This window comes from Janthinobacterium kumbetense (assembly GCF_023703445.1).
Lineage (GTDB): Bacteria > Pseudomonadota > Gammaproteobacteria > Burkholderiales > Burkholderiaceae_D > Janthinobacterium > Janthinobacterium kumbetense.
The window spans coordinates 1-461,373 of record NZ_JAMQGR010000001.1 but is presented as its reverse complement, the minus strand read 5'-3'; the positions used below and the strand labels follow the sequence as shown (position 1 = coordinate 461,373).

At 63.8% G+C, this 461,373-nt stretch carries 380 protein-coding genes, 10 tRNA genes and 2 pseudogenes (1 of these 392 only partly in view); 171 read left to right on the top strand and 221 right to left on the bottom strand.

Annotated features, from left to right (window positions below):
• On the top strand, nt 1–124 hold the 3' end of the coding sequence (locus NCG91_RS01975; RefSeq protein ID WP_251348352.1) for a hypothetical protein. It extends 257 nt beyond the left edge of the window; the window shows 124 of its 381 coding nt (coding positions 258–381); its start codon lies off the left edge, out of view; it ends in the stop codon at nt 122–124.
• Nucleotides 125–133: 9 nt separating this feature from the next.
• On the opposite strand, the gene NCG91_RS01970 is transcribed toward NCG91_RS01975, so the two are convergent.
• The 4 genes from NCG91_RS01970 to NCG91_RS01955 all read right to left on the bottom strand — a co-directional run bounded on the left by NCG91_RS01970 (nt 134) and on the right by NCG91_RS01955 (nt 4,682).
• Entirely contained in the window at nt 134–2,623 is a 2,490-nt protein-coding gene (locus NCG91_RS01970; protein ID WP_251348351.1) for a TonB-dependent siderophore receptor, read from the bottom strand.
• 100 nt (nt 2,624–2,723) lie between these two features.
• Nucleotides 2,724–3,725, bottom strand: coding sequence for a FecR domain-containing protein (locus NCG91_RS01965; RefSeq protein ID WP_251348350.1), 1,002 nt, complete (start codon nt 3,723–3,725; stop codon nt 2,724–2,726).
• Complete coding sequence (locus tag NCG91_RS01960; protein ID WP_251348349.1) at nt 3,718–4,239, bottom strand: sigma-70 family RNA polymerase sigma factor; 522 nt, start codon at nt 4,237–4,239, stop codon at nt 3,718–3,720. The genes NCG91_RS01965 and NCG91_RS01960 overlap by 8 nt, the downstream gene beginning before the upstream one ends.
• A 215-nt stretch (nt 4,240–4,454) precedes the next feature.
• Nucleotides 4,455–4,682, bottom strand: coding sequence for a hypothetical protein (locus NCG91_RS01955; RefSeq protein ID WP_251348348.1), 228 nt, complete (start codon nt 4,680–4,682; stop codon nt 4,455–4,457).
• Between the two features lie 164 nt (nt 4,683–4,846).
• Between NCG91_RS01955 and NCG91_RS01950 the strand changes: the two genes are divergently transcribed.
• Entirely contained in the window at nt 4,847–6,052 is a 1,206-nt protein-coding gene (locus tag NCG91_RS01950; protein ID WP_251348347.1) for a prenyltransferase/squalene oxidase repeat-containing protein, read from the top strand.
• A complete protein-coding gene (locus NCG91_RS01945; RefSeq protein WP_251348346.1) occupies nt 6,045–6,992 on the top strand; it encodes an AAC(3) family N-acetyltransferase in 948 nt (315 codons plus the stop codon). The genes NCG91_RS01950 and NCG91_RS01945 overlap by 8 nt, the downstream gene beginning before the upstream one ends.
• Nucleotides 6,993–7,042: 50 nt before the next feature.
• On the opposite strand, the gene NCG91_RS01940 is transcribed toward NCG91_RS01945, so the two are convergent.
• Complete coding sequence (locus NCG91_RS01940; protein ID WP_251348345.1) at nt 7,043–9,310, bottom strand: OPT family oligopeptide transporter; 2,268 nt, start codon at nt 9,308–9,310, stop codon at nt 7,043–7,045.
• A 211-nt stretch (nt 9,311–9,521) separates the two neighbouring features.
• Between NCG91_RS01940 and NCG91_RS01935 the strand changes: the two genes are divergently transcribed.
• On the top strand, nt 9,522–11,846 hold the full coding sequence (locus tag NCG91_RS01935) for a penicillin-binding protein 1A (RefSeq protein WP_251348344.1): 2,325 nt from the start codon (nt 9,522–9,524) through the stop codon (nt 11,844–11,846).
• A 44-nt stretch (nt 11,847–11,890) separates the two neighbouring features.
• Here NCG91_RS01935 and NCG91_RS01930 read toward each other — a convergent pair whose 3' ends face one another.
• Nucleotides 11,891–12,547 carry a TetR/AcrR family transcriptional regulator gene (locus NCG91_RS01930; RefSeq protein WP_251348343.1) on the bottom strand — a complete coding sequence of 219 codons (657 nt, stop codon included), beginning with the start codon at nt 12,545–12,547 and terminating at the stop codon, nt 11,891–11,893.
• Nucleotides 12,548–12,922: 375 nt separating this feature from the next.
• On the opposite strand from NCG91_RS01930, the gene NCG91_RS01925 reads away from it, so the two are divergent.
• Nucleotides 12,923–13,837, top strand: a complete 915-nt coding sequence (locus NCG91_RS01925; protein ID WP_251348342.1) for a lipase family alpha/beta hydrolase — start codon at nt 12,923–12,925, stop codon at nt 13,835–13,837.
• 10 nt (nt 13,838–13,847) lie between these two features.
• Complete coding sequence (locus NCG91_RS01920) at nt 13,848–14,759, top strand: lipase secretion chaperone (protein WP_251348341.1); 912 nt, start codon at nt 13,848–13,850, stop codon at nt 14,757–14,759.
• A gap of 3 nt (nt 14,760–14,762) precedes the next feature.
• Here the strand turns inward: NCG91_RS01920 and NCG91_RS01915 are convergent, their stop codons facing one another.
• The 4 genes from NCG91_RS01915 to NCG91_RS01895 form a co-directional block, all read right to left on the bottom strand.
• A complete protein-coding gene (locus NCG91_RS01915) occupies nt 14,763–17,492 on the bottom strand; it encodes an ATP-binding protein (RefSeq protein WP_251348340.1) in 2,730 nt (909 codons plus the stop codon).
• A gap of 99 nt (nt 17,493–17,591) precedes the next feature.
• Nucleotides 17,592–18,509, bottom strand: coding sequence for an EAL domain-containing protein (locus NCG91_RS01910; RefSeq protein ID WP_251348339.1), 918 nt, complete (start codon nt 18,507–18,509; stop codon nt 17,592–17,594).
• Entirely contained in the window at nt 18,509–20,107 is a 1,599-nt protein-coding gene (locus tag NCG91_RS27955) for a methyl-accepting chemotaxis protein (protein WP_285817003.1), read from the bottom strand. The genes NCG91_RS01910 and NCG91_RS27955 overlap by 1 nt, the downstream gene beginning before the upstream one ends.
• Before the next feature lie 344 nt (nt 20,108–20,451).
• Nucleotides 20,452–22,227, bottom strand: a complete 1,776-nt coding sequence (locus NCG91_RS01895) for a methyl-accepting chemotaxis protein (RefSeq protein ID WP_251348338.1) — start codon at nt 22,225–22,227, stop codon at nt 20,452–20,454.
• 339 nt (nt 22,228–22,566) lie between these two features.
• Here NCG91_RS01895 and NCG91_RS01890 point away from each other — a divergent pair, with 339 nt between their 5' ends.
• The 7 genes from NCG91_RS01890 to NCG91_RS01860 all read left to right on the top strand — a co-directional run bounded on the left by NCG91_RS01890 (nt 22,567) and on the right by NCG91_RS01860 (nt 30,916).
• Nucleotides 22,567–23,502, top strand: coding sequence for a 5'-nucleotidase (locus NCG91_RS01890; RefSeq protein ID WP_077405756.1), 936 nt, complete (start codon nt 22,567–22,569; stop codon nt 23,500–23,502).
• 218 nt (nt 23,503–23,720) lie between these two features.
• A complete protein-coding gene (gene mfd / locus NCG91_RS01885; RefSeq protein WP_251348337.1) occupies nt 23,721–27,164 on the top strand; it encodes a transcription-repair coupling factor in 3,444 nt (1,147 codons plus the stop codon).
• A gap of 55 nt (nt 27,165–27,219) precedes the next feature.
• Nucleotides 27,220–28,062: a phosphoserine phosphatase SerB gene (gene serB, locus NCG91_RS01880; RefSeq protein WP_099668478.1), complete on the top strand. Its 843-nt coding sequence runs from the start codon at nt 27,220–27,222 to the stop codon at nt 28,060–28,062.
• Nucleotides 28,063–28,160: 98 nt separating this feature from the next.
• On the top strand, nt 28,161–28,889 hold the full coding sequence (locus NCG91_RS27950) for a nucleotidyltransferase domain-containing protein (RefSeq protein WP_285817002.1): 729 nt from the start codon (nt 28,161–28,163) through the stop codon (nt 28,887–28,889).
• Nucleotides 28,886–29,809: a TIGR04222 domain-containing membrane protein gene (locus NCG91_RS01870; protein ID WP_251348336.1), complete on the top strand. Its 924-nt coding sequence runs from the start codon at nt 28,886–28,888 to the stop codon at nt 29,807–29,809. The genes NCG91_RS27950 and NCG91_RS01870 overlap by 4 nt, the downstream gene beginning before the upstream one ends.
• On the top strand, nt 29,799–30,653 hold the full coding sequence (locus tag NCG91_RS01865) for an MbnB/TglH/ChrH family RiPP precursor modification enzyme (RefSeq protein ID WP_251348335.1): 855 nt from the start codon (nt 29,799–29,801) through the stop codon (nt 30,651–30,653). Before NCG91_RS01870 ends, NCG91_RS01865 begins: the two co-directional genes overlap by 11 nt.
• Complete coding sequence (locus NCG91_RS01860) at nt 30,650–30,916, top strand: hypothetical protein (RefSeq protein ID WP_251348334.1); 267 nt, start codon at nt 30,650–30,652, stop codon at nt 30,914–30,916. The genes NCG91_RS01865 and NCG91_RS01860 overlap by 4 nt, the downstream gene beginning before the upstream one ends.
• 7 nt (nt 30,917–30,923) lie before the next feature.
• Here NCG91_RS01860 and NCG91_RS01855 read toward each other — a convergent pair whose 3' ends face one another.
• Nucleotides 30,924–32,813 carry a serine hydrolase domain-containing protein gene (locus NCG91_RS01855; protein ID WP_251348333.1) on the bottom strand — a complete coding sequence of 630 codons (1,890 nt, stop codon included), beginning with the start codon at nt 32,811–32,813 and terminating at the stop codon, nt 30,924–30,926.
• An 86-nt stretch (nt 32,814–32,899) separates the two neighbouring features.
• On the opposite strand from NCG91_RS01855, the gene NCG91_RS01850 reads away from it, so the two are divergent.
• Nucleotides 32,900–33,262, top strand: a complete 363-nt coding sequence (locus NCG91_RS01850) for a DUF4870 family protein (protein ID WP_251348332.1) — start codon at nt 32,900–32,902, stop codon at nt 33,260–33,262.
• A gap of 39 nt (nt 33,263–33,301) precedes the next feature.
• Here NCG91_RS01850 and NCG91_RS01845 read toward each other — a convergent pair whose 3' ends face one another.
• Together NCG91_RS01845 and rimO are read right to left on the bottom strand one after the other, a co-directional pair.
• Nucleotides 33,302–34,468 (bottom strand): cystathionine beta-lyase, encoded by a 1,167-nt coding sequence (locus NCG91_RS01845; protein ID WP_251348331.1) that lies wholly within the window; start codon nt 34,466–34,468, stop codon nt 33,302–33,304.
• A gap of 210 nt (nt 34,469–34,678) precedes the next feature.
• Entirely contained in the window at nt 34,679–36,034 is a 1,356-nt protein-coding gene (gene rimO, locus NCG91_RS01840) for a 30S ribosomal protein S12 methylthiotransferase RimO (protein WP_251349207.1), read from the bottom strand.
• Nucleotides 36,035–36,341: 307 nt separating this feature from the next.
• Here rimO and NCG91_RS01835 point away from each other — a divergent pair, with 307 nt between their 5' ends.
• Nucleotides 36,342–37,937 (top strand): hypothetical protein, encoded by a 1,596-nt coding sequence (locus NCG91_RS01835; protein ID WP_251348330.1) that lies wholly within the window; start codon nt 36,342–36,344, stop codon nt 37,935–37,937.
• Between the two features lie 91 nt (nt 37,938–38,028).
• Here the strand turns inward: NCG91_RS01835 and phaR are convergent, their stop codons facing one another.
• Nucleotides 38,029–38,592 (bottom strand): polyhydroxyalkanoate synthesis repressor PhaR, encoded by a 564-nt coding sequence (gene phaR, locus NCG91_RS01830; protein WP_010399000.1) that lies wholly within the window; start codon nt 38,590–38,592, stop codon nt 38,029–38,031.
• A 225-nt stretch (nt 38,593–38,817) separates the two neighbouring features.
• Complete coding sequence (gene phaC / locus NCG91_RS01825; RefSeq protein ID WP_251348329.1) at nt 38,818–40,563, bottom strand: class I poly(R)-hydroxyalkanoic acid synthase; 1,746 nt, start codon at nt 40,561–40,563, stop codon at nt 38,818–38,820.
• 82 nt (nt 40,564–40,645) lie between these two features.
• On the opposite strand from phaC, the gene NCG91_RS01820 reads away from it, so the two are divergent.
• Nucleotides 40,646–40,879: a hypothetical protein gene (locus tag NCG91_RS01820; protein WP_354004574.1), complete on the top strand. Its 234-nt coding sequence runs from the start codon at nt 40,646–40,648 to the stop codon at nt 40,877–40,879.
• Between the two features lie 16 nt (nt 40,880–40,895).
• Here the strand turns inward: NCG91_RS01820 and pgeF are convergent, their stop codons facing one another.
• Both pgeF and NCG91_RS01810 read right to left on the bottom strand, forming a co-directional pair.
• Nucleotides 40,896–41,681: a peptidoglycan editing factor PgeF gene (pgeF, locus tag NCG91_RS01815; protein WP_251348328.1), complete on the bottom strand. Its 786-nt coding sequence runs from the start codon at nt 41,679–41,681 to the stop codon at nt 40,896–40,898.
• The gene (locus NCG91_RS01810; protein WP_099667537.1) at nt 41,681–42,706 is read right to left on the bottom strand and encodes an RluA family pseudouridine synthase; all 1,026 of its coding nucleotides are present in this window, start codon (nt 42,704–42,706) and stop codon (nt 41,681–41,683) included. The genes pgeF and NCG91_RS01810 overlap by 1 nt, the downstream gene beginning before the upstream one ends.
• 89 nt (nt 42,707–42,795) lie before the next feature.
• On the opposite strand from NCG91_RS01810, the gene NCG91_RS01805 reads away from it, so the two are divergent.
• Complete coding sequence (locus NCG91_RS01805; RefSeq protein WP_077405789.1) at nt 42,796–43,599, top strand: outer membrane protein assembly factor BamD; 804 nt, start codon at nt 42,796–42,798, stop codon at nt 43,597–43,599.
• 35 nt (nt 43,600–43,634) lie between these two features.
• On the opposite strand, the gene yaaA is transcribed toward NCG91_RS01805, so the two are convergent.
• Nucleotides 43,635–44,405, bottom strand: a complete 771-nt coding sequence (yaaA, locus tag NCG91_RS01800; RefSeq protein ID WP_251348327.1) for a peroxide stress protein YaaA — start codon at nt 44,403–44,405, stop codon at nt 43,635–43,637.
• 30 nt (nt 44,406–44,435) lie between these two features.
• On the opposite strand from yaaA, the gene NCG91_RS01795 reads away from it, so the two are divergent.
• From NCG91_RS01795 to NCG91_RS01785, 3 genes are all read left to right on the top strand, one after another.
• Nucleotides 44,436–44,870, top strand: coding sequence for a putative toxin-antitoxin system toxin component, PIN family (locus tag NCG91_RS01795; RefSeq protein ID WP_251348326.1), 435 nt, complete (start codon nt 44,436–44,438; stop codon nt 44,868–44,870).
• A gap of 83 nt (nt 44,871–44,953) precedes the next feature.
• Nucleotides 44,954–46,132: a pyridoxal phosphate-dependent aminotransferase gene (locus NCG91_RS01790; protein ID WP_251348325.1), complete on the top strand. Its 1,179-nt coding sequence runs from the start codon at nt 44,954–44,956 to the stop codon at nt 46,130–46,132.
• A 46-nt stretch (nt 46,133–46,178) separates the two neighbouring features.
• Nucleotides 46,179–47,282 (top strand): HD-GYP domain-containing protein, encoded by a 1,104-nt coding sequence (locus NCG91_RS01785; RefSeq protein ID WP_099667534.1) that lies wholly within the window; start codon nt 46,179–46,181, stop codon nt 47,280–47,282.
• 38 nt (nt 47,283–47,320) lie between these two features.
• Here NCG91_RS01785 and NCG91_RS01780 read toward each other — a convergent pair whose 3' ends face one another.
• Together NCG91_RS01780 and NCG91_RS01775 are read right to left on the bottom strand one after the other, a co-directional pair.
• Nucleotides 47,321–47,779, bottom strand: a complete 459-nt coding sequence (locus NCG91_RS01780) for a nuclear transport factor 2 family protein (protein WP_251348324.1) — start codon at nt 47,777–47,779, stop codon at nt 47,321–47,323.
• A 229-nt stretch (nt 47,780–48,008) separates the two neighbouring features.
• Nucleotides 48,009–48,689 carry a DUF2625 family protein gene (locus tag NCG91_RS01775; RefSeq protein WP_251348323.1) on the bottom strand — a complete coding sequence of 227 codons (681 nt, stop codon included), beginning with the start codon at nt 48,687–48,689 and terminating at the stop codon, nt 48,009–48,011.
• 319 nt (nt 48,690–49,008) lie between these two features.
• Here NCG91_RS01775 and NCG91_RS01770 point away from each other — a divergent pair, with 319 nt between their 5' ends.
• Together NCG91_RS01770 and NCG91_RS01765 are read left to right on the top strand one after the other, a co-directional pair.
• Nucleotides 49,009–49,860 carry a helix-turn-helix transcriptional regulator gene (locus NCG91_RS01770; RefSeq protein ID WP_251348322.1) on the top strand — a complete coding sequence of 284 codons (852 nt, stop codon included), beginning with the start codon at nt 49,009–49,011 and terminating at the stop codon, nt 49,858–49,860.
• A 29-nt stretch (nt 49,861–49,889) separates the two neighbouring features.
• The gene (locus NCG91_RS01765) at nt 49,890–50,924 is read left to right on the top strand and encodes a serine hydrolase domain-containing protein (protein WP_251348321.1); all 1,035 of its coding nucleotides are present in this window, start codon (nt 49,890–49,892) and stop codon (nt 50,922–50,924) included.
• Between the two features lie 7 nt (nt 50,925–50,931).
• Here the strand turns inward: NCG91_RS01765 and NCG91_RS01760 are convergent, their stop codons facing one another.
• From NCG91_RS01760 to NCG91_RS01685, 16 genes are all read right to left on the bottom strand, one after another.
• The gene (locus tag NCG91_RS01760; protein WP_099667529.1) at nt 50,932–51,828 is read right to left on the bottom strand and encodes an alpha/beta hydrolase; all 897 of its coding nucleotides are present in this window, start codon (nt 51,826–51,828) and stop codon (nt 50,932–50,934) included.
• Between the two features lie 25 nt (nt 51,829–51,853).
• On the bottom strand, nt 51,854–52,915 hold the full coding sequence (locus NCG91_RS01755) for a tetratricopeptide repeat protein (RefSeq protein ID WP_251348320.1): 1,062 nt from the start codon (nt 52,913–52,915) through the stop codon (nt 51,854–51,856).
• A gap of 17 nt (nt 52,916–52,932) precedes the next feature.
• Entirely contained in the window at nt 52,933–53,838 is a 906-nt protein-coding gene (locus NCG91_RS01750; protein WP_251348319.1) for an ExeA family protein, read from the bottom strand.
• Entirely contained in the window at nt 53,839–55,626 is a 1,788-nt protein-coding gene (gene mshL / locus NCG91_RS01745; RefSeq protein WP_099668476.1) for a pilus (MSHA type) biogenesis protein MshL, read from the bottom strand. It lies immediately after the preceding gene.
• Between the two features lie 38 nt (nt 55,627–55,664).
• Nucleotides 55,665–56,054, bottom strand: a complete 390-nt coding sequence (locus tag NCG91_RS01740; protein WP_251348318.1) for an MSHA biogenesis protein MshK — start codon at nt 56,052–56,054, stop codon at nt 55,665–55,667.
• A complete protein-coding gene (locus NCG91_RS01735; RefSeq protein WP_251348317.1) occupies nt 56,039–56,722 on the bottom strand; it encodes a type II secretion system protein M in 684 nt (227 codons plus the stop codon). Before NCG91_RS01735 ends, NCG91_RS01740 begins: the two co-directional genes overlap by 16 nt.
• A complete protein-coding gene (locus tag NCG91_RS01730) occupies nt 56,722–57,402 on the bottom strand; it encodes a PilN domain-containing protein (protein WP_251348316.1) in 681 nt (226 codons plus the stop codon). The genes NCG91_RS01735 and NCG91_RS01730 overlap by 1 nt, the downstream gene beginning before the upstream one ends.
• Nucleotides 57,399–58,358 (bottom strand): type IV pilus biogenesis protein PilM, encoded by a 960-nt coding sequence (locus NCG91_RS01725; protein WP_251348315.1) that lies wholly within the window; start codon nt 58,356–58,358, stop codon nt 57,399–57,401. The genes NCG91_RS01730 and NCG91_RS01725 overlap by 4 nt, the downstream gene beginning before the upstream one ends.
• 131 nt (nt 58,359–58,489) lie before the next feature.
• Complete coding sequence (locus tag NCG91_RS01720; RefSeq protein WP_251348314.1) at nt 58,490–58,948, bottom strand: agglutinin biogenesis protein MshP; 459 nt, start codon at nt 58,946–58,948, stop codon at nt 58,490–58,492.
• Nucleotides 58,945–59,847, bottom strand: coding sequence for a prepilin-type N-terminal cleavage/methylation domain-containing protein (locus NCG91_RS01715; RefSeq protein ID WP_251348313.1), 903 nt, complete (start codon nt 59,845–59,847; stop codon nt 58,945–58,947). The genes NCG91_RS01720 and NCG91_RS01715 overlap by 4 nt, the downstream gene beginning before the upstream one ends.
• A 7-nt stretch (nt 59,848–59,854) precedes the next feature.
• Nucleotides 59,855–60,412 (bottom strand): type IV pilus modification PilV family protein, encoded by a 558-nt coding sequence (locus NCG91_RS01710; protein WP_251348312.1) that lies wholly within the window; start codon nt 60,410–60,412, stop codon nt 59,855–59,857.
• On the bottom strand, nt 60,402–60,992 hold the full coding sequence (locus NCG91_RS01705) for a type II secretion system protein (protein ID WP_251348311.1): 591 nt from the start codon (nt 60,990–60,992) through the stop codon (nt 60,402–60,404). The genes NCG91_RS01710 and NCG91_RS01705 overlap by 11 nt, the downstream gene beginning before the upstream one ends.
• 104 nt (nt 60,993–61,096) lie before the next feature.
• Entirely contained in the window at nt 61,097–61,717 is a 621-nt protein-coding gene (locus NCG91_RS27945; RefSeq protein WP_354004573.1) for a type II secretion system protein, read from the bottom strand.
• Complete coding sequence (locus NCG91_RS01695; RefSeq protein WP_285817001.1) at nt 61,687–62,193, bottom strand: type II secretion system protein; 507 nt, start codon at nt 62,191–62,193, stop codon at nt 61,687–61,689. Before NCG91_RS01695 ends, NCG91_RS27945 begins: the two co-directional genes overlap by 31 nt.
• Nucleotides 62,193–63,428 (bottom strand): type II secretion system F family protein, encoded by a 1,236-nt coding sequence (locus tag NCG91_RS01690; protein ID WP_251348309.1) that lies wholly within the window; start codon nt 63,426–63,428, stop codon nt 62,193–62,195. Before NCG91_RS01690 ends, NCG91_RS01695 begins: the two co-directional genes overlap by 1 nt.
• Before the next feature lies 1 nt (nt 63,429).
• Entirely contained in the window at nt 63,430–65,133 is a 1,704-nt protein-coding gene (locus NCG91_RS01685) for a GspE/PulE family protein (protein ID WP_034781098.1), read from the bottom strand.
• A gap of 208 nt (nt 65,134–65,341) precedes the next feature.
• Between NCG91_RS01685 and NCG91_RS01680 the strand changes: the two genes are divergently transcribed.
• The 17 genes from NCG91_RS01680 (at nt 65,342) to NCG91_RS01600 (ending at nt 86,247) form a co-directional block, all read left to right on the top strand.
• Nucleotides 65,342–66,070 carry an ABC transporter ATP-binding protein gene (locus NCG91_RS01680; protein ID WP_251348308.1) on the top strand — a complete coding sequence of 243 codons (729 nt, stop codon included), beginning with the start codon at nt 65,342–65,344 and terminating at the stop codon, nt 66,068–66,070.
• Nucleotides 66,067–67,590, top strand: coding sequence for an ExeA family protein (locus NCG91_RS01675; RefSeq protein ID WP_251348307.1), 1,524 nt, complete (start codon nt 66,067–66,069; stop codon nt 67,588–67,590). Before NCG91_RS01680 ends, NCG91_RS01675 begins: the two co-directional genes overlap by 4 nt.
• A gap of 107 nt (nt 67,591–67,697) precedes the next feature.
• Nucleotides 67,698–69,656, top strand: coding sequence for a pilus (MSHA type) biogenesis protein MshL (gene mshL, locus NCG91_RS01670; RefSeq protein ID WP_251348306.1), 1,959 nt, complete (start codon nt 67,698–67,700; stop codon nt 69,654–69,656).
• Nucleotides 69,653–71,068, top strand: a complete 1,416-nt coding sequence (locus NCG91_RS01665; protein WP_251348305.1) for a tetratricopeptide repeat protein — start codon at nt 69,653–69,655, stop codon at nt 71,066–71,068. The genes mshL (NCG91_RS01670) and NCG91_RS01665 overlap by 4 nt, the downstream gene beginning before the upstream one ends.
• A gap of 7 nt (nt 71,069–71,075) precedes the next feature.
• The gene (locus NCG91_RS01660) at nt 71,076–72,779 is read left to right on the top strand and encodes a GspE/PulE family protein (protein WP_251348304.1); all 1,704 of its coding nucleotides are present in this window, start codon (nt 71,076–71,078) and stop codon (nt 72,777–72,779) included.
• A complete protein-coding gene (locus tag NCG91_RS01655; protein WP_251348303.1) occupies nt 72,779–73,984 on the top strand; it encodes a type II secretion system F family protein in 1,206 nt (401 codons plus the stop codon). The genes NCG91_RS01660 and NCG91_RS01655 overlap by 1 nt, the downstream gene beginning before the upstream one ends.
• A gap of 7 nt (nt 73,985–73,991) precedes the next feature.
• Entirely contained in the window at nt 73,992–75,548 is a 1,557-nt protein-coding gene (locus tag NCG91_RS01650) for a hypothetical protein (protein WP_251348302.1), read from the top strand.
• Nucleotides 75,545–76,216: a hypothetical protein gene (locus tag NCG91_RS01645; RefSeq protein ID WP_251348301.1), complete on the top strand. Its 672-nt coding sequence runs from the start codon at nt 75,545–75,547 to the stop codon at nt 76,214–76,216. The genes NCG91_RS01650 and NCG91_RS01645 overlap by 4 nt, the downstream gene beginning before the upstream one ends.
• A complete protein-coding gene (locus NCG91_RS01640; protein ID WP_251348300.1) occupies nt 76,213–76,620 on the top strand; it encodes a hypothetical protein in 408 nt (135 codons plus the stop codon). The genes NCG91_RS01645 and NCG91_RS01640 overlap by 4 nt, the downstream gene beginning before the upstream one ends.
• Nucleotides 76,617–77,375 (top strand): hypothetical protein, encoded by a 759-nt coding sequence (locus NCG91_RS01635; protein ID WP_251348299.1) that lies wholly within the window; start codon nt 76,617–76,619, stop codon nt 77,373–77,375. Before NCG91_RS01640 ends, NCG91_RS01635 begins: the two co-directional genes overlap by 4 nt.
• Nucleotides 77,372–78,088, top strand: coding sequence for a type II secretion system protein (locus NCG91_RS01630; protein WP_251348298.1), 717 nt, complete (start codon nt 77,372–77,374; stop codon nt 78,086–78,088). The genes NCG91_RS01635 and NCG91_RS01630 overlap by 4 nt, the downstream gene beginning before the upstream one ends.
• Nucleotides 78,088–78,861 carry an ABC transporter permease subunit gene (locus NCG91_RS01625; protein ID WP_251348297.1) on the top strand — a complete coding sequence of 258 codons (774 nt, stop codon included), beginning with the start codon at nt 78,088–78,090 and terminating at the stop codon, nt 78,859–78,861. Before NCG91_RS01630 ends, NCG91_RS01625 begins: the two co-directional genes overlap by 1 nt.
• The gene (locus NCG91_RS01620) at nt 78,861–79,583 is read left to right on the top strand and encodes a hypothetical protein (RefSeq protein WP_251348296.1); all 723 of its coding nucleotides are present in this window, start codon (nt 78,861–78,863) and stop codon (nt 79,581–79,583) included. Before NCG91_RS01625 ends, NCG91_RS01620 begins: the two co-directional genes overlap by 1 nt.
• Nucleotides 79,584–79,659: 76 nt before the next feature.
• Nucleotides 79,660–80,232, top strand: a complete 573-nt coding sequence (locus NCG91_RS01615; protein WP_251348295.1) for a prepilin-type N-terminal cleavage/methylation domain-containing protein — start codon at nt 79,660–79,662, stop codon at nt 80,230–80,232.
• A gap of 27 nt (nt 80,233–80,259) precedes the next feature.
• Complete coding sequence (locus tag NCG91_RS01610) at nt 80,260–80,622, top strand: YgiW/YdeI family stress tolerance OB fold protein (protein WP_099667507.1); 363 nt, start codon at nt 80,260–80,262, stop codon at nt 80,620–80,622.
• 235 nt (nt 80,623–80,857) lie between these two features.
• Nucleotides 80,858–85,327: a PAS domain-containing protein gene (locus NCG91_RS01605; RefSeq protein ID WP_251348294.1), complete on the top strand. Its 4,470-nt coding sequence runs from the start codon at nt 80,858–80,860 to the stop codon at nt 85,325–85,327.
• Nucleotides 85,324–86,247: a diguanylate cyclase domain-containing protein gene (locus NCG91_RS01600; protein WP_251348293.1), complete on the top strand. Its 924-nt coding sequence runs from the start codon at nt 85,324–85,326 to the stop codon at nt 86,245–86,247. The genes NCG91_RS01605 and NCG91_RS01600 overlap by 4 nt, the downstream gene beginning before the upstream one ends.
• A gap of 9 nt (nt 86,248–86,256) precedes the next feature.
• On the opposite strand, the gene NCG91_RS01595 is transcribed toward NCG91_RS01600, so the two are convergent.
• The 7 genes from NCG91_RS01595 to NCG91_RS01565 all read right to left on the bottom strand — a co-directional run bounded on the left by NCG91_RS01595 (nt 86,257) and on the right by NCG91_RS01565 (nt 91,069).
• On the bottom strand, nt 86,257–86,448 hold the full coding sequence (locus tag NCG91_RS01595; protein WP_251348292.1) for a hypothetical protein: 192 nt from the start codon (nt 86,446–86,448) through the stop codon (nt 86,257–86,259).
• 108 nt (nt 86,449–86,556) lie between these two features.
• Nucleotides 86,557–87,012, bottom strand: a complete 456-nt coding sequence (locus tag NCG91_RS01590; RefSeq protein WP_251348291.1) for a MaoC family dehydratase — start codon at nt 87,010–87,012, stop codon at nt 86,557–86,559.
• Nucleotides 87,005–87,502: a MaoC family dehydratase gene (locus tag NCG91_RS01585; RefSeq protein WP_099667501.1), complete on the bottom strand. Its 498-nt coding sequence runs from the start codon at nt 87,500–87,502 to the stop codon at nt 87,005–87,007. The genes NCG91_RS01590 and NCG91_RS01585 overlap by 8 nt, the downstream gene beginning before the upstream one ends.
• Nucleotides 87,499–88,644, bottom strand: a complete 1,146-nt coding sequence (locus NCG91_RS01580) for an acyl-CoA dehydrogenase family protein (protein ID WP_251348290.1) — start codon at nt 88,642–88,644, stop codon at nt 87,499–87,501. The genes NCG91_RS01585 and NCG91_RS01580 overlap by 4 nt, the downstream gene beginning before the upstream one ends.
• A gap of 16 nt (nt 88,645–88,660) precedes the next feature.
• Nucleotides 88,661–89,851, bottom strand: coding sequence for an acyl-CoA dehydrogenase family protein (locus tag NCG91_RS01575; RefSeq protein WP_251348289.1), 1,191 nt, complete (start codon nt 89,849–89,851; stop codon nt 88,661–88,663).
• Between the two features lie 182 nt (nt 89,852–90,033).
• Nucleotides 90,034–90,384: a VOC family protein gene (locus NCG91_RS01570; RefSeq protein ID WP_099667498.1), complete on the bottom strand. Its 351-nt coding sequence runs from the start codon at nt 90,382–90,384 to the stop codon at nt 90,034–90,036.
• A gap of 97 nt (nt 90,385–90,481) precedes the next feature.
• Complete coding sequence (locus tag NCG91_RS01565) at nt 90,482–91,069, bottom strand: TetR/AcrR family transcriptional regulator (RefSeq protein ID WP_251348288.1); 588 nt, start codon at nt 91,067–91,069, stop codon at nt 90,482–90,484.
• Nucleotides 91,070–91,225: 156 nt separating this feature from the next.
• Here NCG91_RS01565 and NCG91_RS01560 point away from each other — a divergent pair, with 156 nt between their 5' ends.
• Nucleotides 91,226–92,434: an MFS transporter gene (locus NCG91_RS01560; RefSeq protein WP_251348287.1), complete on the top strand. Its 1,209-nt coding sequence runs from the start codon at nt 91,226–91,228 to the stop codon at nt 92,432–92,434.
• 12 nt (nt 92,435–92,446) lie between these two features.
• Here the strand turns inward: NCG91_RS01560 and NCG91_RS01555 are convergent, their stop codons facing one another.
• The 4 genes from NCG91_RS01555 to NCG91_RS01540 form a co-directional block, all read right to left on the bottom strand.
• Nucleotides 92,447–94,036, bottom strand: a complete 1,590-nt coding sequence (locus NCG91_RS01555; RefSeq protein WP_251348286.1) for an aspartate:alanine exchanger family transporter — start codon at nt 94,034–94,036, stop codon at nt 92,447–92,449.
• Nucleotides 94,037–94,268: 232 nt separating this feature from the next.
• Entirely contained in the window at nt 94,269–94,775 is a 507-nt protein-coding gene (locus NCG91_RS01550; protein ID WP_251348285.1) for a hypothetical protein, read from the bottom strand.
• Between the two features lie 233 nt (nt 94,776–95,008).
• Nucleotides 95,009–97,294, bottom strand: coding sequence for a 5-methyltetrahydropteroyltriglutamate--homocysteine S-methyltransferase (gene metE, locus NCG91_RS01545; protein WP_251348284.1), 2,286 nt, complete (start codon nt 97,292–97,294; stop codon nt 95,009–95,011).
• Nucleotides 97,295–97,574: 280 nt separating this feature from the next.
• Nucleotides 97,575–98,609: a LacI family DNA-binding transcriptional regulator gene (locus tag NCG91_RS01540; protein ID WP_251348283.1), complete on the bottom strand. Its 1,035-nt coding sequence runs from the start codon at nt 98,607–98,609 to the stop codon at nt 97,575–97,577.
• Between the two features lie 418 nt (nt 98,610–99,027).
• Between NCG91_RS01540 and araD the strand changes: the two genes are divergently transcribed.
• From araD to glpK (NCG91_RS01465), 15 genes are all read left to right on the top strand, one after another.
• Nucleotides 99,028–100,695: an L-arabinonate dehydratase gene (gene araD / locus NCG91_RS01535; RefSeq protein WP_251349205.1), complete on the top strand. Its 1,668-nt coding sequence runs from the start codon at nt 99,028–99,030 to the stop codon at nt 100,693–100,695.
• A gap of 36 nt (nt 100,696–100,731) precedes the next feature.
• Nucleotides 100,732–101,544, top strand: coding sequence for an HpcH/HpaI aldolase family protein (locus NCG91_RS01530; RefSeq protein WP_251348282.1), 813 nt, complete (start codon nt 100,732–100,734; stop codon nt 101,542–101,544).
• 75 nt (nt 101,545–101,619) lie between these two features.
• Nucleotides 101,620–102,723 (top strand): ABC transporter ATP-binding protein, encoded by a 1,104-nt coding sequence (locus NCG91_RS01525; protein ID WP_251348281.1) that lies wholly within the window; start codon nt 101,620–101,622, stop codon nt 102,721–102,723.
• Between the two features lie 48 nt (nt 102,724–102,771).
• Nucleotides 102,772–104,034 carry an ABC transporter substrate-binding protein gene (locus NCG91_RS01520; protein WP_251348280.1) on the top strand — a complete coding sequence of 421 codons (1,263 nt, stop codon included), beginning with the start codon at nt 102,772–102,774 and terminating at the stop codon, nt 104,032–104,034.
• 76 nt (nt 104,035–104,110) lie between these two features.
• Nucleotides 104,111–105,025: a carbohydrate ABC transporter permease gene (locus NCG91_RS01515; RefSeq protein WP_251348279.1), complete on the top strand. Its 915-nt coding sequence runs from the start codon at nt 104,111–104,113 to the stop codon at nt 105,023–105,025.
• A complete protein-coding gene (locus tag NCG91_RS01510; protein ID WP_034755232.1) occupies nt 105,022–105,852 on the top strand; it encodes a carbohydrate ABC transporter permease in 831 nt (276 codons plus the stop codon). The genes NCG91_RS01515 and NCG91_RS01510 overlap by 4 nt, the downstream gene beginning before the upstream one ends.
• 2 nt (nt 105,853–105,854) lie before the next feature.
• Nucleotides 105,855–106,742, top strand: coding sequence for an aldose 1-epimerase (locus NCG91_RS01505; protein ID WP_251348278.1), 888 nt, complete (start codon nt 105,855–105,857; stop codon nt 106,740–106,742).
• Complete coding sequence (locus tag NCG91_RS01500; protein WP_251348277.1) at nt 106,735–107,643, top strand: SMP-30/gluconolactonase/LRE family protein; 909 nt, start codon at nt 106,735–106,737, stop codon at nt 107,641–107,643. The genes NCG91_RS01505 and NCG91_RS01500 overlap by 8 nt, the downstream gene beginning before the upstream one ends.
• Before the next feature lie 27 nt (nt 107,644–107,670).
• Nucleotides 107,671–108,459 carry an SDR family NAD(P)-dependent oxidoreductase gene (locus NCG91_RS01495; RefSeq protein WP_251348276.1) on the top strand — a complete coding sequence of 263 codons (789 nt, stop codon included), beginning with the start codon at nt 107,671–107,673 and terminating at the stop codon, nt 108,457–108,459.
• A 151-nt stretch (nt 108,460–108,610) separates the two neighbouring features.
• On the top strand, nt 108,611–110,065 hold the full coding sequence (locus NCG91_RS01490; protein ID WP_251348275.1) for an NAD-dependent succinate-semialdehyde dehydrogenase: 1,455 nt from the start codon (nt 108,611–108,613) through the stop codon (nt 110,063–110,065).
• A gap of 65 nt (nt 110,066–110,130) precedes the next feature.
• Nucleotides 110,131–111,528, top strand: a complete 1,398-nt coding sequence (locus NCG91_RS01485) for a porin (protein WP_251348274.1) — start codon at nt 110,131–110,133, stop codon at nt 111,526–111,528.
• Between the two features lie 82 nt (nt 111,529–111,610).
• Entirely contained in the window at nt 111,611–113,632 is a 2,022-nt protein-coding gene (locus NCG91_RS01480) for an alpha-glucosidase (protein WP_251348273.1), read from the top strand.
• 7 nt (nt 113,633–113,639) lie between these two features.
• Nucleotides 113,640–114,401: a TSUP family transporter gene (locus tag NCG91_RS01475; protein ID WP_251348272.1), complete on the top strand. Its 762-nt coding sequence runs from the start codon at nt 113,640–113,642 to the stop codon at nt 114,399–114,401.
• A 47-nt stretch (nt 114,402–114,448) separates the two neighbouring features.
• Nucleotides 114,449–116,008, top strand: a complete 1,560-nt coding sequence (gene glpD / locus NCG91_RS01470; RefSeq protein WP_251348271.1) for a glycerol-3-phosphate dehydrogenase — start codon at nt 114,449–114,451, stop codon at nt 116,006–116,008.
• Complete coding sequence (gene glpK, locus NCG91_RS01465; protein WP_251348270.1) at nt 116,005–117,495, top strand: glycerol kinase GlpK; 1,491 nt, start codon at nt 116,005–116,007, stop codon at nt 117,493–117,495. The genes glpD (NCG91_RS01470) and glpK (NCG91_RS01465) overlap by 4 nt, the downstream gene beginning before the upstream one ends.
• Nucleotides 117,496–117,679: 184 nt before the next feature.
• Here the strand turns inward: glpK (NCG91_RS01465) and alaC are convergent, their stop codons facing one another.
• Nucleotides 117,680–118,897 (bottom strand): alanine transaminase, encoded by a 1,218-nt coding sequence (gene alaC, locus NCG91_RS01460; RefSeq protein WP_251348269.1) that lies wholly within the window; start codon nt 118,895–118,897, stop codon nt 117,680–117,682.
• Between the two features lie 308 nt (nt 118,898–119,205).
• Here alaC and NCG91_RS01455 point away from each other — a divergent pair, with 308 nt between their 5' ends.
• Nucleotides 119,206–119,889 (top strand): pentapeptide repeat-containing protein, encoded by a 684-nt coding sequence (locus NCG91_RS01455; RefSeq protein WP_251348268.1) that lies wholly within the window; start codon nt 119,206–119,208, stop codon nt 119,887–119,889.
• Nucleotides 119,890–120,054: 165 nt separating this feature from the next.
• On the opposite strand, the gene NCG91_RS01450 is transcribed toward NCG91_RS01455, so the two are convergent.
• Nucleotides 120,055–121,269, bottom strand: coding sequence for an MFS transporter (locus tag NCG91_RS01450; protein ID WP_251348267.1), 1,215 nt, complete (start codon nt 121,267–121,269; stop codon nt 120,055–120,057).
• 120 nt (nt 121,270–121,389) lie between these two features.
• Here NCG91_RS01450 and NCG91_RS01445 point away from each other — a divergent pair, with 120 nt between their 5' ends.
• Nucleotides 121,390–122,331: a LysR family transcriptional regulator gene (locus NCG91_RS01445; RefSeq protein ID WP_251348266.1), complete on the top strand. Its 942-nt coding sequence runs from the start codon at nt 121,390–121,392 to the stop codon at nt 122,329–122,331.
• 51 nt (nt 122,332–122,382) lie between these two features.
• Here NCG91_RS01445 and NCG91_RS01440 read toward each other — a convergent pair whose 3' ends face one another.
• The 3 genes from NCG91_RS01440 to NCG91_RS01430 form a co-directional block, all read right to left on the bottom strand.
• Nucleotides 122,383–128,469, bottom strand: coding sequence for a YDG domain-containing protein (locus NCG91_RS01440; RefSeq protein WP_251348265.1), 6,087 nt, complete (start codon nt 128,467–128,469; stop codon nt 122,383–122,385).
• Between the two features lie 42 nt (nt 128,470–128,511).
• The gene (locus NCG91_RS01435) at nt 128,512–130,179 is read right to left on the bottom strand and encodes a ShlB/FhaC/HecB family hemolysin secretion/activation protein (protein WP_251348264.1); all 1,668 of its coding nucleotides are present in this window, start codon (nt 130,177–130,179) and stop codon (nt 128,512–128,514) included.
• 528 nt (nt 130,180–130,707) lie between these two features.
• Nucleotides 130,708–132,975, bottom strand: coding sequence for a carboxy terminal-processing peptidase (locus NCG91_RS01430; protein ID WP_099667474.1), 2,268 nt, complete (start codon nt 132,973–132,975; stop codon nt 130,708–130,710).
• Between the two features lie 521 nt (nt 132,976–133,496).
• On the opposite strand from NCG91_RS01430, the gene NCG91_RS01425 reads away from it, so the two are divergent.
• Complete coding sequence (locus NCG91_RS01425; RefSeq protein ID WP_251348263.1) at nt 133,497–135,467, top strand: methyl-accepting chemotaxis protein; 1,971 nt, start codon at nt 133,497–133,499, stop codon at nt 135,465–135,467.
• Between the two features lie 51 nt (nt 135,468–135,518).
• The gene (locus NCG91_RS01420) at nt 135,519–135,791 is read left to right on the top strand and encodes a putative signal transducing protein (protein WP_070256715.1); all 273 of its coding nucleotides are present in this window, start codon (nt 135,519–135,521) and stop codon (nt 135,789–135,791) included.
• A gap of 126 nt (nt 135,792–135,917) precedes the next feature.
• Here the strand turns inward: NCG91_RS01420 and NCG91_RS01415 are convergent, their stop codons facing one another.
• Nucleotides 135,918–136,466, bottom strand: coding sequence for a thymidine kinase (locus NCG91_RS01415; RefSeq protein ID WP_099667472.1), 549 nt, complete (start codon nt 136,464–136,466; stop codon nt 135,918–135,920).
• Between the two features lie 304 nt (nt 136,467–136,770).
• On the opposite strand from NCG91_RS01415, the gene NCG91_RS01410 reads away from it, so the two are divergent.
• On the top strand, nt 136,771–138,162 hold the full coding sequence (locus tag NCG91_RS01410) for a pyridoxal-phosphate dependent enzyme (RefSeq protein WP_435526461.1): 1,392 nt from the start codon (nt 136,771–136,773) through the stop codon (nt 138,160–138,162).
• The gene (locus NCG91_RS01405; RefSeq protein WP_251348261.1) at nt 138,159–139,340 is read left to right on the top strand and encodes a trans-sulfuration enzyme family protein; all 1,182 of its coding nucleotides are present in this window, start codon (nt 138,159–138,161) and stop codon (nt 139,338–139,340) included. Before NCG91_RS01410 ends, NCG91_RS01405 begins: the two co-directional genes overlap by 4 nt.
• Before the next feature lie 12 nt (nt 139,341–139,352).
• Here NCG91_RS01405 and NCG91_RS01400 read toward each other — a convergent pair whose 3' ends face one another.
• Nucleotides 139,353–141,551 carry an acylase gene (locus NCG91_RS01400; protein ID WP_251348260.1) on the bottom strand — a complete coding sequence of 733 codons (2,199 nt, stop codon included), beginning with the start codon at nt 141,549–141,551 and terminating at the stop codon, nt 139,353–139,355.
• A gap of 14 nt (nt 141,552–141,565) precedes the next feature.
• Nucleotides 141,566–142,402, bottom strand: a complete 837-nt coding sequence (locus NCG91_RS01395) for a hypothetical protein (protein WP_251348259.1) — start codon at nt 142,400–142,402, stop codon at nt 141,566–141,568.
• Between the two features lie 227 nt (nt 142,403–142,629).
• Here NCG91_RS01395 and NCG91_RS01390 point away from each other — a divergent pair, with 227 nt between their 5' ends.
• The 3 genes from NCG91_RS01390 (at nt 142,630) to NCG91_RS01380 (ending at nt 144,434) form a co-directional block, all read left to right on the top strand.
• On the top strand, nt 142,630–143,322 hold the full coding sequence (locus NCG91_RS01390) for a hypothetical protein (RefSeq protein WP_251348258.1): 693 nt from the start codon (nt 142,630–142,632) through the stop codon (nt 143,320–143,322).
• Nucleotides 143,323–143,358: 36 nt separating this feature from the next.
• A complete protein-coding gene (locus NCG91_RS01385) occupies nt 143,359–143,805 on the top strand; it encodes a DUF2939 domain-containing protein (protein ID WP_251348257.1) in 447 nt (148 codons plus the stop codon).
• A gap of 128 nt (nt 143,806–143,933) precedes the next feature.
• The gene (locus tag NCG91_RS01380) at nt 143,934–144,434 is read left to right on the top strand and encodes a DUF2939 domain-containing protein (RefSeq protein WP_251348256.1); all 501 of its coding nucleotides are present in this window, start codon (nt 143,934–143,936) and stop codon (nt 144,432–144,434) included.
• A 30-nt stretch (nt 144,435–144,464) separates the two neighbouring features.
• Here the strand turns inward: NCG91_RS01380 and NCG91_RS01375 are convergent, their stop codons facing one another.
• Nucleotides 144,465–145,802 (bottom strand): polysaccharide deacetylase family protein, encoded by a 1,338-nt coding sequence (locus NCG91_RS01375; protein WP_251348255.1) that lies wholly within the window; start codon nt 145,800–145,802, stop codon nt 144,465–144,467.
• 267 nt (nt 145,803–146,069) lie between these two features.
• On the opposite strand from NCG91_RS01375, the gene NCG91_RS01370 reads away from it, so the two are divergent.
• The 4 genes from NCG91_RS01370 to NCG91_RS01355 all read left to right on the top strand — a co-directional run bounded on the left by NCG91_RS01370 (nt 146,070) and on the right by NCG91_RS01355 (nt 149,575).
• On the top strand, nt 146,070–146,282 hold the full coding sequence (locus NCG91_RS01370) for a hypothetical protein (RefSeq protein ID WP_010399127.1): 213 nt from the start codon (nt 146,070–146,072) through the stop codon (nt 146,280–146,282).
• 11 nt (nt 146,283–146,293) lie between these two features.
• Complete coding sequence (locus tag NCG91_RS01365) at nt 146,294–146,689, top strand: nuclear transport factor 2 family protein (RefSeq protein ID WP_251348254.1); 396 nt, start codon at nt 146,294–146,296, stop codon at nt 146,687–146,689.
• A gap of 399 nt (nt 146,690–147,088) precedes the next feature.
• Entirely contained in the window at nt 147,089–149,386 is a 2,298-nt protein-coding gene (locus tag NCG91_RS01360) for a TonB-dependent receptor (protein ID WP_251349203.1), read from the top strand.
• 102 nt (nt 149,387–149,488) lie between these two features.
• Nucleotides 149,489–149,575: transfer RNA gene (locus tag NCG91_RS01355), tRNA-Leu, on the top strand.
• A 722-nt stretch (nt 149,576–150,297) separates the two neighbouring features.
• Here NCG91_RS01355 and NCG91_RS01350 read toward each other — a convergent pair.
• On the bottom strand, nt 150,298–150,513 hold the full coding sequence (locus NCG91_RS01350) for a hypothetical protein (protein ID WP_251348253.1): 216 nt from the start codon (nt 150,511–150,513) through the stop codon (nt 150,298–150,300).
• Nucleotides 150,510–150,893: pseudogene (locus NCG91_RS01345) on the bottom strand (phage portal protein); the annotation flags it as partial. The gene NCG91_RS01350 and the pseudogene NCG91_RS01345, both read right to left, overlap by 4 nt.
• A 331-nt stretch (nt 150,894–151,224) precedes the next feature.
• On the opposite strand from NCG91_RS01345, the pseudogene NCG91_RS01340 reads away from it, so the two are divergent.
• From NCG91_RS01340 to NCG91_RS01330, 3 genes and pseudogenes are all read left to right on the top strand, one after another.
• Nucleotides 151,225–151,329 (top strand): annotated as a pseudogene (locus NCG91_RS01340) (IS5/IS1182 family transposase); the annotation flags it as partial.
• Between the two features lie 528 nt (nt 151,330–151,857).
• Complete coding sequence (locus NCG91_RS01335) at nt 151,858–154,125, top strand: phosphocholine-specific phospholipase C (protein WP_251348252.1); 2,268 nt, start codon at nt 151,858–151,860, stop codon at nt 154,123–154,125.
• Between the two features lie 243 nt (nt 154,126–154,368).
• Nucleotides 154,369–159,411: a diguanylate cyclase domain-containing protein gene (locus NCG91_RS01330; protein WP_251348251.1), complete on the top strand. Its 5,043-nt coding sequence runs from the start codon at nt 154,369–154,371 to the stop codon at nt 159,409–159,411.
• 42 nt (nt 159,412–159,453) lie between these two features.
• On the opposite strand, the gene NCG91_RS01325 is transcribed toward NCG91_RS01330, so the two are convergent.
• The 18 genes from NCG91_RS01325 to NCG91_RS01240 all read right to left on the bottom strand — a co-directional run bounded on the left by NCG91_RS01325 (nt 159,454) and on the right by NCG91_RS01240 (nt 180,734).
• Nucleotides 159,454–160,953 carry a nucleobase:cation symporter-2 family protein gene (locus NCG91_RS01325; protein WP_251348250.1) on the bottom strand — a complete coding sequence of 500 codons (1,500 nt, stop codon included), beginning with the start codon at nt 160,951–160,953 and terminating at the stop codon, nt 159,454–159,456.
• A 627-nt stretch (nt 160,954–161,580) separates the two neighbouring features.
• Entirely contained in the window at nt 161,581–161,760 is a 180-nt protein-coding gene (locus tag NCG91_RS01320) for a hypothetical protein (protein WP_251348249.1), read from the bottom strand.
• A gap of 128 nt (nt 161,761–161,888) precedes the next feature.
• A complete protein-coding gene (locus NCG91_RS01315; protein ID WP_251348248.1) occupies nt 161,889–162,215 on the bottom strand; it encodes a hypothetical protein in 327 nt (108 codons plus the stop codon).
• Entirely contained in the window at nt 162,212–162,709 is a 498-nt protein-coding gene (locus NCG91_RS01310; protein WP_251348247.1) for a glycoside hydrolase family 19 protein, read from the bottom strand. The genes NCG91_RS01315 and NCG91_RS01310 overlap by 4 nt, the downstream gene beginning before the upstream one ends.
• 14 nt (nt 162,710–162,723) lie before the next feature.
• On the bottom strand, nt 162,724–163,152 hold the full coding sequence (locus tag NCG91_RS01305; RefSeq protein ID WP_099667445.1) for a hypothetical protein: 429 nt from the start codon (nt 163,150–163,152) through the stop codon (nt 162,724–162,726).
• A 68-nt stretch (nt 163,153–163,220) separates the two neighbouring features.
• The gene (locus NCG91_RS01300; protein ID WP_251348246.1) at nt 163,221–165,020 is read right to left on the bottom strand and encodes a hypothetical protein; all 1,800 of its coding nucleotides are present in this window, start codon (nt 165,018–165,020) and stop codon (nt 163,221–163,223) included.
• The gene (locus tag NCG91_RS01295) at nt 165,021–165,875 is read right to left on the bottom strand and encodes a hypothetical protein (protein WP_251348245.1); all 855 of its coding nucleotides are present in this window, start codon (nt 165,873–165,875) and stop codon (nt 165,021–165,023) included.
• A 184-nt stretch (nt 165,876–166,059) separates the two neighbouring features.
• Nucleotides 166,060–167,943: a hypothetical protein gene (locus tag NCG91_RS01290; RefSeq protein WP_251348244.1), complete on the bottom strand. Its 1,884-nt coding sequence runs from the start codon at nt 167,941–167,943 to the stop codon at nt 166,060–166,062.
• Nucleotides 167,943–168,773 carry a hypothetical protein gene (locus NCG91_RS01285; RefSeq protein WP_251348243.1) on the bottom strand — a complete coding sequence of 277 codons (831 nt, stop codon included), beginning with the start codon at nt 168,771–168,773 and terminating at the stop codon, nt 167,943–167,945. The genes NCG91_RS01290 and NCG91_RS01285 overlap by 1 nt, the downstream gene beginning before the upstream one ends.
• A complete protein-coding gene (locus tag NCG91_RS01280; RefSeq protein ID WP_251348242.1) occupies nt 168,770–169,258 on the bottom strand; it encodes a DUF4376 domain-containing protein in 489 nt (162 codons plus the stop codon). Before NCG91_RS01280 ends, NCG91_RS01285 begins: the two co-directional genes overlap by 4 nt.
• Nucleotides 169,258–171,186: a hypothetical protein gene (locus tag NCG91_RS01275; protein ID WP_251348241.1), complete on the bottom strand. Its 1,929-nt coding sequence runs from the start codon at nt 171,184–171,186 to the stop codon at nt 169,258–169,260. The genes NCG91_RS01280 and NCG91_RS01275 overlap by 1 nt, the downstream gene beginning before the upstream one ends.
• Nucleotides 171,183–172,652 (bottom strand): hypothetical protein, encoded by a 1,470-nt coding sequence (locus tag NCG91_RS01270; protein ID WP_251348240.1) that lies wholly within the window; start codon nt 172,650–172,652, stop codon nt 171,183–171,185. The genes NCG91_RS01275 and NCG91_RS01270 overlap by 4 nt, the downstream gene beginning before the upstream one ends.
• Nucleotides 172,649–177,223, bottom strand: coding sequence for a tape measure protein (locus NCG91_RS01265; protein WP_251348239.1), 4,575 nt, complete (start codon nt 177,221–177,223; stop codon nt 172,649–172,651). Before NCG91_RS01265 ends, NCG91_RS01270 begins: the two co-directional genes overlap by 4 nt.
• A 115-nt stretch (nt 177,224–177,338) precedes the next feature.
• Nucleotides 177,339–177,674, bottom strand: coding sequence for a phage tail assembly chaperone (locus tag NCG91_RS01260; RefSeq protein WP_099667436.1), 336 nt, complete (start codon nt 177,672–177,674; stop codon nt 177,339–177,341).
• Between the two features lie 8 nt (nt 177,675–177,682).
• Nucleotides 177,683–178,135, bottom strand: coding sequence for a hypothetical protein (locus NCG91_RS01255; protein WP_099667435.1), 453 nt, complete (start codon nt 178,133–178,135; stop codon nt 177,683–177,685).
• Nucleotides 178,136–178,211: 76 nt separating this feature from the next.
• Nucleotides 178,212–179,417, bottom strand: coding sequence for a phage tail tube protein (locus NCG91_RS01250; protein WP_099667434.1), 1,206 nt, complete (start codon nt 179,415–179,417; stop codon nt 178,212–178,214).
• 339 nt (nt 179,418–179,756) lie between these two features.
• On the bottom strand, nt 179,757–180,299 hold the full coding sequence (locus NCG91_RS01245; RefSeq protein WP_251348238.1) for a DnaJ-like cysteine-rich domain-containing protein: 543 nt from the start codon (nt 180,297–180,299) through the stop codon (nt 179,757–179,759).
• Nucleotides 180,300–180,323: 24 nt separating this feature from the next.
• Nucleotides 180,324–180,734 (bottom strand): hypothetical protein, encoded by a 411-nt coding sequence (locus NCG91_RS01240; protein ID WP_099667432.1) that lies wholly within the window; start codon nt 180,732–180,734, stop codon nt 180,324–180,326.
• 149 nt (nt 180,735–180,883) lie between these two features.
• Between NCG91_RS01240 and NCG91_RS01235 the strand changes: the two genes are divergently transcribed.
• Nucleotides 180,884–181,597, top strand: a complete 714-nt coding sequence (locus NCG91_RS01235; RefSeq protein ID WP_251348237.1) for a S24 family peptidase — start codon at nt 180,884–180,886, stop codon at nt 181,595–181,597.
• Nucleotides 181,598–181,641: 44 nt separating this feature from the next.
• Here NCG91_RS01235 and NCG91_RS01230 read toward each other — a convergent pair whose 3' ends face one another.
• The 9 genes from NCG91_RS01230 to NCG91_RS01190 all read right to left on the bottom strand — a co-directional run bounded on the left by NCG91_RS01230 (nt 181,642) and on the right by NCG91_RS01190 (nt 193,545).
• Nucleotides 181,642–183,528 (bottom strand): propionate--CoA ligase, encoded by a 1,887-nt coding sequence (locus tag NCG91_RS01230; RefSeq protein ID WP_251348236.1) that lies wholly within the window; start codon nt 183,526–183,528, stop codon nt 181,642–181,644.
• A gap of 91 nt (nt 183,529–183,619) precedes the next feature.
• Entirely contained in the window at nt 183,620–184,846 is a 1,227-nt protein-coding gene (locus NCG91_RS01225) for a hypothetical protein (RefSeq protein ID WP_251348235.1), read from the bottom strand.
• 12 nt (nt 184,847–184,858) lie between these two features.
• Nucleotides 184,859–186,412: an MBOAT family O-acyltransferase gene (locus NCG91_RS01220; RefSeq protein ID WP_251348234.1), complete on the bottom strand. Its 1,554-nt coding sequence runs from the start codon at nt 186,410–186,412 to the stop codon at nt 184,859–184,861.
• Nucleotides 186,413–186,581: 169 nt separating this feature from the next.
• The gene (gene prpF / locus NCG91_RS01215) at nt 186,582–187,781 is read right to left on the bottom strand and encodes a 2-methylaconitate cis-trans isomerase PrpF (protein ID WP_251348233.1); all 1,200 of its coding nucleotides are present in this window, start codon (nt 187,779–187,781) and stop codon (nt 186,582–186,584) included.
• 61 nt (nt 187,782–187,842) lie between these two features.
• A complete protein-coding gene (gene acnD / locus NCG91_RS01210) occupies nt 187,843–190,437 on the bottom strand; it encodes a Fe/S-dependent 2-methylisocitrate dehydratase AcnD (protein ID WP_251349202.1) in 2,595 nt (864 codons plus the stop codon).
• Nucleotides 190,438–190,448: 11 nt separating this feature from the next.
• Entirely contained in the window at nt 190,449–191,603 is a 1,155-nt protein-coding gene (prpC, locus tag NCG91_RS01205) for a bifunctional 2-methylcitrate synthase/citrate synthase (RefSeq protein ID WP_251348232.1), read from the bottom strand.
• A gap of 81 nt (nt 191,604–191,684) precedes the next feature.
• Complete coding sequence (prpB, locus tag NCG91_RS01200) at nt 191,685–192,572, bottom strand: methylisocitrate lyase (RefSeq protein ID WP_034783951.1); 888 nt, start codon at nt 192,570–192,572, stop codon at nt 191,685–191,687.
• A gap of 365 nt (nt 192,573–192,937) precedes the next feature.
• Complete coding sequence (locus tag NCG91_RS01195; protein WP_034783948.1) at nt 192,938–193,186, bottom strand: hypothetical protein; 249 nt, start codon at nt 193,184–193,186, stop codon at nt 192,938–192,940.
• A 122-nt stretch (nt 193,187–193,308) separates the two neighbouring features.
• A complete protein-coding gene (locus tag NCG91_RS01190) occupies nt 193,309–193,545 on the bottom strand; it encodes a hypothetical protein (protein ID WP_099667425.1) in 237 nt (78 codons plus the stop codon).
• Between the two features lie 177 nt (nt 193,546–193,722).
• On the opposite strand from NCG91_RS01190, the gene NCG91_RS01185 reads away from it, so the two are divergent.
• The 4 genes from NCG91_RS01185 to NCG91_RS01170 all read left to right on the top strand — a co-directional run bounded on the left by NCG91_RS01185 (nt 193,723) and on the right by NCG91_RS01170 (nt 198,152).
• Nucleotides 193,723–194,580, top strand: coding sequence for an MBL fold metallo-hydrolase (locus NCG91_RS01185; RefSeq protein ID WP_251348231.1), 858 nt, complete (start codon nt 193,723–193,725; stop codon nt 194,578–194,580).
• 139 nt (nt 194,581–194,719) lie between these two features.
• Complete coding sequence (locus tag NCG91_RS01180; protein WP_251348230.1) at nt 194,720–195,070, top strand: T6SS effector phospholipase Tle3 domain-containing protein; 351 nt, start codon at nt 194,720–194,722, stop codon at nt 195,068–195,070.
• A gap of 147 nt (nt 195,071–195,217) precedes the next feature.
• Entirely contained in the window at nt 195,218–196,546 is a 1,329-nt protein-coding gene (locus NCG91_RS01175; protein ID WP_251348229.1) for a virulence factor, read from the top strand.
• A 160-nt stretch (nt 196,547–196,706) separates the two neighbouring features.
• Nucleotides 196,707–198,152 carry an MFS transporter gene (locus NCG91_RS01170; protein WP_251348228.1) on the top strand — a complete coding sequence of 482 codons (1,446 nt, stop codon included), beginning with the start codon at nt 196,707–196,709 and terminating at the stop codon, nt 198,150–198,152.
• Nucleotides 198,153–198,262: 110 nt separating this feature from the next.
• On the opposite strand, the gene NCG91_RS01165 is transcribed toward NCG91_RS01170, so the two are convergent.
• Nucleotides 198,263–199,168 carry a LysR family transcriptional regulator gene (locus NCG91_RS01165; RefSeq protein ID WP_251348227.1) on the bottom strand — a complete coding sequence of 302 codons (906 nt, stop codon included), beginning with the start codon at nt 199,166–199,168 and terminating at the stop codon, nt 198,263–198,265.
• A gap of 56 nt (nt 199,169–199,224) precedes the next feature.
• On the bottom strand, nt 199,225–200,673 hold the full coding sequence (locus NCG91_RS01160; protein WP_251348226.1) for a M20/M25/M40 family metallo-hydrolase: 1,449 nt from the start codon (nt 200,671–200,673) through the stop codon (nt 199,225–199,227).
• A gap of 173 nt (nt 200,674–200,846) precedes the next feature.
• Here NCG91_RS01160 and NCG91_RS01155 point away from each other — a divergent pair, with 173 nt between their 5' ends.
• From NCG91_RS01155 to NCG91_RS01145, 3 genes are all read left to right on the top strand, one after another.
• Nucleotides 200,847–201,377, top strand: coding sequence for a GNAT family N-acetyltransferase (locus NCG91_RS01155; protein WP_099378762.1), 531 nt, complete (start codon nt 200,847–200,849; stop codon nt 201,375–201,377).
• A gap of 120 nt (nt 201,378–201,497) precedes the next feature.
• Entirely contained in the window at nt 201,498–201,956 is a 459-nt protein-coding gene (locus tag NCG91_RS01150) for a glycine zipper 2TM domain-containing protein (RefSeq protein WP_034783918.1), read from the top strand.
• 149 nt (nt 201,957–202,105) lie between these two features.
• A complete protein-coding gene (locus NCG91_RS01145) occupies nt 202,106–203,056 on the top strand; it encodes a PP2C family protein-serine/threonine phosphatase (RefSeq protein ID WP_251348225.1) in 951 nt (316 codons plus the stop codon).
• On the opposite strand, the gene NCG91_RS01140 is transcribed toward NCG91_RS01145, so the two are convergent.
• Complete coding sequence (locus tag NCG91_RS01140) at nt 203,037–203,456, bottom strand: DUF2177 family protein (RefSeq protein ID WP_099667419.1); 420 nt, start codon at nt 203,454–203,456, stop codon at nt 203,037–203,039. The two genes, NCG91_RS01145 and NCG91_RS01140, sit on opposite strands and share 20 nt — an antisense overlap.
• Before the next feature lie 345 nt (nt 203,457–203,801).
• On the opposite strand from NCG91_RS01140, the gene NCG91_RS01135 reads away from it, so the two are divergent.
• The 5 genes from NCG91_RS01135 to NCG91_RS01115 all read left to right on the top strand — a co-directional run bounded on the left by NCG91_RS01135 (nt 203,802) and on the right by NCG91_RS01115 (nt 210,659).
• A complete protein-coding gene (locus NCG91_RS01135; protein WP_251348224.1) occupies nt 203,802–205,385 on the top strand; it encodes an FHA domain-containing protein in 1,584 nt (527 codons plus the stop codon).
• Between the two features lie 486 nt (nt 205,386–205,871).
• Nucleotides 205,872–206,474: a metal-dependent hydrolase gene (locus NCG91_RS01130; protein WP_251348223.1), complete on the top strand. Its 603-nt coding sequence runs from the start codon at nt 205,872–205,874 to the stop codon at nt 206,472–206,474.
• Between the two features lie 105 nt (nt 206,475–206,579).
• Complete coding sequence (locus tag NCG91_RS01125; protein ID WP_251348222.1) at nt 206,580–207,098, top strand: sigma-70 family RNA polymerase sigma factor; 519 nt, start codon at nt 206,580–206,582, stop codon at nt 207,096–207,098.
• Nucleotides 207,098–208,066: a FecR domain-containing protein gene (locus NCG91_RS01120; RefSeq protein WP_251348221.1), complete on the top strand. Its 969-nt coding sequence runs from the start codon at nt 207,098–207,100 to the stop codon at nt 208,064–208,066. The genes NCG91_RS01125 and NCG91_RS01120 overlap by 1 nt, the downstream gene beginning before the upstream one ends.
• A 115-nt stretch (nt 208,067–208,181) precedes the next feature.
• Entirely contained in the window at nt 208,182–210,659 is a 2,478-nt protein-coding gene (locus NCG91_RS01115) for a TonB-dependent siderophore receptor (protein ID WP_251348220.1), read from the top strand.
• A gap of 7 nt (nt 210,660–210,666) precedes the next feature.
• Here NCG91_RS01115 and NCG91_RS01110 read toward each other — a convergent pair whose 3' ends face one another.
• The 5 genes from NCG91_RS01110 to NCG91_RS01090 all read right to left on the bottom strand — a co-directional run bounded on the left by NCG91_RS01110 (nt 210,667) and on the right by NCG91_RS01090 (nt 217,100).
• Complete coding sequence (locus tag NCG91_RS01110; RefSeq protein ID WP_251348219.1) at nt 210,667–211,554, bottom strand: pirin family protein; 888 nt, start codon at nt 211,552–211,554, stop codon at nt 210,667–210,669.
• Nucleotides 211,551–211,949: an OsmC family protein gene (locus tag NCG91_RS01105; protein WP_034783198.1), complete on the bottom strand. Its 399-nt coding sequence runs from the start codon at nt 211,947–211,949 to the stop codon at nt 211,551–211,553. Before NCG91_RS01105 ends, NCG91_RS01110 begins: the two co-directional genes overlap by 4 nt.
• Before the next feature lie 78 nt (nt 211,950–212,027).
• Entirely contained in the window at nt 212,028–212,405 is a 378-nt protein-coding gene (locus NCG91_RS01100) for an SIMPL domain-containing protein (protein ID WP_251348218.1), read from the bottom strand.
• A 35-nt stretch (nt 212,406–212,440) separates the two neighbouring features.
• The gene (locus NCG91_RS01095; RefSeq protein ID WP_251348217.1) at nt 212,441–214,759 is read right to left on the bottom strand and encodes an SUMF1/EgtB/PvdO family nonheme iron enzyme; all 2,319 of its coding nucleotides are present in this window, start codon (nt 214,757–214,759) and stop codon (nt 212,441–212,443) included.
• Between the two features lie 19 nt (nt 214,760–214,778).
• A complete protein-coding gene (locus NCG91_RS01090) occupies nt 214,779–217,100 on the bottom strand; it encodes a coiled-coil domain-containing protein (RefSeq protein WP_251348216.1) in 2,322 nt (773 codons plus the stop codon).
• 322 nt (nt 217,101–217,422) lie between these two features.
• Between NCG91_RS01090 and NCG91_RS01085 the strand changes: the two genes are divergently transcribed.
• The 3 genes from NCG91_RS01085 (at nt 217,423) to NCG91_RS01075 (ending at nt 219,712) form a co-directional block, all read left to right on the top strand.
• On the top strand, nt 217,423–217,659 hold the full coding sequence (locus NCG91_RS01085) for a hypothetical protein (protein ID WP_251348215.1): 237 nt from the start codon (nt 217,423–217,425) through the stop codon (nt 217,657–217,659).
• Between the two features lie 199 nt (nt 217,660–217,858).
• Nucleotides 217,859–218,557: a YXWGXW repeat-containing protein gene (locus NCG91_RS01080; RefSeq protein WP_251348214.1), complete on the top strand. Its 699-nt coding sequence runs from the start codon at nt 217,859–217,861 to the stop codon at nt 218,555–218,557.
• A gap of 126 nt (nt 218,558–218,683) precedes the next feature.
• Nucleotides 218,684–219,712: a transporter gene (locus NCG91_RS01075; RefSeq protein WP_251348213.1), complete on the top strand. Its 1,029-nt coding sequence runs from the start codon at nt 218,684–218,686 to the stop codon at nt 219,710–219,712.
• 65 nt (nt 219,713–219,777) lie between these two features.
• Here the strand turns inward: NCG91_RS01075 and rnk are convergent, their stop codons facing one another.
• On the bottom strand, nt 219,778–220,185 hold the full coding sequence (gene rnk / locus NCG91_RS01070; protein WP_162835757.1) for a nucleoside diphosphate kinase regulator: 408 nt from the start codon (nt 220,183–220,185) through the stop codon (nt 219,778–219,780).
• A 738-nt stretch (nt 220,186–220,923) separates the two neighbouring features.
• Here rnk and NCG91_RS01065 point away from each other — a divergent pair.
• Complete coding sequence (locus tag NCG91_RS01065; RefSeq protein WP_251348212.1) at nt 220,924–222,816, top strand: putative bifunctional diguanylate cyclase/phosphodiesterase; 1,893 nt, start codon at nt 220,924–220,926, stop codon at nt 222,814–222,816.
• Between the two features lie 48 nt (nt 222,817–222,864).
• Here NCG91_RS01065 and NCG91_RS01060 read toward each other — a convergent pair whose 3' ends face one another.
• Nucleotides 222,865–224,553 carry a peptide chain release factor 3 gene (locus tag NCG91_RS01060; RefSeq protein ID WP_369811518.1) on the bottom strand — a complete coding sequence of 563 codons (1,689 nt, stop codon included), beginning with the start codon at nt 224,551–224,553 and terminating at the stop codon, nt 222,865–222,867.
• A 174-nt stretch (nt 224,554–224,727) separates the two neighbouring features.
• Between NCG91_RS01060 and NCG91_RS01055 the strand changes: the two genes are divergently transcribed.
• Nucleotides 224,728–226,785, top strand: coding sequence for a methyl-accepting chemotaxis protein (locus NCG91_RS01055; protein WP_251348211.1), 2,058 nt, complete (start codon nt 224,728–224,730; stop codon nt 226,783–226,785).
• A gap of 226 nt (nt 226,786–227,011) precedes the next feature.
• Nucleotides 227,012–227,821: a Crp/Fnr family transcriptional regulator gene (locus NCG91_RS01050; RefSeq protein ID WP_251348210.1), complete on the top strand. Its 810-nt coding sequence runs from the start codon at nt 227,012–227,014 to the stop codon at nt 227,819–227,821.
• Nucleotides 227,822–227,898: 77 nt separating this feature from the next.
• Here the strand turns inward: NCG91_RS01050 and NCG91_RS01045 are convergent, their stop codons facing one another.
• The 12 genes from NCG91_RS01045 to NCG91_RS00990 form a co-directional block, all read right to left on the bottom strand.
• Nucleotides 227,899–229,314, bottom strand: coding sequence for a sensor histidine kinase (locus NCG91_RS01045; RefSeq protein WP_077406205.1), 1,416 nt, complete (start codon nt 229,312–229,314; stop codon nt 227,899–227,901).
• Between the two features lie 144 nt (nt 229,315–229,458).
• Nucleotides 229,459–230,091, bottom strand: coding sequence for a response regulator (locus NCG91_RS01040; protein WP_034783185.1), 633 nt, complete (start codon nt 230,089–230,091; stop codon nt 229,459–229,461).
• 210 nt (nt 230,092–230,301) lie between these two features.
• Nucleotides 230,302–230,706, bottom strand: a complete 405-nt coding sequence (locus tag NCG91_RS01035) for a MerR family transcriptional regulator (RefSeq protein ID WP_251348209.1) — start codon at nt 230,704–230,706, stop codon at nt 230,302–230,304.
• 10 nt (nt 230,707–230,716) lie between these two features.
• Nucleotides 230,717–231,064, bottom strand: a complete 348-nt coding sequence (locus tag NCG91_RS01030; RefSeq protein ID WP_010399205.1) for an integration host factor subunit alpha — start codon at nt 231,062–231,064, stop codon at nt 230,717–230,719.
• 170 nt (nt 231,065–231,234) lie between these two features.
• On the bottom strand, nt 231,235–233,661 hold the full coding sequence (gene pheT / locus NCG91_RS01025; protein WP_251348208.1) for a phenylalanine--tRNA ligase subunit beta: 2,427 nt from the start codon (nt 233,659–233,661) through the stop codon (nt 231,235–231,237).
• A 78-nt stretch (nt 233,662–233,739) separates the two neighbouring features.
• Complete coding sequence (gene pheS, locus NCG91_RS01020) at nt 233,740–234,756, bottom strand: phenylalanine--tRNA ligase subunit alpha (RefSeq protein WP_034751917.1); 1,017 nt, start codon at nt 234,754–234,756, stop codon at nt 233,740–233,742.
• A gap of 147 nt (nt 234,757–234,903) precedes the next feature.
• Nucleotides 234,904–235,263: a 50S ribosomal protein L20 gene (rplT, locus tag NCG91_RS01015; protein ID WP_010399214.1), complete on the bottom strand. Its 360-nt coding sequence runs from the start codon at nt 235,261–235,263 to the stop codon at nt 234,904–234,906.
• A gap of 26 nt (nt 235,264–235,289) precedes the next feature.
• Nucleotides 235,290–235,487: a 50S ribosomal protein L35 gene (rpmI, locus tag NCG91_RS01010; RefSeq protein ID WP_038493025.1), complete on the bottom strand. Its 198-nt coding sequence runs from the start codon at nt 235,485–235,487 to the stop codon at nt 235,290–235,292.
• 227 nt (nt 235,488–235,714) lie between these two features.
• Entirely contained in the window at nt 235,715–236,275 is a 561-nt protein-coding gene (gene infC / locus NCG91_RS01005; protein WP_205711303.1) for a translation initiation factor IF-3, read from the bottom strand.
• Nucleotides 236,276–236,287: 12 nt separating this feature from the next.
• Nucleotides 236,288–238,195, bottom strand: coding sequence for a threonine--tRNA ligase (gene thrS, locus NCG91_RS01000; RefSeq protein WP_102294334.1), 1,908 nt, complete (start codon nt 238,193–238,195; stop codon nt 236,288–236,290).
• Nucleotides 238,196–238,405: 210 nt separating this feature from the next.
• Nucleotides 238,406–238,482: transfer RNA gene (locus NCG91_RS00995), tRNA-Val, on the bottom strand.
• Between the two features lie 89 nt (nt 238,483–238,571).
• A tRNA-Val gene (locus tag NCG91_RS00990) sits at nt 238,572–238,648 on the bottom strand.
• A gap of 137 nt (nt 238,649–238,785) precedes the next feature.
• Between NCG91_RS00990 and NCG91_RS00985 the strand changes: the two genes are divergently transcribed.
• Nucleotides 238,786–239,250, top strand: a complete 465-nt coding sequence (locus NCG91_RS00985) for a hypothetical protein (protein ID WP_099667406.1) — start codon at nt 238,786–238,788, stop codon at nt 239,248–239,250.
• Nucleotides 239,251–239,264: 14 nt separating this feature from the next.
• Here the strand turns inward: NCG91_RS00985 and NCG91_RS00980 are convergent, their stop codons facing one another.
• Entirely contained in the window at nt 239,265–240,377 is a 1,113-nt protein-coding gene (locus NCG91_RS00980) for an acyltransferase family protein (protein ID WP_251348207.1), read from the bottom strand.
• Nucleotides 240,378–240,526: 149 nt separating this feature from the next.
• On the opposite strand from NCG91_RS00980, the gene NCG91_RS00975 reads away from it, so the two are divergent.
• Entirely contained in the window at nt 240,527–241,489 is a 963-nt protein-coding gene (locus NCG91_RS00975; RefSeq protein WP_435526460.1) for a M14 family metallopeptidase, read from the top strand.
• A 161-nt stretch (nt 241,490–241,650) separates the two neighbouring features.
• Here the strand turns inward: NCG91_RS00975 and NCG91_RS00970 are convergent, their stop codons facing one another.
• Together NCG91_RS00970 and sugE are read right to left on the bottom strand one after the other, a co-directional pair.
• Nucleotides 241,651–241,980 carry an SMR family transporter gene (locus tag NCG91_RS00970; RefSeq protein ID WP_070217979.1) on the bottom strand — a complete coding sequence of 110 codons (330 nt, stop codon included), beginning with the start codon at nt 241,978–241,980 and terminating at the stop codon, nt 241,651–241,653.
• A gap of 23 nt (nt 241,981–242,003) precedes the next feature.
• Entirely contained in the window at nt 242,004–242,324 is a 321-nt protein-coding gene (gene sugE, locus NCG91_RS00965) for a quaternary ammonium compound efflux SMR transporter SugE (protein WP_034783172.1), read from the bottom strand.
• Nucleotides 242,325–242,539: 215 nt separating this feature from the next.
• Here sugE and NCG91_RS00960 point away from each other — a divergent pair, with 215 nt between their 5' ends.
• The 5 genes from NCG91_RS00960 (at nt 242,540) to NCG91_RS00940 (ending at nt 246,452) form a co-directional block, all read left to right on the top strand.
• A complete protein-coding gene (locus tag NCG91_RS00960; RefSeq protein ID WP_435526459.1) occupies nt 242,540–242,902 on the top strand; it encodes a DUF1304 domain-containing protein in 363 nt (120 codons plus the stop codon).
• 158 nt (nt 242,903–243,060) lie between these two features.
• Nucleotides 243,061–243,636 carry a hypothetical protein gene (locus NCG91_RS00955; RefSeq protein ID WP_251348204.1) on the top strand — a complete coding sequence of 192 codons (576 nt, stop codon included), beginning with the start codon at nt 243,061–243,063 and terminating at the stop codon, nt 243,634–243,636.
• Between the two features lie 73 nt (nt 243,637–243,709).
• Complete coding sequence (locus NCG91_RS00950; protein ID WP_251348203.1) at nt 243,710–244,882, top strand: helix-turn-helix transcriptional regulator; 1,173 nt, start codon at nt 243,710–243,712, stop codon at nt 244,880–244,882.
• A gap of 140 nt (nt 244,883–245,022) precedes the next feature.
• Entirely contained in the window at nt 245,023–245,319 is a 297-nt protein-coding gene (locus NCG91_RS00945) for an ArsR/SmtB family transcription factor (protein WP_034751927.1), read from the top strand.
• A 68-nt stretch (nt 245,320–245,387) separates the two neighbouring features.
• Nucleotides 245,388–246,452, top strand: a complete 1,065-nt coding sequence (locus NCG91_RS00940) for an alkene reductase (RefSeq protein WP_251348202.1) — start codon at nt 245,388–245,390, stop codon at nt 246,450–246,452.
• Nucleotides 246,453–246,609: 157 nt separating this feature from the next.
• Here NCG91_RS00940 and NCG91_RS00935 read toward each other — a convergent pair whose 3' ends face one another.
• Entirely contained in the window at nt 246,610–246,831 is a 222-nt protein-coding gene (locus NCG91_RS00935) for a hypothetical protein (protein WP_077406246.1), read from the bottom strand.
• 249 nt (nt 246,832–247,080) lie between these two features.
• Between NCG91_RS00935 and NCG91_RS00930 the strand changes: the two genes are divergently transcribed.
• Complete coding sequence (locus NCG91_RS00930; RefSeq protein ID WP_099667400.1) at nt 247,081–247,692, top strand: 1-acyl-sn-glycerol-3-phosphate acyltransferase; 612 nt, start codon at nt 247,081–247,083, stop codon at nt 247,690–247,692.
• On the opposite strand, the gene NCG91_RS00925 is transcribed toward NCG91_RS00930, so the two are convergent.
• From NCG91_RS00925 to tssK, 12 genes are all read right to left on the bottom strand, one after another.
• A complete protein-coding gene (locus NCG91_RS00925) occupies nt 247,689–248,249 on the bottom strand; it encodes a HupE/UreJ family protein (RefSeq protein ID WP_251348201.1) in 561 nt (186 codons plus the stop codon). The genes NCG91_RS00930 and NCG91_RS00925 overlap by 4 nt on opposite strands.
• Nucleotides 248,246–248,884 carry an urease accessory protein UreG gene (gene ureG / locus NCG91_RS00920; RefSeq protein ID WP_251348200.1) on the bottom strand — a complete coding sequence of 213 codons (639 nt, stop codon included), beginning with the start codon at nt 248,882–248,884 and terminating at the stop codon, nt 248,246–248,248. The genes NCG91_RS00925 and ureG overlap by 4 nt, the downstream gene beginning before the upstream one ends.
• A 23-nt stretch (nt 248,885–248,907) precedes the next feature.
• A complete protein-coding gene (locus NCG91_RS00915) occupies nt 248,908–249,588 on the bottom strand; it encodes an urease accessory protein UreF (protein ID WP_251349201.1) in 681 nt (226 codons plus the stop codon).
• A complete protein-coding gene (gene ureE, locus NCG91_RS00910) occupies nt 249,588–250,103 on the bottom strand; it encodes an urease accessory protein UreE (protein ID WP_251348199.1) in 516 nt (171 codons plus the stop codon). The genes NCG91_RS00915 and ureE overlap by 1 nt, the downstream gene beginning before the upstream one ends.
• A gap of 13 nt (nt 250,104–250,116) precedes the next feature.
• On the bottom strand, nt 250,117–251,817 hold the full coding sequence (ureC, locus tag NCG91_RS00905; RefSeq protein WP_251348198.1) for an urease subunit alpha: 1,701 nt from the start codon (nt 251,815–251,817) through the stop codon (nt 250,117–250,119).
• A 1-nt stretch (nt 251,818) separates the two neighbouring features.
• On the bottom strand, nt 251,819–252,148 hold the full coding sequence (locus NCG91_RS00900) for an urease subunit beta (protein WP_251348197.1): 330 nt from the start codon (nt 252,146–252,148) through the stop codon (nt 251,819–251,821).
• A 94-nt stretch (nt 252,149–252,242) separates the two neighbouring features.
• Nucleotides 252,243–252,545, bottom strand: coding sequence for an urease subunit gamma (locus NCG91_RS00895; RefSeq protein WP_034751936.1), 303 nt, complete (start codon nt 252,543–252,545; stop codon nt 252,243–252,245).
• 41 nt (nt 252,546–252,586) lie between these two features.
• Nucleotides 252,587–253,453 carry an urease accessory protein UreD gene (locus tag NCG91_RS00890; protein WP_251348196.1) on the bottom strand — a complete coding sequence of 289 codons (867 nt, stop codon included), beginning with the start codon at nt 253,451–253,453 and terminating at the stop codon, nt 252,587–252,589.
• A gap of 141 nt (nt 253,454–253,594) precedes the next feature.
• A complete protein-coding gene (locus NCG91_RS00885; protein WP_251348195.1) occupies nt 253,595–255,817 on the bottom strand; it encodes a two-component system response regulator in 2,223 nt (740 codons plus the stop codon).
• A 175-nt stretch (nt 255,818–255,992) separates the two neighbouring features.
• Nucleotides 255,993–258,158 carry a sensor histidine kinase gene (locus NCG91_RS00880; protein ID WP_251348194.1) on the bottom strand — a complete coding sequence of 722 codons (2,166 nt, stop codon included), beginning with the start codon at nt 258,156–258,158 and terminating at the stop codon, nt 255,993–255,995.
• Nucleotides 258,155–261,217, bottom strand: coding sequence for a sensor histidine kinase (locus tag NCG91_RS00875; RefSeq protein ID WP_251348193.1), 3,063 nt, complete (start codon nt 261,215–261,217; stop codon nt 258,155–258,157). The genes NCG91_RS00880 and NCG91_RS00875 overlap by 4 nt, the downstream gene beginning before the upstream one ends.
• Nucleotides 261,218–261,382: 165 nt before the next feature.
• Nucleotides 261,383–262,729 carry a type VI secretion system baseplate subunit TssK gene (gene tssK / locus NCG91_RS00870; RefSeq protein WP_251348192.1) on the bottom strand — a complete coding sequence of 449 codons (1,347 nt, stop codon included), beginning with the start codon at nt 262,727–262,729 and terminating at the stop codon, nt 261,383–261,385.
• 175 nt (nt 262,730–262,904) lie between these two features.
• Here tssK and tssF point away from each other — a divergent pair, with 175 nt between their 5' ends.
• From tssF to NCG91_RS00835, 7 genes are all read left to right on the top strand, one after another.
• Nucleotides 262,905–264,710, top strand: coding sequence for a type VI secretion system baseplate subunit TssF (tssF, locus tag NCG91_RS00865; RefSeq protein WP_251348191.1), 1,806 nt, complete (start codon nt 262,905–262,907; stop codon nt 264,708–264,710).
• The gene (gene tssG / locus NCG91_RS00860; protein WP_251348190.1) at nt 264,674–265,699 is read left to right on the top strand and encodes a type VI secretion system baseplate subunit TssG; all 1,026 of its coding nucleotides are present in this window, start codon (nt 264,674–264,676) and stop codon (nt 265,697–265,699) included. The genes tssF and tssG overlap by 37 nt, the downstream gene beginning before the upstream one ends.
• A complete protein-coding gene (locus NCG91_RS00855; protein WP_370385272.1) occupies nt 265,696–265,983 on the top strand; it encodes a PAAR domain-containing protein in 288 nt (95 codons plus the stop codon). Before tssG ends, NCG91_RS00855 begins: the two co-directional genes overlap by 4 nt.
• Nucleotides 265,984–265,995: 12 nt before the next feature.
• Complete coding sequence (locus NCG91_RS00850; protein ID WP_251348189.1) at nt 265,996–268,593, top strand: type VI secretion system Vgr family protein; 2,598 nt, start codon at nt 265,996–265,998, stop codon at nt 268,591–268,593.
• Complete coding sequence (locus NCG91_RS00845; protein ID WP_251348188.1) at nt 268,590–270,500, top strand: esterase/lipase family protein; 1,911 nt, start codon at nt 268,590–268,592, stop codon at nt 270,498–270,500. The genes NCG91_RS00850 and NCG91_RS00845 overlap by 4 nt, the downstream gene beginning before the upstream one ends.
• A gap of 1 nt (nt 270,501) precedes the next feature.
• Nucleotides 270,502–271,608 (top strand): T6SS immunity protein Tli4 family protein, encoded by a 1,107-nt coding sequence (locus NCG91_RS00840; protein ID WP_251348187.1) that lies wholly within the window; start codon nt 270,502–270,504, stop codon nt 271,606–271,608.
• 82 nt (nt 271,609–271,690) lie between these two features.
• Complete coding sequence (locus NCG91_RS00835; protein WP_251348186.1) at nt 271,691–272,170, top strand: GNAT family N-acetyltransferase; 480 nt, start codon at nt 271,691–271,693, stop codon at nt 272,168–272,170.
• Between the two features lie 4 nt (nt 272,171–272,174).
• Here NCG91_RS00835 and NCG91_RS00830 read toward each other — a convergent pair whose 3' ends face one another.
• The 6 genes from NCG91_RS00830 to NCG91_RS00805 form a co-directional block, all read right to left on the bottom strand.
• Entirely contained in the window at nt 272,175–272,336 is a 162-nt protein-coding gene (locus tag NCG91_RS00830) for a hypothetical protein (protein ID WP_251348185.1), read from the bottom strand.
• A complete protein-coding gene (locus NCG91_RS00825; RefSeq protein ID WP_251348184.1) occupies nt 272,329–272,706 on the bottom strand; it encodes a DUF2750 domain-containing protein in 378 nt (125 codons plus the stop codon). Before NCG91_RS00825 ends, NCG91_RS00830 begins: the two co-directional genes overlap by 8 nt.
• Complete coding sequence (locus tag NCG91_RS00820) at nt 272,696–272,980, bottom strand: hypothetical protein (RefSeq protein WP_251348183.1); 285 nt, start codon at nt 272,978–272,980, stop codon at nt 272,696–272,698. The genes NCG91_RS00825 and NCG91_RS00820 overlap by 11 nt, the downstream gene beginning before the upstream one ends.
• Nucleotide 272,981: 1 nt before the next feature.
• On the bottom strand, nt 272,982–273,371 hold the full coding sequence (locus NCG91_RS00815) for an Imm1 family immunity protein (protein WP_251348182.1): 390 nt from the start codon (nt 273,369–273,371) through the stop codon (nt 272,982–272,984).
• Nucleotides 273,368–275,020, bottom strand: coding sequence for a SulP family inorganic anion transporter (locus NCG91_RS00810; RefSeq protein ID WP_251348181.1), 1,653 nt, complete (start codon nt 275,018–275,020; stop codon nt 273,368–273,370). The genes NCG91_RS00815 and NCG91_RS00810 overlap by 4 nt, the downstream gene beginning before the upstream one ends.
• 67 nt (nt 275,021–275,087) lie before the next feature.
• Nucleotides 275,088–275,669, bottom strand: a complete 582-nt coding sequence (locus tag NCG91_RS00805; protein ID WP_251348180.1) for a TetR/AcrR family transcriptional regulator — start codon at nt 275,667–275,669, stop codon at nt 275,088–275,090.
• A gap of 127 nt (nt 275,670–275,796) precedes the next feature.
• Here NCG91_RS00805 and NCG91_RS00800 point away from each other — a divergent pair, with 127 nt between their 5' ends.
• Together NCG91_RS00800 and NCG91_RS00795 are read left to right on the top strand one after the other, a co-directional pair.
• Entirely contained in the window at nt 275,797–276,786 is a 990-nt protein-coding gene (locus NCG91_RS00800; RefSeq protein WP_251348179.1) for an SDR family oxidoreductase, read from the top strand.
• Nucleotides 276,787–276,927: 141 nt separating this feature from the next.
• Complete coding sequence (locus tag NCG91_RS00795; RefSeq protein WP_251348178.1) at nt 276,928–279,258, top strand: PAS domain S-box protein; 2,331 nt, start codon at nt 276,928–276,930, stop codon at nt 279,256–279,258.
• On the opposite strand, the gene ligD is transcribed toward NCG91_RS00795, so the two are convergent.
• Nucleotides 279,242–280,162 carry a non-homologous end-joining DNA ligase gene (gene ligD / locus NCG91_RS00790; RefSeq protein WP_435526458.1) on the bottom strand — a complete coding sequence of 307 codons (921 nt, stop codon included), beginning with the start codon at nt 280,160–280,162 and terminating at the stop codon, nt 279,242–279,244. The two genes, NCG91_RS00795 and ligD, sit on opposite strands and share 17 nt — an antisense overlap.
• A gap of 281 nt (nt 280,163–280,443) precedes the next feature.
• Between ligD and NCG91_RS00785 the strand changes: the two genes are divergently transcribed.
• From NCG91_RS00785 to NCG91_RS00760, 6 genes are all read left to right on the top strand, one after another.
• On the top strand, nt 280,444–280,755 hold the full coding sequence (locus NCG91_RS00785) for a hypothetical protein (protein ID WP_099667384.1): 312 nt from the start codon (nt 280,444–280,446) through the stop codon (nt 280,753–280,755).
• Nucleotides 280,756–280,977: 222 nt separating this feature from the next.
• The gene (locus NCG91_RS00780; RefSeq protein ID WP_251348177.1) at nt 280,978–281,331 is read left to right on the top strand and encodes a hypothetical protein; all 354 of its coding nucleotides are present in this window, start codon (nt 280,978–280,980) and stop codon (nt 281,329–281,331) included.
• Nucleotides 281,332–281,372: 41 nt separating this feature from the next.
• A complete protein-coding gene (locus NCG91_RS00775; RefSeq protein ID WP_251348176.1) occupies nt 281,373–281,705 on the top strand; it encodes a hypothetical protein in 333 nt (110 codons plus the stop codon).
• A gap of 205 nt (nt 281,706–281,910) precedes the next feature.
• Complete coding sequence (locus NCG91_RS00770; RefSeq protein WP_251348175.1) at nt 281,911–282,933, top strand: serine hydrolase domain-containing protein; 1,023 nt, start codon at nt 281,911–281,913, stop codon at nt 282,931–282,933.
• Between the two features lie 115 nt (nt 282,934–283,048).
• Nucleotides 283,049–283,387 (top strand): hypothetical protein, encoded by a 339-nt coding sequence (locus NCG91_RS00765; protein WP_099667380.1) that lies wholly within the window; start codon nt 283,049–283,051, stop codon nt 283,385–283,387.
• Between the two features lie 55 nt (nt 283,388–283,442).
• A complete protein-coding gene (locus tag NCG91_RS00760) occupies nt 283,443–283,709 on the top strand; it encodes a hypothetical protein (RefSeq protein WP_251348174.1) in 267 nt (88 codons plus the stop codon).
• Between the two features lie 55 nt (nt 283,710–283,764).
• Here the strand turns inward: NCG91_RS00760 and NCG91_RS00755 are convergent, their stop codons facing one another.
• The 6 genes from NCG91_RS00755 to NCG91_RS00730 form a co-directional block, all read right to left on the bottom strand.
• Nucleotides 283,765–284,331: a fasciclin domain-containing protein gene (locus NCG91_RS00755; RefSeq protein ID WP_435526457.1), complete on the bottom strand. Its 567-nt coding sequence runs from the start codon at nt 284,329–284,331 to the stop codon at nt 283,765–283,767.
• A 175-nt stretch (nt 284,332–284,506) separates the two neighbouring features.
• Nucleotides 284,507–285,952: an efflux transporter outer membrane subunit gene (locus NCG91_RS00750; protein ID WP_251349199.1), complete on the bottom strand. Its 1,446-nt coding sequence runs from the start codon at nt 285,950–285,952 to the stop codon at nt 284,507–284,509.
• 44 nt (nt 285,953–285,996) lie between these two features.
• Complete coding sequence (locus NCG91_RS00745) at nt 285,997–289,197, bottom strand: efflux RND transporter permease subunit (RefSeq protein WP_099667378.1); 3,201 nt, start codon at nt 289,195–289,197, stop codon at nt 285,997–285,999.
• Nucleotides 289,198–289,199: 2 nt separating this feature from the next.
• Nucleotides 289,200–290,444 (bottom strand): efflux RND transporter periplasmic adaptor subunit, encoded by a 1,245-nt coding sequence (locus NCG91_RS00740; protein WP_251348173.1) that lies wholly within the window; start codon nt 290,442–290,444, stop codon nt 289,200–289,202.
• A gap of 271 nt (nt 290,445–290,715) precedes the next feature.
• Nucleotides 290,716–291,576 carry an alpha/beta hydrolase gene (locus NCG91_RS00735; protein ID WP_251348172.1) on the bottom strand — a complete coding sequence of 287 codons (861 nt, stop codon included), beginning with the start codon at nt 291,574–291,576 and terminating at the stop codon, nt 290,716–290,718.
• Entirely contained in the window at nt 291,573–291,758 is a 186-nt protein-coding gene (locus tag NCG91_RS00730) for a hypothetical protein (RefSeq protein ID WP_251348171.1), read from the bottom strand. The genes NCG91_RS00735 and NCG91_RS00730 overlap by 4 nt, the downstream gene beginning before the upstream one ends.
• Nucleotides 291,759–291,933: 175 nt before the next feature.
• Here NCG91_RS00730 and NCG91_RS00725 point away from each other — a divergent pair, with 175 nt between their 5' ends.
• The 3 genes from NCG91_RS00725 to NCG91_RS00715 are packed head-to-tail and all read left to right on the top strand — an operon-like array spanning nt 291,934 to nt 294,322.
• On the top strand, nt 291,934–292,896 hold the full coding sequence (locus tag NCG91_RS00725) for a LysR family transcriptional regulator (RefSeq protein ID WP_099667375.1): 963 nt from the start codon (nt 291,934–291,936) through the stop codon (nt 292,894–292,896).
• On the top strand, nt 292,893–293,870 hold the full coding sequence (locus tag NCG91_RS00720) for a D-2-hydroxyacid dehydrogenase (RefSeq protein WP_251348170.1): 978 nt from the start codon (nt 292,893–292,895) through the stop codon (nt 293,868–293,870). Before NCG91_RS00725 ends, NCG91_RS00720 begins: the two co-directional genes overlap by 4 nt.
• The gene (locus NCG91_RS00715) at nt 293,867–294,322 is read left to right on the top strand and encodes a hypothetical protein (protein WP_251348169.1); all 456 of its coding nucleotides are present in this window, start codon (nt 293,867–293,869) and stop codon (nt 294,320–294,322) included. The genes NCG91_RS00720 and NCG91_RS00715 overlap by 4 nt, the downstream gene beginning before the upstream one ends.
• Nucleotides 294,323–294,325: 3 nt before the next feature.
• On the opposite strand, the gene NCG91_RS00710 is transcribed toward NCG91_RS00715, so the two are convergent.
• The 7 genes from NCG91_RS00710 to NCG91_RS00680 all read right to left on the bottom strand — a co-directional run bounded on the left by NCG91_RS00710 (nt 294,326) and on the right by NCG91_RS00680 (nt 301,039).
• Entirely contained in the window at nt 294,326–294,838 is a 513-nt protein-coding gene (locus tag NCG91_RS00710; RefSeq protein WP_251348168.1) for a DUF1993 domain-containing protein, read from the bottom strand.
• Nucleotides 294,835–295,341, bottom strand: a complete 507-nt coding sequence (locus NCG91_RS00705; protein WP_251348167.1) for a hypothetical protein — start codon at nt 295,339–295,341, stop codon at nt 294,835–294,837. The genes NCG91_RS00710 and NCG91_RS00705 overlap by 4 nt, the downstream gene beginning before the upstream one ends.
• A 59-nt stretch (nt 295,342–295,400) precedes the next feature.
• Nucleotides 295,401–296,282, bottom strand: a complete 882-nt coding sequence (locus tag NCG91_RS00700; RefSeq protein WP_251348166.1) for a CE1 family esterase — start codon at nt 296,280–296,282, stop codon at nt 295,401–295,403.
• Between the two features lie 75 nt (nt 296,283–296,357).
• Entirely contained in the window at nt 296,358–297,581 is a 1,224-nt protein-coding gene (locus NCG91_RS00695; RefSeq protein WP_251348165.1) for a sensor histidine kinase, read from the bottom strand.
• Entirely contained in the window at nt 297,578–298,288 is a 711-nt protein-coding gene (locus NCG91_RS00690; protein WP_251348164.1) for a response regulator transcription factor, read from the bottom strand. The genes NCG91_RS00695 and NCG91_RS00690 overlap by 4 nt, the downstream gene beginning before the upstream one ends.
• Nucleotides 298,289–298,450: 162 nt before the next feature.
• Nucleotides 298,451–300,331 (bottom strand): ATP-binding protein, encoded by a 1,881-nt coding sequence (locus NCG91_RS00685; RefSeq protein ID WP_251348163.1) that lies wholly within the window; start codon nt 300,329–300,331, stop codon nt 298,451–298,453.
• 144 nt (nt 300,332–300,475) lie between these two features.
• Nucleotides 300,476–301,039, bottom strand: coding sequence for a GNAT family N-acetyltransferase (locus tag NCG91_RS00680; protein ID WP_251348162.1), 564 nt, complete (start codon nt 301,037–301,039; stop codon nt 300,476–300,478).
• Nucleotides 301,040–301,218: 179 nt separating this feature from the next.
• On the opposite strand from NCG91_RS00680, the gene NCG91_RS00675 reads away from it, so the two are divergent.
• The 3 genes from NCG91_RS00675 to NCG91_RS00665 all read left to right on the top strand — a co-directional run bounded on the left by NCG91_RS00675 (nt 301,219) and on the right by NCG91_RS00665 (nt 303,383).
• Nucleotides 301,219–301,986 (top strand): CPBP family intramembrane glutamic endopeptidase, encoded by a 768-nt coding sequence (locus tag NCG91_RS00675; RefSeq protein WP_251348161.1) that lies wholly within the window; start codon nt 301,219–301,221, stop codon nt 301,984–301,986.
• Between the two features lie 41 nt (nt 301,987–302,027).
• A complete protein-coding gene (locus NCG91_RS00670) occupies nt 302,028–302,684 on the top strand; it encodes a hypothetical protein (RefSeq protein ID WP_251348160.1) in 657 nt (218 codons plus the stop codon).
• A 192-nt stretch (nt 302,685–302,876) separates the two neighbouring features.
• Nucleotides 302,877–303,383 (top strand): P-loop nucleotide/nucleoside kinase family protein, encoded by a 507-nt coding sequence (locus tag NCG91_RS00665; protein WP_251348159.1) that lies wholly within the window; start codon nt 302,877–302,879, stop codon nt 303,381–303,383.
• Here the strand turns inward: NCG91_RS00665 and NCG91_RS00660 are convergent.
• Nucleotides 303,380–304,525: an alpha-hydroxy acid oxidase gene (locus tag NCG91_RS00660; RefSeq protein ID WP_251348158.1), complete on the bottom strand. Its 1,146-nt coding sequence runs from the start codon at nt 304,523–304,525 to the stop codon at nt 303,380–303,382. The genes NCG91_RS00665 and NCG91_RS00660 overlap by 4 nt on opposite strands.
• A gap of 94 nt (nt 304,526–304,619) precedes the next feature.
• Nucleotides 304,620–305,576 (bottom strand): phytanoyl-CoA dioxygenase family protein, encoded by a 957-nt coding sequence (locus tag NCG91_RS00655; RefSeq protein ID WP_251348157.1) that lies wholly within the window; start codon nt 305,574–305,576, stop codon nt 304,620–304,622.
• 114 nt (nt 305,577–305,690) lie between these two features.
• Between NCG91_RS00655 and NCG91_RS00650 the strand changes: the two genes are divergently transcribed.
• Nucleotides 305,691–306,566 (top strand): helix-turn-helix domain-containing protein, encoded by an 876-nt coding sequence (locus NCG91_RS00650; RefSeq protein WP_251348156.1) that lies wholly within the window; start codon nt 305,691–305,693, stop codon nt 306,564–306,566.
• A 55-nt stretch (nt 306,567–306,621) separates the two neighbouring features.
• On the opposite strand, the gene NCG91_RS00645 is transcribed toward NCG91_RS00650, so the two are convergent.
• A tRNA-Arg gene (locus tag NCG91_RS00645) sits at nt 306,622–306,698 on the bottom strand.
• 270 nt (nt 306,699–306,968) lie between these two features.
• Between NCG91_RS00645 and NCG91_RS00640 the strand changes: the two genes are divergently transcribed.
• Nucleotides 306,969–309,137 carry a hypothetical protein gene (locus tag NCG91_RS00640; RefSeq protein ID WP_251348155.1) on the top strand — a complete coding sequence of 723 codons (2,169 nt, stop codon included), beginning with the start codon at nt 306,969–306,971 and terminating at the stop codon, nt 309,135–309,137.
• 113 nt (nt 309,138–309,250) lie between these two features.
• Here NCG91_RS00640 and NCG91_RS00635 read toward each other — a convergent pair.
• The 3 genes from NCG91_RS00635 to NCG91_RS00625 form a co-directional block, all read right to left on the bottom strand.
• Nucleotides 309,251–309,327: transfer RNA gene (locus NCG91_RS00635), tRNA-Arg, on the bottom strand.
• A gap of 77 nt (nt 309,328–309,404) precedes the next feature.
• Nucleotides 309,405–309,481: transfer RNA gene (locus tag NCG91_RS00630), tRNA-Arg, on the bottom strand.
• A gap of 82 nt (nt 309,482–309,563) precedes the next feature.
• Nucleotides 309,564–309,640: transfer RNA gene (locus NCG91_RS00625), tRNA-Arg, on the bottom strand.
• A 427-nt stretch (nt 309,641–310,067) separates the two neighbouring features.
• On the opposite strand from NCG91_RS00625, the gene NCG91_RS00620 reads away from it, so the two are divergent.
• On the top strand, nt 310,068–312,557 hold the full coding sequence (locus NCG91_RS00620) for a hybrid sensor histidine kinase/response regulator (RefSeq protein WP_251348154.1): 2,490 nt from the start codon (nt 310,068–310,070) through the stop codon (nt 312,555–312,557).
• A gap of 306 nt (nt 312,558–312,863) precedes the next feature.
• A complete protein-coding gene (locus NCG91_RS00615) occupies nt 312,864–313,847 on the top strand; it encodes a GGDEF domain-containing response regulator (protein WP_251348153.1) in 984 nt (327 codons plus the stop codon).
• A 73-nt stretch (nt 313,848–313,920) separates the two neighbouring features.
• On the opposite strand, the gene NCG91_RS00610 is transcribed toward NCG91_RS00615, so the two are convergent.
• Nucleotides 313,921–314,316, bottom strand: coding sequence for a hypothetical protein (locus tag NCG91_RS00610; RefSeq protein WP_077406391.1), 396 nt, complete (start codon nt 314,314–314,316; stop codon nt 313,921–313,923).
• A 282-nt stretch (nt 314,317–314,598) separates the two neighbouring features.
• Here NCG91_RS00610 and NCG91_RS00605 point away from each other — a divergent pair, with 282 nt between their 5' ends.
• The gene (locus NCG91_RS00605; protein WP_099667356.1) at nt 314,599–315,312 is read left to right on the top strand and encodes a sensor histidine kinase; all 714 of its coding nucleotides are present in this window, start codon (nt 314,599–314,601) and stop codon (nt 315,310–315,312) included.
• Between the two features lie 27 nt (nt 315,313–315,339).
• On the opposite strand, the gene NCG91_RS00600 is transcribed toward NCG91_RS00605, so the two are convergent.
• Nucleotides 315,340–315,939: a hypothetical protein gene (locus NCG91_RS00600; protein WP_251348152.1), complete on the bottom strand. Its 600-nt coding sequence runs from the start codon at nt 315,937–315,939 to the stop codon at nt 315,340–315,342.
• Between the two features lie 147 nt (nt 315,940–316,086).
• Here NCG91_RS00600 and NCG91_RS00595 point away from each other — a divergent pair, with 147 nt between their 5' ends.
• On the top strand, nt 316,087–316,602 hold the full coding sequence (locus NCG91_RS00595; RefSeq protein WP_251348151.1) for a DUF6265 family protein: 516 nt from the start codon (nt 316,087–316,089) through the stop codon (nt 316,600–316,602).
• Nucleotides 316,603–316,658: 56 nt separating this feature from the next.
• On the opposite strand, the gene NCG91_RS00590 is transcribed toward NCG91_RS00595, so the two are convergent.
• From NCG91_RS00590 to NCG91_RS00510, 16 genes are all read right to left on the bottom strand, one after another.
• The gene (locus tag NCG91_RS00590) at nt 316,659–317,957 is read right to left on the bottom strand and encodes an NAD(P)/FAD-dependent oxidoreductase (RefSeq protein ID WP_251348150.1); all 1,299 of its coding nucleotides are present in this window, start codon (nt 317,955–317,957) and stop codon (nt 316,659–316,661) included.
• 15 nt (nt 317,958–317,972) lie between these two features.
• Nucleotides 317,973–318,479: a hypothetical protein gene (locus NCG91_RS00585; protein WP_251348149.1), complete on the bottom strand. Its 507-nt coding sequence runs from the start codon at nt 318,477–318,479 to the stop codon at nt 317,973–317,975.
• Between the two features lie 93 nt (nt 318,480–318,572).
• Entirely contained in the window at nt 318,573–319,346 is a 774-nt protein-coding gene (locus NCG91_RS00580; protein ID WP_251348148.1) for a transporter, read from the bottom strand.
• Nucleotides 319,347–319,424: 78 nt separating this feature from the next.
• Entirely contained in the window at nt 319,425–321,080 is a 1,656-nt protein-coding gene (locus tag NCG91_RS27940) for a methyl-accepting chemotaxis protein (protein WP_285816999.1), read from the bottom strand.
• Between the two features lie 184 nt (nt 321,081–321,264).
• Nucleotides 321,265–322,647: a multicopper oxidase family protein gene (locus tag NCG91_RS00565; protein WP_251348147.1), complete on the bottom strand. Its 1,383-nt coding sequence runs from the start codon at nt 322,645–322,647 to the stop codon at nt 321,265–321,267.
• A 2-nt stretch (nt 322,648–322,649) separates the two neighbouring features.
• On the bottom strand, nt 322,650–324,008 hold the full coding sequence (locus NCG91_RS00560; RefSeq protein ID WP_251348146.1) for a TolC family protein: 1,359 nt from the start codon (nt 324,006–324,008) through the stop codon (nt 322,650–322,652).
• Between the two features lies 1 nt (nt 324,009).
• Entirely contained in the window at nt 324,010–324,351 is a 342-nt protein-coding gene (locus tag NCG91_RS00555) for a hypothetical protein (RefSeq protein ID WP_251348145.1), read from the bottom strand.
• Between the two features lie 127 nt (nt 324,352–324,478).
• A complete protein-coding gene (locus NCG91_RS00550) occupies nt 324,479–324,904 on the bottom strand; it encodes a hypothetical protein (RefSeq protein WP_251348144.1) in 426 nt (141 codons plus the stop codon).
• Between the two features lie 45 nt (nt 324,905–324,949).
• Nucleotides 324,950–325,483 carry a hypothetical protein gene (locus tag NCG91_RS00545; protein ID WP_251348143.1) on the bottom strand — a complete coding sequence of 178 codons (534 nt, stop codon included), beginning with the start codon at nt 325,481–325,483 and terminating at the stop codon, nt 324,950–324,952.
• Entirely contained in the window at nt 325,483–325,575 is a 93-nt protein-coding gene (locus NCG91_RS00540) for a DUF2474 family protein (protein WP_354004572.1), read from the bottom strand. Before NCG91_RS00540 ends, NCG91_RS00545 begins: the two co-directional genes overlap by 1 nt.
• A gap of 44 nt (nt 325,576–325,619) precedes the next feature.
• Nucleotides 325,620–326,627 carry a cytochrome d ubiquinol oxidase subunit II gene (gene cydB / locus NCG91_RS00535; protein ID WP_251348141.1) on the bottom strand — a complete coding sequence of 336 codons (1,008 nt, stop codon included), beginning with the start codon at nt 326,625–326,627 and terminating at the stop codon, nt 325,620–325,622.
• Nucleotides 326,617–328,050 carry a cytochrome ubiquinol oxidase subunit I gene (locus NCG91_RS00530; protein WP_251348140.1) on the bottom strand — a complete coding sequence of 478 codons (1,434 nt, stop codon included), beginning with the start codon at nt 328,048–328,050 and terminating at the stop codon, nt 326,617–326,619. The genes cydB and NCG91_RS00530 overlap by 11 nt, the downstream gene beginning before the upstream one ends.
• A gap of 154 nt (nt 328,051–328,204) precedes the next feature.
• The gene (locus NCG91_RS00525; protein WP_251348139.1) at nt 328,205–329,755 is read right to left on the bottom strand and encodes a sensor domain-containing diguanylate cyclase; all 1,551 of its coding nucleotides are present in this window, start codon (nt 329,753–329,755) and stop codon (nt 328,205–328,207) included.
• 176 nt (nt 329,756–329,931) lie between these two features.
• Nucleotides 329,932–330,489 carry an NADPH-dependent FMN reductase gene (locus NCG91_RS00520; RefSeq protein ID WP_099667341.1) on the bottom strand — a complete coding sequence of 186 codons (558 nt, stop codon included), beginning with the start codon at nt 330,487–330,489 and terminating at the stop codon, nt 329,932–329,934.
• Nucleotides 330,490–330,577: 88 nt separating this feature from the next.
• Nucleotides 330,578–331,696: an alanine racemase gene (alr, locus tag NCG91_RS00515; RefSeq protein ID WP_251348138.1), complete on the bottom strand. Its 1,119-nt coding sequence runs from the start codon at nt 331,694–331,696 to the stop codon at nt 330,578–330,580.
• A gap of 13 nt (nt 331,697–331,709) precedes the next feature.
• The gene (locus tag NCG91_RS00510) at nt 331,710–332,999 is read right to left on the bottom strand and encodes a D-amino acid dehydrogenase (RefSeq protein WP_099667339.1); all 1,290 of its coding nucleotides are present in this window, start codon (nt 332,997–332,999) and stop codon (nt 331,710–331,712) included.
• A gap of 106 nt (nt 333,000–333,105) precedes the next feature.
• On the opposite strand from NCG91_RS00510, the gene NCG91_RS00505 reads away from it, so the two are divergent.
• From NCG91_RS00505 to NCG91_RS00495, 3 genes are all read left to right on the top strand, one after another.
• Entirely contained in the window at nt 333,106–333,606 is a 501-nt protein-coding gene (locus NCG91_RS00505; RefSeq protein WP_070222192.1) for an Lrp/AsnC ligand binding domain-containing protein, read from the top strand.
• Nucleotides 333,607–333,753: 147 nt separating this feature from the next.
• On the top strand, nt 333,754–334,101 hold the full coding sequence (locus NCG91_RS00500; RefSeq protein ID WP_099667338.1) for a hypothetical protein: 348 nt from the start codon (nt 333,754–333,756) through the stop codon (nt 334,099–334,101).
• 108 nt (nt 334,102–334,209) lie between these two features.
• Nucleotides 334,210–334,776: a carboxymuconolactone decarboxylase family protein gene (locus NCG91_RS00495; protein WP_099667337.1), complete on the top strand. Its 567-nt coding sequence runs from the start codon at nt 334,210–334,212 to the stop codon at nt 334,774–334,776.
• A gap of 22 nt (nt 334,777–334,798) precedes the next feature.
• Here NCG91_RS00495 and NCG91_RS00490 read toward each other — a convergent pair whose 3' ends face one another.
• Entirely contained in the window at nt 334,799–335,746 is a 948-nt protein-coding gene (locus tag NCG91_RS00490) for a DMT family transporter (protein WP_251348137.1), read from the bottom strand.
• A 58-nt stretch (nt 335,747–335,804) separates the two neighbouring features.
• The gene (locus NCG91_RS00485; RefSeq protein ID WP_251348136.1) at nt 335,805–336,569 is read right to left on the bottom strand and encodes an AraC family transcriptional regulator; all 765 of its coding nucleotides are present in this window, start codon (nt 336,567–336,569) and stop codon (nt 335,805–335,807) included.
• Nucleotides 336,570–336,722: 153 nt separating this feature from the next.
• On the opposite strand from NCG91_RS00485, the gene NCG91_RS00480 reads away from it, so the two are divergent.
• On the top strand, nt 336,723–337,604 hold the full coding sequence (locus tag NCG91_RS00480) for a tetratricopeptide repeat protein (protein ID WP_251348135.1): 882 nt from the start codon (nt 336,723–336,725) through the stop codon (nt 337,602–337,604).
• On the opposite strand, the gene NCG91_RS00475 is transcribed toward NCG91_RS00480, so the two are convergent.
• Nucleotides 337,587–338,549 (bottom strand): GlxA family transcriptional regulator, encoded by a 963-nt coding sequence (locus tag NCG91_RS00475; RefSeq protein ID WP_435526472.1) that lies wholly within the window; start codon nt 338,547–338,549, stop codon nt 337,587–337,589. The two genes, NCG91_RS00480 and NCG91_RS00475, sit on opposite strands and share 18 nt — an antisense overlap.
• A 136-nt stretch (nt 338,550–338,685) precedes the next feature.
• Here NCG91_RS00475 and NCG91_RS00470 point away from each other — a divergent pair, with 136 nt between their 5' ends.
• Together NCG91_RS00470 and NCG91_RS00465 are read left to right on the top strand one after the other, a co-directional pair.
• Nucleotides 338,686–339,318 carry a cysteine hydrolase family protein gene (locus NCG91_RS00470; RefSeq protein WP_251348133.1) on the top strand — a complete coding sequence of 211 codons (633 nt, stop codon included), beginning with the start codon at nt 338,686–338,688 and terminating at the stop codon, nt 339,316–339,318.
• A gap of 54 nt (nt 339,319–339,372) precedes the next feature.
• Nucleotides 339,373–339,933, top strand: a complete 561-nt coding sequence (locus tag NCG91_RS00465) for a YdcF family protein (RefSeq protein WP_251348132.1) — start codon at nt 339,373–339,375, stop codon at nt 339,931–339,933.
• 133 nt (nt 339,934–340,066) lie between these two features.
• On the opposite strand, the gene NCG91_RS00460 is transcribed toward NCG91_RS00465, so the two are convergent.
• Nucleotides 340,067–340,993, bottom strand: a complete 927-nt coding sequence (locus NCG91_RS00460; RefSeq protein ID WP_251348131.1) for a viperin family antiviral radical SAM protein — start codon at nt 340,991–340,993, stop codon at nt 340,067–340,069.
• A gap of 204 nt (nt 340,994–341,197) precedes the next feature.
• On the opposite strand from NCG91_RS00460, the gene NCG91_RS00455 reads away from it, so the two are divergent.
• Nucleotides 341,198–343,936, top strand: a complete 2,739-nt coding sequence (locus tag NCG91_RS00455; RefSeq protein WP_251348130.1) for an ankyrin repeat domain-containing protein — start codon at nt 341,198–341,200, stop codon at nt 343,934–343,936.
• Here NCG91_RS00455 and glpK (NCG91_RS00450) read toward each other — a convergent pair whose 3' ends face one another.
• The 8 genes from glpK (NCG91_RS00450) to glpD (NCG91_RS00415) all read right to left on the bottom strand — a co-directional run bounded on the left by glpK (NCG91_RS00450) (nt 343,937) and on the right by glpD (NCG91_RS00415) (nt 353,127).
• Complete coding sequence (gene glpK / locus NCG91_RS00450; protein WP_251348129.1) at nt 343,937–345,430, bottom strand: glycerol kinase GlpK; 1,494 nt, start codon at nt 345,428–345,430, stop codon at nt 343,937–343,939.
• An 88-nt stretch (nt 345,431–345,518) separates the two neighbouring features.
• Nucleotides 345,519–347,246 (bottom strand): ABC transporter substrate-binding protein, encoded by a 1,728-nt coding sequence (locus tag NCG91_RS00445; protein ID WP_034779106.1) that lies wholly within the window; start codon nt 347,244–347,246, stop codon nt 345,519–345,521.
• Nucleotides 347,247–347,309: 63 nt separating this feature from the next.
• Nucleotides 347,310–347,612 (bottom strand): DUF2160 domain-containing protein, encoded by a 303-nt coding sequence (locus NCG91_RS00440; RefSeq protein WP_369811512.1) that lies wholly within the window; start codon nt 347,610–347,612, stop codon nt 347,310–347,312.
• A gap of 1 nt (nt 347,613) precedes the next feature.
• A complete protein-coding gene (locus NCG91_RS00435; RefSeq protein WP_099667331.1) occupies nt 347,614–348,420 on the bottom strand; it encodes a carbohydrate ABC transporter permease in 807 nt (268 codons plus the stop codon).
• On the bottom strand, nt 348,417–349,301 hold the full coding sequence (locus tag NCG91_RS00430) for a carbohydrate ABC transporter permease (RefSeq protein ID WP_034754965.1): 885 nt from the start codon (nt 349,299–349,301) through the stop codon (nt 348,417–348,419). The genes NCG91_RS00435 and NCG91_RS00430 overlap by 4 nt, the downstream gene beginning before the upstream one ends.
• Entirely contained in the window at nt 349,301–350,401 is a 1,101-nt protein-coding gene (locus tag NCG91_RS00425) for an ABC transporter ATP-binding protein (protein ID WP_251348128.1), read from the bottom strand. Before NCG91_RS00425 ends, NCG91_RS00430 begins: the two co-directional genes overlap by 1 nt.
• 1 nt (nt 350,402) lies before the next feature.
• Nucleotides 350,403–351,497, bottom strand: a complete 1,095-nt coding sequence (locus tag NCG91_RS00420) for an ABC transporter ATP-binding protein (RefSeq protein ID WP_099667328.1) — start codon at nt 351,495–351,497, stop codon at nt 350,403–350,405.
• A gap of 106 nt (nt 351,498–351,603) precedes the next feature.
• Nucleotides 351,604–353,127: a glycerol-3-phosphate dehydrogenase gene (gene glpD / locus NCG91_RS00415; protein WP_251348127.1), complete on the bottom strand. Its 1,524-nt coding sequence runs from the start codon at nt 353,125–353,127 to the stop codon at nt 351,604–351,606.
• A 225-nt stretch (nt 353,128–353,352) separates the two neighbouring features.
• Between glpD (NCG91_RS00415) and NCG91_RS00410 the strand changes: the two genes are divergently transcribed.
• The 3 genes from NCG91_RS00410 to NCG91_RS00400 all read left to right on the top strand — a co-directional run bounded on the left by NCG91_RS00410 (nt 353,353) and on the right by NCG91_RS00400 (nt 355,972).
• A complete protein-coding gene (locus tag NCG91_RS00410; protein WP_180278743.1) occupies nt 353,353–354,111 on the top strand; it encodes a DeoR/GlpR family DNA-binding transcription regulator in 759 nt (252 codons plus the stop codon).
• A 355-nt stretch (nt 354,112–354,466) separates the two neighbouring features.
• Nucleotides 354,467–354,970: a MarR family winged helix-turn-helix transcriptional regulator gene (locus NCG91_RS00405; protein ID WP_251348126.1), complete on the top strand. Its 504-nt coding sequence runs from the start codon at nt 354,467–354,469 to the stop codon at nt 354,968–354,970.
• 84 nt (nt 354,971–355,054) lie between these two features.
• A complete protein-coding gene (locus tag NCG91_RS00400; protein ID WP_251348125.1) occupies nt 355,055–355,972 on the top strand; it encodes a pyridoxal-phosphate dependent enzyme in 918 nt (305 codons plus the stop codon).
• A gap of 7 nt (nt 355,973–355,979) precedes the next feature.
• Here the strand turns inward: NCG91_RS00400 and NCG91_RS00395 are convergent, their stop codons facing one another.
• The 7 genes from NCG91_RS00395 to NCG91_RS00365 form a co-directional block, all read right to left on the bottom strand.
• A complete protein-coding gene (locus NCG91_RS00395; protein ID WP_251348124.1) occupies nt 355,980–357,983 on the bottom strand; it encodes a diguanylate cyclase domain-containing protein in 2,004 nt (667 codons plus the stop codon).
• Nucleotides 357,980–358,510: an adenylyl-sulfate kinase gene (gene cysC / locus NCG91_RS00390; RefSeq protein WP_285816998.1), complete on the bottom strand. Its 531-nt coding sequence runs from the start codon at nt 358,508–358,510 to the stop codon at nt 357,980–357,982. Before cysC ends, NCG91_RS00395 begins: the two co-directional genes overlap by 4 nt.
• Nucleotides 358,511–358,572: 62 nt before the next feature.
• Nucleotides 358,573–361,242 carry a nitrate reductase gene (locus NCG91_RS00385; RefSeq protein ID WP_251348123.1) on the bottom strand — a complete coding sequence of 890 codons (2,670 nt, stop codon included), beginning with the start codon at nt 361,240–361,242 and terminating at the stop codon, nt 358,573–358,575.
• Between the two features lie 22 nt (nt 361,243–361,264).
• Entirely contained in the window at nt 361,265–362,503 is a 1,239-nt protein-coding gene (locus NCG91_RS00380) for an NAD(P)/FAD-dependent oxidoreductase (protein ID WP_251348122.1), read from the bottom strand.
• Entirely contained in the window at nt 362,500–362,853 is a 354-nt protein-coding gene (gene nirD / locus NCG91_RS00375; protein WP_099667321.1) for a nitrite reductase small subunit NirD, read from the bottom strand. Before nirD ends, NCG91_RS00380 begins: the two co-directional genes overlap by 4 nt.
• Before the next feature lie 12 nt (nt 362,854–362,865).
• On the bottom strand, nt 362,866–365,430 hold the full coding sequence (gene nirB, locus NCG91_RS00370; protein ID WP_251348121.1) for a nitrite reductase large subunit NirB: 2,565 nt from the start codon (nt 365,428–365,430) through the stop codon (nt 362,866–362,868).
• Nucleotides 365,431–365,440: 10 nt separating this feature from the next.
• The gene (locus tag NCG91_RS00365) at nt 365,441–366,751 is read right to left on the bottom strand and encodes an MFS transporter (RefSeq protein WP_251348120.1); all 1,311 of its coding nucleotides are present in this window, start codon (nt 366,749–366,751) and stop codon (nt 365,441–365,443) included.
• 324 nt (nt 366,752–367,075) lie between these two features.
• Between NCG91_RS00365 and NCG91_RS00360 the strand changes: the two genes are divergently transcribed.
• Nucleotides 367,076–368,773 carry a CehA/McbA family metallohydrolase gene (locus NCG91_RS00360; RefSeq protein WP_251348119.1) on the top strand — a complete coding sequence of 566 codons (1,698 nt, stop codon included), beginning with the start codon at nt 367,076–367,078 and terminating at the stop codon, nt 368,771–368,773.
• Here the strand turns inward: NCG91_RS00360 and NCG91_RS00355 are convergent.
• The gene (locus NCG91_RS00355) at nt 368,757–369,689 is read right to left on the bottom strand and encodes a LysR family transcriptional regulator (RefSeq protein ID WP_251348118.1); all 933 of its coding nucleotides are present in this window, start codon (nt 369,687–369,689) and stop codon (nt 368,757–368,759) included. The two genes, NCG91_RS00360 and NCG91_RS00355, sit on opposite strands and share 17 nt — an antisense overlap.
• Nucleotides 369,690–369,817: 128 nt before the next feature.
• Here NCG91_RS00355 and NCG91_RS00350 point away from each other — a divergent pair, with 128 nt between their 5' ends.
• The 4 genes from NCG91_RS00350 (at nt 369,818) to NCG91_RS00335 (ending at nt 373,963) form a co-directional block, all read left to right on the top strand.
• On the top strand, nt 369,818–370,246 hold the full coding sequence (locus NCG91_RS00350) for a RidA family protein (RefSeq protein WP_251349198.1): 429 nt from the start codon (nt 369,818–369,820) through the stop codon (nt 370,244–370,246).
• Between the two features lie 130 nt (nt 370,247–370,376).
• Nucleotides 370,377–371,006 (top strand): DUF4304 domain-containing protein, encoded by a 630-nt coding sequence (locus NCG91_RS00345; protein WP_251348117.1) that lies wholly within the window; start codon nt 370,377–370,379, stop codon nt 371,004–371,006.
• Nucleotides 371,007–371,018: 12 nt separating this feature from the next.
• Nucleotides 371,019–371,678 (top strand): hypothetical protein, encoded by a 660-nt coding sequence (locus NCG91_RS00340; RefSeq protein WP_251348116.1) that lies wholly within the window; start codon nt 371,019–371,021, stop codon nt 371,676–371,678.
• A gap of 179 nt (nt 371,679–371,857) precedes the next feature.
• The gene (locus NCG91_RS00335) at nt 371,858–373,963 is read left to right on the top strand and encodes a prolyl oligopeptidase family serine peptidase (RefSeq protein WP_251348115.1); all 2,106 of its coding nucleotides are present in this window, start codon (nt 371,858–371,860) and stop codon (nt 373,961–373,963) included.
• Nucleotides 373,964–374,046: 83 nt separating this feature from the next.
• Here the strand turns inward: NCG91_RS00335 and NCG91_RS00330 are convergent, their stop codons facing one another.
• Entirely contained in the window at nt 374,047–374,670 is a 624-nt protein-coding gene (locus NCG91_RS00330) for a glutathione S-transferase family protein (protein WP_099667313.1), read from the bottom strand.
• A gap of 252 nt (nt 374,671–374,922) precedes the next feature.
• Between NCG91_RS00330 and NCG91_RS00325 the strand changes: the two genes are divergently transcribed.
• Both NCG91_RS00325 and NCG91_RS00320 read left to right on the top strand, forming a co-directional pair.
• On the top strand, nt 374,923–377,616 hold the full coding sequence (locus NCG91_RS00325) for a M1 family metallopeptidase (RefSeq protein ID WP_251348114.1): 2,694 nt from the start codon (nt 374,923–374,925) through the stop codon (nt 377,614–377,616).
• The gene (locus tag NCG91_RS00320; RefSeq protein ID WP_251348113.1) at nt 377,588–377,980 is read left to right on the top strand and encodes a hypothetical protein; all 393 of its coding nucleotides are present in this window, start codon (nt 377,588–377,590) and stop codon (nt 377,978–377,980) included. The genes NCG91_RS00325 and NCG91_RS00320 overlap by 29 nt, the downstream gene beginning before the upstream one ends.
• Before the next feature lie 116 nt (nt 377,981–378,096).
• Here the strand turns inward: NCG91_RS00320 and NCG91_RS00315 are convergent, their stop codons facing one another.
• Genes NCG91_RS00315 through NCG91_RS00305 form a run of 3 tightly spaced genes read right to left on the bottom strand, consistent with a single transcriptional unit; the run spans nt 378,097 to nt 394,200 of the window.
• Nucleotides 378,097–379,191 carry an OmpA family protein gene (locus NCG91_RS00315; protein WP_251348112.1) on the bottom strand — a complete coding sequence of 365 codons (1,095 nt, stop codon included), beginning with the start codon at nt 379,189–379,191 and terminating at the stop codon, nt 378,097–378,099.
• An 8-nt stretch (nt 379,192–379,199) separates the two neighbouring features.
• Nucleotides 379,200–382,505, bottom strand: coding sequence for a hypothetical protein (locus tag NCG91_RS00310; RefSeq protein ID WP_251348111.1), 3,306 nt, complete (start codon nt 382,503–382,505; stop codon nt 379,200–379,202).
• Nucleotides 382,506–382,557: 52 nt separating this feature from the next.
• The gene (locus tag NCG91_RS00305) at nt 382,558–394,200 is read right to left on the bottom strand and encodes a hypothetical protein (protein ID WP_251348110.1); all 11,643 of its coding nucleotides are present in this window, start codon (nt 394,198–394,200) and stop codon (nt 382,558–382,560) included.
• A 582-nt stretch (nt 394,201–394,782) separates the two neighbouring features.
• Here NCG91_RS00305 and NCG91_RS00300 point away from each other — a divergent pair.
• Nucleotides 394,783–395,517 carry a YceI family protein gene (locus NCG91_RS00300; RefSeq protein WP_251348109.1) on the top strand — a complete coding sequence of 245 codons (735 nt, stop codon included), beginning with the start codon at nt 394,783–394,785 and terminating at the stop codon, nt 395,515–395,517.
• On the opposite strand, the gene NCG91_RS00295 is transcribed toward NCG91_RS00300, so the two are convergent.
• Nucleotides 395,480–396,109 (bottom strand): LysE family translocator, encoded by a 630-nt coding sequence (locus NCG91_RS00295; protein WP_251348108.1) that lies wholly within the window; start codon nt 396,107–396,109, stop codon nt 395,480–395,482. The two genes, NCG91_RS00300 and NCG91_RS00295, sit on opposite strands and share 38 nt — an antisense overlap.
• Nucleotides 396,110–396,265: 156 nt before the next feature.
• Here NCG91_RS00295 and NCG91_RS00290 point away from each other — a divergent pair, with 156 nt between their 5' ends.
• Entirely contained in the window at nt 396,266–399,160 is a 2,895-nt protein-coding gene (locus NCG91_RS00290; protein WP_251348107.1) for a hybrid sensor histidine kinase/response regulator, read from the top strand.
• Here the strand turns inward: NCG91_RS00290 and NCG91_RS00285 are convergent.
• Nucleotides 399,145–400,056, bottom strand: a complete 912-nt coding sequence (locus NCG91_RS00285; protein WP_251348106.1) for an alpha/beta hydrolase — start codon at nt 400,054–400,056, stop codon at nt 399,145–399,147. The genes NCG91_RS00290 and NCG91_RS00285 overlap by 16 nt on opposite strands.
• A gap of 46 nt (nt 400,057–400,102) precedes the next feature.
• Nucleotides 400,103–403,240 (bottom strand): NAD(P)-binding protein, encoded by a 3,138-nt coding sequence (locus NCG91_RS00280; protein ID WP_251348105.1) that lies wholly within the window; start codon nt 403,238–403,240, stop codon nt 400,103–400,105.
• 203 nt (nt 403,241–403,443) lie between these two features.
• On the opposite strand from NCG91_RS00280, the gene NCG91_RS00275 reads away from it, so the two are divergent.
• A complete protein-coding gene (locus NCG91_RS00275) occupies nt 403,444–403,986 on the top strand; it encodes a phosphohydrolase (protein ID WP_251348104.1) in 543 nt (180 codons plus the stop codon).
• Nucleotides 403,987–404,347: 361 nt separating this feature from the next.
• Nucleotides 404,348–404,947, top strand: a complete 600-nt coding sequence (locus tag NCG91_RS00270) for a response regulator (RefSeq protein WP_251348103.1) — start codon at nt 404,348–404,350, stop codon at nt 404,945–404,947.
• Between the two features lie 417 nt (nt 404,948–405,364).
• On the opposite strand, the gene NCG91_RS00265 is transcribed toward NCG91_RS00270, so the two are convergent.
• Entirely contained in the window at nt 405,365–405,586 is a 222-nt protein-coding gene (locus NCG91_RS00265) for a hypothetical protein (protein ID WP_099667305.1), read from the bottom strand.
• A gap of 219 nt (nt 405,587–405,805) precedes the next feature.
• Here NCG91_RS00265 and NCG91_RS00260 point away from each other — a divergent pair, with 219 nt between their 5' ends.
• Together NCG91_RS00260 and NCG91_RS00255 are read left to right on the top strand one after the other, a co-directional pair.
• Entirely contained in the window at nt 405,806–406,393 is a 588-nt protein-coding gene (locus NCG91_RS00260) for a chromate transporter (RefSeq protein WP_251348102.1), read from the top strand.
• A complete protein-coding gene (locus NCG91_RS00255) occupies nt 406,390–406,974 on the top strand; it encodes a chromate transporter (RefSeq protein ID WP_251348101.1) in 585 nt (194 codons plus the stop codon). The genes NCG91_RS00260 and NCG91_RS00255 overlap by 4 nt, the downstream gene beginning before the upstream one ends.
• A 2-nt stretch (nt 406,975–406,976) precedes the next feature.
• Here NCG91_RS00255 and urtE read toward each other — a convergent pair whose 3' ends face one another.
• The 7 genes from urtE to NCG91_RS00220 form a co-directional block, all read right to left on the bottom strand.
• Nucleotides 406,977–407,675, bottom strand: coding sequence for an urea ABC transporter ATP-binding subunit UrtE (gene urtE, locus NCG91_RS00250; RefSeq protein WP_251348100.1), 699 nt, complete (start codon nt 407,673–407,675; stop codon nt 406,977–406,979).
• An 18-nt stretch (nt 407,676–407,693) separates the two neighbouring features.
• Nucleotides 407,694–408,524 (bottom strand): urea ABC transporter ATP-binding protein UrtD, encoded by an 831-nt coding sequence (urtD, locus tag NCG91_RS00245; protein ID WP_251348099.1) that lies wholly within the window; start codon nt 408,522–408,524, stop codon nt 407,694–407,696.
• Complete coding sequence (urtC, locus tag NCG91_RS00240; protein ID WP_251348098.1) at nt 408,521–409,642, bottom strand: urea ABC transporter permease subunit UrtC; 1,122 nt, start codon at nt 409,640–409,642, stop codon at nt 408,521–408,523. Before urtC ends, urtD begins: the two co-directional genes overlap by 4 nt.
• Nucleotides 409,639–411,240, bottom strand: coding sequence for an urea ABC transporter permease subunit UrtB (urtB, locus tag NCG91_RS00235; protein WP_251348097.1), 1,602 nt, complete (start codon nt 411,238–411,240; stop codon nt 409,639–409,641). Before urtB ends, urtC begins: the two co-directional genes overlap by 4 nt.
• Before the next feature lie 68 nt (nt 411,241–411,308).
• Nucleotides 411,309–412,562: an urea ABC transporter substrate-binding protein gene (gene urtA, locus NCG91_RS00230; RefSeq protein WP_251348096.1), complete on the bottom strand. Its 1,254-nt coding sequence runs from the start codon at nt 412,560–412,562 to the stop codon at nt 411,309–411,311.
• Between the two features lie 200 nt (nt 412,563–412,762).
• Nucleotides 412,763–413,551: a DUF4349 domain-containing protein gene (locus NCG91_RS00225; protein ID WP_251348095.1), complete on the bottom strand. Its 789-nt coding sequence runs from the start codon at nt 413,549–413,551 to the stop codon at nt 412,763–412,765.
• 16 nt (nt 413,552–413,567) lie between these two features.
• Nucleotides 413,568–414,167, bottom strand: a complete 600-nt coding sequence (locus tag NCG91_RS00220) for a transglutaminase-like domain-containing protein (RefSeq protein ID WP_251348094.1) — start codon at nt 414,165–414,167, stop codon at nt 413,568–413,570.
• A gap of 255 nt (nt 414,168–414,422) precedes the next feature.
• Here NCG91_RS00220 and NCG91_RS00215 point away from each other — a divergent pair, with 255 nt between their 5' ends.
• From NCG91_RS00215 to NCG91_RS00205, 3 genes are read left to right on the top strand one after another with little or no spacing between them, the layout of a single operon-like run.
• Complete coding sequence (locus tag NCG91_RS00215; protein ID WP_099667297.1) at nt 414,423–415,010, top strand: DUF2760 domain-containing protein; 588 nt, start codon at nt 414,423–414,425, stop codon at nt 415,008–415,010.
• Nucleotides 415,007–416,878 carry an Hsp70 family protein gene (locus tag NCG91_RS00210; RefSeq protein ID WP_251348093.1) on the top strand — a complete coding sequence of 624 codons (1,872 nt, stop codon included), beginning with the start codon at nt 415,007–415,009 and terminating at the stop codon, nt 416,876–416,878. The genes NCG91_RS00215 and NCG91_RS00210 overlap by 4 nt, the downstream gene beginning before the upstream one ends.
• A gap of 2 nt (nt 416,879–416,880) precedes the next feature.
• Nucleotides 416,881–419,664, top strand: coding sequence for an Hsp70 family protein (locus NCG91_RS00205; RefSeq protein WP_251348092.1), 2,784 nt, complete (start codon nt 416,881–416,883; stop codon nt 419,662–419,664).
• Nucleotides 419,665–419,679: 15 nt separating this feature from the next.
• Here the strand turns inward: NCG91_RS00205 and NCG91_RS00200 are convergent, their stop codons facing one another.
• The 3 genes from NCG91_RS00200 to NCG91_RS00190 form a co-directional block, all read right to left on the bottom strand.
• Nucleotides 419,680–421,221 (bottom strand): CHASE2 domain-containing protein, encoded by a 1,542-nt coding sequence (locus NCG91_RS00200; protein ID WP_251348091.1) that lies wholly within the window; start codon nt 421,219–421,221, stop codon nt 419,680–419,682.
• 121 nt (nt 421,222–421,342) lie between these two features.
• On the bottom strand, nt 421,343–422,671 hold the full coding sequence (locus NCG91_RS00195) for a serine hydrolase domain-containing protein (protein ID WP_435526456.1): 1,329 nt from the start codon (nt 422,669–422,671) through the stop codon (nt 421,343–421,345).
• A gap of 28 nt (nt 422,672–422,699) precedes the next feature.
• The gene (locus NCG91_RS00190) at nt 422,700–424,196 is read right to left on the bottom strand and encodes an alginate export family protein (RefSeq protein ID WP_251348090.1); all 1,497 of its coding nucleotides are present in this window, start codon (nt 424,194–424,196) and stop codon (nt 422,700–422,702) included.
• Nucleotides 424,197–424,406: 210 nt separating this feature from the next.
• Between NCG91_RS00190 and NCG91_RS00185 the strand changes: the two genes are divergently transcribed.
• Nucleotides 424,407–425,543, top strand: coding sequence for a sigma-54-dependent Fis family transcriptional regulator (locus NCG91_RS00185; RefSeq protein ID WP_251348089.1), 1,137 nt, complete (start codon nt 424,407–424,409; stop codon nt 425,541–425,543).
• Between the two features lie 142 nt (nt 425,544–425,685).
• Nucleotides 425,686–427,494: an NAD(P)/FAD-dependent oxidoreductase gene (locus NCG91_RS00180; RefSeq protein WP_251348088.1), complete on the top strand. Its 1,809-nt coding sequence runs from the start codon at nt 425,686–425,688 to the stop codon at nt 427,492–427,494.
• A gap of 73 nt (nt 427,495–427,567) precedes the next feature.
• Here the strand turns inward: NCG91_RS00180 and NCG91_RS00175 are convergent, their stop codons facing one another.
• Nucleotides 427,568–428,134 carry a YceI family protein gene (locus tag NCG91_RS00175; RefSeq protein ID WP_099667289.1) on the bottom strand — a complete coding sequence of 189 codons (567 nt, stop codon included), beginning with the start codon at nt 428,132–428,134 and terminating at the stop codon, nt 427,568–427,570.
• Between the two features lie 26 nt (nt 428,135–428,160).
• Here NCG91_RS00175 and NCG91_RS00170 point away from each other — a divergent pair, with 26 nt between their 5' ends.
• The 9 genes from NCG91_RS00170 (at nt 428,161) to NCG91_RS00125 (ending at nt 437,325) form a co-directional block, all read left to right on the top strand.
• Nucleotides 428,161–428,397 (top strand): hypothetical protein, encoded by a 237-nt coding sequence (locus NCG91_RS00170; RefSeq protein WP_251348087.1) that lies wholly within the window; start codon nt 428,161–428,163, stop codon nt 428,395–428,397.
• A 71-nt stretch (nt 428,398–428,468) separates the two neighbouring features.
• Nucleotides 428,469–428,984: an RNA polymerase sigma factor gene (locus NCG91_RS00165; RefSeq protein WP_251348086.1), complete on the top strand. Its 516-nt coding sequence runs from the start codon at nt 428,469–428,471 to the stop codon at nt 428,982–428,984.
• 8 nt (nt 428,985–428,992) lie between these two features.
• Nucleotides 428,993–429,988 carry a FecR family protein gene (locus NCG91_RS00160; RefSeq protein WP_251348085.1) on the top strand — a complete coding sequence of 332 codons (996 nt, stop codon included), beginning with the start codon at nt 428,993–428,995 and terminating at the stop codon, nt 429,986–429,988.
• A 101-nt stretch (nt 429,989–430,089) separates the two neighbouring features.
• Complete coding sequence (locus NCG91_RS00155; protein WP_251348084.1) at nt 430,090–433,008, top strand: TonB-dependent receptor; 2,919 nt, start codon at nt 430,090–430,092, stop codon at nt 433,006–433,008.
• 35 nt (nt 433,009–433,043) lie between these two features.
• Nucleotides 433,044–433,664, top strand: coding sequence for a biliverdin-producing heme oxygenase (locus tag NCG91_RS00150; protein WP_251348083.1), 621 nt, complete (start codon nt 433,044–433,046; stop codon nt 433,662–433,664).
• Nucleotides 433,664–434,803: a TonB family protein gene (locus NCG91_RS28135; RefSeq protein ID WP_435526455.1), complete on the top strand. Its 1,140-nt coding sequence runs from the start codon at nt 433,664–433,666 to the stop codon at nt 434,801–434,803. The genes NCG91_RS00150 and NCG91_RS28135 overlap by 1 nt, the downstream gene beginning before the upstream one ends.
• Before the next feature lie 185 nt (nt 434,804–434,988).
• A complete protein-coding gene (locus NCG91_RS00135; RefSeq protein ID WP_099667285.1) occupies nt 434,989–435,798 on the top strand; it encodes a methionine ABC transporter ATP-binding protein in 810 nt (269 codons plus the stop codon).
• Complete coding sequence (locus NCG91_RS00130; protein WP_046683994.1) at nt 435,791–436,465, top strand: methionine ABC transporter permease; 675 nt, start codon at nt 435,791–435,793, stop codon at nt 436,463–436,465. Before NCG91_RS00135 ends, NCG91_RS00130 begins: the two co-directional genes overlap by 8 nt.
• 32 nt (nt 436,466–436,497) lie before the next feature.
• On the top strand, nt 436,498–437,325 hold the full coding sequence (locus NCG91_RS00125) for a MetQ/NlpA family ABC transporter substrate-binding protein (protein ID WP_099667284.1): 828 nt from the start codon (nt 436,498–436,500) through the stop codon (nt 437,323–437,325).
• Between the two features lie 81 nt (nt 437,326–437,406).
• Here the strand turns inward: NCG91_RS00125 and NCG91_RS00120 are convergent, their stop codons facing one another.
• Nucleotides 437,407–438,024, bottom strand: coding sequence for an OmpW/AlkL family protein (locus tag NCG91_RS00120; protein ID WP_099667283.1), 618 nt, complete (start codon nt 438,022–438,024; stop codon nt 437,407–437,409).
• Nucleotides 438,025–438,170: 146 nt separating this feature from the next.
• The gene (locus tag NCG91_RS00115) at nt 438,171–439,067 is read right to left on the bottom strand and encodes a LysR family transcriptional regulator (protein WP_099667282.1); all 897 of its coding nucleotides are present in this window, start codon (nt 439,065–439,067) and stop codon (nt 438,171–438,173) included.
• Nucleotides 439,068–439,303: 236 nt separating this feature from the next.
• Between NCG91_RS00115 and fur the strand changes: the two genes are divergently transcribed.
• The 7 genes from fur (at nt 439,304) to NCG91_RS00080 (ending at nt 444,003) form a co-directional block, all read left to right on the top strand.
• On the top strand, nt 439,304–439,741 hold the full coding sequence (gene fur, locus NCG91_RS00110) for a ferric iron uptake transcriptional regulator (protein ID WP_099667281.1): 438 nt from the start codon (nt 439,304–439,306) through the stop codon (nt 439,739–439,741).
• A gap of 69 nt (nt 439,742–439,810) precedes the next feature.
• Nucleotides 439,811–440,176: a MerR family transcriptional regulator gene (locus tag NCG91_RS00105; protein WP_099667280.1), complete on the top strand. Its 366-nt coding sequence runs from the start codon at nt 439,811–439,813 to the stop codon at nt 440,174–440,176.
• 59 nt (nt 440,177–440,235) lie between these two features.
• The gene (locus NCG91_RS00100) at nt 440,236–440,826 is read left to right on the top strand and encodes an NAD(P)H-dependent oxidoreductase (protein ID WP_251348082.1); all 591 of its coding nucleotides are present in this window, start codon (nt 440,236–440,238) and stop codon (nt 440,824–440,826) included.
• 172 nt (nt 440,827–440,998) lie between these two features.
• Nucleotides 440,999–442,216, top strand: a complete 1,218-nt coding sequence (locus tag NCG91_RS00095) for a SpoIIE family protein phosphatase (protein WP_218965312.1) — start codon at nt 440,999–441,001, stop codon at nt 442,214–442,216.
• A 64-nt stretch (nt 442,217–442,280) separates the two neighbouring features.
• Nucleotides 442,281–442,838 (top strand): SiaB family protein kinase, encoded by a 558-nt coding sequence (locus NCG91_RS00090; protein WP_071076508.1) that lies wholly within the window; start codon nt 442,281–442,283, stop codon nt 442,836–442,838.
• Nucleotides 442,839–442,860: 22 nt separating this feature from the next.
• Nucleotides 442,861–443,259, top strand: a complete 399-nt coding sequence (locus NCG91_RS00085; protein ID WP_077406607.1) for a DUF1987 domain-containing protein — start codon at nt 442,861–442,863, stop codon at nt 443,257–443,259.
• A 3-nt stretch (nt 443,260–443,262) separates the two neighbouring features.
• The gene (locus NCG91_RS00080) at nt 443,263–444,003 is read left to right on the top strand and encodes a GGDEF domain-containing protein (protein WP_251348081.1); all 741 of its coding nucleotides are present in this window, start codon (nt 443,263–443,265) and stop codon (nt 444,001–444,003) included.
• 8 nt (nt 444,004–444,011) lie between these two features.
• Here NCG91_RS00080 and NCG91_RS00075 read toward each other — a convergent pair whose 3' ends face one another.
• The 9 genes from NCG91_RS00075 to NCG91_RS00035 form a co-directional block, all read right to left on the bottom strand.
• Nucleotides 444,012–444,725 carry a substrate-binding periplasmic protein gene (locus NCG91_RS00075; protein WP_251348080.1) on the bottom strand — a complete coding sequence of 238 codons (714 nt, stop codon included), beginning with the start codon at nt 444,723–444,725 and terminating at the stop codon, nt 444,012–444,014.
• A gap of 153 nt (nt 444,726–444,878) precedes the next feature.
• A tRNA-Sec gene (locus NCG91_RS00070) sits at nt 444,879–444,974 on the bottom strand.
• Between the two features lie 19 nt (nt 444,975–444,993).
• On the bottom strand, nt 444,994–446,949 hold the full coding sequence (gene selB, locus NCG91_RS00065; protein ID WP_251348079.1) for a selenocysteine-specific translation elongation factor: 1,956 nt from the start codon (nt 446,947–446,949) through the stop codon (nt 444,994–444,996).
• The gene (gene selA, locus NCG91_RS00060) at nt 446,946–448,355 is read right to left on the bottom strand and encodes an L-seryl-tRNA(Sec) selenium transferase (RefSeq protein ID WP_251348078.1); all 1,410 of its coding nucleotides are present in this window, start codon (nt 448,353–448,355) and stop codon (nt 446,946–446,948) included. The genes selB and selA overlap by 4 nt, the downstream gene beginning before the upstream one ends.
• Nucleotides 448,352–449,419 (bottom strand): formate dehydrogenase accessory protein FdhE, encoded by a 1,068-nt coding sequence (gene fdhE, locus NCG91_RS00055; protein ID WP_251348077.1) that lies wholly within the window; start codon nt 449,417–449,419, stop codon nt 448,352–448,354. Before fdhE ends, selA begins: the two co-directional genes overlap by 4 nt.
• Before the next feature lie 124 nt (nt 449,420–449,543).
• The gene (locus tag NCG91_RS00050; protein WP_099667273.1) at nt 449,544–450,215 is read right to left on the bottom strand and encodes a formate dehydrogenase subunit gamma; all 672 of its coding nucleotides are present in this window, start codon (nt 450,213–450,215) and stop codon (nt 449,544–449,546) included.
• A complete protein-coding gene (gene fdxH, locus NCG91_RS00045) occupies nt 450,202–451,125 on the bottom strand; it encodes a formate dehydrogenase subunit beta (RefSeq protein ID WP_034779207.1) in 924 nt (307 codons plus the stop codon). Before fdxH ends, NCG91_RS00050 begins: the two co-directional genes overlap by 14 nt.
• A gap of 13 nt (nt 451,126–451,138) precedes the next feature.
• Nucleotides 451,139–454,210, bottom strand: a complete 3,072-nt coding sequence (gene fdnG, locus NCG91_RS00040; RefSeq protein ID WP_251348076.1) for a formate dehydrogenase-N subunit alpha — start codon at nt 454,208–454,210, stop codon at nt 451,139–451,141.
• Between the two features lie 295 nt (nt 454,211–454,505).
• Nucleotides 454,506–456,665 (bottom strand): TonB-dependent receptor, encoded by a 2,160-nt coding sequence (locus NCG91_RS00035; RefSeq protein WP_251348075.1) that lies wholly within the window; start codon nt 456,663–456,665, stop codon nt 454,506–454,508.
• Between the two features lie 382 nt (nt 456,666–457,047).
• Between NCG91_RS00035 and NCG91_RS00030 the strand changes: the two genes are divergently transcribed.
• Nucleotides 457,048–458,757, top strand: a complete 1,710-nt coding sequence (locus NCG91_RS00030; RefSeq protein WP_251348074.1) for a methyl-accepting chemotaxis protein — start codon at nt 457,048–457,050, stop codon at nt 458,755–458,757.
• 25 nt (nt 458,758–458,782) lie between these two features.
• Here the strand turns inward: NCG91_RS00030 and NCG91_RS00025 are convergent, their stop codons facing one another.
• A complete protein-coding gene (locus NCG91_RS00025) occupies nt 458,783–459,235 on the bottom strand; it encodes a hypothetical protein (protein WP_251348073.1) in 453 nt (150 codons plus the stop codon).
• 33 nt (nt 459,236–459,268) lie between these two features.
• On the bottom strand, nt 459,269–460,756 hold the full coding sequence (locus NCG91_RS00020; protein WP_251348072.1) for a SulP family inorganic anion transporter: 1,488 nt from the start codon (nt 460,754–460,756) through the stop codon (nt 459,269–459,271).
• Here NCG91_RS00020 and NCG91_RS00015 point away from each other — a divergent pair.
• Nucleotides 460,746–461,006 carry a hypothetical protein gene (locus NCG91_RS00015; protein WP_251348071.1) on the top strand — a complete coding sequence of 87 codons (261 nt, stop codon included), beginning with the start codon at nt 460,746–460,748 and terminating at the stop codon, nt 461,004–461,006. The genes NCG91_RS00020 and NCG91_RS00015 overlap by 11 nt on opposite strands.
• A gap of 30 nt (nt 461,007–461,036) precedes the next feature.
• Here NCG91_RS00015 and NCG91_RS00010 read toward each other — a convergent pair.
• Nucleotides 461,037–461,110: transfer RNA gene (locus NCG91_RS00010), tRNA-Cys, on the bottom strand.
• A gap of 42 nt (nt 461,111–461,152) precedes the next feature.
• Nucleotides 461,153–461,228 (bottom strand) — tRNA-Gly (locus NCG91_RS00005).
• Nucleotides 461,229–461,373 lie beyond the last annotated feature (145 nt).

Here is a 461,373-nt window from a genome sequence, read left to right as displayed (position 1 = left end):
CATCGAGCTGGCCGGCGGCGACGGGCACCGCCCGGCGCGGGAAAAGATCATCGTGCTGACCTTGACGCAGGCAACGGCGCAGAGGGCCGAGGCGGAATTGCGCGCCTGGTTCGCGCCTGCGTAAGGCTGCGCGCTACCAGAGGTAGGCCACGCGCACGCCGACATTGCGCTGTTCGCCGTAATTGCAGGCCCGCGCCGAGAAACACGAGGCGACATGGTATTTGTCGAACAGGTTCTTCACCGTCATGCTCACGCTCAAGCCGCGCCAGTCGCTGCGCGCCTGCCCCAGGTCATAGCGCAGCGACAGGTCGGCCAAGGTGAACGCCGGCACCTGGAAGGTGTTCTCCGCGTCGCCCCAGCTTGCGCCCACGTGGCGCACGCCGGCGCCGGCCGACAGGCCGCGCAAGCCGCCAACGAAGGCGTAATCGGCCCACGCGGAAGCCATCTGCCGGGGCACTTCATACGGCGACTTGCCTTGCACGTTCGTGCCCCACATGTCCGGATTCGCCCTCGTCACCTTCAGGGGGTTGTAGGTGAGGGACGCCAGCAGTTTCAGCTGACTGCCCGGCTGCGCGGCCACTTCCAGTTCGATGCCGCGCGAGCGCACCTCCCCCTGCTGGATGGAGAAATTCGGCTCGTCCGGGTCCGTCGTCAGCACGTTCTGGCGGCGCAGTTCGAATGCGGCGGCCGTCACGGACAGATGCGCGCCAGGCGCGTATTTCACGCCGACTTCCACTTGCCGGGCCGTTTCCGGCTCGAACGGCCGCTCAAGGCGGTCGGCGCCGGAGACGGGCGAGAACGATTCGCTGTAGCTGGCGTAAGGCGCCAGGCCGTTCGCCGCCAGGTAGGTGATGCCGGCGCGGCCCGTGAATGCCGTGGGTTTGCGCACCGTCGTGGTCGACGGCGATACCAGCAGATTGCGCTGTTCCTGGCGCGTCCAGTCCTGGCGACCGCCCACGGTGAAGACCCATTGACGGTACTGCATGCGGTCTTGCAGGTAGGCGCCCAGCTGCCGGTTATGCTCGCGGCGCAGGGCATCGGGCGCCAGCGCCGCCAGGTCAAGCGCGCCGCCGTAGACGGGGCGGTAGATATCGATCTGCGGACCGTCGGCGATATACGAGCTGAACGAAGTACTGCTGCGGCTGTAATCGATGCCGGCAACCACCTCATGGCGCAGCGCGCCCGTCGCCACCTGGCCCGTCACGCTGGTGTCGAGCGAATACACGCTGCCCTTGCCGTCGCGCGTATCGATCTCGCGGTTGGTGACCGCATGGTCGATTAAGTTACCGTAACGAAACATGTACTGTTCATGGTTATTCGCGTGCAGGAAGCGGAAGTTCTGCCGGAGCGTCCACCCGCTGTCGAACGTGTGGCGCGCCGCGTAGCCCGCCGACGCGACGCGCGTTTCCTCGTGGTCGAAGCCGGGCTCGCCCAGGAATCGCGTCAGCGGCAGGCGGCCGTTGGGATTGCTGCCGTTCAAGGCTTCCCACTGCACGTTCGACGATTGCATGGCGCGATTCTGCTGGAAAAAGCCCAATAAGGTGATGCTGGTGCGGGCGCTCGGTGCCCACGTCAGGCTGGGCGCCAGATAGTAGCGGTCGTCCTGCATGTAATCGATCTGCTGGTCCGCCTGGCGCGCCAGCCCCACCAGCCGGTACTGCAGGCTGCCGTCGTCGGCCAGCTTGCCGCCCACGTCGAGGGCCAGCTGCTTGCGCGCGTAGCTGCCGAGCGACAGTTCGACCTGGTTTACCTGGTCCGCCGCGGGGCGCTTGGCGACGAAATTGACGATGCCGCCCGGCGCGTTCTGGCCGTACAACACGGACGAAGGCCCCTTCAGCACTTCCACGCGCTCGGCGCCGTACGGCTCCACGCCGAAAAAGCCCAGCGTCCCCATCGGCATCAGGCGCATGCCGTCCAGGTAGAACGCGCCCGAAAACTGGCTGAAGCCCCGTACCGACAGGCTGTCGTCGGCAGGATTGGCGCCTGCCGTGTTGCTGCGCAAGCCGGCCGTGTACTGGATGGCGTCGTTCAGGGTGCGCACCCCCTGGTCATCCATGCGGTCGCGCGTGATGACGGAGACCGATTGCGGCACTTCCAGCAGGGAAGCGTCGGTCTTGGTGGCCGTGCTGCCCCGCCGCGCCACATAGCCGCTGGCCCTGCCCCACGGGTTTTCTCCTTCCGCCTGCGCGCTGATGGTCACGGGCGCCATCATCTGCACGCCATCCGCCGCCCCGCCGGCAGCGGACGTGGCGGCGGCACGCAGCGCATAGCCGCCGCCGGCCGTGCGCACGGCAGCGAGCCCGGTGCCGGCCAGCGCCCGCGCCAGCGCGTCGTCCACCGTGTAGCTGCCGCTGACGCCGCCGCTGCGCAGCCCTTCCGTCGCGGCCGAGCCAAAGGCGATCAGCAAGCCCGCTTCACGTCCCAGGCGGTTCAATGTCGCTTCCAGCGGCCCGGCCGGGATGGCGTAATGGCGCAAGGACGCGGGCTGTCCGGCCGTTTGCGCCTGCGCCGGCGCGCCGGCCAGGCTGGCCAGTGCGCCCAGGCACAGGGCGTGCACCAGGTGGGCCAGCGGTGTCATGGCCAGCAAGCGCGTGGATGGGGGGAATGTACTGCGGTTGTTCATGGCATGCCTTCGTATCATGGGATGGGTGGAACGGGCCAATACCTGCGCCCTCACTTCCCTTGACAAGGCAGCGTGCAAAAACAGTCCATGTATTTTCAGTCTATTTTTTCGCCGCGCGCGGCCGCACGGTGACCCAGTAGCGCGTCAGGTAGTGCAGCTCGACGGGCAAGGCTTCCACCAGCGCCAATAGCACCCTGTCGGTATCGGCCAGCGGGTAGGCGCCCGACACCAGCATGTGCGCGAGCGCCGGATCGCATCCCAGGTGGCCGCGCCGGTGGCGCGACAACTCCAGCAGGAAATCGTCCAGGCGCATGTGCGCGGCGACCAGCATACCGTCCGCCCAGGCACCGGCGCCGGCATCGAGCGCATGCGCCGCGCCCACGCCGTCGCGCGTAAAACTGCCCTCCTCGCCCGCCCGCAGCACGCGTGGCTGGCCGTCGGCCGCCGCAGGCCGCAGCTCGACGGCCCCCTCCAGCACGCCCACCTGCACGAAGCCCGCGTGCTGGCGCACGATGAATCGCGTGCCCAGCGCGCGCGCCGTGCCGTCGGCGGTGTACACGCGGAAGGGCCGCTGCTGCGCATCGGGCGCCGTCTGCAGCAGCACCTCGCCGCGCAGCAGCTGCACCGCGCGCTCGCTGGCGTCATAGCGCAGCTGGATGGCGCTATCGGTATTGAGCACCAGCGTGCCGCCGTCCGGCAGGCGCACCGTGCGCCGCTCGCCCGTGGCCGTGCTGGCATCGGCGTTCCACGACTGCCACGCCGGTGTCTGGCGCAGCATGGCGGCGCTGCCGCCCGCGACCACCAACGCCGTGAGCAGGCGCACCGCGCGGCGCCGCTGCGCGCCTGCGGGCGCGGCCAGGGCGGCGCTGGCCAGCGGCGGCGGAATGCCGGCCAGCTGGCCGCTGACCGCTTCGATGCGCTGCCAGGCCCGCTCATGTTCGGCTTCCTCGGCGCGCCAGCGCTGCCATGCCTGCAGCTGTGCGGCAGTGGCGTCGCCGCCCTGCAGCGCCAGCCACCACTGCACGGCCCGCCGCGCCACGGCGGGCGCCACGCTTCCCGCGGCACCCGTTCCGTCCAGGGCGAGGCTTGCCTCTTCATCCATCGTGCTGCTCCGGAAAAAAGCAGCGCAGGGCCGCCCTGGCCAGATGGCGCTTGACGGTGGACAGGGAAATGCCCAGTTCGGCGGCGACCTCCTGCTGCCCCATGCCGTCGAGCTGCACCAGCAGGAAGGCTTGCCGGGCCTGCGCCGGCAGCCCGGCCAGGCGCCGGTCCAGCTCCACCAGCCGTTCGAGGAACATCAGGCGCACTTCGGGCGGCGGCGCCACCGGCTCCGGCATCAGGGCAAGGGCGTCGAGGTAGGCTTGCTCGATGGCGCGCCGGCGCACATGGTTGATCAGCAGGTTGCGGGCGATCGTCGTCAGATAGGCGCGCGGCTCCTGCACCCCCTGCATCCCCTGCGGCGCGAGCACGCGCAGGAAGGTGGCCTGCGCCAGGTCGGCCGCGTCGAAGGCGTTGCCCACCTTGCGCTGCAGCCAGCCGCGCAACCAGCCATGGTGCTGGCGATACAGAATGGCGATGTCATCGAAATCATGCAGGGAGACGTGGTCGGCGGACATGGAGCGGCGGGTCTGGCGGGCAGCGCAAACTTAATGAGAATTATTCTCAATTATAGGCAGAAGTGGGCATCTCGACAAGATCCGTGCCGACGATACCCGGCCCTGGCGCTGGCTTCCGACGTAACAGCCGGTTCCGGTCTTGCGGTCCGCAGCGCCGATATCTCCCGCTTGCCGGGCCGCCAAAGTACGACGGGAGGAAGCCCGCAACCTGCGCGCTACACCGCAATCGAATGCGACACGCTCAGCCACTCGCCCGGCTGCAAATTCGCCGCCGCCTCGCGCGTGGCCAGCACGCTGTCCGGGTCCAGGTCGGAACGTTTCAGCTTGTAGGAGTAGGCGAAATCATCGGCATCGAATGCCTGCCCCGCCTTCACGTAATACTTGAAGCCGACGAACGCGTCGGGATTGGTGACGACTGTGTATTCAAGCGTGACGCTGTTCATGGCGGGCCTCGTCGACAACGGTGAAGTGTCTATTATGCGTCAATTCCGGCGGCAGCGATGCGACGGCCAATCCTTGCGGCAAGTCAATAACCCTACCGCCTGCCGGCGCTACAGTAGCCTGTGCCAACCACCACGCCACTGCTGCCATTACGACCATGACTGCCATGCGCACCTTGCTCACGAAGATCAGGAACACGCTGTCGCCGCAGGCGAGCCTGCCGGCGGCGGCGCGCATGGAGCGGCTGTCGGACCGGCGCGGCCTGCCCGCCTTCGACCCCGGCCCGCAAGCCGTCGTCAAGGCCTGCACGGCCTGGCTATGCGCGGCGCAGGACCATTCCAGCTCAAACGACGGCGGCGTCGCGCGCGACTACAGCCTGATCACAGGGTGGTCGAGTTCCTATCCGGAGACCACCGGCTACATCATCCCCACCCTCATCGCCCTGGCGCAGCGCACGGGCGACGAGGCTGGGGATGAGGCGCTGCACGGGCGCGCGCGGCGCATGCTCGACTGGTGCCTGGCCATCCAGTTCGCGCAAGGCGGATTCCAGGGCGGGAAGATCGATTCGACGCCGCGCGTGCCCGTCACTTTCAATACGGGCCAGATCCTGCTCGGCCTGGCCGCCGGCGTGGCAGCGTACGGCGCGCCCTATGCAGACGCCATGCATCGCGCGGCAAGCTGGCTGCGCGACAGCCAGGATGCGGACGGCTGCTGGCGCCGCCATCCGACGCCGTTCGCCAGCGCCGGCGACAAGGCCTACGAAACGCATGTCGCATGGGGACTGTTCGAAGCGGACCGCGTCGCGCCGGGCCACGGCTATGGCGCGGCCGGCTTGCGCCAGGTGGACTGGGCGTTGACCAAACAGCGCTCCAATGGCTGGTTCGCGTCGAACTGCCTGGACAACCCGCTCCTGCCCCTGACCCATACCATCGGCTACGCCTTGCGCGGCCTGCTCGAAGCGCACCGCTTTTCGGCGCGCGCCGACCTGCTCGACGCCGCCGCGCGCACGGGAAAGAGCGTCGCCAGGGCCGTGGCGGCCGACGGCTACCTGGCCGGCCGCCTCGGCCCGGACTTCCAGCCGGGAGCGAACTACGCCTGCCTCACGGGTTCGGCGCAAAACGCGCATTGTCTGTTCCTGCTGTATCGGCTCACGGGCGAGCGGCCCTACCTCGACGCGGGGCGCCGCCTGAACCGCTACGTGCGGCGCGCGATCAGCATCGACGGTCCCGCGCACGCGCGCGGCGGCGTCAAGGGCTCGTTTCCCGTCGATGGCGACTACGGCACCTGGGCTTACCTGAACTGGGCCGCCAAGTTCTGCATCGATGCCAACCTGCTGGAAGTGGAAATAGAACGGTTAACAGGCGATGCTTGAACAGGCAAAACGCGCCGCCAGGGCCGCGCTGGAAGCGTGGCGCCGCGCCGCCGGCGCCCGGCATGTGCGCCAGAATGCCCCCCACGTGACGCGCGCCGGGCTGGCGGCCGGCTTGGAGCGGCTGGGCATCGCACCAGGCGATACGCTGTTCGTGCATTCCTCGCTGAAAAGCCTGGGCTATGTGGAAGGCGGCGCGCCAGCCGTGATAGCCGCCCTGCAGGACGCCGTCGGCCCGCAAGGCGCCCTGCTGCTGCCCGCCTACTATCTGCCGGGCGGCACCGTGCGCGCCGCCTGCGCCATGCCGGACTATGTATTCGACCCGCGCCGCCACGGCACGCACATGGGACGCCTGCCGGAAGCCTTCCTTGCCAGCCCCGGTGTCCGGCGCAGCATCCACCCGACGCACTCCGTCTGCGCGTGGGGCCGCCATGCCGCCAACCTCACCGAAGCGCACCACCGCGCGCCCTCGACCTTCGGCATGGGCTCTCCCTGGCAGCGCTTCATCGGCTGCGAGCACGCGAAGGTGCTGGGCCTGGGCATTTCCATGGGACCGGTGACCTTCTATCACGCGCTGGAAGACGCCATGGGCGAGGCCTTTCCCGTGCCCGTGTGGGAAGACGAGACAAGGCTGCTGGCTTGCCTGGACCACGCCGGCCGGCGCTGGGACGTGCCCGTGCGCCCTTTCGATCCGGCAGTCGCACGGCGCCGCATCGACCATCCTGGCCGGGAGGATCTGCGCGAGTACTTTCAGCGGGAATTCGATGCCGCCGGCCTGCGCGTCAACGGGCAAGTGGGCGACGCGGCGTCGTGGTGCATACCCGCGCAGGCGTTTTATGACCACCTGTGCCAACTGGCGTCCGAGCACGTAACGATCTACGCGAGCGCGGCGCAACTGGCGGCGCGGCCCGTATCGCAGCCATCGCCTCATGCGCGCGCATAAAAAAACCGCCCGGTGCGATCCGGGCGGTTTTCCTTGGAGTGGCTATGACATCAAGCCTGCGAACTGCCCGCTTTCTTCTCGCGCGCCACGATATACAGCAGCACGATGATGAGCGCATACGGCAACAGCGACAACGCATCCGAATGCAGGCCCGCGTAGAACGGGTTGCCGTGCTCGGCCCAGTCGGCCATCATCTGGTCGAAGTGCGTCAACACGCCGGCCGTAATGGCGATGATGATGCCGGCCAGCGCGCCGCCGGCGATGTAGCCGGACGCCAGCAGTACGCCCGAGCTACGGTCGCCCGCCAGCTGGCGCTCTTCTTCATTGAGCTTGGCGTTGTGTTCCAGCTTGTTGTTGCGGCGGTCCGCCAGCCAGCGCACCAGGCCGCCGACGAAGATCGGCAAGGTGGACGACAGGGGCAAATACACACCCACCGAAAACGCCAGCGACGGGATGCCGGCCATTTCCAGCACCACGGCGATCATCACGCCGAACAGCACCAGGGTCCACGGCAGCTGCTGGTCGAGGATGCCCTTGATGATGTAGGACATCAGCACGGCCTTCGGCGCATCGTATTTTTTGACTTCCGAACCGTCGGGACGCTTGCTGTAATGGCCATTGATGCCCGGATCGACCAGGTAAGCCAGCTGGCCATCTTCCTTCACAAAATACTTGCCGGCCGGGCCGCCCACGGTATCCGTCTTTTGCCAGACTTTATACGTGTTGTGGTCCGTCTCGGCTTGCGGGCCATGCAGCTCGCCCGTCACCGTCAGCTTCGACGCATCGACCGTCAGGCCAGGCGCCACTTGCGCGGCCGGCACATAGACGGTGCTCGCCTCGTTCAGTTTCAGCAGAATCGGACCGAGGATCAGGGCGGACGACAAGGCGCCCGCCAGGATCGCATACTGCTGCAGGCGCGGCGTGGCGCCCACCAGGTAGCCCGTTTTCAAGTCTTGCGACGTGGTGCCCGCATTGCTGGCGGCGATGCAGACGATGGCGCCCACCGACAGGGCCGTCACATAGTAACGTCCGCCCGTCCAGCCCATGATGAGGAAGATCAGGCAAGTGAACAGCAGGGTGGCCACGGCCATGCCGGAAATCGGGTTCGACGACGAGCCGATTTCGCCCGTCAGGCGCGACGACACGGTGGCGAACAGGAAGCCGAAGACGAGGATCAGCAGCGCGCCGAGGAAATTCATGTGCAGCGGCGTGGCAAAGGTGATCACGGCGATGATGGACAGGCAGCCGATGACGACCCATTTCAGGGGGATGTCCTGGTCCGTGCGCAGGGTGGAGTCGCTCTTGACGCCCTTGCCGATGCCTTTCAGGCCGGCCGACAGGCTGCGCCAGATCATGGGCATGGCGCGCACCAGGGAAATCAGGCCGCCGGCGGCCACGGCGCCCGCGCCGATGTACAGCACGTAGGCGCTGCGCACGTCATCCGCGCCCATTTCGCTGATCAACTTGGTGCCCGGCGAAAGCACGGTGGTCAGGCTGTCGCCGAAGAACTTGATCATCGGGATCAACAGCAGGTACGACAGCACGCCGCCGGCCGCCATGGTGGCGGCGATGCGCGGGCCGATGATGTAGCCCACGCCCAGCAATTCAGGCGAAATCTCGGCGCCGATGGAGCCGCCCTTCAGCGGCGCGGCAAATTCCACGCCCGGCGTATCCTTCCAGCCCTTGAACGAGATATTGAACACTTTATACAGCAAGCCGACGGCGAAACCGCCGAAGATGATCTTCGCGCGGCGCTTGGCGTCCAGCGCGGCAGCCGAATCCTTCTCGATGCTTTCGCCCGCAGCGATGCGCGATTCTTCCGTGGCGGCCGCCTTGAGCACTTCGGCGCACGCCGTGCCTTCGGGGAATTTGAGTTCCTTGTGCTGGTCGACGATCATGGTGCGGCGCATGGGGATCATCATCAGGATGCCCAGCAGGCCGCCGAGGACGCCGACCAGCATGACTCTAGAGATTTCCAGGTCGAAGCCGAGAATCAGGATGGCGGGCATGGTGACGCCCAGGCCGAAGGCCAGCGATTCGCCGGCCGAACCGGCCGTTTGCGTGATGCTGTTTTCCAGGATCGACGAATCCTTGCCGCCCACCTTCTTGGCCAGGCCGAACAGGGTGATGGCGATCACGGCGACGGGAATCGAGGCGCTGACGGTCAGGCCCACTTTCAGCACCAGGTAGAGCGAGGAAGCGCCGAAGACCATCCCCAGGATGACGCCCATGAACAGGGCGCGGAAGGTCATCTCGGGCAGCTTCGCATCGGCCGGGATGTAGGGCCTCACGACGCTCGGTGTTGCATCTTTTGCCATGGATATTTCCTTAATTTTTAAAAATAAACAGCCCGGATTGACGCCCGGGCTATTTTCTTGAAGCCGAGACTATCGCACAGCCGCGTTTCGATGAAAAGGTTTTTTGCTCCCGGTCCCCGAGGCCCGCCCGCCGCCCTGCCCGCGCGGGAAGCGCCGGCGCATTGGTCTATAATCGCTGCCACCGTGCCTTGCACGCTCACGTGAGACTGCCTTGACTGCCAAACGAACCGGATTCCCCTGGCCTTCCCGCCGCGCCACCGTGCGCGGCTTCATCATCGCCGGCTGCGCCGCGCTGGCCGCCGCCCTGCTGCTGGCCGCCTACCTGTTCCTGTATGTGCGCCCGCGCCTGCCCGAGCTGGACGTCATTACGGACTACCAGCCGAAGATCCCGCTGCGCGTGTACACGGCCGACAATGTGCTGATCGGCGAATTCGGCGAAGAGCACCGCGACTTCGTGCCGATTGCGCAAGTGCCGGAAATGATGAAGAAGGCCCTGCTGGCCATCGAGGATGGCCGCTTCTACGAACACCACGGCATCGACTTCGTGCGCGCCGGCGGCGCCGTGTTGTCGAATCTGCGCCACGGCTTCGGCCACGGCGGCGGCTCCACCATCACCATGCAGGTGGCGCGCAACTTCTTCCTGACGCGCGAAAAAGTCGCTTCGCGCAAGCTCAATGAAATCATGCTGGCCCTGAAGATCGAGTCGGCCCTGTCGAAAGACCAGATTCTCGAGCTGTACATGAACCAGATGTACCTGGGCCAGCGCTCGTTCGGCTTCGGCAGCGCGGCGCAAACGTATTTCGGCAAGCCCTTGTCCGAACTGTCGATCGCGGAAATGGCCATGCTGGCGGGCCTGCCGCAAAACCCCTCGCGCCACAACCCGATCAGCAATCCGAAAAAGGCGCACGCGCGCCAGCAACTGGTGTTGAAGCGCATGCGCGACCTCGATTACATCAGCGAAGGCCAGTACCAGCAGGCGCTGGCGCAGCCGCTGCATATCAACAGCCGCGGCAAGCAGGGTTTCGACACGCACGCCGAATACGTGGCCGAACTGGCGCGCCAGGCCGTGTATGCGCAGTACAAGGAAGACAGCTACACCAGGGGCATCAGCGTCTACACGACGATCTTGAAGGCGGACCAGGATGCGGCCTACGCCTCGACGCGCCGCAACGTCATCGCCTACGACCAGCGCCACGGCTACCGCGGCCCGGAAACCTTCATCGACATGCCGCTTGAGGCCGAGCAGCGCGACGACGCCATCGATGCTGCGCTGCAAAAACGCCCGGACAGCGACGGCCTGATCGCTGCCGTCGTCACGGAGGTGGCCAGCGGCAAGGTGGTGGCCGACATCGGCGACGGCGACGCCAAGGCCATCACGGGCGAAGGCTTGCGCTTTGCCGCCCCCGCCTTGTCCGCCAAGGCGGGCGCCGGCATCAAGCTGCGCCCGGGCGCCGTGATCCGCATCACTCAGGACGCCAAGGGCAACTGGGCCATCACGCAAGTGCCGCTGGTGGCCGCCGCCTTCGTCTCGCTGGACGCGGAAACGGGCGCCTACCACGCCATGGTGGGCGGCTTCGACTACAACCTGCAAAAATTCAACCACGTGACGCAAGCCTGGCGCCAGCCCGGTTCGGCCATGAAGCCCTTCGTGTATTCGGCAGCGCTGGAAAAAGGCTTTTCGCCGGCCACCCTGATCAACGACGTACCACTGGAAATGCAGGCGGGCGGCAAGGTATGGGCGCCGCAGAATGACGACTTCAAGTTCGACGGCCCCATCACCATGCGCTATGCGCTGGCGCAATCGAAGAACGTGGCCTCGGTGCGCATCCTGCGCGCGCTGGGCGTATCGTACACGCACGACTTCATGGAAAAATTCGGCTTCGACCCGGCCCGCCAGCCCAGCAATCTGACCATGGCGCTGGGCACGGGTTCCGTCACGCCCGTGCAGATGGCGGGCGCCTACGCCCTGTTCGCCAATGGCGGCCACCAGGTGGAACCGTATTTGATCGACCGCATCGTCGACGCCAAGGGGGCGGTGCTGATGCAGACCAAGCCGCCCGCGCCGAACGACGAGAAGACCCTGGCGCTGGACCCGCGCAACGCCTTCGTGATGGACAGCATGCTGCGCGAAGTCACGCGCACCGGCACGGGCGCGGCGGCGACGAAAAAACTGGGCCGCAGCGACATCGCCGGCAAGACGGGCACCACCAGCGACGCCGTCGACGGCTGGTTCGCCGGCTATGGCGGCGGCATCGTGGCGGTGGCGTGGATGGGCTATGACGAGCCCAAGTCCCTGGGCGGACGCGAATTCGGTTCCTCGCTGGCCATGCCGATCTGGATCGACTACATGCGCACGGCCCTGTCGACGCGCCCGCAAGTCACGCGCGCCGTGCCGGCGGGCCTGAGCCAGGTCGACGGCGAGTGGCTGTACGACGAATTCATCGACATGAACGGGATCAGGACGCTGGATATGGAGGCGGAGACGCCGACGGATCCGGCGGCAGTGCCGGAGACGGTGCCGGTGGAAACGAACTAGTGAAAAAGCCAGGAGCGATCCTGGCTTTTTTTTCGGCGGCCTTCTTACGGCACCTTGACCATGCTCAAGTAGCCGCGCACCGTACTGACGACGCTATCGGCGAAATCGTCGACGTTGACCTTCGCGGCGCGGTACTTCCAGCGTTTCACGTACCAGTCCTGAAACAGGGCCAGGCAGTGCGCGGCCAGCAAGGTGGGATCGCCCTGCGGCTTCGGTTCGATTTCCCCGATCGTGGCGGCGATCAGGGTCTGCACATACAGTTCCGAATTCTTCGCCATGCTGCGCTGCTCCACCTGCAGCACGCGCGAATCCATGAAGACAAAATAAAACCACGGCTGCAGCACTTCGGACAGGTAGATCGACGAACGTATCATCGCTTCCAGGCGGTCCAGCGGCGACTTCACGTCGGCAAACAGCAAGGGCAAGGCTTGCGTGGCGTGGCGCACCACGTCCTCGATCATTTCGGCCAGTTGATCCTTGCTGGTGATGTAGCCATACAGGCCGCCCATCGACAAGCCGGTCTCGCGGCATAAATCGCGCAAGCTCATGGCGCGGAAACCCACGTCATTGGCCAGGCGGAAGGTGGCGACGAAGATGCGTTCAAGATTTTCCAGCGCCGGCTTGCGGCGCTTGACGCCGATGCGCTCCGCGTGGCGGTCAAGAATATATTCCCAGATGTTTTCGCCATTTAAAGGCGTCATCTGCTGAAACTGTTCAAAATTAAAATGGGTCGACAAGTGCATTCCCAAGTAACGGTGTAGGAGCGATATCCATGCCATGCCGGTACGCGGCATTGCAAGATGGCGGGACGGCTGATGCCGGGCCGATTATAGCTCAGGAAAACAACTATTTGACTTTTCAACTATGCAATGGGCACATAAGCAACGCCAAATTCCCACAGTTATTGCGCTGCATCATGCAATTCAAATGCAATTTAAATCCAGCGGTGCTACATTCAAAAAACCGAGCGCTCGCTATTTTTAATGCATCGAGAATGTACAGGAGTGCACGGTTCATCGCTACAGCATCGACATTTCCACTCATTTCCACTATTAATAATACATAACGGAGACAAAATGAAGACTCGCTTCTGGCAACTGCTTTCCACCCTGCTGTTTTCCCTCGCCATCCTGCCCGGCAGCGCCAGCGCCGCCGGCTACACGCAAACCAAGTACCCGATCGTGCTCGTGCACGGCCTGTTCGGCTTCGACAAGCTCGGTCCCGTCGAATATTTTTATGGCGTCCCCGCCGCCCTGCGCAGCGGCGGCGCGCAAGTGTATGTGACCACCGTGTCGGCCGCCAACAGCACGGAAGTGCGCGGCGAGCAGCTGCTGTCGCAGGTGCGGCAAATCCTCGCCGCCACGGGGGCAAGCAAAGTCAATTTGATCGGCCACAGCCACGGCGGCCCGACGGCCCGCTATGTCGCTTCCGTGCGGCCCGACCTGGTGGCCTCCGTCACCAGCGTGGCCGGCGTCAACAAGGGCTCGAAGGTGGCCGATATCCTCAGCGGCGCCATTCCCAACACCAGCGGCGCGCTGGGCAACGCGCTCGCCTCCCTGATCGGCATTTTGTCGGGCAACAAGGGCTTGCCGCAAAACGCGGGCGCGTCGCTGGCGTCGCTGTCCACGGCCGGCTCGCTGGCCTTCAACAGCCGCCACCCGCAAGGCATCCCGACCAGCGCCTGCGGCGAAGGCGCCTACCAGGTGCAAGGCGTGTACTACTTTTCGTGGAGCGGCGCGCAACCGTACACGAACGTGCTCGACGTGGGCGACCCTGCCCTGGCGGCCATCAGCCTGGCCTTCGGCGGCGTCAAGAACGATGGCCTGGTGAGCAGCTGCTCCAGCCACCTGGGCAAGGTGATCCGCGACGACTACGCCATGAACCACCTCGATGAAGTCAATCAGTTCGTCGGCATCGTCAACCTGTTCGAGACGAACCCCGTCACCGTCTTCCGCCAGCAAGCCAACCGCCTGCAAGGCCTGGGACTGTAAGGAGAAGCGCATGCACGCGAAATGGATCATCGGCGGCAGCCTGGCAGCCCTGGCCCTGTACCTGGTGCTGCGCCCGGGCGAGCCGCCCACCCCGCCGCAGGAAAAGGCGGAACCGGACCTGTTCGCGTTCGTGCGCTCGATGCAAGGCACGCGGCCCGACGGCGACGTGACGGTGGCCGCCAGCGACAAGCTGGTGGTCGACGCGGAACTGGGCCACCTGTTCGACTACTACCTGGCGGGCCTCGGCGAAAAGCCGCTGGCCGCCATCCGCAGCCAGATCGAGGCGGAGCTGGACAAGCGCCTGGCGCCCGTGCCCGCCCGCGAAGCGAAGCGCCTGCTGGGCGCGTATCTGGCCTACAAGCAGGCGCTGGCCGGCGCGGAACAGGCCTTGCCGGCGCAAGCCGATCCCGCCGTGGCGGCGCGCGCGCGCCTGCAAGCCCTGCGCGCCCTGCGCGGCGATTACTTTACGCCGGAGGAAAGCGCGGGCCTGTTCGGCGCCGGCGATGCGTATGACGACGACGCCGTGGCGCGCATGGATATCCTCGGCAACACGACGCTCGATGAAGCCCAGCGCCAGGCGCAGCTGACGGCGCTGGACCAGAAGATGTCGCCGGCCCAGCGCGCCGCACGCGATGCGCCGCTGCAGGTGGCCAGGCTGGATGAATCGGTCAAGGCCCTGCGGGCACAGGGCGGCGGCGAGAATGAAGTCTACCGCCTGCGCGCCAGCACCTTCACGCCGGCGGCGGCGGCCCGCCTGGCGGAACTGGACCGCGAGGAATCGCAATGGCAGCAACGCATCATCGCCTACCAGGCGCAAAAAAACAGCCTGCCCGGCGGCGCGCAGGATGCGGCGGCCCTGCAGCAGCTGCGCAACGCCAGTTTCACGCCGGAGGAACAGCGCCGGCTGGGCGCCTACGAATAGCATTCAGGCCAACTGCGCCAGCAAAGCTGCCGCCGCCATCACGTCCGTCGTGTCGCGCCCCTGGCTATAGAGCGCATGCACAGGGGCCAGCACGGCGTGCGCGGCGGCGCCGCGGCCTTGCGCCAGCAGCACGGCCGCCAGGCTGGTGGCGCAGCGCAGTTCCCAGCCCGGCGCCTGCTGGCCCCTGGCCAGCTGCAGCGCTTCTTCCAGCTGCACCCGCACCGCGTCCAGGCCGGCCGCATCGTCGTGCGCCAGCGCCCGCCAGCGGTGGTGCGCGTCGCGGCGCAGCACTTCCGGCGCGCTCCACGGCGCCAGGCCCGTGCGTGCGCGCCGCAGCGCCTGGCTATCGGCGGCCGCGTCGTGCAGGGTGGCCATCAAATCGACCTGTATCGGCCAGCTGCGCACCGAAGGCCAGGGGAATGGCGTCATCGCCTCGCCCCCGTCGAGCAGGCGCTGGTAGGCGGCGCCCCAGGCGCTCCAGTACAGCAAGCCATAGCGGGCCGCATGCTCGCACAGCAGGCAAGTCCACGCCTGCGCCAGTTCCCGCTGCCCGCACCACAGGGCGACGGGAATGGCATGGATGGCCAGCGCCACGCACAGCGTGACGCCATTGTGCTCGAAGCCCACCGTCACCGCCTCGCGCGCCAGCGCCAGGGCGTCGTCGGGGCGGCCCTGCATCCACAGGCAGCGCGCCAGCGTGCCGCGCAGGCACACCTGGTGATCGGCCAGCAAGGCATTGTTGAAGCCCAGCTGCGCCGCGCCCCCGGGGTGCGCGAGCACCATGCGCGCCAGCGCCGCCGACTGCGCGTAGCGTCCCTGCACATACTCGCCCACGGAACGCATGCGCGCCAGCACCAGGTGCATCGCCGTGTCGTCGCGCGTTGCGCACAGGACGGCAAGCTCTATGACGTAACTGTCGGCGCGCTGGAAATCGGCCAGCTTCAGGCAGCAGATCCACATGCCGCAAATCGCCTCGGCCCGGCGGCTGCCATCGTCCGTGCGCATGGCCAGCGCATAGCCGCGCTGGAAGGAACGCAGCATGGTGCCGGTGATGCCCTGCGTATGCAGCAGCAGGTGCGCCTGCGAAGCATGCAGCTGCATTTCGCTGTCGGGGTCGTCCACCGCATGCGTAGCCATGCGCTCGAGCGCCCGCTCGACGCGCACGCGGTATTCATCCATCAGCGACAGCTGATAGAACAGGGTTTGCGCGGCCAGGGTCAGCGCCACGCCCAGCGCCACGTCGCCCTCCTCGCCGAAAGCCCAGTCGATGGCGGCCCGCAAGTCGTCGACATGGCGGCCGTAGCGCGCGCTCCAGTGGGCCGGCGGCATGCTGCCCCAGTCGGCGGCGATGCGTGCGGCCAGTCCCAGGCAATGGCGCGCATGGCGCAGCAGCACGGCGCCCGCGCCACCGCCCGCCGACAACTGCGCGCCAGCATAGGCGCGCGTGGTGTCGAGCAGCCGGTAATACACGTGCTGGCGGCAAAACTCGATGCTGACGAGGGACTTGGCCGCCAGGTCGGCCAGCGTGTCGAACACGTCGCATCCCGCCACGGCGCTGGCCGACTCCAGGCGGAAGCGGCTCCTGAACACGCTCAGCGCCTGCAGCGCCTGGCGCTCGCGCGCGTCGAGCAGGCCGTAGCTCCAGTCCAGCGTGGCGCGCAGGGTCTGGTGGCGCAAGGGCATGTTGCGCGCGCCGCGCGTGAGCAGGCGAAAGCGGTCGTCGAGCTGGCGGCGCAATTCGTGCAGGCCGAAATGGCCGATGCGCCCGGCCGCCAGTTCCAGCGCCAGCGGGATGCCGTCGAGGCGCCGGCAGATGTCCACCACCACGGGCACGTCGGCGTCGGCCAGCACGAAGGCATCGTCGACGGCCGCGCAGCGTTCGCAAAACAGCTGCACCGCGGAGAAATGCCGGGCCGCCGCCGCATCGGGCACGGCATCGGCAGGCGGCAATTCCAGCGCGGGCAGGCGCTGCAGCTGTTCGCTGGTGAGGCGCAGCGGCTCGCGGCTGGTGGCCAGCACGTGCAGCAGCGGCGCGCCCTTGAGCAAGGCGTCGGCCAGCGTGGCGGCCGCGCCGATCACGTGTTCGCAGTTATCGAGCACAAGCAGCATGTGGCGCGGGCGCAGGTAGGCCAGCAGGACCGGCATGGCGTCGCCGGCCGGCACCGCCACCCCCAGCGCCGTGGCCAGCGCCAGCGGCACCAGGCGGCCCTCGTCCAGCGGCGACAGGTCGACGAAACACACGCCGTCGGCATAGCGGCGCAGCACGCGCGTGGCCAGGCCGACGGCCAGGGTGGTCTTGCCGATGCCGCCCGGACCGGCAATGCACAGCAGGCGCAATTGCAGCAGCTGGTTGGCCATCGTTTGCAGCACCTCGGCGCGGCCCAGCATGCGCGTCAGCATGACGGGCAGGTTATGCCGCGGCTCGGCGCCCGCCGCACCGGACGCCGGTCGGCCCGTGTGCGCCAGCGGCGCCAGGAAGCCGTAGCCGCGCCCAGGAATGGTGGTGATGTAGCGCTGGCCGTCGCGGCCGTCGCCGAGCGCCTTGCGCAACGCCGCCAGGTGGACGCGCAAGGTCGCGTCGTCGACCACGGCATTGGGCCAGACGATGGCCACCAGTTCATGCTTGTCGACGATGTCGCCGGCGCGCTCCAGCAGTGCCAGCAGCAAGTCCATGGCCCTGCTGCCCAGGCGCAGCGCGCGGTCGCCCTCGAACAGCAGGCGTTCTAGCGGCAAAAGGCGAAACGGGCCGAAGACATAGGCCGGGACGGGACTGTTTATCATTCTTGCGTGGGGGTGTAGGTGTTAAAGCACGCGGCTTGCAGTGGCCATATTCTACTGAGCATCCGCGCCATGCCGCATGGCGCCATCTTGCGGCACCGTTACAAGGCCGGCGGACAGCAGCGCGGCCACCTCGGCCGCGGGCGCCGGGCGGTGCAGATAGAAGCCCTGTACCTGCGGGCAGCCCAGCCGCCGCAACTGCGCCAGCTGTGCACCGTTTTCCACGCCCTCGGCCAGCGCCAGCAAGCCCAGGCCGCGCGCCAGCGCAAGGGTCGAGGCGACGATCACGGCGTCGCTACCGCAGCGATCCACATCGCGGATGAAGGAACGGTCGATCTTGATGGTGTGAATCGGCAGCATCCGGACATGGCTCAAGCCCGAATAACCGGTGCCGTAATCGTCGAGCGAAAGGGCCAGCCCCAGCGCGCGCAGGCGGCGCAAGCCCTGCGCCGCCTGCGCCATGTCGTCAATGCGGCAGCTTTCCGTCACTTCCAGCTCCAGCAGGCGGGCAGGAATCGCGTGGCGCCGCAGGCAATCCAGCACGAAGTCGGGCAACTGCGGCTGGCACAGCTGGCGCGCCGAGACATTCACCGCGACCGGCACCAGAGGCAGGCCCGCCGCGCGCCACTGCGCCAGCTGGCGGCAAACCGCATCGATGCCCCAGTTGCCCAGCGCGGCGATGGCCTGCGTCTGCTCGGCCAGGCCGATGAATTCGTTCGGGTAGACCAGGCCGTGGCGCGGATGGTCCCAGCGCAGCAACGCTTCCAGGCCGACCAGGCGCAGCTGCGCCGTGTCGAACTTGCCCTGGTAGTGAAAGCGGAATTCGCCGTCGACGATGGCGCCGTCCAGGCGCGCCTGCAACTCCCGGCTGCGCGCCGACGCCCTCGGCTTGCCGCCCTGCCCCACTTGCGCCTGGCGCCGCGCCCGCCACAGCACGACGCAGCCGCGCCAGAACCTTGCCAGGCGCGCCACTAGGCCAGCAGGCGCGGCACGGCCGGCGCGCTGCGGCGCGGCAAGGTGTGCGCCGGCCCCTGCTGCAGGCGGAACACGCTGACCACCTGCAGCAGCTTCGCCGCCTCGCCTTCCAGCGATTGCGACGCGGCCGCCGCCTCTTCCACCAGGGCGGCGTTCTGCTGCGTCACTTCATCCATCTGCACGACGGCCTGGCTGACCTGGCCGATGCCCGTGCTTTGCTCGGCGCTGGCGGCCGTGATGTCGGCCACCATCTGGCTCACGCGTCCCACGGCCGCCACCGCGTCCCGCATCGTGGCGCCGGCCTGCGCGACGAGGGCCGCGCCCGCGTCCACCTGCTGCGTGGAATTGGCGATCAGGGCGCGGATATCGCGCGCCGCCGCCGCGCTGCGTTGCGCCAGGTTGCGCACTTCCGTCGCCACGACGGCAAAGCCGCGCCCCTGCTCGCCCGCGCGCGCCGCTTCCACGGCCGCGTTCAGGGCCAGGATATTCGTCTGGAATGCCAGCATGTCGATCACGCCGATGATGTCGGCGATCTGCGCCGACGACGCGCTGATGGCGTCCATCGTATGGATCACCTGTCCCACGGCTTGCCCGCCGGCGCCGGCGATGTTCGCCGCCTCGACGGCCAGCACGCTGGCATGGCGGGCATTGTCCGCGTTCTGCTGCACCGTCGAACTGAGTTCCTCCATGGCCGACGCAGTCTGTTCGAGCGAGCTGGCCTGCTCCTCGGTGCGCGACGACAGGTCGATATTGCCGGCCGCGATCTGCGACGACGCCGTGGCGATGGTGTCGGTGCCGCTGCGCACCCGCTGCACGATGTCGAGCAGGTTGCCGTTCATGATGCACAGCGCATCGAGCAGCTTGCCCGTTTCATCGCCCGCATGGCGGCCGAAGGTCGACGTCAGGTCGCCGGCGGCCACGGTCTGCGCCACCGTCAAGGCATGGCGCAGCGGGTTGACGATGCTGCGCGTGACCAGCCAGGCGGTGACGAGCGAAAACAGCACGGCCAGCGCGCTCAGCGCCAGCATCATGTTGCGCGCCGTCGCGTATTCGTGGCTGACCTGGGCGCCCGCCTCCTCCATCAGGTCATGCTGGAGCGCGATCAGGCTTTCCAGCGCCGCCATGTAGCGCAGCTGGTCGCCGCGCACCGTGCCGAGCAGCAAACTGGTCGCTTCTTCGCGCGCCCCCTGTTCCAGAAGGGCCAGCACCTTGTCGCGCCCGCCGTTGAAGGTGGCGCGCGCCTGCGTCACGGCCGCCATCTGCTGGCGTCCCTGCGGCGACAGCACCACCTTGTCCAGCTGCGCCAGGCCCTTTTCCGTTTCGCCGCCCGCCCTGGCGATGGTGGCCCGTTCCTGCGCCAGCTGCTGCGGCTCCGTCATCAGCAGCAGGTTGCGCGAGGAGCGCGCGATGATGTTGACATTCTTGATGATGTCGTTGGCCAGCACGGTTTTCGGATATTTGTCGTCGATCACGTCGCGCATGCGCAGTTCCAGGCTGGACAGGCGCAGCATGCCCAGCACGGCGGTCGCCAGCAGCAACAAGGTCAACAACGCAAAGGAGCAGCGCAGGCGCGTGCCGATTTTCATATTTGCCATCTTCATTCGCATCCTTCAGTGTGGTGCATCGGTCATTGCGCCGGGCCCGCATGCAAGGCTGACGGCAATGGCTGCCGCCTGCCACGAATGGCTGGACGCAGCAGGCGGAGGGGTCAGCCGGGATGTGGCCGAGGCGGGAACAAGGGTGGTACGGCAGGCAGTGTGAGTTATCTCACAAGCAATGTCGCGTTAAGTTTTGAAAAGATTTGCTTAGATGGCAAAAAAGCTATTTTTATAACGCTGTTTTTTTAGTAAGTAGTAACCGTAGTGCGAACCTGTGCGCGCATGTAGAAACGGCCGCGCAAGGCGGCCGTCCGTTAGCGCATGCCGGCGCCGTCAAGCCATCAGAACACTTCCCACTCGTCGTCGCGCGGCGCGCTCTGGCGCTGGGACGGCACGGCGTGCAAGGCAGGGCGGCCCGCGGCGGGACGGGAAGCCGGACGCGATGCGGGACGCTTCAGGGCCGCGCCGGTCACCGCGGCGCGCGGCGCGGCAGGCTTTGCGTTCGCGTTTGCGCGCGCTGCAGGCGCCTGGGCGCCATCGAGCTTGAAGACGCTGACCACCTCGGCCAGCTGGCCCGATTGCTCCTGCAGCGATTCGGCCGCGGCGGCCGCCTCTTCCACCAGGGCCGCGTTTTGCTGCGTCACCTGGTCCATCTGGCCGATGGCCTGGTTGATCTGGTCGATGCCCGAGCTTTGCTCCTGCGTGGCCAGGCTGATTTCCGCCATGATGTCCGTCACGCGCTGCACGCTGGAGACGATTTCGGCCATCGTGCTGCCCGCCTCGGCCACCAGCTTGCTGCCCGCGTCGACGGCCACCACGGAGTCGCCGATCAGGGTCTTGATTTCTTTCGCTGCGCCAGCCGATCGTTGGGCCAGATTACGCACTTCCGTCGCCACCACGGCGAAACCGCGTCCCTGCTCGCCCGCGCGCGCCGCCTCCACGGCCGCGTTCAGCGCCAGGATATTCGTCTGGAAGGCGATGCCGTCGATGACGGAAATGATGTCGACGATCTTGCGCGACGAATCATTGATGGCGTCCATGGTCTCGACCACCTTGCCCACCACTTCGCCGCCTTTGACGGCCACGCCCGAGGCGCTCAGCGCCAGCTGGTTCGCCTGCTGGGCATTGTCGGCGTTCTGCCGCACGGTGGACGTCAGCTCTTCCATCGACGACGCCGTCTCTTCCAGCGAACTGGCTTGCTCTTCCGTGCGCGAAGACAGGTCCAGGTTGCCGCTGGCAATCTGCGACGACGCCGTGGCGATGGTCTCCGTGCCGCTGCGCACCTGGCCGACGATGCTGACCAGGCTGGAATTCATGTCTTTCAGCGCCTGCAGCAGCTGGCCCGTTTCTTCCGTCGTGTGCACCTCGATCTGGCTCGTCAGGTCGCCCGAGGCCACCGTCTGCGCCACTTTCACGGCCGAATTGATCGGCTGCGTGATGGCGCGCGTGATGTAGGCGGCGCAGCCGATGCCCAGTGCGGAGGCCAGCAAGCCGAGGATGACCATCAGGCTTTCCGAGCGGATCACGGCCGCGCTGCCGTCCTTGACGCTGGCATCGGCCACGCCGTTATTGAGCTTGATGATGTCGTTGAGCGTGCCTTCGGCCTTGCCGAACAGCGCGCGCGAATCCTGGTACTGCTTGTAAAAGCCCACGAACAGCTCTTTCTGGCGCGCTTCGTCGCGGTTGTCGGCCAGCTGGCGCAGGATGGCGCGCACCTTGTCGTCGTCCGCCTTCCAGGCCGTCCACTCGCCCTGGAAGCGCTGCCACAGCACGGCTTCCTCGGGCGTTTGCGGCAGCGGTTCGTACAGCTTGCGGCCCGCCTCGATATTGTTCCAGGCGCGCGTGCGCAGCTGCAGCGCTTCCGCAAACTTGTCCTGTGCCTGATAATTGTTTTCATAGATGGCGGCCGTCAGGGTGGCGGCGGCGACGGCCGTCTGGCCTTCGCTGATCATCATCAAACCCTGGATCGACGGCAGGCGCACGACGCCGATTTCATTGACGGCGCGGCCGACGGTGGCGATGCCCGTGTAACCGCTGATGCCCACCACCAGCAAGGCCGCCATCATCACGGCGACGAGCGTCGCCAACTTCCATTTGATCAGTAAATTCTTAAACATGGCTAGGCCCTTTATATAATCACGATTTTTGCTGGCGAGGTTGAGGCTGGCATGTTCGAGTAAAACAGCTGACACTTGTATAAAGGTGGCGGGGATGGGGCGTACGCTTCGTTACAATTGGCGAGATTTGATAATAGGAGCATAGTGGAAAACGGGGACGCTGACTGCTACATACTTGATACAAATCAATATTTATTTCCTGACTGTGGCGCGCCTTGCACAGTGGCATCGAAAAGCCATCCGATGCCCTGCTTTGGTGCAAAAAATCCCCACGCGCCGCTATTGGCTACGCAGTTAATAGTCGTATAAGATGGTCAACACGCACACCACAGGTACAGCATGGCTTATCCTATCGAACACAAACTGGTGATCGGGGTCGCTTCCAGCGCCCTGTTCGACCTGGCCGAATCGCACCAGATCTACCTCGACAACGGCCCCGAGGAATACCGCAAGTACCAGGAGACGCACATCGACACGGTCCTGCCGCGCGGCGTGGCCTTCCCCTTCATCCGCCGCTTCCTGAACATCAACAAGCATTACCCGCGCCAGTCACCCGTGGAAGTGGTGCTGTTTTCGCGCAATTCGCCGGAAACGGGCTTGCGCGTGATGCATTCGATCGCCCACTACGGCCTGGACATTTCGCGCGCCGCCTTCATGACGGGCAAGTCGCCGTATCCCTACCTGCCCGCCTTCAATGCCTCGCTGTTCCTCAGCGCGAACGAAGGCGACGTGCGCAGCGCCCTGGCGTGCGACTATCCGGCCGGCCTGGTGCTGCCGTCGCGCACGGAAGACGACGAAAACGACGAAGAATTGCGCGTGGCCTTCGATTTCGACGGCGTGATCGCCGACGACGAAGCGGAAACCGTCTTCAAGCGCAACAATGACGTCGACGAATTCCACGCCCATGAAACCCTGAACGTGGGCACGCCGCACCGCCCCGGCCCGCTGGCCGGCCTGTTCCAGAAGCTGGCCACCATGCAGCGCCTGGAAGAAAGGGCCCAGCGGCGCGACCCCGGCTATAAAAAGATCCTGCGCATCGCCATCATCACGGCGCGCAACGCGCCCTCGCACGAGCGCGTCGTGACGACCCTGAAAAGCTGGGGCGTGGCGGCCGACGAGACATTTTTCCTCGGCGGCATGGACAAATCGCGCGTGCTGGCCGTGTTCAAGCCGCATATCTTCTTCGACGATCAATTGAGCCACCTCAAATCGGCGGGCGGCACCATCCCGATGGTGCATGTCCCGTTCGGCATCGCGAATGTCCGCGCAGGATAAAACCTGCTGCGCGTCGTGCTTTGCGGCCTGCGATGCTCACCGTACTAAAGTACGGTTGCGCTTCTTAGCCACAAATCACTGCCGCTCGCGACGGTTTTCTCAAGCGCGGAGATATAAGTGATGGTCTATAATCTCGCCTGTCAGCGCCGTCACTGGCGGCGCTGCGCGCACCACAGCTGTCCCACTCAACTGCCTCTGCCACTAGTGTCATCGCCTGCATGTCCTTAGACTTAACAAAAGCCCTCCCCAAGCCCGGCAACCGCTACGCGCTGCCCGCCCTGTATGGTTCATCCGACGCCTATGCCCTGGCGCTGGCCGCGCTGGAATTAAAAGCGCGGGGCCAGATGCTGGCCGTGGTGGTGGCGCAGGCCAGCGACGGCCAGCGCCTGCTCGATGAAATCCCGTGGTTTGGCGGCAAGGACTTGCGCTGCCACCTGCTGCCGGACTGGGAAACCCTGCCCTACGACGCCTTTTCGCCGCACCAGGACCTGGTCTCCGAGCGCCTGGCCACCCTGCACGAAATCCAGACGCGCCAGTGCGACGTGCTGATCGTGCCGGCCACCACGGCGCTGGTGCGCCTGGCGCCGCCATCCTTCCTGGCCGCCTACACCTTCTTCTTCAAGAAGGGCGAAAAGCTCGACGAAGCGCGATTGAAGTCGCAGCTGACCCTGGCCGGCTACAGCCATGTGTCGCAAGTGATGTCGCCCGGCGAATACTCGGTGCGCGGCGGCCTGCTCGACCTGTTCCCCATGGGTTCCGCCCTGCCCTACCGCCTCGACCTGTTCGGCGACACCATCGAAACCATCCGCACGTTTGATGCGGACACCCAGCGCTCGCTGTACCCCGTGCATGAAGTGCGGCTGCTGCCGGGGCGCGAATTTCCCATGGATGAAGCGGCGCGCACCACCTTCCGCAACCGCTGGCGCGAACAGTTCGAGGGCGACCCATCGCGCTCGGTCGTCTACAAGGACATCAGCAGCGGCATCGCCTCGGCCGGCATCGAATACTATCTGCCCCTGTTCTTCGAACAGACGGCCACGCTGTTCGACTACCTGCCGCCCGACGCCTCGCTGGCCCTGGTGGGCGAGATCGATGCGGCCATCGGCCGCTTCTGGACCGATACGCAGTCGCGCTACCGCTTCTTAAAAGCCGACCGCGAACGGCCGATTTTGCCGCCCGAATCGCTGTTCCTGTCCGACGAACAGTTCTTCGGCCTGGCCAAGCCGTACCCACGCCTGGCGATCGCCAAATCGAACGATGCGCTGGCGTCCGAACTGTCGGCCCCCGTGCCGAACATCGCCGTCAACCGCCGCGCCGACGATCCGCTGGCCAACCTGCGCAGCTATTTGCTGCAAGCGGGCCGCCGCGTGATGATCTGCGCCGAATCGAACGGCCGCCGCGAAACCCTGCAGCAGTACTTCACCGAATACGACCTGCACCTGACGCCCGTGGAAGGCAGCGACGGCTTTTTGCAATCCGACGCCAAGCTGATGCTGGGCGTGGCGCCGCTGCATGCGGGCTTCGAACTGTTTACGCCGGAAGGTCATTTATCCTTCATCACGGAGACGGAACTGTATGCCGGTTCCGGCCGCCGCGTCGGCACCAAGAAGCAGGAAGGCGTGACGCAGGTCGAATCGATGGTGCGCGACCTGTCGGAGCTGAAGATCGGCGACCCGGTGGTGCACATAAACCACGGCATCGGGCGCTACATGGGCCTGACCAGCATGGACCTGGGCGAAGGCGAGACAGAATTCCTGCACCTCGAATACGCGAAGGACACCAAGCTGTACGTGCCCGTGTCGCAGCTGCACGTCATTTCCCGCTATTCGGGCGCGTCTCCGGAAGACGCGCCCTTGCACTCGCTCGGTTCGGGCCAGTGGGAAAAGGCGAAAAAACGCGCGGCCGAACAGGTGCGCGACACGGCCGCCGAGCTGCTCAACCTGTACGCCCGGCGCGCGCTGCGCCAGGGCCATTCGTTCGAATTCTCGTCGCACGACTACCAGCGCTTCGCCGACAGCTTCGGCTTCGACGAAACGCCGGACCAGGCCGAAGCCATCCACAACGTCATCAAGGACATGACTTCCGGCAAACCGATGGACCGCCTCGTGTGCGGCGACGTCGGCTTCGGCAAGACGGAAGTGGCGCTGCGCGCCGCCTTCATCGCCGTCATGGGCGGCAAGCAGGTGGCCATCCTGGCACCCACCACCCTGCTGGCGGAGCAGCATGCGCAAACCTTCGCCGACCGCTTCGCCGACTGGCCCGTGCGCATCGCGGAATTGTCGCGCTTCCGCAGCGGCAAGGAGATCACGCAAGCGTTCAAGGGCATGGCCGACGGCACCATCGACATCGTCATCGGCACGCACAAGCTGCTGTCCGACGACGTGAAGTTTACCCGTTTGGGCCTGGTCATCATTGACGAAGAACACAGGTTCGGCGTGCGCCAGAAGGAAGCCTTGAAAGCCCTGCGCGCGGAAGTGGACGTGCTGACCCTGACGGCCACGCCGATCCCGCGCACCTTGGGCATGGCGCTGGAAGGCTTGCGCGACTTTTCCATCATCGCCACGGCGCCGCAAAAGCGCCTGGCCATCAAGACGTTCGTGCGCAGCGAAGGCGAAGCCATCATCCGCGAAGCGTGTTTGCGCGAACTCAAACGGGGCGGCCAGATCTACTTCCTGCACAACGAGGTGGAAACCATCCAGAACCGCCTGGCCATGCTGACGGAATTGCTGCCCGAGGCGCGCATCGCCGTGGCGCACGGCCAGATGCACGAGCGCGATCTGGAAAAAGTCATGCGCGACTTCGTCGCCCAGCGTTTCAACATCCTGCTGTGCACGACGATCATCGAAACGGGCATCGACGTGCCGACGGCGAACACCATCATCATGCACCGCGCCGACAAGTTCGGCCTGGCGCAGCTGCACCAGCTGCGCGGCCGGGTCGGACGCTCGCACCACCAGGCCTACGCCTACCTGCTGGTGCACGACGTGCAGGGTCTCACCAAGCTGGCGCAGCGCCGCCTGGACGCCATCCAGCAGATGGAAGAACTGGGCAGCGGCTTTTACCTGGCCATGCACGACCTGGAAATCCGCGGCGCCGGCGAGGTGCTGGGCGAAAGCCAGTCCGGCGAGATGACGGAAATCGGCTTCCAGCTGTATTCGGACATGCTCAACGAAGCCGTGCGCTCGCTGAAAGCGGGCAAGGAGCCGGACCTGGCCGCGCCGCTGGCGTCGACGACGGAGATCAACCTGCACGTGCCGGCCCTGCTGCCGGCCGATTTCTGCGGCGACGTGCACGAGCGCCTGTCGATCTACAAGCGCCTGGCCAACTGCGCCACGCAGGAGAAGATCGACGATATCCAGGAAGAGCTGATCGACCGCTTCGGCAAGCTGCCCGACGCCGTCAAGGCCCTGGTCGAGACGCACCGCCTGCGCATCGCCGCGAAAACCGTGGGCATCGTCAAGATCGACGTGCATGGCGAGGCGGCCACCCTGCAATTCATGGCCAAGCCGCCCATCGACCCGATGCGCATCATCGACTTGATCCAGAAGAACCGCCATATCAAGCTGCATGGCCAGGACAAGCTGAAAATCACGGCGGCCATGCCGGACCTGGCCGCGCGCGTGACGCAGATCAAGACCACCATCAAGCAATTGACGGTTTAGACTATTCCTATCATTTATGCAGGGCTGACCCATGACCAATACCAAGACCATCACCATGAATCTGATCCTGCAGGGCCTGGACGGCGATAGCGCCCGCCTCGAGCGCATCGCCGCGCTGGCCGCACCCACGTCCATCACGCGCCTGGGACCGAACGCCGTGCGCTGCGAGCAGATCGCCTATTCGCCCGCGCTGCGCCCCACCATCGAAGTGGCGGCCCAGGCGGCGCAGCTGGACGCCACCTACATGATGGGCCAGCGCGAGCTCGGCGAATTCAAGCTCGTGGCGATGGACATGGATTCGACCCTGATCACCATCGAGTGCATCGATGAAATCGCCGACATGCAGGGCTTGAAGCCGCAGGTGGCGGCCATCACGGAAGCGGCCATGCGGGGCGAACTCGATTTTGGCTCCAGCCTGAAACAGCGGGTGGCCCTGCTCGAAGGTCTCGATGCGTCGGCCCTGCAGCGCGTCTACGATGAACGCTTAAAACTGTCGCCGGGCGCGGAAGCCATGCTGGCGGCCGTGCAGAAGGCGGGCCTGAAAACCCTGCTGGTGTCGGGCGGCTTTACCTTCTTCACCGAACGCCTGAAGGAGCGCCTGGGCCTCGACTACACGCATGCGAACGAACTGGAAATCGTCGACGGCAAGCTGACGGGCAAGGTGTTAGGGGGCATCGTCGACGCCGAGGAAAAGCAGCGCACGGTGGAAAGAGTCTGCGCGGAGCTGGGCATTTCCCCGTCCGAGGCCATCGTCATGGGCGACGGCGCCAACGACTTGAAAATGATGGGCATCGCCGGCCTGTCCGTGGCCTTCCGCGCCAAGCCCGTGGTGCGCTCGCAGGCCGACGTGGCGCTGAACTTCGTGGGACTCGATGGCTTGCTCAACGTATTGACCTGAGTCGGCGCCATCTGGCGGACGGTGCGCGCACGATGGCATAAGTTTGCTATATTGCAAACTTATGCGCATCCTGCCAACCCCTCGTGAAAGAACACCGCATGCCGCCACCGTTGCCAGAAGAGATACAACGCCACCTGGACGTGTTTGTCGCCGCCGCGCAAAACACCTTTGGTGACGACCTTGCCGCCGCCGTGCTGTTTGGCTCGGCCGCCGATGGCCAGGTGCGCGCCACCTCCGACGTCAACCTGCTGTTGCTGCTCAAGCGCTTTGCGCCGCAGGCGGCCGATGCGCTGCGCGGGCCCTTGCGCCTGGCGCACGCCGCCATCGATTTGCAGGTGATGTTCCTGCTCGAGGGCGAATTGACGCAGGCAGCCGACGCCTTCGCCGTCAAGTTCGCCGACATCATCGCGCGCCACCAGGTGCTGCACGGCGCCGACCCTTTCGCCAGCCTGCGCACGAACCGCGACGCCGTGCTGCGGCGCTTGCGGCAAGTGCTGCTGAACCAGCAGGTGCGCATGCGCGAACGGTATCTGCTGGTGAGCCTGAATGAAGAACAGCTGGCCGGCGCCATCGCCGACGCAGCCGGCCCCCTGCGCTCGTCCGCGGCGTCGCTGGCGCAGCTGGAAGGCAAGTCCGGGCTGTCCGGCAAGCAGGCGCTCGAAGCGTTTGTCGACCAGCTGGGCGAGCCAGCCCTGCACGCGGCCCTGCAAGCCATGTCGGCGGCGCGCGAAACGGCACGCCTGGCGCCGGGGCAGGCCTTGCCCGCCTTCACAAGCTTGATGACGATTACCGGACACTTGCGCGAACACGCGGAGCAGATGCGGTGAACGGCGCCAATCCGTTCGACTGGAGCGGGCCCTGGTTCCTGCTCGCCTACCTGGTCTTTGGCATGCTCGTGTACTACCTGGCGCGCGAGCTGCTGATACGCATGGAATTGCGCAATCCGCATGCCCAGCTGTCGCTGGCCGATGACCCCTACCGCATCGCCTTCCTGCGCGGCGGCGCCCTCGAAGCCGTGAAAGTCGCCGCCGTCGTGCTGGTCGACCGCGGCTTGCTGCGCGCCGACGGCCCGCTGCTGGAAACAGCCAGCGCCGACAGCCTGCGCTTCGCCAGCCATGACATCGAACGCGACGTGCTGCAGCTGTACCTGGGCCGCCAGGGCCACAGCAAGGAACTGGCAGTACAAGCCGAGATGCTGCCGTCGTGCCGCGCCTACCTGGAGACCTTGACGCAGCAGCAATTGCTGGTCGGCCCGCCGCTGCTGCGCCGGCGCGAGCGCATCACCTGGACGGCGCACTGGCTGCTGCTGACGGTGGCCGCCGTCAAGGCCGTCATCGCCATCAGCCGCCAGCACTACAACCTGCTGTTCCTGGCGCTGCTGCTGGCGATCTTCCTGCTCATGCTGCGCGGCTTGCGCACCCAGGCGACCAGCTGGAGCGCGCAGCGGCTGCTGACCGACCTGCGCATGCTGTTTGGCCGGCTGAACATGCGTTCATCGCGCCTGCAGGCGGGCAGCAGCAGCGCCGACATGGCCCTGCTGGCGGCCATCTTCGGCCTCGGCGCCCTGCCGCCGTCGGTGTACGCGTATGTCACCCAGCTGTACCCGGTACCGCGGCAAAACGGCGGCGGCGACTCCTCGTCCGGCAGCTCGGGCGACTCCGGCGGCGGCTCGTCGGGCGGCGGCGACGGTTCTTCCTGCGGCAGCGGCTGCGGCGGTTGCAGCGGTGGCGGCGGCTGTGGCAGCTAGCCAGGGGAGCGCGCGCGACCGCGTCGGCCTGGGCTGGCGCGGCGAACTGGCGACCGGCATCCTGTCCAACCTGGCGCACATCGACGTGCTGGAAGTGATCGCCGACGACTATTACCACGCCGCGCGCGCCGGCATCGCCGCCTTGCGCAGCCTGGCGCGCCAGGTGCCCGTCAGCCTGCACGGCGTGGGCATGGGGCTGGCGTCGACGATTCCCGCCGATCCGCGCCGCCTGCATGCGATGGCGCGCCTGATGAAGGAGGTGCAAGCGGAATCGTGGTCCGAGCACCTGAGTTTCGTGCGCGCCGGCGGCGTGGAAATCGGTCACCTGGCGGCGCCGCCGCGCACGCCGCGCAGCGCCGCCGGCGCCATCGCCAATATCGCGCTGGCCACGCGCATCGTCGGCAGCGCGCCGCTGATGGAAAACATCGCCACCCTGATCCAGCCGCCCGCCAGCACGCTGGACGAAGCCGGGTGGCTGACGCACATCCTTGACGGCGCGCAAGTGCCGCTGCTGCTGGACCTGCATAATCTGTATGCGAACGCCGTCAATTTCGGGCATGACCCGGAGCAACTGCTGCTGCGCCTGCCCCTGAACAGGGTCGGCGCCGTGCACCTGAGCGGCGGCCACTGGATCGACGCGCCTGGCGGCGGCCAGCGCCTGCTGGACGACCATCTGCACGACGTGCCGCCCGCCGTCTTCGCCCTGTTGACCGTGCTGGCGCGCCAGGCGCCGCAGCCCTTGACGGTGATCGTCGAACGCGACGGCAATTACCCGTCGTTCGAGCATGTGCTGGACCAGCTGGAGCTGGCGCGCGCGGCCTTGCGCGCGGGGCGAAACGCATGAGTTCCCCCGCACTGGAAACCTATCTGGCGAGGCTGTACACGGACGACGCCCTGCGTGCCGCCTTCCTGCTGGAACCCCGTGCACACGCGTTGCGGCATGGCTTGTCGCCGCAGGAGGCGGACGCGATGGCGGCGATGGACCGCATCGGCCTGCAGATGGCGGCCGCCAGCTATCGCGCCAAGCGGGCCGGCCGCGCCGGCCATGGCAGCCAGTCGAGGCCAGCGCAACGCTGGTGGCGCCGGCTGCTGCACGCCTGGCGCTGAGCGCCGGCTACAGGTGCCACAGGCGCAGCGGCAGCAGTCCCCACCAGGCCAGCACCAGCAGCAGTTGCAAGGCCGCCAGCAAGGCCACCCAATCCCATTTTGCCCACGAACCCGCCTCGGCCGCCGTGCCGCGGCTGCGCCAGCAGCGCGCCAGACCGAACGCCGTCGCCAGCGGCAGCGCTCCCGTCGTCAGCGCCAGCAGCACGCTGGCGATGGTGACGTCGCCCAGGCGCAGGTAGGACTGGAAATAGAAGAACGGCAGCGGCAGGAGCAGCGCCAGCAGCGACAGCAAGGGCGCGAACAGGTGGTCGCCCCGCCCCAGGCTGCGCAGCGCGGCGCGCCAGACGCCCACCACCAGCACGTACAGCATCCCCGCCGCACCCAGGGCCAGGCTGCCCCACAGCACCAGCATGCGCAGCATCGACGCGCGCTCATAGCTGCGCAAGCCGTCGCTGAGCACATGCTTGCCATCCTCCTGCATCAGCACGTGCGACGGCGTGCTGCGGTCGCTGGCGCGGAACAGCAAGCCGCCCACCGGTTCCAGCTCCTTCGGCTCGCCCTGGAACGGGATCAGGAACAGCGATTCGCCATCCCATTTCACACGCGTAAAGCCGAAGACGGCGTCGACCCAGGCCATGCTGGCCATGGGGCTGGGCGACGGCAAATAGACGCCCTGCCAGTTTTCCACCGTGGGCGCGGGCGTGCCGCGCGGTGCCGGGGCGCGCAACGGCAGTTCCAGGTCGCGCAGCAGCAGGCGGTTGAAGCGTTCATAGTCGGCCTGCTCCGCATCCGTATTGAAGGCAACAAAAAAGGCGCTGTCCTGCTCCGGATACAGGCACAGCATGGCGCGGAAACCCACGGCCGTGCCCGGGTGGCAGGCGCCCACCACATTGTGGCGGTCGCGCACGGCCAGCGCCAGGCCGTGGCCCGTTGCCAGGCCCGCCTGCGCCGCATCCGTGCCAGCCGGTTCGGACAAGGCGCCCATCAGCGCCAGGTCGATGAACTGCGTGCCCTGCAGCTTGCCGTCGCCCATCAGGAATTGCGCCAGCTTGCCCATGTCGGCCGCCGTGGTGGTAAATTGCGCGGCCGGACGCAAATACTGGGGCACGGCCGGCTGCGCCACGCCATGCTCGAAGTAGCCCATGGCCAGGCGCGGATCAGCCTGCGCATCCGCCTGCGCGCTCAGTTGCGTGCTCACTTGCGTAACGAAGGCGAACGTGCTGTCCGCCATGCCCAGCGGCTGCAGCAGCTGCGCGTCGAGATAGCGCTCGTACGGCTGGCCCGTGATTTTCTCGATCACCATGCCCAGCAAGCCATAGCCCATGTTCGAATATGCATAGCGGCTGCCGGGCCGGGCGCGCACGCGCAGCAGGTTGCGGTCGCCGTCAAAAGCGTCGGCCAGCGGCGTCTGCGGCGCCGGGTTCAGGCTGAACGCCTGCCAGAAGCGCACGTTGTCGAGGCCGGACGTATGCGCCAGCAGGTGGCGGATGCGCACGGGGTCGCTTGCTTGCCACGGGTTTTTCAGCGCCAGTTCCGGCAGCACCTGCTGCAGGGGCGTGTCGAGCGTGAGCCGGTCTTCGCTGACCAGGCGCAAGACGCCCAGCGCCAGCGCCACCTTGCCCACGGAACCCACCTGCATGCGCGTATCCGCCTGCATGGGCATGCGCCTGGCGGCATCGCGCAGGCCGGACGCGCCGACTTTGACTGTTCCGTCAGGCAAGACTTCACTCCAGACGGCGCCCGCCAAACCCTCGTCCTTCAAGCCGGCGGCAAACTCCGCCTCCAGCGGGGCGCCGGCGGCATGGGCCGCCGAGGCGCACAGCAGCAGGGCCGGCAAAGCCTGGCGCAGCCATGACCTGGCGCGCGCGGCCAGGGTGGGATAGCGATTTCGTTTCAACAATGTATTCTGCCTTTTTCCATGGACTGCGCTCCCGCGCCGCTTTGCTTGTTACAATTAAAAATTGAGCAACGACGGGAGCCTTCATGTCACAAGATATTATTTTGGATACCCAACTCCAGCAGACCAGGAACCTGGCCTGGTGGTTGTACCTGATACATGGCGCCAGCTTCGTGTTTTCGCTGGGCGCGTTTTCCTTCATTCCGCTCATCATCAATTATGTGAAGCGGGACGAGGCGGCCGGGACCTTCGTGTACAGCCATCACAGCTGGATGATCCGTTCCTTCTGGTGGTACGTGGCCTGGATCGTCGTGGGCGCCATCCTGTGGATCACGCTGATCGGCATCCCGCTGGCCTTCCTCGTGTGGGGCGTGGCCTGGCTGTGGAAAGCCTACCGCTTGCTGCGCGGCTTCCTCGACTTGAACAACAACAAGCCCGTGCCCCTGTAAATTGCTTGTGGGCAAGCTATCGTGCTTGCCCGCTTGCCGCTACATCGCCGCGAACGCCCGTTCGATATCGGCGATCAGATCCTGCGGATCTTCCAGTCCCACGTTCAGGCGCACCAGCTGGCCCGGCAATTTCCAGCCCTTGCGCATGGCGGCGATGCGGTACGGCATCACCAGGCTGTTCGCGCCGCCCCAGCTGTAGCCAATCTTGAACAACTGCAAGGCATCGACGAAGCGGTCCGTCTGCGCCTCCGTGTAGCGGGCATCGAACAGCACGGAAAACAGGCCGCCCGCACCTGTGAAATCGCGCTGCCAGATGGCGTGGCCCGGGCAATCTTCAAAGGCCGGATGCAGCACCGTAACGATCTCGCTGCGCCCCTTGAGCCAGGCGGCCACCGTGCGCGCGCCCTGGTCGTGGGCGTCGAAGCGCAATTTCATCGTGGGCAAGCCGCGCAGCACCAGGTAGGCGTCGTCCGCCCCCACGCCCATGCCCAGACGCATGTGCGCCTGCGCCAGGCGGTCGTGCAGCGCCCGCTCGCGCGTGATCAGGGCGCCCATCAGCACGTCCGAGCCGCCCGACTGGTATTTCGTCAGCGCCTGCATGATGATGTCCACGCCCAGGTCAAAGCCGCGCAGGGCAAGGCCCGCCGACCAGGTGTTGTCCAGGGCGACGAGCACGCCGCGCGCATGGGCGGCCGCGCAAATGGCGGGCAAGTCCGGCACTTCCATCGTCACGGAACCGGGCGCTTCCGTCCAGATCAGCTTGGTATTTTCCTGGATCAAGGCGGCGATGCCGGCGCCGATCAGCGGGTCGTAATAACGTGCCGTGATGCCAAAGTCCTGCGCCAGCCAGCGCCCCAGTTCGCGGTTCGGGTTGTAGATGTTTTCCGGCAATAAAACGTCATCGCCCGTTTTGAGCAGGGCAAAGTCCGCCATGGCGATGGCCGCCAGGCCCGACGGCGCCAGCAGACAGTATTTGCCCCCTTCGATCTCGGCCAGCCGCGCTTCCAGGGTGAAGGTGGTGGGCGTGCCGTGCAAGCCGTAGGTGTAGGCGTTCTTTTCTTTCCAGTCGCCCGAGCGCATGGCCGCCACGTCCTTGAACAGCACGGTCGAAGCGTGATGGATGGCATGGGGAAACGCCGCAAAACCTTGCGGCGCCTGGTAATCGCTGTGGATCAGCGCCGTCTGGGGGGATTTGGGTGTGGTCATGGCGTCGTCGGCAAATAAAAAAGGCGGGCCAGTCTGTGCTGGTCCGCCTTGATTGTAAGGGCTTTAGCCCGTCAATGCCGTACGTATGACAGAGTGTTACACCTTGTCAAATATCATCTTCACCGCGTAAAAACGTTCAGGCCAAGGCGCGCTGCCGCAGGCAGTACCTTGCTGTACGGCAAGGCAGCGCAACGCCGGCATGGACGTTTTTTACTCAGCAGCACCCCACAGGTCGTGCGCGTCGGCCGAGGTGATGGTCACATCGACGAACTGGCCGACGGCCAGCTTGCGGTGCGGTTCGAATGGCGGCTTCACATACACGACGCCATCGATTTCCGGCGCGTCGGCGGACGAGCGGCCCACGCCGCCGGAGCGGGTGACTTCATCGATCAGCACGCGCACGGTCTTGCCGACCTTGGCTTGCAGGCGTTTCTTGGAAATTTCTTCCTGCAGCAGCATGACGCGGCCGCGGCGCTCTTCGCGCAGCTCTTCCGGCACGGGATTGTCGATGGCGTTGGCGGTTGCACCTTCGACAGGCGAATACGCGAAGCAGCCGAGGCGGTCGATCTGCGCTTCCTTGAGGAAGTCGAGCAAGTATTCGAATTCCGCTTCCGTTTCGCCAGGGAAACCGGCGATGAAGGTCGAGCGGATGGTCAAGTCCGGGTTGATGGCGCGCCAGGCCTGGATGCGGTCCAGGTTTTTCTCGCCGCTGGCCGGACGCTTCATGCGTTTGAGCACGTCAGGGTGCGCATGCTGCATCGGAATGTCCAGGTATGGCAGGATGTGGCCGCCGCTCATCATCGGGATGATCTGGTCCACGTGCGGGTATGGATACACATAGTGCAGGCGCACCCAGGCGCCATAGGACTTGGCCAGTTCGCCCAGCGCTTCCGTCAGCTGCGTCATGTGGGTCTTCACGGGACGGCCATTCCAGAAGCCGGAACGGAATTTCACGTCCACGCCATACGCCGAGGTGTCTTGCGAAATGACCAGCAATTCCTTGACGCCGGCCTTGAACAGGTTTTCCGCTTCGATCATCAGTTCGCCGATCGGGCGCGAGACGAGGTCGCCGCGCATCGACGGGATGATGCAGAAGCTGCAGCGGTGGTTGCAGCCTTCGGAAATTTTCAGGTAGGCGTAATGCTTGGGCGTCAGCTTGACGCCTTGCGGCGGCACCAGGTCGAGGAAAGGCGCATGCGGTTTCGGCAGGTGGAAGTGGACGGAATCCATCACTTCGGCCAGCGCGTGCGGGCCCGTGACGGACAGCACTTTCGGGTGCACCTTCATGATGATGTCGTCGCCGGCAGCATCTTTCTTGGCGCCCAGGCAGCCGGTCACGATCACTTTGCCGTTTTCAGCCAGCGCTTCGCCGATGGCGTCGAGCGACTCTTGCACGGCAGCATCGATAAAACCGCAGGTATTGACGATCACCAGATCGGCGCCAGCGTAGGATTTCGCCGTTTCGTAGCCTTCGGCGCGCAGTTGGGTCAGGATTTGTTCGGAGTCGACCAGCGCTTTCGGGCAGCCGAGCGAGACAAAGCCCACTTTCGGCGCCGCACCTGGCATGGCCAGCATGGCCTCGGGCTGGGCGGAAGGAACGGGAATACGGTGAATTTCAGACATAGTTGGCAGCTAGAAAATGGTGAGGCGAATCGGCTATTGTACCCCGAGCCGCCCCTTGCTGTCAGCGCTGAGTCCTTTTGCCGCCGTATCTGCAACGCTTCAATCGCAACTTTGTTCCGGCCACTGCCATCGGGTCAGTGCTTGAAGCAGGTTCCGCCACGCATCACCGGTATCAAGAAATTAAAAAATAATGCCACAAAGAAACTAATGACTGGCATATAATTGTTTTTTAAAAAACTAAATGAGTCCCATGTCTTTTTTCTTTTCCAATCTGAAAGCGCGGCGCCTGGCTGTCGCGGCTTGCGGTTTGAGCGCATTGCTGCTGAGCGGCTGCGCCGTCAACACCTCGGTGGTTGATCCACTGAAAATGCATGCACAATCGGGAGAAACCCCGGTGGCGGTCAGCATCACATCGAATACCAAAGATATTTACGGTTTCAATATGATCAAGTTACGCCGTGTCGTGTCGGGGGAGCAGCGCAGTGATTTCAAGCTGGTCTCCGAAAACCTGGTGATGAAAAAGGTCGAGAGCGCGATGGCAGGCGATACGTCCCTGTTCATTGGCGCCCTGCCGCCTGGAGAGTATGAGTTTGTCGAATTGATCGATACCCGTGCCAACAAGCTATTGCATGTGTACTCGACCATCGTGGGAAGCTTCAAGATCGAAGCGGGTAAATCGACGGATCTGGGCCGGCTGATTGTGACACGCGGCAATTTCGGCGTGCAATACGGCCGTAGCGCCCAGGTGACATCGAATGCGGAATTGATCCAGCGCTTTGCCCCTGACTACAACGCCATGTTCGGCGCTGCTGCCGCTCCTGGCTGGAGCACGCCACGCCACGCCCAGGACGATGTCGAGCAATTTGCCCGCGCCCACCCGGCTGGGGCCGAGTGCACCACCGAAATGCCCGATGGCCGGGTGGCTGCCGCCAGCCGCATGGGTGCCGTCCTGATGCGCTCGACGCAAGGGCTATGGAACATCCTCAATGCGCCATCGGTGGAGTCGCTGTCCTGCGTGTTTCCTGTCGACCTGCCCAATGCCGAGTTGATTGCGGTAGGCGAATCCGGTTCTCTGCTCCGCAAGGCGCGTGACAGTGAGCAGCTGTCGCCTGTCGATACAGGCAACCTGCCGCCCGGCAATCTGCTGCGCATCGGGGGCAACCCCACGGTTGGCTGGTACGTGATGCATCGCAAGGGTGACGAGTTGAACATTTTTCATGCGCACCAGCTGGACGCTGGTGACTGGCGATCCGTGTACCACGCCACCTTGCCCGGATCCTGGCTACATGGCCCGGGCTTACTCTGGACGTGGCAAGACGCGGGCCGCATCGGCTATGCGCTGGAAAGCGGCTTGATCGGCGAACTCGATTACAGCACGGGCAAGTTGACCGAACGCTTTAGTCCACACAAGAAAAACCTGACGCAATTTACCCATCAACCCAATGGGACGGAAAGCGTCCTGGTAGCGGCTGGCTTGGCAGGAAGATTTCCCGACGCCTATATTTCACGGGATCGCGGCCAGAACTGGAAAACGATCGTTTCGCCGTTCAAAGTCCTGATGTCGCCCGTGGCGCCGCTCAATGACGGCAGATTGCTGATGGAAGCGGGCATGTATAACGAGGGCGCACTGCTGGTCAGCAGCGACGACGGTCAAACCTGGGGGCCGTATGCACCATATACATTGCGTCAGACGCCAATGATTTTCCCTTCCGGCCTGGCGCTCAATATCCAGGAAGATTTCAAGGGTCGCGTCAGCATTTACAGTTCCATGGACAATGCCAAAACATGGAAGCTCGAGCATTCAAACCAGGACCTGCTCTCCACGCTGCAACAACTGAAGCAATAGCAGTCAGCATCGGCAGCCGCCGGCATGACATCCGCAAAGCACAACGGCACAGGAATTCCTGTGCCGTTGTGTGGCCCGCATTGGCTGCGGCTTACTTTTTGTCCGTCGGCGGCACCGGCGGCACAAACGGGAACGTGCCGAACAGATTCTTGCTCTGGCTCTGCATCTGTTCCTGCATCTGCACGAACAGGCTCTTGCTCTGGTCGATGTAGTTGTTCATCATGCCTTGCATCATCGGGCCCTGGACATTCATGAACTGGGTCCACATTTCAGGGCTGAAGGGCTTGCCTTCGAAACTGCCGGCCGACGTGCCCGTGAATTTGTGCTGGATATCGGTGAACGCTTGCACGTTCTTTTCCAGGTAGGATCCCATCATGCCCTGCATGGCGTGGCCATAGTAGCGGATGATCTGCGACAACACGCTGCTCGAGAACATGGGCGCGCCATTCGCTTCCTCTTCCAAAATGATTTGCAGCAAGATGCTGCGCGTCAAATCTTCATTGGATTTGGCATCGACGACGGTAAACACCTCATTGTCCAACACCAGCTGCTTGACGTCCGTCAAGGTGATGTAGGAACTGGTTTGCGTGTCATACAGACGGCGGTTGGGATATTTTTTAATCAGGCGGTCTATACTTTTTTTTGCACTACTCATCACAAGTTCCACTTATTGCGCCGCAGCGCATACTGAGTTAATCCGAAAAAAAAGCGAACGTGGGTCCGCTTTCGCACCTGCCTACGTTTTCCATTATAGAGTGGAAAACGGCTCCATTGCACATCAGGGTAGTAGATTCCCGCATTTATTGCAACGCAACTAAAAGTAGATTCCTGACAAGACCGGAGATTACGCCGGTCTTGCCGGGCCAGAAGCTTTTGTAAACTAGTCCGCCCTGACTTTAACATACCGCCCCGGCGCCGGCTCGATTGCCGCGTGGCGTTTGCTGCCCGGCTTGCCCGGCGCCTTCACCTGCGCGCCGCCGTGTTCAGCCAGGAAGGCCGCCCATTCGGGCCACCAGCTGCCCACATGCTCGGTCGCGCCTTCCATCCACTGTTCGGCCGTCAAGGGCTTGGCTTTCGCCGTGCGTGCGCCTTTGCCCGCGTCATTGCTCCAGTAGCTGCGCTTTTTCTTCGAGGCAGGATTGATCACGCCGGCGATATGGCCCGAGGCGCCGAGGATGAAGCGGTTGGCTTTCGGCTTTTTCGGATTCAGCACGGCCGTGCTGGCGTACGCCGCGCCCCAGGGCACGATATGGTCTTCGCGCGAACCGTAGATGAACGCGGGCGCGTCGATGCTGCTCAAGTCGACCTTTTCGCCGGCCACCGTCAGCTTGCCCGGCACTTTCAAGCTGTTTTCCAGGTAGGTGTTGCGCAGATACCAGCAAAACATGGGACCCGGCAAGCCCGTGCCGTCGCCATTCCAGTACAACAAGTCGAACGCGGGCGGCTCCTTGCCCTTCAGGTAATTCGACTGCACGTAGTTCCACACGAGGTCGTTCGGTCGCAGGCTGGAGAACGTGCTGCCCAGGTCGCGGCCCGACATCAGGCCGCCCTTGGCCAGCGTCTGCTCGCGCAGCGCCACTTGCGGCTCGTCGATAAAGACGTCGAGCGCGCCCGTGTCGCAGAAATCGAGGAAGGTGGTCAGCAAGGTCAGGCTGGCGGCCGGATTCTCGCCCCGCGCCTTGAGCACGGCCAGCGCCGTCGAGACGATGGTGCCGCCCACGCAAAAGCCGAACATATTGAGCTTGTCCTGGCCGGAAATGTCCTGCGTGACCCGAATGGCTTCGATCACGCCTTGCTCGACGTAATCGTCCCACGTCAGGTGCTGCATGCTCAGGTCCGGATTGCGCCAGGACATCAGGAACACGGTATTGCCCTGCTCCACCGCATAGCGCACGAGCGAGTTTTCTGGCTGCAAGTCAAGGATATAGAATTTATTGATGCACGGCGGCACCATCAGCAGCGGCCGCTGGTGTACCGTGGCCGTCGTCGGCGTGTACTGGATCAGCTGGAACAGCGCGTTCTCGAACACCACCGTGCCCGGCGTGGTGGCCACGTTGCGGCCCACTTCGAAGGCCGATTCGTCGGACTGCGAAATGCGCCCCTTGCCCATGTCGGCCAGCATGTTGCTCAAGCCCTTGGCCAGGCTTTCACCCTTGGTCTCGATCAGGGTTTGCTGCGCGTCGGGATTGGTGGCAAGAAAATTGGCGGGCGACATGGCGTCGACGATTTGCTGCACGGCAAACGCAATCTTTTGCTTCTGGTGCGGCGTCGCTTCCACGGCGTCGGCCATGGCGCTGAGAAATTCGGCGTTCAGCAGGTAGGCCGCCGCATTGAAGGCCGACAGGGGGCTGGCGTGCCAGGCGGGCGCGGAGAAACGGCGGTCTTTCAATTCCGGCGCCTTGCCGGCCATAAAGTCTGCCCACAAGCCCGTCAGCTTGGCCACGTAGGCATTTTTCAGTTGCTCGATCGCTTCCGGCTTGATGCTGGCGCCCGCATCCTGCAAAATGCCGGCAATCGGATTGCCGGCGGGCTGCGGTACCATGTTGAACCACGTCTTCCACTGTTCAGGATTGCTGATCTGCGCCATCCATTCCTTGGTCATCATTTGAGGATCGGGCATGTTCATAGCTATATAAATCCATTCAAGAATTGATAAATAATTACTTCCGGGCCACCTGCATGCAAACTCTTACTGACTGCCAATACCAATGATGCTCATGACCGCTGTTGCCTGGATCTATGTCGTCGGCCTCATGGCGCTGACGGAACCGTCCATCGTCGCCGGGGTGATGACCTTCGTGCTGTACTGCGTCATCCCGCTGTCCATCCTATTCTATCTGACGGGCTCAAGGAGACGCAAACGCAAGGCGGCGCGCATCGCGGAACGGCATGCCCGCGCGCTTGCCTCAGCAGACGATAAAACAAAAACGGCAGACACATAAGTGTCTGCCGTGCAGATTATTTGCGCCAGATCAAGCTGGCCTGTCTTCCCGTGACGCCATCGCGCCGGTACGAGTAAAACTGCGCCGCATCGCTGACGGTGCAATATTCCCCGCCTGCCACTTGCGCCACACCGTCGCGCAGCAGCATGGTGCGCGCCAGCGCATAGATGTCGGCCAGATACTTGCCCGGCTTGCCATCGATGGCGACGAAGGAAGCGCTCAACACTTGCCGCTCAGCATCATCGCGCGCGCCGTCGCGGAACGCTTGCAACACGTCGTGTCCCACCTCGAATTGCTGTGGACCAATCGCCGGCCCCAGCCAGGCAAGGATATCCGTCGCGCCCTGCGCGCGCATGCTGTCCACCGTGCGCTGCAAGACGCCATTGGCCAGGCCGCGCCAGCCCGCATGGGCCGCACCCACGACCATACCATCCGTCGAGCAGAACAGCACCGGCAGGCAATCGGCCGTCATCACGACGCACACGGCACCAGGCTGCGTGGCCACGCTGGCGTCGGCATCGGGCACGCAACCGTCCAGCTTGCCGGCATCGGCCACGGCCACGCCGTGCACCTGCGACAGCCAAGCGGGCTCGGATGGCAAGGCGCCAGCCAGCCGCGCACGGTTGGCTGCCACGTGCGCGGGTTCGTCGCCCACGTGCGTGCCCAGGTTCAAGCCACCGCCGCCCTGCCCGTCACCATACGGGCCCTGGCTGACGCCGCCCGCGCGCACGGTCGCCAGCGCGCCCACGTTCGCGGGCAGGCCGGGCCAATGGGGAGTGATATAAGGCAAGGCAGCCGTCATCAGACCTGTTCCGGCTCGGGAATGCCGGCCGTGGCGATCAGTTGGGCGAAATCATCGGCCAGCGGCACGATCCACTCGCACGCTTCCAGGGTACCCGGATGCACGAGACCCAGGCGGCGCGCCTGCAGCGCCTGGCGCGAGAAGACGGACACCAGGTGCTGCTTGCCGTACACATAATCACCGACCAGCGCAAAACCCAGATGCTGCATGTGCACGCGGATCTGGTGCGTGCGGCCTGTTTCCAGGCGGCATTGCATCAGGCTCACGGGACGGCGGTCGAGTTCGCCGCTGCCGATCAATTCATAGTGCGTGATGGCGGGCTTGGCCGTAAAGTTTTCCGAGACGGCCATCTTGACGCGGTCGCGCGGGTGGCGCGCGATGGACGCGTCGATGGTGCCCGCCGCCTTCGGCGTGCCCCACACGAGCGCGAAGTATTCGCGCTTGACGGTGCGCGCCTGCAATTGGCGCACCAGGTCCGTTTGCGAAGCGAGGGTCTTGCCGACCACCATCAAACCGCTCGTATCCTTGTCCAGGCGGTGCACGATGCCGGCGCGCGGCACGCCCGCCAGCTGCGGGCAGTGGTGCAGCAGGCCGTTGAGCAGGGTACCCGACCAGTTGCCGGGGCCCGGATGCACGACCAGTCCGGCCGGTTTGTTGATGACGATGATATGCTCATCTTCGTGCACGATGTTCAATTCCATCGCTTCCGGCTTAAAAGCCTCGTCTTCCGGCGCGCTTTGCGGCAGAATGACGATCTTCTCGTCGCCATAGGCGGTCATGTTGCGTTTGGCAACTTTTCCATCGACGGTCACGAAACCGGCTTCCAGCCACAATTGCAAGCGGCTGCGCGAGTATTGCGGCACCAGCTGGGCGATGACTTTATCGAGGCGGTGGCCGCAGGCGTCCGGCGTCAGTTCCAATGTAATCGGGGCCATTTCCTCGAAGACGTCGTCGGCGGCAAAATCGCCGTCAAACGCCTCTTCGGCAACATGGTCAGAAAGGGAGTCAAACGCGGGGTCAGCCAAATTAGGCTTCGGAGTTAATATCACAGCATTCCCATCGGCTATAATCAGCCTATTGTAAAATCTTGGTTAAAACCTTCTTGCAAAACGTCATGCAAAAAAAATTATCGTTGGTAGTCGCTTCAGTCGTTCTGCTCGGCATGTCCGCTTGCAGCTTGTTGCCTGAAAAAGTGGATGAGACCAAAAACTGGTCCGTTACGAAATTATACTCGGAGGCGCGTGAAGAAATGGCCGGGCAGCACTATGAAGCTGCAATCGGCCTGTTCCAGAAGCTGGAGGCTAACTATCCTTTCGGCAACTATGCTCTGCAAGCGCAGATGGAGATCGCTTACGCGTATTATAAGTCGGGAGACCAGGCTCAGGCACTGGCTGCCGTCGAACGCTTCATCAAGTTGCATCCGAACCACGCCAATGTGGACTATATGTACTACTTGCGGGGCCTGATCAGCTTTAACGACCAGATCAGCTTCCTGAACTTCCTGTACGAGCAAGATCCGACCGAGCGCGATCCGAAAGCCACGCGCGAAGCGTTTGCCGCCTTCAAGCAACTGGTCGACAAGTTTCCAAATAGCAAATACGCGCCCGATTCGCTGGCCCGCATGAACTATTTGGTCGATGCCATGGCGAAATACGAAGTGCACGTGGCGCGCTATTACTACCGCCGCGGCGCCTACCTGGCCGCCGCCAACCGCGCGCAAACGACGGTCAGCGACTTTGCCGCTTCGCCGGCCATCGAAGAAGCGCTGTTCATCATGTACCGCTCATATGACAAGCTGGGCTTGACCGACTTGCGCGACGACGCCTTGCGCGTGCTGACCAAGAACTACCCGAACACGGCATTCCTCAGCCCGGAAGGGGTGAACAAGGAACGCAAGTGGTGGAAATTCTGGCAGTAAGATAAGAAAAAACCGGGCTCGCCCGGTTTTTTTACTTATACACCCACTTTGCGCCGGAACACCCAGCTGGTATCGTTCGACGCTTCCGGCACGAAACCGTAGCCGTCGACGTCGAACTCCTTCAGCTGCTGCGGGTCGCGGATGGCATTGACGGCCGCATAGCGGGCCAGCATGCCGCGCGCGCGCTTGGCGTAGAACGAGATGATTTTATATTTGCCGTTCTTCCAGTCCTCGAACACGGGCGCGATGACGGGCACGTCCAGCTGGCGCGGCTTGACGGATTTAAAATATTCCTCGGAAGCAAGATTGACCAGCACCTTTGCGCCCTGCTCTTTTGCCGTGCGGTTCAAGCCGTTGGTAATGGTGTCGCCCCAGAATGCGTACAGATCCTTGCCGCGCGTGGTCGACAGCCGCGTGCCCATTTCCAGGCGGTGCGGGTGGATCAGGTCCAGCGGGCGCAGCAAGCCGTACAGGCCCGACAGGATACGCACGCGCGACTGGGCATAGTCGAGCTGGGCCGGCTGCAGGCTGCGCGCCTCGAAACCGGCATACACGTCGCCATTGAAAGCCATGATGGCCTGGCGCGCTTCCGCCAGCTTGGGCGTCCAGGAAGCGTAGCGGGCCACGTTGAGGGCCGACAAGGCGTCGGAAATGCCCATCAGGCTGCCCACTTCGGCGGGCGAAAACTGGCGCATGCGGGCTATGAGCTGGGCGGAATGGTCGAGAAAATCGGGGGTGCTGTGCAACGAGGTTGTTGGCGGCGTCTCCAGGTCGAGACTCTTGGCGGGCGAAAGCACGATCAACATAAATTATCACTACAGAATAGAATTGCCGACATGATACCTGCTCCACAAAAACTCGTCCTCGACACCAACGTTTGCCTCGACCTGTTCGTCTTCAACGACCCGCGCTGGGCGCCCCTGCTGGCGGCCATAGAAAGCGGTGCCGTGCATGCCATCACGCGCGAAGATTGCCGTGCGGAATATCTGGTCGTGTTGCATTACAAACATTTGCCGCTCGACGAAGCCAGCCGCGCCGTCGCCGCCGCCCGCTTCGACGCGCATATCAGCGTGGTGGCGCCGCCCGTCTCCGGCGTGCGCCTGCCCGTCTGCACGGACAAGGATGACCAGAAATTCCTCGAACTGGCGCGCGACGCCAACGCCGACATCCTCATCACCAAGGACAAGGCCCTGCTGAAACTGGCCCGCAAGACGGCCAAGGCCGGCATGTTCAAGATCATGGTGCCGGAAGGCTGGGCCTTGCCAGGCTGAGGCGCCAAAGCCCCGCACGCAACGGGGCGCGCTGCGCTAGAATGAGACACGATTCCACTTTCCGCACCGCGCCCCTACCGCTCATGAACAGCCCGTCCCTGCCCTGCACGACTCCCACCCTGACCACCCGCTTGCCTCTCGTGGGCACCACCGTGTTTACCCGCATGTCCAGCCTGGCGGCCCAGCATGGCGCCGTCAACCTGGGCCAGGGCTTTCCCGACTTCGATTGCGACCCGGCCCTGGTCGATCTCGTCAGCGACGCCATGCGCGCCGGCCACAACCAGTATCCGATGATGACGGGCGCCGCGCCCCTGCGCGAGGCCATCGCCGCGAAAATCGCCAGCTTGTACGGCCACGGCTATGATGCCGGCACGGAAATCACCGTCACGGCCGGCGCCACGCAGGCGCTCACCACGGCCATCCTGTGCTGCGTGCACCCGGGTGACGAAGTCATCGTCATCGAACCGGCCTACGACAGTTATTTACCCGCCATCGCGCTGGCCGGCGGCGTGCCCGTGCTGGTGTCCATGCAAGTGGGCGAGTCCGGCTACAGCGTGCCGTGGGACCAGCTGGCCGCCGCCGTCAGCAGCAAGACGCGCTTGATCATCATCAACACGCCCCACAATCCGACGGGCACGATTTTGCGCCCGGCCGATATCGCCGCGCTGGCCGACATCGTGCGCGGCACGCAAATATTGATATTGTCCGACGAGGTGTACGAGCACATGGTGTACGACGGCGTGCCGCACGCGTCGCTTTCGCGCAACGCGGAACTGGCGGCGCGCAGCTTCATCGTCTCCAGCTTCGGCAAGACGTATCACGTGACGGGCTGGAAAGTCGGCTACGTGGCGGCACCAGCAGCCCTGACGGCGGAATTTCGCAAGGTGCACCAGTACAACGTGTTTACCGTCAACACGCCGATGCAGCACGGCATCGCCGGCTACATGGCAGACCCGCAGCCCTACCTGGACTTGCCCGCGTTTTACCAGCGCAAGCGCGACCTGTTCCGCGACGGCCTGGCGGGCAGCCGCTTTACCCTGCTGCCGGCCGACGGCACGTATTTCCAGTGCGTGCGCTACGACGCCATTTCGCAAGAGACCGAAGCGCAGTTCGCCGAATGGCTGACGACGGAAATCAAGGTGGCGGCCATTCCCGTCTCCGCGTTTTACGTGCAGGGCAAGGAGTCGGGCATCGTGCGCTTCTGCTTTGCCAAGAAAGACGAGACCTTGCGCCTGGCGCTGGAGCGCCTGCGCAGCATATAACCGAGCACTGAACATGGCTTCGCTGCGGCGGGGCAAAGGATGACAGATGGTACAGCGTCGCATCGGCCCGGCCGACCTGGTTCCCGGCGAACCCCTGCCCTGGGATCTGTTTTTGGCTGACCATAGTGCCGGCCCGCAACTGCGCAAGGGGCAGATCATCACGGATGGCACGCAGCTGGGCCGTTTGCTGCAGCTGGGCCTGTACGTGGGCGCGCCGGACCAGCCATCCGTCTTGCGCTTGCTCAATGAGGCGGCGCAGCGCCTGGAACGGCTGCTGCTCGACTTGCGCAGCGAAAGCAATGCCGAGCGCGACGTGCGCGACATCGCCCGCGAACTGCTGCGCGCGCTCGAACACGATGCCGATATCGCCCTGGCCAGCATCCTGCTCAACCAGATCGCCGGCAGCTACGCCGTGCGCCACTGCATCGAAACGGCCTTGCTGGCCATGCTGGTGGGCCGCGGCATGCACAAGTCCCACGATGAACTGCTGCTGATCGGCGCGGCCGCGCTGACGATGAACGTGGGCATGCTGCGCCACCACGACAGTTTCCAGGACCGGCGCGGCCCCCTGAACGACGATGAAATGCGCATCGTGCGCCAGCATCCGCAGGAAAGCACGGAATTGCTGCGCTGCGCCGGCGTCGATGACGAGGAATGGCTGAGCTGCGTGCTGTTGCACCATGAAAATGACGACGGCAGCGGCTACCCGCAGGGGCGCACGGCCGATGAAATCCTGCAAAACGCCAAGCTGATCGGCCTGGCCGACCGCTATTGCGCCCGCGTCTCGGCGCGCAACTACCGCCGTTCCATCGTCCCCGACCAGGCGCTGCAGCACATCTTCCTCGACCAGGGCGTGCCCATCGACCCGCTGCTGGGCGAGCAATTCGTCAATCTGCTGGGCAAGTATCCGCCCGGCACCCTGGTACGCCTGCGCAGCGGCGAACTGGGGGTGGTGACGCAACGGGGCGCCGGCCACGTGCATCCGCTCAGCGACCCGCTGGGCGCGCCGCTGGCCGCCGCCGAGCTATCGCAGATGACGCCGCGCGACACGGGCGACAGCCAGTTCGCCATCGTCTCGTCGCTGCACGAAGACGATGCCGGCATGCATTTCAGCATGCGGCACGTGTGGGGCGACGAGGCGCGGCTGTAGGCTGGCCAGGCACCGCCGGGCGCCAGGCACGACTCACTTCACGGTTTCGGCGGGCGGATGCCCGTGTACTGTGCGCTGACCAGCAGCCATTGCTTGTCGACAAGCCGAGCGACATAGCCGGCGCGCAGGGCGAAATTGCGGGCTACCCCGTCCTGGTTGAGACGGTAGGACAGGCGCGCCGAGATGAGCGCCGTATCGCCAAACAGGCGCACCACCGGTTCATCGACCTGCAGCTGGGGACTCGGCCGCTTCTGCTCCGGCGCATAGAAGGCGAGCATTTTTGCACGCCCGTCCACCTCGCCGACCGGCGATATTTCCACATAATTCTCCGCCGTGATGGCGTTCAAGGCCACTTGATCAAAGTTGCTCTGCGCCTGCGCATGGCGCTGCACCAAGGCGACCAGTTCGGCATCGGCGGGAGCCGCGTGCGCGCTGCCGATAACGCCCAAGGCGCCCAGCAGACAAGTGGAGAGGACATGTGGAAGGGTCAATTTCATGCGTATTCATCCTGATCGAGGTCATTGAGAAGCGTCCGATGCCTGCCGCGGCAGTATCGGACACTCGCTGGCGGGCGGCGCATCGCGAGAAAGCCCACCGTATGCTATCCCCTTGCCCTTTGCGCGCGCCTGCCATTGCGACAAAGCGCTCGAATCGGGGGTTGAAACGCCATTTCGCCGGCCCGGGATGCGCAGGGCGATGCCGTCAAAGACGCCCGCAAGCCATGCCTCAGTTCGCGCCCGCAGGAGCGTCCAGCAACTTCTGTTGCAGATCAAGGTTGAGCACCCACTGCTCTTCCACGGGAATGGCGCGCCGCGAGCTGGTCTTGAGGGAACCTTCTTGCGTCCACAGAAATGGATAAAAATTCAGGCAGAGGTCGCCGGGCAAAGGCAATTCGGGCAATTCGGGCAATTCGTCAAAATCCTGCGCATCGCCGGGCTGCCGGCCGTAAAACTGCCGCAGCTGGCGAGTAAAAGCCCATTCGACGAACGCCGTGTAGCCGATCTCCAGCGCTTCCCATGCCAGCGTCTCGGGCGCGAGGTAATACATCTTGCCCTGGTCGGCCCCGAGTGCGCCGCCGTTGATGGCAAAAAAGCCGCCGAGCACGTCGTCGGCCACCAACAGAAAGCCTTCGGCCTTTCCTTCGTTCCACGTAGCAAGGTTCCGCTCCAGCTTGCCATGTCCCGAGCCCAATATCCGCAGCCAGCCGTCATCCACCAGGATGCCGCCCGTTTCATAGGCGATCGCGCCAAGGGGGGAACGCGTGGTGACCTGCAGGCTCAGCAGCACATCTTCCCTGCCGGCCGAGGGCGGCAGCAATTCCACCGGGATGTCGGCCTCGCTGACCCATTGCCGGATCAGCGGAAACGCCGGGTCTTCACTATCCAATAATTCATTCAATGTACGCATTGCACCTGACCTTATCGATGACCGCTTCCGGCGGTCGGAGAGTTCATGACGACGCTGGCACTGCCTGGCGGGCGGCGCCCGGCATTCCAGCGGCTCGCCCCTGGCGCGATCCAGTATCGACGACGACATCTGGACGCTGCGCAAATTTTACACATAGCCGCCCTGGCACCCCTGCACGCCTGCCAGCGGCCACGCAAAACCGGCCTGAGCCGCCGTCCCACATTCCGTGCATTTCCCCGAATCGACCGTTCATCCTGCGTCTGGCGCCATTCGTCGTCCCGCGCTCGCCCGTCAGGGCGGCCGCACATACCATGCCGATATGACCACTCCACTCCAGTTCAAATCCGGCCAATTCTATGGCGACGTGCATCACGGCGCGCGCGGCAGCATCTTCGATATCCGCCGCCTGAAGGCCACGCGTGGCGAGGATGAAGTCGAAACGCACCGGCATGACGATGCCCACTTCGTCTTCGTTCTGTCCGGCACGTATATTTCCAGCGCCCTGCACGCCCCGCCGCGCGCGCCTTCGCCCACCCTCGTTTTCAATCCTGCCGGCACGACGCACCGCGACCGCTTCGTCGATGGCAAGGGCAGTTTCATGACGGTATCGCTCGACCCTGCCCTGCTGTCGGGCGCCGAGGAATTGCATGCGGCCCAGGAGTGCGCCACCGTGTTGCGCGATACGGCCAGCGCGGCGGCCGCGTTCCGGCTCGCGCGCGAAGTGGGCCGCGGCGGCGACGGCGCCTTGCTCGAAGCGGGCGCGTGGGAGATGCTGGCCAGCCTGCACAAGGCGCCCCGGCAGGCGCGCCCCGCCCTGCCCGGCTGGGCCCACCAGGCGTATGAAGCCGTGATGGACCTGGCCAATGACACGCATCTGCGCATCGCCGACGTGGCCGCCGCCCTGGATGTGCATCCCGTGCACATGGCCCGCGTGTTCCGCCAGGCCTGGGGCTGTTCGCCGGGCGACCTGCTGCGCTGGCGCCGCGTCGACCAGGCCAGCGGCTTGCTGCGCCGCCCGGAACTGAGCATGGCCGACGTGGCGCTGAGCGTGGGCTTTGCCGACCAGAGCCACATGACGCGCGCCTTCCAGGCCCGCTACGGCATGACGCCCAGCAACTATCGCCGCCAAATGTTTCAAACGTCCAAGACAATGCCCAATTTACAAGACTAGACTGAACTTTTCCAACTCAGGAGTACACCATGTTGCGATACCTCCCCCTTCTTCTCGCCTTCGGCAGCAACGTCCACGCAGGCGAGCTGGACGGCGTCACCACCGCCATCGAAGCGGGCGACTTCAAGCAAGTCACCAGCGTCGTGGTGGCGCAGCATGGCAAGCTGCTTTACGAACACTACTTCGACAAGGATGGCGCCGAAAGCCTGCGCAACACGCGCTCCGTGGGCAAGACGGTGGCCGGCATGCTGGTCGGCCTGGCCATCGAGCGCAAGCTCTTGCGCGCCGACACCCCCGTCCTGCCCTACTTTCCGGAACTGCGCCCGCTGGCCCATGCCGACCCGCGCAAGGACAAGATCACGGTCGAGGATTTCCTGACCATGAGCTCGCTGCTCGAGTGCGACGACGACAACCAGCATTCGCGCGGCAACGAAGAGCGCATGTATCTGGTGGAAGACTGGAGCCGCTTCGTGGCGGACTTGCCGATCCGCGGCTTTCCCGAATGGCAGCCCCGCCCCGAGCAATCGCCGTATGGCCGCGCCTGGAGCTATTGCACCGCCGGCGTAACCCTGCTGGGACCGCTGCTTGAAAAGGTGAGCGGCCAGGGCGTGCCGGACTTCGCCGCCGCCAACCTGTTCAAGCCGCTTGGCATCGACAAGGTGAAATGGCAATTCCAGCCCAAGGGCAGCGCCATGACGGGCGGAGGCTTGCAGCTGCGCAGCGTGGATCTGATGAAGCTTGGCCAGCTCTACCTCGACGGCGGGCGCTGGCATGGCAAGCAGGTGATGCCGGCCGAATGGGTCAAGCGCTCGATCGCGCCTCACGCCAACGCGCGCGAAGGCATGGACTACGGTTATCTGTGGTGGCTGCAACCGTTCACGGCCAATGGCCGCACGGTGCAAAGCTATGGGATGGCAGGTTCCGGCGGCAATAAAGTACTCGTACTGCCGGAACTCGATGCCGTGGTCGTCATCACCACGACCAACTTCCAGGTGCGCGACGCCCATGGCCTCAGCGAAAAATTGCTGACCAAGCTGATCCTGCCGACATTGATGCGCCCGTAAGCGCCCGTCATTTTGCGGACGTCAAGTACGCCCGCAAGCCATGCGTGAGCACGAAAGGAAACACGCTTGCGTGATCTTCATCCGCGAAGACGCGCAAGCGCGTCTTCAGGCCGGGGAACTTGCGCGATGTCAACTTCCCATCGAATTCGCGCAAGTCGGCCACCATGTCGGCGTCCTCTTCCGAACGTGAACGCTTCTTGCCCGCCGCCAGCTTTTCCAGGCCGCCGATGCCGAAGAACACGGATGCCGGCAAGTCCTTGTGGCTGGCCGCATACGCCTGTTCGCGGTCGAACATGACGCCGGCGTCGTACCACAGCGACGGGCTGCCGAGGATGTAGTGCTCGAAGGTGCGCGGTTCCGTCAGCAGGAATTGCAGGCCCAGCAGGCTGCCGTAGGAATGGCCGATGAACACCTTGCGCTGCATGTTCGCGCGATAGTGCTGCGCAATAAAGGGAAACACCTCGCCCGAGATGAACTGGCCATACGCCTTCGCTTCGCCAAACGCGGGCTGCCGCCCAGGCATGTCCGAGCGGTAATCGTGCTTGCGCGGCGTGGTGGGCGTGTAATCGCGGCGGCGGCTGTACACGCCGCCATCGCCGTTGGCGTACGACAAGCCAACCACGATGACTTCTTCCATCCCCGCATGCTTGTTCAGGCGCTGCGCGATATTGCGCACGACGGGAAATGCATAATTGGCGTCGACAACGAACAGCACCGGATAGCGCTTATTGCCCTGCCGATAGGAATCGGGCAAGGCGACATACAGCTGGTAATCGCGCTTCAAGGCTTGCGCGCGAAGGTCGCGCACTTCCGTATTCTCAAGAACGTAGCTGGCGGGCGCGGGGGCGGCAAGTGCGCTGTTGGCCAGGCAGCAAAGGACGATGAGCAGATGCAGAGGCTTCAAGCTGTTTCTTTCATTGAGGTAGTAGTTACTTCGCCGCAGCCGCCGTCAGCTGCACCAACTTGCGCTCGACAAACGCCTGCAGCTGGGGCGACAGGGTTTGCAAGCCCTTGGCCCGTTCGAATGCCTGGCGCGCCTGGGCCGGGTGGTTGTCGGCTTGCAAGGCGATGCCGAGGCCCATCCACCAGACGCTGTTGTCGGGCGCCGCCTGCAGGGCCAGCTGGTAGTGTTCGGCCGCTTCGCGGTAGCGCTGCTCGCGCTGCAGCACGCCGGCCAGGAAGGCGTGGTATTCGCCGCTGTCGGCGGCGTACGGCAAGCTGCGCATGAGGGTATCGAGGGCCGCCGCGCCGCCATTGGCCTTGTCCAGCTGCAAACGGGCCAGCATCATCGCTTGCGCCGGCTGTTTCGGGTCCAGCGCCAAACTCAGCTGCAACTGGCGGGCCGCCTCGTCGGGACGCTGTGCTTCCAGCAGCAGGCGCACCAGCGTTTCGCGCGCGCCCTGATGGCGCGGATCCAGCTGCAGGGTCTGCTGCAAGGCCAGCATGGCGTCGGAGACGCGGCCATCCTGCAACTGGGCCAGCGCGCGCCGGTATTCATTCTCCACGCGCTGCTGCGGCGTGACTTGTTTTCCATCAATGATGCGTTCACTCGCAGCGGACGCAGCCGTCTTCACCACGGGCGCAACGGCAGGCTTGACGGCTTGTTGCGTGATGCGGCGCATGTCGGCGGCACGCAGCTTGGCCGGCGCGGGGGTGGCTTCCTCGGCCTGAAATACGGGTTCGGGCTCCGCCGCCACGACGGGTACGGGCGCGGGTGCGGGGGCAACGACGACAGGCGCCGGTGCCGGCACTGGAACCAGGACCGGCGTACTGGCCACGCTGACCAGCACGGGCGGCACGGCCGGGCGCTTCAGGTAGACCCAGCCCAGGGCGATGGCGGCGGCCGTCAAGCCTGCGGCGCCGCCGAAGACCAGCGCGCGCGAGACGCCCCGCTCGCGTTCGGGCACGGAGCGGATACCGGCCGCGTCGCCGCGTCCATCGGGGGTGCCGCGGGCATCGAGGTCTTGCAACATCTTGTTAATCAGGCTCATCTACAGGCTCATCTTCGTCATCGGTTCAATAAAGTCCAGCTCGCGCCGCAGGCGGCGGCCAGCACGCCGGCGCCGGCCAGCCATGGCCACGGCCTGCGCCAAAAGCGGCGCGGCTTGCTGGCCAGGGTGTCGCTGGCGGCCAGCGCCACGTGGCGGCCGCCGACCTGCTGCCGCCCTTCGCCATACGCCACCATCAGCGCCTTGTGCGCCATGATATTGATCAGGCGCGGGATGCCGCCGGACGCCTTGTACAGCTTGGCCACGCCGCCACGGCTGAACAGGCGCGCGCCGTCGAAACCGGCCACGCGCAGGCGGTGCGCCACATAAAAATCCACGTCGTCGCGCGAGAGCGGACCCAGGTGATAGTGAAAGGTGATGCGCTGCGCCAGCTGGCGGATTTCCGGCAGGGCCAGCTTGACGTCCAGTTCCGGCTGGCCGAACAGCACGATCTGCAGCAGCTTGCGCTTTTCCGTTTCCAGATTCGTCAGCAGGCGCAGCGCTTCCAGGCTGTCGACGGGAATCGCCTGCGCTTCGTCCAGGCACAGCAGCACGCGCTTGCCTTGCGCCGCCAGGTTGAGCAGGCGCAAGTTGAGTGCGCGCAGCAACTGATGCTGCTCAATATCCTTTTCCAGCAAGACATCGAGGTCTTCGGCCAGCGCCAGGATCAGCGAACGGGGCGACAAGTTCGGATTCGGGATGTAGGCCGTGACGAAGTCCGGCCCCAAGGATTGCATGAACTTGCGGCAAAGAAAAGTCTTGCCGGTGCCCACTTCGCCAGTGATCTTGATGAAGCCCTCGCCATTGCGCGCCGCCACCAGCAAGGTGTTGAGCGCCTTTTGCGACTGCGGGCCGTTAAAGAAGAAACTGGTATCGGGCGTGAGGCCGAACGGCGCCTCGCGCAAGCCGAAATGGGCCTGGTACATTTAGCGCCGCTCCGACGGACGGCGCGGGTCGAGCGCCTCGATGCGCTTGCCCGAATCGAGCAAGTCCTCGTTCCAGCTATTGGCACCATCGACGATGGTCGGCTTGATCAGCACCACCAGTTCGCGCTTCTGGATCACCTGCCCCGTGTTGCGGAACAGCGCGCCCAGCACGGGGATATCGCCCGCGCCCGGCACTTGCGAGCGGTCCGACGTCGTAGCCTGGCGCATCAGGCCGCCGATGGCGACGATACGGCCATCCTGGCTGCGCACCATGCTGTCCATCTCCGACGTGCTGGAGGCGGCCAGCGGCAGTTTCAGGGAACCGGCGCTGCCCAGGTCGATTTCCTTGCTGATGGTCGACACCTGGCTGACGGACGGGTGCACGTGCAGGATGATGTTGCCATCCGCATCGATCTGCGGCGTCACGTCCAGCACCACGCCGGAAAAGAACGGCTGCAAGGTCACGTTGGGGCTGGTCGTCGCGCCGCTGGCCGTCGTATTCGTCGTGGTCGACACGCCCGTCACGTAAAACTCGTCCGTGCCGATCTTCAGCACGGCCTTCTGGTTGTTCATCGTGGCGATGCGCGGGCTCGACAGCACATGCACGGAGCCTTGCGATTCCAGGAAGGAAATCATGGCCGCGAAATTGGCCGTCTGGAAGGCCAGGCCGAACATGGAACCGGCCGAGTTGGCCGCCGAGCTGAGGCCGAAGCCGCTGCTGGCCGTCAAGCCGCTGCCATTCGTCATGTTGGGCGGCTGGCCCCCATTGAAGGGCAGCGGCGCCAGGGTGCCGCCCGGCTGGATGAAGCCCGTCGAGATGCGGTTCGTGTGGCCGCTCTTGATCGAGGCGAACGAGGCCCAGTTGATGCCCGTCTGCGTGTTGTCATTGAGTTCGACTTCGAGGATTTTCGCTTCCAGGATCACCTGGCGGTCGACGGACAATTGCGTGGCCTTCAGGTACATGTCGACATTGCGCAACTCTTCCGGCATGGCGCGGATGACGATCACGCCCGATTGCGGGCTCAGCACCACTTGCCGGCCGCCGTCGCTGCTGCCGACGATGGCTTCCAGCGCCGCCTTCAGTTCCGGCCAGAAATCGGCCGTCGACGAAGTGGTCAGGTTGCTGCTGTCCAGCGTACGGCCGCCCTGGCCGCCATTCGTTTGCTGGTTCTGCTCGTTGTTGTTGCCCTGATTGTTATTGCCGCCATTTCCGCTGTTGCCGGAGCCGCCCGAGTTGGTCGAGCCCACGGAACCGACCGACGTCGACGACACGCGCAGGTTGGAACTGCCGCGGCGCGCGCCCGTCAGGTAATTGACATGGAACAAACGCGTCTGCATGGTCAGGGGCTTGATGTAGATCTGCGTGCCCTCGACCTTGTAATCGTAGCCATACAGTTCGCGCACGGCGTCGAGCGCCTGGAACAGGGTCACGTCCTTCAAATTGGCGGAAATCGTGCCGCCGATGTCGGGATGGACCAGCATGTTGTAGCGCGTGCCGGCCACGATGGAAGTGAAGAACTGGCGCGCCGGCACATTGTTGAACGCCACGTTGAAGCGCTCGTCGAGTGCGGCGCGGGCCTTCGGCAATTGCTGGGCCAGGGCCGCCACGGGCGGCAGCAGCGCCGCTTCCACGGCGTCCGGCTGGGCCGCTGGCGCCGTGGTGGCTGCCGCACCCTTGACGGCATCGGTGATCGCATTATAGGTGTCGCGCTTGACGGGCGCGACGTTGCAGCCGCCCAGGCCCAGGCTGACGCTGATGACAGCCGCCATCGTACTGATCTTGAACATGCTCGCCTTGTGTTGATTGAGTTGCTTGGCCACTTCTTCTACTCCTGCTTGCGATCGGTCTTGCGATCGGCCTTGTTATTGGTCTTGCTGCTGGGATACAGCTTGAAGGTTTCCAGTGATTTGCCACGCCGCAACAATACGGCCGTGTCGCGGATTTCCACCACCACAGCGTCGCCCACCTTGCCGCCCACCTTGACCGTCTGGCCATCGATGACGGCTAGGCGGCGTCCGCCCGGCTGGGTGGAAACGAGCACCGATTGCAGCTGCGGCCGGGCCGCGACGACGGGCGCGGCGTCGGCGGGCGCCCACAGGGCCGCGGGCGGGCGCGTCGGGTCGTCCAGCGCCTGCGCCTGCGCGCCCGGCGATGCCAGGTTCAGGATCAGGAAGGGCGCCAGCAACGCGGAACCCAGGGTCAGAGTGCGATCCATGTATCGTCCATGCTGAGGGTATGTAAGGTCAGGGTCAGGGTGGCGCCCGGGTAACTGGCAGCGTCGAGGTGGGCGGCGCCCCAGAAGACGCGCGTCGGCATCGCTTGCAGCGCCTGCATGTATTGCACCATGTCGGCATAACTGCCTTGCAGCACCACTTCCACGCCATGCTGGTGCAGCAAGGGGGCCGGGGCTGGCGCCCTGGCCGCCGCATCGCCGTTCGCGCTGTCGGCCTGGCGCGCGCCCACGGCGCTGGCGGGCAGGGTTTTCAGCGACACCACGCGCAGTCCGGCGTGCCGGCGCAGCAAGTGTTCGAGCAAGGTGACCATGCGCTCGGGCGCCACCAGGCCATGCTGCTTCTCGCGCAGTGCCTGCGCCAGGGACGCCGTTTCCGCCTGCAAAGCCGCCAGGCGCGTGCGCGCTTCCTGGTCGGGATCGGTGGCATGGGCCAGCATGGTCAGCTCGACTTCCTTGTCGGTGGCGCTCAGGAGGCTTTGTTTTTGCGCAATGCTCGCCTCCAGCGCGGCGCGTTTCGCCAGCAGGGGATTGAAGCTCATGAAATAAAACACGAACAGGACGGCGGCCGCACCGGCGCCGAACACCATCAGCCGCTCGCGCAGGCTGAGGGCGTCGAAGGCGGCGGCCCATTTCTTCAGCAAGGGCAGCATCAGCGTGTTCCTTCCGTAACAGGTTTCGGCGGCGTGGCAGGCCCGGCCGGCCCGGCGGCGCGGTCGGCCGACTGCAGGCTGAACGCGACATACGGCAGGCCAGGCGCCTTGCCCTCGGCCACGGCCGGCTGCCCGGACTGGTTAATGTCGAGGCTGGCGAAGGTCTTGCCTCGCAGCACCTCCTGCTGGCCCAGGCGCGTGATGTACGCGGGCAGCAGCGACGCGTGCAAGGCGCGGCCCTGCAAACCGAAGTCATTGCCAGCGCCGGCGATATCCACGCCCGTCAGCCATACGCCCTCGACCCTGGCCTGCGCCAGCGCGCGGAAATAGCCGGCATAGCCGAGGGTATTGCCCAGCTTGCCGCTTTCCAGCACGTTCGACGCATCCTGCAGCAACTGGCGTTGCGCCTCGACGGCCGCCAGTTCCTGCGCCAGGGCCGGATCTTTCTTGCGTGGAGGAAAATCGCGCAAAGTCTGGTCGCGCTTCGCCTCGCCCTGCGCCAGCGCCGCCTTGACGCCCGCTTCGCGCCGTTCCAGGCCGGTCAAGGCTTGCTGGGCCAGCACGCCCACGGCCAGCATGGCCAGCGCCAGGCCGCCCAGGCCCAGGCTGGCCGTGCGCGCCGACATATGGTGTTTTTGCAGTTCAAACTGGGGATTGAACAGATTGATCTGCTGGCTCATGCGCCCTTCCCTTCGTGCTTGCCCGGATGCAAGCCAACCTCGCGCAAGCCGGCGCCGATGGCCAGGAAGTAGCGCGCCTGCATGGCGGGGTCGCACAATTCGGCGGCCTGCGACAAGTCCAGCACCGTGGCCAGGTCCAGCTGCTCGACCGGCATGTAGAGATTGTCGGCCAGATAGGCGTGCAAGCCGTCGGCCGCGCCCGTCATCAGCATCAATCGGGCCAGCGAAATGAAATGAAACTGGCGGTCGAAGTGGTCGAATGAGCGCTGCAGTTCCAGGGTGACGCGGTCGTAATACTGGCTGGCGTCGGGTGACTGCAATTGCGTCAGGGTCACGTCGATGCGGCGCGCCTGGTACAACTCGCCATTGAAACTCATGGTCAGCAAGCCGCCGTCGCCATCGAAATACAGCACGGCGATGCCGCGTCCCGGCGTTTCCAGCAAGGTGGCGATATTGCGCTGCGCCATCTCGGGGATATCGATCACGGACAGGCCGATCTTGCATTCGGCGTACAGCGCCTGGCGCCGCGATACGGCGCTGTTGCGCGCGGCGACGGCAAACACGCTGCTGCCCCGCTGGGTGCCGTTCGGGTCGCCGGGGATGTCGAACACGTCGATGGTGGCTTCGGCCAGGGGAAAGTCCAGCATGTCCTTCAGGCGCCAGCCCACGGCCGTCTTCAGCTCCTCGCGCGGCACGGCCGGCGCTTCCAGCGACAGCAACTGGTACTCGCCGCCGGCCAGCACGGTGGTGCAGTGGCGCGCTGCCGCCTGCACGTCCTTGCCCAGTTTTTCCAGCACCTCGGCCGGCGCCGGCCGCGCGGCCGCCTGGTAACTGGCGCCCAGCACGCGCGGCATGCCGTCGGCGGGACGTTCGACAACGACAGCGCTGACGCCTTCCCGGCCAAACGCCGTGGCCAGCCAACCCTCATACTTCCTTGCTCTTGCGAATAAACCCATGCGACCTATCCAGTGTAAGTGCCTGCCCGATCTTGTCGCGCAGTTAATGCATCCAGCCAATTTTAATTCATGAAGCCAACTTTATTGTGTAAAAACAATAAATTAGCGATCTTTTTTGCACGCAGTTGACCTTACTGCGACAACACGGCTTGCAGGCGGCGCTGAACATAGTCCGCGTTGTTGCCCGCGTTCGGACAGAACGGCTCGACAGTGCCCGGCTGGTTGCACGCCGTGGCCGTAATGGTCCAGCTGGTCAAGGTGCCGGGCCCCGTGGCCGTGCTGCATTGCACGCTGACGCTGAACGAGGACAGCGTCGTGCCCGCCGGCAAGCTGAAACTGGCCGGACCGATGCACGCCGCACCGGCGGTCAGGCCGGCGCTGATCTGCTGCTGCAGCCCCCATTCGAGACCGGCGCGCGCGGCCTGTTCGGCGCGCACGCCCTGCACGTCCATGGCCGATTCCGTCTGCTGGAAAGTGGAGATATTCACCATCACGGCCGCCAGCGCGGCCAGCACCACCAGCAGGAAAATGGCCGTGACGAGGCTGAAACCGCGCATGCGGCCGGCGCGACAGCGCAGCAAGCGCCTCATGGCGTATTCCTCGCCTGTACCTGTTGCACCAGGCGCAGCACGCCCGTATTGCTGTTCGCCGCCCCCAGACTCAGGTCGATATTCACCAGACCCCGCTGCACGTTGGCCAAAATGCCATAGCTGAAACGGCAAGCCGTCACCTGGCGCGCCAGCAGTGCTCCCTTCTTCGCCTCCAGCGGGACCGTGTTTTCCACAACCGGCTGGGTAGCCTGGATGACATAGCCCGCGTAACGGGTCAAGGTGCCGCTCTTCAGATCGCACGCATAGGTGACGGGCGTCGATACCACCTGGAAACGGTTCGACGGCGACGGCAGCGGCGCGGGCGCCGTCGTGAAAGGATAGCTGCCCAAGGTGACGACAGTGCCGGCTACGCCCGTGACTGGCGCGCGATTGCAGCCGGTGGCAGCGCTGCAGGCATACGCATTGTTCGGCGCGCCCGCCCCGCCCAGGTTGTAGACGACGATCTGGTCGCCCACGCTGATCGCCTGGCGCGCGCCCAGCGCATCTGCGGGCATGGCGCCGACGACGGTAAAGTTCAGAGGAAGGCTGGTGTCGGGAGGGGTCTCAAAGCTCAGCACACTGCCCAGTCCCGACGGATCGCTGTCGCTCAGGTAGCGTCCGCCCGTCTTGGTCAGCAGCAATTCCAGGAACAGGCCGTCGTTCGACACGCGCACGCTGTTGGGCAGGGCCAGGCGCACGTCGCGCGTCAGACGGCGCGCTGCCGTGTCGGCCGTGTCGGCCAGCGCGGCGCGCGCGGTGGTGTCGATATAACCTTGCACGGGCACGCGGATGAAGACGGCGACCATGGCGCCGATGATGCCCGTGATGACGATCACGATGACCATCTCGACGAGGGTAAAGCCGCGCGGGCGGCGCCTGGCGTTATAGAAATTTCTCATGGGATACTCATGGGATACTATTCGGCGCATAGCGCACGCGATAGCCGTCGAGCACGATCTGCTGGTCGGCATACGGCACGACCACCTGGATATGCAGGCTTTCCGTCGCAGGCAAGCCGTTCAGGGCTTGCTCGGTGATCGTCACCAAGGCAGTGTAATTCTGGGTGGGGCTGGCAGCCCAGGCATTACCCTGGGCATCCGTCTTGTACTCCGTGGCTGTGCCATACGCACTCACGTAATCGTTGACGTTGTCGAACGGCCTCCCCGCGCCGTTCGCCTCTTCCCCCGGCCCTTCCGGGATGGCGCAGCCGGCCGGGCTGGTCGCCGTTTCCGCGGCCGGGTCTTGCGGATCGCAATAGGTAAACCGCGCCAGCTGGATTTCTTCCAGCATGCCTTCGGCAATCGCCAGCGCCTGCTTGCGCAGCTGCGGATCGGCGCTGTGTTGCGTCGTCAGGCTCATCACGCCCAGGATGGCGGCCGAGGCCAGGCCGACGATGACGATGAACAGCACCAGTTCGATCAGAGTCACGCCGCGTTCACGCCGGCGCCGCTGGCTAATGGACATAGCCGGTCTCCCCCTCGACCGTGACGACGCGCTCCGTGCCGTCACCCAGGATACTGATGTTCAGCCGCGCCGGGAAAGCCGATGGCGCCGGGAACACATCGTTCTGCGCATATGGTTTGCCCAGCGCGTCGAAATAAAAACTGGGCTCGCCTGTCACATCGGTGGACAGCTTGACGTTGGACGGACGGCCTTCGCACAGCCAATTGCTCCCCAGGCAATACTGCTGCGTCTCCTTGCTGCCGCTGTTCTTGCCCGCGGGCGGCACCACTTTCTGGTCAGCGCTGCAAACGGCATCGAAGCACAGGGCCACGCTGTTGGCATCGATGCGCACAAACACGGCACGGTTTTGCGCCACCGCAAGTTTTTGCCCGTAGCGCACGATATTCGTCACCTGGTCGGCAAAACCGCGCGCGTCAAAAGTGTCGCGCTGGAAAAACCGGTTGACGGCAAAGGCCGCCAGCAAACCCGCCAGCACCAGCACGGCCACCAGCTCGATCAAGGTGAAGCCGCGTGGGCGGCACTGCAGCCTAGCCCGCGGTAGCGCCAGACGTTGCGGCAAGATGATCGATGGCAAGGACAATGGAGATACCCGTAAAAAAGCCCAACCGGCATAGCCTGGCGTTGGGCGGGCGGAAACATGGCGCGGCCGTGCCGGTTTGCCGGCACGGCATCTGCACGCCTGTATTAACTGCAGTTGGCCGGCGTGCCCAGGGCCGTCGCGTCAACCACCGGCGGCTGGACCGGTGTGGTGCCTGCGGCAGCCACGGCAGCCGTATAGGTCACCTTGCAATTTGGATGTTTACTGTCAGGCAATACAGTCAACACGGTCGCCGTTGCAGCAGTGGTGGTGGTATCGTAGTCAAGCAGACCACCTGCCGCCGCGGCGATGCCAGGCGAAGCGATAGACGGATAGCCGCTGACGCCCTTGACGTCCGTGCCTTCCATGGTGATGGCAACGCTGTCCGCAGGCGAACCCTTGACCAACCATTGTGCGTGGAACAGGGCCGAACCAGACTTCAAGGCACCCGCCGCCGCCTGCATCTTGGCCACGCGCGCCTCGGTCGACATGTCGATGAATTTAGGAATTGCCGTGGCGGCCAGGATGCCGAGGATCACGATGACGACGATCAATTCGATCAGGGTAAAACCTGCCTGGGCGCCGCTTTTCATACTACGTAAAGACTTGTTCATCATTCTTGCTTTCTCCAAAATCAAATAAAAAAACTTCAAAACCAACGCCATGACACCGTCGCTGCACCGGACCAGGAAGCGCGTCAGTTTGCCGCCGGGTCCGGCGATTGCCACACCACGATATCGGGTTCCTGGGCGAGCTTGTCAAGATCGGCATCCGCACGTGGCAAGGTTACCTTAAATTTCACTAAATCAACCCTTTTACTGGGAAAAATATTGCCATTACTAAACAAATAGATGATTTTTTGTTCTTTTTTATCGTACAGCCAATTCCCCGCTGGCAATTTTTCAAGCTCCGGCTGCGCGAACTCGCCCAAGTAGTTGGCCGGCTTATCCATCAGCCAGTCGAACGGATTTTGCCGCGCCAGCGCCGGCAACTGGTCGCGCCGATCCGCCAGGTACAGGTGCAGCACCTGCACCCGCAAGCTGGTGCGCAGCACGCCCAGCATCTGCGCCACGGCCACCTGCTGCGCCTGTCGCTGGTAATAGCCGACCCGGTTCAGGAACACGGCCGTCAGGATGGCGAACACGCCCACCACCACCGCCAGCTCGAACAGGGTGAAACCGCGCTGGCGGAGCGGTGTTGCCATCAGTGCAGGGCCGCCCGGCCCAGGTCCCAGATCGGCAGGAAGATGCCCAGCGCCAGCACCAGCACCATGGCGCCGAGGAAGACGATCAAAATCGGCTCGATCTGCGCCGACAGGGTTTTCAGCTCGTAATCGACTTCGCGCTCGTACATGTCCGCGATCTCGTCCATCAGGTCGTCGAGCGAACCGGATTCCTCGCCCACGGCGATCATCTGCAGCACCACGGGCGTAAACACGCCGGCCGCCACCGAGGTGCGCAAGATGCTTTCTCCCCGCTCGACGCCGTCGCGCATCTGCTCCACGCGCGCGCTCAGATACGTGTTGTCGACCGTTTGCGACACCACCGTCAGCGCCTGCACGATAGGCACGCCGCTCGTGCTGGACAGGGCGAAGCTACGCGCGAAGCGGGCCATCGTGCCTTTCAGGATGATCTTGCCGGCGATCGGCAGGCGCAGCTTGGCGCGATCCCACTTATATAAACCCTCTTTCGTGCGCAGCCAGGCGCGCCAGCCGAAAAAGCCGCCCACGCCCAGCATCAGCAGGATGGGCCAGTACGTCACCGTAAAGCGCGAGATACCGATCAGGATGCGCGTCATCAAGGGCAGTTCCGCATGGAAACTGGCAAACACCTTCTCGAACTGGGGAATGACGAAGATGTTGACCACGATCATGGCGGCGAGCATGGCGAAGACGACGAAGGTCGGGTAGCGCGTCGCCGTTTTCACGCGCGCGCGCATGTCGCGGTCGAATTCCAGGTGGTTGAACAGGCGCAAAAACACTTCATCGAGGCGCCCCGTCATTTCGCCCACGCGCACCATCGACAGGTAGAACGGCGTGAAGATGGCGGGATGGCGCGCCATGGCGGCCGACAGTTCGCGGCCCGCGTCGAGCGATTCGCGCACGTCCTTGATGATGCGCCCGAATGCAGGACTGATGGCCGACTCCTGCAAGCCGGCCAGGCCGCGCATGATGGGCACGCCCGCCTTGAGCAGCGTGTACAGCTGGCGGCTGAACAATTGCACGTCCATGGGCGTGACCTTTTTCTCGGTCAGCTTGTCCCACCAGCCCAGTTGGTTGGCGCCCGCCTTCGTCACCGTCTGTTTCGTGGCGCTGATGTCGACGGGCGTGCTGCCGCCCGCCATCAATTGGTCGGCCACGGCGCCGCTGTCGGCGCCTTCCATGACGCCGGTCAACAGCTCGCCGCTGGCGCTGCGCGCCTTGTAGGAGAAAAACGGCACCTCAATCCTCGCTCTGGTTGCTGATGCGCATCGCTTCCATCACCGTCGTGCGGCCCTGGACCACCAGCTGCACGGCGTGGCGGCGCAGGGTTTCGCCCGCCATCTGCGCCGTCGCCACCTTCATGAAGTGGGAAGGATCGGCATGGTTGGCGGCATCGGCCACGGCGCGCGTGATTTCCAGCAATTCGTACACGCCCGTGCGGCCCCGGTAACCCATGCCGTTGCAATGCGAACAGCCCTTGCCGTGGAAATACTGGTTGCGTTCGACCAGCTCGCCCAGTTCCAGGCGCAGCCATTCGTATTCGTTCGGCGTGGGCGCATACGGCGTGCTGCAGCTTTCGCAGATCACGCGCACCAGGCGCTGCGCCAGCACGGCTTGCAGCGAGCTGCCCACCATGTAGCGGGGCACGCCCATGTCCATCAGGCGCAGCGGCGTGCTGATGGCGTCGTTGGTATGCAGGGTCGACAGCACCAAGTGACCGGTCATGGCGGCGCGCAAGCCGATTTGCGCCGTTTCCTGGTCGCGCATCTCGCCCACCAGCACGATGTCGGGATCTTGCCGCAGGGCCGAGCGCAGCACCCTGGCGAAATTCAGCTCGATCTTGTCGTTTACTTGCACCTGGTTAATGCCCGGCAAGCGGTACTCGACGGGGTCTTCCACCGTGATGAGCTTTTTTTCCACGGAATTGAGTTCGGACAAGGCGCAGTACAAGGTCGTCGTCTTGCCGCTGCCGGTCGGCCCCGTCACCAGCACGAGGCCGTTCGGGCGGCTGACAATGGCGCGAAATTGCGCCACCAGCGCGGGCGGCATGCCGATGGCGTCCAGGCGCAAGGTCGTGCCGCCCTGGTTCAACAAGCGCATCACCACCGATTCGCCATACTGCGTCGGCATGGTGGAAATACGCACGTCGATACGCTGGTTTTTCACGCGGATGGCGAAGCGGCCATCCTGCGGCAGGCGCTTCTCGGAAATATCGAGGTCCGACATCAGTTTCAGGCGCAGCGCCAGCGAACTGGCGATCTTGCTGTCCGCTTCCGTCTGCAGGTGCAGCACGCCGTCGATGCGGAAGCGGATCTGCAGCCGGCCTTCCTGCGGCTCGATGTGGATGTCCGAGGCGCGCACCTGCGTGGCATCCTCGAACACGGATTGCAGCAGCTTGACGATGGGCGCCTCTTCCAGGCCCGGATTGGCGGCCAGCGCGCCGAAGTCGACGGAAACGTCGCCCAGGTCCTGCTCCAGCTCGCGCGTCAGGGTGGAAATGTCTTCCGTGCGGCGGTAGATGCGGTCGATGGCGGCCAGCACTTCCGTCTCATTGACGACGGCCAGTTCGATATGGCGCTTGACCAGGCGCGAGATTTCATCGTACGCGAACAGGTCCGTGGGATCGGACATGCCGACCAGCAAACCCTCGCGGCGGTCTTCCAGCACCAGCGCGCGGAAGCGCCGCGCCTGGGTTTCCGGCAGCAGCCGCACCAGTTCGGGGTTGATGTTGAAAAACTTCAGGTTGATGTAGGGAATGTCGAGCTGGCGCGCCAGGGCGCCCGAAATCTGCTCTTCCGTGACGAAGCCGTGCTCGACAAAAACGCGGCCCAGCTTGCGTCCCGAACGTTTCTGTTCCGTCAAGGCCTGGCCCAACTGTTCTTCCGTCAGCAATTTCTGCTGCACCAAAATTTCACCGAGCCGGACTTTCTCTGGCCTTGCCATGCTTGCTCCTCGACAGATTCATCAGACGATGCACGCCAGCGGCGCGCGGGGGTATTTTATTCCAGAACCTGTTGTTTCTTAAAGAAAATACATTCCATCATTTGATTTTTGCGCATTTCAACACTCGGCAAGGAAACACTTGCCGCCCGCCGGCACCCATGACAATAATGGCGCTCGTCCCCCGTCTTGCCTGCCGACCATTGCCACTATGAACGCCTGCGCCATCGAGTTCCACAACGTGCATCTGCAGCTGGCGGGCAGCGCCGTGCTGCGCGGCGTCGACCTGCAGGTGCGCGCGGGAGAACTGTTCGGCCTGGTTGGCGTGAATGGCGCAGGCAAGACTTCCCTGCTGAAATGCCTGCTGGACTTCTGTACGCCCGAACGGGGCGAGATCGCCATCTTCGGCCAGCCGCACCGGCATGGCGCGGCGCGCCAGCCCCTGTCGTTTCTGCCGGAACGCTTCCAGGCGCCGTATTACCTGACGGGCGGCGACTTCCTGCGCTACCTGGCGCGCCTGCACAAGGTGCGCCCCGATGCGCAAGCGCTGCAGCAAACCCTGGACGCGCTGGACCTGGCGCCGGACGCCCTGCTGCGCCCCGCGCGCGAGTATTCGAAAGGCATGATGCAAAAACTGGGGCTGGCCGCATGCTTGCTATCGGGCAAGCCGCACCTGGTGCTCGATGAACCGATGAGCGGACTCGACCCGAAGGCGCGCGCGCAATTCAAGCAAGTCTTGCGGCAAGCGCGCACGCAAGGCCGCGGCGCCCTGCTCACTTCGCATGCGCTGGCCGACGTGGAAGAATTGTGCGACCGCATGGCCATCCTGCATGGGGGCCGCATCGTGTTTACGGGCACGCCCGGCGAATGCCGCGCGCGTCACGGCGGCGCGCAAGACGCCAGCCTGGAGCAGGCTTTCCTCAATTGCATCGCAGCATGAACGCCGACACGCACGCCCCGCCCTCCACGCCGCCCGGACGGCCGTATGCGCCCTCGCCGCACGGCATGTATCTGCGCCATTTCGGCTTGCGCACGGCGCCGTTCGGCATCACGCCGGACCCGGCCTTCTTTTATACGGGCAATACGCGGGGCGAGCTGCTCGCTGCGCTGCTGTATGCCGTCACGCAAGGCGAAGGCATCATCAAGCTGACGGGCGAAGTGGGCAGCGGCAAGACCATGCTGTGCCGCATGCTGGCCGACCGCCTGCCGCCCCAAGTCGACGTGCTGTACCTGCTCAATCCCCGCCTGGAACCGGACGACGTCCTGCACGCCATCGCCGCCGAACTGGGTCTGGAACTGGACGGCTGCCGCGCCGACGCCGTCCTGCGCGCCCTGCACGGCGAGCTGATCGCCAGGCATGCGGCGGGACGCCAGGTGGTGTTGCTGGCCGAAGAAGCGCAAGCCATGCCGGGCGCCACCCTGGAAGCGCTGCGCCTGCTGACGAACCTGGAGACGGCCAGCCACAAGCTGCTGCAGATCGTCCTGTTTGGCCAGCCGGAATTGCAGAACACCCTGGACTTGCCCCAGTTCCGCCAGTTGAAGGAACGCATCACCCACAGTTTCAGCGTGCCGCGCCTGCCGCCAGCCTTGCTGGACGACTATCTGGCATGCCGCCTGGCCGCCGCCGGCCGCACGGCCCCGCTCGTTTTCACGCCGGCCGCACAGCGCCGGCTGGCGCGCGCGGCGCAGGGTATCGTGCGCAGGATCAATATCCTGGCCGACAAAGCCTTGCTGGCCGCGTTTGCGGACGATGCGCAGGAAATTAGCGCGCGCCACGTGCGCCTGGCCATCGCCGACAGCCCCTTTTACCGCCCGCCCTGGCATGCGGGCAAGCTGCTGGCAGGCGCCTTGAGCGCGCTGATGCTGTTGCTGGCCTTTGCTCTGCTGTGGCAATGGCAGGCAGGCAGCGAGGATCGGACAGCGGCGACAGCCAGCATGGCGACGCCGGCAAGCCAGGCATCCCACGCATCCCAGGCACGCTCCGCCGCGCCCGCCGACGCGGCCCCAGGCACACTCAAGGAAGCGCTTGTGCGCGCACCGCAGCCCGCCCCGTCGACGCTGCTCGACAGCAAACTGGCCGAATCGCGCGACTGGCTGGCGCGACAAGGGCCGAAGCAACTGGTGCTGCACATCGCCAGCTTGCCCGCCACCGAGACAGTTGCGGCGGAAACTTTCCTGCGGCAGGCACAGCAAGCCACCGGCCTGCACGACCTCCACGTGTTTCGCCTGCCTGGCACCATGCCCGCAACCGCGTCCGCGCCCGCAAATACGCCGCCCGCGACCTCCACCGCGCGCCTGCTCATCGTCTATGGCAGCTTTGCCGACCAGGCCAGCGCCGAAGCCGTGTGGGCCAGGCTGGCCCCGGCGTCGCCGCAGAAAATATTGCTGAGCGACATAGACAGTATCCGCACAGAAATAAAAGCCCTGGCACCGGAAAAACCGGGGCGTGGCGCCCCCTGACTTTATTTCAGCATATTGCCTCCCAAGCCTGCACAGCCGATTGCTTTTAAGCGATCATGCTGGGTAAAATTACAAAAGCACAACACGACTTCAAGGGCGAACTTTTCATGACTCAACACCCTATTCCTGTGCTGACCTCTTGGGTCGCCCTCGCCTGCAGCACCATGCTGGCCGGCTGCGCCACGCATCAAACGCCGCTGTCGCCGGCCCACCTCAATGCCGCGCCCGTCGCCGCCGGCGTCATTCCCGAACCGGTGCAGCAAAGCAGCGCGCTAGCCGCGCCCCTGCCCGCGCCCAAGGTGGAAACCTACAGCGTCACCGTGCACAAGGTGCCCGTGCAATCGCTGCTGTTTGCGCTGGCGCGCGACGCGGGCATGAATATCGACATCCACCCGCAGATCGAAGGCAGCGTCACCCTGAATGCGCTGAACCAGACCCTGCCGCAATTGCTGGCGCGTATCGGCAAGCAAGTCGATATGCGCTACGAAATCGATGGCAAGAACCTGACGGTGCTGCCCGACGCGCCCGTCTGGCGCACTTACAAGGTCGATTACGTCAACATGGCGCGCAGCACCAACAGCAGCGTGAATATCGCCACGCAAATCTCCACGGCGGGCGGCGGGTCGAACAACGCCAGCAACCCCGTGGGCAGCACGCAAGGCAGCGGCGGCAACGGCAATAACAATTCGACCACCCTCGTCGTGAATCGTTCGGAAAATAATTTCTGGTACAGCCTGGAAAAGAATATCCGCGACCTGCTGCGCGAGACCACGCTCAACGACGTGCAGGTGGACCCGCTGGCGCAGCTGAACCAGCAATTGACGAGCATGCCCGGCCAGCAGGGACAGCAAGGCCAGCAGCAGAACCAGGCCGGCGCCTACCCTGCCGCCGGTGCGGCGGGCCAGTACGGCGCCCAGCCGCCGATGCAGTATGGCAACCCGAACGGGAGCCAGAATGCGCCGGGACAGCAGGCGCCCGGCCAGAACGCGGCTCCCGGCCAGCCGCTGGACGCGAACGGCATGCCGCTGCTCAAACTGGCCAACAAGGGCAGCCCCTCGTCCGTCGTCGTCAACGTCGAGGGCGGCCTGATCGCCGTGCGCGCCACAGGGCGCCAGCATGAAAAGATCGCCGAATTCCTCGACGCGGTATTGCACAGCGCCAAGCGGCAAGTGCTGATCGAGGCGACCATCATCGAAGTGCGCCTGAGCAATGAATACCAGCAAGGCATCAACTGGTCGCGCCTGACGGGCAGCCTGCAATTGCGCCAGGGACAAGTGGGCACGGCGGGCCTGTCCAGCGGCGTCACGCCGAACGCCACGCCCGGCATCTTCCTGCTCAATTATCTGAAAGACAGCTTTTCCACCACCATCCAGCTGCTCGAATCGTTCGGCAAGGTGAAAGTGCTGTCCAGTCCGAAGATCAGCGTGCTGAACAACCAGACGGCCATGCTGAAGGTGGTCGACAACAATGTCTTCTTTACCATCAAGGTGACGCCCGCCGTGATCAGCTCGACGGGCACCATCACCACGCCGGCCACCTATGAATCGAAGCTGGAAACGGTGCCCGTCGGCTTCGTCATGAGCGTCACGCCGCAGATTTCCGACAGCGATGAAGTGACCCTCAACGTGCGCCCCACCATCACGCGCATCGTCGGCTACGTGCAAGACCCGAATCCGGCCCTGGCCACAGCCAACGTGCAAAGCCGCGTGCCCGTGATCCAGGCGCGCGAGCTGGAATCGATCATGAAAGTGGGCAATGGCCAGATCGCCGTGATGGGCGGCCTGATGCAAGACTCCATCGACAATGCCAAGGATGGCGTGCCGGGCCTGTCCAGCCTGCCCTTGGTGGGCAATCTGTTTACCTACCGCAATGAGGCAAGCAGCAAGACGGAGCTGGTGATCTTCATGCGCCCCGTCGTCGTCAAGGATGCCAGCGTCGAGGGCGATTACCGCGATTACCGCTACCTGTTGCCCGGCCAGGCGCCGCTCAACACCCAGCCCTACACGGATGGCCCGCCAGCGGCGCCCGTCCGGCCGCAGGCGCGCTTGCAGGGAGACTTCCCATGAGCTTGCTGATGCAGGCGCTCAAGAAAGCCGAGCGCGCCAAGCAGAACAGCCTTTCCGACGAAGAACTGGAAAAGCCGTCCGAAGCCTACGACCAGGTGCTGGAACTGGCGCCGGCCGACGCCCTGCCGCCCCGTCCCGCACCAGCGCCAGCGCCCGTGCAGCCGGCAAGCACCTTGCGCCTGGAACCGCTGGCGGACGCGCCCGCGCCGCAGCCGGCACAGAGTGCCTCCCAGCCTGAGCCACAGCCAGGTTCACAGCAAGGCGCGCAGTCAGGCCCGCCGCCCGAGCCGCCGCGCGCCCGTCCGGAAGCGCCGCCCGCCCGGCCACGCGCCAGCCGCAGCAATCCGCCGCCGAAAGGCCCCACCGGACCCATCAGCGTCGACCCGGTCACCGTGCGCCTGGCCGTGCTGCTGGCGATCCTGCTGCTGGTGGTCGGCTCCATGGCGTACTGGTACTGGCGCGCCAGCACCAGCCCCGGCGCGGGCGCCAACTTGCCCGGCGTGCCCATGCCGCTGACGGATGCCCCTGGCACGGCCGGCGTCGCCGGCCCCGTCGTGGTGGTGCCGGCGACGGGTACCGCGCCGCCGGACGCCATGACGCCCGCGGCGCTGCCGCCCGACACCCCGCGCGACGCGCGCCAGCCAGAGTCAGCACAGGACCAGCAGGCGATGATACAGGCGGCGGCCCAGGCCGCCGTAGCGGCGCAGCTGGCGCACATGGCGCCGCCCGCAGCGCCCAGCCTGCCACCGGTGGCCGCGCCCGACAACAGCCAGATCCAGGTGCAGCGCAGCGTGGCCGCGCCGCAAATCAACCCCGACGTGCAGCAAGCCTATCAAGCCTTCAACGGGGGCCAGTTGGGTCTTGCTCGTCAGCAATATGAAACGGTGCTGCGGCAGGATGCGACCAACCGCGACGCGCTGCTGGGCCTGGCGGCCGTGGCCCTGCGCGAAAACCAGGGCGCGCAGGCGGCGGCCCTGTACGTGCGTTTGCTGGAAATCAATCCCGACGATGGCGAGGCGCTGGCCGGCCTGATCGGGCTGCGCCAGGGCGACGTGGCGCAGAGCGAGGCAAAATTGAAAGCCATCCTGGCGCGCAACCCCGACAGCGCCCCCGTGCTGTTTGCACTGGGCAATGTGTACGCCAAGCAGCGCCGCTGGAACGAAGCGCAGCAGCAATTCTTCCGCGCATACGGCGCCGCGCCGGGCAACCCCGACTATGCCTTCAACCTGGCCGTGGGCCTGGACCGGCTGAACCAGCCCCGGCTGGCCGCCACGTATTACCAGCGCGCCTTGACCCTGGCGCAGACGACGCCCGCCGCCTTCGACCAGGCCGTCGTGCAAACGCGCTTGCGCGAACTGGCTGCCCCTGCGGCCCCGGCCGAGCCGGCCATCATCACACCCCGTCAGGAATAAGCATCACATGGCAGAACAGGCAAAACTTCCCCTCGGCAAGCTGCTGATCCAGAAAGGCGTGATCAGCGAAGACCAGCTGCGCATCGCCCTGATCGAACAGCGGCGCAGCAGCGAACCGCTGGGCAAGCTGCTGATCACCCTGGGTTTTGTCACGGAAGCCACCGTGCGCGAGGCGCTCAGCGAAAACCTGAAACAGGTCAGCGCGGACCTGTCCAGCCTGGTGGTCGACGCCATCGCATTAAAGCTGATACCGAAGGACGTGGCCAAGCGCTACCGCGTCTTTCCCATCGTCTACGAGCGGCAGGCGGATAACCTGATCCTGGCCATGGCCGACACGAGCAACATCGTTGCGCTCGATCAAATCAGCGCCATGCTGGTCAAGGGCATCACGATTTCCACCGTGCTCGTCAACGAATCGGACATTTCGCGCGCCATCGACCAGTATTATGGCTTCGAGCTGTCGATCGACGGCATCCTGCACGAAATCGAGACGGGCGAAGTCAGCTATCAAAGCATGGCCTCGCCGTCGGACGAATACAGCCAGCCCATGGTGCGCCTGATCGATGCGCTGCTGGCCGATGCCGTGCAGAACGGCGCCTCGGACATCCATTTCGAGCCGGAACAGTCGTTCCTGCGCATCCGCTACCGCATCGACGGCATCCTGCGGCAAATCCGCAGCCTGCACAAATCGTACTGGCCGGCCATGGCCGTGCGCCTGAAGGTGATGTCGAACATGAATATCGCCGAGGCGCGCGCACCGCAGGATGGGCGCATCAGCATCAAGTTTTCCGGGCGGCAAATCGACTTCCGCGCGTCGGCGCAGCCCACCACGCATGGCGAAAACGTCGTGCTGCGCGTGCTGGACCGGCAAAAGGGCATCGTGCCGCTGGACGCGCTGGGCCTGGCCGAGGCGGAATTGAACTTGTTGAAACTCATGATCGCGCGCCCCGACGGCGTGATCCTCGTAACGGGCCCGACGGGCAGCGGCAAGACCACCACCCTGTATTCGATACTCAACCATATCAATACGGAAAGCGTCAACATCATGACCCTGGAGGACCCGGTCGAGTATCCGATGAACATGATACGCCAGACCTCCGTCAACGAATCCGTCAAGCTGGGCTTTGCCGACGGCATCCGCTCGATGATGCGGCAAGACCCCGACATCATCCTCGTGGGCGAGATCCGCGACCGCGAAACGGCGGAAATGGCATTTGCCGCCGCCATGACGGGCCACCAGGTGTATTCCACCCTGCATACGAGCTCGGCCATCGGTTCCGTGGCGCGCCTGCTCGACATCGGCATCTTGCCCGACATCATGGCCGGCAACATCATCGGCATCGTGGCGCAGCGCCTGGTGCGCCGTTTGTGTCCGCACTGCAAGGAAACCGTCATCGCCGATGCCATCGAGCGCCGCCTGCTGGGCCTTGCGTCCGAGGCGCCCGCCGTCAGCATCTGCCGCGCCGCCGGTTGCGAACGCTGCGCGCACCAGGGCTACAAGGGCCGCCTGGCCATCATGGAAATCCTCAAGATGACGGCCGAACTCGATGAATTGACGGCGCGCCGCGCCAGTTTGCGCGAGCTCAAGGCCGCGGCGCGCGCGGCCGGCTTCAAGGGCATCGTCGACGACGGCATGCGCCGCGTGCTGGAAGGCGTCACCACCTTGGAAGAAGTGGGCCGCGTGGTCGACCTGACGGAAAGGCTGGCCTGATGGCGCAATATGTCTACCGCGCAATGGATGCGGCCGGCGCCCTGATTCCCGGCAGCATGGAGGCGGCCAACGTGCCGGACCTGGAAGCGCGCCTGCACCGCATGCAGCTCGACTTGATCGACTGCAAGATCACGGGCCAGTACCTGGTGCTGCTGGGCAAGCGCATCATCCACCGCCGCGACCTGATCAATTTCTGTTTCCACATGGAGCAATTGACGGGCGCGGGCGTGCCCATCCTGGAAGGCTTGAACGACTTGCGCGAAAGCACGGACCACCCGCGCCTGCGCGAAGTCGTCACGGATCTGATCGAAAGCATCGAGGGCGGCCTGCCCCTCTCGGGCGCGCTGGCCCAGCATGGCGACATCTTCGACGCCACGTTCACCAGCCTGATACTGGCGGGAGAACAGAGCGGCCGGATCGCCGACGTCTTCAAGAACCTGTCGGAAAGCCTGAAATGGCAAGATGAGCTGGCTTCGCAGACGCGCAAGATCGTCATGTACCCCGTCGTCGTCGCCATCGTCGTGGCGGCCGTGACGTTTTTCCTGATGATCTACCTGGTACCGCAGCTGACGGCGTTCATCCGCAACATGGGCGGCGAGCTGCCGCTGCACACGCGCGTGCTCATTGCCGTGTCGAATGTCTTCATCGATTACTGGTATCTGCTGCTGGCCCTGCCCGTGCTGCTGTTTTTCGGGCTGCGCGCGCTCATCCGCCGCAGCGGGGCGGCCCGCTACGCCTGGGATGGCTTGAAACTTCGGCTGTGGCTGGTCGGTCCCGTGCTGCACAAGATCATCCTGGCCCGCTTCGCCACGTTTTTTGCCCTGATGTATGCTTCCGGCATCACCATCCTCGAATGCATCCGCCTGTCCGAAGGCATCGCCGGCAACCAGGTGGTGGCGGCCGGCCTGCGCCGCGCCGCGCAGCTGATCAGCGAAGGTTACGGCGTCACCGCCGCCTTCCAGCACACGGGCATCTTCCCGCCGCTGGTGATCCGCATGCTGAAGGTGGGCGAGTCCACGGGTTCGCTGGACACGGCATTGCGCAATGTCAGTTACTTTTACAACCGCGAAGTGAAGGAGTTGATTGAGAAAGTGCAAGCCATGATCGAACCGGCCATGACGGTCATCCTGGGCTTGCTGCTGGGCTGGATCATGCTGTCGGTGCTGGGGCCGATCTACGACACCATCAGCACCATCAAAACCTGAGGCCGCCGTGTTCCGCAAACAATTACTCTACCTCACCAGCGACGCCCTGTGCGCCTACGACTGGAACCACGGCGTGCTGGGCCCCGGCCAGGCCTTCCCCGCCAGCGCGGCCGGGCTGGACGGCTTCGCCGCGTGGCTGGAAGACCCGCAGGAGCGCAGGCTCGACGAGCCCGCCTACCTGCTGACGGACTTGATCGAGGAAGATTTCCAGCATCAGCTCGTGCCCCACGTGCGCGGCAAGGCGGGCCGCGCCCTGCTGGAGCGGCGCAAGCAGCAGTTACACCGCGACACGCCCTACCGGGGCAGCACCCTGCTGGGGCGCGAAAGCACGGGACGCCACGACGACCAGGTACTGTTTTTCGCCCTCACCAATCCCACCCTGCTGCAACCGTGGACGGAGGCGCTCGAACACTTGCGCGTGCCCGTGGCCGGCATCTATTCGACCAGCCTGCTCAGTATCGCGCTGGTCAAAAAGCTGTCGATCGCGCACGAACACTTGCTGCTGGTGACGCAGCAATCGGGCGGCTTGCGGCAAAGTTACTATGAAAAGGGCCAGCTGCGCTTTTCGCGCCAGACGGCGACCATCGCGCTCGACGGCGTGGCCGTGAATATCGCGCTGGAAACGGAAAAGACACGGCAATTTCTCACCAGCACGCGCATGCTGGCGCGCGGCGACGTCCTGAATACCGTCATCCTGGCGCCGGCCGCGCAGATCGCCAAGCTCGAACTGCTGTGCGACAACGGCGTCGAAGTGGCTTACCACTTCATCGACCTGCAGCTGGCCGGCGAACGGGTGGGCTTGCGCCAGACGCCGGCGCTGGCCGACGAATTGCTGCTGACCTTGCTGGGCAAGCATCCGCCGTCCAGCCACTATCCGCCCGGCGCGCTGGCCCGCTATTACCACTTCCAGCGCGCGCGCAAGACGCTGTACGGCGCCAGCGCCCTGATCGGTGCGTCGGCCGCCCTGTGGTGCGTGATCAATTTGCTTGGCGGCATCGCCGACGGGGCCAGCACGCAGCGGCTGGCGCAGGAAACGGCGTCCTACCAGGAACGCTACCGCAGCGTCATGTCGACCCAGCCGCCGGCGCCGGCCAAGACGCAGAACATGAAAGTGGCCGTCACTCTGGGCCAGATGATCGCCAGCCAGGCGCCGGAGCCGGGTCGCCTGCTGGGCATGCTGAGCGCCGCGCTGGACCAGGCGCCGCAGGTCGCGCTGGGCCAGCTGCACTGGCACGCGGGCCAGGCGCCCGCGCGCGCGGCCGCCGGCCAGCCGCCGCCGCCGCAGACTGCGCCGCCCCGCAGCGCCCTGGCCGGCATCCCTGTCGCGCCGCCGCAGGCGCTGCGCCTGGAAGCGGACGTGGCCATGCCGAACAATGACTACCGCGCCGCCCTGGCCGCCATCACGGCCTTCGCGCAAACGCTGGCGCGCCAGCCGCGCATGCAGGTGACGATCGAGGAAACGCCGCTCGACCTGCGTCCCAGCGCGGCCCTGTCCGGCAAGAGCGCCGCGCCGGCGCAGGACAGCCAGGCCCGCTTTACCCTCTTGCTGGAGTGGCAGCCATGAGCGGCCCCGTGAAGCAGCCGCCCCTGCCCGGCATGCAGCGGGCAGGCACGCCCATGCGCACCCTGCCCGCCTGGCTTGGCGAACTGCACCTGGTGCGCGCCGCCCTGCTGTGCTTTGCGCTGACCTTGCTGGCCAGCCTGCTGCTGCTGAGCCTAACCGCCGCCTATCGCATGCGCGAAGCGCAACAGCTGTACCTGGCCCAGCACACGCGCGCGGCGGCGGCCACCCTGTTCAACCACGCGGAAGCGGAAAAGCAGGAAATCCGCGCCTACGAACCGCAATTTTTGGCCCTGCGCCAGCGCGGCCTGATCGGCGAAGAAAACCGCCTGGCCTGGATCGACGCCATCCGCCGCAGCCAGGAACAGCGCAAATTGCTGCCGATCAGCTATGACATCAGCCCGCAGCAAGCGCTGCCCGTGCCATTGCCCATGGTGATGGGGCAATATCACCTGCGCGGCAGCCGCATGCGCCTGCAGATGGATTTGCTGCACGAGATGGACTTGCTAAACCTGTTTGACGATTTGCGCCAGGCCGGCTATTTCGCAGTGCAGGATTGCACGCTCAAGCGCCACGGCGCGGCCGGCGGCGAGGCGGTGCCGACCCTGGGCGCCGAATGCGAACTGCTGTGGCTGACCGTCAACAGCGTGCCCGTGCCGGGGCGGCCATGAGGTCCGCCCGCATCCTGTGCGCGCTGCTGGCCGGCGCCGCACTCACGGCGCAGGCACAGCCGCTGGGACGTTTGTTCCTGTCGCCCCAGCAGCGCGCCCAGCTCGACGCGCAGCGCTACGGGCCGCCGCCACCCGATCCCGCCCTGGCTGCCCCCGCGCCACCGCCACCGCCGCCGCCCGCGCCGCCCGTGGAATTGAATGGCGTGGTGCAGCGCAGCAGCGGCCGCTCCACCGTCTGGCTGAACCAGGAAGCGCAAAACGAGCCGCACAACCGCCTTGCCCGCGACAAGCCCGGCACCCTGACCCTGCGCCTGTCGAATGGCCAGGCGGTGCTGCTGAAACCTGGCCAGCGCTACGACCCGGCCAGCGGCACGGTCACCGAGGCGCAGGAGACGCCGCCATGACGCCACGGCAAGCTCATTGTCAACCTCATCGGCAAGCTCGTTGGCAAGCTCGTCGCCAGCGCGGCGCCGCCCTGTTGCTGCTGGTGGCCGTGCTGGGCCTGGGCGCGGCCAGCCTGCTGATCAGCGCCTTTGGCCGCAAGACAGGCGAGGCCGAACGCCAGCAGCGCACGCTGGACACCCTGGCGCAGGCGCGCGAAGCCTTGCTGGGCTTTGCGGCGGTCAATGGCCGCCTGCCCCGTCCGGCCGCCTCCGCCCTCGACGGACGCGAACGGGCCGCCGATTGCGCCGACGATGCCGCCTGCAGCGGCTTCCTGCCATGGGTGGCGCTGGGCGTGGCGGGCAGCGACGCCTGGGGCAAGCTGCTGCGCTACAGCGTCACGCCGGAAATGGCGCGCGCACCCATCGTCTCGTTTTCCGCCGTCGCCAACCGGGTCGTGCTCGAGCGCGACGCGCGCGGCGAATTCGCCTACGTCGCGGGCCAGGCACTGTGCGACGTCAGCGTCGAATGCCTGCCCGTCGTGCTGTTCTCGCAAGGCAAGAATCACTACGGCACGGCCGCCAGCGGCGTGACGCAGATCAATACGGCACGCGGCAATCTCGACGAAGCCGCCAACGACCGCGCCAGCCGCAGTTTCATCGCCCGCCCCGCCACCGACAATGCCGCGCTGCCCGGCGGCGCCTTCGACGACATGCTCACCTGGATTACCTTGCCCACCCTGTACCAACGCATGCGCGCCGCGCGCAACCTGCCATGAGCCCCCGCCCGCATCCTTCGCGCCGCCAGGGCGGCTTTTCCCTGATCGAGATCGCCATCGTGCTCGTCATCGTGGGCCTGATGATAGGCGGCCTGGTCACGCCCTTGACGGTGCAACTGGAACAGCGCAAGGTGGCCGAGACGCAACAGGCGCTGAATGAAGCGAAGGAAGCGCTGACGGGCTACGCGCTGCGCTACGGTTACCTTCCCTGTCCCGCCATCTCCCCCATGAGCGGCCTGGAAGACCGGCGCGGCACCCGCTGCACGGGCGAAAAGCGCGCCGGCTTCCTGCCGTGGGCCACCCTGGGGCTGCGTCAGGGCGACAGCTGGAACAATCTGTTCCGCTACAGCGTGACGCCGGCCTTCAGCGACAGCGGCCAGCTTTTCAGCCTGTCGACGCCGCGCGACATCAGCATCGTCACGCGCAATGGCGGCGCACTGCTGCAGGCGACGGCCTTGAACGACATCCCCGCCATGATCATGTCGCACGGCAAGAACGGTTTCGGCGCCACGGGCGTGCAGGGCCAACGCCAGGCTATGCCTTTCGGCAACAATGTCGACGAGCGCAACAATGCTACGAACGCTACCACCGTCATCAGCCGCGCCGCCAGCGGCCCGCAGCAGCCCGGCGGCGAGTTCGACGATATCGTCGCCTGGCTGTCGCCGAACATCCTGTTCAACCGCATGGTGGCCGCGCAAAGGCTGCCCCGCTGATGCCCATGCTCTCGCCCGCCGCCACCATCGCCCGCTACACCTTGCTCGAAGCGCTGCGCAGCCGCCTGCCGTGGCTGTTCCTGCTGGCCGCCTGCGGCGCCGCCGCCCTGGCCGGCTTCCTGCAGCAACTGGCGCTGACGGAAAGCGGCGCCGTGCAGGCGGCGCTGCTGGCGGCCGCCTTGCGCCTGGCCGGCGTCTTCCTGCTGGCCACCTTCATCATCACCAGCATGGCGCGCGAAGCGGCCGACCGGGGCCTGGAACTGCTGCTGGCGCTGCCCATGCCGCGCGCCGCCTACCTGCTGGGCAAGCTGCTGGGCTACGGGGCGCTGGCGGCCGTGCCCGCCGTGCTGTTCGGCCTGTTGATGACCCTGTTCGCCGCACCCGCGCAAAGCGCGCTGTGGGCGCTGTCGCTGCTGGGGGAATTGTGGATCGTCGCCGCCTTCAGCCTGCTGTGCGCGGCCAGCCTGCAGCAAGCCCTGCCGGCGCTGGCCGCCACCAGCGGTTTCTACGTGCTGGCGCGCATGCTGGACAGCCTGCAACTGCTGGCGCACGGCCCGCAGGCGGGCGACTCGCTGGCGCAGCGGGCCACGGCCGGCGCCATCGACGTGCTGGCCCTGCTGCTGCCCCGCCTGGACGCCTTTGCGCGCACGGAATGGCTGCTGTACGCCACCGGCGACTGGCCAGCCCTGGCCAATGTGGCGGCGCAAACCGGCATCTACGTGGCCTTGCTGGCCAGTTGCGCGCTGTGCGACTTTTACCGCAGGAACATCTGATGGCCGCCGCCCAGCGCCCCTGGAGCAGCGTGCCGCGCCCCCTGTGCTGGCTGCTGGCGGCATGCCTGCTGCTGCAGCTGGGCTGGCGCCTGGCGCAGCAGCAAGCGCCGGCGCAGGCGCGGGCCCTGCCCGCCGCGCCGCCGGCGGGCGTGGCGCGCCTGGCCAGCCTGGGCGAGCCGCTGGCCATGTCGAAAGCCATGCTGCTGTACCTGCAGTCGTTCGAAGACCAGGCCGGCGTCAGCCTGCCGTGGCGCCAGCTCGACTATGACCGCCTGGCCGGCTGGCTGGAAACGGCGCAAACGCTCGATCCGCGCAGCCAGTATGCGCTGGTGGCCGCCAGCGAAGTGTACGCGGGCGTGGCCGACCCGCAGCGCGTGCGGCGCATGCTGGCCTTTGTCGCCGCCAGCTTCGCGGCCGACCCGCAGCGCCGCTGGCCCGCCATGGCGCAGGCGGCGCTGGTGGCGAAGCACCAGTTGCGCGACCTGCCGCTGGCCCTGTCGTATGCGCGTGAACTGCGGCGGCTGGCGACGGGGCCGCAAGTGCCATCCTGGGTGCGCGAGATGGAAGCGTTCATCCTGGAAGACATGGACCAGCTCGACAGCGCCCGCCTGGTGATCGGCGGCCTGCTCGCCAGCGGCCAGATCAGCGATCCGCACGAACTGGCCTTCCTCGCGCGCCGGCTCGACGAACTTGCCAAAAAGAAAGCAAAGGCCACGCCATGACCCTTCCCTGCGCGCCCGGCACCAAATGCAGTAAACTGCCAATCCAAGTTGTCGCACTTTTTTCCAAGGAAATCCCATGCCCCCACGCCGCCAGCACGGCTTTACGCTCGTAGAAATCGCCATCGTCCTGGTCATCATCGGCTTGCTGCTCGGTGGCGTGCTCAAGGGACAAGGCTTGATCGATAGCGCCAAGGTGAAAAACATCATCCAGCAATCGAATGCGCTGACGGCCGCCGTCAACGCCTACCAGGACAAGTTCCGCGCCCTGCCCGGCGACGACCTGCAGGGCACCCTGCACGTGCCCAATTCGGCCGGCAACGGCAATGGCGACGGCCAGATCGGCGACGGCCAGCCGCGCGAATTCACCCTGGCGCCGCAGCACCTGGCCCTGGGCGGCTTCATCACCGGCTCGTTCAACGGCACCTCGCAATTCATGACCAGCGCCCAGGGCGGCGCCGTCTACCTGTACAACGACGAAGTGGCCGGCCGCGCCGGCAACGGCATCCGTTTCGACAACTTGCCCGAAAGCTACGCGGAACAGATCGACAGCAAACTCGACGATGGCGTGGCCAGCACGGGCAGCGTCCGGGCGAACATGCCCTATGGCAATGCCGGTGCTATCATCCCCCGCACCGCCGTCTTCTTCTGAGCCGTCAGTCACTATCAAAGGAATACCATGCCACTGCACCGCAAACTCATCGTCTCCCTGGCCGCCTGCGCCTTGCTGGCCGGCAGCGCGCACGCCCAATACGTGGGCCCGACGGCCGGCCCGGCCGCGCCCAGCAGCGTGGCCGCCATCCTGAAAAACCCCGTCGACGACCAGGCCGTCGTGCTGCGCGGCCATTTGCTGCGCAAAGTGGGCAAGGAGAAATACACGTTCTCCGACGGCACGGCGGAAATCCGCGTGGACATCGACGACAAGGTCTTCATGAACCGCAAGATCGACGCCAAGACCCAAGTGGAAATCCGCGGCGAAGTGGAGAAAGATTTCATGGAAAGCCCGGAAATCGATGTCGACGTGCTGACCGTGGTACCGTAAAGCCGCCTTGCCATCCCGCCGCCACGGCGGGATGGGCGTTTCCCCCTCCTCTGTATGCCTTGCGCAACCTTTTTTCCATTCCAGAAACTAGGCTTGTCAGAAGAATCAATTTCGTCTAGCATCTTTTCATTCAAGGTCAGCCAGCGCCAGCGTGAGCCTGCCTGTCGACTCATCCATTCTGGGAGCTTTCCGGGTGCAAGATTTGCCTTCGATACGCTCAAGAATTTCATGGCTGGTGCTCGCCTGGGTCATTCCGACGGCGCTCGTGTTTCTCCTGCTCGTGGCGCAAAGTTACACGCGCGAACGCGACCATGTTGTCAGCGAAACGGCGCAGGCGGCGCGCGCAGTGGCAGCCGCCGTCGAACGCGACTTGAACGGCGCCCAGATGGCCGCGCGCATCCTGGCCGGCTCGCCCGCCCTGCAAGCGGACGACATCGGCGCCCTGCGGGCCCTGGCCGCCGGCCTGCTGCAGCCTGGCCTGGCCGTCAGCGCCTTCATCGTCTCCGACGCCAAGGGCCGCCAGCTGATCAATACGACCCTGCCCGCCAGCCAGGCGCCGCCTCCCCTGCCGCAAAAATGGGCCGCCAGCATGGAGCGCACGCGCGACTCCGGCAAGCCGCGGCTGACCAGCCTGACCAAGGCGCCCGACAGCCTGCCGCAGCTGGCCCTGAACCTGCCCTTGCCGCGCAGCCAGGGTAGCGCCTACGTGCTGACGGCCCTGTACCCGCCCGACTACCTGGCCGTGCTGCTGCGCGAGCTGCACCTGCCAGCCTACCTGGGCGCGGCCATCATCAATGCCGACGGCATCAACGTGGCGCGCACGCTGGCGCCGCAGCGCTATGTGGGGCAGCGCACGGTGGCGCCCCTGCTGGAACAGATACGCCAGGCGCGCGAAGGCGTGCTGCGCCATGCCACGCTGGAAGGCATCGACGTCTATACGGGCTTTCGCCGCGCCCCGGACGCCGCCTGGACGGTGGCCGTCACCATGCGCACCAGCACGGTGGCGCAAGCCCTGCTGCGCTCGGTAGTCACGGGTTCCCTCATCCTGGCGCTGCTGCTGGGCGCCGGCTTCGCCCTGGCCTGGCGCGTGGGCGGACGCCTGGCCAGCACCCTGCAGGAACTGACGCAGCAGATCCATGCGCTGGCGCAAGGCAAACCCCTGCTCTCGAACCGGCACGCGGACCGCGAATCGGCCGACATGGCCAGCGCCCTGGGCGCGCTGGAACGCGACCTGCGGCGTCACCGCACGCAGCTCGAAAGCCTGGTGGCCGAACGCACGCTGGCCCTGGAAAAATCCACGCGGCTGCTGGAAACCGTGTACGCGACGGCGCCGATCGGCATGCTGTTCGTGGACCTGGACTTGCGCATTGTCATGATCAACCACTACCTGGCCGCCATCAACGGGGCCAGCGTGGCGCAGCACCTGGGCCGTCCCCTGGGCGCCATGCTGTTCGACGACGCCGTGCGGGCGGAGGTGGAACGCTGCGTGCGCCAGGTGCTCGGGACGGGACAGCCCATCGTCGACATCGAATTGAATGGCCACAGCGGCCGGCAGCGCGAGCAACTGAGTCACTGGATCGTCTCGTACCACCCGATCTTCGGCCCGGAACAGCAGTTGCTGGGCGTATCGGGCCTGTGGCTGGACATTAGCGAGCGCAAGCGCAGCGAAGCGGAATTTCGCCGCTCGAAACACTTGTTTGGCACCATCATCGAAAACATCCCGGCCATGGTCTTCGTCAAGCGCGCCGACAAGCTGAGCTTTGAAATGGTCAACCGCCACGCGGAACTCACCCTGGGACGCTCGCGCGAACAGTTGCTGGGCAAGACGGACCACGATTTCTTCCCGCCGCAGCAGGCGTCCGCCTTCGTCAGCGCCGACCGCAAGCTGCTGGCCACGGGGCAGATGGTGGAAATCGAACAGGAAGCGATCAATACGGCCGACGGCACCACGCGCCACTTCACCACGCGCAAGGTGGTCTTGCGCGACGATGCGGGGCGCGCCAGCCATGTGCTGGGGGTATCGATCGACATCACGGAACGCAAGCGCGCCACCGAGGTGCTGCACGCCACCACGTGGCGCCTGGAACAGAACGAACGCTTCATCCGCACCGTCACCGACAACCTGCCCGGCATGGTGTCGTACTGGGGCGCCGATTTGCGTTGCCGATTTGCAAATAAATTCTATAACGAATGGTTTGGCCGCAGCAGCGCCGAACTGGCCGGCATCCACATGAGCGAATTGCTGGGGCAGGAACTGTTCGACGTGTATGCGCCCCACGTCGAGGGCGTGCTGGCGGGCCGGCCGCAAAGCTTCGAGCGCGACCTGCTCGATCCCGGCGGCCAGGTGTGCCACACGTGGACCAATTACATCCCCGATTTCGACGACGGCGGCGGCGTGCGCGGCTTCTTCGTGCTGGCCTCGGACGTTTCCGAGCTCAAGCGCACGGAATTGCGCCTGCATGAACTCAACGAGCAGATGGTGCGCGCGCGTGACAAGGCCGAGGCCGCCAGCGTCGCGAAAAGCGAGTTCGTCGCCAACATGAGCCATGAGATCCGCACGCCGATGAATGCCATCATCGGCCTGGCGCGCCTGCTGGAAGAGTCGCCGCTGGAACGGCGCGAGCGCAGCTATGTCGGCAAGATCCAGATGGCGACGCAGTCGCTGCTCAATATCGTCAATGACGTGCTCGATTTTTCCAAGATCGAGGCGGGACAGATGGTGCTGGAACAGCGCCGCTTCCAGCTCGAACGCATGTTGGGCAGCGTGGGCGTGTTGCTGGCCAGCAGCGCCTGGGCGCGCGGCGTGGAGCCCGTGTTCGTGCTCGCCCCCGGCGTGCCGGACGAACTGATCGGCGACGCCCTGCGCGTGGAGCAAATCCTCATCAACCTGATGGGCAACGCCGTCAAGTTCACCTCGCATGGCGAAGTGGTGTTGTCGATCGACAAGGTGGCCGAGGATGCGGACAGCGCCACCCTCGAGTTTTCCGTGCGCGACACGGGCATCGGCATCGGCGCGGCCGAGCAGGAACGCATCTTCGATGCGTTTTCCCAGGGCGACAGCGGCACCAGCCGCAAATATGGGGGCACGGGACTGGGGCTGGCCATCTGCCGGCGCATGGTGGAATTGATGGGCGGCACCCTCAGCGTCAAAAGCACGCTGGGCAAGGGCTCCGACTTCCGCTTCGGCTGCCGCTTCGACAAGGTGGCGCCGCCGCCCGAACCGCCCGGCAAGAGCGCGCCCAGGGTCCAGTCGCTGCTGATCATCGACGACAATGCCAGCGTGCGCGCCATGCTGGAAGAGTGGTGCGCGGCGCAGGGCTGGCACAGCCGCAGCGCCGACAGCGGCGCGGCCGGCCTGGCCCTGCTGCGCGCCCACGCCAGCGGCGGGACGCCGGCGGACCTGGTGCTGCTCGACGCGGCCATGCCCGGCATGGATGGCATTTCCATGCTCACCGAGGCGCGCGCCGACGAACGCCTGGTACTGCCGCCCGTGATCATGCTGGTGGCCGACCAGGATAGCGAAAACCTCGAACGCCTGGCCGACAGCCTGATGCTGGCAGGCATCGTTTCAAAGCCGGCCACCCCGGCGCGCCTGCTGGCGGCCGTGACGGCCGTGCGCGAAGGCCGCAGCACGCCTTCGGCGCTGCCCGTGTCCACGCCCTTGTCGGGTTTGCTCACCGGCATGCGCGTGCTGCTGGTGGAAGACAATGAAATCAACCAGGAAGTGGCGCAATACATCCTGCTGCATTCGGGCGCGCGCGTGACCGTGGCCGCCAACGGCCGGCTGGCCGTCGACTTGCTCACCAGCACGCCGGACGCCTGGGACGTGCTGCTGATGGATTTGCAGATGCCCGTCATGAACGGCTACGACGCCACCCTGGCCATCCGCGCCCTGGGCTTGCCGGACTTGCCCATCATCGCCATGACGGCCAATGCCATGGACGAAGACCGCCTGCGCGCCATCGCCAGCGGCATGAATGCGCATGTGGCCAAGCCCATCGACGTTGACGAGATGATACAGACGCTGACCCGGCTGGTGCCGGCGCCCTTGGGTGGCGACAGCGCCGTGCCGGCAGCCGATGCCGTCGCGCGGACGCTGGACTTGCCCGCCACGGTGCCCGGCATCGACCTGGCGGCGGCCCTGCACCGCTTCGGCGGCGACTATGGCGCCTTCCTGGCCCTGCTCAAGCGCTTTGAGAATTCGCAAGGCGACGCCGTCGAGGAAACGCGGCGCCTGCTGGCCGCCGGCCAGGCGCAGCAGGCGGCGCAGCTGCTGCACCGCGTGTGCGGCGTGGCGGCCAACCTGGGCGCCACGCAGATCGCCAGCCTGGCCGCCGAGACGGAGAAAACGCTGAAAACGGGGCAATCGCACGCCACGGCCGCCTTGCTGGGCCGCCTGGAACAGGCGATGGCCGAAGTCATCGAAGCGGCGCGCACCCTGCCTTCGCCCTTGCGGCGCGGCCAGCCGGCGGCGGCCGCGCCCGGCAGCGGGCCCGTCGACCTGCACGCCGGCCTGGCCGAATTGCTGGTCTTGATCCGCAACAACAACCTGAAAGCGCTGGCGCAATTTCACGCGCTGCACCCCGCCCTGCAACAGTCAGACCGGGAAGCGGCGCTGGCGATGGCACATGCGATTGAAACGCTGAATTTTGCCGAGGCGGAAAAACTCGTGCTCGATCAGCTGAAACGAGAGGAAAACAAGTGAGCTGGACCAACCTTGCCATGAACGGGCGCATCCTCATCGTCGATGACGCCATGGAAAACATCCAGATCCTGCACCAGCTGCTGCGCGAGGAGCACGACGTGCTGTTCGCCCTGAGCGGTGTGAAGGCGCTGGAAATTGCGCACAATCAACTGCCGGACCTGATCCTGCTCGACGCCGTCATGCCCGGCATGGATGGCTACGCCGTGTGCAGCGCGCTGCGCGAATCGGCCCTGCTGAGCGCCATTCCCGTCATCTTCGTCACGGCCCTGAACCAGCCCGAGGACGAGACGCGGGCGCTGGAAGCGGGCGCCGTCGATTTCATCACGAAACCGTTCAACGCGGCCGTCGTGCGCGCCCGCGTGCGCAGCCAGCTGACCATCAAGCGGCAGGCGGACGCCATGCGCGAACTGTCGCTGACGGATTCGCTCACGGGCGTGGCCAACCGGCGCAGCTTCAACGACACGATGGACAGCGAATGGCGGCGCTGCGCGCGCGACGGCGTGCCGATGGCCATCATCATGGCCGATATCGACCATTTCAAGGATTACAACGATACGTACGGCCATCAGGCGGGCGACCTGTGCCTGCAGCAAGTAAGCGCCGCCCTGCGCCGCTGCGCCGTGCGCCCGCCCGACCTGCTGGCGCGCTATGGCGGCGAGGAATTCATCATCCTGCTGCCGCAGGAAACGCGCGACGGCGCCGAAGTGGTGGCCCAGCGCATCCTCGACGAAGTGCGCGCGCTGGACATTCCCCACGCCAAATCGAGCGTCGGCCCGCACGTCACCGTCAGCCTGGGCATGGCCAGCGTCATGCCCACGGAAGGCATGGCCCCCAGCACCCTGATCCGCGCCGCCGACGCCCTGCTGTACCGCGCCAAGCATACGGGGCGGGACAGGTATTGCGCGTCGGAAGAGGAGTGAGCGGGCAGGCTAGCGGCTCCTTGCCGGCGCGGCATTGGAACGATTGCCCCCCGATGGCCGTCCCGTCGTGCTGGGCCAGCCGCCCGCATTGCCCGGGCCAGGACCTCTGCCCGTAGCGCCGCTGCCCCCGGCGGCCGCCTTGCCGCTGCCCGTGGCGCCCTTGCCGGCGCCGCTATTTCCACTGTTTGCCTTGTTGGACATCATCGCCTCCTTCGCCGGAAAACGCCGGCGCGCCACCAGCGTACACCCGGCGCACGCGCAGAAGCGCACGACTGCCTGCCGGCCAGCGAAGCGGGTTCAACTTGCTGCTCAGGGATAACACCGCATCAAAAACTCCGCCACGCACACAGGTTTCGTGTCGCCTTCCCGCTCCATGGTGACGGCCCAGTTGACTTGCGCCCCTTCCGGCAAGTCGTCGACGGAGAGGATGTCGAGGCGCGCGCGCAGGCGGCTGTTCACGGGTACGGGCGCGGGGAAGCGCACCTTGTTGAGCCCATAGTTGATGGCCATGCGGATGCCGGCCATGTGCAAGGCCCCCTGCAGCATGGCGGGCAACAGGGACAAGGTCAAGAAACCGTGCGCCACGGTGCAGCCGTACGGCGACTCGCGCGCGCAGCGCTCCGCGTCGACGTGGATCCACTGATGGTCGTCCGTCGCATCGGCAAAGGTATCGATGCGCTGCTGGGTGATGGTCAGCCAGTCGGAAACGGCCACGTGCTGTCCTGCCAGAGCCTGGAAACCGGCGATGCCGGCGATATCACGCATGGTGTTGCTCCGCTGGCTCCGCCGGGCGGCGGCCGAACATGCCCATGCCCTCCACCGTCGTCACCACTTCGCCGTGCTGGTTGCGCACGCTCCACACGGAAATGACGATGCCGCGGTCCGGTTTCGACGTGGATGGGCGCACTTCCTTGACCTGGTAGGTCAGCTGCAAGGTATCGCCCGCGCGCACGGGCTTGAGCCAGCGGATGCTGTCCAGGCCGGGCGAGCCCATGCTGGACGAGTGTTTGAGCAGGTTATCCACCACCAGGCGCATCATCATGCCGCACGTGTGCCAGCCGCTGGCGATGACGCCCTTGAAGATGGTTTTTTCGGCGGCCGCATGGTCGACGTGGAACGGTTGCGGATCGAAATCCGTGGCGAAGGCGATGATTTCCCGCTCCGTCACGTGGCGCTGGCCCAGGTCGATTTCCAGGCCTTGCGTAAAATCTTCGAAATACCAGTGCTTGGGTTTGATTCCGGTCAATGCGGTCATGCGGTCTCCGTCGGCAAAAAGCCCGGCTGGGCGATAAAGCGCTCGATATGGTGCTCCACGTCGCCCAGGGTCAGGGCGATCATGGAAAGGCGCTTGAAATGGTGGGCGGCAGGCAATTCATCCGTCACGCCCATGCCGCCATGCAATTGCACGGCTTGCTGGCCGACAAAGGTGGCGGCAAGGCCCACCCTCGCCTTGGCGGCGGAGACCGTGCGTCGCCGCTCGGCCGCGTCGGCACTGTCGACCTTGGCGGCGGCCAGCATGGCCATCGAGCGCGCCTGCTCCAGGTGGATGAACATGTCGGCCATGCGGTGCTGCAGGGCCTGGAACTTGCCGATCGGCGCGCCGAACTGCTGGCGCGTTTTCAGATACTCGAGCGTGGCGGCGAAGATGGCGTCCATGGCGCCCACGGCTTCCGCGCACAGCAGGGCCGCGCCGTAATCGACGGCCGCGTCCAGCACGGCCCAGCCCTGCCCCGCCTGACCGATCAGCGCGTCATGCCCCAGCACCACTTGCACGAGGGTGACGGTGGCGGCACGCTGGCTGTCGATGGTGCGGCAGTCGCGCACGGTTACGCCCGGCGCATCCACAGGCACGAGGAACAGCGAAATGCCATCCGTGCCGTCCTGGCCGCCGCCGCTGCGCGCGGAAACGATCAGGGAATCCGCCTGCGCGCCGTGCAGCACGACGGTTTTCTCGCCGTCCAGCACGAAACCGTCGCCGCTGGCGGTTGCCGTGGTGGCGATGTCATGTAAATCGTGGCGCGACTGGCGTTCGCCCAGCGCGCACGCGAGCTTCAGGCTGCCGCCGGCAACCTGCTCCAGCACGGCGTCATGACCGCCCGCCAGGGTCAGGAAGCGCGCCCCCAGCATGGTGGCGAAATACGGTTCGACCACGAGGCCGCGCCCCAGTTCCTGCATTACCAGCAGCATGTCCACGGCCGTGCCGTCGAAGCCGCCCGCCGCAGCCGGCAGCGGCAAGGCCGTCATGCCCAGCTCGGCCAGGGTGGCCCAGGCAGCGCTTGAGACGCCCGTGGCCGAGTGGACGATCTGCTTGCGCGTTTCAAACGAGTAATCCTTGTCGACCCAGCGCCGGAGCGCGTCGGCGAATTGCTGCTGTTCCTGATTAAAATGGAAGTCCATGTCGTCTCCTTCTGGCTTACAGGCCCAGGATCATCTGCGTGATGATGTTTTTCTGGATTTCATTCGAGCCGCCATAGATCGATGTCTTACGGTAATTGAAGTAATACGCGGCCAAGGGCGCTGCCAGGTCGTCGCCGCCAGCACTGTGCGGCGCGCCGCCATCGAGGAAAGCGGGATCGAACGGCAAGGCTTGCGGTCCGATGGCTTCCACCATCAGTTCCGTCAGCTGCTGCTGCAGTTCCGAACCGCGCACCTTCAGCATCGACGCCTGCGGTCCCGGCCCCTTGCCCTCATCGCTGATGACGCGCAAGACCGTCATTTCCAGCGCCATCAGTTCGATTTCCAGGTTAGCGACCTTGGCCGCGAAGGCGGGATCGTGCAGCAGCGGCGCGCCGCGCTTGGTTTGCTGCATGGCAAGCTGCTTGAGGAAAGTCAATTCGCGCTTGGAGCGGCCCACGGCGGCGATGCCTGTGCGCTCGTGCCCCAGCAGATACTTGGCATAGGTCCAGCCCTTGTTTTCCTGGCCCACCAGGTTGCTGACGGGCACGCGCACGTTGTCGAAGAAGACTTCGTTCACTTCATGTTCTTCATCGAGCATGATGATGGGACGCACGGTGATGCCCGGCGTTTTCATGTCGATCAACAGGAAACTGATGCCTTCCTGCTTGCGCACCGTGCTATCCGTGCGCACCAGGCAAAAGATCATGTCCGCGTGCTGGCCCAGGGTCGTCCAGGTTTTCTGGCCATTGACGATGTAATGGTCTCCATCGCGCTGGGCCGTGGTTTTCAGGGAAGCGAGGTCGGACCCGGCGCCCGGCTCGGAGTAGCCCTGGCACCACCAGTCGTCGCAGTTGAGGATGCGCGGCAGATAGTATGCTTTTTGTTCAGCGTTGGCGAAGGCCATGATGACGGGCGCCACCATGTTGACGCCGAAGGGCAGGATGGGCGGCGTGGCGGCGCGCGCGCACTCGTCTTCCCAGATGTGGCGCTGCACGGCCGTCCAGCCCGTGCCGCCATGTTCGACGGGCCAGGCCGGCGCGGCCCAGCCTTGCTTTGCGACAATCTTGTGCCAGCGCACGTAATCGTCGCGGTTCAGGCGCAGATGCTGGCGCACCTTGCGCTGCAAGTCCGCCGGCAAATGGGTGTCGAGGAAGGCGCGCACCGTGTCGCGGAACGCCGTCTCCCCGGCCGTGTAATGCAGGTCCATGTCTGTCTCCTTGTTCTTATCGGTTGCCGTGATGACTGCACGCAAGGAAGCTCAGCGCACAAAAAAGCACGACCGTTCTCAAGGATTGTACAACAGATTGGGAGCGGCGCCAGGGGTTTTACAAAGGCTGGCGCGCAAGGGAAGCGGGCGGAATTGATTGCCTGCTGCCGCAGGCACTTCGCCTATATGTGCGACAGGATATTAATGAGCTTGCCGAAAGGGTCGCGCACGAAAAACCGCCTGACACCCCAAGGTTCATCGACAGGACCATATTCAATGGGAAACCCCGCCACACGCATGCGTGCCAATGCGGCATCCACGTCATCGACTTCTATGGAAAGGTCGGGCACAGCGGTGTTCGAGCCGCCTTGCGTCGCGAAGCTCACTTGCACGCTCATCTCGCTTTGCGAACCATACGTCATGATCCAGCCATGGTCCATCAACAGGCTCAGACCCAGCACGTCCTCGTAAAACGTCCGCGCCAGGCCCGGATCCGACGCCGGGAAATTTGCAACGATACGCTTGACTTGCATATTTTTCCTCCATGTCCATATAAGTCGAACCCTGCTCAATATCGTCATCCACGTCTCCAGACGTGTCCGCTTCTGGCGAGATTGCCACTGTACACAATTACCTTTGAAGCAACATCCCCCGCAGCAGCAATTCCAAAGCCGCGATTGCTTTTATCAGGCGCGCATTGCCTTCGTCACCGTCTGAGATCCAGAACGCCGCTTCTGCCAGGCTGCCGTAGATCAACGAAGCCAATGCCTCTGGGCAAGCGTCGACCACGATGCCTTGCTGAATCAGCTGCTGGATCAGCCCTTGCATCGATTCGAGGCAATGGCGCTGCGAATCCGGTGAGGCGCCGCCTAAAACCGCCCTGGCATCGCGCAAGACGATGCGCTGAATTTCCGGCTCCAGGGCCATCTCCAGATAGGCACGGCAGCGCTGGCGAAAGCCTTCCCACGAGTCTGCGGCGCTGTCGGATATGGCTTGCAGGCGGCCATCCATTTCCGCATCGATCTGCTCCACCACGGCCAGCAGCAAGCCCTTCTTGTCACCGAAGTGGTGATACAGGGCGCCACGCGTCAGCCCTGCCTGCGCGGTCAGGTCGTCCATCGATGTGTCGGCATAGCCGCGCTCGCTAAACACTTTGCGGGCCGTGGCCAGCAACGATGCACGGGTTTCTTCCATTTCCACACGGGTGCGACGAACCATTGCTCTCTCCTTGCATACGCAGCGTATGATTATTTACATTCATTACGTATGTATATATACTATTCATACGCGCTGTATGTATTATCACTTTGATGCCCCTCCGTTGCAAGCAGGGCGTGCGCCGCTTATCAAATGATCACATGAAGGAAATGAACCATGAGTACGTCTCCCCACGCTGCCACAGAAACCGCTGTCCGCCACCCATGGCTGGCGGTCGGCGCTGTCGGCATGGCCACCTTTTCGGTCGTGACGACGGAAATGCTCCCGGTCGGCCTGTTGACGCCGATTGCAGACACGCTGGACACCTCCACGGGAACCGCCGGCCTGATGATCTCGCTGCCAGCATTGCTGGCGGCCTTGTTCGCGCCGCTGGTCGTGGTCGCATCGGGCAGCCTGGACAGGCGCAAGATTCTCTGTGGTTTGCTGACACTATTGGTGATCGCGAACATTGCCTCGGCCCTGGCGCAAAACATGGCGTGGATGCTGGCTGCCCGTGTGCTCGTCGGTTTTTGCATGGGCGGCATCTGGGCCATCGCCGGCGGCCTCGCTTCCCGCCTGGTTCCTGCCCGCTCGACCGGCCTGGCAACGTCGATCATCTTCGGTGGCGTGGCGGCCGCTTCCGTGCTGGGCGTGCCGCTAGGCGCACAAATCGGCGACGTTGCGGGATGGAGATGGGCCTTCGGCGTCATGGCGCTGTTCAGCAGCCTGGTACTGGCGCTGCATCTGGCGGTCATTCCCGCACTGCCCGCTGCCGGTGCGGCGACCTGGCGCCAATTCGGCAAACAGCTGCGCAGCAGGCAGTTGCAGGCGGGGCTGCTTCTGACTCTGTTGCTGGTGAGTAGCCATTTCATGGCCTTTACCTTCGTGCGCCCGCTACTGCTGTCGATTTCGGGGTTTGGTGCGCAATGGCTGGGCGCGCTGCTGTTTGCCTATGGCTGCGCGGGCATCATTGGAAACTTCCTGGCCGGTGTCGTGGCAGCGCGGCGCACGGCGACAACCATCATCGCCATCTCAGGCGGACTGCTGCTCACGCCGCTGCTGTTCCTGGCGATCGGCGATTCCGGCATCGGCGGCGGCATGGTATTGCTGGCCTGGGGACTCGCCTACGGCGGCGTATCGGTCGGCCTGATGACCTTGATGCTGAAGGCGGCGCCCCGGGCCGTGGAGATCGTCGCCGCGCTGTATGTAGGTGTCTTCAATATCGGCATTGCGCTCGGTGCGTGGACCGGTGGCCAGGCAGTGGACAGGCTGGGCCTCTCAGCCAACCTGTGGCTTGCCGCAGGATGCGCCGCAGCTGCCTTGCTGCTGGCTTTTGGCATCCGTTTTATTGAAGCCAACAAGCAACTTCGCCCTGCAAGCGATTGACGCTGGCCGCCATCACCCGTACAGATGCAGCAGCACTTGCAGGGCCACGATCTTGACGATGGTCATGCTGGGGAAGATCATCGCATAGCCCAGGTTCGGGCGGTCGGACTTGGCCAGGCGGTTGGCGAACACCAGCACGGCCGGGTTGCCCGTGGCGCCTGCCGCGATACCCAGCAATTCAGGAAACGGCAGGCGCAGAAAGACCTTGCCCAGGATCACCACCAATGCCACCACCACCAGCACCGTCACGGCCCCCAGCGCCAGCATGGGCAAGCCATCGGCGCCCACCTGCTGCACGAAGGGCAAGCCGGACGCCATGCCGACGGAGGCGAGGAAAATCGTCAAGCCATAGTTGCGCATGACCAGGTTGGCCGACAGCGGCAAGCGCCAGCTGATCTTGCCGACCCTGCCCAGGCGGCCCAGGATCAGCGCCATCACCAGCGGACCGCCCGCCAGGCCCAGGCTGAACGAACCTATCCACGGCAAGGGGATAGGCACCAGGCCCAGCAGCACACCCAGCACCATGCCCATGCCCAGCGAGACATAGCTGAACTCGGCCGTGGCCGTGATGGAATTGCCGAACAGCTTGCGCACGTCGGCTGCATGTTTCGCCGGTGCAATGGCCATCACCCTGTCGCCGAATTCCAGGGTCAGGAACGGATGGGGCAGGATCATCGCATCGCCGCGGCGTATGAAGGCGATCTGCAGGGGAAAATCCTTGCCCAAGTTCAATTCTCCCAGGGGCACGCCGACGATTTCCGCATCCGACACGAACACTTCCGTGCCATCGAACGCGCTGCGGTCCTTCATCAGGCGGCCCGGGTCCAGGTGGCCCAGCGCCGTGCGCGCCGCTTCCACGCCCGCCACCGTGCCCGACACCATCAGCGCGTCCCCGACGCCAAGCACGAGGCCCGGATCGGGCAAGCGGTTCTGGTGGCCCTGGCGCACGCCGATCACTTGCACGCCCGCCAGGGGGCCATCGGCCAGTTCGGACAGGGCCGCACCCGCTAATTTGGCTTCATCGATGGTAATTTCGGACACGACGATGGGCGCCGGCGGCGGCGTCAGCACGGGTTTTAATATGCGCCCCGCCAAGTACAGGCCCAGCATGGGGCCGACGACGCCGAACGGGTACGCGACGGCATAGCCGACGGCCGCGTCGCCATTGCCGTGCGACGCTTCCAGCGCCGCCTGCAGGGCAGCCGTGCTGGTCATGGCGCCGGCAAACACGCCGCTGGCCATGCGCAGCGAGATATCGATCCACTGCCCGCCCCAGACGGACACGGCCAGGCCGCCCATGACGGCGGCAAAGGCGATCAGGTTATGTTTCTGCCCCGCGCCGCGCAAGCCGGCGAAAAACTGCACGCCATACTGCACGCCTATGCCATACAGGAACAGCAGCAGGCCGATGGAGCCGACCATCGGCGGCGGCACGGAGCCGGGAGCAAACGCGCCCAGCGCCAGCCCCGCGAACAGCACGCCGCCCACGCCCAGAGAAAAGCCGAACACGCTGATGCGCCCCAGCGCATAACCGGCGCCAATGACGAGAAACAGGGCGAGAATGGGCGTGGACTCCAGCGTGTGGCGAAATAATTGAAGCATCAGGCAACCTTGGTCTGGGGAAGGCCCAGTTTAGCATGCACAAAAGCAACACGATGGCGATGATGGCAAGCAAGCGTGCGCAGCTTTGTGCATGTAAAACGGGCAAAAAAAAGCCCGCTGCGGGAGCGGGCTGAATCTAATTCCTGTGAGGAAGTAGAGGAGACAGGTGCAATGATGCCGCATCGCAACATATAAATCCAATTGCATGTTGTGATGATGGAAATATGTTTCATTAATATCTGACCTGGGACGTTCCGAAAATGAGGAGTTTTCGATGCGATCGTTGTTCGCGCGTCACCAGCACGCGGGCTTGCTCCACGCTTACGCAAGTCTGCGGCGCAAACCCTGCCGGCACGGTCTGCGCATCGCGCGCGATGACTTGCGGATCATTGAGCACGTCATAGTCTGCACGCTTGAAAAACAGTTGCTCGATACCGCCGTCTCCCGCCGGCAACGGCTTGACGACGATGAGCGACCAATGGCCTTCATCCCCGAGAAATTGCTTTTGCTTCAGGAAGGCGTTGACGCGACCTGCATGGGGCGCCGATTCGCTCAGCTCGCTCTGATAAAGACCCAGCGGGCACAGCGCCGTGCCGGCCGGCCACCCCATGTCGGGCAACGCTGCGACCGCGACCGGGCGCAACTGGGCCAGATGGCGGTCGAACGGGTGCTTTTCCGCCGAGCAGGCGCCAAGCGCCATCAGCGCGAGCATGCCCGCGGCGCGTAACAGAGGCATCATCCGTTGGTTTCCTTCTGGAGGGTAGGATTACGTGAAGGTATGGTAAGCGATCAGCCGATGAAAACGGGCAAAAAAAAAGCCCGCTACGGAAGCGGGCTGAATCTATTTCCTTGGAGGAGATAGAGGAGACAGGTGAATGATGCCGCATCGCAGCATCATTATCCAATTGCATGTTGTGATGATAGAAATACGATCCCGCTATATCTCGACAGGCCTCCCCTGCCCCGCCATCCTCAAACCTTGTCGCCGCGCAAGGTTTTCGCTGCCGCCACCATATTGGCCAGCGCGGGAATGACTTCTTTCCAGCCGCGCGTCTTGAGGCCGCAATCGGGGTTGACCCACAAGCGGTGCGCGGGGATGCGTTCGGCCGCCTTGCGCATCAGCGTCACCATCTGTTCCTGGCTCGGAATGTTGGGCGAGTGGATATCGTAGACGCCGGGGCCGATTTCGTTCGGGTAATTAAAATCATCGAAGGCGTCCAGCAATTCCATGTCGGAGCGCGACGTTTCGATCGTGATGACGTCCGCATCCATGTCGGCGATCTGCGCGATGATGTCGTTGAATTCCGAATAGCACATGTGCGTGTGGATCTGCGTTTCATCGGCCACGCCATTGGCCGTGATGCGGAACGATTCGACGGCCCAGCGCAGGTACTCGGCCCATTGCGATTTGCGCAGCGGCAAGCCTTCGCGCAGCGCCGCTTCATCGATCTGGATCACGCGGATGCCGGCCTGTTCCAGGTCCTGCACTTCGGCGCGCATGGCCAGCGCCAGCTGGTGGCACGACACGGAACGGGGCTGGTCGTCGCGCACGAAGGACCAGTTCAGGATGGTGACGGGGCCCGTCAGCATGCCTTTCATCGGCTTGTCCGTCAGCGACTGGGCATAGGTGCTCCACTCCACCGTCATGGCGCGCGGGCGGCTGATGTCGCCGAACAAAATGGGCGGTTTCACGCAGCGCGAACCGTAGGATTGCACCCAGCCGAACTGGCTGAAGGTGTAGCCATCCAGCTGTTCGCCGAAGTATTCCACCATGTCGTTGCGTTCCGCCTCGCCATGCACGAAGACGTCCAGCCCCAGGCTTTCCTGTTCCTGCACGCAATGGGCGATTTCCGCCTGCATCAGCTGTTTATAGCCGGCTTCGTCCAGCTGGCCGCTGCGGAACTGGCTGCGGGCCTGGCGGATTGGCGCCGTCTGCGGAAACGAACCGATAGTCGTCGTCGGGTACAGCGGCAGTTGCAGCAATGCAGCTTGCTTGGCGGCGCGCGCGGCATAGCCGCTGGCGCGCTGGCCCAGGCTGGCGTCGATGCGGGCCACGGCCGCCTTGACTTGAGGATTATGCACGCGCGGCGACTGGCGGCGCGCTTGCACGGCGGCGAAATTCGCGTCCAGCGCCGCTTGCACGGAGGCGCGGCCCTGGTTCAGGGCGCCGGCGATGGTGTGTACTTCATCGAGCTTTTGACGGGCAAAGGCCAGCCAGGATTTGATCTCCGTGTCGAGCTTTTGTTCGCTGTCCAGGTCGACGGGCACGTGCAGCAGGGAGCACGACGGCGCGATCCACAGGCGCGACTGCAGCCTGGCGTGCACGGGTTCCAGCCACGCCAGCACCTCGTTCAAGTCCGTCTTCCAGATATTGCGGGCGTTCACCACGCCCAGCGACAAGACATTGGAACTTGGCAATTGGGCGATCACTTGCTCGACTTCCTCGCGGGCGTTGACGGCGTCCAGGTGCAAGCCCTGCACGGGCAGCGTGCACGCCAGCGCCAGATTGTCTTGCAGCTTGCCGAAATACGTGGCCAGCAGCAGTTTGACGCCGTTGACCTTGCTCAAGGCAGCGTAGGCCGTGACGAGCGCGTGCTGCCAGGCGCCGTCGAGTTCAGTGACGAGGATCGGCTCGTCGATCTGCACCCACTCCACGCCCTGCGCGGCCAGTTCCTGCAGCAGTTGCACGTAGACGGGCAGCAAACCTTGCAGCAGCGCCAGCTTGTCGGAATCGTCCTTGGCCTTGCCCAGCCACAAATAAGTGACGGGGCCGATCAGCACAGGCTTGGCCTTCACGTTCAGCTGGCGCGCCTGCGCCAGTTGCTGCAACAGGCGGCTGCTGTCGAGCTTGAATTGCGTGCCGGCCGAAAATTCCGGCACGATGTAATGGTAATTGGTGTCGAACCATTTCGTCATTTCGCCGGCGTGGACGCAGCTGCAATCGCTGTCGCTGGCCGAGCGGCCGCGGGCCACGCGGAAATAGTTATCGAGCGCCGCGCCAGTCAGGTGGCGCACGCGCTGCGGCAGGTTGCCGAGCGTAAAGCTCAAGTCCAGCACCTGGTCGTAGAAGGAAAAGTCGCCGACGGGCGCCAGGTCCAGCGCGTCCTGGTCTTGCCAGTGGCGCTGGCGCAATTCGGCGCCTTGCCCTTCCAGCGCGGCCAAGGTGCTGCCGCCCTTCCAGTAATCTTCCAGGGCGAATTTCAGTTCGCGTTTGGCGCCGATGCGCGGGTAGCCCAGATTATGTGTCGTGACGGTCATGGCGGTAGTGCCTCCTAGTGAAGTATGAATACATCATAGAGGCTTTCATCCATGAAAAATAATGGTAAAACTTCATACATCCATTATTAATACTCATGTGAATACGTGCTCGAATACAGGCGGGGCAAAAAAAAAGCCCGCTGCGCGAGCGGGCTGAATCTAATTCCTGTGAGGAAGTAGAGGAGACAGATGAATGATGCCGCATCGCAGCATATCAAGCCAATTGCATGTTGTGATGATGGAAATATGATTCATCAATATCTGTCGCAGCCAGGGCATCTCAGGCGCTGGCCCGCGCGATCAGCTGGTAGGCCAGCGGCGCCAAGGCTGGCGGCGCGGCGCCCTCGTCCACTTCGCCCAGGCGCTGCAGGATGGCTTGCGCGGCCAGCCGGCCGATGTCATAGCGGGGCACGCGGATCGTCGTCAGCGCCGGCATGAGTTTTTCCGAGAACGGGAAGTCGCCAAAGCCCGCCACCGCGCATTGCTCGGGAATGCGGATGCCCAGGCGCGCCGCTTCATAGATGGCGCCGGCCGCCATGTTGTCGTTGGCAAAAAACAGGGCGTCGGGCCGCTCGGCGCGCGCCATTTGCTCGCTGAATACCTGCCCGCCCGCATCGAGCGGCGCCGTCACCGACGCTTGCACGATTTCCGGACGCAAACCCAGCTGCTGCATGGTTTCCTCATAGCCTTGGGCCCGCTTGCGCGCGCGGAAATCGCTGCCGATGCCGCTGTCGACGTAGACGATGCGCCGGTAGCCTTGCGCGTGCAAATACAAGGTCATGTCGCGCCCCGTGGCGATATGCGAAAAACCGATTTGCGGATACGGCCGCTCGGAGCGGATATCCCACGTTTCGATGACGGGAATCTGCAAGCCGGCCAGCAAGGTTTCCGTGGCGGCGCTGTGGTCGGCGCCCGTCAGCACCAGCGCGCGCGGCGACCAGCCGAGAAAGGCGCGCACCACCTTCTCTTCCGTCTCTATCGAGTAATCGTGGGTGGCCAGCAGCAACTGGTAATTGTGCTGCGACAAGGTGGTCGACAAGCCCTGGATGGTTTCCGCAAAGATGGAGTTCGACACGCTGGGCACGATGGCGCCCACGATGCGCCCCTGAGTCGACGCGAGGCCGCCGGCCGCCTCGTTGCGGATATAGCCGAGCTGGTCGATGGCGCTCTTGATGCGCTCGCGCGTTTCCTGCGACACGCGGTCCGGCTCCTTGAAATAGCGCGACACGGAAATGGCCGAGGTCTGTGCCAATTTGGCCACATCGAACACGGTGCTGCGGCCAAGGCCACGCCGCTTGCGTACTGGGTCGTTCATGGGTACTGCCTTCTCAAAAATCGGTGATCACCATGCATCATGCCATGGCCGGCGGCACAGGGGATGCCAGAGTGGCGCCGCTGCGCCGCGGCGTACCGGCCGGGCCGCAGAAATTCCACTGTGGAAATTGGTGCCAATGAAATCATGCCGATAGTGTAATGGCTGCGCGCGGCAAGATGCCAGCCGGCGCGCATTCTCCCTGCATTAAATCTGTTGACAGCCCCCTGCGATTCAAATTATATTTCGCTGTACTTGCAATGTTAGCGCTAACAACGGCGACAGACAAGACCCGAGACAGCAGCACTGGAACGCCATACGCAGCGCGCCAGGCAACCAAAAAGGACACACATTGAGCTCCGCTACCTCCCGCCGCACGCTGGAATCCCTGCGCAGCCAGCGCTGGCTGGCCCCAGACGACATGCGCTCGTTCGCCCACCGCCAGCGCCTGCAGCAGATGGGCCTGCGCCGCGAGGAATTCCTCGACCGCCCAGTCATCGCCATCATCAATACCTGGAGCGACCTGTCGCCGTGCCACTCGCACCTGCGCGAGCGGGCCGAAGCCGTCAAACGGGGCATCCTGCTGGCCGGCGGCTTCCCCGTCGAACTGCCGGCCCTGTCGCTGGGCGAAGTGATGGTCAAGCCCACCACCATGATCTACCGCAACTTCCTCGCCATGGAAACGGAAGAACTGCTGCGCTCGCTACCCATCGACGGCGCCGTGCTGCTCGGCGGCTGCGACAAGACGACGCCCGGCATGTTGATGGGCGCCATCAGCATGGACATCCCCGCCATCTTCTGTCCTGCCGGCCCCATGCTCAACGACCGCTACCGTGGCCAGAGCGTGGGCGCGGGCACGCATACCAAGAAATTCTGGGACGATTACGTGGCCGGCGACATCGCCAAGCCCGAGTGGATCAAGCTGGAAGCGAAAATGACGCGCTCGCCCGGCACCTGCAACACCATGGGCACGGCGTCCACCATGACGTCCATCGTCGAAGCGATGGGCTTTACCTTGCCGGGCGCCACCAGCATTCCCGCCATGGACGCCAACCACGTGCGCATGGCTTCGCAATGCGGCGAGCGCATCGTCGGCATGGTGTGGGAAGACTTGAAGCCGTCGCGCTTCTTCACCCGCGCCGCGCTGTCGAATGGCGTGGCCGCCTACATGGCGCTCGGCGGCTCGACCAACGCGGCCATCCACCTGGTCGCCATCGCCGGACGCGCCGGCCTGGCCCTGTCGCTCGATGAAATGGATGCGATGGCGCAAAAAGTGCCCGTCATCGCCAACCTGTTCCCATCCGGCGACAAGCTGATGGAAGATTTCTTCTATGCGGGCGGCATGCCGGCCCTGCTCAAGGAAATCATGTCGCAGCTGGACTTGACGGCCTTGACGGTGACGGGCCGTACCCTGGGCGAGAACATCGCCGACGCCGTCTGCCTCGACGACAGCGTCATCCGCAAGGTGTCGCAGCCGGTGGCCGACGGCGCGGCGCTGGCAGTGCTGCGCGGCAACCTGTGTCCCGGCGGCGCCGTCATCAAGCCGTCGGCCGCCAACCCGAAGTTCGCCAAACACCGGGGACGCGCCCTCGTGTTCGACTCGAACGCGGAAATGCTGGCGCAGATCCACGCGCCCGACCTGGATATCGATGAAAACACGGTCTTGATCCTGCGCAATGGCGGCCCCATCGGCGCGCCAGGCATGCCGGAATGGGGCAATCTGCCGGTGCCGAAAAAGCTGCTGCAGCAGGGCATCCGCGACATGGTGCGCATCTCCGACGCGCGCATGAGCGGCACCCATTACGGCACCTGCGTGCTGCACGTCACACCGGAAGCGGCCGTCGGCGGCCCCCTGGCCCTCGTGCGCAACGGCGACATGATCGAACTGGACATCGCCGCGCGCAGCCTGAACATGGATGTGACGGACGAGGAACTGGCGCGCCGCCGCGCCGAGTGGCAGGCGCCGGCGCAGAAATATGCGCGCGGCTACACCAAGCTGTACATGGAGCACGTGACGCAGGCGGATCAGGGCTGCGACCTGGACTTCTTGCTGGGCAACGCCGCCACGCCGGAGCCGCCGATTTTCTGACGCCGCCGCCTTCCCTACCTATTAGAGAGCACAACTATGGATATCCTGGACAACCCTTTCCGCGCCTTGCTGGCGGACAACGCAGTACCGCTGGGCAGCTGGCTGATGGCCGGCACGCCCGTCACGGCCGAAGCCATGGGCTGCGCCGGCTTCGACTGGCTGGTGCTGGACATGGAACACGTGCCCATCGATTACCAGGATGCCTACCAGATCCTGCAAGCCTTGGGCGGCACGCCGGCCTGCCCCGTCGTGCGCCTGGCATGGAACGACCTGGTGCAGATCAAGCGCGCGCTCGACATCGGCGCGCAAACCCTGATGTTCCCCTTCGTGGAAAACGCCGGCGAGGCGCGCAGCGCCGTGGCCGCCACCCGCTATCCGCAACCGGGCCAGGCCATTCCCGGCACGCGCGGTTTTGCCGCCATGCACCGCGCCAGCCGCTATGGCACCGTGCCCGACTACGCGACGCGCGCCAACGGCGCCGTCTTCTCGATTATCCAGCTGGAAACCCCGGCCGCCCTGGCGCAGCTGGAAGAGATCGCCGCCGTCGATGGCGTCGACGCCCTGTTCGTGGGACCTGGCGACCTGTCGGCCGCCATGGGCCATATCGGCAACATCGGCCACCCGGACGTGCAGGCGGCCATTGCCGACGCGGCTCGCCGCGCCCGCGCCATCGGCAAACCCATCGGCATTGTCGGCCCCTCGCCGGAAATGGTGCACACTTTCATCCATTACGGCTATGACTACGTGGCCATCGCTTCGGACATGGGCATGATGATGCGCCAGGCCAATGCCTTTATCACGGCCCTGAAACCGTCGCTGGCGAAAGCCCTCGACACGGGCGCCTACTAATTGTTCTGTTGCAACACATTGTTGCAACGCACGTAACGCGCTCAGACGCGTCATTCGCATCTTTTGGAGACAAGCATGTCAGGTGTAAAACTGGAAAAGGTTGTCAAGAAGTACGACAACGGCGTCGAAGTCATTCATGGCATCGACCTGGAAATCAAGCAAGGCGAATTCGTCGTCTTCGTGGGCCCTTCGGGTTGCGGAAAATCAACACTGATGCGCATGGTCGCGGGCCTGGAATCGATCACGGGCGGCACCATCTCCATCGAGGGACAGGTCGTCAACGACTTGCCGCCGCGCGAGCGCGATATCGCCATGGTGTTCCAGGACTATGCGCTGTATCCGCACAAGTCCGTGTTCGACAACCTGGGCTTTGGCTTAAAACTGCGCAAGTTCCCGAAGGCGGAAATCGAACAGCGCGTGCGCGCCGCCGCCGCCATCCTGAAAATCGACCACTTGCTCGACCGCAAGCCGCGCGCCCTGTCCGGCGGCCAGCGCCAGCGCGTGGCCATGGGCCGCGCCATCGTGCGCCAGGCCAAGCTGTTCCTGTTCGATGAGCCGCTGTCGAACCTGGACGCCCTGCTGCGCTCGGAAATGCGCACGGAAATCAAGAAATTGCACCAGCGCATAGGCGCCACCACCATTTACGTCACGCATGACCAGGTCGAGGCGATGACCCTGGCCGAGCGCATCGTCGTGCTGTCAGGCGGCAACATCATGCAGGTCGGCACGCCGGACCAGATCTACAACGAACCCGTGTCGAAATTCGTCGCCGGTTTCACGGGCTCGCCGCCGATGAACTTCCTCGGCGCCAAGGTGGCGCGCAACGGCGCCGGCCTGGCCGAGATCGTGCTGGGCGCGGCGCGCCTTGCCCTGCCGCCGGAGCGCCAGGCCGCATGCGGCAAGCTCGACGGCCGCGCCGTGGAATTCGGCATCCGCCCGGAAGACATCACGCTGGAAGCGGCCAGTCCCGCCAGCGCCGCCCTGGCCGCGACAGTCGTGGTGGTCGAACCGCTGGGCGCGGAAACCCTGGTCATCTTCCAGTGCGAAGGGGGCGAATTGACGGCGCGCCTGCCGCCCACCTTCGCCCTGGCGCCGGGACAGCAAGTAACGGTACAGCTGGACATGGAAAAATTCCATCTGTTCGATCCGCAAGGGGGCGCGGTACTGCCCTCCCGATAAGCCGCGAACGACCGGCATACCCATTCCAAAAAAACAGGAGACAACATCATGCGTATCAAATCCCTCGTCCTGGCGCTCGGCGCCACTTTCGTCCTTGCCACCGGCTTGGCCACCAGCGCCCACGCGCAAACGGTCAAGGTGTTCGTCGGCGGCCAGGAGCGCCCCGAAGTCATGCGCGAACTGTTCGCCAAATTCATGGCCGCCAATCCCGGCGTCAAGATCGACCTGGAAACGGGCGGCGCCACGTCCGAATTGCAGCAGAAATACCTGAACACGGTGCTGTCGGCCGGCGACACCACCCTGGACGTGTTCCTGATCGACATCATCCGCCCGGCCCAGTACGCGTCGGCCGGCTGGATCGAAAGCCTGGACAAATACCTGGGCGCCGACCGCGACAAGATCATGGGCCAGTACCTGCCCGCCTACAAGCAAGCGAATATGGTCGACAACAAGGTCGTGGCCCTGCCCGCCTTTGCCGACGCCATGTTCCTCTACTACCGCAAGGACTTGCTGGCCAAGTACAAGCTGGCGGCGCCGAAAACCTGGGATGAGCTGGCCAGCGTGGCGCGCACCATCCAGGCCGGCGAAAAGAATCCGGAATTGCAAGGCATCAGCTTCCAGGGCAAGGCCATCGAAGGCGCCGTCTGCACCTTTTTGCTGCCGTACTGGAGCCAGGGCGGCGAACTGGTCACCAACGGCAAGCTGACCCTGGACAAGCCCAAGGCGGAAGCGGGCCTGGCCATGTGGCGCAAGCTGGTCGACCAGGGCGTGGCGAAAAAGAACATCGCCGAAGTGGCCACCGACGATACGCGCAAGGAGTTCCAGGCAGGCAATGTCTTGTTCGCCGTCAACTGGGGCTATGCGTGGAACCACTTCCAGGATGGCGCCGACAGCAGCGTGAAAGACAAGGTAGGCGTCGTCAGCCTGCCGGCCATGGCGGGCGGCAAGCCGGCCTCGTGCATCGGCGGCTGGCAGTGGGCCGTGTCCTCGTTCTCGAAGAACAAGGAAGCGTCCGCCAAGCTGGTGCGCTGGCTGTCGAGCCCGGAAGTGTCCAAGCAGCTGGCCATCAAGGCGTCCAACCTGCCCGTCTACCCATCCGTCTACCAGGACAAGGAAGTGCTGGCCGCCAATGGCTGGTTCGCCGATGCCCTGCCGGTGGTGCAAAGCGCCCGCTCGCGCCCCGTCACGCCGCGCTACAGCGAAGTGTCCGAAGCCGTGCGCGTCAACACGAATGCCGTGATGGCGGGCGTGAAGACGCCGGCGGCGGCCGTGGGCGAGATCGAAAACCGCGTCAAGCGCATCCTGCGCTAAGGGGATCACGCCCGTGCCGCCACGACGGCGGCGCGGGCGGCACACGCATACGCACACCGGAACAGACGAGGAAATCATGAGGCAACGCACCCTGAAAAGCCGCATCACGGACCCCAGCGAAACAACGCTGGCCTGGGTCCTGCTGACGCCGGCGATTCTCTTTTTACTGCTGATCGTGGCCTACCCGGTCAGCAAATTGATCTACAACAGCTTTTTCGACATCCGCCTGTCCGGCGGCAGCCTGCCCAGTTTCGTGGGCCTGGACAACTACAAGATGGCGCTGGAAGACGCGCTGTTCTGGAAGTCGCTGAAAAACACCGTCATCATCACCGTCGTCACCGTACCGGGCGCGCTGGTGGCGGGCCTGGGCCTGGCCATACTGGCCAACATGCCGTTCAAGTACCGCTGGCCCGTGCGCCTGGCGCTGCTGCTGCCGTGGGCCTTGCCGCTGGCCTTCGTCGGCCTGATCTTCGCCTGGTTCTTCCACAGCGAATACGGCCTGGTGAACGACATCATCCGCCGCATCGACCTCTTGATCCCCGGCCTGGGCTGGGAGCCGCAGATCTGGTTCAATTCGCCCGCGCTGACCATGGCCGCCATCTGCATCACGACCATCTGGAAAACCTCGTCGTTCATGGCCCTGATTTTACTGGCCGGCCTGCAAACCATCCCCGCCTCGCTGTATGAAGCGGCCGAAGTGGACGGCGCCAGCAAATGGAAGCAATTTACGGAAGTGACCCTGCCCCTGCTGGTGCCATCGATGCTGGTGGCGCTGATCTTCCGCACCCTGACGGCCATCCAGTCCTTCGATATTCCGTACAACATGCCCGGCCCTGGCGACGAAACCAAGACCCTGGCCATGTACATCCAGTCCAATACCGTCGATTACCTCGACGTGGGCTACGGCTCGACCCTGGCGGTCTTCATGTTCCTGCTGTCGATGGCCACCACGTTTGTGTATCTGAAATATGTAAGAGGAGACAAAGAATGAGCGGCCTGTTTTCATCGAAGCGCCTGCGCTGGTTCGCCGCCGCGATCGTCATCCTCAACGGCGTCTTCCCCGCCCTGTGGATCCTGTTTACCTCGCTCAAGACCGAGAGCGAGCTGACGCAAAAGCCGATCACCTACTGGCCGCACGAACCGACCATCGGCAATTTCATCTCCGCCTTCCAGGACCAGCCGCTGCTGACGTTCCTGACGAATAGCCTGATCGTGGCCGGCCTGTCGACCCTGCTCAGCCTGTTTATCAGCGCGCTGGCCGCGTATGCGATTGCCCGCCTGCGCCTGCGCTTCCGCGGCCTGATCCTGACGGCCATCATCGGCGTGTCGATGTTCCCGCTGGTGACCCTGATGGTGCCGCTGTTCGAAATCATGCGCAGCCTGGGCTTGCTGAACTCCTACTGGGCGCTGGTGCTGCCGTACACGGTGCTGAACCTGCCCATCTGCACCCTGATGATGGTGAGCTTTTTCCAGGATATCCCGCGCGACATCGAGAACGCGGCCATGCTCGATGGCTGCACCCGCCTGAGCGCCCTGTGGCGCATCGTGCTGCCGCTGGCCGCCCCTGGCGTGGCGACGGCAGCCATCCTCGCGTTTGTAAATTCCTGGGACGAGTTCCTGCTGGCGCTGTCGATGAATTCGGCCGTGGCCTACCGCACCCTGCCCGTCGGCATCCAGTTGTACCAGGGCGAGTTCGCCTTCCCGTGGCCGATCATTTCGGCGGCACTGGTGGTGGCCATCGTGCCCATCGTCGTGCTGATCGTGATCTTCCAGGAAAAGGTCGTCAGCGGCCTGACCTCGGGCGGCTTGAAGGGCTGAGAATGGACCACCAGTCTCCCTTCACCCTGGCGCACGGCGACTGCCGCGCCGACGTCCACCCGGCCACGGGTGGCGCGCTGGCGGCTTTCCGCTGGCGCGGGCGCGACATCCTGCGCGCCGCGCCAGCCGCTGCCGACGTGCGGCAGATGGCCTGCTACCCTTTGGTGCCGTATTCGAACCGCATCGGCAACGCCGTGCTGCAGGCGCAGGAACAGACGCATGCGCTGCGCGCCAACTTCCCGCCCGAGCCGCACAGCATCCACGGCTTCGGCTGGCAGCGCGCCTGGCACGTTGCGGCGCGTGCGGACGACAGCGCCGAACTGCTGCTGGTGCACGGCGGCGACGCCGACTGGCCGTTCGCCTGCGAAGCGCGGCAAACCGTGCTGCTCGACGCTGCCGGCCTGCGCCTGACTTTATCCGTGCGCAATGACGATACGCGCGCCATGCCCGCCGGCCTGGGTTTTCACCCCTACTTTCCGCTGGCGCCCGGCCTGCGCCTGCAGGCGCAATGGGATGGCGTGTGGAGCATGGGCGATGACCACTTGCCGGCCGGCCTCGCGCCCGTGGCGCAGGCGTCGCCATTCGCCACGCCGCAGCCCGTGGCCGGCTGGCGCAGCGACCATTGCTACAGCGGCTGGACGGGCCGCGCCAGCCTCGATTACGGCGACTACAGCGTGCAGCTGTCGGCCAGCGAGAATTGCCGCCACCTCGTGTGCTTCGCGCCCAACGACGAGCGCAGCTTCATCGCCATCGAACCCGTCACGCACGCGAATAACGCGTTTGCGCTGGCCGCGCGCGGCGCGCGTGACACCGGCATGCGCTTGCTGGCGCCCGGCGAGAGCCTGCACATCGCCATGCGCCTGGCCATCGAGGAGAGCCAGCATGCGTGAATGGCAAGCTGAACTCGTGCTCGATGCGCGCGCCCAGCTGGGCGAATGCCCGCTGTGGAGCGTGGCCGAGCAGTGTTTGTACTGGATCGATATCGCCGGGCGCCGCCTGCACCGCTACGATCCGGCCACAAGCCTCGACCGCGTCTGGTGGGTGCCGTGCGAGCCGGGCTGCATCGCCCTGGCTGAAAAGGGCGGCCTGGTGGCAGCCCTGCGCGACGGTTTCTACCGCTTCTATCCGCAGGAAGGCTTGCTCGACAAGCTGGCCGACGCCCCCTACGACAGCCGCGACATGCGTTTCAACGATGGCCGCTGCGACAGCGCGGGGCGTTTCTGGGCCGGCGCCATGTACGAACCGCGCACGGCGGAACTGGCTGCCATGTTTTGCCTGGAAAGGGGCGCCACGCGCCTGGGCTGGGGGCCGCAACAGGATCTTGGCGTGAAAGTCAGCAATGGCCTCGCCTTCGCTGCCGATGGCCAATCGCTGTTCCAGTCCGACACGCCGAACCACGTAATCTACCGTTTCGCCTTTGACGCGGCCAGCGGCCAGGTGGGCGAACGCAAAGTGTTTGCCCGCCTGCCCGCCAAGGGAGAGGACGCCGTGTACGGCGGCCGCCCCGATGGCGCGGCGCTCGATGCCGAAGGCTGCTATTGGAGCGCGCAATACGAAGGCGGCCGGGTGCTGCGCTTTTCGCCGCAGGGCGAGATCATCGGCATCGTGCGCGTGCCCGTCACGCGCCCCACCATGATCGCCTTTGGCGGCGCCGACCTGCGCACCCTGTACATCACCAGCGCGCGCGAAGGCGCAAGCGACGACGAACTGGCGCGCCAGCCGCAGGCCGGCGGCCTCTTTGCCGTGCGCCTGGACGTGGCCGGCCGCCCCGAACCCCTTTACCAGGATTGATATCCGGATATTCACCCTGAGGACAGCATGAACGCCAACATCACTCTCTACCCCAGCCTGCAGGACCGCGTGGTCTTCGTCTCCGGCGGCGGCTCCGGCATCGGCGCTGCGCTGGTCGAGCACTTCGCCCTGCAAGGCGCGCAAGTGGCTTTTTGCGACATCGACCGCGACGCCAGCGCCGCCCTGGCCGCGCGCCTGGCGCCCGTGTGCCGGCACGCACCCTATTTTGTATATAGCGACATCCGCGACATCGCCGCCTACCAGGCCAGCCTGGCCGACGTCGAGGCGCGCTTTGGCGCCATCCGCGTGCTGCTCAACAACGCGGGCCGCGACGACCGCCATTCGCTGGCCGAACTGACGCCCGAATACTGGGACAACTGCCTGGCGCTGAACTTGAAACACCACGTGTTCGCCATCCAGCAGGTGGCGCCCGGCATGGCGGCCGCCGGCGGCGGTTCCATCATCAACCTGGGCTCCATTTCATGGATGCGCGGACGCCCCAACCTGGTCGGCTACACCACGTCCAAGGCGGGCATCGCGGGCCTGTCGCGCACCCTGGCGCGCGAACTGGGCGAGCAGAATATCCGCGTCAACGCCATCGCCCCGGGCGCCATCGCCACCGACCGCCAGGCCGCGCTGTGGCGCGACCCGGAAGAGGACCGCCGCTTCATCGAACTGCAATGCCTGAAATACCGGCTCGACGCGGGCCACGTGGCCCGCACGGCCCTGTTCCTGGCGGCCGACGATTCGGACGGCATCACGGGACAGAACATCATCGTCGATGCGGGACTCGCCCAAGTCTCAGTCGCTGGTTAAGAACGCGAAAAAACCTACTGCGCGTCGCGATTTGCGGCTTCCGATGCTCACTGTGCATTCGCACAGCTCCGCTTCTCGGCCACAACTCGCTGCCGCTCGCTACGGTTTTGTTATGCGTTCTAAAACATATTCATCTTCAAGGAGAACCCTCATGTTGAACCTGCAAGACGCAAACCTGTTGAAACAGCAATGCCTGATCGACGGCGCCTGGTGCGACGCCGATGACGGCGCCACCATCGCCGTCACCAATCCCGCCACGGGCGAAGTGATCGCCACGGTGCCGCGCATGGGCGCGACCGAGACGCGGCGCGCCATCGCCGCCTCGCATGCGGCCTTCCGGCTGTGGCGCAAGCAGACCGTCAAGGCGCGCGCCACGGTGCTGCGCGCCTGGCATGCCTTGATTTTGCAGCACGCGGACGACCTGGCGCTGATACTCACCACGGAACAGGGCAAGTCGCTGGCCGAAGCCAAGGGCGAGATCGTTTCGAACGCGGCCTACCTGGAATGGTTCGCCGAGGAAGGCAAGCGCGCGTATGGCGACGTCATCGCGCCGCCGTCGAACGACAAGCGCATCGTCGTCATCAAGCAGCCGATCGGCGTGTGCGCGGCCATCACGCCGTGGAATTTCCCGAACGGCATGATCACGCGCAAGGCCGGCCCCGCCCTGGCGGCCGGCTGCAGCATGGTCCTGAAACCGGCGTCGCAAACGCCGCTGTCGGCCCTGGCCCTGGGCGAACTGGCGCTGCGCGCCGGCGTGCCGCCTGGCGTCTTCAATGTGGTGACGGGCGCGGCGCAGGCGATCGGCACGGAACTGTGCCACAACGACCTGGTGCGCAAGATCACGTTTACGGGGTCGACGGAAGTGGGCGCCTGGCTGTCGCGCGAGGCAGCCGGCACGATCAAGAAGCTGTCGCTGGAATTGGGCGGCAACGCGCCCTTCATCGTTTTCGAGGATGCCGACATCGACGCGGCTGTCGAAGGCGTGCTGATGTCGAAATACCGCAACAGCGGCCAGACCTGCGTCTGCGCCAACCGCATTTACGTGCAGGACAGCATCTACGACGACTTCGCAGCCCGCCTGGTGGCCAAGGTCGCCGAGCTGAAACTGGGGGCCGGCACCGAAGCAGGCGTCACGCAAGGCCCGCTGATCGATGAAAACGCCGTGCGCAAGATCGAGCAGCACATCGCCGACGCGCTGGCCAAGGGCGGCAAGCTGGCCATCGGCGGCAAGCGCCATGCGCTGGGCGGCAGCTTTTTCGAGCCCAGCGTGGTGCTCGAGGCGAACAGCGACATGCTGGTGGCCACCGAGGAAACCTTCGCCCCGCTGGCGCCGCTGTTCCGTTTCGGCAGCGAAGAGGAAGTCGTCGCCATGGCCAACGCCACGCAATTCGGCCTGGCCGGCTATTTCTACAGCCGCGACCTGGGCAGAGTCTGGCGCGTGGCGGAAGAACTGGAAGTGGGCATGGTCGGCATCAACACGGGCATGATCGCCAATGAAATGGCGCCGTTCGGCGGCGTCAAGCATTCGGGCATGGGCCGCGAAGGCTCGCACTACGGCATGGACGACTTCCTCGATATCAAATACTTGTGCATGGGAGGAATTTGATTATTTCAATGTAAGCAAGGCAGGGATCAGCAACCATACTCATAAAAAACACAGGAGACAAGATCATGCAAACGACATTCCGCAAGACCACCCTGGCCGCGGCCATCACCGGCGTGCTTCTCGCGGCGCCATTTGTTAGCGCTAACGCACGCGCTGACGAACTCAGCGACATGAAGGCCATGCTGGCGCAGTTGCAGGACAGGGTGGCGCAGATGGAAGCGAAAGCGGCGCAACCCGCACCGGCGGCGGCGATGGCGGCCGCACCGGCAACGGTGGCGGCCCCCATGCAGCCCGCCACCGGCTTCAACTGGAAACTGTACGGCCGTGGCGACATCGGCTATACGGTGTCGCGCGGCAAGGATGCCAGCGGGCGCCAGCTGACCAACCACCGCCTGAACCAGGGCGAGATGGCCAGCCGCCTGGGCCTCACGGGCGCCTGGGTCTTCAGCGACGAGTACAAGGCCATCTTCGGCGTCGAGACGGGCTTGAACTTGTTCAACGGCAATGCGGGCGGCGGCACGCAAAACAACACCACCTCATCCGTGCTGTTCAACCGGGGCTCCACCGTCGGCTTTGCCTCGACCACCTGGGGCTCGATCGAAGGCGGCACCATGTACATGGCGCCGTTCTGGGTCTCGCTGGGCGCCGACCTGGCCTCGGCGCACAATTACGGCGCCAACGACTTCAGCGCCCTGTTCTCGCTCACGCGGCCCGAATCCCTGGGCCGCTACCTGAAAGACCCCGTGACAAACAACGCCAGCAAGACGACGAGTTTGGCCGGCAACAACTCGGGCACGGCCTTGTTCTACGGCAATGCGCTGCGCTACCGCAGCCCCACCTGGAACAACATTTCTGCGGAAGTGTCATATTCGGCCGGCCAGCAGGCGTCTTCCGCCACCGACCTGGAAAACGATGGCCGCAGCTGGGCCGCCAACGTGCTGTACAAGAAGGGCGATCTGTTCCTCGGCTATGCGCACATGGATTACCTGCAAAGCAACGACATCAGCACTGGGGGCACGCCGAACTTCCTCAAGCGCAACCAGGTCACGGACATCGTCGGCGCGCGCTACAAGTGGAACGATTTTACCTTGGGCGGCTCCTACACCTCCTACCGCGTGTCGAACGCGGGCGGCTATGCGGCCGATGCCTTCGGCGTCTCGGGCGCCTACGACCTCGGCAAGCACCGCATCGAGGGCAGCCTGGCGCACATCAGCTATGACGGCGCCAACGCCAAAGGCGCTTTCGGCACCAACACGGGCGATGGCGTGGGCAAACCCACGTCGACGGCCTACTCGCTGGGCTACCTGTACAACTTCCAGCCGACCCTGTCGTTCTACGCGTACGCCACGCGCATCGCCAACAACAGCCACGCCAAGCTGGGCGTATTGCAGTTCCGGGGGGACAATAACTACTTCGGCTACAGCCCCGTCGAGCTGACCGCCGGCATGTTCCTCGTCTTTTAATTCAGTGCTTATTTGTTGAGGCACCGCCGGCCCGCCCCACACCCACCATGCGGGCGGCCGGTTTTCACAGGAGTTGATCGTCATGCAGTACACACTACACCAGGAAAATGACAGCGTCGCCCTGCGCTGCGCCGGCCGCTTGCTGCTGCGCCACGGCGCCGATGCGCCATGCGTGTTCGTCGGCCAGGGCCGCGAAAGCATGGAAATGTACCGAGGTAACTTCGAAATCGAAGATTACGTCGAGGAGCGCAGCGCCCTGCGCGCGCTGGCCGTCACGCAGGGCGGCGACAGCGCCACCCTGAGCTTTGCGCGCCATGCGGGCGACACGCCGCAGCTGGTGCTGGCCGTGCAAGCGGCGCCGCATGGCGTGCACCTGGTGGTGCGCTACGCGGCGCCGGGCTGGAACCGGCTGTGGCTGCGCCTGCCAGCAGAACAGGACGAGCATGTATGGGGCTGCGGCGAGCAGATGTCGTACTTCGACCTGCGCGGCCGCCACTTCCCCCTGTGGACGTCGGAGCCGGGCGTGGGCCGCGACAAGTCGACCCATTTGACGTGGCAGGCGGACGTGACGTCGAAATCGGGCGGCGACTACTATCACACGAATTATCCGCAACCGAGCTTCATCTCGTCGCAGCGCTACTGCCTGCATGCCGAGACGACGGCGTATGCGGACTTCGATTTCCGCCAGCCGGACTTCCACGAGCTGCAATTCTGGGCCATGCCCGAGCGCCTGGAATTCATGCTGGCCGACTCCTTCGTCGACCTGGTCGGCGTCGTCTCGCAACGCTTCGGCCGCCAGCCGCAATTGCCCGCCTGGCTGCAAAATGGCGCCATGCTGGGCCTGAAAGGCGGCGAAGAGCATGCCCGCACCATCCTCGCGCAGGCGCAGGAACACGGCTTGCCCGTCAGCGCCCTGTGGTGCGAAGACTGGGTGGGCTTGCGCCAGACGTCGTTCGGCAAGCGTTTGTTCTGGGACTGGCGCTGGCAGCCGCAGCGCTATCCGGACCTGAAAAACTGGATCGCGGACCTGGCCAGGCAAGACATCCGCTTCCTCGGCTACGTCAATCCGTATTTATGCAACGACGGCACCCTGTACCAGGAAGCGCTGCAGCAGGGCTTTTTGGCCACGGCCACCGATGGCGGCGCCTACCTGGTGGACTTCGGCGAATTCGATTGCGGCGTCGTCGACTTCACCAACCCGGCAGCCGCGCTGTGGTTCGAGGAACGCATCCTGCGCCAGGAAATGCTCGACTTCGGCCTGTCCGGCTGGATGGCCGATTTCGGCGAATACCTGCCGATCGACCTGCGCCTGCACAATGGCGTCGATGCGCGCCTGATGCACAACGCCTGGCCGACCCTGTGGGCCGAAGTCAATGCGCGCGCGATTGAGGCGGCCGGCAAGACGGGCGACGCCACCTTCTTCATGCGCGCCGGCTACACGGGCGTGCAGGCGCACTGCCCGCTGCTGTGGGCCGGCGACCAGTCGGTCGACTTCAGCCGCCACGACGGCTTGCAGACGGTGATCTGCGGCGCCCTGTCGTCCGGCCTTCTGGGCAACGCCTACCACCACAGCGACATCGGCGGCTATACCAGCCTGTTCGGCAACCTGCGCACGGCGGAACTGTTCCAGCGCTGGACGGAGATGGCCGTCTTCACGTCGATGATGCGCACGCACGAAGGCAACCGCCCGGACGAAAACTTCCAGTTTTACCAGGATGAACAGGTGTTCCAGCACTTCGCCCGCATGACGCGGCTGCACGTGGCGCTGGCGCCCACCATCCGCGCCCTGGCCGAAGATGCCGTGGCGCGCGGCCTGCCGCTGCAGCGCCCCCTGTTCCTGCACTATGAACACGACCGCGCCACCTACGCCATCCAGGACCAGTACCTGTTCGGTCCCGACCTGCTGGTGGCGCCCGTGCATGCGGCGGGTGCTGCGCGCTGGAGCGCCTACCTGCCGCAGGGCGACGCCTGGATCCACCTGTGGAGCGGTGCCGTCTTCGAAGGCGGCCAGCGCATGGAAGTCGACGCTCCCCTGGGCCAGCCGCCCGTCTTCGTGCGGCGCGGTTGCGCACAGCAGGATTTCTTCCTGTCGCTGGCGAAATGAGCATGGCATGAGCGTGGCGTCGCACTTGCTGTTCCTGGCCTGCGTGGCGCTGGCCAGCGCCGCGCAGAACCTGACGGGCTTTGCTTTCGGCCTGATCCTGCTGGGCTTGACGGCCGTACTGCACCTGGCCAGCCTGGGCGACGTGGCCAACGTGGTCAGCGTGCTGGTGCTGGTGAATGCGGCCATCACGTTTGGCCGCACGCGCCCGCAGCTGGCCTGGCCCGTGTTCGGCCCTTCGCTGGCAGTCAGCCTGCTGGGCGTGGGCGCGGGCGTGGCCCTGCTGGGCTGGTTCAGCGCGCAACAGGTGACCCTGCTGCGCTTCCTGCTCGGCTGCGCCATCGTCGTCTGCGCATGCATGCTGGTGCTGCGCGCCAGCGCGCGCCGGCGGCAATCCGGCCTGCCCGCCTTCCTGTTTTTCAGCGGCGTGTCCGGCGTGATGGGCGGCCTGTTCGCCAGCGCCGGCCCTCCCATGGTGTACCACCTGTACCGCCAGCCATGGCCGGCCGACGTGATCCGCCATTCGCTGATCGTGCTGTTTGCCGCGAATGCCGTACTGCGCCTGGCCCTCGTGCTGGCGCATGGCCAGTTCAGCCTGACGGCCCTGTGGCTGACCCTGGAAGCCTTGCCGCTGGTGACGGGGCTGACGTGGCTGGCGCGCCGCCACCCTTCGCGCCTGCCCATCGAGCACGTGCGCCGCGCCGTCTTCGTGCTGCTGCTGATCGCCGGCCTGGCCCTGGTGCTGCCGCCCGTGCTGGCCCTGGCCGCCTGAGGCGGCGCCTTTTCACTGTTTACCTTTTTTTACGAGACGAACCTTCCATGTCCGCTTCCCGCTTTTCCTCCCTGCCCGCCGACTGCGACCTGCTGGTCGTCGGCGGCGGCATCAATGGCGCCGGCATCGCGCGCGACGCGGCCGGCCGCGGCTTGCGCGTGGTGCTGTGCGAACAGCACGACCTGGCGCAGCACACCTCGTCCGCCTCCACCAAGCTGATACACGGCGGCCTGCGCTACCTCGAATACTATGAATTCAAGCTGGTGCGCAAGGCGCTGCAGGAACGCGAAGTGCTGCTGCGCGCCGCGCCGCACATCATGTGGCCGATGCGCTTCGTCATGCCGCACGATGCCGCCCAGCGCCCCGCCTGGATGATACGCGCGGGCCTGTTCCTGTACGACCACCTGGCCAAACGGGCCTTCCTGCCCGCCTCGCAAGGCATCGCGCTGGACCGCCATGCGGCGGGCGCGCCGCTGAAGGCCGGCTACCGCAAGGGCTTCGTGTATTCCGACGGCTGGGTCGACGATGCGCGCCTGGTGGTGCTCAACGCGCTCGACGCGCAGGAACACGGCGCGCATATCCTCACGCGCACGGCCTGCGTCGACGCGCGCCGCGACGGCGACGCCTGGCACGCCACCCTGCAAGCCGAGAATGGCCAGCGCAAGACCTTGCGCGCGCGCGCCATCGTCAACGCGGCGGGACCGTGGACGGCGCAATTTGCCGGCGCGGCCGGCGGCGGCAAGACGCAGGGGTTGCGCCTGATCAAGGGCAGCCACATCATCGTGCCGCGCCTGTTCGAGCACCCGAACGCCTACATCTTCCAGAACCCGGACCAGCGCATCATCTTCGCCATCCCTTACCAGGATGACTTTACCCTGATCGGCACCACCGACGAGGAATACAAGGGGGACGTGAGCCAGGTGAAGATCAGCCAGGCGGAGATCGATTACCTGTGCCAGGCGGCGAACCGCTATTTCAAGCGCGAAATCGGCCCCGCCGACGTCGTGTGGACGTATTCCGGCGTGCGCCCCCTGCTCGACGACAGCGCGCAGAACGCGTCGGCCGTCACGCGCGACTACCTGCTGGAAGTGGCGCGCGGCGCAGCGGCGACGGGCGCGCCCCTGCTCAATATCTGGGGCGGCAAGATCACCACCTACCGCAAGCTGGCCGAAGAGGCGCTGGGCCTGCTGGCGCCCCTGCTGGACAATGCTTCTCCGGCCTGGACGGCCCATGCGCCCCTGCCCGGCGGCGACCTGCAGCAGGCGAATCGACTCGTGGACAGCCATGATTTCGACGGTTTCCTCGCGCGCTTCCAGCGCGACCACGCCTGGCTGCCGCCTGCGCTGGCGCGCCGCTATGCGCGCGCCTATGGCAGCCGCGCCGCGCGCCTGCTGACGGGCGCCACGTCGATGGCCGACCTGGGCGCGCAACTGGCGCCCGGCCTGTACGAGGCCGAAGCGTGCTATCTGGTCGAAGTGGAATGGGCCAGGAGCTGCGACGACATCCTGTGGCGCCGCAGCAAACTGGGTTTGCGCTGCGCGCCGGCCGACGTGGCGCGCCTGCAGCAGTGGCTGGCCGCCCATCCGGCGCAAGAGGTGGCGGCATGACGTATTTGCTGGCCCTCGACCAGGGCACCTCCAGCTCGCGCAGCATGGTCTTCGATGAAACGGGCGCCATCGTCGCCGTGGCGCAGCGCGAATTTCGCCAGCTCTTCCCGCAGCCGGGCTGGATCGAGCACGACCCGATGGAAATCTGGCACAGCCAGCTGGCTACCTGCCGCGAAGTGCTGGCCAAGACGGGCTTGCAGGCCGACGCCCTCGGTGCGCTGGGCATCACCAACCAGCGCGAAACGACGGTGGTATGGGACCGCGCCACGGGCGAACCCGTCTACAACGCCATCGTCTGGCAAGACCGCCGCACGGAGGCCCTGTGCGAGGACTTGCGCGCGCGGGGCCTGGCCGGCGCCATCCATGCGAAGACGGGCCTGGTGCTCGACCCGTATTTTTCCGGCACCAAGCTGCGCTGGATACTCGACGCCGTGCCCGGCGCCCGCGCGCGGGCCATGCGCGGCGAACTGGCCTTCGGCACCATCGATACCTGGCTCGCATGGCAGATGACGGGCGGCCGCCTGCACGTGAGCGACGTCACCAATGCTTCGCGCACCATGCTGTGGAACCTGCACGAAGGCTGCTGGGACGCCCAGCTGCTCGACTGGCTGGGCATTCCCGCCAGCCTGCTGCCGTCCGTCCACCCTTCGAGCCACGTGTATGGCGAAACGGATGCGGCGGTGCTGGGCAGCCCCGTCATCATCGGCGGCATCGCCGGCGACCAGCAGGCGGCGCTGTTCGGCCAGACCTGTTTTACGCCGGGCATGGCCAAGAATACCTATGGCACCGGCTGCTTCTTGCTGCTCAACACGGGCGAACAGTGCGCGCAATCGCAGCATGGATTGATCAGCACGGCCGCCTGCCAGGTGGGCGCGCAGCCCGCGTATGCGCTCGAAGGCAGCGTCTTCATCGGCGGCGCCGTGGTGCAGTGGCTGCGCGACGGCCTGGGCGCCATCGGCCACGCGGGCGAAGCGGAAGGCCTGGCCGCCTCCGTGCCCGATTCGGGCGGCGTGGTCTTCGTGCCCTCGTTTACAGGCCTGGGCGCACCGTACTGGGTGCCCTCGGCGAAAGGCGCCATCCTGGGCCTGAGCCGGGGCAGCACGGTGGGCCACATCGCCCGCGCGGCGCTCGAAGCGATCGCCTTCCAGAGCGCCGCCCTGCTGGGCGCCATGACGCGCGACGCGCAAGCGCCCATCACCGAGCTGCGCGTGGACGGCGGCGCCTGCGCCAACAACCTGCTGCTGCAATTCCAGGCCGACTTGCTGGGCATCCCCGTCGTGCGCCCGCAAGTGATCGAAACGACGGCCCTGGGCGCGGCCTACCTGGCGGGCCTGGCCATCGGCCAGTACCGTGGCGTGGACGAGCTGGCAACGCACTGGCGCGCCGACAGGACGTTTCTGCCCACCATCGGCCGCGACCAGGCGGCCAGCCGGATGCAGCAGTGGGAGGTGGCGGTGCGGCGGTTTACGGGTGCCGGCGACGCATAATCGTGCGGAACGACAGGCAAAAAAAAGCCCGCTGCGGGAGCGGGCTGAATCTATTTCCTTGGAGGAGATAGAGGAGACAAATGAATGATGCCGCGTTGCAGCATATAAAACCACTTTATATTCGTGATGTCAGAAATACGCGGCAGTGATATTAGGGGCAACAGACAATTCCATACGGCAACTTTTACGTGGCCGTTTCCGTTTTTGCGTCGCCGGAACGCAACATATTCTTGATGCCGCGCAAGGCTTGCCGGACGCGCGCCTCGTTTTCGATCAGGGCGAAGCGCACGTATTCATCGCCGTATTCGCCGAAACCGATGCCGGGCGACACGCTCACCCTGGCTTTTTGCAGCAGCAGCTTGGCAAACTCCAGCGAACCCAGGTGGCGATACGCTTGCGGGATATGCGCCCAGATATACATCGAGGCCTTCGGTTTTTCCACCATCCAGCCCGCCTCATGCAAGCCTTTCACCAGCACGTCGCGGCGGCGCTGGTACTGGGCGCAGATTTCCGTGACGCAACTTTGATCGCCTTCCAGCGCGGCGATGGCCGCCACTTGCACTGGAGTAAAACTGCCGTAGTCGTGGTAGCTCTTGATGCGCGCCAAGGCCGCCACCAGTTCCGCATTGCCCACCATGAAGCCGATGCGCCAGCCCGCCATGTTGTAGCTTTTCGACATGGTAAAGAATTCCACGGCCACGTCGCGCGCGCCCGGCACCTGCATGATGGACGGCGCCTTCCAGCCGTCGAAGGTGATGTCGGCATACGCCAGGTCATGCACCACCAGGATATTGTGCTGTTTCGCCAGCGCGACGACTCTTTCGAAGAATTCCAGCTCCACGCATTGCGCCGTGGGGTTGGACGGGAAGCCCAGCACCATCATCTTCGGTTTCGGGTAGCTTTCGCGGATGGCCCGTTCCAGTTCGGCAAAGAAATCCACGCCCGGCCCCATGCGCACGGAGCGGATATCGGCGCCCGCGATGACGGCGCCCCAGATGTGGATCGGGTAGCTGGGATTGGGCACCAGCACCGTGTCGCCACGGTCCAGGGTCGCCAGCATCAGGTGCGCCAGGCCCTCTTTCGAGCCGATGGTGACGATGGCTTCGCTGTCCGGGTCGATGTCGACCTCGTAGCGCTTCTTGTACCAGTGGGCAATCGCGCGGCGCAGCCGCGGAATGCCTTTGGAGGCGGAATAGCCGTGCGTGTCGGGGCGTTTCACCGTCTCGACCAGCTTGTCCACGATGTGGGCCGGCGTGGCGCCATCGGGATTGCCCATCGACATGTCGATGATGTCCTCGCCACGGCGGCGCGCGGCCATCTTGAGTTCGGCGGTGATATTGAAAACGTAGGGGGGAAGGCGATTGATGCGCGAAAAGCTGCGCGGAGCTTGGCTGTCGGTCATGGTTATCTCTGTACGTAAGCGCCCGGATCCGTCCGAGCGACGTTGGCGCAGTGGCTGCGCCTGCAACGATACTAACCCGGCTTCGCAAGAACTGGCAAGGCCGATTCGGACAAGCTACAATACGCGCTGATCGAAAATGAGCGCACCGGTTGGTAACCCGGTAAGTGCCCGGCACCGTCCGGCATGCTCCCGCCCACGCGGACCCACGGCGCTGACCCTTGGCTGTTACACCAGCCGGGGAGGTGTTCTGGTTCGTGCATTTTCCCGCCGCTCCATCCCTCCCCTGCTTTGATTAGGAATAAAAACGGATGGCAACACACGATACCGCAGTAAGCAACATAACCCTGGACCGCGCCGGCATCGAGCAGCAGCTGGCCCTGCCCGTGCGCCACTTCATCGATTGCGCGTTCGACGGCGAAGACTTGTCGCGCCTCGATTTGCAGGGCTGTACCTTCGAGCGCTGCACCTTTGCCGACACCAATTTGTTCGCCAGCAAACTGGCGCGCAGCACCTGGCGCCGCTGCCGCGCGGGCAGCGCCGATTTCGAATCCGTCGACGCCGTCGACGCCACGTTTGAAGGCTGCGACCTGAACAACACAAAATGGCGGCGCGCCAAGCTGGCCTCGGCCACCTACCGCGGCTGCAAGCTGACGGGCGCCTCGTTCGAGGAAGTGGCCCACCTGGGCCTCACCTTCGAAGACAGCCTGCTGGTGGGCGCCGACCTGCGCGGCTTCTCGTTCCGCAAGGCAATATTAAAGCAGCTGGACTTTTCCGACGCCTACCTGGCCGGCTGCGACTTCCGCGACGCCGTCTTCGAAGGGGGCAGCCTGCGCAACGCCACCATCAAACTGGCAAAGTTCCAGGGCGCGGACTTGCGCGGCGCCGATATCGACGGGTTCAAATTGAGCGAAGCGTCCTTGCTGAAAGGCGCCGTCATCACGCATGCGCAGGCGGCGAACTTCATGCGCGCGCTCGATCTGGTGGTGATTTAATCTGAAAAGACAAAAAAAAAAGCCCGCTACGGAAGCGGGCTGAATCTATTTCCTTGGAGGAGATAGAGGAGACAAGTGCATCTTGCGGCATCGCGGCATATCACGCCACTTTATCTTCATGATGATAGAAATAGCCGCCAGTGATAACGAGCCGCCATCAGGGTTTCAAGCCGTGCGGCGCGCGGCCAGCGGCAGAAATTCTCCCAGCCATACCAGCAGGGCCAAGCCCGGAAACGCCATGCCGGTCAGCAAAGTTGCTTGCCAGCCATAGCTGGCATACACCCAGGCGCCGATGGCCGAGCCGGCTGCACCTCCGGCGAAGAACAGGGCGAAATACAGGCCGTTCAGGCGGCCGCGCACTTCCGCGCCCAGGCTGAAGATGGCGCGCTGACCCAGCACCAGGTTCGCCGCCACGCCCATGTCGAGCACGATGGAAGCGACCACCAGCAAGCCCAGCGCCACGTGTTTCGACTCGGGCGCCAGCATCGGCAAGGCAAAGGCGACGACACCCAGCGCCAGCGCGGCGGCCGTGGCGGGCAAGGTGTGGCCCGCATCGGCCAGGCGGCCGGCGATGGGCGAAGCGACGGCGCCCGCCATGCCCACCAGGGCGAAGATGGCGATGCCCGTTTGCGACAGGCCGAACGCGGGGCTGGACAGCACCAGCGGCGTGACGGTCCAGAACAGGCTGAAGGCGCCGAACAGGCCCGCATGATAGGCGGCGCGGCGGCGCAGCACGGGCGTGCCCAGCAGCAAATGCCACAGCGAGGCCATCAAGGCCGGATAGCGCATGCTCGACACGGGCTGGCGCACGGGCAAGGCGCGGCGCAGCACCAGCGCCAGCAAGACCATCAGCACGGCGGCGCCGCCAAACACCACGTGCCAGCTCGCATGGGCCGCCACCAGCGAAGCGACGGGACGGGCCAGCATGATGCCCAGCAACAAGCCGCTGACCACCTTGCCCACCGTCTGGCCCCGCGTCGCTTCCTGCGACAGGTGGGCGGCAAACGGCACGATCACTTGCGCCGCCACGGACCCGAGGCCGATGGCCAGCGCGGCTGCCAGGAACACGATGGCGCCCGTGGAAAGGGCCGCCGCCACCAGGGCCGTGGCCGTCACCAGCAAGGCCGTGACGATCAGGCGGCGGTTTTCCAGCAAGTCGCCCAGGGGCACGACAAACAGCAGGCCCAGGGTATAGCCGACTTGCGTCAGGGTAACGATCAGCCCGGCCGCCTTGGCCGACAGGCCCGTGGAGGCGCTGATGGGCCCGACGAGGGTTTGCGCGTAATACAGATTGGCGACGATCAGGCCGGAAGCGATGGCCAGCAGCAGCACCATGGCGGGCGCAATGTCGTGGGGAGCGGAAGGTGAGGCCTTGTTCATGTTGTTTCCTCGGTTCGGTAGGGATGTGGCCATTCTAGGCAAAACCGGGGCAAAGATAATTAGGGCATAATCGCCCTACACTTTTCACATAAGATGAACAATACAAGGACAGGCTATCCCATGGACAAGATCAAGGCCATGCAGACCTTCGTGCGCATCGTCGAAGCCAACAGTTTTTCCAAGGCGGCCGAAACCTTGAATTTGCCGCGCGCCGCGCTGACGGCCACCCTGCAAAAGCTGGAAGCCTACCTGGGCACGCAACTGCTGCAGCGCACCACGCGCCGCCTCTCCCTGACGCCGGAAGGGGCCGAGTATTTCCGCCATTGCCTCGATATTTTGAAAGCCGTCGACACGGCGGAACTGGCGTTCCGCGGTCCGGACGCGAAAAAACCCCGTGGCTTGCTGCGCATCAACCTGCCCAACACGGTGGGCCGGCGCCTCGTCATGCCCCATATCGCGCAATTCCACGCCGCCTGGCCGGACGTTCAACTGCAGCTGAGCTTGACTGACCGCCTGGTCGACCTGACGCAGGAAGGCATCGATTGCGCCTTGCGCGTGGGCACCTTGCAGGATTCCGCCTTCATCGGCAAACAGGTCGGCCTGATGCGCTTCGTCACGTGCGCCTCACCCGCCTACCTGGCGCGGCACGGCACGCCGCACACCCTGACCAACCTGGCCGCGCACCGGGGCATCATGCATTACTCGGGCCGCACGGGACGCGCCTTCGACTGGGATTTCCTGCAGGGCAAGGAGGTGGTGCGCGTGCCGATGGCCGGCCCCATCGCCGTCAACGACGCCGACGCCAGCGTCGCTTGCGCGCTGCAAGGACTGGGACTGGCGCAGGCGGCCGTGTACCAGGTGCGCGCGCACCTCGACAGCGGCGCCCTGGTGGCCGTGCTGGCGGATCACCCGCCGACGCCCATGCCCATGTCCCTGCTGACGCCGCAAGGCCGGCTGGCCACGCCCAAGCTGCAGGCGTTTGCGGGCTGGATCACGGCCCTGTTCGAAGCCAATACGGATCTGCAGCCTCCTGGCAGGGCGGCTGCCGCACGGGCCGGCTAGCCGGGACAGGCACGGCGGCACGCATGCGCCGCCCTTGCCCGACCCTGGCTGTTACGGCATGGCCGGGCCGCTGGTCATGCCGGCCGGCAACAGGATACCGCCGTCGAGCACGCTCAATTGCAAGCCCGGCAGCACCTGGCGGGATGCCTGGCCGGCCACGTTGGCCACGACAGGCGCGGCAGGGCCGGCTGCCGCTTTGCCGCCATGGGCATGCTCCGCAACCACCATATTGCCCGCCAACGGCACGGCGGCGACGGAAGCGGCCGCTGCCGTCAGCGCATTGCGCAAGGCTTCGGCCGGCTTCACCTTCAAGCTGCCGGCCACATAGCCGATCGCATAGTTGTTCGACGTCTGCCCTGCGGCAGCAACCTTGTAGTTGCCGGCCGGCGAACCCGCGCCAGCCTCCGTACTGAACAGCAATTCGCCACGCAGTTCCGATGCCACGCTGTCGCCCCCCAGCAAGCCCGCATAGCCGACGTCAAAGACGGGATTAGGGCGCCCCTGGTCTTTCTCGGCATTGTTCACCGTCACGTTCAATTTCGCCTGCGTAATATCGGCCCGCGCCGCCGCCGCCGTGTTGACCACATAATTGCCGGCGTCCAGCCCGCTCAAGCGTATGCCATCCACGCGCACCGTCTTGCCCTGTCCCGCATTCTTGTCGGCAAACTGGGCAGCATTGCTGCTGATGCTCAGCTGGTCGCCGGCAAGACGGTCGTCGCGCCAGTTCACGCTGGCAGCGACGCCCGCATCGTAAACCTTGTTGATACCCGTGATACCCACCGTCAGCGCCGCCGGCGTGATGCTGGCCGTCAAGCCGCCCGGGTTCGCCACCGTGTAGTTGCTGGCTGAACCGCTGGCCGTGTCGGCCAGGGTCGTGCCCGTCACCGTCACCGCCTTGGCCTTGCCCGCGTTCTTGTCACCGAAGCTGGCCGTCATCCCGGTCACGCCCAGGCGTTCGCCTTCGACCAGGCCGGACAGTACGCCGCCGCTGACGCTGGCCAGGCGCGTGCCGTCGTAGACCTTGTCGAGCGCCACCGCGCCCGTCACCGTCAGGGCCTTGGGCGTGATGCTGGCCGTCAGGCCGTTCGGATCGGTCACCGTGTAATTGCCGGCCAAGCCGCTGGCCGTGTCGACCAGGGCCGTGCCCGTCACCGTCACCGCCTTGGCCTTGCCCGCGTTCTTATCGCCGAAGCTGGCCGTCATCCCGGCGATGTCCAGGCGCTCGCCTTCAACCAGGCCGGACAGTACGCCGCCGCTGATGCTGGCCAGGCGCGTGCCATCGTAGACCTTGTCGAGTGCCACCGCGCCCGTCACCGTCAGGGCCTTCGGCGTGATGCTGGCCGTCAAGCCGTCCGGGTTGGCCACCGTGTAGTTGCTGGCCAAGCCGCTGGCCGTGTCGGCCAGGGTCGTGCCCGTCACCGTCACCGCCTTGGCCTTGCCCGCGTTCTGGTCGCCGAAGCTGGCCGCCATCCCGGCGATGTCCAGGCGTTCGCCTTCGACCAGGCCGGACAGAACCCCGCCGCTGACGCTGGCCAGGCGCGTGCCGTCATAGACCTTGTCGCCCGCCACCGCGCCCGTCACCGTCAGGGCCTTGGGCGTGATGCTGGCCGTCAAGCCGTCCGGGTTGGCCACCGTGTAGTTGCTGGCCAGCCCCGTATCGCTGGCCAGCACGGCGCCCACCGTCACGGCCTTGCCGTTGCCGGCGTTCTTGTCCGAAAAATAGCCGCTCAGGCCAGACAAGATCACGTTTTCCGAGCCGACGAAACCGCTCAATGTGCCGCCCGTCACGCGCGCGTCGGCATTGCCATCGTAGACTTTATCTTGCGCGGCGACGCCGCCGAGCGTCAGCGCCTTGGGCCGGATGGTGCCCGTGATGACGGCGTCCGTGGCGGCCAGGATATAGTTGCCGCTGTCGGCGCCAGCCAGCACGATATCGCTGACATACACCGTTTTGCCGCTGCCCGCATTCTTGTCCGCGAAATTGCCTCTGGCAGTGACCACGGCAAGACTGTCGCCGCTCACCATGCCGTGCAAGACCGCGGAAGCGCCGCTCAGGCTGGCCCCCAGGCCGCCGTCATACACCTTGTCATCGGCCTTGATGCCCGTCACGCTGCTGATGGTGGCCTTGGTGATCGCGCCGCTGAAGTCGCCGATTGGCGCCAGCGTGTAGTTGCCGGCCGCACTGCCGCCCAGCGTGGCGCTGGCCGTAATGGCGAGATTGTTGCCGACATTCTTGCTGGCATACGAGCCGGACAGCAAAAAGCTCAGCTTGGCCACGTCATCGCCCAGCACGCCATTGAGGCTGCCGCCAGCCAGCACGGCAGAGGTGTTGCCGTCATACACCTTGTTGCCCGCCGAAACGCCATTCAGGCTGATCTGGCGCGGCGTAATCGTCACGCCGCCATCGACATAGCTAATCAGGTAGCCATTCTGGGCCGTGGAATACACGCCGCTGGCCCGCACCACATAATTGCCGGCATTGACCGGGCTGCCGGACGCATTGTCATATGTCAACGAGCCTTGCAGCAGGGAAAGATCGACCACCCTGGAATAGCTTACGGTGACCGGATCGCTGGCGAGGCCATCATAGACCTTGCTGCTATGCGACACCGTCACCACCAGGGGCGTCAGGAAGGAACGCAGCAAGGGCGTGCTCTGTCCTTCGTAAATCACCCAGGTATTGTTCAAGTCCCACGCCGGGCTGCCCGCGCCGTTGCTGCCGTTATAGTTGGCCAGTTTTTTCAAATCGGCCGAACTCAAGCCCGTGCCGCCCTGGCTGCCCGCCTGCCCGCTGATCTGCGTATCCCAGTAACTGCCCGTGGCATCGGCGGCGGAGGCGCCGCCTGCCAGCCCGCCCAGCCCCGCTGCGCCGCTGACGGCAACGGCCGCATAGCTGTTACGGATGCTGCCGCCGCGGCTGTCGCCAGCCAGGCCGCCCACATTCACGCCGCCCGTCGCGCTGCCCAGCGCGTAACTGTCGACAATTTCGCCCGTATTGCTGCCCACGAGGGCGCCGACCTGCGCATCGCCCGTGACATTGCCGGTAACGAAACTGCCGCTGATTTTGCCCGCGTTCGCGCCGGCGAGCGCGCCCACATCGCTGCCGCCGGTGATCCGGGCGTCGCTCAAGCCCAGGTCCGAGATACTGCCATTTTTGCCGAGACTGCCGATCAGGCCGATTGCAGCGCTCCCCTGCCGGAAGATGCGCAAGTCGGTAATGATGTGGCCGGCGCCATTGAGGCTGCCCGTGAACGGCGACGCGGCGTCACCGACAGGCACGAAACCTTTGCCGAGCCAGATATCGCCGCCGGCCGTCGCCCCCGCGCTGAAGCTGCTGCCCAGGGTATAGGCTGCCGTCTTGTCCATCGCCATCAACTGCAGCTGGTGCGCGGAATTGATGGTGGTCGAGTATTCGCCGCTGAACATCGGCAACGTGCCGCCCTTGCCGTTCATGCCGCCGTTCGATCCCACCGTCACCCAATTGTTGCCCGTGGCGCCAGCCGTCGTCGTGAAATTGAATGTTGGATAACTTGCAGGGTCACCCATCGCAAGGTCCGTCAAGCCGACGATATTGCTCGTTCTGCCATTGCCTTGGCCCAGGCCCGTCAGGCCGTGGTTGGCGCTGCTGTTGTAATAGGCATTGCTCACGTTGCCACCAAAATCATTGTAGCCAACGATGCCGCCCCGGTTATCGTGCTGCGCATTGACCGCGCCGAAGGAATAGACATTGTCCACACTCCCCCTGTTCCGGCCGACGATGCCGCCCGCATAGTTGCCCGCATTGACGCTGCCAGTGGCATAGCTGTTGCTGATCCTGCCCGCATAAACGTCACCGACGAGGCCGCCAAAACCCTGCTCGGACTGCACATCGCCGGAAGAGTAGACATTGCCGGTCGCATAGCTGTTGCTGATCGTCCCGCCCAGCCGGCCAGCCAATCCGCCGGCGATGGAACTGCCCGTCACGCTGCCCGTCGCATAGCTGTCGCTGATATTGCCTGAGGTGAATGCCGCCAGGCCGCCCGTAAAGACATCGCCCGCGATGTCGCCCGTGGCAAAGCTCTTCGCGATGGCGCCAGCGTTTTCAAGCACCAGCCCCCCGGCCGTGCCCTTGACTACGGTCACCTTCATGCTGCTGCTACTGTTGCTGACGCTGCCGCCACGTTCATTTTCAGCAACCAGCCCGGCAGCTCCGCCACCGTAATTGGGAGTGTGTTCGATACTGCCGCTGCTGCGGCTGTTGTTGATCACGCCGCCATTCACGCCCACCAGGCCGCCCGCGTAAATATACCCCGTCAGCTTCAGTTCGCCGTACGCACTGACGTTATCGATCAAGCCCGCGTTTCTTGCCGCCAGCATGCCCATCCGGATCTGCCCGTACTTGCCTTCCGGCGCCTGTATCCGGGTGTTGACGAGATTGAGGTTGCGCACCACGCCCGACGCGCCGATGGCGCCGAACATGCCGACATCGGCATAGTCCGTCAGCCGGGTGAGGGACAATCCCGTGATGTCATGGCCCAGGCCATCAACCCTGCCCAGGAATGGCGTCCCTGTGTTGCCGATGGGCACGAAGCCCTTGCCGCCGTCCCAGTCGAGCGTGGCACTGGCGTCGATATGGCGGCCCAGCGCATAGTTGCCTCCCAGGTTGGCATTCATGCCCTGCAAATCGGCTGCGCTCAGGCTGCCAGCCGCACCTACGCTGTTGATCACCGTATAGCTGATGACTGCGCCATCCGTGCCCTGCCTGGTGCTGAAGTTATTACCCGATGGCAAGTCCACTTCCGCCTTCACGTTGTAGGTGGACAGGTTGCCGGCGGCGACGCCGCGCTGGCCATACTCGAGCGCCAGGCTGGCCGTGCCGGCACCGCGCAGCGGCGCATTGATATTGATATTATTGTGCGCCGTCAAAGTCAGCTTGTTGGCCGACCAGCTGATCGTGTCGTTGACATGGATATCGCCTGCGGCGCCGCCGCTGGCGACCGTTGCAATGGTGACATTGCTGGACTTGAGCGCATTGCTGTAAAACGCGCCGGTCTGGTTGCCGCCCGATGCCGCGATCGTGAAATCGGTCGGATCGATCAGCCACATGCCCGTCGTGCCCTTCATCGCGGCCGTGCTCACCTTCAGCGCGTCGTCGATCTTCACGTGCGCGGCCGAGGTGTCGATGAAGCCGCCATTGCCGCCCGCAGGCGCGCTGGCGTCCAGGGTGCCGGCCGCGTTCACCGTGCCGCTTTGCATGTCGCCCAGCAACTTGATCGTGCCGCCGTGCGTGTCGATGCTGTGCGCCTCGATCACGCCCGTGTTGTTGACGACGGTTTTCAGCAAGTCGCCCGCCGCCTGCGCCGTCAGGACGACGCTGCCGCCATCGGCCTGGATCAAGCCGCCGTTATTCACGAGAGCGCCCACGGCGCCCCGGTCCACCGCCACGTTCAGCAAGCCATCACCCGCCACGTCCAGCGTGATGGCCCTGCCCGCCGCCAGGGCCACCGAGCCCAGGCGCGCCTGGATCGTGCCTTCGTTCGATACGTTCGCGCCCAGCAAGGCCACATAGCCGCCCGGCGCGCTGATGTTACCCTGGTTCAAGACTTTACCGCTGCCATTGCCGGAAAACTGGTACTTGCCCGCCATGAAGTCGGCATTGCTGATATCCAGCGTGGAAGCCACCAGGCCGGCCGTGTTCACGGACGCGCCGTGGCCGAACAGCACGCCGTTCGGATTGACGATGAACACCTTGCCGTTGGCCGACAGGTTGCCCAGGATGGTCGTGCCGTCGCTGCCCAGCACGCGGTTCAGGGCCACCGCATTGCTGTTGGGCTGCTGGAACTGCACCGATTCGCCCTTGCCGATATTGAAACTGGCCCAGTTGATGACGGCATGCTGGCTGCCCTGCTGGATCACGGTATTGCCCGGCGCGCCGTTGATCGTCGCCTGGCCCGCCACCACCGTGCCGCCCGCCGGCCCCGCCAGGGCCAGGGAGCCATAGCCGAGCATCAGCGCCGCCGCCATGCCGGTCAGGGCGAAATGCGCGCCGCCCCCGCTGCTACCCGGCATCGAACGCTTGCCGGCGGATTTGACGTTTTCGGAAACGGCGGCGTAGGCGCCGGTGGCCTGGTTCCAGATGGAGCGGTAGATGCGGTTCATGGCAGTGTCCTGATGTTTTAGCTTGTATTAGCTTGTATTAATTTAGAAGTACTTGACGGCTTGCAGCCAGAAGCGTCCTGCCGCATCGGGGGCGGAAGTCGCCTTGGCATTGCCCAGCTTGTGCGCGTAATACGCCTTCAGCACGAGCGCGTTGGCGCCCGTCCACGTCACGCCCACGCCCGCGCCGCTCAGGGTGCGGCGGTTCTCGCCGGCGCTCCAGGCATCGCGGTTCAGCTTGACGGTGCCCGTGTCGGCAAACGCCAGCACTTGCAGCTGGCCGGGAAAGGCCGTGAACGCCGTCACGTTCTGGCGCAGCTCCACATTCAGCACATAGCCCTGGTCGCCATACGCTTCGCCGCCCGGATAGGCGCGCACGCCGCCCACGCCGCCGATGCCCATCTTTTCGGACACATCGAGGTTTTTCGACGCCGCCTGGCCGCTGACGGTGCCGAACAAGCTCGTCTCGCCGCCCAGGCTTTGCACGCGCGCGCCATTAAAGGCCAGCTTGTTGAAGTGGCCGTTGCTGTTCACCGTCGCGCGGTCGAGCGCCAAGGTTGCCGGCGTCCCGATATCGATCTTGCCCGTGGTAAATGTCAACGAATAGGTGCTGGCGCCGCCACCGCCCCAGCCATCCTTGCTGTCGCCATTCAGATTCAGCATCCACACCCTGGCCTTCTTGTCGTTGACGCTGCCCGTCGACTCCGTGCGGTCCTGGAAGGTCTTGTCGTCATAGCTGACCTGTGCGTACAGGTTGTTGCTGCGCGAGCGGATCAGCGGATAACTGCCATAGGCGCTGGCGATCTTCGCCGTGCCCTTGGCGTCGAGCACGGCAAATTCCTTGCCCAGCTTGTAGTCCATATAGGTGTAGGCGCCGCCCAGGCGCAGCAAGCCCGCCTGCCCCTGGTAGGCCAGGCGGCCATAGTTCAGGCCGTCGGCCGAGGTGAACGCGCGCACGGTGGCCACGTCGCCGATGCCGGCCAGTTCATTGATATTCAGGGTGGCGCCGATGCGGTTGCGGCCCGTGTAGCGGTTGCCCTGGTTATCCAGGTCGATGCTGCCGTTGAAGCGCGAGCCCGGCTGCACGTCGACGATCAGGTCGGACGCCCCCAGCGAGGCGCCCGGCGCCAGCGTCGAGCTGACCTGCACGCCCGGCAAATCCGACAGCAGCAGCAAGCGGCGCTCCAGCGGCGCCGTGGCGATCGCCTGCCCGTCCAGGCCCGCCAGCACGGTGCCGGCCAGGCCGTCGGACAGATTGCTCTGGTTGCGCAGTTGCACCTGGCCATACTGGCCTGGCAACACGCTGATCGTGACGACGCCATCCTTGATATCTTGCGCGGGCAGATAGGCTTGCGCGAGGAAATAGCCGCGGTTCTGGTAATAGCTGGCAATGTTGGACGCCATGGCGCGCAGCTCGCCCAGGGTCAGCTCGCTGCCCGGAGTAAATCCCGAGGCGGCCACCAGTTCGCTCTCGGTGAAGACTGGCGGCACCGCGATCTGCAGGCGCTGGACGGCGATGCGCGTCGTGTCGCCCACCGTGGTGGCGGGTACATTGCCCTGCTGCACGCGGATGGCGGGCGGCGCTTTCGGCAGCGAGGGCGCCACGGGAATCTGCTGCAGCTGGCTGCCGGCACCAGGGGGATCGACGGCCCAGGCGGTCTGTATCAGCGCCAGCAAGGGCAGCAGGGTCAGGGGAAGAAGTTTACAACGCAAGATAAGCCTCTCGGTCGCCGCTGGCGGCATGACGGAATGAATAAAGAAGGAAAAAGCATGCGGTGCCGGCATCGGGCGCTATGCATCAGGCGCAGGCAGCCATGGGACAGCGCACTGCGTGGCGGATAACGCGCTTTGCTGCCGCGCTAGACCGCGCTGCCATTACAGAAAGCCAAAGAAAATTTCTTTGTGGGAATATAACAAGAATGGAAAATGTATAACGGAGCAAATCTGAGCGATTCCCGACAAATTCAGTCGGGATTGAACGCTTGCAGCGGCATGCGGAGGACAGACTTGAGGAAACGCGGCGGGCACCACGCAAAAAGCAAGACAAAAAAAAGCCCGCTGCGGGAGCGGGCTGAATCTATTTTCTTGGAGGAGAATAGAGGAGACGGGTGCATTATGCTGCGTCGCGGCATATCAATCCAATTGATTGTTGGAATGATAGAAATACGCCAGACAGATAACTGATGGCGCAAAAAAAAAGCCGGCTCCGCAAGGAACCGGCTTCTTACGCGACCACAAGCCTTATTTCGCTGCCGTCACCGGCGTCGCCTTGCTGTCCGCGCCATATGGCAAGACCTTCGACGCCATGCGGCTATCGGCCTTGATCAGCGCCACTTCGTCGGCCAGGATGCGCGCTGCTTCGTTCAGCAGCACGTCCTTGGCGCTCTTCGCGGCCGTTTCAGCGTCCAGTTCGGCACTCAGCGCCCGTTCGTCACCCTGCAAGCCGTCGTCCGTGCGCAAGGCGCCCTTCACGGCGGCAATCTGCTTGGCCGTCTTGTTGGCCGCTTTCGCCCCCTTCAGCACGTCTTTCGGATCCGGAATCACCACCAGGTCGTCGGCAGGGTTCGAAATCTGCGCGATCAGGCGTTTTTCACGGGCCTTGGCGCGCGCTTCCTGGGCATCGCGCTCCTTGCGGCGCACGGTTTCATTGAGCGAAATCTGGTTTTCCTTGCGCTGCTTGACGACGAGGGCTATGTCATCGAGCAAGTACTGGAAATCCTTGTCCTTGGCCACGCGCGCATCATGTTTCTTGTCCAGCAGCGGCACGATCTCCTTCAGGTCGCCCGTCGGTATGTAGGGCGCCGGCTTAATCGCGACCCATGGCAGGGCATTGTCATAGCTCGACTCGCCAAAGTTTTCCGCGTCCGACATGGCTGGCAGCTTGATGTCTGGCGTGACGCCGCGCAACTGCGTGGTGCCGCCATTAATGCGGAAGAACTGGGCGATGGTCATTTTCAGTTCGCCGAAACGGGCTTTCTCGCTGCCGCCGAAACGGTCAAGGTTGAACAAGGTCTGCACCGTGCCCTTGCCGAAGCTGCCTTCGCCGATGATGACGCCACGGCCATAGTCCTGCACGGCGGCGGCGAAAATCTCGGAAGCGGAAGCCGAGCCGCGGTTGATCAGCACGCCCATCGGGCCATCCCAGGCCAGGCCCGCATTCGTATCGCTTTCCACTTCGACCTTGCCTTCGGCATTGCGCTGCATCACGACAGGGCCCTTGTCGATGAACAGGCCCGTCAGTTCGACGGCTTCGTTCAGCGAACCGCCGCCGTTGTTGCGCAAGTCGATCAGGACGTTGTCGACCTTGTCTTTCTTCAACTCGGCCAGCAAGCGGCTGACGTCGCGCGTGGCGCTTTTGAAGTCCTTGTCGCCGCGGCGGCGCGCTTCGAAGTCCTGGTAGAACGTCGGCAGGGAAATGACGCCGATGCGGCGCTTGACGCCGTTGTCGCGCACTTCGATGATCGATTTCTTCGCCGCCTGCTCTTCCATGCTGATTTTCTTGCGCACCAGCGGCAAGACCACGTGCTTGGCGTCCGGGCCGGCGTCGGCCGGCAGGATGTCGAGGCGCACCACGGAATCCTTGGCGCCACGGATCAGCTGCACCACGTCGTCGATGCGCATGCCCAGCACTTCGGTGATGGGGCCGCTTTCGCCCTGCCCCACGCCGACGATGCGGTCGCCCACTTTCAGCTTGCCCGACAGGCCGGCCGGGCTGCCCGGCACGACTTCGCGCACCACCGTGTATTCGTCGCGCGTCTGCAGCACGGCGCCGATGCCTTCGAGCGACAGCCGCATGGCGATGTCGAAGTTGTCCGACGCGCGCGGGCCCAGGTAATTGGTATGCGGCTCGATCGACATGGCGTACGAATTCATGAAAATCTGGAACACGTCTTCGCTGTTGAGCTTGCGCGAACGGGTCGTGTAGCTTTCATAGCGCTTGTCCAGGGTCTCGCGGATGGCCTTGTCTTCCTTGCCCGCCAGTTTCAGGCGCAGCCAGTCGTTCTTGACGCGCTTGCGCCACAGGTCGCGCACTTCCTCGTCATTCTTCGGCCAAGCAGCCTTTTCGCGGTCGAGCTGGTAACTCTCGTCGGCCGTGAAGTCGAACTTGGTTTTCAGCAATTCACGCGCATACGCCATGCGCTCGTCGAAACGCTGCTGGTACAGGTTGTAGATGGCAAACGGCGCCGTCAAGTCTTCATTGATGATGGCGTCATCGAGCTTGGTGCGCAGCGGCGCGAAACGGTCGACGTCGGCTTGCACGAAAAACAGTTTTTCCGCGTCCAGGGACTTGAAGTAGCGATCGAAGATTTTCTCCGACATGGCGTCGTCGAGCGGCATGGCCTTGTAATGGACGCGTGTCAATACGCGCGATGCCCACAAGGCGGCCTGCGTTTGCTGGGCCAGCGGCTTCATGGGTAGCGGAGGAGCGGCGCTCTTGTCCGTCTGGGCTGCGCCAGCGTGGGCTGACAGGGCAAGCACCAGGGTGACCAGCATCATTTGCTTCTTCATCGGCTTCTCCGAAAATTAGTTGAATCAATTCCAGGCGGCGCAGATAGGCATGCGCCAGCCAGCAAGACAGTAAGGGGAATACACGACTGGTCTGCATATTATTCTACAGGATACGGCCTGGCAGTCTCCCATGGAATATCAGTTTCTTCCTGGAAGCTTAAACGCGGATTAAAGGCAGCGTGTCATTCATTACAAAGTGAAACATTCGTGACAAAAATCACATCATCCGCCAGTGACGAACAGAAACATTCATTATTGAAATCAAAAAAGTCAATAGTCAGTCTTTGCAATCCTTGATGCAGGTGATGTTTTTACGCAAAAGAAATGATTCCTGCGGGAAACACTTAGTAACAAAACACAAGCAACATGCTATCATCGCGCCCTGAAATTCAGCTTGCCTGTGCGCGGCCCGACAGCCTGCGCGCCTCCGTTTCAAGCGCATTCCCCACCAGATCCCCTCCCCGCGTGTCATGTCATGACCAGGAATGGCCGAGCTGATTACCCTTTGCCAGACTCACACTATGCCTACAATTTCCTTCTCCCCCCGCCACTGGAGTGTCGGCGGCAAGATTACCGTCTTCACGTTTGCGCTGGTCAGCCTGATCCTCGCCAGCCTGACGACCCTGATCAGTATCCGCACCTCCAATGCCCTGGAACAGCGCGCCGAAGCGGCCGTCACCAGCGAACTCAATAGCGTCATGACGACCACGGAAGTATTTCATACCGCCATGGTCAACGAGGCGGCCAGCTTTGCCCGCCTGTTCGCGGCCGAATTTCCCGGCCCGTTCTCGGTCGATACGGGCGCCATGGTGGCCGTGGCCGGCAAGGCCACGCCGGCCCTGGCCAACGGCAACAGGGTGCTCAACCTCGACACGTCCCTGGTCGACCGCTACACGGCCCAGACGGGCGTGATCGCCACCATTTTTGCCGCCAACGGCGATGAATTCGTGCGCATCAGCACTTCGCTGAAAAAACAGGATGGCGAACGGGCCGTCGGCACCCAGCTCGACCACAACCACCCCAGCTATGCGCCGCTGCGCGCCGGCCAGCGCTTCGTTGGCATGGCAACCCTGTTTGGCAAGCAATACATCACGCAATATGACCCCGTGCGCGATGCGGGCGGCAAGGTGGTGGGCGTGCTGTTCATCGGCCTCGATATCAGCAAGAATCTGGCCATGCTGAAAGAAAAGATTCGCCAGGTCAAGATCGGCCAGACGGGTTACATCTATATCGTCGACACGGCGCCCGGCGCCAATTACGGCCACCTGGTGCTGCACCCGAACAGCGAAGGCAAGAGCGCGCTCGAGTTCAAGGCCAGCGACGGCCGATTGTTCATCCAGGAAATGCTGGCGCAAAAGGATGGCGCCATGCGCTACACGTGGACGGCGCCGGGCGAAACGAGTGCCAGCGCGCGCGAAAAGCAGCTGTTTTACCGTCAATTCAAGGATTGGCAATGGATCATCGCGGGCGGCACGTTCACGGATGAGATCACCCTGGAAGCGCGCCAGATGCGCAACCAGCTGGCCATTTCCGGCTTCATCGCCCTGCTCGTCTTCGCCCTGCTGCTGTACTGGCTGGTGCGCACCCTCGTGTCGCGCCCGCTGGCCGCCGCCGAAACGGCCGCCGCGCAAATCGCCGCCGGCGACCTGACGGTGCACCTCGATACCAGCAGCCTGGACGAAATCGGCCGCCTGCTGCTGGCCATGAACCGCATCAGCGACAACCTGTCGCAAGTGGTCAGCAATGTACGCGGCAGCGCCGGGCAGATCGCCACGGCGTCCGGTGAGATCGCCAGCGGCAACCTGGATTTGTCGAGCCGCACGGAACAGCAAGCCAGCTCGCTGGAAGAAACGGCCGCCTCGATGGAAGAACTGAGCTCCACCGTGCGCCAGAACGTTGATCACGCGCAACAGGCAAGCCGGCTGGCGCATGACTCGTCCAGCCTGGCAGCGGAAGGCGGCGCGGCCGTGGCGCAGGTGGCCAGCACCATGGACGCCATCCGCAGCTCCTCGGGCAAGATCGCCGACATCATCGGCGTCATCGACGGCATCGCATTCCAGACGAATATCCTGGCCTTGAACGCGGCCGTGGAAGCGGCACGCGCCGGTGAACAGGGACGCGGCTTTGCCGTCGTCGCCACGGAAGTGCGCACCCTGGCGCAGCGCTCGACGGCAGCGGCGAAAGACATCAAGGATTTGATCCAGGCGTCCGCCAGCACGGTGGACCTGGGCCATGCGCAAGTGAGCCAGGCCAGCGCCACCATGGACACGGTGGTGGCCAGCGTGCAGCAAGTGAGCACCATCATGGCCGAAATCGCCCAGGCGAGCGAAGAGCAGCGCAGCGGCATCGAGCAAGTCAACCAGGCCATCGCCCAGATGGACCAGGTGACCCAGCAGAACGCGGCCCTGGTGGAAGAAGCGGCCGCAGCGGCCGATGCCTTGCAGGAGCAGGCGCAGGAACTGAACCAGGTGGTGGGCGTGTTCAAGCTGTAAGGACTAGCCCGGTGCTAAGATGGGGATGAATCTACCTTGCCAGGAGGCACCATGCACGACGACTACGTTTTAATTGCCCGGCTGATGATCCCCACGGATGCGCACGTCATCCGCGGCTGCCTGGCCGCCGCCGGCATCGACGTGCTGCTGACGGATGACCAGCACATGCAGGCCGACATGCTGCTGGCGGCCGCCATCGGCGGCGCCCGCGTGCTGGTGCGCGAACACGACGTGGCGCGCGCGAATGACATCCTCGCCGCCTTCGAACGGGGCGACCTGGCGCTAGCGGACGATGCCGATGTGGGCGCGCCCGTCGCCGAATAAGAACACCTGTCAAAACCTACTGCGCGTCGTAATTTGCGGTCTGCGATGCTCACTGTACCTTCGTACAGTTGCGCTTCTCAACCACAACTTCCTTCCGCTCGCTACGGTTTTGCTAGGCGTTGTAAATCAGGCATAGAAACAGCGCCCGCAAGCCTGGCGGTAACTTTCGTTGCCGCCAATACTGATCTGCTCGCCTTCCTTGATGCGGCGGCCCTGCTCATCCACGCGGATGTTCATCGTGGCCTTCTTGCCGCAAGTGCAGATATTCTTCAATTCCTCGATATCGTCGGCCAGCGCCAGCAGATAGGCCGAGCCGGGGAACGGTTCGCCCTTGAAATCCGTGCGCAAGCCGTAGCAGATGACGGGCACGCCCTTCACTTGCGCCAGTTGGTGCAATTGTTGCACTTGTGCCGTGCTGAGAAATTGCGCTTCGTCAACCAGCAGGCAAGCGACCTGGGGAATTGCATCGAGGAAATTCGTGTCGGCATGGAAGATGTCGACCTGGCGCTGCGGGCCCAGGCGCGAAGTGACCCTTCCCACGCCGTAGCGGCTGTCGATGGCGGCCGTGTACAGGCGCACCTGCTGGCCCTGCTCTTCATAGTTGTGCGCGACCTGTAACAAGGCCGTCGACTTGCCCGCGTTCATCGCGGAATACCGGAAATAAAGTTTTGCCACTGCCGCCTGCCCTGTTCGTCTGGTTTTCAGGATACTGTTTAGTTCCTTTTCGAGGCGTGATTATAAATCGCAATGGCGGGCTTGCGGCAGCTTAATAGTCGTGCCGTTGGCGCGGCAAGCGGGCTAAAAACGGCGCATACTCGAAGCGCGCACGCTGTAGCCGCGCTGCAGCTGATATGCGAAAGCCGCATATGCAAGCATGCAAACATTCGTTCGCCGCACCCGTGCACCCGCCTACACTGCGCGGCACGGAAGGCGGCTCGGGACACAATCCGGAGCGGCTGTTTCTCTGACAGGAGCCACCATGAATGATCGAATGCCATCCCCATCCCAGCCGCCAGCGCTATACAAGCTGATCGGCAACACCCCACTGGTCGAAGTGACCAGGCTCGACACGGGCCTGTGCCAGCTGTTCCTGAAACTGGAATCGCAAAATCCCGGCGGTTCCATCAAGGACCGCATCGGCCTGTCCATCATCGAAGCGGCCGAAGCCGACGGCCGTTTGCAGCCGGGCGGCACCATCGTCGAGGCGACGGCCGGCAACACCGGCATCGGCCTGGCGCTGGTGGGCCGCATCAAGGGCTACCGCGTGATTCTCGTCGTGCCCGACAAGATGTCGACGGAAAAAGTACTGCACCTGAAAGCCCTGGGCGCCGAAGTGCACACCACGCGCTCGGACGTGGGCAAGGGCCATCCCGAGTACTACCAGGATTACGCGGCGCGCCTGGCGCGCGAACTGCCGGGCGCCTTCTTTGCCGACCAGTTCAACAATCCCGCCAATCCGCTGGCCCACGAAACGACGACGGCGCCCGAAATCTGGGAGCAAAGCGGCCATGACGTGGACGCCATCGTCGTCGGCGTCGGCTCGTCCGGCACCCTGACGGGCCTGACGCGCTACTTCCGCAAGGCGCAGCCGAAGCTGGAATTCGTGCTGGCCGACCCGCAAGGCTCCATCCTCACCGAATACATCGACACGGGCAAGGTGTCGGACACGAGCGGCTCGTGGGCCGTCGAAGGCATCGGCGAAGACTTCATTCCCTCGATTGCCGACATGGCCAGCGTCACCAAGGCCTACACCATCAGCGACCAGGAAAGTTTTGATTCCGCGCGCGCCCTGCTGCTGGCCGAAGGCATTTTAGGGGGCTCGTCAACGGGCACCCTGCTGGCCGCCGCGCTCAAGTACTGCCGCGAACAGACCACGCCCAAACGCGTCGTCACCTTCGTGTGCGACACGGGGACGCGCTATCTGTCGAAGGTCTACAACGACGGCTGGATGCGCGACCAGGGCCTGTTGCAGCGGGCCGTGTCCGGCGACTTGCGCGACCTGATCGGACGCCGCTACGACGAGGGCGACGTCGTCAGCGTGGCGCCCGGCGACACCCTGCTCACGGCCTTCAACCGCATGCGCGCCAGCGACCTGGCGCAGCTGCCCGTCATCGACGGCGGCCAATTGGTCGGCATCCTCGACGAATCGGACCTGCTGCTGCACGTCTCCGGCGACGCCGCACATTTCGCGGGTCTGGTGGGCGCCACCATGACGACGCAGATCGAAACCCTGGCGCCGTCCAGCGGCTTGCCCGCCCTGCGCGCCACCCTGGACCGGGGCTTGACGGCCGTCGTCGCCGACGACAGCGCCTTCTATGGCCTGATCACCCGCTTCGACCTTCTCAACCACTTACGCAGGACACTATCTTGAGCCAACAAACGCCCCGCAAGAGCCGCCTCGCCACCCGCGTCATCCACGCCGGCCAGTCGCCCGACCCGTCGACGGGCGCCATCATGCCACCCATTTACGCCACCTCCACCTTCGTGCAGGACAGCCCCGGCGTACATAAAGGCCTGGACTACGGCCGCTCGCACAACCCCACGCGCTGGGCGCTGGAGCGCTGCGTGGCCGATCTGGAAGGCGGCAGCGCGGCCTTCGCCTTCGCCTCGGGCCTGGCCGCCATCTCGTCCGTGCTGGAATTGCTGGATGCGGGCAGTCATATCGTCGCCGGCGACGACATGTACGGCGGCACCTACCGTTTATTCGAGCGCGTGCGCCGCCGCTCGGCCGGTCATGAATTCACGTATGTCGACCTGACGAATCCGGAAAACCTGCTGGCCGCGCTGCGCCCGGAAACGAAGATGGTATGGGTGGAAACGCCCACCAACCCCATGCTGAAACTGGCGGATTTGCGCGCCATTGCCGACATCTGCCGCGAACGGGGCATCATCGCCGTGGCGGACAACACGTTTGCCAGCCCGCTGGTGCAGCGCCCCCTGGAGCACGGCTTCGACATCGTCGTGCACTCGACCACCAAGTATTTGAACGGCCACTCTGACATCATCGGCGGCATCGCCATCGTCGGCGCGGAAGAACGCCAGGCGGAATGGCGCGAGCAGCTGGGCTTTTTGCAAAACTCCGTGGGTGCGATTGCCGGGCCGTTCGACAGCTTTTTGGCCCTGCGCGGCGTGAAAACCCTGGCCATCCGCATGCAGCGCCATTGCGAAAGCGCCCTGGCCCTGGCGCAGTGGCTGGAACAGCAAAAGGAAGTGCGCAAGGTGTTTTATCCGGGCCTGGCCTCGCACCCGCAGCACGCGCTGGCGCAGCGCCAGATGGATGGCTTCGGCGGCATCATCTCGATCGACCTCGATACGGATTTGGCGGGCGCGCGGCGCTTCCTCGAACGCTGCGAGGTGTTCGCCCTGGCCGAAAGCCTGGGCGGCGTGGAAAGCCTGATCGAGCACCCTGCCCTGATGACGCATGCCAGCATCCCGGCCGAGCAGCGGGCCAGGCTGGGCATCGGCGATGGCTTGATCCGCCTGTCGGTGGGGATCGAGGATATCGAGGATTTGCGCCATGACCTGCGTACGGCGCTCGACGCGATTTGATACGCCCGGCGGCTATTTTCCGGGGTGGTACCTGCGCTCCAGGTGCTTCGCCACGTCCTCGGGATAAAACAGCACATCCTTGAATTCGCCGCGCGCATACATGGCCGCCTGGTCCCGGAAGTGCGGCGACTTCGGGTCGCCGCTCTGGCCGCCGGCGAGGATGCTTTTCGCCTTGATGCGGGGGCCGAATTCCACTGCCGCCACAAAGCTGTTGCCGCGCTCGCCGTAGATCCTGCGCGTGGTGCTCTTGCTGCTCTGTCCATACGCGGCCAGAGCACCCCAGTTGCCCGACGCGTAAGGCACGGGCAGGCTGGCTTGCGCATCGTCAAACGGCTGCACGATGTCGCCCGTCAGGCGCTGGAAGCGGTTGATCTCGCCCCACGGCGTTTGCCAGTGGCCGAAATCGCGCTGCAGTTTATCGGCCGCCGTCGCCAGTGCAGCCAGCCGCTGCGCCGCCGTGACCTTGTCCGTCGCCAGAAAATCGACAACGGGCACGCCCTGCTCGCGCGCCTGTTTTCCTGCCAGCTCGGCCAGCTCCTGGCCCCAGAACACGGCCAGCGAGGTGGCGGTGGAGTCCAGCGCATAGCGCCAGTCCCAGGCCCGCAGCAAGGCCACCTTGCCGGCCAGCGCCAGCTTGTGCGCGTCGCCCGCCGGCAGCGCATCGTATGCCGCGAACAGGGGCGGCAACAGCGCTTCGAACGCCGTCAGTTCGCTGTCGTACGAGGCGGCGATCAGCTTGTCGAGCGTGAAATCCTTCTGGTTCTGGAAAACCTTGACGGCATGCAGGCCGCGCGCGTTTTCGCCGTACACGGACATGTAGGCGGGATAGTCGCTCTGGCGCGGGCTGTGGGCGCCGGCCGCCGAATACGGCCAGTTGTTCGTGTTCTGGATCCAGCCATTCTTCGGATTGAACAGGGTGATGGTTTGCACCACCGTGTGCAACCCTTTCCATTCCGTGGCCGGGTCGCTGCCGTCGACAGGCTGCTTCCAGTTGAAGCGCGGGTCGCGCACGGGGATGAAATTGCCGTGAAAGTAGGCGATATTGCCATCCGCATCCGCATACACCGTGTTGTTCGACGAATTCGTGCGCAATTCCATCGTTTGATAAAACGCAGCATAATCGCGCGCCTTGGTGCGCGTGTACGACTGCATCAAAGCCTTCAACGGTTCATGCATCAGGCGCACGGCCACCCATTTACCATCCTGCGCGCGCACGATGGGGCCGTGGTGGCTGTAGTGGACGGTGATGGTCTTCGATGCCATGCCGCCATCGGCCAGTTTGTAGGGCAAGGTGATGGGCACGGTTTTCAAGGGGCGCAAGCCGCCGTCATAGCGGTAGAACCAGGCGCCGTCCTTGTCGACGATGCTTTCCAGGTATTCGTCGATGACGTCGCCGCCGCCCGAGGTGTGCATCCAGCCCAGGCGCTCGTTAAAACCCTGGTAGACGAAGAACTGGCCCCAGGTGACGGCACCATACGCGTTCAAGCCTTCGCCGCTGGTGACCTGCACTTCGGGACGGAAGTAGAACGAGGTGTGCGGGTTGATCATCAAGAGCGCATGGCCATTTTTGGTGATGGCGGGCGCGATGGCGAAGCCGTTCGAGCCGCTGGGCTCGGGATCCAACCCGGTCTCGATGCTGGCCAGCGCCACGGCGGCAGGACTGGCCTGCTGGCCGTAAAACGCTTCGAGCTGCGCCAGGTTGATCGATTCGATATCGCCGCCGATGCTGCCCTCGCTGAAGCTCAAGGCCATCCATGGCTCGAAATGCGCGATCAGCCGCGGTTTGACCTGCGGATGCGTGGCCAGGTAAAAATTCAGGCCATCGGCAAAGGCGTCCATCAACTTGCGCAGCCACGCCGGGCTGGCGCGGTACTGCGCCTGCAGCTCAAGCGGGTCGATGAAGAGCTTCATGCGCAGGTCGCTGTACAGCTCCCGTTCCCCTTCCACTTCCGCCAGGCGCCCCATGGCGTTGATGTAATTGAGTTCCACGCGGGGGAAATCGTCTTCGGCCTGCGCATACATCAGGCCAAATACGGCATCCGCATCCGTCTTGCCCGTCACATGGGGCACGCCCCACGTATCGCGTGCGATGCTGACATTGGCCGCCTGCGCCTGCCAGCGGGCCATGTCCTTGACAGAAACAGCGGGTGCGGCCAGCACGGGAATACTGGCGACAGCAACTGAGGCAAACAGGGCACTGCTATGTAACATGCCAAAACTCCAGATCAGGATGCGTCAATCAGGGCCGCGATGCGCTGGTTCAACTCCACATTTTCCGCCTGCAGCTGCGCCACCTTCTGTTTCAGGCTGGCGATCTCGCCGCGCAGGCGTTCCGTTTCGGACGGCGCCTGGGCCGCGTTCTCCGCCCACGGCTCGTTGCCCGTTTCCGGCGTGTCCTGCGATACATGCACCTTCGGCTCGCGCGGCGTGCGCGTGGCGGCGCGCTGTTCGCGGATTTCCTTGGCCGCCTGGCGCAGCAGTTTTTTACCGCCGGCGACGGCCGCCACCTGTTCTTCCGGCGGCAGGGATGCCACGGTGGCCGCCGCATTGATCGAGATCGTGCCCGAACGGACGGCTTCCACCAGTTCCGGCGACGCCGCCTTCTGGATCTTCTCGATCTGGCTGATCTGGTTGCTGCTCAATCTCGCCGCCTTGGCCACCTCTTCGCGCGTGCTCATGGGTGCCTTCGGCGCGTTTTCGCCTTCCGGCGCATCCTGGGCGCTGACGGGTGCCGGGCTGCGCGCGGCGACGATTTCCTTCTTGCGCAGGGCCAGCACGCCGCGCTGGAAGTCCGATACACTGCGGCGCGCCAGGTGATTGTCGATCATCCACAGCATGACGTCGTCGAGCGAGGTAAAGCTGGTGTTCTGGATGGTCTTGAATTCGATGCCGTGCTGGCGGCAGATGGCGTAGCGGTTATGCCCGTCGATCAGCACGTCGTTCCACAGCACCAGCGCATCGCGGCAGCCTTCGGCCAGCAGGCTGCGCTCGAGCGCCGCGTACTCGCTGGCGGTGAGCGGGTCGATATACGACTGCAGCACCTGATTGATAGTGATATTCATGGTTGTCCTCAATATTGCGGCGCGATGGTCCGCGCCGGCACGAATGCTACACCATCCGCCGCCCATCCAGCTGATCGAGGTCCGCCATCGGCCGTCACAATGGAAAAAAGCGCATTTTCCCTTTCTTTCATAGGCAACTGAACTTATCATTTGGCAATATTTAGCTACCCTTCCCCTTAATCGCGCCGGCTTGTGCATGAGCGCGCCCAAGACAAACAAAGAAATCAATGAAAAAGTTATACCGCGTCGCCATCGCTGCGCTGCTACTCAGCGGATGTGCCACCATGGAAGTCCGCGAGACGACCCGCACGATGGAGCGCATCGGCCATGATCCGCAACTGAACATCGTTTCAAAGGTCACTGCTGGTGAAGCGCTATTGTCCACATTCCAATACACAAGCAAAACGGGCTATCAGATCTACGATGGACGCGCCGTGTCCATCGGCGGCGGCCGCGTTGCCGTCATCGAGGGCGACTTCCTGTACCGCGCCGATATTGAAGGCAAGCCCGCTTACTGCACCGAACGCCAGGTCTTCAACATGCTGCTGCCCGGGATGACCAGGAATGCCTGTTTTGCCGACCGCAACAATGATGGCCTGCTGGACCAGGTGATGGTCGCCAGCGATCTGATGTGGTGGCACGAAGATGTCAACCCCGGCATCAAATTCGGCCCGGGAGTGGAAACCGCGCCTATCGACAGGTCCATCAATTCGCAGTTGCTATATCAGGGCTACAGCAATCACACCTTGCGCATTGCCTACAGAGAATATGCAGGCGACCTGGCACGGCCGTCGTTTTCGCAAGACTTGTCGTTTGAGATCACCAGTTTTCCCGCGGAAGTCACCTTCCGGAAAATCCGGATCCAGATACGCAGCGCAGGAAATCAAGGTTTGGAATACCAGATCCTTGGCGGCTATTGACCCCCGCGTGCAAGCTGCGACCCAACGAGCCATAGCATGAAAAGAAAGTACGCCACCGCACTCATTTTTGCCGTCGCTGCCATCGGCTTCACCTGGGTCAGCCCCTATATCGCCATGTACCGCATCAGCATCGCGGCGAAATCCGTGCGCCTGGAAAACCTGGCGCAGCAGGCCGACCTGCCCGCCGTGCGCGCCAGCGTGGCGCGCCAGCTGCGGGCGGCCGGCGAAACGGCCAATGAGGACGATTTCAAGGAAATGCTCGACACCATCGTCTCGCCGCCCGGCATCACGGTATTGATCCTGCATGGCAAGCACGGGGCGGACGGCAAGCGCCACGACTTCGGCATGGCGTACCGTTCATGGAACGAAGTGGTGCTGCGGCGCAGCGGCGCCGGGCCCGCCGCCAGCCAGTTTTTACTGCGCCGCCATGGCATCTGGGACTGGAAACTGACGGACATCACCTTGCCGCCGGAATTACTTTAAAGAAACTTGATCTAAAACAACACTTACTTAAACCTCTATATTGATTTTGGGAAATATTATGTAGAATGCCAACACTTCAGGCGCACCGGGTCGCCAGGCATCCGAGAGATCGCACGATGAAAAGAATGATGCTTCTCGCTGTAGTGGCACTGGTCGCGCTGGCCGGCGTCTTCTATGGCAGCCCGTATTTCACCATGAACAAGATTCGCACGGCAACGATGGACGAAGATACCCAGGCCCTCGCTGCGCATATCGACCTGCCCCAGCTGCGCGGCAGCCTCGGGCAACAACTGCACACCCTGTTTTCGGCGCCCGAAGTGGCCGACGACATCAGTCCCGACGTCATCGCCCCCTTGCTCGATACCATGCTGATGCCCGAAGGCATCGTCGCCTTGATGAAGCTCAATGACCGCTACGAAAAACCGCTCGCCAAGGTCAGCGACATCAGCGGCCGCAAGCGCAATACCAAGCCCGACTACAAACTGCGCTACACCTCCTGGGACAGCGTCGTGGTGCAGCGCGCCCACAGCAAAAGCCATATCGGCGAACTGACCCTGGCGCGCGACGGCCTGTGGCACTGGAAGCTGGTGTCGGTGGCCCTGCCGAAGAACTTGCTGGCCGACGCCTGAGGCGCCGGCGCAGCCCTGCTCCCGGGGCGATCAGCGCCGGTCCGTCACCCTGCCCGTCGTATCGGCAAACCAGCGGCTATGCGACACCACTTGCAGCGCGCCGGCAGCCACTTGCCCCGCCAGCCATGCCAGCAATTCATCGATGACCGCATACGAAGTCTGGTAGTCGGACGTTGGCGTCCTGACGATATCGTGGCCGTTGACAAACACAAAGCTGTCGTCGCCCACCGCCGTCTGGATCGCCGCCTGGACTTGCGCAAAGCTGGCGTCGTTTGTCAGGTTGACCGTGGAAGTGTTGAGGATGTAGGCATCCTTGTCGTTACCAGTGAAAAACATCTGGTCGAAGCCGCGCTCGGCCGTATAGCCGGCGCCGCGCGCCGACAGGAAACCGGCGGCGCGCATGGCGTTGATGGCCGTGTTCGTCCACAGCGATTCGACCCACGCATGGTGCGATGGCCCGTCGCCACCGATACCGGCAGCGCGCATCTTGTCCCGCCCCACCTGCAGCGCGGTGACGTACTGGGCCGAACCCTGTACCGCCACATTGTCGTGCACGCTCTGGTGCAGGGTAAAGTCGAACAGGCGCGACGGATCGTCGAAGCGCGCCTTCATGCGCTCGGCCGACATGTAATCGGGCTGCCCCAGCAGGGACGTGACGATGGCAAACGAGGCCGGCAAATCATAGTATTTCAGCCGCTCCATCAGATACGTATCCCAGGAGGCATAACCATCGTCAAAGGACAAGATGACGGTGGGCAATTTACGCTTCGGCAACGCCGCAACCATGCCCAGCCAGATGGTTTCCGGCTGCGTCGTGGCGGCGGTCAGCTGCACGGTAAATTTCCCGCGCGACAGGTTTTGTGCCGTGGGCGTGCCCTCGCTATCGAGCGGCGTGGCCAGCTTGGGCACCCACCACTCATTGTTGACGAACATCAAGGTGTCGGCGGCGGCGGAACCGCCGTAATGCAAGGCATTCAGAAAGCCGGACCAGAAACTGCTGTAATCGCTGTTGCCCAGGTAAATCATGCCCCCCGTCTGCATGATGGCGGCATTCGTCGAGCGCAGCGCGAAGGAAAAGCGTTGCAAATCCCAGTTGAACGGGATGCGCGGCTGGCCCTTGCCGGCAGCGCCTGTCGTGCCCACTTTCACGACGGTACCGGCAGGCAAGCCGGCTGGCAGGTCGATGCGCAAGGAGGGGTAGCCATCCTTAAACGACACGGCGGCATCGAGCGACACCATGCAACCCGATGTCACATCGCTGTCCCAGAAGGACAGATCGTGCGTGGGCATGAATTCCAGCGGCGTATTGGTGACCGGCGGCGGGGGCATGGAAAAGCGGGGCGGGGCGTCAGGGTACTGGCTGGACATGGTGCGGCTTTCAAAAGTAGTGCGCGCGGCGCCGGCGGAACAAACGCTGCACGGCAGAAAAGGATCAATCAACATTGCCTTGCCAAGCTTTTTCGCCAGGAGTGCTTGTCAACTATATCACTTGATTGCCATTATGCAAATAAATAATGAAGCCCGGTCATGCCTGCCGCGGCGGCCATGGCGCAGCCCGCGCGCCAGGCCGGCACGGCATCGCCCAAGCCTGCGCGGCACTGCTATCATCGAGCTTTGATTTCCATCGGAGGCTCCATGTCAGACTTGGTACAACACGCACTGGCCCACGCGGGCAAACCGGCCACCACGCCTTGGGTGGTGACCCTGATCAGCGGTGAAAAACTCACCGGCCCCATTTCCCCGCTCAGCGACGGCTGCTACGCCATCGGCCTGGGGCAAATCAAGTATTTTTCCAGCGACAAGGTCGCCTGCCTGAATGTGTCGGGCGCGGGCGCGTTTCCCATCTGAAGACCTTGGCAATGGACCACACGCGGGAGCAGACGCAGGACGGCGCACGCCTGGCGGCGCAGTTGCAGGCGCTGGAAGCGGCGCTGCAAAGCCGGGCCGTGCGCGCCGACAGCGCCAGGCTGGCAGCGCTGCTGGCCGACGAGTTCGTCGAATTCGGCAGCTCGGGCAAGCTCTGGACACGCGCCGCGACCCTGGCGGACTTGCCGGCAGAAGATTTTTGTCCGCGCAGCATCAGCGATTTTCAAGCCCGCCTGCTGGCCGAGGATGTGGCCTTGGTGACCTACCGCTCGCAGCGCCACGCCAGCGGCGCCCTGCCCGCCAGCGCCAGCTTGCGCAGTTCGCTGTGGAAGTGGCGCGATGGCCGCTGGCAAATGATTTTTCACCAGGGCACGCCCATTCCCGGCTGATCCGCACAGGGGATGGCCGCCACCGGCACCGTCCCCTGTCGCGCAGCAACAACACGCCCCTGCCGAAAAAAATCCGCGGCAGCTGTTGTATTTCCAGTGCCCGGGCGCGGGCCGCGCGGCAACAGCCCTCCCTCTGTTTGCGTTTCCGCAGGAAACCACCATCGCCACGCCAGGCCACTTTGCGCTCGCGCAAGCCTGCCGGCACTCCACTATGCACCCGCCAAATATTGACGACAAATACGATTTTATTCGCGTATTCAGTCGAAAAACATATGAATGAGCGCGCCTGAAAAATGGCATGAATACCAAAACTTTCCGTGCTAGCATGATTTTTCGTCCAGCTGGCCAGCGCCAGCTTGCAGCGCCCCAACAACCTTCACCGACAGGAGCCGTTTCATGATGACACCGCATGCCAGCACACGCGCCAGCACAATACGCCACACCCTGATTGCCCTGGCAATCACTGCCGCCTTCCCCCTGCAGGCGATGGCGCAGGACAGCGTCCCGCCGCCAGCCACCGACGCGCCTGCCGCTCCGGTGGCGCAAGCCGGTCCTGGCCAGCTGGAAACGGTGATCGTGACGGCGCAGCGGCGCGCGGAAAACATCAAGGACGTGCCCATGTCCATCGCCACCCTGAAGGGCGACAAGCTCGACACCCTGACGGCCGGCGGCGCCGACATCCGCTTCCTCAACAGCCGTTCACCCAGCGTCTCCGTCGAATCGGATTACGGCCGCACCTTTCCCCGTTTCTACATTCGCGGCCTGGGCAATACCGACTTCGACCTGAATGCCTCGCAACCGGTGGGCCTGGTGATGGACGACGTGGTGCAGGAAAACGCCATGTTGAAAGGTTTTCCCGTGTTTGACGTGGATCAGGTCGAGGTACTGCGCGGCCCGCAAGGCACCTTGTTCGGCCGCAACTCGCCGGCCGGCGTGATCAAGTTCGATTCCGCCAAGCCCGTCTTCAAGACGGAAGGCTACCTGAGCGGCGGCTTCGGCAAGGATGGCATGAAGAACCTGGAAGGCGCCTTCAACGTGCCCGTCAGCGACACGGTGGCCCTGCGCTTTTCCGGCCAGACGCAGCGCCGCGACGATCGCGTGCACAACCCGCGCCCTACCGGCACGCGCGACTTCGAAGGCTATGAAGACAGCGCCGCCCGCCTGCAGGTACTGGTCAAGCCCACGCGCGACTTCACCGCCCTGTTCAACGTGCATGCGCGCAACCTCGACGGCACGGCCACTTTGTTCCGCGCCAACATCCTGAAACAGGGCACGAATGACCTGGTCGACAACTTCGATTACAACTCCTACCCAACCGACGGCATCAACCGCCAGCACCTGAAAACCAAGGGCGGCAGCATGCGCCTGAAATGGGACTTGCCCGGCGTCACCCTGCATTCGATCACCGGCTACGAAAAACTCGATTTCTTCAGCCGCGCCGACGTCGACGGCGGCTATGGCGCCGTGTACGCCCCGCCCATGGGTCCCGGCTTCATCCCCTTCGTCGTGGAAACGGCCGACGTGATTCCCAACCACAAGCAGATTTCGCAGGAATTCCGCGCCGAATCGTCTGCCCGCGGCCCGCTGCAATGGATAGGCGGCTTGTTCTACTTCAAGGAAGATATCCAGATCGACAGCATCAGCTTTGACAGCCTGGCGCCCGGCAATCCGCAAAACAGCGCCTACGCCACGCAAAACCAGAGTTCGAAGTCGTACGCGGCCTTCGGCTCGCTCAACTACACGGTCTCGGACACCCTGAAGCTGCGCGCCGGCCTGCGCTACACGAGCGACAAGAAAGATTTCTCGGCCAAGCGCGTGGAAGCGACCACGGCAGGCCCATTCAACTTGCACGACACCTCGCACAACGTCAGCTGGGACTTGAGCGGCACCTATGTGCTCACGCCGGAAACCAACGCCTACGCGCGCATCGCCACCGGCTACCGCGCGCCGTCGATGCAGGGCCGCCTGAACGGCCTGGCCGACCGCCCTTCGTTTGCCGGCGCCGAAAAGGCGCTGTCCGTCGAGGCGGGCATCAAGCAGGACCTGTTCGACAAGCGCGCGCGCCTGAGCGTGGCCGTGTTCCAGTACCGCGTCAAAGACAAGCAGCTGACGGCCGGCAGCGGCGCCGTCAACATGAACCAGCTGATCAACGCCGACAAGGCCACGGGCCGCGGCGTGGAACTGGATTTCCAGGCGAATCTCAGCGATTCGCTCAGCATGACCCTGGGCGGCAGCTACAACCACACGGAAATCCAGGACAAAAAACTGTTCGTGCAAAGCTGCGGCAACGCGCAAAACAACCCGGCCAGCGGCTGCACCGTCACCGATCCCGTCGGCCCGTTCAAGGGTACGGCCTACATCGACGGCAACCCGCTGCCCCGCGCACCGGAGTGGCAGACCAACTTCACCCTGAAATACAGCATTCCCGTCGCCAATGGCGAGTTCTACGCCTACACGGACTGGGCCTATCGCACCAGCTACAACTTCTTCCTGTATGAAGCGAAGGAATACAAGGCCAAGGAACTGCTGGAAGGCGGCTTGCGCGTCGGCTACAAATGGGACAAATACGAAATCTCCGCCTACGGCCGCAACATCACCAACCAGATCCAGTCGCTGGGCGCCATCGATTTTGACAACCTGACGGGCATCATCAACGAACCGCGCACGTACGGGGTGCAGTTCAAGGCGACGTTCTGACGGCAGGCAGATGAAACCATGCTGTCCGGCGCAAACCGGACAGCATGGCTCAGGCACAAGATGGCATTATGGGCATCACCTGTGCTAGAATCTCGCCGCGCTGCCCGGATGGTGAAACTGGTAGACACTGGAGACTTAAAATCTCCCGCCTGTAAGGGCGTGCCGGTTCGATTCCGGCTCCGGGCACCAGCGCACAGAATTCAGAAACATCAAAAAAGCCATTAATCCCAATACAATCAACGGGTTAGTGGCTTTTTTTACGTCCCGACATTTCCCTTGATACAGATTAAACCCGACAAAAACCAGTGGCGATTACGCCAAATTTACGCCTTGATCGCGCCTCAACGAGAGGGATGCATGGCTTCACTCAGGAAACGGGTTGGCGGCTGGCGGGCGGAGATCGCCATCCTCGGCACACGGGAATCTAAGACATTCAGCACCTAGGCCGAAGCTGCGGCCTGGGCGTCGGAACGCGAAACCGAAATCCGGCGCGGCGCCGACAGCGGCATCGTCATCGGGAAAAGCTGCGGCGACGCATTCGATAGGTATCTGGAAGAAGTCTCAATCCACAAGCGTGGCGAACGCTGGGAGCGGCTGCGCCTCAACGCCGTCGGCGAAGTGCTCATTGGCGGCCAGAAAATCAAAGATATCAAACTGGCCGCCGCACCAGTCCTCATGCGCCTTCGGCCATGGCGAAAATTTGAGTCAAAAGACCCTTAACTAGCGGGCAGGTGTGGAGGAGGGACAACTGCGCGCGCCGGGCCGAAATGGGCTTTTTTCTTGCTTCTGGTACAACATCAATCCTTGGGACGTGAAAAAAACGCCTCGTGGGCGGCTTGTGGGATGGCTGGGGCGCTCCGGCGCGGCTGGCCTATCGCAGCCCAGCCCTGCCGGCTATCGCGGCGTGGCGGTCATCCTGGGCGGCCGACGCGCGCCTTCGCCGCCTGCTCCTTGTCGTAGTCATCGCGGCAATCCACATCGCAGAACAGCAGCGCGGGCGCCAGCGCCTCGTCGCAGTAGTGGCAGCAGCCATGCGCCATCAGACCCGGCCGGCGCCGCACGGCGGCCAGGCCGCGCGCCACCTCGGCAAAGATGATCTTGTCGGTGTTGTCGATATGGTCGCTCATGCCGCGCCCTCCGCCTTGGCCAGCTCATACGGGGCGAACTTCACCACTTCCACGCCGGCCCATTCGTTGATCGCCATGAACTGCGACTGCAGCGGCACCAGCTCATTGCGCGCGAAGACGCGCGCGGCCGGTTCAACGGCGCCGAAGCCGCCGGCATTGTTCGGCAGGATGCCCATGAGCTGGGGCGGCACGCGGTGCGCGGCCAGCTGGCCGTCGCGCGTGATGCTCTTGATGTTGAAAAACTCGTCCTTGGCAGCCACGTCCGACACCGGAAAAATCTGGATGCCGTCCTTCTTGCCGCTCGGCGCGTGCATGAACAGCTTGCGGAAGTTGCCCGCCCCCCTGCTGTCGCGCATGGCCTGGTGCAGGCGGTCCACCTCCCGGGATAAGAGGATTCCTATGCTAAAGAGCTGCGTTTAATCAACATCATCGATTGCAGGACGAATAAACTTCCATGCATGCAGCAGCAGCAATGATGTGCATGGAGAGCTGGCGCCTCTGTTGCAGTTGAATGCGCACCGCTACGAACATTGTGCTCATGCCCCTTTGCCAAACTTTTTTCTGCGGCTCACCCGTTCATGCATTTTCTTGCATGAGATTTAGAGAGTTCATTCGATTTCCTCAAGAAGCACTGATTAATTCATCGGCCGCCATTCCCTGCGGCGCGTTCATCTGAGACAATATAAATACTCTCCCAGGGCGCCATCGATCATGCAAAAGAGCTTTTCCGACCTTGAGTCCCCCGCCAAGAAAAAGCTGATCCGACGCGACCGCGTCCTGTCCCTGATCGACAGCAAGCCCCCTTGGGGCAAGTTGCCCGGCACCGCACGACAGCAAATGCGCTGGATCGGCTCGCCAAACTGCCCTTTGAGACGTCAACCTTGCTAATAAAGAATTGAGCGGCACTTCCCTGGTTCCGGGTATTGCAGTGGAATACCCATGAACAAACCTGCGGCAGTGGCCAAGACTGGGTGATCACGCAGCACATCCAGGCAGGTCGTTACGTTTGCAATCAACCTTTTGCCTACCCAAATGAAAACAGCTTCCCCAACCTTGCATCTGTCGCGTGACCGCCTCCGGCTCGTCCTGTCCCTGTCATGGCTGTGCGCATTGGCGGCCTGTGGCGGTGGAACTTCGGCCTCGGCTCCGACCCTGAGCCCCAGCCAGCCTCCGCCTCCGTCGACGTGCGAGAAGTCGCAATGCGCCCCCGCTCCCTGACATGCTGAACGCCAGGCGTCCGGTTGACCTCCAGGGTCGACCTGCCCGCCTGCGCGGGCTTCGCCAGGCGCCCTGCGCCACCTGACCACCTATCCACCCAACATCGCTAGCTGCTGCCACTCCACCATGTCCACAAACAATTCCAAACGCCAGTTCCTGCGTAATTCGTTCGGCACGATGGCGTCCCTTGCCGCCTTGTCGGCATTCCCGCCGGCGATCCGGCGCGCCCTGGCGATCGAAGCCAATAACGTCACGGGGACGATCAATGATGTTGAGCATGTCGTCATGATCATGATGGAAAACCGCTCATTCGATAGCCACTTCGGCACCTTCAAGGGCGTCCGGGGCTACGGTGACCGATTCGTCGCGCCGTCGCCGAACGGAAGCAACATCATGTACCAGACCCATACCCAGACCAAACCTGCCGGAACGTATATCCCCTTCCACCTTGATGAAACCAAGGGCAATGCGCAACGCGCTGGCAGCGCACCGCACTCATGGGGCGACTCGCAGGCAGCGTGGGACCATGGCCGGATGAATCGTTGGCCAGATTCCAAGGGTTCCCTTTCCATGGGATATTTCGATACGGCGGAGGTGCCGTTTCAACGCGCGCTGGCCGACGCCTTCACCGTCTGCGACCACTATCACTGTGGCATCCACGCGGGGACAATTGCAAACCGGCTATTCTATTTTACTGGCACAAACGGTCCCAACGGCCGGAACCCCATCGATGGCAAGAAAGTGGAGATAGCGGTACTCGACAACCAGTACAACGTCGGCAACAACATCGGACCTTCGAGCGAAGGATGGACCTGGACGACGTATGCGGATCGCCTGGAAAAGGCCGGAGTGCGCTGGAAGGTGTACCAGAGCCTGGTCGACAACTTTGGTTGCAACGAAATGACCAGTTTTCGCCACTGGCGTGCTGAAATTGAAAAACTTCCCGCCAATCGCCGTCCGCTCCATGCTCCCTCCTCCGACATCAGACAGGATGTCACCCGCGCCGGCCCCTTCTATGACGCCGGCATCGACGACGCCCTCAGCCCGTTGGCCAAGGGATTCCACAACACCATGCCTCGCGGCTTCCTGGAAACCTTCCGCGAAGACATCTCCAACGGCAAGCTACCAGCCGTTTCCTGGATCATTGCGCCTTCAGCCTACTGCGAGCATCCGGGATACTCCAGCCCGGCCCAGGGCGGCTGGTATATCCAGCAGGTTCTCGATGCGCTCACGGCGAATCCTGAGGTGTGGAGCAAGACCGTGCTGCTGATCAACTATGACGAGAACGACGGTTTCTTCGATCACCTGCCACCACCGTGCGCGCCATCGCTCAATCCTGACGGCAGCGTCGCAGGCGCCACCACGCTCAGCTCGGCCGATATCGCGGTGGAATATCACAACCACCAACCGGCGACCAATCTTCAGCCAGGCGTTGATGGTCGGCCGTACGGACCAGGACTGCGCGTGCCGATGTGGATCGTGTCACCGTGGAGCCGTGGCGGCTGGGTCAACTCGCAGGTCTTCGACCATACCTCGGTACTGCAATTTCTCGAGAGGCGATTCGGCGTCCTCGAGCCGCAGATCAGCGCCTACCGGCGCGCCGTCTGTGGCGACCTGAGCTCTTGTTTTAATTTTGTCAACCCGAATGCAGGGGTGTTGCCAACGCTCACCGGGCATGGCAGCAAGGCGGAGGTGGATGCGCTGGCACTAAGCCAGGGCAAGGCGCGCGCGCTGGCGAGGCCGTTGGCGTCTACCACAGCCAAGTTACCGGTGCAGGCGGCAGGGACCCGCCCATCGCGTGCCCTGCCGTATGTATTGCATGTAACGGCCCGCGCCGACGCCGGCACAAGAAAAGTGACACTGGTGTTTGCCAACGACAGCAGCAACCAGGCTGGCGCGGTATTTCACGTGTATGACGAGTTGCATCTGGACCGGATTCCGCGGCGCTATGTCGTAGAGGCCGGCAAGACGCTGGAGGGCAACTGGGACGCGGCGTCCGATGGCGGTTCGTACCGCCTGTGGGTGCTCGGCCCGAACGGCTTTCATCGCCACTTTGTCGGTGACCTCAAGGAACAGGGTGACCCCAGAGGTCCGGAAATTCAGGCCTGCTACATGACGTGCAGCCCCACTGAACTCGCGCTCAAACTGCACAACAAAAGCAGCGCGCGTTGCTTGTTCACGGTTTCGGCAGAAGCCTATCGAAGCGATGGCCCCTGGACCATCGAGGTAGGTGCCGGTGAGGTGGGATCCTTTCACTGGTCGTTGGCCGACAGCGGCAACTGGTATGACTTCTCGGTGACCTGCAGTACTCAGAAGACTTTCCGGCGCCGCGTCGCAGGGCGTATCGAAAATGGCAAGGATTCCGTGAGCGACCCATCCCTGGGACGTGCATAACTCAAAAAATTGCTCCTGAATCGACAAGGCTGCGGCGCATGCACCCCGACGGGGGATGCGCCGCGGCTTCCTGCTGTCATCTCGATCCATTTCCGCCCCCGCTGACGTTTTTACAACAGCCCCCATCGCCCCGCGCTCTCCCCCCCTCGACTCCCTACTGATATAATACTAACAATCAACTAGTACTCCGAAATGTGCGCCTCAAGGCTCCCGCAACCGTCTGTGTACCGCTAAGCCCAGCCCATGCGCTCCCTTTTCGACCACGAGATCATCAAACAGCTCCACAGCGGCGCCCGCTCGCGGGTTTACCGCGCCCGGGCCGCCGATGGCACTGCGCTGATCGTCAAGATGCCGAATCAGCCGTTCCCCTCCTTTCAGCAGCTGGCACAATTCAAGCGCGAATATGCGATCGCGGGCCGCTGCCGCCATCCGGGCGTGGCGCATCCGCTGGCGCTGCAGCTGCACGGCGGGCGCTGGACGATGATCCTGGAAGATACCGGCGGCCTGGCGCTCGACCAGGTGTTGCGCGCGCAGGTGGCGGCGCGCAGGGCGCCGTCGCAGCCCGCATTGGCGCTGGATGATTTTTTCGACATCGCGCTGCAACTGTGCGCGGCGCTGGACGAGGTCCATCGTCAAGGCGTGATCCACAAGGACATCAATCCTTCCAATCTGGTGTGGAATGCCGAACGGCGCCTGCTGCAGCTGATCGATTTCGGCATCGCCTGTGAACTGCCCTACGAAAGCCATGGCATCGTCAATCTCCAGACCCTGGAAGGCACGCTGCGCTACATGGCGCCGGAGCAGACGGGGCGCATGAACCGGCGGGTCGATTGGCGCGCCGATTTCTATGCGCTCGGCGCCACCTTGTACGAAATGCTGACCGGCCAGGCGCCGTTCGAGACGGGCGACGAGATGGAACTCGTGCATTGCCACATTGCGCGCAGCCCGGACTGGTCGCACCCGGCGCTGGCCAGCTTGCCTGGCCAGCTGCTGCCGATCATCCAGCGGCTGCTGGAAAAAAATGCCGATCAGCGCTACCAGAGCCTGCAAGGCTTGCGCAGCGACCTCGAAGCCTGCCGCGCGAACAAGCCGGCGCAGGCGCTCAAGCTGTCCGACCACGACGGCCGCTTCCTCGTGCCGCAAACGCTGCACGGGCGCGAGGATGCCATCGCCACGCTGCTGGCGGCGTTTGAGCGCAGTGCCGCCGGCACATGCGAGATGCTGCTGGTGGCCGGCCATTCGGGTATCGGCAAGTCGGCGGTCGTCAACGAAGTGCAAAAGCCCATCATCACCCGGCGCGGCCGCTTCCTGTCCGGCAAATTTGACCAGCTCCAGCGCGACGTGCCGTATGCCTCGCTGATCCAGGCCTTCCAGGGGCTGGTACGCCAGTTGCTGGATCAGCCGGAAGAAACGCTGCGGCAATGGTCCGCAAAACTGCACGAAGCCCTGGGCAGCGGCGTGGGCGTGATCGTCGAGCTGATTCCCCAACTGGCCTTGATCGTCGGCCCCACCGACCCGCTGCCCGCGGCGGCGCCGGCACAGGCCCAGCTGCGCCTGGACCGCCTCTTCCCCCGCTTCGTCGAAGTCTTCGCCTGCGCCGGGCATCCGCTGGTGCTGTTCCTCGACGACCTGCAATGGGCCGATGCGGCCACGCTGCGGATGATCGAGCTGCTGATGGTCTCCTGCGGCAAGAGCTGCATGCTGTTCATCGGCGCGTACCGCGATAATGAAGTGGGCCCCGCGCATCCGCTCAGCGCGCTGCGCGACAAGCTGCTCGCCCGTGACGTGCGCCTGTCGATGCTGTTACTGAGCGCACTGACCGAGCCGCAGGTGGCGCAAATGGTCTCGGCCACCGTGCGCGTGGCGGCGCCTTACTGCGCGCCACTGACCAGCATTTGCTACCGCAAGACGGCCGGCAATCCCTTCTTCCTCAACCAGTTCCTCGCCGCGCTCAACGAGGCGGGCCACCTGCGCTACCGGCCCGCCGACGATTGCTGGGACTGGGACCTGCCCGCGATAGAACAGGCCGGATACGCCGACAACGTGGTCGAGGTGCTGCTGGAGAAAATCCGACGCCTGCCCGGCGTGACGCAGCACCTGCTGCAACTGGCCGCCTCCAGCGGCAACCGCTTCACGCTCGACACGCTCACCCTGGCAGTGGACCGCGCTCCCCGGCAAACGCAGCAGGACCTGTGGCCGGCGCTCAGGGCAGCCTTGATCCAGCCGCTCGACGAACGCTATAAATACGTCAATGGCGACACCGCCGCGGGCAACAGCGGCGTCAGTTACCGCTTCCTGCACGACCGGGTGCAGCAGGCAGCCTACCTGGTCGCCGATGCCGGCGCGCGCGCGGCCAACCATCTTCTCATCGGCCGCCTGCTCCTGTTGCATACGCCGCCGGAGCGCCAGGACGAGACGCTGTTCGACATCGTCGAGCAGCTCAACGCCGGCCGCGCGCTGATCGGCGAGGCGGGCGAGCGCGTGCAGCTGGCGACGCTCAATCTCCAGGCCGGCGTCAAGGCGCGGCGCTCCGCCGCGTTCCAGTCCACCCTGGAGCACATGCGCATCGGTCTCGGCCTGCTGCCGGCGGACGCATGGAACGCCCACGCCGGCCTCTGGCTCGAGCTGCAGCTGGGCGCCGCCGAAGCGGCCTACCTGTGCGGCCAGTTCGAAGCTGCCGAAGCGATCTATCCACTGGTGCGCGCCCGTGCCTTGAGCCCCTTGCAGCAGGTACGCTGCATAGCCATCCAGGCGCACCAGTATCAGTTGCAGGGCCGCCTGCTCGACGCTATCGCCGTGCAGCGCGACGGCCTGGCGCAGCTGGACATCGACATTCCGCACGATGTGGCGCACATGAAGGCGCGCTTCACCGACATTCTCGCCGACATCGGGCGGCAGCCCGGCGCGCATGCGCCCGAGACCTTGCTGGCGGCGGCCGACATGTGCGAGCCGGACGCGGTGGCCGCGATGCAGATGATGCAGGGCCTGTGGATGGCCAGCTACTACGCCGGCCAGCAGGATCTCAGCGCGCTGATGGTGGTGTCGATGACGCGCCTGTCCATGCAGCGGGGGACCAGCGATTTCAGCGCTGTCGCGTATGTCGGCTACGCGATGATGCTGGCGCTGTACAGCGGCGACATCGCGCGCGGCTACCACTTCGGCGCGATGGCGATGGCGCTGGCCAGGCGCCGCGCCAACCTGCAGACGCGCACGCTCACGGGGCTGATGTTCGGCGCGCTCAGCAACCACTGGACGCAGCCGCTGCGCAGTTCCGACGCCCTGTACGAGGAAGCGTTTGGCTGGGCGCTGGAAATCGCCGATTTCGTGCAGGTCGGCGTGGTGGCCGCCGTGCGCGCCACCGACCGGATCATCCTCGGCGACTACCTGCCGCACTTGATGCACGACATCGAGCACGACCTGGCGCTGATGCGCGCCAACGGCCAGCAGGCGATGGCCGATTGCTGCGTCGCCGCCGCGGTCCAGCCGATCAAGTGCCTGACGGGCCTCTTGCCGCGCCATGACAGCTACGACGATGCGGTGTTCAGCGAGGCAGGCTTCCTCGCACGGTATGGCGACTCGCACCTGTACCGCGCCTACTTCTTGCAAGGGAAGATCCGCAACTCCTACCTGTTCGACAACGCCGACGCCGAACCGCTGGCCGGCCAGCTCGGCATCGTCACGCAGATCATGCGCGGCCAGGCCAAGGTGGCCGAGTGCAGCTTCTACGCCGCGCTGATCCTTATCCGCGCGTTGCGGCGCGCTCCCGCGCGCACCGATGCGGGCGATCTGTGCGCCGTGATCGGCACGCTGCAAGCGAGTCTCGCCGAGTGGGCCAGGCAAGGCTCGGACAATAGCGCTGCCAAACACCTGCTGGTGATGGCCGAGATGGCACGCTACCGGGACGATCTGCAGCTTGCCACGCGCCTTTACCAGCAGGCGATCGACGCGGCTGGCCTGGCAGGTTACGTCAACATGCAAGCGCTGGGCAATGAACTGTGCGGCGAATGCTGGTGCGACCAGGGGCAGCCGCGCGTGGCAGCCGTCTTCATCGGGGACGCCATCGCGCATTATGGCCAGTGGGGCGCGGAGGGCAAAGTGGCGCAGCTGCGGGAGCGCCATGCCGCGCTGCTGTCAAGGATGGATGGCCGCGGCACGCAGCGGCATTCCGTCTCCCACACGCACGGCAGTTCCGCGCTCGACTTGGTGTCGCTGCTGAAGGCGGCACAAATCCTGTCGAACGAAGTCGGCCTGCGCAACGTGCTGACACGCCTCATTGCCATCGTGTGCGAAAACGCCGGCGGGCAGGTAGCGCGCCTGCTGCTGCTGTCCGAAGGCAGCTACCAGCTGGAGGCCAATATCGATGGCGATGGCGTCACCGTCCTGCAGGCGCGCCAGCTCGACCTGAACGCCGCCAGCGACCCGCAATTTCCGCTGTCGCTGCTGCGCTACGTCATCCGCACTGGCGCGGAGGTGATCGAAGACTGCATCACGCGAGGTTCTCGCTTTGCCGCCGACCCGTACGTGCAGCTGCACCTGCCGCGCGCCGTCATGTGCCTGCCGATCCGGCACGGCGGCCGGATCGACGGCATCCTGTACTTCGAGAACCGGCTGGCCGACGCCTCGTTTACGGAAGAACGCGTCGCATTCCTGCGCATGCTCGGCGCGCAGGCGATGATCTCGATCTCCAGCGCCAGGCTGCATGACAGCCTAGAACGGCGCGTTGCCGAGCGCACCGGGCAACTGGAAGAGGCCAACCGCAAGCTGGCGACCCTGTCCATCACCGACGGCCTGACGGGCCTGTCGAACCGGCGCCATTTCGACGACGTGCTGCGCACCGAATGCGCGCGAGCCACGCGCGTCGGCCAGCCGCTTGCCGTCGTCATGCTCGATGTCGACTACTTCAAGCTCTTTAACGACCGTCACGGCCACCAGGCCGGTGACGCATGCCTGATCCGGGTCGCGCAGGCGCTGGCGGCCGGCATGCGGCGCGCAGGCGACCTGACGGCGCGCTACGGCGGCGAAGAGTTTTCGATCGTGTTGCCGAACACGGGCGCGGACGAAGCGCGCCAGATCGGCGAAGTGCTGCGGCGCGCCATCGAAGACCTGGACATCGTCCACGCGAGCACAGAAGCGCAGCAGGTGACGATCAGCGTCGGCATCGCGGTCCAGTCGGCGCCGGGCGCCGCCGATCCTGACGCCCTGTTGCGGCTGGCCGATGCCGCGCTGTACCAGGCCAAGGATGCGGGGCGCAATTGCGTGGTGCTGAGGATTCTGCCGCCTGGCTGACGCATGCGCCCCCCGCCTTTTTTCATGGCGCGGGGCGGCGATTCACTCGCTGCCATGGGTGTGCTCGCGCGCCTGCTCCCGCGCCTTTTCCTGCGATGCCAAGCCGTTGAAGAACAGATTGAGCAGCACGGCGACGATGGCGGCCAGCAGGATGCCGCTGTGCAGCAGCGGTGACAGGGCCTTCGGCATGTGCTGCGCGTACTGTTCCGCCACCAGCGGCAGCATGCCGAAGCCGATAGCCAGGGCCACGATGAACAGGTTGTTGCGGTTGCTCTTGTAATCGACGCCGGCCAGGATGCGGATGCCGGTGGCGGCGACCATGCCGAACATCACCAGCCCTGCCCCGCCCAGCACGAACGCCGGCACGGCTTCGGCCGTCTGCGCGATCTTCGGAATCACCCCCATGACGAGCAGGATGAGGCCGGCCGCCACGCAGACCCAGCGGCTGCGCACGCCCGTCACCCCCACCAGGCCCACGTTTTGCGAAAACGAGGTGTAGGGAAAGGTATTGAAGATACCACCGATCAGGGTGCCCAGGCCATCGACGCGCAAGCCGCGGCTGATATCGTCCTGCGTGATGCGCTTGTCCGTCATCTCTCCCAGCGCCAGAAACATGCCCAAGGACTCAATCATGACGACGATCATCACCAGGCTCATGGTGACGATGGCGACCACGTCGAAGGTCGGCATGCCGAACTGGAACGGCGTGACGATGGCAAAGGCCTTGGCGCCGGCCACTTTGGCGAAATCGGCCTTGCCCAGCGCAAACGACAGGGCCGTGCCGGCGATGATGCCGATCAATACCGCGATATTCAACAGGAAACCGCGGCCATATTTGGCCACCAGCAAGATGACGGCCAGCACGAAGAAGGCGATGCCCATGTTATCCAGCGCCCCGTAGCCGGGATTGGCGATCAGGGGCACGGGACCGGCTGGCGCGGGCAAGCCGGCCGCCGTGGCGGCAGCGGCCATCTTGAGGAAGGCGGGATCGGCGATTTGCGCCATGGCGGGCGGCCCACCCATGGTCCAGTTGACGCCCACGCGCATCAGCGACACGCCGATCACGGCGATGATGCTGCCGGTGACCACGGGTGGAAACAGGGCCAGCAGGCGGCTGATGAAGGGAGCGATCAGCATGGAAACGACGCCGGCGCCAATCACGGCGCCAAAGATACCCGTGATGCCCAGGGCGGGATTGTTCGCCATGGCCAGCATGGGACTGACGGCGGCAAAGGTGACGCCCATCATGACGGGCAGGCGGATGCCGAAGTACTTGCCAATTCCCAGGGACTGGATCAGGGTGACGAGGCCGCAGCAGAACAGGTCGGCACTGATCAATGCCGCCACCTGCTCGGGCGGCAGCTTGAGGGTGCGGCCGACGATCAGCGGCACGGCGATGGCGCCCGCATACATGACGAGCACGTGCTGCAAGCCCAGCGTAAACAGTTTGTCGGTCGGCAGGATTTCATCAACGGGCGATGGCGCGGCAAGCACCGTGCCGGGCACGCTGCGATGGATGGATTTCAGACGGGGAGAGGCCATTTACGCTCCATTTCCTGGGTTACCGCGGCCCGGATGGACGCAGGTGAAAGGGAAAAGCAAGAGAGAAACGGGACGACAGGAAGACACTGGCGGCGGATGAGGCATACGAAGCTCCTTGGATGGGACGACCAAGGTATGCCATGCACGCATCGTGCCAGGTGGATTGTATACAAGAATCGTGCCGAAAATCGCCAGAGATCAGGCAATTTGACGATGGATGCACCGTTTTCTCGCATGCCGCCACCCGCCTGCACCAGAAGGCGGCACAAGGCGGCGGGGCGGGCAGGCCGCTGATGGCTGATGGCTGATGGCTGATGGCTGATGGCTGATGGAGGTTGGCAGATGGCAGATGGGTGGAGGTGGAGGTGGAGGTGGAGGTGGAGGTGGAGGTGGAGGTGGAGTTGGAGTTGAAGTTGGAGTTGGAGTTGGGAACTGGAGTCTGAAGCTGGAACCTGGCGACTGGTGCTGAGAGCCTATCCCAGTAGAGGCATACATCCCCTGCTGGTGCCTCTCGGAAGCGAAGACTGCATTGATCTTCGTCGCGTGGCTCGCCACGCGTCCCCCTAACACCTTGTCCGCGGTCCTGATGCGCTGCCAGCAAAAGACGCTCCCTGCCGGGATAGGCGCTTAGCCACCGGAGCAGGCATCAAGCAGCGTTTCCAGCTGGCGCACATGGGCGGCACGCAATTGCTCGCGCGCCAGCAAGGCTTGCACTTGCTCGAAGATGCCGTGGGATGGCACCGCCGGCAAGGCGGGAGCGGCGGGGCGCGTGGTAATGCATGGCGCGCTGACCGGCCAAGTTTCCACCTTTGATGCCGGCACCCATGCCGCACAGCCGGTCAATAAACTCACCAACAACAGCACGGCGGCGCGCCTGGCACACCGCCGCCCTGCCGTCCTCCTGGCCCGCCACCCCGCACTCGCTCGCGGCGACCTCATGGCATTTCACTGGCGATCAGCGCCTCGGCGGCACGGCAGGCGTCACCTTCGGGCTGCAGCGCCAGGATGCGCGCCGCTACAGCTTGGGCGTCTGCCTGACCGGCCTGCGCCGTGGCCAGCGCCTGCCACACCCGCGCCGACCGGCGTGCGCCCTCTTCCCGCATCGCATTCAGCGCCTGGGTCTGGCGCCCCAACAGGCCCTGCACCTCCTGCACTTGCGCCGCGCACGCGGCGCGACCGGCTTCGCGTCCCCAGCGCTGCGCGCAAAACACGGCTGCCCCCAGCAACAGCAGCATGGCCAGGATGCTCAACGACGGCTTCATGCCAGCACCTTGCGCGCTGCCGCGTACATGACCAAGCGTTCGGCCAGACCGTTCACGCCGCCGTTGATGCGGCGCGTCACCCTTTCCTGATCGCCAGCGTCGGCCAGGCGGTTCAAGCCACGCGATTGCCAGAACCAGCCCGCCGAGCGACACGCGAACATCGTTTGCTCCAGCAACTGCGGCGCCGCCAGCAAGTCCAGGCCCAGCGACACGCCGCACGCCGCATAATTGGCGCGCCCCGTCACCTGCAGCAAGCCGCGCCCCTTGAAGCGCACGCCGTCGCCGGCAATCACATTGCCCAGATCCGCCCTCCCCTCATAAGCCGCGCCGCTGGCCAGCTCGCGCACATAGCGCAGCTGTCCCGATTCGTGGCCCACCTGTGCCAGGAACGCTGCCTGACGCAGCGGCGTATCAATACCGAATTCGGCCATCGCCGCATTCAAGGGCGCCAAGAACAGCATAGCGCGGCGGCCGGCCAACGGCATGATCTGCATCAATTGCGCGCCTGTCACAGCATGCCCCGCACATCCTTGACGGTCGCGGCCGCATCGGCCGCCAGTTCGCCGATATCCTTGCCACGCCGCTTGTCGAACCAGCGCACGCAGGCGCCCAGCACCCACCAGGCGGGCAAGCCGGCCGCCACCATCAACGGCGCGGCGATGAACAAAAACCCCGTGGCCGGGTCGCCGCCATACAGGCCCGCCACGGTCTTCGCGCTGTCGAACAGGCTGGGCCACCACGACAGCACGGCGGCCACGAGCACGGGGCCGAGAAAGGTGGAAATGATGATGCTGGAACAGAAACGAATGAATGCCTCCTTGGTGGACTGGGGCCACATGAACATGAAGCCCAGCGACGTGGCGGCGGCGCCGGCCAGCACGGGCACGCCAAACAGTTTGATCAATGCGCCGCCGGCGGCGGTGGTTTCGAGGGCCATGATTGCCTTTCAGGTGGTGGAAATGAAAAAACCCGCCGAAGCGGGTTGGGATGTTGCAAGCGCAATCTTTATGCCACTTTCACGATGACACGGGCGCGTCCATCATCTTCGATGGCGATGACCTTGCCGATGGCACGCATGTATTGCTGGAGCGTCATATCTTCCTCATTGATGGCAATGCCCGCAATGCCCTCGCCTTGCTGTACCGGCAAGATGAACTGTCCGGAAGTGGCTCCCAGGACGTTGCATGGCACCTGACCGGCGAAAGCGATGCGGTCGACCGTCTGGCGCAGCGCTTCGAGTGCTGCATCGAAGGCAAGCCCGGGAGCCTGCCGAACAGCCCACTCTTCATCCGTATCGCCTGCCAGCGGCACCTCGCGGTATACGGCAGCCTTGGCGGGAATCGCTGGCGTGAGCAGGGTCAGGCCATCGTAGACGGCTTCGACGGCCGGTTGCGCCTCGCTGACCAGCTGCGATTCGACGCTATCGGGTACACGCGTCACGGATGGCGGACGGGGACCGAGCCGCTGCGACCATTTGTCGCCACCCACCATGCAGGGATCGGTGGATTTCACGGCAAACGAGATGGCATCAGCCCAGCGATCGGTAAGCTTGCCATCTGCGCCGATGCCAATCACCTGTCCTGCGACGACGATGCCGCATGCAGGAGACTTCAACATGTATTCGGCATAGTCGGCGCCACTGGCATTGATCGTGCCGGCGGCATTGATGCTGCGGCCGGTGGTCTGGAGGCCCACATACAGCACGGCGGTGCTCCCTGCCCATGATGCGGTACCGGCGCCAGCCAGTACCGCCAGGGTGGCCGTCGCCGGTTCGCCAGTGCGGCCCACGTACAGTATCTCCCCCGCCGGTATCGTATCCTTGTAAATCGTATGGAGATCACGCGCCGCCGCGCCCGTAGAAGCGGGGCCGCACCGCATATTGCCCGGCCACGCCACCTGGCCCGTGCCGGTAACGCCCAGCAAGGGTGCGGAGAGATTCCCGCTGCTTTCGTCATAAGCCCGCAGATTCATCTTGTAGCCTTGATAGTAAAGACTACCGGTTCCTGCGGAAGTTGACCAAAGGAAGCGACCGGGAAATGCAGCGCCGGCTATGCCGCCGACACCCAACGCGCCCACTTCGTAATATGTGTTGGGCAACAATGGATTGCCGCCGTTTGGCACCAGCAGGCTACTTTGCTGTCCGCCGCGTAGACCTACATGAATGGTTTTAGGGCCATTCAACGTCGAATTAGTCTGTAATTCGACGGCTCCCGGCCTTACTGTCATGGCTGGTGCGCCGCCAACGCTCAGCGCATATACTGCGATGGCATCCCACGAATCCTTGGGCAGCTCGGTACCAAGGAATTCCAGTTTTTGCTGAAACCACATATTTGAATCGATATAGCAGGACAGCGTGGAAAACTGCACCGCGCCCACATAAATGACGCCATCGCTGCCTATCTTTACTCCCTGGATATCGGCATGCTTGCCATCGCCGGTGCTATACCAAGAGCCGCGAATCTTGCCGTCATTATCACAGCGCAACAAAATCACCGTTTCGATGCCATTGGAAGAACCTTCGTAGGATGAATACGAGGTCGCGCCGGAAATCCGGATAGTGGCTTCGCCGCTCAAGGCGGCCACATTGAATTTGGCAATACGCCACCAGCCATTGCTTAGACCAACATTCTGTTGCTGACCAGGACCACGCACCGCCATGGTAATGAAGCTCGGCGTCGTGATCGGTCCTGACATGGTGCCGCCAGTTAAAGGCAGCGCGTTGTACGGTCCCGCCGCAAACGCCCGATCCATCTCATTCAATTTCTCGTTGACGTTGGGCATGCCGTCATAAAATTTGTCAGCCATTTAAATTCCTTCAATTTGTAGTGGTGCAGAATAAGTGTCAAAGTACGGCGTAGTTACCGCATCGCTATTGCTGGCTTTGCCATACAGCATGTAGTCCTGCTCCAGCAGCGGATCCGGGTTTTCCGGAAACAAACTGAACAGCATCGCCTTGCCCTTGCCGTTCTCGCGCAGGATGCGCATGAAGCGCGCGCGGTCCATCGAAGTCAGATGCGTCAGATTGATGCTCAGCTTGTCGCTGCTCGTGCCCAGCACGGTTTTCAGGTTGCCCGCACCCGTGCGGTAATTTTCACTGGTATCCTGCGCCTGCAACTGGGCGCCATACTCGGCGTTGTATTGCGGTGACCAGTAGTTGCCCACCACCAGCCGCGAGATTTCCAGGTAGCCTTCCGGGCTTTGTGGCGCAGACACGTCGATCACTATCCGGCGCACGCGCACAGGGGCGAACCATGTCACGCCGTCGGAGCCGCCGCCGCAGGGCCAGGTGTTTACACCGCCCCACTGATAGGCGTTCCAGCCGAGCGGCAGAACGCCCCAGGGATAGGAGCCATGCACGGCAGCCGGGCACGGGAAGATGCTGCCTGTGTCGAATACCGGCACGGCGTCGCCTGGCTGGGCATAGCCGCGCACGCGCATGCGCGCGCTGCTGGTCATGTTGGTGGAGATCAGCGCTACGCAGGCGATGGACTCCTGCGTTGGCCAGGTGGCGGTGATGGTCTGTGTAGTGCCGCTGGCGCGCAGCACGGCATTCTTGCTGTCGCGCTGCAGGTTGGCCGGACCCAGTTCGCCGGTTTGGCTCGATGCAGTCAGCACCGCGCGGTCAGCGGCGTTGTCGTAGATGATGCGAAGATTGCTCATGGCAGCAATGCCCCTTCCAGAATGAGGTAAGTGATTGGTGAAATAAACCCAGTGGCAACGCCGATAGGCTCGGTGTCGGCAAATTCCCAGCGCCGCTTCGACAGCATCGCCTCGACTATCCCGGTACTGGTGGACGAAATGAAAAAAAACCGCCGAAGCGGGTTTGAGAAGGATTACTGCCTTGTCACACGGCCTTGACCATCACATAAGCCCGGCCGTCCGGCTCGATCGAGATCACGCGGCCGACGGCGTGCAGGTACTGCTTCATGCTGAGATCGTCCTCGTGCACGGCGATGCCCTTGATGCCGGCGCCGTCCTGCACCGGCACGATGTAGTCGCCCGGCAGCGTGCCCAACACGTTCACCGGCACGCGGCCGGCGATGGCGATGCGGTCGACCTTCTGACGCTCGACTTCCAGCGCCGCGTCGAAGGCTGCCATGGCCTCGGCGTCCTGCTGCACGGCGATGTTGTAGGCGGCCAGTGCGGCGGTGTAGGTGGCCTGCTTTTGGGCCCACTCGTCGTCGGTGTCGCCTGGTTCGGTTACCACGTCCTCATATTCCGGTGGGTTGGTGCCGGGAACCGGGTGCTGCGTGACGACGTCCTCACGACGCAGGGGTTGAGTCGGCGCCGGCCCAGCCTGAGGAGATGGTCGCTGCCCTATGTCATTCGCCCAGGAATCACCACCGACAAACGAGGGCGCCGTCGATTTGATCGAGAACATGACAGCATCGGCCCACTGGTCCGTGACTTTATTGTCGGCGGTGATGCCGACTATTTGGCCGGGGGAGACGACACCGCAGGCCGGGCTTTTGAAAATGTATTCGGCATAATCATTGCCTGACGTATTGACTGTACCTCCGGCTGATACGCTACGACCGGTAGTGGAGTTCTTGCCTATATATAGTACCGCTACCGGTGCCGACCAACTTCCTACCCCTTCAGAGGCTAAAATAGCTACACTTGGCGCGGGGGCGTTATCAACGCCAAAATATATAATCTCTGCTCCTTGCCCTGTCCCACGGCAGATGCTATGTCGCAGTAGAGAAGGGTCGCTACTTCCTGCCTTGAGCAAAGGAACATAAACCGTGCCATTGCCAGTAATGGAAAACAGTGTTGGGGTGAAGTTCCCCGAACCCACATCACGAGCCTTAAGCGCCAGTTTGTATCCCAATGCGAATGGGCTGGCATTTTCACCTACGGATACCACAGCATTGAAGAAGCCGGCGTATGAGATACCCGTATTGGCGGATACACCAATACGAAGGGCTTCTGCCTCTTGTTTAGCTGCCATTGAGTGCGCTTTTGGCGCGCCTGCAAGGTACGACACTGAAGACGTGTTTCCGTCTTGCGCACGCACTTCGACAATGCTGTCAAAGCTCGTACCTTGCAGAGTGGTTGGGGCGTTACCCATACCACGCGAACGAGGGGAGCGATACAAAGGCTCCGATGGGCTTGCGGAACTATCCCATACTGGCGTGCCAGTCACTGTGTCCACCGCAACTGGACTAGTATAGGTAGTGATCTGCATTCCCATCAATTGGAAAGATGCCTGAGCAAAACCACCTGCCAAAAAGAACAGGTACACCGAGACTTTGCCATCTGATTCCAAGTACGCCAAGAATCGTACATTAACCGGGATGAAGCGGCTGGACGACCATTCGACGTTCACACCTTCAGCTGCCGTAGCGACACGACTGCCAATGATGATAGTCATGGCTGTCAAATCATAAGCGCCCCACCCCCCTACCATTGCATCAATACGCAGCGATGAGTACGTGCTGGAAACCGTAGGCTCCAAGGTTGCGATTTTATACAGGCGCTGACCTTGGCCACCTTGCAGGTAGTTGTATCCATACTTGTTAGCCATTCCTGCACCAACACTAATAGGAAATTGTGACTTAATTGGCGTTGCAGTATCAATCCACGCGGCATCAATATAGCCATTCGGCCCGCCAAGCGGCGACCGCCCCACGGCGGGCGCGTACGACGCCACCACGGCGCCCCGCCCCGCCAGCTCATTCAAGCGCTGGATCGTATCCTTCTGACCATAGTAAAAAAAATCACCCATTACAGTTCCTCGATTTCGATGTTGGTGGCATATGCCTGGAAAGATGGCGTGGTGATGGCGGCCAGATTGGCCAAACGCCCATACACCTGGTGCGCCTGCTCCAGCTCGACGTCGTCGCTATCCGGATACAGGCTGATGAAAAGCGGGCGCGACAGGCCGTTGCCGCGCACGATGCGCCACAGCTCGGCCCGGTCCAGCGGCGTCATGTGATCAAGCGCCAGCGACAGCTTGCGGTACATCACGCCCCGCTCCACCTTCTGTTCGCCTGCGCCGTTGCGGTACTGGCTGCTGGTATCGACCGGCGTGATACCGGCGCCATACGACGCGTTCTGCTCGGGGCTCCAGTAAGGGCCAGCTACCAGGCGCGCGGCCTCGATGTAGCCAGCAGGATTGTCGGGGTCGGCCAGGTCGATTACCAGCTTCCTGATGCTGCGCATCTGGAACCAGCAGCGGGCGTACGTACCGCCGCCGTAACTGTAGGCATTCAAGCCCAGCGGCAATGCGCCCCAGTCCCACATGCCCAGCCGCGCATACTCGCACGCTGGCATGAGGCCCGTATCGAATGCAGGCGCAGTGTGGCCAGGCTCGATGTAGCCGCGTGCGCGGATGGTCGCCCCTGGAGTCAGGTTGCAAAACGGCAGGGCCACGCCGCCGACAATTTCCGGTGACGGCCACGTTGCCGTGATAGTCAGCGCAGCGCCGGTTGAGCGCACTACCAGAGACTTTCCCTCGCGCTGCAGATTGGCCGGCCCCAAGGTGCCGGCCTGGCTCGATGCCGTCAACACTGCACGGTCGGCGGCGTTGTCATAGATAATGCGCAAGTTGCTCATGCATCCCCCTGCGCTGGCCAAACGATGGCGTCAAGCGCGTCAAACGAGGTGGCGGCGGCGATCTGCCCCCGCAAGTGAAGGGCGATAGCGAACGCCTCGGCAACGTGTGCCCCCAGCGCGGCGCCGACGCCGATCATGCCGGCAGCATCGAGCGTCAAATGGGTGTTATCCGACAGGGTCCAGTCGATGCTGTATGGCTGGCCGGCAGCCTGCGCCATCAGAGCCAGTTGCGCGGCCCCCACGATACGGTCCTTGTCCGCTTGGTACAAGACGCCACCGCACATGAAATCTGCGGTTTCAGCCAAGCTGCGTGCCGCCTTGATGCGCTCCCAAGTGCGCACTTTGACGCCATCGAGCGTTCTTGCATCTATCCACATGTCTGCCACCGCATCGTATTCGTGATGCTCGCTGGGTTGGGGCGGTATCGTGTTTCCTGTGCGCTCGTTCGTGTGAGTGCCGTCACTGTTAACGATGATGGTTTCCATTAAAAGTTCCTTGCGATCACAGTCGCCTGACATTGTTTAAGATAAAGCTTCCTCATGTCCGCAGCTCTGAGCGATGCATTGGTAGCGGAAACGCCGAACTGGACCGTGCCACCGACTCCAATATTCAACGTAAGCCCGTAGCCAGTCGCAGCAGGAGCATCGCCTCCCTGCCGTTCCTCAACACCACTCATCCACATCCACTCCCCGTCATTGACGCGGTACCAGATGCTCAGCTGATCGTCGACCACCGCTGTACAAATGATCGAGAAAAACACCGGACCGGAGCGAATACGGCGCGCGGCAGGCCACCCTGGCGCGTTGTGCTTGAACAGTACTTCCGGCGTGCTAAATACAGCCGCGGAATTGAGCGACGAAGCCTCGATGTATACCCCGGATGCGGACGACTGCAGCGAGACAGATGGAAACTCCGGCTCGAAAAACGCGGTTGCTTTGTCTGTTGTGCCGACTGATACGCGCGCCGACGAGAGGTCACCGGAAAAGGTTCCCTTCACCGACTTAAGTTCGCCTGAAAACTCGGCTTTTCCTTTATTGACGACCAGACCCGGCATTTCCACATATCCATTGCTGGCGAGCTGGACATAAAGACCGGTATGCAGGTTTCCAATCAAAAGCCCCTTCTCGCTCAAATGAAAACCCGTGCCTCCATTGCTTGGCCAGTCGTAGATATTGGTCGGATACCCGTTGCCTCCATGCAGCGTCGTGCCGTACAAGTCGCCAGCAACCACGCTCCCCAGATTCGCCCTGATGGCGCCAAGCGTGTCGCCCACAATTGCCTTCGCCGCCACAGTCCCATCGACCAGCAAGCTGCCGTTCAACACCGTGCCCAACACCATCCAGGCGCCATCAACGTAGAACTTCGTCACCGCATGCGTCGCGTCGTACAAGGTGACCACGTCGCGGTTGATCGGTGCGCCATAGCCTGCACGTCCCAGCTCGTACACGGCCGACGCATCCGACCAGATGGAATAGCCAGGTGCCGTCACCGTCACAGTGCCGCGCTGGCCGGGGGCGCCATCGGCGGCCAGGCGCGCAGCAGCGGCCCATTCGCCTGGGGCGATGTCATCGGTCGCCGCGCTTGAAACGGCCGTGGCGCCGGACATGAACAGATAGGCGCCGCCCGCCGACGGCACCTGGGTCGACCAGCCATTGTTCAGTCCCGCCAATTTGCCCGTGGCAAACGTAAACGTGCAGACGGCCGTGGGCAGCGGCGGCGCAATATTGGTCGCGCCACGCTGATAGATGGGCACGGAAATCACGTTCAAACCGTCGACGCCATCCTTGGCCAGTTGCACCGCCGCCGCCCACTCATTGGCGGCGATCTTGTCCGTCGTATTGCGCGAACTGGCGGCTGCCACGCGCACGTACAGCGGCGCCGTGCCGGGCGGGATATTCTTCGACCAGCCATTGGCCAGGTCGTTGCCGGCCGGCGTCGTGATGGCCGCCGTGGCAAAGGTAAAGATCACGTCGCCCGGCGTATCGGCTGGCGCAGCGGCGGCACGCTTGTAGGCGAAGGCCTGGCCCGTGTTCAAACCGGACAAGCCTGTCTCGCCGGCGGCGCCATCGAAGACCTTGCTGACCATGTAATTGGCGAGGTAATCGACGCCGAATTCACGGATACGTGCCTGCACCAGGGCCGTATCGGTAGTCATACTGGAAAAATCAACCGTGGCCACGTTGCCGTTGACCCGCAACGCCGTGCCGGACGATACCGAAAACACGATATCGCCCGTCACGTTCACGGGCTTGGCGGTAATGGCGATCGATGCGGGCGCACCCTCGCCCGCGCTATTGACGCGAAACACGGGCGTGCTGGCGGCCATCAGGATCGCCTTGCCATCGGCAACGGTACTGAAACGCTCTGCCGTTGCCTGCAGCAGCGTATCGCGCTCTCCCACTATGGCGCTCATGCCAGCACCCCCACCGTCACTCTGCCCGTCAGCCAGAAGCGCGACAACAGCACCACCACGCCCGGTACGCCACCCTGCAAGCCGAAGCGTTCAGCGCGCAGCCGCACGGGCTGTCCCAGTTCCAGCATCATCATCTCGGGTTCTCCATCGAATTCATAAATGGTGCGCGGCACCTTGTTCAAGGCCAGGCGCCGCTGCGCTTCCGCGCGGGCGTCGGCCCGAGTCTTGAGGCACGTATCGATCTGCACCGGGTCGTCGCTCAGGCGATAGCGTGCGCGCACCGCCTCGTCAACCACCGTCTCCGTCAGCCATTCCGTGGCGTACAAATCCGCATGCGCGGGCGGAATGCTGGTCGTCAGGGCTGCCTGCAGCGTGTAGTTGCGGTCGAAGCCGATCTTCACGGCCGCCGTCACGGGCACACGCTGCGCGGGACGCAGTGAGCGCTCGCGCATCTGTTCCGGACCGATTTCCATCGGCACGCCGGCGGCCGGCAGCGCGATCTGCACCAGGCGCAGCTGCCCGGTGCGCGACATAATCGCCTGGGCGCCCACGCTGGCCGCCAGTTGCTGGATGGCCTGCGCCTGGTTCGTACGGTCCGCAACATACAGTCCCACCGGTTGCGGGTGGGCCGCGTCGAAGGCGGCCAGGTTGTCCAGGTCCAGGTCGGCCAGGGTAAAACGGTCGGCCGCCTTGCCATAGGCGGTGGCGATGCGCTGCACCAGCGGGGCGATGCGCGGCGCGTAGCCGCCACCCTTGTCACCCTGCACGCTGGCTGTGATCGTCGTGGAAAACGGATCGGTGGTCAGGTTGAAGCGGCCCGCCTGGTCATTCAAGGCCACGGCGATCGGCTTGCCGTTGGTGCGCACCTCGAACGTCGATTCGACCGCGCCGAGAAAACCGTACTCCAGGGTGGCCGGATTGGTCAGCAAGGGCGCCACGTTGTGGCACTCGCCAAACGGTATCGGCAGGATGCTGTCCTTGTTCGGCGTCGCCCCCCCCAGCTTGGCTTCGGAGATCGGCGTATTCAGGCGCTGCAGCTTGTCGCGCAGTACCAGGTTGACCGACTCGCGCCCCGCACTGGCCACGTCGGCGATGATACCGTCGAAGACCAGCCGGAAGTCGGCGCGCGGCCACGATGCATCGCCGGCCCAGGCCTTGATCGGCCGGTTCATCCAGACGTCATCCAGCCAGCCATCAAGAGTCCCGTCGGCGTTATCGAGTTCGATATCGCCGCCCGACAGCCCCGCCTCGCCGGACAGGCTGACCTGTTCCGTGAAGGCCAGGCCGCCCTTGGCCAGCGGCTGGTACGCGGTATTCGCCGGCACCTCAACCGGCCCGGTGACGTAGGGCCGGGAGGAGATATACCGCGTCACCTCGCTGCCGTCCACATTCACCTGCGCCTCGATCAGCACCATGCGGATGGCCGACGAGCTTTGCAGCCATTCCTGAAATTGCGCATCGGTCATGCGTATTCTCCTTTCACTGCATTGGCCCAGGCGGATGCCCGGGACGATTTGTCCACGCCATCGACCACCGTCCTGGCGGCGTTGGCGTTCGACTCAAAGGTGGCCTGGATGGTGGCGCCCGTCTGCGCCCGCTGGTCGGCGCGCAAGCCTTCCAATTCGGCTCGCATGGCCTGGTTGTCTTCGCGCAGGCCGCGGATTTCGGCGACGAGAACATCGGAACCGACGTTCGCGGCCGACGAGTAGCGCACGGGGTCGAAGACGGCCGGCGCTTCCACCGCGGCTTCTCCGAAAGAGGCGGCGACAGACATGCCGGCTGCAGGCGAAAACCGCAGGCCGCCCGTGATATCGGTCTGCCCGCCTGCCCGCAACGCCGCACCCAGCGCAGCGACCGCTTGCTCGATACCGACCGCCGTCTTGTTCAGGTTAATCAACTGCCCCACCTGCGTATCGAGTGCCGTCAGCTGCTTTTGCGCATCATTCAACTGCGTGCCCGTGATAGCCGCCAGCGCAGCCAGCTCGGCCTGGACCCTGGCCGCATCGGCCGCATAGCTCGCGCTTGCAGCGTTCACGACCTGGCTCGCCGTCAAATACGCGGTGGCCGTACCGGTCAACGCCGACTGTGCCGTAGCATCGCCCGTCTTCGCCTTCGCCAGCGTCTCTTCATACTGACGCTGCGCCTCGGCCATCTTCTGCATCGGCGTCAGGGTCGACAGGCTGCCCAACAACAGAGAATCCTTGAACGAGCGGATGCCGTCGCCAAACGATTTCAGGCGATCGATGGTGGACTTGAGGGCCGAAGACTCCGTTTCATAGGCACTGGCAATGTCCTGCCGCGCCTGCAACTGGTCATACAAGGCCAGGTTGCTGGCATCGACCGCAGTACGCTCCTTGGCACGCAATTGCGCCGAAGTCATCGTCATCTGGTCGAGCTTTTCCTGGATGCCCTTGCGCTCGTCGGCAATGCCCTGCTCCGATTTGGTCAAGTCTTCCGTCGCCGCATGCGTCTTCGCAAACGCATCGGCCAATGCCATCAGGCCCGCATACTGGTCGGCCCCCGTCTTGGTGGCCAATGCGCCGGAATTGACCAGTTGCAATACCGTATCCTTGAACTGCGCGCGCGTGGTCACGCTCGCATAGCCAAGGGCCGCCATCTGTTCCGTCACGTGTTTTTGCACGGGCGCCAGGCGCTCGGCTTCGGTCAGGTAGTTTTCGGCAAAGAATGCAGACCGATTGCCCAGTGCTTCAACGCCACCGGCAGCCTTGACCAACTGTTCACGTGCCGCCAGGGAGGCCACGCCAACGGCGCCGAATGCCTGCTGCGAGGTGCTGCCCAGGGTAGCCAGCACGCCATCAACGACAGCGTAGTGGCCTGCCAGGCGCTGCAGCGCAGCGCTCGCCGACTCGCCCTTCATGCTCAGTTGCGACAGCGATGGCACCAGTTCCTTTGCCATGGCATCACCGACGCCCGTAAAGAAATCGGCAATCGCTTTCTGGTTCGCCGCGTCGTCCTTGGTCATGACGATATTGAGCGACTGCGTGCGCGTGGCCAGGCTATCCGTGTTGACGCCCAAGGTGCTGGCGAAGGCGCCCGTCACCGCCTTCATCTGCGCATACGTATCGCCTAGCGATGCCGCCAGCTCGGCATCGACTTCAGAGCGGTCCGTACCTTTCTTATTCTTGCGGAAAAGGCCGCCTTTCTGGGTCCAGTTCGAATAACTCTCACCCGTAAAGCCATCGGCACCGAGGTTGCCCGAAATACCGGCACTGCTGACCTTTTTCTCGCCCATGCCGAACAGGCGGTTCGCCGCGCCGCCCAGCAGGCCACCCACCAGCGCGCCCATCGCCGTACCCACCAAGGGAAAGACGACGGTTCCCAGTGCTGCGCCAACGGCCGTACCGGCATTGACCACACCATTGCGGCCATATTCGCCCGAAATCATCTTGCCGCCATACACGCCGCCCATGACGCCGGCGGCGACGCTTGCCGCCGCGCCCACACCGGTGGCGAGAGACCCATTGGCACTGACAAACGGAGAATAAGAATTACCTTGCAGCATGTTGATACCGCGCTGCACGCCATCGGCCACCGAGTTCCCAATACCGGAAAGTCCGCTGGACAGCGAATCGTAGATGCCCTTCGCCGAACTCAGGAGCGACTGGATGCCGCCACCGTTGGCCAAACTGCCCTGCGCCTGCGCCGCGCCCGGATTCAGGAACGAGGCAAAGCCGGCAGCGATCGGCGACATGATCGGTTGCAGCACGAGGTTGTTGAACATGCTCTTCAACTTGTCCCTGAACATGGTCGCCAGGTTCTTGCCGCCTTCAAAGCCGTTCATGAACGCGTCAGTCAGTGACTTTTCGATATCCTTGGCGCTGGCGGCCCAGTCATCGGAAGCCTTCTTGGCCGCCGCGGCAGACGCCTCCTTGGCGGCCAATTCTTCAGTCGCCGTCATGCTGCGCTGCTTGGCATCGATCAAGGCATTCAAATACTCGACCTGCGCCGCATTTTCCTTGCCCACCGCCAGCGCGGCGCGCTGTTCCTTCAGCAGCGCCATTTCGTTTTGCGCGATGGCGGTCTTGCTCATGCCATACACCGCCACCAGCTTTTCGCCAGCCTCGGCTTCCTTGACGGCATCGGCGACGGCCTGTGTCCGTGTATCGGACAGCGCTTTCGCGTCTGCCAGCGCCTGCTCGGTCACAGCCTTGGCTTGCTTGCCCACCTCGATCTCATCGACGCGGGCCTGAAGCACCTTACGCGCAACCTCGAATCCCGCCAGCTCCGACGCAGTCAGTTTTTTCGTCTGACTCTCGCGGAGTTCCTTCAACTGAAAATCGAACTTTTGCGCCTCGTTCATCTCGGCATAACCGGCAGCTTCGCGCTTCAGGTCGCGGGCCTTGCCGTGCATCTCTTTCACCATGGATTCGAAAGGCGTGGGCGGAGCGGGAAGCGCCGGCATGCCTGTAGCGGGCCCGTTCTTCGGTTTGCCGGGCGCTTCTTGCTGCTCAAGCTGCTTGAGCTTGCCGTGCACCATATCCAGCTCTCCCTGCAGCCTTGCCAGGTTGCTGTCCACCCCGGCCTTGTCCAGGGACTGGTATTTTCCCGTGCGATTGCGCACGGCATCCATTTCCGTCGAAATCTCCAGCATGCGTTCGCCAGCCGGGGTATTCAGTCCTTTCTCCGACACGCCCAGCTTTGCCAGCTCATTGCGCTTTGCGAGCTGGACCATCTGCTTGTCGAGTTCAGCAACGATTTCCTTGGTGCTCTTGCGCATGGGTTCTACGGCTTTCTCCGCGTTGTCCTTCGACGAACTCCCCCACATATTCCAGGCAGTAACACCTAACCCTACGACAGTCACCAGCAAACCGATATAACCGCCCATGAATGCCAAGGCGCCCTTCAGCACTCCTGCAGCCACCGATGCGGCGCGCGTTGCGGTCGTTTGCGCCACCAATGCAGCGGCATGGGCTTCGGCGGCAACTGTGGCACGAGCCTGGGCTGGGATCAGACCATTGGTGGTCAGCGCCAGCGCCACGTCGGCCTGGCTGGCGCGTATCGTCGCTTGTAATTCAGCAACACGTGCGGTCGCCAGTGCGGAGGTGGTGGCGGTCGCCGTCACGTCGGCATTCGCCGCCGCCAGGGTGGATGCCAGCAAGGCCCGGTTGGCCGTGACCTTGCTATACGTAGCCACGACGACGCCGGCAGCCCAGGAGCCAAATTTCGCGGTGGTCAGCGTTTCGAGCACGCCAACGACCAGGGTCAGGTTATTCGACAGAAATTCGAGGCCGCTTGTCATCAGGCGCACGGCGCCGGTCGACTCCGCCTGTCTCGCCGTGAACTCCATCACGTTATTGCTCAGGACTGTAAAGCTGCCACCGATGGTTTCGAACTGCACAGCTTCCTTGCGCAACTCGCCCAGCGCGTTCGGCAGTGCGACGGCCATCACGTCGGCAGTGATCAATCCTGCGCCGGCAAGCCCGGCGAGCGCTTCTTTCGACACGCCCAGGCCGGCGGCCATGGCCGCCATGACTTCGGGGGCGGCCTGGCTGATATCGTTAAATTGCTGGCTGCTCAGGGCGCCATCGGCGAAGGCGTTGGACAGCCCCTTGAAGGCGGTGGCGGAATCGGCCGCCGAGGCGCCGCTGATCTTGACGCCAAGATTGAGCGCCTCGGTGATGCCGGCCACTTCGGCCTGGCTGATACCCAGTTTCTTGGTCGCATCGTTCATTTGGGCATACAACCCTGCCGTGGCGGCAAGGTCCGTCTGCCCCGAGGCGGCAATGCGCTTGACATTGTCGTACGCCTCGCCATATTCCTGTGTGGTGCTGGTCGACATGCGCAGTTGCGCTGTCAGTTTCGTATATTCATCAGACAGTTTGACGATCTGGCCGATATTGTTGGAAATACCCAGGTTGGAGAGTATCTCCGTGTATTTTTTCGTGACATCTTCGAGTTTGAAAGTCGACTTGGCAGCCCGCTCGCTGGCCTCGCGCATGCGTTCCAGGTCATCTGCCGCGATACGCACATTGAGCGTATCGATGCGTATCTGTAATGTTTCAATTTCAACGGTCATAATTTACCCATAAAAAAAGCCACCGCAAAGGTGACCATGCAATCGAGGCCACCTTCGCGACGGCTGTTGTGTTTTCCGTGTCACCTCTGCTGTAAAAATCAGGGCAAAACCAGGGCTAAAGCGAACTGTTTTGATGGGAGATATAGGCAGCGTCGAGCTGATCGACCAGCTCCTCTTCCCATGCCGTCAGACGGACACGATGCCGCAGTTGCCATGCCAGGATATCCAGGCTGCTCAAGGGATTGACCGCCATGCCGTTTTGCCGCTTGCGACTCATCTGCACGAAAAACTGCCACACATGCGCCAGTTCAAACGGCAGTTGCGCGCGAACGGGAGCCTGCGGCTCCCGGTAGAGTGGATGGCGCTTCGCGGCATCCAGGTGCTCGCCTTTCGCATTGCCATCGGCCGCCTTTGCCGAACGCTCGAACTGTTCGTCGGCAAAGAGCAGCAAGGCGGCGGCTAGACCGTCAAAAAATTGCCGTCCGCCTCGAGTGCAGCCAGCACTTTTTCCTGCCAGGACGGCATTTTTTCAAAAATCGCCTTCAGCAAAGCCGGGGAAGGTTGTACCGGGACGCCTTTGTCGACGAAACCCGGCATGCCCACCACCACCGCGATGGCGATCTTCATGTTGCGGTTTTCCGCCAGGTCATACAGTTCCGCCGCGCCTTCGTCGGTCTTCGCATCGATCTGCTTGCTTTTTTGCACCGAGCGTTTGATCGCCACCACCGACGTTTCGCGAATCACGGCACGATACTGGTCAGAATTTTTGCTGACGATGTCAAAGCCCGCCTTGTGCGCGCCGTCTTCGTCAAACAACACCGACACCAGGTGAACCTGGTCCACAGCCTTGTTGCCATCATTCAACAGGGAGATATCAAAACCAGCCGAGGCGATCATTTGTGCGTTGTTCATATGTATTTTTCTTTCTTGATTGGGGTAAAAGTAAAAGGGCCGCCATCACGGCGGCCCCGGTGCAGGCGCTAGCCGCTTACAGTGCGCTGTCCTGGATGCTCAAGGTGGTCGCTTCGTGCTGCGCGTCGGCGCCCTTGTAGCGCAGGACGTCGAAGGCGCAGGTGACGATCTTGTTCTTCTCGCCGTCGTCGATCTTGGCCGAGGTGATCTTGATGCGGCCCATGGCCAACGCCAGCACGTCGGCGGTCGGCGCCGTGCCCGACGCCATGGCGTAGGCCAGCGGGATTTCCGTCTCGGACTTGAAGTAGTCGAGGTAGGTGGCGTCCTGCAGCAGCACCGTGAACTGGCCCGAACCCATCACCTTGCCGCGCGAGGCGGCCGTGGCGTACTTCGAGCCGATCACCGGGTCGACCTTGACCTGGCCGTCCAGCGAGACGGACATGCCGGTGCAGATCTGCGACGGGATGCCGTTCACGGACAGCATCGCCGTGGCGCCCGAGAATTTACCGGTGCCCGGCGCGGCCAGCGGCGTGGGGAAGTACGGCACGGCCGTGGTCGGGCCTTCCGCCTTGCCCATCAGGGTGAAGTCCAGGCTGGTGATGCCGTTCGGCTGCACGGCGATATCCATCTTGCTCACCAGCTGGTCGACAAAGCTGCGGTGCACGCCGATCTTCGGGTCCTGCACTTCGGCCGTGAACCAGTCGGTGGTGTGGCCCGTCAACGGGGTGAAACTGCGCTTGCCGACCGCCGCCACGCCGACCGAGTCGCCGGCCGCCTTGACGATCATCGCCGAGCCGTCCATGAACTGGCCATTCAGGTTGGTGGCCGTCACCGACGTGACGAAGAAATTCTTCGCGTTGTTGGCAGCTGCCGGCGCCGTCATTCCGGTGATGCGCACCACGCTGCCGGCACGGAAACCTTCCGCCAGCCAGGAGCCGGCGCTGCGCGTCAGGCCGGTGGCGGCGGCGGCGATCGTGGTTTGCGCGGCAGCCACGCCGCCTGCCGTGAAGTCGCGGCGCAGCAGCGCAGCCATCAGCGGCGCATACGTGCCACACGCCGCTTCGGCCTTGATGGCGCCCGTGGTGCGGAAGTTGCCCAGGCGGGTATCGCCCTGCTGCTGGCTGGCGTCGATTTCGGCGCTTGCGTACTTGTCCGCTTCCGTGTCGAAAGTGGCCGTGACGCGGGGATAAATCTGGCCGCCGCCGGCGGCAGCCTTGCTGCCTTCGGCGCTTTGTTTGCTGATAACGATCAAGCTGTCGATGCCGTTTGCTGTCGATGCCATAAGTAATACCTTTCGTGGGATGAAAAAAAGACCGCATCTGCGGTCTTGAGGGGGGGGGGAACTGCCGATAACCAGGAAAATAAAAAGCCCGCACGCGGTGAGGCGGCGGGCTGGCGTCCGGACGGCGCGGGGCCATGCCGGACGGAAGGTGGGCGAAGGGGCCATGAAGGCCGTTCGCTGCGCTGATTTCCCCTATCGGTGTCGCGCCGAAAGCGCGTCTATTACGAGTGGAGAAGCATGTGGTGTACTGCGGGTGTTAGCTGTGTTGCCGTTGCTGCGTGATCGAGACTCTATTGTAAGGGCGTTTTTTTCAGTGCCAGGCATATTGCAAAAAATTTGTCAGTGGCCGAGGCGGCGCATGGCGCGGGCGCCGTGCGACTGGAAGATGGCTTCCAGTTCGCTGACCATATCCTTGATGCGTTCGAGCTCGAAGCCGCCGGAGCAGCTGATGGCCGCTTCGCCGGCGCCGTGGCACGCCTTGCAGACAACGGGTGCACCGGCCTGCATGGCAGCGACGACGCCAGTGCCGTGGCAGACCTTGCATTTGCTGTCGAGCCAATGCGCGAGCGACGCTTCGGCCACGCGGCGGTACAAGGTGTTGGCCGCCTGCGCATCCCAGGCCGTCTGCGCCTTGACCCAGCGCCGCGCGCGGCCCTTCTGCGTCACGGCCGCCGTCCAGGCGCGCAGCAATTGGGCCAGGTTGCCCGCATTGCCTTCAAACAGGCGGCTGACGGTGCCGTCCGCGTATTTGACGCGGCATAGCAAGGCGCCCATGTCGCCGGCCAGCGCGGCGGCCGCGATCACGTCCAGGTCGTGGTGGACGGCATCGTCGCGCAGATTCTGCGACGACAGCGATGCGATGAATTTTTCTGCAAATCCCATGATTTCTCCTCGTTGATTCTTGTTTCAGTTACCCGCCGGGCCAAACAGGGCCGCCACCAGCGGATCGCGGCGCGCCGCGCCGCGTACCCAGCTGGCCGTGCGGCGCACTTGCGGCGGCAGTTCGGCCCAGCCATCGACGTCGTCGTCCTGTTCCCCCAGCGCGTACAGGGCAGGCCGCTGGCGCCCCGGTTCCGTGCAATGGCGCTGCGCCAGGTGGATCTGTCCCAGGCCGCACATGTGGCGCAGATAGCGGCTCATGGTGCCCGCATCGAGTCCCAGCAAGGCGGACAATTGCGCCGCGCTGGCCTGGCCCTGCTCGCGGATGTACTGCGCGATGCGGGCGATATGCAGCTGCGACTTCTTGCTGCGCCCCTGTAACTGGCGCCCCTGCCGTGGCGCCGTCCTGCTTTCAACCAACTGACTGCTGTTCAACATCTGCCTGACCTCCCGTGGTGCTGCCCGCCGGCAAACGCTGTAGTGCGTTTGCGACAGGCAACGAGTGGACTTTATCAATCGCTAATGTTAAAGTCAAGCATTTGGTAATTTATCAAACGGTAAATTTCAGGTTTAATGTGGAGATGAATATGTATCAATACAGACGCGACCGCCTGCTGGCCCTGATCCGCGAGCACTACGACAACACGCGCAAGAAAATTTCCGACGTCAGCGGCTGGAGCGAGGCGCGCATCTCGCAAATCCTCTCGCCCACCTACCGCGAGGGGCGCGCCTTCAGCGAAAAGATCGCGCGCAAGCTGGAAGCGGACCTGCAACTGGACGGCATGTATTTCGACCAGGGCGCGGCGCCCGACCAGGCGGCGCTGACGGCACGCGCGCTGGCCGGCGTGCAGCCGGTGGTCGTGGAAGATGGCGAAGATGAACGCTTTTACCCGATCCGCAAGGTGAAACTACGCCTGTCGGCCGGCATCACGGGCTTTGCCATCGAACCGGAAACGCACGACGGCAGCACTATCAGCGTGCCGCGCAGCTGGGTCGAGCGCAATGGCTACCACCCGGACAAACTGGTGGCAATCAAGGTCAAGGGCGAGAGCATGGAGCCGGCCCTGTATGAGGACGACGTGGTGATCATCAATACGGCCGACAACCGGCCGGCCGATGGCATCGTGTTTGCCATCAATTACGAAGGCGAACCGGTGGTCAAGCGCATGGCGCGCGATATCGGCGAATGGTGGCTGACGTCGGACAACCCGGACCAGCGCAAATACCACCGCAAGCTGTGCCGCGGCAATGAATGCCTGATCGTGGGCAGGGTCGTGCGCAAGGAAAGCGACCGGATTTGAAAGCGAAGTTTATCGTTTGATAAACTTCGCTCGCAACATGGCGCTTACGCCAGCGCTGCCTGGATCTGCTCCAGCGATGCCGGATCGTCCATCGACGTCAGGTCGCCCGGGCTGCGGCCTTCGCAGATGGCCTGGATCGAGCGACGCAGCAGCTTGCCCGAGCGCGTTTTCGGCAGTTGCGGCACGAACAGCACGCGCGCCGGCCGTGCCACGGCGCCCAGCTGGCGGTCGACGACGGCCATCACTTCGCGCTCCAGCAGCGTTTTCGCCTCGACGCTGTCGAAGCCCCGCGGGTCCTTCAGGATCACGAAAGCCATCGCCACCTGGCCTTTGAGCTTGTCTTCCACGCCGACCACCGCCACTTCCGACACGTTCGGATGGCTGGTGATGCTTTCCTCGATTTCGCGCGTGCCCAGGCGGTGGCCAGCCACGTTGATCACGTCGTCGGTGCGGCCCAGAATAAAGTAATAGCCATCCGCATCGCGCACGCCCCAGTCAAAGGTGGAATACACTTGCCGTTCGCTGAACGTGGACCAGTAGGTGTCGACGAAGCGCGCATCGTCGCCGTACACCGTCTGCATGCAGCCGGGCGGCAGCGGGCCTTCCAGCACCAGCACGCCCTTCTCGTTGGCGCCGCACTCCTCGCCCGTCGCCTCGTTGAGCAGCTTGACCTGGTAACCGTACATGGCCAGGCCGGGGCTGCCCAGGCGCGTGGGCGTGTTGGCAACACCCTTGGCCACCGAGAGGATCGGCCAGCCCGTCTCCGTCTGCCAGTAATTGTCGATGATGTCCACTTTCAGTTCATCGGCGATCCATTGCGACGTGGTTTCATCGAGCGGCTCGCCCGCCAGGTACAGCGCCTTCAATGACGACAGGTCGTATTTGCGCATCAGTTCCACCGGGTGCTTGCGCAGCACGCGGATGGCCGTCGGCGCCGAGAACATGCGCGTGACCTTGTATTTTTCAACGATGCTCCACCAGATGCCCGCATCGGGACAGATAGGCAAGCCCTCGTACAGGATGGTGGCCATGCCGGCGATCAGCGGGCCATACACGATGTAGGAATGGCCCACCACCCAGCCGATATCCGAGGTGGCAAAGAAGGTTTCGCCGGGCTTGCCGCAAAATGTGTACTGCATCGACGACGCCAGCGCCACCGCATAGCCGCCCACGTCGCGCTGCACGCCCTTCGGCTTGCCCGTCGTGCCCGAGGTGTACAGCACGTACGACGGTTCGTTCGACTCGAGCCAGGTGACGGGCACCTGCGCATCCAGGTGCTGCTCGCGCAGGGCAGCGTAATCGACGTCCCGGCCCGGCGTCAGTTCCATCGGCACCAGCTGGCGGTCGACCAGCAATACCCGCTGCGGCTTGTGTGCAGCGATGCGGATGGCTTCGTCGAGCAGCGGCTTGTAGGCAATCGCCTTGCCGTTGCGCGAACCGGCATCGGCGGAAAACACCAGTTTTGGCTGCGCATCGTCGATGCGGCTGGCCAGGCTGTTGGCGGCAAAGCCGCCGAACACCACAGAATGCACGGCGCCGATGCGCGCGCAGGCGAGCATGGCGAACGCCGCCTCGGCGATCATCGGCATGTAGATCAGGACGCGGTCTCCCCTGACCACGCCCAGCGACAGCAGGATGGCGGCGCAGCGCTCCACTTCGCGCTGCAGTTCGCGAAAGCTGTAGCTGCGCTCCGTATTCGTTTCCGTGGAAATGGCGATCAGCGCAGCGGCATCGCCCTGGCTTTCCACCCAGCGGTCAACGGCGTTGTGGCACAAATTGGTGGTGCCGCCAACGAACCATTTGGCGAACGGCGGGCGGGAATAATCGAGCACTTGCGAAAACGGGGTATGCCAGGCTATCTTGTCCGCTTCCTCGCGCCAGAAAGCGTCAGGCGTGTCGATCGAGCGTTGATAAAATGCTGCGAAATTCATGTCTCCTCCGGTGTGCGTGCAATCTGTCTCCGGCTTGGGCGAACTGGCCCGGCCTTGATATGTGGACTATCTGCTTGCGTACTGCTGACTATTAGTTATCTGTTGGTGCATCCTCCAAAGGTCTTGCGAACAGTTTTTGGGAGAAAAGGAACATCTCCGGCTGCGCTGCCACGCAGGCGCTGCGCTCGGCTGCGATCCTGTCGCGATTCGCCGCCAGCGTGGCACCGGTCAGGAGCATGCCGAACTGGCCGTCCACCGGCGCCTCATCCTTTTGCGTCATCACACGCTGCATGACGATGTCGCCCAGTGCCCTCTTGAAGTGTCCTGCTTCCCAGTACCAGCGCGTACTGGCATGGCGTTGTTGTTGGGTAGGAATCGGCTCGCAGTTGTAAAGGCCAAAGCCGCTGAAATCGGTCACGCTGATGCGGGCCGATGGATATTGTTTCTTGACGGAGGCCACTTCCAGCACGACCTGCTGTTTCCACTCCTCGAACAGGGGCCACAGGCCAGCCCCTTCGAACAGGGTAAGCATCTGTGCGTGATACGGATAGATCACCAGCTTGATATCGGCTTGCGTGGCCGACATCGCCACCAAAAAATCATGCATCGCCTGAAAATCGCCGTCAGCAAAATCGGCCTTCGACATTTTCACAAATCTGGCGGCACTTTTCTGCGCCCGATGCTTGAATACCTTGTAATACCCATCGCGGACCGCATGGGCGCCATAGTCGAGCGCGGGATTGAGGCCGCTCGGCGCGATAGTGAATGCCGCCCTGTCATGTTGGATGAACGGAGTCTTCACGGCGTCTTTCACCGAGGCCAGAGAAAACAAGGCATCGAAACGCCAGAATCCCGGAACATGGCCTGATGACGCCTCTGTGCGCACCGGAGGTGCGACAGCCGGCTTCAGGAAATCAATGAACTCAATTCCCACGATCACCGTCCCCGGCTTGATACCGGCCTGGGTCAGTTGGGCGAACTGGCTGATGGCCATGGCCATCGCAGTGCCTGGTATCCCCATGTTATAGCCATCACCCTGCATTGCGCCAAATGCGGCGGCACGCGGATCGAAACCCATCTCGGCGCGCGAGTTACCCAGGATGATGAAGCTTGGCTGCAGACGCAGCGCGTGTGCGTGCTTGATCTGGCTCTGGTAGCGGCTCAGGCCAGGCTTGACGGCGTTAAAGTTTTCGCGCCTGACCGCGCCATACAGATTATAGGGGTCGACAATGTACACGAAGGCGCAGACCAGGCATGCGCAGGAAAGCAGCACCAGCATCAAGGTGGACAGATAGCGCCTATAGGATGCTCTTGTCATTTTCCTTCTCCACTAGAACTGAAAATACAAGAATTCGGCGGGCCGGTTCAGGGCCAGGATGCTCGCCAGTGCCAGTAGCGCGATGGCGGCAGCCCACGCCGGTGAAGCGCGCCAGGTCAGCAGCCTCGTCATGCCAGGGCCTGTTATTCCTGCAGGGTGGGCACGCTGGAAGTCCAGCGCAGGCCCACAGCGACGCATGATCTGCTGCGTATTCGGGAAAGCAAAGGCCAGCAGCGCCGCGATGGCGATCCACGTCCAGGTTTCGACGAACAGGCGTCCACTGCCCAGATAAAACGTCATCCCCGTCGCCTCCAGCAGGTGCTGCAGCGGCGGCACACGGCTGGCCAGCACGTCGGGTGCCGCGACGCCATGGGCACCCGCCATGCCCTGCAGTATCTGCCACGACGTTGCCATGTCCGGCGCGCGGAAAAAGACCCAGGCAATGCAGACGGAGGCAAAAGTGACGAGGGTGGCCACGACTTTCCAGACGCGGCTATCGAGCGGCAGGCGCAAGCGCTGCGCCACCGCGCTCCAGGCCTTGTGGATGGCCAGGTAGGCGCCGTGCAAAAAGCCCCAGACGATGAAATTCCAGCCAGCGCCATGCCACAAGCCGCCCAGCACCATCGTGATCATCAGGTTCAGGTAGCGCCGCGCGGACCCGCAGCGGTTGCCGCCCAGCGGGATATACAGGTAATCGCGCAGGAAGCGCGATAGCGTCATGTGCCAGCGGCGCCAGAATTGCGCGATATTGCGCGATTTATAGGGCGAGTCGAAATTCAGGGGAAGGCGCACGCCGAACAGGCGCGACAAGCCAATGGCCATGTCGGAATAGCCGGAAAAATCGAAGTACAGCTGGAAGGCATACGCCAATACCCCGCCCCAGGCGACCAGCAGCGATGGCGCAGCCGGGTTGTCGAACAGCGGCGCCGCATACGGGGCGATGCTGTCGGCGATCAGTACTTTCTTGGCCAGGCCGATGAAGAAAATCGTCGAGCCGATAGCGACGTTCCTGGCCGAGAGACGGAAAATGCGCTTGTCCGCAAACTGCGGCATCATCTCCTTGTGGTGCAATACGGGGCCGGCGATCAGATGGGGGAAATACGTGACAAACAGCAGATAGTGGACAAAGCGGTTTTCCTGCGCCTTGCCCTGATAGGTGTCGACCAGAAAAGCGATCTGGGTAAACGTGAAAAACGATATCCCGATCGGCAGCACCACATGCAGGGCGGGCATCGGTTGCGCCGTCAATTCCGCCAGGCTGGCGACAAAGAATCCCGCGTACTTGTAATAGGCGAGCAAGCCCAGGTTGGCGCCGATGGCGGCGGTGACGAGCCATTTTCGGCGTGATGGCGGACTGGCGCCGAGCAAGGCCGCACAACCGTAGTTGAAGAGGATGGAGCCCAGCAGCAGCGGCAGGTAGCGGTAATCCCAATAGCCGTAGAAGAACAACGATGCTCCCGCCAGCCACGCGGCGGCCCCCAGTTGGCTGCGTCTGCCCAGGATGAAGAATCCCGCCACCGTGATGGGTAGAAAAGCAAAAAGGAAGACGTAGGAGTTAAATAGCATCTGTTCACCGGTCAGGAAGCATGGGAGGCCGCCAACATCCGCGACACGCTAACGCGCATCGCGGCTGGCGCCCTGCCATTTTCCTTGCCGCTCAGTTTTTTTACCAGCAAAAGTATCTATCTATCGGCAGGTGCACGGTCAGGCCGAGTCCAGGTGCGTGCTGCGCAGACTAGAATGCGTCGCCGGGAACGCGCACGGCCCCTTCCATCAGCACGCGCGCGCTGCGGCTCATGATGGCCTTGGTGACGCTCCACACGCCATCGACGAGCGCCGCTTCCGCCCCCACCATCAGGGTGCCGGACGGGTGGCCGAAGCGCACCGAGTTGCGGGGACCGCCACCGGCCGCCAGGTTGACCAGGGTGCCGGGAATGGCTGCCGCCGTGCCGATGGCGACAGCGGCCGTGCCCATCATGGCATGATGTAATTTACCCATCGACATGGCGCGCACCAGCAAGTCGATCTCGCCCGCTGCCACCTGCTTGCCGCTGGACGAGACATAGCCGGCAGGCCTGGCGACAAATGCCACTTTCGGCGTGTGCTGGCGTTTCGCCGCTTCATCGAGATGCGCGATGAGTCCCATGCGCAAGGCGCCATGCGCGCGGATGGTTTCGAAGCGGGCCAGCGCCACCGGATCGCCATTGATGGCGTCCTGCAGTTCCGTGCCCGTGTAGCCGATGGCGTCCGCATCGACAAAAATCGTCGGGATGCCGGCGTTGATCATCGTGACCTTTAAAACACCGATGCCGGGTACGTCCAGGTCGTCGACAAGGTTGCCGGTAGGAAACATAGCCGAGCTGGCCCCATCGCCGCCCTCCTCGTCTGCCGCCGGATCGAGGAATTCCAGTTTCACTTCGGCGGCCGGGAAAGTCACGCCATCGAGTTCGAAGTCGCCCGTTTCCTGCACTTCGCCATGCGTCATGGGCACGTGGGCAATGATGGTCTTGCCGATATTGGCTTGCCAGATGCGCACCGTGGCGATGCCGTTTGCAGGCACGCGCGCGGGGTCCACCAGGCCGCTGGCGATGGCGAACGAGCCGACGGCGGCCGACAGGTTGCCGCAATTGCCGCTCCAGTCGACGAAAGGCTTGTCGATGGAGACCTGGCCGAACAGGTAGTCGACGTCGTGGTCAAGCTTGGCGCTTTTTGCCAGGATCACCGTCTTGCTGGTGCTGGACGTGGCGCCGCCCATGCCGTCGATCTGCTTGCCATACGGGTCGGGGCTGCCGATCACGCGCAGCAGCAGCGCATCGCGCGCGGCGCCCGGCACTTGCGCACTGGCCGGCAAATCCTGCAGGCGGAAAAACACGCCCTTGCTGGTGCCGCCGCGCATGTAGGTGGCGGGGATTTTGATTTGGGGTACGTGGGTCATAGGGTTTCCTGAAAAGCCGGGCAGCGCGCGCCTGCGCGCCACCCGGTGAATGACGAACTGCTTACGCTGCCTTGGACGACTCGAGGAAATCCTGCGCGAAGCGCTGAAGAACGCCGCCCGCCTCGTAGATCGACACCTCTTCCGCCGTATCGAGACGGCAGGTGACGGGCACTTCGACCGTTTCGCCGTTCTTGCGGTGGATGACCAAGGTCAAGGTGGAACGCGGCGTGCGCTCGCCGACGACGTCATAGGTTTCGCTGCCGTCCAGGCCCAGGGTCTTGCGGTTCACGCCAGCCAAAAATTCCAGCGGCAACACGCCCATGCCCACTAGGTTGGTGCGGTGGATGCGTTCGAAACCTTCGGCCACGATGGCTTCCACGCCGGCCAGGCGCACGCCCTTGGCGGCCCAGTCGCGCGAGGAGCCTTGGCCATAGTCGGCGCCGGCGATGATGATCAATGGCTGCTTGCGCTCCATGTACACCTCGATGGCTTCCCACATGCGCGAGATTTTGCCTTCCGGCTCGATGCGCGTGAGCGAACCGGCTTTCACTTTGCCGTCCTCGATGACCATCTCGTTCTTCAGGGTCGGGTTGGCAAACGTGGCGCGCTGCGCCGTCAGATGGTCGCCCCGGTGCGTGGCGTAGGAATTGAAGTCTTCCTCGGGCAAGCCCATTTTCGCCAGGTATTCGCCGGCCGCGCTATCGAGCATGATGGCGTTCGACGGCGACAGGTGGTCGGTGGTGATGTTGTCGCCCAGGACGGCCAGCGGACGCATGCCTTTCAAGGGACGCGCGCCAGCCAGCGCGCCCTCCCAGTACGGCGGACGGCGGATGTATGTCGTCTGCGGACGCCAGTCGTACAGAGGGCTGACCTTGATGCCGTCGTCCGCCTGCGCGGCGAACATCGGAATGTACACCTTGCGGAACTGCTCCGGCTTGACGCTGGCAGCGACGATGGCGTCGATTTCCTCGTCCGACGGCCAGATATCCTTGAGCAGGATGGCCTTGCCGTCCGCATCATGGCCCAGCACATCCTTCTCGATATCGAAGCGGATGGTGCCGGCGATCGCGTAAGCCACCACCAGCGGCGGCGAGGCGAGGAACGCCTGTTTCGCGTACGGGTGGATGCGGCCGTCGAAGTTGCGGTTGCCCGACAAGACGGCCGTGGCGTACAGGTCGCGCGACACCACTTCATCCTGGATCACGGGGTCGAGCGCGCCCGACATGCCGTTGCACGAGGTGCAGGCAAACGCCACGACGCCAAAGCCCAAGTTTTCAAGCTCCGGCATCAGGCCCGCTTCCTGCAGGTACAGCTCCACTGTTTTCGAGCCGGGCGCCAGCGACGATTTCACCCACGGCTTGCGGGTCAAACCGAGGCGGTTCGCATTGCGCGCGATCAAACCGGCGGCGATCATGTTGCGCGGGTTGTTCGTGTTGGTGCAGCTGGTGATGGCCGCGATGATGACGGCGCCGTCCGGCATCTTGCCCGGTTCGTTTTCCACCACGCCGGAAATCCCGCGCGCGGCCAGCTCCGACGTCGGCACGCGGTTGTGCGGATTCGACGGACCGGCGATATTGCGCACGACGGACGACAGGTCGAAGCTCAAGACGCGCTCGTACTGCGCGTCCACCAGGCTGTCGGCCCACAGGCCCGTCTCTTTGGCGTACAGCTCCACCAGTTTCACCAGTTCGTCGTCGCGGCCCGTCAATTTCAGGTACTTGATGGTTTGCGCGTCGATGTAGAACATGGCGGCCGTGGCGCCGAACTCCGGCGCCATGTTGGAAATCGTGGCGCGGTCGCCCAGGGTCAGGTGCGCAGCGCCTTCGCCAAAGAATTCCAGGTAGGACGAGACGACCTTCTGCTTGCGCAGGAACTCCGTCAGCGCCAGTACCGTGTCGGTGGCCGTGATGCCCGGCTGCGGTTTACCCGTCAGCTTGACGCCGATGATGTCCGGCAGGCGCATCCACGAGGCGCGGCCCAGCATCACGCTTTCCGCTTCCAGGCCGCCCACGCCGATGGCGATCACGCCCAGCGCATCGACCATCGGCGTGTGCGAATCCGTGCCCACCAGCGTATCGGGATAGGCTACACCATTTTGTACCTGGATCACGGGCGACATGCGCTCAAGATTGATCTGGTGCAAGATGCCGTTGCCTGGCGGAATCACGTCGACGTTCTTGAAGGCCTTCTTGGTCCAGTCGATGAAGTCGAAACGGTCTTCGTTGCGGCGGTCTTCGATGGCGCGGTTCTTGGCGAAGGCGTCGGGGTCGAAACCGCCGCATTCGACGGCCAGCGAGTGATCCACCACCAGCTGCGTCGGCACGACGGGGTTTACGAGGGCCGGGTCGCCTCCCTGGGCAGCGATGGCGTCGCGCAAGCCGGCCAGGTCGACCAGGGCCGTCTGGCCCAGGATGTCATGGCAGACGACGCGCGCGGGGAACCATGGGAAGTCCAGGTCGCGGCGGCGTTCGATGAATTGGCTCAGCGAAGCGTTCAAGGTCGCCGGGTCGCAGCGGCGCACCAGGTTTTCCGCCAGCACGCGCGAGGTGTAGGGCAAGGTGGCGTAGGCGCCTGGCTGGATCGCATCGACGGCGGCACGCGTGTCGAAGTAGTCTAGCTGGGTGCCCGGCAAGGATTTGCGGTGCAAGGTGTTCATGTTGGTGCTCATTATTTACGGTCCTTGATCGGGACGAATTCCAGGTCTTCCGGACCCACGTAGTTGGCGCTCGGGCGGATGATCTTGTTGTCGATGCGCTGCTCGATGATGTGGGCGGCCCAGCCCGAAGTACGCGAGATGACGAACAGCGGCGTAAACATCGCCGTCGGCACGCCCATCATGTGGTACGACACGGCCGAGAACCAGTCCAGGTTCGGGAACATGTTCTTGATTTCCCACATGACCGTCTCCAGGCGCTCGGCGATGTCGAACATTTTCGTGGAACCGGCTTCCTGCGACAGCGAACGGGCCACTTCCTTGATGACTTTATTGCGCGGGTCCGAAATCGTGTAGACGGGGTGACCGAAGCCGATCACCACTTCCTTGTTGGCCACGCGTTCGCGAATGTCCGCTTCCGCTTCATCGGCGTTGTCGTAGCGTTTCTGGATATCCAGCGCCACTTCATTCGCGCCGCCGTGTTTCGGGCCGCGCAGCGCGCCGATGGCGCCCGTGATGGCCGAGTGGATGTCCGAGCCCGTGCCGGCGATGACCCGGCTGGTGAAGGTCGAGGCGTTGAATTCGTGTTCCGCGTACAGGATCAGCGACGTGTGCATGGCTTTTTCCCACGACGCCGACGGTTTTTCGCCGTGCAGCAGGTGCAGGAAGTGGCCGCCGATCGAGTCGTCGTCCGTTTCCACTTCGATGCGCTTGCCGTTGTGGCTGTAGTGGTACCAGTACAGCAGCATGGAGCCGAACGACGCCATCAGGCGGTCGGCGATGTCGCGCGCGCCCGGCGCGTTATGGTCGTCCTTCTCCGGCAGGGTGCAGCCCAGCACGGACACGCCCGTGCGCATCACGTCCATCGGGTGGGCGGCGGCAGGCAGCGCTTCCAGCGCCAGCTTGACGGCCGACGGCAAGCCGCGCAGCGACTTCAACTTGGCCTTGTAGCCTTTCAGTTCGGCGGCTGTCGGCAGCTTGCCGTGCACCAGCAGGTAGGCGATTTCCTCGAACTCGCAGCTGTCGGCCACGTCCAGGATGTCATAGCCGCGGTAGTGCAAATCGTTGCCGGTCTTGCCGACCGAGCACAACGCCGTATTGCCGGCGGTGACGCCGGACAGGGCGACGGATTTTTTAGGCTTGAAAGTGGCGGCTTGCGGTGCGTTCATTGATTTCTCCAAAAATTGACTAGTCTCGGTTGCGTCACTGCGGGTCCGGCATGCGGCCCCTGCTTCTTTACTTTTCTTTACTTATTTCTTTTGCGCGGCGAACAGCGCATCGAGCTTTTGCTCGAAATCGTGATAATTGATCGATTCATACAGCTCCATGCGCGTCTGCATGGTGTCGACGACGTTCTTTTGCGTGCCGTCGCGGCGCAGCGCCTGGTAGACGTTTTCCGCCGCCTTGTTCATGGCGCGGAAGGCCGACAGCGGATACAGGGCCAGGCCCACATGGGCGCTGCGCAGTTCGTCCAAGGTGAACAGCGGCGTGGAACCGAATTCCGTGATGTTGGCCAAAATCGGCACGTTGACGGCCTTGGCGAACGTGGCGTACATGTCCAGGTCCGTGATGGCTTCCGGGAAGATCATGTCGGCGCCCGCTTCGACGCAGGCGACGGCGCGTTCCAGCGCCGCTTCCAGGCCATCGACGGCCAGCGCATCGGTGCGCGCCATGATGACGAAGTTCGGGTCCGTGCGCGCATCGACGGCCGCCTTGATGCGGTCGACCATTTCTTCCTTGCTCACGATTTCCTTGCCCGGACGGTGACCGCAGCGCTTGGCGCCCACCTGGTCTTCGATGTGCAGGCCGGCCGCGCCGAACTTGATCATCGATTTCACCGTGCGCGCCACGTTGAAGGCGGACGAACCGAAGCCCGTGTCGGCGTCGACCAGCAGCGGCAGGTCGCACACGTCGGTGATGCGGCGGATGTCGGTCAGCACGTCGTCCAGGCTGGAAATACCCAGGTCGGGCAAGCCCAGCGAGCCGGCCGCGACGCCGCCGCCGGACAGGTAGATGGCTTTATAGCCGGCGCGCTTGGCCAGCAAGGCGTGGTTGGCGTTGATGGCGCCGACGACTTGCAACGGGGATTCTTCCTGGACGGCCTTGCGGAATGCGGCACCTGCGGAGTATTGAGTCATGTGTTCACCTTATGGGTTTCGGATGGTCCCGAATGTTTCACGGAGTGGCTATGAACATCAGTATTGCAAATGCCGTGCCAGGCCGGCGCGGCGCGGCGAACAACACGTGACGGCAGAGTGAAAACAGGCGACAAGGGGCCAGCCAGCGCTGCTCCGGGGCTGTCACGCCAGGGAACAACGATGTCACGTTTGTCCCGTACGATGTTTCATTATCGTTTCATAATTTCATTTTGAAACACTGCATTGAAACATGCAACAACACTGGATGAAAAGATGGGGGCAGGCACACGCGCCGCCGGTCGCGCGCAAAAAAAACAGCCGGCGGATGCCGGCTGTGGGAACACGATGACTGAAAGAGTAGAGAACTAGGCCAGCCGCACCAGCGGGTTGGCGATGATGTTGTCGATCTGGCGCACGGCTTCTTCGCAGGCGGCGGCAATGGCGCCCTCCTCGTCGTCGCGCACGAATTGCATGGTCGAGCCTTCGAATACTTCCAGGCCTTCGGCCGTGGCGCGCTCGATGTCGCAACTGGCCGACCATTTGCCGTCGGTGGTGGGCACGGCCAGGGGAACGATTTCCCAGCCTTTATAGTGAATTTTAGAACTGCTATCCATGGGTGCCTCCTTCGTGACTGACTCAATAGTGGAAATCGTAGCATGAAGCGCGGCTGGCAGCGACGTGTTTCACGCGCCAGCCGTGGTCAGGCTCACTTTCGGGCTAAACGATTTACGCTGGCTCAAGGGCGCAGCAGATTATCGACTTCCGTCCTGGCCACTTGCAGGCCCGCCGTGCAAGCCGTTTCGGGGGCTGCGTAGCCGCCCAGGGTGCGGCTGCGCGTGATCGCCTGCGCTTCCGGCTCGCCTTCGCGCTGCAGGCGGTAGGTAAAATCCCATAAATCGTCGTTATCCTTTTGCGGGGTCACGGAAATCGTAAAACCGCGGTACTGTTCGCTGCGTGCAGTGATATCGTTCATGAATTCCTCCTTGGAAGAATGAGGTTACCATGCTGCAAGCGCCGGGGTGCGCACGGCTGTAACGGCCGCATGCCTGCCCCCTTATCTGTTTTCCGCATGTTAAATGTGAATTTACAGCATTTTTTTAGCGAACTCTGGCGATATAATGCCATTCCCTGTCCGTCCCTTGCCGCCGTGATGACTCCACAAATCCAAGCTTTCTTCGACCCCGCCACCGCCACCGTCACCTATATCGTGTATGAGGCCGACGGGCGGGACTGCGCCATCATCGATTCCGTGCTCGACTACGATCCCAAGGCGGGCCGCACCTCCACCGCTTCGGCCGACAAGGTGATCGCCTTCGTGCGCGAACACGGCTTGCAGTGCCGCTGGCTGCTGGAAACCCATGCGCATGCGGATCACCTGTCCGCCGCGCCCTACCTGCAGCAGCAGCTGGGCGGCGACGTGGCCATCGGCGCCGCCATCCAGACGGTGCAGCAAGCCTTCGCCGCCGTCTACCACCAGGGTGCGGCCAAGGCCGACGGCTCGCAGTTCGACCAGCTGTTCGCGCCCGACCAGGTATTCCATATCGGCGCATTGGAAGTGCGCGCGCTGCATGTGCCCGGCCACACGCCGGCCGACCTGGCGTACCAGATCGGCGACGCCGTGTTTGTCGGCGACACCCTGTTCATGCCGGACGTGGGCTCGGCCCGCTGCGACTTCCCCGGCGGCTCCGCTGCGCTGCTGTATCGCTCCGCGCAGCGCCTGCTGTCGCTGCCGCCGCAGACCCGGCTGTTCATGTGCCACGACTACCCGCCCAACGGCCGCGAGGCGCGCTGGGAAGTGACGGTGGCCGAACAGCGCGCCGGCAACATCCACTTGCGCGACGGCATCACGGAAGAACAATTCGTGGCCATGCGCACCAGCCGCGACGCCACCCTGGACATGCCGACATTGATCTTGCCCGCCATCCAGGTCAACATCAACGCGGGCAAGCTGCCCGAGCCGGAAGACAACGGCGTGCGCTACCTCAAAATACCGCTGAACGCGATCTGATTCCCCCGGCATTCCCCGCCCGCCGCGCTTTCTTTCTTGACACCAAGCAAGTCCCACCTCAGGCAATCCGCATACAGTGCAGATTGCCTGAGTTCGCTTAGGCGCCGCTTTTCATCTTTAACGTTGACGGAGCGCCCGCATGTCGCCCGACCCTACGCTAGCTGGCAATTGCATCCTGCTCGCCGAAGCCGAAGGCACGACCTTGTTCAGCCATGCGCTGCTCCAGGCCGTCACGCGCCTGCCCCGTCCCGGCATCGTCATCTTCGTGCATGGCGTCAATTCCGATGGCGAATGGTATGAGCAAGCCGAACAAGGGCTGTGCGCTGGCCTGAATGCGCGTCTGAAGCGCCGCGACGAGGACCTGGCGATCCCAGGCCCGGCGGCCGGACAGATGCAGGCCGCCACCTACGCGCGCGAATTGACGAATGACGGTTTCCTCAATCCCAAGCGCAACGCCAGCACCTTCCGGCATCCACCAACTTTGCGCTGAGGACTGACGGTGCATAAATTCATTGCCACGCCGCGCCAGCGACTGACCTGGGCCCTCGCCACATTTCTCTTCGTCATTTCCCTGGCATGTTGGTCTATCTGGTCGGACTATGCCGGTCACCAGCATGTCCATTCACCTGGAGACTTCATGAAACAGTTCCTCGCGCTGCCCACGCTCGCCGCCTTCTCCTTGTTTGCGCTATTGACGGCCTGCGCCGTGAAGCCGGCGCAGAAAGAAGACGGTCTCCCAAAAACCACTGTCCAAGCTCCCTTCCGGGCACAGGTCGTGGGCCTGCAGTGGCTTAATCCGCTGCAGCGGCTCGACTATCCCACCGAGTGGCAGCTGCTCTGGACGCTTGGCCTGGCCAAACCCAACAAGAATGACGATATGGTCAGGACGGATCCCAGGGGTTTCAGTACCTTGCAGGCAGTCGCCCCCATTGCCCACGATATCAATGGAAGGGAAACGTTCAAGGGCTATCACCATAAATATCTACTCGAACTGATGACCAATTTTCACGATATCTATTTTTCCAGCCCCACCTACTTCTACCACGTCTACCCCAAGGATCAAAAACAGAACTGGCGCGAATTGGCCGGTATCCGCGTGGAATATGCCCTGCCTGACGAAAAATTCGATCTGGCAGAAGTACACCAATTCACGCAACAAACCATCACCGACACCTTCAGCATCGGCAATGTCAATTTCCCCACCCTCTGGACCCGCGCCACCCCACCCGACGTGCGCATCACCCTGGGCGGCAACAACGCGGGTTTTACCTCACTGAAAGCCGCGCTGGCCTACCTGGAAGCGCATCCGAAGGAAACCGTGTGGGTGATGAACTGGGATGCGCCGAGCCGGCCGAAGACCATGCAGATCAATGAAAACCTGGTGCTGCTGGTGCTGGCCGGCCCCGATTACAAGACGGAGCGCGCGGCGCTGGCGTGGATAGGCTATCCGGCCACGCGCAAGGTGGCCGATTTTGAAGCGGGCAAGGACAAGCCGCCGCGCGCCGTGCAGGCGTGGCAGGCGGTATTTGCCGAGGCGGCGCGCCATGGCGGCAAGACGGAAGAAGACATCGGCTACGTCATCCACGACGCCAGCAAGAACCTGCCCTCGTCATCCGACCGTCTGGGTCAGCTGGCGCAAGCGCTGACCCTGGAAGTACCGGGATTCGACTTCCTGCCGCAGACCTTCAATACGCCGGCCCTGCTGGGCGAAATGGGCGCCGGCACGGCGCTGACCAATGTCGCCCTGGGTATCGCCCATGCGAACCACGTCGGCAAGCCCGTGCTGGTGGCGGGCACCAGCGATCCTGACGGCGTCACGGGCGTGCTGGTCTTGCCGCCAGCCACGGTGCGGCCCATCGCCCACGACAAACCGTGGTTCCGCGCGCGCGGCGAAAACAATGCGTATTTGCCGTGGTGGGGCATCCGGCATGACACGGCGGACAATTTGCAGGGTTACTCGAAATAAAGTCCAAGTACTGGCCGCCGGCGCGCAGCGAGCTTCCAGGCGAACCGGCCGCGCCGCACACATGGCGTCAAACGCAACAACACAATGCAAATGATGCGCCTTCCGCCATGCCATATCCCTCGATACCATGTAATGACCCCATTCGAGGATCAGCCACGCCATGCATGCACCGTCAAAACCCGCTTCACCCAGCCAGCAGGCGTCCCAGGCCGGCAGCGCCACGATGCCCGTGCGCGGCGCGCTTGCCAGCCTGTCCCTGGCGATGCTGCTGCCCGCGCTGGGCACCAGCATCGCCAACGTCGGCCTGCCCGACATGGCCAGGGCCCTGCAGGCTCCGTTCCAGGATGTGCAATGGATCGTGCTCGCCTATCTGCTGGCCATCACCGCCCTGATCGTCAGCGTGGGCCGCCTCGGCGACATGGTCGGCCGGCGCCGCCTGCTGCTGGCCGGCATCGCGCTGTTTGCCATGGCTTCCATCCTGTGCGCGCTGGCGCCCACCTTGTGGCTGCTGGTTGCCGCGCGCGCCCTGCAAGGCCTGGGCGCGTCCGTCATGATGGCGCTGACCATGGCCATGGTCGGCAGCACCGTCCCCAAGGCCAGGACGGGCGGCGCCATGGGCCTGCTCGGCACCATGTCCGCCGTCGGCACCACGCTGGGCCCCGCGCTGGGCGGCCTGCTGATCGCGCGCTTCGGCTGGCAAGCCATTTTCCTCATCAACGTGCCGCTGGCCGGCCTGGCGCTGCTGCTGGCCTGGCGCTACCTGCCGGCGGACCAGCGCGACGCGCACGCCAAACGGCCCGTGTTCGACCACCGCGGCACTGCGCTGCTGGCGCTGACCCTGGGTGCCTATGCGCTGGCCATGACCCTGGGCCGCGGCCATTTCGGCGTGCGCAACGCGGCGCTGCTGCTGGCCGCCTGCGTCGGCGCCATCCTGTTCGTCCGGGTCGAGCTGAAGGCGCCGGCGCCGCTGATACGCCTGGCCATGCTGCGCGCGCCCGCGCTCGGCGCCGGCCTGGCGACCAGCATGCTGGTCGCGACGGTGATGATGTCCACGCTGGTGGTCGGCCCCTTCTACCTGGCGCGCGGCCTAGGCCTGGGCACGGCCGTTACCGGCATGGTGCTGGCGGCGGGGCCGCTGGTGGCGGCGTTCTGCGGCGTGCCGTCCGGCTGGCTGGTGGACCGCTACGGCGCGCAGCGCATGGGCGGCGCGGGCCTGTGCGGCGCGGCCGGCGCCTGCCTGGCGCTGGCACTGCTGCCCGCCAGCCTGGGCATTCCCGGCTACGTCGCGCCCATCATGCTGCTCACGGCCAGTTATGCGCTGTTCCAGGCAGCCAACAATACGGCCGTCATGGGCGATATCGTTGCCGATCAGCGCGGCGTCATTTCCGGCATGCTCAATCTGTCGCGCAATCTGGGACTCGTCACGGGTGCCTCCGTGATGGGTGCCGTCTTCGCTGCCGGCGCCGGCGATATCGCCAGCGCCCGGCCAGCCGCCATGGTCGGCGGCATGCACGCCACCTTTGGCGTGGCCAGCGCGCTGATACTCGCCGCGCTAGTCATTTTCGTGCTTGGCCGCACCCTGAGCAAAACTGGAGACCCCACATGATACGCACCCGTGCAATCCCATCCCTGCCTGTCCCTCTGTTGCTGCTGGCCCTGGCCTGCGGCGCCACCCTGTCCGGCTGCTGCTGGCCCTGAGCTGGCGCGCCGGCGGCGTCAGCCGGCGTTGATCCGGGCCGCGCAAGCGTCGACCACGCAGCCGCGCAGCCAGCGGTGGGCAGGGTCGGCATCCATGCGCGGATGCCACATCAGCGACACGGTCAGGTCGGGCATGCGCAGCGGCAGCGCAAAACTGAACATACCGGCGCGCAGATTGCCCGTATGCCGTTCCGGCACGGTGGCGATCAGGTCGGAGCCGGCGGCCAGCGCCAGCGCCGCCGTGAAGCCGCCGACGATGCTGGCGATCGTGCGCTGCAATCCCAGCGCGGCCAGCGCGTCGTCCATCGGCCCCGTCTCCTGGTCGCGCCGCGCCACCAGCACATGCCGGCCGGCCGCATAGCGCTTGGCGCTGATGTCGCCCTGCGCCAGCGGATGGCCGCTGCGCACCACGCCCACGAAACGGTCGCCGAACAGCCTGCGCGTGCGCACTTCCGGGCTGGTGAGGCTGCCGATCACGCCCGTTTCCAGGTCGATGCTGCCCTCGCGCAGCTGCACGCTTTCGCGGTCGAGCTTTTGCACGAAACGCAGACGCACGCCTGGCGCTTGCGCGCCGATATGCGCGAGCAGCGCCGGGCCGAAATTTTCCACGAAACCGTCGCTCGAACGCAGCGTAAACGTTTGCGCCAGCTGGCGCGGATCCAGCTGCTGCGCCGGTCCCAGCACGGCCAGCACTTCGCCCAGCAGGGGAGCCACTCTTGCGCGCAGCTCCAGCGCGCGCGGCGTGGGCACCAGTTCACGGCCGGCGCGCACCAGCAGCGGATCGCCCGTCGTCTCGCGCAGGCGCGCCAGGGCGCGGCTCATGGCCGATGGACTCAAACGCAAGCGCCGCGCCGCGCGCGTGACGCTGCCTTCGGCCAGCAGGACATCGAGGGTGATCAACAGATTCAGATCGGGTAGCGACATGGTGTTTACCTTGGCATGCAGTGCTGGCACCAAGTTGCCGGCGCCAGCACTGGCGCTTACTCGGCCTGCTCCGGCGCGCGGCCGATCTCGCCGTCGATATTGGCCAGGAACCAGGCCAGCGACGACATCAGCGCCACGTTGCGCTTCAGGTTTTCCGGGGCGACCTTGTCCAGCGTGTCGGCCGCCGTGTGGTGGTAGTGGAAGTAACTGTGGCTGTCCACCAGCGGCTCGAAACTCGGTACGCCGCCCGTTTCCAGGCGGTGCAAGTCGCCCGTACCCAGCGCGTCGCGGCGCGTGAAGGCATGCGCGCCCATCGGCAGCAGGGCCGCGCGCAGGGGCGCGAACAGTTTTTCCGACTTCGGCCCCACGCTGGCGAGGATGCCGAACGGGCGGCCGGCGCCGCTATCCATCTCGATGGCCGCGTACTGCTTGCCGAGCGCCTGCTTGTGGGCCTCGAAATAGGCCTGGCCGCCGCGCCCGCCGTTTTCCTCGTTCATCCAGGCGATTACGCGGATGGTGCGGCGCGGACGGTAGTCGAGCTTTTTCAGGGTTTCCACCACGCCCATGGCTGCCACGACGCCGGCGCCGTCGTCGTGCGCGCCCGTCGCCAGGTCCCAGGAATCGAGGTGGCCCGAAACCACCACCACTTCGTCGGCCTTGTCCGTGCCCGGCCAGTCGGCGATGACGTTGTAGCTGTCCGCTTCCGGCAGGTTTTGCGGCGTCAGGGTCAGGTGCATTTTCAGGGGGCCGCGCGCGGCCAGGCGGCCCATCAGCAAGGCGTCTTCCACGGTGACGGCGGCGGCGGGAATGCGTTTATTCTCGTCCAGGCCCGTGGCGCCCGCGTGCGGGATGCGGAAATCGGCGCCGCCCACCGAGCGCACCAGCGCGGCCGCCGCGCCCAGGTCGGCCGCAGCCTTCGGCCCGAGGAAGCGCGCGCGCGAACCCTGGCCATAGGTGACGCCGGCCAGGCCCCGCTCGGCCATCTCCTGGTCGAACGGCGTGTCGATCAGCACGATGGCGCCCTTCACTTCCGACGCGCGCGCCTTCAGTTCATCCAGGCTCTTGACGATGATCACAGGCGCCGTCAGGCCGGCGGCCGGCGTGGCGCCGGAGCCGCCCAGGGCGGTGAGCACCACGCGCTGCGACACGCCTTGCGGACGGCCCGCGTAATCGACGATTTCCGCCGTTTCCACGCCGCGCACCCAGTGCGGCACTTTCACGGGCTGCAAGGTGACGGTGGCGCCCAGCCGGCGCATGGTGTCGGCCACCTGCTGCACGGCGGCCGCCGCGCCGGCGGAACCGGACAGGCGCGGGCCGATCAGATCCGTCATGTCGGCCAGGCGGGCGTACGCCCAGTCGCTTTGCAGCGCGGTGTCGCGCACCTGCGCCAGCGCTTGCGGCGCATTGCCTGGCGCGGCGGCAAAGGCGCCGGCGCTGACGATGCAGCCAAGGGCAAGGGATACGGCGGAACGGCGCAATGGCGCGCCAGTCAGGATGCTATGCATGTGTTCAAATCCAGTCAACGAGGTCGAAGCGGGTACGCCGTGGCCATGGGCAAGGCGCGACTTTTTCTACGATAGCGTATTTATTCTGTCATTGCAGCAACTTTTACGGGATCGATTGCCTCGCCCCCCAGACTCGATTACCATCAGAATCGTGATCGCTACCGGAAACCGCCATGCTCAAGGGAACACTCTGTACCGTCCGGCATCTGCAGGCCGCCGACCTGAATACCTATATTTCCCTCGTCAACGACCTGCCCTCGCGCGGCGAGTTTTTCTCGATGCAATTCAAGTCGCCCGAGGCCATGCGGCGCGACTTCCTGCAATCGGGCTTCGTGACCGAGGACAGCGAATTGTTCCTCATCGAAGACCACGCCCAGCACATCATCGGCACGATCACGCACTTCAAGAGCCGCACGCCAGCCTCGCGCGAGATCGGCTACCGCCTGTTCGACCGGCAGCGGGATGGACGCGGCTACATCAGCGAAGCGACGCGCCTGCTGGTCGACTACCTGTTCAACGCCTATCCGTATCACCGGCTGGAGCTGCTGATGGACCCGCTGAACATCGGTTCCGAGCGCATCGCGCAAAAGAACGGCTTTACCCAGGAAGGCTTGCTGCGCCAGGCCTTCTTTATCAATGGCGTGATGCGCGATGTCAAAATGTACAGCCTGCTGCGTCCGGAATGGCAGGCGCGCCTGCGCTGACTTGTTACGGCCGGGGCAGGATTGTAATAAGTTGTATTAGACATGGAACACGGTTGCGACAGCAGATATAGTCCAGTCCATGCAGATCATTGTGATCTCGCCGGAATGGAAGGAAATGCCATGTTGAACAAGAAACTCCTGGGTGCGGTAATGGTAGCGGCAGTGGCTGTGTCTTCGGCCGCAGTCGCCGGTGACCGCGACTTCAATACCGTTGCAGGCGCCGTTGTCGGAGCGGCCATTGGCAACAGCACCGGCGGCCGCAATGGAGCGATCGTCGGTGGCGTGCTGGGCGCGGCCGTCGGCAACAGCATCAGCACGAATGACCGTTATTACGACCGTGGCGGCTATCGCGGCGGCTACCGCGAAACCTATTATGCGCCGGCGCCGCAGCCCGTGTACTACGCCCCTGCCCCGCAGCCCGTGTATTACGCACCGCCACCGCGCTACTACGGCCCGCCGGCTGTCGTCTACGTGCAACCGGGCCGCGGCTACTACCGCGACCATGGCCGCCGCGACTACTATGACCGCGGAGACTACCATGACCATGGCCGCGGTCACGGCTGGGGCCATCGCCGTTAAGCAACGCCCTGCACCTGCCCAATGAAAAACCTGCGCCAGCCTGCTGCCGCAGGTTTTTTTGCGTGAAAGGCAAGGTATCGCCCCTGCACAATATCGGCTAAGCTGTGTCCTATGATCAACATTGCTGGCCGCCTGGACCGCACCGACCGATGCATTTAATCAAAGACGAGCTCGACTTCGGCCCCTGGCTCGACGCCGCCGCCGGCACCAGCGTGGGCGCCGGCCCCCTGCCGCGCCGCGAAAACCAGGACAATTTCCTGCTGATCGATGCCAGCGGCCACGCCGTCTGCCTGTCGCGGCAGGCGCCGTTCCACTGCCAGGTGCCGGGCTGGCCGCGCGGCCACGTGCGCGCAGCCGTGCTCGACGGCATGGGCGGCCACGGCCACGGACGCGAAGCGGCGGAAGCGGCCGTGCAAGGCTTGCTGGCCATGCCCGCCTGCCTTGACACGGCCAGCCTGGCCGCCAGGCTCGACGCGCTGCACACGCGGCTGCAGGACAGTTTCGCCGAGGCAGCGCCAGCCCAGGCGCGGCCGCCCGGCACCACCCTGACCCTGCTGGAAGTGCCGCCCGGCGAAGCGCCGCTGCTGTATCACGTGGGCGATTCGCGCCTGTATGAAATTGCCGACGGGACAGCCAACATCCTCACCGTGGACCACGTGCCGGCCACCGTGTACGCCATGCGCGGCGCACTCGACGAGGCGCGCTGGCGGGCCGCCGTGCACGGCGAACACCACCCGCAAATCTCGCAGGCATTCATTTTAGGCAACGCCATCGGCGACAGCTTGCAGCTCGACAAGCCTTTGCGCGGCCTTGATGCGGCCATCTTGCCGCCCTTCCTGGCGCACTTGGGCGACCGCCGCGTGCTGCGCGTGCGCCCCGGCGCCCACTATCTGCTGGCCAGCGACGGCTTCTGGGCCTGCGAGGACCCGCTGGCCCTCACGGCCCGCTGGCCCGCCTTGTGCGCCGGCAAGACTGCGGCACAAGCCGTCAGCGCCCTGTTCGACGACTTTCTCTCGCATCCACCCAAAGGCTTGCATAGCGACAACATTACCGTGCTGGCGCTGCGCTTCGATGCGGAATTCACCGCCCCAGCCGGCTAGCTGCCAGGTAGCCGGCCGTCGCCGACACGGACGACAGCACGGCGCCCCAGGCCATGTCGATCGCCGTCAAGGCCAGCGGCCAGTCGCGCAGGGTCGCATAGTTGCTCAAATCATAGGTACCATAGGCCAGCAGGCCCAGCAGCGCGCCCAGCACTGCCGCCGTGCGCCCGCGGCGCGCACGCAAGCCCGGCAAAATGGCGAAAACCAGCAATCCCGCCACGTACAGCAGATAAAACAGCGTCGCCGGCGCCCAGCGGGGAGACTCCGCCAGCAGCGGCCCCAGCGCTGCGGCGTACACCGGCTTCATCAGCACCGCCAGCCACAGGGCATCGATGGCCAGGAATACGCACAAGGTGGCGCCATAGGCTATGGCAAGCTGGAGCGGGCGTTGGGCAGGCATGGTCGTCTTTCGAAGTCGGGTGGCATCGGGGGAACGGCTGTGCCAGCATAATACAAAACGCCTTCCAGCTCTTGCCGCAGGCATCACCATGCGCGACCGGCGTCCACGCGCATGGCTGGAAAACCTGTTCATACAATATCAAAATAACATATCCAGAAAGATATAAAATGTGTTTTTGAGCAATAGTTTCCATGGCATGTATTGCGAGGTGTGACCAGGGACATGAATTTGGACAAAAAGAGCGCATTCCGCTGCCGTGAAAGTTGCCAAGCAAGCGCAAAAGCGCGTAAGCTCTCATGTATAACAGAGGGCAAAATGTCCCCGCTCGATTCGAGTCAGAATGTCATGAAAAAATGCAGCAACCCGGAGCACCCGCACTGTACGTTCTGGGTCTTGCCTGGGGAAACAGTCTGCGCGGGCAACCACCCGCAAGCGACGACCGCCCCCAGCAGCTACGACCTGTTGACCGCACTGCGCAGCGCCCGTTCCGAGCCATCGGCAACGGCGCTTCCGCACGCCCCTGCTGCTGACGCTGTTACCGCACCGCTGACGGGCGCAGTCGCGCCAGCGCTGCCCACCCGCATTTCCCCGGCGATGCCGGCTTCCACGCCTGCTGCCACCGCTGCCGCCCACGCCGCCTACCAGCCCGTGCAAGCCCACCTGCACATCAGCGGCTTCGATCCCCGCGCGGCAGGCGGACGGCAAACCCTGAAGATGGAATTGCGCGGCATGAGCGCCGCCTGCGCGCCGCAGCTGACCTTGCGTCTGCGCTCGGACCTGATCCCCCGCGGCCAGGTGCAGCATGATTTCGTGCGCACCACGCGCGGCGACTGGCGTCCCGTATTTGTCGAGTTTTCCTCACGCAACAAGGAACACGGGCAATACCAGATCGAAGTCGAGGTGCACAGCCACGTCGATGGCGCCGTGGCGCAGAAATGGGTGTGCACCTTCGTCATCCTCGTGCCGCGCCGCGACGCGACCCTGACGGAAATCCACCAGATCTTCCTCAGCACCCACAAAAACGTGCGCGTGATGGCCGACGACGCCTCGATCGCCCGCGTGACGGGCGGCGACGGCTGCAACCTCGACGTGACGGCGCGCAATGCCGGCATCGCCCACGTGGATCTGTCTGCGCCGCAGGGCAAGATCGACATGGGTTTTACCACCATCGCCTGGGACGAGGAATTGATCGAAGTCGACCTGCCCGCCGCCAGCCACTGCCATCCGCACCCGAGCCAGGCCGCCTGCCTCGTCAATGCGGCGCCGGAAGCGGGCGAACAGCGCCAGATCCGCCTGTTCGCGCTGGAAGAATGCATGCTGGGGCGTTTTGAGCTGGTGGATCCGGAAGCCGATGTGCTGCTCAGCCATTTCAGCCCCGACGGCCAGGACAACAATGGCTTGACGCGCCGCCTGTCTGGCCGCCACGCCATCATCCGGCGCGGCCAGCAAGGCTTTGAAATCGAGGATGTGTCGCGCTACGGCGTGCTGCTCGATGGCGTGTGGCCAGGCAAGCACAAGCCCGTGGCCCTGCGCCTGGGCATGCGCATCGAATTGTCTGCCAGCATCAAGGGCATCGTCGTGCTCAGCGTCACGGCCCTGCTCGCGCACGGCGTGATCCTGCACCGCATCGACCACGGCGCCCGTGCCGAGTGTTTTTACCTGCTGCTGCCGGAAGCCCAGCCTGCGCCGGCCAGCCACCTTGCCACGCCGCAAGCCAGCTGCCTGCCCGTGCTATTCCACCGCAATGGCGGTTTCTGGCACCTGGACACGGCCAGCGGCAAGGAAACCGCGCTGGCGCCCGCCACCGCGCTCGACAAGCTCAGCGGCTTCGCGCGGCACAACCGCTTCGCCAGCGAACCGTATCCGGAATGCTGGATCATCCGCACCGAAGGCGCCGCCCTGTGCGATAGCACCATGCAAACTGCCTGATACAACGCCTCCCGCCACCTGACCGCTAGCGCCTGAAAAATGGTCAGAGCAAGGCGCGCTGCCGAAGACAGTACGAATGTACGGCAAGGCAGTGCAACGCAGCTATGGCCTTTTTTCGGACGCTAGCGTGGCACGAGCACGAGAAAAATCATCGACAGGCCGAGTATAAACACCGCTTCCAGCGTGAACACGATGGCGGGAATCTGTAATTCGCGTGGGATTTTCATGGCGAAACCTCTTCAAAACGCAGGACTGCTTTCAGCATAGCGCGCCCGGCGCCGATTACATTATCAGCCCAACAACACACTTGACCGGCCGGCATGAGTTGCCGGGTTCGCTGGCCAGGCCATTCCGACACACAATTTAACAATTCAATCGCCGATATTCTGCAAATAGCACCCCTTCCTGCCCTTGCATACTGTATATTCATCCAGTTAATATTTCCCTGCACTTCACACAGCGCCCGCACGGCGTTTTACATTTCCTATGGCTTCCAACAAAGCGCATCATGCGACCGGTTGGGCTGCCGGCGTGATCGCCGCAGCCCTGGTCGCGCACGCTGGCGCCGGCGGCCCGTATCAAGTGCTGAGCATGCTCGCCTTTGTCATGGGCGCGCTGGGCGGCACGGCGCCGGACTGGCTGGAAGTGGCCTGGTGGGCGCGCACGCACCGGCTATGGATCACGCACCGCACGTGGACGCACTGGGGCCTGGCCTGGATCGCCCTGCTCGTCTACACGTGGATGCAATTGCCGCACCACCTGTGGGCGCCGCCCCTGTTCGGCTTTGCGGCCGGCGGCATCATGCATTTGCTGGCCGACTGGCCCAATCCGCTGGGCGTGCCATGGATCTTCCGCCGCCACTCACTGCGCTGGTGGAAGAGCGGCCGCCACGACATCATCGTCATCATCGCCGCCTGGCTGGCCGCCACCGTCGTGGCCGACCACGTGTTTTTTGACGGCATCCACCTGCGCCGCACCGTGCTGGCGCTGGACGGCCTGCTGCACTGGTCCGCCACCGCGCTGCAGCAAGCCTGGGCGGATCTGCAACAGTGGCAGGAGCGCTGGCGCCTGGGAGCCCACGCCAATTGACGCCGGCGGCGTGGCAATGTGATAATGAGTATCATTCTCAAACAGCCCAGCCAGCCGGCACCCCGCGTTCCGTCAGCCCAGCCCTTCCCTTGCCTGGAGAACGCAGTGAGCACCGTCAGTCCCGTCCATGCCAACCACCTGAGCACCCTGTACAGCGAGCACCACGGCTGGCTGTATGGCTGGCTGCGCGGCAAGCTGGGCAACCGCGCCGAGGCGGCCGACCTGGCGCAGGACACCTTTTTGCGCCTGCTGGGCAAGCGCGAGGTGACACCGCTGGCGCCCCTGCGCGAACCGCGCGGCTACCTGGCGACGATCGCGCGCGGCTTGCTGATCGACCGCTACCGCCGCCAAGCGCTGGAGCAGGCCTACCTGGAAGCGCTGGCGCAGCAAGCCGAGCCAGCATCGATGTGCGCCGAAACGCACGCCATCATCATCGAAACCCTGCTCGCCGTCGACCGCCTGCTCGACAGCCTGGGCGCGCGCACGCGGGCCATCTTCCTGCTGGCGCAAATCGAAGAACTCAGCTACGTGGACATCAGCCGGCGCCTCGGCATCTCGCTGCCGACCGTGAAGAAGCACCTGGTACGCGCCTACACGGAATGCCTGATGCTGGCGGCCGCCTGATGTTCGGCCCCGCGACCTCACCTTCCGCCCCCATCGCCCGCAAGGTGCTGGCCGCCGCCGCCCACTGGCATGTGGAGCTCCAGTGCGGCAGCGCCGACCCGGCCGCCCTGCAGGCATGGCGCGACGCCAGCGCCGAACATGAACGGGCCTGGGATCTGCTGCTGCGCATGGACGGCCAGCTGGGCGCGATACCTGCAGCGCTGGCGATGCCGGCGCTGCAGGCGGCGCAGCAGCGCCGGCGCTCGGCCGCCAAGATACTCGCCCTGCTGGTGGCGGCCGGCGGCGGCATCACGCTGGGCCAGGCGGGCTGGCAATCCGGCCCATGGCAAACCCTGACGGCGTCCCTGCGCACGGCGCCGGGCCAGCGCCGCCACGTCACGCTGGCCGATGGCGGGCGCCTGGAGATGAATACTGCCAGCGCCCTGGATGTCGCTTACAGCGCCACGCACCGCCGCATCCGCCTGCACCGTGGCGAAATCATGATCACGACGGCGCCCGATCCGCGCCCCTTCCTCGTCGATACGCCGCACGGCGTGATCCGCGCGCTGGGCACGCGCTTCGGCATACGCTGCGACGACGATGACAGCACCGTCAGCGTCTTCGAACACGCCGTGGAAGTGCGCTGCGCGGCGCGTCCGGAGGCCGTGCACCGCCTGGAAACGGGGCAGCAGCTGCGCTTCGGCGCCACCGGCGCGGATGAGGTATTGAGCACGCCCGCGCACCAGGACAGCTGGCTGCGCGGCATGCTGGTGGCCGCCGACTGGCCCCTGCAACAGCTGGTGGCGGAGCTGGCGCGCTACCGGCGCGGGCGTCTCGCCTGCGATGCCGCCGTGGCGCGGCGCCCCGTCACGGGCACCTACCGCCTCGACGATATCGACGCCGTGCTGGAAAGCCTGTGCGCCTCGCACGGGCTGCAAGTGACGTACTTCACGCGCTACTGGGCCACGGTATCGGCCCGGCCGGCATAATTATTTTCAGTTTTTTTGCGTTTGGGGTTGGTGTTTCGATGCGCTGCTTCGGCTTGACAAGTAAGAAGCCGATTCATTGGCCATTTTCTTATCCCTCTGAGCAGAAAGACCGAGCATGCAGCTGACCACCCCCGTCCTCCATCCCGCCGCGCGCGCCATCCGCCTGGCCGTCCTCGCCATGGCTTGCGCCGCCCCCGCCGCCTTCATCGCCGCGCCCGCCCTGGCGCAAGGCCAGGCCGCCGCCACGGCGCCGCAAGCCTACGCCGTGCCGGCCGGCCCGCTGGCCACTGCCCTGAACGACTTCGCCGTCGCCGCAGGCGTCAGCCTGTCGACGGATCCCGCGCAGACGCGGGGACTGCGCTCGCCCGGCGTGCGCGGCAGCTTCAACGTCACGCAGGGGTTTGCCCAGGTGCTGGCCGGCAGCGGCATGGAAGCCGTGCAGCTGCCGAACGGCGCCTATGTGCTGCGCCTGGCGGCCGTGCCTTCCGCCTCGGCGAGCGGCGCGGAAAAGACCATGGCGCCCGTGACGGTCAGCGCCAGCATGGAGCGCGACCCCGTCAGTGAACACAGCAACTCGTACGCGGCGCGCGCCGTCACCGTCGGCAAGGGCGTGCAAACCCTGCGCGAAATCCCGCAATCCGTCAGCGTCGTCACGCGCCAGAAGATGGACGACCAGAACCTCAACACCATTGACGCCGTGCTGGCCAATACCACCGGCATCACCATGTACGACAGCCCCATGGGCGGGCGCTATGTGTATTCGCGCGGCTTCATGGTCGAAACGTACCAGTTCGACGGCGTCAACCGCGCCATGTTTTACCCCCAGGCGAACAGCTTTACCAGCAATACGGCCATGCTGGACCGGGTGGAAATCGTGCGCGGCGCCACGGGACTGCTGCAGGGCACGGGTTCGCCGGGCGCCGCCATCAATATGGTGCGCAAGCGCCCGCTGGCGGAAAAGCAGGTGCAGCTGGCGCTCGGCGCGGGACGCTGGAATGACGTGCGCGGCGAAGTCGACGTCACCGGCCCCTTGAACGAGTCGGGCAGCATCCGCGGCCGCGCCGTGGCCGCGCATGACCAGCGCGATTATTTTTATGACGTGGCCGACAGCCGCACGGACGTCCTGTACGGCGTGCTGGAATTCGACCTGGCGCCGGGCAGCAAGCTGACGACGGGCGCCAGCTACGAAAAGCTGAAGTCGACGCCGTTTTTCTCCGGCATGCCCCGCTACCTCGATGGCAGCGACCCGAAGCTGCCCCGCTCGACCTTCCTGGGCGCGGACTGGAATCGCTGGGACAGCCGCCAGACGGCCGCCTTCGCCGAATTCGAACATCGCTTCGATGCCGACTGGTCGCTCAAGGCCAGCGCCAACTACACGCGCGAACAGCATGACGTGAAATACATGTTCAACCTGGGTGCGCTCCATCCCGCCACCCTGGCCGGCATGATGATGTATACCGGCGTGTTCGACTACGGCACCACCAACAAGGGTGTCGACCTGTCGCTCGACGGCAAATTCAACGCCTTCGGCCGCCGCCACGGCTTCAGCGCCGGCATCAGCACGAACCGGCTGGAAAGCGACAGCGATTACAGCCTGGCCATGATGAAGCTGCCCAATAGCGCGCTGCAACCCAATCACGGCGTGGCGGAACCGAGCGATGCCTGGATACGCAAGGAAAAGTATGGCGGCGCCCACAGCCTGACGAGCATGACGCAGACGGGCGCGTATGGCGTGGCCCGCTTCAGCGTCAGCGACCCGCTCACCGTGGTGGCGGGGGCGCGCGTGTCGAACTACAAATCGAGCAGCGTGTACCGCGACACGGGCGAGGTGTATATCGACCCGTATCGCGAAAACGGCGTCGTCACGCCGTATGGCGGCGTCATTTACGCGTTCGACAAGCGCTGGTCAGGCTATGCCAGCATCTCCGACATCTTCCAGCCGCAAAACCAGCGCACGGCCGACGGCGCCCTGCTCGACCCGCTGAAAGGCCGCAACCTGGAAGTGGGCGTGAAAGGTGAACTGTTCGACGGCAAGGTGAATACCTCGCTGGCGCTGTTCCGCATCGAGCAGCGCAACCGCGCGGAACTCGACCTGGTGAGCACCTGCTCGTCCGGCACGGAGTGCTATTTCTCGACGGGCAAGGTGCGCAGCGAAGGCGTCGATGCGGAAATCAGCGGTGAAGTGGCGCCGGGCTGGCAGCTGTTCGCCGGCTATACCCTGAACAACTTCAAGTACCTGGAGCAGACGTCGAATGCGGGCGTGATGTTCGCCAGCACCTACTCGCCGCGCCACATGCTGCGCGCGTGGAGCGACTACCGCCTGTCCGGCGCCCTGCAGAAGTGGAGCGTGGGCGGCGGCGTGAACTTCCAGACGGAGAGCTCGCGCACCACGCGCGACGTGAAGGTGGCGCAAGGCGCGTACGCCTTGTGGAGCGCGCGCGCCGCCTATCAGATCGACCGCAACTGGACGGCGTCGCTGTCCGTGACGAACTTGCTCGACAAGCGCTACTACCAGACGGTAAGCGCACCTGCGTGGGGCAATTTCTACGGCGAACCGCGCAAGGCGCAACTGACCTTGCGCGCGCGTTTCTAAGGGGGACTCAGGTCGCCGGGCGCAGGGGCGCCTTCGGCAACGGGATGAATTCCGTCTCGCCCGGCACCTGCCCCATGCGCTGGGCGCTCCAGTCGTCGGCCGCCTGCGACAGGCGTTCCTTGCTCGACGAGACGAAATTCCAGAACAGGAAGCGGTGGCCGTCCAGCGGCTCGCCGCCGATGACGACGAACTGCACCGGGCCGCTGCCCGCCGTCACGACAGGCACGGCGCCCGCTTCCAGCAAGGCCATGGTGTGCGGCACCAGCGCCACGCCATCGACCAGCACTTCCCCGCTGATCGGGTAAATGGCCGCTTCCGCCGGCAAGCCTTCCAGCCGCAGCTCCTTGCCTGCCTCCAGCGCCGCGTCCAGGTACAGCGTCTGCATGTAGGTGCGCACGGGCGAGGTCCGGTCAAACGCCGTGCCAATCAACACTTTCACGACGGCGCCATCGAGCGGCACGACGGGAATGTCGGCCTGCGGCGTGTGCGTGAAACTCGGTTCGTCTTCCTCGTGCGCCTTCGGCAGCGCGGCCCACAGCTGCAAGCCGTGCGTGCGGTGCGGCTGGCCCGCCAGGTCGTGCGGCGTGCGCTCGGAATGCACGATGCCGCGCCCGGCCGTCATCCAGTTGATGGCGCCCGGCTCGATGCGCTGGTACGAACCGATGCTGTCGCGGTGGTCGATCGCGCCCTCGAACAGATAGGTGACGGTGGCCAGGCCGATATGCGGATGGGGGCGCACGTCGTGGTTGGCGTCGGGCGCCACGTCGATGGGGCCGAAATGGTCGAAGAAAATGAAGGGGCCGACGGCCTGTTTTGCCGCGGCAGGCAGCAGGCGCCGCACGACGAAGCCGCCGCCCAGGTCTTTTTCGTGGCTTTTCAGGATGGCCGCGCTCATGCCAGCACCGTCGTCACTTCGGTGGTCACCGCCGTCATCAATTTATGCAGCGGGCATTTGCCGGCCGCGGCCAGCAATTCCTCGCGCTGCGCATCCGTCAGCTCGCCCGTCAGGTGCAGGGTGGCGGCCAGGCGGTACACGCCCTTGCGCTCTTCGCTGGCATCGCGCTCCGTGCTCACTTCCACGTGTTCCAGCGGGATGCCCTTGTGTTTGGCGTACCAGACGACGGTGAGCGCCTTGCAGGCCGACAGGGCCGCGTCGTACAGGTCGTGCGGCGACGGACCGGCATCGCCGCCCCCTTCCGCCACCGAAGCGTCGGCGGAAATGATGTGGTCGCGCACGTGCACGATGTGGCGCATGGGTTGCGACTGGTCGCGGATGGCTTTGATGGTCATGGCATTCCTTGGTGCGTTTGGAAAGCCACAATTTACACCGTTTGCCCGCTTTGCGCAGCCTGTGCCCCTGCCACCTGGTCATTTGATACGGAACAGGGCGTCGACCGTCTGCGCCATTTTGAGGCTGGTGACCATCAGCATGTCGTCGGGATTTTGCCGCTGGCGGCTGTTCGCGCGGTTGTAGCGGTCGGACGGCACCAGGCCCACGGCACTGCCCAGGTTTTTCAGCTGGTCCGACGAGATGCCGGCCACGGCGCCCGCGCGCTTGCCGAAGCCGCGCGCCATGGCATCGGCCTTGCGCTGCGCATCCTTGACGGCTTCGCCCACCAGTTCCTCTTCCAGGCGGATGCGCTCCGTGGCGCCGAAGGTGACGGCAAACGCATCGAGGTTGGGCATGGCCAGCAGCGGACGCATGACGGCAGGCCATTTCGACACTCCGGCACGGTTAAGGCGCATGAAGTATCCGCCAAGATGACCGATTTGACAACGCGCTAATCGAGCGTGCGCGCCACCCGGAAGCCCACGATGTCGTTCGACAGCACGGTGGAAAAGCCGTTGCGCAGGGCCGAGCGCAAATAGCGCGGATGGTATAGCCAGGAGCCGCCGCGCAGGATGCGCCGGCTGCTGTCGCTGCCCTCTTCCCACGCGCTGCCGTCGACGGGCGCGCCCTCGTAATTGTCGTGCACCACGTCCTGCACCCATTCCCACACATTGCCGTGCATGTCGAACAGGCCCCAGGAATTCGGCGCGAAGGTACCCAGGGGCGTCGTGCCGCCCCGGTACACGCCGCGCGGGCCGCCGTTGTACACGTACAAGCCGTCGTAATTGGCTTGCTCGGTGCTGATGGTGTCGCCCACGTTGAAGGCCGTGCGCGTGCCGGCGCGGCACGCGTATTCCCATTCCGCCTCGCTGGGCAGGCGGTACTGCCGGCCCGTGCGCTCGCACAGCCACGCCAGGTACAGCTGCGCGTCATTCCAGCTCACGCCCACCACCGGGTGCTGGTCGTTCTGCACGAAGCCGGGATTATCCCAGTCCGTCTCCGACCCGCCCGCCCATCCCGTCGCCTTGACGAAGGCACGCCATTCGCCCACGCTGACGGGGTGCCGGGCCAGCGCGAACGGGCGCTCGATGCCGACCCAGTGCTGCGGCGTTTCGCGGTCCAGCCATGACTGCTGCGAACCGGCCTGGATGGCCGCCTTGTGCTCCGTCTCGTGCGCGCCCATCTGGAAGCGGCCGCTGGGAATGAGCACCAGTTCCGGCCCCTGTCCCGAGCCATCGAGCCAATCATCGCGCAAGATGCCTTCGGCATTGGCCACCGGTTCCGCGTGTTCCGGTTCCAGTTCTGGCGCCGGCGCGGATGCCGGCGCAGGGACAGCCGCGGTCGCGGCGCGGCTGGCCTCTTCGCGGCGCGCGCGTTCCTGCTCGGCCCGATACGCCGCCTCCGCCTTGGCGACGATGGCCTTGCGCTGCAATTCCTGGTGTTCCTGCAAGGCCGTGGCGGCATCGGCTTCGCGGCGCGCGCGCAGCTGGCCGCGCAGCGCTTCCTTGCGCAGCTTGCGCGCCTCTTCCGCTTCGAAATGGCGCTGCGCCTCCTGCTCGCGGCGCAGTTTATCCTGCCGCTGCTTTTCCAGCGCGGCCGCCTGGATTTCCGCCTTGCGGCGCTGGTCCAGTTCTTCCTGGCGTATCCGGGCCCGCTTGATCTCTTCCTCGCGGGCCTGTTCCGCCGCCAGCGCCGCCTGCTGCTGTTGCTCTGCCAGGCGCGCCTGCTGCTGGCGCGCCTGTTCCGCCAGTTCTTCGGGCGACGGCCCGGCTGCCCGCTCCAGCCCTTCGAGCAAGGCTTGCACGGATAGCGGCCGCAATTCCGCCGTCAGCGAAAAACCGTTCTGCAGCACTTGCCACTGCTGCGCGTTGAGCGCCTGCGGCGCGGACGGCAGGTGGCTGGCGCTGCGCATGTCGTCGAACGGCATGCGCCCTTCCAGCATCTGGTAAATCATCACGGCCACGGCATACACGTCCAGGCGCGGGCTGGGCTGGCGCTGGTTGGCGCCGGCCTCGGGCGCCCGGTAGCCGTGCGTGCCCGCATTCGGCATCTCCAGCGCCAGACTGCTGTCCGCATTGCGCACGCGCGACGCGATGCCGTAGTCGAGCAATTTGACGTCGCCCTTCGCCGTCAGGAAGACATTGCCCGGCTTGATATCGCGGTGCACCAGCTTGTGCTTCTCCCACGCATACGCCAGGGCTTCGGCCACCGGCTGCAGCAGCTGCTGCACGGCGGCCAGCGGCAGCGCGCCCTCGCGCGCCAGATAGTGCTCGAGGTCTTCGCCATCGAGGCATTCCATGATGATGAAATAGCTGGCCGTGGCCGGGTCCTGCGCCCACTCGTAGACGCGCACGATGTTTTCATGCGCGAGTTTTCTCGCCTGGGTCGCTTCCTCGATCAGCAGTTTCGCGTGCGTGGCGCTTTGCGTCAGCTGCGGCGGCAAGATCTTCAGCGCCACCATTTCGCTGCTGCCCAGCTCCGCGTGCGTAGCCAGGTCGGTGGCTTGCCACACCTGCCCCATGCCGCCCGTGCCGATCAGGCGTTCGAGCCGGTAGCGGCGGTTTTGCGGACCGATTTCCTGGCCCGTCATGAAGCCCAGCTCCGTGCCCTGCCGCACGGGCAGCGGCGCGGCCACAGGCGCGGCGCCGGGCGGCGCGTACTCGGCGTCGAGGATGGCGTTCTTGCGGCGTTCAAATTCCTGCTCGCTGAGCAGCCCGTCGTCGTGGAGGGCGCGCAGTTCCCGCAGTTTGTCTCGTGCTTTTTGCATCATCTGGGGTGAAACGCTTCCATCAAGGCTGCAAGGCGACGCCGCAGGCGGCGCAGAATTTATCTTCCGGATGGCCCGCGCGCTGCGCATGGCCGTTCTTGCAGCGCAGCGGCGCGCCGGCAGCAGACGCCGCGCCTGGCTGCAGCGCCTGCGCCACGGCCACGCCCAGCTGCGCCTGCGCCGACAGGCCATGCGCGTGCGCCGCGTTCTGCAGGTTGATCAAGTCCAGCTGCTGGCGCCGTTCGCGTTCCGCCTGGCCTTCCAGGTAGCTGCGCTCCTGCGCCGCGCTGTCCTGCGCCATGCGCAGCGCCTCGGCGGGAGAAACGCTGTTCTCGGCCGCCGCCAGCGCCGCCAGCGCGTGGATCTGTTCGGCGCTCATGCCCGCCTGCAGCTGCACCTTCAGCACCTGCGCCAGCGCGGCCGCGTTCTGCCCGGCGGCCATGGCCACCTTGCCCGTGTCGCTCAGGGAGCCGATTTTTTCGATGCGGTCGATGTCGATGCGCGCCAGTTCGGCCGCATGCGCCTGCTGCGCCAGCAGGGCCTCGTACTCGCCCTTCCAGCGCGCGTAATCGCTTTCGCGCTGCTGCGCCATGGCCAGCAAGTCGCGCTGCCATTGCGCTTCCTGTTCCAGCTGGCGCAGTTGCTGGCGCTGTTCCTCGATGGCCAGCGCGTCGAGCTGCGCCAGCTGCGTTTGCTGCTGCAGCTGGCGCGCGTGCACGCCGTCGGCTTCGATGGTGCGCAGCAGCTTTTCCTGCTGCGCGATGGCGTCTTCGCGCGCGCCGCCGCGCCGCAGCGCCGCCACTTTTTCCGCGATTTCCGCGGCCTGCACCTGGGCCGCTTCATCCTTGTGCGCCTCGGCGCGCAGCAATTCGCGCTGGCGCGCCAGCTGCATCTGGTCTTCCCACTCCTGCACCCGCTCCGCCTCGCGCTTGCGCGCCGCATTCGCCAGCATCAGGCCCTGCCAGGCGGCCTGGTGCTGCTCCGCCTCCAGCTGCGCCTCGCGCTGGGCCGCATCCGCTTCCGCCTGGCGCAGGCGCGCCAACTGGGTGCGGCGGCCCGTCTCGTCATCGATCAGCAGCGCGCTTTCCACTTGCTGCGCGATCGACTGCAAGTGCACCTGATGCGTAAAGCGCTGCTGCGCCAGCTGGATCTGTTCGCGCCCATGCAGCTGCGACAATTCCAGCTCGCTGCGCATCTTGATGGCGGCCAGCGCCCGCACGTGTTCCCAGTTGGCCGTTTCGTCGGCGCGCTGCGCGCCCTTCTGCGCCAGTTCCTGTTCCAGCTCGCCCAGCGCCAGCGCGGCGCCATGGTCGAGCGCCTGGCGCCGCGATTTCGCTTCCAGGATGCGGCCGTACAGGTCGATCTGGCGCCCGCGCAGCGCCTGCAGGCGCTCCGCTTCCTGGTGGCCCAGCGCCGCCTTTTCCACCGTCGCGTCCTGCTGCAGCTCGGCGCGGCGGTGCGCATGGCGCGCCGCCAGTTCCTCGCGGCGGATGCGCTGCCACTCTTCCTCGTCATACAGCTGGTCGAGCTGCTTCATGCGCTCCAGGCTGTGCTGCTCGAGTTCCTGCGCCGGCAAGCCGCCCAGCCACAGGGTGCCGATGCTGACGCCAGCGTCGCCTTCGCGCTTGTCGTGGCGCAGCGCCAGGGTTTCCACGCGCGTCACGGCCAGGCCGCTGGGCGCCAGGCGCTGCGTCAGGGCCGATTGCAGGCGCTCGTTCAGTTCCGGGCGCAGGTCGGCATTCGCATCCATCTCGCCCAGCGCGCGGCTGCCGATGAATTCCAGCGCGATCTGGCGCACGGATGGCAGCAGCAAGGCGTGCAGGTGGGCGCGCGTGACGGCGCCCGGCGCGCGCATGAACTGGCGCGCGAACGCGTCGGGCTGGCCCAGGGCGATATCCACGCGCAGGGACGCGGCGACGTTCAGCAACTCCGTGCTGGCCAGGCCGGGCAAGTCGAATTCCAGGCTGACGGCGTCGGCGCGCGCGATCAGCACTTCGGCCGGACGCGCCGGCAGCAGCGCGGGCAGGCGCGCAAAGAAGGCGGCGCTGTCGTAGTCGCCGGCCGGTATCAAGGTGAAAGCGTCCGATTGCACGATCCAGGCGCGCGACTCGGCCGGTACCTGCAGGCGGCGCGCCGCGCTGCCGAACAGCGAGGACAGTTCGCGCACGCCGAAGAACAGGGCCAGTTGCCCATCGGCAAGATGCCATTGATTGGCATGCAGCACCGCGTCGCTGTCGGGTGCCCCCAGCGACAAGCCGCATTGCGCGCAATAGCCGGCGGCAGCGCCGTTCTTGTGCTCGCAGCGCGGGCAGCGGGCGCCGCCAAAACCAAACAATTGGAACATGTGTGACTCCTGATGATATTTTTATCCACGCGACGGGGCCGCCATGCCAATTCTAGCAGGACAGCTGGCCCTGCACTTGCCGCGCGCGGCAGTGTGCAGCGTCAAATAATGCCACGCGGCAATTACATTCATATGCCCGGATACAGGGCAATTTAGGCCTCAATTCAAGCGGTCGGCTTGCCAGCCCCGTGCGCAGGCATTTCAGCGCCGTTTTTTTGCAGGCCATCCCGCCAAAACCACGGCTGGTCGCATCCGCATGGCGCAGCGGCCCGCACCTGGCTACAGTGCATGCATACCCACCCGCCACCCGAAAGGAAACATCATGAAAGCCTTGAAAAACATGGAAGCCATCTTCACCGTCGCCGTCGCCATCGCCTGCGGTGCCAGCTATGCCAGCTTCATGCAGCCATCGGCCGCCAAGGCCGCCGATGTGGCGCAAGCGGGCGCCATCCCCGTCGTCGTGGTCAGCGCCAAGCGCCTGACGGAACAGGAAAAGAAAATCTCGCTGATCGAGGAGCGGCAAGCCATGCTGGGCAACGCCAGCGCCAGCACCCTGTGAGCCGCCGATGCTGACACCACGCCGCCTGGCACACAGCGGACAGTCGCCGCGCCAGGCCGCCATAGGCATCTGATTTGTATCCGCAACGGATACACGGACACACAGCATTGTGTCAATTGTAATAAGTTGAATCAAAGGCGAAAAATCGCCGGCAAGCGCCTATAGTCCATTTCACGCAATCACCGAAATGGAGCAACCCATGAAACCCATCACACTCTACGCAGCAGCCATGCTTGCCATCAGCGCCGCGGCTTTCCTGCCCGCGCAGGCCATGGCCCAGAATCAGCTCGGCGTCAGCATTGTCGTCGGCAACGCCCCGCCTCCGCCACGGTTTGAAAGCGTGCCAGCGCCGCGCGCCGGCTATGTGTGGGCGCCCGGCTACTGGAACTGGGATGGCCAGCGCCATGTCTGGAACAATGGCGAATGGCTGCGCGAACGGGGCGGCAATCAGTACCGCCGCGCCGCCTGGATACAGGAAAACAACCGCTGGCGCCTGGACCGCGGCGGCTGGGTCGCCGCGCAAGTGCAGCCCGTGCGCTACGACGAGATCCGCATCGCCCCGCCGCCGCCGCGCCGCGAAGCCATCCCGCGCGCCCGCCACGGCTACATCTGGGCGCCCGGCCACTGGGAATGGCGCAGCCAGCGCTACGCCTGGACGCCAGGCGTGTGGATCGCCGAACGCCCCGGCTATGCGTATGCGCCGCCCGCCTGGAACCAGCGCGACGGCCGCTGGCAGATGGAGCAAGGCCGCTGGTCGCCACGGGGCCCGAACGGCGACCGCGACCGCGACGGCATACCCAACCGCTATGACCGCGACAATGGCAACCGCCACGACCGCGACCATGACGGCGTGCCGAACCGCGACGACCGGCGTCCGGACAACCCGAACCGCAGCTAATACTCGGCTGTAGTCAGCACCAAGTAGCACCAAGGCCACCGCTCGCGGTGGCCTTGTCATTTTCCCGACACATCCGTGTATTAAAATCGCGCGACGATCAATCACACTGCGCGAGAAAGATTCACGATGGCGATGGAAACTGCCGGTTTCACCTACGGCTCGGACACCTCGGGCCTGGTCTGGGGCTTCCTGTTTGGCCGCGAGGCGCAGCCGCTGGCGCTCGACTCGACGGCCGCGCTGGCCTGGCTGGCCGATGGCACGGCGCGCCCGGCGCAGGAATTCGTCTGGCTGCATTTCAACCTGTCGCATGCGGCCAGCGAAAAATGGCTGATGACGCATACGCAGCTGGCCGACGAATTCTATGAAACCCTGCACCAGGGTTCCCGCTCGACGCGCATCGAACAGGCGGAAAACACCCTGATCGCCGTGGTCAACGATGTGGTGCACAATTTCTCGTTCGAGGCATCCGACATTTCCACCATGTGGGCCAGCGTGGCGCAAAACCTCGTCATCACGGCGCGGCGCGCGCCGCTGCAGTCGATCGAGCGCCTGCGCCAGGCCGTCATCAAGAACCACGAGCCGATCCGCTCGTCGGTGGAGCTGCTGATCCACCTGCTGCGCGACCAGGCGGACGTGCTGGTCAACATCGTGCGCGACGCCGTGGCGCGGGTCGACGATATCGAAGATCACTTGCTGGCCGGGCGCCTGGTGCCGAAACGCGAAGACCTGGGCGCCATGCGGCGCGTGCTGGTGCGGCTGCAGCGCCTGCTGGCGCCGGAACCGGCCGCCCTGTTCCGCCTGCTGCAACGCCCGCCCGCGTGGGTGTCGGAGCTGGACAGCCTGGAATTGCGCCAGTCGACGGAGGAATTTTCGGTGGTCCTCAGCGATATGTCGTCCCTGCAGGAACGCATCAAGCTGCTGCAGGAAGAGATCGCCGCCAGCGTCAACGAGGAAAACAGCCGCAGCCTGTTCGTGCTGACCATCGTCACCGTGCTGGCCTTGCCGATCAATATCATCGCCGGCATGCTGGGCATGAATGTGGGGGGAATTCCGCTGGCCCAGCATCCGCAAGGCTTCTGGATCATCGTCGCCATCATCGTCACGTTCACGGTGGTGGCGGGATGGCTGGTGGTGCGCGTGCAGAGGAACAGTTAGATCCGCTCCCGGCACGGCCTGGCAAGCGAACGGCGGGCGCCGTCCGCCATTACTGCTGGCTACGCTTAGCGGTGGTATTCGCCAGCCCGTTCAGGCTGGTAAACGATTTCCTCGATCTTGACCTTCACCACGCCGCCCGGCATAGGCCAGGCGATGCTGTCGCCCACGGATAGGCCCAGCAGCGCGCTGCCGACGGGCGCCAGCACGGAAATGCGGTCGGCCTGGCCTTCCACATCCTTCGGATACACGAGCGTCAGGCAGAATTCCTCCTTGTTTTCCACCGTGAAGCGCACGGTGGAATTCATGGTCACGACGGTCGGGGGAATCTCTTGCGGTTCGAGCACCTCGGCGCGGCCCAGTTCGTCGAGCAAGGCAGCCTTGTCCGGCGACAGATTATTACCCAAGGCATACAACAACGCTTCCAGTCGTTCCAGGTCTTGTGACGACAAAATAATTTTTGGTTTTTTTTCCAAGATATCCTCACTATTGATCATTAGGGCGACGTCCGGTTTTGCTGGCGGCAGCTTGCCTGGCCGCGGCAGACAAAACAAACAGCATCAGGACGTCCATCATCTGCGGATTATGGACGAACTCGCGGAGCAAGGCCATAGCGTTCTCGCATTCTTCATTAAAATTTATTAAAATCAATGACTTGCAATGGCCTATGCAGGCAAAAAGTTAATCCGCGCGCGATGCTGGGGCCATTGAAGTTATTCTTGATGGCATTTTGTTTATTGTCAGCATGTTTTTAAAGGAAAAAAACAGCCGGCAAAAAAAGGATTAAAATTCAGCTTGGATTATTATTAGAAAGACACGCCCCACCTTTTCCGCCTGACTTGTCGCCTAAGTAGGTCGTGGGAAATTATTGTGAAGTTATGACGAACAGAACCGGATGCGCTGCAAGGCGCCCGTTGCGACGCAGTGCAGGCACTGCCAGCAGCGGGTAACGCCGCAGAGCGCCGGTTATGGAAGTCAGAAATCACAATAATTTATTATGACCTACTTAGCCTGCTGCCACCGGCCTGTGGCATGCAGACAAAATTGCCGCGCGCCCTGTACTTTCACGCTGCAAAATGACAATATGTCGGCCTTAACAACACGTCGAGAGTTCCGGCTCACTTCGGTTTTCATCAGACTGGAACGTAAAGTATGGCAGGGCGAGGCGGGATCACACGGGGCGGCGGCAAGCGGGGCCGGCAGGAGAAAGCGTCATGATGGCGCCATTGATGCTGCCGTCGGCGCAATTGCGCGGCGACCGCATTGCCAGGCTGAACTTGCTGGCCGCCGCGGCCATGCTGGCCATGGCCAGCCTGCTGTTGATCCTCTTCCAGTTGTTTTCCCTCCAGGCATCCTTCCAGCGCACGCTGCGCATCCAGGCCGACATGCTGGCGCCCGCCGCCACGCAGGCCATGCGCCAGGACAATCGTCTTGCAGCGCAACAACTCCTCGCTTCCCTCGCCGCCGCCCCGCATATCCGGCAAGCACTGCTCTACAGCCCCTATGGCACGCCGTTTGCCCGCTACGCGCGCAGCGGCAGCGATACCGCGCCCACGGCGCCGCGCAGCGGCCTGCAGATCGATTACCTGGACGGCAGCGCTGCCATCCTGACGGCCCTGCCCGGCGGCGGCGCGCTGTACCTGCGCGCCAGCCTGGCGCCGCTGTACGCCAGCCTGGCGCAATTTGCCGCCTTCACCCTGCTGGTCTGCCTGTGCGCGTTCGGCCTGACCTTCCTGATGGTGCGCCGCACGCGCACCGCCGCCCTGCATGCGGAGCGCCATTTGCACTACCTGGCCCACGTCGACCCCGTCACGCAGCTGCCGAACCGCCATGAATTCAACGATGCGCTGGCCTATGCGCTGGCGCGCGCCGACCGCCAGGACAGCAGCGTAGGCCTGCTGCTGCTGGACCTGGACAACTTCAAGATCGTCAACGATACGCTGGGCCACCACTGCGGCGACCAGCTGCTCAAGCTCGTGTCCGAGCGCCTGGTGGCCATCCTGCGCGGCACCGACATCATCTGCCGCATCGGCGGCGACGAATTCGTCGTCATCGTGGAACCGGCCGACGACGCCTCGGAGATGGCCAGCGTGGCGCGCAAGATCCTCGCCGTGCTGGCCGCACCGTTCGCCCTCGAAGGCCACCAGCTGTACGTCAGCGCCAGCATCGGCGTGAGCCTGTATCCGTTCGACGCGCAGGACGTGGCCACCCTGACGCGCAATGCCGATACGGCCATGTACCACGCCAAGCACCAGGGCAAGAACCGCTACGCCGTGTTCAAGGCCGAAATGGAGTTGCGCGCGCAGCGCCGCCTGCGCATGGAAGCGAACCTGCGCCGCGCCCTGCAGAACGAGGAACTGTATTTGCACTACCAGCCGCAGATCGACTTGCGCAGCGGGCGCATCGTCGGCGTGGAAGCGCTGATACGCTGGCATTGCCGCGACATGGGCCAGCTGAGCCCCGCCGAATTCATCCCCGTGGCCGAGGAAAGCGGCATCATCGTCGACCTGGGACGCTGGGTGCTGCAAAGCGCCTGCCGCCAGGCAGCTGCCTGGTGCAAGGCGGGCCTGCTCGATTCGCTCGAACACGTGGCCGTCAACCTGTCGGCCTGCCAGGCGCGCGATCCGGGCCTGATGGACGATATCCGCGCCATCCTGGACGAAACACAGCTGCCGCATGGCTTGCTGGAGCTGGAAATCACGGAAGGCGTCCTGATGGACAATGTCCACGCCAATGTGGAATTGATGCGGCGCCTGCAGGAAACGGGCATCCACCTGTCGATCGACGATTTCGGCACCGGCTATTCCTCGATGTCGTACTTGAAACGCCTGCCCATCGACCAGCTGAAGATCGACCGCAGCTTCGTGCACGACCTGCCCGGCGAGGGCGAAGCGATCGTCACGGCCATCATCGCCATGGCGCACAGCCTGCACCTGAAAGTGGTGGCCGAAGGGGTGGAAACGCTGCAGCAGGTGGAGTTCTTGCGCAAAGCGGGCTGCGACAATGTGCAGGGCTTCTTCTTCGCGCGTCCGATGACGGCGGCGCAATTGACGGCATTGCTGCTGGAACGGCGCGACTGGAGTACGCGCACGATCCTGCCGGCGTAAAAAAAGGCAGAACCAGTGGTTCTGCCCCTCGTCGCTACCTCAGAGTCATCAGGCCAGCTTGGCCGAATGCTCGCGCGTGGCGTGGAATGTCAGCTTCGGCCAGCGCTCTTCCGTCAGGCGCAGGTTCACGCCGGATGTCGCCAGATAGGCCATGTTGCCGGCCGCATCGTAGGCCACGTTGTGGCCCAGCGCATTTTCGAAATCCTGCAGGATGCGCTTGTCGTCGCAGCTGACCCAGCGGGCGCTGCTGATGCTGGTGCCTTCGAACACGGCGTCCACGCCATACTCGTTGAGCAAACGGCTGGCCACCACTTCGAACTGCAGCACGCCGACGGCGCCCAGTACCAGCTCGCCGCCCTGCACCGGCTTGAAGACCTGCACCGCACCCTCTTCGCCCAACTGCTGCAAGCCCTTGTGCAACTGCTTGATTTTCAAGGGATTACGGATGCGCACCGAGCGGAAGAAGTCCGGTGCGAAGTACGGGATGCCCGTAAAGGTCAGCATCTCGCCTTCGGAAAAACTGTCGCCGATCTGCATGTTGCCGTGGTTCGGCAAGCCGATGATGTCGCCCGCGTACGCTTCTTCCACCTGTTCGCGCGAGGAAGCCATGAAGGTCACCACGTTCGACACCTTGATCTCGCGCCCCAGGCGCAAGTGCTTGACCTTCATGCCGCGCTCGAAACGTCCCGAGCACACGCGCAGGAAGGCGATGCGGTCGCGGTGGGCCGGGTCCATGTTGGCCTGGATCTTGAAGACGAAACCGGTAAATGGCTGCTCGGACGGCGCCACCGAACGCACGGTCGCGTCGCGCTCGCGCGGCGCCGGCGCCCAGTCGACCAGCGCGGACAGGATCTCGCGCACGCCGAAGTTGTTGATGGCCGAGCCGAAGAACACGGGCGTCTGCACGCCGGAGAGGAATTCTTCCAGGTTGAACGGGTTCGACGCGCCGTGCACCAGTTCCACTTCCATGCGCAATTGATCCATCTCAAGCGGGAACATCTCCTGCAGGCGCGGATTGTCGATGCCCTTGATGATTTCGAAGGCGCCGTCGGCCTTCTCTTCACCTGCCTTGAACAGCATGATTTCGTCGTTCAGCAGGTGGTACACGCCGCGGAAGTTCTTGCCCATGCCGATAGGCCAGGTGACGGGCGCGCACTGGATCTTCAGCACCGATTCCAGTTCGTCGAGCAGGTCCAGCGGATCGCGCGTCTCGCGGTCCATCTTGTTCATGAAGGTGACGATGGGCGTATTGCGCATGCGGCACACGGCCAGCAGCTTGATCGTCTGCGCTTCCACGCCCTTGGCCGCATCGATCACCATCAGCGCCGAGTCGACCGCCGTCAGCACGCGGTAGGTATCTTCCGAGAAGTCCTGGTGGCCCGGGGTGTCGAGCAGGTTGACGACGTGGTCGCGGAATTCGAACTGCATCACCGAGGAAGCGACGGAAATGCCGCGCTGCTTCTCGATCTCCATCCAGTCCGACGTCGCGTGGCGGCCCGATTTACGCGCCTTGACGGTACCGGCCATCTGGATCGCACCCGAGAACAGCAGCAGTTTTTCCGTCAGGGTGGTTTTACCGGCATCCGGGTGGGAAATGATGCCGAAGGTGCGGCGGCGCTGCACTTCGCGCGCGATCACGGCCGGCGCCTTGCTGCTCACTGGCGCTGCGGCGTTGTCCGCGCTGTCGCTGGAATCGGGGGTGTTGATGTCGTTCTCGTTGGCCATATTGGTGACCATAATATGGCCCTCGCAAAAAACCCTCGATTTTACAGAAGGATCGGCCTTCCGTGTGAACTGCTTCACTCTGGCGAACGGCAAAACTGACTGCATCGCGGCGCACTTCATCAAGGGGTCACAATCCGCAGGCAACATTGCACTGCAGAAATGTTGTCACCCTACCCTGGAAACCCGATGAAAATGCTCCTCACCCCCGCCATCCGCCTCATGCAGCGCTTGCGCCTGCTGCCCAAATTCATGCTTGTCTGCCTGGTCTTCCTGCTGCCGCTGGCGCTGGCGACCACCCTGCTGATCTCGGAACTGGGCAAGTCGCTGGCCCAGGCGCAGGATGCGCAGCGGGGCGTGGCCTATGTGCGCCAGTTGCAGGAAGGCACGCGGCTGCTGCAACAGCGGCGCGGCCTCGAGCACTTGCGCCTGAGCGGCAAGGCGGGCATGGACAACACGGCCCTGAATGCGCGCATCACGGCCGCGCTGGCCGCCCTGGCGCGCTTGCCGGCGGGCGCCGGCCTGCCCCAGGCGGCCGAGCTGACGAAACAGTGGCAAGCCCTGCTGGGCCGCCAGGCGAGCCTCGCGGCGCGCGACAGCTACGCGGCGCACACGGCGCTGCTGCGCCAGGCGGCCAAGCTGGGCCAGCTGGTGGCCGACCGCTCGCACCTGAGCCTGGACCCGGACGCGGGCGCCAACCACCTGAGCGCCGCCTTCACCGCCACCCTGCCCGACCTGGCCGAGAGCCTGTCCGACATCGGCGGGCGCGGCGCCGCCTACATCGACACGGGCCTGTTCGAAGCGAATGAAGATCAGCTCGTCAACGCCAACGCCCTGATCGCGCGCCACGAACTGGAACGCCTGCCGGCCCGCTTCGACGAAATCATCGCGGCCAAGCCGGAATTGCGCGCCAGCCTGCAGCCGGCCCTGAAAGCCGTGCCGGCCGCGCTGGCCTTCCTCGAACGCACGAAGAATGAAGTGACGAATTCCTACGACCAGACGTCGGGCGCGCAATTCCACGCGGCCGGCATGCAAGCCATCGACGCCCTGCACGCGCTGTCCGGCGCCTCCGCCACCGCGCTGGACGGCTTGCTGGCGCAGCGCATCGCGCGCGACGAGGCGCGCCGCGCCCTGATCCTGGCCGCCATGCTGCTGGTGCTGCTGGCCGCCGCCTACCTGTGCGCGGGCTTTTATGCCGCCTTCGCGCGCGACGTGCAGCAATTGCGCGTGGCCGTGGGCGCCGCGGCGGCGGGCGATCTGTCGCAGCGCATCACCTCGCAGGCGCACGACGAGATCGGCGACCTGGTGCGCGACTTCGGCGCCATGACGCACGGCCTGGCCACCCTGGTGCAGGAAATCCGCGGCGGCGCGGCCGTCATCGCCGCGGCCGGCGCCGATATCGCCCAGGGCAACGCCGCCCTGTCCGGCCACACGGCCACACAAGCGGACGCGCTGGGCGCCACCGTGGACTCGATGCGCGAGCTGACGGCCACCGTGGGCCGCAACGAAGCCCACGTAGGACAGGGGCGCACCCTGGTGGCCTCGGCCGCCGAAGTGGCCCTGCGCGGCGGCGAGACCGTCAGCGCCGTGGTCGAGACCATGGCCTCGATCAAGGCCAGCTCGCACAAGATCGTCGACATCATCGGCGTGATCAACGGCATCGCCTTCCAGACGAATATCCTCGCCCTGAACGCGGCCGTGGAAGCGGCGCGCGCGGGCGAACAGGGGCGCGGCTTTGCCGTCGTGGCGTCCGAAGTGCGCAGCCTGGCGCAGCGCTCCAGCGAAGCGGCGCAGCAGATCAAGCGCCTGATCGGCGACTCCGTGGCCACCGTGGACGCGGGCGGCGACCTGGTCAACGCGGCCGGCAGCACCATGCGGCAAGTCGTCGACGCGGTGCAGCAAGTGTCCGTCGTCATCGGGCGCATCAGCAGCGCCGGCGCCGAGCAGAATGGCGAAATCGCCCGCATCAACGGCGCGCTGGCGCAAATCGACGACATGACGCGCCAGAATGCGAGCCTGGTCGACGAGGCGCGCGCCGGTTCGCAGCGCCTGCACCAGGAAGGCGAGGCGCTGACGCAGGCCGTCAGCCGCTTCCGCCTGGGGGAGCACGAGGCGCCTGCCGCGCGCCAGACGAGCGCCGCAACCGTGCGCGACGGCTTGCCCAGCGTGCGTCCGGCCGGCCTGTGGAGCGCCAACAAGCCGCGCGTCATATCACAAAATCGCGCAGAACGGCGCAAGGCTAGCTAGTCAAAAGTGTGCACGTAGGACAAGGACTACAATTTCGCCTCAAAAGAGACTACAAAGTGGCGACTGCTAATCTTATGTTCGCCACTTACATAAGCTTTTAAAGTAGCTACATCGCGATCTGCACCGCGCGGTCGAAAAAAAACGCTGTTCCCAGATGGATGCAGCAACTTTTTTGACCAGCAACGCGGCAGTCGCACTCCGATGTAAAAAGCCTGTGAGGAATACTATGAGCCATACTCAACTTATCGCCCCGGTCCAGAAGAACCAGTTGCTGCCGCGCGCCATGCCGGCGGCCGGTCGGGAAATCAAGCTTGCGTCGCGGGTTAGCCTCAGCAGTGCCCAACAAAATGAATTGCTGGCCGCCCTGCCGCGCGCCGCGCTCGAATCGCTGTTCGAAGACCTGGAACTGGTCGAACTGCCTTTCGGCAAGGAATTGTATGCCTACGGTAACAACCTGGAATACAGCTACTTCCCCACCACCGCCATCATTTCCTTGCTGTATGTCATGGAAGACGGCGCCACGACGGAAATCGCCGTCGTCGGCCATGAAGGCGTGGCGGGCGCCTCGCTGCTGGCAGGCGAACGCGCCATGTGCACGGCTGTCGTGCAAAGCGCCGGCTATGGCTACCGCCTGAAAACGCAAAGCTTGCGCGTCGCCTTCAACCAGGGCGGCGCCCTGCCCCAGTTGCTGATGCGCTACACCAACGCCCTGTTTGCGCAAATGGCGCAGAACGCCGTCGGCGGCCGTCACAGTTCGATCGAGCAAAAGCTGTGCCGCTGGCTGCTGGACCGCCTGGACCGTTCGCCATCGAACGAATTGAAAGTGACGCAAGAGTTGATCTCGATCATGCTGGGCGTGCGCCGCGAAAGCATCACGGCCGCCGCCGGCAAGCTGCAGGAAGAAGGCTTGATCCACTATCGCCGCGGCAATATCACGGTGCTGGACCGCGCCGGCCTGGAATGCTATGCGGGCGAGTGCTACAAGGTGGCCAAGACGGAATACGACCGCTTGCTGCGCGACGTATCACGCTGCTGATCCGCTGCTGATCAGGCAAGACAGATAAAAAAATGGCCGGGCTGCATGCCCGGCCATTTTTCTTGCATCAACGTCCATTACGCTTCGGCATCCGCATCGATGTCTTCCGGCTCCGGCGTCAGCGGCAGGGGAATCACGGCTTCCACGCACGTGCCCTTGCCTTCCGGCCCCTGGCGCACGGTGAGTGTGCCGCCCAGCAACAAGGCCCGCTCGCGCATGCCCAGCAAGCCGTGCGACATGGGTTTTTGCAGCGCATCTTCCGTGATGCCGATGCCGTCGTCGATCACGCGCAGCACCAGGCCGTGTTCATTGCGCTTCAAGGTCACGCTGACCATGCCGGCGCGCGCATATTTCAGGATATTGGTCAGCGATTCCTGCACGATACGGAACAGGGCAATCGTCAGGGTGGCTTCGCGGTTGTCGATATTGATGGCCACATCCGTTTCGCAGCGCACGGAACTCATGCGCGCAAAATCCTCGCAATAGCTTTCGATGGCGGCGCACAGGCCCAGGTTGTCCAGCAGGCTGGGACGCAGGTCTTCGACGATGCGGCGCTTCAGTTCCACCGTTTCCAGCAAGGTAGCCTTGGCGCGGCGCAATTGCGCGGCCAGTTCCGGCTGCGTGTGCGCCAGTTGCTGCGTGACGGCGCCCAGGTCCATGCTGATCGACGTCAGGTTGGCGCCCAGTTCATCGTGCAATTCGCGCGCCAGGCGCGCCTTTTCCACTTCATTGACGCTGATCAAATGACGCGATAGCACGGATAACTGCTCCGTACGCTTGCTGACCGTCGACTCCAGGGTGTCGTTGGCATTTTGCAATGCATACTCGACGGCCGCGCGATTCTGGAAACTGCGCCGCACCAGCTGGTAAAACATGATCAGCACGAGGATGGCCAGGGCATTGATGCCGATGCCGAGCAGCACGGCTTTCTGGTACTCATGGTAAAAGGCGGCGCTGCCGGAAGACAACGCTTCATTCTGCTCGCGCGTCATGATCACCACTTGCAGGCGGATCTCGTCCATGGTGGCGCGGTCATCGGTCACGCGGGAAATGTTGACGATCTCGGCCAGCCCGCCCTGCTTGTAGACATCGATCGACTGTTGCAGCATCGACATCTTGCGACGGATCAAGCTTTTCAGCTGGCCCAGGTTTTTCAACTGGGTAGGACTGCCCGCGAGCAAGGTTTGCAGCTCGTTGAATTCGTTTTCAATTTCCGTGGTCGCCGTCTTCGACGGCCCCAGATAGGTTTCGGAGCCGGAAATGAAATAGCCGCGCAAGCTGCTTTCCGCATCGAGCACGAGCACGTTCAAATACTGCAGGCGGTCCGCCACGCGGGCGCTCTGGCTGAGCAGGGCGTTCGTGCCCTTCAGCGACTGCAGATTATGATAGAGACTGAAACCATTGAGTACAAGCAGCAAGGCGCAAGTCACGCACAGGATCGTCTTGTAGAGGGGCAGGCGGTGATTCGGGGCCGGTTCAGCGGTGAAATACATCCTGATGTGCATCCTTAGCAAGGTTCGGCGCGGGAAAGAGCGCCGGCGCCGGCCAATTATAGTCCTCGCCACAAACTGCTGCACTGCACAAGTCGTGCCGGCTGGCTGGCTGAGCGATCATGTTTCCATGATCGCACCGCAGCGCTAGTCAAGCAAATTGTTTTTCATTGCGTAATAGGTCAAGTCGCTGTTGGATTGCAAGCCCATTTTTTCCATGATGCGCGTACGGTAAGTACTCACCGTCTTGATGCTCAGCGACAAGGCGACACCGATATCGGACACGGTGGCGCCGCGCGCCAGGCGCAGGAAGACCTGGAACTCGCGGTCCGACAATTCCGTGTGCAGCGCGGCATTCGTGTCGCGGTCGAACGATTGCGCCAGCAACTCGCCGACGGTGGAGCTGACATAGCGGCGCCCCTGGAACACGGTGCGCACGGCCGTCATCAGCTCGTCGGCTTCGCATTCCTTGTTCAGATAGCCATTCGCACCCATCTTGAACAGGTTCAACGCGTATTGCTGCGCGGGATAGCCGCTGAGTATCAGCACGGGCAATTCCGGCTGACCCTGGCGGATCGTGCGCAAGGTATCGATGCCGCTCTGATCGGGCATGGCTATATCGAGCAGCAATACATCGCAAATTTCGCGGCGGGCGATATCGAGCGCTTCGCGCCCCGTACCGGCTTCCGCCACCACACTGAAATCGCTCGACGACGAAAAAATCTGTTTGAATCCAGCTCGTACTATTTGGTGATCATCACAAATGGCAACGCGTATCATTGTTTCCCCTTAAATTTTCCTGGCCTGGGAAAGACTACCGGAACCTGAACGCTGCTCCGGCTTAGCGTCACTAACAAAAACGCAACATTAACATTATATTCAAAATATGGCGCGCAGTACGGTAGCGTCAGCGCCAAGGCCGAGCGCCCATGCAGTATAGTCAACTTAGTCAGCTGCTACCGGACAACCCCACCTATATTGGTACAAATCTTATTTTAGCAAGTTTAAAATCGCAATTAATTCATTGCGTATCCACACGCGGTCCAGCGGCGCTTCCTGCGGCACGACGGGCACGGCCGGCAGCACTGGCAGCTCGTCGGCGATGGCATGCGAAGCGCCACGACTGTCGAGCTTGTTGCGGGCGCCGCTGATGGTGAAGCCCTGCTCGTACAGCAATTCGCGGATGCGGCGTATCAACAGCACCTCATGGTGCTGATAATAACGGCGGTTACCACGTCGTTTGACCGGCTTGAGCTGGGAAAACTCCTGCTCCCAGTAGCGCAATACATGCGGTTTGACGCCGCACAATTCGCTCACCTCGCCGATCGTGAAATAGCGTTTCGCCGGAATGGGCGGCAAGGCGATCAACTCGGTTTTACTGATGCGCTCGTTCATCGCCACTCACTCAGGCAGCACGTGCCAGCGGACTGGTCTCTTCGACCATGCTTTTCAGCTTCTGGCTCGCATGGAAGGTCACGACGCGGCGCGCCGTGATGGGAATCTCTTCGCCCGTCTTCGGATTGCGGCCCGGCCGCTGCGGCTTGTCGCGCAACTGGAAATTGCCGAAACCGGACAGCTTGACAGCCTCGCCCCGTTCGAGCGCATTGCGGATCTCGTCGAAAAAGGTCTCGACCATATCCTTCGCTTCGCGCTTGTTCAGGCCCACCTGCTCGAACAACAGTTCGGCCAGTTCCGCCTTGGTCAAGGTGGGTAAATCTTTTTCCGCTTCCTGGCGCACTTTGGCAACCAGCATGGCCCGATGCAGATCTGCGGCCAGTGCGGACTGCAGTACGGCGGAATCAACGTCGCTGTTATTAATTTTCCTGCCCTGCCTTTTCTGTGCGCCCGAGCTCGCCACATGGCAAGCTCGTCTACGGTTGACGACGGAAAGGCCGTCACGCAAGGCGACGGCCAGTCCGGTAATTACGAACGCAGTTTCGCGTCGTGGCCCTGCTTGGCCGCATCGATGAGGACAGCCATCAGGCCATCGACAACATCGTCTTGCAGGGTGTTTTGAGTATCTTGCAAGCTAATCCGGAAAGCAAGGCTTTTTTCATCCGCTTCCAGCCCTTTTCCACGATATTCATCAAATAAAACAATGGCTTGCACGATACGCGCTGCCGGGCTCGACTTGGCGGCGGCGTGGAAGCTGTCGAGCAGATCCTGCACGGCCACCGATTGCTTGACGACCACGGCCAGGTCGCGGCTGGCGCCAGGGAATTTCGAGATTTCCTGGTACACGGGCACGACTCGTTGCGTCAGGGCAGCGGCATCGACTTCGAACAGCACAGGCGCCAGCGGCAAGTCATACTTTTGCATCCAGCGCGGGTGCAGTTCTCCGATGAAACCGATGACCTTGCCATCGAGCTCCACGTTGGCCGAACGGCCCGGATGCAGGGCCGGATGTTCCGCCTTGCTGAAACGCAAGACCAGCGGCGCGAACAGCGCTTCCAGGTCCGCCTTCACGTCGAAGAAGTCGACCGTGCGCGCAGCCTGGCCCCACTGCTCGTCGGCCACCGCGCCGTAGGCCATGGCCGCCACGCGCTTCGGCTGGGCGTAACCGGCCACCGACAGGGGACCGTTTTCCACGCTGTCGTCGCGCTGGTAGATGGCGCCCACTTCGAAGATGCGCACGCGGTTCGTCTTGCGGTTCAGGTTATAACGCACATTGGCGATCAGGCTGCCAATCAGCGAGGAGCGCATCACGCTCATCTGGCTGGCGATCGGGTTCTGCAATTTGATCGGATTCGTGTTGCCCGAGAAATCGCGCTCCCATGCCGTATCGACAAAGCTCATGTTAACCACTTCCTGGAAGCCCAGGTCGGCCAGCTCATGACGTACCGCAAACAAGGAGCGGGTATTTTCTGGTGCAATCTGCATCACGTTCGCTGCCACGGGCGGCAAGGTCGGGATGTTTTCAAAGCCGTACACGCGCGCCACTTCCTCGATCAAGTCTTCCTCGATCTCGATGTCGAAACGGTAGCTGGGCGAGGTCACGGAAAACACGCCGTCCGCCAGGGTGAATGGCAGGGCCAGGCGCGTGAAGATATCGGCGATCAGCTCATCGGTGAGCGGCACGCCGATGACTTTTTGCGCGCGCGCCGTGCGCATCGACACAGGCTGGCGTTGCGGCAAGTTCACCACGTGGTCGTCGACGGGGCCGACGGTCGTGGCCGGCGTGCCGCAGATTTCCACGATCAGGGCCGTGATGCGCTCGATGTGCTCGACGGTGGTGGCGAAATCCACGCCGCGCTCGAAGCGGTGCGCCGCATCGGTGGAGAAATTCAAGCGGCGCGCGCGGCCTTGAATGGCGTTCGGCCACCAGAAGGCCGCTTCCAGGTAGATGCTGTCCGTATCGTCCGATACGGAGCTGGCGTCGCCGCCCATGATGCCGGCCAAGGATTCGATTTCCTGCTCATCGGCAATGACGCCGAGCCACTCGTCGACGGCGATGGTGTTGCCGTTCAACAGCTTGACGGATTCGCCCGCCTTGCCCCAACGCACGTCGAGGCTGCCGTGGATCTTTGCCAGATCGAACACGTGGCTGGGACGGCCCAGTTCCAGCATGACATAGTTGGAAATGTCGACCAGGGCCGACAGCGGACGCTGGCCGCTGCGCTCGAGGCGCTGCTTCATCCAGTCCGGCGTGGCGGCACGGGCGTTCAAGCCGCGGATGACGCGGCCCGTGAAACGGCCGCACAGGTCCGGCGCGCTGACTTTCACTGGCAACACTTCATCGCTGGTGACAGGCACGGTGCGGAACTGCGGCGCATTCAGGGGCACGCCCGTCAAGGCCGACACTTCGCGCGCCACGCCCAGCACGGACAGGCAGTCCGCCTTGTTCGGCGTCAACTTGATGGTGAATTTCAAGTCGTTGAGCGCAAAGTAATCGCGGAAATTCTGGCCGATCGGCGCGTCGTCCGGCAATTCCAGCAAGCCGGCGTTTTCTTCCGACAATTTCAATTCGCGCGCGGAGCACAACATGCCTTGCGACTCGACGCCGCGCAGCTGGCCTACCTTGATTTCAAACGGCTTGCCATCGGCGCCAGGCGGCAGCACGGCGCCGGCCATGGCGCACACGACTTTCAAGCCTGGGCGCACGTTCGGCGCGCCGCAAACGATGTTGAGCATGGTGCCCGTGCCGACGTCGACCTGGCACACATTCAGGCGGTCCGCATTCGGATGTTTTTCCATCTCCAGGACCAGGCCCACCACCACGTTCGAGAACGGGGGCGCGACAGGATCGACGTCCTCGACTTCGAGACCGGACATGGTCAGCAGATGGGCCAGTTCGTCCGAAGTCATCTTCGGATCGACCATGGTACGGAGCCAGTTTTCGGAAAATTGCATAATCAAGCCTTCAAAGGGTCAAAGCTCACAGCGCGAGCGCACAGGCGCTCAAGCGCCATGAATCAAACGGAACAATGCTTAGTTGAACTGCTTCAGGAAACGCAGGTCGCCTTCATAAAACAGGCGCAGGTCGTTGATGCCGTAACGCAACATCGTCAAGCGTTCCAGGCCGGAGCCGAAAGCAAAACCGATGAATTTCTCGGGATCGAGGCCGAAGTTCTTCACCACGGTCGGATGCACCTGGCCGGCGCCCGACACTTCCAGCCAGCGGCCTTTCAGCGGGCCCGAACCGAAGGCGATGTCGATCTCGGCCGACGGTTCCGTAAACGGGAAGTACGACGGGCGGAAGCGCACTTGCAGGTCGTCCGTCTCGAAGAATGCCTTGACGAAGTTCAGGTACACGCCCTTCAGGTCGGCAAAGCTGATGTCTTCGGCGATCCACAGGCCTTCGACCTGGTGGAACATCGGCGAATGGGTGGCATCGCTGTCGACACGGTAAGTGCGGCCCGGCGCAATGACCTTGATCGGCGGCGTGTGCGTGCGCGCATAGCGCACCTGCATCGGGCTCGTGTGCGTGCGCAGCAGCAAGGGCTTGCCATCGGTATCGTTGCCGTCGATGTAGAAAGTGTCTTGCATGGAACGGGCTGGATGGTTTTCCGGGCTGTTGAGCGCCGTGAAGTTGGTCCAGTCATTTTCGATTTCGGGGCCGTCGGCCACGTCGAAACCGATGGAGCGGAAGATTTCCTCGACACGTTCCCACGTGCGCATCACGGGATGGATGCCGCCGGGCATGCGGCCACGGCCTGGCAGGGTCACATCGATCGCTTCGGCGTTCAGGCGGCCTTGCATCTGGGCATCGGCCAGTGCATCACGGCGCGCCGTCAGCGCGTCCTCGATCTGCACTTTGACGGCGTTGATCAGGGCGCCCTGCGCCTTGCGCGCGTCCGGGTCCAGCTTGCCCAGGCCCTTCATCATTTCAGTAATCTGGCCAGTCTTGCCCAGGTAGCGGGCTTTGGCGTTTTCAAGTGCGGCAGCGTCTGCGGCGGCGATAAAGTCAGCCTGGGCCGAGACGACGAGTTCTTCTAGGGAGTTCATGCGGCATTTCCTGTTTTGGACATCAATTCTGGACTCAGTTATCTAAAATCCAACAATCAAAAACGGAAACGGGGCATAAGGTGTTAAAACCCCTGCCCCGCTCTTTATGACGTCACCCTACGGATGACGTTGTGCAATGACCGATGCTTACGCAGCGATTTTTGCTTTAACTGCGTTGACAATCGCAGCGAATGCTGGCTTGTCCATCACAGCCATATCGGCCAGGACTTTACGGTCCAGTTCGATATTTGCTTTTTTCAAGCCGTTCATGAATACGCTGTACGTTACGCCATGCTCACGGGAAGCGGCGTTGATACGGGCGATCCACAGGCGGCGGAAAACGCGTTTCTTGTTGCGGCGATCGCGGTAAGCGTATTGGCCAGCGCGCATAACTGCTTGCTTGGCAACACGGTATACACGGCTGCGGCGACCACGGTAGCCTTTAGCTTGAACAAGAATCTTCTTATGACGGGCACGAGCTGTAACCCCACGTTTTACTCTAGGCATAGTAACTCCTTAAATTGAGTGTGAGATTAAGCAGTCGGCATCATGCGCATGACGGATGTGACATCCGATGCGTTGATGTTACGGGTACCGCGCAACTGACGTTTGTTTTTGGTGGTTTTCTTGGTCAGGATGTGGCGTTTGAACGCGTGACCCGACTTGACTGTTCCACCTGGACGCACGCGAAAACGTTTTTTCGCGGAGCTTTTGGTCTTCATTTTAGGCATAGCAATCTGTCCTCTTACGGACAGCTCCATTTATAACAGGATTGCAGGTGGCAACACGACGCTGCGCTTAGATGCCTGCTTTCACATGTTGTGCAGCGGATGCGAGTCCACTACAGTTCACGCGGCCCGGACATTGCTGACCGGGCCGCGCAAATTCTGCCTGGGGTTTGACACCGCGCCAATGCCGGCGCGAGCAGTTTCCACCCACAGTAAAACGCTATTGTATCTTACTTCTTCTTCTTAGGCGAAAGAACCATGATCATTTGGCGGCCTTCCATCTTCGGGAACTGCTCAACCTGGCCGTACGGCTCCAGATCGGCTTTCAGACGTTCCAGCATGCGGAAGCCAATATCCTGATGCGCCATCTCACGACCGCGGAAACGCAAGGTAATCTTGGTTTTATCGCCATCTTCGAGGAACTTGATGAGATTACGCAACTTGATATTGTAGTCACCATCATCAGTCCCCGGACGGAATTTGACTTCCTTCACGAGGATGATCTTTTGCTTCAATTTGGCTTCGTGAGCTTTCTTTTGCTCCGAATACTTAAATTTGCCGTAGTCCATCAAACGGCACACCGGTGGCTGCGCGGTAGGCGCAATTTCCACCAGGTCGACGTTTGCCTCTTCCGCCAGGCGGAAGGCTTCAGCCAAACTTACGATACCGAGTGGCTCGTTATCGACCCCGCTTAAACGCATTTCAGGGGCAGTGATTTCGCCATTGATGCGATGTGACTTGTCAGTAGCTATTGTAATTTCCTTTAAAAATCTTGTAAGACGGTCGTGCAGCGAGTTTCCTCGTCAGGCCTTGGTGTCGACTTCATGTTTGAGTCGCTCAATCAGGGCATCGACGGACATGACGCCCAGATCGACATTGCCCCGCGCCCGCACGGCCACTGTATTCGCATCCCGCTCTTTGTCGCCAATCACTAAGATGTAAGGCAATTTTTGTACGGAATGTTCACGTATTTTATAGGTAATCTTCTCGTTACGCAAATCAGCCTGTACGCGCAGCCCCGCTTTGCGCAGTTTTGTTGTAACTTCCTGTACATAATCGGCTTGAGCGTCGGAAATATTCAACACCGACACTTGCACCGGCGACAACCACAGCGGCATGGCGCCCGCATAGTGTTCGATCAGGATGCCGATGAAACGTTCCAGCGAACCGACGATCGCGCGGTGCAGCATGATCGGCACCTGGCGCGTGTTATCCACGGCCACATATTCGGCGCCCAGGCGACCCGGCATCGACGGATCGATCTGCACGGTACCCACTTGCCATGCGCGGCCCAGGCTGTCTTTCAGGTGGTATTCGATCTTCGGACCATAGAATGCACCCTCGCCCGGCAATTCCGTCCACTCCACGCCGCAGGCGCGCAAGGCCGAACGCAGAGATTCCTCGGCGAAATCCCACGATTCTTCCGTGCCGATGCGGTTATCCGGACGCAAGGCCAGTTTCACGTCGATATTCGTAAAGCCGAAAGCCGTGTACACATCCATCGCCTGCTGGTGGAACGCCGTCACTTCGCCGGCGATCTGCTCTTCCAGGCAGAAGATGTGGCCATCGTCCTGCGTAAAGCCGCGCACGCGCATCATGCCGTGCAAGGCGCCCGACGGCTCGTTGCGGTGGCATTGGCCGAATTCGCCGTAGCGCAATGGCAAGTCGCGGTAGCTGCGCATGCCATTGTTGAAAATCTGGATATGGCCAGGGCAATTCATCGGTTTCAGCGCATAAGCGCGGTTTTCCGATTCCGTGATGAACATGTTTTCACGGTAATTATCCCAGTGGCCGGTTTTTTCCCACAGGCCACGGTCGAGAATTTGCGGCGCCTTGACTTCCTGATAGCCATTGACCTGGTAGACATTGCGCATGTATTGCTCGACTTGCTGCCAGATCGACCAGCCTTTCGGGTGCCAGAAGATCAGGCCTGGCGCCTCTTCCTGGAAATGGAAGAAATCGAGCTGCTTGCCCAGTTTGCGGTGATCGCGCTTTTCCGCCTCTTCCAGGTTGTGCAGATACAGTTCCTGGTCTTCCTTCTTGGCCCAGGCCGTGCCATAGATACGCTGCAGCATCTCGTTTTTCGAGTCGCCGCGCCAGTAGGCGCCAGCCAGCTTCATCAGCTTGAAGACTTTCAGCTTGCCCGTCGATGGCACGTGCGGGCCGCGGCACAAGTCCGTGAACTTGCCTTCGGAATACAGCGACACTTCCTGGTCGGCCGGGATCGAGCCGATCAATTCAGCCTTGTAAGCTTCGCCGATGCCCTTGAAGTATTCGATGGCTTCGTCGCGCGCGACTACCTTGCGCGTGACTTGCTCATCCTTCTTGGCCAGTTCCGCCATTTTCTTTTCGATCGCGACCAGGTCTTCCGGCGTAAATGGGCGCTTGTAGGCGAAGTCATAGTAAAAACCGTTGTCGATCACGGGACCGATGGTCACTTGCGCTTCCGGGAACAATTCCTTGACGGCATACGCCAGCAAGTGGGCCGTCGAGTGGCGGATCACTTCCAGGCCATCGGCGTCCTTGTCCGTCACGATCGCCAGTTCCGCGTCTTGCTCGATCAGATAGGAAGTATCGACCAGCTTGCCGTCGACCTTGCCGGCCAGGGCAGCCTTGGCCAGGCCGGTACCAATATTGGCCGCAACCTGGGCCACGGTGACCGGGCCGTCAAATTGACGGGCGGAACCATCGGGAAGTCGGATTGTAAGCATATTGATCTCCATATCGGCGCTGGCGCCAGGTAAAACTGCAATGTGATGGGTAAATAACTGAAAGGAAAACGCAGACGCAAAAAAACGCGGACTAGCCGCGTTTTTCACTTTCTTGAGACAAAGGAAACCCGTTCGACTAGCGTCACTCCCAAAGCTTGGTAGTAGTTCGCGGTGTCATAACCGGTTTTACCTTTCTCTCTAACTGCATTCTGGTGGGCGGTGAGGAATTCGAATCCCCGACCCCTTGGATGTCGACCAAGTATTCTAACCAGCTGAACTAACCGCCCGTAAAACTTTTGTTGATCATTGTATTTCAAATGACCGCTTGCGGCTTGCGCCAGCTTAAAACTCTTGAAAACTGCTTACTGCTAAATTCTGGTGGGCGGTGAGGAATTCGAATCCCCGACCCCTTGGATGTCGACCAAGTATTCTAACCAGCTGAACTAACCGCCCCGAAGACCAGCATTATAGAGAGGCTTTCCCAGAATGACAAGGGCTCTTTTACAGGAAACTTTAATCATTTCTCGGGGCGTCAGCCCCCTTTATATGGAGAGGGCCCGGCACACGCGGAATGCCGCTAGAATCGCGGCATGAACTCCACCCTATTCGCCTGGCTGAAAACCCTGAGCCGCATCTGCGGTTTTGAAACGGCCGACTCTTTCCCGCCCGGCCACCCGTATGCGCGCACGCGCTGGGATGCCGCGTATTTCGATATCGCCTCCGACGTAAAACCCGACGAGATGGAACGGCGCCTCTGCGCAGCCATCGCCAACACGCCGAGCGTCTTCGCCTATATCACCAATCCCACGCCGCGCATGCAGCGCGCGCTGCTGAACGTGATCCACGACCGGCTGCGGCGCCAACCCGGCGCGGGCGCCACGGACCTGGTCTTGTTATTGATCAATGCCTACGCCAGCGAGCACATCATGGAAGCCGTGCCCGGCCTGCGCGCCCTGATCTTCAACACGGCACATGAAGAGACGAATCTGCGCGTGCATGCTATCCTGGAATTACTGGTGGGCACGCCACGGGGACTCGATGTAATCGACATGTAATCGACATGTAATCGTCACGCATGATTCGCGGGAAAGTAGCGCGCCCGCAAGCGCATGAACGGCGTTTCCACCAATCTATATAAGAGCCAGCCCGTGACGATGCTGACAGCGATACTGACCAGTATGGCTGTGAGGCCATCCGGCCCGTAGCCAAAGTCTTGCAACAAGGGCCGCAGCAGGATGCACAGCTGCTTGTGCAGCAAATAAATCGCATACGACCACAGGGCCAGGCTGGCCGCGCCCGGCACGCGCAATTGATACAAAGCACTGGCAGGACTCAGCGCGGCGATCAGCAATAAGGTAAAACTGGCGGCCAGAGCCGGATAGCCGAACACCGTCACCCAATAACCATAGTGATCGGCGAGAAACACGTAAAACATCAGCGCCGTGCCAAAGATTCCCGCCAGCAAGGTGCGATTGCCATAGGATGTCAGGCGCAGCCAGGCGCCAGGGTGGTAGTTTTTCAGCAGCGCCAGCGCCACGCCCGCCACCAGCTCGTCGAAACGGCACCACGACGCGTAATAAATGTATTTGTAATAGCCGAGGCCGCCTCGCGGCACGTGCACATATTCATCCCACAGATATGCACGCAGCAGCATGCCGACGACAAAGCTGGCGGCCACGGCCACCCACGCCCACAGCAGCGACTTGCGGCAAGCCGCGATCGCCAGCGCCACGGCCGGCAGCAGCACGTAGAACTGCTCTTCCACGCACAGCGACCACGCATGGGAAAACGCCGTGCCCGGCGTCAGATTGATGTTTTGCGTAAAGGTCAGGAATTTCCACAAGGGAAGCCGCGCGCTATCGCCGCGAAACGCGGGCCACAAATAATACAGGGCCAGCACGGCATAAAAACTGGGCAAGGTGCGCAGGAAACGGCGCGCATAGAAGCGCGGCAAGGAAAAGCCTTGCTCGCTGCGCAAGGCCGCAAAGATCTGGTTGCCGATCAGGTAGCCGCTGAGGGCAAAGAACAGGTCCACGCCCGTCCAGCCGATTTCTCCCCAGAAACCAAACGCCCCGCCCTCGCTGACGAACAACAAATAATGGTTCATGAAGACCAGCACGATGGCCAGCGCGCGCAAGGTATCGAGGCCGTACAGGCGGGAAGGATGGGACGTACTGGACATGGAATCGGCAAGGGAAAACAACATTGGCGCCGATCATGCCATGCCGGGGTGGGCGATGGGTACATTCCTGGCGACATTTTTACGGGTGCTGCCGCGAATCCCGCTAAAATATGCCGACCCCGCTTTCCCTTCCCTGATACCAATAGGATATGTCCAGCATGAGCAGCGCACTCCACTTCAAGTCCATCAACTACACGGGCCAGGGCAGCGGCCCGCGCCTGATCGTCACCGGCGCCGTGCACGGCAATGAAACCTGCGGCACCAAGGGCATCCACCGCGTGATGGCTGAACTCGACAGCGGCGCCCTGTCCATCGTGGCCGGCAGCGTCACTTTCGTGCCCATCACCAACCCGCTCGCTTACGCCAAGGGCGTGCGCAGCGGCGACCGCAACCTGAACCGCAACCTGTTCCCGAACGACGATCCGCAAGATTTCGAAGACCGCATCGCCAATTGGCTGTGCCCGCTGCTGGGCCAGCACGACGTGCTGCTCGACTTGCATTCATTTAATGCCGACAGCCAACCCTTCGTCATGGTGGGGCCGCGCAACAACGACGGCCCGCTGCAACCTTTCAAACATGAAGAAAAGGAACGCGCGCTGGCACGCCGCCTGGGCGTGCGCCGCTTCGTCGACGGCTGGCTGCATGCGTATGGCCAGGGCGTGCAGCGCCGCCTGGGCAATAGCGACCAGGTGGGCCTGGTCTTGCGCTACGGCGTGGGCACGACGGAATACATGCGCTCGACGGGCGGCTATGCGCTCACCCTGGAATGCGGCCAGCATGCGGACCCGGCCGCGCCGGATGTCGCTTACCGCGCCATCATGAACACCTTGGCTTTCCTCGGTTTCATTGACGCGCCGCAGCCGGAAGCCATCGCCGACGCCGACATGGAAGCGCTGAACATGGTCGTCGTGCACGACAAACTGCATGCAAGCGACCGCTTTATCAAGACCTGGTCCAGTTTTGACAAGGTCAAACAGGGCGATCAAATCGGCGTGCGCGCGGACGGCACGCCCGTGACGGCCGAATTCGACGCCTATATCCTGTTCCCCGACGTCAATGCGGCAGCCAATGCCGAGTGGTATTACCTGGCGCGGGTGGCCAGCAGCTTTTGATTAGAGCCTATTCCAGTAGGGAGCGTCATCTGCTGGCAGTTCATCAGGAGCGCGGACAAGGCGTGAGGAGGACGCGTGGCGAGCCACGCGACGACGATCAACGCAGTCCCCGCTTCTGAGGGGCGCCGGCAGGGGATGTATTCATCTACTGGGATAGGCTCTTAGTGGCCGACGGACTTTGAAAACAAGTTAATGACGAGCACGCCGGCAATGATCAGCCCCAGGCCGATCAGGGCCGGCGTGTCCAGGCTTTGCTTGAACCAGAACCAGCCGACGGCGGAAATGAGCACGATGCCCACGCCCGACCAGATCGCGTACACGATGCCGGTGGGAATGACCTTCAAGGTCAGGGACAGGCACCAGAAAGCGATGCTGTAGCCAACCACGGTGATGACGCTGGGCCACAAGCGGCTGAAGCCCTCGGACGCCTTCAAGGCGCTGGTGGCGATCACTTCGGCGATGATGGCAATGGCAAGGTAGAAATATGTCATGGCGAGGCTCATGCTGGCGTCCTTTATTGGGGGCTGAGCAATTTCAAGCCCAGGATGCCCGACACGATCAGGGCGATGCAGGCGATACGCGCGGCGCTGGCCGGCTCGCCCAGCACCATGATGCCGAAGATGGCCGTGCCGACGGTGCCGATGCCCGTCCAGATGGCGTACGCAGTGCCCAGCGGCAAGGTGCGCAAGGCCAGGCCCAGCATCACCACGCTGCCCAGCATGGAAATAGCCGTCAGCACGGATGGCACGAGGCGGGTAAAGCCGGCACTGTATTTGAGGCCGATGGCCCAGCCGATTTCCAGCAAACCAGCCAATACCAAAATAATCCACGCCATCGTACTCTCCTGAGGCGGCAGGGTCGTCCCCGCCATGCAGCCCCGTCATCGAGCGGGGTCGTCCCCACAGGAGCAAAAGGAAAAGTATACCACCGGGTGAAAAGGCTTGCCGCCAGCACATTTTTCTAGTGCGTAGTGCGGCCGCTCCAATCGAAAGTTGCCAAAAAACATGCTGATGGCCGCATAATTGCCGCATCCATTCACTCTCGGGAACAATGATGCTGCTTCTGGCCCAGATTCTTACCGCCCTCATCCTGCTGCTGCACGCCTACATCGTGCTGCTGGAAACCGTGCTGTTCGATGCGCGCGGACGCAAGGTGTTTGGCCTGTCGAAGGAAAAAGCGGAGATCGTGCGTCCCGCCATGTCGAACCAGGGTTGCTACAACGGTTTTCTCGTCGCGGCGCTGGCGCTGGGCTTTTTTCACCCGGACGCGGCCATCGCCCATGCGTTTACCGTGTTCGGCCTGGCGTGCATCGCCGTGGCCGGCGCATGGGGCGCGGCCACCGTCATGACGCGCATCCTCTACCTGCAAACGGTGCCTGCCGTCATCGCCTTGCTGCTGTTCCACTTCGCCTGATCCCCGCCGGGGCGGCCTGCCGGCCGCCCTACCCCACTCCGCGCCGCCGGCGCATACCCCAAATGGGTGATGTTTCCAAAAAACATGCCCGATACAATTCCTTGTAGCAAAGATACCACCAGACACATGGTGGCAAGTCACCGTCCACAGGGAAAATCATGCAAGCACATCCAACCACCTTTGCCGTCACTTTGCTCGGCTGCCTCATGCTGTCCGCCTGCGGTGGCGGCGGCAGCGCCGACAGTGGCTCGGGCGGCGGTTCCACCAGCGCCAGCGGCGGCACCTCGTCCACCTGCCAGTACAACAATCTGATCAGCGATACGGAACGCAAGCAGGCCAGCGCCTGCGGCATCCAGGTATCGGGCAACTACGCCCAGGCCGATTCCGGCTATGACAGCGTGATCGCCGCCTGCAAGCAGGGCGAAAAGGCCAAGGCGGATACCTACTACAGCGGCACGTACCAGAAAATGGTCGACTACGCGCGCTCCGTGAGCAAGGAACTCGGCTGCGGGCAAAGCAACGGCGCCACCTTGCCCAACAACACCGTGGCCAGCAACTACAATTTCTGTGTCAAAAGCACCACCGTCAATGGTAAGCTCAGCTATGAAGGCGCTTGCTACGGCCCCGTCAAATCCGGCGAAGGGGGCTGCGGCAGCGGTTACAACTATGTGAGCCAGTACGCCAGCCTCAGCACGTGCACCTCCGGCGGCAAAAGCTGGCTGGAATCGCGCTAGGGAAGCCGGGCGGCCGCTGCCAAGGCCGCCCGCGCCATGCCTTGTCCACCGCTTGCCGCCATGAGGATCGCCAATGACGCCATCGCTCGCCGTCGCCAGCCAGGCACTGATTACCCTGATCTATGAAGCGGCCACACAACATATCCAATGGCAAGATTTCCTTGCCGCCTTTGCACGCCAGCTGAAATCGCACGCGGGTTTGATCTGGGCCAATGATTTCAACAACCGCTCGGTCGACGTCCAGCTGCCCGGCAGCGGCCTGTCCGCCACCTATGGCTTCGAAACGGATGCCATGGCCAGCTTTGCCAGCTATTACGGCGCGCGCAATGTCTGGCTGGAAGACGCCACCCTGCACCACGAAGGCGCCGTCGTCACCGGCTCCATGCTGTTTCCCGACCATTGCCTGAAGAAAACCGAATACTGGGCGGACTGGCTGCGCCCGCAAGACATCTTTTATACGGCGGCGGCCATCGTCGAATTGCGCGCCGAACGCTCCACCAACGTCACCGTGGTGCGCCGCGAACGGGCGGGCGCCTACGAGGCGGGCGAGCTGGCGCTGATCCGCAGCCTGATGCCGCATTTGCAGACGGCCTTTGCCCTGCAGCGCAAGCTGCGCCGGCTGGAAGTGCTGTCCCGGAGTTCCACCCAGGTGCTGGAATTGCTGCCGTTTGGCGTGCTGCTGCTCGACGCCACGTCGCAATTGCTGTACGCCAACGAGCGGGCGCTGGCCATGACGGCCTCGACGCGGCTGCTGCAGTTGCGTGAAGGCGCGCCCCTGTATTGCCCGCGCGAAGCGGACAACGGCGCGCTGCGGCGCATGCTGCACGAGGCGGCGCAAACGGGCACGGCGGCAGCAGGCGGCCCCGGCGGCGTGCTCAACCTGAGCGGCTTGACGGGAGAACAGCTGCGCCTGCGCGTCACGCCCCTGCCCTCCTGGCACAGTCCGTTCGGCTCGGCCAGCGCCATCGCCGTCTTTCTCAGCGACAGCAGCGACCTGATCACCTCCCTGGCCGCCACCCTGCGCAATTTCTATGGCATGACGGTGGCCGAGGCGCGCCTGACGGAAGCGCTCGTCAACGGCTATTCCCTGCAGGAATACGCCGAACGCCAGCGCATTTCCATCCACACGGCGCGCACGCAGATCAAGAGCGCCACCGCCAAGGCCGGCGCCCAGCGCCAGGTGGACCTCGTGCGCATCGTATTGACGGGCCCGGCCGTGCTGCAGCGCAATCCCCTTCCCGCCTGAATCCGTTCAAAAACGCGCGCCGCCAGCACGCTTTTCATTTATATCGTAAGATAGATATATCGCAAAACAGCGATATTAGAATTGAACAACTACGATATATACATCGTTGAAAAGCGAATTGTATGTTCAGGAGAAACGATATGGATATCGACGCCATCCACAAGGCGCTGGCCAATCCGGTGCGCCGGCAGATTTTGCAATGGCTCAAGGAACCGGAACAGTATTTCCAGGAGCAGGATCACCCGCTGCACCTGGGCGTGTGTGCCGGCCTGATCGACCGCCGCCTGAACCTGTCGCAATCGACGGTCTCGGCGCACCTGGCCAGCTTGCAAAAGGCGGGCCTGATTTCCGCAACCAAGGTGGGCCAATGGAGTTTCTTCAGCCGCAACGAAGCCACCATCCAGGCCTTTCTCGATCACATGCAGCAAGGTTTGTAAGCACAGCTTTCATCTCGATCACTCCGTCTCAACGCCGCTCGAGCGGCCCCAACAAGGAAATGACAATCATGGCAACTTTATTCGACCCCATCACCATTGGCAGTCTGCAACTGAAAAACCGCATCATCATGGCGCCGCTGACGCGTTCGCGCGCCGGCAATCCGGGCCGCGTGCCCAACGCCCTGATGGCCGAGTACTACACGCAGCGCGCCTCGGCCGGCATGATCATCTCGGAAGCGACGGCCGTCACGCCGCAGGGCGTGGGCTACGCCGACACGCCGGGCATCTGGTCCGAGGAACAGGTGGAAGGCTGGAAACACATCACCCGGGCCGTGCATGACGCTGGCGGCCTGATCGTGCTGCAGCTGTGGCATGTGGGCCGCATTTCCGCCCCCGTCTTCCTCGATGGCGACTTGCCCGTGGCGCCCAGCGCCGTCAAACCGGCCGGCCACGTGAGCCTGGTGCGCCCGAAACAGGAGTTCGTCACGCCGCGCGCGCTCGATACGGAAGAAATTCCCGGCATCGTGGCAGCCTACCGCCTGGGCGCCGAAAATGCAAAAAAAGCGGGTTTCGACGGCGTGGAAATCCATGGCGCCAATGGTTATTTGCTCGACCAATTCCTGCAAGACAGCACCAACTTGCGCACCGACAACTACGGCGGTTCGATTGAAAACCGCGCCCGTTTGATGCTGGAAGTGACGGACGCGTGCATCGAAGTCTGGGGCGCCGACAAGGTGGGCATGCACCTGGCGCCGCGCCGCGACGCGCACGACATGGGCGACTCGGACCCGCACGCCACCTTCGGCTACGTGGCACGCGAGCTGGGCAAGCGCGGCATCGCTTTCATCTGCGCCCGCGAAGCGCTGGGTGAAGACCGCCTGGGGCCGTACCTGAAGCAGGAATTCGGCGGCGTGTACATTGCCAACGAGAAAATGGACAAGGCGGCGGCCGAAGCCTTGCTGGCCAAGGGCGAAGCCGATGCCGTCGCCTTTGGCCTGTGGTTCATCGCCAACCCCGACCTGCCCACCCGCCTGCACAGCGACGCGCCCTTGAATCCGCTGAACCCGGACACCCTGTACGCGCCGGACGCTGCCGGCTACACGGACTACCCGGCACTGGCGGCACAAGCCTGAGCGGCAAGCTGCACGGCACCCTGAAAGCCCCCTGAGCGGCACTGCGCCGCCCATTCCCCCCCCTGGCGGCGGACACGACGATACCAACGCACTGACTGCGTGACGATCGCCGCGTCCGCCGCTTTTTTATTGACGCCGCCGCGCCGTTCCCTCACCTTCAGCGCCATCGGCGCCGTGCCGGCCGGGCCGGGCGACGCGCCTGCACGCTGCTGAAGACGCGGCGTATCACCTCGACCGGTACCGCGTGCTCGCGCAAATACGCTGTCGCCACCGTCCGCCCCAGTGCGTGGTGGAAGGCGACGCCCCGCTCGACGAGCTCGGCCATCACCTTGTCCGTTCGCACATTCTCCCCATTCACCTCGTCGATGCTGTTTTTCATGCCATGGCTCCCTGTCGGGTGGATCAACACTGCATGAAGTTTTGACCACATTGTGCGCATTTAGTGCCCGACACGGAGGTCAAGCATCGTTAAAATAGCAGCAGCAACGGCCCCGACACCGCATGAATAGCGGCCTCGGCTGCTTGTCGCCATCGCCAGCCCCGTATAGAATGCCTGCGCAGAATTTTGCTTCAAGGAAAATGGCCACCAGCGCCATCCCATTAAGAACAGTGTCACTGAAGGGTATCAATGGACGATTTATTTGTACAAGCGGGCGACTTGCCGACCTGGCACCAGCGTTGCGCGCTGCGCGTGCTGCACCTGTTTGGCTGGCGCATGCGCTTCCGTCCCCTGCCGGGGCCGCGCGGCATCGCCGTCGTCTACCCGCACACGTCCAACTGGGATTTCATGGTGGGCCTGTTCGGCAAATGGGCGCTGTCCTTGCCCTTCCGCTGGCTGGCCAAGGATTCCCTGTTCCGCGGCCCGATGGGCAAGGTGCTGCGCTACCTGGGCGGCGAACCCGTCGACCGCAGCACCACCAGCGGCACCATTCAGCGCCAGGCCGAGCGCATGCTGGCCGCCGACTGGTACTGGCTGGCCATCACGCCGGAAGCGACGCGCAGCTACCGTCCGAACTGGAAAAGCGGCTTTTATCACCTGGCCGTGGCGGCCAAGGTGCCCTTGCTGCTGGTGTACATCGACTACCCGAACAAGGTGCTGGGCGTCGTCGACCATTTATATTTGACGGGCGACAAGGATGCCGACATGGCCGCCATTGCCGCCGTGTATGCGGGCCACCAGGGCTTGCACCCGGAAAAGGCGGCGCCCATCGTGCTGTCGGAGCGCCGTCCCGGTTCTTAATTCAGTCCCATCAACACCACGCCGGCGGCCGTCAAGGCCACGCCGGCCACGCGCAGCATGCGCTCGGCCAATACCTGGCCCAGGAAACGTCCCGCCCCCAGCAAGACAGCCGAGGCCAGCATGAAGCCGCACGCGGCCGAGGCGGCCGGCAATTCCTGGCCGTGCGCATTGCCATGCGCCAAGGCAAACACGCCCACCAGGCCCATGCCGAGCCAGTTCGGCAAGGCCAGCGCCAGCGCGATGGCCAGCCCCACCAGCGCCACCGTGGCGGCGATGCCCGTTTCCAGCCCCGGCACCGTCATGCCCGCCATGCCGGCCAGCGCGCCCAGCAGCATCATGCCGAGAAAAGTGGCGGGCTGGGCCAGGCCGCCGCGCTGCTGGCCGCCCCAGACACCCACGCCCAGCATGGCCAGCAAATGGTCGATGCCCGTGAACGGATGGGCGAAACCGGCCAGGAAGCCGGCGTTCTCGCCATGGCCGGGATGGGCCATGGCGGGCAAGGCCAGCAGGCACAGCGCCGCCACGGCGGCCGTTTTCTTCATCAATCTTGCGCTCATTGCAGCTCCTTGCCTGGTTGATCGAGCAAACCTTGCTCGCGGATAAAATCGATAACGACCTGCACGCCGTCGCCGCTGCGCAGGTTGGTGAACACGAAGGGACGTTCGCCGCGCATGCGCCTGGCGTCCTGCGCCATGATGTCCAGGTTGGCGCCCACGTAGGGCGCCAGATCCGTCTTGTTGATGATCAACAAATCGGAACGCGTGATGCCGGGCCCGCCCTTGCGCGGGATCTTTTCGCCGCCAGCCACGTCGATCACGTAAATCGTCAAATCCGACAATTCCGGGCTGAAGGTGGCGGCCAGGTTATCGCCGCCCGATTCGACCAGGATCAAGTCGAGATTCGGAAAGTCTGCTTGCATGCGCGCGATGGCTTCCAGGTTGATGGATGCATCTTCGCGGATGGCCGTGTGCGGGCAGCCGCCCGTTTCCACGCCCATCAGGCGCTCGGCCGGCAAGGCATCGGCGCGCAGCAGGATTTCCATGTCTTCCTTGGTATAGATGTCGTTCGTGATGACGGCCATGTCGTAGCGCTCGCGCATGCCCTTGCACAGCATTTCGCACAGGGCCGTCTTGCCCGAGCCGACGGGGCCGCCGATGCCTACGCGCAGGGGGTTTGAGGTAATCGATGTCATGTTGTAGTCTCTCGTGGTAGTGTTCAGGAGCGGTACAGCCGGCTGTACTGCACTTCGTGCCGCATCGACAGCAGCGACAGGCCGGGCGCCCAGTTGCCCATCTCGTCGTCTTGCAAGGTTTGCGCCGTCAGGGCCGCCGCTTCCAGGTCCGGCCGCAGCGACAGCAACAATCGCTGGCCCGCCACCTGCCCCAGCGGCACGGATTTCACGCAGACGAGCACCTGGTTTTCCGCCCAGGCGAACAGCATGGCCAGCAGCGCCTCTTCGCGCGGAATGGCCAGCGCCGCCACGGCGCAAGCATACGCGGTGGGCAGGGCCACTTCCGGCTGGCCCTGCAGCATGTCGATCAGCACGCCGTCGGCCACGCCCAGCTCGGCCAGCAATTTGGTCAGCGAATATCCCATCTGGATGGTTTCGGCGCGAAATTCCGCCGTGTCGCGCGAAGCGATGAAACGCTCGCTCCAGCGCTGCACGGCGTGCAGATCCTGCGCTTCGAAGGCTTGCATCAAGCGCCAGCACAGGGGCGCCTCCCAGCGCGCCACCACCTGCGCCAGATGCTGGGCGATCCATTCGCGCGCCGTGGCCGCATCCGTCACCAAGCCCGATTCTAGCGCCGCTTCCAGCCCCTGCGAATAACTGTAGGCGCCGATCGGCAAGGCCGGGCTGGCGAACTGCAGCAAATGCAGCAGGGCCGACGCCTGCATCATGCGGCGTCACCGGGGCGGTGGATCTTTTGCCGCAGCGGCACGGGCGCCAGCAAGTGCTGGCCGTGACCATCGTGGTGACCATGGCCGCCGCCATACGCGCCCGCCTCGGGCTCGAACGGCGCGCTTTCTTCCGTCACAGTCGCTTGCAAGCCTTCCAGCATCTCCTTGAGCACCACGTCCTTGCGGATGCGCAAAAAGCCGTCGCCCACCTGCGCCTGCGTGTGCCGGTTCCCCAGGTGGAAGGCGCAGCGCAGCAGGGTATGCGCATCCGCGCACTGCACCAGATAGGTCGGTTCGCGCGCGGCGACGATCTGCACCACCTGGCCATCCGGCCCCGTCATGCGTTCGCCGTCGCGCAGCACCGTGCCGCGCACGGTGAACACGGCGACGTCCTCGCCATTCGACAGCACGGCGCGCAGCCGGCATTTTTCGCGTTGGTCGTAGGGCAGCACCAGTTGGGCAACGGCGGCGCGATGATCGTCTGCCGTCAGTTTGGTATGCAAAGTGAGCATGCTTGTCTCCCGCTTAAAATAGAAAATAGCGCTGCGCCATGGGCAGCACAGCGGCCGCCTCGCACACGAGCAGCTGGCCGTCGGCGCGCACGGCGTAGGTTTCCGGGTCTACTTCCATGTGCGGCGTGGCGCTGTTGTGGACCATGTCGTGCTTGCGCAAGCCGCGCATGTTCTTCACGGCGATGACGGATTTATTCAGTTTGAGCTGGTGGCCGATATCGAGCTCGTAGGCCGCCTGCGAGACAAACGTAAACGACTTTTTCAGGCCGCCGCCGAAGGCGCCGAACATCATGCGGTAGTGCACGGGCTGGGGCGTGGGAATCGAGGCGTTCGGGTCGCCCATCTGCGCCGCCGCGATCATGCCGCCTTTTAAGATCATCGACGGCTTGACGCCGAAGAAGGCCGGCTTCCACAGCACGATGTCGGCGATCTTGCCCGCCTCGATCGAGCCCACCACGTGCGAAATGCCATGCGTGATGGCCGGATTGATCGTGTACTTGGCGATATAGCGCTTGGCGCGGAAATTGTCGCTGCGCGCCGTGTCGGGCGCCAGCGCGCCCCGCTGCACCTTCATCTTGTGCGCCGTCTGCCAGGTGCGCATGATCACTTCGCCCACCCTGCCCATCGCCTGCGAGTCGGACGACATCATCGAGATGGCGCCGATATCGTGCAGGATGTCTTCCGCGGCGATGGTTTCGCGGCGGATGCGCGACTCGGCGAACGCCACGTCTTCGGCGATGGCCGGATCCAGGTGGTGGCACACCATCAGCATGTCCAGGTGCTCGTCGAGCGTGTTGACGGTGAACGGGCGCGTGGGGTTGGTTGACGAGGGCAGCACGTTGGCTTGCCCGACGGCGGCGATGATGTCGGGCGCATGGCCGCCGCCCGCCCCTTCCGTGTGAAACGTGTGGATGGTGCGGTCCTTGAAGGCCGCCAAGGTGTGTTCCAGGAAGCCGCCCTCGTTGAGGGTATCGCTGTGCAGCGCCACCTGGATATCCATGCGGTCGGCCACCGACAGGCAATTATCGATGGCGGCCGGCGTGCTGCCCCAGTCTTCGTGCAGTTTCAAGCCGATGGCGCCCGCGCGCACCTGCTCTTCCAGGGGCAGCGGCAAGCTGACATTCCCTTTTCCCATGAAGCCCAGGTTCATCGGGAAGGCGTCGCTGGCGGCCAGCATGGCGTGCAAATGCCACGGCCCCGGCGTGCAGGTGGTGGCGGCCGTGCCCACGGCCGGCCCAGTGCCGCCGCCCAGCATGGTGGTCACGCCGCTCATCAGCGCTTCCTCGATCTGCTGCGGGCAGATGAAGTGGATATGCGTGTCGACGCCGCCAGCCGTGACGATCATGCCTTCGCCGGCGATGATTTCCGTCGCGCCGCCGATGGGGAGCGTGACGCCGGGCTGGATGTCGGGGTTGCCCGCCTTGCCGATGCCGAAAATCAGGCCGTTTTTCAAGCCGATATCCGCCTTCACGATGCCCCAGTGGTCGAGGATGACGGCATTCGTGATGACGGTATCCATCACCTCGGCCGCGCAGCGCTGCGACTGGCCCATGCCGTCGCGGATCACCTTGCCGCCGCCGAATTTCACCTCTTCGCCGTAGATCGCGTAGTCATGCTCGATCTCGATGAACAGTTCCGTGTCGGCCAGGCGGATGCGGTCGCCCTTGGTGGGGCCGAACATTTCGGCATACGCGCTGCGGGGAATGCTGGCCATCTCAATCCTTTCCCGGTGGAGTGTCTTGCAGTTCACCCATCACTGCGCCATTGAAGCCGTAGACCTTGCGTTCGCCCGCCAGCGCCACCAGTTCCACCGTGCGCTGCTGGCCCGGTTCGAAGCGCACGGCCGTGCCGGCCGTGATATTGAGGCGCATGCCGTAGGCGCGCCAGCGCTCGAAGGCCAGCGCCGGGTTGACTTCGAAAAAGTGAAAGTGCGAGCCCACCTGGATCGGCCGGTCGCCCCGGTTGGCCACCACCACGGTAGCCGTGGCGCGGCCCGCATTCAGGCTGATTTCGCCTTCTTCCAATTTGTATTCGCCTGGGGTCATAATGTTTTCCTTCGTCAAAGCGCTCTACGCTGGCCGGCGGATCGCCGGCGCCACACAGGCACGGCGCGGATGGCGCCCTGCCATGCAATCAAAACTACGGTATCGGGTGGTGCACGGTCACCAGCTTGCTGCCGTCGGGGAAGGTCGCTTCCACCTGGATATCGGGGATCATCTCGGCGATGCCGTCCATGACGTCGGCGCGCGACAGAATCTTCGTGCCGTCCGACATCAGCTGCGCCACCGACTTGCCGTCGCGCGCGCCTTCCATGATGGCGGCACTGATCAGGGCCACCGCTTCCGGATAATTGAGCTTCAAGCCGCGCGCCAGGCGCCGTTCGGCCAGCAGCGCGGCCGTAAAAATGAGCAGCTTGTCTTTTTCGCGGGGAGTCAGGTCCATGGTTTTCCTTACGCTTCTTTCCTGATTAAGTGTTCCAGATGCTAAGTGTTCCAGATGCGGGGCACAACGGCGTCGCGTCCCAGCATGGCGGGACGCAGCAGCTGCCAGGCGGCCAGCATGATGCGGCGCGCCGCCTCGCTGTCGCCGCACAGCAGGCGCACCACCACCAGCGCTTTCATGTGGGTGGCGCCAAACGCGGCGCCGGCCGGCACGGCGATCTCGCGCACGGCCGCCAGCACGGCGGGAGAAACGGGCATGCCGACGGCGATCAGGGTGGCGCACACCGTGTGGCCCCCCAGTCCCAGCGGGCTGGCCATCAGGGCGCCGCCGGCGGCCAGCACGCCCTGCTCCCACCACAGCAGCTTGCCGCCGCGGCGGATCTGCACCTGCTGGCTGATGCTGCCCGTATTGAACATTTCGCCCGAGGCGCCGCGGCCCAGGCAAACGATGTCGCAGCCGATGTAGCCGGCGTCCGGCGCCAGTTCCACCTCGTGGCGCAGGCGCACGCAAGCCTGGTCGAAGAAAATGCTTTCCTGCGGCAGCCACTCGATGGCGGCGCCGCTGCCGGCGCGCAGCACGAGGTGCTGGCCCGAGACATGGCCGTTCGCGCGGTACCACTTGGCGGCGCCGGGGGACGTGAGCAAGGCGTGCGCGCCCTCGCCCACCGTGGCGTCGACGGCCAGCTGGTCGCCGCCCACCACGCCGCCGGGCGGATGGATGATGATGGCGTGGCAAATGGCATCGCCTTCCGGATACAGGGGCTTTTGCACGCGCAGGGGGCCGCTGTGCGTGCGCTCGACGAGGCGGCTGACGCCATCGTGCAGCGCAAAGCCCAGACGCAAATGCGCCTGCCAGGCGCTGTGCGCGCTGGCGGCAGAAGGCGTTGCGAAATGTGGGCTGTCTGGCATGCACTGCAATCGTGTAAATAACGATCTACAAAGCAGGATGCATGCCAGCGTCAGAGGGAAGAAACGTGAGAATCATGCACCGCATTGCGGCGCCCGCACCATATCAGTGCAGTTATCGTGCAGGCACGGCGCGGGGTGTGCTTATGCCGACACGGCTGCCGGCGCCACCGTCAGCACGCGCCGTTCGCGCAGCAAGGCCGTGAAGGCTTCCGCGGCCAGGGGGCGGCTGAAATAATAGCCCTGCATTTCGTCGCAGCCGTGTTCCGTCAAAAAATCCACCTGCTCGCGCGTTTCCACGCCTTCAGCGATGACGCGCATGTCCAGGTTATGCGCCAGCGAAATGACGGAACGGGCGATGGCCGCATCGCTGCTGCTGGTGGTGACGTCGTCGACAAACGATTTGTCGATCTTCAGCACGTCGATGGGGAAGCGTTTCAGGTAGCCGAGGCTGGAATACCCGGTGCCGAAGTCGTCAAGCGAAATGCCCACGCCGATATCCTTCAGGCGCGTGAGGGCCGCCACCGCCTTGTCCGGGTCGCCCATCACCGTGCTTTCCGTGATTTCGATGCCCAGGCAGGCAGGCGCGATGGCGTATTTACGCAGGGCCGCCTCGACGAACGGCACCGTGCGGTCTTGCGCGAACTGCTTGCCGGACAGGTTGACGGCCACCTTGATGCTGCCCAGGCCCGCGTCGTGCCAGGCGCGGATTTGCGCGCAGACGCTTTCGAGCACCCATTCGCCGATGGCCGTGATCGAGCCATATTCCTCGGCCAGCGCGATGAACAGGCCGGGCGGCACCTTGCCCAGCACCGGGTTATCCCAGCGCAGCAAGGCTTCCGCGCCCAGCAAGGCGCCCGTGCGCAAGCACATCTGCGGCTGGTAGTGCACTTCGAATTCATCGCGGCCGATGGCGCCGCGCAGCTGCTGCTGCATCGCCAGGCGGGCGCGGATGTCGCTGCCCATGCGCTCCGTGAAGAAGGCGTAATGGTCGCGCCCCATTTCCTTGGCGCGCACGAGGGCCGTGTCGGCGTGGCGCAGCACGTCGTCGAGGCTGTCGCCGTCGGCCGGACACATGGCGATGCCGATGCTGGTCGTCAGCGCCAGACGCTCGCCATCGACGCTGAGTTCCTCGCGCAAGCCGGCCAGGATGGTTTGCGCCAGCGCAAGCGTGCGCCCCAGCAGGGCATCGTCCTGCAGCAGGATCTGGAATTCGTCGCCGCCCTGGCGCACCACCGTGTCGCCTTCGCGCACGCAGCCGGACAGGAAACGCGCCACCACTTGCAGCGCCTTGTCGCCCACGGCCTGGCCGTGCGAATCGTTGATGTTCTTGAAGCGGTCCAGGTCCAGGCACATCAGCACCACTTGCTGGCTGTCGCGCAGGGCGTTCGCGCGCGCCTGTTCAAAGCGCTCGCGCAGCAGCACGCGGTTCGGCAAACCCGTCAACGCGTCGTGGTAGGAGAGGAAATCGATCAGATGCTGCTCCGCCTTGCGCTCGCTGATGTCGAGGAAGACGCCGATGTAGTTGACGACGGCGCCGTCGGGGCCGTGCACGGTGGAGACGCTGAGCAGGCAGGGATAGGTGTCGCCGCTCCTGCGCCGCGTCTGCACCTCGCCCGACCAGCAGCCGCTGCTGCGCAAGCCCTGGCGCAGGGCCAGCAGCACCGCCTCGCCCGTGTATTCGGCGTGCAGGCGCAAAATGTCCGTGCCCACCACTTCCTGCGCCGCGTAGCCGGTGATGCGCGTAAAGGCGGGATTGGCCGTGACGATGACGCCGGCCGGATCGGTGATCAGGATGGCGTCCTGCGTCGCTTCGAAGACCTGGCCGGACAGGCGCAGCAATTCTTCATTGGCGCGGCGGATCTGCACTTCGCGCGCCAAGGTGCTGGCCACCTGCTCCAGTTCGGCCGTGCGTTCGGCCACGCGCCGTTCCAGGTTGGCGCGCTCCTGCGCCAGCTGCAGCTGCGCCCGCGCCAGGCGCACGTGGGCGTCCGTGCGGGCCAGGATTTCCTCGGCCTGGAAGGGTTTGGCGATGAAATCGACGGCGCCCAGCGCGAAGCCGCGCACCTTGTCGTCCGTATCGTACTGGGCCGACAGGAAGATCACCGGTACCTGGCGCAAGGACGGTATCTCCTTCAGGCGGCGGCACACTTCAAAGCCGTCGAGGCCGGGCATGCGTACGTCGAGCAGGATCAGCTCGGGCGGGCGCGCCTGGGCCGTCCACAGGGCCAGTTCGCCGTTCGGCGCCTGGCGCACCGCATAGCCGGCGCCGCCCAGCAAATCGCTCAACAGCTTCAGCGAAGCCGGCGTATCTTCAACGATCAGTACTTCGCCCTTCGAATTCACTTCCGAAAAATCGCGGTGCATGTAGCAGTTCTCTCAGCTTTGGATGAGGCGCGGCGGTCCGTTGCCGCGCTGGACAAGACATTTCTTTGCGATGAACTACGTACTATCATCATAATCTTTATTGCAATTTAGCACCATCCATCGGCGGCACTTAGTCCGTCTTTTCAGCGAATCCGATGTTGTCAGCCCACACTTTTCAAGCGTGCGCCAGCGCGCCCTCATTCTCCAGCAAGTCGCACAGCTGACGGTATTGATGCTGGTCAAGCATCGCCTGCAGCGGCGCCAGCACGGGCGCGGCCGCCGGCGGCAAGGCGCCCAGCAGCAGGGCCACCCTGGCCAGGTTCAATTCGCGCAGCGCCACCAGCAAGGCGGCGCGCTCTTCCCCGGCCAGCAGCAGCAAGTCTTGCGCCCGCAATGCCGGCGGCGCCTCGGGCGCCGGCGCCACGGGCAGCGGCACGGGCGCCGCCACGGGCGCCTCGGCCGCCTGCGCGGGTATGCTGAAACGGAAGGTGGCGCCCTGCCCCGGCATGGATTCCACCGTCAGTTCGCCTTTCATCAATTGCACGAATTCGCGCGAGATGGCCAGGCCCAGGCCCGTGCCATCCTTCGGTCCCGCGCTGTCGGCCTGCACGAAGGGCTCGAAGATGCGCTGCTGGTCTTCCGGGGCGATGCCGATGCCCGTGTCGCTGACGGCGAACGACAGGCGCCACGTGGCGTCATCGCGCCGCTCGCCGCGCACGCGCAAGGCGACCTCGCCGCCGCCGGCAAACTTGACGGCGTTCGACATCAGGTTCAGCAGCACCTGGCGCAAACGCGTCGCGTCGAGCAGCACGGCCGCCGGCACGTCGGCGCAATCGAGGCGCAAGGCCAGCCCCTGCTGCTCGGCGCGCATGCCCAGCATGTCCATCACTTCCTGCAGCAGGGGCGCCAGCGCCACCACGGCCGTCTGCGCGTGCAGGCGCCCCGCCTCGCCCTTCGACAGTTCGAGGATTTCATTGATCAACGTCAATAAATGATTGCCGGAGCGGTGGATGATGGCCAGGTTGCGCTTTTCATCGTCCTGCATGTTCGGCGAGGCGGCCATCAGGCGCGAAAAGCCGATCACGGAATTCAAGGGCGTGCGCAGTTCGTGGCTCATGTTCGCCAGGAAGGTGCTCTTGGCGCGGTTCGCCGCCTGCGCCTGGCTGACGGCCACCGACAGGGCGCTCGTGCGCTCGGCCACCAGTTCTTCCAGGTGATGGCGGTGGCGCAGCAGTTCCAGTTCGGCCTCGCGGTGCGCCGTGATGTCGTAGTTCGACCCCACCAGGCGCATGGGCCGCCCCTGCCCGTCGCGGAAGATCACGGCATCGGCCTTGATGTAGCGGATGGCGCCATCGGGCCACAGGATGCGGTACTCGTGCGTGAAGGCCTGGCCGGCGCTCAGCGCGGCGCGCAGGGCCTCCTTGGCGGCCGGCACGTCGCCCGGCATCAGCGCCGCGCGCCAGATCGCCGCCGGCGCCATCGCGCTGTCCGCATCGGCCTTGAACTGCGCATACATCTGCTCGTCCCACTGCAAGGCATCGTTGATGACGTTCCAGTCCCAGATGCCGATGCTGGCCGCGCCGGTGGCCATCTGCACGCGCTCCTCGCTGCGCTGCAAGGCGCGGTAGCGGCTGTCGAGCAGCGCCACCATGTCGCGGATGGAACGGTACAGCGTGCGCAACTCGCCCAGGAACCACGCTTTCGGCGGGGTGCCGGCCGCTTCGCTCTGCCCTGCCTGGACGCCGGCCGCATACTGGCCGATGGCCTTCAGGGGCTTGAGCATCAGACACCACATGAGCAGCCAGATGCTGGCCACCAGGATCACGTCGAGCGCCACGATCATGGCGCCGATGCCCAGCGCGCGTTGCCGCAGCTGCGCGTGCAGCAGGGCCGGCGTCGCATACACGGCCACGTTGCCGATGACTTGCCCGCCGATCGTCACGGGGCGCCGCTGCACCAGCCAGCCGGGTTCCGCGGACAGCGAGGAAAAACTGCCGATGGCGCCGGCCGCGGTGCGGCGCAGCACCAGCGCTTCCTTGCCGATGCCCGGCGTCAGGGAGCTGGCCACCAGATCGCGCTTGCCCAGCGTGCTGCGCATGATGGCCTGCATCTGCTTTTCATCGAGATTCCACAAGGGCAGTTCGATGGCCACGGCCAGCTGGTCCGCGCTCAGGGCCAGGCTGCGGTGCAGCTGCTGCCAGCGCTGCTCGCGTTCGGACTGGTAAAACAGCACGGCAAACACCAGCAGCAGCGCGGTGACGACAAAGGTCAGCGCCACGCTGACGGCCAGCACGATGGAGACGCCGCCCAGGCGCGCGCCCTTGGATGCGTGAACCGTCATGCGTCTTCGCCCTGCGGTTCGCTGGCCAGCTGCGCCAGCAAGGCGCACAGCGGCTGGTACTGATGCTGTTCCAGCATGGCGGCGATGTGCGCGGCCAGCTGCGGCAGGCTGGTCGCCACGCCGGCCAGCACGATGGCGCTGCGCCGCAAATCGAGGGCCCGTACGGATTCGAGCAGTGCCAGCCGTTCGGCCGCGCCCAATTGGCCCAGCGCCTGCTGCAGGTCGAAGGCGGCCGCCGGCACGCGCGGCGGCGCGGCGGCGGTGCGCTGGAAGCGCACGCCCAGTTGCTGCTCCAGCATGGCGAACAGGTGTTCCTGTTCGATCGGCTTGCGCAGGAAGCCGTCGGCGCCGGCGGCCAGCGCCTCCTGCTTTTCTTCCTCGAAGGCGGAGGCGGTCATGATCACCAGGCGCGGCTGCACCAGCGCCGACTGCGCGCGCAGCCAGCGCGTCAGCGCCAGGCCGTCCATGTCCGGCATGCGCCAGTCGCTGAGCACGATGTCGTAGCGCTGCGCCGCCAGCATGGCTTGCGCCTGCACGCCGCCCGCCGCCTCCTGCAGCTGGAAGCCCAGCGGCGCCAGCAAGCCGGCCAGCAGCTTGCGGCAGTTGTCGTCATCGTCGACCAGCAGCACCGTGCGCCCGCGCTGGCCCGCCGGCAGGCGCGCCACGCGGCCCGGCGCCAGCGGTGCGGCGGCAGGGCACTGCACGCAGGGGGCGCGCAAGTCGAAGTGGAACACGGAGCCGGCCCCCAAGGTCGACTCGACGCGCAGCTCGCCGCCCATCAGGCGCACGAATTCGCGCGAAATGGTCAGCCCCAGTCCCGTGCCGGCCTGCGCCACGGCGCTGTCGGCCTGCACGAACGGTTCGAAGATGCGTTCCAGGTCCTCTTGCGCGATGCCGCTGCCCGTATCGCGCACGGCAAACGCCAGCGCCACTTGCCCATCCTTGTCTGCCTGGCAGGCCAGCGACAGGGTCACGCTGCCCTGCTCGATGAACTTGAGCGCATTCGACAGCAAATTGAGCAGCACCTGGCGCAGCTTGGCGCCGTCGAGGCGCACCAGCGGCGGCACGCCGGAACGCTCCAGCCGCAGCGCGATGCCCTGGTCGCCGGAGCGCATGCGCACCATCTCGAGTACCTCGTCGAGCAAGCCGTTCAAGTCCACGGGCCCCGCTTGCAGCTGCATGCGGCCCGCCTCGATTTTCGACAATTCGAGGATATCGTTGATCAAGGTCAACAAATGATGGCCGGCGCGGTTGATGATGGCCAGGTTATGCTTTTCTTCCTCGAACATGCTGCTCGAATCGGCCATCATCTGCGAAAAGCCGATCACGGAATTCAAGGGCGTGCGCAATTCGTGGCTCATGTTGGCCAGGAAGACGCTTTTCGCGCGGTTCGCCGATTCGGCCTCGGTGACGGCCACCGACAGGGCCGCCGTGCGCTGCTGCACCAGCTCTTCCAGGTGGTCGCGGTAGCCGAGCAATTCCTGCTCGCTGTGCTTGCGCTCGGAAATGTCGACGATGCCGCTGCGCACCAGGCGCCGCCCTTCCATCGGCAAGCGCACCAGCCGCACTTCGCAGGGAAAGATGCTGCCGTCGGCGCGCCGCACATTGCGCTCGACCAGGATGGGTTCGCCCAGCATGGCGCGGCGCAGATGCTCTTCCATCATCAGTCCCAGCGGCAGGCCATCGGGCTGCTCGCCCGTGTACAGGTCGAACGGCCCGCGCGCCAGCAGCGCTTCGCGCGACATCCCCAGCATGCGCTGCGCGCTGCTGTTGGCGTCGATGAAGCGGTCCAGGTCCAGGTCATACACGACGATGGCTTCGGGCGCATGCTCGACGAGGATGCGGAAGCGCTGCTCGCTTTCGCGCGCATCGCTCTCGGCGCGGCGCAGGCGGCGGCGCTGCAGCAGCAAGGCGCTCAGCATGCACGCCATGGCGAGAAATACGGCGCCGGCCGACAGCACGGCGACGCGGTGCTCGTGCCACAGCTGCGGCGGACGGTTGAAGAACAGGGTGTGCGGCGGCAGCCGGCTGATATCCGCATCCCAGCGCTGCAGCTGTTCCCAGTCATACATGGGCACCGGATGCGCCGGCGGCAGCAAGGCGCCCGGCGCGGCAGGCGCCTTGCCGGCCAACACGGCCAGCGACATCTGCGCCACCTGCTGCGCGGCCCGCTCAATGTGCAGGATGGAGCCGCCCAGGATGCCCTTGCCGACCGTCGCGTTATACATGCCAAAGGCGGGCACATTGGCCAGCCGCGCCAGCTGTGCGGCAAACTGCACCGGCGTGGCGATATTGCCGTCCACGTCGCGGTTGACATTGCCCGCCACCAGCAGCGTATCGGCGGGCAAGTGCGCCACGGCCGCGCGCATCTGTTCCAGGGTCAGGTCATCGAGGTAGCGCATGGCCACCTTGCCCTGCCACGCCTGCGCCGCCTGCTGCATGTTGCGCTTCAGGGCCTGGTCGGCCTCGCTGGCGCCGACGGCCATGACGATGGTTTTGGTCTCCGGGAACAGCGCCATGGCTTGCGCCAGCGTGCCGGCAAAATCGACGTTCACCTTTTGCTGCCAGATGGAAGACGGGCTGCCGGCCGGCAAGGCCTTGCCCGAAGTGTTAATCGCCAGCACGGGTACGCCGCGCGCCAGCGGCGCCAGGTCCGACAGCAGCAAATCGAGCGCTGGCTGCTGCATGGCGATGATCAGGTCGGCCTTGCGGCCCATCATCTTGGTGTATCTTAAAAGCAACAAATCACGCATCTCATTGCGCAGCGCCGGGTCGCCCTGGGTATTCAGGTTCAGGTGCTCGACCATGATGTCTTCGCTGGCCAGGCCCGCGGCGGCCATGGCGGCCACATAGGTGCGCGTGTACGATTCCACGCCGGCGCGGCCGTAATCGTAGGCGTTGAGAAACAGCACGCGCTGCCCCTGGTGCGGCGCCGCCAAGTCCGGCGTCGCGGCCGGCACGGCGGCAGGGGCCGCGGCAACACAGCATACCAGCAGCAATGCGCAGCCACAGCGGCGCACCGCTGCCCTGCCCAGCCCGCCGCCAGGCACCTCACGCATCCTTCGCCATGCCCATGCTCACCCCCGCCTGTCACCATGTTTCAACTATGCGCTGACTGCTCAGCCACCGACACTTACAAAAACATGATAACGTCAACTGCAGGGGCAAGTCTATTCCTTAGGGCAATCTTTTGACAATACACCCTCGCGTAACGCCAGCCATCGTTACGCGGCGGTGCCGCTGATACCGAACAATTCCAGCTTCAACCCTTTTATGCCAGACGGTACATAAATCGCAATCGCCTGGGCCTTGATCATGCTGTCATAAATACTGCCCTTGTTATCGATCGAAAAGTAATACGTATTGGGCCGTATTGGCACCTCGGCAGGAACCTGGGCCATATGGCGCAACTCGGCACCCGGAAGGGCACGGCCGAGTAATAGTTCGATATTGTCCGGAGATGAAATCTTGAACTGCAACGGCACCGTGGCGACCAATTCCAGCGCCGGCATATCGGCGTTTACCGCAAGATAAAGTTCGGTCTGGCGGTCAATCCGCTTGGCATCGAGCAAGCCGTGATAGTGGGTATTTTGTTGCGTGTCATTGGACAACGCAATCGGGAAGTAACGCGACAGGAGCACAGTATCGATCAGGTCGCGAATGATGCCATCGAGCTTGCCGAAACCGGGAGCGGCGTCATCGTGACAATAGGCCGGCAAGTCGCCCAGTGTGTATTTTTTCGAAAACGTCATCAAGCCACCGGCCAACGCCATCAATTTCTCAAACAGATACACGGGATGGTGGCGTCGGTAACTGGCGCAATGACTGAGCGTGGCGCTGGCCGTGCTCAATGTATTGAGCATCCAGAACGAGGAAACATCCCCGCCATGAAATTCAACCGTATTTTTTCCGGGCTGACGGTGACGGCTGTACAGCGCCTCGATTTTCGCGCCCATGCGGTCGATCAGTGACTCGAGCATTTTCTGCAGCGAAGACTCGGCGCTGATGGTCAGGCCGGGTGGAATGAAGGAAGTATCGACTTCAAAGCCGCCGTTGCCAGCGCGGTACAAGCGGATCACCGGGATGGCAAGGTAATCATGCAGGGGGTCCAGTTGCGATAGCAGGTACACACGTTTCTTCAGGTAAGCCACGTCTATGCTGACTGCCTCGCTGAACAGATCCGGGGTTTCGATATCCGCCTGGACATAGCGCGCACCCGCAGAATGCAAATTGCCGCCATGTGCCTGCAATACGGGCAGCGCGGCATAAAACGTAAAACTATGTTCGCTGGAAGGTAGCTTGGACAGGTCAACCGCACTGGGCAATACATCGCCAAGCGGTGCTTCAAAGACTTCTCCATCCTGAAAGACGAGCGACATGGCATCCGCCCGCAGGCTATTGTTGGCAAGTGCGTCCGCATTCCAGCAGACGCCATGCACACCCCACAAATGTGGATTAATCAATGAAACCAGACGCTGCAGGCGCGCTTCATGGTAGCGGTCCAGCTGCTGGAATTGCTGGGGACCGATAGCCAGCCCTTCGGACCAAAGTAATTTGGATGGCAAAGTCATTGCGTTCTCCATGTTGACCATTGGAATCCTGCTACCTTGCCAGTCTGATGTTGCCAGCCTGGAAGTTATTGATGTTGCGCAGCAACCCTGTTCAATTATTTGCGCAAACGCAATTTACCTTTGAGCAAACGCTCGGATACTGGCCATTCCGCCGCAAAGACACAGGAAATGAGAGATGGAGGACTTGCTGCCGTATTTCGAACGCGAGTTGGTGATGCTGCGGCGACATTGCCGTGAGTTCTCCGAACGCTATCCGAGAATCGCCGGCAAATTGCACATGTCCGGCGAATCTTGCGAAGACCCGCACGTCGAACATTTGATCGAATCGGTGGCCATGCTGGCGGCGCGTATCTCGAAACGACTCGATGACGACTATCCGCAATTTACCGAAGCCTTGTTCGAAGCCTTGTTCCCCCATTATCTGCGCCCCTTTCCATCGTGCACTATCGTGCACCAGCCCACCATAGCTGCTGGAGCGGGTGTCTTGCGCCTGTCGGCCGGCAGTGAAATGGACGCAACGCCTGTGCGCGGCGTGCGCTGCCGCTTCAAGACGGTCTACGACATGACGACAGGAGTATCGTTACTGGAAAGCGCAGTTTTCGATGCGATGATCAAGGCGCCGCCAGGCGTGCGCCTGCCAGCATCGGCCAGTTCCTCGCTGAACATCGGCATCCGGCATCTCGATACGGCGCCCGCATCACTGCGCGTTTTCATCGATGGCGAAGCTTCTTTTTCCGCCGCCTTGCGCGATGCCTTGTTCATGCAGACCGTCTGCGCTTTTGTATCAATTGACGCGGTGCAATGGATAGCCTTGCCCGCCTTGCCTCTGACGCCCGTCGGCTTCGGCGACACGGATGCCTTGATACCTTTCGGTGCCCGTTCGCAGCCGGCCTACCGCATCCTGTGCGAGTATTTTGCGTATCCGGAAAAATTCAACTTCTTTGACATCGATATCGCGGCGCTGAGTGCGGCCCTGCCGCCTGGTTGCCAGCGCTTTACCCTGCATCTGTGCATGGCCGGTTTGCGACCCGATTCCGCTGCGGCGCGCATGTTGTCCAGTATTTCCAGCGAAAACTTAAGGCTGGGCTGCAGTCCGGCGGTCAATCTCTTCCGCCAAGAAGGCGTGCCTATCGCCGTTACCCGGCAGAAAACCGACTACTCCGTGCTAGCCCATGCCACCCATGCCCATGGATACGAAGTCGTCACTGTCGATGCTGTGCGTTTGCTGCGCCAACGGGGAGGGGAAAGCACGCTGACCGAATTTCGCCCGCTGTACAGCCTGCGCCATGGCGAGGGCGCGGCGCAACAGGGCCATTACTGGGTCGTACGCCACGACATGGCTTTGGCCATCAACAGTCCTGGCCACGAAAAGAAAATCACGCTGGTCGATAGCGACTTCAATCCCTTGATCCATGAAAAGGCCAGCCTGTCGCTGTCGCTGACCTGCAGTAACCGCGATCTTCCCCTTGCACTCAAATACGGCCAGCCGCAAGGAGACTTGCAACCGTGCGGCGGAGGATCTGCACTGCACATGCTGCGACGCCCCAGCCAGCCGCGCCGCTTCTCGCCGGGCGCGGGTTTGCACTGGCGACTGATTTCGCACCTGACGCTGAATCATCACGCGCTGGTCCAGGAGGGCCTGCCGGCACTACGTGAAATGCTGACGCTGTATGACCTGTCCCAATCGGCAAGCTCGCAACGCCAGATCGGCGGCATCGTCGCGCTGTCGCACTCGCCGACCACGACATGGCTGCGACACAAGCGCGGCACCTCGCTGGCGCATGGCGTGGAGGTACGCATCACACTTGACGAGGAAGCGTTCGTCGGCAGCGGCATATACCTGTTTGTGCAGGTTATCGATCATTTCCTTGGGTTGTATGTGCAAATCAACAGTTTCATCGAACTGGTGGTGCTGTCAAGGCAAAGCGGAGAGGAGCTGATCCGATGCAAACCAAGAAGCGGACTGCAGAATCTGGTGTAATGCTCGGCTTGTTGGCCGAGCCCTACCGCTACCAGTTCGTGCAGGCGGTGCGTATTCTGCTGTGCTGGCTAAGTCGGCAGAACGTGTCCCATGCGCAAGCCTTCGACCAGGTGCTGCGCTTCAAGAACAGCCTGTCGTTGAATTTTCCGGCCAGTGAAATCGAACGGCTTTCACTTGACGACAATGAACAGCTGACTCTGATACCGACGTTCATGCGTTTTCTGGGCGTCGGCGGCACCTTGCCCTTGCACCACTCGGAACGCATCGCCGCCTACCGCTTGTCGGGCCAAGACGCTGGCGTCTCGGCCTTCCTCGATATCTTTTCGCACCGCATGGTCGCGCTGTATTACCAGGCGTGGGAAAAGTATCGACTGGAATCTCCGCTCCAGACCCGGGCAACGGATCCACAATTGCCTTTGCTGACGGCACTGGCCGGGGTGCGGCGCGCTGCGCTGCCGTCGAGTGGCGAAACTGATGCCGTGACGCAGGATGTTGCGGCCTGGTACGCGGGTCTGCTGCGCTGCCGTCCCGTCTCCGCGCAAGCGATCGGCCCCGTGCTGGCCGAGTACTGCGGCGTACAAGTCGCCCTGCAACAATTTGTCGGTGGCTGGGACTACCTGGAAAAAAACCGGCGCAGCCTGCTAGGCAATGTCAACTTTACCCTAGCGCGCGGCGCAACGCTTGGCCTGCGGCTTTGGCGTCATGACATGCGCGTGTGCCTGCATATCGGCCCGCTGGATCCCGCCGGCCTGCAACGCTTCCTGCCGCGCAGTGCAGGGGCGGTGGCACTGGCAAAGATGCTGGCGCTGTTTGGCGTACCGGACTTGCAATTTGAAATACGGCTGATATTGAGTCCGCCATGCATTACTCCCCTGCTTCTGAGCTCCAACCCTGCGGAAAGGCGCCGCCTGGGCTGGACGACATTCCTGCAGGCAGCACAAAACAAGGTACACGGCGCGGAAGTGCGCTATTTGCTGCAGCGGGCTTGAGCAGCTCACACCTGGAAAGTGAGGCAAGCATGAAACATGCGGGACGCGGCGTCATCCGGCTCGGAGACGCAACCGATCACGGTGGCAAGGTCACCAGCGCATCGTCCGGCAGCACCGTCATGGGGAAGACTGCGGCGCTGGCTGACGACACAACGTTCTGCCCCAAGTGCAAGGGCAGTTTTCCGATCACGCCGGATGGCGCCGGCGCAAAACACATGGGCAAGCCGTACGCCTATGACGGCGATGCCACCGCCTGCGGCGCCCACCTGATCACATCCCTGTAACGGAGGCAGGCCATGCATGCAAGCATCCAGGCGGCACTGTCGGCCTTCGACCTCGCCGCGCAAGACCGGCGCCTGCTGAAGATCGAGTTCCCCCATGAAGATGGGCCAGCCGGCGCCATCCTGCTGGTCAATTCGCTGACTGCCAGGGAGGAGGTGTCGCGCGACTTCCGTTTCGAGGCCGAACTGCTGTCCGATGACGCGCATATTGCGCTCAAAGCCATGATGGGCCGCATGGTCACCATTTCCATGGTGCGCGACGATGGCACGCTGCGCCACTTTAACGGCTACGTGGGCGAGTTTTGCTTGTTGCGCGCCGATGGCGGCTTTGCGTGGTACCGCATGGTGCTGCAACCATGGCTGGCCTTCGCCCGGTTGCGTCAGGACAACGTGTCCTTTCATGGCCAAAGCGTGATGCAGCTGACCGAGACGACCTTTGCCCATTACGATCAACGCGACTGGAAAACCAGCATCCATGGCGCCGATCCGCAGATCACCTGCGCCAACCAGCACAATGAAACCGACTACAACCACCTGCACCGGCGTTGGGAGGCGCTGGGCTGGCATTACTGGTACGAGCACCGCGCCGATGGCCATACGCTTTGGCTCGCAGACAACAGCACCTTGGCTGACATGATCGCCACGGCATCTGGCGAAGGCGCCATACATTTCCACTCCGAGTCGGGATCCATGGAAGACGATGGCCTGCAACAGTGGCAAGCCGTGCGCCGGCTCGGCTCCGGGCAGCTGACCTTGGCCAGTTTCGACTATAAAAATCCCCAACCGCGCCTTGCCAGCGGCTACTCACTGAATCGCCAGGGTGATGTATTTGCCCACGAGCTATATGAAAACACGGGCGCCTATGGCTATAGGAATATCGATGAGGGAGAATCCCTGGCGCAACGCCGCATGGAAGAAAGCGACCATTTGCGCCAGTATTTCGAGGCGGCCGGCAATCACCGTGGCGCACAGCCAGGCCTTTGTTTCCGGCTCGATGGACATTTCAGCGCCGAGGAAAAACGCTGCCAGCCCGGCCAGGAACGCCCTGACAGCATTGCCGAACGCGAGTACCTGATCCTGTCAGTCGTGCATAGCGCCAGCAATAATTATCAGCTTGGCCCCGGCGCACTCTCCCACTATGTCAACAAGTTGGTATGCGCACGTCGGGACATCCGCTGGCGGCCGGGCCGCAGCTACAACAGCACGCCATGCATCGTTGCCGGCGTGCAGACGGCGCTGGTCGTCGGGCCGGCCGGGGAGGAAATCCATACCGATGCACTGGGACGCATACGCCTGCAATTCCACTGGGACCGCCTGGGTGAATTCGATGAGCACAGTTCCCCATGGATACGCGTCATGATGCCGATGGCGGGACCGCAAATGGGGCAAATCGCCTTGCCGCGCGTGGGCCAGGAAGTCGTCGTGCAATTCCAGGACGGCAATATCGACCACCCCATCGTCATCGGCGTGGTCTACAACAGCGCCAATCCGCCGCCGTGGCAATTGCCGCAGCAACGTGCCCTGTCCGGCTTGCGCAGCCGCGAACTGGGCGCCCGCAGCGCCAACCATCTCGTGCTCGACGATACCAAGGGGGCGATCCAGGCGCAGCTGCGCAGCGAGCACCAGGATAGCCGGCTTTCATTGGGCAACATCACCCGCATCGACGACAACGCAGGCCGCAAGGAGGCGCGCGGTGTGGGTTTTGAATTGGCCAGCAACGCCTGGGGCGCCCTGCGCGCGGCCAAAGGCATGCTGATCACTACCGAAACGCCGACAGGCGGTGGCTCGGTCAAACAACTCGACGAAACACAGGCTCGCCTGGCGCAAGCACGCCAGTTACAGCAAGGCTTGGCCAGCGTGGCCGTCGACGCCGGCGCGCAAGACAGCGCAGCACAACAAGGTGCCGTGGCCGAATCCATCCAGCGGCAAAACGCTGCCATCAAGGGGAGCGCCGGCGATTTCCCTGAGCTGTCTGAACCGCATCTACTGCTGGCCAGTCCGGCCGGCATCGAGCTGAGCACGGCCCAGTCGATTCACCTGGCCGCCAGCGAGCATGTGGCGCTCACCAGCAGCAAGAATATTTCACTCGCCAGCGGCGACAGCCTGTTTGCCAGCATCGCCAAGACCTTCAGCCTGTTCGTGCACAAGGCTGGCATGAAACTGATCGCCGCCAGCGGCAAGGTGTCCATCCAGGCCCACAGCGACGAGGTGGAAATCCTCGCCCAGAAAGTCTTGTCTCTGATCAGCGAAGCGGACTGGGTCAACATCAAGGGCAAGAAAGGCGTACGCCTGCACGGCGCCAACCACATGCTGGAAATCAGCGACAAAGTGCAGTTCTTTACGTCCTCCCCTGTGCTCTTCAACGGCAACCTGGAAACCTTGGCGCCAAAGAGCGTGTCGCAGGAATTTAATGAGAGGCCAATAACTCGTTTTGATCAGGCCGTGCGGCTACTGCAAGTCGATGGTACACCTGCCCCTGATATAGCTTTTGAGTTAATACGCGAAGATGGCCACAAAATCAGCGAAAAGAGTAGCAGTGATGGACACACCCCTGTACAGAAAGGGGATGGCATGGATAGCTACACAATACGCTACAAGGGAGAACTTCCATGAGTGACGATACGGACTTGAATAAGCACGGCAATCACCAAGGCGAGTTTCGGCAGACTGTTGGCGGATGGGCGGAATACACAGTTAATATGACTGAAATAAAAGATACGATTCGTCATGACGTAACTATTCCACCCAAGAAAATAATTCCTATCATATTTCTACCTGGGGTTATGGGTAGCAATTTACGCATGAGCAAGACACGTCAAAAAGAACTGGATAAAACCGACAACATCGCCTGGAGGCCAGATGATATGTTGGATGCTGTAGGAAAAATTAATGCAGTCGAAGGCAATGGAATTGGCGGGTGGTTTAGAACTGCATCACCGGCGCAGCGCCAAATGGCCCTAGATCCAAATGAAACCGAGGTTGAATACTATATATACACCGAAAACAAAGGTAGATTTGAACCTAGTGGAAGCATTACAGTGACTTCTGATACACGGCATAAAAACATTCCGTATGATCTCCCTGAAGTTCCGCCATTAATTACTATCAGCAAGAAAAAACGAGCAGAAAATGCATCCTACAAGTCACCAGGCGTACTGGACACCTACCTTTCTCCGGATGTGCGTGAAACACCGGCACAAATTGCCCGTTGGCGAGGTTGGAGTGAAGTACTTTTTACCGGTGCCTATGGAGAAATGCTAAAAACTACAGAATTTTTCATGAACAACATAATAAAAAAAGGAGAAGTATTACCTAACTGGCGACAAAAATCATCAAAAAGTGAAAAAAGTTCACATCCTGAAATTACATCGCTGTTGATGAAAAATCCTCAGGAATTTGGGGCATCCTCTGGCGCGACCATTACCGAGGCAGATCTTAAAACAATAGCTCCGTGCTGGTACCCCGTTCATGCCATGGGCTACAATTTCTTGAAGAGCAATGCAGACTCCGCAAAAGTCATTGCGGACCGAATACGTGGTCTTGTCGCAGGATACGAAAAATGCGGTTTTAAATGTAAAGAAGTAATCCTGGTCACGCATAGTATGGGCGGGTTATTAGCGCGTGCCTTGATACATCCAAACTATGGCAACCTAGTTAATGATAAAAATATCAATATACTAGGTATTTATCACAACGTCATGCCATCGACAGGAGCAGCAGGCGCGTATAAACGCATGCGGTTCGGATTCAAGGAAAAGTCTGGCTTTAAGGCGGACGTCGAAGCAAAAATTCTTGGCATCGATGGCAAACATGCCACAGCCGTCCTGGCGAACGCACCTGCTCCATTAGAAATGATGCCAGGCACAGCCTATGGTTCGAACTGGCTTAAAGTGATCGATGCAAAAGACCAAGTACTGTGGAGCTGGCCTTCTGAAAAACAAACGGCATTGGAAAGTATTTATCTGCAGCCGGCCAGTAACTGGTGGCGCCTCATCAATCCACTATGGATAAATCCCGCAAATATCCCTGATGGCCGAGGCGGCGGTTTGGGAAATGTAAAGAAAAGATTAACAGAAGCTTCTATTTTTTCAAAATCAATAGAAAATTCATTTCACAACTTAACCTATGCCAGTTATTGCGACTCAAAAGAATTTCTTAGTTACGGAGAAATAGTTTTCAAAGTCATTGACGGAATGAATGAAGGACTATTTGACTTTTCAAAAAAAGATCAAGTCCCTTCGGCAGAAAAATGGAAATTACTTAGTGACGATGCGAAGGGAACACTGACCGTTCAAGCTGGATCACGCGTATTGAAACTAAAACTACAAACAGCGGCATCACCCGGCGACGACACTGTTCCCGCAACCCATTCAGCTCAACATATTAAAGGCAATCTTTTCCGCCACGGGCAGAAAGAAGGCACCGGCTATAAACATCAGGATAGCTACGCAGACAAAAAAGTCTTGGCATCGATGATTTATTCCATAGTTCAGATCGCAAAAAAAGCAGATTGGTCTTGAAATGAAAACCCTATTTAGAAAAATATTTATTTTCACAATTATTACATCCTCAATAAACGCTTGCACACAAACCTACACAGACAAGGAGGAAATCGTGCCTGGAACTGTAAAATTAAATGATCGCCTGACAACCATATTTTCAAAAACAAAACTATTGTGCTTTGGTCGCTATGCCTTGAAAGTTCCAATAGGAACAAAATTAATAATTGGAAGTGGGAATGTTGACATAATTGAAGCAAACTCAGAAAAAGTCGCATCTATAATTAATGAGGACATAGAAAGAATATATTTTAAAGATGAAACTGCGGAAATAACTTACAACAAAGAAGGCCCCATCGAAAATAGCTGGCAGTTACGCTATTATGAAAGCAGCATAGCCAAGGAATTTAATCTTTTCTTTTTTCGAACCTATATCACCAAAGGAAATTTCACATTCATCGCAGGAGATGCCGTATCGAATGGGCAACGAGAGGAAGATGTGGCTAAACGTCAGCATATTCTCGCCAAAAATATTCGATTGCGTGATGAAGAGGAGGTTCCTGAAGATCCAGGGCTTTGCCTCGAACATGGTTTTTTGGCGGAACAATTATATAAGACGCAAGAAATCGATAGTGCAGGTATTTATATTCCAAGTCTTCCAGATGTGCGTTTTTCCATCAGCTCAAACAAGGATGCATACGGCGATTATCCACCCGAACAGTTTGAGAAAGAGGAACGGGAAGAGTTATCTTTGCTTAACCGCATACAAAGTGCAAAAGATATACAGGGGAGCAATTATCCCAAGCGCACCTTGCTACGCGAAGGCAAGCGCACCGTTCAACACTGGAAAGGCGAAGAGTCGCTGATACGGCGTACCGATGGTGTCCATGATTTTGAATGGGCATTGGTAGGCAAACCGAAAGACATCGCAAATCCGTCCGTACTGGAAGTCAAGATGTACACCAAAGTCGCCCACAACATGGTCGGTGCCGCCGAAGCATCATCGCTGACCGACGAGGAGGCTATCGCCTTGTGGGACAAGCTGCTGTCCGGCCTGAAGTTCCGGGTAAAAGTACCGGGTGCACCGCCGGGGTCCTACTATATCGATCCGGACAAGCCGGCGCAGTGACGGCTGGCTGAGCGCAGCATGAACTCTTGCTGGCGTGCTGCCAGCCATTGCGCTAGCATGGCCTTTTGCCCGGAAAGCGTCCATGACCATCACCCTGCGTCCCGCCCTTGATTCCGATATCGATGCCCTGTGGGCCCTGCGCACGGTGGCCGTGCGCGTCAGTTGCGCCATGCATTATGCGCCGGAGCAAATTACTGCGTGGACGGCTACGCCTGTGCCGCGGGCGTATGGCGCCATGCTGGCCGCGGGTGGCGGCGTCGTGGCGATGCAGGACGAGGCCATTGCCGGCTACGCCATGCTCGATGCGGACAAGCAGGAAGTGGAGGCCGTGTTCGTCGATCCGGCGCGTGCGGGACTCGGCATCGGCAAGCGGCTGCTGGCGGCGCTGGAGCAATTGGCGCGCGGCCACGGCATTGCGTGCCTGCACCTGTCCGCATCGCTCAATGCCGTGCCGTTTTACCGGGCCGCAGGGTTTATTTCCTTGCGCGAGGAAGCGTATGCGCACCCCAGCGGCATCAGCCTGGCCAGCGTGGCGATGGAAAAGGCGCTGGCGGCCGCCTGAGCCTTCAGTCCTGGCCGGCTTCGGACTCGGCCAGGCATTGCTGCAGTTTCGCGATCAGGGCGCGCACCTCGTCGCCGCCCAGGTCCAGCGGGTCGCCTTGCGCGCCGACGGCGATCAGGCAGATGGCCGAGCCGTCGTACCAGGCGTCCAGGCGTTCCTCATTCATATTGTTCCGATTCGCATTGCAAATCCATCAACAAATCATCTGGCGCCGCGATGCTGGCGCTGCCTTGCGGCACGGGAAACACGAAAGCCAGCTGCTTATTGTTCGCCATGCCGGGCAGCCATTTAGCCAGAAAATCATCGAGCCCGATGGCGCGCGGCTGGAAATGTTCCCAGTCGCCGCTGGCGCACGCTTGCGCGAATGCCGCTTCCGGCCAGAACGGTATCGCCACCTTGCCGTCAAGCTGCGCCGTGGCCCAGCCGTCATGGTGCAAGCCCCACACTTCTTGCGTATCGGCCACCTTGCGCACAAAGTAGGCATGACGCTCGGCGGACGGCAGCCCCGCCACCTGCTTGAACTTGTCAGGATGCATGCTCGTCCCCTGCCTCGTCCCATACCCGCAGTTGCGGCGTGCACCAGCCCGTCACCATGTCGAGGGCGTCCAGTATCACGTCTTCCAGCGGCCCCTCCTGCGCGCCGTCCTCCATAGACGGGCGCAATTCCTGCAGCAAGGCGGCCACTTGCTGCGCCGTCACGCCGCCGGCCTTGTAGCGCAGCAGGATGGCGCGCAGCGTCAATAACTCTGCCCTGGCGTCCAGCGCGGCCCGCAAGTCCTTGTCGATATCGGCGATGATGGTTTGCGGCATGTCAATCCGCCTCCCATTCGATGGCGGCCGGCCGCGCCCCGCCTGTCTTGAAGAACGCGACAAACGCCCGCTGGCATTCTTCCACATCAATGCACCACGCTTCCGGATACTCGTCCACCTGGCCATTGGCCAGCAGGTAGCTGCAGGCGCCGTCCGCCTCTTCGTCGCCCAGCGAGTGAAAACTCAGGTCGTCCTGTCCCGACAGATACATCAGCCAGGCATTGCCGCCATTGCGCAGCATGCACAGGGCCGGGCCCTGCTCCGCATCCATGGCCAGGGTCAGCCACAGTTCGCACTGGGCCAGCGCGCGCGCCTCCTGCAGCGCCTGTTCCAGCGCAGCGATGGTGTCAACGGCGCGCGGTTCGCCATGCAGATTCAATTCCATCGTCATGCCGGTTCTCCACTCTTTTTCCCGCTCAAATCGTTTGTCGCCAGCGCCGTGCTCAGGTACAGCTTGCCGCTCAAGTCTTTCAATAAACTGCTCTGGCGCAGGCGGTCCATCACGGGGCCCTTCACTTCGGCCAGATTCAGGCTGATGCCGCGCTTGGCCAGCGCGCCATTGAGTTCGATCAAGCCCAGCAAGGCCGTGCTGTCGATCTGGTTGACGGCCGACAGCACCAGCACCAGGTGGCGCGCCGTCGGGTGGCCGCGCAGCTCGTCTTCCACGCGCTCCGTCACGGCTTCGACGTTGCCGAAGAACAGACCCGCATCGATGCGCAACAGCAAGACGTCCGGCAAGGTTTGCGCCTCATAGCGCTCCACGTTGCGGAAGTGCTCGCTGTTCGGGATGCGGCCCAGCACGGCGATGTGCGGACGGCTGGCGCGCCAGATCAGGGTGCCCATCGACAACAGCACGCCGATCACCACGCCCGCTTCCACGCCCAGCACCAGCACGCCGGCCGTGGTCGCCAGCAGGGCCAGCGCATCGCTGCGGTCGTAGCGCCACGACAGTTTCAAGGTGTCCCAGTCCAGCAGGCTGCTGACGGCAAAGATGATGGTGGCGGCCAGAACGGGCAGCGGCAGCAGGGCCAGCCAGCCCGTGGGCGCCACCAGCGCCAGCGCCAGCAGGCCGGCCGTGATGATGCTGGCCAGCGGCGTGTTGGCGCCCGCCTGGAAATTGACGGCCGAGCGCGAAATCGAACCCGTGACGGGGAAGCCGCCCGACAACGCGCTGGCCACGTTGGCCGCGCCCAGGCCCAGCAGTTCGCGGTTGGTATGCAGCTTTTCGCCCCGTTTTTGCGCCAGGGTCTGGGCGGCGGACATGCTCATCAGGAAGATGATGAAGGCGATCAAGAGCGCTGGCGACAGCAAAGTGCGCCAATGGGCGCCGGAGGTGGCCAGGTTCAAGCCCGGCAAGCCGCTGGGCACGTGGCCCGTCGTCTGCACGCCCATCGCTTCCAGGCCGCCATAGGCGACGAGCGCGATGCCGGCCAGCACCAGCGCCATCGGCGCCAGGCGCGCGCCCACGTCGGCCGCCACCGGGTTCAGGCCGCAGCGCCGCAGCAGGCGCGACGCGTAGCGCTTGGACAGCCACAGGAACAGCAGGCCGGACAATCCAAGCACGAGGCTGGGCGCATGCCAGTGGGGAAGCGTCGCCCCCAGCAAGGGCGTGATCTGCCCCCAGATGATCAATATCGCGGCGCCATTGCTGAAACCGCTGATCACGGGGCGCGACAGGAAACTGGCCATGAAGCCCAGGCGCAGCACGCCGCACAGCAGCAGGACGAGGCCGCTGATGAAAGCCAGTTGGGCGGCCAGCACGATATACAGGGAGGAGCCGGGGTCGGCCAGCGGCGCCAGGGCGGCGGCCGTCATCAGGGAAACGATGGCCATGGGACCCACCGATTGCGTCATGCTGCTGCCGAACAGGGCGTACAGCACGGGCGGCAGGATGCTGGCGTAGATACCCACGACGGGCGGCAAGCCGGCCACCAGCGCGTAAGCCATGCCTTGCGGCACCATCATCATGGCGACCACGATACCGGCGGTGATGTCTCCGGCCAACAGAGGACGCCGGTATTGCCTGAGCCAGAGCAGCATGAATGATCCCGAAATCTGAAAACCGAAGCCTATCATGCGACGAGGCCGGTTGACAGGGGGCACGGGATCAGTCTTGCAGCAATTGCGCCTTCACGGCGTCGAGGATTTCCGCCGACAGCGCCTCGTCATCGACGGAACGGGCCAGCACCATGGCACCCACCATGGCGGCAAACGTGGCGATGGCCTGCTGGCGCCGCCGCTCTTGCGTGCAATCCGGCGCGCCGTCGGGCAGCAAGCCCTGCAGCAAGGCAAACTGCTGCTGCGTGGCCTTCGTAAACGCGGGACGCGCGCCGGGCGACATGCGCGCCACGTCGACGCCCATGGCCGCCGCCGGGCAGCCGCCGCCGGGCTGGTCGCGGTGTTTCGGGGTGAGGTAGTTGTCGATAATCGCCGGCAGCGCCCGCTGCGGGTCGCTGGCGACCTTCGCCTGCCAGCCTTCCAGCGATTTCTCCAGGGCATGCTGGCACGCCTCGATCATCAAGTCTTCCTTGGACGCGAAATGGCCATAGAAGCCGCCATGCGTGAGGCCCGCGTTCTTCATCAGGTCGGCCACGCCGATGCCGTCGTAACCCTTTTCGCGGAACAACCTTGCCGCCACCTCCACGATGCGCTCGCGGTTCAGCGCCGCCTGCTCCCTGCTCACTTTCATGCTGCCCTCCCACATTTATGTCAACCATCATATAACTTTGCGCCCGTTTGCGCCACTCTGTTAGCAAGCGCACCGTGCGATGCGGGTGGCGCGCCGATACTGGATAGTCGTTTCCAGGGAGGCCAGCATGAACGAGAACAAGGACCAGTCCGCCGGCAATTTGCAGCGCAGCATCCAGCAGGAGCAAGATCAGAAAGATAAACAGCCCGATGCCGCCAGGCAAGACAAACGGGACAGCAAATCCCCCGTGCAGACGGGCAGCCGCAGCCAGCCGGCACCTCCCCTGCCCGCCCAGCACCTGGACAAGCCCGGCAGCGAGACGCAGATGCAGCTGAAACCGCGCTTCCTGGCGCCCGACTACTGCGGCAGCGGCAAGCTGGCCGGCATGGTGGCCATCGTCACGGGCGGCGATTCGGGCATCGGCCGCGCCGTGGCCGTGCTGTATGCGCGCGAAGGGGCCGATGTCGCCATCATTTACCTGAACGAGCACGCGGACGCCCACGAAACGAAGCGCTACGTGGAAGCGGAAGGCCAGAGCTGCCTGTTGATTGCCGGCGACGTGCGCGACCAGGGCTTTTGCCAGCAAGCCGTCAGCCAGGTATTGGACAAGTTCAGCCATATCGACGTGCTGGTGAACAACGCCGCCTTCCAGGAACACGCCGAATCGCTGCTGGAGCTGAGCGAGGAACGCTTCGACCTCACCATGAAAACCAATGTCTACGGCTACTTTCACATGGCCAAGGCCGTGCTGCCCCACTTGCAGCGCGGTGCGTCCATCATCAACACGGGCTCCGTGACGGGCTTGCACGGCTCGAAGCACTTGCTCGACTATTCCACCACCAAGGGCGCCATCCATGCGTTCACCATGGCGCTGGCCGGCAACTTGCTGGACAAGGGCATCCGCGTCAACGCCATCGCGCCCGGCCCCGTGTGGACGCCGCTCAACCCGGCCGACAAGTCGCCCGAGGACATCCGGCAATTCGGCGCGGACACGGACATGCGCCGCCCGGCCCAGCCCGAGGAACTGTCGCCCGCCTACGTCTTCCTGGCCTCGCCCGCCTGTTCCAGCTATATCAGCGGCATCGTCCTGCCCGTCACCGGCAGCGCAGGGGATTGAGCGATGGCGCGCGGGAACTTGCACAAGACGGCCTGAACCACGCACCCGCTGCGGCAGCATCGCCAGGAAGATAAATGCATTGACTTTGGTCAAGCTTCTCGCTACGTTATGCACACAGCCTGCCGCCCGGCAAGCCCTGTCATGCGTGCGGAAAAAATGGATGCCGAGTTAGATCAGCTTATCCTCAGCGGCGCCCCTGGCGGCGTTGTCATCACGAGCGAAGACCATGTCGTCGTGCGCTGGACGGCGGGGGCGCAGCGCATTTTCGGCTATGCCAGCGACGAAGCGCTGGGCCGCACGCTGTGGGAACTGATCTCGCTGCCGGGACAGGCCGAAGCTGGCCCGCTGATCGCCGAGCAGCTGACCCTGCACGGCAGCTACGACCGCGAATCGCTGCGGCGGCGCAAGGATGGCGAGCTCATCTACGTCGACGTGGCTTGCCAGGCCGCACAGCGCGCACCGGACGGCCCCCGCTACCTGATTTCCACCATGAAGGACACGACCTTGCTGAAGGCGGCGCGCGACGCCCAGTTCGTCGACGTGCGCTACCGCGTGCTGTTCGAATCGACGCCGGACAGCGTCATCATGGTCAATGCGACGGGCGCCATCGTGCTGGCCAACCAGCAGGCGCAGCGCCTGTTCGGCTATGCGGAAGGCGAATTGAGCGGCAGGCAAATCGATAGCCTGCTGCCGCAACGCCTGCGCCATGCGCACGTGGGGCACCGCGCGCGCTATTTCGACCAGCCGCGCACGCGCACCATGGGCGCCGACCTGGAATTGCTGGGCTTGCGCAAAGACAACGTCGAATTCCCCGTGGAAATCAGCCTGTCGCCCATCCAGACGGAAATCGGCACCTTCGTCATCAGCGCCATCCGCGACGTCAGCGACCGCCGCCGGGCCGAGCAAAAGTTCCGCGGCTTGCTCGAATCGGCGCCGGACGCCATCGTCATCGTCAACGGCGATGGCGAGATCGTGCTCGTCAACTCGCAAACGGAACGCCTGTTCGGCTACTCGCGCGCGGAGTTGCTCGGGCGCAATGTTGAAGTGCTGATCCCGGCCCGCTATGCACACGATCATCCGCATCACCGCCAGTCCTTTTCCGCGGCGCCGCGCGCCCGCTCCATGGGCGCGGGCCTGGAACTGTACGGCTTGCGCCGCGACGGCACCGAATTTCCCGTCGAAATCAGCCTGTCGCCGCTGGAAACGGAAGAAGGCATGCTGGTTTCGTCGGCCATCCGCGACATCACGGAACGCAAGCGCATCGAGCGCACGCTGAACGAACAGAAAATCGAACTCGAACGGGCCAGCCAGGCGAAGGACCGCTTTCTCACCAGCATGTCGCACGAACTGCGCACGCCGCTGAACGCCATCCTCGGCTTCGCCCAGCTGCTGGCCAATGAAGCCCTGCCCGCGACCGCGCTGCAAAAGCGCACCTTCGTGCAAAACATCGTCACCTCGGGCCGCCACCTGCTCACCCTGATCAATGAAATCCTCGACCTGGCGAAGATCGAATCGGGCAGCCTGAGCCTGTCGATGGAAGCGGTGACGCTGCCCGCGCTGATCGAGGAAGTGCGCGTGATGGTGGAAGACCAGGCGCAGCAGCGCCAGATTCACCTGGTGTTTCCGGCCTGCGAGGCGCTGACGCTCAGGGCCGACCATACGCGCCTCAAGCAAGTGCTGCTGAACCTGCTGTCAAACGCCATCAAGTACAACCGGCCGGCCGGCAAGGTGGAGCTGGAAGTCTCGCAGCCCGAGGCGCAACGCGTGCGCATCGCCATCCGCGACACGGGCAAGGGACTGGACGATGCGCAGATGGCCGAGCTGTTCCAGCCGTTTAACCGCCTGGGACAGGAGGCGGGCAGCGAAGAAGGCACGGGCATCGGCCTGGTCGTCACCAAGCGCCTGGTCGAGCTGATGGGCGGCAGCATGGGCGTGCACAGCTGCCTCGGCGTGGGCAGCGTGTTCTGGATTGAACTCGATACGATGGCAGCGCCGCCCGAAAGGATGCCGCTGGAGACGGAAGGGTTGCCCGAGCCTGCCTGCGATGCCGGGGGCGATGCCGACGGCGGCCAGGCGCTGCTGCTGTACGTGGAAGACAATCCGGCCAGCCTGCGCCTGGTGGAAGACATCGTCAGCTTCCTGCCCCACCTGCGCATGATCTCGGCCACCGATGCGCGCCAGGGCATCGCGCTGGCGCTGGAACGCCGCCCGGACGTGATCTTGATGGATATCAACCTGCCCGGCATGAATGGCAACCAGGCGCAACGCATCCTGCGCAACGATACGCGCACGGCGCACATCCCCGTCATCGCCCTGACGGCGAATGCCATGAAGGGCGATATCCGGCATGGCCTGGCCGCGGGCTTTTTCCGCTACCTGACCAAACCCGTCGAGATTCCCCAGCTCAACGCGGCCATCGACGAAGCGCTGCAGCTGGCGCGCGCCGTCGTGCCGTTCAGGCAGGAGGACTGAAGGCCAGCTTTTTCATCGCAGCATCGAGTCCCTTCGCACTGCGCGCATAGCCATTCCACGGCGCGTTGCCCATGTCGAGGCGGCTGTGGACATTGCCCACGTTCCATTGGTCGCCCGCTTTCAGCTGGTCGAGTTCCTCCCAGGCCAGCGGCACGGAAATGCCCAGCCCGGAACGCGTGCGGGCCGACCAGGCGCACACGGTGGTGGCACCCCGGCCATTGCGCAAATAATCGATGAAAATCTTGTCGACCCGGTTGGCGGGACCGCTCTTGACGACAAAACGCGTCGGGATGTGCTGCGCCATGTGCGCCACGATGGCTTGCGAAAACGCCTTCACCGTCTCCCAGTCGTGTTGCGGGCGGATCGGCACGACCACGTGCAAGCCCTTGCCGCCGCTGGTTTTCAGGAACGCGGGCAAGCCCAGCTGCGTCAAAAAGGCCCGCAGCAGCACGGCCGCTTCCCGGATGGCGGGCCAGGCCACGCCCTTGCCCGGGTCCAGGTCGAACACCAGGCGATTCGGCGTGTCGTAGGCGCTGGCCAGCGCATTTTGCGTGTGAAACTCCACCACATTCCACTGCGCCGCCGCCAGCAAGCCTTGCAGGCTGGCCACGGCCAGCATGGGCGGGTGTCCGGGGTCCAGCCTGGCATCGAGCTGCTTGACGCCTGGCATGGCCGACGACTCCGCATGTTTCTGGAAAAACAGCTCGCCGCCCACGCCCGCCGGCGCGCGCACGAGCGACACGGGCCGGCCGCGCAGGTGCACGAGCATCAGCTTGCCCACCAGCGCGTAATAGCGCACCAGGTCGATCTTCCTGGCGCCGCTGTCCCTGTCGATGACCCGGTCCGCATGGCTGACCCTGAAACTGGCCGGCAAGGCGCCGTCCGGCGTGGAGGTGTTCTGCATCGTCTTCTCCCTGTCGATCGGGCCGCCGCCGGTGACGAATTCCTGGCGCAGCCCGCATTTGAGCTTGACACCGTCCCCGGAACGGCGCGTGGCCTTGAGTCTAGGCCGCCGCGGCACCTGGCGCGGTACGCCAGCTAACAGAGCGCCTGCCCCGGCAAATGTAAGTGTTTGTAATTAGATCAAATCGTTGTCAACGCGATTGCCATACGGCGCGTTTTTGGCTCAGTGACAGGGGAAATGCATCTCCTGAACTACAACCCCACTTCTCGAGGAACTGCACCATGAAAAAAGTAATCGCTACTCTGATCGCCGGCTTGTTCGCTACCGCAGCCTTTGCTCAAACGCCAGCCGTGCCTGCCAAGGCCGAAGCCAAGCACACCAAGGAAGTGGCAAAAGCGGAAGCCAAGGAAACCAAAGCCGTAGTCAAAGCCGATGCGAAAGAAGCAGTCGTCGCCGCCGATGCCAAGGCCGATGTCGCCAGCGCCAAGGCCGACGCAGCCGCCACCAAGGCAAAAGCCCATCACAAAGCGAAAAAAGCCAAAGCCAAGGCTGACGAAGCCAAGACTGAAGCAACCGCAGCAGCAGCCAAGTAAGTCCCTCCGCGCTTTTTCCGCGCCACACAAAAAGACAGCTTCGGCTGTCTTTTTGCATTTTCATGCCGCCTTCTTCAATGAACATCGCTTAAATCACCTGATTGTAAGAAAGTGTAAACAAGGTCAACCATAACCTTCCGGGGCGCGTTTTCTGCTCAGTGACACGGGAATTATCCCGGCACCAACAGACATACCAGACAAACCACCACAGAGGACTGCACCATGAAAAAAGCAATTGTTACCCTGATCGCCGGCCTGTTCGCTACCGCAGCCTTTGCCCAAACCCCTGCCGCCCCGGCAGCGTCGGCCCCCGCCAAAGTGGAAGCGGCGCACACCAAGGCTGTCGTCAAAGCCGACGCCAAGGAAGCGCAAGCCGTCGTGAAAGCGGATGCAAAAGAAGCGAAAGCCGTCGTCGCCGCGAAAACGGAAGTGGCCAGCGCAAAAACGGAAGCAACTGCCACCAAGGCCAAGGCGCACCACAAAGCCAAGAAAACCAAGGCCAAGGCGGACGCAAAACTGGCTTCAGCCACCGCTGCAGCGCCAGCATCTGTACCAGCGCCAGCAGCCGCCAAGTAATCATCGACACACCATCACTTACCACTTGCCAGGAAAATAAAATGAAAAAAGTTATCGCTACCCTCATCGCCGGCCTGTTCGCTACCGCAGCCTTCGCCCAAACCCCTGCCGCCCCGGCAGCGTCGGTTCCCGCCAAGGCGGAAGCAGCCCACACGAAAGCCGTCGCCAAGGCAGAGGCCAAGGAAACCAAGGCTGTCGTGAAAGCGGACGCCAAGGAAGCGGTCGTCGCAGCCGATGCGAAAGCCGATGTCGCCAGCGCCAAGGCCGACGCCAAAGCCACCAAGGCCAAGGCCCATCACAAGGCCGGCAAAGCCAAGGCAAAAGCGGATGCGGCAAAAGCGGACGCCGCAGTTGCTGCCACACCGGCAAAGTAAGCCAAATGTAGCCACTCAAGCGCATCCGCCGGGTCTGCGCTTGCTTGGCCACTTCGCGTACCAGGGACAGCTTCGGCTGTCCCTTTTGCATGGTGCTCGTCCGGCGCGCCTTCACGCAAACTTCATCGAACAGGCCAGCTTGCGCGCGACAAAACGGCGCAATTGGGCGACACTGGCAATCCGACCATCGCCACGAAAGCTGTCCATGCGCCGCCTGCCGTTCTCACTATTGAGTGCCCTCTTCCTGTCATGCCCTGTCCTGGCGCAGGACAGCGCCCCCGCCATCCTCGATCAAGTCCTGCAAGCCCGGGACGGCGACAGCCATGGCGACTTGCGCGCCGTCCTCGTGCTGCGCGACGGGGCCATCGTCGCCGAGCGCTATTACAACGGCGAGACGGCCGACACCCTGCACGACATCCGCTCGGCCGGCAAGAGCATCACCGCGCTGCTGGTGGGTGCGGCCGTGGCGCGCGGCCAGCTGGCGACAACAAAAACGGTGGGCGGCTACTGGCCCGAAGTCGCTGCCAGCCCGGCGGGCAAGGTCGTCCTCGACGACTTGCTGACCATGCGTTCGGGCCTGGCCGCCTTCGATGAAGACGAACACTCGCCCGGCAATGAAGACAAGCTCGATGAAGCGCCCGACCCCGCCGCCTTCGTGCGCGGCGTGCCGGCCGCAACAAAGCCGGGCAGCATCTACCGCTACAACTCGCTGGGTTCCTACATTGCCGGGCGCGTGGTGGAAAACGCCAGCGGCGCCGACCTGGAAGACTACGCCGCCAAGGCGCTGTTCGCGCCGCTGGGCATCACGCGCTGGAGCTGGGGCCGCGACGTGGCACGCCACCCGAAAGGCCAGGGCAACCTGTCGCTGCGCGCACGCGACACGGCAAAAATCGGCCAGATGGTGCTGGACGACGGCGTATTTGACGGCAAGAGGGTGATCGACGCCGCCTGGCTCAAGGCAGCGCTGGCGCCGCGCGTGGCCATCGGCGCCGTCGACCGCTATGCCGACAGCTACGGCTATTTCTGGTACGCGAAGACGCAGGACGTGGCCGGGAAAAAGATCGCCGTGCATTTCGCCTCGGGCAATGGCGGCAACAAGATCTACGTGATACCGGCGCGCCGCATGGTGGTGAGCATCGCATCGAGCGCGTACGGCAAGGGCTACGGGCAGCGCCGTTCGGAAGACATCCTGAAAGCCATTTTGGCCGCGGATGCCACGCAGATGTAAGCGATTGTAATGACCGTCAACGCAAGCGTCCGGGGGCGCGTTTTATGCTCAGTGACACGGGAATCATCCCGGCACCAACAGACATACCAGACAAACCACCACTGAGGACTGCACCATGAAAAAAGTAATTGCTACCCTGATCGCCGGCCTGTTCGCAACCGCTGCCTTTGCTCAAACGCCAGCAGCTCCCGCAGCCTCGGTTCCCGCCAAAGTGGAAGCAGCCCACACCAAGGCCGTCGTGAAAGCGGATGCCAAGGAAGCGCAAGCCGTCGTGAAAGCGGACGCCAAAGAAGCGAAAGCTGTCGTCGCCGCGAAAACGGAAGTCGCCAGCGCAAAAACGGAAGCTGCCACCACCAAGGCCAAGGCGCATCACACTGCGAAAAAAACCAAGGCCAAGGCAGATGCCAAACTGGCGTCGGCCACCGCTGAAGCAGCGCCTGCAGCAAGCAAGTAATCCAGTCCATCAGCACCCGATTTTCATTCGCGCCATTACCTTATAGGATTTCATCATGAAAAACGTTATCGCCACCCTGATCGCCAGCCTGTTCGCCACCGCCGCTTTCGCCCAGACGCCAGCCGCACCTGCAGCACCGGCCGCTCCAGCAGCTTCCGCCGCCGCCGTTGCACCAGCAGCCAAGGCTGAAGCGCCAGCCGCCGTCAAACCGGCCGCGCACAAGAAAGCCAAGCATCACAAGGCGAAGAAAGCAGCACCGGCAACGCAAGCAGCTCCGGCCGCAGCGGCAGCTTCCGCACCAGCAGCAGCGCCAGCCAAGTAATCGGCGCCATGCAGGCAAAAAAGACAGGGTCTTCCCTGTCTTTTTTTTCGTCCGTTTATTTTGGCATCAGCACCGTGTCAATGACATTGATCACGCCATTCGATTGATACACATCATAGGTGCTGATATTGGCGCTGTTGCCGCCCTCGTCCATCAAGACGATGTTGTGCATGCCGTTCATGGCGAACATCAGCTTGCCGCCGCTGGCCGTGGGCAAGGTGGCTTTACCGTCGTGCATCTTGATTTCCTTCGCCAGCGCCTTGAAGTCGTATTTGCCGGGCACCACGTGGTAGGTGAGGATCTTCGTCAGGGTCGCCTTGTTTTCCGGCTTCACCAGGGTCTCGACGGTGCCTGCGGGCAGCTTGCCGAAGGCCGCATTCGTCGGCGCGAACACGGTGAATGGACCCTTGCCTTTCAGGGTGTCGACCAGGCCGGCCGCCTTGACGGCAGCCACCAGGGTCGTGTGGTCGGCCGAGTTGACGGCGTTGTCGACGATGTCCTTGCTCGGGTACATGCTCTGGCCGCCCACCATGGTCGTCATGTCGGCGGCAAACGGGGCGCTGGCGGCCAGCAGGGAAGTAAAGGCGGTGACAAACAGTGCTGCGGGAATAAAGGTGCGCATGATGGTATCTCCTGGATGACTGCATTTGCGTGATTGCAGGAGTACTTACGCGGCCTTGCCGCAAACGGATTCAACTCGCTGAAAACAAAAAAACGGCGCCGTGCAAGCGCACGACGCCGTTTTGACGATGTTTTCCTTGTCGCGGGCCGGACATGCCAGCCCGCGGTGCCGGAAATCAGTTGGCCGCCACCTGCGGCTCCGTCTCGCCCCAGCCGCCGCCCAGGGCGCGGATCAGCGCCACCGTGGTGACGGCGCGGTTGCCGCGCAGCTGCACGGCATTGCGCTCGATGGCCGCGAGGTTGCGCTGCGCGTCCAGCAGATCGAGGTAGCTGGAACGGCCCGCGTCGTACAGCTTTTGCGCCAGGTCGGCCGAGCGGCGCGCCGAGACGACGGCTTCGTCGATCTGCTGCGTCTGGCCCGACAGGATACGCAGGCCGGCCAGGTTGTCTTCCACCTCGGCGAACGCCACCAGCACGCTCTGGCGATACGTCGCCACCGACTCTTCCAGCTGCGCTTCGCTGCGGCTCACGGCCGCCTTGTTGCGGCCACCGTCGATGATGGGCATCGACATCAGGGCGCCCAGCAGCCAGGAGCGGCTGCTCCACTTGAAGATGTCCGAGAACGTATCGGACGCACCGCCGCCTGAGGCGTTCAGGGTCAACGCAGGGAACATGGCCGATTTCGCCACGCCGATGCGCGCATTCGACGCTTCCATGGTGCGCTGCGCCGATGCGATGTCGGGACGGCGCTCCAGCAGGGACGACGGCATGCCGGCCGGGATCACGGGCAGGAAGCCGCTGTCCTGCAGCGGGTTGACGGTCGCCGTGAAGCTGGCGGCCGGTTTACCCAGCAGGACGGCCAGCGCATGTTCGCTGGTCGCGCGCTGGCGCTGCAGGCCGATGGCTTCGGCGCGCGTCGTCGACAGCTCCGTGCGGGCACGGGACAAGTCGAATTCGCCGATATCGCCCAGGTCATAGCGGCGCTGGTTCACATGCACGCTTTCCTCGCGCAGGCTCACCGTCTGGGCCAATGTCGCCAGTTCCGCATCCGTGGCGCGCAGCTGGAAGTAGGTTTGCGCCACGTCGGCCTGCAAGGACAGCAGCACCGAGCGATAGGTCGCCTCCACGGCCAGCGCATCGCTGCGCGAGGCGCTGACGTTCGATGCCACCCGGCCGAACAAATCGACTTCGTAGCTGGCCGTCAGATTCGCCTGGTAGACATTCGTGGCCGCCACCGGCGCGCCGTTCGGCAAGCCGAGCGACACGGCGGAAGCGCGGTTGCGCTGGCCGCCCACGTTCACGCCCACTTGCGGGATGCGGTCCGCTTCGGCGATGCCGGCAATCGCCCTCGCCTGCTTGACGCGGGCGGCGGCGACGGCCAGGTTGGCATTGGCCTGCGTGGCTTCGTTGATCAGGCTTGTGAGGGCCGGATCATTGAAGGCCAGCCACCACTCGCCGCGCGCCTGGCGCTCGGCCGGCACGCCCTGCTTCCAGCGCGTGCCGTCGGCCGCCGTCTGCACGGCGGGCAAGGCTTGCGCTTCCTTGAACGCCGTCGGCGTCTCGATCTGCGGCTGCTTGAACTCCGGCGCCGCGCAGGCCGCCAGCAGCACGGCTGCGGCCATGGCGGTCAGCACAGGCTTGACGCGCCAGATGATTTCCTTGGTTTTCAATATATATCTCCTTCCAGGTTCAATGCTGGCGCGGCGGCAGGCTTGGCGGCAGCATCGGCTGGTTTTTTCTCAAAACGCTGCGCCAGGGTGCGCAGCAGTACGTAGAACACGGGCGTCAGGAACAGGCCGAAGAAGGTCACGCCCAGCATGCCGGCGAAGACCGCCACACCCATCGCATGGCGCATTTCCGAACCGGCGCCGTGCGAGAACACGAGGGGCACCACGCCCATGATGAAGGCGATCGACGTCATCAAAATCGGACGCAGGCGCAGGCGGCACGCTTCCAGCGCCGCTTGCACGACGGTGCGGCCATGCTCTTCCAGTTCGCGGGCAAATTCCACGATCAGGATCGCATTCTTCGACGCCAGCCCCACCAGCACGAACAGCGCGATCTGGGTAAACACGTTGTTGTCGCCACCGGTCAATTTGACGCCCAGCAAGGCGCACAGGATGGACATCGGCACGATCAAAATCACGGCCAGCGGCAGGGTCCAGCTTTCATACTGGGCGGCCAGCACGAGGAACACCAGCAGCACGCACAGAGGGAAGACATAGATCATCGTATTGCCGGACAAGATGTCCTGGTAGGTCAGCTCCGTCCACTCATACGAAATCCCCTGCGGCAGCACTTCCTTGGCGATGCGTTCCAGCGCGGCTTGCGCCTGGCCGCTCGACACGCCAGGGGCGGCGCCGCCGTTGAAATCGGCTGCGGCATACGCGTTGTAGCGCTGCACGCGGTCCGGACCATAGCTATCCTTGACGCGCATCAACGACGACAGCGGGATCATTTCGCCTTTGTCATTGCGTACCTTCAGCTGCGCGATATCCTGGGCATGTGAACGGAACGCCGCATCGGCTTGCACGCGCACCTGGTAGGTGCGGCCAAACTGGTTGAAGTCGTTCACGTACAGCGAACCGAGGTTGATCTGCAAGGTCTGGTAAATCGTTTGCAGCTGCACGCCCATCTGCTTGGCTTTCACGCGGTCGACGTCGGCGAACAGCTGCGGCACGTTGATCTGGTAGCCCGAGAACACGCCCGCCAGTTCCGGCGTCTGGTACGCTTTCGCGGCCAGCGACTGGGTGGCGTTGTACAGCGCGTCGTAACCGAGGTTGCCGCGGTCTTCGATCATCATCTTGAAGCCGCCGATGGTGCCCAGGCCGTTGACGGGCGGTGGCGGGAAAACCATGATGAAGGCGTCCTGGATACCGCCCAGGCGCTTGTTGATCTCGGCCGCGATGGCGCCGCCCGACAATTCCTTGCTGCTGCGCTCATCGAACGGCTTCAGGGTGGCGAACACGATGCCGGCGTTCGGCGCGTTGGTGAAGTCGTTGATCGACAGGCCGGGGAAGGCGATGGTCGATTCGACGCCAGGCACCGACTTGATGACGTCGGACATGCGGCGCACGACATCTTCCGTGCGGTCCAGCGAAGCGGCGTCAGGCAATTGCGCAAAGCCCACCAGGTATTGCTTGTCCTGCGCCGGCACGAAGCCGGCCGGCACGGACTTGAAGGTGAAGATGGCGGCAACGACCAGCAACGCATACACGCCCAGCGAAGCGCTCTTGCGGCCCAGCACGCCCTTCACGCCCGCTTCATAGCGGTGCGAAGCGCGGCCGAAGAAGCGGTTGAACCAGGCGAAGAAGCGGCCGAAGACCATGTCCATGCCGCGCGTCAGCGCGTCTTTCGGCGCATCGTGCGGCTTCAGCAGCGCTGCCGACAGGGCTGGCGCCAGGGTCAGCGAGCTGAAGGCGGAAATCACGGTCGAAATGGCGATCGTCAGCGCGAACTGGCGATAGAACTCGCCGGACAGGCCGGGCACGAAGGCGATCGGCACGAACACGGCGCACAGCACCAGGGCGATGGCGACGATAGGACCGCTGACCTCTTTCATGGCCTGGATGGTGGCGTCGCGCGGCGACAAGCCTTCCTCGATGTTGCGCTCGACGTTTTCCACCACCACGATGGCGTCATCGACGACGATACCGATGGCCAGCACGAGGCCGAACAGCGACAGCGTGTTGATCGAGAAGCCAAAGCCCAGCATCACGGCAAAGGTGCCCACGATGGAGACGGGAACGGCCAGCAGCGGAATGATCGAGGCGCGCCAGGTTTGCAGGAAGATGATCACCACCAGCACCACCAGGGCGATGGCTTCCAGCAGCGTATGGATTACGGCTTCGATGGACGAGCGCACGAACTGCGTGGGGTCGTACTCGATGCGGTATTCCACGCCTTGCGGGAAGTCTTTCTTCAGTTCGTCCATCTTGGCGCGCACGTCGGACGACAGTTGCAGCGCGTTGGCATTCGGCGCTTCGAAAATACCCATGCCGACGGCCGGATTATTGTTCAGCAGCGAACGCAGCGAGTAGCTGTTGGCGCCCATTTCCACGCGCGCCACGTCTTTCAGGTGCGTGACGGCGCCGTCGGCATTCGTGCGCACGATGATGGCGCCGAATTCCTCGGGCGTCTGCAGGCGGCCCTGGGTATTGACGGTCAGCTGGAAGTCCGAGTTTTTCGCCGGCGAAGCGCCGATGACACCTGCAGCCACCTGCACGTTCTGCTCACGGATGGCGTCGACGACGTCATTGGCCGTCATGCCGCGCGCCGCTACCTTTTGCGGGTCGAGCCAGATGCGCATGGCATAGTCGCCGGCGCCGAAGATCTGGATGTCGCCCATGCCGGGCAAGCGTGCCAGTTGGTCCTTGACGTTCAGCACCGCGTAGTTACGCAGATACATGTCGTCATAGCGCTTGTTCGGCGAGACCAGGTGCACCACCATGGTCAGGTTGGGCGACGATTTGACGGTCGTCACGCCGATCTGGCGCACTTCCTCGGGCAGGCGCGGCAAGGCGCGCTGCACGCGGTTCTGCACCTGCGTCTCGGCCTGCTCGACGTTGGTGCCGATCTTGAAGGTCACGGTCAGCATCATCGCGCCATCGGACGTGTTTTGCGAGGACATGTAGAGCATGTTCTCGACGCCGTTGATCTGCTCTTCGAGCGGCGCGGCCACGGTTTCGGCGATCACTTTCGGGTTGGCGCCCGGGTATTGCGCGCGCACCACCACGGATGGCGGCACGACGTCGGGATATTCGGAGATGGGCAGGCCGAAAATCGACAGCAGCCCGGCCACGAATATGACAATCGACAGCACCGCCGCGAAAATCGGCTTGTCGATGAAAAAGCGGGAAAAATTCATGTTTATTCCTTGGAAGTCGATGCTGCTTTCGCGGCGATCTTGGCGTCTTTTACTTCAGGTTTTGCGGGAGCGACAGGCGCGGTCGGGTCAAAATCCATGGCCACCATCTGCGGCGTCACCGGGGCGCCTGGACGCACCCGCTGCAAGCCGTTGACGACGATCTTTTCGCCCGCCTTCAAGCCTTCGCGCACCACGCGCAAGCCGTCCGACGTCGGGCCCAGCTTGACGGCGCGGTATTCGGCCTTGTTGTCGGCGCCCACCACGTACACGTATTTGCGGCTTTGATCCGTGCCGACGGCGCGGTCGCTGATCAACAGCGCCGTGCTTTGCGCCTGCGGACCATTGCCGCCGTCGAGCTGGATGCGCGCAAACAGGCCCGGCACCAGCTGGCGCTCGGCGTTGGCGAAGGTGGCGCGCATGCGCACGCTGCCCGTGGCCGGGTCGAGCTGGTTGTCGACGAATTCCAGCTTGCCTTCGTGCGGGAAGCCCGTTTCGTTGGCCAGGCCCACCTTGACGGTGACGGGCGTGCCCTTTTGCGCCGTGCCGGCCACGCGCAGGTAGGTATCTTCATCGCCGTCGAAGCTGGCGTAGATGCGGTCCGTCGACACCACGGAGGTGAGGATGGCGGAAGCGTCGATCAGGTTGCCGACGGTGATTTCCGCCTTGCTGACGCGGCCGCTGATCGGCGCCTGCACCTGCGTGTACGACAGGTTCAGCCTGGCCGCTTCATACGCGGCTTGCGCCGAGCGGGCGTTCGCGTCCAGCTCTTTCAAGCCCGAGGCCTTTTCATCGAATTCGCGCTGGGCGATGGCTTTTTCAGCCAGCAGCTTTTCAGCGCGCGACAGTTCCAGCTTGGCCAGTTCCGCCTTGGCGCGGGCCGAGGCGGCCGTGCCTTCGGCGCGCGACACTTCGGCCTGGAATGGGCGCGGGTCGATGACGAACAGCACGTCGCCTTTTTTGACTTCGCTGCCCGGCTTGAAATTGACGGCCGTGATGAAGCCGCCGACTCGCGAACGGATTTCCACGCGCTCGATCGCTTCCAGGCGACCCGAGAATTCCTGCGTTTCCGTAATCTGTTTTTCCACCACGGCGGCGGCCGAGATGGGCGGGCCGCCGGCCGCTGGCGCGTCGGGCACCTTGCTGTTGGCCGAATCGCAGCCGGCCAGGCTCACAGCCACCAGACCTGCCAGCGCGAGCGAGGCAGCCAGGGGCTTCAGCAGAGTGGAAAATTGTTGAACGTTTTTCATTTTATTTCCCTGTTTTATGAAAATTTCTAATGGTATGGGCGGCAGGAAGCAACCCAGCTTAAAAAGTGAATGGTGGTGCCATGGCGCCCGACGGCGCTCGATCAAAGGTAAACAGGCCGCCAGCTGCTTAAAAGCGGACGGGGACGACGAAGCTGGCTGTGCGAACGCACAACTCAGGCAGGAAGGGAACTACACTGCGTAGTGTAGCAACCAAAACTCAAAAAGTAAACTGATTAGTGTAAGTTTTTTTGCGGTGCTGCGGATGGCGGCGTCATGACTCGGGCTCCTGCCCCAGTCCGGCGACGAAACTGCTAATTTCGCTCAATACCTGCACCTTGCACGCGCACTCATTGCGGGCGGTGGCGTCTTGCAGCGGCGCGGCGGCCATGCGCCGCACGGTCGTCTTGATGCCGCAGGCGATCAATTTGCTGCCGTATTGTTCAGCCTCGTCGCGCAATGGGTCGTCTTCGCTGGACAAGATCAAGGCTGGCGGCAGGTTCTTCAGGCGGCTCGACTGCAATGGCGACGCGTACGGGTGGGTACGGTCAGCGGCATTCGGCAGGTAGCCGCGGTAGGCGGCGGCGCACTGGTCCGCCACTTCGGCCAGGTCGGGACAGGTCGGCAAGGAGCGCATCGAGCAGGTCGACAGGCCGGGGTCGAGCATGGGCATGATCAGCACCTGGCCCGCGAGGGGCGGTCCGCCCCGGTCGCGCGACATCATGGCGCATACGGCGGCCAGGTTGGCGCCCGCTTCGATGCCCGACACCACCATCTGCTTGCCCGTCCAGCCCAGCTTGGACTTGTTCTTTTTTGCCCACAGCAGCACGGCATGCGCGTCTTCCACGGCGGCGGGAAATGGCCGCACGCGGGCCAAGGTGTAGTTCGCGGCCAGCACCACGTGGTCGGGATTGCTCAGCACGAGGCAGCGCAGGAAGTCGTCTGCATCGTCCAGGTCGCCGTCGACAAAGCCGCCGCCATGAAAGAAGACCATCAGGTTCGGCTGCTTGGCGCCCGGCACGCCGGCAGTGTATACGCGCGCGCCGAGCGCATCCTGCGCGCCCTGCACCTGGATGTCGCGTATCTTCAGCGCCTGGCCAGGCGCCAGTTCGGCAGCGGTGTCGGCAAAGCTCATTGCGCCACCACCGGCGGTACCGCAGCATCGAGCACCGTGTCGTTCAGGCACAACAGGGCGACGCCGCCCACTTCATGGGTCAGGGCGCTATAACCGCTGGCTTCGCTTTGCGCCGCCATCGAGTATGCATCCGTCGATACCATCGCGGCCAAAGCGAGCGAGCTCATAGCGAGAGCGAGCACTGCAAAGATTCCATTCCGATGACCCATGATTTTTCTCCTGTGAACTTCCTGCGGCAATCACATTTATGCTGCAGTACAACAACTATAGACTTGATCTACAATCTGATAAAGAGTGCAATGACGAATTGATTGTTCAGGATTATGAATAATCAAGCATAAAGTGATAAGGAATCAAGTGAACAAGCTGCAAGCCATGGAAGTTTTCATCCAAGTCGTCGATGCGGGCGGCTTTACGCGCGCGGCGGAAAACATGCAGCTGCCGAAAGCCACCGTCTCGACCCTGATCCAGTCGCTGGAAGCGAGCCTGTCGGTTAAGTTGCTCAACCGCACTACGCGCCATGTCAGCATCACGTCCGACGGCGCCGCCTATTACGAACGCTGCGTGCGCATCCTGTCGGACGTGCGCGAGGCCGAGGAATCGCTGTCGCGCACGCGCCTGAGTCCCAGCGGACGCCTGCGCGTGGATGCGCCCACGGCCCTGGCCAGCGAACTGATCATCCCCGCCCTGCCCGACTTCTTTGCCCGCTACCCGGACATCTCGCTGGAACTGGGTTGCAGCGACCGCCCCGTCGACCTGATCGAGGAAGGCGTCGATTGCGCCGTGCGCGGCGGCGAATTGGGCGACCTGAACCTGATCGCGCGCCGGGTCGGCGTGCTGCATTTCATGACGTGCGCCTCGCCCGGCTACCTGGCGCAGCACGGCACGCCGCTGCACCCGGACGACCTGGCGCAGCACCGGGGCGTGAATTTTTTCTCTGCCAAGACGGGCAAGACCTTCGACTGGGATTTCACGCGCGCCGGCGACCGCATCCAGATCGCCATGCCCAGCCATATCGCCCTGAACGACTCGAATGCCTACACGGCCGCCGGACTGGCGGGCCTGGGCATCGTGCAAATGACGCATTTCATGCTTGCGCCCCTGATAGAACAAGGCAAAATGGTGGAATTGCTCAGCGAATGGGAATCCGACCCGCTGCCCATCCACGTGATCTATCCGCCCAACCGCCATCTGTCCGCCAAGGTGCGCGTGTTTGTCGAATGGGTCGCCGACATGTTTACCAACCACCCGGCCACGCAGCTCAAGGGCAAGAGCAGCCTTCCCAGCGCGCGCGCCACCCAGACCGAGGCCCAGCCATGACCGCAGCAAGCACATCGCCGCACCCGCACCGCATCGTCTTTCTCGACCGCGACAGCCTGATCGCCACCGTGCGCCCACCCGCCTTTGCACACAGCTGGGAAGAACATGCGCACACCAGGGGCAGCGAACAGACGGTGGCTCGCCTGCAAGGCGCCACGATCGCCATCACGAACAAGGTGCCGCTGCGCGCGGCCGAGCTGGCGCAATTGCCGGACCTGCAAATGATCGCCGTGGCCGCCACGGGCACGGATATCCTCGACCTGGCCGCCTGCCGCGAGCGGGGCATCGTCGTGGCGAATATCCGCGACTATGCGCGCGCCACCGTGCCCGAGCATACCCTGGCCTTGATGCTGGCCCTGCGCCGCCAGCTCGTTGCTTACCGCGCGGACGTGGAAGCGGGCCTGTGGCAGGCGTCCGACCGCTTCTGCCTGTTCGGCCACCCGATCCGCGACCTGGCCGGCAGCTGCCTGGGTTTGCTGGGCTACGGCGCGCTGGGCAAGTCCGTGGCCCAGCTGGGCCGCGCCTTCGGCATGCAGGTGATCGTGCACAACCGTTCGCCCATCAATGAAGATGGAGTGAAGGAAGTGGGCTTCGACGAATTGCTGGCCAGTTCCGACGTGCTGAGTCTGCACCTGCCGCTGACGGACAAGACACGCAACATCATCGGAGCAAAGGAACTGGCGCGCATGCAGCCGACCTCGCTATTGATCAACACGGCGCGGGGCGGCCTCGTCGATGAAGCGGCGCTGGCGGAGGCATTGACGAACGGCGTGATCGCCGGCGCCGGTTTCGACGTGTTATCAAAGGAGCCGCCTCCGCCCGACAACCCGCTGCTCAATTTGCGCCTGCCCAACTTCATCCTCACGCCGCACACGGCCTGGGCCAGCGGCGAAGCCATGCAGAAACTGGCCGACATCCTGATCGGCAACGTGGAAGCGTTCGAACGGGGTGCGCCCACGAACGTGGTGGCATGAGTTTGTTAAACGAGCTGGATGAACTGCTGTGCAGCGACGACGATGAATACGACCGCCTCGACCTGTTTCTCGAGGCGGACGAGCTGATCGGGCAACTGCAGTCCGCCGACGTGCCCCCGCTGCTGGCGCTGTGGTGGGCGCGCAGCCCGTACTGGCAGCAGCGTTTCACGCAAGCAAGCAGCAACATCGACGGCGCCGTCCTGCGCGCCCTGCTGGCGGGTTTGCTGCAGATCAAGGAGCCCGCCCACGGCGTGCTTGAATTGATGTCGCGCCTGCCGCCCGTCGCCGACAACTCTGCCCTCAGCGACGCCCTGCTCGACTACGCCGAGCAAGCCTGGCATGCGGACCCGGCGCGGCAGCGGCAAATCCAGATCAGTTGCTGGAGCTGCGGGCTGTCGGGCCGGCTGTTGAAGCGGCTGGGACTGGCGTCGTGGAAAGACGCGGGCTTGTAGGAACTACGTCGCTGCAGGCCGCTCAAAGCTGAAACCCGGCGCATACGCGTGATAACCGTCGAAATCGCCCTTGCCGATGGCCGCGCCGGCGCTGCGCGCAATCGCATACGCCATGCTGAAGTGAAAGTAGAAATTCGGCAGTATGTACAGCTGCAAGAATTCATCGGCCGGCAGCGCGATGTCGGCGAAGCCGGCGCGGTCGCGGCAGATGCGGTCCGGCGGACCGTCGAAGCGCTCCACGGGAATGTCCTTGAGGTAACGCATGGTGTGTGCGATTTGTTCCTGCAGGCTGGCGACGGCGCTGAAATCGGCTACCTCCAACCCTGCCAGCGGGCAACAGCCGCGCAGGGAAAAGCTCACGGCCGCGCGCACTTGCTGGGCGAATGGCAGCATGTCCGGGTGCAGGCGCGCCGCCAGCATGTGCGGCGCGGTGCCGGTCTTGTCGAGCATGGCGGAAAGCTGCGCCAGGGAACGGCAAAAGATGATGATGGGATTGATCTGCATCATGTCCGTCATGACAAGCCCCCTGCCGCCATATCGTGCGCCACGGCCTTCTTCAGCACGCGGATCAGCCGGCGTTCGTGGCGGCCCACGGCGTCCCAGTCCCAGGCGTCGGTCGGGCCGAATGCCGGGTAATGGCGCTGCCATTTTTCCGCGCGCTTCTGCGAATTGGCGCTCACCTGCGACGCCAGTCCCTTGCCGCTGGACAGGCGCAGATACACGTGGATGACGCCCCAGCCTTCGCACACATGACGATACGTGAGGCCGCCGCACTGGGCCGGGTCGAGGGCGATGCGGGTCGGGGCAAACTGCCCGGCCATGTCCGGGTAATGCACGGCCAGGAACACCTCGCCGGCCCCTTCGGCTTCCAGCCTGGCGGCATACGCGCACAGCTCGGCAGGCGAGTGGAAATGCAGCGTTTCCCGTTCCGGCTCCGAATACGCCTGCGCCACGGCCGCGCCGGGCTTGGCAAAGATCGCCTCGGCCATGGCCGCGATACCTGCTGTTGATAATCCCACTGTGCCTGCCTTTCCTATTGCCTGATGATTACGCCCTGCGCCGCTATCCTAGCATGGCGTCAACGGCGATGGCGGCTGAAAAACTCCCACATCACCTCATTCGCATCGATGGCGCGCGTGGTCTTGCCGATGGGCAGGCCAATATTAAACGCATCGGCGCCCGGCCACGTGTGGCCGCCCTCCTTTACGGTGAGCAAGGCCACGCTGGCGCCGCCCGTACCACTCCCCTGTTCCTGCCAGGTCACTTGCGTGGCGTCGCCAGCGGGGCCAGGAAGCAGGCGCGGCTGCGGCCTGGCGCCGTCGATGCCGTTGTGCCTGCGCCAGTAATCGAAGGTGCCTTCGGCCGACAGGTAGCTGGCGGCCTTGCCCTCGAACAGCACGACCTTGTCGGCCGTGCCCTGTATCAACAGCATGCCGACCTTGTCCGTTTTCTGGTGATGCTGCACCACGGGTTCCGGCATGGGCGCCCCCACCGCGGCGACGGCGGCGAACTGCTGCGGCAGCTCGGCCGCCAGGCGCAGGGCAAAGAAACCGCCGCGCGACAGGCCCGTGGCATACACGCGCTGCTCGTCGATGCGGTAATCCTGCTTGAGTTTGCTCAACATCGCTTGCGTAAAGCCTACGTCGTCCGTGCCCGCCAGGTAATCCATGCCGAAACCCACGTTCCAGTCCTGCTTGATGCCTTGCGGATAGACGACGATGAACTGGTGCCGCTCGGCCGTCTTGTTCATCTGCGTGTACAACATCTGTTCCGCCATGCTCATGCCGCCGCCATGGAAATTGAAGACGACGGGAAAGGTCTTCTGAGGCTGGCTTTGATATGCAGCCGGCGTGTAGACGATGTAGCGGCGCTTTTCGTCCTTGTGGACAATGCTGGTCACTTGCGCCAGCGCGGGGATGCTGGTGCAGGCCAGCACCAGCAGGCTGATAAGACATTTCATGCGGTTTTCTCCGTTGATCAAGAGCTTGCAGCTTACGCAGGCGCCGGTGAAATCGCGGTGAAATCTCCCTGCTTTTTACTGTTTCTGGAGGGGAATGATGTCGACGCGGTACTGCGCCGCGCCCGGATGGAAAACGATGTCCCAGTGCATGGCTTGCGCCAGGCGCAGCAGCAGGTTCTGGCCATGCGCGAAACCGTGGACGCGCCGCGGCTGCCCCGCAGTCACCGTATTGACGATGCTCAGGCGGCCTTGCGCAAACGCAATGCTGATGCGGCAAGCGGGGCCGCCATGGAACAGGGCATTCGCCAGGCAATTATTCAGGAGCAACATGACCAGTTGCGGGTTGCCGACCGCCTCCAGCCGCTCCGGCAAGTCCAGGGTCAGCAGGCTGGCATCCCAAGGGTGTTCGTCGAGCAGGCGCAGCAGGCATTGCTCGATACAGCCGCGCAATTCGACCACGTCGCCCGGCAGTTGCTCGGCCCGCGCCAGCGCGAACAGCACGTCGATGGTGGCGCGCATCTCGTCCGTGGATTGCCGCAGCTGCGCCTGCTCCTGCTTGCCCAGCGGCTGCGCATCGTCCAGCGCCAGGGTGTTGTGCATCAAGGTCAGCGGCGTGCGCAATTCATGGCTGACGTCGCGGGCAAAAGCCTGTTCGCGCCGCAACACCGCCTGCAATTCGGCAAAGGTGGTTTCCAGCCGGCGCGCCAGGAAACCGATCTCATCGGGGCGGTCGCGCTCGCTGAAATGGACGGCGCCGCCGGGCGCCAGCCGGCGCGCTTCCTGGGCCAATCTCTGCAAGGGCAGCACGAGGCGCCGCGCCAGCCAGTACGCCAGCAGCAGGGCCAGGCCGATCAGCGCCAGCGCCACGCCAGCCACGACGCCGCCCACTTCCCGCGCCAGGCGCGAGACCACCAGCACGGGCGCCACATCGGCCAGCAGGTATGCGCGCTGCGGCTGGCCAGCAGCAACGACATCGAGCGCCAGCACGTGATAATGCTGGCCAGTCGTCGTAAACACTTCCCCGCGCGGGGCGGACGGCGGCACTTGCGCACGCACCGCTTGAGGCAAGTCAAGGTAACTGCCATAAACCGTGATGAGGTCGCTGCCAGAAGGCGTAAGCTTGCCATGCTGCTGCCAGCGCATGCTGACGGCCGCCGCTTCGCGCTCGAGCAGGCGCTGCACCAGCATGTCTTCCGTGACGTAGGCAATCACCAGCGCCAGGCCCGTGTAGCATAGGCACAGCAGGATGGTGAAGCCGGCCAGGGCGGCAAACAGGCGCTGCCGGATCGACTTGCTCATGGCGATGCCGCCGCGTCGAAGGCCAGGCGATAGCCCAGCTGCGGTATGGTCACCAGCATGCCTGCCGCGCCAACCCCGCCAAGCAACTCCAACTGCTTGCGCAGCGCATAGATGTGCGATTTGAGCGCATCGCTGTCGGGCGGCTGGCTGCCCCACAGCTGTTGCAGCAAGGCCGAGCGCGAGACGGCGTGCGGGTATTCGCGGCACAGCAGCAACAGAATTTTAAAACCCGTCTGCGTCAATGGCAGCGGTGCGTCGCCATACAGGGCGCGCCCTGCGCGCGTCTGCAAGGTGAACGGTCCCACGCGCATTTCCTGGTGCACGTGCAACTGCTGCCGGCGCGCCAGCGCTTCGCAGCGCAAGGCCACTTCGCGCAAGTCGAACGGCTTGGTCAGGTAATCGTCGGCGCCGTCGCGAAAGCAGCGTGCCTTGTCTTCATACGCGTCGCGCGCCGTCAGCATCAAAATCGGCACATTGCTGGGCGCGGCCGCCTTGATGGCGCGGCACACTTGCAAACCATCCATGTCGGGCAAGTTCAGGTCCAGCAGCACCACGTCATAGCTGTTGCGCGTGGCCAATTGCACGGCCAGCGCACCCGTGCCCGCATGATCCGTCTGCCAGCGCAAGCCGTCGAGGAAATCGAGCACCTGGCGCGCGATGGCCAGGTGGTCTTCCACCAGCAGGATACTCAGGGGTAGCTTGCTCATTATTCATCAGTAGAAATTAAAATACACCAAATCAATCTTCATAGCAAAAAAAAACGCTCATGAAAAAATAAAAAAACAGCCAAATTTTAAATTCTTGGAATAATTATGACTTACCAAATGAAAATGGCATTTCTCAATACCATTATAAGAACAAAATAATTACTAGCCAATCTTACTATCCGGAGTACTAAATTTTATAGAAAATGTTTTCCTTATAAGATCCTTCAAGCAAATTACTCGAACAGTATTTTTATATACCGCTCCATCCTCACTTTCTATATCAGAAATAATCCATTCAAAGTCGTTTTTTGTGGATTTCTTGACATCTCCAAAGCAAGTATAACTGTCATGTATTTTACATTCATTTTTCAACCCAACATCCCAAGCCACAATATAATCAACTACAGCCAATGCATGATTGAAAGGACCGGAATTGTTAAAATCATACTTATATTCAACAGTAACGACATTGGACTCTTTTAAGGGAGAGGAAATTGACTCATCTACAATACCCAAGCTATCGATTCCCTGCGTGGAAAATGTAACGATTTTCTTCCAATAATCAACATACGGCGAATTAGGCGGCAGCATATTTGCCAATGTCGCATAAAGAACCCCAACCAAATACTCCTCACCCGGCAAAGGAGATAGAAATAAATGTTCTTTTCCCGTAGTATTAATTCTAAATCTTTCTCTTTTTTTCAACCGATTCCGAGCCGTCTCCAATATTTCCATTTGCTCATTTAATTTATTTTCCGTACTTTCCTTCTTAAGTCGAGAAATTAGCTCGCTAAATACACTGTCAGTTTTCTTCTGCACATCAAGAAATTTTTTAAACTCCTTTAAAAATTCAGGGTCAGTAAGAGTGTCGAATGCTTTTTTACTAAGTGAATTCCTATTAGTAACCAAATCAAATTCACCATCAATTATGATGCAAAAATGACTAGAGCTTTCCGCATCAGCAAGGACACCGTAATCATCAATATTTTCAAGCAACTCTAGATATTTACAGATTTTTATACCGTTTACGGATATAAATAAACCGCGCTGATCACCAAGACGTACACCTGATCTAGTTTTTCCTTTTCGATCAAGATTTTGATACTCTTCATGGGCGCGTCGATTTCCATCAATTGCAAGTATCAACGAATATGTTTTCCCACCAACTTGAATTGCTTTAGCTGCCCGACTAAAAAAACGACCATCACGCAAACGAGACACTGCAGCTGGCGACTTTGCATCTTCAACATTAGGCTTTTCCAAATACGGGAATCCGTGAGGAATTATTAATCTCTTTTTATTTGAAAAACAGCTTAATTCAGCCTCACCAATTTTGCTTGCAATTTGTGTAATTTGATTTTGAGTAAATCCATGCAATTTATCAAGTCGACGTACGTCACCATGTCGAGTAAAAAATCGAATATAATTAAAAACATATGACTCTTCGATGTTTTTATTTAACGTAAAATACTTTGCATAATTTTCAGTATCGAGCCCATCAATAAAAACCAAGGTTCCGGTCTTAAAATCTGAAGCATAATCAACCAAATCCGTAATTGCCGCATCTGTATCACTAGATGGATCAGGCAAAAAATTTCTAATTATCGTTTCAAGATCCTGCTCATTCTTATGGGGTGAGATATCGAAACTTACATCCAAATTACTTCTTGGGTTGTCAATTATTTTAAAAATCCATTCCGATTTTGCTGATGTTTTTGTGGCAACAAGTATTCTTGAGCATGCAAAACATAATTTGGTCCCCTGGCACTTATAACCAATTGCACTTCCTTTTTTCTTTGTTGATCTTCCTATTGAGAAAAAAGCTTCCCACGGTGTTATCCCGTTAATTTTTTTTGTCGTAGATAAACCACTTCCATCATCAAGAAAAGCGAATCCTCTTTCCGTATTCAGCGGCGCATAATAAATTTTATTACAATTTGCATCATATGAATTTGATACCAGTTCACGCAATACTTCACATGGATCATGTCTATTAACAGACAACTCACCCAACACATGTTTAAACTCAATTTGTGGCTTCAAAATATTCACCCATTACGAAATATTTAAAATAATGTACTTTATTCAATTTACTATACTTATCCAACAACCACTTAAATTAACTTGAAATTCCCCATGAATATCAATTCTTTCTATAAAGCTTTTACTACTCTTTGACAAGCAGATTCACTTGCTCCCCTTGCGCCGCGCTTCCCATTCGCGGCGCAGCAAGCCATACAGCGCCGAATCGCTGACCTGGCCTCCGACGATCCAGCGTTCGGGCAGAAAACCTTCCTTGTTGAAACCCTGGCGTTCCAGGGCGCTGGCCGAACCGGCGTTGTGCGGGTCGATATCGGCTTCCAGGCGGTTCAGGTCGCGCTCGATGAAGGCGAATTCCAGCAGCGCCGACAGCGCTTCGTGCATATAACCCTTGCCCCAGTACGGGCGGCCCAGCGCGTAGCCGATCTCGGCGCGGCGATTCTGGCGGTGCTCGGAAAACAGGCTGCAGCTGCCCAGGTATTCGCCCGTCGCCTTCAGCTCGACGGCGAAACGGAAGAATTCCTCTTTCTCGAAAGCGGCGATGTCCTCGGCAATCTGGCGCGTGGCGCGGCCCGTGTCTTCCCATGGCGGTTCGCTGAAATAACGCATCACTTCGGGATCGGAATGCATGGCGAACTGCGCCGCCTCATCCGATGGTTGCGGCTTGCGCAGGATCAATCGTTCAGTGGTGATGGTCTTGCTGTAGGTCATGGCTCTCCAGTCTGGCGGCAAACGGACGAAGGCTTATTATTCCATGCAACTATAACGATGTGGCAATTTTGTACGCCTGCTTTTAATGTAGTATGGCAATATTTCCACCATATCATTGATGCAACTTCATGATTCGCCCATATACGCAGTAGCCGACGCGGCCAACACCGAAGCCAACCATGCCCTTCCCTAGAATCGCCCTCACCATGCCGGTCACCCTCATCGCACTGGCCATCTGGCTGGGCTTGAGCCTGGGCGGCCGCTGGCTGGAAGCGGCCGGCTACGCCTTGCCGGGCGCCGCCGTCACCGGCCGTATCGGCCTGTCGTGGGCGCTGGCCGCCCTGTTCGCGCTGGCGCTGCTGCTGGCCTCAAGCCGGCGCCGCGCGGCGGGCCTGTGCGCGCCGCAGCCATGGAAAACGCTGTGGCTCGTCTCGCCGCCCCTGCTGTATGCGCTGCTGATGCTGTTGCTGGCCTGGGCCGGCGGCTGGCCGCAGCCGCGCGTGCTGCTGATCGTCGCTTGCAATGCGGCGCTGGTGGCCGTCTCGGAAGAGCTGATGTTCCGCGCCATCTTGCTGCAAGGCATGCTGGAGCGCTACGCCGTCTGGCCCGCCGTCCTGATGTCCTCGGCACTGTTCGGCCTGGCCCATACGGCCAACGGCCTGGCCACGGGCGACGTCAGCGGCGCCCTGTGGCAAGCCGTGGCCGCCACCCTGCAAGGCGTCGGCTACGCGGCCATCCGCCTGCGCACCCGCTCCATCTGGCCCATGGTGCTCGTGCATGGCTTGTGGGACTACGCGCTGGTGACGGCCACCTTGCCCAACCCGGCCGAAGACGGCGCGTCTATCCTGCCGTATATCGCCCTGCTGGCCGTGCTGCCCCTGTGCCTGTACGGCGTCTACCTGCTGCGCCCCAGCCAGCGCGCCGTCCTGTCGCAAGCGCAACTATAATATTGCGACACAATTTTCCATCCACTTGCCGAGGAAGCTGCATGGCGTTTTTTTCACGTGATTACGAAGTATTCCTGCTGCTGGCCGCGCCCGCTGCGGCGCCGCTGTGGGATGCGGCGCAATGGATGCCGTTCGCCGCCAGCCTCGATGGCCTCATGGCGCAGGCAAGCGCGAGGGGCAAGCCCGGCGTGCGCAGCCATCAATACAATCCCAAGGGCAAGCCGATTTCCTTTGGCCGCCTGGACTGGGACGACAAGTCGCACGCGAAGTGGACGCATACGCCGGAAACACGCGACGCCCGCTTCATGAGCCTGGAAGCGTGGGCGCCCACCTGGACCATTTGCGAAAAGGGCGACCAGGCGCCCGATGTGTTCCTCGCCCTGGCCAACGAATCGCTGCTGGGACGAGCAGACAAACCCTTGCAATTTGGCCAGCGCCTGGTGTGCGCCATCGCCACGGACATGGGGCCGGAAGCGGCCGCCGCCTTGCGGCACGCCTTGACGCAGCTGGCGGCGCAGCAAGACGCCGTCGTCTTCGCCCACACGCAACGCCAGTGGGGTAGCGCCTCGCCATACGGCGGCTTCACGGACGCCATCCAGGATATGCTGATCGGCGGCCTGTTCCAGCAAGACGACCCGCATGCGCAGCCGCTCGATGCGGCCACGTTCCGCGAGCCATGGACGCGCCTGGGCAATTGACAGCGCCCGCCATTCCATGGCATCGTTCAGTCATGCAATCGCCATTCCCGCCCCTGCCATCGATTATTGCCGCCATTCCAACGATGGTGGCTTAGCAGAACTGTGATTGCCAAAGCCGCCCGGGAGGCGGCTTTGATTTGCAACAATAGATCAAGACGTCTCGCAGGCATTATTTCTTTCTAGCGAGCGACCATGTCCCCTACCTCCAGCACCACCGCCTCCCCCACCCTGCACCTCGTGTGCGGCAAGATTGCCTCGGGCAAATCCACCCTGACCGCCCGCCTTGCGCAGGCGCCGCACACCGTGCGCATCAGCGAAGACAGCTTGCTGGCGCAGCTGTATCCGGGCCAGATCGCCAGCCTGGCCGACTACGCGGCTTGCGCGGCGCGGCTGCGCGCGGCCATCGCCCCCTTGTGCCTGCAGATGCTGCAGGCGGACGTGTCCGTCGTCCTCGATTTCCCCGCGAATACGCCAGCCAGCCGCGCCTGGATGCGCGACCTGTTCCAGCAGGCGGGCACGCCGCACGTGCTGCATTACCTCGACGTGACGGATGAGGAATGCAAGGCGCGCTTGCACCAGCGCAATGCCAGCGGGCTGCACCCGTTTTCCACCAGCGACGCGCAATTTGATGACATCACGCGCCACTTCGTGCCGCCCCAGGCATCGGAAGGTTTTGAAATCGTGCGGATTGCCGCTTAAAACGTCCCCGGCAGCAGGATTTTCTTGTCCACCTGCTGCAGGTCGCGCAAGCCGCAAAACGCCATCGTCAAGTCCAGTTCATTGCGGATGATGTCCAGGCATTTGGTGACGCCCGGCCCGCCCATGGCGCCCAGGCCGTACAGGAACGGGCGGCCGATGTACACGCCTTTCGCGCCCAGCGCCACGGCCTTGATCACGTCCTGGCCCGAGCGGATGCCGCCGTCCATGTGCACTTCGATCTGGCTGCCGACGGCGTCGACGATGGCGGGCAAGGCTTCGATCGACGATTGCGCGCCGTCGAGCTGGCGTCCGCCGTGGTTCGAGACGATCAGCGCGTCGGCGCCGCTTTCCACGGCCAGGCGCGCGTCTTCCGGGTCCATGATGCCCTTGATGATGAGCTTGCCGCCCCAGCGCTGCTTGATCCATTCCACGTCCGCCCACGACAGGCTCAGGTCGAACTGCTGCTGCGTCCAGGCCGACAGGGACGACATGTCCGACACGGACGTGGCGTGGCCGACGATGTTGCCGAAGCCGCGCCGTTTCGTGCCCAGCATGCCCGCCACCCAGCGCGGCTTGGTGGCCATGTTGAGGATGTTGGGGATGGTGAGTTTCGGCGGCGCCGACAGGCCGTTGCGCAAGTCCTTGTGGCGCTGGCCCAGCACCTGCAAGTCCAGCGTCAATACCAGCGCGCCGCACTTGGCCGCCTTGGCGCGGTCGATCAGGCGGTTGATGAATTCGCGGTCTTTCATCACGTACAGCTGGAACCAGAACGGTTTCGTCGTGTTCGCCGCCACGTCCTCGATCGAGCAGATGCTCATGGTCGACAGGGTGAACGGCACGCCGAATTGCTCGGCCGCCTGGGCCGCGAGGATTTCGCCATCCGCATGCTGCATGCCCGTCAAGCCCGTGGGCGACAGGGCCACCGGCATCGACACGTGCTGGCCCACCATGGTCGAAGCCAGGCTGCGGTTTTCCAGGTTGACGGCCACGCGCTGGCGGAACTTGATCTTGGCGAAATCGCTGTTGTTGGCGCGGTACGTCGATTCCGTCCAGGAACCGGAATCGGCGTAGTCGTAAAACATGCGCGGCACCCGTTTCTGGGCCAGCACGCGCAAGTCTTCGATGCAGGTGATGATACTCATGCGTTTCCTCGGTCGATGGCAAGTCAAGCCATGATCGTGCATTTGCCGGCAATTGTCTATCCGGCAGGCAATGCCATCGGACGTGGCGCCACGCTTACCAGCCGCGCGCGCCGAGGATCTTCTCGCCCAGCGCTGTCAGCTGCGCCTGCGGATAGCGCAGCTGTTCCTTTTCCTCGGGGTCGCCGGGAAACGCATAGCCTTGCGGCGCGCTGCGCTCGCGCCAGCTTTGCACGCGCCAGTCGCGCAAGGCTTGATTGTCTTCCTGGGCTGGCGTGAAGGAAATGTATTGCGCCAGGCGCACCTGGTCCGTCGATGTGTTCGGGCGGATGCCGTGCGCCAGCAGGCTGTTAAAGATCAACAACTCCCCTTTCTTCATGGCGATGAATTCCATCGGATACGGCACCGTCGCCAGATCCGGCTGCCACGGGTTGCGCTCTTGCGGCACGGTCTTGCGCCACGCCAGCAAGTTGTTGAACAATTCCGGATAGCATTGAAAGCCGCCGCTGTCGGGCGAAGTGTCGGACAGGGCCAGCACGCCCTGCACGTTGACGGGCAGCGGGTCGAGCGTGGTGTCGGCATCCCAGTGGATGAAGCCGCCGAACTTGCGCTTGCCATTGTTCGGCGTGTTCAGGTTGGCGCGGTCGATGGTCACCCACAGATCCTGACGGTCCCAGATGTCGACAAAGGAGTCGTACACGCGCTGGGTCTGGCGGTTATCCCACAGGGTCTGGTTGTGATAGGCCTCGACCATGCCGGAACCGTTGAGCTCTTTCATCGCGTGGTCGCGCAACTGGCCGTGGTTCCAGGTGGAGGGGTCGTGCTGGTCGAGTCCTTGGAATTCCCACAGGAAATCGGTCGTGCGGCGCACCTGTTCCGGCGTCACGGCATCCTTGACGATGACGTAACCGTAGGTTTGCCAGTGCAGGAAATCGCTGTCGGACAGCACGCGCAAGGGCAACTGTTTTTGTATGTCGCGCAACTGGGTTTGTTCCGTGTAAGCCACGGATGGATTGCCGGGACGGTCTTCGCCGTACTGATATCGGTTTTGCATCGCTGTCTCCTGTGTTGGTGTGGACAGATTGTGCTCCGGCAGTGCCGCGTAAAATGCGTGCACAGCAACCAAAACTGATACTATCCTGACCACCACCCTCCTTAAAACGTCACAATGACGCCTTTATTTGAACAAGTCACGATTCCGACGGGCCACTCCTGGGGCTTGCTGTGGCGCGAACTCGATGCGATTCCCTTCCTCTGGCATTACCACCCGCAATTCGAGCTGACCTTGACGGTCAATGCGCAGGGGCAACGCTACATCGGCGACCACCTGGGCGATTTCGAGCCGGGCGACCTGGTGCTGCTGGGGCCGAATTTACCGCACACATGGTCGGCCAGCGAACGCATCGACGGCACGCAGCCCATGCTGGCCGTCGTCGTATGGTTTTCCCTCGAATGGGTGGAACAGCTGGCGGCCTGTTTTCCGGAGTTGCACGGCGTGCGGCAACTGGCGCGCCGCGCCGGCCCTGCCCTGCATTTTTCGCCGGCAACGAGCGCGCGCAGCGCAGAGAAACTGCTGCAATTGAATGCGCTGCCCGTGCCGCAGCGCCTGCCGCTGTTGCTCGACGTGCTGCTGGACCTGGCTGGCGATGGCGGTGCGCAGCCGCTGGCCTCGGAAGCGCTGGCGCCGGTGCATGCCGATGGCCAGCAAAAGCGCATGGAAATCGTGTTTGACTACATGCACGCGCATTTCCGGGAAGAGCTTGCACTGGAAACGCTGGCGCAGCGGGCGGCCCTGTCGCTGGGCGCCTTTCACCGCTGTTTCAAGCGCCACGCGCATTGCACGCCCGGCGAATACCTGGCGCGGCTGCGTATCGGCCGCGCCTGCCAACAGCTGATCGAAAGTAATCTCGCCATCGCCGTCATCGCGCAAGAGGCTGGCTACCGCAACCTCGCGCATTTCAACCGCCAGTTCCGCGCCGCCAGGCAGGTGACGCCGCGCGCGTTTCGCCTGCAATACCGGCGTGGCGCCACTGGCGCAGCATAAATCCATTCAGAAACGAAAAAGGGGATCAGATTTTACAATCTGACCCCCGATATTCTGGTGCGGCTGGCAGGAATTGAACCCACGACCCCTTGGTTCGTAGCCAAGTACTCTATCCAGCTGAGCTACAGCCGCCTAAGACAAGATTATAGCAGGGCTTTGCAGAATGGCAAAGCCGTGGCGGCGATATTTCACAATTGGCGGCCACTCCTGTCTTGCGGCGGCACACGCACGCCGCACTCTTGCTCATTTCATCACATTTCTTTCCAGACTGCGGCGCGAAACCGACAGCTTTGTTACTTGTTGCTCATTATTAATGCATCCAAGAAAAATAAATTGCAATTCATGGAAAACTTTGAGAATGTTTACTAGCAGTAATTTTAATAAAAATACTAAGGGGATACCATGAAGAAGAACTTGCACAAATTATTGCCTCTGGCTGCCGCCTGTGCCGCCACCCTCATGCTGGCCGCGTGCGGCGGCGGCAGCAGCACCCCCGCCGACCCGGTCGCACCCGTTGCGCCCATCCCTCCTGTCGTGCCCGTTGCACCGCCGCCAGCCACGACGCTCAGCGGCACCGCCGCCGTCGGCGCGCCCGTCGCGGGCAGCGTGATTGCCATCGATAGCAAGGGCAAAGTTTCCGTGGCCGTCAGTACCGGCGCCGGCGGGGCATACACGCTCGACGTGGGCGGCATGACGGCGCCCTTTCTCCTCAGCATCACCGGCACGGCCGGCGGCAAGCAAGTAACCATGAATTCCATCGCCACGGCAGCGGGACAAACCGTCAATATCACGCCGCTGACCGACCTGATCGTTTCCACGGCGTCGGGCCAGCCCGGCGGCGCCGCCCTGGCAAGCGTTTGCGCGCCCGTCGCCAATGCCGTCCCGGCCGCCTGCACCGCGGCGCTGGCCAATGCCGCGACCCAGCAACGGCTCGATGCGGCCATCGCCGCAGTCGTCGCCATGATCAAACCGATTAACACCAGCAACACCAATCCGCTGACGGGCGCCTTTGTTGCCAACGGCACGGGGATGGATGCCGTGCTGGACCAGATTCTCGTCGCGCCCGCGGAAGCGCAAGGCGCCATGGCGACGGTCACCCTGATTGCCACCAACAGCACGCTGGGCAGCGTGACCTTGCCTGCCGCCGCCGGCGGCGCCGCCACCATCCCCGCAGCGACGCCGCCATCGGATGCCGACTTGCTCAAGGCAAACGCCGCGGCCAGCGTCTTGCCGGAAATCCGCGCCTGCATGGCCTCGCTCAGCGCCCTGTACCCGAAGACGGGCTTCGTCGCGCCGTCGACGGCGGCCGTGTCGCCGTTCATCGACAGCGCCTTCAATATGGGGACGGGTGTGGGCCAGGCGGAAATCGTGTCGGCCCTGACCAGCACGGACCAGGCCGCCCATGCCGGGCTGACGATCGAAGCGCTGGGCTTGGCCAGCGTCAACATGCAACCGTTGAGCACGGATGAAATCGCCACGCTGACGTCGTCGAGCAGCACTTCGACATCGCGCGTCGCCGACTTCATCAACAATCGCCTGGGCGCCGGGGCGACGGCCATCGGCTTCACCGCAGGCAAGCCGAGCAGCGCATGGGTACAGTTGCGCATAGGAACAGATGCGGGCATGCTCAACTGGAAGCTGGTCAAGACGAGCGATACCAGCGCCTGCGCCGGCGGCTGGAAGCTGGCCGGCAGCGGCCACCTGGACATGCACATGAATGCGCGCATCCAGCGCAGCCTCGACGGTGCGGGCGCGGCCACCTTTGCGCGCGAATGGGCCGCGCACGTCGAGCTCGACACCGTGCTGCAGGACAATCCGGCCATCAACAAGATCGACGTGCGGGGACCGGGCCTGACGACATTCGGCGACTTCCAGATACCGGGCACGGCCGGCAGCAAATTGCAGCTGATCCTGCCAGCCACGGGCTACACCCACATGCGGATTGCCGACAGCAATGGCGCTGCCAGCGCCTTCTACAATAACGCGGAAGCGATCCAGAGCTGCCAGGACCTGGCCAGCTTGCCCGCCGGCACGCCGGGCCTGGGCGCCGGCACGGCCTGCATCGACGAGACGAAAGTGGCGCCTGGCAAGGTGTATGTCTGGACCCTGAAGACAGCGAACGGCCCCGTCAGCGCCTTCCCGTTCCAGATCAATGCCGTGCCCCTGTCGAAAGCGTTTGCGCGGGCAAACCAGGCCAGCCTGTTCGCCACGATCACCAGCATCACGCCGGCGAAACTGTCGTCCATCCCGGCCGCCACCCTGCTCGATGGCGCGGTGACCTTCAATTACACGCAGTCCGCCACCTACGGATCGAAAATGGACAATTGCGGCCTGTACCTGTTCAATGGCGCCACGCCCGTGCTGAACGCGGAACAAAATGCTGTTGGGCAAGAAACCGCGTGCACCTTCACGACTTCGGGATTGAATAGCCTGGCGTCGAATGTGGCGGACCCGGCGCAATCGGGCAGCTCGCTGTTCAAGTTCACCGGCCCCGTGACGAATGGCGGGCTGTGGGTGACCACCATCGTCCTGGGCAACCAGGCGTCCTCGGGCCAGCCGTATCCGAATTGATGGGATATTGGCGCAACTGCGGCAGGCCGCGCCATCGGCGGCCCGCTGCAATTGCGCCGGACGAAAAAAAACCCGGAAAGCGAACTTTCCGGGTTTTTCTTTACTGCAAATACTGGTGCGGCTGGCAGGAATTGAACCCACGACCCCTTGGTTCGTAGCCAAGTACTCTATCCAGCTGAGCTACAGCCGCAAACTCTGACACACTTCGCCGGACGGCGCGAAGCTTGAAACTTTCATCAGCACGGGAAAACCCGATGCTGGCAATACTGGTGCGGCTGGCAGGAATTGAACCCACGACCCCTTGGTTCGTAGCCAAGTACTCTATCCAGCTGAGCTACAGCCGCAAAACTTCTACAACATTCCATTAACAACATGGAGGTGAAACTTGTTACAACAAAACCAGGCAAAGTCTGATTTTCAGTATTCTGGTGCGGCTGGCAGGAATTGAACCCACGACCCCTTGGTTCGTAGCCAAGTACTCTATCCAGCTGAGCTACAGCCGCGCAGGCAAACATTATAGCGTATTCATTTCGCTTTGAAAAGTTCGATTTTTCAATCGCTTAGCTGATTTTGCAGAATACCGCCCCGCATGATCGACTACCTTTTCACTGCTAAAAAGCTGACGCCTTTTTATCGATGGACACTTCTGCTTTCACAGGAGCTTCCAGCGAATCGAGAAGTTGCTGTCTCGAAAGAAGCGGGATTATAGGGACTGCTTTCCAGCCTGTCCAGTGCTATCTGCAGGCAACGCGCAAGCGTGCGGTGGCGCTGCGCCGCTTGGGGCTACAATACCAGCCAGACAGGGGCGCTTGTGCCTCCCCTCATTCATGGCGCGGGCATTGACCATCATGACCCATTTAACTGAGCTTAGCGGCGGCGGCCCGGCGGGGCAAGAGCCCGTGCGGCAGACTCACTGTTGCAGGATTTCCGATGGCCAAGCCTGACCGCACGCAAGATCTGCTGCCCCCATCAGCGCCGCTGAGCCTCTCCGGCGAGCGCCTGGCAAACTTAATGGAAAGCATCACCGATGGCTTTTGCCTGCTCGACCGCGACTGGACCATCCGCTATATCAATACGCGCGGCGCCGACATGCTCGCACCGCAGCGTCCGCCCGGCGCCAGCCTGGCAGGCAGCAGCCTGTGGCAAGCCTGCCCCTCCCTGCAGGGGACGGAACTGGAAGTGCAATACCGGCGCGCCATGGCGCAGCAGCACAGCAGCAGCTTTGAACTGCTGTACCGGCCGCTGGGGCGCTGGCTGGAAGTGCGCATCTTCCCTTCCAGCGATGGCTTGACCACGTACATCCAGGACATCAGCCAGCGCAAGGAGGCCGAGGAAAGCTTGCGCCACAGCGAGGAAGACTTGCGCGCGCTGGCCAATTCCATCCCGCAACTGGCCTGGATCGCCAGCTTCGACGGCACCATTGCCTGGTACAACCAGCGCTGGCACGACTACACGGGCACCAGCGCCGAACAGATGGCGGGCGACGGCTGGAGCATCGCCTATCACGCGCAGCATTTGCCGCCCATGCTGCACGCGTGGAAGGCCGCCTTGCGCGACGGCACGCCCTTCGAAATGGAATTTCCCATCCGCGGCGCCGACGGCCAGTACCGCTGGTTCCTGACGCGCGCCAATCCCGTGCGCGACCGGGGCGGCCAGCTGCTGCGCTGGTTTGGCACGAGCACCGACGTCGACCAGGTCAAGCGCGCGCAGGAAGCCTTGCGCGATGAAACGCGCGTGCTCGAATTGCTCAACAATACAGGGGCGGCCCTGGCCGGCACCCTCGACTTGCCCGCCCTGCTGCAGGAAACCGTCGATGCGGCCACGCGCATCAGCGGCGCGCGCTTCGGCGCCTTCTATTATGACGATGCGGGCGAGATCCCCGACAGCGCCGCGCCCCTGCCCTCGGCGCGCGCCGTCAACGGCATCAGCCTGCGCCAGGCCGAAGCCATCGCCACCGAACTGCGCCAGGGGCCGGCCATGCGCCAGAACGACTTGCTGGCCGCGCCCGATGCCAGCGCCGACGGCGCGCCGCCGCTGCGCAGCTGCCTGAGCCTGCCCGTCAGCTCCCGCTCGGGCCTGTTGCTGGGGCGCTTGCTGCTCGGCCATCCGCAAGCGGGCATGTTCAGCGCGCGCAGCGAACGCATCGTCTCGGCCATCGCGGCCCAGGCCGCCGTCGCGCTCGACAATACGCGCCTGTACGCGGCCGCCACGCGCGCCGCCGAAGAGCGCAAGGTACTGCTCGACAGCGAACGCGAGGCGCGCGCCGAAGCCGAGCGCACGAACCAGCTGAAAGACGATTTTCTCGCCACCCTGTCGCATGAACTGCGCACCCCCCTGTCGGCCATCCTCGGCTGGGCCCAGGTGCTGCGGCGCGGCACGCGCGACCAGGCCGACCTGCACCGCGGCCTGCAAAGCATCGAACGCAATGCGCGCGCGCAGGCGCAGCTGATCGAGGACTTGCTCGACATGAGCCGCATCACTTCCGACAAGGTATTGCTCGACCTGCAAACCCTGGCGCCCGCCAGCATCATCGCCTCGGCCATCGAAACCCTGCGCCCGGCGGCCGACGCCAAGCACATCGCCATCCACTGCAACATCGCCAGCGATGCGGGCACCATCACGGGCGACCCCAGCCGTATCCAGCAAGTGATCTGGAACCTGCTGTCGAATGCGCTGAAGTTCACGCCGCAAGGGGGGCGGGTCGATATCGGCGTGCGCCGCGAGACGTCGCGCCTGTCCATCACGGTGGCCGACAACGGCGTCGGCATCAAGAAGGATTTCCTGCCGCACGTGTTCGACCGCTTCCGCCAGGCCGATGCCTCCACCACGCGCCGGCACGGCGGCCTGGGGCTGGGATTGGCGATCGTCAAGCACCTGGTGGAGCAGCATGGCGGCACGGTCACCGTCAGCAGCGCCGGCGACATGCAGGGCGCCAGCTTTACCGTGCGCCTGCCGCTGGGCACGCCGGCCGCCGCGCGCCAGGCGGGCAGCGCCCTACCCTCCAGCCATGACTTGCGCGGCGTCAAGGTGCTGCTGGTCGATGACGACGCCGATGCGCGCGAACTGACGGAACGCATCTTGCGCGACAACAATGCCGAAGTGCACGGCGCCGGCGGCGTGGCGCAAGCGCTGCAACTGCTGGAGCAGGTGCGCCCGGATGTGCTGGTCAGCGACATCGGCATGCCCGAGGCCGACGGTTTCGACTTGCTGGCGCAAGTGCGCGCGCACGCCGCCCCGGAGTTGGCCCGGCTGCCCGCGCTGGCGCTGACGGCGTTTGCGCAACCGCAAGATCGCCAGCGGGCGCTCGACAGCGGCTTCCAGGCCTGGATCTCGAAGCCGCTCGACCCGGCCGGACTGGTGGCGGCCGTGGCGCAGCTGGCCGCTGCGCGCCCGGGACGGGAGCGCAAAACACCATCTTAAAAAGATGATGCAAAGAAATAAATAGTGCAGTACAAAATGACTATTTTCATGGGTCAGCCTTCCTACTTTCAGACGCGGCACTGTCCTACAAGCAACTAAGCTGAAGTTTGCTACACTGAAATGCAGAAGCACACCTGCACGGCAGGCTGGAAGCGGCGACCTTGGCCGGGGAGAACGGCAGAAGCGAGTTCATGCGCAGTTGTGCGCCCTATCTTGTTGCAAGGCGCTACTATCTTTTCCACCGCCGTCAGCCCATCATCTGCGGTAGAAGCCAGCGTTGCATAGACCGTATAACCGAGACCTTACATGCCCAGCCAAGATGAGATTTTGAAAGCCAAAATTTTGGTCGTCGACGATTCACCCGACAATGTCGACCTGATGCTGGAAATCCTGCGCGATGCCGGCTATACCAACGTCACGGCCACCATGCGTCCGGCACAGGTTTGCCCCCTGCACCAGGAGCATTGCTACGACCTGATCTTGCTCGACCTGCAAATGCCGGAACTCAATGGTTTCCAGGTCATGAAAGGCTTGAAAGAAATCGAACATGGCGGCTACCTGCCCGTGCTGGCCCTCACGGCGCAACCGAGTTTCAAGATCGCCGCCCTGGAAGCGGGCGCGCGCGACTTCATCAGCAAGCCCTTCGACCTGATGGAAGTGCACAAGCGCATCCACAACATGCTGGAAGTGCGCCTGCTGTACAAGGAACTGGCGCAATACAGCAAGCAGCAGCAGGAACTGGCGCTGCACGATCCGCTGACGGGCTTGCCGAACCGGCGCCTGCTGGAAGACCGCATCGAGCATACGCTGCAGCAATCGGCCCGCAGCCGCGGCAAGTCGGCCATCCTGTACCTGGACCTGGACGGCTTCAAGGCCATCAACGACAGTTACGGCCACGGCTATGGCGACGAAATCCTGAAAATGGTGGCGGCCCGCCTGGTGGGCGCGTCGCGCAAGGAAGACACGGTAGCGCGCATCGGCGGCGATGAATTCGTCATCGTGCTGGGCAACCTGGCCGGCAAGGGCGACGCGCGCGAACCGGCCGCCAAGCTGATCGAAGTCATTTCCGAGCCGTATTTCATCAACGACCTGACCCTGCGCCTGTCGACCAGCATCGGCATCGCCATCTACCCGGACGACGCCAGCACCGTCGAATCCCTGCTCGGCGCGGCGGACACGGCCCTGTATGAAGCCAAGCGCGCCGGCAAGAACCGCTTTTGCTGCACGCCGCACGAAGTGATCGCGGCGCAGGTCAACATGCAGAAAAGCAGCATTCCATCGATCGCCTGACGGTGACGCGGCACGGCGCGTAAAAAAACCGGCAAGCCTCGCGGCCAGCCGGTTTTTTCATGTCCAGCAGGCTTTATTTCTTGCCAGCCGTCACTTCATGCTGGCCCGCATGCTGGTGGTCCGTTTGCGCATTGACGGTGTCGGGCGACACTTCGATGCGCGTGATGCCCGCATCGACGGAGATCGGGTCGCTGGCGGGGAAGGTCATTTCCACGGCGTCGTCGAGCAATTCTTCCTTGGCCCGCTCTTCGCCGCTCATGCCCTCTTCATCGGCCAGGATGGCCAGCGCGCTGGCCCATTTGACGAAGTTGAGGTTGGACAATTCGCGCACGGTGGTCACGCCAAACGCCTGCTGCAAGGCCTTGGCGTCTTTTGCGCTGACGCCGCGCAGGGCGCTGATGGGCGCATTGACGATGTCGCGGAAGCTTTTGTCGAGGTATTCCTTGTCGACGATGGTATCGATATTCATGGCATGTCCTTTCGTTTCGGTAAGCGGGCCAGTGCTGCATGGGGGAGGCATGGCCCTACTATGGCAGCGTAGCGCGCCCCGGTATGTGCGCAGCCGTACGTAACGACGGGAACGGCGACGGCTGGCGCAAACGATAATATTGTCTATCACATAAAAATAATGGAAGGAGATTAAAATTGCCGAAAAGACAGAAATTTTTCATCCATGCGCCCCGCGATGAAATCCTCATGTATGATCCACAACTTGAATTTGGTCCTCACCTTTCACCATTCACGGGGCGCTATGTCCGCACAAACAGATCCGAACAAGGAAGCGTCCCAGGCCGATGCGGAACGCGCCGCCGACCTCAGCGAATTGCTCGGCCATGTCAACACCAGCTGGGACAATGAACGGCGCGCCCTGTCGCGCCAGCTGCACGACAGCCTCGGTTCCTCGCTGACGGCGCTCACCATGCACCTGTCGCTGCTGACGCAAAAGATGCCGCAGGAAGCCGCCTTGCTCGACCGCGCGGCGACGATGAAGCAATTGCTGCTGAATGTGATCGAGACCAACCGTCAGATGCAGATGAAGCTGTGGAACGACAAGCTCGAGTTTCTCGGCGTAAATGTCGCGCTGGGCGAGCTGGCCGCGCAATTTGCCGAACAGCACAAGATCACCGTGCGCTGCAGCCTGCCCGAAGATGAATTGATTTGCCCGCGCAACGTGGGCGTGGCCCTGCTGCGCACCCTGGAAGAAGCGCTCGGCAACATCGCCGCGCACGCCCACGCCACGCAGGTGGACATCATCATCGACGACAATGACGAGGCGCTGATGATGACGGTCAAGGATAACGGCAGCGGCTTGCCAGCCAACGAGCCCGTCGAAATGAGCAAGCACGGCCTGCGCTCCGTGCGCGAGCGCGTGCATTACCTGGGCGGCACCCTGAGCCTGACGGCCAATCCGCAAGGCGGCACGGCCCTGACCGTCGTCTTGCCGCGCATTACGCCAAAAGAATAATTTCCCGCAGCGGGCGCCCTGCCCGCCTCAACGGGGCAGCGGCATGCCCTCTTCCGGCAACAGCAGTTGCGCCCCCAGCACATCGCGGCGCGCGCCATGCCCGGCCAGGCTGGTGCGATCGCCTTCCAGCACCTGCAAGAAATGTCCAACACGCAACACATCCGTCAATTGCGCCGCCAGAGCGGCATCGGCCGGGGAACCCTGCTGCCGCCATCCCAGCGCCAGCAGGGTTTGCCAAATGTCGGGCAATGCCGTGCGCCAGCCGGCCGAGGCGAGAAAGACGCCGGCCGGCTGCTCCAGCGCTGCACTGGCCCGCGCCAGCAAGTCCTCGCGCGCCAGCTCGCCGGGCAAGCCATCAAGCTCGGCACACCACAGGGGAAACGTGGCCAACGGCGCCGGCAACGCGTCCAGGCCGCTGATGAAGCGGGACTTGCCATAGCCATCCGTGCGGAAACGCACGACCTGCCGCAGGCTTTCCCCGGCTTCCCCCCTGGCCCTGCAGGCCAGCAGCAGCTGGTAAAAATCGAGCTGCTCCGGGTCCAGGCCCAGGCTTTTCAAGCTGATGTAGCGGTCGTCGAACTGGCCCGGCCTGGCGGCGCCGCGCGGCTGCGTGGAAGTATCGTGCATGATTGTCCTTGGCGTGATGGTGGTGACGGTCGGCATCTTTCCCGAGTATAAAGTGTTTGCCGTGTGCAGCCCAGCATCGGCTACACTGGGCAGGCGCGCCGCAGGCGTGCCCCGGTGACCGCTAACATCGCAACGACAGGAGATGGCATGCAACGACTCGCAACGACCTTGCTGGCAGCGCTGCTGGCCATGGGCGCCGCCCAGGCCGCCGACAATACCGTGCCGCCGCCGGAAACCGTGGACAAGCTGGCCTGGCTGGCCGGCTGCTGGAACGTCGACGGCGCCGAACCCGGTTCCGGCGAACAATGGAGCACGGCCGCCGGCGGCACCATCCTCGGCACCAGCCGCACCGTCAAGGGCGGCAAGACGACGGCCTTTGAATTCGTGCAGATCCGCCTCACGGAACCGGGCCAGCTGGCCTACATCGTGCAGCCGTCGGGACAGCCGCCCGTCATCTTCAACCTGCTGCGCCAGGACAAGCCGAATGAATTCATCTTCGCCAACCTGGACAATGACTTTCCGAGCCGCATCATCTACCGCCGCGACAGCGAGCGCATCTTGCATGCCAGCATCGTCGGCACCTTGAAGGGCAAATTCACCACCATCGACTTTCCCATGACGCGGGGCCGTTGCGAAGCGGCGCCTGTCGCGCGCGGCAAATAAAAAGGGGCCGCAAGGCCCCTTGTTTGATCCGGCGCAAACCGTTTACTACAGCGCGATCAGTGCAGCTTGACTTGCGGCGTGCTGCGCTTGATCAGGAAGCGGCCCATGGCCATGACGGCCGTGCGCACGCTGCCCAGCACGGCATTGTGGTGCATCAGGTGCAGGCTCACATACATCATGCGCGCAACAAAGCCTTCGACGAACCAGCTCAGGCCCTTCAGCGAACCCATCAGGGTACCGACGGAGGTGGTGCGGCCGAAGGACACGAGCGAACCGTAGTCCAGGTATTCGTACGGCTTGGTTTGCGGCGGCTTGCCCTTCGCTTGCAGCAGGAACGTTTTCAGCAGGTAATCGGCTTGCTGGTGGGCAGCCTGGGCGCGCGGCGGCACCAGCTTGCCATCCGGCCCCATGCAGGCGGCGCAGTCGCCCAGCGCAAAGATATTCGCATGGCCCTGCACGTTGAGCATGCCCGTCACTTCCAGCTGGCCGGCGCGGTTGGTCGGCAAGCCCAGGGTGGACAGGAATTCCGGCGCGCGGATGCCGGCGGCCCACACGCAGATGTCGGCCGCATAGCTGGTGCCGCTGGCCACCGTCACCTTGTCGGCTTCGATGGTGGTGACGCGCGTATCGGTCACCACGGTGATGCCGTGCTGGTGCAGCAATTTTGAAGCGGCGATGGAAACGCGCTCGGGCAGCGGCGCCAGGATGCGCGGCGCCCCTTCCAGCAGGGTGATGCGCACATCCTTGATGGCGTTGAGATTCTGGAAACCATACGCGGCATACACGCCGCTCGCTTCGCGCAATTCGGCCGCCAGTTCCACGCCCGTGGCGCCGCCGCCGATGATGACGATGTCGACGCCGGGATGGCCCGCGTCGCCCTGGCGCTGCTCGGCCATGGCCAGCAGTTTCAGCAGGGTCAGCCGGAAACGTTCGGCGTCTTCCGTGGCATTCAGGGAAATCGTGTTTTCTTGGGCGCCGGGCACGCCGAAGTAATTCGAGGTGCTGCCCACGGCCAGCACCAGCTGGTCGTAGCTGACAGTGCGCTGCGGCAAGAGCTGCTCATCCTTGTCCGTGGCGATGGCGCCCACGGTAAGGCTGTTCGACGCGGCGTCGAGTGCGATCAGGGGGCCATAGACATAGGTAAAACCATTGTCATGCGCCAACATCTGATACGACAGGCCCTCTTGATGAATGTCCAGGGTGCCGGCCGCCACTTCATGCAGCGATGGCTTCCAGATGTGGTACAGGCGGCTGTCGACCAGGGTGACCTGGCCGGCGCCGAGCTTGCGGCTGAGTTTGCAGGCCAGCTCCAGGCCGCCTGCACCTCCCCCTACGATAACGATTTTACTATGCAAAGATCCTCCTGCTTGTTAATCCCTGTGCCCGTTGCCATTGCCATTGCCGTGACCGTTGCCATGGCCCTTGCCTGGCTTGTCATCATGCTTGTCGCGCTTGCCTTCATGTTTATCGCGCTTGTCATCATGCTTATCATAGTGGCCACGATCACGGTCATGGTCCCGGTAGTCGGGACGGCCATGGTCGCCATGCTGCTGGCGGTAACGGGGCACATATTGGTTGTTATACCAACTATCTTGGACGAAATATACCTCTTGGTTACAGGCATTATACTTGCGGCAGTGCTTGGACCAGTGTTTCGCATGGCCGGGCGGCACGCGCAAATAGATGGGGGGCGCCGAATAGTATTGCGGGCGCTGCACGATGACGGGCTGGGCATAGATCAATTGCGGCGCGGGATAGTCGCCTATGTCGATGCGTCCGTAAAAGCCCGGCTGGCCGACGGTGACGGAGACGCCCACCTGGGCGACGGCAGCGGTAGCGGCCGACAGCAAGACGGCGGCAAGAATCAGGGTTTTCATGGGGACACTCCTTTTATCAGTTATGCCGCAATTGTAGACCTTGTGCAACCAACTGTTTGTTCGCAAGGACACATAAGGATTGCCGTGGCAATCTCACCACAGCTTGCCTAAAGGCACGACCACGCCGCTGAACAGCGACCAGTCCGGCGACGCCGCCGTCAAGCCGCGCGCCATGCCGATATCGATGGCCAGCCGCGGCGTGGGACTGTAGGTGGCGGCCAGCAAGAGCTGCGCCGTGGCCGGCGCGCCGCGCAAGCGCGTGCCCGACACTTCCGCCGTGGCGCCCCAGCGCTCGCTGACGGGTGTGGAAAAGGAGGTCGCCCAGCCCGTTTGCACCCTGCCGGTATGCGGGTCGGCTGCGCCCAGGCGCGTGGCGTTCAGGTTGGCGTCCATGTGCACGGCGCCGAGGTCGCGGCTGAAAATGCCGTTCAGCGACACGTCGCTCTTGCCGCTGCCGATGCTGTCCTTGGCCGTGGGCAACTTCCAGCCCAGTTCCAGGCCCAGCGCCGTCGCGCTGTCGAACAAAAAGGCGCGCTTGAGCACGACCGTCGTGTCGCCCACGCCCGTTTCGCGGCGCCCCGTGTCGTCGCGCGCGCGCACGAAGCCCTCGCCTTCGAGCAACACGCCCCATTCCGGGCTGAACGCCAGTTTGAACGTGTACGGCAGGCTGGCGCGGCGCGTGTCGTCCGTTTTCGACAGCAGGCCGCCCGCCTCGAATTCCAGCTGGCCCGGCACGGGCAGCTGGGCGGGACTGGCCACGGAAGGCCGGTACGGCAGCACGGGATCGCCCTCCTGCGCCTGCGCCAGCGGCGGCAGGGAGAGCAATAACACGGAGAAACACAACAGCGGCAGGGAAGGAGACGGCATGGGAAACCCGGAAGTGGCAAACGCGCAATAACGACAGCCTACCACCGCCGCGCCGATTGCGCCCGGACCCGCCCCATTTCAGGCCAGGCGCCGCACGCCCTGCCTGGCGGCCGGCACCGGCCGGCGCAGCGGCGTGACATTGCTGGACGCCGGCACGGCCATCTGTTGCGCCTGTGCATGCAGGCGGAACACGCCCACCAGTTCCGTCAGGGTCTGCGCCTGATCCTGCAGCGATTCGGCGGCGGCGGCCGCCTCTTCCACCAGGGCCGCGTTTTGCTGCGTCACCTGATCCATCTGCAGCACGGCCTGGTTGACTTGCTCGATGCCGGCGCTTTGCTCGGCGCTGGCGGCCGTGATTTCCTGCATGATGTCGGCCACCTGGCGCACGCTGGTGACCACTTCATCCATCGTCTTGCCCGCGTCATGCACGAGTCTGGAGCCGATTTCCACCTGCTCGACGGAGTCGCCGATCAGAATCTTGATTTCCTTGGCGGCACTGGCCGAGCGTTGCGCCAGGTTGCGCACTTCGGATGCGACGACGGCAAATCCGCGCCCCTCCTCGCCCGCCCTGGCCGCTTCCACGGCCGCGTTCAAGGCCAGGATGTTCGTCTGGAAGGCGATGCTGTCGATGACGCTGATGATGTCGACGATCTTGCGCGACGAAGCATTGATCGATTCCATCGTCTGCACCACCTGCCCCACCACGGCGCCGCCCTTGCCCGCCACGTCGGACGCGGCGCCGGCCAGCGCATTGGCCTGGCGCGCATTGTCCGCATTCTGCCGCACGGCCGACGTCAGCTCTTCCATCGACGACGCCGTTTCTTCCAGCGAACTGGCCTGCTCTTCCGTGCGGGACGACAAGTCGAGGTTACCCTGGGCAATTTCGCCCGAGGCCGTGTTGATGGTGTCCGTGCCCGAGCGCACCTGGCTGACGATGCCCACCAGCTTGTCACGCATGGTTTTCATGGCAAACAGCAGGCTGGCGCTGTCGTGGCTGGCCGTGCGGATATCGACGGTGAGGTCGCCCTCGGCGATGGCGCCGGCGATCTTGACGGCATACCCCGGTTCGCCACCGAGCTGGCGCGTCAGTCCGCGCGTGATCAGCGCCCCCAGCGCCAGGCCTGCCGCCACGCTGCCCAGCACCAGCGCGATCATGAAGCTGCGGCTGGCCTGATACACGCCGGACGCCTGCTCGGAAGCAGCCTTGGCGCGCTCTTCCTTCTGCTGCGACAGCTTGTCCAGCACGCCGTCGAGTTCATCGGCATGCTGGCGCGTCTTGTTGAGCAGCTCGGTCAGTTGCGCGCTGCGCTGGGCCAGCGGCTCGGCCGCGGCCAGGGTCAGCGCCTGCTGCATGGTGGCGATATATTCCGCTTCGACGGCGGCGAAGCGGGCAAACAGTTCCTTGGCGGCCGGCGTGACGAACAGCGGTTCCGCCTTGGCCAAATAGCTTTTATTCAACTCGAGGAATTTGGCGATATCGGCCTGGCGCGTGGCGCGCTCCTCGGCGGTCGTGGCCAGCAAGAAATTGCTGCGCGCGCGGCCCACCTTGATCAAGGCGATGTTGGCTTCCTTGATGTACGACAAGCCCAACAGTTCATGGTTGTACATCTGCCCCGCCATGGTATCGATCTTGCCCATGTTGAAGATGCCGATGCCGGCCACGATGGCCCCCATCAGCGCGACGCAAAAGAATGCCGCCAGCAAGCGCGTTCCCACCTTCATCCGGTTCAACATGATTTCTCCCATAGACTGGCCGATACTCGATGCAACTGGAGCGTACTGGCTTGAATATAAAGAAAAAACACGGAAAAAAATGCTCGGATTGTCACCAAACAACAATTCCTTGATTTATAGCAACATGCAAAACGGCTTGCCATGCTAGGCAAGCCGTTCGCTGTCATCTCGGAAATGCCGACAATTAATGTCCGCTATGGCTGGCCGGCTTGCGCACCGTCATCTCGACGCTGCCCTTGGCCGGCAGCTTGCCCGTACCCTGGCCGCGCACGGGTTCCGGCAAGGCGCCCGTCCATTCATAGGCCACGCTGCCGGCCGGGTGCTTGTACCAGCCCGGATCGCGGTAGTCGCCGGTTTTTTGATCCTTGCGCACCTTGACCGTCGTAAACATGCCGCCCATGCCGATGGCGCCGAAGGGGCCGTCGCCCGCCATCATCGGCAAGGTATTGTCGGGAATCGGCATCTGCATCTCGCCCATGTCGGCCATGCCCCGTTCGCCCATCACCATGTAGCCGGGCACGAGCTGGTTGATCTTCGCCGCCACGCCCTGGTGGTCGACGCCGATCATGGTGGGCACGTCGTGTCCCATGGCATTCATGGTGTGGTGCGACTTGTGGCAGTGGAAAGCCCAGTCGCCGAGGTCCGTGGCAGTAAACTCGACGGCGCGCATCTGACCGACGGCAATATCGGTCGTCACTTCGGGCCAGCGCGATTCGGGGCGCGTCCAGCCGCCATCCGTGCCCGTCACTTCGAATTCATGGCCATGCATGTGGATCGGGTGGTTCGTCATGGTCAGATTGCCCACGCGCACGCGCACCTTGTCGCCCTGGCGCACGACCATGGGGTCGATGCCGGGGAAGACGCGGCTATTGAAGGTGAACAGATTGAAATCCGTCATGGTCATGATCTTCGGCGTGTAGCTGCCAGGGTCGATGTCGTAGTTGCTCAGCAAGAAGACGAAGTCGCGGTCCACCTTCATGAAATTCGGGTCTTTCGGGTGCGTCACCCAGAAACCCATCATGCCCATGGCCATCTGCGTCATTTCATCCGCGTGCGGGTGGTACATGAAGGTGCCGGGCCGCTTGGCGACGAATTCATAGACGAAGGTCTTGCCGGGAGGAATGCCCGGCTGGGTCAAGCCCGTGACGCCGTCCATGCCGTTGGGCAAGCGCTGGCCATGCCAGTGCACGCTCGTGTGTTCCGGTAACTTGTTGGTGACGAAAATGCGCACGCGGTCGCCCTCCACCACTTCGATGGTGGGACCGGGCGACTGGCCGTTGTAGCCCCATAGATTCGCCATCATGCCAGGCGCCAGTTCGCGCACGACGGGTTCGGCCACGAGGTGGAATTCCTTGACGTTGTTGTTCATGCGCCAGGGCAAGGACCAACCATTCAGGGTGACGACGGGGTTGTACGGGCGTCCGTTCGGCGGCGGTGGCGGCGCCTTCGTCTCCGCGCCAGCCATGCTGACGGCTTCCGGCAACGATGCCGCGCCCACGCGGCTCACCGCTGCCGCACTCAGGGCGACCGCGCCCGCATTCATGAAAAAGTTTCTACGTGTAATCATCATTATTCCTTGTTGGCAGGGCCGCTGCCGTTGATGGCGCCTTGCAGTTCAGTTTGCGCAATCCAGAAATCGCGCTGGGTGTCGATGGCGCCGTTGACGCTGGCAACTTGCTCGCGCGCATCGGCCAGCAGTTCGAAGACGCTGGCCAGCATGCCGTTGTAGCGCAGCAATACTTCATGCGAAATCGTCTTGCGCAGCGGCACGACTTCATCGCGGTAGTGGCGCGCCAGGTCATAGGCCGTGCGGTAGCTCGAATAAGCCTCGCGCACTTCCGAGCGGGCCCGTACGGCCGTGCCTGCCGTGCGCTGCAGCGACTGCTCGTACAAGGCTTGTGCCTTGGCATTGCGCGCCGAGCCCCAGTCGAACAGGGGCAGCTCCAGCGACACTTCGTAGCCGTTTTCACGGGGCGCCTCGCTCGTGCTCTTGTTGGTGTAGCCCACGTCGAGCACGTTGATGAAACCCGTCACCTTGGACAGGCCCAGCGCGCTGGCCGTCGCATGCGCGTCGAGTTTCGCTCTTTGCACGTCGAGGCGCTGCTCCATGGCTTGCGCCTCGATATTGCCCGCCTCGGCTGGCTTGGCCGGCAAATCGGGCAAGCGCGACGGCAAGGTGAACGTCGTCTGCTTGCCCCACAGGCCCAGCAAGCGCGTCAGGTGCTCGCGCGTGGCCGTGGCCTGGTGGCGCGCGCGGGCCAGGTCGCCGACGGCGTCCGCGTAAAACACTTGCTGGCGCGCCTGGTCGAGGCGGCTCCAGTTGCCCGCCTGCTGCAAGCGCGTGGCCAGTTCGGCGCCCGCCTCGGCCGACAGCAGCGCCCGCTGCATGAACTGTTCCGTCTGCACGGCAGCCACCGCGTTGAAGTAGGCGCGGCGCGTATCCGACGCCAGTTGCACGGCGCTGCCGGCCGCTTGCAGCTTGGCTTGCTCGAAACGGCCCCGTTCGATGTTCACGCGCATCGGCATGGTCAGCAAGCCGGCCAGGTCGAAGCTGACGCCGCGGTCGATTTCATTGCCGTGACTGCCATGCGAACGACCAAACGACAGGCCGGGATTGCGCAAGCGCCCCGCCTGCACCAGGTCCGCCTCGGACGCGCCCAGTTCGGCCAGCGCCACTTTCATGCCGTGGTTGTTCATCAGGGCGATGCGCACGGCGCTGTCCGCGTCCAGGGGCTGGGCCAGCAAGGCCGCCAGTTTTTCCTCGCCGCCCTTGTCGGCCAGCGCGTCGGGCGCGCCCGTGCGGGCGTCGGCCAGCGCGGACACGGCCTGCATGCCGCCATCGGCGCTGAAACTGGCGCAGCCGCTGAGCAGCAAGACGGCCGCCAGCGCCAGCGGCGTGAGGCAAGTTGATTTGGTGAAACGTGGCATGTCAGTGTCCTTCGTGCTGATGTTGCGGGGAGGGCTGGGCATCGGGCTTGGGGCTGGGCTTATCCATCGGCATCGTGTGGCCCTTCATGGCATGGCCTTCCATCTTGTGGCCGTCCATCTTCATCATGCCCATGTGGCCGCCGGCCTTGCCGACCTTGTCGTTGACGGCGCGCCAGGCCTGATCGGGCGTGGCGTCTTCCTCGGCGGCGGGACGGTAGCCGGCGAAGGCGGAGCGGTAAGTGGTGGCCGGCACGGAGGCTTGCGCCTCTTGCGGGGCGGGCTGTGACTGCGCTGCGGCGGCCAGCGGCAGCACAGCCAGCGCAAAGCTGAACAGGTATTTCATGGTATTCCTTGAAGAACAGGGTATGGCGCGGCGGGCGCGCGACTGGAACGCTGGCGCGGCCGGAACACGGTGCACGATACAAGCTGCAGGGACGTGCGACGGCGGCACCGCCAGGTTCAACGGGCGGTCAGGCGGAGCGCGTGCTTCTCGGAGGACGTTCGGGACCGGACGGGATATGCCCGGCGAACAGGGAATCGGGCGCCAGCGCCGGGGGCGGCGCGCGCAGGGTCAAGGCATGCAGGGGCGGCATGCCGGGCGGCGCCGCAGCGCCCACGGTGCAAGCGCCATGGTTGCTGCAATCGTGGCCATGGTGCATGGCGCCGCCATCGTCCATGGCCATTTTCATCGGCTGGTCCGCCATCCGCATGTCGGCCATGTCGGCCATACTGTGGCACTGGGGCGCTGGCAGCGCCTCGACGGCGACCGTGACCACCGCCACCAGCTCGTCCACGCAGCAGCTGCGCATGGCCGACGCAAAGCCCTGCATGGGCAGCGTGACGGCCAGCAGCCAGAGCAGCGAGCGGGCGAGAAAGCGGGAAAAGGCACGGTTCATGACACCACTATAAACCTTCCCACATGAGGAAGGTCAAGTCCCTATTCACGCTCGCCGGCCGTGCGTCAGCCAGATCACGTACACGCCGTAGTAGCCCTGCCCTTCGAAGATGACCTGGCCATCGGCAAACGACACGGTCTGCACTTGATTCACGGTGAAGTACGCGCGGCCGTCCGCCGCCTCGACATCGCCCCAGTAGCGTGCGTGCAGGGGCCGGTAGCCGCTGGCGCGCCCGATCGCGTCCATCACATCGCCGATCATGAAGTCGAGCAGCATCCCGGCCAGCAGCGGCCGGTGGCCCGCCAGCATGGCCGTGATGTCGGGATAGCCGGCATGCATCAGCTCGGGCAAGTCGCTTTCCTCGTACTGCAAATCGTCTTCGCGGCAAGTCTGGAGAAAACTGTTGAACGGCTCGTCGAGCAAGCCCGCCAGCGCCGTTTCCGGCACGCTCAGGCGGAACGGATGCAGCGGCAGCGCGCTGTGCTGGCCGTAATTGAGTCCGCGGCAGCCGAGGAAGGCCAGCGGATGGCGCCGGCCGCCGACCTCGCAGCGGATGCCGGATGCTTGCCCATCCGCCATCAGCGGCCCATCCCCGCCGCCCGCATCAACAGGCGCATCGCCCAGGCCGCCAAGCCCAGGGTCGCCACGCTGGCCAGCCAGAGGCCGGCCATCCAGGCCAGTCGTTTCCACCATGTCTGTTGTCCTTGTCCTTGCATCAGTGATACCCATCTTCCGGCAGGACTTTGCCACGAAACACATAATATGACCACACCGTATACATCAGGATCACGGGAATGATGAACAGCGCGCCCACCAGCGTAAAGCCCTGGCTTTGCGGCGGCGACGACGCTTCCCAGATCGAGACCGATGGCGGGATGATGTGCGGCCACACGCTGATGCCCAGGCCCGTATAGCCGAGGAAGACGAGCGCCAGCGTGCACAGGAACGGCGCCGCCTGCCGCCCCTGCCGCAGGGAGCGCAGCAGCAGCCAGCCCCCGCCCAGCACCAGCAGCGGCACGGGCAGGAAGCAGAACAATTGCGGCAGCGCAAACCAGCGCGCGGCGATGGCCGGGTCGACCAGCGGCGTCCAGACGCTGATGACGGCGATCACGCCCAGTAGCAGCCAGACGAGCACGCGCGTCAGACGCACGGCGCGCGCCTGCAGGCGGCCCTGCGTCTTCATGATCAGCCAGGTGCTGCCCAGCAAGGCATACGCCGCCACCAGCCCGGCACCCGTGAACAGGGAAAACGGCGTGAGCCAGTCCAGCGCGCCGCCCGCATAGCTGCGGTTGACCACCGGCATGCCCTGGATGTAGGCGCCCAGGGTCACGCCCTGGAAGAAGGCGGCCGCCACCGAGCCGGCGATGAAGGCCTTGTCCCACACGTGGCGCTCGTGCTCGCGCGCCTTGAAGCGGAATTCGAAGGCCACGCCGCGGAAGATCAGGCCCATCAGCATGAAGCTGAGCGGCAGATAGCAGGCGCTGAGCACGACGGAATACGCGAGCGGAAAGGCCGCCAGCATGCCGGCGCCGCCCAGCACCAGCCAGGTTTCATTGCCATCCCAGACGGGCGCCACCGTATTCATCATCACGTCGCGCTCGCTCTTGTCCCGGAAAAACGGATACAGGATGCCGATGCCCAGGTCGAAGCCGTCCATCACCACGTACATCATGATGCTGAACAGGATAATAATGGCCCACAGTAGTGGCAGATCAATGCCCATGCGAATGTCCTCCTTGCGCTTGCTCTTCCAGATGCGCGGCCGACATCGGCCGTGCAGGCGTGCGTTCCTGGCCGGGGCCGCCATGCTCGACGCTCTCCCCCTCGTGCGGCTGCGGCCCCACCCGGATCAGGCGCAGCAGGTAGCCGATGCCCGTGCCGAACACGGCAAAATAGATGACGATGAACAACAGCAAAGTGATGCCCAGCTGCGTGGCGCCGTGGGCCGAGACGGCATCCTCCGTGCGCAGCAAGCCGTACACGGTCCACGGCTGGCGGCCGATTTCCGTCGTGTACCAGCCGGCCAGCATGGCCACCAGTCCGCTCGGTCCCATCCACAGGGCGCAGCGCAGGAACAGGCGCGAGCGCCACAAGGTATTGCGCCAGCGCAACCATGCGCTCCAGATGCCCAGCGCGATCATCAGCATGCCCAGCCCCGCCATCAGGCGGAACGACCAGAATACGACGGCGGAAGGGGGCCGGTCACGCGGCGCAAATTCCTTCAGGGCGGGAATCGTGCCATTCCAGTCGTGCGCGAGGATCAGGCCGCCCAAGCGGGGAATTTCCACCTTGTACAGGGTTTCTTCGCGCGCCATGTCGGGCCAGCCGAACAGGATCAGCGGCGTGCCTTCGTTGCCCGTGTTTTCCCAGTGGCCTTCCATGGCGGCCAACTTGGCCGGCTGGTGCTCGAGGGTATTCAAGCCGTGCACGTCGCCGATGACGGCCTGGATGGGCGCGACGACCAGCAGCATGGACAAGCCCATGGTCATCATCTTGCGGATGGCCACATTGTCATTGCCGCGTAGCAAATGCCAGGCAGCCGACGCCACCACCAGCAAGGCCGTGGCGAGGAAGGCGGCCACGCTCATGTGCAGCAACCGGTACGGGAACGAGGGATTGAAGATGACAGCCAGCCAGTCCACGGGCACGACGCGCCCGTCGATGATTTCATGGCCTTGCGGCGTCTGCATCCAGCTGTTCGAGGCGATGATCCACGTGGCGGAAATCAGGGTGCCCAGCGCCACCATGGCCGTGGCGAACATATGCAGGCCGGGCCCCACGCGGTGCCAGCCGAACAGCATCACGCCGAGGAAGCCCGCTTCCAGGAAGAAGGCCGTCAGCACTTCATAGGCCAGCAGCGGCCCCGTGATGCTGCCCGCGTAATCGGAAAAGAAACTCCAGTTGGTGCCGAACTGGTAAGCCATGACGAGGCCGGAAACGACGCCCATGCCGAAGTTGACGGCGAAAATCTTCGACCAGAAATGGTACAGGTCGCGGTACACGGCGTCCTGCGTGCGCAGCCACGCCGCTTCCAGCACCGTCAGGTAACTGGCCAGGCCGATCGTGATTGCAGGAAAAATGATGTGGAACGAGATGGTGAAGCCGAACTGGACGCGCGCCAGTTCCAGTGCCGTAAGCCCTAACATGTGTTGCCTTCCCGACGTGTGACGTCTGTTTTACCCAGGCCTCCACTCTAGGCTTTCCGGGTAAAACATAACAGACTCAGAAACGGGAGAAAACATAGGATCAGTTTGACGTTTGCCGAATGACAAGATCGAACCGGTCCAACGGAAAACCGCGTCAGGCGGGCTCCGTGATGCCCACGCAATTGCGGCCGTTTTCCTTGGCCACGTACAGGGCTGCATCGGCGGCGCGCAGCACGGCGTCCGTGCTGCCCGCTTCCTGTTCCGACGACACGACGCCCAGCGATATCGTGACCAGGCCCGCGCCGGGAATCACGGCGGCGGCCACCTTGGCGCGCAAGCGCTCGGCCACCTGCATGGCCACGTCGAGGTCGGCATCGGGCAGCAGCATGATGAATTCATCGCCGCCATTGCGGCACAGCACGTCGGCATCGCGCGAACAGGCGCGCATCAGCTGCGCCAGGCGCAGGATGACTTCGTCGCCCACGGCATGGCCCCAGCGGTCGTTGACTTGCTTGAAATGGTCGATGTCGATGGCGATGACGGAAAACGGCCGCGCCTGCGCCTGCCACCCTTCCAGCGCCGCCGCCATGCCGCGCCGGTTCGACAGGCCCGTCAGCGGGTCCGTCTGCACGTCGGTCTTCAACTTGCCGATCTTGTTCTGCAACAATGCCAAGCCTTTCAGCAGGGCTTTCTTGATTTGCGCCGCCTCCACATACCACGAGCGGATGGCGGCGATGTGCTCGGCCGTTCCGGGCGCATCCATGCGCCGCGCGCCTTCGGCCAGCTGCACCAGGGGGCGCGAAATCAGGCTGGCCAGCCACCAGATGAATGGCAGGCTCAGCAAGGCGATCGGCAGCGAGTGCCATACCGTATTGGCCATCAGCTGGTTCAGCGGGGCCAGGGTCATGGCCGTCGGGCGCTGCGCCACGATGCCCCAGCCCGTCGACGGCATGATGGCGTAGCCGGCCAGCATGTCCACGCCCAGGCTGTTGTTCATGCGCCGGTTGCCGCCGCCCTGCTGGGCGATGATGGCGTCGATGACGTCATTGCTGCCGGCCACGTCGCCCAGGCGGTCGGGGTCCGGGTGGTACAGCAGGCGCCGGTTCTGGTCGACCACGTACAGGTAGGAACCGTCGCGGTAGTAATGCTGGCCCAGCATGGTGTACAGGATGTTTTTCTGTTTCAGGTAAATGCTGCCGCCCACGTAGCCCAGGTAGCGGCCATCCTTGCCCAGGATGGGATGCGAGATGAACACGACCAGATTGCCGACCGACGACACGTACGGCTGCGTCACCAGCGGGCGCCGCTCGCGCAGCGCCTGGATGGCGCCGGCCGAATCGAGCGTGCGGTTTTTCAGGGCCAGGGTTTCCGGCGACACGCCCAGCACCTTGCCCTGGGCATCGACGATGAGCACGGAATTGAAACTGTTCGTTTGCAGGCGCAGGCGTTGCGCCTCGTCCGTCAGCCATTGCTCGTCGCCCATGCGCGAGGGCAGGCTGCCGGCGCTGTAGGCCAGTTGCTGGCGCGCCGATTGCAGGAAATCCTCGGCCGTGCTGGCCAGCTTGCTGGCGTAGGCGTGGTTCGCTTCCAGGGTGGTATCGATCAGCAGCTGGCGCTGCACGCTGTAGCTGGCGTAGAAGGTATTGGCCAGGGACACCAGGGCGCTGGTAAAGGCCACGAGCACGATCAAGCGGCGCAAATTCATGCGCAGAACAGGTTTAGTCCACATGGGGTCGACAAGAAATGGGATGGTCGGGAAAGTATTGCGCTAAAGAAAGGGCGCATTATACCGAGACACCCGTGCCAATATTGAAATCTTGGCATCAATGGTCAAAGAATGTGTACAAGCGGCAACGCCGAGCGTTGCCGCCTTGACATGCATCAAGCGTGGATGGCGTGTTTGCGGACCCAGTCCACGTAGCGCTGCATCCAGCCCTGGAAGAAACCCAGGCTGGCCGGACCGATGCCGCCATGCTCGTCGAACAAGCCTTCCTTGGCCTGGATAAACATTTCTGGCTGCCCCAGCAGCGGCACGTCCAGGTAGGCGAGCACATTGCGCAAATGCTGCTGCGCCAGGGCCGTGCCCGTGGCGCCGACGGAAACGCCGAGCACGGCGCCCGGCTTGCCGCCCCACACGCTCTGGCCGTACGGGCGCGAGCCCTGGTCGAGGGCGTTTTTCAGCACGCCGGGAATCGAGCGGTTGTATTCGGGGGTGAGAAACAGCAAGGCTTGCGATGCGGAAATTTCCGATTTCAGGCGCAGCACTTGCTCGGACTGCGCGCCATCGTCATCCTGGTCGTACAGCGGCAAGTCGCCGATCTCGATGTGCTTGAAGGAAAACTCGGGCGGCGCCAGCTTGATGATGGCGTCGGCCAGCTTGCGGTTGAAGGAATCCTTGCGCAGGCTGCCGACGATGATAGCAACGTTATATTGACTCATATATATCCCCGATGATGGTGAAAAAATAGCCCTGGAGTGAACTTCACTGCAGGACTATCTTGCCACACAATCATGGGGTTTGCGCTGCTTAGCGTGCGCCGCCAGCCAAGCCCTGGTACTCGCGGTAATAGCGCCCACCCAGGTTCGTCAGCACCTCGTAGCCGATGGTATTGGCCATGGCCGCCACGGCGTCGACCGGGTGTTCGGCGCAGATCAGGTCGACCAGGCTGCCCGGCGCGACGCGGTCGCCGGCGATGGCGCTCACGTCGAGGGTGATGGAATCCATCGAGATGGCGCCGATCTGCGGCACTTTCACGCCGTCGACGATGGCCAGGCCCTGATTGCTCATGCTGCGCAGCCAGCCATCGGCGTAGCCGACGGACACCGTCGCCACCTGGCGCGGCTCGCTGGCCGTGTAGCGGCGGCTGTAGCCCACGTGGTCGCCGGCGGCGATCGTGCGCGTCTGCAAGACCTTGCCTTGCAGGCGCACGACCGAGCGCAGGGGATTCGGTTCGCCGCCCTGCGGTCCGATGCCGTACAGGGCAGCGCCCGGGCGCACCAGGTCGAAGTGATAATCGGGCGACAAAAAGATGCCCGAGGAATTGGCCAGGCTGGCGCGGTACTGCGGCAAACGGGCGCGGATGGCGATGAAACGGGCCAGCTGCTCGCCATTCATGGGGTTGCTCCGCTCGTCGGCGCACGCCAGGTGGCTCATCAGGTAACGCACCTTGATGCCGTCAAGAAAGTGCGGGTCCAGCAGCCAGGCGTCGATTTCCTGCGGCGACAAGCCCATGCGCGACATGCCCGTATCGACCTGCACGATGGCGTCCAGGGTGCTGCCCAGCGCTTTTGCATGCGCGCGCCAGCCCGCCACCTGCGGCTCGCTGTTGAGCACGGGCGTCAAGCCATGGGCCGTGAATTCGCCTTCCGTGCCGACGGGCGGGCCGTGCAGCACGAAGATGGACGCGTCCGGCGCCACGTGCGGGCGCAGGCTGATGCCCTCTTCCAGGTGCGCCACGAAAAAGTGGCGGCAACCTTCCTCATACAGGGCCGCGCCCACTTGCGCGGCGCCCAGGCCATACGCGTCGGATTTGACGACGGCCGAACAGGCGGCCGGGTGCGCCTTGTCGCGCAGCAAGCGGTAGTTGGCGCGCACGGCATCGAGGTCCACCGTCAGGATGGCGCCGCTACGCTCTTTCGGAGGCATGCTGGCCCCCATCTCAGGCCACCGCGTGTTGCAGTTTGCCATTGCCCTGCGCGCCGCTGTAGCGGCTGACGGACAGGTCGTCGGCCAGGATGGCCGGCTTTTTCGACGACATCAGGTCGGCCAGCAATTGCGCCGAACCGCAGGACATGGTCCAGCCCAGGGTGCCGTGGCCCGTGTTCAGGAACAGGTTGCGCAGCGGCGTGCGGCCGACGATCGGCGTGCCGTCCGGCGTCATCGGGCGCAAGCCCGTCCAGAAGGTAGCCTCGGCCGTGTTGCCGCCGCCGGGGAACAGATCGTTGACGACCATTTCCAGGGTTTCGCGGCGGCGCGGGTTCAGATTCAGGTTGTAGCCGGCGATTTCCGCCATGCCGCCCACGCGGATGCGGTCGTCGAAACGCGTGACGGCGATCTTGTAGGTTTCATCGAGGATGGTCGACACGGGCGCCTTGGCCGCGTTGACGATAGGCACGGTGATCGAATAGCCCTTCAATGGATACACGGGAATGTCCAGCAGCGGCTTCATGAAGCCCGTCGAGTAGGAGCCGAGCGCCACGACATAGGAATCGGCCTTGACGATTTCCGCGCCGCATTGCACGCCAGCAATTTCGTCGCCCTGGGTCAGCAAGGCATCGATGGACACGCCATAACGGAACTTCACGCCCAGCGCCTCGGCCATCTCGGACAGGCGGGTGGTAAACAGCTGGCAATCGCCCGTTTCATCGTTGGGCAGGCGCAAGCCGCCGAACAGTTTATCCTTGACCGCTTCCAGGGCCGGCTCGGCGCGCGACAGTTCGTTGCGCTGCAGCACTTCATACGGCACGCCCGCGTCTTTCAATACTTCGATATCCTTGGCGGCGTCGTTGTATTGTTTTTCGGTGCGGAACAATTGCATCGTGCCTTGCTGGCGGCCTTCATACGTGATGCCGGCCTCGGCGCGCAGCACCTTGAAGCAGTCGCGGCTGTATTCGGCCAGGCGCACCATGCGCTCCTTGTTCACGGCATACGCTTCCGGTGTGCAATTACGCAACATCTGCCACATCCATTTGAGCTGGGCGGCGCTGCCGTCGAGCGAGATGGCCAGGGGCGCGTGGCGCTGCATCATCCACTTCACGGCCTTCAGGGGAATGCCGGGCGCAGCCCATGGCGAAGCGTAGCCGGGCGAGATTTGCCCCGCATTCGCGAAGCTGGTTTCCAGTGCCGGGCCCGGCTGGCGGTCGATGACGGTCACCTCATGTCCTGCCTTGGCCAGATAGTAAGCACTGGTGACGCCGATGACGCCGCTACCCAGAATCACAATACGCATAGTTTCCTCATTATATTTTTTTAGGCTGACGCCAGATTAACCGCTATCATATTGGGAAAGAGCCAGTATTTGTTCACGTATAAATCGAGATATTCAGCAATAAATCATGAGAATCCTTAAAGAATCGGCACGTGGCCTCGACAAGCTGGATCGCCACATCCTGCGCATCCTGCAACAGGATGGCCGCATCTCGATGAAAGACTTGGGCGAACAGGTGGGATTGTCCATTACGCCCTGCATCGAACGGGTCAAGCGCATGGAGCGCGACGGCGTCATCACGGGCTACCACGCCAAGGTGAACCCGGCCGCGCTGGGCGCCAAGCTGCTCGTCTTTGTAGAGATTACGCTGAATCAAAAATCCGCGTCCGCCTTCGAGCAATTCCGCCGCGAAGTGCTGCAGATTCCCGAAGTACAGGAATGCCACCTGGTGTCGGGCGACTTCGATTACCTGATCAAGGCGCGCATCCATGAAATGGCCGAGTACCGCAAGCTGCTGGGCGACATGCTGCTGCAGTTGCCGGGCGCCGCGCAATCGAAGAGCTATGTGGTGATGGAAGAAATCAAGGAAACCCTGGCGCTGTCGACCGACGTGCTGCAAAATCGCTGAAGGTACCGCCTGCCGGTACCGACAGCATCAAATTTTGCACCTTTGTATAATCTTGTAGCACATTCGCGGCGACACAAGCACACTCCCTCCTGACATCACGCCCGTCCCCTCTGAGATTGGAAGCAGTGATGCACACTGGGAGTCCATATGAACACATTGATAAAACTGGCAGCTTCCTGCCTCGCGGGCCTGGCCGTGGCCATGTGCACCGCCAGTGAATACAAGGTCAACCGCGCGCCGGACAATGGCGCCATCTATCAAAACATCAAGGTCGGCAAGACCACCCGCCTCGACCTCGACGCGGCCCTGGGCAACGCCACCGTCGTCAGCTTCGATCCCGGCTATGAAGTCTGGGTCTACAAGAACCAGCTGAAAACGCCCAGCGTGACGCGGCTGATCCCCCTGCTGGGCGAAAAAGGCACGCGCGAAGTGGCCGTCATGTTCGACCAGGCCGGCATCGTCAAGAAATTCCGCATCCACGAGCCGCGCAGGTAGGCGCAGGCCGCGCACGTGTGCGACAGCGTAAGGCAGCCGCCAGCCAGATGGCTATACTGGCTGTTGGCTCCCGCCGCCCACCGCCCACCTACCCTGCAAGGAGTTTCCATGCGCCTGCCCCTGATCGCTCCGAAAGACCTGACGACCGAACAAAAGCCGCTGTACGACGATATGCGCAAAGGCATCACCAGCAATTTCAACGATTTCATCGCCGTGCGCGAAGATGGCGCCCTGATGGGGCCGTGGAATCCATGGCTGCACGAACCGGCCATCGGCAAGGCGATCTGGAACCTGACCCTGGCCATGACGGCCAACGCCACGCTGCCCGACAAGGTGCGCCAGATTGCCATCCTGGTGGTCGGCGCGCGCTACAACGCCGCCTATGAAATCTACGCCCACATCGCCGTCGCGGAACGCGAAGGCATGCCTGCCGAGCGCCTCGCCACGCTGGTAGCGGACGTCAAGCCGCTCGACCTGGACAAGCAGGAAAGCGTGGCCTACGACCTGGCCTACGCGCTCAGCCGTGGCGGCACGCTGCCGGAGCCGCTGTACCGCCTGGCGCTGGCCACCTTCGGCCAGCATGGCATCAACGAGCTGATCTACCTCGTGGGCCTGTACGCACTGGTATCGACGACGCTGAACGGCTTTAACGTGCCGGTGCCGGAACGCGACTGAAGGGCCTGGCCCGCGCCGCGCCTTATGCCGCCCGGGCCGTCGCCGCGCTGGCCGTCCGCTGCGACCGGTGCGCCACCGCGCAAGCCAGCACGCCCGCCAGCAGCAGCGCCGTCGCCGCAAATTCCGCCGCAGTGGGCCAGCGCTGCTCCCACGCATAGCCGTACAACAGGGCAAACAGGAATTCAAAGACGATCATCTGCCCCATCAAGGTCAGCGGCAGCACGCGGCTGGCGTAATTCCACAAGCCGTTACCGACGACTGAACACAGCAGCGCCACACCCGTGACGAGGCCGGCGAACTGCAGCCATGCCGTGCCGCCATGCGCGGCCGGTGCCGCAAGCGCGACGGGAATCGCCAGCAGCAATGCGGCGGCGCCCGTCACCACGCCCGTCAACAGATTCCACTCCTGCGCCGACACCGCGCGCAAGCGCCCCAGCCAGCGGCTGTTGCCGACGGCATACACCGTCCACGACAGCAGCGCCGCCAGCGCGCACAACAGTCCCAGCAGCGATGCATGGCCGGGATGCGCGAGCGACTGCCAGCTGATGCACAACAAGCCGGCACCGCTGAGCAGCAACGAAGGGAGCAGCTTGCGCAGCGGCACGGCATCGTGGTCGCGGCTGCCAACCACGGTGACGACCAGCGGCAGCAGGCCGATCACCATCGACGTCATGGCCACCCCGCCCATCTGCACGGCGCTGGCCAGCAGCACGTAATAGATGATGTTGCCGGTCAGGCTGAGCCAGATCAAGCCCCGCCATTCGCGCCAACCCAGGCTGCGCAGCAGGCGCCGCCACGACGGCGCGACCAGAACGGCCGCGATCAGGCCGTAGGCCAGGTAGCGACCCACCGACAATTCCAGCGGCTGGAACGCGGGCAGCAGCGCCGGCGCCAGGAACACCAGGCCCCACAGCGCGCCCGCAGCGATACCGGCCAGCATGCCCAGGCGTGTCTTATTCTTTTGCAACATATTCAATCTCCCGAAAAGGAGATTGTGGCCGCTGCGGCGCGCCCGTTCTTGGCGCCATCTACTGCGTTTTTGACCGGTTCTCGCGACGTTGGCGCCGGTAAGCGGCTGGCGTGGCGTCGATGCTGTCGCGCATGGCCCGCGTCAGCGCGCTCTGCTCGGAAAATCCGACCGCCAGCGCGATCTCGGCAATGCTGGCGTCGCTGGCGGTGAGCAAGTCGCAGGCCCGCCCTATCCGCTGCTGCTGTAGCCAGGCATGCGGACTGGTATCCATTTCTTCGCGGAACAGTGCATGCAGGCGGCTGACGCTGAGGTTGGCAAAGCGCGCCATCGATGCCGTCGACCAGGGCAAGCCAGGCTCGGCCTGCACGCGCGCCAGCAGCGCGGCCAGCCGCGAGCGGACCTGCGGCGCGGTCTGCAGCAAGGTGTCCAGCAGCAGCGGTGTCCAGCCCTGGATGACGGCCGGCGTCAGCGCCTGCTGCCCCGCCATGATGCCCAGGTATTCGATCAGCTTGCGGGCACCCGGCCCCAGCGCCGCATACGGCCGCTCCAGCAGGCGGCCCCAGCTGCCCTGCTCCACGGCCGCCGCATCCACGTCGAGAATGATCGAGTGGTTGGCCACCCGGCTATGCTGGGCGTGCCAGGTATTGGCCGGGATCACCACGCCCTGCTGCGCATCTACCTTGCCCTGCTTGCCGTCGATATCCAGCAGCAACTGGCCGTGCAGGGGCAGCACCAGCTGCACGAAGTCATGCCGGTTCGGCGCGCCGATTTCCGCGTAGCTACGAAAGCTGAGGTCGATGGCAGGATGGGGGGTGCTGGACATGGGGCCGGCCTGGGCGAAGAAGCAATTATTTTATCAGCATGGCGATTATCAGCACGGCAATGCTCCAGGCCTGGCGTGCCGCCACACGCTCCGACGGTGCGCGCCAGTAGCGCCCGCTTGCTCTACACTGACGTTTTTTCCTCTGCCACTTCCATGCTACTACCTGCACAACTCGCCCACATCTCGGTGGAACAAGACTGGCAACACAGCGCACCCTACCCGCCGCTCGGCTTCAATCCCTTCTTCGAAGGCGCGCTGGGCAATGGCGACACGTTCGGCCTGTACTGGCCCATCGGCCGCGAAGCGTCCGAACCCATCGTCGTCGAAACGTGGCATGACGAATGGCGCATCCAGCCGCACTTTTCCAGCCTGGCCGCTTTCCTGCGCGCCCACGCGGCAGCCGGCGATGCTGAAGACGAAGACGAAGTAGGCTACGTGGCGCCGCCCACCTTGGCCGACGACCCCGCCTCGCCGCGCGCCGCCTTCCTGGCGGCCAAGGAGCATATCGCCCAGCGCAACCCGGACGTGGCCATCGCGCTGCTGGAAGCGGCGCTGGCCCTCCTGCCCGAATATACGGATGCGCTGGCGCTGCTGCACGGCCAGTATGTGCGCGCGGGAAGAATCGACGACGCCGTAAAGGTGGCGATCCAGGCCATCATCTCGCCCCCCTCGTTCGGCGGCCCGCCCTTGAAAGCCTTGCAATGGCTGCGCACGCAGCCGGTGCCGCAGAATGAACGAGACCCCATCTGGCGCGCCTGCGGACAGCTGTCGTTCAACTTTGGCGGCAGCAAGGACAATGCGGATTACCCCGTGCTGCTGGCCGCCATCGATGCCTACCTGGCGCAGGGCAAGCATGTTTGCGCCGCGACCCTGATGCAAACCTATGCCGAACTGATGAGCGCGGAAACCGTCTCCTTCCAGGAGCGCCATGCCTTCGAGCCGGCCGCCTTCCTTGCGCGGCAAATCGCCGTCAGCGCACTGCTGCCCCAAGGCAGCCGGGACCCGGCGCTGCTCTGGTCAAGCGACCTGGCCTAGCTGCTGCCGGAACAGCTTGCGGTACGCCGAAGGCGACGTCTGCAGGTTCGCCCGAAAGTGCTGGCGCAAGGACAGGGCCGTGCCGAAGCCGGCCTCCTGCGCCACGACGTCGATCGACGCCCCGCTCTTTTCCAGCAAGCCTTGCGCATGCGCAAGACGCTGGTTCAGCAGCCACTGCTTGAACGACGTGCCCGTCGCCTGGCGGAAATGGCGCGTAAAGTTGCGCCGGCTCATGGCGGCCCGTTCGGCCAGCGCATCGATGCTGTGGGGTATGCCCAGATTGGCCGTCACGCAAGCCAGCACCTCGGCGAAGCGCCCTTCGCTGCCGGACACGGGCAGCGGGCGCTCGATGAATTGCGCCTGCCCGCCCTGGCGGTGCGGCGCCACCAGCAGCCGGCGCGCCACCCGGTTGGCCACCTCGGCGCCCGCCAGCTGGCGCAGCAGATACAGGCAGCAATCGAGGCCTGCCGCCACGCCGGCCGACGTCAGCACGCCGCCATAGTCCACGTACAGCACTTCCCGGTCCACTCTGACTCTGGGATAGCGGGCCGCCAGCCGCTCCGCCATGCCCCAGTGCGTGGCCGCATTCTTGCCATCCAACAAGCCCGCCTGCGCCAGGGGAAACGCACCCAGGCACAGCCCCACCATGCGCGCGCCGCGCCGGCTGGCCGCCTGCAGCGCCGCAACCAGGGGCGGCGTTGCATCGCGGCAATCGTCGTGCCAGGCCGGCATGATGACAATATCGGCGCCGTCCAGCCCTTCCAGACCGAACTCGGGCGTGATGCCGAAGCCGGCCGCCGTGCGCAAGGGCGCGGGATCGGCGGCGCACACGCGCACGTGGAAAGGCGGCAGGTCGGCCTCGTCCGTCTGGGCGCCAAACACGAGGCAAGGCACGGACAAGTGGAATGGCGTCATGCCGTCGAAGGCAATCACGGCAATGGTCAGGGGAGTGGAAGAGAGAATAGGCATGGCCCGATTTTATCGCAGATATGCCTTCAGGCCACTTTTTGTTTGCAAGGTCCGGCCTGAGAATGGCGGTATCGAGGAAGTCCATCCTCTTTCAACTATGCCAGGAGAACCCATGACCACCACCCCGCGCCGCGCCCTGCTCGTCATCGACGTGCAAAATGAATACTTTACGGGCGACATGCCCATCGAATATCCATCCGTCGATATTTCCCTACCCAACATCGTCACGGCCATGGCCGCCGCGCGCGCCGCCGGCGTGCCCGTGATCGTCGTCCAGCACGATGCGCCGGAAGCCTCCCCCATCTTTGCCAAGGGCAGCGACAGCTGGCAACTGCATCCGCAAGTGGCCGCCTTCACCGCCGACCACCGCATCAACAAGGTCATGGGCAGCGCCTTTGCGGGCACGGACTTGCAGGCCTGGCTGGGCAGCCACGGCATCGACACCCTGACGGTGGTGGGCTACATGACGCACAATTGCGATGCCGCCACGATCTTCCACGCCGCGCACGACGGCTTGCAGGTCGAATTCCTGCAGGACGCCACCGGCACCCTGCCCTACGCCAATGCGGGCGGCACGGCCAGCGCCGAGGAAATCCACCGCGTCTTCAGCGCCGTATTCCACTCGAATTTCGCCGCCGTCACCAGCACGCAGGACTGGCTCGCTGCCGTGCGCGAGGGCAAGCCGCTGGAAAAGGACAATATCTACCTGTCGAACCAGCGCGCGCGCAAGGCGCAGGCGAACTGACGCCGGCGGGAATGGACGGGTATCATGCGTCCATTCCTTACTTGATGATGCGCAATGCGAAAAATAATACTGCTGGGTTCAAGCGTTGCCGGCCTGTTCCTGCTGGCCACCGCCGCCCTGGTACTGGCCGGACTCAACGACAAGCTGGCGCCCGCCGACGTGATCGTCGTGCCCGGCAATACGATCTTGCCCGACGGCACACCCAGCCCCCGCCTGCAGGCCAGGCTCGACGTGGCGCTCCAGCAATTCCAGGCACACCGGGCGCCGCGCATCCTCGTCAGCGGGGCCACGGGCAAGGAAGGTTTTGACGAGGCCGCATCGATGGCCCGCTACCTGCAGTCGCGCGGCGTGCCGTCCAGCGCCATCCTTGAGGATAATCAAGGCTGGACCACGGAGGCCACGGCCCGCAACGCGGCGGCCCTGATGCACGAGCACGGCTGGACGACGGCCATGGTCGCGACGCAATATTTTCACGTGCCCCGCTTCAAGCTGGCGTTGGAGCGCAGCGGCATCGCCGTCAGCGGCCAGGTGCACGCGCCGTATTTTGAACTGCGCGACCTGTATTCCGTGCCGCGCGAAACGGTGGGCTATGCCGTGTATTTCGCGCGGCCATAAATAAGCACTACCGCATTCTTGAGATGGAGTCCTGCCTGCCCCCAGGCGCCTGTGGTGGCCGGCATGGCCAACCAGGGCGTTCATCCCCCCTGCACCAGAGTAAGTACTGCGCAAGGACAGGCCGGCCTCCATTTCATGCCTGCAGCTCGCCCAATTCGCCTGCATAGCGGGAGCAGAACTTCCTTGTCGACACATTGACCTGAGAAAAGGCCCGGGCGGCACCGACATCGAGAATGGCGTCGCTATATTGATATCCTTTTTCCCCAGGTTTGTTCTGGAAGAAACGGCCATATGGATCAATCATTAAGTAGGATTCGGTCATGTCGGCGTTATCCTCCACTCGGACGCCATGGTCGAGGTTGGCATGGCGCCGGACGAAGGTGTCAAACTGCGCGTCAGACAAGGACAGGTCATCCGTAATTTTGGGCAGCATGCGAAGGATTTTCCATTTCTCCGGCGCCAAACGGCCAATCAACTTGCTCATGTCCTCCTGCCAGTTCAATGCGTTGACGACAGTATTGATCTTTAGCCGAAGCCGTGGATTGATCTGCCTGCCCAAAGCAATCATGTCAACCAACTCAGGCATCGACAGCGTGCGCAACTGGCGATCAACTCGTCCGATGCCCAGATTGGTCTTCTCTTCCGATGAGTCCAGGCTCAGCCCCAATATGGCGAGATGGGGGGCCAGCGCTTGCATCAAGGCAGGCGTCAGACGACTGCCATTACTGATAACGGAGGTCTCAAGACCCAATCGCCGGGCATGCAGGATGACGTCCAGCGCTTTTTCCGCATACAGCAGAGGTTCCCCGCCAGCCAGATTCAATCGCAGCGATGCCCAGCGCATGCCCGGCCACAGCGGATTGTTCGAATTGCCAGGTTTAAAGAAACGTCCGACCTCCTCGACCAATGCCTTGACAGCACTACTGTCGTGTATCAATTCCTGCGTCGAACCGCCATCCTCCCACTTTGCATAGCAATAGCGGCAGCCATAGTTACACACTTCGGTAACATGCCAATTGACGACGAGTTCGCGTACACACATGCTGGGGGGAAGACTCACGGCACACTCCGGTTGTTTGATAGGCCCTCACTTTGCCCAAGAAGTTACTAAAAATCCATGAAAAAGCCCATCCCCTCCCCTCTGGATTTGACATTTATCGCAAATATCCATGCGGGGATGGGGGGGGGACGAGAAGTTTCCGTGACACTGGCACGAACGCTGTGTGACCATTGTTGCAATCAAACCAATGAAAGCTGAAAAACAATGGCAACCATTCCTACCTTCGAAGCGCTGTTACTTGAAATTCATCAAAGTCTTGATTTAGTTCCCTATTCAAGCAAGGTCAAGGACAAATTCGCCAATCTCGGCATGCGTAACAAAAACCATCAGGAGATGATGGCTGACGTTTGCGGCGCCATCTTTAATAGCCTGGGTATGGATGCGGCAGCATGCCGCGATGCGGTCCGGGGAATGAGCGAATGGGAGGGATACCACAAGGCTGTTGAACTCAACACATGGACCTCGAATGCAGACCAGCGTCAGGTCGTATGGCATCTTCTCGGATACTGCTATGTTCCAAACCTGGCCCGCAGAATCGCGTTCTGGAATCTCGACGGCGCGTTCGACAAGGGAATGCCAGGCGGAGCATTCTGGTTCTTGCCTCACGTGAATGTCACCACGGGAACAATGGAACTACCTGTGCCACACGTTGTCGACTGGCTCATCGATCTGCTGGACAGTTCCATCGGCAAAGCAGGCGTCGGGGCAGGATCGCCTGGTGCCAGCAATACCGACAAGGACTCTATCGTCAGGAACTTGTACAACTGGAAAAATGCATCCCTCCCTCGCGTCAATTCGATTAATGATTACTTCTCGGACGGCGCCAAACTGGTGTTTGAAGGCGTATTTGAACTTGCAGAAGACCTTGCTGAGCAAGTGAAATTTGACGCTGCTCTCGCCTTCGTTCAATCCAGGGATTTATCTGCAGACGACCTGCGCGATCAGATTCCGATGACGCAGCCCGGACGGCTTGAAGCTGTCATGGATAAATCCGCCACCGATGACGAAAAGCAGATTTTCGTACAGGCACTGTTGACACGCTATGCAAGACCAAGCATGGCCATGATACGGCAACGATTACGTGTCGCCCGCATGGTGCAGGATGGATACATCAGATTACTGAAGTTCCTCTGTCCGGGGGTACAGGCAACTTGTACAGACCCGTCTCAAAACAAGCTGCTGCAGTTGACGGGCATCTTCGGCACCATCTACAACCTGACCATTGATGCCTGGAAAAATTCCGACACGCGTGAGGAGGAAGACATCCTGTTCGAGTCACGACTGGCGCCCTGGGATAAGGCGGATATCTTTCTCTCAATCTTGCCTTCCATTAAAAATGAATCCCATCTCCCCGTGGCCGAACTGCTGACGCGCCGGTTCGCGAAACTCGCTGAAGGCGATGCTCTGCAAGACCTCGTAGCGCTCGATATGCACACTGCCACACCCCTTATAGCAAGCAAATGCCGGCGAATAAAGGAAGAATATGAAGAGAACATCCGATTACAGCGCTTGCTGGAACGAGTTCGTACCGCCTCTCCGTGGCGGACGCTCCTGGGTGAAGCTAGCTATGCCGTCGTCAGCCACGTTGCGCAATCGACTTCTTTGCCCGTGAAAACCAGATTGCTGGCGATTCAACGGTTGCGGGAATTGGCTGCAACGCCTGCCGAAATAGTTGGCGCCAGCGTCATGGAACTGGGCGAGCTTTTGAATTGCCGCCATACAAGCAAGTCAAACGACATGCAGCAAAGGGTGGAAGCACTACTTGCTGGAGCAGAAGCCAGCGCTGGTTATGCGACATGGAAGGCGCCCTTGCTGCAATACCGCGCCAAACACTTGTTGGCGCAAAATGCGTTCGACGACGCGGCAAAGCTGATGCGGGCGGCTCTCGACGCTTGCAACGACGGAAATTTTGGCACTCTGCGCGGTGAAGTCGCCAGGGATGCGTTTGCCATCGAGGTTGCCAATCTGGGTTTAATTCCTGGCAACCACGAAAAATACCATCGCAATATGCTTGCCTATGGCATGTTTCAGAATCAGGTGACATCACTGGAAGACACCGCCATATGCGTTTCCGACTACTTCTGGGACAAACTCTACCAACCCTACTCCGGAACGGAAAGAGTGCAGCCATTATCAAAAAATCAATCTCAGGCATTCATCCAGGAGGCTCTTCCTATCATCATCGAAGGCCGCTGGGATGCCCTGAAGGTCTGGATGAAACACCATGCAAAAACCTTCAGGCAAGGCACTATTCGTGAGGTGCGGAGTAACTCCGTGCTCATGGCATGGCTGAAGCTACAGGGTGATCTTGCAAAACAGCTGCCCATACTGCGTGCCGCAGCCTCGTCCGATCTACTAGGGGAAATAAGCAAGGTCGAAAAGCTCGTGGCCCATTGGCGCCACGCCATTCATCTGCTGGCTGAAGCCTGGCCCAAACAGGTCAACATTGCAGACTTCAAAGGACAAACGCCCTTGATGATGGTGGCCGACGCAAGCGATGAACAACTGATGCTGGCGTTCCTGACTGCCGGCGCCGATGTGAATGCCCAGGATTATCTGGGGCGCACCGCCTTGCATGCCGCGGTTACTGCGCGGTCAAAAAACTGTGTTTCCACGCTGTTGACACATCAGGCGGACACATCCAAGGGAACTTACGATGAGGCGAACACCGCGTTCCATACGGCCGTGCGTATGGGCTACGCCGACATCGTAGCCCTTGTGATGGAACATCACGCACACTTGGCAGCAATGGAAAACTCTTTTCATCAAACACCGTTGGAACTGGCAAAGAAAATCCTGATTGATCTGCCTGGTTTCCGGAATATGATGGCAACACAATATCGACGCAGCATTGGATCAAAACAGGAGTTCGATCAGATTATTGCCATGCTGACGGACGCTGCACGCGATGAACAGCTCGGCGAAAGGGAAAATTCCCGTTAATCACTCGCTCCAGTCGCGCGAGCGCTCGACGGCGCGCTGCCACTTATGCAAGCGCGTCAGGCGCTCGTCGGCCGCCATGGCCGGTTCGAAGCGGCGTCCCACCTGCCACTGGGCGGCGATTTCTTCCTGCGAGTCCCAGAAACCCACGGCCAGGCCCGCCAGGTAGGCGGCGCCCAGGGCCGTCGTTTCCGTCACCACGGGACGCACCACGGGCACATTCAAGATGTCGGCCTGGAACTGCATCAGCATGTCGTTGCGCGCTGCGCCGCCGTCGACGCGCAGCTCGGATAGCGCGATGCCCGCGTCGTCCTGCATGGCGGACAGCACATCCACGTTCTGGTACGCCACACCCTCCAATGCCGCGCGCGCGATGTGCGCCTTGCCCGTGCCGCGCGTGATGCCGATCAAGGTGCCGCGCGCATACGGGTCCCAGTACGGCGCGCCCAGGCCCGCGAACGCGGGCACGAAGACGAGGCCGCCCGAATCGGGCACGCTGGTGGCCAAGGCTTCCACTTCGGACGAGTCGCGGATGATGCCGATGCCGTCGCGCATCCATTGCACGGCCGCGCCAGCGATAAAGGCGCTGCCTTCGAGCAAATAGTCAGTTTTATCCGATCCTGGGCCCAGGCTCCAGCCCACCGTCGTCAACAGCCGGTTTTTCGATGGCAAGGGGCGCTTGCCCACGTTCATCAGCATGAAGCAACCGGTGCCGTAGGTATTCTTTGCCATGCCCGGCTTCAGGCATGCCTGGCCGAACGTGGCCGCCTGCTGGTCGCCAGCGATGCCGGCAATCGGCACGGACACGCCCAGCAAGTTGGCATGCGTGTGCGCCGCCACGCCGCTCGATGGCACGACGTCGGGCAACAGGGAGGCGGGAATGTCGAGCAGCGCCAGCAAGTCCGTATCCCACTGCAAGGTATGGATATTGAACAGCATGGTGCGCGCCGCGTTGCTCGTGTCCGTCAAGTGGGCGCCGCTCATCTTGTAGATCAGCCAGCTGTCGACGGTGCCGAAGGCCAGTTCTCCCCGTTCCGCGCGCGCGCGGGCGCCGGGAACGTTGTCGAGCAGCCATTTGAGCTTGGTGGCGGAAAAATACGCGTCCAGCACGAGACCCGTCTTGCGCTGGATCACGTCCGCCTTGCCCTGCTCGACCAGTTGCTCGCAGTAAGCGGCATTTCTGCGGTCTTGCCAGACGATGGCGTTGGCGACGGGTTCGCCCGTGGCGCGGTCCCACAGCACCGTCGTTTCGCGCTGGTTGGTCACGCCGATGGCGGCCACGTCGGATGCGGCCACGCCGCTGTCGCGCAACACCTGCTGCAGCACGCCCTCTTGCGAAGCCCAGATGTCGTTCGCGTCATGCTCGACCCAGCCCGGCTGGGGAAAAATCTGGCGAAACTCGCGCTGCGCGCTGGCGTGCGGTCGGCCAGCATGGTCGAACAGGATGGCGCGCGAACTGGTGGTGCCCTGATCTAAAGCAAGTATGTATTTGGTCATTGTCTGGTGGTGCGAAAATCGGGTAAAAACAGGCACGGAGCCGATTCGCTCCGTGCCCTCGGGACAGCCCCGGCAGAAGCTTACACGACTACCTTACCTTGCCTTCTTTCCAAGCCTGCAATAATTTATCGTAGGCAATCGTTTCACCCTTCGGCTTTTCATTCGCCAGCTTTTTCCATGGGGCATGCTGGTCCGACAGATACTGATTCGGATCGACCTTCGGATTGAGCTTGGGCGCGCACGCCTTCATGCCGGCCCGCTGCAATCGCGCCATGACCTGGTCCATTTCCTCGGCCAGGTTATCCATGGCGGCCTGCGGCGTTTTTTCCGCCGTAATCGCCGTGGCCACGTTCTTCCACCAGAGCTGCGCCAGCTTCGGATAGTCGGGCACGTTGTTGCCGGTCGGCGTCCACGCCACGCGGGCGGGGCTGCGGTAAAACTCGATCAGGCCGCCGTACTCGTTCGCGTGCTTTGTAAAATAATCGTGGCGGATGTCGGAATCGCGAATAAACGTCAGGCCGACGATGGATTTCTTCAGCGACACGGTTTTCGAGGTGACGAATTGCGCATACAGCCAGGCGGCGGCCTTGCGGTCGTCCGGCGTGGACTTGAACAGGAACCAGGAACCGACGTCCTGGTAGCCGTTCTGCATGCCCTCTTTCCAGTACGGGCCGTGCGGCGACGGCGCCATGCGCCATTTCGGCGTGCCGTCCTTGTTCACCACCGGCAAGCCCGGTTTCGTCATGCCGGCCGTAAACGCCGTGTACCAGAAGATTTGCTGGGCGATTTCACCCTGCGCCGGCACGGGGCCCGATTCCGAGAAATTCATGCCGTTCGCCTGCGGCGGCGCGTACTTCTTCATCCAGTCGATGTATTTCGTCAGCGCAAAGACGGCCGCCGGCGAATTGGTGGCGCCGCCGCGCGACATCGATGCGCCCACGGGCGTGCACTTGTCGGCCGCCACCTTGATGCCCCACTCGTCGACAGGCATGCCGTTCGGAATGCCCTTGTCGGCCGCGCCAGCCATCGACAGCCACGCATCCGTGAAACGCCAGCCCAAGGATGGATCTTTCTTGCCGTAATCCATGTGGCCATAGACTTTCTTGCCGTCCAGTTCCTTCACGTCATTCGTGAAGAAATCGGCGATGTCTTCATACGCGGACCAGTTTTGCGGCACGCCCAGCTCGTAGCCATACTTGGCCTTGAACTTGGCTTGCAAATCCTTGCGCGCGAACCAGTCGGCGCGGAACCAGTACAGGTTGGCGAATTGCTGGTCGGGCAATTGATACACCTTGCCGTCCGGCGCCGTCGTAAAACTGATGCCGATAAAATCCTTCAAGTCCAGGCCCGGATTCGTGAATTCCTTGCCCTTGGCGGCCATGTAGTCGGATAGGGGTTCCACGGCGCCATAGCGGTAATGGGTGCCGATCAGGTCGGAATCGGAAATCCAGCCGTCATAGATGCTCTTGCCGGACTGCATGGACGTTTGCAGCTTTTCCACCACGTCGCCTTCCTGGATGATGTCGTGGCGCACCTTGATGCCCGTGATTTCCTCGAAGGCCTTGGCCAGGGTCTTCGATTCGTAGACGTGGGTGTCGATGGTTTCCGAGACCACGGAAATTTCCTTGATGCCCTTGGCTTTCAGCTTGGCCGCCGCATCGATGAACCATTTCATTTCAGCAAGCTGTTGCTGCTTGCTCAGGCTGGATGGCTGGAATTCCTTGTCGATCCAGGTTTGCGCCTGCTTGGCGTCCGCCAGGGCCGCATTCGACACGAGCATGGCCGCAGCCGCGAAGACCGTGAACTTCAATTTCATCGTGAATCTCCTTTTTAGTTGTCATCCGGCCTGCGGTGGCGGGCCGGTATTCTCATCTACGACTTATCCCCAACGCATTACCACCAACAACACTACAAAACTGATGCCAGCCCCGATGGCTTGCTGCATTTCCGTGAACCCCGCCCACGCCAGATTGACATACGCAGCCGTCAACAGCCCGATGAACAAACGGTCGCCGCGCGTGGTCGGCATCGGCAGGAAACCTTTTCGTTCGATGCTGGGCGAACGGATTTGCCACACCGTCATGCCGGCCAGCATCAAGCCGATGCAAATGAAGAAGATGGCCACTTCCGGCGTCCAGGCCATCCAGCCGAACAGGCTGGCTGTGCTATCGGTATTTTCCATGTCACACCCTCCCCATCGCGAAACCCTTGGCTATGTAATGCCGCACGAACCAGATCACCAGCGCGCCGGGCACGATGGTCAGCACGCCCGCCGCCGCCAGCACGCCCCAGTCCATGCCGGCCGCCGACACAGTGCGCGTCATGGTGGCGGCAATCGGCTTGGCATTGACGGACGTCAAGGTGCGCGCCAATAACAGTTCCACCCAGCTGAACATGAAGCAAAAGAAGGCCGTCACGCCCACGCCAGACTTGATCATCGGCAAGAAGATGCGGATGAAGAAGCGGGGAAAGCTGTAGCCGTCGATATACGCCGTCTCGTCGATTTCCTTCGGCACGCCGGACATGAAGCCTTCCAATATCCACACGGCCAGCGGCACGTTGAAGACCATGTGCGCCAGCGCCACGGCCAGATGCGTATCCATCAGGCCCACCGTCGAATACAGCTGGAAGAACGGCACGAGGAAGACGGCGGGCGGCGTCATGCGGTTGGTCAAGAGCCAGAAGAACAGATGCTTGTCGCCGACAAAGTTGTAGCGCGAGAAAGCATACGCTGCCGGCAAGGCCACCGTGACGGACATCACCATGTTCAAGGCCACGTAAATCATGGAATTGATGTAGCCGCTGTACCAGGAACGGTCCGTAAAAATCGTGTGATAGTTGGCGAACGTCAATTGCTGGGGCCACAGGCTCAGCACGCCGACGATTTCCTCGTTGGTCTTGAGCGACATATTGAGCATCCAGTAGATGGGCAGCAAGGAGCCCAGCAGGAAGACGATCAGGATGGCGCTGCTCATTTTCTTGTGCATCATTTCTGGTCTCCCGTGCCAACTCTCTGCATCCACGTGTACAGCACAAAGCAGAACAGCAGGATGATGAGGAAATAGATCAGGGAAAACGCGGACGCCGGCCCCAGGTCGAACTGGCCCACGGCCTTTTGCGTCAGATACTGCGACAAGAAGGTGGTCGCATTGCCGGGACCGCCGCCCGTCAGCACGAACGGTTCCGTGTAGATCATGAAACTGTCCATGAAGCGCAGCAACACGGCGATCATCAGCACATTGCGCAGTTTCGGCAGCTGGATGTAGCGGAACACGGCCAGGCGCGACGCGCCGTCGATGCGCGCCGCCTGGTAATACGCGTCGGGAATGGCGCGCAAGCCCGCATAGCACAGCAGCACCACCAGCGGCGTCCAGTGCCAGATATCCATCACCATCACCGTCAGCCACGCGTCGAGCGAATTGCCGTTGTAATTGTAGTCAAAGCCCAATTGATTCAAGGTATAGCCCATCAGGCCGATGTCGCCGCGGCCAAAGATTTGCCAGATGGTGCCCACCACGTTCCAGGGAATCAGCAGGGGCAGCGCGATCAGCACCAGCGCCAGCGACGCCTTCCAGCCATCGGCCGGCATGCACAGGGCAATCAAGATGCCCAGCGGAATCTGGATCGCCAGCACGGAGCCGGAAAACAGCAGCTGACGCAGCAAGGCGCTGTGCAAGTCGCCGTCCAGCATGACCATGCGGAACCACTCCGTACCCACGAACACTTTTTGCGTGGGACTCAGAATATCCTGCACGGAATAGTTGACCACCGTCATCAGCGGCAGGATGGCGGAAAAGGCCACGCACAGCAGCACGGGCAAGATCAAAAGCCAGGCGCGGCGGTTGTTATCGGTTTTACCGTTATGTATCATCAGGCCACCCGCTTATCGTTGACATAGAACAAGGTACGTTGCGGCGGGAAGCGCAGCCGCACGGCATTCCCGGCCACCGTGTCGATGGCGCGCAGCTTGGCCGCCACCGTCGCGCCGCCCAGCTGGAATTCCGCCAGGTAATGCGTACCCATGTTGCGCACGGCCGTGACCGTGGCGTCGAGGCAATGGTCGCCCCCCTCTTCTCCCGGATACGCCTTGACGCACTCGACGAATTCGGGCCGCACGCCCACCGTGATTTTCCCTTGCGCCCCGGAAAGCGCCGCGCGGGCGGCGGCGGATACGGCCAGCGCCTGCCCCGCCACGCGCACGCCGCCATCGTCCAGGGTGCAATCGAGCAAGTTCATGCCCGGATTACCGATGAAATAGCCGACAAACGTGTGTTCCGGTTCCTCGAACAGCGCTTGCGCGCTGCCCGTCTGCACCACTTCGCCCTGCGTCATGACGACCACCTGGTCGGCAAAGGTCAACGCTTCCACCTGGTCGTGCGTGACGTAGATCAGGGATAACTTCAGTTCGTGGTGGATTTCCTTGAGTTTCCGGCGCAGCAGCCATTTCAAATGCGGGTCGATCACCGTCAGCGGTTCGTCGAACAGCACGGCCGCCACGTCCGGGCGCACGAGACCGCGCCCTAGCGAAATCTTTTGCTTGGCGTCCACGGACAAACCGCTGGCGCGCAATTTCAAGTCGCCCGTCAATTCCAGCATCTGCGCCACCTGCTGCACGCGCTTTTTGACTTCCGTCTCTTTCCAGCCGCGATTACGCAACGGAAACGCCAGATTGTCGTGCACGGTCATGGTGTCGTAGATGACGGGAAACTGGAACACTTGCGCGATGTTGCGTGCTTCCGTGGGCAGCTGCGTGACGTCCTTGCCATCGAACAGCACCTTGCCATGCGACGGTTTCACCAGACCGGAAATAATGTTGAGCAAGGTCGTCTTGCCGCAGCCGGACGGCCCCAGCAAGGCATACGCGCCGCCGTCATGCCATTCCATGCTCATGGGCCGCAGCGCATAGTCGCTTGGCGCCGTCGGATTCGGTTTGTAGGCGTGGGCCAGGTCGACCAGTTCGATGCGCGCCATGTCAAGCTCCTCCTTGTTCTGGAGCAAACAGCAGCCCGCCGTCTTGCGCGAAGATCAGCAAGGCGTGCGGCTGGCAATACACGGTGCAGGCGCTGCCGATCTCCAGGTTGTGCACGCCGCCCAGCTGCGCCACCAGGGCCAGCTCGCCGCGGCGCGCATGCACATAGGTTTCCGAGCCGCTGATTTCCGCCAGGTCCACCTGCGCCGCGATGGGCACGTCGCCATCGGACTGGGGAGACAGATGCAGGCTGTGCGCGCGCACGCCGAGGATCACCTCCGTGCTGTCGCCCAGGCGGGCGCGCTGCGCGCCGCTCAAGTGGATGGCCAGGCCGTCAGCCGCCTGCGCCACGCCGTGCGCATCCACGCGCGCGGGGATCAGGTTGATGGGCGGATCGCTGAAGGTGCGCGCCACATCGATGGAATTGGGGGCGTTGAAGACATCCAGGGTCGGTCCCTGCTGCAGCAGACGGCCCTCGTGCAGCACGGCCACGTGGCCGCCCAGCTGCAGCGCTTCCAGCGGTTCCGTGGTGGCGTACACGACCGTCGTGCTGCCGCCGGAAAACAGTTCCGTCAATTCGCGGCGCAATTCCTCGCGCAATTTATAGTCGAGGTTCACCAAGGGCTCGTCGAGCAGCAGCAGCGACGCATCCTTGATCAGCGCGCGCCCCAGCGCCGTACGCTGCTGCTGGCCGCCGGACAATTCTCCGGGCGTGCGCTGCAGATACGGCGTGATGTGCAGGCGCTCGGCCAGCGCCAGCACTTTCGTGCGGATTTGTTCCTCGGGTTCCTTGCGCAAGCGCAAGGGCGAAGCGATATTGTCGTAGACGGTGAAGGCGGGATAATTGATGAATTGCTGGTACACCATGGCCAGGTTGCGTTTGCTGACGGGCACGCCCGTCACGTCGACGCCATCGGCCGTCACCGTGCCCCCGCTGGGCTTGTCCAGGCCCGCCATCACGCGCATCAGGGTCGTCTTGCCGGCACGCGTGGTGCCCAGCAAGACGTTGATGGCGCCCGGCACGAGGGCCAGCGACATCGGATATAAAAAGTCGTCAGCCCCCTGCTTCCTGCTGATCTTGTCCAGTACCAGTTGCACGCGCTTCTCCTCCAGTGATGGTTTCTTGTTCTTCGCCGCACCCTCTGCGGGGCGCGGTCGCCAACGTGTGCTGCTTACGGCTGCTGCTTACGGCAAAGGGTGCTGCTTATGACAACGGATGCTGCAAGAGCCAGGCGTCGAGCGTGTCCGCTGTATCGCGCGGCAGGTGCAGGCCCAGCTTGGAGCGCCGCCACAGGATGTCGGCCGCGCTGAAGGCCCATTCGTGGCGCCGCAGATAATCGACTTCCGCCGCGTACAGGCCGGCGGCGATTTCCTCGCCCATGGCCGCCACATCCCTGCGCCCGGCGAGCAGCGCGTGGATGCGCGTGCCGTAGGCGCGTGCATAGCGCGCCACCAGCGCCGCCGGCAGCCACGCGTACTCGCGCTGCAAGCCTTGCACGAACTGGCCGAACTCGCGCACGGACCGGTTCTGCGGCGTGATGCCGAACACATCGCCGCCGGGCAGGCAGGCGCTGGCTGTCCAGGCCGGCAGCGTATTGCCCAGCAAGGGCGCCAGCATGTCCATGGCTTCCTCGGCCAACTTGCGGAAGGTGGTGATCTTGCCGCCGAAAACACTGAGCAGCGGCGCACCTTCCTGGTCCAGCTCGAAGCGGTAATCGCGCGTGACGGCCTTGGCGTCGGCCGCCGCGTCTTCCACCAACGGGCGCACGCCCGCATACGTCCAGACCACGTCGGCCGGCGAGATTGACTTGCTGAAATAGTAACTGGAAAGCTCGCACAAGTAACGAATTTCCTCGTCATCGATTTCCACCTTGCCGGTGTCGCCGTGGTAGTCGAGGTCGGTAGTGCCGATCAGGGTGAAATCGTGCTCATACGGAATGGCAAACACGATGCGCCCGTCCGGATGCTGGAAGATGTAGGCATGATCATGCTCGAACAGGCGCTTGACGACGATATGGCTACCCTTGATCAGGCGCAAATGCCGGCCCTGTCCACCGGGCGCGGCCTGCTGCAGGAACTCGGCCGTCCACGGCCCGGCCGCGTTGACGATGCTGCGCGCGCGCACCGTGCTCTGCCGCCCGCTGGCGTGCTGCAAGGTGGCCAGCCAGGCAGCGTCCCCGCCCGCACCGTCGCGTGACAGGGCCGTGCAGCGCGTCTGCGTCAGCACCTGCGCGCCCTTGTCCGCCGCGTCGATGGCGTTCAGGACCACCAGGCGCGCATCGTCGACCCAGCCGTCGGAATACACGAAACCCCGCTTGAACTCGGGTTTTAACGGTGTGCCGGCCGCGTGACGGGTCAGGTCGATGCCGCTGGAGGCCGGCAGGATTTCCCGCTTCGCCAGCATGTCGTAGAGAAACAGGCCGGCGCGTATCAGCCAGGCCGGGCGCTGGCCCTTGGCGTGCGGCATGACGAAGCGCAGCGGCCACATGATGTGCGGCGCCGAGCGCAGCAGCACTTCGCGCTCGATCAGCGCCTTGCGCACGAGGCCGAATTCATAGTATTCGAGGTAGCGCAGGCCGCCGTGTATCAGCTTGGTGGACGCGGACGAGGTGTGCGCGGCCAGGTCGTCCTTTTCGCACAGCAGCACGGACAGGCCCCGTCCGGCCGCGTCGCGCGCGATGCCGGCGCCATTGATGCCGCCGCCGACCACCAGCACGTCGTATGCCATCGCTGTCTCCACACCTTGCTGTGCTGCGGCCATCGGGACTCCGTGTCTGTCGGGGAAAGGGCGGCGAGGAAAGACTAGGCATCGCCGGCGACTGTCGTTAAGATCACCATCTAGTAATACGCATGCAATATGAATAAGATACGCCAGAATGCGAACTCATAGCAACATATTTTCATCACTATTTGTTCGTTTCTGTTCGTTTTTGATTTTTAAAGAGACAAGCCCATGATTTTGAATCCCCGCCAGCGCCGCCTGCTCGAAGTGGTGCGCCAGAAGGTCACCATGTCCGTCGAAGAGCTGGCCCAGCAGTTGGGCGTGACGCCGCAAACCGTGCGCCGCGACGTCAAGCAGATGGAAGAAGCGCGCCTGCTGGCCCGCTACCACGGCGGGGTCGGCTTGCCCTCGTCCGTGGAAAACATCGATTACAGCCAGCGGCAAGTGTTCAACAGCGAGGCCAAGCGGCGCATCGCCGCCGCCGTCGCCGCGCAAGTGCCGCACGGCTGCTCGCTCCTGATCAATATCGGCACGACGACGGAGGAAGTGGCGCGCGCGCTGGGCCGGCACACGGGCTTGCACGTGGTGACGAACAACCTGAACGTGGCCGCCATCCTGGCCGACAACGCCGCCTGCGAAGTCATCGTGGCCGGCGGCGTGGTGCGCGGGCGCGACCGCGGCATCGTGGGCGAAGCCACCATCGACTTCATCCGCCAGTTCAAGGTCGACATCGGCATCATCGGCATTTCCAGCATCGACGAGGATGGCAGCCTGCGCGACTTCGACGCGCGCGAAGTGAAGGTGGCGCAAGCCATCATCGAGCAGTCGCGCGAAGTGTGGCTGGTGGCCGACCAGCACAAATTCGGCCGCAAGGCGCTGGTGCGGCTGGCCGACCTGGCGCAAGTCGATATCCTGTTTACGGATGCGCCGCCGCCGCCCCGCTTTGCCGAAGTACTGCGCGAAGCGGGCGTGAAGGTGGTGCTGGCCTGAGCGGGCCGCATTTCTGCATCAAAACCTCGCACTGTCGCGTGGGCAATACGTCGTATGTGGGCAAGCACACGGAATGATATGAAATATTTATCAATTCGGCAAAAATCCTGTTACCATTGATGCAACATGAGTTATTTTTTTAATCTTCCTCTCTGGCAATACGATTATTCGCTTGATATTGTTTTTTATCTATCCAGAGCAAGAAAAAAGGAAAAACTCTTTGCCGGTAAGTGATTTCCTGTGAAAACAGTGTTAGAAATACCTCAAGCACGATGATTGTTCCCAAACAAACCACTCGACAGCAAGCGTGAAGGCCTTAACCATGCCGGCAACGCCGCCCAGTGAAGGAAAAGAAATGAGCCATAATTTTGAAACGGCCGCCATGCCGCAAGCCGCCCACCCGAACAGCATCCCCGTCAGCGAGCTGGAAGCCCATCTCGGTTACTGGCTGCGTTTCGTCTCCAACCACGTTTCCCACAGCTTCCAGAAAAAAGCCGAGGCCAATGGCGTGACGGTCTCCGAATGGGTGGTGCTGCGCGAAATGTTCCGCCTGGGCTGCACCTCGCCCACGGTGCTGGCGCAAGTGTCCGGCATGAGCAAGGGCGCCGTATCGAAACTGATCGACCGCCTGGAAAGCAAGGGCATGGTCAGCAAGTCGATCCTGCTGGCCGACCGCCGCCAGCATTCGATCGAACTGACCACGGAAGGCGAGGCGCTGGTGCCCGTGCTGGCCGGGATGGCCGACCAGAACGACGAGGAATTCTTCGGCAAGCTGCCGCGCCAGCTGCGCGACGACCTGCTCGAAGCGATGAAGGAAGTGGCGCGCACGCACCAGCTCAAGAACGCCCCGCTGAACTAGCAGCAGTCATGTATCAGCAAGGGTGACACGGTGGCGCGGGCGCTTCGGCTATGATGCTGGCCTGACCGTTTACCAGGAACCCGCATGGCCCTGCACATCGAAACTCCCTTGCTCAACTCGCGCGCCCTGAGCCTGCACAGCGAACGCGCCATCTGGCTCAAGCTCGAAGCCTTGCAGCCGCCCGGCTCCTTCAAGATCCGCGGTATCGGCCTGGCCTGCGAAGAATACGCGCGGCGCGGCGCCAGCCGTTTCATCTCCTCTTCCGGCGGCAATGCCGGCATCGCCGTCGCCTATGCGGGACGCCAGCTGGGCATCCCCGTCATCGTCGTCGTGCCGGAAACGACCAGCGAACGGGCCAAGGCCCTGATCGCGCAGGAAGGCGCCGAAGTCATCGTGCACGGCGCCGCGTGGCAGGAAGCGAACGCGCTGGCGCAGTCGATGCTCACGCCGCAAGACGCCTTTTTGCATCCGTTCGACGACCCGCTGCTGTGGCAGGGTCACGCGGGCATGATCGATGAAGTGGCGCGCGCGGGCCTGAAGCCGGACGCCGTGGTGCTGTCGGTGGGCGGCGGCGGCTTGCTGGCCGGCGTGGCCGAAGGCTTGCAGCGCAATGGCTGGAATGACGTGGCCCTGGTGGCCGTGGAAACGCAAGGCGCCGCCTCGCTGGCGGCGGCCGTGGCCGCGCGCGAACACGTGGCCCTGCCGGCCGTGAGCAGCATCGCCACGTCGCTGGCCGCGCGCCAGGTCTGCGCGCAGGCGTTTGCCATCAGCCAGACGCGCCTGCTGCACAGCGTGGTGGTGTCGGACCGGGCCGCCGTCGACGCCTGCCAGCGCTTCATCACCGACCAGCGCCTGGTGGTGGAGCCGGCCTGCGGCGCGGCACTGGCGGCCGTCTACGGCAAGGCGCCGGAACTGGCGCCCTACCGCAAGGTGCTCGTCATCGTCTGCGGCGGCGTGACGGCCACCACGCAGCAGCTCGACCACTGGAGCGCCACCCTGTAAGTAAAACCTACGGCGCCGCCTCGAGCAGCGCCACGCCATCGCGGCCCTGCCCCTTGGCGGCATACAGGGCCTGGTCGGCCAGGTCCAGCAACTGCGCCGGAGTCAGCGCGCCTTCGCGGAAGATGGCGATGCCGATGCTGGTCGTCACCGGCAGGGGGCCGCTGGCCAGCGCGAAGGGCTGGCGGATGGCGTCGATGATCTTGGCGCCGACCTGGCGCACTTCGGCCGCGCCGTTCACGCCTTCGAGTATGATCACGAATTCATCGCCGGCCAGGCGCGCCACCAGATCGCTGGCGCGCACGCTGCGCACCAGGCGCGCGGCGAATTCCTTCAGCACCTCGTCACCCGCCTTGTGTCCCAGGCTGTCGTTGATGGCCTTGAAACGGTCGATATCGAGATAGGCCAGCGCCATCGGCGCGCGCGCGGCCCGCGTGCGCTGCATGCTTTGCGCCAGCTGCTCGTCGAAGCGGCGCCGGTTGGCGATGCCCGTCAGGGTATCGGTGGCGGCGGCAGACTGCAGCGCCGTGTGCACCGCCTTGGTCTTGGTGATTTCGTGGATCAGGCCATACACGCCTTCCACCGCGCCGCTCTCGCCCACGTCGGGCACGTAACTGGTCTGGAAGGCGCGCGGGCCGGCCTCCCCTTCGCCGCCGATGGTAAATTCATATTCGACCTCCTCGCCCGCGAAGGCGCGCCGCAGGTAGGCTTCGCGCAATTGATACGCCTCTTCGCCGAGCACGTCGCGGATCGACTGCATCAGGCTTTCCCGCTGCGACCTGCCGAACCATTTTTCAAACGTGGCGTTGATGAACTGGTAGCGGTGCTCGCGGTCGATATACACGATCACCACGGGCACGTGGTCCGTCAGCAGTTTCAGGCGCCGCTCGCTGCCGCGCGTCTGCGCCTCGGCGATTTCGCGCTCGGCCACCAGCGAGTAAAAGTCGCGGCTCAAGTCGCCGATTTCGTCGCGCCGCTCAATTTGCAGCACATCGATGCCCAGGCGATGACGGCGGATCTCATGCACCTGGTGGCGCAAGCGCGCCAAAGGCTGCAACAGGCGCAGCACCACGCGCCAGCCGGCCAGGCCCGCCAGCGCTGCCAGCAGCACGGCGGCCAGCAGGATCTTGCTGCGGATGGCGTGCAGCGGCGCGAACGCGTCGCTCATGGGATAGACGGAAGCCAGTATCCAGTCCGTCGAGGCGATGCGGTGGTAGGCAAACAGGGCATCGACGCCTTGCGAGGTGGTGCCCGTCAGCCAGCCCTCGAAACCCTGCATGGCGCGCCGCGTCGGTATGCTGATCGGGCCATGCGCTTCGATATGCTGCATGATGCGCGACTTGTCGGGATGCTCGACGATCACGCCTGCGCTGGTCATGATGTACAGGTAGCCGCCCGGACCCGGCTTGAGCGCGCCCAGGCGCCCCAGGAAATCGGGCTGGCGCAGGTTCACGCTGGCCGCCAGCACATAGCGCACGCCGCCCTGCGCGTCGAACACGGGCTGGGTCACCACGACGATGGGCATGCCGGAAATGCTGCCGTTGAGCGGCGCGGAAATCACCGAGCGCCGCGTCGCCAGCGTCTGTTCGAAGTAAGGACGGCCCTTGACGTTCAACCCCGCCTGCGGCTTGAAGGGACTCACGCTGGCCAGGACAACGCCGTCGATGCCGACCACGCCGGCCGAATAGAACTCCTTGCTCAGCACCGTTTGCGCGGCCAGGAAGCGCTGCAGGCTGGCGCCGTCGTGCGCGCCGCCGGCCGCCAGGCTGTCCGCCATCGCGCGCAGCACATTGCGCTTCGCGTCGAGTTCTTCATCGATGAAGACGGCGGCGCTGGACAGCGATACGTACTGCTGGCGCCCCGTCACGTCGCGCATGCCGCGCTCGGCCACGGCCAGGGTGGCCAGCGCCAGCGAGGCGACCGCGCCCAGCACGAGCAGGAAGACGACCACGCTCATGCGCGCCTTCAGGCTGGCGGGCACGTGCCGGCGCAGCCATTTGCGCCAGGTCGTCACGGCCGCTGCTGCAAATGCCGGCACAGACGCCCGACCGACTCTTCCAGCGCCAGGGCGCCCGTGTCGAGGGTCAGCGCGGCCGCCAGCGGCGCTTCGTAGGGAGCGGACACGCCCGTGAATTCGGCGATCTGCCCCGCGCGCGCCTTCGCGTACAGGCCCTTGACGTCGCGCGCCTCGCACACGGCCAGCGGGGTGCTGACGTGGACTTCGATGAAATGCGCCGTGCCGATGATGGCGGCGGCCATGGCCCGGTCGGCGCGGCTGGGGGAAATGAAGGCGGCGATGACGGTCAGGTCCGCGCCGTTCATCAGGCGCGCCACTTCGGCCACGCGGCGGATGTTTTCATGCCGGTCTTCGGGCGTAAAACCCAGGTCGCGGTTCAAGCCATGGCGCAGCTGGTCGCCGTCGAGCAAGGCCACGGCGCGGCCCTGCGCCTTCAGCGCCTGCGCCAGCGACAGGGCGATACTGGTCTTGCCGGCGCCGCTCAAGCCCGTCAGCCAGACCGTCGGGTGTTGTACTGCTGTCATCACACTGCCTCTCTGTTATAGAGCTGGCAATATAACAAAGCCGTGCCGGAAAGGACAGATTTTCAGGCCGCGCTGCGCGCCTCAAGCAGCAACTGTCGTATCTCCGGTACGCAGGAGCCGCAATTGCCGCCCGCCTTGACGCAGGCCGTCACCTGCGCCGTCGTCGTCAGCTTCTGTTCCACGATGGCCGCGCAAATGGTATTGCGCCCCACGCCAAAGCACGAACACACGGTGGGGCCGGCGTCCATGCCCTTGCCGATGGGCTGGCCCAGCAGCACGCCGGCGCGGTCGGCCGCATCGAGCTGCGCGTGCGCAAACAGGCCAGCCAGCCAGCTGCGCGACGGCAGGTCGGGACGGGGCGACACGTACACGCATTGCGCGATGCGCCCCTCGTCCAGGTGCACGGCGCGGTACACGCCCGCGCTGGTATCCGCATAATCGAGCCAGTCGGCATTCTCGTCCGTCACGCCCAGCAGCGCGCGCGCCCAGGCGCCCAGGTCGTCGATGCGCTGGCGGCCGGCCAGTTCGTAGCGCAGGAATTGCTCGCCCTGGATGCGCGTCCAGTGCGCCACGCCGTCCAGGTTCAAGGGCGTGCGGCTCAGGACAAACGCATGCCAGTGCACGCGGAATTGCTCGATGCGCACGGGCGTGTGCTTGAATTCCGGTTCGCCCGAGACGGGGTCGACGACGGGGTTGACGACGGCGCCCACGCGCGCGTCGGACGCATTCGCGTCGCTCCAGTGGATGGGCACGAAGACCTGGCCGCGCGCGATGCCGCCGCCATGCACGACGCGCGCCACCATCGCGCCCCAGGCGCTGGAAATGCGCGCCAGCTCGCCTTCGCGCACGCTGTACAGCAGCGCATCCTGCGGGTGGAGGTCGATGAAGGCTTCGGCGACGTGGCCCGACAGCTTGGCCGCCTTGCCCGTGCGCGTCATCGTATGCCACTGGTCGCGCACCCGGCCCGTGTTCAGGATCAGCGGATAGTCCTCGTCGGGCATGTTGCGCGGCGCGCGCGGCGCCGTGGGAATGAAGCGCGCGCGCCCGTCCGCATGCGCGAAACGGCCGTCGCCGAACAACCTCGCCTGGCCCTGCGGCCACTGCTGCGGCGCCAGCGCGTCGTATTGCGCGGCGCTCAGCGCCGCCAGGTGCGACAGATTGAACAGGCGCGCCAATTCCCCCTCGTTGCGGAAGGCGGACAGGCGCGCGTGTTCGTCGAAAATGGCCTGCGGCGACGCGAAATCGAAGCCGGCATAGCCCATGCGCCGCGCCACGTCGCACAGCACGTCCCAGTCGGCGCGCGCTTCGCCGGGCGCCGGCAGAAACGCCCGCTGGCGCGAGATGCGGCGCTCGGAATTGGTCACCGTGCCATCCTTTTCACCCCAGCCAAGGGCTGGCAGCAGCACGTCGGCATGGACGTTCGTGTCCGAGCCGGCGCTGATGTCCGACACCACCACCAGTTCGCACTTGGCCAGCGCGCGGCGCACCTGGTCCGCGTCCGGCATGCTGACCAGCGGATTGGTGGCGATGATCCACACGGCCTTGACCTTCCCGGATTCGATCGCGTGGAACAGTTCCACGGCCTTCAGGCCAGGCTTGTCGGCCATGCGCGGCGAGTCCCAGAAGGTTTGCACTGCCTCGCGGTGCGCCTCCTTGTCGAGGTCGAGGTGCGCCGCCAGCATGTTGGCCAGGCCGCCCACTTCGCGCCCGCCCATGGCGTTCGGCTGGCCCGTGAGGGAAAACGGCCCCATGCCGGGCTGGCCGATGCGTCCCGTCGCCAGATGGCAGTTGATGATGCTGTTGACCTTGTCCGTGCCGCTCGATGACTGGTTCACGCCCTGGGAAAACGCGGTGACGACCTTGCGCGTGGTGGCAAACGCCTGGTAAAACGCCAGCAAGGCGTGCGGGTCGACCTTGCACATGGCCGCCACCTGCAAGGGGTCGCTGCAATCCACGTGGGCGGCCGCCAGCGCGTCGTCGAGGCCCGCACTGTGCTGCGTGACGAAAGCGTCGTCGATCGCGCCTTCCCGCGCCAGATAGCACAGCAAGCCGTTGAACAGCCACACGTCGGTGCCCGGTTTGACGGGCAGGTGCAAGTCGGCCAGCTCGCAGGTGGCCGTGCGGCGCGGGTCGATCACCACCAGTTTCATGTGCGGCCGGGTTTCGCGGATGCGGGCGATGCGCTGGAACAGGATCGGGTGGCACCAGGCCGTGTTCGAGCCCACCAGCACCACCATGTCGGCCAGTTCCAGGTCGTCATAGCAGCCCGGCACGATATCCTCGCCGAACGCGCGCTTGTGGCCAGCCACGGCGGACGACATGCACAGGCGCGAATTGGTGTCGATATTCGCGCTGCCCACATAGCCCTTCATGAATTTGTTGGCAACATAATAATCTTCCGTCAGCAGCTGGCCCGAGACATACAGGGCCACGGCGTCGGGGCCGTGCTCGGCGATGATGGCGCGCAAGCCGCCGGCCACCTGGTCCAGCGCGGCGTCCCAGGAGGCGCGCCGCAGCACGCCGTCGACGCGCACCTGCGGCTGCAGCAGGCGCTGGTCCAGGTCCAGGGTGTCGCCCAGCGCCGAGCCTTTCACGCACAGGCGGCCCTGGTTGGCCGGGTGGGCCGTGTCGCCGGCGATGCGGATGGCGCCGTCGGGCAGGCGTGTCGCTTCCACGCCGCAGCCGACGCCGCAGTACGGGCAAGTGGTTTTCACGGGCGTGCAACTAGTCATGAAAGTATCCTGTTGGTCGCTGTCAGGCGGCCTGGGCGCACAGCGCCTGGCCAAACAATAAATGGGCGCGCAGCTTGCTGATGTCGCGGCGCTGCTGGATCAGGTCGAAATACCAGGGACCGTCCTGCACGTCGCCATACAGCACGGCGCCGGCCAGGCGGCTGCCCTGCACCACCAGGCGCTTGTAGACGCCGCGGCGCGGATCGCGCAGCACCAGGTCTTCGCTGCCTTCGCCGCCGATGATGTCGCCGGCCGAATACAGGTCGATGCCCGTCACTTTCAGTTTGGTGGCGCTGGCCTGCTGCACGTAGCGGCGGTGGCCCGCGCCGGCCAGGTGCGCGCCGCACACGCGCGCCTGTTCCCAGATGGGCGCCACCAGGCCGAAGGTGGCGCGCCGGTGCTGCACGCATTCGCCCACGGCGTACACGCGCGGGTCATAGCTTTGCAGGCAGTCGTCGACGACGATGGCCCGCTCGCAGTGCAGGCCGGCCGCTTGCGCCAGCGCGATGTTGGGGCGCACGCCGGCCGTCATCACCACCAGGTCGGCGGGAATGCTGCTGCCGTCCGCAAACTGCACGCCTTCCACGCGGGTGCTGCCCAGAATGGAAGACGTTTGCGCCTGCATCAGGAAACGCAGGCCGCGCGCTTCCAGCGCCGTTTTCAGCAGCATCGAGGCGGGTGCATCCAGCTGCTGGTTCATCAGGGCGCCGCTCATGTGCACCACGGTGACGTCCATGCCCTGGCGCTGCAAGCCGTTGGCCGCTTCCAGCCCCAGCAAGCCGCCGCCGATGACCACCGCGTGGCGGTGCTGGCGCGCCGCCTGCAGCATGGTGTCGACATCGCTGATATCGCGAAAACCGATCACGCCGGGCAGCGCATGGCCCGGCACGGGCACGATGAAGGGCGTCGATCCCGTGGCCAGCAGCAGGCGGTCATAGGCAACCGTGATGCCGGACAGCGACTGCACCGTGCGCGCCTTGCGGTCGATGCGCACGACGGGGTCGCCCGCGTGCAGGGTGATGCCGTTGTGCGCATACCAGTCGCGCGTATGCAGCATGATATCGTCCACCGACTTTTCGCCGGCCAGCACGGGAGAGAGCAGGATGCGGTTGTAATTGCCGTGCGGATCGGCGCCGAACACGGTGATGTCGTACAGGTCCGGCGCGAGTTTCAAGAGTTCCTCGACCGTGCGCATGCCGGCCATGCCGTTGCCGACGACGACCAGCGAGGGACGCGCAGTGGCCCTGACTGGCGGATTCACAGGGCCACCCACACCATGTCCGCAAACACGCGCGCCGGCCAGGCGGCGACCGAGTGTTCCGGCGCTTCGATGCACTCGCCGCTGGCCAGGTCGAAATGCTGCTTGTAGATGGGCGAGGCGACGACGACGCGCTCGCCGATACTGCCCACGAGGCCCCGCGACAGCACGGAAGCGCCCGCGTTCGGGTCGATATTGTCGATGGCGTACACGCGCGGCGCGGCGTCGCCGACGCGGAACACGGCCACGTGGCGCCCATTGAGCAAGGCGCACACACCCGTGTCGGGCACGATGTCAGTCAAGGGGCAGATGGCCACCCAGTTGTCGGCGGTAGCGCCGGAAAGTTCATTCATCGCATTCATGGCTCAAGCCTCCACGGCAAGGATGGGGATCACGGTGCCGCGGCGTTCGTCAAGCGTGGCGGGCCGGATCTGGCCCCGCTCTTCGACGAACACCACGTTTTCATCGTTCTTTTCGCTGTTGACGAAATGGCGGAAGCGCTGGCGCACGGCGGGGTCCGTGACGGCCGCTTTCCATTCGCACGCATAGGTGTCGACCACGTGCTGCATGTCCGCCTCCAGTTCGTGGGCGATGCCCAGGCGGTCGGCCACGACGACGGACTTCAGGTAATCGAGACCTCCTTCCAGGTTGTCGCGCCACACGCTGGTGCGCTGCAGGCGGTCGGCCGTGCGCACGTAAAACATCAGGAAGCGGTCGACGTAGCGCACCAGGGTGGCTTCGTCGAGATCGGACGCCAGCAGTTCCGCATGGCGCGGTTTCATGCCGCCATTGCCGCACACGTACAGATTCCAGCCCTTTTCCGTGGCGATCAGGCCGATATCCTTGCCTTGCGCCTCGGCGCATTCGCGCGTGCAGCCGGAAACGCCGAACTTGATCTTGTGCGGCGTGCGCAAGCCCTTGTAGCGGTTTTCCAGCTGGATGGCAAAGCCCACGCTGTCGGCCACGCCGTAGCGGCACCAGGTGGAGCCGACGCACGATTTGACCGTGCGCAAGGATTTGCCGTAGGCGTGGCCCGACTCGAAGCCGGCCGCGATCAGTTCTTCCCAGATGGCTGGCAACTGGTCGACGCGCGCGCCGAACAGGTCGACCCGCTGGCCGCCCGTGATTTTCGTGTAGAGACCGTATTTTTTCGCCACCATGCCCACGGCGATCAAGCCGTCGGCCGTCACTTCGCCGCCCGGCATGCGCGGCACGACGGAATAGGTGCCATCCTTCTGGATATTGCCAAGGAAATAATCGTTACTGTCCTGCAAGCTGGCGTGCACGGGAGAGAGCACGAAATCGTTCCAGCAAGAGGCGAGGATATTCGCCGCCACGGGCTTGCACACGTCGCACCCCAAACCCTGGCCATGCGCACCCAGGAGCGCGCCGAAGCTGCGGATCTTGCCCACGCGCACCAGGTGGTGCAATTCCTGGCGCGAGTACGCAAAGTGTTCGCACACGTGGTTGTTGACGGCCAGGCCCTGCTTCTGCATTTCCGCCTTCATGATCTGCGTCACGAGCGGCACGCAGCCGCCGCACGCGGTGCCGGCTTTCGTGCAGGATTTTAGTGCCCCGATGGTCGTGGCGCCCCCGGCGACGGCCGCGCACAGCACGCCCTTCGACACGTCGTTGCACGAGCAGATTTGCGCCGATTCGGGCAAGGCGTCCACGCCCAGGCCCACCTTTTGCTGGCCGTCCGCCTGCGGCAGGATCAGGAATTCGGGCGATGCCGGCAGCTCGATTTTATTGAGCATCATCTGCAGCAAGGTGCCGTATTCGCTGGCGTCGCCCACCATCACGCCGCCCAGCAGGTATTTGCCGCAATCGGAGACGACGATCTTCTTGTAGATCTGCTTGCGCTCGTCCATGAACTGGTAGGAGCGGCTGCCCGGCGCATTGCCGTGCGGGTCGCCCAGGCTGGCCACGTCCACGCCCATCAATTTGAGCTTGGTGCTCATGTCGGCGCCCTTGAACGATGCTTCGCCCGCTTCTCCTTCTTCCTCCTGCAGCACATGGCGCGCCGCGATGCGCGCCATTTCATAGCCGGGCGCCACCAGGCCGAAGACCAGGCCGCCCCACAGCGCGCATTCGCCGATGGCGTAAATATCCGGGTCGGAGGTGACGCAGCTGTCGTCGATGGCGATGCCTCCCCGTGGCCCCACCTCCAGGCCGCAGGCGCGCGCCAGCTCGTCGCGGGGGCGGATGCCGGCCGAGAAGACGATCATGTCCGCTTCCAGGTGGCTGCCGTCGGCGAACTGCATGCGGTGCGTGGCCGCTTCGCCGTCAAGGATGGCCAGGGTGTTCTTTTGCGTGTGCACGGTCACGCCCAGTTCCTCGATCTTGCGGCGCAGGACGCGCGCGCCGCCCTCGTCCACCTGCACGGCCATCAGGCGCGGCGCGAATTCCACCACGTGGGTGTCCAGCTTCAGATCGCGCAAGGCTTTCGCGCATTCGAGGCCCAACAGCCCGCCGCCGATCACCACGCCCGTGCGGGACTTGGCGCCCCAGGCCAGCATGGCTTCCAGGTCTTCGATGGTGCGGTAGACGAAGCAGCCGTCGCGCTCCTTGCCCGGCAGCGGCGGCACGAACGGCGTCGAGCCGGTGGCAAACACGAGTTTGTCGTAGATCAAGACTTCGCCCGTGCTGGCCGTGACGGTTTTCGCGGCGCGGTCGATGGACACGGCACGCGCATTGAGCTTCAGCACGACGTTGCCCTTGTCGAAGAAACCGGGCGCCACCAAGGAGAGGTCGTCGGCCGATTTGCCGCTGAAAAATTCGGACAGATGCACCCTGTCGTAGGCGGGGCGCGGCTCTTCGCACAGCACGGTGACGTGCAGGTGCGGCGCGTTTTCCAGGGCCAGGCGTTCGAGGAATTTATGCCCGACCATGCCATGGCCAAGGACGACGATGTTCAAGGGGTGGTTCATTGCTGTCTCCTCAGGCCGCGGCCATGTTCGGTTCGGCCGCTTCGCGCGTAAAACGCACGGCGATGGCGCACAGGGCCGAGATCACCACCAGCGCGCTGAGGATGATCAAGGTCTGGCGGATATCGCCCGTGCCCTTCATCAGGAAACCGGCCGCCACGGCGCCCACGTTGCCGCCCGCGCCGATGATGCCGGCCACGCCGCCCAGCGCGCGGCTGTCGATGAAGGGCACCAGCGCATAGGTCGCGCCGCACGCCATGTGGGTGAACAGGCCGAAGACCAGCATGGCGATGACGGCATACGTGACGCTGTCGACCTTGGCAAACCACAGCAAGCCCACGCCTTCGCCTATCATCAGCATGAACAGCAGGGTCACGCGGCTGTTCAAATTGCCGCGCAGGGCCAATTTATCCGACATCCAACCGCCCAAAGCCCGGGCAAACAGGGCCAGCAAGCCGAAGCTGCCGGCGGCCAGTCCCGCCGATTTCAAGGACAGGCCGAAATGGTCGACGTAATACACGGCGGCGATGTTGTGGATGAAAATCTCGATGCCGAAGCAGGCGCCGTAGGTGACGAACAGCAGCCACACGCGATAATTGCTGCTGGCGGCCTTGAAGCTGTCCCAGCCACCGGCCGGAGCATGTCCGGCCTTTCCACCCTCGATAGCCACGCCAGCGGCGCGCAAGTCCGCGTAATTACCTTCCGGGCAATCCTGCGTATAGCGCCAGTAGAGGGCAGCCATCACCAGCATCAGCACGCCCGGCACCAGCAGCGCGATGCGCCAGCCCAGCGATTCGGACACGCCCAGCATCAGCACGGCGCCCAGCAGCAAGGGCATCAGCGCCTGCGCCGCGCCGCCGCCCGCATTGCCCCAGCCGGCGGCGGCCGCATTCGCCGTGCCCACCACGCGGGGCGCAAACATCACGGAGGTGTGATATTGCGTAATGACAAAGCTGGCGCCGACGGCGCCGATGCCCAGGCGGAAGAACAGGAAGCTTTCATAGCTTTGCGACGCGGCCACGCCCAGCACGGGGATGGCGCCCAGCAGCAGCAAACCCGTGTAGGTCTTGCGCGGGCCGTAGCGGTCGCACAAGGGCCCCACGATCAGGCGCACGAGGATGGTGATGGCGACGGCCGCAATATTGATATTTGCCACTTGCGCCAAGGAAAGGCCGAACTCGCCCTTGATGACAGGCATCAGGGGTGCGCAGGCGAACCAGGCGAAGAAACACACGAAAAATGCCATCCACGTCAGGTGGAATGCGCGCATGGGCGGCGTGGCGAGGGAGAAGAGCGCGATGCGCGTTGCTTTTTGGCTGGCCATGATGGTTCCCGAAGTATCCCGTTGATAAAACAAAACGGCGCCCGCCCCCGCCGATGAGAAAAATCAGCCTGGGCGGACGCCGTTGTCCATGTGGTCCGTCGTTGGACCGTTGTGCGTTTATTCAGGGGATCGCCGTTGATCCGTATCTCTTGTGTAGCAAGCGCCGTGCCAGCTTTTGCAGGGGTACGCGACGCCATTTGCACTGGCTTTGCGCCAGATCATGGCCAATCACGGTGCAAGCACGCCACTTGCTGGTGCATGCGGGAACCGGCACGTGGCAACTCTTGTCTAACTTACCATCTGAAGCAGTTGCGGGAGGCCACGATGCTCAAGACACTGCGCCGCTGGCGGCCACCCTGGCCGCCATGGCTCGCCTGCGTGTGTGCCGGCGTGTTGCTCATAACGTGGAGCAACAGTGTCGCCGCGCAAGAGCCGAAGGAGCACAGCGAACTCGACGCCACTGTCGTCGCACCCTTCCGCGCCGCGCTCGGTGCACGGACAACGCAGGCGCGCACCTTTCTGGTCCGCCTCGCCTATCCCGACGCGGGGCGCGCGCATGCGGTGCGCTGGACCTTGACCTTGTCCGGCCCGGGGCCGCAAGGCGCCGTGCTGCGGCACTGGTCGGGCACGGAACAGGTAGGGGCCGGCGGCCAGAGCGTCGCCTTACCCTGGGATGGCCGCGCCGACGCCGATGCGCGCGCACGGCGCGTGCCGGTCCCGGACGGTTTATATGAACTGCGCCTGCTGGCCGTGGCCGATGCGGGCACGCCGCAGGAAGCGCAGGTGGAACAGCAATGGCACATCCAGGTGCAGCGAGGGGCCGGCGCGCCGCCCAGGGTGCCCGCCTTCCAGGCGGGCTTGCAGCAACTGCCCAGCCTGGATGGCCAGCTTGCGTACCGCATCGTCTACGCCAACCTGCACAGCCAGACGCGCCACAGCGACGGCGGCGCGGCGCTCGATGCCTGCCATGGCGCGCAGGAACCGCAGACGGCGCCCTTCGGTCCCATCGATGCCTACAAGTATGCGCAGCAACATGGGCTCGACGCCCTGCTGACATCCGAGCACAACCATATGTATGACGGTTCCGATGGCACCAACGCCGCTGCCATCCCGGCCGAAGCGACAGCCCTGTACCAGACGGGGCTGGCCGAAGCGGCCGCGTATACCGCCGCCCATCCCGGCTTCCTGGCCCTGTACGGCATGGAATGGGGCGTCATCAACAAGGGCGGCCACCTGAACATCTTCAATAGCGACCAGTTGCTGGGCTGGGAAAGGAATGCCCTGGGCGAGCTGCTGGCCGACGTGGAAACGCCGAAAAGCGATTACGCTGGCCTGTACGCGCTGATGCGCGAACGGGGCTGGATCGGGCAATTCAACCACCCAGCCTATGCGGGACAGTTTCTCGTCGATGGGCAGCCGCTGGGCTACACGCCGGATGGCGACGCGGCCATGGTGTTGTGCGAAGTCATGAACACGTCCGCTTTTTCCACCAACGACGAGGAAACGGAAACGCGGCGCAGCAACTACGAGGCGGCCTGCAACCGGGCCCTGGCGGCCGGCTACCACGTGGCCTTCAGCAGCAATCAGGACAACCACTGCGCCAACTGGGGCGCGGCTTACGGCAACCGCACGGCCGTGCTGGTGGCCAGCCCGGCCGCCGGCATGCCCGTGTCACGCGACCGCTTCCTCGACGCGCTGCGCGCGCGCCGCGTGTTTGCCACCATGGACAAGCACGCGCAACTGCTGTTCACGGCCAACGGCAAGCTGATGGGCGAGCGCTTCGACAACCACGGCCCCTTGCACCTGGCCATCAGCTTCAGCAACAGCGCGGGGCGGCAAGCGGCCGCCGTTGCCATCTTCCACGGCGTGCCGGGAAGCAATGGCTCCGTCACACAGGTATCGGAGCAGGCCGAGCTCACCCTCACGCCCGCGCCCGGCCCCCATTTCTATTACGCGCGGCTGACGCAGGACGACGGCAATATCGTCTGGTCGGCGCCCGTGTGGGTCAATCAGTTGCCGTGACGGTGACAGCGGGGGCGGAATGCCGGGCCATCAGTTCGGCGACCCAGTCGATGAAGACGCGCAGTTTCTTGCTGACATGGCGGTTCGGCGGATAGGCGAGATGGAGCGGCATGGCGTCGACCGTCCATGCGGGGAACAGCGGCAGCAGCTCGCCCCTGGCCACGTGCGGCCGCGCCATATAATCGGGCAGCCACAGCACGCCCAGCCCCGCCACCCCGGCCGCCAGGTAGGCGTTGCCATCATCGATCGACAGCACGTACTGGCCGTGGATCTTCACGCTCTTGCCCTCGCGGTGCATCACGTACGGAAAGCCGTTGCCGCTGCGTCCCCAGCGAAAGCGCACGATGCGGTGCGCGCTGTCCTGCAAGTCCAGCGGATGCAAGGGCGTGCCCACCCGTTGCAGGTAGGCAGGCGCCGCATACACGCCCAGCGGCAAGTCGGCCAGCTTGCGCGCCATCAGCGACTGGTCGGTGATGTCACCGCCACGTATCACGCAATCGACATTGTCGCCGATCACGTCGACCATGCGGTCGCTGGCGCCCATGTCGAGCACAATATCGGGATACCGCGCATGAAACCCGGGCAGCGCCGGCACCAGCAGCAAAGCGGCGAGCGGACTGGGCACGTCCACGCGCAACTGGCCACGCGGCAAGGCAGCGGCATGCGGCAAGCTCGTTTCGATTTCTTCCAGGGTGTCGAGCACCTGCACGATACGCTCGTAGTAGACGGCGCCATCGGCCGTCACATTGACTTTGCGCGTGGTGCGGTTCAGCAACTTCAGGCGCAGCCGCGCCTCGAGCTGCTGCACCAGCTGCGTCACCGTCGTGCGGCTCATATGCAAGGTCGCGGCCGCCCGCGTAAAACTGCCCGTCTCGACCACCCGCACGAATGCCCGCATCGTATCCAACTTGTCCATCCACACCTCCGCCACCCGATTGTTTGGATTATACAAACAGTGCAGGCGATTCTGGCCGCTTTATCAGCAAGCTGGCAGCAGATAAAGTGTTCTCCAGGCAGCAACTTCGCTGCATCAACAAAGGAAAGCTGATGAAACGCGACGTCGTATTCCCTCCGGGCCGCCAAGCCCTGTATGAGCAGAACCGCTATTCGCCCGCCGTGCGCGCCAACGGCCTGCTGTTCGTGTCGGGACAGGTCGGCAGCCGCGAAGACGGTTCGCCCGAACCCGGGCTCGAAGCCCAGGTCCGGCGCGCCTTCGACAACCTGAATGCCATCTTGCAAGCGGCCGGCTGCTCGTTCGACGACGTGCAGGACGTAACCATCTTTATCGTCGACCCGCAGGCCAACTTCCAGCGCATCTGGGATATCGTGCAAGCCGGTTACTGGGGCGAAGCCCCCCACCCCACCGTCACGGCCGTTGGCGTGACGTGGCTGTATGGTTTCCAGTTCGAGATCAAGGTAGTGGCCAGGCTGCCTGGCCACCACACTGCCCCCGGAAGCGCGCAGGAAAAATAGCGGCAGGTTTTCCCCTCGCACGATTGCCCGCCGCAAGGTGCGCTGGCGCTGATCTATGGCAACATGGCAGCGCCGTTTGGACAGCATGTTGACAGCAAGGCGGCGCAACCGACGAATGCCAGGAAACGGAATGAAGCCAAAAGCGCTGATCATCGCCAATATTGAAGCGTTCTTGCTGGAACCGCTGACCGCAGCGGGCTTCAAGTTCTCGCCAGGCCAGCTGACCTTCAAGCGCGCGCGGAACGAATTCGTCCAGACCATCCATTTCCAGGCCAACCGCCATAACGAAGAGCATGTCTGCGTGGCATTCTGGAGCCACTATCAGGTTTCATCCAGATCCTACACCTCATGGCACAAGGCGCGCTACGGTCATGAACCTGCCAATCCCATCGTTGGCGCCGTGGCTGACTGGAATATTCCGAACTGGCAATGCGCGAGCGTGAACGGCGAAGCGCATCACCAGCTCGTCGATCCGGCCCGGAGTGCGACAGTCATGCACTGCCTGCGGCACAATCTGCACACATTGGCCCTGCCCTGGCTTGAGCGCCTTTCCAATTGGGAAAATGCCGCCCTGAGCCTGGTCGAAGCGCAAGACGCGCATGCCAGGGCCTGCGATTTTTATCTGATGGCGGGCCAGCAGGAAAAAGCCCTGTGGGCACTGAACGAGGGCCTTGCCTATTGGAAGAAAAATCCCGGCGCCTCTTTTCCCGAAGAAAAAGAAGCAATCGCTTTACGGATGGAGAAATACTTCAATGCCTAAACACGCTACGCCATGACCGAAATTACTTGTCCCTACGACGGCGACTGCGGGCGCCGCTTCGACAGCAGCGCCATGGATGCCCCGGATGCTGCGTTTTTAAACACGGCTATCGGCAAGAAAATGACGTTCATGTTCCTGCACTGCCCCGCATGTGCAAGGATGTTCCAGTTCAATCCGGTCGCCTGGATAGCCCAGGCTTGCGAGACGGCTGCGCCCAGGGCCGCCAAAGTCGCGAAGAAAAACGGCAAGCAGCTGGAAAAATTGCTGGCCAGGGAAAAAGTGACCGTGCCCCGGACCTATCTCGCGCACCTTCGCAGCGCAACGTCACTACCCGGCGTGGCGATTTTCAAGGACGAAGAGCCCTTCACGCTGTGCAGCCTGGACGCGCTGTGCCAAGACGTCGATGTGGATGGAACCAGCTACCTGGCAGTCAGGCAGCTGGCCGGCTTTGCGCAGGCCCTGGCGCAAGCGGCGGGAACGGGGTCGAAGCAGGCAGCACCGTTCAGCCTTGCCGAGCTGGCGGCTTGCCTGGCCATCGGCGAGGAAAACACGCGCATCCTGTTCATCGACAGCCGCGACAACGATGCACTGTGGATCTATCACTGCGACGGCGGCGATGTCGAACCGACGCGGCTCACCTTGACCTCGCTGATCGGGCCTGGCGTATGCTGAAAGGCGCGACACGCCGCAGATTCTGCGGCCGGCGTCCATTCCAGCAAACAATATTGGAAAAGCATGCTATTTTTTAAGTAGTCGCCCATAGACACTGGTTCCTCACAGCAATCCATGGCACCATGGCTGCGCCGTTTTGCCTGCAACGCGGCCTCCATCGGACCAACCAGGAACCCTACATGTCGTCATATCGCATTCTCGCCAGCAGCATGCTGCTCGGCCTGGCCGCAGCGGGCATCGCCCATGCACAAGCCCCCGCGCCCGCCGCCGCCAACACCGATCCCCACCTGTGGCTCGAAGAAGTCCTCGGCGACAAGCCGCTGGCCTGGGTCAAGCAGCACAATGCCGTCACCACCAAGGAACTGGAAGCCCAGCCCGGCTTTTCGGCCCTGCAGGCGCGCCTGAAAACCATCCTCAATTCCAAGGAACGCATTCCCTACGTCAGCAAGGAAGGCGAGTATTACTACAACTTCTGGCGCGACGCCCAGCACGTGCGCGGCATCTGGCGCCGCACCACGCTGGCGCAGTACCAGCAGGCCGAACCCGCATGGGAAACCGTGATCGACCTCGACCAGCTGGCCGCCGGCGAGAGTGAAAACTGGGTCTGGGGCGGCGCTTCCTGCCTGTATCCGAAGGGCGAACGCTGCCTCATTTCCCTGTCGCGCGGCGGCGGCGACGCCAAGGTGGTACGCGAATACGACGTGGCCAAGCGCGCCTTCGTCGAGGGCGGCTTCACCCTGCCCGAAGCGAAGGGCAGCGCCAGCTGGATCGACCAGGACACCCTGTTCGTCTCCACGGATTTCGGCCCCGGCTCGATGACCAGCTCCGGCTACCCGCGCATCATCAAGCAGTGGCAGCGCGGCACGCCGCTGGCGCAGGCGCAAACGCTGTATGAAGCCAAAGCCGACGACCTGAGCGCTGGCGCCTACAAGGATTTCACGCCCGGCCACGAACACCAGTTCATCGAGCGGCAAATCGATTTCTACAGTGGCGAAATGTTCCTGCGCGACGGCACCGACTTGAAGAAGGTGCCGAAACCGGACGATGCGACGGCCTTCACGGTGCGCGACCAGCTGGTCATCACCCTGCGCTCGGACTGGAAAGTCAACGGCAAGACCTATGCGCAAGGCTCATTGCTGGCGACCGACTTCAAATCCTTCATGCAGGGCAAGCAGGTGCTGGAAGTGCTGTACGCGCCCACGGCCACGTCGTCGCTGGACAATGTCACGGCGACGAAATCGGCCATCCTCGTCACCACCCTGGACAAGGTCAAGAACCGCCTGACGGAACTGCGCCACGTGAACGGCAAGTGGCAGCGCCGCGCCGTCGATGCGCCCAAGCTGGGCACCCTGGCCGTCAGCGCGCTCGATCCCGTCGACTCGGACCAGTACTTCCTGACGGTGACCGACTTCCTCAACCCGACCACCCTGTACCTGGCCACGGCGCAAAGCGACAAGCGGACAAAGATCAAGTCGCTGCCCGCCTACTACGACGCGGCGCCGTACAAGGTGGAGCAGTTCGAATCGACGTCGAAGGATGGCACCAAGGTGCCGTATTTCGCCATCATGGGCAAGAAGACGAAATTCGACGGCAGCAACCCCACCGTGCTGTATGGCTACGGCGGCTTCGAAGTGTCGCTGAAACCGAGCTACAGCGGCACCACGGGCGTCGCGTGGCTGGAAAAAGGCGGCGTGTACGTGCTGGCCAATATCCGCGGCGGCGGCGAATTCGGCCCCCGCTGGCACCAGGCGGCGCTGAAGGAAAACCGCCAGCGCGCGTATGACGATTTCATCTCGGTGGCGCAGGATTTGATCCAGCGCAAGGTCACCAGTCCGCGCCACCTGGGCATCATGGGCGGCAGCAATGGCGGCCTGCTGACGGGCGCCGTGCTGGTGCAGCGTCCCGACCTGTTCAACGCCGTCGTCAGCCAGGTACCGCTGCTCGACATGCGCCGCTATAACAAGATGCTGGCGGGCGCCTCGTGGATGGGAGAGTACGGCGACCCAGACGTGCCGGAACAATGGGCGTACATCAGCAAGTACTCGCCGTACCAGAACGTCTTCAAGGACAAGAAATATCCGCGCGTGCTGTTTACCACCTCGACGCGCGACGACCGGGTCCATCCCGGCCATGCGCGCAAGATGGTGGCGAAGATGGAAGAGCAAGGCCACGACGTGCTGTACTGGGAAAACACGGAAGGCGGCCATGCGGGCGCCGCCAATAACGACCAGCAGGCGCTGATGTGGGCACTGACCTACACCTTCCTGCTGGAGCAGCTGAAGTAAGGAAGTCGATAAACCCGGCCTGACGGCCCCCGCAAGACAGAACGCCTGCACCGGATTCCGGCGCAGGCGTTTTTTTCATGGGCCTACTTCGCCTGCGCGCTGGGGCGCTCGGCGATGCGGTCGCGGTAGGCCTGCAGGTGCTGCAAGCCTTCCGCGCCGGGGCGGTACTTCATCAGGCCGCGCGCAAACTCCAGCGCGCAGAAGGCCGTGATGTCGGCAATGGTGAAGCGCTCGCCGGCGATGTACGGCTGCTGCGCCAGCACCTGGTCCAGCCACTGCGCCGTCTCGCGCAGCTTGCCCGCCTGCGCCGTGGCGAAATCGGGAAACTGCGGGTTTTCCAGCGCCACCAGGGCCGGATGGCCGTGGCGCACCCAGTTGGCGGCGGCGCTGAACAAATGCAGTTCCACGCGGCGGTCGGCCATTTCGATGAACGCGCGCTCTTCGAAACCTTCGCCCATCAGGTTCGGCTGCGGCTGCAAGCCTTCCAGGTAGGTGCAGATGGCGCGCGTCTCGGTCAGCACGCGTCCGTCCGCCAATTCCAGCACGGGCACGCGGCCCAGCGGGTTTTTCGCCAGGAAGGCGGGATCGCGGTGCTGGCCCGCCATCAGGTCGAGCGCCACTTCCTCGATGCCGGTGATGCCTTTTTCGGCGATGAACATGGTGACGCGGCGTGGATTCGGCGTGCGGGGGCTGATATACAGTTTCATGTGCAAGTCTCGTCTCGTTAGGGTGGTTGACAATCAGGTGCGGCACCGGCCTGTGGCAAGGCGGTCAGGCGCCCATCATACCAGCGCACCGCCATGGTGCGGCGCTCCCGGCGCGTTGACTTTGCCCCCGTTTCCACTTAGATTGCTGTACGGGAACGCTGGCTTCCAGTTCCAGCGATGTCCCCCAACCGCCATCAACGCTCGCAGCCTACCCGGCCGGCGGGCGTTTTACCCATGAACGAAGGGCATACCATGCATCGCACACCGACTCCGCGTTTCCGCCGCAGCCAACTGGCCGCCGCCGTCCTGGCCCTGGCCGCCGTCACGGCCTTTAGCGCTGGCCACGCCGCACCCGCCGCCAAGTACGCCTCGGCCAGCCACTCCCCTGGCACCACCACGCAGCTGCCGCGCGGGGTCACGCCCTTGCACTACATCCTGTCGATCACGCCGGACGCCGCCGCCTCCACCTTCAAGGGCGCAGCCGCCATCAAGGTGGCCGTCGACACGCCGACGGCCAGCATCACTTTCAATACCCTGAACCTGGCGTTTGCCGCCGCCGCCATCGAAGGCGCGGGCGGCAGCAAGCAGGTGACGCGCAAGATCGATATCGACGCGGACAAGCAGACGGCCACCGTGCATTTCGCCGAGCCGCTGGCCAAGGGCGAGTACCTGTTGCGCATCGACTACACCGGCAAGATCGGCACGCAGGCCACGGGACTGTTCTCGCTCGACTACGACACGCCGCAAGGACGCCAGCGCGCGCTGTACACGCAGTTCGAAAATTCGGACGCGCGCAGCATGCTGCCGTCGTGGGATGAACCGGACTACAAGGCCACCTTCGCGCTGGACGTGGTCGTCCCGAGCAGCCAGATGGCCGTCGGCAACATGCCGATCGCCAGCAGCGAAGAACTGGGCAATGGCATGAAACACGTGTATTTCGCCACCACGCCGCGCATGTCGACGTATTTGCTGTTCTTCGGCCTGGGCGACTTCGAGCGGGCGACAAAGATGGCCGACGGCACGGAACTGGGCGTCATCACGAAGAAGGGCGCGCTGGCGCAAAGCCGCTTCGCGCTCGACGAGTCGGCCGCCCTGCTGCGCGAATACAACGATTATTTCGGCGTGCGCTACCCGCTGCCCAAGCTCGACAACATCGCCGCGCCGGGCCGCAGCCAGTTCTTCGGCGCCATGGAAAACTGGGGCGCCGTGTTCACCTTCGAATACGGCTTGCTGCTCGACCCGGCCATCTCGACCCAGTCGGACAAGGAAAACATCTACACCACCCTGTCGCATGAAATGGCGCACCAGTGGTTCGGCGACCTGGTCACCATGCGCTGGTGGGACGACCTGTGGCTCAACGAAGGCTTTGCCTCGTGGATGGAAAGCCGCACCACGGAGCGTTTGCACCCGGAATGGAACACGACCCTGTCCAAGGTGGGCGGGCGCGAATCGGCCATGAGCCAGGATGCGCTGCGCACCACGCATCCGGTGGTGCAGCGCATCGCCACCGTGGAACAGGCCAGCCAGGCCTTCGACGGCATCACCTACCAGAAGGGCAAGGCCGTGATCAGCATGCTCGAAGCGTACGTGGGCGCCGACACGTGGCGCACGGCCGTGCGCAGCTACATGCGCAAGCATGCGTATGGCAATACGGTATCCGACGACCTGTGGCGCGAAGTCGACGCGGCCGCGGGCAAGCCTGTCAGCGCCATCGCCCATGATTTCACCCTGCAGCCGGGCGTGCCCATGATCACCGTGGGCGACGCCGTGTGCAGGAAGGGCAATACGCGCGTGACCCTGACGCAGACGGAATTTTCCAAGGACCAGCCGGACAAGAAACCGCTGTCGTGGAAAGTGCCCGTCATCGCGTCGACGGTCGGCAACGGCAAGCTGGCCCGCGTGCTGGTCAAGAATGGCAAGGCCACCCTGAACGTGCCCGGTTGCGGCGCCCTGCTGGTGAACGCGGGCCAGAGCGGCTACTACCGCACCCTGTATGCGCCGGCCGGCACGCACGCGCTGGCGGGCAGCTTCGCGCGCCTGGCGCCGATCGACCAGCTGGGCTTGCTGGCGGACAGCCAGTCGCTGGGCATGGCGGGCTTGCAAGACCCGGCCGCTTTCCTGGAACTGGTGAAGGCCACGCCCCTGTCGGCCGACCCGCAAGTGCTGGGCCGCGTGGCCGGCTCGCTGAACGGCCTGTATGAACAGTATGCGGGCGACACGGCGCGCCAGCAGGCTTTCGCCCGCTTTGCCATGGCGCGCCTGGCGCCGATGATGGCGCAGACGGGCTGGGAAGCGCACGCGGGCGAAGCATCGAGCGTGGCGACCCTGCGCGGACGCCTGATTGCCATCCTCGGCGACATGGGCGAGCCCGGCGTGATCGCGGAAGCGCGCCGCCGCTACGCGGCCAGCGAACAGGATCCGTCCGCCATGCCCGCGCCGCTGCGCCGCACCATCCTGGGCGTCGTGGCCCAGCATGCGGACGCCGCCACCTGGGAGCAACTGCACGCCAGGGCGCAGCAGGAAAAGACGCCGCTGGTCAAGAACCAGCTGTACGACTTGCTGGCCTCGACCGACGACGCGGCCCTGGCGCAGCGCGCTCTGGCGCTGGCGCTGACGGATGAACCTGGCGTGACCAACAGCCCGGCCATGATTTCGCGCGTGTCGCGCAGGCATCCGGAACTGGCGTTCGACTTCGCGCTGGCCCACCTGGAGCAAGTCAATGCGCGCATCGACGCCAGTTCGCGCAGCCGCTACTTCCCGCGCCTGGCCGCCGGCTCGGCGCAGCCGGAAATGATCGCCAAGCTGGAAGCGTATGCGCAGGCCAACCTGCCGGCCAGCGCGCGCGGCGACGCCGACAGTTCCGTGGCCGGCATCAAGTACCGCATCAAGGTGCGTACCGAGCGCCTGCCGGCCGTCGATGCATGGCTGGCCAAGCAAACGGGCTAAGCGCCCGCGCCCGGCGCCGCAGTATGGCGGCGCCGGGCATTTTCCGGCCCAGCACAAAAATCCGGGCAAAAAAAACCGGCTTCGCAAGTCGCGGCAGCCGGTTGAAACGCTGTTTCAGAGCGCAGGGATAAAACGGAAAACACATGAAAAAGTGGAAATCGTGCCGGTCATTGAGGTGTCCGGCAACCTTGCGCCCGGGGTTTCCGTGCGCCATGTATCCACTATGCCAGCCCTTCACTTAGTCAGGCTTAGGACTTCATTAAAGCCCCTTCATTTTCCCGCTTTCACCCTGCATGCCTTGCCATCGCAGCAATTTCACGCTGCGCCGGCCTGTCTGGTGCCGATGGTTGAGCTCACCGGCTAAGCTGTTGAGTCATGCCTGCATCCTATCGCTCCCGGAACGTAGTGATTTGCGCACCGCATGCTGTGTGCCAACAAAAGCATCATAACAGCGGCATATGACCGCCTTATGACGTAGCGCTAAGGTGCGCCGCCCTCCTTTGCGGAACTCTTGATACCCGTCAACTCGATCTCCACACGGCGGTTCGGCTGCAGACAGGCGATCAGGGCCGCGCCCGGCGCCACCTTCTCGCAAGCGGCGACGGGTTCCGCCTTGCCCTTGCCATACGCGCTGATGACATTGGCGATGCCCTGTTCGCGCAACAACTGTTTCACCGTCAAGGCGCGCCGCTCGGACAAGGCCTGGTTATAGCTGTCCGAGCCCAGGCGGTCCGTGTGCCCCGTCACGGACAGCGTATCGATCTGCACATAGCCCTGCTTCAGGCGCGCCGCCAGGTCGCGGATTTTCTCGACGCCCTGCGGCAGCACGTCGGCCGCGCCCGCCTTGTCGAAGCGGAACAGGGCGTCCATGTCCAGGGTGATGCGTTCATGCCCGATGCGCGGCGGCAGGATGTCCGGCGGCGTTACCCGCTTCGGCTGCTCGGCGGGACAGGATGCCGCGGCGGACTGGGCGGCGGACTGGGCATCCTCGGCCAGTTGCACGTACGGGTTCGCGTGGCGCCAGCCCTGCTGCTTGTATTCATTGCCCGCATGTACCAGCTCCACTTCGCCGCACGCCACCTTTTGCGCGGCGCAGGCAAAGCCGGGCGAGGCGCGCAACTTGCCGAAGCTGGCCCACAGGTCGTCGCGCAAGCGCGTGGCGTCGTTCACCAGCGGCGTCGCATCGCCGGGATTGGGCGTGCTGCCGTCTTCCAGCGCGGCAACAATCTTCGCCGATTCCTGCAGCGCCTGCAGGGGAAAGGCCGAGCGGTCGTTGCGCGTGTATTCGTGGAACGATACGTCGAGCCAGCATTGCGCCTTGGACAGGTAATAGTCGCCCACGCGCACGCCGCCGTCGTTGAGCTTCTTGATGCGCTCCTGCAGCAGCCGGTACGCCTGCTGGTCGGCAGAGACGGCCTGGTCGCTGATGCGCAGCTGGGGCATGGCCAGCGGCGGCGCTGGCAGGGTCGGCGTAGCCGCCTGGGCCAGGCCCATGGCCAGCAGGCCGGCCAGCGGCAGCAGTTTCATCGTCGTGGTCATCATCGGTGTCATCGTCGGTATCAGTGAGGAAGTCATGGTAGCTTTCATGGCCGGGCCAGGGTACGGTTGATGGTGGCGTCTTTGCCTTTGAACAAGTTTTCATCGAACTTGAAGCGCAGGCGCAAATAGGGGCCGCGGGCCGTGTAGTCGGCGCCCGTCAGGTCGCGGTCGGAAAAGCCCGACCAGTTGTGGCCGGCCGACAGCCACAGGTTTTGCGCCAGCAGATAGCCCACTTCGACGCCGTTGGCCCACTGGCGGCTGCCTCCCTGCGGGCTGCCCATCACGGCCGCCAGCACGCCGATGTCCCAGTTCTTGCTGATGTCGTACACGGTGCGCCCGGAAAACAGCCACGCCGTGTATTTCTCTTGCCCGGCGGGCAGGTTCCTGTCGTTATTATGCTTGGCGGCAACCCTGCCCGTGAACCACCAGGGACGGCTGGGGTGGTAATCGAGGTGCGTGGAAACAATATGCGCGCGGTAATTGTCGCCATCGATCTGCGACTGGTCGCGCACCGTCTTGTACTCATAGCGGGCCAGGCCGTTGAAACGGTTGTCGTCCACGGGACGCCACGCAAAGCCCAGCTGCGCCCGGTCCTGCAGCACGTTGCCCACGGGCGCGCCGCTGGCGTCGTCGTTGTTGCGCGTGTACAGCAGATAATTGCGTGCAAGCAAAGTCCAGTCGCGGCTCAGCTTGCGCGCCCAGGCGATGGTATTGAGCCATTGATCCTGGCGCTGGTTGCCCGGCGCGATGTCGCTGTCGAACAGGCGCCGGTACTCGAGCTTGACGGAGCCGCGCCACAGGGGATTGACGGCATAGTCGAAGCCTGCCGCCACGGCCACGGCTTGCTGTTGCTGGCCGTTCATGACTTTCAGGTATTCCACATTCGTGTTCGCCGCCAGCCCTTCGCCCAGGTTCCACGTGTTGCGCAAGCCGGACGCCAGCTGCAAGTCGCGCTGGTTGCTGAGGCTGTAATCCATGGCGTCGCGCATGCGGTACTCGCCGAACACGGTGCCGCCCGGCATGTAGCCCGTATCGGCGCCGGCGACAAAGCTGGTGCTGCGGTCGGCCGGATTGAGCGAATACGCGGACGCCAGCCCCGTCTGGTTTTCATAGCGCGCATACAGCCGGCTGCGTTCGGCCAGCTGGTATTGCGCGCCCAGGCCGTAGCGGTGCTGGTCCGCGTCGGCGATGCTTTTTTCCACGTCGCCATTCAGTGTCCAGCGGTCCGTGGCCTTGTATTGCGCGCCCAGGCGCACGGTGGTGGCGTCCAGCGGCACCGTCGCGCCCGCGCCCACGCCGGGATTGATCGGCGCAAACGTGGTGATGCTGCCGCCCGTGACGGGGTCGATGGCCGTGTTCGCCGTGCCGTTGCCGAAAAAGCCGCCCGTGGGATTCAAGCCCGTGCCCAGCGGCGACGTGTTCGGCGCGATGCCAGCCGTCGACGGCATGCCGCCGCTCTCCTTCATGTGCTGCACGGACACATCGAGCAGCCAGCGCTCGCTGGCATTCCACGCCACGCCCAGGCGCTGCGCATCGCGGCGCGCATCGGTGCTGCGCTCGTCGCTGCGGATGGCCTCGCCATACACGGTGACGGCGGGACTGAGCTTGTAGCCCGCTTTCAGCCCCGCTTCGCCCCGCCCGCCCGTGATGCCGGCCGCCGTGTTATTGAAATCCTGGTCGGAACGGCTCCAGAACGCTTTCGCTTCCAGCTTCTCATCCTTGTGCTGCAACTCGACCCGCGCCGCATTGCCGCTGACTTCATCGCGCAACTCGCCCGCCTGGCCCGACGGCGTCGTGTAGATGCTGCCGCCCGCGCTGTAGCTGGTGGACGTGGTGCGCGCCACCTCGACCACCAGCAGGCTGTGCTCGCCGAGGCGCACACCCGCGTTGACACTATGCAATTTGTACGGCGACAAGGGATTCCTGTCTTCCACGGCCGAGCCGCCGAGCGAGACCATCTTGCCCAGCTGCACTTGCCCATCCACGCCCACGGTCCAGAATTTCTCGCCGCCCTGGTCCACCTCGTAGCTGATGCGTATCGATTGCGGGTCGCCATTCGGTGTCAGCGCGGGGATCGCCTGCTTGAACAGGATGCGCCCGCTGAACGGCTCGAAGCTGTAATCCTCGAAGCGGCGCAGCTGCGTCGCCTGCACGATATTGCCGTTCTGATTCTTGTCGCGCACGACGATCTCGATCTTTTCCGAGTTTTCGATGGCGTTGTTGTTGCGCACGGCGAACGGCCCCGACGTGCCGTTCGCCCGGTATTCCTCGACCACCTGCTTCAGGCTATCGTTGATGGCAAACGCATTCGCGACGATGCCATCCTGTTCATAGTGGCCGCGGCCGCCCGTGGCCGTGCGGTTGTACTGGCCCAGTTTTCTCTGCTGCAAGTTTGCCACGGCGCCGCCGCCCGTCATCTGGCTGAAGCCGTCTCCCGTGGCAAAGTCGCCATACAGCACATAGCTTTTTTGCCGGTCGATGCGCACATATAAACGGTCGCTGGAGCGGGCGTCGAAATTGCGCACGGAACTGTCACCGTACACGGGATAAAACTCTTCCGGATTGACATCGCGCAAGAGGCGCGCGCGCGTGTCCTTGTCCGAATCGTAGGCGGCCGTCAGCAAGGCGTCGCCTCGGATGGTTCCCTTCAAAAACATCGCCGCGCGGCCGGCCACGTTGGCCTTGCCATTGTTGAACGCCCGGCTCCAGCGCTGGATGTCGCGCTCGAAACCGTCATTGAAGCGCGACGGCGCAATGTCGCTGCTCGACAGGCTGCGCTTGCTGATGATGCCGTCGATCAAGCCCACGGCCAGCATGTCGCGCAATTCCGGCAAGAAACTGATCGTGCCCTGCGCCGCCACCTTGCCGGCCGAGACGCGCAACAGCACGTCCTGCGGCGTGGCGGGGGCCAGCAGGCTGAACGTCGCCACGCCGTTTTCCACCGCCAGCTGCGTGCCGGGCGTGACCTTGTCGGCGTCGCGCCGTTCCGGACCCAGTTCATCGGTGCGGGCGCCGGGCAGCAGGATGCGCCCGCCGCTGGCCTCGATGGTCAGCAAGGCCTTGCCCGTCAGGGGTTGGCCCTGCTCGTCAAACAGGCTCACCGTCACCTTGACGGGACTCTGGCCATCGGCCGGCACGCCGTTCCCGTCCGTCTCGACGGCGATGCGCGCCACGCCCCGGTTGATGGCGTAATCGGTGGCGCCCACCTTGCCGGCAAGGAAGGATGGCGCCGCCACAGCAGAGCTTGCCGCATGGTCCGGCAAGGGCAATTGCGCCAGACTGGCCGCCGGCAAGGCCAGCAGGGCCAGCGCGGCGGCCATGCGCCGGGGCGCGGGGAGAGTTCTCTTCATGGCTTGTTTCTCTTTAGCAGCATTGGCAAGCGGCAAGTAAGGTGACAGGGGCTTATTGCGCATGGCTGCCTCCTGCGGCTGGCGCGGCGGCAGGTACGCGCGGTGCGACGACAGGCTGGTTGGCGCTGTCCGTTGCCTGGGCCGGCGCGGCGGCCGGCTGGCTGCTGAAACTCAAGCCCCCTCCCTTGCCGCCCTCCCTTTCCACGCTGCGCACCTCGCCCTGCGCGCGGCGCGCCTTGACTTGCTCGAGCACGGGATTCGAGCACGAACCTTCGATGAAGTCGGCGCGCAGCAGCTCGCCGTTCTTGGTATCGAGGAACAGGCTGTGCGGATCGCCCAGGTTGCGGTTCGACGCTTCCATCATGCGGCTGGCGCGCGGCAAGGTTGCGCCATCGACCTTGATCGCATGGCTGTTCGGCGTGATGCCGCAATAGCTGTACTTGCCTTCCACGTCCGTGGTGAAGTTCGTGCCATCCTCCATATACAGCCGCACGCCCGGGATGCCCAGTTCCTCGCCGTCCTGCACGTGGTTGTTGTTGCAGTCGACAAACACCTTGCCGGCGATACAGGCATCCGTCGTGAACACGCCGCCCATCACCTTCACTTTCGCGCGCGCCTCGTTCGAGGGCGGGCCGTTGGTGGTCGTTGCCTGGGCCCGGTTGATGCCGTCGCCCTGCAGCGAACCGACGCCCACGCGCAGGCGGTAGCGGAAGCTGGCGCTGGCGTTCGGGGCCAGCGATTCCAGCTTGAAGTTCAGCTGGGGACCGGGCTTGCCGGAAGGATCGGGCTGCAGCACATTGTTGCGCGTGGTCGTGCCGTCGATGTAGCGGAAGCCGGCCGGCAGTTTATCGAGCACGCTGACGCCGAACGCCGTCGCCAGGCCCGTGTTCTTCACCTCGATCGTGTATTGCAGGCTGTCGCCGATCTCGGCCTGCGTCTTGTTGACACTCTTGCTGATCAACAACATCGGTTTGTCCTTCGTGTTGAACACGACGGGCGTAAAGCTGGGCGGCGTGGCGCCTGGCGTGGCCGGCAGCAGCAAGGTGTCGGCCGAACTGGCCAGGGCCAGCACGCTGGCCGGCGCCACCGGCGTGCTGATCCCGCCGGCGCCGCTGTAGCTGTGGCCGATGTTGCGCCCGCTCCCATCCGTGCCCGGCATGGTGCTCGCATATACCTGGTTCAATTGCGGCACGGTGGGAATCGCCGCCACGCTGCCGAAGTCGACCAGTACCGTGAAGACGATGTTGCAGCTTTCCTGCGGCTGCAAGTCACCCTGGCCGCTCAGCAAGCCAAACACGGTGACGCCGTTGAAGTCGGCATTCGCCGCGCAAGCCGTGGCGCCGGCGGGCCGCGCCGTAACGGCCAGACTGCCCGGCTTGAAAGTGACGTTCGTGGCCGTGGGGAAGACGGCCTTCAGGTTTTCCGCCACCTGCACCATGGTCGAGGTCGGATAACCGGCAGGATAGCGGTTGGCCGCCTGCACCGTGTAGCTGATCTCGAACTTGCTGGCGTCCACCTGCTGCTGCGCCGACACAGCCTTGATGACATCGACCACTTGCCGCAGCAACACCACGGGCGTGGGCGTGTCTTCGCCCGTGAAGGCGACGCCGCCCACGGTATCCGAGGCATTGCCGTTGCGGTTAGGATCGACCTTGTCCGCCAGCGCGGCCACCTCCGCCGCCGTCGCCGCGGCGCCCGCATGGCTGCCGCCATTGTTGGACGCATCGAACACGAGGCTGCCCACGGGCGGCGTGTACGTGGGGTTGGCGGCAATCACGCCTGCCGCCGGGGCGGGCGGCACGCTGATGGCGCCGCCTCCGTTGGCGACATTGCCGCCCAGCGCGCTGGCAAACACGCTGTTGTTGTACTGCGGCAAGGTCGTATCCTGCACCGTGATTTCCACGGTGAAAGTAATGACGCTCAACTCGCCCTCGCCCAAGGCCGCATCACCATTGAGCAAACGGAAGTCGCTGCCGCCGCAACCGCCCGTAAAGCCCGGATTGACGGCCAGCTGCCGGCTGCCGCCAATGGCGGGCGCGGCAGGCGGCGCGACGATGCGGCACGCGACCGGTTCAGGGAAGGCGGCGCGCAGGCTGTCGAGCGCCTGCACGTTTTGCGCCGCGCCCTTGCCCACGTTGCGGATCACCACCGTGTACGGCACGTTGAAGACCTTGGCCGACAGCTGGGTCACCTTGCCCACGCCCAGCGCCGCGCCGATGGCGGGATTCGCCACTTCCGTGACGGCCGTGCAGTCGGATGCCTGTGCGCAACGCGGCAAGTCGGGACCTGTCGGCACGATGGTGTTGCTCAGGGTGCCGCTGGCCGCCACTTTCGCGCTCACCGTGACGGCGGCCACGGCGTTCGGCGCCAGGCCGGCCGGCACCGTGCAGACGAGTTTATTCGCCGCCAGCGGCGCGCACGTGGTCGGTGCGGCGGGCGTGACGACGATCTCGGCCAGGCTGGCGGCCAGGTCGTCCGTCAAGGTGATGGCCGCCGTGGTGGCGCCGCTGCCGCTGTTGGTGGCCGTGATGGTCCAGCTGACGGTGTCGCCGATGCTGGCATTGGCCTTGTCCGCCACTTTTTTCACCATCACGCTGGGGCTGGTGACGTTGGTGGTGGTCTGGCAATCGGCCGGAGACAAGCACAACGGCGCATCGGGCCCGGACGGCACGACGCGGTTGAGCGCCGCGCCCGCCTGGGTGACGGTCGCCGACACTTCCACGCTGGCTTCGCCGCCATTGCCGATCAGGCCGGCGGGCACGCTGCACGTGAGCACATTGCCCGCCACGGGCGCGCAAGTGGCGCGCACGGGCGTGAGCACCACGTTCGCCAGGCCGGCCGGCAAGGTGTCGACCAGGGTCATGACGGCGCGCGTGGGGCCGGTGCCCGTGTTGCTGGCCGTGATGGTCCACACGACGGTGTCGCCCACATTGGCGCTGGCGCGGTTGACGCTTTTCCGCACCGCCACCTTGGGCCCTGTCAGCACGACGCTCGATTCGCAGCTGTTCGCCTGCGCGCAAGCCGGGTTGTCGGGTCCGCTCGGCATGACGCGGTTCGACAGCACGCCTTCCAGCGTGCCCGTGGCCGTCACGCGCACGCTGCGCGTGCCATTGCCGATAGCCAATTGGCCAGCAGCAATGCTGCAGCTTTGCACGCTGTTCGCCACCCAGTTCGCCAGTGGCGGGCACGTCACGCCCGCATCGGCGTTGACCGCCAGCACCGTCAGGTTCGGCGGCAGGATGTCCGCCAGGGTCACCACGCCCAGGTTGGCCACGCCGCCGCTGTTGATGGCGGTAATGGTCCAGATGAGGCTGTCGCCCACGTTGGCATTGCCGACGTTGGCCGTCTTGCTGACGCGAATCACGGGACCAGGCATGGTCACCGTGGCCGTGTTCGGCAAGTCGTACTGCACTTCCGTCGAGCTGGTGGCGATGATGCTGACGATGGTCGACACATTGCTGGCCGGCTGGATATACGACAGGCCAAAACTGTGCAGTTCGTTGGCCGCCAGGCTGGCGGGCAAGCCCGTCACCGTCAGCATGCCGCTGACGGCGTCATAACTGCCGGCCGCGCCGTTCAGGGTCACGCCCATCAGGCCTTGCGCCAGTTTCAGGCTGTACGTCACGTTCTCGGCCGTGCCGGAACCCACGTTGCTGTAGCTGACGATGCCGTTGATCTGGTCGCCGGCGCTGGTGGTGCCGGGGAAACCGTTCAGGGTGGTGGTCACGTCGACCAGCAGCTTGATGGCCGTGGTGGTGGTGGTGCAGTCCGCCGCCTGCGCGCAGACAGGATTGTCCGGGCCGCCAGGCAAGACCGTGTTCTGCAGCACGCCGGCCGCGCTGGCCGTGGCGCGCAGCACCACTTGCGCCTGTCCGCCCGGCGCCAGGCCGGCCGTCACGCTGCACGTGACGATATTGCCCGCCACGGGCGCGCAGGTGGCCAGTTGCGTGGACAGCACTTGCACGCCGCTGACGCCCGCTGGCAGGTTGTCGGTCAGCACGATGGCGGACTTGGTCGCGCCCGTGCCGCCATTGCTGGCAGTAATGGTCCAGGTCAGCAAGTCGCCCACGCTGACATTGCTCTTGTCGACGCTCTTGCGCACCGTCACTTGCGGCGCGACGAGGGTCGTCGTGGCCTGGCAGGCGCTGGCCGTATCGCAGGCGGGATTGTCGCCACCGCTGGGCACGACGCGGTTCGACAGGCTGCCGCCCGCAGTGCCGCGTCCCGTGATGACGACCTTGCGGCTGCCATTGCCGGCGGCCAATTGACCTGCCGCAATCGTGCATGACTGCACGCTGCCTGCCGTCCAGCTGGCGGCCGGCGGACAGCTCACGCCCCCATCGGGCGTCACGCCGAGCACGACGATATTGGCGGGCAGCACATCGGCGATGACGACGGCGTTTTGATTCGGCAAGTTGCCCGTATTCGTCGCCGTGATGCTCCAGGTCAGGATATCACCGACGGCCGCGTTCACCTTGTCGACCGTCTTGCTGGCGCGAATCACGGGACCGGGCAAGTTCGTCGTCGCCGTATTCGGCAAGTCGTTGACGATTTCCGTGGAACTGGTCCCCACCACGCTGGTGATGCGCGAGCTGTTGCTGGCCGGCTGGGTATAGAACAGGTTGAAACTGACGCTCTGCCCCGCGATCAGGGTGGCCGGCAAGCCGCTCAGCACGTACAAGCCCGTGGCGCTGTTGTAGACGCCGCTGATGCCGGGCGCGCCGCTGACGGGACTGACGGAGACGCTGCCCAGACCCGCTTCCAGTTGCAGGCTGTAAGTCACCGTTTCCGCCACGCCCGGCCCGACGTTGGCAAACGTCACCACGCCGCGGATGGCGTCGCCCGCATTGCTGCTGGCGGGAAAACCGTTGAGCGTGGTGGTCACGTCGACCAGCAGTTTCGACACCACCGTGGTGGTCTGGCAATCGCCGGGCACGGCACAGACGGGATTGTCCGGCCCGCCCGGCAGCAGCGCATTGACGAGGCTGCCCGACAGGGTCGCCGTGGCGCTCAGCTTGACGGTGGCGGCGCTGCCGGCGGCCAGGCCGGCCGGCACGCTGCAGTTGACGACATTGCCCGCCGGCGCGGCGCAGGTGACGGGCGCCACCGGCGTCACCAGCACGTTCGCCAGGCCCGCAGGCAGGGTATCGGCCAGGGTGGCGATGGCCGTGCTCGGTCCCGTGCCGGTATTGCGCAAGGTCAAGGTCCACGTCAGGGTATCGCCCACGTTGGCCGCCGTCTTGTCGACCGTCTTGCTGGCGTGCAGCAGCGGCGAACTGACGGTGCTGGTGGTGCTGCAATCGCCCGCCTGCAGGCAGACGGGGTTATCCGTGCCGCTGGCACTGACGCCATTCACCAGGCTGCCAGCGGCGGCGGCACGCGCCGTCACTTGCAGCGTGGCATTGGCGCCGGCGGCCAGGCCGGCCGGCACGCTGCACGTGAGCACATTGCCGGCCAGCGGCGCGCAGGTGACGGGCGCGGCGGGCGTGACGACGATATTCGCCAGGCCGGCCGGCAAGGTGTCGGTGAGGGTGACGACGGCCGTGCTGGCCCCCGTGCCGCTATTGGCCAGGGTGACCGTCCACGTCAGGCTGTCGCCGATATTCAGGGCCAGCTTGTCGACGCTCTTGCTCAGCGCCAGGCTGGGGCTGGTGATGGTGGTCTGCGTCTGGCAGCTGTTGGCCTGGAAGCAGGCTGGATTGTCCGGACCGCTCGGCATGACCTGGTTGGCCAGGTTGCCGCCCGCGCTGGCCTTGCCGGTCAGCACGATCTGGCGCTGGCCGTTGCCGGCCGCCAGCTGGCCGATGGCCACGCTGCAGCTCTGGCTGCTGTTGGCTACCCAGCTGGCCAGCGGCGGACAGGTGACGCCGCTGTCGGGCGCCACATTCGTCACGACGATATTGGCTGGCAGCAAGTCCGTCAGGATCACGGCGCCCTGGTTGGCCAGGCTGCCCGTGTTGCTGGCCGTAATCGTCCATATAATTTCTTCGCCGACATTCGCCACGGCCTTGTTGGCCGTCTTGCTGACGCGAATGATGGAACCGGGCATGGTGACGGTGGCCACGTTGGGCTGGTCGTTCGGCACTTCCACCGATGTCGTGGCGATGCGGCTGACCACGGTCGACAGGTTGCTGGCAGGCTGGATATAGCTGAGCTGGAAGCTGAAGCCCTGCCCCGCCGCCAGGGTGGCGGGCACGCCGCTGAAGGTCACCAGGCCGGAGCCGCCGTTGTAGCTGCCCGTCACGCCGCCGATGCTGACGCCGGTCAGGCCGGGCGCCAGTTGCAGGCTGTACGTCACGCCTTCGGCCGGGCCGGGGCCGATATTGCTGAAATTGACGGTGCCCGCTATCGTGTCGCCCGCATGCGTGCTGCCAGGAAAGCCGTTCAGGGTGGTGGTCACGTCGACCAGCAGTTTCACGGCCGTGCTGGTGGTGCTGCAATCGCCGGGCTGCGGGCAGACGGGATTATCAAGACCGCTCGGCACCACCGTATTGACATAGGCGCCGGCCGCATTGGCCACGCCCTTGACGACGATATTGAGCGTGGCGCCCGCCGCCATGCCGGCGGGAATGGAACACACGAGCTGGTTGCCGCTCGGCACCGCGCACGTGGCGGGCGACGCGGGCAACACTTGCCACAGGGTCAGGTTGGCCGGCAAGGTGTCCGTCAGGGTGACGATGCCCATGGTCGCGCCCGTGCCCGTATTGGCCACGGCGATCGTCCACGTCAGCGCCTCGCCCATGTTGATATTGCTCTTGTCGACGGTTTTACGCACGGCCACCTGCGGGCTGAGGATGGTGGTCGTCGTCTGGCACGAAGCGGCCTGGGCGCAGGCGGGATTGTCTGGCCCGCTCGGCAGCACTTTATTGCCCAGGCTGCCTCCGGCCGTGCCCCTGGCCGTGATGGTGATGCTGCGGCTGCCATTCACGGCGGCCAGCTGGCCTGGCGCGATAGTACACGCTTGCGCGCTGTTGGCCAGCCAGCTGGCCAGCGGCGGACAGCTGACGCCCGCGCCCGGCGTGACGGACAGCACCGCCACGTTGGCGGGCAGGATGTCGGTCAGGGTCAGCACGCCCAGGTTGGCCAGGCTGCCCGTGTTCGTGGCCGTGATGGTCCAGGTGATCGTCTCACCCACGTTGGCCGTCGTCTTGTCGGCCAGTTTCGTCACGCGAATGATGGGGCCGGGCACGGTTGCCGTGGCCGTGTTCGGCAAGTGGTTCGCCACTTCCACGGACGTGGTGGCGATGCTCGACGTCACCATCGACAGGTTGTCGGCCGGCTGCGTGTAGCTGACGTTGAAACTGGTACTCTGGCCATTCGCCAGGCCCACGGGCAAGCCGCTGAGGGTGACGACGCCCGTGGCGGAATTGTAGCTGCCCACGGCGCCCGTCAGGGTGACATTGCTCAAGCCGGGCGTCAGTTGCAGGGTGTACGTGACGCCTTCGGCCGGGCCCGGTCCCACGTTGGCGTAGGTAACGGTGCCGGAAATCATGTCGCCCGCCAGGGTATTCGGCGGGAAATTGTTCAGGGTGGTGGTGACGTCGACCAGCAGCTTGACCACCGTGGTGGTGGTGCCGCAATCGCCGGGCAGTACGCAGGCGGGAGTGTCGGGACCCGATGGCAGCACGCTGTTGACGGCGGCGCCAGCCACGGTGACCGTGGCGCTGACGACGATTTTCGCCGAGGCGCCTGGGGCCAGGCCGGCCGGCACGCTGCATGCGAGGTTCTGGCCCGCCACGGGCGCGCAGCTGGCAGGCGCCTGCGGGCTGACGACGACGTTCGCCAGGCCGGCCGGCAAGGTGTCGGCCAAGGTGACGGCGCCCGTGCTGGCGCCCGTGCCGCTATTGCTCACCGTCAAGGTCCACGTGAGCGTGTCGCCCACGTTGATGCTGGCCTTGTCGACGGTTTTCTTCACGGCCACGTTCGGCCTGGTAACGGTGGTGGTGGTCTGGCAATCGCCCGGCGTGGCGCAGGCAGGATTGTCGACGCCGCCCGGCACGAGGCTGTTGGCCACCGTGCCGGCCGCATTCGCCACGGCCTTGATGGTCACCGTTGCCTGCATGCCGCTGGCCAGGCCTGGCGGCACCGTGCACGTCAGCGTGGTGCCGGCGGGCACGCCGCAACTGGCGGGCGCCACGGGCAGGATCTGCAGCGCGCCCACGTTGGCGGGCAAGGTGTCGGTCAGGGTGATCGGGCCATTCGTGGGGCCGCTGCCGCTGTTGATGGCTTTCAGGGTCCACGTGATGGTGTCGCCGAGGTTGACGGTGGTCCTGTCGACGCCTTTCGTCACGGCCACGCTGGGGCTGGTCACCGTGCTGGTGGTGGCGCAGGCGGCAGGCGTGGCGCAGGCCGGGTTGTCGGCGCCGGACGGCACGACGCTGTTGTTGTAGGTGCCCGCTGCAGCAGGCTGGGCCGTGACGGTGAAACCGGCCACGCCGCCATTCGAGGCCAGGCCGGCCGGCACCGTGCACGTGAGGATATTGCCCACCGGCGCGGCGCAGGTGGCGCTGCCGACCAGCGCCACGTTCACGCCCGTCAGGTTGGCCGGCAAGGTGTCGGTGAGCGTGATGGGCGCGGTGCTCACGCCATCGCCGCTATTCGTCGCCGTGACGCTCCAGGTCAGAGTGGCGCCGATATTGATGCTGGCGTGGTCGACGGTTTTCGTCACCGCCACTTTGGGGCTGGTGATCGCAGTGACCGTACTGCAATTTTCCGCCGTGGCGCAGGATGGATTATCGGGGCCGTTCGGCATGATGCGGTTGGCCAGGCTGCCACCCGCCGTCGCATGCGCCGTGACGCTGACGCTGCGGCTGCCGTTCAGGGCCGCCAGCTGGCCGGCGGCGATGGTGCACGTCTGGGTGCTCGACGCCACCCAGGCCGCCAGCGGCGGGCAGTTCACGCCGGGGCCGGGAAGCACGCTGGTGACGACCAGGTTGGGCGGCAGCAGATCGGCCAGGCTCACGACACCCTGGTTGGCGATATTGCCCGTATTGCTGGCCGTAATCGTCCACGTGATGTTTTCGCCCACGTTGGCCGTCAGCTTGTCGGCCACCTTGGTGACGCGCACGTTCGGCCCCGGCACCATCACGGTGGCCGTATTCGGCAAATCGTTGGCCACTTCGACCGAAGAGGTGCCGATCACGCTGGTGACAAACGAACTGTTCGTGGGTGGCTGCGTATAGCTGAGATTGAAGGTGACGCCCTGCCCGGCCGCCAAGTTCGGCGGCAGGCCCGACAGGACGATGAAACCCGTGCCCGCGTTGTAAACGCCCGTCACGCCGCCGACGGACACGCCCGTCAAGCCAGGCGGCAATTGCAGCGTGTATGTGACGTTTTCCGCCGCGCCCGGTCCCATGTTGCGGTAGGTGACCGTGCCGCTGATGGCATCGCCCGCATTCGTCGAGCCGGGAAAGCCGTTCAGGGTGGTGGTGACGTCCACCAGCGCCTTGCTGACCACGGTGGTGGTCTGGCAGGCACCGGCCGTGGCGCAGCTGGCGCCATTGCCGCCGGACGGCGCCACGCTGTTGACGAAATTGCCGGCCGCCGTCGGCACGCCAGTGAGGCTGACCACGGCGCTGGCGCCCGGCGCCAGGCCGGCCGGCACGCTGCAGCTGAGCGTATTGCCGGCCAGCGGCGCGCAGGTGGCGGGCGCCGTGGGCGTGACGACGATGCCGGCCAGGTTGGCTGGCAAGGTATCGGTCAGGGTCAGGATGGCCGTGGTGGCGCCCGTGCCGGTATTGTTCGCCGTCAAGGTCCACTGCACGGTGTCGCCGATGAAGGCGCTGGTCTTGTCGACGCTTTTTTGCACGCGCACGAGGGGGCTGACGATGCCCAGGGTGTCGCTGTCGACGTTGTTCGCGGGGATGGGGTCCAGCGTGCTCGCGCCGGCCGTGGTGGTGATCGTCAGGCTGCCGCTGGCGGGCAGGTTGAAAGTGGAACTACAATTGATGCGCGAGCCGGGAATGAACGGCGACACGGGCGCGCTGCAGCTGGCCGTGGCGCCGGCGGGCAAGCCGCTCATCACGCAGGTGGGCGCGGCCGCGCTGTCGGGACCGTTGTTCGTGCACACGCCCGTCACCGTCACGGGCGAACCGGCATTGTAGGGACCGGCCGGCACCGTCGTGACGGCTTGCATGTCCGCCTGCAGGCGGCGGTTGCTGATGGTACACGTGACGGGCGCCTCGGGCATGGTGAAATTGCCCGCGTTGGCCGCGCCGCTGGAAATGACGGCCGCCGTATCCGTGCGCACGCAACTGTAGCTGCTCTGGTACTGGGCCAGCACGGTGGCCGTGCCCCCGGTTTCCGCAAACGTGACGAGGTTGCCCACGCGCACCACGGCGCTGGCCGTGGCGCCGTTGCCGCCCTGCACGCCGGCCGTGCCGTTAGCATTCATGATGAACAGGCCGCTGTCGCCAACGGGTGCCAGCACCTTGAGCACCGTCAAGGTATTCGTCCTGACCGTGGCCGTGGTGCTGCTGCTGTTGTTGCTCAGATCGCTATCCGTTTCGTTGGGCGAAACGGTCACATTGGCCGTATTCACGATGCTGGCGGCGTCGCCCGGCGTGGCCGTGATCGTCACCGTCAGGTAGGCACCCGCGGCAGGGTCGCTGACGGCGCCATTCACGGGCAGGTTGCCCATGGTAATGCTCACGTTGTTGCTGCCCGAACCCGAGGTTTTCGTGCCGCAGGAAGCGCTGCCGCTGGCGGCACAGGTCCAGCTGACATTGCTCAGGCTAGCCGGCAGCACGTCGCTGAAGGTGGCGCCCGTGCTGAGTGCCGGGCCGCGGTTCCACACCTTCATGGTGTAGCTCAGGGGCTTGCCGACGGAAAACTGCGCCGGTCCCACCTTGCTGACGGCCAGGTCCGTCTTGCTATTGGTACAGTCGGCATAGGAACTGGCCAGGCCGGGATCGCGCAATTGCGCAGCGGGAATAATTTCCGTCACATTGTCAGGACGCGTCCAGCGCATGTGCAGATAATTGATGCCGCCCACGTTATTCCACAGGACGCGGGCCAGATAACAGCCGCCGGGCGTGGCGCTATTGAAATTGCCGGCCAAATTCTGGAAATCCGTTTCATTATTCGAATATTCGGCCACGCTGCCCACGGCCACGTTGTACACGGTATTGCGGTAATTGGTCGAATATTGGGTCGAGAAATCCACCTTCACGTCGTCATCGTGCGCGACGCTGAATTTGTAATTGCCCGCCTGGGGAAATACCACCAGCGTGTACATCACGCGGCCCATGATCCAGGCCCGGCAGGCGGCCGACGTTTGCTGCGTATCGAAGTTGCATAACTGTCCGGGATTGGCGGTCGTGCCATTGGCCCAGTCCAGCTGCGCCGACGTCCCCGTGCGCGCCGCGTTGGCGGCGGGATTGGCGGCCAGCGCCGCCAGGCTGGCGAGCCGGCCCGTGCTGCCCGCGTTGAAGCCGTTGTTGTAATTGGGCGCGGGCGGATTGGCCGGCACCCGCTCGATGCCGCGGTAATCCTCCCACAACACCTGTGCGGCGGCGGGCGCGGCGGCGCCCAGCAGCAGGGAAGCGAGCGCCAGCGGCGCAACATGACACTTGGAAAAATGAGGCAGGCGGGCGCGGCCGACAAGCGCGGCCAGCATCCCCAGATAGCGCCCGGCGGACGAAAAAGCTGCGTGGCGGCCGGAACGGCCTGCCGTTTCCTGGTGTGTTTTGATCATGTTGTTCGCTAAGAAATGTACCGCTGCAAGATGCAGACAAATATAAAAATGACATTTATTTGTCATGATTATATGAACAAGTAACACTTCAAGCGTACGACAACAGTGGTTTTTTTGTTTCCAACAATGAAATTAAATTATCTCGTTGATATTTCACAACACATTCATCGAATTCATCGTGTAGTCACGCCGACATTCTATTTTTACCGCATACTGATTAGCTCGGCATTATATTTAAATTATCATTTACATAATCGTGCGAAACTATCAAACGCGTAGTTTGTTTTTCAAAAGAAACTATTAATGCTAATTAACAGCATTAATTCGAATTTGCCTTTTCCCGGCATGCGCGGCAATACCGCCATTCGATTTTTCACTGCCGCACATTCATTTTCTGGCGCCTGCTGTTAATACCAATTCCATTGCATTCACGTCCATTTCCCTGCAAGACTTGGCATGCGGCTGAAGGAATTGGTCTTGCAAAACGGGGGCGCATGCGTCGCGGCTATCGCACCGGTGCCCGGATCGCTTACTATCGCCCCATCGCGCCCTGCGCCATCCCTTTGCCAGGAGTCCTCATTGATGCCACTTGCCCACCGCCGCCTGCTGCTGGCCTGCGCCTGCGCCTTGCTCGCGGCCTGCAGCCCGTTTGCCCCGCCGCCCGCCGCCTCGCTCCCGGCCGCGCCGGCAGCGGTGCCGGCCATGCAGGCGCCGCCCTGGCAACAGCCGGGCGTGCGCATCCTGCACATCGCCCCGCAGGAATCCCTGCTGACCATCACCGTGCGCCGCGGCGGCGCGCTGGCGCGGCTCGGGCATGACCACGTGGTGGCCAGCCGCAGCCTGCAGGGCGTGGTGGCGCCCGCGCCGGGACGCGCGCAGTTCCGCTTCCGGCTCGACGAGATGAGTGTGGATGAAGCCGGCCTGCGCCAGGCGGCCGGCTTGACGACGACGCCGTCGGCCGACGCCATCGCCGGCACGCGCCACAACATGCTGGTGCGCGTGCTCGAGGCGGAACGCTATCCGTGGGTAAACATCGAAGCGCGCCGCACGGGCGACAGGGAAGTGCTCGAGGCGGACATCACCCTGCATGGCGTGACGCGCACGCTGCAGCTGCCGGTGCGGATTGAGGAATCGGCCGGTGGCCGCCAGCTGCAGGCCAGCGGCAGCCTGCTCTTGAAACAGAGCGACTTCGGCATCGTGCCCTTCGCCGTCCTGGGCGGCGCCATGGCCGTGCAGGATCAGATGGAACTGGCGTTTCGCATTACCGCCAGGCAAGAGCTCAGCGCGCCAGGATCAGGCGCAAGCCCAGGCCGATGAAGATGGTGCCGGCCACCCGGTCGAGCCACAGGCCGGCGCGCGGGCGGCGGTTCAGCCAGTGTCCGACGGCGCCGGAAAAATAGCCGAGCAAGCCGAACAGCACGCAAGCCTGTGCAGTGAAGACGAGGCCCAGCTGCGCCGTTTGCCAGCTGGCATTGCCCTGGCCCGCGACGATGAACTGCGGCAGGAACGACAGGAAAAACAGCACGACTTTCGGATTGATACTGTTGGCAAACAAGCCCTTGCCGAACAGGCGCAGCAGCGATTCGTCCGGCAAGGCCGCCGCGCCATCGACTTTCGCGCCGCCGCGGCTGCGCAAGGCGCCGATGCCCAGCCACACCAGGTATAGCCCGCCGGCCACTTTCAGCGCGGTAAAGGCCGTGGGCGAGGCGGCCAGCAGGGCCGATACGCCGATGGTCGCCAGCACGGTGTGCGTGAGGCAGCCAAGGGCGCAGCCCAGGCCGAACGCCATGCCCTGGCGGCGTCCGCGCGACATGCCCACGCCCAGCACCATCAAATTGTCGGGGCCGGGACTGGCGGTAATGAGAACGGCGGCGGCCAGGAAGGCCAGGAACTGGTCGGGACTGAGCATGAATATCTCGCGGGCAAAGGCGCCATGATACCGGAGCGGGCGTCATGCCGGCAGGACATGAAATTGTCCGTATGCCAGCAAGAGTCGATTAAAATGGGCACTCCACAGCAAACGGCGTTGCCGCCGCTCCCCGCGCGACCATCACCAAACCCATCGATGCCAGCCCACCCGCCCCTTTCCCGCCACCGCGCTTCCAGCTCCCGCGTCTGCGCCTGGCTATGCGGCTGGCCGCTCCTGGTCGGCCTGCTGATCGGCCTGCTGGGCCTGGCGGGTGGGGCGCAGGCGGCGCCCTTGCCCCTGAGCAAGCAAGGCATCCAGCACCTGGGCAACGGTGGGCAACTGTTTCTCGCCGGAAATGACGCCGCACCCGCCGATGCGGCCGCCCTGCCCGCCTGGCTGGCGCAACAGCGCCCGGCCAGCCAGGTCGACCTGTTCGGCGGCGCCTACTGGCTGCACGCGCAGGTGCGCAACGACAGCGGCGAAACGTCCTGGGTCATCGACCCGAACGACACCCTGATCGACCTGGTCGACGTGTACGTGTATGGCCCCGGGCCGCAGACGGCGCCGCAGACCTTGCTGACGGGCTACCAGCGTCCGCACGAATATTTGTTGCACTACGGCAGGAACGTGCAACTGGCGCCCGGCGCCACGTATGACATCCTGATCCGCTTTTCCAGCCCCTATTACGCGCGCGCGCCGCTGTTCGGCGTGCAGACGCAGCAGGATTACCGCAAGCTGGTGGGCAAGGAAAACTTCCTGATGGTGGCGTCGATCGGCGCCCTGCTGGCGCTGGGCCTGTTCAATTTCTTCATCTTTTCCATCACCCTGGAAAAAGCCTCGGCCTATTACGCGCTGTACGTGCTGACCTATGGCCTGGCCTGGGCCATGACCTTCCACGTCTTTGCCGACCTGTTCGACTGGCGCCTGCTGCAGCTGCATTACGTGCCGTTTTTCCTGCTGCCCGTCTTCAGCACCCTGTTCTACACGCATTTCCTGCGCCTGCGCGACTACTCGCCCCTGCTGCACCGCATCAGCAAGGTCAACCTGGTGCTCCCCCTGCTGCTGCTGCCCAGCTGCTTCTTCGCCCTGTCGTATGCGCACACGCTGGCCACCATCGTCATCAGCATCTGGATGCTGCTGGCGCTCGTCTGCGGCATCGTCGTCTGGTGCCGCGGCTACCAGCCGGCGCGCTTCTTCGTGCTGGCCTTCGTCGCCCTGATGCTGCCCGGCTTCCTGATCCTGCCCGCCAACCTGGGCCTGATGCCGGCCATGGTGGCCAACGCCCAGCTGGTGACCCTGCTGGGCGGCACCTTCGACGGCTTGCTGCTGGCCTTTGCCCTGGCCGACCAGATCCGCCTGCTGCGCAACAACCTGGAACAGCGCGTGCAGGAGCGCACCCTGGCGCTCACCCTCAGCAACGACGCCCTGCTGAAGGCCAAGGAACACGCGGAAGTGGTCAGCCGCCACCGCATCGATTTTCTGTCCGCCATGAGCCACGACATCCGCACGCCGCTGGCCGGCGTGATCGGCATGCTGAAATTCGCCCTGCGCGACCAGTCCGTCAAAGGCCGCACGCAGGAATACCTGCGCATCGGCTTGCACAATGGCGTGTCGCTGTTGACCATTCTCAATGACATCCTCGATTTCTCGAAGATCGACGCCGGCAAGCTGACCCTGGAAACCGTGGACTTCGACCTGCTGGCGCTGATCGGCGACGCGGCCGGCATCGTGCAGGGCCAGGCCGACGCCAAGAGCCTGCTGCTGCGCCGCGAACTGGCGCTGGACTTGCCGCGCTACGTGCGCGCCGATCCCACGCGCCTGCGGCAAATCCTCATCAACCTGCTGGGCAATGCGCTGAAATTCACGGCGAATGGCGAAGTGCTGCTGGAAGTGCGGCGCGCCCGCACGCCGCCGCGCCGCGACGGCCGCAGCGAGATCGAATTCATCATCAGCGACACGGGCCCCGGCATCGACGCGGACACCTTGCCCCGCCTGTTCCAGAAATTCGAGCAGGCCGACCACTCCACCACGCGGCGCTACGGCGGCACGGGCCTGGGCCTGGCCATCTGCAAGGAGCTGGTCGAACTGATGAACGGCACGATCGGCGTGGAAAGCCGCATCGGCATCGGCTCGCGCTTCCATTTCACCTTGCCGCTGACGCCAGGCAGCGCGCCGGCGGCCGACGCGCGCCGGCCGGCACGCCACGCGCGCCACGCCTGCCGCCTGCGCATCCTGTGCGCGGAAGACGTGCGCACCAACCAGATCATCATCGGCACCCTGCTCGAAAGCATGGGGCATGCCGTGACCATCGTGGAAAACGGCGAGCAGGCGCTGCGCGCGCTGGGTGCGGGCGCCTACGATTGCGTACTGATGGATGGCCGCATGCCGCTGATGGATGGCGAACAGGCGGCGCGCCTGATCCGCGACGGCGGCAACGCCGAATTCCCCATTCCCGACGCGCACATTCCCATCCTCGCGCTGACGGCCAACGCCAGCGAACATGACCGGCAACGCTATCTGGCCTCCGGCATGGACGACTTCCTCAGCAAGCCCGTCGACGAAGCGCTGCTGTTCGAGAAAATCGACGCCCTCATCGACCTGTTGCTGGCGCGCGGCCACGCGCTGCCGCCTGCCGCGCCCATCGGGGACGACACCTTGGCGCGCCAGTTCGGCCTGGACGAGGCCGGCACGGCGCAGGCGGAGACGCCGGCCGACCCCATGACGGCGCCCGTGCACATTTTGCCGCTGGCCGGCCTGTCGCCGCAGCATTTGCAGCGCATCGCGCAAGCGTTCCTGACGGAAGCGCCGCGGCGCCTGGACCTGGCTTGCCACGCCGTGCGCGATGGCAATGCCAGCGCGGCGGCCGCCGCCTTCCACGCCCTGAAGGGCAGCGCCGGCTACCTGAGCCGCCCCACCCTGCACGGCCTGTGCCACCAGATGGAAACCCTGGCCTCGAACGGCCAGCTCGATAACGTGGAACAGTTCCTGCCGCAGTTGCAGGAGGCGCTGAGCGTGGCGCGGCGCGACCTGGAAACTCAGCCCGCCGGCTGAGCCATCCAGCCATGCGCTTGCAGCCACGCCAGCAACAGCCGTGGCCAGGCGGCCGGCTCGCTGCCCGGCTTGCCCAGGCCCCAGCCATGGCCGCCGTGCTGGAACAAATGCACTTCGACGGGCACGCCCGCGCGGCGCAGGGCGGCCGCCATCAGCCGGCTGTTCTCGGGCGGCGCAATCGGGTCATCGAGCGCCTGCGCAATGAACATCGGCGGCGTGCGCGCATCGACGTGCAATTCCACCGACAGCGCGTCGCGCGCCGCCTGCACGGGGCGACGTCCCAGCAACTGCTTTTTCGCATGCGTCGTGTCGAATGGCGCTTGCATGGTCAGCACGGGGTACAGCAGCACGGCAAAGTCGGGGCGCGCGGAAACGGCATCGACCGCATCGACGGGCGCGTAGCGGGCCGCGTCAGGCTGCACGGCCGTCATGCCGGCCAGGTGGGCGCCGGCGGAAAATCCCAGCATGCCGATGCGCGCCGGGTCGATACCCCATTCGGCCGCGCGCGCACGGATCACGCGCATGGCACGCTGGCCATCCTGGAACGGCGCGCTGACGCCTCCGCCCTCCTGCGGCAGGCGGTACACGAGTTCAAACGCCGTGACGCCCTGCGCCTGCAGCCAGCGGGCGGTGGGGCCGCTCTCCTTGCCCGCCTCGATATGCGCATAGCCGCCGCCGCTGACCAGGAGCATGGCGATACCGTTCGGCTGCGCCGGGCGGTGCGCGATCAGATACGGTTGTTCGACCTGCGTGATGGATCCCTTGGCGCTGTCGCGCTGCGGGCCCGGCGCCGCGCCACCGGGCGGCGCGCCGGGCCACAGCACAATCGCGCCCGGCGGCGCGGCGACCGCGTGCAGGTTGATACAGATCAGAAACAACAGCAGCAGGCGTTGCATGATTCGCTCGCGCAGGGAACAATGAAACGCCATCATAGCGAAATCACTAAAAATCCGTCTCCCCCTGGATCACGGCCGGATAACCCGTCATGGCGCGCGACGTCTGCATGCCGGCCATGACGGCCGCCTCCACGCAGCCCGCGTTGATGCCCGTCTTGATCCAGTCGCCCGTGAGGAACAGATTGCTGAACCCCGACTGGTCGGTGGCCAGCCGGTACTGCGTGCTGTTCACCACCGACATCACATAGCGCTCAGACGGATCGACGTTGGCGCGCCAGTACTGGCTGTCGAAACGGGCCGCGCCCGTGGCCGCCTTGGCGTCCACCAGCCATTGCCACGGGAACGCGCCCGGCCCGCCCGCTTCGGGCCACAGCGCACCGATCTCGCGTTCCAGCTGGTGCAGCGCGCCCTGCTTCGCCCTGGCCGCACAGCGGGCGGGGAAATCCGTATCGGTGACTGGCGGATAGCTGTCGACGGGGAAGGCGCTGCAAAAATAGGAGACGTTTTTCGGCACCAGTCCCGCCGGCCAATCCTCGTGCGCCAACAATTGATCCATCGGCGCCCACGTGTCGTACGGCTCCGTGAAGGCCGACAGCACGGGCTGCTGGCCCTTCGGTTGCGTGGTCCAGCCCATCTGACGCAAATCCTTGTTGAGCCACACCTGGTAGGCTTGCGTGGCCACGGTTTTCACCTTGTCGGCCGCCAGTTGCAGGGCCGGGCTTTGCGCCAGCAGTTGCGGACACAGGGCGGGCAGCGAGCCGATGGAAATGCCGAACACCACCTTGTCGAAGTCGACGCCCTTCTTCAATACCGTGGCGGGCAGCGCGCGGCCGAACGCTTGCTGGTACTGCTGCGGCCAGTCGCTCCAGTACGATTCCAGGTTGACCCCTTTCTCCTGCAGCAGCAGCGCCTGCGCCGCTTCGATCTGCGCGTAATCGGGCGCGCTGGGCCAGCACGCCAGGCCTTTCACGTCGACCAGCGGCGCATAGCCGGCGGCGGGGTCCTTCAATTGCACCTGCTCGGTGATGCGGATGCTGTCGATGTCGCCCGCGCCGGGCACCAGTTCTTCCACGCGCTGGAAGAACTTGAATTCCACACCCCTTTTTTTCAACACTTGGTACAGCGGCGTGAAGATCGTGTCGCCCATGCCCGCCTGCATCTTGAACATGATGCCGCCCTTGTAGGCCAGGCCGATGCGCGCCATCGCCCGCAACAGCGTCCCCGCCTCGATGTTCGGTTTCGAAAAATCGCCACCCTCGTAGGCGAACACCAGGTCATAGAAGCCGCGCACGGGCGCCGAGTTGACGCTGAACTGCTCGTCGCCGCCATGCTTGCGCAGCCAGTCGCGGAAATCAATATCGTTGATGACGTCGAAGCCGTTCTTGAACACGCCATCCTGGAACATGCCCTTCATGACCGTGATGCCCAGGTCCAGGCAAATGAACAGGCGGCGCAATTCGTCGTCGCCATCGATCAGGGCCCGGTAGCGCAGGCGCAGCCAGGCGCGGATGCCGTTCAGGGTGCTGGCCAGCAGCTGGTGGCGGGCCTGGTCGTGGCGCGTGGAGTCCGGCGCCAGGTCGGCCACCAGCGCCGCCAGCGCGCCCACGGACAGGCCCACGTCCAGTCCCAGCTCGTCGGCCTGCCCCACCACTTCATCGGCCAGGCGGCGCAGCCAGCCCGGCCACACGCCCTCGCCTTGCGATGCGCTGGCGCGCACGATGCGCGCATCGGCGTCCGCCACTTGCCGGATCTGGCGTATCCATTGCTCGATCCAGCCCACCATGGCGACGGCCATCTGCCACAGGGTGATGTCTTCGCCGCCCTCGCCCGGCTCGCCCGGCAAGGTGGGAAAGACGATGGACCAGTTGCGCCACTTGCCCTTGACGTCTTCCGACAGGGCCACGTAATCGTGCTGCTTGAAAGCGTCGCGCCAGGTGGCCAGCGGCGCGCCGGGAGGACGGTCCAGGCTCGCATACGCTTCCTTGATCATCCTGAAGGCGTTCGCGTAAAAGCCGAACCAGATGTGCAGGCCGTGCTCCTCGATGCGCTGGCCCGCTTGCGCATTGCGTCCGCTGGCGCCCTTGCCGCCCAGGCGCCAGCCCAGCTGGTACACGGTGATGGCGTGCCGGTTTTGCCAACCCGGCTGGTTCGTCAGATAGTACGCGGTGGTCATGGCCGCCACGCCGCCGCCGAGGATGGCGATCTTTTCCGGCGCGATGCGGGAATTGTCGACCAGTTCCTCGCCCGGCATGGCCGTGAAATCGAAATTCACCTGGAACGGCAAGATCGCCGCCTGCGATCCCAGTTTCAGGCCCAGGGTCTGATCCAGCGGGAAGCTGTCGAAGGCGTGCAGCGTGCATTCGTATTCGTAGCCAAGCAGGCGCGCGCTGTGCAGGCGGTTGATCTCGGCCGGCGCAGCCACCAGGGCCTGGTACACGGCTTTCACGCCCGCGCTGTCGGGGAATTGCTTGAGGAAAATCTGGTCGATGCGCGGGTTGCGCAGCAGCGACAAAACATCGGCCCAGCCGGCCTGATCCATGTCAAAGAAATCGGGGATGGACAGGAAAATCTGGAACGCCTGCTCGATGAGTTCCAGGAAACTGTTGATGGGCTTGTGCTGCCCCGTCTGCACGGTGGCGTTGACTTCCAGCAAAGGGTGCAGGGCCAGTTTTGTTTCCGGCGAAAAATGCTGGAAACCCTTGGCGGCCACGGAGCAGCGCAGCGGTTCGCTGCCGGCGGCGGGGATCTCGTAGTCGCACAGATACTTCGGATAACCGAACAGTTCGCGCCCGTTGATCAGGGCCATGGCGTCATCGACGAAGATATGGCACGGATACCAGTAGATATGCGCGAGCTTGCCGGCGGCATCCATCTGGCCGACCATGATCCAGGTGACGATATCGACTTCCGTGATCCAGCCCTTGGCCTGGTCGACGGGGTTGGCGGAATCCGCATGGTTGACGCGCGTAAACGTCAGCATCACATACGGCGACAGGGCTTTCAGTGTCATCTTGCTGCCCGCCACCTGGTTCAGGGTGGTATTCACGGTCGCTTGCAGCTTCGCCAGGTCGCCCCGGACGAAATAGCCGTACATTTCCGACTGTTTCAATTGCAGCGGCGAGTGCATCATCACCGAACCGCCCTGATAGATATAAGAAGGTCTTGCCGTAGGTATCGCCGTCATTGCCTTGCCCCCAAATTTAAATTTCAGACAAACAAGATTTCCACAGTGTATTTGAGAAATATCAATGAATGATATGAAATAAATTAAAGGATTTGCCAAGATGCATAGGCTCGGCCGGAAGGGCGAAGGACGGGCGGGAGGCAAGCGGCGGCCATCCGGTGTAGGATGGATCATCCGTGCAAAGCAGGCGAGCTGATCCAGAAATGATTACTACCGACTACGTATCCACTTATTCAGGCAACCGTTTTTATCCCTTGCGCCCGCATATCGACAAGGTCGCCATCGAAGACATCGCCCACGGCCTTGCTTACCAGTGCCGCTTCAATGGACAGACGCAAGTGTTTTACTCGGTTGCCCAGCACAGCCTGATCGTCGCCGAGCTGGTGCCGCCCCCCTTGCGCCTGGCCGCCCTGCTGCACGACGCGGCCGAAGCCTACCTGGGCGACATGGTGAAGCCCCTGAAAGTGCTGTTGCCGGAGTTTTCCGTGCTGGAAGACAAGGTCAGCGCCATCATCGCCGCCACGTATGGCCTGGACTTTTCCGATTACGCCCCCATCAAACGGGCCGACCTGATCGCGCTGGCCACGGAAAAGCGCGACCTGATGCCGCACTCGGCCGAGCGCTGGGCTTACCTTGACGGCATCGCCCCCTTGCCCGGTATAATCGAGGCCATGGGTCCGGCCGAAGCCAAGCAGCGCTTCCTGCAGGCGTTTGCCCGGTTGGGCGGCCTCGGGGTCGCCGCATGAATGCTTGCCCCAACCGCACGAACGGGCGCTAAGCCCCGGTTTTTGCACGGCTTTTTTAGATATCCACAGCAACTGTGGATAAAGTTGTTGATAAGCCCCTCTTGACAAGCCGCAACACCAGTATTGATGCGGGTTTCAACAATTTGCTGATTTCACAGGCAATTTTTTACCCCAATGAAATCAATGACTTGCAATCAGGAGTTTGCGCTAGAACAAACTTTCTCTGTCACCATGAAAATATATTTTGCGGTGCATTGGCAATCCCTGGCCCAGGCCGTCTTGCTTGAACAGCATTGTTTTGACAAACCCCGCAGACTGGCATAGTGTGGAGTAGCGACGACGATCAACGGTGGATAAACGCATGAATATGGATAGCGATAATTCCGCCAAGGGGGCGGACGAACCCGACTGGCTGGTCGACGAACCGCTGGAACGGGCAGAAGCGGCGGCGGAACCCGCCAACGCGGCGCCTTGGCGCGTGCTGATCGTCGATGACGATGTCGACGTGCATGTGGTGACCAAGTTCGCCCTCAGCCAGGCCAGCTTCCAGGGCCGCCGGCTGAGCTTTTTGCACGCGTATTCGGGCGCCGAGGCGCTGGCCTTGCTGCGCGGCACGCAAGATATCGCCGTGGTGCTGCTCGACGTCATCATGGAAACTCAGGATGCCGGCCTGCAAGTGGCGCGCCAGGTACGCGAAGACTTGCACAACAGCGCCGTGCGCATCATCCTGCGCACGGGCCAGCCCGGCCAGGCGCTGGAACACCGCATCATCATCGACTACGACATCAACGATTTCTGGTGCAAGACGGACCTCACCACGCGCAAGTTGTTTACCACCGTGATCGCCTCGCTGCGCACCTACGCCACCTTGCGCGAAGCGCAGCAACAGGTCGCCGAACTGGCCGCAGCCCTGGCCCAGTGCGGCGATACGCCAGCGGCGCCGGCCGGCGGCACGCCCTGACCCTGCGCCGCTACTTTCAGTCATAAAAACAAGAGCACTGGATAGGCATACAGGCTTGCTGCATGCCCCATTCCGGCCCATCTTGCCCGCCGATTGCATGGGCTGAACGGCGTCAATTTCCTAAGTGGCGGATTGTTAAGCGCTTTTTCAGATATCCACACGGACTGTGGATATCTTTGTGGATAAGCGCCTATTGACAGCCTTCAAAGCCACAGCCCGTGCGGCTTTCAATAAACTGCTCAATCAAACAGCAAAAATAAAACCCTTTAAAATCAATCACTTATAAACTCACACATAATCACAAGAAAATTATTTCGCCAATTTCGTTAACTCATCATTTGTGCATAACTGAGCCGTAATGATCAATCCGACAACAGCGGATCGCGGCCGCCGGCAACACAGTTGCCGTGCGGATACTCAATGCACGGTCTGCCGGCGCTGCTCCGGGTGCAGCAGCACGCGCTCGATCAGTTCCGGGGCGACATTGTATGACTTCAGGTATTCCAGTGCGCACAAGGTACTGAAGGCCGCCTGCACGGCGATGCCCAGATTGACGATATCGCACATCTTCTGGTCGACCCGGGCATGCGGCACCACGGTTTTGACGGGCATATGCAGCGTTTCTGTGGATTGAGGCATGATGGACAACTCCTGCGAAGGGGACGGAGGGAGGAGACGGCGTAGCGGTGCGAACCGCGACAGCGCGGACAGGGACAGCGATCATGGTGCCGATAAAAGTATTGCCGATAAACTCTCGATGTCAATGGCAGGGAAACATGAGCCACGGTTTTTTTCTTCCAGGCACAACCGCAGCCGAAAGCGATGGACAAGCCCGAGCGGCCACGGCGATAATCAGCCATGCCTGCCCCCGCCGCCACCCAGCCCGACCTCCCCCGTCCCCAGCCCGCCTCGCTTGCCGACCTGTTCTTCTCGTTCACCTGGCTGGCCCTGCAAGGCTTTGGCGGCGTGCTGGCCGTGATCCAGCGCGAGATGGTCGAGCGCAAGCGCTGGCTGACGCAGGAGGAATTCCTGGAAGACTGGGCCGTGGCGCAAATCATGCCCGGCCCCAATGTCGTCAACCTGTCCCTGATGGTGGGCGGGCGCTATTTCGGCTTGAAAGGCGCGCTGACGGCGCTGGCCGGCATGCTGGCCGTGCCCCTCGTCATCGTGCTCGTGCTGGGCGTGCTGTACACGCGCTTCGGCGACAATCCGCAGATGGCGGGCGCCCTGCGCGGCATGGCGGCCGTCTCGGCCGGCATGATCGCCGCCACGGGCGTGAAACTGGCGACCGCGCTGGTCAGGCATCCGCTGCCCCTGTGGCTGACCTTGTCCATCACCGTGCTGGGCGTGCTGATGGTGGCGATCTTCCGCTGGCCCCTGCTGTACATCCTGCTGGGCCTGGGCAGCATCGGCTGCCTGCTCACGTATCGAAAGCTGTCCGCATGACGCCGCCCCTGCAACTGGTGCTGAGCGCGGGCGACTGGCTGAACCTGTTCGGCCATTACCTGATGCTGTCGCTGATGTCGATCGGCGGCGCCATTTCCACCACGTCCGAAATGCACCGTTTCCTCGTCGAGCAGCATGGCTGGCTGACGCAGGCGCAATTCAACGAGTCGATCGCCATCGCCCAGGCCGCACCCGGCCCGAACGTGCTGTTCGTCGCCCTGATGGGCTGGAACGTGGGCATGAACGCGGGCAGCTACACGGCCGCCTGGCTTGGCGTGTTCATCACGATGGTGGGCATCATGTTGCCCAGCACCACCCTCACCTACGTGGCAGCCCAGTGGGGCTACCGCAACCGCGACCTGCGCCCCGTGCGCGCCTTCAAGCAAGGCATGGCGCCCATCGTCGTCGCCCTCTTGATTTCCACGGGCATGATTTTGGGCGGCGCCAACCACCAATGGCGCACCGACTGGCCCCTGTGGACCCTGTCCATCGTGGCTGGCCTCATCATCTGGCGCACGAAGATCCATTTATTGTGGCTGCTGGCGGCGGGCGCCGTGCTGGGCTGGTTCCAGCTCATCTGACCTCACACGGCAAGGTGCCGCTTCACCTCCTCGCCATCCATCTGTTCTGCATTGCCGCTGGCCACGACACTGCCGCGCGACAGCACGATAAATTCGTCGGCCAGTTCGCGGGCGAAATCGAAATATTGCTCGCACAGCACGATGGCCATGTCGCCGCGCTGTTTCAGCAAGGAAATGACACTGCCGATATCCTTGATGACGGACGGCTGGATGCCCTCCGTCGGCTCGTCGAAGATGATCAGCTGCGGCTCGGCCAGCAGGGCGCGGGCGATGGCCAGTTGCTGCTGTTGCCCGCCTGACAAATCTCCGCCGCGCCGCTGCAGCATCTCTTTCAATACCGGAAACAGTTCATATACGTGGGGATCGATGCGCGCAGCTTGCCTGCCCCGCTTCACCGCCATGCCCATCAGCAAGTTTTCCTCGACCGTCAGGCGCGCAAAGATGTCGCGCCCCTGCGGCACGTAAGCGATGCCCAGCTTGGCCCGCGCATGGGGCGCCAGCCTCGTGATGTCGCGGCCATTGAAGACCACCTGGCCCTGCGCCACGGGCAGCACGCCCATCAGGCATTTCAGCAAGGTCGTCTTGCCCACGCCATTCCTGCCCAGCAAGGCCAGGCACTCGCCCTTGCGCGCCGACAGATTGATGCCGCGCAAGGTGTGCGAGGAGCCATAGTATTGATTTAACTGTTGCACTTCCAGCATGGTCTGCGATCTCCCCTATTATCTTCCCAGATAGACTTCGATAACCCGCTCGTCGGCTTGCACCTCGTCCATGCGGCCCTGCGCCAGCACGGAACCCTCGTGCAGCACGGTGACGATGCCTTGCCGGGCGATTTCCGTCACAAAGCCCATGTCGTGCTCGACCACCATGATCGAATGTTTGCCCCGTAATTCATTGAGCAATTCCGCCGTGCGCGCCGTTTCCGCATCCGACATGCCGGCCACGGGTTCATCGAGCAGTATCAGCTGCGGCTCCTGCATCAGGAGCATGCCGATTTCCAGCCACTGCTTTTGCCCGTGCGACAGCAAACCGGCCGGCCGCGCTTCGTGGCCATTGAGGCGGATCAAACGCAATACCGCTTCGATCTTGCCTGCCTGCTCGGACGTGAGGCGCGCAAACAGGGTGGGCGCCACGCGCTTGTCCATCTTCATCGCCAGTTCCAGGTTGTCGAACACCGTGTGCTGCTCGAACACGGTGGGACGCTGGAACTTGCGGCCGATGCCCGCGTGGGCGATCTGCGCTTCCGTCATGGTCGCCAGATTCATGGTTTGCCCGAACCAGGCCGTGCCGGACGTGGGCCGCGTCTTGCCCGTGATCACATCCATCATCGTCGTCTTGCCCGCGCCGTTAGGCCCGATGATGCAGCGCAATTCGCCCACGGAAATATCGAGACTGAGCTTGTTGATGGCCTTGAAGCCGTCGAAGGACACGCTGATATCTTCCAGATACAGAATGGCGCCATGCGTCGTGTCGACGCCCTCGCCCTTCACGCGCGCATACGTGGGGCCCGCTTCGGCGCTGGCCATGCCGGGCAGCATGCGGATGCTCATGCGGCCTCCTCTGCCACGACGGCGGCTTTTTTACGTTTGAGCTTGCTCAACACGCCCAGCATGCCTTGCTGCATGAACAGGGTGACGACGATGAACAGCAAGCCCAGCGCGAACAGCCACAGTTCCGGCATGGCGGCCGTGAACCAGCTTTTCAAGCCGTTGACGGTGAAGGCGCCCAAAATCGGGCCGAGCAAGGTGCCGCGCCCGCCTACCGCCACCCACACGACCATCTCGATGGAGTTCGCGGGCGACATCTCGGACGGGTTGATGATGCCCACTTGCGGCACGTACAGGGCGCCGGCGATGCCGCACAGCACGGCCGACAAGGTCCACACGAACAGCTTGAACCACAGCGGGTTGTAGCCGAGGAACATCAAGCGCGCCTCGCTATCGCGCATGCCCTGCAACACCCGTCCCAGCTTCGAGCGGACGATGGCGCGCGCACCGACCAAAGCGGCCAACAGGAAGGCCAGGGTCAGCAGGAACAGCACGGCCCGCGTGGCGGGCGCCGTGATGCTGTGGCCCAATATCGTCTTGAAGTCCGTGAAACCGTTGTTGCCGCCAAAGCCAGTGTCATTGCGGAAGAACAAGAGCATGAAGGCATACGTCATCGCTTGCGTGATGATGGAAAAATACACGCCCTTGATGCGCGAGCGAAACGCGAAGTAACCGAACACGAAGGCCAGCACGCCCGGCACCAGCACGACGAGGGCCATGCAATACCAGAAATGTTCCGTGAAAGCCCAGTACCAGGGGTAGGTTTTCCAGTCGAGAAAGACCATGAAGTCGGGCAAGCTGCTGTGGTACTGGCCCTGGTCGCCGATGGCGCGCATCAGATACATGCCGTGCGCATACGCGCCCAAGGCAAAGAATACGCCGTGGCCCAGGGACAATATGCCCGTGTAGCCCCAGACGAGGTCCAGCGCCAGCGCGGCCAGCGCATAGCACATGAACTTGCCCACCAGCGCCACCGTATAGGCGGACACGTGCAAAGCATGCCCTTCGGCAAACGCCAGGTTAAAAATCGGCAACAACGCCGCCAGTAATGTGCAGGCGGCAATCGCCAGCCACACGGGCCGCGTGAACAGGCCAGGCTTGATTTGATGGGAGGTAATCATTCGACGCTGCGTCCCTTCATGGCAAACAGGCCCTGCGGCCGGCGCTGGATGAAAATGATGATGAATATCAAAATGGCGATCTTCGCCAGCACGGCGCCCGCCACCGGTTCGAGGAATTTGTTCACTTCGCCCAGGCCCAGCGCGGCGATCACTGTGCCGGCCAGCTGGCCCACGCCGCCGAGCACCACCACCATGAAGGAATCGACGATGTAGCTTTGGCCCAGGTCCGGCCCCACGTTGCCCAGCTGCGACAGGGCCACGCCGCCGAGCCCCGCGATGCCGGAACCGAGGCCGAAGGTCAGCATGTCCACCTTGCCCGTGGCCACGCCCACGCAATCGGCCATGCGCCGGTTTTGCGTGACGGCCCGCACGAACAGGCCCAGGCGCGTCTTGTTCAAGATCAACCACACGGCCACGACCACGGCGATGGCAAAAACGATGATGGCCAGGCGGTTGTACGGCAGCACGAGGCCGCCCAGCACGGTGACGCCGCCCGACATCCAGGCCGGATTGGCCACTTCCACGTTTTGCGCGCCAAAGATCGTGCGCACCGCCTGCATGAGGATCAGGCTGATGCCCCAGGTGGCCAGCAGGGTTTCCAGCGGCCGGCCATACAGCCAGCGGATCACCGTGCGTTCCAGCACTACGCCCACCAGGCCGGAGACGAAAAAAGCGGCCGGCAAGGCGGTCAGCAAATACCAGTCCTGCACGCCGGGCAGGAAGTGGCGGAAAAACAGCTGGCACAGATACGTCGTGTAAGCGCCTATCATCAGCAGTTCGCCATGCGCCATGTTGATGATGCCCATCAAGCCGAACGTGATGGCCAGGCCCAGCGCCGCCAGCAGCAGCACGCTGCCCAGCGAAATGCCGTAAAACACATTGCCGGCGAACTCCATGCGCGCCACTCGTCCCTTGATCTGGCGCATGGTCTCGATGGCGGCCAGTTGCACGGCCTCGTCCGGCTCGCCGGCCCTGCCATCTGGCCCTTTCTCCAGCATGGCTTGCAGCGCGGGCAGCAGGCGCGCATCGCTGCTGCCGGCCAGCGCCTGCACGGCGGCCTTGCGCGTGGCGACGTCGGGCGCATGCAGGTTGGCGCTGGCGATCAGCACCTGCAATATCTGTGTGATTTCAGCATCGTTTTCCTGCGCCAGCGCCGCGCGGATCAAGGGAAGCTGCGCGGGATCAACCGCCTTTTGCAACGCTTGCGCGGCCGCCAGCCGTTCGGCCCGTTCCGGCGCCAGCAGTTTCAGCCCCGACAAGGCGCCCGCCACGGCCGAGCGCAAGCGGTTGTTGACCATCACGCCATCGATGCCGTCGGGCAGCGGCACGCTCTTGCCGAGCGCCGGGTCAAGCGCCTGCTCGCCGTCGACGATGTACACCTTGCCGTCGGGCGTGGCGTACAACGCGTCGTCCTGCAAGGCTTGCAGCACACGGGCGGCCTCGGGCGTGGCAAGGGCGGCGATCTGCGCGACGGCGGCGACCCTGGCGTCGGGATCATCGCCGGCCAACGGCTTGAGCAAGTCGGGAGGGATGGTGGCCTGCGCCATGGACGACAGGCACAGGCAGGCGAAGACCAGCAGCGATGTGAATAGCCTCATTGATATCCCGGGAAAGCGTTGATGGTCGGCGCCATCGGACGCATGGCCCGATGGCGCCGGCGTGGCTTTTACAGCTTTTGCTTGCCCTCATTACCCTTGATAAACGGGCTCCACGGCTGGGCGCGTATTGCTTCCTTGGTTTTCCACACAACATTGAATTGCCCATCGGCCTTGATTTCGCCGATCATCACGGGCTTGTGCAAGTGGTGATTCGTGGCATCCATGGTCAGGGTAAAGCCCGATGGCGCCTTGACGCTCTGGCCGGCCATGGCGGCGATCACCTTGTCCGTATCCGTCGATTTCGCCTTTTCCACGGCTTGCGCCCACATGTGGATGCCGACATACGTCGCCTCCATCGGGTCGTTCGTCACGACCGAACCCGCGTTCGGCAGCTTTTGCGCCACCGCATACGCCTTCCACTGCTTGATGAAAGCCGTGTTGACGGGATTCTTGACGGATTCGAAATAATTCCAGGCCGCCAGATGACCGAGCAGCGGCTTGGTATCGATGCCGCGCAACTCTTCCTCGCCCACGGAAAACGCGACGACGGGCACGTCCGTGGCTTTCAAGCCCGCATTGCCCAGTTCCTTGTAGAACGGCACGTTGGAATCGCCGTTGATGGTGGAAATGACGGCCGTCTTGCCGCCCGTGGAAAACTTCTTGATGTTGGCGACGATGGTTTGATAGTCGGCGTGGCCGAATGGCGTGTAGACCTCGCTGATATCGCTGTCCTTGACACCTTTGCTTTTCAGGAAGGCGCGCAGGATCTTGTTGGTGGTGCGCGGATACACGTAATCCGTGCCCAGTAGCACGAAGCGCTTGGCCCCGCCGCCATCCTTGCTCATCAGGTATTCCACGGCGGGTATCGCCTGCTGGTTCGGCGCGGCCCCCGTATAAAACACATTCTTTTCCAGCTCCTCGCCCTCGTATTGCACCGGGTAAAACAGCAGGCTGTTGAGTTCCTTGAACACGGGCAACACCGACTTGCGCGACACGGACGTCCAGCAACCGAACACGACAGCCACCTTATCCTGCGCCACCAGCTGGCGCGCTTTTTCCGCGAACAAGGGCCAGTTCGATGCGGGATCGACGACGACGGCTTCCAGCTTCTTGCCCAGCACGCCGCCCTTGGCATTGATTTCGGCAATCGTCATCAGCGCCACATCCTTGAGCGACGTTTCGGAAATGGCCATGGTGCCCGACAGGGAGTGCAAAATGCCCACCTTGATCGTATCGGCGGCCAAGGCTGCCTGCATATAAGTGGAGGTGGCCAGGGCCAGTGCGCCGGCGGCGGCCGCTTTCAGGATGATGCGTCGTGACATGGGGACTCCTGTGATGGGTTCGTGGGGGTCGAGCTGGGCCTGCGATGTTGTTAAAGCAGAATGCATGCCAGCGCCAGCAGGTGTCCGCCATGGTGCACGGGGCCGGCGCCGCACGAAAAAAAACCTGGCTGCACAAGGACTGTGCAGCCAGGTTTCAAATTGCCGTAAAACGGTGCGCCGAAGCAGTTAATCCATACGCATCAATTCTTGCGTGGCACGCCTTTCAAACGGCGCCAGCCCTTGCGGCCCAGCGGGAACAGCAGCACGAAAGCGATCAGCCACGGCAGGATATAGGCCATGGCCGTGATGGCGTTGGCCACGCCTTCCGACAGGTTTTCCGTGAAATTGCCCAGCGCGCGCTTGACGGGGCGCCAGAACGATTGCTTGCCTTCGGCGCTGATGGCCACGTTCAGCAAGTCCGTATCGATGCGTTGCATCAACAGCGCGTTGGCGGCCGTCGCCTGCTCCAGCTCCACTTGCACGGTGGCCAGCTCCTTGGTCACCTTGATGAGGGCATCGACGTTGGTGCCCGAGCGCTTTTCCAGGTCTTGCAGCTGCGCCTGGTATTGCTTGAGCATTTCCAGGCGTTTCTTGCTGTCGAGCACCGGACGGCCCAGGTCTTCCACCTTGGTGCCCTGGCTGGTGACGTCGCCTTCGGCCGCGACCAGCGCGACGAGCTTCCTGATGCCGGCCGGCTTGGCGCGCATGCTGATGCGCGCATGCACGTAGCGGCCGCTGTCGACGCTGGAATCGAGCAGCAGGCAGCCGTTTTCCGTATCGGCCTTGCAGGCAGCGACCACTTTTTCATACAGGGGACGCACTTGCGCTTCGTGCGTATCGACGCTGACATTATGTTCATAGGCAAGAAACTCGCTGCCCTTTTCCTTGCCATCGAGACGCGCGGCGCTCGATTGCCCGCCGCTCTCGCCCTTGCTGCCGCAACCGGCCAGCAGCATCAGGCCAATCAGACCCATATGGATTTTTTTCATGGTTTCTTTCTATGAATTACTTGTTCAACGGAAGCATCTCGACATCGGGCAGATGCGCCGCCACTTCCTGCACCGTCGCATGGCCCGTCAGGGAGGCGATCACCTGCGGCAACGGCGCCGGCCAGATTTCCGGCAAATCGCGTTCCTCGGGCGCCAGCACGGGAAAGGCCAGCTGTTCCCGTGGCGGCACAAACGCCGCGTCGACGCCGGGCTTGTTGCCGCGCGCATCGATGCGGTACCAGCCAAACTCCTGCAGATACACGGCATTCAAGCCATGCAGGCAGAACGGCGGCCCCACCTCGCCCACGGCCAGGCGCTGGTAGCACAGGCCCGCAGGAATACCGTTGGCGCGCAGCAGCGCGGCCAGCAGATGGCTCTTCGCATAGCAGTAGCCCGTGCCATGCTGCAAGACGTCGGACGCGCGGCAGGTGACGGGATTGCGCTGGTAGTCCCAGCTGTGGGCGACCTCGTCGCGCACGAAGGCAAAGCAGCGGGCCGCGATCGCGGCGTCGCCCACCGCGCCCTCCGCCAGCGCGGCCGCCCTGGCGCGCACGGCCGGATGGTCGCTGTCGATGTAAGTGCTGCTGGCTAAATACAGGGAAAAGTCGATAGACATGGCATCGAGGTCATGCAAAAAGATAATGCGCGATTCTAGTCGAAGCGGCACGAAATCAAACGTTTCCTTGCGCAGGAACAAAGAAAATCCACGCTTCGGCCTGCCTGCCAGGGGGGCGGCGACTTTGGCGGCGGCCCGGTAGCTGGTATCATGCGGGCAAACGCAGCCGGCCCTGTTGGCCCCGCACATGGCACTACCTTGCGAAGCGGCCCCCGCCGCCGACGCCTCCCTACAGATCAGAGAAACGAGTTCCCTATGAGCACTTCATCGTCCCACCCATCGTTCTGGCGCCGAGTCCCGCTGGCTTTCGGCGCCTTCTTCAGCACCCTGTCGGACGCCGCCTATGCGGCCCGCGTGGAAAAGCTGTCCTTGCCCGAAGCCGCCCCGGTGGCGCCAGTGGCCCCGGCTCCGGCGCCCGCCCCCGTGCCGACGCCGGCCGCCGCGCCCGTCATTTTGAAGGAAGCGACGCCCGATGCGGCCCTGCAATTGCTGGCCCTGCTGCAACGCGAAGCGCGATTGATCGACTTTACCCAGGAAAACCTGGGCAGCCATGCCGATGCCGACATCGGCGCGGCCGCCCGCGTCGTGCATGAAGGCTGCGCCAAGGTCATGCGCGAATACTTCACCATCGAGGCCGTGCGCCAGGAAGCCGAAGGCAGCCGCATCGTGCTGCAGGAAGGTTTTGATTCCGCGCAAGTGCGCCTGACGGGCAACGTGGTCGGCTCCGCGCCGTTCACGGGCACCCTCAGCCACCGCGGCTGGCGCGCGTCCAGCGTGCGCCTGCCGAAACTGAGCGAGCAGCACGACGCCGCCATCCTGGCACCGGCCGAGGTGGAACTGTGAACGACACGATCAACCCTACCCCGCGCTACGCCATCGGCATCGACCTGGGCACAACCCACAGCGCCCTGTCGTATGTGAACCTGGTCGAGAGCGACGGCGAGCAATCGAGCCACGACGTGCTGAAAGTGCCGCAGCTGTCGGCGCCGGGCACCGTCGAAGAATTGTCGCTGCTGCCGTCGTTCGTCTACCTGCCGCATGCCGATGAAGTGGCGGCGGGCGACCTGGCCCTGCCCTGGGTGACCGAGGAAGCGGAAGCGCCGTTCGTCGTCGGCGAAATGGCCCGCAGCCGCGGCGCCACCACGCCGATCCGCCTCGTCTCCAGCGCGAAAAGCTGGCTGTGCCACCCGGGCGTGGACCGCCGCGCGGCGATCCTGCCGAACGATGCGCCGGCGGAAGTCGCGCGCATTTCGCCCATCACGGCCGCCACGCGCTACCTGACGCATTTGCGCCAGGCGTGGGACAACGCCCACCCGCAAGCACCGTTCGCCGAGCAGGAAATCACCGTCACCATTCCCGCCTCGTTCGATCCGGCCGCGCGCGAGCTGACGATGGAAGCGGCGCAGGCGGCCGGCTACGCTTCGCTGACCCTGCTGGAAGAGCCGCAGGCGGCCTTGTACAGCTGGATCCAGACCAGCGAAGGCCGCTGGCGCAAGGAAGTCAAGCCGGGCGACATCATTTTAGTGGTCGACGTGGGCGGCGGCACCAGCGACTTTTCGCTGATCGCCGTGCTGGAACGCGACGGCGTGCTGGAACCGCACCGCGTGGCCGTCGGCGAACACATCCTGCTGGGCGGCGACAATATGGACCTGGCCCTGGCCCACCTGGTGGCCCGCAAGCTGGCCGCCAACGGCACCCAGCTGGACGCCTGGCAGATGCGCGCGCTCACTTATGGCTGCCGCAGCGCCAAGGAAAGCCTGCTGGCCGACAGCGGCCTGGAAACGGCGCCCATCGTCGTGCCGAGCCGCGGCTCGAAACTGATCGGCGGCTCCATCCGTACGGAACTGACGCGCGCGGAAGTGTCCACCTTCATCCTCGACGGCTTCTTCCCGCAAGTGGAAGCATCGAGCCGTCCTGCCGTGCGCACGCGCGCCGGCCTGACGCAACTGGGCTTGCCGTATGCGCAGGACGCGGCCATCACGCGCCACCTGGCCGCCTTCCTGGGCCGGCAAGTGGCGGCGACGTCCGAACTGGAAGGCTTCGCAGGCCGCCAGTCGCAGGACGCGAGCTTCCTGCACCCGACGGCCGTGCTGTTCAACGGCGGCGTCTTCAAGTCCGACCTGCTGGTGCAGCGCATCATGGCCACCGTCAACGACTGGCTGTACATGGAAGGCGCGGAACCGGCGCGCATGCTGGCCGGGGCCGATCTGGACCTGGCCGTGGCGCGCGGCGCCGCCTACTACAGCTACGTGCGGCGCGGCCATGGCGTGCGCATCCGCGGCGGCACGGCCAGTTCCTTCTATGTCGCCATCGAATCGGCCATGCCCGCCATCCCCGGCATGGAACCGCCGATCCAGGCCCTGTGCGTGGCGCCGTTCGGCATGGAAGAAGGCAGCGAACTGGAATTGCCGGGCCAGCAATTCGGCCTGGTGGTGGGCGAACCCGTGCACTTCCGCTTCTTCGCCTCGTCCACGCGCCGCAACGACCAGATCGGCGACTTGCTCGATTTCTGGGGTCCCGACGAATTGCAGGAACTGAGCGAAATCCAGGCGACCTTGTCCGCCGAAGGCCGGTCGGCCGGCGACGTGGTGCAGGTCAAGCTGCACGCGCGCGTGACGGAAGCGGGTACCCTGGAACTGCTGGCCGTTTCCCCTGATGGCGCCGAGCGCTGGAAAGTGGAATTCGACGTGCGCGGCACGCCGCAGCCATAGGCATGCGCAGCGCTGTGGGCAAGCCGGCCTTCCTGGTCGGCATCGACCTGGGCACCACCAACACGGTGGTGGCATATGCGGCGGCTGGCGATGCGCAGGCAGGAATAAACATGTTCGCCATCGAGCAGCTGGTCGCTCCCGGCGAAGTGGGCGCACGCCCCCTGCTGCCTTCCTTGCGCTACCATCCCGCCGCCGGCGAACTGGCGGCGGGCGACTTGCAGCTGCCCTGGCCGCAGCAAGACGTGGCCGGCGTGGACCATGCCGTACTGGGCGCCCTGGCGCGCCAGCTGGGCGCCCAGGTGCCGGGCCGGTTAGTGGCCAGCGCGAAGAGCTGGCTGTCGCACGCGAACGTGGACCGCCAGGCGCCCATCCTGCCCTGGGGCGCGGATGCCGATGTCGCGAAAGTGTCGCCCGTGGCGGCCAGCGCCAGCTACCTGGCCTACGTGCGCGCCGCCTGGAACCACCGCTTTCCCGACGCTCCTTTGGCGCAGCAGGAACTGGTGCTGACCATCCCCGCCTCGTTCGACGAGGGTGCGCGCGCACTCACCCTGGAAGCGGCCCGCATGGCGGGCTTGCCCGCGCTACGCCTGGTGGAAGAACCGCAGGCGGCCTTCTATGATTTCCTGCAGCGCCGGCGCGCCACCCTGCGCGCAGACCTGGCCGACACGCGCCGCATTTTAGTCTGCGACGTGGGCGGCGGCACCACCGATTTCAGCCTGATCGACGTGGCCTTCGATGACGACGGCGAACCGCAGCTCACGCGCAGCAGCGTGGGCAACCATTTGATACTCGGCGGCGACAATATGGACCTGGCGCTGGCCCACCTGGTGGAAACGCGCCTGGCCGCCGGCCAGGAAGGCGGCATGAAGCTGTCCGCCGCGCGCCTGTCGCAACTGATGGAACGCTGCCGCGCCGCCAAGGAGCTGCTGCTGTCCGCCGACGCGCCGGAGAAAGCCACCGTCACCCTGCTGGGCGCCGGTTCGCGCCTGATCGGCGGCAGCCGTTCCGCCGACGTCACGCGCGAGGAAGTGGCGGCCATGGTGGTCGACGGCTTCTTTCCGAAGGTGGAGCTGGGCGACACGGCGAAAAAAGGCCGCGCCGGCATCGTCGAATTCGGCCTGCCATATGCGCAGGACGCGGCCATCACGCGCCACCTGGCCAGCTTTCTGCAACAGCATGCGGGCGCTCTGCCCGATACCTTGCTGCTGAATGGCGGCGTATTCCGCGCCGACGCATTGGCGCGCCGCCTGGCCGACACCCTGGCACACTGGCGCGGACAGCCGCTGACCATCCTGCACAATGACAATCCCGACGTGGCCGTGGCCCGTGGCGCCGTCGCCTACGCGCTGGCCCGGCGCGGCCAGGCGCCGCGCATCGGCGGCGGTTCGCCGCGCAGCTATTTCCTCGTGCTGGGCGAGGCGGGCAAGGACCACCGCGCCGTCTGCATCCTGCCCCGTGGCAGCGCCAGCGGCGAAGAAATCCGCCTGACGGAGCGCCTGTTCGCCTTGCGCCTGGGCCGGCCCGTGCGCTTCCACCTGGCCACGTCCCTCTTTGAGGCGGGCACGCCGCCGCAGCTGGGCGAGATCGTCGACCTGGACGACGGCGAGTATTTGCGCCTGCCGCCGCTGGCCAGCGTGCTGCACGCCAAAGACGGCGGTAACGACAAACGCGACATCACCGTGCAACTGGCCACCGTGATGACGGAAGTGGGTACGCTGGAAGTGCATTGCGTGGCCGCAGCCGATGCCTGTGCGCGCTGGCTGCTGGAATTCCAGTTGCGCGCTGGTAAGGAAGAGCAAGGCGGTGGCGAGGTTCAAGCCGTGTCGCCGCGCATGAAGGAAGCCATCGAGAAAATCGAGCGCATTTTCGGCGGCAAGGCGCAAAAGGTCGACGTCAAGGAAGTACGCCAGCTGCGCCAGCACCTGGAACGGGGGCTGGGCGGGCGCGAAAGCTGGGATACGCCGCTGTTGCGCCAGCTGTTCGACACCCTCCTGCTGCGCGCCCGCGGCCGGCGCCGCTCCGCCGAGCATGAGCGGGTCTGGCTGAACCTGGCCGGCTATTGTTTGCGGCCCGGCTATGGCGACGCGCTGGACCCGTGGCGCATCGAGCAGCTGTGGGCGATGTTCGACACGGGCGTGCAGCACCACAAGGATAGCCAGGTGTGCGCCGAATGGTGGACCCTGTGGCGCCGGGTGGCCGGCGGCTTGAACACGGAGCAGCAATTGCGCCTGCTCGACGACTTCGCCTTCAACCTGCAAGCCGATGCGGCCCAGCGCGGCAGCCGCCCCGTCACCCTCGTGAACGGCAGCGACGACGACATGCTGCGCCTGGGCGCCTCGCTGGAGCGCATCCCTGGCGCCTACAAGGCGGAAGTGGGCGCCTGGCTGCTGAAACGCCTGGAGAAAGCCGGCAAGAAGGGGGAAGCGGCGGACACGAACACCCTGTGGGCGCTGGCCAGGGTCGGGGCGCGCCAGCCCTTCCACGGCAGCGCGCACGAAGTGGTCGACAGCGCCACCGTGGCCGAATGGTTGCAGGTGCTGCTGGCGCTGGACTGGAAAAAGGTGGAACCGGCCGCTTTCGCCGCCACCCACCTGGCGCGCATGACGGGCGACCGCTCGCGCGACATCGCCGACGAACTGCGCGCCACCATCCTCGCCCGCCTGAAAGCCGTGGGCGCCCCGCCCCTGTGGCAAGCGATGGTCAGCGAAGTGACGCAGCTGGACGAAGCGAATACCAAGCGCATGCTGGGCGAGGCGCTGCCGCCGGGGTTGAAGCTGATCAATTAATCAACTGCCATCTCGCTACACCAGCGCCACCACCAGCAACACCACCGCCAGCGGCGCCTGCACCAGCACGATGCCGGGATGCGTGCGGCGCAGCTGGGCCCAGACGGACAGGCCGGCCACTTCCTCGTGCGGATGGTGGGCTTCGTCGCGCAGCGACATCGCGTGCAGGAACATGCCGGCGATCAGGGGGCCGGGATTGACCCACCAGCCCTGCTCGAGCAAGCCGCGCGAGGCGTAGATGGCCAGCGCGCCGATGGCAAACGGCGAGGCCCACACCAGCACCAGCATCAGGCGGATGCCATAGAATTCGGCCAGGGTGCCCATGCGGTGCAGGCGGCTGAAGTCGTGGTCTTCCATGCGCTTGTCGATGGCCAGCTCGGCGCGGCCATACAGGGTCCACAGGCCGCCGAACAGGCAGCCCAGCAGCACGCCGATGACGATATCGGCCACGAACACCGCATATTTGTTGACGTCGGCCGTGCCGATGCCCAGCGACGTGTGGGCGGCCGCATGCAGGTGCAGGCTGGCCTGCTCGCCTTCGGCCGTCGTATAGCGGTCGCGCACGTCATACGTGCTGCCGATGTACACGACGTTCTTGCGCAGCGCGCCCGCATCCACGCCAGCCTGGCCATCGATCAGTTTGACGCGCGTGCGCGTTGGGTTCAGGAATTGGGGCGCCACGGCGGCCGGGTGAAACGGCGCCGTGACGGCGTTCTGTTCGGCCGCCGCCTTGGCGTCGCCGTGTATCACGGGCTCGAACGCCCAGCGCGCCAATTCCTTTTCGCTGCCCGTGCGCCGGGCCAGCTGGCACACGCGGCCGGCCAGCGCCACCACTTCCTTTTGCTCGGACAGGACGGCCGGCATGGGCTGCTTCTGCTCCTGCTCGTCGGCGCCATGCGCCAGCTCGAAGGCCACGGCCGCCAGCACGGGGCTTTTCAGCTCGATGCGCGTGACGGCGCCCATGCGCTCGCGGATCCGCGGGCTGGCGAAATGGATGCCGGCCGCGCAGCGCGCGCGTATCCACGGCAGGTTCGCATTCCGGTCCGATTGTTCGGGCAGGATCAGCACCAATTGCCGGCCATCGGCGGCCAACCGGTCGAGCAGGCTGTCCAGCGGCCGCTGGCCCGCCTTGTGCTGCTCGTACACGGCCGGCGCCAGGTCCAGGTCGATGGCCAGCACCTTGCTGCCGCGCGCGGCGGCGCTGGCGATCAATTGTTCCAGGCGCGTGCGTTCCAGCGGTTCGCGCTCGTCGAAGACCTGTTCGAACGCTGGCTGGTCAATTTCGATGATGCCGGGCCGGTAGGCGGCGCCCGGGTCCTTGTCCCGGTTCAGCAGCTGCCCCTGTTCCGCGCTGGCGCGCAGCATGGCCGCATCGAGCCATTCGAGCACGTGAAAACCTTCCAGCACCAGCATCAGCGCGGCGATCAGGCTGGCGCCGATCACGTGGTGCAACAGGTGCGTGCCGGTCAGCTTGAAGGCCGCGCCCAGCTGGGCGACCGGCCACAGCAGGCGCCGCCAGAGCGGCGGACGCGGTTGGTCTGGCTGGCTGGTTTCCACTGGGCGTACTCCTTGCGTGCGGCGAATAAATTATCACCCAAGCAACAAGTGATGACGAAAGGACAGTATATTGCAGTTGTGCCCGTTTCGCCGCACGGCTGGCAAGGGTCAGCCTGGCACCCTACTTCGGCTTGGCCAGCAGCAGCTTGCCCAGCGCTTCGAAGGCCGGCGTGGTGGTCGGGTCGTTGGCCGCATTGGCCGCCGTCGGCGTCGAGGCGAAACGCACGATCACCATTTCCGCCTTCGGATCGACATAGATGCGCTGGCCGTACACGCCGCGCGCCATGTAGGCGCAATGGTCGTTATGCGTGACCCACCACATGTCGCGGTAGCTCCAGCCTTTCAGCAGGTCGTAGCCGCCCTTGGCGAACAGCTGCTTGTCGCCGCCGCGGCGGATGTCCGCGACCGCCGCCTTCGGAATGATCTGCTGGCCGTTGTAGCGGCCGTCGTTGCGCAGCATCTCGCCGAAGCGGGCCAGGTCGCGCAGGCCGGCGCTCAAGCCGCCGCCGGCAAACGGCGTGCCCGTCGAATCATCCGACATGTAGGCATCCTGCTCGGCGCCCAGCTTGCGCCAGACGTGCTCGGACAGGTACTCGTTGACGTTCTGTCCCGTGACCCGGGCGATGAGCCAGCCCAGCACGTCGGCATTGACCGTGCGGTAGCCGAACGCCTCGCCATGCCTGCCCTGGTGCTGCACCGTCTGCAGGTACTCGAAATAGCTGCGCGGCCCCGTGTAATCCTTGGGCTTGGGCAGCGGATTGCCGGCCGCCGCGTGCTGCCACACTTCCGCCTTCGGGTCGGCGTATTCTTCGCTGAATTTCAGCCCCGTGGTCATGTCGAGCACCTGGCGCACGGTGGCGTCGCCAAACGCGGACTTGGCCAGTTCCGGCACATACTCGGCCACTTTCTTGTTCGGGTCGAGCTTGCCTTCGGCCACCAGTGCCGCACCCAGGGTGCCCATCACGGATTTCGTCACCGACATGGCGCCATGCTGGCCGCTGTCCTTCAGTACGCCGAAATAACGCTCGTACACGATGCGGCCGCGGTGCAGCACCACGATGCCATCCGTGTAGTTGGCACCCAGCGACTGCTCCCATGTCATGCTGTCCTTGCTGCCCAGCGGCGTGAAGCGCAGGCTGTCGATATCCTTGCGCAGCGCGCGCTGCAGGGGCTGCGGCGCCCCCAGGCCGCGCGCCACTTCCACCGTCGGCATCAGCTGGCGGAAATGCGACACGCTCCAGCGCAGCTGCGGGAAGGTGAAATAGCTGCCATCGTCGAAGCGGATGATTTTATCGGCCGGCGGCGGCGCGCCCACCATCCATTGCAAGGTGGCCGGGTCGCTGGCGGCGGCCGACAGCGGCGCCGTCGCTTCTGCCGCATGGGCGCCGGCGGCCAGCGCCAGGCAGGCTGCGGCCAGGGCCAGGCGTTTCATGCTGGGGAAATTGTTCATGTGATGCTCTCCTTGATAGACAGAATACTTAATAGACCCATACGACGTTCGCCAGCCAGCCCGTCCACGTCCTGGCCTGGCCATTCACCAGCTGGTTGACGCCCGACTGCGCGAACGAGGCGCTGAAGCCCAGGGTCAGATAGGTATTCGGGTTCACCACGCGCACGTACTTGACGAAGACATCGTTCGCCAGCATCGGACGCAGCACGCCGGCGATCACCACGGGCGCGTCGCCCGGCACGTCGAGGCGCGTGGCCTGGCCGAACTGCAGCGGGCTGCCCATCTGGTTGGCCCGTACCTGGGCCAGGTAGGCGGTCACGGTATCTTTCGGCGTCGGGTGCAGCTCGATGGTAGCCTGCAGCGCATTCACGTTGGCATTGACGAAGACCCAGGTCGCCTTGCTGCCAGAAGCCCAGGCGCCCGGCGTGCCTTCGAAAAACAGCGGGTCGAAGCGCTCGTTGCGCGCCGTGCGCGGATCGTCGCCTGAAAAACTCTGGTGGCCAAGCGTGAACTTCGGCGTCCAGGCCACGTCAGGCAGCGAAAAGCCCCCTTCCGTGCGCCAGCCCCAGGCCCGCATCGGCTCGCGCGTATTCCATTCGCGCGCCGCGTCGACGCCGAACCAGCCTTTCGGCAGCACGGTGGGCAATACGGGAACGCGCGCATAGCCATACACGAACTGCAAGTCCTTGCGGCCTTCGGGCACGGCCAGCGGCGCGCCGATGCCGCCTGGCGCCGCCTGCGGATACGCGGCATGCGAACGGGGCACCTTGCCATATGCAATGCCGGCCTTGCGGTCGTTTGCTGGCGCGTAGCTGAAATCAACGCCGGCGACGCGCGTGCCCGAATCGTTGTCGGGGTTTTCATTCGGGTCGAGATAGAACGCCTGGGCGCTGAACGCATCCTGGCTTATTTTCGCCACCACGGAATTCTGGAAGGCCTTGCGCGGCCCCAGTTTCAGCGCGCCACGGTCAAAGCCGTTCGAGCCGCCATTGGCGATCAGCATGCCGGTGCCCAGCGTGAAATTTTGCGCGCCGGCCGACAAGTCGAGCATGGCGCGCGTGCCGCCGAGCGGCATGCGGATACCGGCGACGAATTCCTCGATCGAGATGCGGCCCGTATCGCCGGCACCGAATGGATCATGGCGCGCCGTGCCCGAGCCGACGGCGGACACGCGCGCATACAGCTGCTTGCCGTCGCCCAGATTGCGCTTGAAGCCAAGGCCCGGCTTGACATAGAACTCGTACCAATAGGGGTTGAATTCGAAGCCGGGATTACGCGCTGGCGTATTCGACAGCTTCCAGAACAAGTTGTTTTCGCCGGCCACCTGCACGCCAGCTTCCACGGAGCGCGTCATTTGCCAGTCGGCGACTATGGCCGGTTCGACGGCGGCGCGCCGGGCCACTTCCTTTTCCAGGCTGCTCTGGCCATCGGGATCGAGCTGGCCGGCGGCGCCGCAGGAGGCGCTCACTCCCAGCAAGGCCAGCACCATCGTTCTGCGTGCCAGGAACATCGCTTGCATTGCCATAGATATCCCTTGCGCTGGCTGACTGTCAATTTGAGCGAATGTTATCAGAGATGCTCTTTTTTATTGTTGTAAAGCATCCTATTGTGCGACGCGGCTGTAGTGAGACGAACGTCTCACGGCAGTCCCATGCTGCAATGCGGCATGCATATGCCTGCGCTTCGTGCTAAAAACGGGCATACCATAAAAAATACCGAGACACCGGAGGGCGCCATGCCCTACGTCCGCCAGACCAGCCATATCGACCGCGTGCGCGACCTGATCGCCGGCCGCATCGTCAATCCAGGGGCCGATACGGCCAGGCTGGCGTCGTCGTACCGGCGCTCGCTGGACGACTACCGGCTCGACCCCGCCTCCACCACGGGGCCGCGCATCCTGACGGGCGCCGAGCTGCGCGCCATCCAGCAATCCGAAGAAAATTTTCTGCGCTCCACGGGCCAGTGCCTGCCGCGCCTGCACGCCATGGTGCGCGAAGCGGGCTACTGCGTCATCCTCGCCAATGCGCGCGGCGTGACCATCGACTACGCGGTCGATGCGGACCAGCGCAAGGATTTCAAGAAGGCGGGCCTGTATCCCGGTTCGTGCTGGTCGGAAGAGGAGGAAGGCACGTGCGGCATCGCTTCCGTGCTGCTCGACCACGAAGCCATCACCGTGCACAAGACCGACCATTTTCGCGCCGCGTTCACGGGCCTGACCTGCAGCGCCGCGCCGATCTTTTCGCCGCACGGCGACTTGATCGGCGTGCTCGATGCCTCGGCGCTGACTTCTCCCGACGCGCGCGACAGCCAGCGCCTGGTCAGGCAACTGGTGCGGCAAGGCGCGACCCTGATCGAGGATGGCTTTTTCCTGAAGTCCTACGGCCATTGCTGCATCCTGCTGGCGCACCGCAACCGCCACTTCGTGGAAGTGCAGCCGGAGATGCTGCTCGCCATCGACGAGCATGGCGACATCGTCGCCGCCAACCGCTGCGCGCGCGACGTCATCGGGGGCCTGGACACCCTGCCGCGTCCCGTCGGCGACGTGCTGGAAGTGCGCGCCGAGCGGCTGTTCGATGCGCGCATGGGACACAATCTGCTGTCCTTGCGCCTGGCCGGCGGCAGCACCTGGCTGCACGCCCGCGTGCGCGCACCGCTGCGCCAGGCCGGCGTGCGCGCCACGCGCGAGGCGCCTGTCGCGCCGGACGCACTGGCATACACCGCGCCGGAACAGGCCGAACGCACGCGCATCGCCCACGCCATGAATGCCGCCAAATGGCGCCCGCTGCAAGCGGCGGCCATGCTGGGCATCTCGCGCGCCACCCTGTACCGGCGCCTCAAGCAGTTGCACATCGTGCCGCCGCACCGCCAGTAGCCATCCGAAAAGCTGAGATTTCCGTCTCAAATTCAGCCATGCTGCGCTGCGCAATGCAGCGCCGGAACGCCAGTGTTACAACATCGTCAGCGGCAACACAGCCGCATCCCATCATAAAGTCAGCAGACTTGGAGGAGACCCGATGCAAACCGATAGCAACCCGCACGACCTGGCCGTGGCCGGCATCCTGGAGCAGCTCGAAGGCGCGCTGCGCGCCGGCGACAGCACGGGCGCCGCGCAATTGTTCGAACAGGACGGCTACTGGCGCGACCTGGTGCTGTTTACCTGGAATTTGAAAACCCTGGAAGGCCGCGAGCAGATCGCCGCCATGCTGGCCGCCCAGCTGGGCGCCGTGCAGCCGCTATCCATCCGCATCGCCGACGGCGAACATGCCAGCGAGGCCGGCGGCGTGCTGCAAAGCTGGATCACGGTGGAAACGAAGGCGGCGCGCGGCGTGGGTTTCATCCGCATCCGCGATGGCAAGATCTGGACCCTGCTCACCACCATGAGCGAATTGAAGGGTTTTGAGGAAGCCAAGGGCGGCCGGCGGCCCATGGGCGCGGAACACGGCGCGCGCACCAACCGCAGCAGCTGGCTGGAGTACCGCGAGCAGGAAGCAAAGGAACTGGGCTACGCGCGCCAGCCCTATTGCGTCATCATCGGCGGCGGCCAGGGCGGCATCGCGCTCGGTGCGCGGCTGCGCCAGCTGAACGTCCCCACCATCATCATCGAGAAAAACACGCGCCCGGGCGACAGCTGGCGCAAGCGCTACAAGTCCTTGTGCCTGCACGACCCCGTCTGGTACGACCACATGCCGTACATCCCCTTCCCGGACAACTGGCCCGTCTTCACGCCCAAGGACAAGGTGGGCGACTGGCTGGAAATGTACACCAAGGTGATGGAACTCAATTACTGGGGCTCGACTTCCTGCGAATCGGCCAGCTTCGACGAAGCGTCCGGCGAGTGGACGGTGCAAGTGCTGCGCGACGGCCAGCCCGTCACCCTGAAGCCGCAGCAGCTGGTGCTGGCCACGGGCATGTCGGGCAAGGCGAACATGCCGAAGTTCAAGGGCATGGACGTGTTCCAGGGCGAGCAGCAGCACTCGTCGCAGCATCCGGGGCCGGACGCGTATGCGGGCAAGAAGGTGGTCGTCATCGGCGCGAACAATTCCGCGCACGATATCTGCGCCGCCCTGTGGGAAGCGGGCGTGGACGTGACCATGGTGCAGCGCTCGTCGACGCACATCGTCAAGTCCGATTCCCTGATGGACCTGGCCCTGGGCGACCTGTATTCGGAACGGGCGCTGGCCGCCGGCATGACGACGGCCAAGGCCGACCTCACGTTCGCCTCGATTCCGTACAAGATACTGGCCGACTTCCAGAAGCCCGTCTTTAAGGCCATCCGCGAGCGCGACGCGGACTTTTATGCGCGCCTGGAAGAACGGGGCTTCATGCTCGATTTCGGCGACGACGATTCCGGCCTGTTCATGAAATACCTGCGCCGCGGCTCCGGCTACTACATCGACGTGGGCGCCTCGGAGCTGGTCGCCGAGGGCAAGATCAAGCTGAAAAGCGGCGTCGGCGTGCAGGAATTGAAAGCCCATTCCATCGTGCTGTCCGACGGCACGGAACTGCCGGCCGACCTGGTGGTGTACGCCACCGGCTACGGCTCCATGAATGGCTGGGCGGCCGACCTGATCTCGCCGGAAGTGGCCAACAAGGTTGGCAAGGTGTGGGGACTCGGGTCAGACACGACGAAAGACCCGGGCCCGTGGGAGGGCGAACAGCGCAATATGTGGAAGCCCACGCAACAACAGGCGCTGTGGTTCCACGGCGGCAACCTGCACCAGTCGCGCCACTATTCCCAGTACCTGTCGCTGCAGCTGAAGGCGCGCATGGAAGGCTTGACCACCCCCGTGTATGGTCAGCAGGAGGTACATCACCTGGCGTGATGGCAGGGGCAAGCAGATAAAAAAATGGCGGCGGACCGAAGTCCGCCGCCATTTTGCATTATGCAGCCAACAATTACTGCTTGATGGCTTCGATGGCAAACGTCAGCGTGACGTCATCGCTGACGGCTGGCGCATATTTGCCGGCGTTGAATTCCGAGCGCTTGATCTTGGCCGTGGCGTTGGCGCCGCAAGCGTCTTTTTTCAGCATCGGGTGCGGTGCGCAGGTGAACGAGGTGACGGTCAGGGTGACTGGCTTGGTCACGCCTTTCAGGGTCAGGTTGCCGTCGACGGAAGCGAGCTTGTCGCCGTCAAAATTGAACTTGGTCGATTTGTAGGTGGCGACCGGGAACTTGGCCGTGTCGAGGAAATCTTCGCCCTGGATGTGCGAGTTGAACAGGGTCGAACCCGTGTCGACGGATTTGGTGTCGATCAGCACTTCGACGGCGCCCGTCTTGGCGGCGCGGTCCAGGGTGACCTTGCCGGTGGTGTTATTGAAACGGCTTTGCTGCGTCGAGAAGCCCATGTGGGTGTACTCAAAGCGGGGGAAAGTGTGGCTGCCATCGATGACATAGACTTCAGGAGCGGCAACGGCGGACAGCGAGAAGCCGGCGGCGGCGATAAAAGCGAGCAGTTTTTTCATTGTAGGTTCCTGATAGAAAGTGGAGGATGTCAAAACCGCAACCAGCTGCAGGCGACTGGCGCATGCGGCTGATTGTCTGGCTTCAGTTGCAACAGATTATGCATGGCATGAAGATCGATGTAAAACGGAAAATATACCTAGTTAGCATCGATAAAATCGATAATACATGGCAATATTCTCTGCGACAGCGCCTTCTGCTGCCGATTATTGTCTGCATTGCCAAAAATATCCAGCGTTATCCGGCGCCTCAGATTACATCATAGATGAGAATGATTCTTGTTATTATTTGATGGGCTTGCTATCATGGCGCGCTTTGATCACGGGGACATGCGCGGTGCTTGAACGCTATTACCAGGAATTGCTGCGCCTGATTTCGCGCTCCACGGGATGCCGCGACAAGGCCCAGGACGTGGTGCAGGAAGCCTACGCCCGCCTCCTGGCGCGCCAGCCGCAAGGCGGCGCCCGCGCCCTGCATGGCGATACGCCGCCCGACAGCGGCCAGCGCGCCCTGCTGTACGTGACGGCGAAAAACATCGCCATCGACGAACAGCGCTTGCGCCAGAGGCGGCCCCATGACGCGCTCGACGAGCCGCACATGCAGCTGCGCGCGCCGCGCGCCGATGAACCCGAGCAACGGCTGCACGACCGGCAAACCATGGAACGCCTGCTGCTCATCATCGAGGGCTTGCCGCCGCGCTGCCGCCAGGCTTTCGCACTGTACAAGTTCGATGGCCTGAGCCAGATCGAGATCGCCGCGCAGATGGGTATCTCCGTCAACATGGTGGAAAAACACATCATCAACGGCATGCTCGCCTGTAAAAAAGGCTTGCCCGAGCGGGATACGCTATGAAACAGCACATGACATCACAAGACACGACGGCCGACGACATCGACTTCCTGGCGGCGCAATGGCTGCTGCGCCGCGATGCCGGCCTGGCCGCGCACGAACTGGCGGCATTGCAGCAATGGCTGGAAGCGGACCCGCGGCACCAGCAGGCCTGGCAGGCGCTGGCCCGCACCGATGCGCTGCTGGCCAGCCTGCCGGCGCAGCGCGTGGCGGCCTTCAGCCAGCCCGTCGCGGCGGCGGGTACGCCGTCATCGCTGCTGCGGCGGCTGCGCCAGGCGGCCTCTTTCCCGCCGCGCGGTGCGCTGGCCGGCGGCTGCCTGCTGCTGTGCGGCCTGCTGGCCTGGCCGCTGGCCGGCCATCTGCAGCGCCCCGGCTTCCAGCACGATTACAGCACGGCGCGCGGCCAGTTCGCCACGCAAGTCCTGCCCGACGGCAGCCGCATCGAACTCGATAGCGGCAGCGTCGTCGACGTGGCCCTGTACCGCGACCGGCGCAGCGTGCGCCTGCTGCGCGGCCAGGCCATGTTCCATGTGCAGGCCGACCCTGCGCGTCCGTTCCAGGTCATCGCGGGAGCGGCCACGGCGACGGTACTGGGCACGCATTTTTCAGTGCGCCACGTGGGCGCCACGACCCAGGTGAGCGTGGCGCAAGGCACGGTGCGCGTGGAGAGCGAAGCCGGCGCGCATGCCGAAGTGCTGCGGGCGGGCGACACCGTCACCGTCACGCCGCAGGGCGTGCAAGCGCTGGCCAGGGTCAGCGCACAAGCGGTGGGCAACTGGCGTGCCGGGCGCCTCGATTTCGAGGACGCCACCCTGGCCGAGGCGCTGGCCGAATTCGAGCGCTATGGCGATTCGGGCCTCGTGCTTGACGACCCGGCCCTGGCCGGCCTGCGCCTGAACGGCAGCTTCGACGCGAAGCTGCCGGCGCAGTTTGCCGCCGCCCTGCCCCTGGCCTTGCCCGTGCGCCTGCTGCGCCAGGACGGCAAGCTGCACATTCTCGCCCGCTGATGTAGTCCACATGCAGCGAAATAAAATACATCCACACGTCAGGGTAAATGAGACTCATTCGTTTTAACTATGAAGGATCACCACATCACCATAGGAAAAACATGCATATGACTCCATCGCGCCATCCCTTGCACGCCCGCCTGTCTCCCCTCTTCCTGGCCATCGGCCTGGCCTTCGCCACGCCCGCCGTGCATGCCGCCGCCGCGCCGGTGGCGCAGGTCGAATGGCACATCCCCGCGCAGCCCTTGAACCGCGCGCTGAACGAACTGGCGCGCCAGGCCGGCATGGTGCTGCTGGCCGACGCGCGCCTGACGCAGGGACGGCAAAGCGCACCGCTGCAAGGCCGCCATTCGCTGCCCGAGGCGCTGCGCCAGCTGCTGGCCGGCAGCGGCCTGCAGGCGCAGCTGCAAGACGGCACGACCATCATCATCAGCGCGCCCGCCCCCGTCGCCGCAGGCGCCGTGCAGATCGGCACCCTGCGCGTGAATGGCCAGGGCGGCAGCGGCACGTTCGAGACGGACGACACGGACCCGGCCGACCTGCCCTACGTCACGTCCGCCTCGTCCGCCTACATCGGGCGCGAACAGATCGAACGCTTCCGCGGCACCTCGCCGGCCGACATCTTCAAGGGCGTGGCCGGCGTGCAGGTGGGCGACAGCCGCAACAGCGGCGCCGTCGACGTCAACGTGCGCGGCATGCAGGGCCAGGGCCGCGTGCCCGTGCTGATCGACGGCAGCCTGCAATCATCCACCGTCTACCGCGGTTACGCGGGCATCGCCGACCGCAGCTACATCGACCCTGACCTGATCAGCGCCATCCGCATCGACAAGGGGCCGAACCTGTCGGCGCAAGGCGCGGGCGCCATCGGCGGCATGGTCAGCATGCAGACTCTGCGCCCCGAAGACATCCTGCGACCAGGCCAGCGCACGGGCGTGCGCCTGCGCGGCGGCATCCAGGACAACAGCGTCTCGGCGCCGGACGATTTCGGCAGCGCGCCGCGCACGCACCGCAACAAGCTGGGCAACCCGCGCAGCGGCTTTGGCAGCATCGCCGTGGCCACGCGCCAGGACGACTACGACCTGGTGGCCGCCATCAGCCAGCGCAGCATCGGCAATTATTTTTCCGGCACGCGCGGTTTCGAACGCTATCAGTTGCTCAACGAATGGGGCGACGATGGCGTGACGCAGTTCTTCAAGAAAGGCGATGAAGTGCTGAACACGGCCAACCGCACCACCTCGGCCCTGCTGAAAGCCAACCTGCGCCTGCCGCACGAACAGAAGCTGGAGCTGGGCTACCGCTATTTCGACAGCAGCTATGGCGAAATCATGCCCTCGCAAATCTACCGCAACAGCACCGGCAGCATCCCGCAATGGGACCCCAGCCAGGTGCGCACCAACGCGCTGACGGCGCGCTACGAATGGAAGCCGGAAGGCCAGAACCTGATCGACCTGAAGGCCAACCTGTGGCTGACGGACATGCAGAGCAAGTCGCGCAACGGCGATATCTTCAGCAATCCGCTGGAAGGCAAGACCAATCCGGGCGACCACGAATGCAAGGAATGCGTGGAAGTGCTGTACTTGGCAAAGAACCAGGCGCGCCGCGTCGGCACGGACCTGACGAATACCTCGCGCTTCGCCACCGGCATGGGCGCGCTCAAGCTCGATTACGGCCTGTCCTTGCAAAATGAAGATATCGGCCCGGCCGACAGCGTGCGCATCCTCGATGAAGACTTGAACGCCAATCACACGCTGCGCAACGGCAAGCGCCACGAGCAAAGCGCCTTCGCCTCGCTGCAGTGGCAGGCGCGCGACTGGCTGAGTGTCGAGGCGGGCGGACGCTTCCAGCGCTTCGATACGCGCGACCGCAACCGCCGCGCCGAGCAGCAATACCATCCGCAAGGCTGGCAATGGGTCACCATGTGGGACAAGGACGGCGATCAGATCGGCGCGGCGAAGTGGTACCAGGATGCGCAGGGCCGGTTCACGCCCGCCACCAATCCCGCGCTGGTCGGCGGCATGGTGGAAAACTACGGCACCGCGCCGGCGCCGCTGGACGTCTCGCAGGTGGACCAGTGGAGCGGCAATGGCTATGTCTACCGCGACGCCATCCCCGGCCTGTTCAAGTACAGCACGCCGATCCGCCGCAAGGACCACGGTTTTGCGCCCACGTTTGCCCTGACGGCGCGCCTGTCCGACAGCGTCAGCCTGTTCCTGCGCGATGCGCGCGGCTTGCGCATGCCCAGCCTGTACGAATCGACGATGGGCTTCTCGGCCACGTATTCGTCGCCCTTGAACGCCGAGCGCAGCCACAACCGCGAAGTGGGCGTGAGCGTGGTCAAGGATGGCGTGTGGAGCGCCGCCGACAAGCTGCGCCTGCGCATCTCCTACTTCGACAACGTCACCCACGGCTACATCACGCGCCGTCCGATTCCCGACCTGCCGGCCTACGCACAGAATTTCTCGATGGCGAACACGGACAAATACAGCGTCTCGGGCATCGAACTGCAGTCGTCATATGACCAGGGTAGCGTGTTCGCCGATTTTTCCGGCACCTGGAACCGCAAGACCCTGATCTGCGACGCGGCCACGGCGGCCTATTTGCGCAAGGCCAGCAAGTGGGAATCGGATATCTGGAACACGCCCGACTGCTCACCCATCGGCTTTTCCAGTTCCTACGTGAGCAACCATATCCAGCCCAAGCTAAGCGCCAACCTGACCCTGGGCACGCGCTGGCTGCAGGAAAAACTCACCGTCGGCACGCGCCTGACGCACGTCGGCCATCCGCTGGCGCGCCAGGACGACAAGGCCGTGTGGCAGTCGTGGACGGGCACCTCGCCGCAGGTGCTGACGCAGGCCTACACCCTGGCCGACCTGTTCGCCAGCTACAAGATCACGCCCAACGCCACCGTCGACGTGGCGGTGGACAACCTGACGGACCGTTACTACCTCGATCCGCTGACCCTGAGCCTGATGCCGGGGCCGGGCCGCACGGCGCGCGTCACGCTTGGCGTTCGTTTCTGATTTGATTCATCCTTATAATAGAGAGCAGATACTCCATGCATGCAGCAAGCGATACCAGCAGCACCTTGAACACCGTTCCGATTAACGCGGCCCCTAGCCGCAGCCAGCGCCTGAAAGCCGACACCATGGCCACCCACGACTTGCTGGACCAGCGCATCATGGCCAGCGCGCCGTTTTCCAGCCGCGACAATTACGCGCGCTTCCTGCAGGCGCAGTACGCGTTCCTGCGCGATGTCGACGCGCTGTACGACAACGCGCAGCTGGCCGCCCTGCTGCCGGACCTGGAACAGCGCCGCCGCTACGCCAGCATCGCGGCCGACCTGAGCGACCTGGGCACCGTCCTGCCGGCCGATGCGGCCACGCCGCCGTTCGACGCGCAACTGGACCTGGCCACGGCGCTGGGCTGGCTGTACGTGAGCGAAGGCTCGAAGCTGGGCGCGGCCATCCTGTATAAGCTGGCCGGCAAGATCGGCCTGGACGAGCATCACGGCGCGCGCCACCTGGCCGGCCATCCGGACGGACGCGCGCGCCACTGGCGCGATTTTACGTCCGTGCTCGATACGGCCGTCCTTGACGCCGCCGGTGAAGCGCGCGTAATCGACGGCGCGCGCGCCGCCTTCCTGCGCATGCATGGCCACGTGGAGGCTTGCGCCTGATGGAAGAGCCAGTAATCCAGGCCGGCGCGGAAGCGCATACGGCACGGCTGCGCCGCTGGGCCTGGACGGCCGCCGGCATGCTGATGGTGGCGCTGGGCGTGATCGGCGCCCTGCTGCCCGTCATGCCGACAACGATCTTCCTGATCCTGGCGCTGGCCTGCTTCAGCCGCGCCTCGCCACGCCTGGAACACTGGCTGCTGCACCACCCGCGCTTCGGCGCGCCGCTGCGCCAGTGGCGCGAACACCGCGCCGTGTCGCGGCGCGGCAAGGTCCTCGCTTGCCTGGGCATGGCCATCGGCTTTGTCGCCATGTGGCTCGGCCATCCGCCCTGGTGGGTCATCGCCCTCGTGGCAACGATGGAAATCGCCGTCATCATCTATCTGCTGCGCCGCCCGGAAGGGCCGGTGCCGGAAAAGACGCCGCCGGCGGACTGGCACAAGCCGCTGACCATCGCCACGGTCTTCGCCATGCATGGCGCCCTGCTGGGATGGGCCGTGTACCACCGCGCGCCGGCAGCGCCCGTGCTGGCCATCGCGCCCGACTCCGCGCAGCCGGCCATGCTGCTGTTCCTGCCGGCCGCCGCCCCGCCCCGCCCGCTGGAGCAGAATCTTGCTGAACAGGCCAGCGCCGCGGCCGCGCCGTCGCGCGCCCTTGCCAAAAAAGCAGCGCCAGCCCTGCCGCAATTCGTGCCGCCGCAGCCGGATGCCGCGCCCATGCCGCCGCAAGCCGAGGCCGTCGCGGCCGTCGCCGAGGTGCGCCCTGCCCCCGTCACGCCGGCACCGGTGGCCACGGCATCCGTCGCGGCGGCGCCTCCCTCGCCCGCCCTGCCGCCCGCGCCGCAGGAGCTGCGCAGCGGCGTATCGAGCTGGGAAGGCAAGGTTTTGGCGCGCATGAAACGCTTCCGCCGCTACCCGACGGCGTCACGCGCGAAGCAGGAACAGGGCGTGGTGTATCTGCGCTGCCGCATCGACCGCGATGGCCAGGTGCTGGCCGCCGCCATCGAGCGCAGTTCCGGTTCCGCGGCGCTGGATCAGGCCGCGCTCGATACTTTGCAACGGGCCGCGCCACTGCCGCGCATTCCCAAGGAACGGCCGGACCCGCTGGAATTATCGATTCCCGTCGAATTTTCCATCGGCTGATCGCGTAAAAACCGCTTTTACTCTCGCCAAACACCCATATAGACATTATTTGCATATTCAAAGCAAGATTCTGTCGTAGGAGTAATAACACGATCGGAGGTATACTACGCAGCCGACGTAACAGGCTGGGCGATTTGGCCCCTGCAAGCGCGCCTGTCACGGTCCAATAAAAAAGGAAACACTGCATGACCACACCACACCGTACGCCGGTGATTCGCATCGATGGCGCAAACAAGACCTTCGCGCTGCCCAAGGGCGAACAATTCCACGCGGTCAAATCGGTCACGCTGGAAGTCTATCCCGGTGATATTTTCGGCCTGATCGGCAAGAGCGGCGCCGGCAAATCGACCTTGCTGCGCCTGATTAACCTGCTCGAGCGTCCCGACAGCGGCAGCATCACGGTCGCCGGGCGCGAATTGACCAGCTTGAGCAAGGGCGAACTGCGCGACGCGCGCCAGAATATCGGCATGATTTTCCAGCAATTCAACCTGCTGCAAAACGCCAGCGTGTTCGACAACGTCGCCTTCCCCCTGAAAATCCATGGCACCACCAAGGGCGAGCACATCGCCGCCCGCGTCGAGGAATGCCTGGCGCTGGTGGGCTTGTCCGACAAGCTGCACAGCTATCCGGCGCAATTGTCGGGCGGGCAGAAACAGCGCGTGGCGATTGCCCGCGCCCTGGCCAGCCACCCCGACGTGCTGCTGTGCGACGAACCGACGTCCGCGCTGGACGCGGAAACGACGCGCGCCCTGCTCGATACCTTGCGCGACATCAATGCGCGCCTGGGCGTGACCATCGTCATCGTCAGCCATGAGCTGTCGGTGCTGGGCGCCATCTGCAACCGGGTCGCCGTCGTGGAAAGCGGCGCCATCGCCGAACAATTCGACCTGAGCGACACGGCCACCCCGCGCAAGACGGCGCTGGGACGCGAGCTGGCTTACTACGGCACCGAGGCGTTTGAAGCCACCGCATGGAAGGATGCAACACATGTTTGAAGAATCGATCAATAACGTCATCAACCTGCTGCCGGAAATCTGGGTGGCGCTGGGCCAGACCATGACCATGCTGGGCATCGGCCTGACGGCCGCCATCCTGATCGGCGGCCCGCTGGGCATCTTGCTGTTCCTCGTCTCGGAAGGCCAGTCGCTGGAAAACCGCCCGCTGTCGACGATCCTCGGCTGGCTGGTCAATACCGTGCGCAGCTTCCCCTTCATCATCCTGCTGGTCGCCCTGACGCCGTTTACGCGCATCATCGCGGGCACTTCGATCGGCCCGCTGGCGGCCAGCGTGCCGCTGTCGTTCGCCGCCATTCCCTACCTGGCGCGCCTGGTGGAACAGAACCTGCGCGAAGTGCCGCGCGGCGTGATCGAAGCGGCGCACGCCATGGGCGCGTCGGAAATGCAGATCATCTTCCGCGTGCTGCTGGTGGAAGCGCGTTCCGGCCTGGTGCTGGCCCTGACCGTGCTGTCGATCAGCTTCCTGTCGTATTCGGCAGTGGCCGGCGTGGTGGGCGGCGGCGGTATCGGCGACCTGGCCATCCGCTACGGCTACTACCGCTTCGAGACGGACATCATGGTCGCCACCGTGGCCATCCTGATCGTGCTGGTGCAAACCATCCAGTTCGCCGGCACGCGCATCGCCAAGCGCCTCGACAAACGTTAATTCATATTCAGTATTTCAGTACAAGGAAAAGCATGAACCACATTCGCCGCAACCTGCTCCTGGCCGCTGCCAGCCTGGCCTTCGCCACCGCCGCCCACGCCAAGGACCCGAAAGAACTCGTCATCGGCACCAGCTCCGGCCCGTATTCGGACCAGCTGAAGCTGGGCATCAAGCCTATCCTGGAAAAACAGGGTTACAAGGTCAAGATCGTGGAATTCAACGACTACGTGCAGCCGAACTACGCGCTGGCCGAAGGCTCGCTGGACGCCAACGTGTTCCAGCACATCGTCTACCTGACCAAGTTCGCCACCGATAACAAGCTGCCACTGAGCTCATTGATCACCGTGCCGACCATGCCGATCGGCCTGTACGGCGGCAAGCAGAAAACGCTGGCGGAAGTCAAGAATGGCGCCACCATCACCATGCCGAACGACCCGACCAACCAGGCGCGTGCGCTGGTGATGCTGGCCAAGATGGGCTGGATCAAGCTGAAACCGAACGTCGACCCGCTGCGCGCGTCCGAACGCGACGTGCTGGAAAACCCGAAGAAGCTGAAACTGGTGCCCCTGGAAGCGGCACAGCTGCCACGTTCGCTGGCCGACGCCGACTACGCTTTCGTCAACGGCAACTTCGCCCTGGCCGCCGGTATGAAGCTGACCTCTGCCCTGAGCGTGGAAAAGATTTCGGACAGCTACATCAACCTGGTGGCCATCCGCACGGCCGACAAGGCCAAGCCATGGGTCAAGGACCTGGAAGCGGCCTACCGCTCGCGCGCCTTCCTCGACGCGACGAACAAGTATTTGGCCGGCTACGAAAAGACGGATTACCAGCTGGCGCTGGAAAAGACGCTGAAAAAATAAACCGCTGCATGCCATGCAAAAAGGACGGCCAAGGCCGTCCTTTTTTATTGTCCGCGCCGCGCGGGCGCTGTCATGCCATGCTTAGAAGCGGTAGCCCACGCCTACGCCGATCAGGACAGGGTCGATCTTGACTTCGCTGGCCTTGGCGGCACCGACGAAGACGTCGCTGCGGATCTGCACTTTCTTGATGTCGAAGTTCAGCGACCAGTTTTTGTCCAGCTTGTAGTCGACGCCAGCTTGCAGCGCGAAGCCCCAGCTGTCATGCTCGAGACGGCCAGCGCCATTCAGCAGTTTCACGCTCGAAATATTCGTATAGTTCACGCCTGCACCCACGTATGGGCTGAACTGTTTTTCAGGCATGAAGTGGTATTGCAGCGACAAGGTCGGAGGCAAATGCTTGAACGTGCCGATATTTTGGCCACCCAGGGTGACGTCATGCTTTTGCGGATACGTCAGGATCAGCTCGGCAGCGATGTTCGGCGTGAAGAAATACGAAATATCGATTTCAGGAATCGTCTTGCTGCTGACGTGGATCGTGTCCGATGCGCCATTGCCCAAGACCGGCGTGGATTTGTTGGCAGGATCGATATGCACGGCGCGCGCACGGACCAGCCATGGGCTTTCCTGTGCCATGGCGTTGCCGGCGAATGCACCAATGGCGGCCAGGACGATTGCTGCTGCAGTTGCGGACGTTTTCATTATGTTTTCCTCTGTCGTTAAGTAACGCTGCGAAGTCTAAGAGTGCAGTGCAACAAAAACTTTGATCCACATCAAATAGTGCTAGATGGCATCACCAGAGGGATTTTTTCCTTTGCCCAAGTCAAAAATTGCCGTATTGCAGCGCATCAATGCACGTCGGCAAACAGGCTGGCGACCCAGTCGGCAAAGACGCGCACGCGCGGCGACAATTGCCGGTGGTGGGGATACAGCACGGACACGGGCAGCGGGTCGGGCCGCCAGTCCCGCAGCACTTCCACCAGTTCGCCAGCCGCCAGCGCCCGCTCCAGGTGATAGCGGGGTGCCTGAATCAAGCCCATGCCCGCGCGGCAGCAGGCGTGATACGCGTCCGCATTGTTGACGGACACGGTGCCCGGCAAGGCCACGCTGCGGCGCTGGCCTTCCACCTTGAAATCGAAGGGCCAGACCTTGCCCGTCTGGGCGGAAAAGAAATTGACGGCGCGGTGGCCATCCAGCTGCGCCAGATGCTCCGGCGTGCCGTGCGCGGCCAGGTAGGCGGGGCTGGCGCAGGTCACCTGTTCCAGCAGCGCCACGCGGCGCGCCACCATCGACGAGTCGCCCAGTTCGCCCACGCGCAGCACGCAATCGACGCCTTCGCGCACCAGGTCGACGAGGCGGTCGCCCATGCCGATTTCCAGTTCGATCAGCGGATAGCGGGCGCAGAACCGGTCCAGCACGGGCATGACGAAGTGCATGGCCAGGGTCGCGTGCAAGTCGATGCGCAGCTTGCCGGCCGGTTGCTGCGCCGCCGAACTGAACACGGCTTCCGTTTCTTCCAGGTCCGCCAGCAGGCGCACGCAACGCTGGTAATACGCGTCGCCATCGGGCGTGGGCGTCACTTGCCGCGTGGTCCGCTGCAGCAGGCGCACGCGCAGCCGCGCTTCCAGTTGCTTGATCGCATGCGTGACGGTGGCCTTCGGATAGCCGAGGTCATGCGCCGCCTGCGTAAAACTGCGCAGTTCGACGATGCGCGTAAAGATGCGCATCGCATCAAATCGGTCCATGCTTCCTCCATTGTTATTTCCTGCTGCACAGTATAGCGATTCGACCGCCACTTTTCAGCAGCAACCAATACTGCTGGCATCAGTTGCCTGCCACGCAAGCACCACTTGCGCCGATGTCACTGGATTGCCGCCCGCGCGGCATACTATTTACAGCACACACATGAGAATGGTAATGATTATCATTTGCGATATAATGCAATACCTCGCTCGGGCGACTACAAAAAGGAATGGGAGACATGGATATATTGAGGGAACTGCGTGAATCGGGCTTGAAAGTGACCATCCCCCGCTTGCGGATTCTGCAGCTGTTTCAAGAAGGCACGATCAAGCACCTGAGTGCGGACGATGTCTACAAACTCTTGCTGGCTGAAAAGATCGACGTGGGCCTGGCCACCATCTACCGCGTGCTGATGCAGTTTGCCGAAGCGGGCATCCTGTTTCGCCGGCATTTCGAATCGGGCCACGCCGTCTTCGAACTGAACGAAGGGCAGCACCACGACCACCTGGTCTGCACGGGTTGCGGCAAGGTCGATGAATTCGTCGACGAAGGCATCGAACTGCGCCAGAACGAGATCGCCGCCGAGCGGGGCTTCGTGCTGCACGAGCACGCGCTGTCGCTGTACGGCACCTGCGCCGAGTGCACGGCGAAGAAAGTGCCGCCGCGCCGGGCCTGAGGATGCCTGGGCCGTTTGGGCGCCGCTGCCTTGCGGTAAGATTCGCTCAAGCTTGAGAAAGGATCACCCATGTACATCGGAGAAATCGCCCGCCTGGCGGGCACCTCGCCCAAGGCCTTGCGCCACTATGAAGCGCTGGGCTTGCTGGGCGACGTGCGCCGCGCCGGCGCCTACCGCGTCTACACGCAGCAAGACCTGGCGCAAGTCAAACTCATACGCCAGGCACAGGCGCTGGGCTTCCGCCTGGCCGAACTGCTGCCCATCCTGGCCGGCGACGATACGGACTGGGCCGCCCTGTCGCAGCACATCGCCGCCAAGCGCACGCAGATACAGCAGGATATCGCCCGCCTGCGCCAGCTCGATGCGCAACTGGCCGACATCGACACGGAAATCCACGACTGCCTGGCGCACCAATACCTTCAAGCGGCCGCTTGACTCTGCCCCCAGGGGCAGGCTTTAGCATGCAAGCTCTTCTTTAACGGACAGCCTGCACCATGACCAAGACGACACCCAAGCGCATTTTGATACTCCTCGGCCACCCGTCGGGCGACAGCTTTTGCGCCGCCCTGGCCGAGGCCTATGCCGCCACGGCCCGCAGCGCGGGCCACACCGCGCGCGAACTGCGCCTGGGCCAGCTGGACTTCGATCCCATCCTGCACGAAGGCTACCGCCAGGTGCAGCCGCTGGAAGCGGACTTGCTGGCCGCGCAGGAAGCCATCAGCTGGGCCGAACACCTGGTGTTCGCCTACCCGATCTGGTGGGGCGGCGCGCCAGCCCTGCTGAAAGGCTTCGTCGACCGCGTCTTCCTGCCCGGCTACGCTTTCAAGTACCGCCCCGGCAAGGCTTTCCCGGCGCAATTGCTGAAGGGCCGCACGGCCCAGCTGCTGGTGACGATGGACACGCCGCCCTGGTATTTCCGCTGGGTCTACCGCATGCCCGGCATCCACCAGTTGCGCAAGACGACGCTGGAATTTTGCGGCATCAAGCCCGTCAGGGTGGCCAGCTTCGGCCCCCTCCTCGATTCCACCGAGCCGCAGCGCGCGCGCTGGCTGGCCCAGGCACAGGCGCTGGCCCGGCGCCTGTAAGTTGCTTGCCATGCAGCCATCTTGCATACGGTTTTGACAAGCTGGTAATCAAGCCGTCATATTCCAAGGCTACCATGATGATATTGCCTGTTTGTCAGTCGCCTTGCCGTCGCGACAACAAGGGTCCGCTCGTCATGTAAAGGTAGCCGCTGTGGAGTTCAACGCTTCTCGATTGCATCTTCCCCGTTATCGCACGTCCGTGGCGTTTGATCTGTGCATTCCCACGGAATCCGTGCAGGCCGACGCCAGCAATTTCGCCGTGCTGGAATTGTTCACGGAACGGCGCGACATGATGAGCTTGCCCGTCACGGAGCAGCAGAAGCCCATCGGTTTGATCAGCCGCAACATCTTCATGTCGCAGATGTCCAAGCCCTTTTATCACGAGGTGTACGGCAAGAAGAGCTGCATCGCCTTCATGGACAAGGAGCCGCTGATCGTCGATGGCGCCATGAGCATCGAAGACCTCACCTTCCGCGCCGTGGAAGCGGGTGAGAAGGCGCTGGCCGACGGCTTCATCATCACAGAGGATGGTGCGCTGGCCGGCGTGGGCTTCGGCTTGCAGCTGATGAACGTGGTCGCCACCATGCAGGCGGAAAAGAACCGGCAAATCATGCACAGCATCGATTACGCCAGCGTGATCCAGCGCGCCCTGCTGCGCACCTCCGATGCGGAATTGCGCGCCACCCTGCCCGACGCGCACCTGGAATGGCAGCCGCGCGACGTGGTCGGCGGCGATTTTTACTTCTTCGAGCGCCACGCGGGCGGCTGGTTTGCCGCCATCGCCGACTGCACCGGGCACGGCGTGCCGGGCGCCTTCATGACCCTGATCGCCTCGTCGGCCCTGAGCCAGGCCTTGCGCGAGCTGGGGCCGCACGATCCGGCCGCCCTGATCGGCGCCGTCAGCCGCGCCATCAAGACCCTGCTGGGCCAGGACGGCGCCAGCAGCGGCGAAGCCACGGGCCACGCCGGCTCGAACGACGGCATGGATTGCGCCTTCCTGTGCTACGACACGGCCAGCGCCAGCCTGCGTTTCGCGGGGGCGAAACTGGCGCTGCACGTGGTCGCGCCGGGCGAAGAGGCCGTGCGCGCCATCGATGGCGCGCGCATGGGCGTGGGCTATGTCGACACGCCGGCCGGCTACTGCTGGCACAACGAGATGCTGGACATTCCCGCCGGCAGCCTGCTGTTCCTCACCACCGACGGCCTGCTCGACCAGATCGGCGGCGCGCGCGACATCGCCTACGGCAAGCGGCGCATGCGCGAACAGCTGCTGGCGCAGCGCGATGCGCCCGCCGGCGACGTGGCGGCGGCGCTGCTGCAGGACAGCGCGGCATGGCAAGGCAAGCAGCCGCGCCGCGACGACCTGACCTTTTTCTGTTTTCGCCTGTAGTTGGGCGCCATCGAGCCACCTTATCAACAAGAAACCGGGTCACCGGCTAGCCAGGAGCACGGACGTGCTGTACGAAGAATTCAACGAGTTTTGGGATGTGGCGCGCAAGCGCAACATCATCTTTTTTTACGTGGGCTATTTCTCGCAGCACGTGGTCAGCGCCATTTCCGAAACCATCAAGGCGCGCCTGGACACGGCCGGCGCGGCCGGGCCCACGCGGCGGCGCATCTTTTCCTCGTTCATCGAGATGTCGCAAAACATCATGCACTATTCCGCCGACAGCCTGACGCCCGATGCGCAGCTGGACCAGCAGATGCGGCGCGGCTCGTTCTGCATCGGCACGCGCGGCGACAGCTTTTTCCTCCTGTGCGCCAACCCCGTCTCGACGGACAACGTGGCGCAGATCCGCGCCCGGCTGGAGCCGCTGCACACCATGACGATGGAAGAAATCCGCCTGGCCTACAAGAAGGCCCTGCGCGAGGAAGCGCCGGCCGACAGCAAGGGCGCGGGCCTGGGTTTTCTGACCATGGCGCGCGACGCCAGCGAACCGCTGGAATTCGAATTCGTCCAGGATCCCCAGGAGCCGGGCCACACCATCTTCTGCATCAAAGCCATCATTTGAAAGAGCCGACTCAGGAAAGCATATGCAATTACCGTCACCACTGTTCATCGCCGCGACCCCGAGTTCGCCCGAAATCGACTTCCGTTTCGAGCAGCACACCCTGTCGATCAAGGGCGAGTCGTATCCGGAAAACGCAGCCGCCTTCTATGGCCCGCTGATCGCCGCCGTGCGCGCCTACCTGGAAGGCTGCCGCGAAAGCGCCATCACCGTCAACGTCTCGCTGGCCTATTTCAACAGCTCCAGCACGAAGATGCTGTTTACCCTGTTCGACACCCTGAACCAGGCGGCCGTCGATGGCAACCAGGTGCGCCTGAACTGGTATCACGACGAGGACGACGACACCATCCTGGAATTCGGCCAGGAGCTGCAGCAGGACTTTACGGCGCTGGACTTCCACGACCATCCCGTGCAGGGCAGCTAGGGCATGCGCGCCGCCATCTCCGAGTCCGACCTGGAGCCCGACCTGTTCACCGTGGAAGCGGCGGCGCTGGCTGCCGCGCGCCGCATGCACGCCGATACTCACGCCAGCGGCGAGGCGCAGCGGCGCGTGCTCGGTGAACTGATCAATCACTACGAACGGCTGATGCGCGAGACGCGGCGCCTGATTGGCCGCAGCGACCGCGCCGAGCGCGACATGCATCTGCTGAACCGCCAATTGCAAACCCTGGCCGGCCAGCTCGAATACCGCGCCACGCACGACCCACTGACGGGCGCCCTGAACCGCGGCGCCGTGATCGACCACGCCTCGCGCTGCCTGGCGCAGGGCGACATGGCGCTGATCGTGCTCGACATCGACTTGTTCAAGCAGGTCAACGACGATTTCGGCCACCCGGCCGGCGACGGCGTGATCCAGGCCGTGGTGGACTGCCTGAAGGCACTGCTGGGACAGGAAACGGCCATCGGCCGGGTCGGCGGCGAAGAGTTTTCCGTGGTCTGGCCCACTTCCTCGCGCGACGACGCGGCGCAGGTGGCGCAGCGCATCTGCGAGAGCGTCGGCCGCCAGCGCCATGCGGCGCCCATCACGCGCGCCATCACCGTCAGCGTGGGCCTGAGCTGGAACCGCGCCGGCACGGCATTTGAAACGGCCTACAGCCACGCGGACCAGGCCCTGTACCAGGCCAAGCGCGAAGGACGCAATTGCGTGCGCCAGTGGCTGGAAAGCTGAAGCGGCCCTTAGCGGATATGTTCGCGCGCCATGCTGCCGTCGCGGCGCATGGCCGCCGCCGCCCGCTGCATGGCCAAGGCCTGCGCCTCGGGCAACTGCCTGTTGCAGGCGAGGTAAGTCTGCACGCGGTTGAAGGTCAGCAGCGGCACCACCTTGCCCTCCCACTCCTTGCCGGCAAACGGCTTGCTTCCCACCGCCATGCCGACGGCCCACAGGTCGATGCGTCCGAGCAGCAGCTTTTGCGGATTGAGCCACTCCTGCGTCACGGGCGCCACGTTCAGGCCGCGCTGGCGCAGGAAATCGTCGCGCGCGTCGCCCAGCACCGTGCCGATCACCAGGCCGCGCGCATCATCGAGCGTGCGCAGCGCCAAATGCCGTTCGGCCAGGCCGTAGAGTATCCATTCCGCTTCGTTCAGGGGCCCGATCCAGCGAAATTGCGCTTCGCGCTCCTGCGTGCGGCTGGTGGAAAAGATGCAGGTGTCGGCTTCGCGCAGCGCCTGCGCATACGCGCGCTTCCACGGCAGCAGTTCGATGCTGTAGGAAAGACCGGCGCGCGCCATGATGTCGCGCACCTTGAGCGTTTCACGTCCGACGACGACATTGCCTTCCATCATGCTCGACGGCGGCAAATGCTCGCCGACGATGCGCACGTCCACCGCCGCGGCCAGCGCCGGCATCAGCAGCGCCACTGCCAGCAGCCACGCCATGCTTGCTTGTTTCATGCTTGCTTTCATCTGCCACAGGGGATACAAGCCGATGTTACCATCGGCTCACCCTGGCATCGTTGCATATTATCAATAACACCACTTATTTACCGCAACGTGACAACAGGCCAACGCCGGGACGATCACCGTGCAGGGGGAAAGAAGAATAACTGGCGGAAAACAGTAGGAGTCGAACCTACGGGAGAACGTCTGACGCCCTCCACCGGGTTTGAAGCCCGGCCACATCACCGGATGAGTGTGCTTTCCGCGGTGCCTGAGCTAGTACTTAGCTGTTGGGCAAGGCCGCGGTGTAGGACCACAGCGCTTGCGGGCGCAATAGATGCCCATTGCCAACACGGCGAGTATAACCGACGCGGTCAAAGAATTCCAAGACCTGGATCGCCCGCTTGCGGCCCAGGCCGCTGGCGTCGCGGAACGTGGCCGCGCCCACGGCGCCATTGCCCGCTGGCAAGCCTGCATCCTCTTCCGCCTTGTGCGCCAGTTGCCGCACCAGTTGCGCCAGCTCGGCCAGCGCCGCCTGATGATAAAACAGGTCGTGCACGACCTGGCTGATCTGCCCTGCCTTGGCCAGTTTGCGCAACAGCCGGCGCGTTTCATCCTCGGCCAGGCCGAAGCCGCGCGCCAGGTCGCGCGTCCACGGCGGATCGGCACGCCCCTGCTCCAGGGCGGCCAGCAAGGGTTCGGCCATGGCCTGCTCCTGCGGCGTCAGTTCCACGCTGTGCGTCGGCAAATGCAGACTGGCGCCGCGCGCCAGGATCTCGCCGCGCGCCAGCAAGCCTTCGACCAGGTGGCTCCACAAGGCGTCTTCCATCTCGGCGTCGACGATGCGTTTCAGGCGCCACAGTTCCGGTCCCGCCTCGTCGGGTGCGCGCGCGTGGAAGACGTCCAGGGCTGCCAGCACGCGCGTTTCCAGCGCCAGCAACGCATCCGGCGCCAGCAGCAGGGCGTCGCCGGCGCGCAGGGCGATGCGCCGCGTGTCGGGCGGCAGCGCGAGGGCTCCCGCCGGCAGCAGGGACAGGCGCACCAGCAGCGATACACGCAGCCCCAGCGGACTTTGCGCCAGCAGGGCCGCATAGTCGCCGTGCGCGACGAACGCGGCCAGCGCATCGAGCCAGGCCAGCCGGGCCGGGCTGCGCCGCTTGCGCGCGGGGCCGAACGGATCGAGCACCATGCCGCCGCCCACCGTCTGGGTCGCTTGCGCATTGCGCACGACGAAGCGGTCGCCCGGCACGCCGTGCATGGGCGCATCGAACACCAGCTGTACTCTGCCCGTCTGCCCCGGCGACAGGGTCTCGCCATCGAGCATGACGGCGCGCGCCAGCTGGTGCGCCGCGCCCAGGTGCACGTGCAGCGGCGACCAGGCTTTCAGCTGCACGCCCGCGTCGGGCAGCAGGGTCAGTTCCACGTCGAGGCGTTCGGAACACTGCGCCAGCTCGGGCGCGACGATCCAGTTGCCCCGCTCGATGCGCTCGCGGTCGATGCCGGCCAGGTTCAGCGCCAGGCGCTGGCCCGCCGTGCCCGTCTCGGCGGCGCGGTTCTGCGCATGGATGCTGCGCACCCGCGCTTGCGCGCCGCCGGGCGCCAGCTGCAGCATGTCGCCCACGCGCGCGCATCCCGCCAGCGCCGTGCCGGTGACGATGGTGCCCTGCCCCGACAAGGTGAACACGCGGTCCACGCCGAGGCGGAACAAGCGCCGCTCGTCGCGTTGCGGCAAGCTGCGTGCCACCTGCGTCAGGTGCGCCAGCAAGGCGGCCACGCCGGCATCGCCGTCGCGATTGGCGGCGGTGGGGAAAATCGGGCTGCCCGCCAGCGGCGTGCCGGCCAGCAGTGCCTCGATGTCCGCTTCCACCTGCGCCACGCGGGCGCTGTCGGCGCGGTCGACCTTCGTCAGCGCCACGGCGCCGCGCGTCACGCCCAGCAGCTGCAAGATGGCCAGGTGCTCGTGCGTCTGCGGCATGACGCCATCGTCGGCGGCCACCACGAGCAAGGCGAAATCGATGCCCGTCACGCCGGAAGCCATGGTGCGGATGAATTTTTCGTGGCCCGGCACGTCGATCACGCCCAGCACCGTGCCGTCCGCCAGCGGCAGGTAGGCGTAGCCGAGTTCAATCGAGATGCCGCGCGCCTGCTCTTCCTTCAGGCGGTCCGTGTGCACGCCCGTCAGCGCGCGCGTGAGCGTCGTCTTGCCATGGTCGATATGGCCCGCGGTGCCGACGATCATGCGGACAACTCGGCGAGCTGCGCGACGAAGGCCGTCTCGTGCGCCGCTTCCAGGCAGCGCAAATCGAGCCACAGGGTGTCTTGCCCGATGCGCCCGATCACGGGGCACGGCAAGGCGCGCAGCCGCTGCTCCAGCGCGCCCAGGGGATTGCTCAGACGCGAGCCTGGCGCGCTGCGGATCGCCAGGCCAAAGCTGGGCAGCTGGTCGACGGGCAAGGCGCCGCTGCCGATCTGGCTGGTCATCGCTTCGGCCGTGACTGCGTACGCGGCGCCCAGCGCCCCTTGCAGCAGCGGCTGCAGTATCTCCGCCTGCGCGCGCATGGCGGCGGCGGGACGCGTCAGCAAGCGCAAGGTGGTCAGCCGTTCGGCCAGCAAGTCCGGCGCGCGGTACAGCCGCAGCACGGGCTCCAGAGCGGCCAGGGTCAGCTTGCCGACCCGCAGCGCGCGTTTCAGGGGGTTGCGCTTGATCTTCGCGATCAGGTCGGCGCGCCCGACAATGACGCCGCATTGCGGCCCGCCCAGCAGTTTGTCGCCGCTGAAGGTCACCAGGTCGGCGCCCGCTGCTATGGTTTCGCGCACCGTCGTTTCATGCGGCAGACCGTATTGTGCCAGGTCAACCAGGGTGCCGCTGCCCAGGTCCACGGCCGTCGGCACGCCGTGTTGTGCCGCCAGCGGCACCAGTTCGTCGAGTTCCACGCTTTTCGTGAAGCCGGTAATGGCGTAATTGCTGCAATGGACCTTCATCAAGAGGGCCGTATCCGCATTCACGCCATTCGCGTAATCGGCCAGGTGGGTGCGGTTGGTGCTGCCCACTTCGCGCAGCACGGCGCCCGCGCGCGTCATCACGTCGGGGATGCGGAAGGCGCCGCCGATTTCCACCAGCTCCCCGCGCGACACCACCACCTCCTTGCCCTGCGCCAGGGTGTTCAACATCAGCAGCACGGCGGCCGCATTGTTGTTGACGATGGTGGCCGCTTCGGCGCCCGTCAGTTCGCGCAGCAATTCCTCGACCAGGTCGTCGCGGTCGCCCCGCTTGCCCGTGTCCAGGTCGAATTCCAGGTTCATCGGCCACTGCAACGCTTCCACCACGGCTTGCACGGCGGTGTCGGGCAGCAGCGCGCGGCCCAGATTCGTGTGCAGCACGGTGCCCGTCAGGTTGAAGACGGCGCGCAGCTGCGAACGCGATTGCGCCTGCAGCCGTTCGGCCATCTGCACGGCGACGGCGGCGATCGATGCGCCCTCTTCGCAGACTGCGCCCGCCAGCATGGCCGTGCGCAGTTCGGCCAGCACGGCGCGCGCGCAGGCCAGGGTTTGCGCGCGACCGTAATGCGCAATCAGGGCCAGGCAAGCCGCGTCGCCCAGGATACGGTCTACCGATGGCAGGCGCACGGTTTGCCCCGTCGTCATGCTGGCTGGCCCTCGCTGCTGTCGCCCTTCCCCAGCCACAGCAGCGGATTGCCGCTGGCGCGCTGGTAGCCCGCTTCGCCCACCAGCAGGTCGAGCATCAGGCTGGCCAGGTCGTCGGCCAGGGGCTCGACGTTGTAATCGTGTTCCTGGTTGAAGACCTTGCGGTAGGTATGGCAATCGTCGCAGGTTTCCGCGCGCGCCACCTTCTTCGGATCATTCGCCTTGTTCGGCAATTTGTCGTCCTTTGCCGTCACGGGGTCGAACGGCGCCGCGTCAGCCGCGTCCAGGCCCTGGTAAGCGATCTTGCCATTCTGTTCGCAGGTCGAACACTTCACGCGCACCATATGCCATTCGCTTTCGCAAATGCCGCAGTGCAGATAGCGGTAGCCCTGCGACCCGCCGCCGATGCGGATCACGCTGGCGACGGGGTGCGAACCGCAGACGGGGCACAGGGTGCCCGTTTCCAGGTCCGGCACGCGCGCGGCGCGCAGTTCGCTGGCCGACACCGACCATAAAATTTGCAGTGCGGCCGCGACGAACGGCGCATGCATGGGGTTCAGGTTATCGCCGTTTTCATCGAGTACGGCGTCGGCGCAGGCGTCCAGCGCCGGCGCATCGAGCGCGCGCAGCTGGGCCAGCACCTGCGTCAGGCCGCCGGACAGGGCCGGCTGGCTTGCCGCCGTGGCGGCCAGTTCATCGAGCAGGCTGGCGAAGATGTCGCGCCAGACGGGCGGGCGGGCGCCGTTGACGGGCAGCACCGGCATGCGGTGCTGCATCGCGCGGCGCAGCGCGTCCGGGTCGGCGGCAGGCACGGCGCCGGGCGCCAGTTTTCCCACCACGGCGGCCTGCGCGTCGGCCAGCGCGGCCATCAGCACCAGATAACCCTGCATGCCCGCGTCGACGGGGATGCCCTTGATGTTTCCCTGCGCCAGTTCGCGCAGGCGCGAGGCGCGCGCCTTGAACAGGCTGTCAGGCTGCGGCAGCAGCAGGCGCGGAATCGCGTTGTGGTCCAGGCCTTCGATTTCGCCTGGCTGAAGAATGCGTTGTACCAATGGAGTTCCCATCAAAAAAGGGGATGTAAAAGTATTTTAATCGATACAGTCATCGCAAGCCGCAAAGGAAAACAGGGGTCAGACCCGGCGGGTCTGACCCCTGCTCTTGCACTTGGGCTGATTAAGCAAAAAACGGTCAGTCTTTGCCGTTGCGCATCACCGCCTCGAACCACTTCGGGTGGTGCTTGCGCGCCCAGCCGTAGGTGACGGTGCCGCGCACCATGGCGCCGATCGAGCCCTTGACCCACAGGGCCGCATAGATGTGCACGATGATGGCGCAGATGATGCCGAACGCGCACACGGCGTGCAGCAAGGCGGCCGCGCGGATGACGGGAATCGGGAAGTAGAACGCGAAGTACGCGCGCCAGATCACGATGCCCGACAGCAACAATCCCGCCATGCAGGCCAGCAGCACGAAGAACAGGATCTTCTGGCCGGCATTGTATTTGCCGATCTTCGGAAGCTTTTCTTCGCGGTTGTTGAGCACGTCGTCCATCTGTTTCAGCCACTGCTTGTCGCCGTCCTCGAACTTGTTGTGGTGCCAGAAGCGCACCACCAGGATCGCGAACGAGACGAACATCACCAGGCCGGCAAACGGATGCAGGATGCGCGTCCATTGCCCGCCGCCGAACAGGTTCGCCAGCCACGCCATCGAGGGATGGAACATGGCCAGGCCGGACAGGGCCAGCATGACGAAGGTGATGGCGGTCACCCAGTGATTCGTGCGCTCGTTCGGGTCGTAGCGCTGGATCAGCGGGTTGCCATCCTTGTCGCGCAGCTTGCCATCATGCAGATCACTGTGGCTCATGGTCTTCCTCCCGGATGCGTTTGGCCTCTTCCAGCGCCTCGTGCTCTTCGTCCTTGCTCACTTCGTTCGGACCGACACGCGTGTAATGGAAGAAGCCAGCCAGCGCCGTGGCGGCCATGCCGGCCACCGCGAGCGGCTTGGACCAGCCCTTCCAGAAGCCCACCATCGGGCTGATGCGCGGACGTTCCGGCAAGTTCGAATACAGCTTCGGCTTGTCGGCATGGTGCAGCACGTACATTACGTGCGTGCCGCCCACGCCCAGCGGGTCGTACAGGCCCGCATTCTCGAAACCGCGCGACTTCAGGTCGACGATGCGCTCTTCCGCATGCACCTTCATGTCTTCCTTGGTGCCGAAGACGATGGCGCCCGTCGGGCACGTTTTCACGCAAGCCGGTTCCTGGCCCACGGCCACCCGGTCCGAGCAGAGCGTGCACTTGTAGGCGCGGTCGTCCTTTTTCGAAATGCGGGGCACGTCGAAAGGACAGCCGGCCACGCAATAGCCGCAGCCGATGCAGTTTTCCTGATGGAAATCCACGATGCCGTTCGTGTATTGCACGATAGCGCCCGGCGCCGGACAGGCTTTCAGGCAGCCCGGGTCCTCGCAGTGCATGCAGCCATCCTTGCGGATCAGCCACTCGAGGTTGCCGTCGTTGTTTTCGTGTTCGGCAAAACGCATCACCGTCCACGATTGCGGCGTCAGGTCCGTCGGATTGTCATAGGTGCCATGGTTTTCGCCGACTTCGTCACGCAAGTCGTTCCATTCCATGCACGCCGTCTGGCAAGCCTTGCAGCCGATGCATTTCGACACATCGATCAGCTTGGCCACGGTGCCCGTCACCGGGCTGCGCGCTTGCGGCGGCGTTACCGTGGTAGCCGACAGGCGCCGGATATCTAAGGATTGCAGTGCCATTATTGAGCTCCCATCATGCTTTTTCCACCTTCACGAGGAAGGACTTGAATTCCGGCGTTTGCGAATTCGCATCCCCCACGCCCGGCGTCAGGGTATTGATCAGATACCCCGGCTTGGCCACGCCCGTAAAGCCCCAGTGCAGTGGCAGGCCCACGGTATGCACCGGCTTGCCCTCGATCATCAAAGCCTTGATGCGCTTGGTGACGACGGCCTTGGCGATGATGTGACCCCGCTTGGAACTGACGCGCACTTCCCCACCGGCAACGACGCCGATGCTCTTGGCCAGTTCTTCGCCGATTTCGACGAATTGCTGCGGCTGGATGATGGCATTCAGGCGCGCATGCTTGGTCCAGTAATGGAAATGCTCGGTCAGACGGTAGCTGGTGGCCACATGCGGGTATTCCTCATGCGTGCCGAACATCTTCCGGTCATCGGCGAACACGCGCGCGGCCGGATTGCTGGTCGCTTGCGGGTTTTTCGGATGCATGGGGTTGTAGCCCAGCGGATTTTCGAACGGCTCGTAATGCTCGGGGAACGGCCCCTCGGCCATGGCGCCGCGTGCAAAGAAGCGTGCCACGCCCTCGCCCAGCATGATGAACGGACCCATGCCGTTTTCCGGCGGTTCGTCGACCTTGAAGTCGGGAATATCGGCCCCGCTCCAGTTCGTGCCATTCCACTCGATCAACTTGCGCGTCGGGTCGAAAGCCTTGCCCTTCAAGTCGCACGAAGCGCGGTTGTACAGCACGCGGCGGTTCGCCGGCCACGCCCAGGCCCAGCCCAGGGTCTGGCCGATGCCGGTCGGGTCGCTATTGTCGCGCCGTCCCATCTGGTTACCCGCCTGCGTCCAGCTGCCGGCGAAGATCCAGCAACCGCTGGTGGTCGTGCCATCGTCGCGCAATTGCGCGAACGAGGCCAGCTGCTCGCCCTTCTTCACCAGCAGCTTGGTCGGATCTTTCGGATCGTACAAGTCGGCCAGCGCCTTGCCATTGAATTCGCGGGCAATTTCTTCCGGCTGCGGGTTATGCGGCTGCGCATAATTCCACGTCAGGTTGACGATAGGGTCGGGGAACTTGCCGCCTTCTTTCTTGTACATGTTGCGCATGCGCAAGAACAGGCCCGACATGATCTCCAGGTCGCTGCGCGCCTGGCCCGGCGGTTCGGCCGCCTGCCAGTGCCACTGCAGCACGCGCGAGGAGCTCACCAGCGAACCGCGCTCTTCGGCGAAGCAGCTGGTCGGCAGGCGGAACACTTCCGTCATGATCTTGGTGGGATCGACTTCGTGGTATTGGCCGTGCGCCTTCCAGAATTCGCCCGTTTCCACGGCCAGCGGATCCATGATGACGAGGAACTTCAGCTTCGACAGCGCTTCCGTGACCTTCTGCTTGTTCGGCGCGGACGCCAGCACATTGAAGCCCTGGCAGATATAGCCCGTCATCTTGCCTTGGTGCATGTTCTCGATGGCTTGCATCAAGTCATACGGCTTGTCGAGTTTCGGCAGGTAGTCGAAGGCGTAGTTATTTTCCGCCGTGGCAAAGTCGCCCCACCACGTCTTCATGAAGCTGACGTGGAATTTGCGGTAATTGCTCCAGTAGCTGAGCTGGTTAGGCCGCAGCGGCTTGGTGGCGCGCGCGGCGATATAGCCGTCGAAATCCTGCTCGGACTCGTTCGGCAAGGTCATGTAGCCTGGCAACAGGTTCGACATCAGGCCCAGATCGGTCAGACCCTGGATGTTCGAGTGGCCGCGCAAGGCGTTCATGCCGCCGCCCGCGATACCCATATTACCCAGCAGCAACTGCACCATGGCGCCCGTGCGGATGGTTTGCGCGCCCGTCGAGTGGTGCGTCCAGCCCAGCGCGTACAGGATGGTGCCGGCGCGTCCCGGCACAGCGGTCGAAGCCAAGGCTTCCGCCACCTTGTGGAACTTGTCGGCCGACACGCCGCACGTACGCTCGACCATCTCGGTCGTGTAGCGCGCGTAGTGCTTCTTCATCATCTGGTAGACGCAGCGCGGGTGTTCCAGGGTCGGGTCGACCTTGGCATAGCCATCGTCGCCGATCTCGTAATCCCAGGTGGCCTTGTTGGTGTACTTGCCTTTTTCTTTGTCGAAACCCGAAAACAGGCCGTCCTCGAACGCATAGTCTTCGCGCACGATGAAGGGCATGTCCGTGTAGTTGCGCACGTACTCATGCTGGATCTTGTCGTTCGTCAGCAGATAATTGATGATCGCGCCGAGGAAGACGATGTCCGTGCCGGTACGCGTGGCGCAGTAGTAATCTGCCACGGATGCGGTACGGGTAAAACGCGGATCGACAACGATCAGCTTGGCCTTGTTATGCGCCTTCGCTTCCGTTACCCATTTGAATCCGCAAGGATGTGCTTCTGCTGCATTGCCGCCCATGACCAAAATCACATCGGCATTCTTGATATCGACCCAATGATTCGTCATCGCGCCACGGCCAAACGTCGGGGCAAGACCTGCCACCGTCGGTCCGTGTCATACACGCGCCTGATTATCAAAGGTCAGCATCCCCATGCTGCGCACTGTCTTGTGGGTCAGATACCCCACCTCGTTGCTGCCGGCGGACGCGGCAAGCATGCCGGTGGAGAGCCAGCGGTTGACGGTCTTGCCGTCGGCATTCTTTTCGATCAGGTTGGCGTCGCGGTCATCCTTCATCAGGCGCGCGATCTTGTCGAGCGCCACATCCCAGGAGATCGGTTGCCATTCCGTGCCGCCCGGTGCGCGGTACTCGGGCACTTTCAGGCGGTTCGGGCTGTGGATGAAGTCGACCAGGCTGGCGCCTTTCGGGCACAAGGTGCCGCGGTTCACCGGGTGATCGGCATCGCCTTCCACGTGGATGATGCTGGAGACGGCGTTTTTCGCGCCGTCGCCCAGTCCATACAGCAGGACGCCACATCCTACCGAACAGTAGGGACAGGTATTGCGTGTCTCGGTGGTGCGAGACAGCTTGTATTGCCGCACTTCCGCCATCGCCTGGCCCGGTGCGAAACCGAGCAGGGCGAGGCTGGAACCAGCAATGGTCGCGCCAGTTACCCGAAGGAACTGGCGCCTGGACATCTGAACCATATTCAGGCCTCTATGATGTGAGTAAATAAAAAGTCATACGGCGTCGTGGTAGTGTCATATCACCAAGATATAAGCACCATGCCTGTGCCGTATGACAGTATTTTACCCCTCAAACTCCGACAAGGCTTAGTCCGCTGGAAAAAATTGCCTTTAGTCAATATTAATTTGACGATACCGAACGTTCCCTCTAAACAATGCCAGCCTGCCCGGCACGCTTGCACATCGCTACCCACCCACGAAAAAAAACCCGCTCGCGAGCGGGTTTTTGGGGACGCGGCCGAACTAACAGGCCAAATTACAGGCTGTAGCGCAAGGTCAGCGCCACATTACGCGGCGCGCCCGGCAAGCTCAGGTTCGGGCTGGAACCGTGGCCCGACACGATGTAGCGCGTGTCGCCGATATTGTTGACGTTCAGCTGCACTTCATAGCGGCCCGTGCGGTACGCGGCCATGGCGTCGGCCGTCACATAGCCTGGCAGCACCACCGTGTTGCCCGGATTGGCGAAACGGCTGCCGACGGCGTTCGCGCCGCCGCCCACCGTGAAGCCGTGGCCCAGGTCTTTCGTCAGCCACAGGTTGGCCGTATTGCGCGAAGTCAAGGTGGCGCGCTTGCCCTTGACCGGCACTTCTCTGGCGACGGTGCCGCCCGGCACATTGACGCTCTTGTCCTTGGCGATGGAATCGGTGATGGTGGCGTCCAGGTAAGCGTAGCCGGCCATCATTTTCCAGCCATCGTGCAAGTCCGCGTTGAAGGTCAGTTCCAGGCCATCCGTGCGCTGCGTGCCGACGGGCACGATGCGGTTCGTGATCGGGTCGCTGGTCTTGATATTGTCGCGCTCCAGGCGGAACAGCGACACGGTGGCGTTGGCGCGGCCGCCCCACAGGTCATACTTGGCGCCCACTTCCGTGTTGCGCGTGGTTTCCGGCGCCAGGTCGGCATTGTTGGCGGCCAGGGCGAAGTTCTCGCCGCTCGGCTGGAACGAGCGGCTCCACGACGCGTAGTACGATTGCACGGCGCTCGGTTGCCAGACGAGGCCGGCGCGGGGACTGTAGGCCGAATCCGTGCGCGACAAATCCGCCGTCGTCACACCAAGCGCATTGGCCAGGCGCGACTGCTGCTTGTAGCGGTCGTAGCGCAAGCCGGCCAGCGCCTTCCACTCGTCGCTGAAGCTGATGGCGTCCTGCACGTAAGCGGCGGCCGTGTCGTAGGTACCGAAGGTATCACTGCGCGCGCCCAGTTTGCTGCGATCGACGACGGGCAGAACAGGATTGAAGATCGACACGGGCTTCGCAGGTGTCGTTACAGCGATGGCGGCCCAACTGTTGGCATCCTTGTTTTGCTTGCCGAATTCGGCGCCGTACAGCACTTCGTGGCGCATGGTGCCCGTGACCAGTTTTTGCGTCAGTTCCGTCTGGTTGAACCAGCCGCTCTCGTCGCGGTTGAGCTTGGCGTGAGCCAGGCTCATCGTGCCCTTGACTTCGTTGACGTTGCCGGAAATATTCGTGTTGTTGCGGTCCAGGTGATAGTCGTAGTAACGGAAGGCATTGCGCAGCGACAAGCTATCGCTGAATTTGTGCGTCAGGGTAGCGGCCGTGGACACCACGCGCGACTGGCTGAAGTCAGCATCGCGGGCGTTGGCGGCGCCGTAATACGTGCCCGCATCGACGGCGACGGGACGGCCGTGGTAGGACGGGATGCCGAAGTCCGTCAGGCGGCGGTCTTCCAGGTAATCGCCCTGCAGCAGCAGCTTGGTGGCGCTGGAGAGGCGGATAGCCACGGACGGCGCCAGCGCCGTGCGGTTGATGAATTGCTGGTCGCGGTAGCTGTCCGACAATTCGCGCGCGCCCGTGACACGCCAGTCCACCGTCTCGCCGACACGGCCCACGTCGACTTCGCCGCGGCGCCCTGCTGTGTTCGTCAAGCTCAGGGCCACATCCGCGATATCCACGCCCGGCTTCTTCGTGATGCGGTTCACCAGGCCGCCCGAGGAGCCGCGGCCGTACAGCACGGCGGCCGGTCCCTTGATCACTTCCAGGCGCTCCACGTTCGACAGGTCGCGGAAATACAGCGCATCATCGCGGAAGCCGTCGACGAACTGGTCGCCGATGGCAGTGAAGCCGCGGATGAACACCTGGTCGCGCTGGCCGTCGCCCGTGGACAAGCCCACGCCGGGGATGTTCTTCATGATGTCCTGGATCGACATGGCGTTCTGGTCGCGGATGACGGCGGCCGGCACCACGTTGATCGTTTGCGGCACGTCGCGCAAGGCCATTTCCGTCTTGGTGCCGCTGGCGGAGGTGGCGGCCACGTAGCCATCCTTGTCCTTCGACGCCGTCACGGTGACGGCGGGCAAGCTTTCCTGTGCCCAGGCCGCCAGTGGGGTGGCGCCCAAGGTCAAGGCGCCCAGTACGGCGATGGTGATCGGTTTACATCCTGGCTTGCGCTGTTGCTGCATACAATTCCCTGGTCGAAGTTTTAATACGAATGATTATCATTAGTATTTTATCAGCCAGCGATGGGAAAAGTAAGGATGAATGTAAGTGATAGTACTTATTAACTAGGTACTTGACGTAAAAAAGCAACAGGAAATCAATATCAAAAAATAATTAAAATTGCCGCCAGAAACTATTTCCCTGCGTCAATGCTATACTTGCGGCTTGCTGGGCAGCGGTCAGCCTGACCGATATGCCCCTTGCTTTACCTCCATCGCCACGCTCAGCGTGGCGCGCCGCACAGCCATCACGCGGCACCCGAAGACCCCGATCCCCTGCGCCTTGCGGCGCCTGTCCGCCCCTGCTGGCGGCGGCGATCATGACTATTAAACTGTTAGGAATTACATGAAAAACCTGAACATCGGCAGCCGCCTTGGCGTCGGCTTTGCTGTCGTATTGCTGTTGCTTGCCGCCTTGACCATCACCGCCCTCGTGCGCATGCAAACGGCCAGCGACCTGACTTACCGCCTCATCAATACCAGCATCAAGAACCAGCGCATGGTGGCCGAATGGTCGAAGATCATTGAACTCAACAGCGTGCGCGGCGTCGCCTCGTTCGAGATCACCGATCCGGTCGTGCGCGCCAAGATCGAGGAAGACTTGAAGGTCGATGCGGAGCGTTCCAGCAAGCTGCAGGACGACATCATCGCATCCTTGCTCAACCCGGCCGTGATCGAGCAGTTCAAGGTGGTGCGCAAGGTGCGCACCGACTACGTGACGACGCGCGCACGCGCCTTCAAGATGAAGGCCGACGGCGACGTGGCGGGCGCCAAGATCGTGTTCGACAAGGAAGTCGCGCCCATCACCGTGGCTTACCTGGCCGAAGTGAAGCGCTTTGCCGGCATGCAGATCAAGGCGGCCGACGGCGTCGGCGCCAGCATCATCGAAGCTTACAGCGGCACCCGCATCTTCCTGATCACCATGGGCGTGCTGGCCGTGCTGATGGGCATCGGCTTTGCCTGGTGGATCACGCGCTCGATCACCGGCCCCATCCGCGCCGCCGTGAAAGTGGCGGAAACCGTGGCAGCGGGCGACTTGAGCAGCGTCATCACAGCCCAGGGCCGCGATGAAACAGGGCAGCTGATGCATGCCCTGAAAACCATGAACGATAGCCTCGTCGGCATCGTCGGCCAGGTGCGCAGCGGCACCGACACCATCGCCACGGCCTCCGCGGAAATCGCCGCCGGCAACCAGGACCTGTCGTCGCGCACGGAACAGCAAGCCAGTTCGCTGGAAGAAACGGCCTCGTCGATGGAAGAACTGACCTCGACCGTCAAGCAAAACGCGGACAATGCGCGCCAGGCGAATAAACTGGCTGGCGACGCGGCCGGCATCGCCAGCCGCGGCGGCGCCGTGGTGGCCGAAGTGGTCGCTACCATGAGCGAGATCAATACCTCGTCGAAGAAAATCGTCGATATTATCTCGGTCATCGATGGCATCGCCTTCCAGACCAACATCCTGGCCTTGAACGCGGCCGTGGAAGCGGCGCGCGCCGGCGAACAGGGTCGCGGCTTTGCCGTGGTTGCCACGGAAGTGCGCAACCTGGCGCAGCGCTCGGCAGCGGCGGCAAAAGAAATCAAGGGCTTGATCGACGACTCCGTGCAAAAAGTCGACGTGGGCACGGACCTGGTCGACAAGGCCGGCAAGACGATGGAAGAAATCGTGCAAAGCATCGGCTTCGTCACGTCCATCATGAGCGAGATCAGCAACGCCAGCGAAGAACAGAGCGCGGGCATCGAGCAAGTCAACCAGGCCATTTCCGAAATGGACCAGGTAACGCAGCAGAATGCAGCCCTGGTGGAAGAAGCCTCGGCGGCGGCCGAAGCGATGCAGGAACAGGCGAGCGAACTGGCGCAGGTGGTCAGCGTCTTCCGCCTGGACGCCAATGCAGCCGCGACCGACCGTTTCAGCACCAAGGCGGCGCAACGCAGCGCGCCGGCAGCGCCAGCAGCCGCACCGGCTCGCAAGGCTACGGCCCCCGCCCTGCGCCTGCCCGCGACGCGCGCCAGCAGCAAGGCAACAAGCCCGGCCGAAGGCGAGTGGGAAGAGTTTTAAATCCGCTTCTGCAAGCCGTGCGGCATCACGCCGCGCGGGCTTGCGCTTGGGTGATCAGTGCCGCCAGCTCGCGCGGCGCGGATTGCCCCAGAAATTCCAGCGCCAGCGCTTCCGGATCAATGGCGGCGTCCACGGGCATGCCATGCTCGAAGCCGCCCACCATGATGCGGCAGAAATACGGCGACTCCGCCCGCGTTTCCACATACCAGCAACCCGCATGGCCTTGCACGAAATATTCGCCGATAAAGTAGCCGAGCATGGTTTTTACCCACTGCCAGCTCTCGTCGCGAATGACGATGGTGCGCATGGCCGCATCGATGTACGGCAGGTATTCGGCCGCGTTCGTCAACACTTCGTGCGCCGGCTGGATGCCCAGGCGCTCGACGAAATTCACCAGCGAAGCGCCCAGCGCGTCATAGTAGGCGTCAAAAGCCGTTTGGCTTTGTTGCAATAATTGTTCTTGTTCGTTCGACAGCATTCACACTCCACAGACATTCAGCAATCCAATATTTTACGCCACGCCCACATCCACCCCGGCCCGCTGCAGCAAGGCCTCGTTGCGGGCGGACAGATGCGTCACCTGCAGATGCTTGCCTGCCCTGTCATAGCGCTCATACAGCGATTCGATGGCGGCGATGGCCGAGTGGTCGGCCATGTGCAGGTGGCGGCAGTCGAGGATGACGCGGGCCGGGTCCGACGCTGCCTGGAACAGTTCCTGGAAATGCGTGGTGGAAGCAAAAAACAGGGTGCCATGCGGCAAGTAGACGCGCATGCCTTGCGTGCTGTCATCGATGTCGGCACGCATGTCGCGCGCATGTTGCCAGGCAAAATTCAAGGCGGCGATGACGATGCCGCACAGCACGGCCATCGCCAGGTCCGTGAATACCGTGATCACCGTCACGGCGACGATCACCAGCGCATCCTGCAACGGCACCTTGCCCAGCACGCGCAAGGAACCCCAGGCAAACGTCTGCTGCGCCACGACGAACATCACGCCCACGAGGGCCGCCAGCGGGATGCGCTCGATCAGCGGCGACAGGAACAGGATGAACAGCAAGATCATCACGCCGGCCGTCACGCCCGACAGGCGCGAGCGGCCGCCGGAACTCAGGTTGATCATCGTCTGCCCGATCATGGCGCAGCCGCCCATGCCGCCAAACAGGCCCGAGACGACGTTCGATGCGCCGAGGGCGATGCATTCGCGGTTCGGCTGCCCCCGCGTTTCTGTTATCTCATCCGTGAGATTAAAAGTGAGCAAGGTTTCCAGCAAGCCCACCATGGCCATCAGCGCCGCATACGGAAAAATGATGTACAAGGTGGCCATGTCCAGCGGCACGGCAGGCCAATGCAGGGCCGGCAAGCCGCCGGCGATATGCGCGAGGTCGCCCAGGGTGCGCGTGGGCAGGTGCAAAACATGGCTGAGCACGCCCACGCCCAGAATGGCCACCAGCGCCGGCGGCACGGCTTTTGTCAGGCGCGGCAGCACGTACACGATGGCCATGGTGAGCAGCACCAGGCCACCCATCACGAGCAAGGGCGTGCCTTGCAGCCAGGCTTCGCCCTGCGGCGTGGCCTGGCGGAAGTGTTCCAGCTGGGACATGGCGATGACGATGGCCAGGCCATTCACAAAACCCAGCATCACGGGATGGGGCACCATGCGAATCAGCTTGCCCAGACGCAAGATGCCGAATAACGCCATCAAGATACCGCCGAGCACCACGGTAGCCAGCAGGTATTGCACGCCGTGTTGCGCCACCAGCGCCACGATGACGACGACCATGGAGCCGGCGGCGCCCGAAATCATGCCCGGACGTCCGCCAAAGATGGCCGTCATGGCGCAGATGATGAAGGCGCCATACAGGCCCATCAGGGGATTGAGCTGCGCCACCAGGGCAAAGGCGATGCATTCTGGCACCAGGGCAAATGACGTGGTCAAGCCCGCCAAAACGTTTTTTTGCAGGTTCGAGTACCACTCATCCCGAAAAGTTGTGTTGATCATTGATGCGTATCCAAAGTCGGAACAGGAAAATGCCGGCCGGATGGAGAATAATCAGGCGCGGCCATGCCAGCGGGCGTCACAGAAACGCGGCGCTGAGGTCGAACGAAACAGGAAAGTCGTCAGTGACTACATCGGTATGGCGGAAAGGGGGAGTTTCATCAAGGCGCCAGGCGGCGCGGCTGAGCTTGCCGGCATTATACAAGATGCGCCGCCGGCAAAAGTCTGGCCAAAGCGCAGACAAAAAAAATAGCCCACTCGAAAGTGGGCTATTTTTTTCATCTGGAGGCGAGGACGGGAATCGAACCCGTCTAAACGGCTTTGCAGGCCGCTGCATAACCTCTTTGCTACCTCGCCAGAGGAACTGCTTGGATGCGCCTTGCGGCCCACCTTGAAAACTGGAGCGGGAGAAGAGTCTCGAACTCTCGACCTCAACCTTGGCAAGGTTGCGCTCTACCAACTGAGCTACTCCCGCATTGGAGCTTGGTTACCGCATAATCGCGCCGCGCATGGCGGCGGATAAAAAAAGGAAGCCAGCTTAGCTTCCCTTTAGAATTCTGGAGCGGGAGAAGAGTCTCGAACTCTCGACCTCAACCTTGGCAAGGTTGCGCTCTACCAAC

Coding starts and splice junctions, on each gene's coding strand:
- NCG91_RS01970 (WP_251348351.1), bottom strand. CDS start 2,623: ATGAACAACCGCAGTACATTCCCCCCATCCACGCGCTTGCTGGCCATG.
- NCG91_RS01965 (WP_251348350.1), bottom strand. CDS start 3,725: ATGGATGAAGAGGCAAGCCTCGCCCTGGACGGAACGGGTGCCGCGGGA.
- NCG91_RS01960 (WP_251348349.1), bottom strand. CDS start 4,239: ATGTCCGCCGACCACGTCTCCCTGCATGATTTCGATGACATCGCCATT.
- NCG91_RS01955 (WP_251348348.1), bottom strand. CDS start 4,682: ATGAACAGCGTCACGCTTGAATACACAGTCGTCACCAATCCCGACGCG.
- NCG91_RS01950 (WP_251348347.1), top strand. CDS start 4,847: ATGCGCACCTTGCTCACGAAGATCAGGAACACGCTGTCGCCGCAGGCG.
- NCG91_RS01945 (WP_251348346.1), top strand. CDS start 6,045: ATGCTTGAACAGGCAAAACGCGCCGCCAGGGCCGCGCTGGAAGCGTGG.
- NCG91_RS01940 (WP_251348345.1), bottom strand. CDS start 9,310: ATGGCAAAAGATGCAACACCGAGCGTCGTGAGGCCCTACATCCCGGCC.
- NCG91_RS01930 (WP_251348343.1), bottom strand. CDS start 12,547: ATGACGCCTTTAAATGGCGAAAACATCTGGGAATATATTCTTGACCGC.
- NCG91_RS01925 (WP_251348342.1), top strand. CDS start 12,923: ATGAAGACTCGCTTCTGGCAACTGCTTTCCACCCTGCTGTTTTCCCTC.
- NCG91_RS01920 (WP_251348341.1), top strand. CDS start 13,848: ATGCACGCGAAATGGATCATCGGCGGCAGCCTGGCAGCCCTGGCCCTG.
- NCG91_RS27955 (WP_285817003.1), bottom strand. CDS start 20,107: ATGGCAAATATGAAAATCGGCACGCGCCTGCGCTGCTCCTTTGCGTTG.
- NCG91_RS01895 (WP_251348338.1), bottom strand. CDS start 22,227: ATGTTTAAGAATTTACTGATCAAATGGAAGTTGGCGACGCTCGTCGCC.
- NCG91_RS01890 (WP_077405756.1), top strand. CDS start 22,567: ATGGCTTATCCTATCGAACACAAACTGGTGATCGGGGTCGCTTCCAGC.
- mfd (WP_251348337.1), top strand. CDS start 23,721: ATGTCCTTAGACTTAACAAAAGCCCTCCCCAAGCCCGGCAACCGCTAC.
- serB (WP_099668478.1), top strand. CDS start 27,220: ATGAATCTGATCCTGCAGGGCCTGGACGGCGATAGCGCCCGCCTCGAG.
- NCG91_RS27950 (WP_285817002.1), top strand. CDS start 28,161: ATGCCGCCACCGTTGCCAGAAGAGATACAACGCCACCTGGACGTGTTT.
- NCG91_RS01860 (WP_251348334.1), top strand. CDS start 30,650: ATGAGTTCCCCCGCACTGGAAACCTATCTGGCGAGGCTGTACACGGAC.
- NCG91_RS01850 (WP_251348332.1), top strand. CDS start 32,900: ATGTCACAAGATATTATTTTGGATACCCAACTCCAGCAGACCAGGAAC.
- NCG91_RS01845 (WP_251348331.1), bottom strand. CDS start 34,468: ATGACCACACCCAAATCCCCCCAGACGGCGCTGATCCACAGCGATTAC.
- rimO (WP_251349207.1), bottom strand. CDS start 36,034: ATGCCAGGTGCGGCGCCGAAAGTGGGCTTTGTCTCGCTCGGCTGCCCG.
- NCG91_RS01835 (WP_251348330.1), top strand. CDS start 36,342: ATGTCTTTTTTCTTTTCCAATCTGAAAGCGCGGCGCCTGGCTGTCGCG.
- phaR (WP_010399000.1), bottom strand. CDS start 38,592: ATGAGTAGTGCAAAAAAAAGTATAGACCGCCTGATTAAAAAATATCCC.
- phaC (WP_251348329.1), bottom strand. CDS start 40,563: ATGAACATGCCCGATCCTCAAATGATGACCAAGGAATGGATGGCGCAG.
- NCG91_RS01820 (WP_354004574.1), top strand. CDS start 40,646: ATGATGCTCATGACCGCTGTTGCCTGGATCTATGTCGTCGGCCTCATG.
- pgeF (WP_251348328.1), bottom strand. CDS start 41,681: ATGACGGCTGCCTTGCCTTATATCACTCCCCATTGGCCCGGCCTGCCC.
- NCG91_RS01805 (WP_077405789.1), top strand. CDS start 42,796: ATGCAAAAAAAATTATCGTTGGTAGTCGCTTCAGTCGTTCTGCTCGGC.
- yaaA (WP_251348327.1), bottom strand. CDS start 44,405: ATGTTGATCGTGCTTTCGCCCGCCAAGAGTCTCGACCTGGAGACGCCG.
- NCG91_RS01795 (WP_251348326.1), top strand. CDS start 44,436: ATGATACCTGCTCCACAAAAACTCGTCCTCGACACCAACGTTTGCCTC.
- NCG91_RS01790 (WP_251348325.1), top strand. CDS start 44,954: ATGAACAGCCCGTCCCTGCCCTGCACGACTCCCACCCTGACCACCCGC.
- NCG91_RS01785 (WP_099667534.1), top strand. CDS start 46,179: ATGGTACAGCGTCGCATCGGCCCGGCCGACCTGGTTCCCGGCGAACCC.
- NCG91_RS01780 (WP_251348324.1), bottom strand. CDS start 47,779: ATGAAATTGACCCTTCCACATGTCCTCTCCACTTGTCTGCTGGGCGCC.
- NCG91_RS01775 (WP_251348323.1), bottom strand. CDS start 48,689: ATGCGTACATTGAATGAATTATTGGATAGTGAAGACCCGGCGTTTCCG.
- NCG91_RS01770 (WP_251348322.1), top strand. CDS start 49,009: ATGACCACTCCACTCCAGTTCAAATCCGGCCAATTCTATGGCGACGTG.
- NCG91_RS01765 (WP_251348321.1), top strand. CDS start 49,890: ATGTTGCGATACCTCCCCCTTCTTCTCGCCTTCGGCAGCAACGTCCAC.
- NCG91_RS01755 (WP_251348320.1), bottom strand. CDS start 52,915: ATGAGCCTGATTAACAAGATGTTGCAAGACCTCGATGCCCGCGGCACC.
- NCG91_RS01750 (WP_251348319.1), bottom strand. CDS start 53,838: ATGTACCAGGCCCATTTCGGCTTGCGCGAGGCGCCGTTCGGCCTCACG.
- mshL (WP_099668476.1), bottom strand. CDS start 55,626: ATGTTCAAGATCAGTACGATGGCGGCTGTCATCAGCGTCAGCCTGGGC.
- NCG91_RS01740 (WP_251348318.1), bottom strand. CDS start 56,054: ATGGATCGCACTCTGACCCTGGGTTCCGCGTTGCTGGCGCCCTTCCTG.
- NCG91_RS01735 (WP_251348317.1), bottom strand. CDS start 56,722: ATGCTGCCCTTGCTGAAGAAATGGGCCGCCGCCTTCGACGCCCTCAGC.
- NCG91_RS01730 (WP_251348316.1), bottom strand. CDS start 57,402: ATGAGCCAGCAGATCAATCTGTTCAATCCCCAGTTTGAACTGCAAAAA.
- NCG91_RS01725 (WP_251348315.1), bottom strand. CDS start 58,358: ATGGGTTTATTCGCAAGAGCAAGGAAGTATGAGGGTTGGCTGGCCACG.
- NCG91_RS01720 (WP_251348314.1), bottom strand. CDS start 58,948: ATGAGGCGCTTGCTGCGCTGTCGCGCCGGCCGCATGCGCGGTTTCAGC.
- NCG91_RS01715 (WP_251348313.1), bottom strand. CDS start 59,847: ATGAGAAATTTCTATAACGCCAGGCGCCGCCCGCGCGGCTTTACCCTC.
- NCG91_RS01710 (WP_251348312.1), bottom strand. CDS start 60,412: ATGTCCATTAGCCAGCGGCGCCGGCGTGAACGCGGCGTGACTCTGATC.
- NCG91_RS01695 (WP_285817001.1), bottom strand. CDS start 62,193: ATGGCAACACCGCTCCGCCAGCGCGGTTTCACCCTGTTCGAGCTGGCG.
- NCG91_RS01685 (WP_034781098.1), bottom strand. CDS start 65,133: ATGGCAAGGCCAGAGAAAGTCCGGCTCGGTGAAATTTTGGTGCAGCAG.
- NCG91_RS01680 (WP_251348308.1), top strand. CDS start 65,342: ATGAACGCCTGCGCCATCGAGTTCCACAACGTGCATCTGCAGCTGGCG.
- NCG91_RS01675 (WP_251348307.1), top strand. CDS start 66,067: ATGAACGCCGACACGCACGCCCCGCCCTCCACGCCGCCCGGACGGCCG.
- mshL (WP_251348306.1), top strand. CDS start 67,698: ATGACTCAACACCCTATTCCTGTGCTGACCTCTTGGGTCGCCCTCGCC.
- NCG91_RS01665 (WP_251348305.1), top strand. CDS start 69,653: ATGAGCTTGCTGATGCAGGCGCTCAAGAAAGCCGAGCGCGCCAAGCAG.
- NCG91_RS01660 (WP_251348304.1), top strand. CDS start 71,076: ATGGCAGAACAGGCAAAACTTCCCCTCGGCAAGCTGCTGATCCAGAAA.
- NCG91_RS01655 (WP_251348303.1), top strand. CDS start 72,779: ATGGCGCAATATGTCTACCGCGCAATGGATGCGGCCGGCGCCCTGATT.
- NCG91_RS01645 (WP_251348301.1), top strand. CDS start 75,545: ATGAGCGGCCCCGTGAAGCAGCCGCCCCTGCCCGGCATGCAGCGGGCA.
- NCG91_RS01640 (WP_251348300.1), top strand. CDS start 76,213: ATGAGGTCCGCCCGCATCCTGTGCGCGCTGCTGGCCGGCGCCGCACTC.
- NCG91_RS01635 (WP_251348299.1), top strand. CDS start 76,617: ATGACGCCACGGCAAGCTCATTGTCAACCTCATCGGCAAGCTCGTTGG.
- NCG91_RS01630 (WP_251348298.1), top strand. CDS start 77,372: ATGAGCCCCCGCCCGCATCCTTCGCGCCGCCAGGGCGGCTTTTCCCTG.
- NCG91_RS01625 (WP_251348297.1), top strand. CDS start 78,088: ATGCCCATGCTCTCGCCCGCCGCCACCATCGCCCGCTACACCTTGCTC.
- NCG91_RS01620 (WP_251348296.1), top strand. CDS start 78,861: ATGGCCGCCGCCCAGCGCCCCTGGAGCAGCGTGCCGCGCCCCCTGTGC.
- NCG91_RS01615 (WP_251348295.1), top strand. CDS start 79,660: ATGCCCCCACGCCGCCAGCACGGCTTTACGCTCGTAGAAATCGCCATC.
- NCG91_RS01610 (WP_099667507.1), top strand. CDS start 80,260: ATGCCACTGCACCGCAAACTCATCGTCTCCCTGGCCGCCTGCGCCTTG.
- NCG91_RS01595 (WP_251348292.1), bottom strand. CDS start 86,448: ATGTCCAACAAGGCAAACAGTGGAAATAGCGGCGCCGGCAAGGGCGCC.
- NCG91_RS01590 (WP_251348291.1), bottom strand. CDS start 87,012: ATGCGTGATATCGCCGGCATCGCCGGTTTCCAGGCTCTGGCAGGACAG.
- NCG91_RS01585 (WP_099667501.1), bottom strand. CDS start 87,502: ATGACCGCATTGACCGGAATCAAACCCAAGCACTGGTATTTCGAAGAT.
- NCG91_RS01580 (WP_251348290.1), bottom strand. CDS start 88,644: ATGGACTTCCATTTTAATCAGGAACAGCAGCAATTCGCCGACGCGCTC.
- NCG91_RS01575 (WP_251348289.1), bottom strand. CDS start 89,851: ATGGACCTGCATTACACGGCCGGGGAGACGGCGTTCCGCGACACGGTG.
- NCG91_RS01570 (WP_099667498.1), bottom strand. CDS start 90,384: ATGCAAGTCAAGCGTATCGTTGCAAATTTCCCGGCGTCGGATCCGGGC.
- NCG91_RS01565 (WP_251348288.1), bottom strand. CDS start 91,069: ATGGTTCGTCGCACCCGTGTGGAAATGGAAGAAACCCGTGCATCGTTG.
- NCG91_RS01560 (WP_251348287.1), top strand. CDS start 91,226: ATGAGTACGTCTCCCCACGCTGCCACAGAAACCGCTGTCCGCCACCCA.
- NCG91_RS01555 (WP_251348286.1), bottom strand. CDS start 94,036: ATGCTTCAATTATTTCGCCACACGCTGGAGTCCACGCCCATTCTCGCC.
- NCG91_RS01550 (WP_251348285.1), bottom strand. CDS start 94,775: ATGATGCCTCTGTTACGCGCCGCGGGCATGCTCGCGCTGATGGCGCTT.
- metE (WP_251348284.1), bottom strand. CDS start 97,294: ATGACCGTCACGACACATAATCTGGGCTACCCGCGCATCGGCGCCAAA.
- NCG91_RS01540 (WP_251348283.1), bottom strand. CDS start 98,609: ATGAACGACCCAGTACGCAAGCGGCGTGGCCTTGGCCGCAGCACCGTG.
- araD (WP_251349205.1), top strand. CDS start 99,028: ATGCGCTCGTTCGCCCACCGCCAGCGCCTGCAGCAGATGGGCCTGCGC.
- NCG91_RS01530 (WP_251348282.1), top strand. CDS start 100,732: ATGGATATCCTGGACAACCCTTTCCGCGCCTTGCTGGCGGACAACGCA.
- NCG91_RS01525 (WP_251348281.1), top strand. CDS start 101,620: ATGTCAGGTGTAAAACTGGAAAAGGTTGTCAAGAAGTACGACAACGGC.
- NCG91_RS01520 (WP_251348280.1), top strand. CDS start 102,772: ATGCGTATCAAATCCCTCGTCCTGGCGCTCGGCGCCACTTTCGTCCTT.
- NCG91_RS01515 (WP_251348279.1), top strand. CDS start 104,111: ATGAGGCAACGCACCCTGAAAAGCCGCATCACGGACCCCAGCGAAACA.
- NCG91_RS01510 (WP_034755232.1), top strand. CDS start 105,022: ATGAGCGGCCTGTTTTCATCGAAGCGCCTGCGCTGGTTCGCCGCCGCG.
- NCG91_RS01505 (WP_251348278.1), top strand. CDS start 105,855: ATGGACCACCAGTCTCCCTTCACCCTGGCGCACGGCGACTGCCGCGCC.
- NCG91_RS01500 (WP_251348277.1), top strand. CDS start 106,735: ATGCGTGAATGGCAAGCTGAACTCGTGCTCGATGCGCGCGCCCAGCTG.
- NCG91_RS01495 (WP_251348276.1), top strand. CDS start 107,671: ATGAACGCCAACATCACTCTCTACCCCAGCCTGCAGGACCGCGTGGTC.
- NCG91_RS01490 (WP_251348275.1), top strand. CDS start 108,611: ATGTTGAACCTGCAAGACGCAAACCTGTTGAAACAGCAATGCCTGATC.
- NCG91_RS01485 (WP_251348274.1), top strand. CDS start 110,131: ATGCAAACGACATTCCGCAAGACCACCCTGGCCGCGGCCATCACCGGC.
- NCG91_RS01480 (WP_251348273.1), top strand. CDS start 111,611: ATGCAGTACACACTACACCAGGAAAATGACAGCGTCGCCCTGCGCTGC.
- NCG91_RS01475 (WP_251348272.1), top strand. CDS start 113,640: ATGAGCGTGGCGTCGCACTTGCTGTTCCTGGCCTGCGTGGCGCTGGCC.
- glpD (WP_251348271.1), top strand. CDS start 114,449: ATGTCCGCTTCCCGCTTTTCCTCCCTGCCCGCCGACTGCGACCTGCTG.
- glpK (WP_251348270.1), top strand. CDS start 116,005: ATGACGTATTTGCTGGCCCTCGACCAGGGCACCTCCAGCTCGCGCAGC.
- alaC (WP_251348269.1), bottom strand. CDS start 118,897: ATGACCGACAGCCAAGCTCCGCGCAGCTTTTCGCGCATCAATCGCCTT.
- NCG91_RS01455 (WP_251348268.1), top strand. CDS start 119,206: ATGGCAACACACGATACCGCAGTAAGCAACATAACCCTGGACCGCGCC.
- NCG91_RS01450 (WP_251348267.1), bottom strand. CDS start 121,269: ATGAACAAGGCCTCACCTTCCGCTCCCCACGACATTGCGCCCGCCATG.
- NCG91_RS01445 (WP_251348266.1), top strand. CDS start 121,390: ATGGACAAGATCAAGGCCATGCAGACCTTCGTGCGCATCGTCGAAGCC.
- NCG91_RS01440 (WP_251348265.1), bottom strand. CDS start 128,469: ATGAACCGCATCTACCGCTCCATCTGGAACCAGGCCACCGGCGCCTAC.
- NCG91_RS01430 (WP_099667474.1), bottom strand. CDS start 132,975: ATGAAGAAGCAAATGATGCTGGTCACCCTGGTGCTTGCCCTGTCAGCC.
- NCG91_RS01425 (WP_251348263.1), top strand. CDS start 133,497: ATGCCTACAATTTCCTTCTCCCCCCGCCACTGGAGTGTCGGCGGCAAG.
- NCG91_RS01420 (WP_070256715.1), top strand. CDS start 135,519: ATGCACGACGACTACGTTTTAATTGCCCGGCTGATGATCCCCACGGAT.
- NCG91_RS01410 (WP_435526461.1), top strand. CDS start 136,771: ATGAATGATCGAATGCCATCCCCATCCCAGCCGCCAGCGCTATACAAG.
- NCG91_RS01400 (WP_251348260.1), bottom strand. CDS start 141,551: ATGTTACATAGCAGTGCCCTGTTTGCCTCAGTTGCTGTCGCCAGTATT.
- NCG91_RS01395 (WP_251348259.1), bottom strand. CDS start 142,402: ATGAATATCACTATCAATCAGGTGCTGCAGTCGTATATCGACCCGCTC.
- NCG91_RS01390 (WP_251348258.1), top strand. CDS start 142,630: ATGAAAAAGTTATACCGCGTCGCCATCGCTGCGCTGCTACTCAGCGGA.
- NCG91_RS01385 (WP_251348257.1), top strand. CDS start 143,359: ATGAAAAGAAAGTACGCCACCGCACTCATTTTTGCCGTCGCTGCCATC.
- NCG91_RS01380 (WP_251348256.1), top strand. CDS start 143,934: ATGCTTCTCGCTGTAGTGGCACTGGTCGCGCTGGCCGGCGTCTTCTAT.
- NCG91_RS01375 (WP_251348255.1), bottom strand. CDS start 145,802: ATGTCCAGCCAGTACCCTGACGCCCCGCCCCGCTTTTCCATGCCCCCG.
- NCG91_RS01370 (WP_010399127.1), top strand. CDS start 146,070: ATGTCAGACTTGGTACAACACGCACTGGCCCACGCGGGCAAACCGGCC.
- NCG91_RS01365 (WP_251348254.1), top strand. CDS start 146,294: ATGGACCACACGCGGGAGCAGACGCAGGACGGCGCACGCCTGGCGGCG.
- NCG91_RS01360 (WP_251349203.1), top strand. CDS start 147,089: ATGACACCGCATGCCAGCACACGCGCCAGCACAATACGCCACACCCTG.
- NCG91_RS01350 (WP_251348253.1), bottom strand. CDS start 150,513: ATGAGCGACCATATCGACAACACCGACAAGATCATCTTTGCCGAGGTG.
- NCG91_RS01335 (WP_251348252.1), top strand. CDS start 151,858: ATGTCCACAAACAATTCCAAACGCCAGTTCCTGCGTAATTCGTTCGGC.
- NCG91_RS01330 (WP_251348251.1), top strand. CDS start 154,369: ATGCGCTCCCTTTTCGACCACGAGATCATCAAACAGCTCCACAGCGGC.
- NCG91_RS01325 (WP_251348250.1), bottom strand. CDS start 160,953: ATGGCCTCTCCCCGTCTGAAATCCATCCATCGCAGCGTGCCCGGCACG.
- NCG91_RS01315 (WP_251348248.1), bottom strand. CDS start 162,215: ATGAAGCCGTCGTTGAGCATCCTGGCCATGCTGCTGTTGCTGGGGGCA.
- NCG91_RS01310 (WP_251348247.1), bottom strand. CDS start 162,709: ATGCAGATCATGCCGTTGGCCGGCCGCCGCGCTATGCTGTTCTTGGCG.
- NCG91_RS01305 (WP_099667445.1), bottom strand. CDS start 163,152: ATGGCCCTCGAAACCACCGCCGCCGGCGGCGCATTGATCAAACTGTTT.
- NCG91_RS01300 (WP_251348246.1), bottom strand. CDS start 165,020: ATGGCTGACAAATTTTATGACGGCATGCCCAACGTCAACGAGAAATTG.
- NCG91_RS01295 (WP_251348245.1), bottom strand. CDS start 165,875: ATGAGCAATCTTCGCATCATCTACGACAACGCCGCTGACCGCGCGGTG.
- NCG91_RS01290 (WP_251348244.1), bottom strand. CDS start 167,943: ATGGGTGATTTTTTTTACTATGGTCAGAAGGATACGATCCAGCGCTTG.
- NCG91_RS01285 (WP_251348243.1), bottom strand. CDS start 168,773: ATGAGCAACTTGCGCATTATCTATGACAACGCCGCCGACCGTGCAGTG.
- NCG91_RS01280 (WP_251348242.1), bottom strand. CDS start 169,258: ATGGAAACCATCATCGTTAACAGTGACGGCACTCACACGAACGAGCGC.
- NCG91_RS01275 (WP_251348241.1), bottom strand. CDS start 171,186: ATGAGCGCCATAGTGGGAGAGCGCGATACGCTGCTGCAGGCAACGGCA.
- NCG91_RS01270 (WP_251348240.1), bottom strand. CDS start 172,652: ATGACCGATGCGCAATTTCAGGAATGGCTGCAAAGCTCGTCGGCCATC.
- NCG91_RS01265 (WP_251348239.1), bottom strand. CDS start 177,223: ATGACCGTTGAAATTGAAACATTACAGATACGCATCGATACGCTCAAT.
- NCG91_RS01255 (WP_099667435.1), bottom strand. CDS start 178,135: ATGAACAACGCACAAATGATCGCCTCGGCTGGTTTTGATATCTCCCTG.
- NCG91_RS01250 (WP_099667434.1), bottom strand. CDS start 179,417: ATGGCATCGACAGCAAACGGCATCGACAGCTTGATCGTTATCAGCAAA.
- NCG91_RS01245 (WP_251348238.1), bottom strand. CDS start 180,299: ATGGGATTTGCAGAAAAATTCATCGCATCGCTGTCGTCGCAGAATCTG.
- NCG91_RS01240 (WP_099667432.1), bottom strand. CDS start 180,734: ATGTTGAACAGCAGTCAGTTGGTTGAAAGCAGGACGGCGCCACGGCAG.
- NCG91_RS01235 (WP_251348237.1), top strand. CDS start 180,884: ATGTATCAATACAGACGCGACCGCCTGCTGGCCCTGATCCGCGAGCAC.
- NCG91_RS01230 (WP_251348236.1), bottom strand. CDS start 183,528: ATGAATTTCGCAGCATTTTATCAACGCTCGATCGACACGCCTGACGCT.
- NCG91_RS01225 (WP_251348235.1), bottom strand. CDS start 184,846: ATGACAAGAGCATCCTATAGGCGCTATCTGTCCACCTTGATGCTGGTG.
- NCG91_RS01220 (WP_251348234.1), bottom strand. CDS start 186,412: ATGCTATTTAACTCCTACGTCTTCCTTTTTGCTTTTCTACCCATCACG.
- prpF (WP_251348233.1), bottom strand. CDS start 187,781: ATGACCCACGTACCCCAAATCAAAATCCCCGCCACCTACATGCGCGGC.
- acnD (WP_251349202.1), bottom strand. CDS start 190,437: ATGAACACCTTGCACCGCAAATCCTTGCCGGGCACCCAGCTAGACTAC.
- prpC (WP_251348232.1), bottom strand. CDS start 191,603: ATGAACGCACCGCAAGCCGCCACTTTCAAGCCTAAAAAATCCGTCGCC.
- prpB (WP_034783951.1), bottom strand. CDS start 192,572: ATGACTCAATACTCCGCAGGTGCCGCATTCCGCAAGGCCGTCCAGGAA.
- NCG91_RS01195 (WP_034783948.1), bottom strand. CDS start 193,186: ATGGATAGCAGTTCTAAAATTCACTATAAAGGCTGGGAAATCGTTCCC.
- NCG91_RS01190 (WP_099667425.1), bottom strand. CDS start 193,545: ATGAACGATATCACTGCACGCAGCGAACAGTACCGCGGTTTTACGATT.
- NCG91_RS01185 (WP_251348231.1), top strand. CDS start 193,723: ATGACTCCACAAATCCAAGCTTTCTTCGACCCCGCCACCGCCACCGTC.
- NCG91_RS01180 (WP_251348230.1), top strand. CDS start 194,720: ATGTCGCCCGACCCTACGCTAGCTGGCAATTGCATCCTGCTCGCCGAA.
- NCG91_RS01175 (WP_251348229.1), top strand. CDS start 195,218: ATGAAACAGTTCCTCGCGCTGCCCACGCTCGCCGCCTTCTCCTTGTTT.
- NCG91_RS01170 (WP_251348228.1), top strand. CDS start 196,707: ATGCATGCACCGTCAAAACCCGCTTCACCCAGCCAGCAGGCGTCCCAG.
- NCG91_RS01165 (WP_251348227.1), bottom strand. CDS start 199,168: ATGTCGCTACCCGATCTGAATCTGTTGATCACCCTCGATGTCCTGCTG.
- NCG91_RS01160 (WP_251348226.1), bottom strand. CDS start 200,673: ATGCATAGCATCCTGACTGGCGCGCCATTGCGCCGTTCCGCCGTATCC.
- NCG91_RS01155 (WP_099378762.1), top strand. CDS start 200,847: ATGCTCAAGGGAACACTCTGTACCGTCCGGCATCTGCAGGCCGCCGAC.
- NCG91_RS01150 (WP_034783918.1), top strand. CDS start 201,498: ATGTTGAACAAGAAACTCCTGGGTGCGGTAATGGTAGCGGCAGTGGCT.
- NCG91_RS01145 (WP_251348225.1), top strand. CDS start 202,106: ATGCATTTAATCAAAGACGAGCTCGACTTCGGCCCCTGGCTCGACGCC.
- NCG91_RS01140 (WP_099667419.1), bottom strand. CDS start 203,456: ATGCCTGCCCAACGCCCGCTCCAGCTTGCCATAGCCTATGGCGCCACC.
- NCG91_RS01135 (WP_251348224.1), top strand. CDS start 203,802: ATGAAAAAATGCAGCAACCCGGAGCACCCGCACTGTACGTTCTGGGTC.
- NCG91_RS01130 (WP_251348223.1), top strand. CDS start 205,872: ATGGCTTCCAACAAAGCGCATCATGCGACCGGTTGGGCTGCCGGCGTG.
- NCG91_RS01120 (WP_251348221.1), top strand. CDS start 207,098: ATGTTCGGCCCCGCGACCTCACCTTCCGCCCCCATCGCCCGCAAGGTG.
- NCG91_RS01115 (WP_251348220.1), top strand. CDS start 208,182: ATGCAGCTGACCACCCCCGTCCTCCATCCCGCCGCGCGCGCCATCCGC.
- NCG91_RS01110 (WP_251348219.1), bottom strand. CDS start 211,554: ATGAGCGCGGCCATCCTGAAAAGCCACGAAAAAGACCTGGGCGGCGGC.
- NCG91_RS01105 (WP_034783198.1), bottom strand. CDS start 211,949: ATGACCATCAAAGCCATCCGCGACCAGTCGCAACCCATGCGCCACATC.
- NCG91_RS01100 (WP_251348218.1), bottom strand. CDS start 212,405: ATGCGCCTTAACCGTGCCGGAGTGTCGAAATGGCCTGCCGTCATGCGT.
- NCG91_RS01095 (WP_251348217.1), bottom strand. CDS start 214,759: ATGATGCAAAAAGCACGAGACAAACTGCGGGAACTGCGCGCCCTCCAC.
- NCG91_RS01090 (WP_251348216.1), bottom strand. CDS start 217,100: ATGTTCCAATTGTTTGGTTTTGGCGGCGCCCGCTGCCCGCGCTGCGAG.
- NCG91_RS01085 (WP_251348215.1), top strand. CDS start 217,423: ATGAAAGCCTTGAAAAACATGGAAGCCATCTTCACCGTCGCCGTCGCC.
- NCG91_RS01080 (WP_251348214.1), top strand. CDS start 217,859: ATGAAACCCATCACACTCTACGCAGCAGCCATGCTTGCCATCAGCGCC.
- NCG91_RS01075 (WP_251348213.1), top strand. CDS start 218,684: ATGGCGATGGAAACTGCCGGTTTCACCTACGGCTCGGACACCTCGGGC.
- NCG91_RS01065 (WP_251348212.1), top strand. CDS start 220,924: ATGATGGCGCCATTGATGCTGCCGTCGGCGCAATTGCGCGGCGACCGC.
- NCG91_RS01060 (WP_369811518.1), bottom strand. CDS start 224,553: ATGGTCACCAATATGGCCAACGAGAACGACATCAACACCCCCGATTCC.
- NCG91_RS01055 (WP_251348211.1), top strand. CDS start 224,728: ATGAAAATGCTCCTCACCCCCGCCATCCGCCTCATGCAGCGCTTGCGC.
- NCG91_RS01050 (WP_251348210.1), top strand. CDS start 227,012: ATGAGCCATACTCAACTTATCGCCCCGGTCCAGAAGAACCAGTTGCTG.
- NCG91_RS01045 (WP_077406205.1), bottom strand. CDS start 229,314: ATGTATTTCACCGCTGAACCGGCCCCGAATCACCGCCTGCCCCTCTAC.
- NCG91_RS01040 (WP_034783185.1), bottom strand. CDS start 230,091: ATGATACGCGTTGCCATTTGTGATGATCACCAAATAGTACGAGCTGGA.
- NCG91_RS01035 (WP_251348209.1), bottom strand. CDS start 230,706: ATGAACGAGCGCATCAGTAAAACCGAGTTGATCGCCTTGCCGCCCATT.
- NCG91_RS01030 (WP_010399205.1), bottom strand. CDS start 231,064: ATGCTGGTTGCCAAAGTGCGCCAGGAAGCGGAAAAAGATTTACCCACC.
- pheT (WP_251348208.1), bottom strand. CDS start 233,661: ATGCAATTTTCCGAAAACTGGCTCCGTACCATGGTCGATCCGAAGATG.
- pheS (WP_034751917.1), bottom strand. CDS start 234,756: ATGAACTCCCTAGAAGAACTCGTCGTCTCGGCCCAGGCTGACTTTATC.
- rplT (WP_010399214.1), bottom strand. CDS start 235,263: ATGCCTAGAGTAAAACGTGGGGTTACAGCTCGTGCCCGTCATAAGAAG.
- rpmI (WP_038493025.1), bottom strand. CDS start 235,487: ATGCCTAAAATGAAGACCAAAAGCTCCGCGAAAAAACGTTTTCGCGTG.
- thrS (WP_102294334.1), bottom strand. CDS start 238,195: ATGCTTACAATCCGACTTCCCGATGGTTCCGCCCGTCAATTTGACGGC.
- NCG91_RS00985 (WP_099667406.1), top strand. CDS start 238,786: ATGAACTCCACCCTATTCGCCTGGCTGAAAACCCTGAGCCGCATCTGC.
- NCG91_RS00980 (WP_251348207.1), bottom strand. CDS start 240,377: ATGTCCAGTACGTCCCATCCTTCCCGCCTGTACGGCCTCGATACCTTG.
- NCG91_RS00975 (WP_435526460.1), top strand. CDS start 240,527: ATGTCCAGCATGAGCAGCGCACTCCACTTCAAGTCCATCAACTACACG.
- NCG91_RS00970 (WP_070217979.1), bottom strand. CDS start 241,980: ATGACATATTTCTACCTTGCCATTGCCATCATCGCCGAAGTGATCGCC.
- sugE (WP_034783172.1), bottom strand. CDS start 242,324: ATGGCGTGGATTATTTTGGTATTGGCTGGTTTGCTGGAAATCGGCTGG.
- NCG91_RS00960 (WP_435526459.1), top strand. CDS start 242,540: ATGATGCTGCTTCTGGCCCAGATTCTTACCGCCCTCATCCTGCTGCTG.
- NCG91_RS00955 (WP_251348204.1), top strand. CDS start 243,061: ATGCAAGCACATCCAACCACCTTTGCCGTCACTTTGCTCGGCTGCCTC.
- NCG91_RS00950 (WP_251348203.1), top strand. CDS start 243,710: ATGACGCCATCGCTCGCCGTCGCCAGCCAGGCACTGATTACCCTGATC.
- NCG91_RS00945 (WP_034751927.1), top strand. CDS start 245,023: ATGGATATCGACGCCATCCACAAGGCGCTGGCCAATCCGGTGCGCCGG.
- NCG91_RS00940 (WP_251348202.1), top strand. CDS start 245,388: ATGGCAACTTTATTCGACCCCATCACCATTGGCAGTCTGCAACTGAAA.
- NCG91_RS00935 (WP_077406246.1), bottom strand. CDS start 246,831: ATGAAAAACAGCATCGACGAGGTGAATGGGGAGAATGTGCGAACGGAC.
- NCG91_RS00930 (WP_099667400.1), top strand. CDS start 247,081: ATGGACGATTTATTTGTACAAGCGGGCGACTTGCCGACCTGGCACCAG.
- NCG91_RS00925 (WP_251348201.1), bottom strand. CDS start 248,249: ATGAGCGCAAGATTGATGAAGAAAACGGCCGCCGTGGCGGCGCTGTGC.
- ureG (WP_251348200.1), bottom strand. CDS start 248,884: ATGACATCGATTACCTCAAACCCCCTGCGCGTAGGCATCGGCGGCCCC.
- NCG91_RS00915 (WP_251349201.1), bottom strand. CDS start 249,588: ATGCAGGCGTCGGCCCTGCTGCATTTGCTGCAGTTCGCCAGCCCGGCC.
- ureE (WP_251348199.1), bottom strand. CDS start 250,103: ATGCTCACTTTGCATACCAAACTGACGGCAGACGATCATCGCGCCGCC.
- ureC (WP_251348198.1), bottom strand. CDS start 251,817: ATGGCCAGCATTCCCCGCAGCGCGTATGCCGAAATGTTCGGCCCCACC.
- NCG91_RS00900 (WP_251348197.1), bottom strand. CDS start 252,148: ATGACCCCAGGCGAATACAAATTGGAAGAAGGCGAAATCAGCCTGAAT.
- NCG91_RS00895 (WP_034751936.1), bottom strand. CDS start 252,545: ATGGACCTGACTCCCCGCGAAAAAGACAAGCTGCTCATTTTTACGGCC.
- NCG91_RS00890 (WP_251348196.1), bottom strand. CDS start 253,453: ATGCCAGACAGCCCACATTTCGCAACGCCTTCTGCCGCCAGCGCGCAC.
- NCG91_RS00885 (WP_251348195.1), bottom strand. CDS start 255,817: ATGCACCGCGATTTTTCGGAAGTGAATTCGAAGGGCGAAGTACTGATC.
- NCG91_RS00880 (WP_251348194.1), bottom strand. CDS start 258,158: ATGACGGTTCACGCATCCAAGGGCGCGCGCCTGGGCGGCGTCTCCATC.
- NCG91_RS00875 (WP_251348193.1), bottom strand. CDS start 261,217: ATGCGTGAGGTGCCTGGCGGCGGGCTGGGCAGGGCAGCGGTGCGCCGC.
- tssK (WP_251348192.1), bottom strand. CDS start 262,729: ATGACTTTGCCATCCAAATTACTTTGGTCCGAAGGGCTGGCTATCGGT.
- tssF (WP_251348191.1), top strand. CDS start 262,905: ATGGAGGACTTGCTGCCGTATTTCGAACGCGAGTTGGTGATGCTGCGG.
- tssG (WP_251348190.1), top strand. CDS start 264,674: ATGCAAACCAAGAAGCGGACTGCAGAATCTGGTGTAATGCTCGGCTTG.
- NCG91_RS00850 (WP_251348189.1), top strand. CDS start 265,996: ATGCATGCAAGCATCCAGGCGGCACTGTCGGCCTTCGACCTCGCCGCG.
- NCG91_RS00845 (WP_251348188.1), top strand. CDS start 268,590: ATGAGTGACGATACGGACTTGAATAAGCACGGCAATCACCAAGGCGAG.
- NCG91_RS00840 (WP_251348187.1), top strand. CDS start 270,502: ATGAAAACCCTATTTAGAAAAATATTTATTTTCACAATTATTACATCC.
- NCG91_RS00835 (WP_251348186.1), top strand. CDS start 271,691: ATGACCATCACCCTGCGTCCCGCCCTTGATTCCGATATCGATGCCCTG.
- NCG91_RS00830 (WP_251348185.1), bottom strand. CDS start 272,336: ATGAATGAGGAACGCCTGGACGCCTGGTACGACGGCTCGGCCATCTGC.
- NCG91_RS00825 (WP_251348184.1), bottom strand. CDS start 272,706: ATGCATCCTGACAAGTTCAAGCAGGTGGCGGGGCTGCCGTCCGCCGAG.
- NCG91_RS00820 (WP_251348183.1), bottom strand. CDS start 272,980: ATGCCGCAAACCATCATCGCCGATATCGACAAGGACTTGCGGGCCGCG.
- NCG91_RS00815 (WP_251348182.1), bottom strand. CDS start 273,371: ATGACGATGGAATTGAATCTGCATGGCGAACCGCGCGCCGTTGACACC.
- NCG91_RS00810 (WP_251348181.1), bottom strand. CDS start 275,020: ATGCTGCTCTGGCTCAGGCAATACCGGCGTCCTCTGTTGGCCGGAGAC.
- NCG91_RS00805 (WP_251348180.1), bottom strand. CDS start 275,669: ATGAAAGTGAGCAGGGAGCAGGCGGCGCTGAACCGCGAGCGCATCGTG.
- NCG91_RS00800 (WP_251348179.1), top strand. CDS start 275,797: ATGAACGAGAACAAGGACCAGTCCGCCGGCAATTTGCAGCGCAGCATC.
- NCG91_RS00795 (WP_251348178.1), top strand. CDS start 276,928: ATGCGTGCGGAAAAAATGGATGCCGAGTTAGATCAGCTTATCCTCAGC.
- ligD (WP_435526458.1), bottom strand. CDS start 280,162: ATGCAGAACACCTCCACGCCGGACGGCGCCTTGCCGGCCAGTTTCAGG.
- NCG91_RS00785 (WP_099667384.1), top strand. CDS start 280,444: ATGAAAAAAGTAATCGCTACTCTGATCGCCGGCTTGTTCGCTACCGCA.
- NCG91_RS00780 (WP_251348177.1), top strand. CDS start 280,978: ATGAAAAAAGCAATTGTTACCCTGATCGCCGGCCTGTTCGCTACCGCA.
- NCG91_RS00775 (WP_251348176.1), top strand. CDS start 281,373: ATGAAAAAAGTTATCGCTACCCTCATCGCCGGCCTGTTCGCTACCGCA.
- NCG91_RS00770 (WP_251348175.1), top strand. CDS start 281,911: ATGCGCCGCCTGCCGTTCTCACTATTGAGTGCCCTCTTCCTGTCATGC.
- NCG91_RS00765 (WP_099667380.1), top strand. CDS start 283,049: ATGAAAAAAGTAATTGCTACCCTGATCGCCGGCCTGTTCGCAACCGCT.
- NCG91_RS00760 (WP_251348174.1), top strand. CDS start 283,443: ATGAAAAACGTTATCGCCACCCTGATCGCCAGCCTGTTCGCCACCGCC.
- NCG91_RS00755 (WP_435526457.1), bottom strand. CDS start 284,331: ATGCGCACCTTTATTCCCGCAGCACTGTTTGTCACCGCCTTTACTTCC.
- NCG91_RS00750 (WP_251349199.1), bottom strand. CDS start 285,952: ATGGCCGCAGCCGTGCTGCTGGCGGCCTGCGCGGCGCCGGAGTTCAAG.
- NCG91_RS00745 (WP_099667378.1), bottom strand. CDS start 289,197: ATGAATTTTTCCCGCTTTTTCATCGACAAGCCGATTTTCGCGGCGGTG.
- NCG91_RS00740 (WP_251348173.1), bottom strand. CDS start 290,444: ATGAAAAACGTTCAACAATTTTCCACTCTGCTGAAGCCCCTGGCTGCC.
- NCG91_RS00735 (WP_251348172.1), bottom strand. CDS start 291,576: ATGAGCTTTGCCGACACCGCTGCCGAACTGGCGCCTGGCCAGGCGCTG.
- NCG91_RS00720 (WP_251348170.1), top strand. CDS start 292,893: ATGACCGCAGCAAGCACATCGCCGCACCCGCACCGCATCGTCTTTCTC.
- NCG91_RS00715 (WP_251348169.1), top strand. CDS start 293,867: ATGAGTTTGTTAAACGAGCTGGATGAACTGCTGTGCAGCGACGACGAT.
- NCG91_RS00710 (WP_251348168.1), bottom strand. CDS start 294,838: ATGACGGACATGATGCAGATCAATCCCATCATCATCTTTTGCCGTTCC.
- NCG91_RS00700 (WP_251348166.1), bottom strand. CDS start 296,282: ATGAAATGTCTTATCAGCCTGCTGGTGCTGGCCTGCACCAGCATCCCC.
- NCG91_RS00695 (WP_251348165.1), bottom strand. CDS start 297,581: ATGAGCAAGTCGATCCGGCAGCGCCTGTTTGCCGCCCTGGCCGGCTTC.
- NCG91_RS00690 (WP_251348164.1), bottom strand. CDS start 298,288: ATGAGCAAGCTACCCCTGAGTATCCTGCTGGTGGAAGACCACCTGGCC.
- NCG91_RS00680 (WP_251348162.1), bottom strand. CDS start 301,039: ATGACCTACAGCAAGACCATCACCACTGAACGATTGATCCTGCGCAAG.
- NCG91_RS00675 (WP_251348161.1), top strand. CDS start 301,219: ATGCCCTTCCCTAGAATCGCCCTCACCATGCCGGTCACCCTCATCGCA.
- NCG91_RS00670 (WP_251348160.1), top strand. CDS start 302,028: ATGGCGTTTTTTTCACGTGATTACGAAGTATTCCTGCTGCTGGCCGCG.
- NCG91_RS00665 (WP_251348159.1), top strand. CDS start 302,877: ATGTCCCCTACCTCCAGCACCACCGCCTCCCCCACCCTGCACCTCGTG.
- NCG91_RS00660 (WP_251348158.1), bottom strand. CDS start 304,525: ATGAGTATCATCACCTGCATCGAAGACTTGCGCGTGCTGGCCCAGAAA.
- NCG91_RS00655 (WP_251348157.1), bottom strand. CDS start 305,576: ATGCAAAACCGATATCAGTACGGCGAAGACCGTCCCGGCAATCCATCC.
- NCG91_RS00650 (WP_251348156.1), top strand. CDS start 305,691: ATGACGCCTTTATTTGAACAAGTCACGATTCCGACGGGCCACTCCTGG.
- NCG91_RS00640 (WP_251348155.1), top strand. CDS start 306,969: ATGAAGAAGAACTTGCACAAATTATTGCCTCTGGCTGCCGCCTGTGCC.
- NCG91_RS00620 (WP_251348154.1), top strand. CDS start 310,068: ATGGCCAAGCCTGACCGCACGCAAGATCTGCTGCCCCCATCAGCGCCG.
- NCG91_RS00615 (WP_251348153.1), top strand. CDS start 312,864: ATGCCCAGCCAAGATGAGATTTTGAAAGCCAAAATTTTGGTCGTCGAC.
- NCG91_RS00610 (WP_077406391.1), bottom strand. CDS start 314,316: ATGAATATCGATACCATCGTCGACAAGGAATACCTCGACAAAAGCTTC.
- NCG91_RS00605 (WP_099667356.1), top strand. CDS start 314,599: ATGTCCGCACAAACAGATCCGAACAAGGAAGCGTCCCAGGCCGATGCG.
- NCG91_RS00600 (WP_251348152.1), bottom strand. CDS start 315,939: ATGCACGATACTTCCACGCAGCCGCGCGGCGCCGCCAGGCCGGGCCAG.
- NCG91_RS00595 (WP_251348151.1), top strand. CDS start 316,087: ATGCAACGACTCGCAACGACCTTGCTGGCAGCGCTGCTGGCCATGGGC.
- NCG91_RS00585 (WP_251348149.1), bottom strand. CDS start 318,479: ATGAAAACCCTGATTCTTGCCGCCGTCTTGCTGTCGGCCGCTACCGCT.
- NCG91_RS00580 (WP_251348148.1), bottom strand. CDS start 319,346: ATGCCGTCTCCTTCCCTGCCGCTGTTGTGTTTCTCCGTGTTATTGCTC.
- NCG91_RS27940 (WP_285816999.1), bottom strand. CDS start 321,080: ATGTTGAACCGGATGAAGGTGGGAACGCGCTTGCTGGCGGCATTCTTT.
- NCG91_RS00565 (WP_251348147.1), bottom strand. CDS start 322,647: ATGATTACACGTAGAAACTTTTTCATGAATGCGGGCGCGGTCGCCCTG.
- NCG91_RS00560 (WP_251348146.1), bottom strand. CDS start 324,008: ATGCCACGTTTCACCAAATCAACTTGCCTCACGCCGCTGGCGCTGGCG.
- NCG91_RS00555 (WP_251348145.1), bottom strand. CDS start 324,351: ATGAAATACCTGTTCAGCTTTGCGCTGGCTGTGCTGCCGCTGGCCGCC.
- NCG91_RS00550 (WP_251348144.1), bottom strand. CDS start 324,904: ATGAACCGTGCCTTTTCCCGCTTTCTCGCCCGCTCGCTGCTCTGGCTG.
- NCG91_RS00545 (WP_251348143.1), bottom strand. CDS start 325,483: ATGGCGGATGGGCAAGCATCCGGCATCCGCTGCGAGGTCGGCGGCCGG.
- NCG91_RS00540 (WP_354004572.1), bottom strand. CDS start 325,575: ATGGCCGGCCTCTGGCTGGCCAGCGTGGCGACCCTGGGCTTGGCGGCC.
- cydB (WP_251348141.1), bottom strand. CDS start 326,627: ATGGGCATTGATCTGCCACTACTGTGGGCCATTATTATCCTGTTCAGC.
- NCG91_RS00530 (WP_251348140.1), bottom strand. CDS start 328,050: ATGTTAGGGCTTACGGCACTGGAACTGGCGCGCGTCCAGTTCGGCTTC.
- NCG91_RS00525 (WP_251348139.1), bottom strand. CDS start 329,755: ATGAATTTGCGCCGCTTGATCGTGCTCGTGGCCTTTACCAGCGCCCTG.
- NCG91_RS00520 (WP_099667341.1), bottom strand. CDS start 330,489: ATGAGTCAATATAACGTTGCTATCATCGTCGGCAGCCTGCGCAAGGAT.
- alr (WP_251348138.1), bottom strand. CDS start 331,696: ATGCCTCCGAAAGAGCGTAGCGGCGCCATCCTGACGGTGGACCTCGAT.
- NCG91_RS00510 (WP_099667339.1), bottom strand. CDS start 332,999: ATGCGTATTGTGATTCTGGGTAGCGGCGTCATCGGCGTCACCAGTGCT.
- NCG91_RS00505 (WP_070222192.1), top strand. CDS start 333,106: ATGAGAATCCTTAAAGAATCGGCACGTGGCCTCGACAAGCTGGATCGC.
- NCG91_RS00500 (WP_099667338.1), top strand. CDS start 333,754: ATGAACACATTGATAAAACTGGCAGCTTCCTGCCTCGCGGGCCTGGCC.
- NCG91_RS00495 (WP_099667337.1), top strand. CDS start 334,210: ATGCGCCTGCCCCTGATCGCTCCGAAAGACCTGACGACCGAACAAAAG.
- NCG91_RS00490 (WP_251348137.1), bottom strand. CDS start 335,746: ATGTTGCAAAAGAATAAGACACGCCTGGGCATGCTGGCCGGTATCGCT.
- NCG91_RS00485 (WP_251348136.1), bottom strand. CDS start 336,569: ATGTCCAGCACCCCCCATCCTGCCATCGACCTCAGCTTTCGTAGCTAC.
- NCG91_RS00480 (WP_251348135.1), top strand. CDS start 336,723: ATGCTACTACCTGCACAACTCGCCCACATCTCGGTGGAACAAGACTGG.
- NCG91_RS00470 (WP_251348133.1), top strand. CDS start 338,686: ATGACCACCACCCCGCGCCGCGCCCTGCTCGTCATCGACGTGCAAAAT.
- NCG91_RS00465 (WP_251348132.1), top strand. CDS start 339,373: ATGCGAAAAATAATACTGCTGGGTTCAAGCGTTGCCGGCCTGTTCCTG.
- NCG91_RS00455 (WP_251348130.1), top strand. CDS start 341,198: ATGGCAACCATTCCTACCTTCGAAGCGCTGTTACTTGAAATTCATCAA.
- glpK (WP_251348129.1), bottom strand. CDS start 345,430: ATGACCAAATACATACTTGCTTTAGATCAGGGCACCACCAGTTCGCGC.
- NCG91_RS00445 (WP_034779106.1), bottom strand. CDS start 347,246: ATGAAATTGAAGTTCACGGTCTTCGCGGCTGCGGCCATGCTCGTGTCG.
- NCG91_RS00440 (WP_369811512.1), bottom strand. CDS start 347,612: ATGGAAAATACCGATAGCACAGCCAGCCTGTTCGGCTGGATGGCCTGG.
- NCG91_RS00435 (WP_099667331.1), bottom strand. CDS start 348,420: ATGATGCACAAGAAAATGAGCAGCGCCATCCTGATCGTCTTCCTGCTG.
- NCG91_RS00430 (WP_034754965.1), bottom strand. CDS start 349,301: ATGATACATAACGGTAAAACCGATAACAACCGCCGCGCCTGGCTTTTG.
- NCG91_RS00425 (WP_251348128.1), bottom strand. CDS start 350,401: ATGGCGCGCATCGAACTGGTCGACCTGGCCCACGCCTACAAACCGAAT.
- glpD (WP_251348127.1), bottom strand. CDS start 353,127: ATGGCATACGACGTGCTGGTGGTCGGCGGCGGCATCAATGGCGCCGGC.
- NCG91_RS00410 (WP_180278743.1), top strand. CDS start 353,353: ATGATTTTGAATCCCCGCCAGCGCCGCCTGCTCGAAGTGGTGCGCCAG.
- NCG91_RS00405 (WP_251348126.1), top strand. CDS start 354,467: ATGAGCCATAATTTTGAAACGGCCGCCATGCCGCAAGCCGCCCACCCG.
- NCG91_RS00400 (WP_251348125.1), top strand. CDS start 355,055: ATGGCCCTGCACATCGAAACTCCCTTGCTCAACTCGCGCGCCCTGAGC.
- cysC (WP_285816998.1), bottom strand. CDS start 358,510: ATGACAGCAGTACAACACCCGACGGTCTGGCTGACGGGCTTGAGCGGC.
- NCG91_RS00385 (WP_251348123.1), bottom strand. CDS start 361,242: ATGACTAGTTGCACGCCCGTGAAAACCACTTGCCCGTACTGCGGCGTC.
- nirD (WP_099667321.1), bottom strand. CDS start 362,853: ATGAATGAACTTTCCGGCGCTACCGCCGACAACTGGGTGGCCATCTGC.
- nirB (WP_251348121.1), bottom strand. CDS start 365,430: ATGAACCACCCCTTGAACATCGTCGTCCTTGGCCATGGCATGGTCGGG.
- NCG91_RS00365 (WP_251348120.1), bottom strand. CDS start 366,751: ATGGCCAGCCAAAAAGCAACGCGCATCGCGCTCTTCTCCCTCGCCACG.
- NCG91_RS00360 (WP_251348119.1), top strand. CDS start 367,076: ATGCTCAAGACACTGCGCCGCTGGCGGCCACCCTGGCCGCCATGGCTC.
- NCG91_RS00355 (WP_251348118.1), bottom strand. CDS start 369,689: ATGGACAAGTTGGATACGATGCGGGCATTCGTGCGGGTGGTCGAGACG.
- NCG91_RS00345 (WP_251348117.1), top strand. CDS start 370,377: ATGAAGCCAAAAGCGCTGATCATCGCCAATATTGAAGCGTTCTTGCTG.
- NCG91_RS00340 (WP_251348116.1), top strand. CDS start 371,019: ATGACCGAAATTACTTGTCCCTACGACGGCGACTGCGGGCGCCGCTTC.
- NCG91_RS00335 (WP_251348115.1), top strand. CDS start 371,858: ATGTCGTCATATCGCATTCTCGCCAGCAGCATGCTGCTCGGCCTGGCC.
- NCG91_RS00330 (WP_099667313.1), bottom strand. CDS start 374,670: ATGAAACTGTATATCAGCCCCCGCACGCCGAATCCACGCCGCGTCACC.
- NCG91_RS00325 (WP_251348114.1), top strand. CDS start 374,923: ATGCATCGCACACCGACTCCGCGTTTCCGCCGCAGCCAACTGGCCGCC.
- NCG91_RS00320 (WP_251348113.1), top strand. CDS start 377,588: ATGCATGGCTGGCCAAGCAAACGGGCTAAGCGCCCGCGCCCGGCGCCG.
- NCG91_RS00315 (WP_251348112.1), bottom strand. CDS start 379,191: ATGACTTCCTCACTGATACCGACGATGACACCGATGATGACCACGACG.
- NCG91_RS00310 (WP_251348111.1), bottom strand. CDS start 382,505: ATGAAGAGAACTCTCCCCGCGCCCCGGCGCATGGCCGCCGCGCTGGCC.
- NCG91_RS00305 (WP_251348110.1), bottom strand. CDS start 394,200: ATGATCAAAACACACCAGGAAACGGCAGGCCGTTCCGGCCGCCACGCA.
- NCG91_RS00300 (WP_251348109.1), top strand. CDS start 394,783: ATGCCACTTGCCCACCGCCGCCTGCTGCTGGCCTGCGCCTGCGCCTTG.
- NCG91_RS00295 (WP_251348108.1), bottom strand. CDS start 396,109: ATGCTCAGTCCCGACCAGTTCCTGGCCTTCCTGGCCGCCGCCGTTCTC.
- NCG91_RS00290 (WP_251348107.1), top strand. CDS start 396,266: ATGCCAGCCCACCCGCCCCTTTCCCGCCACCGCGCTTCCAGCTCCCGC.
- NCG91_RS00285 (WP_251348106.1), bottom strand. CDS start 400,056: ATGCAACGCCTGCTGCTGTTGTTTCTGATCTGTATCAACCTGCACGCG.
- NCG91_RS00280 (WP_251348105.1), bottom strand. CDS start 403,240: ATGACGGCGATACCTACGGCAAGACCTTCTTATATCTATCAGGGCGGT.
- NCG91_RS00275 (WP_251348104.1), top strand. CDS start 403,444: ATGATTACTACCGACTACGTATCCACTTATTCAGGCAACCGTTTTTAT.
- NCG91_RS00270 (WP_251348103.1), top strand. CDS start 404,348: ATGAATATGGATAGCGATAATTCCGCCAAGGGGGCGGACGAACCCGAC.
- NCG91_RS00265 (WP_099667305.1), bottom strand. CDS start 405,586: ATGCCTCAATCCACAGAAACGCTGCATATGCCCGTCAAAACCGTGGTG.
- NCG91_RS00260 (WP_251348102.1), top strand. CDS start 405,806: ATGCCTGCCCCCGCCGCCACCCAGCCCGACCTCCCCCGTCCCCAGCCC.
- NCG91_RS00255 (WP_251348101.1), top strand. CDS start 406,390: ATGACGCCGCCCCTGCAACTGGTGCTGAGCGCGGGCGACTGGCTGAAC.
- urtE (WP_251348100.1), bottom strand. CDS start 407,675: ATGCTGGAAGTGCAACAGTTAAATCAATACTATGGCTCCTCGCACACC.
- urtD (WP_251348099.1), bottom strand. CDS start 408,524: ATGAGCATCCGCATGCTGCCCGGCATGGCCAGCGCCGAAGCGGGCCCC.
- urtC (WP_251348098.1), bottom strand. CDS start 409,642: ATGATTACCTCCCATCAAATCAAGCCTGGCCTGTTCACGCGGCCCGTG.
- urtB (WP_251348097.1), bottom strand. CDS start 411,240: ATGAGGCTATTCACATCGCTGCTGGTCTTCGCCTGCCTGTGCCTGTCG.
- urtA (WP_251348096.1), bottom strand. CDS start 412,562: ATGTCACGACGCATCATCCTGAAAGCGGCCGCCGCCGGCGCACTGGCC.
- NCG91_RS00225 (WP_251348095.1), bottom strand. CDS start 413,551: ATGAAAAAAATCCATATGGGTCTGATTGGCCTGATGCTGCTGGCCGGT.
- NCG91_RS00220 (WP_251348094.1), bottom strand. CDS start 414,167: ATGTCTATCGACTTTTCCCTGTATTTAGCCAGCAGCACTTACATCGAC.
- NCG91_RS00215 (WP_099667297.1), top strand. CDS start 414,423: ATGAGCACTTCATCGTCCCACCCATCGTTCTGGCGCCGAGTCCCGCTG.
- NCG91_RS00205 (WP_251348092.1), top strand. CDS start 416,881: ATGCGCAGCGCTGTGGGCAAGCCGGCCTTCCTGGTCGGCATCGACCTG.
- NCG91_RS00195 (WP_435526456.1), bottom strand. CDS start 422,671: ATGAACAATTTCCCCAGCATGAAACGCCTGGCCCTGGCCGCAGCCTGC.
- NCG91_RS00190 (WP_251348090.1), bottom strand. CDS start 424,196: ATGGCAATGCAAGCGATGTTCCTGGCACGCAGAACGATGGTGCTGGCC.
- NCG91_RS00185 (WP_251348089.1), top strand. CDS start 424,407: ATGCCCTACGTCCGCCAGACCAGCCATATCGACCGCGTGCGCGACCTG.
- NCG91_RS00180 (WP_251348088.1), top strand. CDS start 425,686: ATGCAAACCGATAGCAACCCGCACGACCTGGCCGTGGCCGGCATCCTG.
- NCG91_RS00175 (WP_099667289.1), bottom strand. CDS start 428,134: ATGAAAAAACTGCTCGCTTTTATCGCCGCCGCCGGCTTCTCGCTGTCC.
- NCG91_RS00170 (WP_251348087.1), top strand. CDS start 428,161: ATGTCAAAACCGCAACCAGCTGCAGGCGACTGGCGCATGCGGCTGATT.
- NCG91_RS00160 (WP_251348085.1), top strand. CDS start 428,993: ATGACATCACAAGACACGACGGCCGACGACATCGACTTCCTGGCGGCG.
- NCG91_RS00155 (WP_251348084.1), top strand. CDS start 430,090: ATGCATATGACTCCATCGCGCCATCCCTTGCACGCCCGCCTGTCTCCC.
- NCG91_RS00150 (WP_251348083.1), top strand. CDS start 433,044: ATGCATGCAGCAAGCGATACCAGCAGCACCTTGAACACCGTTCCGATT.
- NCG91_RS28135 (WP_435526455.1), top strand. CDS start 433,664: ATGGAAGAGCCAGTAATCCAGGCCGGCGCGGAAGCGCATACGGCACGG.
- NCG91_RS00135 (WP_099667285.1), top strand. CDS start 434,989: ATGACCACACCACACCGTACGCCGGTGATTCGCATCGATGGCGCAAAC.
- NCG91_RS00130 (WP_046683994.1), top strand. CDS start 435,791: ATGTTTGAAGAATCGATCAATAACGTCATCAACCTGCTGCCGGAAATC.
- NCG91_RS00125 (WP_099667284.1), top strand. CDS start 436,498: ATGAACCACATTCGCCGCAACCTGCTCCTGGCCGCTGCCAGCCTGGCC.
- NCG91_RS00120 (WP_099667283.1), bottom strand. CDS start 438,024: ATGAAAACGTCCGCAACTGCAGCAGCAATCGTCCTGGCCGCCATTGGT.
- NCG91_RS00115 (WP_099667282.1), bottom strand. CDS start 439,067: ATGGACCGATTTGATGCGATGCGCATCTTTACGCGCATCGTCGAACTG.
- fur (WP_099667281.1), top strand. CDS start 439,304: ATGGATATATTGAGGGAACTGCGTGAATCGGGCTTGAAAGTGACCATC.
- NCG91_RS00105 (WP_099667280.1), top strand. CDS start 439,811: ATGTACATCGGAGAAATCGCCCGCCTGGCGGGCACCTCGCCCAAGGCC.
- NCG91_RS00100 (WP_251348082.1), top strand. CDS start 440,236: ATGACCAAGACGACACCCAAGCGCATTTTGATACTCCTCGGCCACCCG.
- NCG91_RS00085 (WP_077406607.1), top strand. CDS start 442,861: ATGCAATTACCGTCACCACTGTTCATCGCCGCGACCCCGAGTTCGCCC.
- NCG91_RS00080 (WP_251348081.1), top strand. CDS start 443,263: ATGCGCGCCGCCATCTCCGAGTCCGACCTGGAGCCCGACCTGTTCACC.
- NCG91_RS00075 (WP_251348080.1), bottom strand. CDS start 444,725: ATGAAACAAGCAAGCATGGCGTGGCTGCTGGCAGTGGCGCTGCTGATG.
- selB (WP_251348079.1), bottom strand. CDS start 446,949: ATGATCGTCGGCACCGCGGGCCATATCGACCATGGCAAGACGACGCTC.
- selA (WP_251348078.1), bottom strand. CDS start 448,355: ATGACGACGGGGCAAACCGTGCGCCTGCCATCGGTAGACCGTATCCTG.
- fdhE (WP_251348077.1), bottom strand. CDS start 449,419: ATGGGAACTCCATTGGTACAACGCATTCTTCAGCCAGGCGAAATCGAA.
- NCG91_RS00050 (WP_099667273.1), bottom strand. CDS start 450,215: ATGAGCCACAGTGATCTGCATGATGGCAAGCTGCGCGACAAGGATGGC.
- fdxH (WP_034779207.1), bottom strand. CDS start 451,125: ATGGCACTGCAATCCTTAGATATCCGGCGCCTGTCGGCTACCACGGTA.
- NCG91_RS00035 (WP_251348075.1), bottom strand. CDS start 456,665: ATGCAGCAACAGCGCAAGCCAGGATGTAAACCGATCACCATCGCCGTA.
- NCG91_RS00030 (WP_251348074.1), top strand. CDS start 457,048: ATGAAAAACCTGAACATCGGCAGCCGCCTTGGCGTCGGCTTTGCTGTC.
- NCG91_RS00025 (WP_251348073.1), bottom strand. CDS start 459,235: ATGCTGTCGAACGAACAAGAACAATTATTGCAACAAAGCCAAACGGCT.
- NCG91_RS00020 (WP_251348072.1), bottom strand. CDS start 460,756: ATGATCAACACAACTTTTCGGGATGAGTGGTACTCGAACCTGCAAAAA.